The organism is Pseudomonas sp. Pseusp21, from assembly GCF_059492145.1.
This window is the reverse complement of record NZ_CP168520.1, coordinates 2,221,710-2,683,082: the sequence shown is the minus strand read 5'-3', so window position 1 is coordinate 2,683,082 and position 461,373 is coordinate 2,221,710. Positions and strand designations below refer to the sequence as shown.

General features: G+C 60.4%; 405 protein-coding genes, 4 tRNA genes, 1 other RNA gene, 4 pseudogenes and 1 riboswitch (2 of these 415 running past the window's edge). Of the genes and pseudogenes, 214 read left to right on the top strand and 200 right to left on the bottom strand.

The window, feature by feature from the left end; all coding sequences use genetic code 11:
- Positions 1-2,286: the 3' portion of a PqiB family protein gene (locus ACEN93_RS12110; RefSeq protein WP_210710072.1), read on the top strand. Its footprint begins 18 nt before the window's first position; the window shows 2,286 of its 2,304 coding nt (coding positions 19-2,304); its start codon lies off the left edge, out of view; the stop codon is at positions 2,284-2,286.
- Positions 2,287-2,355: 69 nt separating this feature from the next.
- On the opposite strand, the gene mksF is transcribed toward ACEN93_RS12110, so the two are convergent.
- From mksF to mksB, 3 genes are read right to left on the bottom strand one after another with little or no spacing between them, the layout of a single operon-like run.
- Positions 2,356-5,196, bottom strand: coding sequence for an Mks condensin complex protein MksF (mksF, locus tag ACEN93_RS12105; protein ID WP_490841830.1), 2,841 nt, complete (start codon positions 5,194-5,196; stop codon positions 2,356-2,358).
- Positions 5,193-5,894 carry an Mks condensin complex protein MksE gene (gene mksE, locus ACEN93_RS12100; protein ID WP_011335946.1) on the bottom strand — a complete coding sequence of 234 codons (702 nt, stop codon included), beginning with the start codon at positions 5,892-5,894 and terminating at the stop codon, positions 5,193-5,195. Before mksE ends, mksF begins: the two co-directional genes overlap by 4 nt.
- Complete coding sequence (gene mksB / locus ACEN93_RS12095; RefSeq protein ID WP_170928981.1) at positions 5,884-7,164, bottom strand: Mks condensin complex protein MksB; 1,281 nt, start codon at positions 7,162-7,164, stop codon at positions 5,884-5,886. Before mksB ends, mksE begins: the two co-directional genes overlap by 11 nt.
- Before the next feature lie 218 nt (positions 7,165-7,382).
- Between mksB and ACEN93_RS12090 the strand changes: the two genes are divergently transcribed.
- Positions 7,383-8,129 carry a hypothetical protein gene (locus tag ACEN93_RS12090; RefSeq protein ID WP_039766385.1) on the top strand — a complete coding sequence of 249 codons (747 nt, stop codon included), beginning with the start codon at positions 7,383-7,385 and terminating at the stop codon, positions 8,127-8,129.
- On the top strand, positions 8,122-8,574 hold the full coding sequence (gene rimI / locus ACEN93_RS12085) for a ribosomal protein S18-alanine N-acetyltransferase (RefSeq protein ID WP_039766383.1): 453 nt from the start codon (positions 8,122-8,124) through the stop codon (positions 8,572-8,574). The genes ACEN93_RS12090 and rimI overlap by 8 nt, the downstream gene beginning before the upstream one ends.
- Positions 8,575-8,589: 15 nt before the next feature.
- Here rimI and ACEN93_RS12080 read toward each other — a convergent pair whose 3' ends face one another.
- Entirely contained in the window at positions 8,590-8,994 is a 405-nt protein-coding gene (locus ACEN93_RS12080; protein WP_495611452.1) for a serine kinase/phosphatase, read from the bottom strand.
- A 141-nt stretch (positions 8,995-9,135) separates the two neighbouring features.
- Here ACEN93_RS12080 and can point away from each other — a divergent pair, with 141 nt between their 5' ends.
- Positions 9,136-9,780, top strand: coding sequence for a carbonate dehydratase (gene can / locus ACEN93_RS12075; protein WP_007951756.1), 645 nt, complete (start codon positions 9,136-9,138; stop codon positions 9,778-9,780).
- Positions 9,781-9,788: 8 nt separating this feature from the next.
- On the opposite strand, the gene ACEN93_RS12070 is transcribed toward can, so the two are convergent.
- The 5 genes from ACEN93_RS12070 to ACEN93_RS12050 all read right to left on the bottom strand — a co-directional run bounded on the left by ACEN93_RS12070 (position 9,789) and on the right by ACEN93_RS12050 (position 16,784).
- On the bottom strand, positions 9,789-10,316 hold the full coding sequence (locus ACEN93_RS12070) for an SET domain-containing protein-lysine N-methyltransferase (protein WP_039766379.1): 528 nt from the start codon (positions 10,314-10,316) through the stop codon (positions 9,789-9,791).
- Positions 10,317-10,493: 177 nt separating this feature from the next.
- Positions 10,494-11,666, bottom strand: a complete 1,173-nt coding sequence (locus ACEN93_RS12065) for a hypothetical protein (protein WP_085668212.1) — start codon at positions 11,664-11,666, stop codon at positions 10,494-10,496.
- Positions 11,667-11,728: 62 nt separating this feature from the next.
- Positions 11,729-13,456: a J domain-containing protein gene (locus ACEN93_RS12060; RefSeq protein WP_085668211.1), complete on the bottom strand. Its 1,728-nt coding sequence runs from the start codon at positions 13,454-13,456 to the stop codon at positions 11,729-11,731.
- An 11-nt stretch (positions 13,457-13,467) separates the two neighbouring features.
- The gene (locus ACEN93_RS12055; protein WP_495611451.1) at positions 13,468-15,165 is read right to left on the bottom strand and encodes a molecular chaperone HscC; all 1,698 of its coding nucleotides are present in this window, start codon (positions 15,163-15,165) and stop codon (positions 13,468-13,470) included.
- 200 nt (positions 15,166-15,365) lie between these two features.
- Positions 15,366-16,784, bottom strand: coding sequence for a short-chain fatty acid transporter (locus ACEN93_RS12050; RefSeq protein WP_007951749.1), 1,419 nt, complete (start codon positions 16,782-16,784; stop codon positions 15,366-15,368).
- Positions 16,785-16,983: 199 nt separating this feature from the next.
- Here ACEN93_RS12050 and ACEN93_RS12045 point away from each other — a divergent pair, with 199 nt between their 5' ends.
- From ACEN93_RS12045 to ACEN93_RS12030, 4 genes and pseudogenes are all read left to right on the top strand, one after another.
- On the top strand, positions 16,984-18,297 hold the full coding sequence (locus ACEN93_RS12045) for an MFS transporter (RefSeq protein WP_039766370.1): 1,314 nt from the start codon (positions 16,984-16,986) through the stop codon (positions 18,295-18,297).
- A 118-nt stretch (positions 18,298-18,415) separates the two neighbouring features.
- Positions 18,416-19,144 (top strand): annotated as a pseudogene (locus ACEN93_RS12040) (PAS domain-containing protein); the annotation flags it as partial.
- Positions 19,145-19,300: 156 nt separating this feature from the next.
- Complete coding sequence (locus ACEN93_RS12035) at positions 19,301-19,732, top strand: methyl-accepting chemotaxis protein (protein ID WP_495611554.1); 432 nt, start codon at positions 19,301-19,303, stop codon at positions 19,730-19,732.
- A gap of 83 nt (positions 19,733-19,815) precedes the next feature.
- On the top strand, positions 19,816-20,415 hold the full coding sequence (locus ACEN93_RS12030) for a flavin reductase family protein (protein WP_074692318.1): 600 nt from the start codon (positions 19,816-19,818) through the stop codon (positions 20,413-20,415).
- Positions 20,416-20,552: 137 nt separating this feature from the next.
- On the opposite strand, the gene ACEN93_RS12025 is transcribed toward ACEN93_RS12030, so the two are convergent.
- Both ACEN93_RS12025 and ggt read right to left on the bottom strand, forming a co-directional pair.
- Positions 20,553-20,924 carry a helix-turn-helix domain-containing protein gene (locus tag ACEN93_RS12025; protein WP_039766364.1) on the bottom strand — a complete coding sequence of 124 codons (372 nt, stop codon included), beginning with the start codon at positions 20,922-20,924 and terminating at the stop codon, positions 20,553-20,555.
- A 187-nt stretch (positions 20,925-21,111) separates the two neighbouring features.
- On the bottom strand, positions 21,112-22,944 hold the full coding sequence (gene ggt / locus ACEN93_RS12020) for a gamma-glutamyltransferase (protein WP_495611450.1): 1,833 nt from the start codon (positions 22,942-22,944) through the stop codon (positions 21,112-21,114).
- A 155-nt stretch (positions 22,945-23,099) separates the two neighbouring features.
- Between ggt and ACEN93_RS12015 the strand changes: the two genes are divergently transcribed.
- Positions 23,100-24,206, top strand: coding sequence for a M14 family metallopeptidase (locus tag ACEN93_RS12015; RefSeq protein ID WP_495611449.1), 1,107 nt, complete (start codon positions 23,100-23,102; stop codon positions 24,204-24,206).
- 76 nt (positions 24,207-24,282) lie between these two features.
- On the opposite strand, the gene ACEN93_RS12010 is transcribed toward ACEN93_RS12015, so the two are convergent.
- From ACEN93_RS12010 to ACEN93_RS11990, 5 genes are all read right to left on the bottom strand, one after another.
- A complete protein-coding gene (locus ACEN93_RS12010; RefSeq protein ID WP_064599398.1) occupies positions 24,283-24,534 on the bottom strand; it encodes a bacteriocin immunity protein in 252 nt (83 codons plus the stop codon).
- A 6-nt stretch (positions 24,535-24,540) separates the two neighbouring features.
- Positions 24,541-25,227: an S-type pyocin domain-containing protein gene (locus ACEN93_RS12005; RefSeq protein WP_495611448.1), complete on the bottom strand. Its 687-nt coding sequence runs from the start codon at positions 25,225-25,227 to the stop codon at positions 24,541-24,543.
- Positions 25,215-25,790: a hypothetical protein gene (locus tag ACEN93_RS12000; protein WP_495611447.1), complete on the bottom strand. Its 576-nt coding sequence runs from the start codon at positions 25,788-25,790 to the stop codon at positions 25,215-25,217. Before ACEN93_RS12000 ends, ACEN93_RS12005 begins: the two co-directional genes overlap by 13 nt.
- Before the next feature lie 225 nt (positions 25,791-26,015).
- Positions 26,016-26,092, bottom strand: a tRNA-Met gene (locus tag ACEN93_RS11995).
- Between the two features lie 115 nt (positions 26,093-26,207).
- Entirely contained in the window at positions 26,208-28,265 is a 2,058-nt protein-coding gene (locus tag ACEN93_RS11990) for a methyl-accepting chemotaxis protein (protein WP_495611446.1), read from the bottom strand.
- 333 nt (positions 28,266-28,598) lie between these two features.
- On the opposite strand from ACEN93_RS11990, the gene ACEN93_RS11985 reads away from it, so the two are divergent.
- Positions 28,599-29,816 carry an MFS transporter gene (locus ACEN93_RS11985; protein ID WP_039766351.1) on the top strand — a complete coding sequence of 406 codons (1,218 nt, stop codon included), beginning with the start codon at positions 28,599-28,601 and terminating at the stop codon, positions 29,814-29,816.
- A 63-nt stretch (positions 29,817-29,879) separates the two neighbouring features.
- Here the strand turns inward: ACEN93_RS11985 and ychF are convergent, their stop codons facing one another.
- The 8 genes from ychF to ACEN93_RS11945 all read right to left on the bottom strand — a co-directional run bounded on the left by ychF (position 29,880) and on the right by ACEN93_RS11945 (position 36,804).
- On the bottom strand, positions 29,880-30,980 hold the full coding sequence (gene ychF / locus ACEN93_RS11980; protein WP_007951727.1) for a redox-regulated ATPase YchF: 1,101 nt from the start codon (positions 30,978-30,980) through the stop codon (positions 29,880-29,882).
- A gap of 22 nt (positions 30,981-31,002) precedes the next feature.
- On the bottom strand, positions 31,003-31,587 hold the full coding sequence (pth, locus tag ACEN93_RS11975; protein ID WP_007951726.1) for an aminoacyl-tRNA hydrolase: 585 nt from the start codon (positions 31,585-31,587) through the stop codon (positions 31,003-31,005).
- 171 nt (positions 31,588-31,758) lie between these two features.
- Positions 31,759-32,361 carry a 50S ribosomal protein L25/general stress protein Ctc gene (locus tag ACEN93_RS11970; protein WP_011335926.1) on the bottom strand — a complete coding sequence of 201 codons (603 nt, stop codon included), beginning with the start codon at positions 32,359-32,361 and terminating at the stop codon, positions 31,759-31,761.
- 141 nt (positions 32,362-32,502) lie between these two features.
- Complete coding sequence (locus tag ACEN93_RS11965; protein WP_003171603.1) at positions 32,503-33,444, bottom strand: ribose-phosphate pyrophosphokinase; 942 nt, start codon at positions 33,442-33,444, stop codon at positions 32,503-32,505.
- Between the two features lie 47 nt (positions 33,445-33,491).
- A tRNA-Gln gene (locus ACEN93_RS11960) sits at positions 33,492-33,566 on the bottom strand.
- A gap of 37 nt (positions 33,567-33,603) precedes the next feature.
- Positions 33,604-34,455, bottom strand: coding sequence for a 4-(cytidine 5'-diphospho)-2-C-methyl-D-erythritol kinase (gene ispE, locus ACEN93_RS11955; RefSeq protein WP_495611445.1), 852 nt, complete (start codon positions 34,453-34,455; stop codon positions 33,604-33,606).
- Between the two features lie 3 nt (positions 34,456-34,458).
- Positions 34,459-35,076 carry a lipoprotein insertase outer membrane protein LolB gene (gene lolB, locus ACEN93_RS11950; RefSeq protein WP_039766346.1) on the bottom strand — a complete coding sequence of 206 codons (618 nt, stop codon included), beginning with the start codon at positions 35,074-35,076 and terminating at the stop codon, positions 34,459-34,461.
- 3 nt (positions 35,077-35,079) lie between these two features.
- Positions 35,080-36,804 (bottom strand): tetratricopeptide repeat protein, encoded by a 1,725-nt coding sequence (locus ACEN93_RS11945; RefSeq protein ID WP_039766343.1) that lies wholly within the window; start codon positions 36,802-36,804, stop codon positions 35,080-35,082.
- Positions 36,805-36,986: 182 nt separating this feature from the next.
- Between ACEN93_RS11945 and hemA the strand changes: the two genes are divergently transcribed.
- The 6 genes from hemA to ACEN93_RS11915 all read left to right on the top strand — a co-directional run bounded on the left by hemA (position 36,987) and on the right by ACEN93_RS11915 (position 42,347).
- The gene (gene hemA / locus ACEN93_RS11940; RefSeq protein ID WP_039766341.1) at positions 36,987-38,273 is read left to right on the top strand and encodes a glutamyl-tRNA reductase; all 1,287 of its coding nucleotides are present in this window, start codon (positions 36,987-36,989) and stop codon (positions 38,271-38,273) included.
- Complete coding sequence (gene prfA / locus ACEN93_RS11935) at positions 38,270-39,352, top strand: peptide chain release factor 1 (protein WP_085668187.1); 1,083 nt, start codon at positions 38,270-38,272, stop codon at positions 39,350-39,352. The genes hemA and prfA overlap by 4 nt, the downstream gene beginning before the upstream one ends.
- A complete protein-coding gene (gene prmC / locus ACEN93_RS11930) occupies positions 39,353-40,183 on the top strand; it encodes a peptide chain release factor N(5)-glutamine methyltransferase (protein ID WP_074690977.1) in 831 nt (276 codons plus the stop codon). It abuts the gene before it with no gap.
- Positions 40,177-40,932, top strand: a complete 756-nt coding sequence (locus tag ACEN93_RS11925; protein ID WP_210710078.1) for a molybdopterin-synthase adenylyltransferase MoeB — start codon at positions 40,177-40,179, stop codon at positions 40,930-40,932. Before prmC ends, ACEN93_RS11925 begins: the two co-directional genes overlap by 7 nt.
- Entirely contained in the window at positions 40,925-41,716 is a 792-nt protein-coding gene (gene murI / locus ACEN93_RS11920) for a glutamate racemase (RefSeq protein WP_495611444.1), read from the top strand. Before ACEN93_RS11925 ends, murI begins: the two co-directional genes overlap by 8 nt.
- Positions 41,717-41,828: 112 nt before the next feature.
- Positions 41,829-42,347, top strand: a complete 519-nt coding sequence (locus tag ACEN93_RS11915) for an acyloxyacyl hydrolase (RefSeq protein WP_039766327.1) — start codon at positions 41,829-41,831, stop codon at positions 42,345-42,347.
- Between the two features lie 57 nt (positions 42,348-42,404).
- Here the strand turns inward: ACEN93_RS11915 and ACEN93_RS11910 are convergent, their stop codons facing one another.
- The 12 genes from ACEN93_RS11910 to ACEN93_RS11855 all read right to left on the bottom strand — a co-directional run bounded on the left by ACEN93_RS11910 (position 42,405) and on the right by ACEN93_RS11855 (position 52,435).
- On the bottom strand, positions 42,405-42,710 hold the full coding sequence (locus tag ACEN93_RS11910; RefSeq protein ID WP_007951707.1) for a YkgJ family cysteine cluster protein: 306 nt from the start codon (positions 42,708-42,710) through the stop codon (positions 42,405-42,407).
- A 52-nt stretch (positions 42,711-42,762) separates the two neighbouring features.
- Complete coding sequence (locus ACEN93_RS11905; RefSeq protein ID WP_039766325.1) at positions 42,763-43,254, bottom strand: DUF2878 domain-containing protein; 492 nt, start codon at positions 43,252-43,254, stop codon at positions 42,763-42,765.
- Positions 43,247-44,518 (bottom strand): class I SAM-dependent methyltransferase, encoded by a 1,272-nt coding sequence (locus ACEN93_RS11900; protein WP_495611443.1) that lies wholly within the window; start codon positions 44,516-44,518, stop codon positions 43,247-43,249. The genes ACEN93_RS11905 and ACEN93_RS11900 overlap by 8 nt, the downstream gene beginning before the upstream one ends.
- Positions 44,505-45,320, bottom strand: coding sequence for a DUF1365 domain-containing protein (locus tag ACEN93_RS11895; RefSeq protein WP_490841841.1), 816 nt, complete (start codon positions 45,318-45,320; stop codon positions 44,505-44,507). The genes ACEN93_RS11900 and ACEN93_RS11895 overlap by 14 nt, the downstream gene beginning before the upstream one ends.
- Positions 45,317-46,564, bottom strand: coding sequence for an NAD(P)/FAD-dependent oxidoreductase (locus ACEN93_RS11890; protein WP_495611442.1), 1,248 nt, complete (start codon positions 46,562-46,564; stop codon positions 45,317-45,319). Before ACEN93_RS11890 ends, ACEN93_RS11895 begins: the two co-directional genes overlap by 4 nt.
- Complete coding sequence (locus tag ACEN93_RS11885; protein WP_039766318.1) at positions 46,561-47,343, bottom strand: SDR family NAD(P)-dependent oxidoreductase; 783 nt, start codon at positions 47,341-47,343, stop codon at positions 46,561-46,563. The genes ACEN93_RS11890 and ACEN93_RS11885 overlap by 4 nt, the downstream gene beginning before the upstream one ends.
- Positions 47,340-47,762 carry a nuclear transport factor 2 family protein gene (locus tag ACEN93_RS11880; protein ID WP_490841843.1) on the bottom strand — a complete coding sequence of 141 codons (423 nt, stop codon included), beginning with the start codon at positions 47,760-47,762 and terminating at the stop codon, positions 47,340-47,342. The genes ACEN93_RS11885 and ACEN93_RS11880 overlap by 4 nt, the downstream gene beginning before the upstream one ends.
- Positions 47,755-49,200, bottom strand: coding sequence for a deoxyribodipyrimidine photo-lyase (gene phrB, locus ACEN93_RS11875; RefSeq protein WP_495611441.1), 1,446 nt, complete (start codon positions 49,198-49,200; stop codon positions 47,755-47,757). Before phrB ends, ACEN93_RS11880 begins: the two co-directional genes overlap by 8 nt.
- Before the next feature lie 20 nt (positions 49,201-49,220).
- Complete coding sequence (locus ACEN93_RS11870; protein WP_495611440.1) at positions 49,221-50,162, bottom strand: MerR family transcriptional regulator; 942 nt, start codon at positions 50,160-50,162, stop codon at positions 49,221-49,223.
- Entirely contained in the window at positions 50,162-51,124 is a 963-nt protein-coding gene (locus ACEN93_RS11865) for a YbgA family protein (RefSeq protein WP_074690984.1), read from the bottom strand. Before ACEN93_RS11865 ends, ACEN93_RS11870 begins: the two co-directional genes overlap by 1 nt.
- Before the next feature lie 112 nt (positions 51,125-51,236).
- Complete coding sequence (locus ACEN93_RS11860) at positions 51,237-51,452, bottom strand: TIGR02450 family Trp-rich protein (RefSeq protein ID WP_039766311.1); 216 nt, start codon at positions 51,450-51,452, stop codon at positions 51,237-51,239.
- Positions 51,449-52,435 carry an NAD(P)/FAD-dependent oxidoreductase gene (locus tag ACEN93_RS11855; RefSeq protein WP_495611439.1) on the bottom strand — a complete coding sequence of 329 codons (987 nt, stop codon included), beginning with the start codon at positions 52,433-52,435 and terminating at the stop codon, positions 51,449-51,451. The genes ACEN93_RS11860 and ACEN93_RS11855 overlap by 4 nt, the downstream gene beginning before the upstream one ends.
- Before the next feature lie 197 nt (positions 52,436-52,632).
- Between ACEN93_RS11855 and ACEN93_RS11850 the strand changes: the two genes are divergently transcribed.
- Both ACEN93_RS11850 and hemH read left to right on the top strand, forming a co-directional pair.
- The gene (locus tag ACEN93_RS11850) at positions 52,633-53,535 is read left to right on the top strand and encodes a TIGR01777 family oxidoreductase (protein WP_039766308.1); all 903 of its coding nucleotides are present in this window, start codon (positions 52,633-52,635) and stop codon (positions 53,533-53,535) included.
- 13 nt (positions 53,536-53,548) lie between these two features.
- Entirely contained in the window at positions 53,549-54,574 is a 1,026-nt protein-coding gene (gene hemH / locus ACEN93_RS11845) for a ferrochelatase (RefSeq protein ID WP_490841845.1), read from the top strand.
- A gap of 159 nt (positions 54,575-54,733) precedes the next feature.
- On the opposite strand, the gene ACEN93_RS11840 is transcribed toward hemH, so the two are convergent.
- Positions 54,734-56,008 carry a uracil-xanthine permease family protein gene (locus ACEN93_RS11840; RefSeq protein WP_039766305.1) on the bottom strand — a complete coding sequence of 425 codons (1,275 nt, stop codon included), beginning with the start codon at positions 56,006-56,008 and terminating at the stop codon, positions 54,734-54,736.
- Between the two features lie 2 nt (positions 56,009-56,010).
- Positions 56,011-56,649 (bottom strand): uracil phosphoribosyltransferase, encoded by a 639-nt coding sequence (gene upp, locus ACEN93_RS11835; protein WP_007951682.1) that lies wholly within the window; start codon positions 56,647-56,649, stop codon positions 56,011-56,013.
- 165 nt (positions 56,650-56,814) lie between these two features.
- On the opposite strand from upp, the gene ACEN93_RS11830 reads away from it, so the two are divergent.
- From ACEN93_RS11830 to ACEN93_RS11820, 3 genes are all read left to right on the top strand, one after another.
- Complete coding sequence (locus ACEN93_RS11830) at positions 56,815-57,372, top strand: hypoxanthine-guanine phosphoribosyltransferase (RefSeq protein WP_007951681.1); 558 nt, start codon at positions 56,815-56,817, stop codon at positions 57,370-57,372.
- Positions 57,373-57,458: 86 nt separating this feature from the next.
- Positions 57,459-57,938 carry a hypothetical protein gene (locus ACEN93_RS11825; protein WP_039766303.1) on the top strand — a complete coding sequence of 160 codons (480 nt, stop codon included), beginning with the start codon at positions 57,459-57,461 and terminating at the stop codon, positions 57,936-57,938.
- A gap of 63 nt (positions 57,939-58,001) precedes the next feature.
- Complete coding sequence (locus ACEN93_RS11820; RefSeq protein ID WP_064599356.1) at positions 58,002-58,289, top strand: PA4642 family protein; 288 nt, start codon at positions 58,002-58,004, stop codon at positions 58,287-58,289.
- A gap of 74 nt (positions 58,290-58,363) precedes the next feature.
- On the opposite strand, the gene mqo is transcribed toward ACEN93_RS11820, so the two are convergent.
- Both mqo and ACEN93_RS11810 read right to left on the bottom strand, forming a co-directional pair.
- On the bottom strand, positions 58,364-59,872 hold the full coding sequence (gene mqo, locus ACEN93_RS11815) for a malate dehydrogenase (quinone) (protein ID WP_039766299.1): 1,509 nt from the start codon (positions 59,870-59,872) through the stop codon (positions 58,364-58,366).
- Between the two features lie 700 nt (positions 59,873-60,572).
- Complete coding sequence (locus ACEN93_RS11810) at positions 60,573-60,806, bottom strand: hypothetical protein (RefSeq protein WP_039766297.1); 234 nt, start codon at positions 60,804-60,806, stop codon at positions 60,573-60,575.
- A gap of 190 nt (positions 60,807-60,996) precedes the next feature.
- Between ACEN93_RS11810 and ACEN93_RS11805 the strand changes: the two genes are divergently transcribed.
- Positions 60,997-61,581, top strand: a complete 585-nt coding sequence (locus tag ACEN93_RS11805) for a YajG family lipoprotein (RefSeq protein WP_007951676.1) — start codon at positions 60,997-60,999, stop codon at positions 61,579-61,581.
- A gap of 56 nt (positions 61,582-61,637) precedes the next feature.
- On the opposite strand, the gene ACEN93_RS11800 is transcribed toward ACEN93_RS11805, so the two are convergent.
- Positions 61,638-61,844: a hypothetical protein gene (locus ACEN93_RS11800; protein ID WP_085613384.1), complete on the bottom strand. Its 207-nt coding sequence runs from the start codon at positions 61,842-61,844 to the stop codon at positions 61,638-61,640.
- A gap of 193 nt (positions 61,845-62,037) precedes the next feature.
- Between ACEN93_RS11800 and ACEN93_RS11795 the strand changes: the two genes are divergently transcribed.
- Positions 62,038-62,316, top strand: coding sequence for a hypothetical protein (locus ACEN93_RS11795; RefSeq protein ID WP_039766296.1), 279 nt, complete (start codon positions 62,038-62,040; stop codon positions 62,314-62,316).
- Positions 62,317-62,365: 49 nt separating this feature from the next.
- On the opposite strand, the gene ACEN93_RS11790 is transcribed toward ACEN93_RS11795, so the two are convergent.
- Positions 62,366-63,529: a 1-acyl-sn-glycerol-3-phosphate acyltransferase gene (locus ACEN93_RS11790; RefSeq protein WP_170929378.1), complete on the bottom strand. Its 1,164-nt coding sequence runs from the start codon at positions 63,527-63,529 to the stop codon at positions 62,366-62,368.
- A gap of 142 nt (positions 63,530-63,671) precedes the next feature.
- On the opposite strand from ACEN93_RS11790, the gene ACEN93_RS11785 reads away from it, so the two are divergent.
- From ACEN93_RS11785 to ACEN93_RS11775, 3 genes are read left to right on the top strand one after another with little or no spacing between them, the layout of a single operon-like run.
- Positions 63,672-63,854, top strand: coding sequence for a CPXCG motif-containing cysteine-rich protein (locus tag ACEN93_RS11785; protein ID WP_020799766.1), 183 nt, complete (start codon positions 63,672-63,674; stop codon positions 63,852-63,854).
- A 9-nt stretch (positions 63,855-63,863) separates the two neighbouring features.
- On the top strand, positions 63,864-64,124 hold the full coding sequence (locus ACEN93_RS11780) for a putative signal transducing protein (protein ID WP_011335895.1): 261 nt from the start codon (positions 63,864-63,866) through the stop codon (positions 64,122-64,124).
- Between the two features lie 36 nt (positions 64,125-64,160).
- Positions 64,161-64,784 carry an SOS response-associated peptidase gene (locus ACEN93_RS11775; RefSeq protein WP_210710085.1) on the top strand — a complete coding sequence of 208 codons (624 nt, stop codon included), beginning with the start codon at positions 64,161-64,163 and terminating at the stop codon, positions 64,782-64,784.
- A gap of 150 nt (positions 64,785-64,934) precedes the next feature.
- Here the strand turns inward: ACEN93_RS11775 and ACEN93_RS11770 are convergent, their stop codons facing one another.
- Complete coding sequence (locus ACEN93_RS11770; protein ID WP_495611438.1) at positions 64,935-67,076, bottom strand: methyl-accepting chemotaxis protein; 2,142 nt, start codon at positions 67,074-67,076, stop codon at positions 64,935-64,937.
- Positions 67,077-67,339: 263 nt separating this feature from the next.
- On the opposite strand from ACEN93_RS11770, the gene ACEN93_RS11765 reads away from it, so the two are divergent.
- Positions 67,340-68,158 (top strand): M48 family metallopeptidase, encoded by an 819-nt coding sequence (locus ACEN93_RS11765; RefSeq protein ID WP_039766290.1) that lies wholly within the window; start codon positions 67,340-67,342, stop codon positions 68,156-68,158.
- 44 nt (positions 68,159-68,202) lie between these two features.
- Here the strand turns inward: ACEN93_RS11765 and ACEN93_RS11760 are convergent, their stop codons facing one another.
- The 3 genes from ACEN93_RS11760 to ACEN93_RS11750 all read right to left on the bottom strand — a co-directional run bounded on the left by ACEN93_RS11760 (position 68,203) and on the right by ACEN93_RS11750 (position 71,036).
- On the bottom strand, positions 68,203-68,787 hold the full coding sequence (locus tag ACEN93_RS11760; RefSeq protein ID WP_007956837.1) for a TMEM165/GDT1 family protein: 585 nt from the start codon (positions 68,785-68,787) through the stop codon (positions 68,203-68,205).
- 87 nt (positions 68,788-68,874) lie between these two features.
- Positions 68,875-68,999, bottom strand: a riboswitch (yybP-ykoY riboswitch).
- 39 nt (positions 69,000-69,038) lie between these two features.
- Entirely contained in the window at positions 69,039-70,037 is a 999-nt protein-coding gene (locus tag ACEN93_RS11755; RefSeq protein WP_074690990.1) for a methyltransferase, read from the bottom strand.
- 33 nt (positions 70,038-70,070) lie between these two features.
- Positions 70,071-71,036: a 2-hydroxyacid dehydrogenase gene (locus ACEN93_RS11750; RefSeq protein WP_495611437.1), complete on the bottom strand. Its 966-nt coding sequence runs from the start codon at positions 71,034-71,036 to the stop codon at positions 70,071-70,073.
- Between the two features lie 91 nt (positions 71,037-71,127).
- Between ACEN93_RS11750 and ACEN93_RS11745 the strand changes: the two genes are divergently transcribed.
- The 7 genes from ACEN93_RS11745 to ACEN93_RS11715 all read left to right on the top strand — a co-directional run bounded on the left by ACEN93_RS11745 (position 71,128) and on the right by ACEN93_RS11715 (position 81,729).
- On the top strand, positions 71,128-71,757 hold the full coding sequence (locus ACEN93_RS11745) for a LysE family translocator (RefSeq protein WP_074690992.1): 630 nt from the start codon (positions 71,128-71,130) through the stop codon (positions 71,755-71,757).
- Positions 71,758-71,913: 156 nt separating this feature from the next.
- Entirely contained in the window at positions 71,914-73,596 is a 1,683-nt protein-coding gene (locus ACEN93_RS11740) for a fatty acid--CoA ligase (RefSeq protein ID WP_495611436.1), read from the top strand.
- Between the two features lie 336 nt (positions 73,597-73,932).
- Complete coding sequence (locus ACEN93_RS11735; protein WP_039766283.1) at positions 73,933-75,822, top strand: DUF1302 domain-containing protein; 1,890 nt, start codon at positions 73,933-73,935, stop codon at positions 75,820-75,822.
- A gap of 27 nt (positions 75,823-75,849) precedes the next feature.
- Positions 75,850-77,214, top strand: coding sequence for a DUF1329 domain-containing protein (locus ACEN93_RS11730; RefSeq protein WP_039766281.1), 1,365 nt, complete (start codon positions 75,850-75,852; stop codon positions 77,212-77,214).
- A gap of 187 nt (positions 77,215-77,401) precedes the next feature.
- Positions 77,402-80,137, top strand: coding sequence for a winged helix-turn-helix domain-containing protein (locus tag ACEN93_RS11725; RefSeq protein ID WP_495611435.1), 2,736 nt, complete (start codon positions 77,402-77,404; stop codon positions 80,135-80,137).
- 101 nt (positions 80,138-80,238) lie between these two features.
- Complete coding sequence (locus ACEN93_RS11720; protein ID WP_074690994.1) at positions 80,239-80,883, top strand: MBL fold metallo-hydrolase; 645 nt, start codon at positions 80,239-80,241, stop codon at positions 80,881-80,883.
- Between the two features lie 114 nt (positions 80,884-80,997).
- The gene (locus ACEN93_RS11715; protein ID WP_007956806.1) at positions 80,998-81,729 is read left to right on the top strand and encodes a YiaD family glycine zipper/OmpA-like lipoprotein; all 732 of its coding nucleotides are present in this window, start codon (positions 80,998-81,000) and stop codon (positions 81,727-81,729) included.
- A gap of 67 nt (positions 81,730-81,796) precedes the next feature.
- Here the strand turns inward: ACEN93_RS11715 and ACEN93_RS11710 are convergent, their stop codons facing one another.
- The gene (locus ACEN93_RS11710; protein ID WP_039766275.1) at positions 81,797-82,231 is read right to left on the bottom strand and encodes a Z-ring associated ZapG family protein; all 435 of its coding nucleotides are present in this window, start codon (positions 82,229-82,231) and stop codon (positions 81,797-81,799) included.
- A 144-nt stretch (positions 82,232-82,375) separates the two neighbouring features.
- Here ACEN93_RS11710 and ACEN93_RS11705 point away from each other — a divergent pair, with 144 nt between their 5' ends.
- From ACEN93_RS11705 to zapE, 3 genes are all read left to right on the top strand, one after another.
- A complete protein-coding gene (locus ACEN93_RS11705) occupies positions 82,376-83,005 on the top strand; it encodes an alpha/beta hydrolase (protein ID WP_490843499.1) in 630 nt (209 codons plus the stop codon).
- A gap of 24 nt (positions 83,006-83,029) precedes the next feature.
- A complete protein-coding gene (locus tag ACEN93_RS11700; RefSeq protein ID WP_490843460.1) occupies positions 83,030-84,385 on the top strand; it encodes a tryptophan--tRNA ligase in 1,356 nt (451 codons plus the stop codon).
- 90 nt (positions 84,386-84,475) lie between these two features.
- The gene (gene zapE, locus ACEN93_RS11695) at positions 84,476-85,570 is read left to right on the top strand and encodes a cell division protein ZapE (protein WP_039766273.1); all 1,095 of its coding nucleotides are present in this window, start codon (positions 84,476-84,478) and stop codon (positions 85,568-85,570) included.
- 62 nt (positions 85,571-85,632) lie between these two features.
- Here the strand turns inward: zapE and ACEN93_RS11690 are convergent, their stop codons facing one another.
- Positions 85,633-86,529, bottom strand: a complete 897-nt coding sequence (locus ACEN93_RS11690; RefSeq protein WP_170844884.1) for a GlxA family transcriptional regulator — start codon at positions 86,527-86,529, stop codon at positions 85,633-85,635.
- Positions 86,530-86,775: 246 nt separating this feature from the next.
- Here ACEN93_RS11690 and ACEN93_RS11685 point away from each other — a divergent pair, with 246 nt between their 5' ends.
- A complete protein-coding gene (locus tag ACEN93_RS11685; RefSeq protein WP_007956797.1) occupies positions 86,776-87,912 on the top strand; it encodes an acyl-CoA dehydrogenase family protein in 1,137 nt (378 codons plus the stop codon).
- 50 nt (positions 87,913-87,962) lie between these two features.
- Here ACEN93_RS11685 and ACEN93_RS11680 read toward each other — a convergent pair whose 3' ends face one another.
- A complete protein-coding gene (locus ACEN93_RS11680; RefSeq protein ID WP_074690996.1) occupies positions 87,963-89,003 on the bottom strand; it encodes an NADP(H)-dependent aldo-keto reductase in 1,041 nt (346 codons plus the stop codon).
- A gap of 244 nt (positions 89,004-89,247) precedes the next feature.
- Between ACEN93_RS11680 and rplM the strand changes: the two genes are divergently transcribed.
- The 7 genes from rplM (at position 89,248) to ACEN93_RS11645 (ending at position 94,134) form a co-directional block, all read left to right on the top strand.
- Complete coding sequence (gene rplM / locus ACEN93_RS11675) at positions 89,248-89,676, top strand: 50S ribosomal protein L13 (RefSeq protein ID WP_003228062.1); 429 nt, start codon at positions 89,248-89,250, stop codon at positions 89,674-89,676.
- A gap of 14 nt (positions 89,677-89,690) precedes the next feature.
- Positions 89,691-90,083 (top strand): 30S ribosomal protein S9, encoded by a 393-nt coding sequence (rpsI, locus tag ACEN93_RS11670; RefSeq protein WP_039766266.1) that lies wholly within the window; start codon positions 89,691-89,693, stop codon positions 90,081-90,083.
- Positions 90,084-90,351: 268 nt separating this feature from the next.
- Entirely contained in the window at positions 90,352-90,945 is a 594-nt protein-coding gene (gene petA, locus ACEN93_RS11665; RefSeq protein ID WP_007917031.1) for a ubiquinol-cytochrome c reductase iron-sulfur subunit, read from the top strand.
- Positions 90,945-92,156: a cytochrome b gene (locus ACEN93_RS11660; protein WP_039766264.1), complete on the top strand. Its 1,212-nt coding sequence runs from the start codon at positions 90,945-90,947 to the stop codon at positions 92,154-92,156. The genes petA and ACEN93_RS11660 overlap by 1 nt, the downstream gene beginning before the upstream one ends.
- Positions 92,156-92,938 carry a cytochrome c1 gene (locus ACEN93_RS11655; protein ID WP_495611434.1) on the top strand — a complete coding sequence of 261 codons (783 nt, stop codon included), beginning with the start codon at positions 92,156-92,158 and terminating at the stop codon, positions 92,936-92,938. The genes ACEN93_RS11660 and ACEN93_RS11655 overlap by 1 nt, the downstream gene beginning before the upstream one ends.
- Positions 92,939-93,086: 148 nt before the next feature.
- Entirely contained in the window at positions 93,087-93,704 is a 618-nt protein-coding gene (locus ACEN93_RS11650; protein WP_011335872.1) for a glutathione S-transferase N-terminal domain-containing protein, read from the top strand.
- 16 nt (positions 93,705-93,720) lie between these two features.
- Positions 93,721-94,134 (top strand): ClpXP protease specificity-enhancing factor, encoded by a 414-nt coding sequence (locus tag ACEN93_RS11645; RefSeq protein WP_007956787.1) that lies wholly within the window; start codon positions 93,721-93,723, stop codon positions 94,132-94,134.
- Between the two features lie 51 nt (positions 94,135-94,185).
- Here ACEN93_RS11645 and ACEN93_RS11640 read toward each other — a convergent pair whose 3' ends face one another.
- From ACEN93_RS11640 to ACEN93_RS11625, 4 genes are all read right to left on the bottom strand, one after another.
- Positions 94,186-94,764: a BON domain-containing protein gene (locus tag ACEN93_RS11640; protein WP_011335871.1), complete on the bottom strand. Its 579-nt coding sequence runs from the start codon at positions 94,762-94,764 to the stop codon at positions 94,186-94,188.
- The gene (locus tag ACEN93_RS11635) at positions 94,761-95,354 is read right to left on the bottom strand and encodes a phosphoheptose isomerase (RefSeq protein WP_007928463.1); all 594 of its coding nucleotides are present in this window, start codon (positions 95,352-95,354) and stop codon (positions 94,761-94,763) included. The genes ACEN93_RS11640 and ACEN93_RS11635 overlap by 4 nt, the downstream gene beginning before the upstream one ends.
- Before the next feature lie 102 nt (positions 95,355-95,456).
- Entirely contained in the window at positions 95,457-95,819 is a 363-nt protein-coding gene (locus tag ACEN93_RS11630; RefSeq protein ID WP_039766259.1) for a YraN family protein, read from the bottom strand.
- Complete coding sequence (locus ACEN93_RS11625; protein WP_103387030.1) at positions 95,819-97,630, bottom strand: penicillin-binding protein activator; 1,812 nt, start codon at positions 97,628-97,630, stop codon at positions 95,819-95,821. The genes ACEN93_RS11630 and ACEN93_RS11625 overlap by 1 nt, the downstream gene beginning before the upstream one ends.
- Before the next feature lie 177 nt (positions 97,631-97,807).
- On the opposite strand from ACEN93_RS11625, the gene rsmI reads away from it, so the two are divergent.
- From rsmI to lpxC, 18 genes are all read left to right on the top strand, one after another.
- Positions 97,808-98,713, top strand: coding sequence for a 16S rRNA (cytidine(1402)-2'-O)-methyltransferase (rsmI, locus tag ACEN93_RS11620; RefSeq protein ID WP_495611433.1), 906 nt, complete (start codon positions 97,808-97,810; stop codon positions 98,711-98,713).
- Between the two features lie 73 nt (positions 98,714-98,786).
- Positions 98,787-99,140: RNase P RNA component class A (gene rnpB / locus ACEN93_RS11615), an RNA gene on the top strand.
- Positions 99,141-99,543: 403 nt separating this feature from the next.
- Entirely contained in the window at positions 99,544-99,999 is a 456-nt protein-coding gene (gene mraZ / locus ACEN93_RS11610) for a division/cell wall cluster transcriptional repressor MraZ (protein WP_007917012.1), read from the top strand.
- Positions 99,996-100,943: a 16S rRNA (cytosine(1402)-N(4))-methyltransferase RsmH gene (gene rsmH, locus ACEN93_RS11605; RefSeq protein WP_039766256.1), complete on the top strand. Its 948-nt coding sequence runs from the start codon at positions 99,996-99,998 to the stop codon at positions 100,941-100,943. The genes mraZ and rsmH overlap by 4 nt, the downstream gene beginning before the upstream one ends.
- On the top strand, positions 100,940-101,233 hold the full coding sequence (gene ftsL / locus ACEN93_RS11600) for a cell division protein FtsL (RefSeq protein WP_007956777.1): 294 nt from the start codon (positions 100,940-100,942) through the stop codon (positions 101,231-101,233). Before rsmH ends, ftsL begins: the two co-directional genes overlap by 4 nt.
- Positions 101,233-102,972 (top strand): peptidoglycan D,D-transpeptidase FtsI family protein, encoded by a 1,740-nt coding sequence (locus ACEN93_RS11595; protein ID WP_170844883.1) that lies wholly within the window; start codon positions 101,233-101,235, stop codon positions 102,970-102,972. The genes ftsL and ACEN93_RS11595 overlap by 1 nt, the downstream gene beginning before the upstream one ends.
- Entirely contained in the window at positions 102,972-104,435 is a 1,464-nt protein-coding gene (locus ACEN93_RS11590; RefSeq protein ID WP_085610962.1) for a UDP-N-acetylmuramoyl-L-alanyl-D-glutamate--2,6-diaminopimelate ligase, read from the top strand. The genes ACEN93_RS11595 and ACEN93_RS11590 overlap by 1 nt, the downstream gene beginning before the upstream one ends.
- Positions 104,428-105,795, top strand: coding sequence for a UDP-N-acetylmuramoyl-tripeptide--D-alanyl-D-alanine ligase (locus tag ACEN93_RS11585; RefSeq protein WP_495611432.1), 1,368 nt, complete (start codon positions 104,428-104,430; stop codon positions 105,793-105,795). Before ACEN93_RS11590 ends, ACEN93_RS11585 begins: the two co-directional genes overlap by 8 nt.
- Positions 105,795-106,877 carry a phospho-N-acetylmuramoyl-pentapeptide-transferase gene (gene mraY / locus ACEN93_RS11580; protein ID WP_007956769.1) on the top strand — a complete coding sequence of 361 codons (1,083 nt, stop codon included), beginning with the start codon at positions 105,795-105,797 and terminating at the stop codon, positions 106,875-106,877. Before ACEN93_RS11585 ends, mraY begins: the two co-directional genes overlap by 1 nt.
- A 5-nt stretch (positions 106,878-106,882) precedes the next feature.
- Positions 106,883-108,229: a UDP-N-acetylmuramoyl-L-alanine--D-glutamate ligase gene (gene murD / locus ACEN93_RS11575; RefSeq protein WP_039766248.1), complete on the top strand. Its 1,347-nt coding sequence runs from the start codon at positions 106,883-106,885 to the stop codon at positions 108,227-108,229.
- Positions 108,226-109,443, top strand: coding sequence for a putative lipid II flippase FtsW (gene ftsW, locus ACEN93_RS11570; protein ID WP_495611431.1), 1,218 nt, complete (start codon positions 108,226-108,228; stop codon positions 109,441-109,443). Before murD ends, ftsW begins: the two co-directional genes overlap by 4 nt.
- Positions 109,433-110,503, top strand: coding sequence for an undecaprenyldiphospho-muramoylpentapeptide beta-N-acetylglucosaminyltransferase (gene murG / locus ACEN93_RS11565; RefSeq protein WP_495611430.1), 1,071 nt, complete (start codon positions 109,433-109,435; stop codon positions 110,501-110,503). The genes ftsW and murG overlap by 11 nt, the downstream gene beginning before the upstream one ends.
- On the top strand, positions 110,496-111,956 hold the full coding sequence (murC, locus tag ACEN93_RS11560; protein WP_495611429.1) for a UDP-N-acetylmuramate--L-alanine ligase: 1,461 nt from the start codon (positions 110,496-110,498) through the stop codon (positions 111,954-111,956). The genes murG and murC overlap by 8 nt, the downstream gene beginning before the upstream one ends.
- The gene (locus ACEN93_RS11555) at positions 111,953-112,927 is read left to right on the top strand and encodes a D-alanine--D-alanine ligase (protein ID WP_039766243.1); all 975 of its coding nucleotides are present in this window, start codon (positions 111,953-111,955) and stop codon (positions 112,925-112,927) included. The genes murC and ACEN93_RS11555 overlap by 4 nt, the downstream gene beginning before the upstream one ends.
- A 4-nt stretch (positions 112,928-112,931) precedes the next feature.
- The gene (locus ACEN93_RS11550; protein WP_039766241.1) at positions 112,932-113,798 is read left to right on the top strand and encodes a cell division protein FtsQ/DivIB; all 867 of its coding nucleotides are present in this window, start codon (positions 112,932-112,934) and stop codon (positions 113,796-113,798) included.
- A gap of 15 nt (positions 113,799-113,813) precedes the next feature.
- Complete coding sequence (gene ftsA / locus ACEN93_RS11545; RefSeq protein WP_039766239.1) at positions 113,814-115,073, top strand: cell division protein FtsA; 1,260 nt, start codon at positions 113,814-113,816, stop codon at positions 115,071-115,073.
- Positions 115,074-115,140: 67 nt separating this feature from the next.
- Entirely contained in the window at positions 115,141-116,337 is a 1,197-nt protein-coding gene (gene ftsZ / locus ACEN93_RS11540; RefSeq protein WP_007956754.1) for a cell division protein FtsZ, read from the top strand.
- Positions 116,338-116,449: 112 nt separating this feature from the next.
- Positions 116,450-117,361: a UDP-3-O-acyl-N-acetylglucosamine deacetylase gene (gene lpxC / locus ACEN93_RS11535; protein WP_007956752.1), complete on the top strand. Its 912-nt coding sequence runs from the start codon at positions 116,450-116,452 to the stop codon at positions 117,359-117,361.
- 61 nt (positions 117,362-117,422) lie between these two features.
- On the opposite strand, the gene ACEN93_RS11530 is transcribed toward lpxC, so the two are convergent.
- The 7 genes from ACEN93_RS11530 to ACEN93_RS11500 all read right to left on the bottom strand — a co-directional run bounded on the left by ACEN93_RS11530 (position 117,423) and on the right by ACEN93_RS11500 (position 127,313).
- On the bottom strand, positions 117,423-118,928 hold the full coding sequence (locus ACEN93_RS11530) for a sensor domain-containing diguanylate cyclase (protein WP_495611428.1): 1,506 nt from the start codon (positions 118,926-118,928) through the stop codon (positions 117,423-117,425).
- A gap of 108 nt (positions 118,929-119,036) precedes the next feature.
- On the bottom strand, positions 119,037-120,353 hold the full coding sequence (locus ACEN93_RS11525; RefSeq protein ID WP_495611427.1) for an OprD family porin: 1,317 nt from the start codon (positions 120,351-120,353) through the stop codon (positions 119,037-119,039).
- A gap of 196 nt (positions 120,354-120,549) precedes the next feature.
- Positions 120,550-120,771: a hypothetical protein gene (locus ACEN93_RS11520; RefSeq protein WP_039766234.1), complete on the bottom strand. Its 222-nt coding sequence runs from the start codon at positions 120,769-120,771 to the stop codon at positions 120,550-120,552.
- Between the two features lie 243 nt (positions 120,772-121,014).
- Positions 121,015-122,379: a heavy metal sensor histidine kinase gene (locus ACEN93_RS11515; protein ID WP_495611426.1), complete on the bottom strand. Its 1,365-nt coding sequence runs from the start codon at positions 122,377-122,379 to the stop codon at positions 121,015-121,017.
- Positions 122,369-123,046: a heavy metal response regulator transcription factor gene (locus ACEN93_RS11510; protein WP_011335857.1), complete on the bottom strand. Its 678-nt coding sequence runs from the start codon at positions 123,044-123,046 to the stop codon at positions 122,369-122,371. The genes ACEN93_RS11515 and ACEN93_RS11510 overlap by 11 nt, the downstream gene beginning before the upstream one ends.
- An 8-nt stretch (positions 123,047-123,054) precedes the next feature.
- On the bottom strand, positions 123,055-126,156 hold the full coding sequence (locus ACEN93_RS11505) for a multidrug efflux RND transporter permease subunit (RefSeq protein WP_495611425.1): 3,102 nt from the start codon (positions 126,154-126,156) through the stop codon (positions 123,055-123,057).
- On the bottom strand, positions 126,153-127,313 hold the full coding sequence (locus ACEN93_RS11500; protein ID WP_495611424.1) for an efflux RND transporter periplasmic adaptor subunit: 1,161 nt from the start codon (positions 127,311-127,313) through the stop codon (positions 126,153-126,155). The genes ACEN93_RS11505 and ACEN93_RS11500 overlap by 4 nt, the downstream gene beginning before the upstream one ends.
- Before the next feature lie 979 nt (positions 127,314-128,292).
- Here ACEN93_RS11500 and ACEN93_RS11495 point away from each other — a divergent pair.
- From ACEN93_RS11495 to ACEN93_RS11480, 4 genes and pseudogenes are all read left to right on the top strand, one after another.
- Positions 128,293-128,652, top strand: a complete 360-nt coding sequence (locus ACEN93_RS11495; RefSeq protein WP_011335854.1) for a DUF6124 family protein — start codon at positions 128,293-128,295, stop codon at positions 128,650-128,652.
- Positions 128,653-128,786: 134 nt separating this feature from the next.
- A complete protein-coding gene (locus tag ACEN93_RS11490; protein ID WP_039765632.1) occupies positions 128,787-129,014 on the top strand; it encodes a hypothetical protein in 228 nt (75 codons plus the stop codon).
- A 147-nt stretch (positions 129,015-129,161) separates the two neighbouring features.
- A pseudogene (locus ACEN93_RS11485) lies at positions 129,162-129,443 on the top strand (PAS domain-containing protein); the annotation flags it as partial.
- Between the two features lie 207 nt (positions 129,444-129,650).
- Complete coding sequence (locus ACEN93_RS11480) at positions 129,651-130,778, top strand: methyl-accepting chemotaxis protein (RefSeq protein ID WP_371855243.1); 1,128 nt, start codon at positions 129,651-129,653, stop codon at positions 130,776-130,778.
- Here ACEN93_RS11480 and ACEN93_RS11475 read toward each other — a convergent pair.
- The 5 genes from ACEN93_RS11475 to norR all read right to left on the bottom strand — a co-directional run bounded on the left by ACEN93_RS11475 (position 130,748) and on the right by norR (position 135,030).
- A complete protein-coding gene (locus ACEN93_RS11475; RefSeq protein WP_163976410.1) occupies positions 130,748-131,497 on the bottom strand; it encodes a YkgJ family cysteine cluster protein in 750 nt (249 codons plus the stop codon). The genes ACEN93_RS11480 and ACEN93_RS11475 overlap by 31 nt on opposite strands.
- An 87-nt stretch (positions 131,498-131,584) precedes the next feature.
- Positions 131,585-131,902, bottom strand: a complete 318-nt coding sequence (locus ACEN93_RS11470) for a hypothetical protein (protein WP_007956738.1) — start codon at positions 131,900-131,902, stop codon at positions 131,585-131,587.
- A 61-nt stretch (positions 131,903-131,963) separates the two neighbouring features.
- Positions 131,964-132,422, bottom strand: a complete 459-nt coding sequence (locus tag ACEN93_RS11465) for a GNAT family N-acetyltransferase (protein WP_074691012.1) — start codon at positions 132,420-132,422, stop codon at positions 131,964-131,966.
- Positions 132,423-132,449: 27 nt separating this feature from the next.
- Positions 132,450-133,352 carry a chemotaxis protein CheV gene (locus ACEN93_RS11460; RefSeq protein WP_011335848.1) on the bottom strand — a complete coding sequence of 301 codons (903 nt, stop codon included), beginning with the start codon at positions 133,350-133,352 and terminating at the stop codon, positions 132,450-132,452.
- Between the two features lie 124 nt (positions 133,353-133,476).
- Entirely contained in the window at positions 133,477-135,030 is a 1,554-nt protein-coding gene (gene norR / locus ACEN93_RS11455) for a nitric oxide reductase transcriptional regulator NorR (protein ID WP_495611423.1), read from the bottom strand.
- Between the two features lie 163 nt (positions 135,031-135,193).
- Here norR and hmpA point away from each other — a divergent pair, with 163 nt between their 5' ends.
- The 9 genes from hmpA to ACEN93_RS11410 all read left to right on the top strand — a co-directional run bounded on the left by hmpA (position 135,194) and on the right by ACEN93_RS11410 (position 144,066).
- Positions 135,194-136,375, top strand: coding sequence for an NO-inducible flavohemoprotein (hmpA, locus tag ACEN93_RS11450; protein WP_039765645.1), 1,182 nt, complete (start codon positions 135,194-135,196; stop codon positions 136,373-136,375).
- A 210-nt stretch (positions 136,376-136,585) separates the two neighbouring features.
- Positions 136,586-137,146 (top strand): ester cyclase, encoded by a 561-nt coding sequence (locus ACEN93_RS11445; RefSeq protein WP_039765648.1) that lies wholly within the window; start codon positions 136,586-136,588, stop codon positions 137,144-137,146.
- Between the two features lie 25 nt (positions 137,147-137,171).
- Positions 137,172-137,681, top strand: coding sequence for a disulfide bond formation protein B (locus ACEN93_RS11440; RefSeq protein WP_007956723.1), 510 nt, complete (start codon positions 137,172-137,174; stop codon positions 137,679-137,681).
- 824 nt (positions 137,682-138,505) lie between these two features.
- Positions 138,506-139,447: a ubiquinol oxidase subunit II gene (gene cyoA / locus ACEN93_RS11435; RefSeq protein ID WP_011335843.1), complete on the top strand. Its 942-nt coding sequence runs from the start codon at positions 138,506-138,508 to the stop codon at positions 139,445-139,447.
- Positions 139,448-139,450: 3 nt separating this feature from the next.
- Positions 139,451-141,481: a cytochrome o ubiquinol oxidase subunit I gene (gene cyoB, locus ACEN93_RS11430; protein WP_007956721.1), complete on the top strand. Its 2,031-nt coding sequence runs from the start codon at positions 139,451-139,453 to the stop codon at positions 141,479-141,481.
- Positions 141,482-141,484: 3 nt separating this feature from the next.
- Positions 141,485-142,111 (top strand): cytochrome o ubiquinol oxidase subunit III, encoded by a 627-nt coding sequence (locus tag ACEN93_RS11425; protein ID WP_007956720.1) that lies wholly within the window; start codon positions 141,485-141,487, stop codon positions 142,109-142,111.
- The gene (gene cyoD / locus ACEN93_RS11420) at positions 142,111-142,446 is read left to right on the top strand and encodes a cytochrome o ubiquinol oxidase subunit IV (protein WP_007956718.1); all 336 of its coding nucleotides are present in this window, start codon (positions 142,111-142,113) and stop codon (positions 142,444-142,446) included. Before ACEN93_RS11425 ends, cyoD begins: the two co-directional genes overlap by 1 nt.
- Positions 142,447-142,456: 10 nt before the next feature.
- Entirely contained in the window at positions 142,457-143,344 is an 888-nt protein-coding gene (gene cyoE / locus ACEN93_RS11415; RefSeq protein ID WP_039765651.1) for a heme o synthase, read from the top strand.
- Between the two features lie 230 nt (positions 143,345-143,574).
- Entirely contained in the window at positions 143,575-144,066 is a 492-nt protein-coding gene (locus ACEN93_RS11410; protein WP_163976406.1) for a RidA family protein, read from the top strand.
- A 69-nt stretch (positions 144,067-144,135) separates the two neighbouring features.
- Here ACEN93_RS11410 and ACEN93_RS11405 read toward each other — a convergent pair whose 3' ends face one another.
- From ACEN93_RS11405 to ACEN93_RS11390, 4 genes are all read right to left on the bottom strand, one after another.
- The gene (locus ACEN93_RS11405) at positions 144,136-144,840 is read right to left on the bottom strand and encodes a hypothetical protein (protein WP_039765656.1); all 705 of its coding nucleotides are present in this window, start codon (positions 144,838-144,840) and stop codon (positions 144,136-144,138) included.
- A 173-nt stretch (positions 144,841-145,013) separates the two neighbouring features.
- Complete coding sequence (locus ACEN93_RS11400; RefSeq protein WP_039765658.1) at positions 145,014-145,538, bottom strand: hypothetical protein; 525 nt, start codon at positions 145,536-145,538, stop codon at positions 145,014-145,016.
- Between the two features lie 63 nt (positions 145,539-145,601).
- Positions 145,602-146,006, bottom strand: coding sequence for a GNAT family N-acetyltransferase (locus tag ACEN93_RS11395; protein WP_495611422.1), 405 nt, complete (start codon positions 146,004-146,006; stop codon positions 145,602-145,604).
- Positions 146,007-146,051: 45 nt separating this feature from the next.
- Positions 146,052-146,957 carry a LysR family transcriptional regulator gene (locus ACEN93_RS11390; protein WP_039765662.1) on the bottom strand — a complete coding sequence of 302 codons (906 nt, stop codon included), beginning with the start codon at positions 146,955-146,957 and terminating at the stop codon, positions 146,052-146,054.
- Between the two features lie 102 nt (positions 146,958-147,059).
- Between ACEN93_RS11390 and ACEN93_RS11385 the strand changes: the two genes are divergently transcribed.
- A complete protein-coding gene (locus tag ACEN93_RS11385) occupies positions 147,060-148,232 on the top strand; it encodes an aspartate aminotransferase family protein (protein ID WP_414882005.1) in 1,173 nt (390 codons plus the stop codon).
- An 8-nt stretch (positions 148,233-148,240) separates the two neighbouring features.
- Here the strand turns inward: ACEN93_RS11385 and ACEN93_RS11380 are convergent, their stop codons facing one another.
- The 7 genes from ACEN93_RS11380 to ACEN93_RS11350 all read right to left on the bottom strand — a co-directional run bounded on the left by ACEN93_RS11380 (position 148,241) and on the right by ACEN93_RS11350 (position 152,837).
- The gene (locus tag ACEN93_RS11380; RefSeq protein WP_285413987.1) at positions 148,241-148,495 is read right to left on the bottom strand and encodes a Txe/YoeB family addiction module toxin; all 255 of its coding nucleotides are present in this window, start codon (positions 148,493-148,495) and stop codon (positions 148,241-148,243) included.
- The gene (locus ACEN93_RS11375; RefSeq protein WP_039765667.1) at positions 148,492-148,746 is read right to left on the bottom strand and encodes a type II toxin-antitoxin system Phd/YefM family antitoxin; all 255 of its coding nucleotides are present in this window, start codon (positions 148,744-148,746) and stop codon (positions 148,492-148,494) included. Before ACEN93_RS11375 ends, ACEN93_RS11380 begins: the two co-directional genes overlap by 4 nt.
- Positions 148,747-148,945: 199 nt before the next feature.
- Positions 148,946-150,865 carry an alkaline phosphatase D family protein gene (locus ACEN93_RS11370; RefSeq protein WP_495611421.1) on the bottom strand — a complete coding sequence of 640 codons (1,920 nt, stop codon included), beginning with the start codon at positions 150,863-150,865 and terminating at the stop codon, positions 148,946-148,948.
- A 71-nt stretch (positions 150,866-150,936) separates the two neighbouring features.
- On the bottom strand, positions 150,937-151,683 hold the full coding sequence (locus ACEN93_RS11365; protein WP_495611420.1) for a hypothetical protein: 747 nt from the start codon (positions 151,681-151,683) through the stop codon (positions 150,937-150,939).
- 119 nt (positions 151,684-151,802) lie between these two features.
- Positions 151,803-152,174 (bottom strand): hypothetical protein, encoded by a 372-nt coding sequence (locus ACEN93_RS11360; RefSeq protein ID WP_085610938.1) that lies wholly within the window; start codon positions 152,172-152,174, stop codon positions 151,803-151,805.
- A 155-nt stretch (positions 152,175-152,329) separates the two neighbouring features.
- Positions 152,330-152,659 (bottom strand): hypothetical protein, encoded by a 330-nt coding sequence (locus tag ACEN93_RS11355; RefSeq protein ID WP_074691023.1) that lies wholly within the window; start codon positions 152,657-152,659, stop codon positions 152,330-152,332.
- Between the two features lie 93 nt (positions 152,660-152,752).
- Positions 152,753-152,837: transfer RNA gene (locus tag ACEN93_RS11350), tRNA-Leu, on the bottom strand.
- Positions 152,838-152,945: 108 nt separating this feature from the next.
- On the opposite strand from ACEN93_RS11350, the gene queA reads away from it, so the two are divergent.
- The 6 genes from queA (at position 152,946) to ACEN93_RS11320 (ending at position 159,026) form a co-directional block, all read left to right on the top strand.
- The gene (queA, locus tag ACEN93_RS11345; RefSeq protein WP_240867804.1) at positions 152,946-153,995 is read left to right on the top strand and encodes a tRNA preQ1(34) S-adenosylmethionine ribosyltransferase-isomerase QueA; all 1,050 of its coding nucleotides are present in this window, start codon (positions 152,946-152,948) and stop codon (positions 153,993-153,995) included.
- 14 nt (positions 153,996-154,009) lie between these two features.
- Entirely contained in the window at positions 154,010-155,125 is a 1,116-nt protein-coding gene (gene tgt, locus ACEN93_RS11340) for a tRNA guanosine(34) transglycosylase Tgt (RefSeq protein WP_495611553.1), read from the top strand.
- 43 nt (positions 155,126-155,168) lie between these two features.
- Positions 155,169-155,504 carry a preprotein translocase subunit YajC gene (yajC, locus tag ACEN93_RS11335; protein ID WP_007956696.1) on the top strand — a complete coding sequence of 112 codons (336 nt, stop codon included), beginning with the start codon at positions 155,169-155,171 and terminating at the stop codon, positions 155,502-155,504.
- Between the two features lie 64 nt (positions 155,505-155,568).
- A complete protein-coding gene (gene secD, locus ACEN93_RS11330; protein WP_039765691.1) occupies positions 155,569-157,437 on the top strand; it encodes a protein translocase subunit SecD in 1,869 nt (622 codons plus the stop codon).
- Positions 157,438-157,446: 9 nt separating this feature from the next.
- Positions 157,447-158,361, top strand: coding sequence for a protein translocase subunit SecF (gene secF / locus ACEN93_RS11325; protein WP_085684627.1), 915 nt, complete (start codon positions 157,447-157,449; stop codon positions 158,359-158,361).
- A 116-nt stretch (positions 158,362-158,477) separates the two neighbouring features.
- Entirely contained in the window at positions 158,478-159,026 is a 549-nt protein-coding gene (locus tag ACEN93_RS11320; protein ID WP_007956693.1) for a glycine zipper 2TM domain-containing protein, read from the top strand.
- 97 nt (positions 159,027-159,123) lie between these two features.
- Here the strand turns inward: ACEN93_RS11320 and suhB are convergent, their stop codons facing one another.
- On the bottom strand, positions 159,124-159,942 hold the full coding sequence (gene suhB, locus ACEN93_RS11315; RefSeq protein ID WP_007941397.1) for a type III secretion system regulator SuhB: 819 nt from the start codon (positions 159,940-159,942) through the stop codon (positions 159,124-159,126).
- A 145-nt stretch (positions 159,943-160,087) separates the two neighbouring features.
- Between suhB and trmJ the strand changes: the two genes are divergently transcribed.
- The 21 genes from trmJ to ACEN93_RS11210 all read left to right on the top strand — a co-directional run bounded on the left by trmJ (position 160,088) and on the right by ACEN93_RS11210 (position 178,876).
- Positions 160,088-160,858, top strand: coding sequence for a tRNA (cytosine(32)/uridine(32)-2'-O)-methyltransferase TrmJ (gene trmJ, locus ACEN93_RS11310; protein WP_007956692.1), 771 nt, complete (start codon positions 160,088-160,090; stop codon positions 160,856-160,858).
- A gap of 2 nt (positions 160,859-160,860) precedes the next feature.
- Complete coding sequence (cysE, locus tag ACEN93_RS11305; protein WP_007956691.1) at positions 160,861-161,637, top strand: serine O-acetyltransferase; 777 nt, start codon at positions 160,861-160,863, stop codon at positions 161,635-161,637.
- A gap of 168 nt (positions 161,638-161,805) precedes the next feature.
- Positions 161,806-162,297 (top strand): Fe-S cluster assembly transcriptional regulator IscR, encoded by a 492-nt coding sequence (iscR, locus tag ACEN93_RS11300; RefSeq protein WP_007956690.1) that lies wholly within the window; start codon positions 161,806-161,808, stop codon positions 162,295-162,297.
- 50 nt (positions 162,298-162,347) lie between these two features.
- The gene (locus ACEN93_RS11295) at positions 162,348-163,562 is read left to right on the top strand and encodes an IscS subfamily cysteine desulfurase (RefSeq protein ID WP_007956689.1); all 1,215 of its coding nucleotides are present in this window, start codon (positions 162,348-162,350) and stop codon (positions 163,560-163,562) included.
- Between the two features lie 101 nt (positions 163,563-163,663).
- A complete protein-coding gene (gene iscU, locus ACEN93_RS11290; protein ID WP_003227907.1) occupies positions 163,664-164,050 on the top strand; it encodes a Fe-S cluster assembly scaffold IscU in 387 nt (128 codons plus the stop codon).
- A gap of 34 nt (positions 164,051-164,084) precedes the next feature.
- A complete protein-coding gene (gene iscA / locus ACEN93_RS11285; protein ID WP_003227904.1) occupies positions 164,085-164,408 on the top strand; it encodes an iron-sulfur cluster assembly protein IscA in 324 nt (107 codons plus the stop codon).
- Positions 164,409-164,416: 8 nt separating this feature from the next.
- Complete coding sequence (hscB, locus tag ACEN93_RS11280) at positions 164,417-164,938, top strand: co-chaperone HscB (protein WP_039765708.1); 522 nt, start codon at positions 164,417-164,419, stop codon at positions 164,936-164,938.
- 51 nt (positions 164,939-164,989) lie between these two features.
- The gene (hscA, locus tag ACEN93_RS11275; protein ID WP_495611419.1) at positions 164,990-166,855 is read left to right on the top strand and encodes a Fe-S protein assembly chaperone HscA; all 1,866 of its coding nucleotides are present in this window, start codon (positions 164,990-164,992) and stop codon (positions 166,853-166,855) included.
- Positions 166,855-167,196 (top strand): ISC system 2Fe-2S type ferredoxin, encoded by a 342-nt coding sequence (gene fdx / locus ACEN93_RS11270; RefSeq protein ID WP_007956685.1) that lies wholly within the window; start codon positions 166,855-166,857, stop codon positions 167,194-167,196. The genes hscA and fdx overlap by 1 nt, the downstream gene beginning before the upstream one ends.
- Before the next feature lie 14 nt (positions 167,197-167,210).
- Positions 167,211-167,411, top strand: coding sequence for a Fe-S cluster assembly protein IscX (iscX, locus tag ACEN93_RS11265; RefSeq protein WP_027619659.1), 201 nt, complete (start codon positions 167,211-167,213; stop codon positions 167,409-167,411).
- Between the two features lie 88 nt (positions 167,412-167,499).
- Positions 167,500-167,925 carry a nucleoside-diphosphate kinase gene (gene ndk, locus ACEN93_RS11260; protein WP_039765715.1) on the top strand — a complete coding sequence of 142 codons (426 nt, stop codon included), beginning with the start codon at positions 167,500-167,502 and terminating at the stop codon, positions 167,923-167,925.
- Positions 167,926-167,953: 28 nt separating this feature from the next.
- A complete protein-coding gene (gene rlmN, locus ACEN93_RS11255; protein ID WP_007964428.1) occupies positions 167,954-169,102 on the top strand; it encodes a dual-specificity RNA methyltransferase RlmN in 1,149 nt (382 codons plus the stop codon).
- A gap of 12 nt (positions 169,103-169,114) precedes the next feature.
- Complete coding sequence (gene pilW, locus ACEN93_RS11250) at positions 169,115-169,873, top strand: type IV pilus biogenesis/stability protein PilW (RefSeq protein WP_007956682.1); 759 nt, start codon at positions 169,115-169,117, stop codon at positions 169,871-169,873.
- Positions 169,873-170,931, top strand: coding sequence for a RodZ domain-containing protein (locus ACEN93_RS11245; RefSeq protein WP_074691026.1), 1,059 nt, complete (start codon positions 169,873-169,875; stop codon positions 170,929-170,931). The genes pilW and ACEN93_RS11245 overlap by 1 nt, the downstream gene beginning before the upstream one ends.
- Before the next feature lie 3 nt (positions 170,932-170,934).
- Positions 170,935-172,044: a flavodoxin-dependent (E)-4-hydroxy-3-methylbut-2-enyl-diphosphate synthase gene (gene ispG, locus ACEN93_RS11240; protein WP_495611418.1), complete on the top strand. Its 1,110-nt coding sequence runs from the start codon at positions 170,935-170,937 to the stop codon at positions 172,042-172,044.
- 22 nt (positions 172,045-172,066) lie between these two features.
- Positions 172,067-173,356 carry a histidine--tRNA ligase gene (gene hisS, locus ACEN93_RS11235; RefSeq protein WP_495611417.1) on the top strand — a complete coding sequence of 430 codons (1,290 nt, stop codon included), beginning with the start codon at positions 172,067-172,069 and terminating at the stop codon, positions 173,354-173,356.
- Positions 173,357-173,397: 41 nt separating this feature from the next.
- Positions 173,398-174,039, top strand: coding sequence for a tetratricopeptide repeat protein (locus ACEN93_RS11230; RefSeq protein ID WP_011335807.1), 642 nt, complete (start codon positions 173,398-173,400; stop codon positions 174,037-174,039).
- A complete protein-coding gene (gene bamB, locus ACEN93_RS11225; RefSeq protein ID WP_074691027.1) occupies positions 174,032-175,183 on the top strand; it encodes an outer membrane protein assembly factor BamB in 1,152 nt (383 codons plus the stop codon). Before ACEN93_RS11230 ends, bamB begins: the two co-directional genes overlap by 8 nt.
- A gap of 136 nt (positions 175,184-175,319) precedes the next feature.
- The gene (gene der / locus ACEN93_RS11220) at positions 175,320-176,792 is read left to right on the top strand and encodes a ribosome biogenesis GTPase Der (protein WP_007956675.1); all 1,473 of its coding nucleotides are present in this window, start codon (positions 175,320-175,322) and stop codon (positions 176,790-176,792) included.
- Between the two features lie 156 nt (positions 176,793-176,948).
- Positions 176,949-178,097, top strand: a complete 1,149-nt coding sequence (locus ACEN93_RS11215; RefSeq protein WP_495611416.1) for a pyridoxal phosphate-dependent aminotransferase — start codon at positions 176,949-176,951, stop codon at positions 178,095-178,097.
- Positions 178,085-178,876 carry an amidohydrolase gene (locus tag ACEN93_RS11210; protein ID WP_085668158.1) on the top strand — a complete coding sequence of 264 codons (792 nt, stop codon included), beginning with the start codon at positions 178,085-178,087 and terminating at the stop codon, positions 178,874-178,876. Before ACEN93_RS11215 ends, ACEN93_RS11210 begins: the two co-directional genes overlap by 13 nt.
- A gap of 196 nt (positions 178,877-179,072) precedes the next feature.
- Here the strand turns inward: ACEN93_RS11210 and leuA are convergent, their stop codons facing one another.
- The 4 genes from leuA to ACEN93_RS11190 all read right to left on the bottom strand — a co-directional run bounded on the left by leuA (position 179,073) and on the right by ACEN93_RS11190 (position 184,222).
- The gene (gene leuA, locus ACEN93_RS11205; protein ID WP_007956672.1) at positions 179,073-180,752 is read right to left on the bottom strand and encodes a 2-isopropylmalate synthase; all 1,680 of its coding nucleotides are present in this window, start codon (positions 180,750-180,752) and stop codon (positions 179,073-179,075) included.
- Between the two features lie 367 nt (positions 180,753-181,119).
- A complete protein-coding gene (locus tag ACEN93_RS11200; RefSeq protein WP_039765736.1) occupies positions 181,120-181,941 on the bottom strand; it encodes a peptidoglycan DD-metalloendopeptidase family protein in 822 nt (273 codons plus the stop codon).
- A 3-nt stretch (positions 181,942-181,944) separates the two neighbouring features.
- Positions 181,945-183,324 carry an exodeoxyribonuclease VII large subunit gene (gene xseA / locus ACEN93_RS11195; protein WP_495611415.1) on the bottom strand — a complete coding sequence of 460 codons (1,380 nt, stop codon included), beginning with the start codon at positions 183,322-183,324 and terminating at the stop codon, positions 181,945-181,947.
- 10 nt (positions 183,325-183,334) lie between these two features.
- The gene (locus ACEN93_RS11190; protein WP_495611414.1) at positions 183,335-184,222 is read right to left on the bottom strand and encodes a LysR family transcriptional regulator; all 888 of its coding nucleotides are present in this window, start codon (positions 184,220-184,222) and stop codon (positions 183,335-183,337) included.
- A 100-nt stretch (positions 184,223-184,322) separates the two neighbouring features.
- Here ACEN93_RS11190 and ACEN93_RS11185 point away from each other — a divergent pair, with 100 nt between their 5' ends.
- From ACEN93_RS11185 to guaA, 4 genes are all read left to right on the top strand, one after another.
- Positions 184,323-185,090, top strand: a complete 768-nt coding sequence (locus ACEN93_RS11185) for a sulfite exporter TauE/SafE family protein (protein WP_495611413.1) — start codon at positions 184,323-184,325, stop codon at positions 185,088-185,090.
- 73 nt (positions 185,091-185,163) lie between these two features.
- A complete protein-coding gene (locus ACEN93_RS11180) occupies positions 185,164-185,712 on the top strand; it encodes a hypothetical protein (RefSeq protein WP_011335799.1) in 549 nt (182 codons plus the stop codon).
- Between the two features lie 115 nt (positions 185,713-185,827).
- Positions 185,828-187,297: an IMP dehydrogenase gene (gene guaB / locus ACEN93_RS11175; protein WP_011335798.1), complete on the top strand. Its 1,470-nt coding sequence runs from the start codon at positions 185,828-185,830 to the stop codon at positions 187,295-187,297.
- A 99-nt stretch (positions 187,298-187,396) separates the two neighbouring features.
- On the top strand, positions 187,397-188,974 hold the full coding sequence (gene guaA, locus ACEN93_RS11170; protein ID WP_064599229.1) for a glutamine-hydrolyzing GMP synthase: 1,578 nt from the start codon (positions 187,397-187,399) through the stop codon (positions 188,972-188,974).
- Positions 188,975-189,057: 83 nt separating this feature from the next.
- On the opposite strand, the gene ACEN93_RS11165 is transcribed toward guaA, so the two are convergent.
- Complete coding sequence (locus tag ACEN93_RS11165) at positions 189,058-193,425, bottom strand: membrane-targeted effector domain-containing toxin (protein WP_495611412.1); 4,368 nt, start codon at positions 193,423-193,425, stop codon at positions 189,058-189,060.
- 203 nt (positions 193,426-193,628) lie between these two features.
- Positions 193,629-196,760: a membrane-targeted effector domain-containing toxin gene (locus ACEN93_RS11160; RefSeq protein ID WP_495611411.1), complete on the bottom strand. Its 3,132-nt coding sequence runs from the start codon at positions 196,758-196,760 to the stop codon at positions 193,629-193,631.
- Positions 196,761-196,791: 31 nt separating this feature from the next.
- On the opposite strand from ACEN93_RS11160, the gene ACEN93_RS11155 reads away from it, so the two are divergent.
- The 3 genes from ACEN93_RS11155 to tadA are packed head-to-tail and all read left to right on the top strand — an operon-like array spanning position 196,792 to position 198,831.
- Positions 196,792-196,944: a hypothetical protein gene (locus ACEN93_RS11155; protein ID WP_158248865.1), complete on the top strand. Its 153-nt coding sequence runs from the start codon at positions 196,792-196,794 to the stop codon at positions 196,942-196,944.
- A 13-nt stretch (positions 196,945-196,957) separates the two neighbouring features.
- On the top strand, positions 196,958-198,334 hold the full coding sequence (locus ACEN93_RS11150) for a multicopper oxidase family protein (protein WP_414882017.1): 1,377 nt from the start codon (positions 196,958-196,960) through the stop codon (positions 198,332-198,334).
- Positions 198,334-198,831 carry a tRNA adenosine(34) deaminase TadA gene (gene tadA, locus ACEN93_RS11145; protein ID WP_085606826.1) on the top strand — a complete coding sequence of 166 codons (498 nt, stop codon included), beginning with the start codon at positions 198,334-198,336 and terminating at the stop codon, positions 198,829-198,831. Before ACEN93_RS11150 ends, tadA begins: the two co-directional genes overlap by 1 nt.
- Before the next feature lie 134 nt (positions 198,832-198,965).
- Here the strand turns inward: tadA and cmoB are convergent, their stop codons facing one another.
- The 9 genes from cmoB to ACEN93_RS11100 all read right to left on the bottom strand — a co-directional run bounded on the left by cmoB (position 198,966) and on the right by ACEN93_RS11100 (position 210,468).
- Positions 198,966-199,922: a tRNA 5-methoxyuridine(34)/uridine 5-oxyacetic acid(34) synthase CmoB gene (cmoB, locus tag ACEN93_RS11140; protein WP_134334218.1), complete on the bottom strand. Its 957-nt coding sequence runs from the start codon at positions 199,920-199,922 to the stop codon at positions 198,966-198,968.
- Positions 199,919-200,626: a carboxy-S-adenosyl-L-methionine synthase CmoA gene (cmoA, locus tag ACEN93_RS11135; RefSeq protein ID WP_219736936.1), complete on the bottom strand. Its 708-nt coding sequence runs from the start codon at positions 200,624-200,626 to the stop codon at positions 199,919-199,921. Before cmoA ends, cmoB begins: the two co-directional genes overlap by 4 nt.
- A 215-nt stretch (positions 200,627-200,841) precedes the next feature.
- Complete coding sequence (locus ACEN93_RS11130) at positions 200,842-201,486, bottom strand: lysoplasmalogenase (RefSeq protein ID WP_172829506.1); 645 nt, start codon at positions 201,484-201,486, stop codon at positions 200,842-200,844.
- A 2-nt stretch (positions 201,487-201,488) separates the two neighbouring features.
- A complete protein-coding gene (locus tag ACEN93_RS11125) occupies positions 201,489-201,881 on the bottom strand; it encodes a protease inhibitor I42 family protein (protein WP_039765755.1) in 393 nt (130 codons plus the stop codon).
- A gap of 121 nt (positions 201,882-202,002) precedes the next feature.
- Complete coding sequence (locus ACEN93_RS11120) at positions 202,003-202,380, bottom strand: hypothetical protein (RefSeq protein ID WP_414882018.1); 378 nt, start codon at positions 202,378-202,380, stop codon at positions 202,003-202,005.
- A 168-nt stretch (positions 202,381-202,548) separates the two neighbouring features.
- Positions 202,549-204,972, bottom strand: a complete 2,424-nt coding sequence (lon, locus tag ACEN93_RS11115) for an endopeptidase La (RefSeq protein WP_163976380.1) — start codon at positions 204,970-204,972, stop codon at positions 202,549-202,551.
- An 836-nt stretch (positions 204,973-205,808) separates the two neighbouring features.
- Entirely contained in the window at positions 205,809-206,183 is a 375-nt protein-coding gene (locus ACEN93_RS11110; protein ID WP_163976378.1) for a DUF6124 family protein, read from the bottom strand.
- A gap of 376 nt (positions 206,184-206,559) precedes the next feature.
- On the bottom strand, positions 206,560-208,971 hold the full coding sequence (locus tag ACEN93_RS11105) for a glucose/quinate/shikimate family membrane-bound PQQ-dependent dehydrogenase (protein WP_085667919.1): 2,412 nt from the start codon (positions 208,969-208,971) through the stop codon (positions 206,560-206,562).
- Positions 208,972-209,106: 135 nt separating this feature from the next.
- Positions 209,107-210,468, bottom strand: a complete 1,362-nt coding sequence (locus tag ACEN93_RS11100; protein ID WP_414882020.1) for a carbohydrate porin — start codon at positions 210,466-210,468, stop codon at positions 209,107-209,109.
- Between the two features lie 301 nt (positions 210,469-210,769).
- On the opposite strand from ACEN93_RS11100, the gene ACEN93_RS11095 reads away from it, so the two are divergent.
- Entirely contained in the window at positions 210,770-211,000 is a 231-nt protein-coding gene (locus ACEN93_RS11095; protein WP_007956650.1) for a VF530 family protein, read from the top strand.
- A gap of 1 nt (position 211,001) precedes the next feature.
- Positions 211,002-211,640 (top strand): Pr6Pr family membrane protein, encoded by a 639-nt coding sequence (locus ACEN93_RS11090; RefSeq protein WP_495611410.1) that lies wholly within the window; start codon positions 211,002-211,004, stop codon positions 211,638-211,640.
- A gap of 18 nt (positions 211,641-211,658) precedes the next feature.
- Here the strand turns inward: ACEN93_RS11090 and ACEN93_RS11085 are convergent, their stop codons facing one another.
- Both ACEN93_RS11085 and ACEN93_RS11080 read right to left on the bottom strand, forming a co-directional pair.
- On the bottom strand, positions 211,659-212,444 hold the full coding sequence (locus ACEN93_RS11085; protein ID WP_495611409.1) for a siderophore-interacting protein: 786 nt from the start codon (positions 212,442-212,444) through the stop codon (positions 211,659-211,661).
- Positions 212,441-213,016, bottom strand: coding sequence for a PadR family transcriptional regulator (locus tag ACEN93_RS11080; protein ID WP_163976374.1), 576 nt, complete (start codon positions 213,014-213,016; stop codon positions 212,441-212,443). Before ACEN93_RS11080 ends, ACEN93_RS11085 begins: the two co-directional genes overlap by 4 nt.
- Before the next feature lie 500 nt (positions 213,017-213,516).
- Between ACEN93_RS11080 and ACEN93_RS11075 the strand changes: the two genes are divergently transcribed.
- The 6 genes from ACEN93_RS11075 (at position 213,517) to ACEN93_RS11050 (ending at position 220,424) form a co-directional block, all read left to right on the top strand.
- Complete coding sequence (locus ACEN93_RS11075) at positions 213,517-214,017, top strand: CS1 type fimbrial major subunit (protein ID WP_039765776.1); 501 nt, start codon at positions 213,517-213,519, stop codon at positions 214,015-214,017.
- An 83-nt stretch (positions 214,018-214,100) separates the two neighbouring features.
- Positions 214,101-216,623 (top strand): CS1-pili formation C-terminal domain-containing protein, encoded by a 2,523-nt coding sequence (locus ACEN93_RS11070; protein WP_039765779.1) that lies wholly within the window; start codon positions 214,101-214,103, stop codon positions 216,621-216,623.
- The gene (locus ACEN93_RS11065) at positions 216,592-217,842 is read left to right on the top strand and encodes a hypothetical protein (protein WP_256587035.1); all 1,251 of its coding nucleotides are present in this window, start codon (positions 216,592-216,594) and stop codon (positions 217,840-217,842) included. Before ACEN93_RS11070 ends, ACEN93_RS11065 begins: the two co-directional genes overlap by 32 nt.
- A gap of 44 nt (positions 217,843-217,886) precedes the next feature.
- Positions 217,887-218,630 (top strand): pilus assembly protein, encoded by a 744-nt coding sequence (locus ACEN93_RS11060; protein ID WP_039765783.1) that lies wholly within the window; start codon positions 217,887-217,889, stop codon positions 218,628-218,630.
- Between the two features lie 34 nt (positions 218,631-218,664).
- A complete protein-coding gene (locus ACEN93_RS11055) occupies positions 218,665-219,165 on the top strand; it encodes a CS1 type fimbrial major subunit (RefSeq protein WP_052266521.1) in 501 nt (166 codons plus the stop codon).
- On the top strand, positions 219,162-220,424 hold the full coding sequence (locus tag ACEN93_RS11050) for a hypothetical protein (protein WP_254778404.1): 1,263 nt from the start codon (positions 219,162-219,164) through the stop codon (positions 220,422-220,424). Before ACEN93_RS11055 ends, ACEN93_RS11050 begins: the two co-directional genes overlap by 4 nt.
- 68 nt (positions 220,425-220,492) lie before the next feature.
- On the opposite strand, the gene ACEN93_RS11045 is transcribed toward ACEN93_RS11050, so the two are convergent.
- Positions 220,493-225,541 carry an NEL-type E3 ubiquitin ligase domain-containing protein gene (locus ACEN93_RS11045; RefSeq protein ID WP_490841482.1) on the bottom strand — a complete coding sequence of 1,683 codons (5,049 nt, stop codon included), beginning with the start codon at positions 225,539-225,541 and terminating at the stop codon, positions 220,493-220,495.
- A 151-nt stretch (positions 225,542-225,692) separates the two neighbouring features.
- The gene (locus tag ACEN93_RS11040; protein ID WP_495611408.1) at positions 225,693-228,836 is read right to left on the bottom strand and encodes a transglycosylase domain-containing protein; all 3,144 of its coding nucleotides are present in this window, start codon (positions 228,834-228,836) and stop codon (positions 225,693-225,695) included.
- 314 nt (positions 228,837-229,150) lie between these two features.
- On the opposite strand from ACEN93_RS11040, the gene ACEN93_RS11035 reads away from it, so the two are divergent.
- The 5 genes from ACEN93_RS11035 to ACEN93_RS11015 all read left to right on the top strand — a co-directional run bounded on the left by ACEN93_RS11035 (position 229,151) and on the right by ACEN93_RS11015 (position 237,564).
- Complete coding sequence (locus ACEN93_RS11035; protein WP_495611407.1) at positions 229,151-232,330, top strand: dermonecrotic toxin domain-containing protein; 3,180 nt, start codon at positions 229,151-229,153, stop codon at positions 232,328-232,330.
- Positions 232,331-232,631: 301 nt separating this feature from the next.
- Positions 232,632-234,053, top strand: coding sequence for an amino acid permease (locus ACEN93_RS11030; RefSeq protein WP_011335773.1), 1,422 nt, complete (start codon positions 232,632-232,634; stop codon positions 234,051-234,053).
- Positions 234,054-234,223: 170 nt separating this feature from the next.
- Positions 234,224-235,729 (top strand): glucosyltransferase domain-containing protein, encoded by a 1,506-nt coding sequence (locus tag ACEN93_RS11025; protein ID WP_495611406.1) that lies wholly within the window; start codon positions 234,224-234,226, stop codon positions 235,727-235,729.
- Between the two features lie 108 nt (positions 235,730-235,837).
- Positions 235,838-236,212 (top strand): GtrA family protein, encoded by a 375-nt coding sequence (locus tag ACEN93_RS11020; RefSeq protein WP_414882027.1) that lies wholly within the window; start codon positions 235,838-235,840, stop codon positions 236,210-236,212.
- Positions 236,209-237,564, top strand: a complete 1,356-nt coding sequence (locus ACEN93_RS11015; protein ID WP_414882028.1) for a glucosyltransferase domain-containing protein — start codon at positions 236,209-236,211, stop codon at positions 237,562-237,564. Before ACEN93_RS11020 ends, ACEN93_RS11015 begins: the two co-directional genes overlap by 4 nt.
- Before the next feature lie 199 nt (positions 237,565-237,763).
- On the opposite strand, the gene ACEN93_RS11010 is transcribed toward ACEN93_RS11015, so the two are convergent.
- The gene (locus tag ACEN93_RS11010; protein ID WP_039765795.1) at positions 237,764-239,383 is read right to left on the bottom strand and encodes an FMN-binding glutamate synthase family protein; all 1,620 of its coding nucleotides are present in this window, start codon (positions 239,381-239,383) and stop codon (positions 237,764-237,766) included.
- 36 nt (positions 239,384-239,419) lie between these two features.
- Positions 239,420-240,220, bottom strand: a complete 801-nt coding sequence (locus tag ACEN93_RS11005; protein WP_011335770.1) for a helix-turn-helix transcriptional regulator — start codon at positions 240,218-240,220, stop codon at positions 239,420-239,422.
- A gap of 125 nt (positions 240,221-240,345) precedes the next feature.
- Here ACEN93_RS11005 and ACEN93_RS11000 point away from each other — a divergent pair, with 125 nt between their 5' ends.
- Together ACEN93_RS11000 and ACEN93_RS10995 are read left to right on the top strand one after the other, a co-directional pair.
- Positions 240,346-241,161: a carbon-nitrogen hydrolase family protein gene (locus ACEN93_RS11000; RefSeq protein WP_134333635.1), complete on the top strand. Its 816-nt coding sequence runs from the start codon at positions 240,346-240,348 to the stop codon at positions 241,159-241,161.
- Positions 241,162-241,383: 222 nt separating this feature from the next.
- Positions 241,384-242,709 (top strand): APC family permease, encoded by a 1,326-nt coding sequence (locus ACEN93_RS10995; RefSeq protein ID WP_039765797.1) that lies wholly within the window; start codon positions 241,384-241,386, stop codon positions 242,707-242,709.
- Positions 242,710-242,716: 7 nt separating this feature from the next.
- Here the strand turns inward: ACEN93_RS10995 and ACEN93_RS10990 are convergent, their stop codons facing one another.
- From ACEN93_RS10990 to ACEN93_RS10970, 5 genes are read right to left on the bottom strand one after another with little or no spacing between them, the layout of a single operon-like run.
- Positions 242,717-244,120, bottom strand: a complete 1,404-nt coding sequence (locus ACEN93_RS10990; protein WP_074688487.1) for an ATP-binding protein — start codon at positions 244,118-244,120, stop codon at positions 242,717-242,719.
- Positions 244,117-245,931 (bottom strand): DAHL domain-containing sensor histidine kinase, encoded by a 1,815-nt coding sequence (locus ACEN93_RS10985; protein WP_039765801.1) that lies wholly within the window; start codon positions 245,929-245,931, stop codon positions 244,117-244,119. Before ACEN93_RS10985 ends, ACEN93_RS10990 begins: the two co-directional genes overlap by 4 nt.
- Positions 245,928-246,875 carry a cytochrome-c peroxidase gene (locus ACEN93_RS10980; RefSeq protein WP_039765802.1) on the bottom strand — a complete coding sequence of 316 codons (948 nt, stop codon included), beginning with the start codon at positions 246,873-246,875 and terminating at the stop codon, positions 245,928-245,930. The genes ACEN93_RS10985 and ACEN93_RS10980 overlap by 4 nt, the downstream gene beginning before the upstream one ends.
- Positions 246,872-248,746, bottom strand: a complete 1,875-nt coding sequence (locus tag ACEN93_RS10975; RefSeq protein WP_134333636.1) for a putative bifunctional diguanylate cyclase/phosphodiesterase — start codon at positions 248,744-248,746, stop codon at positions 246,872-246,874. The genes ACEN93_RS10980 and ACEN93_RS10975 overlap by 4 nt, the downstream gene beginning before the upstream one ends.
- Complete coding sequence (locus ACEN93_RS10970) at positions 248,743-251,016, bottom strand: GGDEF/EAL domain-containing response regulator (protein ID WP_495611405.1); 2,274 nt, start codon at positions 251,014-251,016, stop codon at positions 248,743-248,745. Before ACEN93_RS10970 ends, ACEN93_RS10975 begins: the two co-directional genes overlap by 4 nt.
- Positions 251,017-251,272: 256 nt before the next feature.
- Between ACEN93_RS10970 and nosR the strand changes: the two genes are divergently transcribed.
- From nosR to ACEN93_RS10950, 4 genes are read left to right on the top strand one after another with little or no spacing between them, the layout of a single operon-like run.
- On the top strand, positions 251,273-252,631 hold the full coding sequence (gene nosR, locus ACEN93_RS10965; protein WP_495611404.1) for a response regulator c-di-GMP phosphodiesterase, NosR family: 1,359 nt from the start codon (positions 251,273-251,275) through the stop codon (positions 252,629-252,631).
- Positions 252,632-252,688: 57 nt separating this feature from the next.
- Positions 252,689-253,123 (top strand): NUDIX hydrolase, encoded by a 435-nt coding sequence (locus ACEN93_RS10960; protein WP_495611403.1) that lies wholly within the window; start codon positions 252,689-252,691, stop codon positions 253,121-253,123.
- A 23-nt stretch (positions 253,124-253,146) separates the two neighbouring features.
- Entirely contained in the window at positions 253,147-253,785 is a 639-nt protein-coding gene (locus ACEN93_RS10955; RefSeq protein ID WP_039765811.1) for a LysE family translocator, read from the top strand.
- 2 nt (positions 253,786-253,787) lie between these two features.
- The gene (locus ACEN93_RS10950) at positions 253,788-254,318 is read left to right on the top strand and encodes a GNAT family N-acetyltransferase (RefSeq protein WP_039765813.1); all 531 of its coding nucleotides are present in this window, start codon (positions 253,788-253,790) and stop codon (positions 254,316-254,318) included.
- On the opposite strand, the gene metR is transcribed toward ACEN93_RS10950, so the two are convergent.
- Entirely contained in the window at positions 254,302-255,219 is a 918-nt protein-coding gene (metR, locus tag ACEN93_RS10945) for a transcriptional regulator MetR (protein ID WP_007953158.1), read from the bottom strand. The two genes, ACEN93_RS10950 and metR, sit on opposite strands and share 17 nt — an antisense overlap.
- A 111-nt stretch (positions 255,220-255,330) precedes the next feature.
- On the opposite strand from metR, the gene metE reads away from it, so the two are divergent.
- Positions 255,331-257,643, top strand: coding sequence for a 5-methyltetrahydropteroyltriglutamate--homocysteine S-methyltransferase (gene metE, locus ACEN93_RS10940; protein ID WP_495611402.1), 2,313 nt, complete (start codon positions 255,331-255,333; stop codon positions 257,641-257,643).
- 62 nt (positions 257,644-257,705) lie between these two features.
- Here the strand turns inward: metE and ACEN93_RS10935 are convergent, their stop codons facing one another.
- Complete coding sequence (locus ACEN93_RS10935; RefSeq protein WP_039765818.1) at positions 257,706-258,206, bottom strand: hypothetical protein; 501 nt, start codon at positions 258,204-258,206, stop codon at positions 257,706-257,708.
- 246 nt (positions 258,207-258,452) lie between these two features.
- Here ACEN93_RS10935 and ACEN93_RS10930 point away from each other — a divergent pair, with 246 nt between their 5' ends.
- Positions 258,453-259,487, top strand: a complete 1,035-nt coding sequence (locus ACEN93_RS10930; RefSeq protein WP_039765820.1) for an alpha/beta fold hydrolase — start codon at positions 258,453-258,455, stop codon at positions 259,485-259,487.
- Position 259,488: 1 nt separating this feature from the next.
- Here the strand turns inward: ACEN93_RS10930 and ACEN93_RS10925 are convergent, their stop codons facing one another.
- From ACEN93_RS10925 to ACEN93_RS10875, 11 genes are all read right to left on the bottom strand, one after another.
- Positions 259,489-259,818 carry a GlpM family protein gene (locus tag ACEN93_RS10925; RefSeq protein WP_166742312.1) on the bottom strand — a complete coding sequence of 110 codons (330 nt, stop codon included), beginning with the start codon at positions 259,816-259,818 and terminating at the stop codon, positions 259,489-259,491.
- 20 nt (positions 259,819-259,838) lie between these two features.
- Positions 259,839-261,119 (bottom strand): two-component response regulator AauR, encoded by a 1,281-nt coding sequence (aauR, locus tag ACEN93_RS10920; RefSeq protein ID WP_495611552.1) that lies wholly within the window; start codon positions 261,117-261,119, stop codon positions 259,839-259,841.
- A gap of 44 nt (positions 261,120-261,163) precedes the next feature.
- A complete protein-coding gene (gene aauS / locus ACEN93_RS10915; RefSeq protein ID WP_039765823.1) occupies positions 261,164-263,077 on the bottom strand; it encodes a two-component sensor histidine kinase AauS in 1,914 nt (637 codons plus the stop codon).
- 64 nt (positions 263,078-263,141) lie between these two features.
- On the bottom strand, positions 263,142-263,876 hold the full coding sequence (locus ACEN93_RS10910; RefSeq protein WP_007953170.1) for an amino acid ABC transporter ATP-binding protein: 735 nt from the start codon (positions 263,874-263,876) through the stop codon (positions 263,142-263,144).
- Positions 263,873-264,544, bottom strand: a complete 672-nt coding sequence (locus tag ACEN93_RS10905) for an amino acid ABC transporter permease (protein ID WP_007953172.1) — start codon at positions 264,542-264,544, stop codon at positions 263,873-263,875. Before ACEN93_RS10905 ends, ACEN93_RS10910 begins: the two co-directional genes overlap by 4 nt.
- Positions 264,544-265,290, bottom strand: coding sequence for an amino acid ABC transporter permease (locus tag ACEN93_RS10900; RefSeq protein WP_074688475.1), 747 nt, complete (start codon positions 265,288-265,290; stop codon positions 264,544-264,546). Before ACEN93_RS10900 ends, ACEN93_RS10905 begins: the two co-directional genes overlap by 1 nt.
- 194 nt (positions 265,291-265,484) lie before the next feature.
- Positions 265,485-266,399 (bottom strand): glutamate/aspartate ABC transporter substrate-binding protein, encoded by a 915-nt coding sequence (locus ACEN93_RS10895; RefSeq protein ID WP_039765825.1) that lies wholly within the window; start codon positions 266,397-266,399, stop codon positions 265,485-265,487.
- A gap of 340 nt (positions 266,400-266,739) precedes the next feature.
- A complete protein-coding gene (glpD, locus tag ACEN93_RS10890; protein ID WP_039765826.1) occupies positions 266,740-268,278 on the bottom strand; it encodes a glycerol-3-phosphate dehydrogenase in 1,539 nt (512 codons plus the stop codon).
- A gap of 327 nt (positions 268,279-268,605) precedes the next feature.
- Entirely contained in the window at positions 268,606-269,361 is a 756-nt protein-coding gene (locus ACEN93_RS10885; protein ID WP_007953179.1) for a DeoR/GlpR family transcriptional regulator, read from the bottom strand.
- Positions 269,362-269,600: 239 nt separating this feature from the next.
- Positions 269,601-271,103, bottom strand: a complete 1,503-nt coding sequence (gene glpK / locus ACEN93_RS10880) for a glycerol kinase GlpK (protein WP_039765827.1) — start codon at positions 271,101-271,103, stop codon at positions 269,601-269,603.
- A 78-nt stretch (positions 271,104-271,181) separates the two neighbouring features.
- Positions 271,182-272,033: an MIP/aquaporin family protein gene (locus tag ACEN93_RS10875; RefSeq protein ID WP_064599156.1), complete on the bottom strand. Its 852-nt coding sequence runs from the start codon at positions 272,031-272,033 to the stop codon at positions 271,182-271,184.
- Between the two features lie 360 nt (positions 272,034-272,393).
- On the opposite strand from ACEN93_RS10875, the gene ybaK reads away from it, so the two are divergent.
- Positions 272,394-272,864, top strand: a complete 471-nt coding sequence (gene ybaK, locus ACEN93_RS10870) for a Cys-tRNA(Pro) deacylase (RefSeq protein WP_495611401.1) — start codon at positions 272,394-272,396, stop codon at positions 272,862-272,864.
- An 89-nt stretch (positions 272,865-272,953) separates the two neighbouring features.
- A complete protein-coding gene (locus tag ACEN93_RS10865; protein WP_039765830.1) occupies positions 272,954-273,736 on the top strand; it encodes a PhzF family phenazine biosynthesis protein in 783 nt (260 codons plus the stop codon).
- A 49-nt stretch (positions 273,737-273,785) separates the two neighbouring features.
- On the opposite strand, the gene ACEN93_RS10860 is transcribed toward ACEN93_RS10865, so the two are convergent.
- A complete protein-coding gene (locus ACEN93_RS10860) occupies positions 273,786-274,895 on the bottom strand; it encodes an ABC transporter ATP-binding protein (RefSeq protein ID WP_495611400.1) in 1,110 nt (369 codons plus the stop codon).
- Entirely contained in the window at positions 274,892-275,812 is a 921-nt protein-coding gene (gene argF, locus ACEN93_RS10855) for an ornithine carbamoyltransferase (RefSeq protein WP_039765834.1), read from the bottom strand. The genes ACEN93_RS10860 and argF overlap by 4 nt, the downstream gene beginning before the upstream one ends.
- 406 nt (positions 275,813-276,218) lie before the next feature.
- Between argF and plzR the strand changes: the two genes are divergently transcribed.
- The 3 genes from plzR to grxD all read left to right on the top strand — a co-directional run bounded on the left by plzR (position 276,219) and on the right by grxD (position 279,185).
- Positions 276,219-276,509, top strand: coding sequence for a PlzR type 4 pili assembly inhibitor (gene plzR / locus ACEN93_RS10850; protein WP_039765836.1), 291 nt, complete (start codon positions 276,219-276,221; stop codon positions 276,507-276,509).
- Positions 276,510-276,640: 131 nt separating this feature from the next.
- Positions 276,641-278,746, top strand: a complete 2,106-nt coding sequence (locus ACEN93_RS10845; RefSeq protein ID WP_495611399.1) for a molybdopterin oxidoreductase family protein — start codon at positions 276,641-276,643, stop codon at positions 278,744-278,746.
- Between the two features lie 97 nt (positions 278,747-278,843).
- Positions 278,844-279,185: a Grx4 family monothiol glutaredoxin gene (gene grxD, locus ACEN93_RS10840; protein ID WP_039765841.1), complete on the top strand. Its 342-nt coding sequence runs from the start codon at positions 278,844-278,846 to the stop codon at positions 279,183-279,185.
- A 106-nt stretch (positions 279,186-279,291) separates the two neighbouring features.
- On the opposite strand, the gene bfr is transcribed toward grxD, so the two are convergent.
- Entirely contained in the window at positions 279,292-279,768 is a 477-nt protein-coding gene (gene bfr, locus ACEN93_RS10835) for a bacterioferritin (protein WP_011335740.1), read from the bottom strand.
- Positions 279,769-279,967: 199 nt separating this feature from the next.
- Positions 279,968-280,186: a bacterioferritin-associated ferredoxin gene (locus ACEN93_RS10830; protein ID WP_007953193.1), complete on the bottom strand. Its 219-nt coding sequence runs from the start codon at positions 280,184-280,186 to the stop codon at positions 279,968-279,970.
- Positions 280,187-280,477: 291 nt separating this feature from the next.
- On the opposite strand from ACEN93_RS10830, the gene ACEN93_RS10825 reads away from it, so the two are divergent.
- Positions 280,478-281,080 carry a peroxiredoxin gene (locus ACEN93_RS10825; protein ID WP_007953195.1) on the top strand — a complete coding sequence of 201 codons (603 nt, stop codon included), beginning with the start codon at positions 280,478-280,480 and terminating at the stop codon, positions 281,078-281,080.
- Between the two features lie 74 nt (positions 281,081-281,154).
- Here ACEN93_RS10825 and rnt read toward each other — a convergent pair whose 3' ends face one another.
- Positions 281,155-281,829: a ribonuclease T gene (rnt, locus tag ACEN93_RS10820; RefSeq protein WP_007953196.1), complete on the bottom strand. Its 675-nt coding sequence runs from the start codon at positions 281,827-281,829 to the stop codon at positions 281,155-281,157.
- The gene (gene pyrC / locus ACEN93_RS10815; protein WP_039765844.1) at positions 281,826-282,872 is read right to left on the bottom strand and encodes a dihydroorotase; all 1,047 of its coding nucleotides are present in this window, start codon (positions 282,870-282,872) and stop codon (positions 281,826-281,828) included. The genes rnt and pyrC overlap by 4 nt, the downstream gene beginning before the upstream one ends.
- Before the next feature lie 160 nt (positions 282,873-283,032).
- On the opposite strand from pyrC, the gene ACEN93_RS10810 reads away from it, so the two are divergent.
- Both ACEN93_RS10810 and ACEN93_RS10805 read left to right on the top strand, forming a co-directional pair.
- Positions 283,033-283,941, top strand: a complete 909-nt coding sequence (locus ACEN93_RS10810; protein WP_007953200.1) for a flagellar protein MotY — start codon at positions 283,033-283,035, stop codon at positions 283,939-283,941.
- Between the two features lie 129 nt (positions 283,942-284,070).
- On the top strand, positions 284,071-285,288 hold the full coding sequence (locus ACEN93_RS10805; protein ID WP_007953201.1) for an argininosuccinate synthase: 1,218 nt from the start codon (positions 284,071-284,073) through the stop codon (positions 285,286-285,288).
- Positions 285,289-285,421: 133 nt separating this feature from the next.
- Here ACEN93_RS10805 and ACEN93_RS10800 read toward each other — a convergent pair whose 3' ends face one another.
- On the bottom strand, positions 285,422-286,003 hold the full coding sequence (locus tag ACEN93_RS10800) for a hypothetical protein (RefSeq protein WP_039765847.1): 582 nt from the start codon (positions 286,001-286,003) through the stop codon (positions 285,422-285,424).
- A gap of 394 nt (positions 286,004-286,397) precedes the next feature.
- Between ACEN93_RS10800 and ACEN93_RS10795 the strand changes: the two genes are divergently transcribed.
- Complete coding sequence (locus tag ACEN93_RS10795) at positions 286,398-287,024, top strand: response regulator transcription factor (protein WP_007953203.1); 627 nt, start codon at positions 286,398-286,400, stop codon at positions 287,022-287,024.
- An 88-nt stretch (positions 287,025-287,112) separates the two neighbouring features.
- On the opposite strand, the gene ACEN93_RS10790 is transcribed toward ACEN93_RS10795, so the two are convergent.
- The 8 genes from ACEN93_RS10790 to metG form a co-directional block, all read right to left on the bottom strand.
- On the bottom strand, positions 287,113-287,292 hold the full coding sequence (locus ACEN93_RS10790) for a PA3496 family putative envelope integrity protein (protein WP_039765850.1): 180 nt from the start codon (positions 287,290-287,292) through the stop codon (positions 287,113-287,115).
- 107 nt (positions 287,293-287,399) lie between these two features.
- Positions 287,400-288,038, bottom strand: coding sequence for an endonuclease III (gene nth, locus ACEN93_RS10785; protein ID WP_039765852.1), 639 nt, complete (start codon positions 288,036-288,038; stop codon positions 287,400-287,402).
- On the bottom strand, positions 288,035-288,616 hold the full coding sequence (locus ACEN93_RS10780; protein ID WP_074688463.1) for an Rnf-Nqr domain containing protein: 582 nt from the start codon (positions 288,614-288,616) through the stop codon (positions 288,035-288,037). The genes nth and ACEN93_RS10780 overlap by 4 nt, the downstream gene beginning before the upstream one ends.
- Positions 288,613-289,218 carry an RnfABCDGE type electron transport complex subunit G gene (locus tag ACEN93_RS10775; protein ID WP_495611398.1) on the bottom strand — a complete coding sequence of 202 codons (606 nt, stop codon included), beginning with the start codon at positions 289,216-289,218 and terminating at the stop codon, positions 288,613-288,615. The genes ACEN93_RS10780 and ACEN93_RS10775 overlap by 4 nt, the downstream gene beginning before the upstream one ends.
- Positions 289,215-290,198 (bottom strand): RnfABCDGE type electron transport complex subunit D, encoded by a 984-nt coding sequence (locus ACEN93_RS10770; protein ID WP_490843492.1) that lies wholly within the window; start codon positions 290,196-290,198, stop codon positions 289,215-289,217. The genes ACEN93_RS10775 and ACEN93_RS10770 overlap by 4 nt, the downstream gene beginning before the upstream one ends.
- On the bottom strand, positions 290,185-291,399 hold the full coding sequence (gene rsxB / locus ACEN93_RS10765; protein WP_495611397.1) for an electron transport complex subunit RsxB: 1,215 nt from the start codon (positions 291,397-291,399) through the stop codon (positions 290,185-290,187). The genes ACEN93_RS10770 and rsxB overlap by 14 nt, the downstream gene beginning before the upstream one ends.
- The gene (locus ACEN93_RS10760; RefSeq protein WP_039765862.1) at positions 291,396-291,965 is read right to left on the bottom strand and encodes an electron transport complex protein RnfA; all 570 of its coding nucleotides are present in this window, start codon (positions 291,963-291,965) and stop codon (positions 291,396-291,398) included. The genes rsxB and ACEN93_RS10760 overlap by 4 nt, the downstream gene beginning before the upstream one ends.
- A gap of 131 nt (positions 291,966-292,096) precedes the next feature.
- Positions 292,097-294,148 (bottom strand): methionine--tRNA ligase, encoded by a 2,052-nt coding sequence (gene metG, locus ACEN93_RS10755; RefSeq protein WP_039765864.1) that lies wholly within the window; start codon positions 294,146-294,148, stop codon positions 292,097-292,099.
- 155 nt (positions 294,149-294,303) lie between these two features.
- Between metG and apbC the strand changes: the two genes are divergently transcribed.
- Positions 294,304-295,398, top strand: coding sequence for an iron-sulfur cluster carrier protein ApbC (apbC, locus tag ACEN93_RS10750; RefSeq protein ID WP_064383825.1), 1,095 nt, complete (start codon positions 294,304-294,306; stop codon positions 295,396-295,398).
- 68 nt (positions 295,399-295,466) lie between these two features.
- Here apbC and ACEN93_RS10745 read toward each other — a convergent pair whose 3' ends face one another.
- Positions 295,467-296,225: an SDR family oxidoreductase gene (locus ACEN93_RS10745; protein ID WP_011335726.1), complete on the bottom strand. Its 759-nt coding sequence runs from the start codon at positions 296,223-296,225 to the stop codon at positions 295,467-295,469.
- Positions 296,226-296,385: 160 nt separating this feature from the next.
- Between ACEN93_RS10745 and ACEN93_RS10740 the strand changes: the two genes are divergently transcribed.
- The 4 genes from ACEN93_RS10740 to groL all read left to right on the top strand — a co-directional run bounded on the left by ACEN93_RS10740 (position 296,386) and on the right by groL (position 299,906).
- Positions 296,386-297,117, top strand: coding sequence for a HugZ family pyridoxamine 5'-phosphate oxidase (locus tag ACEN93_RS10740; RefSeq protein WP_495611396.1), 732 nt, complete (start codon positions 296,386-296,388; stop codon positions 297,115-297,117).
- A gap of 65 nt (positions 297,118-297,182) precedes the next feature.
- Positions 297,183-297,659 carry an FxsA family protein gene (locus tag ACEN93_RS10735; RefSeq protein ID WP_495611395.1) on the top strand — a complete coding sequence of 159 codons (477 nt, stop codon included), beginning with the start codon at positions 297,183-297,185 and terminating at the stop codon, positions 297,657-297,659.
- 257 nt (positions 297,660-297,916) lie between these two features.
- The gene (locus ACEN93_RS10730; RefSeq protein ID WP_003227685.1) at positions 297,917-298,210 is read left to right on the top strand and encodes a co-chaperone GroES; all 294 of its coding nucleotides are present in this window, start codon (positions 297,917-297,919) and stop codon (positions 298,208-298,210) included.
- A 49-nt stretch (positions 298,211-298,259) separates the two neighbouring features.
- A complete protein-coding gene (gene groL, locus ACEN93_RS10725; protein WP_039765873.1) occupies positions 298,260-299,906 on the top strand; it encodes a chaperonin GroEL in 1,647 nt (548 codons plus the stop codon).
- A 75-nt stretch (positions 299,907-299,981) separates the two neighbouring features.
- Here groL and ACEN93_RS10720 read toward each other — a convergent pair whose 3' ends face one another.
- Positions 299,982-300,725, bottom strand: coding sequence for a phosphatase PAP2 family protein (locus ACEN93_RS10720; protein WP_103387006.1), 744 nt, complete (start codon positions 300,723-300,725; stop codon positions 299,982-299,984).
- A 51-nt stretch (positions 300,726-300,776) separates the two neighbouring features.
- Positions 300,777-302,726, bottom strand: a complete 1,950-nt coding sequence (locus tag ACEN93_RS10715; protein ID WP_495611394.1) for an LTA synthase family protein — start codon at positions 302,724-302,726, stop codon at positions 300,777-300,779.
- 201 nt (positions 302,727-302,927) lie between these two features.
- On the opposite strand from ACEN93_RS10715, the gene colR reads away from it, so the two are divergent.
- The 5 genes from colR (at position 302,928) to ACEN93_RS10690 (ending at position 306,653) form a co-directional block, all read left to right on the top strand.
- Entirely contained in the window at positions 302,928-303,611 is a 684-nt protein-coding gene (gene colR / locus ACEN93_RS10710; protein WP_007953224.1) for a two-component system response regulator ColR, read from the top strand.
- On the top strand, positions 303,601-304,875 hold the full coding sequence (locus ACEN93_RS10705) for a sensor histidine kinase (RefSeq protein WP_039765878.1): 1,275 nt from the start codon (positions 303,601-303,603) through the stop codon (positions 304,873-304,875). Before colR ends, ACEN93_RS10705 begins: the two co-directional genes overlap by 11 nt.
- A 161-nt stretch (positions 304,876-305,036) precedes the next feature.
- The gene (locus ACEN93_RS10700; protein WP_039765880.1) at positions 305,037-305,705 is read left to right on the top strand and encodes a class I SAM-dependent methyltransferase; all 669 of its coding nucleotides are present in this window, start codon (positions 305,037-305,039) and stop codon (positions 305,703-305,705) included.
- A 4-nt stretch (positions 305,706-305,709) separates the two neighbouring features.
- On the top strand, positions 305,710-306,423 hold the full coding sequence (locus tag ACEN93_RS10695) for a lipopolysaccharide kinase InaA family protein (protein WP_103387004.1): 714 nt from the start codon (positions 305,710-305,712) through the stop codon (positions 306,421-306,423).
- 2 nt (positions 306,424-306,425) lie between these two features.
- A complete protein-coding gene (locus ACEN93_RS10690; protein ID WP_011335717.1) occupies positions 306,426-306,653 on the top strand; it encodes a hypothetical protein in 228 nt (75 codons plus the stop codon).
- A 63-nt stretch (positions 306,654-306,716) separates the two neighbouring features.
- On the opposite strand, the gene ACEN93_RS10685 is transcribed toward ACEN93_RS10690, so the two are convergent.
- From ACEN93_RS10685 to ACEN93_RS10640, 10 genes are all read right to left on the bottom strand, one after another.
- Positions 306,717-309,746 (bottom strand): multidrug efflux RND transporter permease subunit, encoded by a 3,030-nt coding sequence (locus tag ACEN93_RS10685; protein ID WP_495611393.1) that lies wholly within the window; start codon positions 309,744-309,746, stop codon positions 306,717-306,719.
- A 13-nt stretch (positions 309,747-309,759) separates the two neighbouring features.
- Positions 309,760-310,908 carry an efflux RND transporter periplasmic adaptor subunit gene (locus ACEN93_RS10680; RefSeq protein ID WP_495611392.1) on the bottom strand — a complete coding sequence of 383 codons (1,149 nt, stop codon included), beginning with the start codon at positions 310,906-310,908 and terminating at the stop codon, positions 309,760-309,762.
- 147 nt (positions 310,909-311,055) lie between these two features.
- Positions 311,056-312,156: a DUF1513 domain-containing protein gene (locus ACEN93_RS10675; protein WP_039765884.1), complete on the bottom strand. Its 1,101-nt coding sequence runs from the start codon at positions 312,154-312,156 to the stop codon at positions 311,056-311,058.
- 14 nt (positions 312,157-312,170) lie between these two features.
- On the bottom strand, positions 312,171-313,235 hold the full coding sequence (locus tag ACEN93_RS10670) for an imelysin family protein (protein ID WP_074688445.1): 1,065 nt from the start codon (positions 313,233-313,235) through the stop codon (positions 312,171-312,173).
- A 26-nt stretch (positions 313,236-313,261) separates the two neighbouring features.
- Positions 313,262-314,689: a di-heme oxidoreductase family protein gene (locus tag ACEN93_RS10665; RefSeq protein ID WP_495611391.1), complete on the bottom strand. Its 1,428-nt coding sequence runs from the start codon at positions 314,687-314,689 to the stop codon at positions 313,262-313,264.
- Between the two features lie 277 nt (positions 314,690-314,966).
- Positions 314,967-316,313, bottom strand: a complete 1,347-nt coding sequence (locus tag ACEN93_RS10660; protein ID WP_282473755.1) for an imelysin family protein — start codon at positions 316,311-316,313, stop codon at positions 314,967-314,969.
- Between the two features lie 195 nt (positions 316,314-316,508).
- Positions 316,509-318,560: a putative bifunctional diguanylate cyclase/phosphodiesterase gene (locus ACEN93_RS10655; RefSeq protein WP_039765890.1), complete on the bottom strand. Its 2,052-nt coding sequence runs from the start codon at positions 318,558-318,560 to the stop codon at positions 316,509-316,511.
- Between the two features lie 354 nt (positions 318,561-318,914).
- Complete coding sequence (locus ACEN93_RS10650) at positions 318,915-319,511, bottom strand: superoxide dismutase (RefSeq protein ID WP_003227660.1); 597 nt, start codon at positions 319,509-319,511, stop codon at positions 318,915-318,917.
- A 176-nt stretch (positions 319,512-319,687) separates the two neighbouring features.
- On the bottom strand, positions 319,688-320,290 hold the full coding sequence (locus ACEN93_RS10645; RefSeq protein WP_495611390.1) for a LysE/ArgO family amino acid transporter: 603 nt from the start codon (positions 320,288-320,290) through the stop codon (positions 319,688-319,690).
- 5 nt (positions 320,291-320,295) lie between these two features.
- Positions 320,296-320,697, bottom strand: a complete 402-nt coding sequence (locus ACEN93_RS10640) for an ACT domain-containing protein (RefSeq protein ID WP_495611389.1) — start codon at positions 320,695-320,697, stop codon at positions 320,296-320,298.
- 96 nt (positions 320,698-320,793) lie between these two features.
- Here ACEN93_RS10640 and ACEN93_RS10635 point away from each other — a divergent pair, with 96 nt between their 5' ends.
- The 4 genes from ACEN93_RS10635 (at position 320,794) to ACEN93_RS10620 (ending at position 324,745) form a co-directional block, all read left to right on the top strand.
- Entirely contained in the window at positions 320,794-321,681 is an 888-nt protein-coding gene (locus ACEN93_RS10635; RefSeq protein WP_039765896.1) for a LysR family transcriptional regulator ArgP, read from the top strand.
- Positions 321,682-321,789: 108 nt separating this feature from the next.
- Positions 321,790-322,782, top strand: coding sequence for an NAD-dependent epimerase/dehydratase family protein (locus ACEN93_RS10630; RefSeq protein ID WP_495611388.1), 993 nt, complete (start codon positions 321,790-321,792; stop codon positions 322,780-322,782).
- A gap of 116 nt (positions 322,783-322,898) precedes the next feature.
- On the top strand, positions 322,899-323,774 hold the full coding sequence (locus ACEN93_RS10625) for an ATPase (protein ID WP_103387417.1): 876 nt from the start codon (positions 322,899-322,901) through the stop codon (positions 323,772-323,774).
- Positions 323,775-323,896: 122 nt separating this feature from the next.
- Positions 323,897-324,745, top strand: coding sequence for a cache domain-containing protein (locus ACEN93_RS10620; protein WP_495611387.1), 849 nt, complete (start codon positions 323,897-323,899; stop codon positions 324,743-324,745).
- A 44-nt stretch (positions 324,746-324,789) separates the two neighbouring features.
- Here the strand turns inward: ACEN93_RS10620 and ACEN93_RS10615 are convergent, their stop codons facing one another.
- Positions 324,790-326,307, bottom strand: coding sequence for an MDR family MFS transporter (locus ACEN93_RS10615; protein ID WP_103387419.1), 1,518 nt, complete (start codon positions 326,305-326,307; stop codon positions 324,790-324,792).
- A gap of 79 nt (positions 326,308-326,386) precedes the next feature.
- The gene (gene pobA / locus ACEN93_RS10610) at positions 326,387-327,571 is read right to left on the bottom strand and encodes a 4-hydroxybenzoate 3-monooxygenase (protein ID WP_371857926.1); all 1,185 of its coding nucleotides are present in this window, start codon (positions 327,569-327,571) and stop codon (positions 326,387-326,389) included.
- 187 nt (positions 327,572-327,758) lie between these two features.
- On the opposite strand from pobA, the gene ACEN93_RS10605 reads away from it, so the two are divergent.
- A complete protein-coding gene (locus tag ACEN93_RS10605) occupies positions 327,759-328,655 on the top strand; it encodes a helix-turn-helix domain-containing protein (RefSeq protein WP_039765907.1) in 897 nt (298 codons plus the stop codon).
- An 8-nt stretch (positions 328,656-328,663) separates the two neighbouring features.
- On the opposite strand, the gene ACEN93_RS10600 is transcribed toward ACEN93_RS10605, so the two are convergent.
- Both ACEN93_RS10600 and ACEN93_RS10595 read right to left on the bottom strand, forming a co-directional pair.
- Complete coding sequence (locus ACEN93_RS10600; RefSeq protein WP_166225760.1) at positions 328,664-328,840, bottom strand: hypothetical protein; 177 nt, start codon at positions 328,838-328,840, stop codon at positions 328,664-328,666.
- Between the two features lie 152 nt (positions 328,841-328,992).
- Complete coding sequence (locus tag ACEN93_RS10595) at positions 328,993-329,895, bottom strand: LysR family transcriptional regulator (protein WP_203546238.1); 903 nt, start codon at positions 329,893-329,895, stop codon at positions 328,993-328,995.
- Between the two features lie 115 nt (positions 329,896-330,010).
- Here ACEN93_RS10595 and ACEN93_RS10590 point away from each other — a divergent pair, with 115 nt between their 5' ends.
- Entirely contained in the window at positions 330,011-330,889 is an 879-nt protein-coding gene (locus tag ACEN93_RS10590; RefSeq protein WP_039765911.1) for an MBL fold metallo-hydrolase, read from the top strand.
- 46 nt (positions 330,890-330,935) lie between these two features.
- Positions 330,936-331,550 (top strand): NAD(P)-dependent oxidoreductase, encoded by a 615-nt coding sequence (locus ACEN93_RS10585; RefSeq protein WP_495611386.1) that lies wholly within the window; start codon positions 330,936-330,938, stop codon positions 331,548-331,550.
- 174 nt (positions 331,551-331,724) lie between these two features.
- Here ACEN93_RS10585 and ACEN93_RS10580 read toward each other — a convergent pair whose 3' ends face one another.
- Positions 331,725-332,603: a LysR substrate-binding domain-containing protein gene (locus tag ACEN93_RS10580; protein WP_074688417.1), complete on the bottom strand. Its 879-nt coding sequence runs from the start codon at positions 332,601-332,603 to the stop codon at positions 331,725-331,727.
- Positions 332,604-332,742: 139 nt separating this feature from the next.
- Here ACEN93_RS10580 and ACEN93_RS10575 point away from each other — a divergent pair, with 139 nt between their 5' ends.
- The 6 genes from ACEN93_RS10575 (at position 332,743) to ACEN93_RS10550 (ending at position 340,044) form a co-directional block, all read left to right on the top strand.
- On the top strand, positions 332,743-334,380 hold the full coding sequence (locus ACEN93_RS10575; protein WP_495611385.1) for a 5-guanidino-2-oxopentanoate decarboxylase: 1,638 nt from the start codon (positions 332,743-332,745) through the stop codon (positions 334,378-334,380).
- The gene (locus tag ACEN93_RS10570; RefSeq protein ID WP_495611384.1) at positions 334,380-335,828 is read left to right on the top strand and encodes an aldehyde dehydrogenase family protein; all 1,449 of its coding nucleotides are present in this window, start codon (positions 334,380-334,382) and stop codon (positions 335,826-335,828) included. Before ACEN93_RS10575 ends, ACEN93_RS10570 begins: the two co-directional genes overlap by 1 nt.
- A 217-nt stretch (positions 335,829-336,045) precedes the next feature.
- Positions 336,046-337,149 (top strand): extracellular solute-binding protein, encoded by a 1,104-nt coding sequence (locus ACEN93_RS10565; RefSeq protein ID WP_495611383.1) that lies wholly within the window; start codon positions 336,046-336,048, stop codon positions 337,147-337,149.
- A gap of 71 nt (positions 337,150-337,220) precedes the next feature.
- A complete protein-coding gene (locus ACEN93_RS10560) occupies positions 337,221-338,129 on the top strand; it encodes an ABC transporter permease (protein WP_039765919.1) in 909 nt (302 codons plus the stop codon).
- On the top strand, positions 338,126-338,974 hold the full coding sequence (locus tag ACEN93_RS10555) for an ABC transporter permease (protein ID WP_007960165.1): 849 nt from the start codon (positions 338,126-338,128) through the stop codon (positions 338,972-338,974). The genes ACEN93_RS10560 and ACEN93_RS10555 overlap by 4 nt, the downstream gene beginning before the upstream one ends.
- Before the next feature lie 14 nt (positions 338,975-338,988).
- Positions 338,989-340,044, top strand: a complete 1,056-nt coding sequence (locus ACEN93_RS10550) for an ABC transporter ATP-binding protein (protein WP_262158713.1) — start codon at positions 338,989-338,991, stop codon at positions 340,042-340,044.
- A 256-nt stretch (positions 340,045-340,300) separates the two neighbouring features.
- Here the strand turns inward: ACEN93_RS10550 and ACEN93_RS10545 are convergent, their stop codons facing one another.
- Positions 340,301-341,230, bottom strand: a complete 930-nt coding sequence (locus ACEN93_RS10545) for an AraC family transcriptional regulator (protein WP_039765922.1) — start codon at positions 341,228-341,230, stop codon at positions 340,301-340,303.
- A gap of 336 nt (positions 341,231-341,566) precedes the next feature.
- Between ACEN93_RS10545 and ACEN93_RS10540 the strand changes: the two genes are divergently transcribed.
- Together ACEN93_RS10540 and ACEN93_RS10535 are read left to right on the top strand one after the other, a co-directional pair.
- Positions 341,567-341,920, top strand: a complete 354-nt coding sequence (locus ACEN93_RS10540; RefSeq protein WP_103387316.1) for a putative quinol monooxygenase — start codon at positions 341,567-341,569, stop codon at positions 341,918-341,920.
- Positions 341,921-341,963: 43 nt separating this feature from the next.
- Entirely contained in the window at positions 341,964-342,206 is a 243-nt protein-coding gene (locus tag ACEN93_RS10535; RefSeq protein ID WP_007960172.1) for a hypothetical protein, read from the top strand.
- A 4-nt stretch (positions 342,207-342,210) separates the two neighbouring features.
- Here the strand turns inward: ACEN93_RS10535 and ACEN93_RS10530 are convergent, their stop codons facing one another.
- Together ACEN93_RS10530 and ACEN93_RS10525 are read right to left on the bottom strand one after the other, a co-directional pair.
- On the bottom strand, positions 342,211-342,840 hold the full coding sequence (locus ACEN93_RS10530) for a flavin reductase family protein (protein ID WP_085606680.1): 630 nt from the start codon (positions 342,838-342,840) through the stop codon (positions 342,211-342,213).
- A gap of 125 nt (positions 342,841-342,965) precedes the next feature.
- Positions 342,966-343,241 carry a hypothetical protein gene (locus ACEN93_RS10525; RefSeq protein WP_039765925.1) on the bottom strand — a complete coding sequence of 92 codons (276 nt, stop codon included), beginning with the start codon at positions 343,239-343,241 and terminating at the stop codon, positions 342,966-342,968.
- 343 nt (positions 343,242-343,584) lie between these two features.
- Between ACEN93_RS10525 and ACEN93_RS10520 the strand changes: the two genes are divergently transcribed.
- Positions 343,585-344,340 (top strand): COG4705 family protein, encoded by a 756-nt coding sequence (locus tag ACEN93_RS10520; RefSeq protein WP_495611382.1) that lies wholly within the window; start codon positions 343,585-343,587, stop codon positions 344,338-344,340.
- A gap of 129 nt (positions 344,341-344,469) precedes the next feature.
- On the opposite strand, the gene ACEN93_RS10515 is transcribed toward ACEN93_RS10520, so the two are convergent.
- The 7 genes from ACEN93_RS10515 to ACEN93_RS10485 all read right to left on the bottom strand — a co-directional run bounded on the left by ACEN93_RS10515 (position 344,470) and on the right by ACEN93_RS10485 (position 361,020).
- Positions 344,470-345,789 (bottom strand): MFS transporter, encoded by a 1,320-nt coding sequence (locus tag ACEN93_RS10515; RefSeq protein ID WP_039765927.1) that lies wholly within the window; start codon positions 345,787-345,789, stop codon positions 344,470-344,472.
- Positions 345,790-346,084: 295 nt separating this feature from the next.
- Complete coding sequence (locus tag ACEN93_RS10510) at positions 346,085-347,413, bottom strand: sigma-54-dependent transcriptional regulator (RefSeq protein ID WP_495611381.1); 1,329 nt, start codon at positions 347,411-347,413, stop codon at positions 346,085-346,087.
- Positions 347,413-349,173 (bottom strand): sensor histidine kinase, encoded by a 1,761-nt coding sequence (locus tag ACEN93_RS10505; RefSeq protein WP_495611380.1) that lies wholly within the window; start codon positions 349,171-349,173, stop codon positions 347,413-347,415. Before ACEN93_RS10505 ends, ACEN93_RS10510 begins: the two co-directional genes overlap by 1 nt.
- A gap of 79 nt (positions 349,174-349,252) precedes the next feature.
- Positions 349,253-352,015: an RHS repeat domain-containing protein gene (locus ACEN93_RS10500; RefSeq protein ID WP_495611379.1), complete on the bottom strand. Its 2,763-nt coding sequence runs from the start codon at positions 352,013-352,015 to the stop codon at positions 349,253-349,255.
- Between the two features lie 55 nt (positions 352,016-352,070).
- Positions 352,071-354,854: an RHS repeat-associated core domain-containing protein gene (locus ACEN93_RS10495; RefSeq protein WP_495611378.1), complete on the bottom strand. Its 2,784-nt coding sequence runs from the start codon at positions 354,852-354,854 to the stop codon at positions 352,071-352,073.
- Positions 354,851-359,257, bottom strand: coding sequence for a SpvB/TcaC N-terminal domain-containing protein (locus ACEN93_RS10490; protein ID WP_495611377.1), 4,407 nt, complete (start codon positions 359,255-359,257; stop codon positions 354,851-354,853). The genes ACEN93_RS10495 and ACEN93_RS10490 overlap by 4 nt, the downstream gene beginning before the upstream one ends.
- Positions 359,258-359,496: 239 nt before the next feature.
- Positions 359,497-361,020 carry a fumarate hydratase gene (locus tag ACEN93_RS10485; protein ID WP_007960181.1) on the bottom strand — a complete coding sequence of 508 codons (1,524 nt, stop codon included), beginning with the start codon at positions 361,018-361,020 and terminating at the stop codon, positions 359,497-359,499.
- A 367-nt stretch (positions 361,021-361,387) separates the two neighbouring features.
- Here ACEN93_RS10485 and ACEN93_RS10480 point away from each other — a divergent pair, with 367 nt between their 5' ends.
- The 3 genes from ACEN93_RS10480 to ACEN93_RS10470 are packed head-to-tail and all read left to right on the top strand — an operon-like array spanning position 361,388 to position 364,201.
- Positions 361,388-362,494, top strand: coding sequence for a GGDEF domain-containing protein (locus ACEN93_RS10480; RefSeq protein WP_495611376.1), 1,107 nt, complete (start codon positions 361,388-361,390; stop codon positions 362,492-362,494).
- On the top strand, positions 362,487-363,422 hold the full coding sequence (locus tag ACEN93_RS10475; protein WP_414882068.1) for an iron-sulfur-binding ferredoxin reductase: 936 nt from the start codon (positions 362,487-362,489) through the stop codon (positions 363,420-363,422). The genes ACEN93_RS10480 and ACEN93_RS10475 overlap by 8 nt, the downstream gene beginning before the upstream one ends.
- A gap of 29 nt (positions 363,423-363,451) precedes the next feature.
- Positions 363,452-364,201 (top strand): enoyl-CoA hydratase-related protein, encoded by a 750-nt coding sequence (locus tag ACEN93_RS10470; protein ID WP_285413503.1) that lies wholly within the window; start codon positions 363,452-363,454, stop codon positions 364,199-364,201.
- A gap of 283 nt (positions 364,202-364,484) precedes the next feature.
- Here ACEN93_RS10470 and pyk read toward each other — a convergent pair whose 3' ends face one another.
- Complete coding sequence (pyk, locus tag ACEN93_RS10465; RefSeq protein WP_085667946.1) at positions 364,485-365,936, bottom strand: pyruvate kinase; 1,452 nt, start codon at positions 365,934-365,936, stop codon at positions 364,485-364,487.
- Positions 365,937-366,171: 235 nt separating this feature from the next.
- On the opposite strand from pyk, the gene ACEN93_RS10460 reads away from it, so the two are divergent.
- The 3 genes from ACEN93_RS10460 to ACEN93_RS10450 all read left to right on the top strand — a co-directional run bounded on the left by ACEN93_RS10460 (position 366,172) and on the right by ACEN93_RS10450 (position 367,546).
- Positions 366,172-366,462 (top strand): hypothetical protein, encoded by a 291-nt coding sequence (locus ACEN93_RS10460; RefSeq protein WP_134334336.1) that lies wholly within the window; start codon positions 366,172-366,174, stop codon positions 366,460-366,462.
- 118 nt (positions 366,463-366,580) lie between these two features.
- Complete coding sequence (locus tag ACEN93_RS10455) at positions 366,581-366,967, top strand: tetratricopeptide repeat protein (RefSeq protein ID WP_039765946.1); 387 nt, start codon at positions 366,581-366,583, stop codon at positions 366,965-366,967.
- Positions 366,968-367,186: 219 nt separating this feature from the next.
- The gene (locus tag ACEN93_RS10450; protein WP_039766204.1) at positions 367,187-367,546 is read left to right on the top strand and encodes a PilZ domain-containing protein; all 360 of its coding nucleotides are present in this window, start codon (positions 367,187-367,189) and stop codon (positions 367,544-367,546) included.
- Between the two features lie 158 nt (positions 367,547-367,704).
- Here ACEN93_RS10450 and ACEN93_RS10445 read toward each other — a convergent pair whose 3' ends face one another.
- Entirely contained in the window at positions 367,705-368,106 is a 402-nt protein-coding gene (locus ACEN93_RS10445; protein ID WP_490841249.1) for a DUF6124 family protein, read from the bottom strand.
- Positions 368,107-368,573: 467 nt separating this feature from the next.
- Here ACEN93_RS10445 and ACEN93_RS10440 point away from each other — a divergent pair, with 467 nt between their 5' ends.
- From ACEN93_RS10440 to ACEN93_RS10415, 6 genes are all read left to right on the top strand, one after another.
- Entirely contained in the window at positions 368,574-371,666 is a 3,093-nt protein-coding gene (locus ACEN93_RS10440; RefSeq protein WP_495611375.1) for a hypothetical protein, read from the top strand.
- Between the two features lie 118 nt (positions 371,667-371,784).
- Positions 371,785-375,447 (top strand): Tc toxin subunit A, encoded by a 3,663-nt coding sequence (locus tag ACEN93_RS10435; protein ID WP_039765949.1) that lies wholly within the window; start codon positions 371,785-371,787, stop codon positions 375,445-375,447.
- A 20-nt stretch (positions 375,448-375,467) separates the two neighbouring features.
- Positions 375,468-379,541, top strand: a complete 4,074-nt coding sequence (locus ACEN93_RS10430) for a Tc toxin subunit A-related protein (protein ID WP_495611374.1) — start codon at positions 375,468-375,470, stop codon at positions 379,539-379,541.
- Positions 379,534-383,256, top strand: coding sequence for an Ig-like domain-containing protein (locus ACEN93_RS10425; protein WP_495611373.1), 3,723 nt, complete (start codon positions 379,534-379,536; stop codon positions 383,254-383,256). Before ACEN93_RS10430 ends, ACEN93_RS10425 begins: the two co-directional genes overlap by 8 nt.
- On the top strand, positions 383,249-384,226 hold the full coding sequence (locus ACEN93_RS10420; protein WP_495611372.1) for a hypothetical protein: 978 nt from the start codon (positions 383,249-383,251) through the stop codon (positions 384,224-384,226). The genes ACEN93_RS10425 and ACEN93_RS10420 overlap by 8 nt, the downstream gene beginning before the upstream one ends.
- A gap of 181 nt (positions 384,227-384,407) precedes the next feature.
- Entirely contained in the window at positions 384,408-385,265 is an 858-nt protein-coding gene (locus ACEN93_RS10415; RefSeq protein ID WP_495611371.1) for a hypothetical protein, read from the top strand.
- A gap of 25 nt (positions 385,266-385,290) precedes the next feature.
- Here ACEN93_RS10415 and ACEN93_RS10410 read toward each other — a convergent pair whose 3' ends face one another.
- The 6 genes from ACEN93_RS10410 to ACEN93_RS10385 are packed head-to-tail and all read right to left on the bottom strand — an operon-like array spanning position 385,291 to position 392,013.
- Complete coding sequence (locus ACEN93_RS10410) at positions 385,291-386,625, bottom strand: DUF58 domain-containing protein (RefSeq protein WP_210710784.1); 1,335 nt, start codon at positions 386,623-386,625, stop codon at positions 385,291-385,293.
- Positions 386,622-387,623: an AAA family ATPase gene (locus ACEN93_RS10405; protein ID WP_495611370.1), complete on the bottom strand. Its 1,002-nt coding sequence runs from the start codon at positions 387,621-387,623 to the stop codon at positions 386,622-386,624. The genes ACEN93_RS10410 and ACEN93_RS10405 overlap by 4 nt, the downstream gene beginning before the upstream one ends.
- The gene (locus ACEN93_RS10400; protein ID WP_039765959.1) at positions 387,620-388,786 is read right to left on the bottom strand and encodes a DUF4350 domain-containing protein; all 1,167 of its coding nucleotides are present in this window, start codon (positions 388,784-388,786) and stop codon (positions 387,620-387,622) included. Before ACEN93_RS10400 ends, ACEN93_RS10405 begins: the two co-directional genes overlap by 4 nt.
- Positions 388,783-390,327, bottom strand: a complete 1,545-nt coding sequence (locus tag ACEN93_RS10395) for a DUF4129 domain-containing protein (protein WP_495611369.1) — start codon at positions 390,325-390,327, stop codon at positions 388,783-388,785. Before ACEN93_RS10395 ends, ACEN93_RS10400 begins: the two co-directional genes overlap by 4 nt.
- Entirely contained in the window at positions 390,314-391,291 is a 978-nt protein-coding gene (locus ACEN93_RS10390) for a stage II sporulation protein M (protein WP_103387207.1), read from the bottom strand. Before ACEN93_RS10390 ends, ACEN93_RS10395 begins: the two co-directional genes overlap by 14 nt.
- Positions 391,288-392,013 carry an RDD family protein gene (locus tag ACEN93_RS10385; protein WP_495611368.1) on the bottom strand — a complete coding sequence of 242 codons (726 nt, stop codon included), beginning with the start codon at positions 392,011-392,013 and terminating at the stop codon, positions 391,288-391,290. The genes ACEN93_RS10390 and ACEN93_RS10385 overlap by 4 nt, the downstream gene beginning before the upstream one ends.
- Before the next feature lie 180 nt (positions 392,014-392,193).
- Here ACEN93_RS10385 and sbcB point away from each other — a divergent pair, with 180 nt between their 5' ends.
- Entirely contained in the window at positions 392,194-393,624 is a 1,431-nt protein-coding gene (gene sbcB / locus ACEN93_RS10380) for an exodeoxyribonuclease I (protein ID WP_495611367.1), read from the top strand.
- Between the two features lie 101 nt (positions 393,625-393,725).
- On the opposite strand, the gene mvaT is transcribed toward sbcB, so the two are convergent.
- Entirely contained in the window at positions 393,726-394,103 is a 378-nt protein-coding gene (gene mvaT, locus ACEN93_RS10375) for a histone-like nucleoid-structuring protein MvaT (protein WP_007951234.1), read from the bottom strand.
- A gap of 339 nt (positions 394,104-394,442) precedes the next feature.
- On the opposite strand from mvaT, the gene purU reads away from it, so the two are divergent.
- Both purU and ACEN93_RS10365 read left to right on the top strand, forming a co-directional pair.
- Positions 394,443-395,291 (top strand): formyltetrahydrofolate deformylase, encoded by an 849-nt coding sequence (gene purU, locus ACEN93_RS10370; protein WP_011335666.1) that lies wholly within the window; start codon positions 394,443-394,445, stop codon positions 395,289-395,291.
- A gap of 58 nt (positions 395,292-395,349) precedes the next feature.
- Positions 395,350-395,526, top strand: coding sequence for a hypothetical protein (locus ACEN93_RS10365; protein WP_007951232.1), 177 nt, complete (start codon positions 395,350-395,352; stop codon positions 395,524-395,526).
- Here ACEN93_RS10365 and gpgF read toward each other — a convergent pair.
- The 5 genes and pseudogenes from gpgF to ACEN93_RS10340 form a co-directional block, all read right to left on the bottom strand.
- Complete coding sequence (gene gpgF, locus ACEN93_RS10360; protein ID WP_074688366.1) at positions 395,510-396,508, bottom strand: glucosaminyl phosphatidylglycerol flippase; 999 nt, start codon at positions 396,506-396,508, stop codon at positions 395,510-395,512. The two genes, ACEN93_RS10365 and gpgF, sit on opposite strands and share 17 nt — an antisense overlap.
- Positions 396,505-397,281 (bottom strand): N-acetylglucosaminyl phosphatidylglycerol deacetylase, encoded by a 777-nt coding sequence (gene gpgD / locus ACEN93_RS10355; protein WP_495611366.1) that lies wholly within the window; start codon positions 397,279-397,281, stop codon positions 396,505-396,507. The genes gpgF and gpgD overlap by 4 nt, the downstream gene beginning before the upstream one ends.
- Positions 397,274-398,386, bottom strand: coding sequence for an N-acetylglucosaminyl phosphatidylglycerol synthase (gene gpgS / locus ACEN93_RS10350; RefSeq protein ID WP_495611365.1), 1,113 nt, complete (start codon positions 398,384-398,386; stop codon positions 397,274-397,276). The genes gpgD and gpgS overlap by 8 nt, the downstream gene beginning before the upstream one ends.
- Before the next feature lie 158 nt (positions 398,387-398,544).
- Positions 398,545-399,309: a methyl-accepting chemotaxis protein gene (locus tag ACEN93_RS10345; RefSeq protein ID WP_371855245.1), complete on the bottom strand. Its 765-nt coding sequence runs from the start codon at positions 399,307-399,309 to the stop codon at positions 398,545-398,547.
- 93 nt (positions 399,310-399,402) lie between these two features.
- Positions 399,403-400,434 (bottom strand): annotated as a pseudogene (locus ACEN93_RS10340) (HAMP domain-containing protein); the annotation flags it as partial.
- 187 nt (positions 400,435-400,621) lie between these two features.
- Here ACEN93_RS10340 and ACEN93_RS10335 point away from each other — a divergent pair.
- Positions 400,622-402,109 (top strand): helicase HerA-like domain-containing protein, encoded by a 1,488-nt coding sequence (locus ACEN93_RS10335; RefSeq protein WP_495611364.1) that lies wholly within the window; start codon positions 400,622-400,624, stop codon positions 402,107-402,109.
- A gap of 10 nt (positions 402,110-402,119) precedes the next feature.
- Here the strand turns inward: ACEN93_RS10335 and ACEN93_RS10330 are convergent, their stop codons facing one another.
- A complete protein-coding gene (locus ACEN93_RS10330; RefSeq protein WP_163976270.1) occupies positions 402,120-402,575 on the bottom strand; it encodes a DUF721 domain-containing protein in 456 nt (151 codons plus the stop codon).
- Positions 402,576-402,882: 307 nt separating this feature from the next.
- Here ACEN93_RS10330 and secA point away from each other — a divergent pair, with 307 nt between their 5' ends.
- The 4 genes from secA to ACEN93_RS10310 all read left to right on the top strand — a co-directional run bounded on the left by secA (position 402,883) and on the right by ACEN93_RS10310 (position 408,600).
- Positions 402,883-405,621, top strand: a complete 2,739-nt coding sequence (gene secA, locus ACEN93_RS10325) for a preprotein translocase subunit SecA (protein WP_039765979.1) — start codon at positions 402,883-402,885, stop codon at positions 405,619-405,621.
- Between the two features lie 122 nt (positions 405,622-405,743).
- On the top strand, positions 405,744-406,961 hold the full coding sequence (gene argJ, locus ACEN93_RS10320) for a bifunctional glutamate N-acetyltransferase/amino-acid acetyltransferase ArgJ (RefSeq protein WP_495611363.1): 1,218 nt from the start codon (positions 405,744-405,746) through the stop codon (positions 406,959-406,961).
- A 62-nt stretch (positions 406,962-407,023) separates the two neighbouring features.
- Positions 407,024-407,656, top strand: coding sequence for a glutathione S-transferase family protein (locus ACEN93_RS10315; RefSeq protein WP_039765983.1), 633 nt, complete (start codon positions 407,024-407,026; stop codon positions 407,654-407,656).
- Entirely contained in the window at positions 407,653-408,600 is a 948-nt protein-coding gene (locus tag ACEN93_RS10310; RefSeq protein WP_074688355.1) for a Nudix family hydrolase, read from the top strand. The genes ACEN93_RS10315 and ACEN93_RS10310 overlap by 4 nt, the downstream gene beginning before the upstream one ends.
- A gap of 50 nt (positions 408,601-408,650) precedes the next feature.
- Here the strand turns inward: ACEN93_RS10310 and ACEN93_RS10305 are convergent, their stop codons facing one another.
- From ACEN93_RS10305 to ACEN93_RS10295, 3 genes are read right to left on the bottom strand one after another with little or no spacing between them, the layout of a single operon-like run.
- Positions 408,651-409,235 (bottom strand): cob(I)yrinic acid a,c-diamide adenosyltransferase, encoded by a 585-nt coding sequence (locus ACEN93_RS10305; RefSeq protein WP_039765988.1) that lies wholly within the window; start codon positions 409,233-409,235, stop codon positions 408,651-408,653.
- Positions 409,236-409,238: 3 nt separating this feature from the next.
- Positions 409,239-411,275 carry a sensor histidine kinase gene (locus tag ACEN93_RS10300; protein WP_039765991.1) on the bottom strand — a complete coding sequence of 679 codons (2,037 nt, stop codon included), beginning with the start codon at positions 411,273-411,275 and terminating at the stop codon, positions 409,239-409,241.
- 45 nt (positions 411,276-411,320) lie between these two features.
- Positions 411,321-412,238 (bottom strand): putative 2-dehydropantoate 2-reductase, encoded by a 918-nt coding sequence (locus ACEN93_RS10295; RefSeq protein WP_495611362.1) that lies wholly within the window; start codon positions 412,236-412,238, stop codon positions 411,321-411,323.
- Between the two features lie 140 nt (positions 412,239-412,378).
- Here ACEN93_RS10295 and ACEN93_RS10290 point away from each other — a divergent pair, with 140 nt between their 5' ends.
- Together ACEN93_RS10290 and ACEN93_RS10285 are read left to right on the top strand one after the other, a co-directional pair.
- Complete coding sequence (locus ACEN93_RS10290) at positions 412,379-412,864, top strand: YajQ family cyclic di-GMP-binding protein (protein WP_011335651.1); 486 nt, start codon at positions 412,379-412,381, stop codon at positions 412,862-412,864.
- Between the two features lie 137 nt (positions 412,865-413,001).
- Positions 413,002-413,841 carry a mechanosensitive ion channel family protein gene (locus ACEN93_RS10285; RefSeq protein ID WP_064599011.1) on the top strand — a complete coding sequence of 280 codons (840 nt, stop codon included), beginning with the start codon at positions 413,002-413,004 and terminating at the stop codon, positions 413,839-413,841.
- 123 nt (positions 413,842-413,964) lie between these two features.
- On the opposite strand, the gene ACEN93_RS10280 is transcribed toward ACEN93_RS10285, so the two are convergent.
- Positions 413,965-415,308: an OprD family porin gene (locus ACEN93_RS10280; RefSeq protein ID WP_074688352.1), complete on the bottom strand. Its 1,344-nt coding sequence runs from the start codon at positions 415,306-415,308 to the stop codon at positions 413,965-413,967.
- Positions 415,309-415,383: 75 nt separating this feature from the next.
- Here ACEN93_RS10280 and ACEN93_RS10275 point away from each other — a divergent pair, with 75 nt between their 5' ends.
- From ACEN93_RS10275 to ACEN93_RS10265, 3 genes are all read left to right on the top strand, one after another.
- Positions 415,384-415,737, top strand: coding sequence for a hypothetical protein (locus ACEN93_RS10275; RefSeq protein ID WP_134334327.1), 354 nt, complete (start codon positions 415,384-415,386; stop codon positions 415,735-415,737).
- Between the two features lie 467 nt (positions 415,738-416,204).
- Complete coding sequence (locus ACEN93_RS10270; RefSeq protein WP_210710774.1) at positions 416,205-416,630, top strand: HIT family protein; 426 nt, start codon at positions 416,205-416,207, stop codon at positions 416,628-416,630.
- A gap of 3 nt (positions 416,631-416,633) precedes the next feature.
- Positions 416,634-416,840 (top strand): SlyX family protein, encoded by a 207-nt coding sequence (locus ACEN93_RS10265; protein WP_007951214.1) that lies wholly within the window; start codon positions 416,634-416,636, stop codon positions 416,838-416,840.
- An 82-nt stretch (positions 416,841-416,922) separates the two neighbouring features.
- On the opposite strand, the gene ACEN93_RS10260 is transcribed toward ACEN93_RS10265, so the two are convergent.
- The gene (locus tag ACEN93_RS10260; RefSeq protein WP_039766005.1) at positions 416,923-417,525 is read right to left on the bottom strand and encodes a cold-shock protein; all 603 of its coding nucleotides are present in this window, start codon (positions 417,523-417,525) and stop codon (positions 416,923-416,925) included.
- A gap of 309 nt (positions 417,526-417,834) precedes the next feature.
- Here ACEN93_RS10260 and ACEN93_RS10255 point away from each other — a divergent pair, with 309 nt between their 5' ends.
- The 19 genes from ACEN93_RS10255 (at position 417,835) to nadA (ending at position 432,940) form a co-directional block, all read left to right on the top strand.
- On the top strand, positions 417,835-418,305 hold the full coding sequence (locus ACEN93_RS10255) for a Dps family protein (RefSeq protein WP_039766007.1): 471 nt from the start codon (positions 417,835-417,837) through the stop codon (positions 418,303-418,305).
- A 241-nt stretch (positions 418,306-418,546) separates the two neighbouring features.
- Positions 418,547-418,888, top strand: coding sequence for a ribbon-helix-helix domain-containing protein (locus ACEN93_RS10250; RefSeq protein WP_414882080.1), 342 nt, complete (start codon positions 418,547-418,549; stop codon positions 418,886-418,888).
- Positions 418,889-419,007: 119 nt separating this feature from the next.
- The gene (locus ACEN93_RS10245; protein ID WP_007951210.1) at positions 419,008-419,229 is read left to right on the top strand and encodes an FmdB family zinc ribbon protein; all 222 of its coding nucleotides are present in this window, start codon (positions 419,008-419,010) and stop codon (positions 419,227-419,229) included.
- A 108-nt stretch (positions 419,230-419,337) separates the two neighbouring features.
- Complete coding sequence (aspS, locus tag ACEN93_RS10240; RefSeq protein ID WP_039766011.1) at positions 419,338-421,113, top strand: aspartate--tRNA ligase; 1,776 nt, start codon at positions 419,338-419,340, stop codon at positions 421,111-421,113.
- Between the two features lie 124 nt (positions 421,114-421,237).
- A complete protein-coding gene (locus ACEN93_RS10235) occupies positions 421,238-421,984 on the top strand; it encodes a YebC/PmpR family DNA-binding transcriptional regulator (RefSeq protein WP_003227527.1) in 747 nt (248 codons plus the stop codon).
- 140 nt (positions 421,985-422,124) lie between these two features.
- The gene (ruvC, locus tag ACEN93_RS10230) at positions 422,125-422,652 is read left to right on the top strand and encodes a crossover junction endodeoxyribonuclease RuvC (RefSeq protein ID WP_007962095.1); all 528 of its coding nucleotides are present in this window, start codon (positions 422,125-422,127) and stop codon (positions 422,650-422,652) included.
- 114 nt (positions 422,653-422,766) lie between these two features.
- Entirely contained in the window at positions 422,767-423,375 is a 609-nt protein-coding gene (gene ruvA / locus ACEN93_RS10225; RefSeq protein ID WP_007951205.1) for a Holliday junction branch migration protein RuvA, read from the top strand.
- Positions 423,376-424,437 (top strand): Holliday junction branch migration DNA helicase RuvB, encoded by a 1,062-nt coding sequence (gene ruvB, locus ACEN93_RS10220; protein ID WP_011335643.1) that lies wholly within the window; start codon positions 423,376-423,378, stop codon positions 424,435-424,437.
- A gap of 127 nt (positions 424,438-424,564) precedes the next feature.
- A complete protein-coding gene (gene ybgC, locus ACEN93_RS10215) occupies positions 424,565-425,032 on the top strand; it encodes a tol-pal system-associated acyl-CoA thioesterase (RefSeq protein ID WP_007951203.1) in 468 nt (155 codons plus the stop codon).
- Positions 425,022-425,717, top strand: coding sequence for a protein TolQ (gene tolQ, locus ACEN93_RS10210; RefSeq protein ID WP_007912733.1), 696 nt, complete (start codon positions 425,022-425,024; stop codon positions 425,715-425,717). Before ybgC ends, tolQ begins: the two co-directional genes overlap by 11 nt.
- Before the next feature lie 23 nt (positions 425,718-425,740).
- Positions 425,741-426,193 carry a protein TolR gene (tolR, locus tag ACEN93_RS10205; RefSeq protein ID WP_162130475.1) on the top strand — a complete coding sequence of 151 codons (453 nt, stop codon included), beginning with the start codon at positions 425,741-425,743 and terminating at the stop codon, positions 426,191-426,193.
- A complete protein-coding gene (gene tolA / locus ACEN93_RS10200; RefSeq protein ID WP_064383749.1) occupies positions 426,193-427,272 on the top strand; it encodes a cell envelope integrity protein TolA in 1,080 nt (359 codons plus the stop codon). The genes tolR and tolA overlap by 1 nt, the downstream gene beginning before the upstream one ends.
- Positions 427,273-427,289: 17 nt before the next feature.
- A complete protein-coding gene (gene tolB, locus ACEN93_RS10195; protein ID WP_166742344.1) occupies positions 427,290-428,570 on the top strand; it encodes a Tol-Pal system beta propeller repeat protein TolB in 1,281 nt (426 codons plus the stop codon).
- Positions 428,571-428,622: 52 nt separating this feature from the next.
- Positions 428,623-429,120 (top strand): peptidoglycan-associated lipoprotein Pal, encoded by a 498-nt coding sequence (gene pal / locus ACEN93_RS10190; protein WP_003178634.1) that lies wholly within the window; start codon positions 428,623-428,625, stop codon positions 429,118-429,120.
- Positions 429,121-429,126: 6 nt separating this feature from the next.
- On the top strand, positions 429,127-429,966 hold the full coding sequence (ybgF, locus tag ACEN93_RS10185; RefSeq protein ID WP_414882084.1) for a tol-pal system protein YbgF: 840 nt from the start codon (positions 429,127-429,129) through the stop codon (positions 429,964-429,966).
- A 164-nt stretch (positions 429,967-430,130) separates the two neighbouring features.
- Entirely contained in the window at positions 430,131-430,778 is a 648-nt protein-coding gene (gene queE / locus ACEN93_RS10180; protein ID WP_495611361.1) for a 7-carboxy-7-deazaguanine synthase QueE, read from the top strand.
- A 1-nt stretch (position 430,779) separates the two neighbouring features.
- Positions 430,780-431,472 (top strand): 7-cyano-7-deazaguanine synthase QueC, encoded by a 693-nt coding sequence (gene queC / locus ACEN93_RS10175; RefSeq protein WP_007951197.1) that lies wholly within the window; start codon positions 430,780-430,782, stop codon positions 431,470-431,472.
- A gap of 63 nt (positions 431,473-431,535) precedes the next feature.
- Positions 431,536-431,611 (top strand) — tRNA-Lys (locus ACEN93_RS10170).
- A 270-nt stretch (positions 431,612-431,881) separates the two neighbouring features.
- Positions 431,882-432,940, top strand: coding sequence for a quinolinate synthase NadA (gene nadA / locus ACEN93_RS10165; RefSeq protein ID WP_039766022.1), 1,059 nt, complete (start codon positions 431,882-431,884; stop codon positions 432,938-432,940).
- 58 nt (positions 432,941-432,998) lie between these two features.
- On the opposite strand, the gene ACEN93_RS10160 is transcribed toward nadA, so the two are convergent.
- The 12 genes from ACEN93_RS10160 to arcD (ACEN93_RS10105) all read right to left on the bottom strand — a co-directional run bounded on the left by ACEN93_RS10160 (position 432,999) and on the right by arcD (ACEN93_RS10105) (position 447,567).
- Positions 432,999-433,487, bottom strand: coding sequence for an RDD family protein (locus ACEN93_RS10160; RefSeq protein WP_039766024.1), 489 nt, complete (start codon positions 433,485-433,487; stop codon positions 432,999-433,001).
- Between the two features lie 97 nt (positions 433,488-433,584).
- Positions 433,585-433,797, bottom strand: coding sequence for a cold-shock protein (locus tag ACEN93_RS10155; protein WP_007951194.1), 213 nt, complete (start codon positions 433,795-433,797; stop codon positions 433,585-433,587).
- Between the two features lie 404 nt (positions 433,798-434,201).
- Positions 434,202-435,326: a glycine cleavage system aminomethyltransferase GcvT gene (gcvT, locus tag ACEN93_RS10150; protein ID WP_074688341.1), complete on the bottom strand. Its 1,125-nt coding sequence runs from the start codon at positions 435,324-435,326 to the stop codon at positions 434,202-434,204.
- A 51-nt stretch (positions 435,327-435,377) separates the two neighbouring features.
- Positions 435,378-436,754, bottom strand: a complete 1,377-nt coding sequence (locus ACEN93_RS10145) for an L-serine ammonia-lyase (protein ID WP_103387393.1) — start codon at positions 436,752-436,754, stop codon at positions 435,378-435,380.
- A gap of 120 nt (positions 436,755-436,874) precedes the next feature.
- Positions 436,875-439,727 (bottom strand): aminomethyl-transferring glycine dehydrogenase, encoded by a 2,853-nt coding sequence (gene gcvP / locus ACEN93_RS10140; RefSeq protein WP_495611360.1) that lies wholly within the window; start codon positions 439,725-439,727, stop codon positions 436,875-436,877.
- 10 nt (positions 439,728-439,737) lie between these two features.
- Positions 439,738-440,121, bottom strand: a complete 384-nt coding sequence (gene gcvH / locus ACEN93_RS10135; protein WP_074688335.1) for a glycine cleavage system protein GcvH — start codon at positions 440,119-440,121, stop codon at positions 439,738-439,740.
- A gap of 306 nt (positions 440,122-440,427) precedes the next feature.
- Positions 440,428-441,936, bottom strand: a complete 1,509-nt coding sequence (gene gcsR, locus ACEN93_RS10130) for a transcriptional regulator GcsR (RefSeq protein ID WP_011335629.1) — start codon at positions 441,934-441,936, stop codon at positions 440,428-440,430.
- A gap of 314 nt (positions 441,937-442,250) precedes the next feature.
- On the bottom strand, positions 442,251-442,613 hold the full coding sequence (locus ACEN93_RS10125) for a DUF5064 family protein (RefSeq protein WP_039766036.1): 363 nt from the start codon (positions 442,611-442,613) through the stop codon (positions 442,251-442,253).
- Positions 442,614-442,675: 62 nt separating this feature from the next.
- Positions 442,676-443,605 (bottom strand): carbamate kinase, encoded by a 930-nt coding sequence (gene arcC, locus ACEN93_RS10120; protein ID WP_039766038.1) that lies wholly within the window; start codon positions 443,603-443,605, stop codon positions 442,676-442,678.
- Between the two features lie 163 nt (positions 443,606-443,768).
- Positions 443,769-444,779 carry an ornithine carbamoyltransferase gene (locus tag ACEN93_RS10115; protein ID WP_039766039.1) on the bottom strand — a complete coding sequence of 337 codons (1,011 nt, stop codon included), beginning with the start codon at positions 444,777-444,779 and terminating at the stop codon, positions 443,769-443,771.
- A 69-nt stretch (positions 444,780-444,848) separates the two neighbouring features.
- Positions 444,849-446,105, bottom strand: coding sequence for an arginine deiminase (arcA, locus tag ACEN93_RS10110; protein WP_127799552.1), 1,257 nt, complete (start codon positions 446,103-446,105; stop codon positions 444,849-444,851).
- 34 nt (positions 446,106-446,139) lie between these two features.
- Complete coding sequence (arcD, locus tag ACEN93_RS10105) at positions 446,140-447,567, bottom strand: arginine-ornithine antiporter (protein ID WP_039766045.1); 1,428 nt, start codon at positions 447,565-447,567, stop codon at positions 446,140-446,142.
- Positions 447,568-448,015: 448 nt separating this feature from the next.
- Between arcD (ACEN93_RS10105) and arcD (ACEN93_RS10100) the strand changes: the two genes are divergently transcribed.
- Complete coding sequence (gene arcD, locus ACEN93_RS10100; protein ID WP_074688331.1) at positions 448,016-449,443, top strand: arginine-ornithine antiporter; 1,428 nt, start codon at positions 448,016-448,018, stop codon at positions 449,441-449,443.
- Between the two features lie 74 nt (positions 449,444-449,517).
- Here arcD (ACEN93_RS10100) and ACEN93_RS10095 read toward each other — a convergent pair whose 3' ends face one another.
- Positions 449,518-450,864 (bottom strand): CoA transferase, encoded by a 1,347-nt coding sequence (locus ACEN93_RS10095; RefSeq protein ID WP_495611359.1) that lies wholly within the window; start codon positions 450,862-450,864, stop codon positions 449,518-449,520.
- Positions 450,865-451,069: 205 nt separating this feature from the next.
- Here ACEN93_RS10095 and ACEN93_RS10090 point away from each other — a divergent pair, with 205 nt between their 5' ends.
- The gene (locus ACEN93_RS10090; RefSeq protein ID WP_103386015.1) at positions 451,070-451,555 is read left to right on the top strand and encodes a hypothetical protein; all 486 of its coding nucleotides are present in this window, start codon (positions 451,070-451,072) and stop codon (positions 451,553-451,555) included.
- 268 nt (positions 451,556-451,823) lie between these two features.
- Here the strand turns inward: ACEN93_RS10090 and ACEN93_RS10085 are convergent, their stop codons facing one another.
- The 8 genes and pseudogenes from ACEN93_RS10085 to gap form a co-directional block, all read right to left on the bottom strand.
- Positions 451,824-452,579 carry a methyl-accepting chemotaxis protein gene (locus tag ACEN93_RS10085; RefSeq protein ID WP_408980490.1) on the bottom strand — a complete coding sequence of 252 codons (756 nt, stop codon included), beginning with the start codon at positions 452,577-452,579 and terminating at the stop codon, positions 451,824-451,826.
- 102 nt (positions 452,580-452,681) lie between these two features.
- Positions 452,682-453,689: pseudogene (locus tag ACEN93_RS10080) on the bottom strand (methyl-accepting chemotaxis protein); the annotation flags it as partial.
- 453 nt (positions 453,690-454,142) lie between these two features.
- Entirely contained in the window at positions 454,143-454,538 is a 396-nt protein-coding gene (locus ACEN93_RS10075) for a YbaN family protein (protein ID WP_085667955.1), read from the bottom strand.
- A gap of 168 nt (positions 454,539-454,706) precedes the next feature.
- Positions 454,707-455,303, bottom strand: coding sequence for a biliverdin-producing heme oxygenase (locus ACEN93_RS10070; RefSeq protein WP_285413541.1), 597 nt, complete (start codon positions 455,301-455,303; stop codon positions 454,707-454,709).
- 111 nt (positions 455,304-455,414) lie between these two features.
- Positions 455,415-458,000 (bottom strand): TonB-dependent receptor, encoded by a 2,586-nt coding sequence (locus tag ACEN93_RS10065; RefSeq protein WP_103386016.1) that lies wholly within the window; start codon positions 457,998-458,000, stop codon positions 455,415-455,417.
- A 122-nt stretch (positions 458,001-458,122) separates the two neighbouring features.
- Positions 458,123-459,088, bottom strand: a complete 966-nt coding sequence (locus ACEN93_RS10060; protein ID WP_085745188.1) for a FecR family protein — start codon at positions 459,086-459,088, stop codon at positions 458,123-458,125.
- 123 nt (positions 459,089-459,211) lie between these two features.
- On the bottom strand, positions 459,212-459,730 hold the full coding sequence (locus ACEN93_RS10055) for an RNA polymerase sigma factor (RefSeq protein WP_039766069.1): 519 nt from the start codon (positions 459,728-459,730) through the stop codon (positions 459,212-459,214).
- 101 nt (positions 459,731-459,831) lie between these two features.
- A complete protein-coding gene (gene gap, locus ACEN93_RS10050) occupies positions 459,832-460,833 on the bottom strand; it encodes a type I glyceraldehyde-3-phosphate dehydrogenase (RefSeq protein ID WP_007951174.1) in 1,002 nt (333 codons plus the stop codon).
- Between the two features lie 220 nt (positions 460,834-461,053).
- Between gap and edd the strand changes: the two genes are divergently transcribed.
- Positions 461,054-461,373: the 5' end (the start) of a phosphogluconate dehydratase gene (gene edd, locus ACEN93_RS10045; protein WP_103386017.1), read on the top strand. It continues 1,507 nt past the right edge of the window; only the first 320 of its 1,827 coding nucleotides appear in the window; the start codon lies at positions 461,054-461,056; its stop codon lies off the right edge, out of view.

Below are 461,373 nucleotides of genomic sequence, written 5' to 3'. Positions count from 1 at the left end.
GCTAAAACCCGACCGGCTTCGAACTGGTCTGCCATCTGGGTGCTGCCCCTGATCGCCCTGATTATCGGCGGCTGGCTCGGCTGGCGTGCCTACAACGAAACCGGCATCGAGATTCAGGTGCGGTTTGAAAGTGGTGAAGGCATTCAGGCCAACAAGACCGAAGTGGTCTACAAAGGCATGCCGGTCGGCAAGGTGAAAACCCTCAAGCTCGATGATGAAGGCAACTCCAAAGGTGTCATCGCGACCATAGAGATGAACAAGGATGTCGATCAGTACCTGAAGACCAGCACCCGTTTCTGGCTGGTCAAGCCGAGCGTGACCCTGGCCGGGATCACCGGCCTGGAAACCCTGGTATCGGGTAACTACGTCGCCATCAGCCCCGGCGAAGGCGAGCCGACTCGCAAGTTCAAAGCCCTGGCCGAAGAGCCGCCGCTATCGGATTCGAAGCCCGGTCTGCACTTGACGATCAAGGCCGATCGTCTTGGTTCGTTGAATCGCGGCAGCCCGGTGTTCTACAAGCAGATCAAAGTCGGCCAGATCAAGAGTTACGTGCTGTCGGAAGATCAGAGCACGGTCGAGCTCAAGGTGTTCATCGAACCGACCTACGCCAAACTGGTGCGCAAACACACCCGTTTCTGGAACGCCAGCGGCATCAGCATAGACGCCAACCTGTCCGGCGTGAAAGTGCGCAGCGAATCCCTGGCCAGCATCGTCGCCGGCGGTATTGCCTTTGCCACCCCGGAGAACCGCAAGGACAGCCCGCCCACCGATCCAAGCCTGCCGTTCCGTCTCTACGAAGACTTCGATGCGGCCGCCGCCGGCATCCGCGTGAAGGTCAAACTCAGCGATTTCGAAGGCCTGCAAGCCGGGCGCACTCCGGTGATGTACAAGGGCATTCAGGTCGGTAACCTGAAAGCGCTGAAGATCGATCCGGATCTGTCCAGCGCGACCGCCGAACTGACCCTCGACCCGCTGGCCGAAGACTATCTGGTGACCGGCACGCAGTTCTGGGTGGTCAAACCATCGATCTCCCTGGCTGGCATCACCGGTCTGGAAGCGTTGGTAAAAGGTAACTACATCGCCGTACGCCCGGGCGACAAGGGTGGTGCGCCACAACGTGAATTCGAAGCCCGGCCAAAAGCGCCGCCGCTGGATCTGCGCGCACCCGGTCTGCATTTGGTGCTGTTCACCGACACCCTCGGCTCGATCGATGTCGGCAGTCCGATCCTCTACAAGCAGGTCAAGGTCGGTTCGGTGCAGAGCTATCAGTTCTCCAAGACCCGCAAACAACTGGTGATCGGCGTCCACATCGAGAAGGAATACGAAAACCTGGTCAACGCTTCGACCCGGTTCTGGAACGTCAGCGGCGTCACGCTGACCGGCGGTTTGACCGGTGGGATTCAGGTCAAGAGTGAATCGTTGCAGACCCTGATGGCCGGCGGCATCGCTTTCGAGACGCCGCAAGCCAAGGCCCCGCTACAAAAGCGCATCCCACGCTTCCGTTTGTTCGCCAACCATGATGAAGCGAATCAGAAAGGCGCCGTCGTCACCATCAAGGTCGATCGCGCGGACGGTTTGCGCAGTGGCACCCCGGTTCGCTTCAAAGGCCTGGACGTGGGCAAGATCGAAAGTGTCGACCTGACCGATGATCTGCAATCGGTAATCCTCACCGCGCGCATCACTGAAGTGCCGGAGAAGATTGCTCGAGTCGGCAGTCAGTTCTGGGTGGTCAAACCGGAGTTGGGTCTGATCAAGACCTCGAACCTGGAGACCCTGGTCACCGGCCAGTACATCGAAGTGCAACCTGCGGCGAAGAACCTCGGCCCGCAGAAGAACTTCGTGGCCCTGGCCAATCCGCCGGAAGTCACCAAGCAAGAGGCTGGCTTGAGTCTGGTATTGAGCGCTGCCCGTCGCGGTTCGCTGAAGCCGGGTGTGCCGGTCACCTACCGCGAAATCACCGTGGGCAAAGTCACCGGTTACGAACTGGGCCAGACAGCGGATCGCGTACTGGTGCACATCCTGATCGAACCGAAATACGCGCCACTGGTGCGCAGCGGCAGTCGCTTCTGGAACACCAGCGGCGTCGGTTTCGACATCGGCCTGTTCAAAGGCGTGACCGTACGCACCGAGTCTTTGGAGACAGTGATTCAGGGCGGTATCGCCTTCGCCACGCCGGACGGCGAGCAGATGGGCAACCCCGCGCGCGCCGAACAAACCTTCCCGCTCTTCGACAAGTTCGAAGACGAGTGGCTGAACTGGGCGCCGAAAATCCCTCTCGGCAAATAATCCAGAGCCCATGAAAAAGGGCCGCGATCCAATGGATCGCGGCCCTTTTTTGTGCCCGTCAGTTACGCATCAAACCGCATCCAGCTCCGGCTCGTCGGCCTGGACATTGATGGTGGCCTTCACCACATCGTGGCGACGGATGTACTTCCAGTCCGCCTCGTCGATGTAGATACCGGCCGGGCCGCTGCCGCCTTCCAGGTCGATGGCGACACTGGCGCAGACCTGCGGCTTCACGCTCGCCAGAATCGGCACGAAGCCCAGTTGCAGGCTGGTTTCCAGCAGCGCAGCCTGGTTCTTCTCGTCGATGTCCGCCGCCTCGTCGAGGTAGTACGGCAGGCGCACGCGACCGGCCAGGTCGCGGTCCATCAAGTGCAGCAACAGGTACATGTTGGTCAGCGCCTTGATGGTCATCGTGGTGCCGTTGGACGCTGCGCCATCGATGTCGGTGTGGATAACCGGCTGGCCGTTGACCTTGGTGATCTCGAACGCCAGTTCGAACAAGTCCTTGAGACCGAGCTGGTTGTGGTTCGCCGCCACCAGCCGCGCCAGGTATTCCTTGGCCTCTTCGTTCTTGTTGTCCTGTTCCGCACTTTGGCTCAGGTCGAACACCGACAGGGTTTCGCCTTCCTCGTACTGACCGGCGCTGTGGATGATCTGGTCGATGTGCTTGAGCGCTTCCTTGTTCGGCGCCAGCACGATACGGAAGCTCTGCAGGTTGGACACCTGACGCTTGTTGATCTCGCGGTTGAACAGCGCCAGTTGGTGCTCGAGGCTGTCGTAGTCGCTGCGGATGTTGCGCAGGGTCCGTGCGATATCGGTCACGGCTGCACGACGGGCCTTGCCCAGGGTCAGGGCTTCGTCGGTACGGTGCGCGTAAGCGTTGATCAGCAACGACAGACGGCGCTCCATGTCGTCTTCACTGTCGAACTTGGCTACGCCTTTGAGGCGCACTTGCGCGTACAGCGCTTCGATCTGGCCATCGGCGCGCAGCAGGCCTTGCCAGCTGTCCTGATAGTCGTTGAGCAGCGGCAGCAGGTTGTCCATCGAATCGTCGACCGGATCCATGAACGGCGTACCGAACGGCAGATCCGCCGGCAACAGCTGACGGCGACGCAGGGCATCGTCGAGGGTGCGTTGCTTGGCTTCCATGTCGGCAATCTGCCGGCCGACCAGTTGCAGCTTGGCCGACAGCTGCTGGACGCGCTCGGTGAACGCATCGCTGGAACGCTTGAGTTCGTCCTGCGCGGCTTCCATCTGCGCCAGTTGTTCGAGCTTGTCGCCTTCTTCGGCGCTCAGGGTCTGGGTGCGGCGGAAGTCTTCCAGCGCTTTCTGCGCATCCAGCACCTGCTGGTACAGCGCTTCGGTCTGGGTCTTGCTCGCGGCGCGGTCGGCGGCCACCGCTTGCTGGGTCTTGAGTTGCTTAAGCTCTTTTTCCAGACGCTCTTTCTGGTCGCGCAACGCGGCACGGTCGGCCAGCGCTTGCAGGGCCGGCGGCTCGATGTGCGAGATGTCGATCGACAGGCCCGGCACTTCGAAACGCTCGCCCTTGAAGCCGTCGAGGATCAGCTCGACCGATTTCACCCACTCGCCGTTCTCGTCGAGGGTGATGCCGTGTTCGCCCAGCGGCAGGCTGAACAGTGCGCTGTTGAACAGGCGCATCAGGCGCTCGACGTCCTGCTGCGAGAATTCTTCCCGCAGGCGGGCGTAGCTGTTGTTGTCGGCGTGATCGAGTTGCTGCTTCACCGACTTCAGGCGTTTTTCCAGATCGCGAAGACGTTCTTCGAGATCCTCGGCGCTGAACTGGCGGGACTGCGCCAGCGCACCGGCCAGTTCGTCGTGAGCGTCCTTGGCCGCCAGCAGTTGTTGCTCCAGCACTTTGACGTCATCGACCAAGGCAAAGCGGTTCTTCAGCACCGACAACTCGCCGAGCCAGCGCTGGATGCCGGAGATTTCCCGTTCCAGACGCATGAGTTCCTGAGTGCCACCGCGCTGGTCGTTTTGCAGATCGTCCTGCTCGCGACGGTAGTGCTCGGCCTGAATGGTCAGCTCTTCCTTGCGCGCCGTGGCGTAATCCGACCAGGTGCCGAGCAACGAGTCGAGCAGCGGCGACAGGCGATGCAGTTTGCCGCGCAGTACATCGCGCTGTTTCACGCCGTTGGCCAAGGCTTCGACCAGCGGGCCGGCAGCCACCAGCGAGTTGTAGTCCTGTTCCATGCGACGTACATCGCGGAAGGCTTCTTCGCACGCCGCAATGTAGTCGACGCTGCCGGAACGCAGGCTGTGTTCGAACGCATCGAGGAACAGCTGCTTGAGCTTGGCTGCGGTGATTTCGCGCATGTGCAGCAGGTTGATGAACAGCGCGCGGAAGGTCTTCAGGCTCTGCTCGCTGGTGGAGCGCAGCGGGATCAGCGTCAGATCCAGCGGGATCGACGTGTGACCGCCAACCAGCAAGCGACGCAGCTCATCAGGCTTGAGTTCGTAGGCTTTCAGGCCTTCTTTCTCAAGGTTGCTGAATAGCTCTTTCTGCCGCAGGCAAGTGTCGTTTTTCTGGTAGTGCGCCAGATCGAGCTTACCGGCGTAGGCAAAGAACTGGTGACCGAAACCACCGCCCGGGCCGCGACCGACCACGCCGATCACGTGCGGGCCATGAGGCAGGTTCACTTCGACGAGGATGTAGCTGGTGTCGGAGGCAAAGTAGAAACGCCGGGACTGCTCCAGGCTGTACTTGCCGAAACTCATGTCCGACATGCGCGCCAAAATCGGGAACTGCAAGGCGTTGATCGAGGCGGATTTGCCGAGGTTGTTCGCGCCGTAGACCGACAGCGGTTCTTCCAGCGGGAACAGGCCGAGGCTGTAACCGGCGGTGTTCAAAAGGGCAAAGCGGCGGATGCCGTAGCGTTCCTGGCTCATGCGTCGGACTCCTGTTCTTCGGCAATGGCGCGGGCCAGTGCGTCTTCTTCGCTCTCTTCCTCAAATTCGCTGAGATCGAGCGGGTCGTCGGTGGCGAGGAATTTCGCCTCGGCCTCTTCGTCGATCAGCACCGGTGCCGGCAGCGGCAGAACGCTGTGCACGCTGGCCGCCAGGTCGCGGTCCTGCTGGACCGACAGGCAGACGTCGAGGAAACGGTGCATCGGCGGCAGGAAACGGTACACGCCGTTTTCTTCGCTGGCGAAACCGAGCTGGGTCATGCGGCGCATGATTTTTTCTTCGAGTTCTTCGACGGTCTGCACTTCGGCCTGGATGAACAGGTCGCGGTACTTTTCCAGCAGCGATGGCAGTTCTTCACGGCCGAGGCTGCCACCGTCGAGCACGGCGATCGGGTCGCGGCCCTGATCGGCCAGATGTTCGACCAGGATGAAAGTGAACAGCGCCAGACGCTGGGCAGTCTTGTTCACCGCCGCTGCGGCCATGTCCGGGACGAAGTAGTAGAAACCACGGGTGTCGCAGACCAGTTCGAAGCCCAGTGCCTTGAACAGCGTGCGGTATTGGTCCTGGAAGTTCGACAGTTGTGCGTACAGCTCCGGGTCGCGGCGGCTGACGTGGTAACCCTTGAACAGCTCGCGGAAGATCGGCGCGAGTTGCGACAGTTCGGATAGATCAAGATGCATTGGGGATGCTCGCAGAATCCTCGGCGGCGGTGTCGGCGGCCGAGAGCAGGGCGAAGGAGCGCAGGCTGACCTGGTGCTCGTGAGTGTGATATTCGCGGCGTTCCAGACGCTCACGCTTGAAGCGTTTTTCCCGCGACAGGCGCGAGAACCAGTAAAGCAATTCGTCGGTCGCGCCGTCCGGCTCCTGCTCCAGCAGCCAGGTCATCAGGTCCGGCATCGGCAGGGATTCTTCGCAGCGGTCGACCATTTCGCGCACGGTGCGCGGTGCACGCGGAGCATCGCCGGTCTTCTGTGATTTGTGCGCCTTGGGGAAACGCGCCGGTTTCGGCTCGAAACGGGCCAGGGCGTAGACGTAGGCTTCAACCTGGCTGGCGCTGCCGAGGAAGGTGCTTTGCGGCCGGGTGAACAGCGGCATCGCCGCTTGCGGTACGGCGTCGATGCCTTTGCGGCGGATCGCGGCCAGCGCCAGCGCAGCGCCACGGGTCACGGCGTTGTGTCGGCGGGCTTCTTCACGTAGCGGCAACAGCAATTCCCGAGCGTGACGCAAGGTCAGCTGGGCGCTGGTCTGCATTTCGAGGATGCGCGCGTGGGTGCGCAGCAGCATGTCGTCATCGACCAGATGGCCGAGGCGCTGCTGTTCGCTGAGCATCTTCAGCAGCACGGTTTCGACCTTGCGCACGCCTTGCTCGAAGGCGCCGTCGGCGTTCACCAGATCGATCATCGGCTCGACATATTCGTCCCAGGTCGCCAGCACTTCGGCATAACGCTGACGCAGCGGGATCTGCCGGTCGCTGGTCTTGGCCCGTTCGGCCACGGCCACCAGCGCCTGTTCGTCGTTGTCGAGTTTCTTCAGAACGTCGCGCACGCGCATGTCGAGCAGACGCAACTGACGCGCCAGATCATTGCCGTCACGGACATCGAACGCGTCCTGGATATAACCGGCCAGACGCTCGAGGTGACGCAGATAGGCTTCGATTTCCAGGCACAGGCCCAGACGGTGTTCCCGGCGCAGATAGGCGAGGAAGTCGTGGATCTGTGCATTGAGCTCGAAACGGTTCGGGCTTTTCGCCACGGGAACCAGAATGTCGAGGCGGATCCACACGTCGAGCAGACTGGTGATGTCCTGCGGCGTGCTGTCCAGTTGTTGGGCGGCCAGTTGCGTGCGCAGTTCGTTGAGGCTCAGGGTGCCCTGGTCGAAGTGCTCGCACAGTGGCTCCAGAAGTGCCCAGTGTTCAGCGAGGGCGCGCAAGACGCGCTTGGGTTCGATCATCGGAATGGCCGGCTGGTTGGCGATTAAAAGCCGCGATTGTACTGCATCACGAAGGATGCGATTCACTCTCGGGACGGGCTGTCGCTTTTCTTTGCGTCAAGGTATCGATCAACAGCGGGCGATCTTGAGCGAAGGGCTGTAGAATCAGCGCACTTCAGTTATCCACAAGTGGCCGACCCTTGCTAATCGAGTCCCGCCGCCGCGCCTATTTGAACGCCATGCAGGTGGTCAACTGGCTGCCGCGCACCGAATTGCCCTTTGCCGCACCGTCGCGGCCCGAGCTGCTGGACATGCCCGAGCCCGAGATTGCCGCGCCGGTGATTCCGGCAACCCCGGCCGAAGCGCCGGAGCAGCCGGCCGCGCGTCCGGTCGAGCGGCCGAAGATCGAGGTTCCGCGACCTTCGCTGGCCAGCACCCGTACGGGCGCCAAACCGGTCGAAGAAGTCGACGACACACCCGTGGTGGCCAAGCCGGCGCCGGTACCGCCACCGCGTTTCGCCCTGCAATTGCTGCGCGCCGGACGTTGCCTGCTGCTGGTGGAGTTACCCACAGGCGAAGCCTTCCAGTCGCGCGATCCTGCTTATCTGTTGCTCAAGGACATGCTGCGTGCCGCCGGCCTGCCGGACGCGCCGCAGATTGTCGGTGAGCCGGTGCGCTGGCCATGGCTGAATCGCGGCACGATGGATCAGGGACCTGAAGCGGCCCGGGATTTCGTCCAGGGTTTCCTGTCGGTGCAGATGGAGGCGGCGCCGTGCGTCTGCCTGTGGCTGATCGGCCTGCCGGCGGTGCGCTTTGCCGGTGAGGCGGATGCCGAGGCGTTCAACCGTGAATTGCAAATCGAGGGTCTTGGCCTGGCGTGGGCCGTGCCGGGGCTGGAATTGTTGATGGAAGAGCCACAGCGCAAGGCCGCCGTGTGGCAAGCCATGCGTCGGCTGATGGCGCGCTGGAAAGAATCGAATGAGTGACGCTGTATCGTTTCGCCCGATGACCGAGGCGGATCTGGACGCTGTGTTGAAGATTGAATTCGCCGCGTACAGCCATCCATGGACTCGCGGGATTTTTCTCGACGGCCTGGGCAAGTACCAGATCTGGCTGATGTTCGAAGGCGAGCAACAGGTGGGACACGGAGTGGTGCAAATCATTCTGGACGAGGCGCATCTGCTCAATATCACGGTCAAGCCGGAAAACCAGGGGCGCGGGCTGGGGCTGACCCTGCTCGAATACCTGATGTCACGCGCCTACGCCGCCAATGCCCGGGAATGTTTCCTGGAAGTGCGCGACAGCAACACCTCGGCGTTTCGCCTGTACGAACGTTATGGCTTCAACGAGATCGGCCGGCGCCGGGATTACTACCCGGCGGTCGGCGGGCGTGAAGATGCCGTGGTCATGGCTTGCACGCTCGTCGACTGATCGCGGCAGGAGTCCTCAGCGCTTGCGATCCAGCGGATCGCGGCGCGCCAGTTCCGCTTCATCCAGCCCATTGCCGCCGCCGATGTCGTCCTCGTCGACCACGCTCAGATCCCAATCGGCCTGATTGCCTTCTCCGAGTTCCTGGGCATCCCGGGCACCGTCCTCATGGATCAGGGTTTCCGGGCTGAGGTCGTCGTCGGTGGGCTCGTGATCGGCGGTCGATGCCCCGGTCAAACCGGCTTCGCGCACGCGCTCGCGTGGCATAAGCTGCTCGCGCTCGCGTTCGGGCAGTTCATCGCCGATCTTCGCACTGGGCTGTTCGTCGTCGAAGTCCAGCTCGTGCACCGAACCCATGCGGTCTTCGTTGTCATCGATGGGCTCCGGTTGCACCGCATCATATGGACGTCGTGAATCAGTCATGGCAAATCCTCATACTGTGGGCCTTACTGAGGTGGACTCACCGGGCGCACGAGAATTCAAAGCAAATCACCCGCGATTCCTGCGTGACCCCGACGGGCGGTCGACTGTCCTACCAGCGCATCTTTCTTGAGGCCTTACAGCATGCATGACTTACAAGACCTGATTGATAACAACGAGCGTTGGGCTGACGCGATCACCAAGGAAGACCCGGATTTCTTCGCCAAGCTGGCCCGTCAGCAGACGCCTGAATATCTGTGGATCGGCTGCTCCGACGCACGGGTGCCGGCCAACGAAATCGTCGGCATGCTGCCGGGCGATCTGTTCGTTCACCGCAACGTCGCCAACGTGGTGCTGCACACCGACCTCAACTGCCTGTCGGTGATCCAGTACGCGGTGGACGTGCTCAAGGTCAAACACATCCTGGTGACCGGGCACTACGGCTGCGGCGGCGTGCGGGCTTCGATGCAGGATCGCCAGTTCGGCCTGATCGATGGCTGGCTGCGTTCGATCCGCGACCTGTACTACGAAAAACGCGAAGAACTGGCCAAGCTGCCGACCGAAGAAGAACAGGTCGACCGTCTGTGCGAACTCAACGTGATCCAGCAAGTGGCTAACGTCGCCCACACCAGCATCATCCAGAACGCCTGGCATCGCGGGCAGAGCCTGTCGATCCACGGCTGCATCTACGGCATCAAGGATGGTCGCTGGAAAAGTCTGAACACCACGATCAGCGGTTTCGAGCAATTGCCGCCGCAGTACCGTTTGCGTCCGGTCGGCGCGCCTTGATCGGTCGTTCAGCGTAAACCTTGCCGACGCCGCCAGTTCAGCAAATAGCGCTGGCCTTCACGATTGGGTGTTTCGTCGTAACCGGTGATCCACCCACGGCAGTTCGAGGACCCGCAACCACAGGCAAACTGCCGCAGCAGTTTGTCTTCGGTGGCGGTGTAATCGATGGTCAGCCTTTCACCCTCCACAATATCGCGCAGGGCCCACACCCATAACTCGCTCATGTCGAGAAAGGTGTTCGGGTCGCAGCAATGCTCGAATGCGCCACAAAAACGCGGGTCGTACAGATGGATGCCGGCCAGCAGTTGCCTTGTCTGCCGGCAGCGATAGGGCAGCAGTTGGCCCGAAAACCGGCATATTCGAGTGATACGCAGAAATTCTCGGCACGCTACCACAGCGATGGCCAAGCCCTCGGGATCGTGAACAATCTCGAAATCCTGCTTCGACGGAAATCCCAGGCGGACGGGGAGTCCGGCAAAAGGATAAATGCCCTCTGTATCGCGTGCCGGTTTACCCGATAATGCGTAAGTGTTCATAACGCTCCCTGTTGGCTCGGTGTCGCGACATCCCTCGGCTGACGTCCTGTCAGTCCTGCAACACAGTGATTGGATCCAAGATCTCCTAAATGATACTGGCGGTCTACTGTCAGATCTGACAGGCGAGATAGACGCTTTCCCGAGTCAGCCAAGGCTGACACGGGAAACGTTGGCGGTTTAGAGCGCGGGGGCCGGTGCGGAGGTGGTCGGCAGCGGACTATTGAGTTGTTGCAGCTGAGTCTTGATCGGCGCAGTGGCGCACTTGGCCGTGGCCTGTTCTGGGCTCAGGTTGCGGATCGAGGTGTAGAACAGTTCGCAGGTCTTGACCTTCTGCGTCACTTGCCAGGTCTGCGTGCAGCTGTTGAGCAGTGTTTTCGGGTCGGTACCCGGTTTGCTGCCCATCCCGGCCTGCCAGCAGGCGGCGCTCAAGTCCTGCCCCATCACCTTCAGACCCGCGGCATCGGCCTTGGCCTGGGCATCGTCGCCGGTGTAGCTCTCGGGATCGGCGGCATACCAGATGTAGCTCGGGTGGTTGGAGCCCAGCACCGGCACATTCACCCCCGCGCTCGGGCTGATGCTCGCCAGGCCCAGCACATTCACGGTTGCACCATATTGCTGCTTGAGCCAGTTGCGCACCGGCGCACCGAAGGCAACCATCGGCAGCGCGGCACCGCTGGCGTTCTGGCTGACCTGCTTGACCATGGTGGTCTGGTAATCCTTGAAGTAGTCGTACACGCCTTCCAGATCCTTGCCGGCGCTGGCGGGTGCGGCAATCGGGGCGATGTCGACGATGGTCTGGTAGGCCGGCGTCTGCTCGGCGGGGATGCCATTGTCGGTCAGCAGCGCGGCCCAGCGGTCGGTGGTGTTCGAGCGCAGGTAATCCTGGGCCTGGGTCAGTGAGTAATCCGGCGGGAAGTGCAGCAGCTCGACACTCTTGCGGTTTTCCAGGGCCATGCCCAGTGGCAGGAACAGGTACCAGCTGTACGCCCATTTGCCGTCGGCGTTGAGCTTGCTGGCGCCGGTGTAGGCCAGATCGCCGGCGTCCAGCAGCGCGGTCAGCGGTTTGTCGTAGCCCTGTGGTACACCGCTGATTTCGGCATAGAGCTGATCGTTGTCGTTTTTCACCAGCACCTTGGCGTTGGTGTAGCCGTCACGCTGCACGCTCTGGCTCAGGTAATGGGCGACGGTCTGCTCCAGCGTCCAGTTGCGAAAGCAGATCACGCTGCAATTGTTGGGGTAGGCGAAGAGGCGGGTGACGCGTTCGGTGCTGCCCAGTTTCAGGTCGACATCGGCGTGGGCCGCAGCGCTCAGCGTGAGCGCCGCGAGGGTGAGGCCTGCAAGTTTCAACATGCTCAGATCCTTTTCAGCGAGGGTAAAACCTTGGTGGAGGGGCAATCCGGCCCGCATCAAGCCTAGCCGGGGAACAGATGTTTCAGCGAATAACCAAGCTGACTCGCAAGAATCACGCCGGTCATGACCACCAGAAACAGCAATTGCAACGGGCTGAAATGCGCCCAGTGCAGCGCGGTCAGCCATGGGTGCTTGTCGCTGAACTCCGGGTCGAGCGTGCCGATGCGCCGCTTGTGCCAGAGCCCGATCACGATTACGCCGATGTAGGTGAAGGCTCCCAAGGCACCGAGCATGACCGAGAACAGCAGGATCATGACGGCTTGCGGCACGCCATGGCGCAGCACGAGCCAGCGGGTGTCAGGATTCCATCGGCGTGGAATGACTCTTTCGGTCAACCACAGGTCCTGAACGATCAAATGGGCGCTGATCAGAAACCAATAACTCAGGCCGATCCGGAAAAACCACACAGGAACGCAGGCGAAGGCCAGGGGAATGACGATGCTCATCGCCGTGGTTTTGTGCTCGGCGGGCAGATAGAACAGCCACAGTGCTAACGCTATCGCGGCCCAAGACCGCAACCAGGTTTCGGCGGCGATGTAGCGCGGCAGAAACCGTCGCCAGTAGAAAACGTCGGCATAGGGCAAGCGGGCAAGCAGGTCGGGGAAGCGCCACTTGAGGGTTTCCGACAACTGTTGGCAGGCCTGCCAGTCCGCCGGAATGAAGCGGTCGGTCAGGTCTTTGTGTTGCCGCGGCTTCATCGGGCTGATCAGCATGCGCGCGGCCAGCGCATCGGGCGACCCGTTGCGCTGATCTTCGGCCCGGGAGCAAAGAGTGTCGTAGAGGCTTTCCTGGTTGCAGCGCTCGATCAGCGCCTGCCAGAGCCAGTCCGGTTGCGGATGAATGCCCTTGGTGTCGTCCCAGCCAAATAATTGGGAGATACGGTCGAACAGCGGAACGCTCCACTCTCTGTCCTGCAGCAGTTGCAGAATGATCTGCTGCCAGTGTTCCCGACGGTCGAACACCTGGAGCCAGGGTTGGGCCGTGTAAGTCTTGAGCAGCGCGAGAAATTCGCGCTCGTTTTGCGAGGCGAGGAGGGTTTCCAGCGATTGCCGGTAATCCGTCAGCAACTCGTTGGCGAGAATGCTGCGCTGCCCGTCGCCGATAACGATTTCCTGCCAGGGGCCCAGCCAACCGAGGTGCTGCACCGCCCAGCGGGCAATCGATAGGCGCAGGGCGGGCTGATCGAAGCACAACGTCAGCAACAATGTCTGGAACGCCTGCGCACAATCCTGCTGGCGCGCTTGCTCCCAGCGCTCGTCCAGGTTGGCTTCCGAGAGGCCGTTCAGCAATTGCGATGCGGCTTCAATGGCCGGGTCGGCAGTCGGCTGCTCGGGTTCCAGGTTAAGAGGCTCCGGATTCAGGGGCTGTACCCGCAAGATCGGCGACTCGAGCGGTGCTTCGGGCGCGGCCGGGGTCACCGGTTCGAATAGCGCCGCAGGGTAATCCCACGCATCGGTCCCTGTCTTCTGCAGCGGCTGGGCCATGGACTGCTCCTGTGCCGCCAGCGCGGCGATACCCGGAGCAAGCATGACGTCGCCGTGCTCGTCGGTCTCCTCGTTTTCAAGGCGCCACTGGGCAATCGACAGAGCACGCTCATAGGCCTCGCGCAGGCGCTGGAAGCCTGCGGCATCCTCATCGGGCCGGAAGACTTTCAGCAGACGCGCATAGCTGCGCTTGATATCGCGCAGCCCGGCGTCTTCGGGCAGTTGCAGGACGGACCAGCATTCCATGTCGTGCTTCCTTACTGCCAGGGGCTGCGGTCGAGGGCGCTCAACTGCTTGCTCAGTTCGGTGCGGGTCTCACGGATCTGCCGCTCGTCCTGAGAGTCCAGGGCGTGCTGGAATTGCTTGGCCCAGTGGCCGATCTGATCACGCAGGTCGCCCAGGCTTTCCTGATACAGACGTTCCAGCCGCGCACTGAGCAGGGTGTTCACCTGTTGCTCGCGCGGATGGATCTTCAATTGCGCCAGAGCTTGCAGACGCTGCTGGATTTCCTCGGGCGTCAGCACGCCGGGGTTGTTCTCGATGACCAGCGAATGCTGCTGACCGGTCAGGGGGATGCTGACCTGGGCCTCCAGCAAACCGTTGTTGTCGTAGGTGAAACGCACATCCAGCTCGACTTCGCCGGCCTTGCGCTTGGGCACCTTGATGTCCAGTTGGCCGAGCGCCACGTTGTCTTTGACCAGGCGGCTTTCGCCCTGAAAGATTTTCACGACGACCTGTTCCTGGTTGTCGTGAAGGGTCTGCACGGTTTTCACCCGGCTGACCGGAACGATGCTGTTGCGTTCGATGATCGGCAGGTAATGACCGCTCTCATACTGGCGACCGACCTGGGTGGAGGTCTCGATCCCCAGGGTGTAGGAGCAGACATCCGTAAGAACCACTTCTTCCAGCGCGGCCGAACGGGCCTTGAGTGCCGCTTGAATCGCTGCGCCCTGGGCTACTACCTGATCCGGATCGAGGCTGATCGACGGGAAACGGCCGAACAGCCCGGCAGCCAGTTTGCGCACCAGCGGCATGCGGGTCGTGCCGCCGACCAGCAGGATTTCGTCGAGGTCGCTGACGCGGATGCGTGCGTCGCGCAGGGCCCGTTCGATCGGCGCGCGCAGGCGTTCGAGCAGCGGCATGTACAGCGTCGCCATTTGCGCCTGGGTGATGGTCTGGGTCCATTGCTTTTCGCCGACCTGCAATCTGAATTCGGCGCTGGCGTCCTGGCCCAATGCGCGGCGTACACGCTCGGCTTCGCGGCGCAGCGGCTGGAGGATGCTGGAGCGCTCGGGGAAGTCCGACACGTTGCGATGCTGATCGATAAAGTGCTCAAGCAGTACGTTGTCGAAATCCTCGCCGCCGAGGAAGTTGTCACCGGCGCTGGCGCGCACTTCCATGACGCCTTCGAAGAGTTCGAGAATCGACACGTCGAACGTACCGCCGCCCAGGTCGAACACCAGGAACGAGGTTTCCTTGTCCCGCTGGTGCAGGCCGTAGGCGAGTGCGGCGGCGGTGGGTTCGTTGATCAGCTTTTCGACTTTCAGGCCCGCCAGCTCACCGGCGATGCGCGTGGCCTTGCGCTGGGCGTCGCTGAAGTAGGCCGGAACGCTGATCACGGCTTCCGTGACGGTCTGGCCGTAGGTGCGCTCGACGTCTTCTTTCAGGCTCTTGAGCACCAGCGCCGACAGCTCTTCCGGGCGGAATTTTTTATCCCCGAGGTAAACCTCCGTGGCGCTGCCCATGTGTCGCTTGAACAGCGAAACCGTCAGGCGCGGATGAGTGTGCAGACGCTCACGGGCGGCTTGTCCGACCAGAATCCGGCCCTGATCGTCCAACCCCACCACGCTGGGTGTCAGGAACTGCCCCAGGGCGTTGGGCACCAATTCAGTGGCGTCGCCGCGCCATACGGCAACAAGGCTGTTGGTGGTTCCCAGGTCAATCCCGACGATCATTGCAACGAACTCCCTTTGCGCTCAGACAAAAAATGAAACAGATATTGGCGCGCAAGAATATTACCGAGGCAGTGGCGCGGTAAAGAAAGATGATGGCGCTGAGCCATTATTTGCGACAGGCAACCGCAGAAGGGATCGTTCGGGGCGTTTTTGTGGAGGAGAAAGACAGGGCGCCGGAGCCGGCACCCTGTCGTCATCGTTTACGGCATCACGGGCGGTAGATAGGAAAGCGTCGTGCCCAGCGCCCACAGCAGCACCAGCACCAGCGGCGTGTGCACCAGCAATTGCACGAACGAGAAGCCGATCAGATCCCGCGCCTTGAGCCCCAGCACGCCCAGCAGCGGCAGCATGTAGAACGGGTTGATCAGGTTCGGCAGGGCTTCGGCGGCGTTGTAGATCTGCACCGCCCAGCCGAGGTGATAGTTCAGATCGTTGGCCACCTGCATCACGTACGGCGCCTCGATGATCCACTTGCCGCCGCCGGACGGAATGAAAAAGCCGAGAATCGCCGAGTACACGCCCATCAGCAGTGCATAGGTGTCGTGGGAGGCAATGCTGACGAAGAAGGTCGAGATGTGATGGGCCAGAGTCTGGGCGTCAGTGCCCTTGACCGTGGTCATCAGCGCCGCAATCGAGCCGTACAGCGGGAACTGGATCAGCACACCGGTGGTGGTCGGAACGGCGCGGGACACCGCGTCGAGGAAACTGCGCGGGCGCCAGTGCAGCAACGCGCCGAGCATGATGAACAGGAAGTTGTAGGTGTTGAGCCCGGAAATCGCGGTGATCGCCGGTTTGGTCGAGAACTCGTGGAACAGCCATCCGGCCGCCAGCAGCACCAACAGGATGATCAGCAGCGGGCTGTGTTCCAGCCATTCGCCGGGGCGAGTACGAGGTTGCAGCGGCGGCAGGTTGAAGGCCGGGTCGATGCCGCAGGCCTTGGCGTCACGCGCCGAGTTCGGGCCGGGTGCGGTGGCGTAGGCGATGATGATCGAAATCACGATCAGCGCCAGCAGCATGACTCCCGACTGCCAGAGGAAAATCGTCTGGGTGAACGGAATCACCCCGGTGATCGACAGGATCGACGGCGGCAGGCTGGCCGGGTTGGCCTGCAACTGCGCGGCGGACGACGACAGGCCCAGCGCCCACACGGCGCCGAGGCCAAGGTAGGCGGCGGCACCAGCGGCGCGATAGTCCATTTTCAGATCGGTGCGGCGGGCGAGGGCGCGGACCAGCAGACCGCCGAACACCAGCGACAGGCCCCAGTTGAGCAAGGACGCGACCATCGAGATCAGCGCGACCCACGCCACGGCGGAGCGGCCGTTCTTCGGGATCCGCGCCAGGCGATCGATCAGCTTCACGGCGGGCGGCGAACTGGCCACCACGTAACCGCCGATCACCACAAAGGCCATCTGCATGGTGAACGGGATCAGGCTCCAGAATCCGTCCCCGAAGGCCATGGCGGCGTCGGTGGGTTTGGCGCCCATGGCCAGGGTCGCCAGGGCGACGATGATCACCGCCAGTGCGGCGAACACCCAGGAGTCGGGAAACCAGCGTTCGGCGAAACTTGAACAGCGCAAGGCAAAGCGCGCAGAGCGGCTATCTTCGATATCAACGGCCACGGGAGTACCTCGGATTTTTATGTTTATTGTGGTCTTCGGGGCTTGGCCGGCCCGTCTGGACAGGTGCCAACAGTAAATCAACCGGCGGATTTTTGTGACCGTGTTTTGCTGAATCAGACTATGGTCTAACGGGTTGTCCGGCGGCCCGTTTGCGTAGACCATGGGCGCCTTGGTTTTTTGCCTGCCAGAGTTCTTTGCCATGACTGCCCATTCCACTGCCCGACCGGCGCCGTTCAGCCGTTCCGACTACAAGACCCTCGGCCTTGCGGCCCTGGGCGGGGCGCTGGAGATCTACGATTTCATCATTTTCGTGTTCTTCGCCCTGACCCTCAGCCAGCTGTTCTTCCCGCCGGAAATGCCCGAGTGGCTGCGTCTGCTGCAAAGTTTCGGGATCTTCGTGACCGGCTATCTGGCGCGCCCGCTGGGCGGGATCCTGATGGCGCATTTCGCCGACCGGCTGGGGCGCAAGAAGGTTTTCAGCCTGAGCATCCTGATGATGGCGCTGCCGTGCCTGCTGATCGGGATCATGCCGACCTACGCGCAGATCGGCTATTTCGCACCGCTGTTGCTGCTGGCGCTGCGCATCCTGCAAGGCGCGGCGGTGGGCGGTGAAGTGCCGAGCGCCTGGGTGTTTGTGGCCGAGCACGCGCCGGCCGGCCATCGCGGTTATGCGTTGGGCTTTCTGCAGGCCGGTTTGACCTTCGGTTATTTGATCGGCGCACTGACTGCGACCTTCCTGGCGCAAGTGTTCACCCCCGCCGAAGTGCTGGATTACGCCTGGCGTTATCCGTTCCTGCTCGGCGGCGTGTTCGGTGTGATCGGCGTCTGGTTGCGCCGCTGGCTGAGCGAAACCCCGGTGTTCATGGCCATGGAGGCGCAGCGCGAGGCGCGGGTCGAACTGCCGCTGCGCACCGTGCTGCGCGATCATCGCCTGGCCATGTTGCCGGCGATGCTTCTGACCTGCGTGCTGACCTCGGCAGTGGTGGTGTTCGTGGTCATCACCCCGACCATGATGCAAAAAACCTTCGGCATGACTGCCGGCCACACCTTTGCGCTCAGCGCATTGGGCATCGTCTTCCTGAACATCGGCTGTGTGATTGCCGGCCGGCTGGTCGATCGCATCGGTGCCTGGCGCACGGTCATGCTCTACAGTCTGTTGCTGCCACTGGGGATCGGCCTGCTTTACACCTGCCTGATCAGCGGCGGTGACTGGGTCGGTCTGGCTTACGCCATCGCCGGCTTGTGCTGTGGCGTGGTCGGGGCGGTGCCGTCGGTGATGGTCAGCCTGTTCCCGGCGCGGATCCGTGTTTCCGGAATCTCCTTCACCTACAACATTGCCTACGCCGCCTGGGCCAGTGTCACACCGTTGCTGCTGATCGGTCTGATGCCGTGGAGTCCGTGGATCTGCGTGATGTTCTGCGCGGTGATGGGAGCGGTGGGGGTCGCCAGTGCGGCGTATTTTGGCTCGCGAATGCTACGCGCGGAGCAGTGTGCCGTGGCCGGCGCCGCCTGAATTGTTGAGGCTTAACTATTTTTGTAGGACACGCCTCAAACGCTCTTCAGAAAAGCCCTCCAAGGCCGATGGTTAGGCTGTGTGTCCGCTCTCCATCCAGTCCATCGGTGCTTTCCCCATGTTCAACAAACGCCTGAAGCAAGAGCTGGCGGCTCTTCGTGAAGAACTCTCCAGCCTTCTGCAAGTGAAGGAGAGCCTGGAAAGCGAGATGCTGGTGCTTACCCTTGAGCCCGACGGACGGATTCAGTCGGTCAACCAGAACTTCCTCAATGAAATGCTCTACAAGAGCCACGACCTGATCGGCCGTGCCATCGAAGACATCGTGCCGTCCCATGTGAAGTCCGATGAGTTTCATCACCGCTTCAAGGCCGCTTTGACCCGTGGCGAGCATTTCGCCGGCGCTGTGCGCCTTTCCCGCGGTAACGGCGAAGAGGCGTGGTTGCGTTCGATCGTGCAGCCGATTCGCTCTTCGGATGGCCGGATCAAGCACTTCTCGATTTTCTCCAGCGACCTGACCCGCACCATCGAGGCCTCCCGCGAACACGAAAACCTGATCGGCGCGCTGGTGCGTTCGACCGCCGTGATCGAGTTCGACCTCAGCGGAAACGTGCTGAGCGCCAACGAACGGTTCCTGCAAGGCATGGGTTACAGCCTGGCGCAGATCAAGGGCAAACATCACCGCCAGTTCTGCGAGCCGGAGGAGTACAACAGCGCCGAGTACCAGAACTTCTGGCGTCGCCTGAATAACGGCGAATTCGTTGCCGGCCGTTTCAAACGGGTCGACAGCCATGGTCGCGTTGTCTGGCTGGAGGCGTCCTACAACCCGGTGCTCGACGCCAACGAAAAACTCTACAAAGTGGTGAAGTTCGCTACGGTGATCACCGATCAGGTCAATCAGGAACAGGCCGTCGCCGACGCCGCCAATATCGCCTACAGCACGTCCCTGCAGACCGACAGCACGGCCCAGCGCGGCACCCGTGTGGTGACTGAAGCGGTCAATGTGATGCGTGATCTGTCCAGGCACATGCAGACCGCCGGCGAAGGCATCGAGGCGCTGAACGAGCAATCCCAGGTGATCGGCACCATCGTCAAGACCATCAGCGGCATCGCCGAGCAGACCAACCTGCTGGCGCTCAACGCTGCCATTGAAGCCGCTCGTGCCGGTGAGCAGGGCCGAGGCTTTGCGGTGGTGGCCGACGAAGTGCGGCAACTGGCCTCGCGCACCAGTCAGGCGACCGAGGAAATCGTCGACGTGGTGCGCCAGAACCAGGACATGGCGCGCAACGCCGTGGCCCTGATGACCGACGGCAAGCAACAGGCCGAACAAGGGCTGGCGCTGGCGGCCGAGGCCGGTACGGTGATCGTCGAGATCCAGGACGGCGCGCAGAAAGTGGTGAACGCGGTCGGCCAGTTTGCCAATCAGTTATCCAGCTGATGCGAGGCGAAGGGATTGTCCATGGCAATCCCTTCGCGGTTTTTATCCCGCTACAATCGGCTCTTTTTCCCGGAGCAGATCCCATGAGCGAGTCCTTCCGTCGCCCGGTTCCCCTGAACAAAGCCTACCGCCTGCTCAATCACGGGCCGACCGTGCTGGTCAGCGCCGCCCATGCCGGGCAGCGCAACATCATGGCCGCGGCGTGGGCCATGCCGCTGGATTTCGAACCGCCGAAAGTCGCGGTGGTCCTCGACAAATCCACCTGGACCCGGCAACTGCTCGAGGCCTCGGGCACTTTTGTTCTCAACGTTCCCTGTGTGAATCAGGCGGACATCGCGCAGACCGTCGGCTCGACATCGGGCCTGGAAATCAATCGCGATCAAGGTCAGGACAAGTTCCAGGCTTATGGCCTGCCGACCTTCGCTGCTGAGCAGGTTGATGCTCCGATGCTGGACGGTTGCGTGGCCTGGCTCGAATGCCGGTTGCTGCCTGAGCCGCGCAATCACGAACAGTACGATCTGTTTCTGGCCGAGGTGATTGCGGCGCAGGCTGATTCGCGGGTGTTCAGCGATGGACGCTGGCACTTCGAGGGGCATGACGGCTTGCGCACTCTGCACCATGTGGCCGGCGGGCATTTCCTGACAATTGGCGATTCGGTGGATGGCAAGATGCTCGAGGTTTGAGCGCCGCTGAATGACAAGTCATGGCCGGATGTTGCAATACAAAAAAGGCTTACCTCTCGGTAAGCCTTTTTCAGTTGGAGGGTGGGGGAATTCAGGGTAGGCAATACATGTTGAGGTGCCTGCATGGCTGTTTTTTATCAGACCGATTTCATGGGTTTGATCAAACTCTCTGCCGGAATACCGAACAACTCGTGAAGTTTCCAGATCATGGGAAGCGTCAGCGCGCGTTTGCCATTCAGAACCTCATAAACGCGGTTTGTCCGGCCAATTGCAGGAGCGAGATCGGCTGCTGACAGCCCGGACTGCTCCATCCGAAACCTTATGGCGTCAATCGGGTTGGGCAGGTCGAGTGGGAAGTGCCGGGCCTCATAGGCTTCGATAAGGGTGATCATGATGTCGAAGTAATCACCTTCAGGCGTGCCGGGCTCTGGCTCATTCTCGAAAAAAACGGACACGTCTTTGAGTGCCGCACGGTAGTCTTCTTCGGTGTGAATCGGACGTATGTTCATGGGTTACTCCATTTCGACGGTATCAGCGTCGATTGCGTCGTACTGTTTGTGAGAACTCTGCAGCACTCTATCCCGGACAGCATTTTTCCGGTGTAGGAAAAGGCAGCGTGAATTAGCCGAATTGGATTTATGGACATACAAAAAAGGCTTACCTCTCGGTAAGCCTTTTTCAGTTGGCAGCGTTGATTCAATCCCCCAACGCTACTCCTTCGCGCCGAGGATCTGCCCCACCTGACAGCGTTGACTTCCCCTGAGCATCCTTGACCCGCACGATGGCCTGAGTGCCGCTGGTCATGTCGATTTCATTGACGGTGTGGCCCTTGTCCTTGAGCGCCTGGATCAGCGTCGGGCTGAACTGGCCTTGTTCCAGTTCCGTCGGGCCGTTGCGGCTGCCGAAGTTGGGCAGGCTGATGGCGCTTTGTGGGTCGAGGTTCCAGTCGAGCAGGCCGACGGTGGTTTTGGCCACGTACTCGATGATCTGCGAGCCGCCGGGAGAGCCAACGGTGGCGACGAACTCGCCACTGTTGCGGTCGAAGATCAGGGTCGGCGCCATCGATGAGCGTGGGCGTTTGCTCGGCTCCACTCGGTTGGCGACTTTCTGTCCGTTCTCTTCGGGGATGAACGAGAAGTCGGTCATCTGGTTGTTGAGCAAGAAGCCCTGAACCATCAGGTGCGAGCCGAATGCCGCTTCGATGGTGGTGGTCATCGATACCGCGCCACCGAAGTCATCCACGGCCACCACTTGCGAGGTGGAAATGCGCAGCGGCGAGCGATCCGGCGCGTAGGCAACCTGCACGCCCGGCGGTGTGCCGGGTTTGGCGCTGCCCAGGCTGCGTTCGCCGATCAGGCTGGCGCGGCTGGCCAGGTAACCCGGATCGACCAGGCCCTTGACCGGTACAGGCACGAAGTCGTTATCGGCTACGTATTGCGCGCGGTCGGTGTAGGCCAGGCGCTCGGCTTCGGCGATCAGGTGCACGGCTTGCGGTGCCGGTTCGATGCCGGCGGGTTTATCGGTCTTCACAGGCTTGAGCGGCGTCAGGGACAGGCGCGGATCGCGGGTTTCCAGCGCCTGCAAGGTGCCGAGGATTTGCGCCACCGCAATCCCGCCCGATGATGGCGGCGGCATTCCGCACACCTGCCAGCGCTTGTAGTCGGTGCACAGAGGCGCGCGTTCCTTGGCCTGATAGTGCTGAAGGTCGTTCAGCGACAGGCTGCCGGGGTTGGCGTGGCCCTGAACCTTGGCCACGATCTCTTCGGCGATCGGGCCTTTGTACAGTGCGTCCGCACCTTCGTTGGCGATGCGTTTGAGAACGGCGGCCAGCGCCGGGTTTTGCAGTCGCGTGCCGACGGCTTTGACGCTGCCATCGCTGTTCAGAAAATACCTGGCCATGTCCGGCGAGCGGCGAATCACCGGGTCGGACTCCAGCAGCGAATGCAGGCGCGGGGAGATCGCAAAACCCTGCTCGGCCAGTTTGATCGCCGGCTCGAACAATGTTGCCCACGGCAAGCGGCCGTGCTTTTTGTGCGCCAGCTCCAATGCACGCATCACACCCGGCGTGCCGACGGAGCGTCCACCGATCTGCGCCTGCGGGAACGGCATCGGTTTGCCGTCGGCCTGCAGAAACAGCTTCTCGGTCGCACCCGCCGGTGCGGTTTCGCGACCGTCGTAGGTGCGCACCTGTTTGCCATCCCACAGCACGATCATCGCGCCGCCACCGATGCCGGAGGATTGCGGTTCGACCAGGGTCAACACGGCTTGCATCGCGATTGCGGCATCGATGGCGGAACCACCCTGACGCAACATCTCGCGACCTGCTTCGGCGGCCAGCGGATTGGCAGCCGCGGCCATGTGTTTTTCAGCGTGGCTGGCTTGCAGGCCGGTGCGGTAACCGGAGGCGGCTTCCGGCGCCAGCGGCAGGGTCGAGGAGGGCGGTGCGTTGCAGGCCGTGAGGGCAATGGCACTGACGATCAGTGTCAGGGCGGGCAGGCGAAAGCGGTTCAGGGGCAGGGCTGGAAACACGCGGGGCTCTCCGTCCGTGGGATAAAGGTCTGACGGACTGTATCGGCCGACCGTGTACGACGCAAACCGCAGGCACCTTTGTCCTTCATGCCTTGGCGGATTTTCTGTAGGGTCAGGGGCAAACGTGAAGCCAGAACAATCAACAAGAGGCCGCCATGCACAACGAGTTTCCGACCCAGCCCAGCTATCGCGAACAGCGCGAGCGCTTTCTTGCCGCCGCGAAGGTGGCGGGTGCCACGCTCTCTTCGTACGCGCATCCGCTCAATGGGCCGTTTGGCGAGTCTTTGAGTACCGATGTGGCGGTGCTGGGTGATCCAGCGGCCAAACGGCGCCTGGTGGCGCTCAGCGGCACCCACGGGGTTGAGGGTTATTACGGTTCGGAGTGCCAGATCGACTGGATGAAGCATTTCACGCCGGACTCGCTGCCGAAGGATGTCGCGGTGGTGATGATTCACCTGATCAACCCGTGGGGCACGGCGTGGCTGCGGCGGGTCAATGAAGACAATATTGACCTCAACCGCAATCACCTGGATTTCAACCGACCGCTTCCGGACAACCGCGCTTACGCGGCGCTCCATGAAATCTACGCCTGCACCGATTTGAACGGCCCCGAGCGACAAAAGGCTGATGCCTTGCTCGATGCGCAAATTGCCGAGCGCGGCTGGCCGGCGGTGATGTCGATTGTCGAGGGCGGTCAGCACAGTCATCCCGACGGATTGTTCTTTGGCGGACTCGCACCAAGCTGGTCGAATCGCACGCTGCATTCAATCATCGAGAGTCATCTGGCCGGTGCTGAAACCGTGATGTGTTTCGACCTGCACACCGGCGCCGGTGAGTACGGGCATCCGATGCTGCTGACGATTACCCAAGCGCCGTATCCAGCACTGGCCCAGGCGCAATCGATTTACGGCCCGTGGCTCTACACGCTGCACACCGGCGCCGAAACCCTGAGCGAAACCGGTGTTGCGGCAACCGCTACCGGTTATACCTCGCAGGCTTTGCTCAACGCGTTGCCGAATGTGCAACTGATGCCGTTCGTGATCGAGTGCGGGACTTATCCGGGGCCGGACGTGCATCGTTATCTGCGCGACGATCACTGGCTGCATCTGCATGGCGATCCGCTGGATGCGACGGGGCGGGCGATCAAGTTGAATCTGCTGGAGCAGTTTTATCCGGCGGATCCGGACTGGCGGGCGATGGTCGGTTTGCGGACGCGGCAGATTTGGGCGAAGGGGCTCAGGGCGTTAGGGGGCGAGGCATAAACAAACGGCTTGCCTTTCGGTAAGCCGTTTTGACTGCTTGGATATTTACAGTGGTGGGACTATGGCCGGCTGATGTTCACTGCTTGAAGCCTGGCAGTCCGTTGGTAGCACGCCATTCTTTTACGGTCTTCGTAATGCCCACGGCAGAGTTGTCTTCTCCTGGTTCGGGATAAAAAATCAAGTCGGTGCCGTCCGGGTGGCCGGTAAGCTTTCTGAATTGTGCCAGCAGCTCGCCAAGCTCCGTATCCGATCCACTTTTATTGGTGGCACGTATTTTTTCGATGAAACGGATAAATTCGGTTTCAGTGTATTCAGATATTTTTTCCATGTGCGTTCACTGTTTTTTGTGTTGAAAGATGTGATTTTTAGGGGTGTTGATTCGGAGGTTGTCTATGTCGTAGACAGCGCCGCCATCAGTGATCCGCTCGACGTGATTTATTTCAAATACCCCTCTTGTGCCTACAGACTCCCTGTCTCGAACCGCGGGTGCGTTGCCCGACATTAAACGATCTTGGGCATCCGAATTGAACTGATCGAAAAGTTCTGGATCATCCCGCACGGCTTGCCAGAATGCTTTTCTGAACGCGTCGAAGTTTGAAAACTCCCTCCCTCTGAGTCTGTCCGCAATCCGCGTCGGAATCGGCACTCCAATCCCTGTTCCAGCTCCTGCCAGCCATACACCGGAAACATCCTCACCAATCCCCGTCACCGTCCCCGGCATCAATCTCGCCGGTTTCGAAAACACCACATACAACGACTTCAGCCCGGTCTCAGCCGGAAACACCAGAATACAATCCTCGGCGGTGATGTCTTCGCCGGGCAGGATTTCTATCTGGCTGTCGGTGTTCGCGGCGATCGGGTGGACGAGGATCGTGCTCAGTGGTTCGCCGTGCTCCGGATAAACCAGCGGCGGCATCGATCCCAGCGGCCCGCGTTGCGGCGTCCACAAAATCGTGATGTCGTTGAGCTTCGCCTCCATGGCGCTCTTGTCGTTGTTCCACTCGACTTTTACGGTACGCACCGAGTCGTCGCCCGAGGCTCCGGGTGGATGCCGTAAACCTGCATGACGCCTTCGGCATCGCGTCGGAACTGGAACCGCACGCGAGTTTTGGCGCGGCTCATGCTGCGTAGCTGTTCATCAGTGTGAAGCGTGCCGTCGCCCATTCGGGTCGGAAGCATCCCGAGGATGAACACGCTGGCCGGGCCTCCCGCGCCACGGATTGCCCAATTGAGGCGCTGCTGCAGGATTCCACCACCGGCCATGCGCCCCAACGCCAGATCGGCACCGATTGCCTTCGCTACGGCGTGACTGGCAGCGGGAATGCGCAGCGCGCCCGCCACCATGACTTTGCCGAAATGAAAGACGGGCTCAGGTGTTGTGCCCGCATCCGTCCGGCACCAGTTGCCCGGCGTGCAGGACTTGGCAAAAACCAGATCGTCGCGAGGCTTTGGCGATGGCCATTCGTCTGTCGGGACGCAGACAGGCTCTGGCTCCGGGGGCGGATTCCAGGCAGCCCACGAGGCGCCGCCGTTCGGAAGCTTTCGGCGCCAGATATCATCGAAAAGGTCTTGGTCCTGGTCCATGACAACTCCCTGTCTGTCTTTGGAACGAGACGGGGGGAGTTTGTCGGTCAATCGCGATGGCGATCAAATCGACTTGCCGGGATGCGCGTGCCTGAACGAACGAAAAATCCTCTTCGTACGCTTTTCGCACCCTGTTCCTACGGAGCCAGTCGATTCACTGAGGAAGGGCACTTTTCTCGAGGCATAAAAAAACGGCCTACCTTTCGGTAAGCCGTTTTTAGTACTTGGTGGCTACACAGGGACTTGAACCCCGGACCCCAGCATTATGAATGCTATGCTCTAACCAACTGAGCTATGTAGCCAAGTGGCGCGCATTATTCCCCTGAAATGGAAAAGCGTCAAGCGTAAATTCAAAATATTTCTTCTTATTTTCAACCGCTTATCCTCCCGCGCCGAAAATAGGCGCGGGAGGGGCTTTCAACGCAGCTGAAATCTTCCGGTGTTGGCACTCAAGGCATGGCTGCCCTGGCTCAAGGTGTCCGCCGCGAGGTTCACCGCCCGCGCGCCTTCAAGCAGGCGAACCGCCGCCTGATCCACCTGCTGGATATTGCCGCTGACCTCATCGGCGGTGCTTGCCTGTTCCTCGACCGCCGTGGCGATCTGGGCGAGGGTGTCGGTGACGCTCTGCACGGCGCTGGCGATTTCCCCCAGGCGTTCGCCAAGTCCCGTGACCGCCGCGGCATCCGATTGCGCCTGGCCGCACGCAGCCTCCATCAGGCTCACGGCTTCGTTGACCGTATTGCGCAGGCTGTCGACCGTACCGGCGATCTGCGCCGTGGACGATTGCGTACGTTGCGACAGGCTGCGCACCTCATCGGCCACCACGGCAAAGCCACGACCTTGTTCACCCGCGCGAGCGGCCTCGATAGCGGCGTTGAGGGCGAGCAGGTTGGTCTGCTCGGCGACGCCACGGATGGTGTCGACCACCAGTTGAATCTGCTGCCCTTGCTCGCTGACCCGGCCGAGCGCTGCGGCAGTTTCGTTCAGGCGCTGATTGAGCTGTTGAATGCTCGCCGTGGTGCGCTGACTGTCACGGCTGCTGTCGGCAGCGATGCGCCGGGTGTGCTGGGCGCTGCCGGAAGCCTGTTCGCAACTCTGCGCCACGCCCTGGGAGGTCGCCGCCAATTGCGTGGCTGCGGCGGCGATCTGGCTGATCTGCAATTGCTGCGCTTCGACTTCGCTGAGAGCGCCGCTGGAGTGATCATTAAGGCTGCGCACCGCGTTGCTCAGTTGCGAAGTCTCGTGATCGACACCCAGCAGGCTGTTGCGCAATTGCACCACGGCCACGTTGAGCGCGGTGCTGATCGACGCCAGTTCATCACGGCCCACGACTGGCACTTGCAGGTTCAGATTGCCGTCACGCAGGGCCTCGGCCAGCAGCGTGATGCCACTGGCGCTGCGGCGGATCGAGGCTTGCAGGCAGACGAACAAATACAGCGCCGCCAGCAACAGGAAACCGAAGACCGCCGCGACAACGATGAACTGACGAATCGCCGACCCATGGTAGTCATCCAGCCTCTGATCCAGCGACACCAGCGATTGCTGGCGCAACGTGGCGAGGTTGCCGAGCAGGGCGTCGAGGGTGCGCTCGAACTCTTCCGGCTTGAGGTTGATGCTGCCGCCGAACACGCCGTCATCCAGCACTTTCAATCCGGCGTCCAGCTGTTTGAGGCTGTCGTGATATTGCCCGGCCCAGCCTTGCAGGGCTGGCGGCAGACGCGCTTCAAGCAGGCTCGCGGTTTTCACCAACTGCTCGCGCGCATCGCCGATGCGGCTGCGCAGGTCACGCAGTTGCAGACGGCTTTGCAGGGTGAACTGACCGGAAACCACGGACGCCTGGCCGACGGCTGCCAGTCGGCCGACCCGCTCGATCAGGTCCGGTGCGTGCTGGGTGGAAATCTGAGTCAGCAGATAGGTTTCCAGCCACGGCGCGAGGATCAGGCGATTGTCCATCGCGATCTGTTCACGCAAGGCTTGCAGGGCGCTGAGGGCGTTGGTGAAGCGGTCGTAACCATCCGGCCACCAACCGACACCGGAAAGGCTTTTTGAGTCCAGACCGTTGAGCGCGGCTTGCAGTGCCTGATAGCGGGTCAGGGTTTCACCTTCCGCACCTTCGGCTTGCAAGGCACTGCCCAGCTCCAGCGTGGCCTGAGCAACGGCAGGCTGCACGCCATCGAATGCGGCCACGGCGGCCAGAGTCGCGGGCGTCGGCTGGCGGTTGGTTTCCGTGGCGCGCCAGCGGGCGGCGCGGTCGCGTTGGGCGGCGAGCAGGTTGTCGAGTGCATCGAGGGCGAGCAACTGCCGCACACCGGCACGTTCGCCGGCGATCAGGTTGAGTTTGTCGCGATAGTCCTGGCCGATCATCAACAGGCTGCCGGCCAACGGCAGGATAAACAGCAGAAACAACAACTGGAATTTACGCGCGAAGCCAAATCGCCCCAGCAACCTGATCCCCGGTGATAAAAAAGCCTGCATGCCCCATGACTCCTCTGGACACCACGCACCATCGGCGTGCATCGCGGTCGTTGCGACCGGGATTGGTGCCCTGCTAAAAGGCCTCGAAAGTTCACCCTTGCCCGCTCTGTAGGCCGGCTCTGTAGCGAAACTTCCCATTCTCGATGCCCTTTGTAAGGGCGCCGCGTTCAAGCGGATAAGCAAGGCAAGATTCAGACCATGGCGTTGCGCTATCACTTGTGGCGCGACGACTGAATAGTTCGTTAGCTGGCTAAGGGGATGGCGCTGGCGCACCGAAAAATGGCACATTGACGCACCTGCCCGCGTGCACCCATCTGCAGTCCGGAAATTCCCATGGCTATCAGCAACGTTCAGACCGCCGCTGCCTCGGCGTCCGCTCCTCCCCAGAGCAGTCCACTGGTGATGCGCATCATCGGCGCGGTGGCGCTGGCGCATTTGATCAACGACCTGATCCAGTCGGTGCTGCCGTCGATCTATCCGATGCTCAAGGCCAACTATGGCCTGAGCTTCACCCAGGTCGGCCTGATTACCCTGACCTTCCAGTTGACCGCGTCGCTGTTGCAGCCGTGGGTCGGTTATCACACCGATCGGCATCCGAAACCGTGGCTTTTGCCGGCAGGTTCCGTGTGCACGCTGATCGGCATTGTGATGATGTCGATGGTTGGCAGTTTCCCTCTTATCTTGCTGGCGGCGGCGTTGATCGGTATCGGCTCTTCGACCTTCCACCCTGAAGCTTCTCGTATCGCGCGTCTGGCGTCGGGCGGGCGCTTCGGTCTGGCGCAATCGACCTTTCAGGTGGGCGGTAACGCCGGCTCGGCCTTCGGCCCGTTGCTGGCGGCGGCGATCATCATTCCTTTCGGGCAGGGCAACGTGGCGTGGTTCGGGCTGTTCGCGGTGTTTGCGTTGTTCGTGCTCTATCGCATCAGTCGCTGGTACGCCCATCACCTGAACCTGTTCAAGCTCAAGGCCGGCCAGGCCGCCACTCATGGACTTTCGAAGGGTAGGGTGGTCAGTGCGCTGGTGGTGCTGGGTCTGCTGGTGTTCTCCAAGTATTTCTACATGGCCAGCCTGACCAGTTACTTCACCTTTTACCTGATCGAGAAGTTCGACCTGTCGGTGGCAAGCTCGCAGCTGCATCTGTTCCTGTTCCTCGGCGCGGTGGCGGCGGGAACGTTCTTTGGCGGGCCGATTGGCGACAAGATCGGGCGTAAAGCGGTGATCTGGTTTTCGATCCTCGGCGTGGCACCGTTCACGCTGCTCATGCCCCATGTCGACTTGTTCTGGACCAGCGTCCTGAGCGTGGTGATCGGCTTCATCCTGGCTTCGGCGTTCTCGGCGATTGTGGTGTACGCGCAGGAGCTGGTGCCGGGTAACGTCGGCATGATTGCCGGGGTGTTCTTCGGTCTGATGTTCGGTTTCGGCGGGATTGGCGCGGCGTTGCTCGGGCATCTGGCGGACATTCACGGCATCGAATACGTGTACTTCCTGTGCTCGTTCCTGCCGCTGTTCGGGGTGTTGGCGATCTTCCTGCCGAGAACCAGGAAGGCCTGACGGGCCGAATTTCAGGCACAAAAAAGCCGCGTATCAAACGCGGCTTTTTCTTGGGTGCTGCTTTTACACGTTGAAGCGGAAGTGCATCACGTCGCCGTCCTTGACGATGTAATCCTTGCCTTCCAGACGCCATTTACCGGCTTCCTTGGTACCGGCTTCGCCCTTGTACTGGATGAAGTCGTTGTAGGCGATCACTTCGGCGCGGATGAAGCCTTTCTCGAAGTCAGTGTGGATCACACCAGCGGCTTGCGGTGCGGTGGCACCGACGCGGACGGTCCAGGCGCGGACTTCTTCGACACCGGCGGTGAAGTAGGTCTGCAGGTGCAGCATTTCGTAGCCGGCGCGGATCACGCGGTTCAGGCCAGGCTCTTCCAGGCCCAGGGCCTCGAGAAACATGTCTTTCTCTTCGCCGTCGTCCAGCTCGGCGATTTCCGCTTCGATCTTGTTGCAGACCGGAACAACCATCGCGCCTTCTTCTTCGGCGATGGCCTTGACCACGTCCAGGTGCGGGTTGTTCTCGAAACCGTCTTCAGCGACGTTGGCGATGTACATGACCGGCTTGGTGGTCAGCAGGTGGAAGCCCTTGATGATCGCTTTTTCGTCGGCGCTCATGTTCTTCATCAGGCTGCGCGCAGGCTTGCCTTCGCTGAAGTGCGGGATCAGTTGTTCCAGCAGGGCCTTCTGGGCCACTGCATCCTTGTCACCGCCCTTGGCGTTGCGCGCGACTTTCTGCAGTTGCTTCTCGCAGCTGTCGAGGTCGGCGAAGATCAGTTCCAGGTCGATGATTTCAATGTCGCGCTTCGGGTCGACGCTGTTGGAAACGTGGATCACGTTCTCGTCTTCGAAGCAGCGCACGACGTGAGCGATCGCGTCGGTTTCGCGGATGTTGGCCAGGAACTTGTTGCCCAGACCTTCACCTTTCGACGCGCCGGCAACCAGGCCCGCGATGTCGACGAATTCCATGGTGGTCGGCAGGATGCGCTTCGGATTGACGATGGCCGCCAGAGCGTCCAGACGTGGATCCGGCATCGGCACGATGCCGCTGTTCGGCTCGATGGTGCAGAAGGGGAAGTTCTCCGCCGCGATCCCGGATTTGGTCAGGGCGTTGAACAGGGTGGACTTGCCGACGTTAGGCAGGCCGACGATGCCGCAATTGAATCCCATGGTGTTTCCCCTCGGATTAGAGTCAGGCCTTCTGGCTGTGCAGGTTTTTCATCGCGCGGTTCCATTCACCGGCGAGGATATCCGGCAGCACGCCGAGGGCAAAGTCGATGCTGGCATCGAGTTTTTCCTGTTCGGCGCGTGGCGCACGACCCAGGACGAAATTTGAAACCATACTGGCGACGCCCGGGTGGCCGATGCCAAGCCGCAGGCGGTGGAACGTATTCTGATTGCCCAATTGCGCAATGATGTCGCGCAACCCGTTGTGACCGCCATGGCCGCCGCCGACTTTGAGTTTGGCGACGCCCGGAGGCAGATCGAGTTCGTCATGTGCCACCAGGATTTCTTCGGGCTTGATGCGGAAGAAACCGGCGAGTGCCGCCACGGCCTGGCCGCTGCGGTTCATGTAGGTGGTGGGAATCAGCAGACGAACATCCTGACCCTGATGCGAAAAACGCCCGGTCAGGCCGAAATACTTGCGATCGGCCACGAGATTCACGTTCTGTGCGTGGGCGATGCGCTCAACAAAAAGGGCCCCTGCGTTATGCCGGGTCTGTTCGTATTCAGCGCCTGGATTTCCCAGGCCAACGATCAGTTTGATGGCAGTCACGATAGGGGCCCTTCCTTTGAGTGGTGGATAACATCGCCGCGATCAGGGAAGGCGGCGAAAGTGGACGAAAAATGCTCATTTACCATGGATGTAAACTCCGCGTTCCCGCCCGCTTTCTCGCTACGTTCCAGTCCGCGATGTTACCTGCTCACTCAGGCATGACAGAGTGAATTACTCTGCTGCGCCTTCTTCGGTAGCTTCTGGAGCAACACGTGGAGCGTGGACGTTGGCAACAGCCTTGTCATCGCCGTGTGCCAGAGCAACGAACTCAACGCCTTTAGGAGCCTTGATGTCCGACAGGTGAACGATGGTGCCGATTTCAGCGTTAGCCAGGTCGACTTCGATGAACTCAGGCAGATCTTTTGGCAGGCAGGAAACTTCGATCTCGGCAACAACGTGCGAGATTTCGCCGCCTTTCTTCACTGGAGCAGCTTCGTTGATGAAGTGCACAGGAACGATAGCGGTCAGTTTCTGGCCAGCTACAACGCGTACGAAGTCAGCGTGCATCACGTGGCCTTTGGCCGGGTGACGCTGCAGAGCCTTGATGATCACGTTCTGCTTGGTGCCACCAACGTTCAGTTCGATAACGTGGCTGTAGGCAGCTTCGTTTTCGAGCAGTTTGGCAACTTCTTTGGCCAGCATGCTGATGGATTCAGGGGCTTTGTCGCCACCGTAAACAACAGCTGGAACCAGGGCAGCGAGACGACGCAGGCGGCGGCTCGCACCTTTCCCCAGGTCGGAACGCAGTTCAGCATTCAAAGTAAAATCGTTCATCTTGTATCTCCAAAATAGCCATGACCGAGTGGCGTTTGCGACCAGCGCCGAACACGGTATGGGCAAAAAAGCCCCGCCCCGGCAGGAATGCCGGGGCGGGGCGCTTTTCGTCAACGAGACATTTCGAGAAGGGCAGGGCCCTTAACGGAACATCGCGCTGATCGATTCTTCATTGCTGATGCGGCGAACCGCTTCGGCAACAACCGGTGCGATATCCAGTTGACGGATACGTGCACAGGCTTGTGCTGCAGCGGACAGCGGGATGGTGTTAGTGACCACCAGCTCGTCCAGCACGGAATTTTCGATATTCTCGATGGCCCGACCCGACAGCACAGGGTGTGTGCAGTAGGCAAAGACCTTGGCTGCGCCATGCTCTTTCAGGGCCTTGGCCGCATGGCACAGAGTGCCGGCGGTATCGACCATGTCATCGACCAGGATGCAGGTACGCCCTTCGACATCACCGATGATATGCATCACTTCAGAGTGATTGGCTTTCTCACGGCGTTTGTCGATGATCCCGAGATCCACGCCCAGGGATTTGGCAACGGCACGTGCACGCACGACGCCACCAATGTCCGGGGACACGATCATCAGGTTCTCGAAGCGCTGATCTTCGATGTCATCCACCAGAACCGGGGAGCCGTAGATGTTATCTACCGGAATATCGAAGAAGCCCTGAATCTGGTCAGCATGCAGATCAACCGTGAGAACACGGTCGATGCCGACTACGGTAAGCATGTCAGCAACGACTTTCGCGCTGATAGCCACACGTGCGGAACGCGGACGGCGATCCTGACGGGCATAACCAAAATAAGGAATAACAGCAGTGATACGAGTAGCCGAGGAGCGGCGGAAGGCATCAGCCATCACTACCAGTTCCATCAGGTTATCGTTGGTCGGAGCGCAAGTCGGCTGAATAATGAAGACGTCTTTACCGCGAACGTTTTCATTGATCTCGGCTGTAATTTCGCCGTCGGAGAATTTACCGACAGAGATGTCACCGAGAGGGATATGCAGCTGACGTACGACACGCCGAGCCAGATCGGGGTTAGCGTTCCCCGTAAAGACCATCATCTTGGACACGCGCAGTACCTGAAGGCTGAGGGTATACCTGGATGAGTATAGGAAAATGGCAGGGGCGGCTGGATTCGAACCAACGCATGGCAGGATCAAAACCTGCTGCCTTACCGCTTGGCGACGCCCCTGTATCTGTTGCTTGCAAGTGCCGGGCACTTGATTCCTTTAGAGCAGATTTTGCAGCTTGCGATGCAACATCGAAACGTTGCTTCCTTTTGCTACAAATCCTGTAAGGGTCTCTGTCAGAAGGGCCGAGACTTTATCAGCTTCAGCTTTGCTTGGGAAGCCCCCAAACACACAACTTCCAGTTCCGGTGAGTTTTGCTTCGGTAAAATTACCTAACAAATTCAATGCGTTACGTACTTCTGGATAACGCCTCGAGACCACCGGCAAGCAGTCATTTCGACTGTTTCCCTCGGGAACGGGGCGCACTTTAATGGGCGGCGTGTTACGTGTCAACAAAGGATCTGAAAAAATTTCTGCCGTACTAACAGAGACTTGCGGAACGAGCACGACGTACCACGGTTCGGCGGGCTCGACCGGGGTCAGTTTCTCGCCGACACCTTCGGCGAAAGCTGCGTGGCCACGCACGAACACCGGCACGTCCGCGCCCAGTGTCAGGCCCAGTGCAGCCAGTCGATCTTCATCCCAACCCAGTTGCCACAAATGATTGAGGCCGAGCAGGGTGGTGGCCGCATTCGAGCTGCCGCCACCAATGCCGCCGCCCATGGGCAGGATCTTTTCGATCCAGATATCGATGCCGAGCGAGCATCCGGATTGTTCCTGCAGTTTCTTCGCCGCACGCACGATCAGGTTGCTGTCGTGGGGCACGCCATCGAATTCGGTGTGCAGGCGGATCTCGCCGTCTTCACGTACGGCGAAGGTAATTTCGTCGCCGTAGTCGAGGAACTGAAAAAGCGTCTGCAACTCGTGATAACCGTCTTCACGGCGACCGAGAATGTGCAGCATCAGATTGAGTTTGGCCGGCGAAGGCAAAGTGAGGCGTGGAGCGGTCATGCGTTATTGCCCCAATTTGCGCGGTTGCCAGGTCTTGATGACCAGCGTCACGTCCAGATCGGTGCCGTGCAGCTTGATTCGCTCGGGCAGCCAGTAACCGTTCTGTTCGGCATAGCTGAGGTATTCGACCTGCCAGCCATCCTGATCCAGATTGGCCAGACGGCTGTTGCCATCCAGGGTCAGACGGCTTTTGCTGTCCGGTGCCGGGAGGCCGCGAACCCACCACGCCAGATGCGAGACCGGCAGTTTCCAGCCCAGTTGCTCTTCGACCAGCGCTTCCGGAGTCGGCGCTTCATAACGGCCCTGATTCGCCACTTCCAGCGACACCGCGCCCGGACGGCCGGTCAGTCGCGCCGCGCCACGACCCAGCGGGCCGGACAGGCGGATGTCGTAGTAATCCTGACGTTGCAGCCAGAACAACGTGCCGCTGCCCGAATCTTTCGGGGCGCGGATGCCGATCTTGCCGTCGATCTGCCAGCCGTCGAGGCCGGTCAGTTGTTGTTTGTGCTCGCGCCATTGGCCCGGATTGCCGTGGCCTTCGACCGATTCACGGGCGCCGAAGCCCGCGCAACCGGCGAGCAGGGCGATGAAGCTGAAAACTATGACGTGGCGCAAAAACATGAGTTAAAGAGTCTCGGATCCGGTCAGGCGCTTGATGGTGCTGCGCAGGATGGTGCTGTCAGGCTGGTCTTTGAGGAACTTGCCCCAGATTTGTTTTGCTTCGCGCTGTTTGCCCTTGGCCCACAGCACTTCGCCCAGATGCGCGGCGACTTCATGATCGGGGAAACGCTCGAGGGCCTGACGCAGGTATTTCTCGGCGTCTTCCAGATTGCCCATGCGAAAGTTCACCCAGCCGAGGCTGTCGAGCACTGCCGGATCTTCCGGGTTGATCTGGTGCGCCTGCTCGATCAGCGCCTTGGCTTCGGCGTAGCGGGTAGTGCGGTCGGACAGGGTGTAGCCGAGGGCGTTGAGGGCCATGGCGTTGTCCGGATCGCGCTTGATGATCAGACGCAGGTCTTTTTCCATCTGCGCCAGGTCATTGCGTTTTTCCGCCTGCATCGCGCGGGTGTAAAGCAGATTCAGATCGTCCGGGTACTGCTGCAAGGCTTGTTGCAGGACTTTCCAGGCCTTGTCGCCCTGATTATTGGCGGACAGGGTTTCGGCTTCGATCAGGTACAGCTGGATCGCGTAATCCGGCTGCTCGTCACGCTCGGCGGCCAGTTTGCTCTGGGCTTCGGCGGTCTTGCCGTTGTTCATCAGAATATCGGCCTGACGCAGTTGCGCCGGCAGATAGTCGTTGCCAGGGCCGACCTGGGCGTACTCGATAAGCGCGCCTTGCGGGTCGTTGCGCTCTTCGGCGATGCGCCCCAGGTTCAGGTGCGCCGAATCGACATGGCTTTCCCGGGCGATCAGGTCTTCCAGATAGCCCTTGGCCTCGTCCCAGGCCTTGGCTTCCAGGCAGACCAGCGCCAGGGAATAACGCAGTTCGTCGTCTTCCGGGTATTGCTGAACCAGGGTGGAGAACTCGACCTTGGCGTCGTCCATCCGGTCCTGTTCCACCAGCATCCGCGCGTAGGTCAGGCGCAGGCGCTTGTCGTCCGGATACTTCTTGATGCTCTTTTGCAGCAGCGGCAGCGCTTCGTCGCCGCGATTCAGCCCTTGCAGCAGGCGCGCGCGCAGCAGGATCGGGGCGATCTCGCCGTCTTCCGGCGGATGGTCTTCGAGCAGGGCAAGCGCACCTTTGGTGTCGCCATCCTGCTGCATCAGCAGGGCCTTGCCGAAAATCAGCTGATTGTTGTTCGGGTGACGCTGCAACAGGCGGTCGAAGCTTTTCATCAGGCCGTTGCGGGTTTCCTGATCGGTATCGGCGGCCGACAGCGCGAGGAAGTCGAAATGGGTGTCGCCTTTGCCCTGCAGGACTTTCTCCATATAGACCATCGAGTCGTCATAGCGCCCGGCGCGGGCCAGTTGCACGGCGGCGGCGCGTTGCGCTTCGAGGTCGTCCGGGGCGTTTTTCGCCCAGATCAGCGCGGTATCGAGGGCCGGCTGGTCGGCGCCCAGGTACTCGGCGATGCGGAACGCACGCTCGGAAACACCCGGATCCTGGGTGTTGATGGCCTGGGTCACGTAGTTGTCCAGGGCAATATCGAAACGATTGCGCTGGCCAGCGAGCTCGGCGCTCAGCAGGCTGAACACCGTCTCCTGGCTGAACGAGCTGTAAACCTTGGGCTTTTCAGGGGCCGGCGTGGTGTCTTCGACCGGTGAGGCACCGTCCTGCGGAACGGGGGCCAAGGCCTGGCAGCCGCTGAGGAAGACAAAAGCGAGGAGCAACGCGGAAGATCTATTCATATAGGAAGAGGACGACTAACCTGCGGTCGGATCATCATGACACAAGCCTTCGGCCAAACATAACCGAGTCTCGATTGTGGCCATTATAGGGGCCGGCAATTGGGACAATAGTCAGCGGTAGTTGTTCTGAATCTGACGAAGTAGGACAATTGCCGGCTTCACGTCACCATCAGCGACCTTGAATGGCCTTCCTTGCACTCGGTATCAACCACAAGACTGCTTCAGTAGACGTCCGCGAGCGCGTGGCCTTTACCCCTGAGCAGTTGGTGGAGGCCTTGCAGCAGCTCTGCCGACTCACCGACAGCCGCGAAGCTGCGATCCTCTCCACCTGCAATCGCAGTGAACTGTATATAGAGCAGGATCACGTGTCGGCGGACATCGTGTTGCGCTGGCTGGCCGAATACCATCAATTGAGCCTCGAAGAGCTGCGCGCGAGTGCTTATGTGCATGAAGACGATGCGGCCGTTCGTCACATGATGCGCGTCGCCTCCGGGCTCGACTCGCTGGTGCTGGGCGAACCGCAGATTCTCGGCCAGATGAAATCGGCCTACGCCGTGGCCCGCGAGGCCGGCACCATCGGGCCGCTGCTCGGGCGACTGTTCCAGGCGACCTTCAATGCCGCCAAGCAGGTGCGCACCGACACCGCCATCGGCGAAAACCCGGTGTCCGTGGCATTTGCCGCTGTCAGCCTGGCCAAGCAGATTTTCAGCGACCTGCAGCGCAGCCAGGCCCTGCTGATCGGTGCCGGCGAGACCATCACTCTGGTCGCCCGCCATCTGCATGAACTGGGGGTCAAGCGCATCGTGGTCGCCAACCGTACCCTGGAGCGCGCCAGCCTGCTGGCCGAGCAGTTCGGTGCCCACGCAGTGTTGCTCTCGGACATTCCTGCCGAACTGGTACGCAGCGACATCGTCATCAGTTCTACCGCCAGTCAGTTGCCGATCCTCGGCAAGGGCGCGGTGGAAAGCGCGCTGAAGCTGCGCAAGCACAAGCCGATCTTCATGGTCGACATCGCCGTTCCCCGTGACATCGAGCCGGAAGTCGGCGAACTCGACGACGTTTACCTCTATAGCGTCGACGATCTGCACGAAGTGGTCGCCGAAAACCTCAAGAGCCGTCAGGGGGCAGCGCAGGCGGCCGAAGAGATGGTTTCGGTCGGCGCCGACGATTTCATGGTGCGCCTGCGCGAGCTGGCGGCGGTCGACGTGCTCAAGGCTTATCGTCAACAGAGCGAACGCCTGCGCGACGAAGAACTGCAAAAGGCCCTGCGCCTGCTGGCCAACGGCGGCAACGCCGAAGACGTCCTAGGGCAATTGGCCCGCGGCCTGACCAACAAACTCCTGCACGCCCCGAGCGTGCAGTTGAAAAAGCTTTCTGCCGAAGGCCGCCTCGATGCGCTGGCCATGGCTCAGGAACTCTTTGCCCTCGAGGGCTCACCGGATAGCTTTTCGGATAAAAAACCGCAATGAAAGCGTCACTGCTCAATAAGCTGGACATTCTCCAGGACCGTTTCGAGGAACTGACCGCGCTGCTCGGCGACGGCGAAGTGATTTCCGATCAAGCAAAATTCCGCGCCTATTCCAAGGAATACGCCGAACTTGAGCCGGTGGTACAAGGCTATAAAAAGCTGCTCGGCGTACAAAGCGATCTTGAAGGCGCGCAGGCGCTGCTCAAGGACAGCGACCCGGACATGCGTGAAATGGCCGTGGAAGAAGTCCGCGAAGCCAAGGAATTGCTGATCACGCTGGAATCCGACCTGCAACGCATGCTGCTGCCCAAGGATCCCAACGACGGGCGCAACGTGTTCCTCGAAATCCGCGCCGGCACCGGTGGCGACGAGGCGGCGATCTTCTCCGGCGACCTGTTCCGCATGTACTCGCGTTACGCCGAACGGCGTGGCTGGCGGGTGGAGATCCTTTCGGAAAACGAAGGCGAACACGGTGGCTATAAAGAAGTCATCGCCCGCATCGAAGGCGACAACGTTTACGGCAAGCTGAAATTCGAATCCGGCGCGCACCGCGTACAACGTGTACCCGCCACCGAATCCCAGGGCCGTATCCACACCTCGGCCTGCACCGTGGCGGTATTGCCCGAGCCGGACGAGCGTGAAGCCATCGAGATCAACCCGGCGGATTTGCGCGTCGACACTTACCGCTCCTCCGGGGCCGGTGGTCAGCACGTCAACACCACCGATTCGGCGATCCGCATCACCCACATCCCGACCGGCACCGTTGTCGAGTGCCAGGAAGAACGTTCCCAGCACAAGAACCGCGCCCGGGCGATGGCCTGGCTGGCGGCCAAGCTCAACGACCAGCAGACTGCTGCGGCGGCCAACGCCATCGCCAGCGAACGTAAATTGCTGGTGGGTTCCGGTGACCGCTCCGAGCGCATCCGCACCTACAATTTTGCCCAGGGCCGGGTCACCGACCATCGCGTCAACCTGACCCTGTATTCCCTCGACGAAATCCTCGCCGGTGGCGTCGAAGCGGTGATCGAGCCGTTGCTGGCCGAATACCAGGCCGACCAGCTCGCAGCGATAGGTGAGTAAATGACCATCATCGCCAGCCTGTTGCGCGCCGCCGAGCTGCCGGATTCGCCTACAGCGCGTCTGGACGCCGAATTGCTTCTGGCCGCCGCGCTGGGCAAGTCGCGCAGTTTTCTCCACACCTGGCCCGAGCGCATCGTGCCCAGCGAAGCCGCACTGGTCTTCGCCGAGTACCTGCAACGCCGCCGCAGCGGCGAGCCGGTGGCCTACATTCTGGGCCAGCAAGGTTTCTGGAAGCTGGATCTGGAAGTCGCACCGCACACGCTGATCCCGCGTCCGGACACCGAACTGCTGGTGGAAGCTGCGCTGGAGCTGCTGCCGGCGACCCCGGCCAAAGTGCTTGACCTCGGCACCGGCAGCGGGGCGATTGCCCTGGCCCTGGCCAGCGAACGCCCGGCGTGGAAAGTCACCGCCGTGGATCGTGTGCTGGAAGCCGTGGCCCTGGCCGAACGCAATCGCCAGCGCCTGCACCTGAACAATGCGACGGTGCTGAGCAGTCACTGGTTCAGCGCCCTTGAAGGCAAGCGTTTCGAGTTGATCATCAGCAACCCGCCGTACATCCGCGCGGCCGATCCGCATCTGGTGGAAGGCGATGTGCGCTTCGAGCCGGAAAGCGCCTTGGTGGCCGGCATCGACGGGCTCGACGATCTGCGGCTGATCATCGCCCAGGCGCCGGCGCATCTCGAGGCCGGTGGCTGGCTGATGCTCGAACACGGCTATGATCAAGCCGACGCCGTGCGCGATCTGCTGCTGACGCAAGGTTTCGAAGAAGTCCACAGCCGCACCGATCTGGGCGGCCATCAACGGATCAGCCTGGGGCGCCTGCCGTGCTGAATGATCAGGAATTGTTGCGCTACAGTCGGCAGATCCTGCTGCAACACATCGACATCGATGGCCAGTTGAAGCTCAAGGACAGCCGGGTATTGATCGTCGGCCTCGGCGGTCTCGGCGCGCCGGTGGCGTTGTACCTGGCGGCGGCGGGTGTCGGTGAGTTGCATCTGGCGGATTTCGACACGGTCGACCTGACCAACCTGCAACGCCAGATCATCCACGACACCGACAGCGTCGGCATGACCAAGGTCGACTCGGCGCTCAAGCGCCTGAGCGCGATCAATCCCGAAATCAAACTGGTGCCTCATCGTCAGGCGCTGGACGAGGATTCCCTCGCTGCAGCCGTGGCGGCGGTGGATCTGGTGCTCGACTGCTCGGACAATTTCTCCACCCGCGAAGCGGTCAACGCCGCGTGCGTGACGGCGCGCAAGCCCTTGGTCAGCGGCGCGGCGATCCGCCTCGAGGGGCAACTCTCGGTGTTCGACCCGCGTCGCGCCGAAAGCCCGTGCTACCACTGCCTGTACGGTCACGGCAGCGAAGCCGAACTCACTTGCAGCGAAGCCGGCGTGGTCGGGCCGCTGGTCGGTCTGGTCGGCAGCCTGCAAGCGCTGGAAGCCTTGAAGTTGCTGGCGGGTTTTGGCGAACCAATGGTGGGTCGTCTGCTGTTGATCGATGCGCTGGGTTCGCGCTTCCGTGAGCTGCGGGTCAAGCGCGACCCCGGCTGCAGCGTCTGTGGTTCGCAGCATGCGTGAAGCGCCGATCGCCGTATTCGACTCCGGCGTAGGTGGCGTGTCGGTACTGGCGGAAATCCAGCATCTGCTACCGAATGAATCGCTGCTGTACCTCGGCGACTGCGGCCACATCCCTTATGGCGAGAAAACCCCGGAATTCATCCGCCAGCGTTGTAGCGTGATGGCCGGTTTTTTCCGCGAGCAGGGCGCCAAGGCGCTGGTGATCGCGTGCAACACCGCCACCGTGGCCGGCGTCGCCGATCTGCGCCGGGATTTTCCTGACTGGCCGATTGTCGGCATGGAGCCAGCGGTCAAACCGGCCGCTGCCGCCACCCGCAGCGGCGTGGTCGGCGTACTTGCCACCACCGGCACCTTGCAGAGCGCCAAGTTCGCCGCGTTGCTCGACCGCTTCGCCACGGATGTGCGGGTTATCACTCAGCCGTGTCCCGGACTGGTCGAGCGCATTGAAAGCGGCGACCTGCACAGCCCCGAGTTGCGTGCATTGCTCAAGCACTATGTTGACCCGCTACTGGCCAGCGGCTGCGACACGATCATTCTGGGCTGCACCCATTACCCGTTTCTCAAGCCGATGCTCAAGTCGATGATCCCCGAGAGCATCAGCCTGATCGATACCGGCGCGGCGGTAGCGCGGCAACTGCAGCGGCTGATGGCCGAGCGTGATCTGCTCGCCGTAGGTCCGAACCGACCGGTCAGATTCTGGACCAGTGCCGATCCCACGTCTTTACGCAACACCTTGGTCCTGCTGGGGCAAGTCGCCGGCGAAGTCGAGAAATTCAACTTGTAAAAAAAATGTGAAATAACTAAAAATTCAGCTGAACTTCTGACCAAGCGCAGATTTCTATAGCGCAGAGTGACCTAGAAAACCAAACGATCGTTCCGGAAAAGGAAGTTTCAAAGTGAAGCGACTATTCTGCTTGGCCGCGATTGCGGCTGCACTGATGGGGCAAAGTTTTACCGCACAGGCTGCTGGCGTCGAGTTTGCAGTGGGTGCTACCAGCGATTCGACCATGACTTATCGCCTGGGCATGAATTTCGACTGGGACAAGAGCTGGCTGCAAAGTGACGTCGGTCGTCTGACCGGTTACTGGAGCGGGGCCTACACTTATTGGGAAGGCGACAAGACGTCGAGCAACAACAGCCTGTCGTTCTCGCCGGTATTTGTTTACGAGTTTGCCGGTCAGTCGGTCAAACCGTATGTCGAGGCGGGGATCGGTGTGGCGCTGTTCTCCAACACCGAATACGAAGACAACAAGCTCGGCGGTTCCTTCCAGTTCGAAGACCGTATCGGTTTCGGCCTGCGCTTCAATGGCGGGCATGAAGTCGGGATCCGTGCGACGCACTATTCCAACGCCGGTCTGAGCAGCGACAACGACGGTGTGGAAAGCTACGCATTGCATTACACGATGCCGCTGTAAGCACCCGGAAAGTCAGTTCAAGAAAAAAGGAGCGCCAGGCGCTCCTTTTTTTTGTGCTCAGCGGTACGCCGTAGCAATCCCCTGGCGTTCGTCGATGCATTCCGGTGCGCCCATTTCAAACTCGCGACAGATCAGCGGGCGCTTCTCGTAAATCGTGCACATCATCGTGTCGCGATCCAGCGCCGCGCACCAGCCGTCGTCCAGACGCAGCATCACCTCACCACCCCAATCGTCGGTATCGATAAAACGCTCGGGTACGCCGGTGTCGGTGATCAGCATCACTTCAAGCTGACAGCAGCAGGCCGCACAGGTCGAGCAGGTGACCTCGGGCTCGGCAATTTGTCGATGGGGAATGGTTTTCATGGCGCCAGTGTACGGCAGTGACCGATGAGCGTGTGAAAGGCCTGACAGGCGTTTAGCGCGCCAGCCGTCGGGACAATTGGTGCAGCAGCGGAAACAGCAACGCCCACAGCAGCGCGATGCCGATCAGGGTCGGTAACTCACCGAAAGGAAACTGCACACCGGCCAGTCGTCCGCCGGCGCCATAGGACAGCGCGCCACCTGCCGCCCCCAGCAGACTGGCCAGCCACCACGGCGTCGCGCTCCATTGCAGACAATGACGCAAAGTCGTGGCAAACAACGCCCAGAGCAACATCAGCCATAGCGGAATCAGCGGCGACAGGTCCTTGAACTCGAATACCCCAAGGCCTCGCAGTACGCTGTCTACAGCCGTGCCGATGATCACCACACCGAGGATCAATCGACCTTCCTGCGCCCAGTTGCTGATCCAGCGCAGATGGATCACCAGCACCGCCAGCGCCAGCAGCAACCAAAGGCTGTCGCCACCGAGCACGCAGGCCAGCCAGCCGATCTGGAACAACACCGCGTTGGCCAACCGTTCAAGCATCGAACCGGCCCAGCAAAGGCGCGGTCATCGCCGCCGGTTTGGCCAGCACCAGTTGTGCGGTGCCGATGGTGCGCTCGAGAAATCCACCCTCGCAGTAACACAGGTAGAACTCCCACAACCTGAGGAAGTAATCGTCATAGCCCAGTTCGCTCAGACGGCCGTGAGCATGGCGAAAGTTCTCGTGCCACAGACGCAGGGTGCGGGCGTAATGCAGGCCGAAATCTTCCATGTGCAACAGGTTCATGTCGGTGTCGCGGCCGACGATTTCGAGCATTTTCTGCACGCAGGGCAGGGCGCCACCGGGGAAAATGTAGCGCTGGATGAAGTCCACGCCACGGCGCGCCTGTTCGTAGCGCTGTTCACGGATGGTGATCGCCTGCAACAGCATCAGGCCGTTGTTCTTGAGCAGGTGCGCGCACTGTTTGAAGTAGGTCGGCAGGAAGCGGTGGCCGACCGCCTCGATCATTTCGATCGACACCAGTTTGTCGTACTGGCCGGTGAGGTCGCGGTAGTCCTTGAGCAGCAGCGTCACTTGATCCTGCAAACCGAGGCGTTCGATGCGGGCCGCGGTGAAGGCGAACTGCTCCTTCGACAGCGTGGTGGTGGTGACTTTGCAGCCGTAGTGCTGCGCCGCGTAGAGCGCCATGCTGCCCCAACCGGTGCCGATTTCCAGAAGGTGGTCACCGGGCTTGAGCGCGAGTTTCTGGCAGATCCGCTCCAGTTTGTTCAGTTGCGCCTGCTCCAGGCTGTCGTCGGGGCTGAGAAACTGCGCGGCGGAATACATCATGGTCGGATCGAGAAACTGCTCGAACAGGTCATTGCCGAGGTCGTAGTGTGCGGCGATGTTTTTCTGCGAGCCCTTGCGCGTATTGCGGTTGAGCCAGTGCAGCCCGCGCACCAGCGGGCGACCGAGCCGGGCCAGGCCACCTTCCATGGCGTCGAGCACTTCAAGGTTGCTGACGAACACACGCACCACCGCCGTCAGATCCGGCGAGCGCCAGTAGCCATGAATAAAGGCCTCACCGGCACCGATCGAACCATTGCCGGCGACCAGCCCCCAGACGGCGGGATCCAGGACCTGAATTTCCCCCACCAGCGTGCTGCCCGGCGTACCAAAGACGTGGCGTTCGCCGTCCTCGATGACGATCAGTTGACCCTGCTTGAGCTGCTCCAGCTGGCGCAGTACTCCCCGGCGCAGCAGCGAACCGCTCAGGCCGTGAGGGCTGAGCAGGCTGGCTCTGGCCGAGACGCTAGTGGATTTCATGGTGGCGTTCCTCGGTCGGTACGGTGGCGGTTCGAAAACGGTCGTCGGCGCGTTGGTGGTCATACACCGGGGTGCGCTTGAGCAACAGGCGCAGCGCCTGCCAGTAGATCGCCAGCGCGGTTTTGGCAGTCATCCAGGGAAAGCGCCACAGATGCCGGTGCAAGTGGTGTCGATCAAGGGGTTCACGTCGCAGGTCGAGGGTGGCGTCGAACAGTTTTTGCTCGCCTTGCCAGTCGGCCATGTGCACACCCAGGACCTGCGCGGCAGGGCTGAAGCTCATGCGGTATTCCAGGTCCGGCGGCAGGAATGGCGAGACATGAAACGCCTTGGCCACGGCAAAATGCTGGTGGAAGTCCTGCAGATGGGTCGGCGCTCGAGCCGGCAGCACGTAGTGATAACGCTCGCGCCACGGAGTGTTGCGGACTTCGCAGAGAATCGCCGCCAGTTGGCCGTCGGCCTCATGGCAATAGAAAAAACTCACCGGGTTGAACGACAGACCCCAGCTGCGCGGCTGGGTCAGCAGGCAGATCGAACCTTGCGGTGCATGGCCCACGGCTTCGCCGACCAACTGGCGCACCGCATCGCTCAGGCGCACGCCCCGGCCGGTGAAGGTTTTCAGGTAGTCGGCTTCGCGGAATGAAAACGGCGCAAAGCGGCTGGTGCCTGCCAGGCGGGACAGGCCCAGCACGGTCTCCTGTTCAGCCAGATCGAGATACAGCATGCCGATCCGGTAACGGAATTCATGACGGCGCGGAGCAAATCGCCGATGGGCGATCCAGCCACTGTAGAGCGCGCTGTTCACAGGCTTTCTCCGAAGGACGCGGCCACGCGCAAAGCGCTGACCACGCCGTCCTCATGAAAACCGTTGGCCCAATAGGCGCCGCAGTAATGCGTGTGTTGCGCGCCGTCGATTTCAGCCCAGCGCTGCTGTGCCGTCACCGCCGCGAGGCTGAATTGCGGGTGGGCGTAGGTGAAGCGCGCCAGCACTTTGGACGGCGTGATGCCAGCGCTCTGGTTGAGGCTGACGCAGAACGTGGTGTCGCTCTGGATGCCTTGCAGAATGTTCATGTCATAAGTCACGGCCGCCCGGGTATGACCCGCTCCGCCGAGGCGATAATTCCAGCTGGCCCAGGCCCGTTTGCGCGTGGGCAGCAAGCGGGTGTCGGTGTGCAGCACCACTTCGTTGTCGGCGTAGGGCAGGGCGCCGAGGATTTCCCGTTCGACCTTGTCGGGGTTGCCCAGCAGTCGCAGGGCCTGGTCGCTGTGGCAGGCCAGCACTACTTTGTCGAAACGTTCGATACCGGCCGGGCTGTGGATAACCACACCGTGCGCATCGCGATCGATCCGGCCCACCGGGCAGTTCAGGCGGATGCGTTCCTTGAACGATGCGGTCAGCGGTGCGATGTAGGCACTGGAGCCACCCTCGATCACCTGCCATTGCGGACGGTTACTGACCGACAACAGCCCATGGTTCTCGAAAAAACGCACGAAGAACTGCAACGGAAAATTGAGCATTTCAGCCATCGGCATCGACCAGATCGCCGCGCCCATCGGCACGATGTAATGCAGGATAAAGCGCTCGCCGTAACCGCCGGCCTTGAGGTAATCGTCGAGGGTGGTGTCGGTGGCGATCCGCTGTTCGGCAAGGTCGCGCCGAGCCTCTTTGTTGAACCGCAGGATGTCGCGCAACATGCCCCAGAATCCGGGGGACAGCAGATTGCTGCGTTGGGCGAACAAGCTGTTCAGGTTGTTGCCGTTGTATTCCAGGCCGGAGTCCGGGTCGTTGACTGAAAAGCTCATTTCGGTGGGTTTGAACGTCACACCCAGTTGGCCAAGCAGACGAATGAAGTTCGGATACGTCCAGTCGTTGAACACGATAAATCCGGTGTCCACCGCGTACTCGCGCCCGTCCACGGTGACCGGCACCGTGTGGGTATGGCCGCCGATCCGGGCGTCGGCTTCGAACACGGTGATTTCGTGTCGGCGTGCGAGCAGGTACGCGCAGGTCAAACCGGCGATGCCGCTGCCGACGATGGCGATTTTCATGTCGCATCCCTTAGCGGCGGGCTGCTGCGCACCATGCGTTTGCCAATCGCCAGTTGTACTCGGGCGGGCATTTTCGACAGGGGCCACAGGACCGCCATGAACAACGCCGGAAAGGCGATTTCCAGTGGCCGGTCTTTCAGCTTGGCGAAGATATGCCGCGCGGCTTTATCCACAGGCCAGCTGAGCGGCATCGGGAAGTCATTCTTGGCGGTCAGCGGCGTGTCGACGAAACCGGGACTGATCACCGTGACTTCAATGCCTTCGTCCGCCAGATCTATGCGCAGGGATTCGAACAGATAACGCAGCCCGGCCTTCGACGCGCCATAGGCTTCTGCCCGTGGCAGCGGCACATAGGTCACCGAGCTGGCCATCCCCACCAGATGCGGTGCCGTACCTTTGCGCAGCAAGGGCAGGGCGGCTTCGATGCAATAGCTGCTGGCGAGCAGGTTGGTACGCACCACGTGCTCGATGATCGAGGCGTCGAACTGGTGAGCGTCGACGTATTCGCAGGTCCCTGCATTGAGGATGACGGTATCCAGCGAGCCCCAGTCCGCGGCTATCTGTTCGCCAATTTCGCGTACGGTCTGGCTGTTGGTCAGATCGCCGGGCACCACCAGAACCTGTCCCGGATACCGTTGTGACAGAACCTTGAGCGGCGCGACCTGGCGGGAACTGACCGCCAGCTGTGCACCGCTTTTGAGAATGTCTTCCGCGAGTGCTGCGCCGATGCCACTGCTGGCACCGGTCAGCCAATAACGCCGTGGAGCTGTACGACTCATCCCAATCTCCTTTTCAGCCAGGCAATCACCCGACCCAATACGGGTAAATGTTCATAAAGCAGCGCTCCGGCATCGAAATAATCCCGGTGGCGGTAAACCTTGTCGCGCCAGAGCAGATGCGAGCAGCCGGCGACGCGGATCAGTTGCCCACCGCTCAGACGCGGGTGGCGGTAGCTCATGACCCAACGCAAATAGCCTTCGCCTTCGCCGATCTGGTCGAAGCCGTGGAAATCGAAGCGCAGTTCGTTGACGTTGGCGTACAACTCGCTGAAGTAACCGCGCAATTGCGTCAGTCCCTGCACTTCATGCAGTGGATCGGTGAAGTGAATGTCCTCGCTGTACAGTTCGTCCAGGGTGCGCAAATTGTCTTTGTTCAACTGTGCGAACCGCTGGGCGAAACGGCGCAGGAATTCACTCATCGCTCACTCCTTGAGACGCGCGCGACGGCAGGTTCTTGAACGCTGCCAGCGCCCGCTCCCGTGATGCACTCAGATTAACGATCGGCGCCGGATAGTCGGCGACGCCGAACAACCCGCCAGCACTGGCCGGGTTGTGCACTTCTTTCTTGTTCAGCCCGGCCAGCTCCGGCAGCCAGTGCTTGATGAACAGGCCTTCGCTATCGAATTTTTCCGACTGGCTGAGCGGGTTGAAGATGCGGAAATACGGCGCCGAATCGGTGCCCGTCGAGGAACTCCACTGCCAGCCGCCATTGTTGGCAGCCAGGTCGCCGTCGATCAGGTGGCGCATAAAAAAGCGTTCGCCTTCACGCCAGTCGATCAGCAGGTTCTTGGTCAGAAACATCGCCACTATCATCCGCAGGCGGTTGTGCATCCAGCCGGTTTCCAGCAGTTGGCGCATGGCGGCGTCGATGATCGGCAAGCCGGTGCGGGCTTCCTGCCAAGCGGCCAGATCCTCGGGGGCATCACGCCAGGCCAGAGCTTCGGTTTCCGGACGGAATGCGCGATGCCGTGAAACCCGTGGATAGCCGACGAGAATATGTTTGTAGAACTCGCGCCACAGCAGTTCGTTGATCCAGGTGACGGCGCCGACCTTGCCGCTTTCGAATTCACCCTGATTGCTTTGCAGGGCGGCGTGCAGGCATTGGCGCGGCGAGATCACGCCTGCAGCCAGATAGGCCGAAAGCTGGCTGGTGCCGGGTTTGGCCGGGAAGTCGCGTTCGCTCTTGTAGTAATCGATCTGTGCATCGGCGAACGTGTCGAGGCGACGCCGGGCCTCGGTTTCACCGGCGGGCCACAGGGCGCGCAGGGATTCGCCGGGTGTCGGGAAACTTTTGATGGCTGCCGGGACCGGGTCGCTGGTGATATTCAGCGCCGATTGCTTGCCCGGCGGCTGTTTCAGCGACGGCATCGAGCGGTGCAGGCGTTCGTAGCAAACCTTGCGGAACTGGCTGAACACCTGAAAGTAAGTGCCGGTTTTGGTCAGCACGCTGCCGGGCTTGAACAGCAATTGGTCGAGATAGCTGTGGAAGGTTATGCCTGCCGCTTGCAACGCTTTGGCAACTGCCTCGTCGCGACGGCTTTCGTTGATGCCGTATTCTTCGTTGACGTGCACCGCCTCGATCTTCAGTTGCCGACACAGTTCGAGCAGCACGGCGGGTGCCTGATCCCAGTGAGGCGCGGTGCGGATCAGGAGCGGGATGTTCAGGTCGCCAAGGCTTTTGCTCAACTCACGCAGATTGCGCAGCCAGAAATCGATCTTGCACGGAGCATCATCATGTTCCTGCCATTGCTGCGGGCTCAACAGGTACACGGCGACGGTCGGGCCACGCTCGGCGGCGGCCGCGAGGGCGGTGTTGTCATGTTGGCGCAAGTCGCTGCGCAGCCAGATCAATTGCATGTCGGTCTCTGTCGGAATCATTAAATCAACCCACGCTCAATGAGTGCCCGATGTGCCGAAAGGGGGTCTTCGGCCAGGAACAGATCAGCGAGTTCGGAAGTCTTTGTGGACAGCTCGGCGTGGTGGATACACACCGTTGGTCCGACAATCAGTTTTGGGCAGCTGACACCGTTGAACAGTTTCGGTAGCTGCGCCAGGTTCAGGGCTTTGCTGGAATACAGCAGTACGCCACGGGCTTGCAGGGTATCGGTTGCCAACGCCAGTTCGCCGGCCGGCAGCGGCCAATCGAATACCTGCACCGGGCAATCGGCGCTGCTGATCAGCCAGGCGCAGAGCCACAGATGCGGCTCCAGTGGCAGGTCCGACTGGTTGATCAGCAGCAGCGGCGCGGTGCGCAACTGACGATTGTTATGGTAGATGCGTGCGCCGAATTTGCTGCGCAACCAGGCATAAAAGAACACCCGCTCCATCTGCGCGCCGAACTGGCCCTGCCAGCGCTGTTCAAGATCGCTTAGCAGCGGCAGCAGCAATTGCTCGCACAGAGTGCGTGGCGGATACAGCGCCATCGCCTGGTTGATGCCGTCGTCGAGGCTGCGCTCGTTCAGGTGGGTAACCGCCAGCAGGGCGGCCTGGCGCAGTGGATGCCATTCGTCCTGCGCCGGTTCGTTGAACGTCTGCGCGGTGTCGAGCAGCGGTTTGACCTGGCTGACCGCTACGCCCCGATTGAGCCAGGTGAGGATGTTCTGAATGCGCTGCACATGCTCGGCGCTGTAAAGACGATGGCCCTTGGGCGTGCGCTGCGGAACGATCAGCCCGTAGCGCCGTTCCCAGGCGCGCAGGGTGACGGCGTTCACGCCGGTCTGACGGGCGACTTCGCGGATCGGCAGCCAGCCCTCGTCGAGGGCTTTCTTGAAGTCGGCGCCGAGGTCTTCACGGGCGCTGGTGTCGAGTGAGTCATTCATCAAATGGCGTTTCGCAGGCTGAGGTTTTCCGGATGCGGTTGCAGGTACACCTGCTGCGCAATGTAGGGATCCGGGTGGAGGCGAAAGTGATGCTTGAGCAGGGTCAGCGGCACCACCAGCGGAACGATGCCGTGCCGGTACTGGCCGATGATGTGCTGCACTTCCTGTTTGTCTTCAGGGCTGATCGCCTGTTTCAGGTAGCCACTGATGTGCTGCAGGACGTTGCTGTGGGTACGGCGGGTGGCGCATTTTTTCAGTGCCGCCATCAGTTCGCTGAAATAGCGCGGGCCCAGCTCGGCCGGGTCGGTCTGGCCCATGTTGCCCAGCAGATTGCCCAGCGCCTTGTATTGCACCGGGTTGTGGGCCATCAGCAGGTATTTGTAGCGCGAGTGAAATTCGGTCAGTGCACGGCGGCTCAAGCCCTGCTCGAGCACCTGCTGCCATTCGCGGTAGGCGAGCACGCGGGTGATGAAATTCTCCCGCAGCACCGGATCGTTGAGACGCCCGGCTTCTTCCACCGGCAGATCCGGATGCTGTGCACAGAACGCCTCGGCGTAAATGCCACGCCCACCACCATTCACCGGTGCGCCGTTGGCGTGGTAGACCTTGACTCGCTCAAGTCCGCAGGACGGCGATTGCTGCATGAAGATGTAGCCGCAGATGTCATTGAGCTCCCCGGCCATTTTCTCGCCGTAGGCGGCCAATGGCTGGGTGACGTTGATCGACGGATTGACGGTGCCGACTGCATCAGGCTTTTGCGGATCGCCCACCAGACGAATCGGCTCGCGGGGAATCCCCAGACCAATCGCTACTTCAGGACAGACGGGAACGAATTCGAAATGCTCGGCCAGGGTGCGGCTGCACAGCCGCGATTCCTTGTGCCCGCCGTTGTAGCGCACTTCGGCGCCCATCAGGCAGGCGCTGATGGCGATTTTCGGTAGGGACGTCGATGAGTCGGACATGCAGCAACCTCGAATCTGAACCTGTACAGGCAATCTGATCTGTACAACATGCCTTCAGCATAGATTCATGGGTGTACAAGTCAAATTGTTTGTATAAGTTTTTTTGAGGTTTTTAGCGCCAGCCCATTTTCCAGCGTGAATCATCCTGCAGGGCATGCCAGTCGCATTGCTCGGTACGCCGGGTCAGCACCGCCTGCAGTTCGATTTCCAGCACCGTGCCGTCCTCGTCGCGGAACAGTTCGGTCACCAGAAAATGTTTTTCACGGTTTTGCGGGTGAGCTGCTGTCCATTTCGACAGCAGCAATTTGCGCGGATTGATGCGATTCACTGCAGGTGTTCGTGCAAGCGTCTTGCCGCCTCCTGACCACTGAGCCATGCCCCTTCGACCCGACCCGACAGGCACCAGTCGCCACAGGCATACAGGCCCAGGTCGGCGTCGGCCAGGGTGCCCCATTCATGACTGCTTGCCGGCCGGGCATAGAGCCAGCGGTGGGCGAGGCTGAAGGTCGGGGCCGGCATGGCGCTGTGCAGCAACTCGGCGAAGGCACCGTGCAATTGTTCGATCACCGCTTCCTTGGGCAGATCGATGTGCTGCCGGCTCCAGGCACTGGTGGCGTGCAGGACCCAGGTGTCGCACGTGGTGTCGCGTCCCGGTTTGCTGCGGTTGCGAGCCAGCCAGTCGAGGGCGCTGTCCTGGACGAAGCAGCCTTCGATTGGCGTATCCAGCGGTGTATCGAAGGCGAGGGCGACGGCCCAGGTCGGGTCCATTTTCACGCCGGCGGCGGCACCGGCGAGTTTCGGTGCGGAGGCCAGCAGGGCAGTAGCCTGAGGCGCCGGAGTGGCGACCACCACGTGGCTGAACGGCCCGTGGGTGAAACCTTCGGCATCTTGCAGGTGCCAGTGTTGTTCACCGCGATAGACCTCGGTGATCCGGCAGGCGAAATGCACTTCCAGGCCATCGAGCAGGCCCCGGGTGATGGCGCTCATGCGCGGCGTGCCGACCCAGCGGGTCTGTTCGTCCGGCGACAGGTTCAACTGCCCGCCATGAAAGGTGTAGAGCTGCGGTGCCCATTCGGCGACCCAGCCTTTGCTTTGCCAGCGCTGGACTTCGGTCACGAAGCGCCGATCACGGGCGGTGAAGTATTGCGCACCCATGTCCAGCGAACCGGCATCGCTGCGCTTGCTCGACATGCGCCCGCCGCTGCCGCGACTTTTATCGAACAACTGAACGGTATGCCCGGCATCTGTCAGCGCCTGGGCGGCGGAGAGTCCGGCAATGCCGGTGCCAATGATTGCGATAGGTACAGTCATAGGGGCCTCGTTTACCTTTCTGTACAGACTACGCCGTGGATGAAACCTGTACAATTATGTTTTTTGGTATAACTTCCAGCGTTCTTGTTCTGACAGCTTGGCCTATGGTTAAACAATAGAGCCTGCCCGATAGAAAAGATCCCTGTTTATAAAAATAGACTAGTGATCGGGGTAAAACGCCACGCGAGGAAGAAGTCATGCACATATTGCTGACCGGCGGTACTGGATTGATCGGACGTCAGCTTTGCCGGCACTGGTCCGCACAGGGGCATCGCCTGACGGTCTGGAGTCGTCGTCCGGAAAAAGTCGCGAAAATCTGTGGCGCCCAGGTGCGTGGCATTGCGCGTCTGGAGGACCTTGGCGACGAACCGGTCGACGTGATCGTCAACCTGGCCGGCGCGCCGATTGCCGACCGGCCGTGGACCCATCGGCGCAAGGCGTTGTTGTGGAGCAGCCGGATTACGCTGACCGAAGCGTTGCTGGCGTGGCTGGAACATCGCGGGCAGAAACCGTCGCTGCTGATCTCGGGCTCGGCCGTGGGTTGGTACGGTGACGGCGGCGAGCGCGAGTTGACCGAGGACTCCCCACCGGTGATTGACGATTTCGCCAGCCAGTTATGCATCGCCTGGGAGGAAACCGCGCAACGCGCCGAAGCGATGGACATTCGCGTGGTGCTGGTGCGCACCGGGCTGGTGCTGTCGGCCGAGGGCGGCTTTTTGTCGCGCCTGCTGCTGCCGTTCAAGCTCGGGCTGGGCGGGCCTTTGGGCAACGGTCGGCAGTGGATGCCGTGGATTCATATCGATGACCAAATCGCCCTGATTGATTTTCTTCTGCACCGCGATCAGGCGAGCGGTCCTTATAATGCGTGCGCGCCGAAACCTGTGCGCAATCGCGAATTCGCCAAGACCCTGGGCAGCGTGTTGCACCGCCCGGCGTTCATGCCGATGCCGGCCCTCGCCTTGAAGGTCGGGCTCGGCGAGATGTCATTGCTGTTGCTGGGTGGCCAACGGGCCACGCCCAAACGCTTGCTGGAAGCGGGATTCACTTTCCGGTTCACGGATTTACGCGCGGCCCTGGACGATCTTTCCAGCCGCCTCTGAAATAGGACGTTGCATGACCGATCACGCCTTGCTTCTGGTCAACCTGGGTTCGCCGGCCTCCACTTCGGTGGCCGACGTGCGCCGCTATCTCAATCAATTCCTGATGGATCCTTACGTGATCGACCTGCCGTGGCCGGTGCGGCGTCTGCTGGTGTCGCTGATTCTGATCAAGCGCCCGGAGCAGTCGGCCCACGCCTACGCCTCGATCTGGTGGGACGAAGGGTCGCCGCTGGTGGTACTCAGTCGTCGCCTGCAACAGCAGATGAAGGCGCAGTGGACTCACGGTCCGGTTGAGCTGGCCATGCGTTACGGCGAGCCGTCGATTGAGACAAGCCTGTTGAAGCTGGTCGCGGCGGGGCACAGACGCATCACCCTAGCGCCGCTTTATCCACAGTTCGCCGACAGCACCACCACCACGGTGATCGAAGAAGCCAAGCGGGTGGTGCGCGAGAAAAAACTCGATGTGCAACTGTCGGTGTTGCAGCCGTTCTACGATCAACCGGAATACCTCGACGCCCTGGTGGCCAGCGCCAAACCGCACTTGCAGCAGGATTACGATCACCTGTTGCTGAGCTTCCATGGTTTGCCTGAGCGGCACCTGACCAAGCTCGACCCGACCGGCAATCATTGCTTCAAGAATGAAGATTGCTGCAAAAACGCCTCGGCTGCCGTATTGGCCACCTGTTATCGCGCCCAATGTCTGCGCACAGCGGCGTTGTTCGCTGAGCGTATGGGGCTGCCGGACGGCAAGTGGTCGGTGTCGTTTCAGTCGCGGCTGGGCCGGGCGAAATGGATCGAGCCCTACACCGAAGCGCGGCTGGATGAGCTGGCCAAAAGCGGCGTGAAGAAGATTCTGGTGATGTGCCCGGCGTTTGTTGCCGATTGCATCGAGACCCTGGAAGAGATCGGCGATCGCGGCAAGGAGCAGTTCCGCGAAGCGGGGGGAGAGGAGCTGGTGCTGGTGCCGTGCCTGAATGATGACCCGCAATGGGCGAAGGCGTTGGCAACACTTTGTGAACGGGCGCCACTGGCCCTTTAATGATCGTCGATGATTGATCGTTCCCACGCTCCGCGTGGGAATGCAGCCCGTGACGCTCCGCGTCACTGGACGCGGAGCGTCCCCAGAGGCGTTCCCACGCAGAGCGTGGGAACGATCAGTGTGGGGTGATCCGCGCGGGAACGATCTTGAAGCCAATGCTTAGATCAGCGGCTCATCCGCCTTCTTCTGCTTCCAGCCGTCATTACCCGGCAGCAGCAGGTTCAGCGCAATTGCCACCACCGCGCACAGCGCGATGCCTTTGAGACCGAAGTCGTCGGGACCGGTGCCGGTGCCGACCAGCACGCCACCGATACCAAACACCAGGGTCACCGAAACGATCACCAGATTGCGCGCCTCACCCAGGTCGATCTTGTGACGGATCAAGGTGTTCATCCCCACCGCCGCGATCGAACCGAACAGCAGGCACAGAATCCCGCCCATCACCGGCACCGGAATACTTTGCAGCAGGGCGCCGAACTTGCCGATGAACGCCAGGCTGATGGCGAAGATCGCCGCCCAGGTCATGATTTTCGGGTTGTAGTTCTTGGTCAACATCACTGCGCCGGTCACTTCCGCGTAGGTCGTGTTGGGCGGGCCGCCGAACAGGCCGGCAGCCGTGGTGGCGATACCGTCACCGAGCAGGGTGCGATGCAGGCCTGGCTTCTTCAGGTAGTCGCGACCCGTCACGCTGCCGACGGCAATCACGCCGCCGATGTGTTCGATGGCCGGGGCCAAAGCTACCGGGACGATGAACAGGATTGCCTGCCAGTTGAACTCCGGTGCGGTGAAGGCCGGCAGGGCGAACCACGGTGCCGCGGCAATTTTCGCGGTGTCGACCACGCCGAAGTAGAAGGACAGGGCAAAACCCACCAGCACGCCGGAAATGATCGGCACCAGACGGAAGATGCCCTTGCCGAACACCGCCACGATCAATGTGGTCAGCAGCGCCGGCATCGAGATCATCATGGCGGTCTGGTAATGGATCAGTTCCGAACCGTCGCCGGCCTTGCCCATCGCCATGTTCGCGGCAATCGGCGCCATGGCCAGACCGATGGAGATGATCACAGGGCCGATCACCACCGGCGGCAGCAAACGGTCAATGAACCCGGTGCCTTTGATCTTCACGGCCAGGCCGAGGAAGGTGTAGACGAAACCGGCCGCCATCACGCCGCCCATGGTCGCGGCGAGGCCGAACTGGCCCTTGGCGAGAATGATCGGGGTGATGAAGGCGAAGCTCGACGCCAGGAATACCGGCACCTGACGCCCGGTGACGATCTGGAACAGGATCGTTCCCAGACCCGCGGTAAACAGTGCCACGTTCGGGTCCAGGCCCGTGATCAATGGCATCAGCACCAGGGCGCCGAAAGCCACGAACAGCATCTGTGCGCCGGACAGCACGGTGCGCCAGAGCGGATCGTTGAACTCTTGTTGCATGCTTACGCGTCCTTCTGCTTGGTGCCGAAGATCTTGTCACCGGCATCGCCAAGCCCAGGAATGATGTAACCGTGCTCGTTGAGTTTCTGATCGATGGACGCGGTGTAGATGATCACGTCCGGGTGAGCTTTCTCGACAGCGGCGATGCCTTCCGGCGCGGCAACCAGCACCATTGCACGGATGTCCTTGCAACCGGCCTTCTTCAGCAGGTCGATGGTCGCAACCATGGAGCTGCCGGTGGCAAGCATCGGGTCGATGATCATGGCCAGGCGTTCGTCGATTTCCGGAACCAGTTTTTCCAGATAGGTGTGGGCCTGCAGGGTTTCTTCGTTACGGGCAACGCCGACGGCGCTGACCTTGGCGCCCGGGATCAGGCTCAGCACGCCTTCGAGCATGCCGATGCCGGCACGCAGGATCGGCACGACGGTAATCTTCTTGCCGGCGATTTTCTCGACTGACACGGTGCCGCACCAACCTTCGATATCGTAGGTTTCCAGCGGCAGGTCTTTGGTCGCTTCATAGGTCAACAGGGCACCGACTTCCTGCGCGAGTTCGCGGAAATTCTTGGTGCTGATGTCTGCACGGCGCATAAGGCCAAGTTTGTGACGGATCAGCGGATGGCGGATCTCTTGGATGGACATGGGGAAAGGCTCCGGCGGCGGGCAAAAAAACCGGCCTAGATTAATCTATCCGACGGTGATGTCCTATAGGACATACAGTACGTTAGTCCACAAATGCTTGATTCGGCCGTGCGGGATGCGTACCTTTGCTCGCTTTTCCGAAACAGACCCCCCTTGGAGAGCGCCATGTCCGCTGATCTCGAGCATATCCGTCAAATCATGCGAGAGGCTGACTGCCTGTACACCGAAGCTGAAGTCGAGGCTGCCATTGCCCGCGTCGGTGCACAAATCAACGAACAACTGGCCGACAGCAACCCGGTGGTGTTCTGCGTGATGAACGGCGGCCTGATCTTCTCCGGCAAACTGCTGACCCATCTGCAGTTCCCGCTGGAAGCGTCCTACCTGCACGCCACCCGCTATCGCAACGAAACCAGCGGCGGCGACCTGTTCTGGAAAGCCAAGCCGGAAGTCTCGTTCATCGACCGTGATGTGCTGATCATCGACGACATTCTCGACGAAGGTCACACCCTGGGCGCGATCATCGACTTCTGCCGTCACGCCGGCGCGCGCAAAGTGCACACCGCCGTGCTGATCGACAAGGACCACGACCGCAAGGCCCGTCCTGACCTGAAAGCCGACTTCGTTGGTCTGCCGTGCATCGACCGTTACATCTTCGGTTACGGCATGGACTACAAAGGCTACTGGCGCAACGCTAACGGGATCTTCGCCGTCAAAGGCATGTGAGAACCCCTGAAAGATCGCAGCCCCGGGCTGCGATCTTTTGCTTTAAAGGCTGCTAAAGTGCTCGGCCCCGCCCCCCGGAGCCTGTCATGAGCCTCTTGATCCGCAGCTGCGCCGCCCTGTTGCTGACCCTCAGCCTGCCCCTGGCCGCCGCCCCGATGCACAGTCAATTCCTGCCGCCGGACGACCTGACCCTGCGCGATGCCGAACCCGAGCAGCAGCAACTGTTGCAGGTCACCGATTATTCCGTGGTGGTGGGGGCCCAGCGCCAGTCCAATCAGCAGCCGATTCCGGTCACCTCTTCGTTGATGATCCGCCTCAAAGGCAAGTCCCTGAACAAAGGGGCGACGATCAATCAGGTGCTGGTCAACTTCGATGGCGAAAGCAAAAGCCTGAAAAAACCGGTGTATGACGACAAGAGCAAGACCCTGACGCTCTACTACCCGCTGGCCCAGTACCGGGTGGTGATCGATCTGTTGCGCAACGACACCGTGTATTGCCAGTTTCTGACCTACGCCAACGGCCACATCTGGGCCGATTTGCACACCGGCAGTACGCGCTCGCGTTGAGCCTTGTGCCTGCGCAGGGGTAAACTGCCCGCCCCGTGAAATGTCTGCGAGCTGGAGTCGGCAATGCGTAAAGATAAGAAGCAAGTGATTGGTGACGAGATCGGCGATGAGCAGATCAAGCTGTTCCTCGATTTTGAGCCGGTCGACGCCACTTCGCCGTCGCTGCACAAACTGGTCAAGGCCTACCGTGGCCTGCGCATCGACGATTTCGAGCGTTTCCTGACGTTCTTCGTCGAAGCCGGTTATGACGTCGATGGCAAGGACGAGCACGGCAAGACCTTCATCGACCAGATCCGCGATCAACGCAACGCTGCGGAATACATCGAGCTGATCGAGAAAGCCCGCGTCTGATATCCGCGGCTTTCCCAAGGCATAAAAAAACGCCCCGCACTCACTGAGTGCGGGGCGTTTTTTATGTCGCAATATCAAGCGAAGCTTGGGGTCTCGCTGCTTTCTTCCACCAGTTCAAGCGCAATGTTGTTCTGCGTGTTGATCTTGCGATACAGCGCGGCGTCGGTTTCCAGGACCTTTTCACGGGCCGGGAAGATTTCCGCCAGTTTGGCAGCCCATTCACCCTTGGCCTTGGCCGGGAAGCACTTCTCGATCAGTTCCAGCATGATCGAGACGGTCACCGAAGCACCCGGCGAAGCGCCGAGCAGGGCGGCGAGGGAGCCGTCCTTCGCGGCCACCAGTTCGGTACCGAACTGCAGGATGCCGCCTTTTTTCGGGTCTTTCTTGATGATCTGCACCCGTTGGCCGGCCACTTCCAGGCGCCAGTCTTCGGCTTTCGCCTCGGGGTAGAAACGGCGCAGGGATTCCAGGCGCTGTTCCATCGACTGCATCACTTCGCTGACCAGGTACTTGGTCAGGTCCATGTTGTTTTTTGCCACGGCCAGCATCGGCCCGATGTTGCCGGCGCGAACCGACAGCGGCAGGTCCATGAAGGAGCCGTGCTTGAGGAACTTGGTGGTGAAGCCGGCGTATGGCCCGAACAGCAGGGATTTCTTGCCGTCGACCACGCGGGTGTCGAGGTGCGGCACGGACATCGGTGGCGAACCCACGGCGGCCTGGCTGTAAACCTTGGCCTGGTGATGCTTGACCACTTCCGGGTTGTCACAACGCAGCCACTGGCCGCTGATCGGGAAGCCGCCGAAGCCTTTGCTTTCTTCGATGCCCGAAGCCTGCAGCAGCGGCAGGGCCGCGCCACCGGCGCCGAGGAACACGAACTTGGCGTCGACTTCACGGCTGCTGCCGCTGTTGACGTCCTTGATGCTGACGGTCCAGCCATTGCCGTTACGCTTGAGGCCGGTCACGCGCTTGCAGTACTTGACCTGGGCATCGGGGGCGCTGGTCAGGTGCTTGAGCAACTGATTGGTCAGGGCGCCGAAGTTGACGTCGGTGCCGTTGATCACGCGGGTGGCGGCGAGTACCTGGTCTTTTGGACGACCCGGCATCATCAGCGGCATCCACTCGGTCATCTTCGCCTTGTCTTCGGTGTATTCCATGTCGGCGAAGGCGTGGTGCTTGCGCAGCGTATTGAAACGTTCCTTGAGGAACGACACGCCTTTCTCACCCTCGACGTAACTCAGGTGCGGCACCGGGCTGATAAAGGATTTGCACGAGCCGAACGTGCCTTTCCTGGTCAGGTACGACCAGAACTGCTTCGACACCTCGAACTGGGTGTTGATGTGCACGGCCTTCTTGATGTCGACGGTGCCGTCGGCAGCCTGCGGCGTGTAGTTCAGCTCGCACAGGCCGGCGTGGCCGGTACCGGCGTTGTTCCATGGGTTGGAACTCTCCGCGGCACCGGAATCCATCAGCTCGACGACTTCCAGCTTGATCGCCGGGTCGAGTTCCTTGAGCAGTACTGCGAGGGTGGCACTCATGATGCCGGCCCCAACCAGAACTACGTCGACTGCTTCGTTATGCGCCATTTAACGCGTCTCCAAAATCTGCAGCACCAAATTGTCGGCATGGCTGCCAGGCGTCCAGGGCAGGTCAGTTGAGCCCCGGGTATCCTTGGTCAGGTGTGCCATGTCCGAATCTTCGCAATTTTTCGCAACTTCGACGGATGCGTGCGGCCTGGCTTCAAGAGTCCCATGAACTCATTTCGGCACGGGGCTGGCAATTCGACTTATGGTCGAGACATCCGTTTGTGCAACCAAATCCGTAGCGGACAGGCTTCAGGCTCCGGTAGTCGAGGCGTTCCCGTTCCTGTGTCGTTGGGCTGTTTCAGACGCTAATGGTGCATGTTCAGACGCAAAACTATTCATTTGCTCGCCACACTCTTGTGAAGTTGTGAAAACCCGTTTTTTTCACGCTCTTTTGAAGACGTGAACCTCAAAAAGGGCTGTCCGGGGCTGGCACCGTGCCCGGAGGGGCAAACAACTCAGTGGCCGAGCGTCATGACAGCTCTGCAGATTCGCGAAAAGCGGGATTTGCCAGGGAAACAGCAAGCACGCCAGCTTCACTCGATCTGTGTGGGCGGCTCTCTGTGGGCGATTTGGATGCCAATGCAAGCGCATTGACGCTGTTGCGGGGCCCGATCAGGAGACGTCCTTATAATCGGGGGGAGATTGTATCGAAGAAATGCGCGGAGTTGGTCGAGTTTAATGACTTTTATTAGGCATCCGGTCAGATGCTCAACATCGCCTGAGCCCGTGCGCGTGGGCGCTGCTGTTCGACCCGGGCGCTGGCGGGCAGTGGCTGGTGCAGCCAGTTGAGACGGATTTCCTCGATTTCCACCCAGCCGTCACCCATTGGTTGCAGGCTGCATTGCTTGAAGGCCTGGCAATGGCCGTTGCGGTCGAGCAGGGCGAAGCTGCGGTGCAGTGGGCGTGGGGCGAACAACGAGATCAGATAGCGCATGGCAGTGCTCCTTTTGGGGATCTGTGAGGAAGATTGGCAAAGGGCCGTGACGCGCACGTGTATGGGGGGTGACGAATGTGTGACAGGAACCGCTGGCAGCGGGTTTTGTCAGAGATTTCAGTGCTGGTGACCCACAGTGGCCCACCGCTATACTGCCGGCCTGTCTGTGCCTGATTCTGGAGAGAAGAGCATGTTGCAACGCCTGTTGTTCGGTTTGATCACTGTGACCAGTTTGACCCTGGTTGGCTGCGCCCACAGCCCGCAACAACTGAGCCCGGAACCGAAGCTGACCACTCAGCTGGCACCGGTCGGCCATGGCCAGCCTGTCGTGGTTCGCGTGGTCGACGGTCGTCCGTCGCCAACCCTCGGCACCCGTGGCGGCCTGTACCCGGAAACCAGCGCCATCACCGTGCAGCGCGAGCAGATCCTGCCGAAGCTGCAGGCCCAGGCTGAAGCCGCCGTGCGTCTGCTCGGGTTCACCCCGACCAACAACGCGCCCAATGCACCGCAGTTGACCGTGACTTTGGCCGAACTGAAGTACCAGTCGCCCAAAGAAGGCATGTACGTGACCGAAGCCACCATCGGCGCCACCTTCCGCTCCGACGTGCAGAACGCCAACCGTCGCTACAGCGGCCGTTACGGTGCCTCGCTGGATCAGCGTTTCGGCATGGCGCCGAACCAGGAAACCAACACCAAACTGGTCAGCGATGTGCTGAGCGATGCGCTGACCCGTCTGTTCAAGGATCCGACCGTGGGTCAGGTCCTCGCCGAGTAAGTATTCGGTTGCTGCGAAAAAAGCCCGGGGCCAGTGATGGCTCCGGGCTTTTTCGTTCAGGCGGCTTGTGAATAGAAGTCGAGGACGCTGACGCCGGTCAGCAGATCGGTCTCGGGCAAGTCTGCATGCTGGTGCCCGCCGAGGGCGCAATACACCAGCCAGTGACGGTCCTGAACATTGAAGGCCAGGCTGCCGACGAGGGCTTGCTGCTCGTCGGACGGAGAGATGAGGTACAGGCGATCCTGGTTTTCAGCGTGAAGCATGTCGCGTTCCGTGTCGGTTTCGAGGCGCGCAGGGTGACTGAAACTAATGACGATGCCGTGACACAGGACAGCCATCGGTCGATTGATGGGTTATTTGTCGTAAAGGGTAGGGCAGTCAGGGAGTGTTTCGGTAGAATCCGCGCCGCGGTCGTCGGTCTGGCGTTCGCCATACCGGTTTAGATTGAGGTCTGTGATGTCGCTGCACTTGATGACGCTGTTTACCGCCCATCCCGCCAAACTGATCAATCTGCTGGCCCTGCTGTTGGCCTTTCCCGGCAGTTGGCTGCTGCACGCGACCCGTCGCCGTGAACAAAGGGCGATGGCCAGTATCGCAGCCCAGCGCCAGAACCAACCCGATCGGGAGCCGGTGCTCGATTGGGCGACCCTGCGCATGAACCGCTTCTTCTACCGCTTCGGTTTTGCCTGCCTGGGCCTGGCGCTGCTGGTGTCCTGGATCAGTACCCGCTTCTGAACGAAGAACGGCGCCCGAAGGCGCCGTTCTTGTATCCGGCCGACACCGCTTACAGCGGCAGTCCAGCCTTGACCCGGTACTGATTGCGCACCGGCGTCGCATATTGCAGCACCAGATACGGACGATGCTCCTCGGGGCAGGCGTCGAGACGGTTCTGCCATTCTTCCTGGGCCTTGGCCAGTTCCTCGGCGCCAAACACCTCGGCAGCCTTCGGCACGTTCAATTGCGGATCGGCATCCGCCCACTGCGCGTACGCCAGGTAATGCACCGGGAACAACCGGTAGCCGCCGAGAATCTGCTTGTCCATCTCGACCGCCAATTGCTTGGTGTCCTCGAACAGCTCGGTGATCGGCGCGGCGAAGTTCACGTGCACCCGGCCCTTGTAGCCGGTGATGCCCTTGGCGATGCTCACGTCATCCTCGCCCGGCGCCTTGCTGTAGGTTCCGGTGGTGGCGCGGATGTACAGCTCGCGGGCCTTGGCCTGATCGCACGGGTCGTATTCGTAGCTGATCGACACCGGGGTCAGGTTCAGCGACTGAATGACTTCGCCGAACGGCTCGTCCTTGCGACTCATGTGGAACATCTTGAGGATCGCCGACTCGGTACGGTCGTCGCCGTCCTTCGCGCGGCCTTCAGCCTGGGCGATCCAGATCGAGGCGCAATCGTTGCGGATCGAGTGGTTGATGTACGCCGACAGCAGTTGATACGCGGCCATTTTCTCGCGGCGCCCGGTGATCGAGCGATGAACGATGAAGCTCTTGTTCAAGCGCATCAGGTCGCTGACGAACGGCTTTTGCAGCAAGTTATCGCCAATCGCGATGCGCGGCGTCGGCAGGCCTGCGTGGTACACGGCGTAGTTGACGAAGGCCGGGTCCATCACGATGTCGCGGTGGTTGGCGATGAACAGATAAGCGCTGCCGGACTTGAATTGCTCGACACCGGTGTAGGTCACGCCGTCGGTGGCGCGCTCGATGGTGTGATCGACGTAGAACTCGACCTTGTCCTGCAAAGTGGCCACGGAGGTCACGTCGGCAAACTCACGACGCAGCCGATGGGCTATAAGTGGTTTGAGCATCCAGCCGAAGGCACCGGCAAAACGCGGGAAGCGGAAGTGGGTGAGGATATCTAGAAACGCCTTGTCGCCGAGCAGTCGCGCCAGTACCGCAGGTACTTCGCTGTCGTCGTAAGGTCGGATGGCATCGAATTCGCCCATCATGCTCTCTTGTTGGAAACGGCTAGGGTAAGTAAAGGTTTTGATCGAAAACCAACGGGGCACGGTCTGAAAAAGTAGCCAGACAAAAATAGCCCTGCAAATAGACCGGCGATTATACGCACAAGTCACCCGGGAGACCGCGATGCTGGAAAGCGCACTATATGAATGTCCGTATTGTGGTGAAGAGGTCGAGACGACGGTGGATCTCTCCGGTGGCGACCAGACCTATATTGAAGACTGTCAGGTGTGTTGTCGGCCGATCACCTTTGTGTTGCAGGTCCATGGAGAGGACTGGTTTCTGGAAGTCTTCAGCGAAAACGAGTGAGGCGCGCCCATGCAGCGAATCTACGAGCCGGAAAACCTGATGGAAGGCGAAATGCTCAAGGGCATGCTCGCCAGCGAGGGCATCGAGGCGCATCTGGTCGGACGCGATCTGCTGGGCGGCACGGGGGAGTTGCCGATCTTCGGACTGCTGGGCCTGTCGGTCGATAACGACCAGGCCGAATACGCCCGCGAGCTGATCAGTGCGTACAATGCCGCGCTGCCGCTGCCCGGCGATGAACCGGACAGCTATCCCGGGACGCTGGTCTGTTAGGCTGGCGTTCGTTTTATTTGTGAGTCGTGCTGCCCCATGTGTGGACGTTATGCCCTGTTTCGCTGGAACCGCGATTTCGCGAGCCTGCCAGGTTTTCCTGCCGATCAGCAGGCGCAGTGGAACATTTCCCCCAACGATTCGGTGTTGATGCTGCGCGCCGAACCCGACGGCCAGCGCACGCTGGCCCGTGCCCGTTGGGGGCTGACACCGCCGTGGCTGACCGACATGTCGCGCACGCCGGCTCATGCCCGGGCCGAAACCGTCGCCGAACAGCCGATGTTCCGTGAAGCCCTGCGCCTGCGTCGTTGCCTGCTGCCGGCCAACGGGTTTTACGAATGGCGCGGCAACGTGCGCAAGCGGCCGTACTGGCTGACACCGGGAGAGGGGGCTTCGTTGTTTTTTGCGGCGATCTGGGAGGCGTATCCGGTGCAGGAACAAGTCTGGCTGAGCACGGCGGTGATCACTCAGTCGGCGGCCAGTCAGCGCCGGCCGTTGATTCTCGATGAGGCGGGGCAGGCGGCATGGCTTGATCCTGAAACGCCGTTGCATGTCCTGCAAGGCCTGCTCGCCAGTGAACCTGCCACCCTGCGCGAGCGGGTGCTGGCGAACCTGGTCAATGATCCGAAGCTCAACGGGCCGGAGTGCCTGACCCCGGCCTGATCGGTCAGACCTTCGATCGTTCCCACGCTCCGCGTGGGAATGCAGCCCGGGGCGCTCCGCGCCCCAGATCCAGAGCCGAACGCGGAGCGTCCGTTGAGGCATTCCCACGCGGACGGTTCGACGCCTCGACGTGGGAACGATCACTGTCGGCTAGACCTTGAACTGGTTGATCAACCGCCGCTGCTGCTCCGCCAGTTTGGTCAGATCCGCACTCGCCGAACTCGATTCATCCGCACCACCGGCCACCTCATTGGCCACCTGACCGATGTTGATCACGTTGCGGTTGATGTCGTCGGCCACCGCGCTCTGTTCTTCGGCGGCGCTGGCGATCTGGGTGTTCATGTCGTTGATCACCGATACCGCCTGAGTAATGGTCTCCAGCGCCTCGGCTGCCTTGGCTGCGTGCTGCACGCTTTCGTCGGTGCGGTTCTGGCTGTCTTCCATGACCCGCACCACATCGCGGGTGCCCTGTTGCAGTTGCTGGATCATGCTCTGGATTTCTTCGGTGGCTTTCTGGGTTTTCTGTGCCAGGTTGCGCACCTCGTCGGCCACCACCGCAAAACCGCGTCCTTGTTCACCAGCACGGGCCGCTTCGATCGCCGCGTTGAGGGCCAGCAGGTTGGTCTGCTCGGCGATCCCGCGAATGGCGATCAGGATCGCGTTGATGTTTTCGCTGTCCTTGGCCAGGGTCTGCACCACGTCCACGGCCTTGCCGATTTCCACGGCCAGCACGCCAATCGAATGGGAGGTGTCGCGCACGATCTGCATGCCCTGACTGGCTGCCTGATCGGCGTGGCTGGCCGCTTGCGCGGCCTGGGTCGCGTTGCGTGCCACGTCTTGCGCGGTGGCGGTCATTTCCTGCACGGCGGTGGCGACCTGATCGATCTCGGCCATCTGCTTCTGAATGCCGATATTGGTACGGATCGCGATGTCCGCCGTGTGCTCCGAGGAATCGCTGACGCTCTGCACCGACGACACCACCTGCGTGATCATCCCCTGCAATTTGGCGAGGAAGGTATTGAAACCTTTGGCGATTGAACCGAGTTCGTCTTTGCGATCACTGGTCAAACGACGGGTCAGATCACCTTCGCCCTGGGCGATGTCATCGAGCATGGTCACCATCTGTTTGAGCGGACGGGCGATGCCGTGGCCCACCAGCCAGATCACCAGCAGGCCGAGGCCGGCAATGATCAGACCGACCATGGCCATGCCGAAGGTGTCGGATTTGCGCTGGGCATCGAGGTCGCCTTGCAGCTTTTGCAGATCGGCCATCACCGCGTCGAGCGGCAGTTGCAGCATCAGCGTCCAGCGCGCGTCGGTCTGGCCGATGCCGAACGGCAGGTACAACTCGATCCGGCCTTGCTCTTTATTGACGGTGTACGTCACTTCGCCGCGCTTGAGATTGGCCATGTTGGCAATCTGCTGGGCGTCGAGGATGTCGCTGACCTTCTCGCCGAATTTGCTCGGGTCCTTGGTGTAGGCGACGATCCGGCCGTTGCCGCCGATCAGGGCCATTTGCCCGGCGCCGCTGTACAGTTTCTGGTTGGCGCTCAGGAGCATTTCCTGGATGAAGTTCACCGACAGATCGGCGCCGACGATGCCCTGGAAGGCGCCGTTGAGCATGATCGGTTCGATAAAGGAGGCGAGCATGACGATCTTGTCGCCGACCTTGTACGGGGCCGGATCGATCACGCAGGATTTTTTGGTTTCTTTCGAGCACAGGTAGTACTCGCTGGCGCGCACGCCGGTGGACAGGACTTTCTGGTCGTCGACGTCCACCAGTTTGTCCAGGCCCAGGGTGCCGTCGTCATTGCGAAACCACCACGGCAGGAAGCGCCCGTTGCCAGGATCAATCCCGACAACCTGGGTGCCGACGTAGGCCGCGTCATTGTGATCCAGTGCGTTTTTTTCCCAGCCGATGTAAGTGCCGAGAATCTTCGGATTCTTCTCGACGTTTTCCTTGATCAGGCTGATCAGTTGCTCACGGCTGACGGTCAGTCGCGGCTGGCCGTCGGCGCCCGGTGTGCCGAGGAGGGCGTTGACCCGTACCAGTCCGCCGGCAATCAGCAGCGGCGCTTCGAGTTCGCGCTGGATCTGGCTGACCTGAGTCTGCGCCAGCGAGGTCAGGCGCTGTTCGATGACTTGCTCGAACTGGGCCTGGGTCCGTTGCTGGACCATTTCCTGGGTGCGGGCACCGGAGAACAGCGCATACAGCACTAGCGCGGCGACCACGCTGAGTACGATGGCGCCGGCCAGGGCGGCCACGGAAAACTGGATCGACTTGAACTTCATGGGAGCTCCGCACGCGAGAGGACGTCTGCGCTGTTGTATCGGCAGCCACTATTGCGCCATGAGGTGCGGAGCAAGTGATTACAGCCGGATGTCGCAAATGGACCAGTGCACGACGCAGTTGCAGCGGGCTCGGCGGTGGATGTGAATTTTTTCCTGCAGGGTTGGCGGGCGTGTTCTGAAAACAGGTGCATCACGTCCGTTGTATCTGGCGCCGATACAATTACCCGCCTAGGATACGCGACAGGTTTTCAGGGAGCTTTTGAATGAACAAGACATTGGTTGTAAGTGCACTGAGCGCAGCGCTGTTGCTGGCCGGTTGTCAGTCGGTCAACACCACCAGCGGCGGTGCCGTGGGCGTGGAACGCAAGCAGTACATGTTCAGCATGCTGTCCTCGCAAGAGGTCGACCAGATGTATGCCCAGTCCTATCAGAAGACCGTGGGCGAGGCGTCCAGCAAAGGCGTACTGGACAAGACCAGCAACGATGCCAAGCGTGTTCAGGCGATTGCCAACCGCTTGATTGCCCAGGCACCGAACTTCCGTCCGGATGCGGCGCAGTGGAAATGGGAAGTGAATCTGATCAAGAGCGACGAGCTCAACGCCAACTGCGGGCCTGGCGGCAAGATCATTTTCTACACCGGGCTGATCGACAGCCTGAAACTCACTGACGATGAAATCGCCGCAGTCATGGGCCATGAAATCGCCCACGCCTTGCGCGAGCACGGTCGTGAAGCGATGTCCAAAGCCTATGGCATCGAAATGGCCAAGCAGGGCGCCGGTGCGTTGCTCGGCCTGGGTCAGGACAGCCTGGCGCTGGCCGACACCGTGGCCAACTACGGCATGACGCTGCCCAACAGCCGTGCCAACGAGAACGAGGCCGACCTGATCGGTCTGGAACTGGCCGCGCGTGCCGGGTACAACCCGAACGCCGCCATCACTTTGTGGGACAAGATGAGCAAGGCCTCTGAAGGCGCGCCGCCGGAGTTCATGAGCACTCACCCGTCTTCCAGCAGCCGCACGGCTGCGTTGCAGGCGGCGATTCCGAAGGTCATGCCGCTTTACGAGAAAGCGCCCAAGTCCTGAAACCATGATCGCTCCCGCACTCGGTGCGGGAGCGATCTGCCGGATCAAACCCAGCCGCTGCTCTGCATCGCCTTGTACACCGCGACAATCGCCAGGATCAGGAACGCCGAGGCCGCCAGTCGACGGATCAGGGTCAGTGGCAGTTTCTCTGCCGCAAAATTACCCGCCAGTACCACCGGCACGTTGGCGATCAGCATGCCCGCCGTGGTGCCGATGATCACCAGCCACAGCTCCGGGTATTGCGCCGCCAGCATCACGGTAGCGATCTGGGTCTTGTCACCGATTTCCGCGAGGAAGAACGCAATCAGCGTGGTCAGGAATGGCCCGAACTTGCGGGCGGTGCTGGCTTCATCGTCGTCCATCTTGTCCGGCACCAGCGTCCACAGGGCGGTGGCGGCGAAGCTCGCGGCGAGAATCCAGTGCAGGACCGAATCGGAGAAGAAGCTGCCGAACCAGGCGCCGACCGCACCGGCTGCCGCGTGGTTGGCCAGGGTCGCAGCTACGATACCGGCGATGATCGGCCAGGGTTTGCGGAAGCGAGCGGCGAGAATCAGCGCGAGCAGTTGCGTCTTGTCGCCGATTTCGGCCAAGGCAACGATTGCGGTGGGAACGAGTAACGAGTCCAGCATCAGGATTTCCTAAGGGGCGGGTCGACACGGCTATGACACGTACAGCCTTCCCGCCCCGGGTAAGGTGTGCGTGTCATAGGTCTTGTCAAACCCTGCGATCCGTCTGCTGCGGACGCTTGGGTCGCATACGCCATGATCTGAGGATCAAGTATGTTGACGTATGCCGGACGAGCATGGCGCTCGTGGGAGACTACTCCCCTAGGACGGAGCGGATTCTGCCTAGGCGGAATCCATTCGGCAAGTGCTAATTTTCAGCCGCGCTTGGCCCGGTAAATCCGGAATCCATTGCCTTCGGCCTTGATCGCACAGACCCCGAGATGCTCTTCGATCAGCGGTTGATATTTCAGGAAGCTGTTGGCAACCAAGCGAAGTTCGCCGCCGTTTTTCAGATGTTTGGCCGCTTTTCGTAGCAAGTTTTCGGTAGCGAAATAATCGGTATGCACACCGACATGGAACGGCGGGTTGCTCAGAATCGCGTTCAAACCCATCGGCGCGGCGTCGATGCCGTCACCGGTCAGCACCTCGGCTTCCAGACCATTGGCCGCCAGGGTCAAACGGCTGCTGGCGGCAGCGAAGGCATCAACGTCGAGCAAGGTGACCTGATTGTGCGGGTAACGACGCTTGACCGCCGCACCCAGCACGCCGGCGCCGCAACCAAAGTCCAGCAGATGGCCGCTCGGCAGTTTGTCCAGATGTTCCAGCAGCAGGGCGCTGCCGCGATCCAGTCGGCCGTGGCTGAATACGCCCGGCAGACTGATGACTTTCAACGGGCCTTCGGCCAGCGGCAATTCGTAGGTCTGCGCCAGGCTTTCCAGCGGCTTGGCTTGCGGGGCGTTGGCCACGGTCACTTGCCACAACTGGCAATGGCGCGCGCTGTCGAGCTTGCGCGGCTTGCCGAACGGGTTGAGCTGTTTGGAGGCGCCTTCAATGCCGCTGCGTTTTTCCCCGACCAGATACACCTCGCGCCCGGCCAGGCGTGAAGCCACGGCATTGAGGATGTAATCGGTCAGGTCCTTGGCCTTGGGCAGGAACACCACGGCGTTGGTGAATTCGCGTTCCGGCACGTTCACGCCAAAATGGCTGCGGCCTTCGAAGCGGGCTTCGAGCGCGGCCTGATCGCCTGCGTGCCAGCACCAGCCAAACGCCTCGGGCAGGCGCCCCAGCAGATCATCGGCAGGCAAACCGGCCAGCAACACCGAACCCTGGAATAACTCGGCCTGACGAAGCAGTACTTCACTGCGCGGATCCATAACTGCTCCTGTGAAAAAAAGTGCCGCAGTTTATCAACTGACGACCCGCAGCGCCTTACCGCTGTAGAACGCCTGGGTGTTTTCCACCAGTTGGCCGACGATTCGCTGCCGCGCCTCGCGGCTGCCCCAGGCGTTGTGCGGGGTGACGATCAGGCGCGGGATATCGGCAGCCAGCAGCGGATTGCCGTTGGTCGGCGGCTCGACGCTCAACACATCGGTGGCCGCGCCGCCCAGATGACCGCTGCGCAAGGCGTCGGCCAGGGCCTGTTCGTCGATCAGCCCGCCACGGGCGGTGTTGACCACGAAGGCGCCGGGTTTCATCGCGGCGAGTTCGCGGGCGCCGATGAAGTGGCGGGTGTGTTCGTTGAGCGGGCAGTGCAGGGTGAGAGCGTCGATCTTCGGCAGCAACTCTTCCAGCGGCAGGCGATCCGGACGGGCCGGTCGCCCCGGAATCTGTCCCAGCAGCACGCGCATGCCGAAGGCTTCGGCCAGACGCGCGACCGCGCCGCCGAGTTCGCCGTGTCCAAGCAGACCGAGGGTTTTGCCTTCCAGCTCGACGATCGGGTAGTCCAGCAGGCAGAACTGTTTCGCCTGCTGCCAGCGTCCTTCGCCGACGGCTTTCTGATAATCGGCCAGGCGCGTGGCGAGATTGAGCAGCAGCATGATCGTGTGCTGCGCCACCGACGGGGTGCCGTAACCCTGACAGTTGCACACTGTGATCCCATGGGCGCGGGCGGCGGCCAGATCGACGTTGTTGGTCCCGGTGGCGGTGATCAGGATCAGCTTCAGCTGTGGGTTGGCGGCCATGGCGGCGGCGTCGATCAGGATCTTGTTGCTGATCGCCACGGTTGCACCTTGCAGGCGCTCGCTCACTTGCGCAGGCAGCGTCTGGGCGAACAGTTGCAGACCGCTGAAGCAGTCACGCAAAGGGCTCAGATCGAGATCGCCAAGATCCAGCGAAGGGTGATCGAGGAATACGGCGCGGTGGGCGTTCGTCATCAACTGTACCTGTCGTGCTTTGAAGGGAAGGCGTAATCTGCCGAGCCTACCAGATGAAACAATTCGTTACGCTTGGCCGAAAGGAGCCCCCATGTACTGGACCGAATTCTTGACCGTTGCCCTGATTCACCTGCTGGCCGTCGCCAGCCCCGGTCCTGATTTTGCCGTGGTGGTGCGTGAAAGCGTGACCCATGGTCGACGCGCCGGGACCTGGACCGCGTTGGGCGTGGGCACGGCGATTTTCCTGCACGTCGGTTATTCCTTGCTGGGGATCGGCCTGATCGTTTCCCAATCAATCGTGTTGTTCAACGCCCTGAAATGGGCGGCGGCCGCGTACCTGCTGTACATCGGCTTCAAGGCCCTGCGTGCGCAACCGGCGAAAACCGTGACCGATGATCTGCACAAAGAGGCCGGCGAGCGCACCGCACGTGGCGCGTTCACTTCGGGTTTCGTGACCAACGGCCTGAACCCGAAAGCCACGCTGTTCTTCCTGTCGTTGTTCACCGTGGTGATCAACCCGCACACACCGCTGACAGTACAGGCCGGTTACGGCATTTATCTGGCCGCCGCGACCGCCACCTGGTTCTGCCTGGTAGCGATGTTGTTCAGCCAGCAGCGCGTGCGCGCCGGTTTCGCCCGCATGGGCCACTGGTTCGACCGCACCATGGGCGCGGTGCTGATCGCCATCGGCGTGAAACTCGCGTTCACCGAGATGCATTGATCCTTCTGCGCTGTCATCTGTTTCGGCAAATGCTGGCGCAAAGCTAGCATTTGTACGGCTCTGCAAATCATTCCTTTGGCTGATTTGGCTGACGTATAACGGTTCTAGAGTACGAAACTCCAAAGCCAACACCGTGCAGTCAGAAAAGGGATTCTTATGTTGCAGACTCGCGTCATTCCGCCCGCCGAAGGGGCGTACCAGTATCCACTGCTGATTAAACGGCTGCTGATGTCCGGTGCCCGTTACGAGAAAACCCGCGAGATCATCTACCGTGACCAGCTGCGCTACAGCTATCCGACCCTGATCGAGCGGGTCGCGCGGCTGGCCAACGTACTGACGGCGGCCGGGGTCAAGGCCGGTGACACCGTGGCGGTGATGGACTGGGACAGCCATCGATACCTGGAGTGCATGTTTGCGATTCCGATGATCGGCGCGGTGATCCACACCATCAACGTGCGCCTGTCGCCGGAGCAGATCCTCTACACCATGAACCACGCCGAGGACCGCTTCGTGCTGGTCAACAGCGAGTTCGTCGGGCTGTACCAGGCTATTGCGCCACACCTGTCCACGGTGGAGAAAACCCTGCTGCTGACCGATCTGCCGGAAAAAACCGCCGATCTGCCGAATCTGGTCGGCGAGTACGAGCAACTGCTGGCGGCCGCGAGTCCGCAGTACGACTTTCAGGATTTCGACGAGAACTCGGTCGCCACCACGTTTTACACCACGGGCACCACCGGCAATCCGAAAGGCGTGTACTTCACCCATCGGCAACTGGTGCTGCACACCATGGGCGTGTCGACCATCATGGGCGCCATCGACAGCGTGCGGCTGCTGGGCACCAACGACGTGTACATGCCGATCACCCCGATGTTCCACGTGCATGCGTGGGGTCTGCCGTATGTGGCGACCATGCTCGGGCTCAAGCAGGTTTATCCGGGGCGTTACGACCCGGAATTCCTGGTCGAGTTGTGGCGCAAGGAAAAGGTCACGTTCTCCCATTGCGTGCCGACCATCCTGCAGATGGTGCTCAATGCCAAGGGCGCGCAGGGCACCGATTTCGGCGGCTGGAAAATCGTCATCGGCGGCAGTGCGCTCAATCGCACGCTTTACGAAACGGCCAAGAGCAAGGGCATTCAACTGACGGCTGCTTACGGCATGTCGGAAACCGGGCCACTGGTTTCGTGCGCGCATCTGAATGATGAGTTGATGGCGGGCACCGAAGACGAGCGCACCACCTATCGGATCAAGGCCGGCGTGCCGGGGCCATTGGTCGAAGCGGCGATTGTCGATACCGAAGGCAATTTCCTCCCGGCCGACGGCGAGACCCAGGGCGAACTGGTACTGCGCGCACCGTGGCTGACCGAGGGTTACTTCAACGAACCGCAGAAGGGCGCCGAGCTGTGGGCCGGCGGCTGGCTGCACACCGGCGACGTGGCGACGCTCGACGCCATGGGTGTGATCGACATCCGCGACCGGATCAAGGACGTGATCAAGACCGGCGGCGAATGGATCTCCTCGCTGGACCTCGAAGACCTGATCAGTCGTCACGTCGCGGTACGTGAAGTAGCAGTGGTGGGGATCGCCGATCCGCAGTGGGGCGAGCGTCCGTTTGCCTTGCTGGTGGTTCGTGAAGGTCACGCCATCGGGGCGCGCGAGCTGAAGGAACACCTCAAGCCGTTCGTTGAACTGGGGCACTTGAGCAAGTGGGCGATACCAAGCCAGATCGCGCTTGTTACTGAAATTCCCAAGACCAGTGTCGGCAAGCTCGACAAGAAGCGCATCCGCCTCGACATCACCGAATGGCAGGCCAACAACAGCACCTTCCTCTCGACGCTCTGAGCGTCCGCTGGCGCGCCGAAAACGGCGCGCCAGACCCACCAAGCAAGCGCTTGGCTTGTGAAATTCGAATTTTCAGCCATCCTTGCCGTGCCGACATGTGTCGGACTGGCGAAAGGACTGTTCCAGAGTGGCCGGCAGCTGCAAATCACACTTTAGAGGGATCAAGCAGTACCACCTGCTGGCTATAGTCCGCTCAAGGATTTTTAAGAACGGGGCACACGCACAAACGGGGCGATGCAACATTGAAGCGATTTCGGGAAGCCTCTGGCACCCGGTCCTTCAGGCGTTTTTAAAAGTACTCACTGCCATAACAATAATGCACATGGAGTAGCGTCGATGACCTCAGTAAACCAGTTCTGGCGCCGGGCAAAGCTGCCTCTGGCCGTCAGTCTTGCTTCTTCGCTCGCCGGGCCCGCATTCGGCGTCAGTTTCAACGTCGGTGAAATCGAAGGCCAGTTCGACTCCTCCCTGTCGATCGGTGCCAGCTGGTCCACCCAGAGCCCGAACAAGAACCTCATCGGCGTCAACAACGGCGGTCACGGTCTGTCCCAGACTTCCGACGACGGCCATGCCAATTTCAAGAGCGGCGAAACCTTCTCGAAGATCTTCAAGGGCATCCATGACCTCGAACTGAAATACGGCGACACCGGCGTGTTCGTCCGAGGCAAATACTGGTACGACTTCGAACTGAAGGACGAGAGCCGCGAGTTCAAGGACATCAGCGACAGCAACCGCAAGGAAGGCGCCAAGTCCGCCGGCGGTCAGATCCTCGACGCCTTCGTCTACCACAACTACGCGATTGCCGATCAGCCGGGCTCCGTGCGTCTGGGCAAACAGGTGGTGAGCTGGGGTGAAAGTACCTTCATCGGCGGCGGCATCAACTCGATCAACCCGATCGACGTTTCCGCTTTCCGTCGTCCGGGCGCCGAGATCAAGGAAGGCCTGATCCCGGTCAACATGTTCTACGTGTCCCAGAGCCTGACCGACAACCTGTCGGCAGAAGCCTTCTATCAGCTGGAGTGGGACCAGACCGTCGTCGACAACTGCGGTACGTTCTTCTCCCAGCCGGACATCATTGCCGACGGTTGCACCGACAACCTGCGGGTGCTGAACAAGCGCTCGCAGATCCCGGCCATTGCCCTGGGGCCATTGGCGGCCAACGGCGTCAACGTCAATGAAGAAGGCGTGCTGGTGCCGCGCGGCGGCGATCGCGATGCGCGCGACAGCGGCCAGTGGGGCGCGTCCCTCAAGTACATGTTCGAACCGCTGGACACCGAATTCGGTGCCTATTTCATGAACTACCACAGCCGGGCGCCGATCTTCAGTGCCACCGGTGCGCCGCAGTCGGTGTACAACACCGTAGCCGCATTGCCAGGCCCGTTTCAGGCGCTCGGGCCACTGTTGGTCGCGGGCAACTCGAAGTACTTCGTCGAATACCCTGAAGACATCCGCCTCTACGGTCTGAGCTTCTCCACCACCTTGCCTACCGGTACGGCGTGGAGCGGTGAGATCAGCTATCGCCCGAATGCACCGGTGCAACTGAACTCCACCGACATCCTGTTCGCCGGTGTGCGTCCACTGGGTGGCCCTTACGCCAACGCATCGCTGCTCAATGGCGTGCCGGGTCAGGATCTGCATGGCTACGAGCGCAAGGAAATCACTCAACTGCAAACCACCTTCACGCACTTCTTCGATCAGGTCATGGGCGCCAGCCGTCTGACCCTCGTGGGTGAAGTGGGCATGACTTATGTGGGCGGCCTCGAAAGCCGATCCGACAAGCGCTATGGCCGCGATCCGGTCTATGGCCCGGGCGAGCTGCCAGCCACCGGTACCACCAACACCTGCGTCAACATCCTCAACAACGGCACCATCAACGGCGCCGGACCAGGTTCGCCGCAGAACAACCGCAGCCGCAATTGCGACAACGACGGTTTCACCACGTCGATGTCCTGGGGCTACCGCGGCCGTGCGATCTGGGAATACAACGATGTCTTCGCCGGTGTGAACCTCAAGCCGAACGTGGCCTGGTCCCACGACGTCAGCGGCTACTCGCCAGGCCCTGGCGGCAACTTCGAGGAAGGTCGCAAGGCCGTCAGTCTGGGCGTCGATGCCGAGTATCAGAACACCTACACCGCGAGCCTGGCGTACACCAACTTCTTCGACGGCAAGTACACCACCGTGGATGACCGCGATTTCGTGGCGCTCAGCCTCGGCGTGAACTTCTAAGCACTGCATTTCAGGACGAACGAATTTATGAAAATAACAAAGAGTCTGTTCCACGCCGGTGTTCTGAGCCTGTCGCTGCTGGCGACCGGCGTCATGGCGGCGGTGCCTGCCGCCGAAGCGGACAAGCTGGGCAAGAGCCTGACCCCGATGGGCGCCGAAATGGCCGGTAACGCCGACGGTTCGATCCCGGCCTGGAAACCGATGCCGAAGAATGCCGGCACCGTCGACAGTAAAGGCTTCCTGTCCGATCCGTACGCCAGTGAGAAACCGCTGTTCACCATCACCAAGCAGAACGTCGATCAGTACAAGGCCAAGCTCGCGCCGGGCCAGTACGCGATGTTCCAGCGCTATCCCGACACCTTCAAGATGCCGGTCTATCCGTCCCATCGCGGTGCCACCGTGCCGGATGCCGTGTTCGCAGCCATCAAGAAGAACGCCACCACCACGACCCTGGTGTCGGGCGGCAACGGCCTGGAAAACTTCGATACCGCCGTGCCATTCCCGATTCCGAAAACCGGTGTGGAAGTCATCTGGAACCACATCACCCGCTATCGCGGCGGCAGCGTGACGCGTCTGGTGACCCAGGCCACGCCGCAACCGAACGGCTCGTTCAGCCTGGTGTACTTCCAGGACCAGTTCGTGTTCCGCGACAAGATGAAGGATTACGATCCGGCGAACCCGGGCAACATCCTGTTCTACTTCAAGCAGAAAGTGACCGCGCCGGCACGTCTGGCCGGTGGCGTGCTGCTGGTGCACGAAACCCTCGACCAGGTGAAGGAACCGCGTTCGGCGTGGGTCTACAACGCCGGTCAGCGTCGTGTGCGTCGCGCACCGCAAGTGTCGTATGACGGCCCGGGTACTGCGGCGGATGGCCTGCGTACTTCCGACAACCTGGACATGTTCAACGGCGCACCGGATCGCTACGACTGGAAACTGGTGGGCAAGCAGGAGATGTACATCGCCTCCGACAGCTACAAGCTCGACGATCCGAAACTCAAGTACACCGACATCATCAAGGCCGGGCACATCAACCAGGATCTGGCGCGTTATGAACTGCGTCGCGTCTGGCACGTGACCGCGACCCTGAAGGAAGGTCAGCGTCACATCTACGCCAAGCGTGACTTCTTCATCGACGAAGACACCTGGCAAGCCGCTGTCATCGACCACTACGACGGTCGTGGCCAACTGTGGCGCGTCGCCGAAGCGCACGCCGAGAACTACTACGACAAGCAAGTGCCGTGGTATGCCCTGGAAACCCTCTACGATCTGCAGTCCGGCCGCTACCTGGCGCTGGGCATGAAGAACGAAGAGAAGTCGGCGTATGACTTCGGCTTCACCGCCACCACCAGTGACTTCACTCCGGCCGCCCTGCGTCAGGATGGTGTTCGCTAAGCTCCTGTAAACCGAGGCCGCATCCTCGTGAAAACGCCCCGACTGGTTCGGGGCGTTTTTTTTGCTATCAGTTTTTCCGTAGCCTTTTTGTAGCCATTTGTAGCAACGACCTTCATAACCGCTCCGTTTAAGGCTAGTCTGCGGGCATCTGCTACGCCGCCAACAGCCATACGAACAAGAGCCGGCCATGACTGATCTGTCCCCACTTCCGGGTCCCGCAAGCGTTGCCGTCGCGGCACTGGACGGACGTTTCTTCCGTCCTCCGCTGCCCGATGGGTACGTATTGCGACCACGACTTTGCGAGCGCCTGCAAGCCGGGCTCGGTGGACGTCTGTTGCTGGTCAGCGCCCCGGCCGGGTTTGGCAAAAGCTCGCTGGCCGTGGAGTTCTGTCAGAGTCTGCCGGCGCACTGGCAAAGTTTGTGGCTGGGGCTGAGCGCCCGCGACAGTGACCCGGGACGCTTCCTCGAACGCTTGCTCGAGGGCCTGCAGGACTACTTTCCCGAACTCGGCAGCCGCGCACTCGGTTTGTTGAAAATGCGCCAGCGTCACCAGCCGTTCGCCTTCGAAGAATGGCTCGACGGCTTGCTCGATGAGCTGGCACTGCACCTGCTACCGACCTCGCCGCTGCTGCTGGTACTCGACGATTACCACCTCGCCCAAGGGCCGGTCCTCGATCGTTGCCTGCAATTTTTCCTCAACCATTTGCCCGATGGTCTGCTGGTCATGGTCACCAGCCGTCAGCGCCCGGACTGGCATCTGGCCCGTCTGCGCCTGTCCCGGCAGTTGCTGGAACTGCACGAGCAGGATCTGCGCCTGACCCACGACGAAGCCCTCACGTTACTCGATCGCCACAGCCGCTCCTTGCGCGGCGAAGCCCTGGAAAACCTGATCCAGCGCAGTGAGGGCTGGGTGGCGGGGTTGCGTTTCTGGTTGCTGGCGATTTCTGAAGCAGGTACCGAATCGGCGTTGCCGCAGGCTTTGAACGGCGGGGAAGGGCTGATCCGTGAATACCTGCTGGAGGAAGTCATCGACTGCCTGCCCGCCGAGGTGCAGGCGTTTCTTTATGACACCGCACCGCAGGAGCGCTTTTGCAGCGAGCTTTGCGATGCTGTGCGCGAAGCCCACGACAGTGCCGAAATCCTGCGTTTCCTGCTGGCGCATCAGGTGTTTCTGGTGCCGCTGGACGAGCACGGTCATTGGTATCGCTATCACCATCTGTTTTCCGATCTGTTGCGCAGTCGGCCGATCACCCGGGCGATAGTCCCGGCCGCCACGCTGCACTTGCGCGCGTGCCGCTGGTTCAATGCCCAGGGCCTGCTGGATGAAGCGGTGGAGCAGGCCCTGCGCGCGGGGCATCTGGATGTCGCAGCCAATCTGGTACAGAACCTGTCCGAGGAACAACTGCTGGCCGAGCAGAACGTCGGCATGCTGCTGCGCTGGAAAATGGACTTGCCTGACAGCCTGCTGATCAGCACCCCGCGCCTGATCGTGTTGTACAGCTGGGCGTTGGGGCTGGCCTGTCAACTCGACGCGGCCGAAGAACTTGCCAGTCACCTGAGCCGGTTTCTGCCGGCGCCATCGGCAACCGCCCAGAAGTCGATGCTCGCCCAATGGCTGGCGCTCAAAGGCATCATCGCCCGTGGACGGGGCCATCGCGAGCAGACCATCGAGTATTGCAGCGAGGCACTGGAAAGCCTGCCGGCCAAGCGTTACGGTCAGCGCCTGATGTGTCTGTCGACCCTGTCCAATCTTGCGATTGCCGATGGTGATCTGTGGCGTGCACGGGGCTTGAACCGTGAGTCGCTTGAACTGGCGCAGCGCGTCGGCAATCCCTTGTTCGAGGCGCTGGCGCACTATGATCGTGCCCGCGTCCTGCAGGCGCGCGGCGAAATCCTGCGCGCGCTCGATGAAGTGCACCAAGGGCTGGAGCGCCTGCGCGGATTGTCCGCACAGCGTTTGTACGCCGTGCGTGCGCGACTGACGCTGTATGAGGGTTTTCTGCTGGCCATGCGGCTGCAGCCGCAGGCGGCAAGGACGCGATTGCAGGCGGGTCTGACTGAAGCAAGGGCCTGTCGTGACATCAGCGTGCTGATCGGCCATTGCGTGATCGCCCGTCTTGACGGAAACAATGGAGATTTCGCCAAGGCCTTCGCCGAGCTGGCTGAGGCCGAACGTCTTATGCATATCTGGGACGTGCCGCCAATCTACTACCTGGCGATGATCACCCTGGTCAAATGCGAACTGTGGCTGGCCCAAGGGCGCATCGATCTGGCCGAAGCGTGGCTGGCGCGACTGGGCCAGACCTACACCGGTGAACGCGCGGCGGCACCGCCGGAATTTCATCCACAGCTGCCTCTGCACGTCGAACTGCAACAGGCGTTGCTGGACGTCATACAGGGGCAACCGATGCTCGCCGAAGGGCGATTGAACGTGCTGCTGGAGAACGGCCAGCAAACCGGACGGCAACTGCTCAGCGTGATGGCACTGACGCAAAAAGTGGCGTTGCTGCTGGCAGCCGGACGCGAGCCTGAAGCGCGCAAGGCGTTGAGTCAGGCACTGGAAGCTGCGTCCGGGGGCGTCCTGCAGCCTTTCGATGTGCTGGTCAAAGAGCATGCTGACTGGTTGCGCGGGCAACTGTCACTGACTGCACCGACAGCTGCCAGTCAGCAATTGCTGGAACATTTCCCCCAAGCGCCGGCTCGCCCTGCAGCGGAATCCACGACGACCGAATCGCTCAGCAGCCGTGAGCTCGCCGTCCTGAGGTTGATCGCGCAGGGCTGTTCGAACCAGGAAATCAGCGATCAGCTTTTCATCTCGCTGCACACCGTAAAAACCCATGCCAGTCACATCAACAGCAAGCTGGGTGTGGAACGGCGTACGCAGGCGGTGGCGCGGGCGAAAGAGCTGGGAGTGTTGAACTGAATCTGCTGTTTTGCGCTGTGTCGGCATCCTGCGAGCCAACAACGTAAAATGGCGGAAATCGGCCTCTGCGCGTTGTCTTCAATTTCTGTTCAGGATCCCCCATGACCGCTGCAAATCCCGCGCTCATCCGCGAAACCTTCCCCGTCGGCCCGCTCCAGTGCAACTGCACGATCATCGGCGACCCAGTTACCAAAAAAGCCATCGTCGTCGACCCGGGCGGCAACCCTGACCTGATCATGGCCCGGCTCGATGCTCTGGGCCTGAAAGTGGTCAGCATCATCCACACCCACGCGCACCTCGATCACTTCCTGGCGTCCGGGCAAATGAAAGAAAAGACCGGCGCGACCTTGCACCTGCACAAAGAGGATCAGTTCCTGTGGGACAACCTCGAGATGCAATGCCAGATGTTCGGCGTGCCCTACACCCCGGTGCCGTCACCGGATCGCTGGTTGAGCGACGACGAGGAGCTGGCCTGCGGCTGTGGCGTGGCGCTGCACACACCGGGGCATACGCCAGGTTCCATGAGCTTCTGGTTTTCCGAGGCTAAGCTGTTGATAGCCGGCGACACGTTGTTTCGTCGCGGAGTAGGGCGCACGGATTTGTGGGGCGGCGATCAGGCGACCATCGTGCGATCGATCAAGCAGCGGCTGTATACCCTGGATGAAGACGCGACCGTTGTGGCCGGGCATGGTCCGGATACGCGTCTGGGGGATGAAATGCGCGAGAACCCGTTTGTGCGTGCCTAAACATTTTGTCACGGGTGCCCAGTGGAATTTTTGTGCATTGTCATGATCCAACGCCCGCACGGGCCAGTTGCCAATGTCCGCTGCACCACAGAATGCAAAATGTAGGAGCACTCCATGTTCACCACGCGTCGTTTGATTATTGTCGCTACTGCCGTGGCCGTTTTGTCCGGCTGCGCCTCGCCCAACCCGTATGACAATCAGGGTCAGGCCGACGGTGGCTCCCAGGGCATGAGCAAAACCGCCAAATACGGTGGCCTCGGTGCTTTGGCCGGCGCGCTGGCCGGTGCCGCCATCGACCACAACAACCGCGGCAAGGGTGCGCTGATTGGCGCGGCCGTGGTCGGTGCCTCGGCCGCCGGTTACGGCTACTACGCCGACCAGCAGGAGAAAAAACTGCGCGCCAGCATGGCCAATACCGGGGTTGAAGTGCAGCGTCAGGGCGACCAGATCAAGCTGATCATGCCGGGCAACATCACGTTCGCCACCGATTCGGCGAACATCGCTTCCAGCTTCTATCAGCCGCTGAACAACCTGGCCAACTCGCTCAAAGAGTTCAACCAGAACCAGATCGAAATCGTCGGCTACACCGACAGCACCGGCAGCCGTCAGCACAACATGGACCTGTCCCAGCGTCGTGCGCAGAGCGTGGCCACCTACCTGACTTCGCAAGGCGTCAGCGGTGCCAACCTGAGCGCCCGCGGTGCCGGCCCGGATAATCCGATTGCCAGCAATGGTGACGTCAACGGCCGGGCGCAGAACCGCCGCGTCGAGGTCAACCTCAAGGCGATCCCGGGCCAGCAGTACGGTGGTCAGCAACAACCGGGCACGGTTCAGCAGTACCCGTAACCGTCAGGTACAAAAAAGCCCCCGGACAAGTGATTGTCCGGGGGCTTTTTGCTGGCGCGAAGGCTGATTACTTCTTCAGGCCGTAATGCTCGTCGAGCATGCCCGGCGAGTTCGGGGTCTTCGGCGCGTAGTCACGCGGCGGTTCCTGATCCCGTGGTGGCGTCAGGCGTTCCCGTGGAGCCTGTGCTGCTTCGGAATGCAGCGAGGCCAGCAGACGCTGACGAGTCTGCTCGTCCAGGGCCAGGCGGTTGGCGCCCTCGGCGAGGTGATCCTGCACTTCCTGATAGCTCTGGGTCAGTTTCTTGACCAGATTGGCGGTGCTGTTGAAGTGGGTTACCACTTCGTTCTGATAACTGTCGAAACGTTCCTGAATATCATCCAGTTGACGCTGCGTGCGGCTTGGCGCGGCGTTCGGCGCAACGCGAGCGATCAGGAAACCAATGGCGACACCCACAACCAGGGCAAGAGTCGGTAACAACCAAACTAAGAGCGAGTGTTCCACGAGTCCTTCCTCTATAAACGGCTTTGCTTTACGTTAACGGCTCGAACCTGCGCTGTATACCGCGATTCACTCGCAATAGACTGGCACAGACAATTTGCTAGACGAGTCGACCCGATCCGAGGTCACGGAGTTCCTTCCTTGCTGATGCGTGAAACCCCTGTAGTGATTGATGGCCCGGTGGGTCAACTTGAGAGCCTGTACCTCGACAACGAGCAGCCACGCGGCATCGCGTTGATCTGCCACCCCAACCCGGTGCAGGGCGGCACCATGCTCAACAAGGTCGTCTCGACCCTGCAGCGCACCGCACGCGACGCCGGCCTGATCACCTTGCGCTTCAACTATCGCGGCGTCGGAGCCAGCGAAGGTTCCCATGACATGGGCACTGGTGAGGTCGACGACGCCCAGGCCGCTGCCGCCTGGTTGCTGGAAAAGCATCCGGATCTGCCGCTGACCCTGTTCGGTTTCTCCTTCGGCGGATTTGTTGCAGCAAGTCTCGGCGGCCGTCTCGAAGCCCAAGGCATTCAGCTCAAGCATCTGTTCATGGTCGCGCCGGCGGTGATGCGCCTGGGCGAGCAGGATCAACTGCCGCAGCAGGGCGAGTTGACCGTGATCCAGCCGGAAACCGACGAAGTGATCGATCCGCAGCTGGTCTACGACTGGTCTGACAAACTCCAGCGCCCCCATGAGCTGCTGAAAGTGGCAGAATGCGGACACTTTTTTCATGGCAAGCTGACCGATCTCAAGGATCTGATCCTGCCGCGTCTCTCGAATTGATTGCAGTCTGACAAGCGATTACCCATGACGAACCGTACCCGCATCCTCACCGGCATCACCACCACCGGCACCCCGCACCTGGGCAACTACGCCGGCGCCATCCGCCCGGCGATTCTCGCCAGCCGCGACAGTAATGCCGATTCGTTCTACTTCCTGGCCGACTATCACGCCCTGATCAAGTGCGATGACCCGCTGCGCATCCAGCGCTCGCGTCTGGAAATCGCCGCGACCTGGCTGGCCGGTGGCCTGGATGTGGATCGCGTGACGTTCTACCGTCAGTCCGACATCCCGGAAATCCCCGAGCTGACCTGGCTGCTGACCTGCGTCGCCGCCAAGGGCCTGCTCAACCGCGCCCATGCTTACAAGGCTTCGGTGGACAAGAATGTCGAGACCGGCGAAGACCCGGATGCCGGCATCACGATGGGTTTGTACAGCTATCCGGTACTGATGGCGGCGGACATTCTGATGTTCAACGCGCACAAGGTGCCGGTCGGTCGCGATCAGATCCAGCACGTGGAAATGGCCCGTGACATCGGCCAGCGCTTCAACCACCTGTTCGGCCAGGGCAAGGAGTTCTTCACCATGCCCGAAGCGCTGATCGAGGAAAGCGTGGCCACGTTGCCGGGCCTGGACGGTCGCAAGATGTCCAAGAGCTACGACAACACCATCCCGCTGTTCACCAGCGCCAAGGACATGAAGGACGCGATTTCACGGATCGTTACCGACTCCCGTGCGCCAGGCGAAGCGAAAGATCCGGACAACTCGCACCTGTTCACCCTGTTCCAGGCGTTCGCCACACCGGCGCAGGCTGACGAGTTCCGCAGCGAGCTGCTGGGCGGTCTGGGTTGGGGCGAGGCGAAGAACCGTCTGTTCCAGTTGCTCGACAACGAGCTGGGCGAATCCCGCGAGCGTTATCACCAGTTGATCGAACGTCCGGCAGATCTGGAAGACATCCTGCAACACGGCGCCAAAAAGGCCCGTGCGGTGGCGACGCCGTTCCTCAACGAGCTGCGCGAAGCAGTTGGCCTGCGCTCCTTCGTCAATCAGGTTCAGGTGGCCGCGACCACCAAGAAGAAAGCCGCGAAAGCCGCACGTTTCGTCAGCTTCCGTGAAGGCGACGGCAGCTTCCGTTTCCGTCTGCTGGCAGCCGACGGCGAGCAACTGTTGCTGTCGCGCAACTTCGCCGACGGTAAAACCGCCGGTCAGGTGACCAAGCAGCTGCAATCGGGTCAGGCGCTGGATGTACGCAGCGAAGACCTGAGCTTCAGCGTCTGGCTGGAAGGCGAGTGTGTCGGCGACAGTCCGGCGTTCGCCGACGTGGCTGCGCGGGACGCGGCCGTCGAGGCGTTGCGGATCGCTCTGACACCGGTTCAGGAATAATCAACGGGCCGGCCCGACCAAGGGCCGATTGCCATTCCCACGGGCCATCGCTACAGTGACGGCCCGTTTTTGTTGCCTTGCTAACGAATTATGACGCCCCTAGAACGATATCAAGCTGATCTGAAACGCCCGGACTTCTTCCATGATGCTGCGCAGGAAACTGCCGTGCGTCATCTGCAGCGCCTGTACGACGATCTGATCGCGGCCGAGCAGAACAAGCCGGGTTTGCTGGGCAAGCTGTTTGGCAAGAAGGATCAGACGCCGGTCAAGGGCCTGTACTTCTGGGGCGGCGTGGGTCGCGGCAAGACTTACCTGGTGGACACTTTCTTCGAAGCGCTGCCATTCAAGGAAAAGACCCGCACTCACTTCCACCGCTTCATGAAGCGTGTGCACGAAGAGATGAAGACCCTCGGCGGCGAGAAAAACCCGCTGACCATCATCGCCAAGCGCTTCGCGACCGAATCACGGGTCATCTGCTTCGATGAATTCTTCGTCTCCGACATCACCGACGCCATGATCCTCGGCACGCTGATGGAAGAACTGTTCAAGAACGGCGTGACCCTGGTCGCCACTTCGAACATCGTGCCGGACGGTCTGTACAAGGACGGCCTGCAACGCGCGCGATTCCTGCCGGCCATCGCGCTGATCAAGCAGAACACCGAGATCGTCAACGTCGACAGTGGCGTCGACTACCGTCTGCGCCATCTCGAACAAGCGGAACTGTTCCACTTCCCGCTCGACGAAGCTGCTCACGAAAGCCTGCGCAAGAGCTTCAAGGCACTGACCCCGGAATGTACGGCGGCAGTGGAAAACGATGTGCTGATCATCGAGAACCGCGAAATCCGTGCCCTGCGCACTTGCGACGACGTGGCCTGGTTCGACTTCCGCGAACTGTGCGACGGCCCGCGCAGCCAGAACGACTACATCGAGCTGGGCAAGATCTTCCACGCCGTGCTGCTCAGTGGCGTGGAGCAGATGAGTGTCACCACCGACGACATCGCCCGACGCTTCATCAACATGGTCGACGAGTTCTACGACCGTAACGTCAAACTGATCATTTCTGCCGAAGTCGAGTTGAAAGACCTGTACACCGGCGGACGTCTGACGTTCGAGTTCCAGCGTACCCTCAGCCGTCTGCTGGAGATGCAATCCCACGAATTCCTGTCCCGGGCGCACAAGCCTTAAGCGGATTCGGCAAACAAAAAGGGCCTGCAGATGCAGGCCCTTTTTTGTGTCTGGTCGAATCGTCAGGCAGCTTGCTGGAACTGCTGACGGTACTGGTTCGGCGACAGTTCGGTGTGCTGGCGGAACAGCCGTGCGAAGAAGCTCGCATCGTCGTAGCCGACTTCGTAGCTGATGGTCTTGATGCTCTTGCGGCTGCCGGACAGCAGGCCTTTGGCGGTCTCGATGCGCAGCCGTTGCAGGTAGTGCAGTGGCTTGTCACCGGTGGCGGTCTGGAAGCGGCGCATGAAGTTGCGGATGCTCATGCCGTGCTCGCGGGCCACGTCTTCGAAGCGGAACTTGTCGGCGAAATGCTCTTCGAGCCAGTGCTGGATCTGCAGGATGATCACGTCCTGGTGCAGTTTCTGGCCGCCGAAACCAATGCGACCCGGTGCATAGCTGCGCTGCACTTCATAGAGAATGTCGCGGGCTACTGCCTGGGCCACGTTGGCGCCGCAGAAGCGCTCGATCAGGTAAATGTAGAGATCGCAGGCCGAGGTGGTGCCGCCGGCGCAATACAGGTTGTCGGCGTCGGTCAGGTGCTTGTCCTGATTGAGATAGACCTGCGGGAAGCGCTCGGCGAAGGCATTGAAGAAACGCCAGTAGGTGGTCGCTTCCTTGCCGTTGAGCAACCCGGCTTCGGCCAGCCAGAACACACCGGTGGCCTCGCCGCAGAGCACGGCGCCCCGGGCATGCTGTTCGCGCAGCCACGGCAGGATCTGGGGATAACGCTGGCACAGGGTATCGAAATCGTCCCAGAAGGCCGGAAGGATGATGACGTCGGCGTTTTCCAGGCCGCCGTCCACCGGCATGATCACGTCACTGAAGCTGTTCACTGGTTTGCCGTCGGGGCTGACCAGGCGGGTTTCGAACGCCGGAGTCAGGCCGTGGCCCAGTTGTTTGCCGTAACGCAGGCTGGCCAGGTGGAAGAAATCCTTGGCTTGCATGAGGGTGGAAGCGAAAACCCGGTCGATCGCCAGGATGCTGACGCGCCGCAAGGGCGTGGAGACTTGCTTGGACATAATTCAACTTTTGTTTTTATAAGGGAAAGTGGTCACCAGACGGCTGGATCGTCTTATTTTTTGTCGGATGTGTCCAGTGTCCTGTATCGGAAGCGAGGCTTAGTCTTTGAAGGTCTGATCCCTCCAACAATAAAGAAAAGGTGACGCATGATTCCCAGAACCTTGTTCAGCTCCGAGCACGAATTGTTCCGCGACAGCGTACGAACATTCCTCGAAAAAGAGGCCGTGCCGTTCCATGGGCAATGGGAAAAACAAGGCTACATCGACCGCAAACTGTGGAACAAGGCGGGGGAGGCGGGGATGCTCTGTTCGCACCTGCCGGAGGAATACGGCGGGTTGGGCGCAGATTTTCTTTACAGCGCGGTTGTCATCGAGGAAGTGGGGCGGCTGGGTCTGACCGGCATTGGCTTCTCACTGCATTCGGACATCGTTGCGCCGTACATCCTGCATTACGGCAGCGAGGCGCTGAAGCAGAAGTACCTGCCGAAACTGGTGTCCGGCGAGATGGTCACCGCGATCGCCATGACCGAGCCGGGCGCCGGCTCCGACCTGCAAGGGGTCAAGACCACGGCGGTGCTGGATGGTGACGAGTATGTGATCAACGGTTCGAAAACCTTTATCACCAATGGCTTCCTGGCGGATCTGGTGATCGTTGTCGCCAAGACCGATCCCAAGGCCGGCGCCAAGGGCACCAGCCTGTTTCTGGTGGAGGCGAACACGCCGGGCTTCGACAAGGGCAAGCGCCTGGAGAAGGTCGGAATGAAGGCTCAGGACACGTCGGAATTGTTCTTCCAGGACGTGCGTGTGCCGAAAGAAAACCTGCTGGGTCAGGCCGGAGCGGGGTTTGCCTATCTGATGCAGGAGCTGCCGCAGGAGCGTCTGACTGTGGCGATTGGCGGTCTGGCTTCAGCCGAGGCGGCGCTGCAATGGACGCTGGATTACACCCGCGAGCGCAAGGCGTTCGGCAAGTCGATTGCCGACTTCCAGAATACCCGCTTCAAACTGGCGGAAATGGCCACCGAGATTCAGATCGGCCGGGTGTTCGTCGACCGCTGTCTCGAATTACATCTGCAAGGCAAACTTGACGTGCCGACGGCGGCGATGGCGAAGTATTGGGGCACCGATCTGCAATGCAAGGTGCTCGACGAGTGCGTGCAACTGCATGGCGGTTACGGTTTCATGTGGGAATACCCGGTGGCCCGGGCCTGGGCGGATGCGCGGGTGCAGCGGATCTATGCCGGCACCAATGAAATCATGAAGGAGATCATTGCGCGGTCGCTGTAATGCAGTGTGATCGCTCCCACGCTGAGCGTGGGAGCGATCTTCGTCTTGGATCAAGGCGCCGGGTTCGGATGATCCTTGTGAATGGCTTCGATCCCTTCCAGCACTTCCTTCGACAGTTTCAGCTCGTAGCTGGCGATGTTGCTGTCCAGTTGCTCCAGCGTTGTCGCGCCGATGATGTTGCTGGTGACGAACGGTTGCTGGTTCACGAACGCCAGGGCCATTTGCGCCGGATCCAGACCGTGTTCCCGAGCCAGTGCCACATAACGGCTGCACGCCGCTTCCGATTGCGGGTTGAAATAGCGGCTGAAGCGGCTGTAGAGGCTCAGGCGGCCTTTCGGCGGACGCGCCCCACCTTCGTACTTGCCCGACAGGAAACCGAACGCCAGCGGCGAATAGGCGAGCAGGCCGCACTGTTCGCGGATGGCGATTTCCGCCAGGCCGATCTCGAAGCTGCGGTTGAGCAGGTTGTACGGGTTCTGGATCGACACTGCGCGCGGCCAGCCCCGGGCTTCGGCCAGGGCGAGAAAACGCATGGTGCCCCACGGCGTTTCATTGGACAGGCCGATGTGGCGGATCTTGCCGGCCTTCACCTGCTCATCGAGTGCTTCGAGGGTGTCTTCCAGCGGCGTCAGGTTGGCTTCGGTCTGGTGCTTGTAGCCCAGTTGTCCGAAAAAGTTGGTGCTGCGCTCCGGCCAGTGCAATTGATACAGATCGATGTAGTCGGTTTGCAGGCGCTGGAGGCTGGCGTTCACGGCTTCGGTGATGTGCTGGCGGTTGTGGCGCAGATTCTTGTCGCGGATGTAGTCGATGGTGTTGCCGGGGCCGGCGATCTTGCTGGCGAGGATCCAGTCGGCGCGGTCGCCGCGGCTCTTGAAGTAATTGCCGATGTAGCGCTCGGTGGTGGCGTAGGTTTCGGCTTTCGGTGGCACCGGGTACATCTCGGCGGTGTCGAGGAAATTGATCCCGGCCTCTTTTGCCCGTTCGATCTGGGCGAAGGCTTCAGCTTCAGTGTTCTGCTCGCCCCAGGTCATGGTTCCGAGGCAGATTGCACTCACGTTCAGGTCGGTACGGCCTAGCTGGCGATAGTCCATCGGGTGCTCCTTGGGCAAAACAAGCATAAAAGCAGGTTGAAATTTTTTTCGCAATCTGCATAATTGCCGACCTCTTTCTGCAGTGGAAGTGATGCCCCGCCGCCGAAGAATCTTGCCGTTGAACGGACGCGCCGACCCGAGCCCCCGAAAGCGTCTGTATCCGGCTGCCTTTGACTTGTCAAAGTACGCACTATTCAGTAAGATCCGCCGTCTTATTTACAGGCGGCCCCTGAGGCTATAAAGAATGAAAACTTTTACTGCTAAACCGGAAACAGTAAAGCGCGACTGGTTTGTCGTCGACGCTGCTGGTCAGACCCTGGGTCGTCTGGCCACCGAAATCGCGAGCCGTCTGCGTGGCAAGCACAAGCCTGAGTACACTCCTCACGTTGACACCGGCGACTACATCGTCGTAATCAACGCTGAGCAGATCCGTGTTACCGGCGCTAAAACCACTGACAAAATGTACTACTCCCACTCCGGTTTCCCGGGCGGCATCAAGTCGATCAACTTTGAAAAGCTGATCGCCAAGGCCCCTGAGCGCGTGATCGAGACCGCGGTTAAAGGCATGCTGCCTAAAAACCCACTGGGTCGCGACATGTACCGTAAGCTGAAAGTCTATGCGGGCGCTGCACACCCTCATACTGCTCAGCAGCCCCAAGAACTGAAGATTTAACGGAATAGTTCATTATGTCGGCGACTCAAAATTACGGCACTGGCCGTCGCAAGACCGCAACCGCACGCGTTTTCCTGCGTCCGGGTACTGGTAACATCTCCATCAACAACCGCTCCCTGGACACGTTCTTCGGTCGCGAAACTGCCCGCATGGTAGTTCGTCAGCCGCTGGAACTGACTGAGACTGTCGAGAAGTTCGACATCTACGTCACCGTCATCGGTGGTGGTGTAAGTGGTCAGGCTGGCGCAATCCGCCACGGCATCACTCGCGCTCTGATGGACTACGACGAAACCCTGCGTGGCGCTCTGCGCAAAGCTGGCTTCGTTACTCGCGACGCTCGTGAAGTTGAACGTAAGAAAGTTGGTCTGCGTAAAGCGCGTAAGCGTCCGCAGTACTCGAAGCGTTAATTTCGCTTCCACGTTCAAAAAGAACGCCCGATTCCTCACGGAACCGGGCGTTTTTTTATGCGTGCGATTTCTTGAATAATTGCGCTGTGACAACTTGCCACATTCGTAGACCCCCTATACTACAAGGCTTGAGGGCCAGCCCTCCGGGTAATTACCTTGTCAGAATTGGGGGTTTTCATTACCATTCGGCAAAATTTTTATAAGTACATAGTTTCAATTTAGTAGACGCCTGATTTAACAGGCCACAAAGCTGATGGGAGAGGACTGAATGAGCAATGACGGCGTGAATGCAGGCCGGCGTCGCTTCTTGGTAGCAGCCACATCCGTGGTGGGTGCTGCAGGAGCGGTGGGGGCTGCGGTCCCGTTCGTGGGGTCATGGTTTCCCAGTGCCAAGGCGAAGGCTGCCGGAGCACCGGTGAAAGTGAATGTCAGCAAAATCGAGCCAGGACAGCAGATGATTGCTGAATGGCGCGGCCAGCCGGTGTTCATTGTCCGCCGTACCGAGGAAATCCTGGGGAATCTCAAAAAGATCGAAGGCCAACTCTCCGATCCGACCTCCAAAAACTCCACGCAACCCACTTATGTCGACCCTGAAGTGCGTTCGATCAAGCCGGAAATCCTGCTGCTGATCGGGATCTGCACTCACCTGGGTTGCTCACCGACCTTCCGTCCCGAAGTGGCACCCGCGGATCTGGGCAAAGACTGGGTAGGCGGTTATTTCTGCCCTTGCCACGGTTCCCACTACGATCTGGCTGGCCGCGTCTACAAGTCGCAACCTGCGCCTTTGAACCTGCCAGTACCCCCGCATTCCTATGAGACCGATGACCTGATTGTCATTGGCGTCGATACGGAGAAAGCGTGATGAGCAAGTTCATGGATTGGGTTGATGCACGCTTCCCTGCCACCAAAATGTGGGAAGACCATCTCAGCAAGTATTACGCTCCAAAAAACTTCAACTTCTTCTATTTCTTCGGCTCGCTGGCGCTGCTCGTTCTGGTCAACCAGATCGTCACCGGCGTCTGGCTGACGATGAGCTACACCCCGTCGGCGGAAGAAGCGTTCGCTTCCGTCGAATACATCATGCGCGACGTCGAGTACGGTTCGATCCTGCGCCTGCTGCACTCCACCGGTGCTTCGGCATTCTTCATCGTGGTCTATCTGCACATGTTCCGTGGCCTGCTCTACGGTTCGTACCAGAAACCGCGTGAGCTGGTGTGGGTCTTCGGCATGCTGATCTACCTGGCGCTGATGGCCGAAGCCTTCATGGGTTACCTGCTGCCGTGGGGCCAGATGTCCTACTGGGGTGCCCAGGTGATCATTTCGCTGTTCGGTGCGATCCCGGTCATCGGCAACGACCTGACCCAGTGGATCCGTGGTGACTACCTGATTTCCGGGATCACCCTGAACCGCTTCTTCGCTCTGCACGTGGTTGCGCTGCCGATCGTGATTCTCGGTCTGGTGGTGCTGCACATCCTGGCGCTGCACGAGGTCGGTTCGAACAACCCGGACGGCGTGGACATCAAGAAGCACAAAGACGAAAACGGTATCCCGCTGGACGGCATTGCCTTCCATCCTTATTACACCGTGAAAGATATCGTCGGCGTCGTGGTGTTCCTGTTTATCTTCTGCTTCATTGTGTTCTTCTTCCCGGAAATGGGCGGTTACTTCCTCGAAAAGCCTAACTTCGAGCAGGCCAACCCGTTCAAGACGCCAGAGCACATTGCACCGGTCTGGTACTTCACACCGTTCTACGCAATCTTGCGGGCGGTCCCTGACAAGCTCATGGGCGTTATCGCCATGGGTGCCGCGATTGCGGTGCTGTTCGTCCTGCCATGGCTGGACCGCAGCCCGGTCAAGTCGATGCGCTACAAAGGCTGGATGAGCAAGATCTGGCTGGTGGTGTTCTGCATTTCGTTCGTGATCCTCGGCGTTCTGGGCGTTCTGGCCCCGACGCCAGGCCGTACGCTGCTGTCGCAGGTCTGCACCTTCCTGTACTTCGCCTACTTCATTCTGATGCCGTTCTACACCAGGCTCGAGAAGACCAAACCGGTTCCGGAAAGGGTGACTGGCTGATGAAAAAGTTATTTTTTGCTCTGATTTTTGCTGCTCTGCCATTGCTGTCTTTCGCGGCCGAACACGGTGGTCCGGAACTGGAAAAGGTCGACATCGACGTTTCCGACAAGGCTGCCTTGCAGGATGGCGCGCGTACCTTCGCCAACTATTGCATGGGTTGCCACAGTGCCAAGTTTCAGCGTTACGAGCGTGTCGCCGATGACCTCGGCGTTCCGCACGAAATGATGCTGGAGAAGCTGGTGTTCACCGGTGCCAAGATCGGCGATCACATGAACATCGGCATGCAACCGGCCGACGCCAAGACCTGGTTCGGCGCAGCGCCGCCGGACCTGACGCTGGTGGCTCGTGTTCGCGGCACCGACTGGCTCTACGGTTACCTCAAGTCGTTCTACGAAGATCCTGCACGTCCATGGGGCGTGAACAACAAGGTCTTCCCGAACGTCGGCATGCCTAACGTGCTGGTCGGCCTGCAAGGTCGTCAGGTCGTAGGTTGCAAACAGGTACAGATCGTCGAAGACGGCAAGAAGCAATATGACCCGCTGACCGGTACGCCTCTGACTCATGAAGCGTGCGATCAGTTGACCATCGTGCCGAAAACCGGAACCCTCAACGAAGAGCAGTTCGATGAGAAGGTCAAGAATCTGGTAACCTTCCTGGCTTACTCGGCTAACCCGGTTAAGCTGCAACATCAGCGCATCGGTACTTACGTCTTGCTGTACCTGGCGTTCTTCTTTGTGTTCGCCTATCTGCTCAAGCGTGAATACTGGAAAGACGTGCACTGATACGCTTCAAAGCAATTGCTGTTAATCGCGCGCGCCCAAGGGCGCCTCTGAAAACGCAACGTCTGGTTCGCCAGCGGTTGCGGGAGGCGCCCTCTGGGCGCGCGCGTTTTTCCGGCTCCGACTATTTCAACAAGCGAGGAGGATCGCCATGGGCGTGACCAATCGGTTGGCCTGTTACTCCGACCCCGCCGACCACTATTCCCACCGAGTGCGCATCGTGCTTGCAGAGAAGGGTGTCAGCGCCGAAATCATTTTTGTGGAGGCTGGTCGTCAGCCGCCTAAACTGATTGAAGTGAACCCTTACGGCAGTCTGCCCACGCTGGTCGATCGTGACCTGGCGTTGTGGGAGTCGACCGTGGTGATGGAGTATCTGGATGAGCGTTACCCGCATCCACCGTTGATGCCTGTGTACCCGGTGGCGCGTGCCAACAGCCGTCTGCTGATTCATCGTATTCAGCGCGACTGGTGTGGTCTGGTGGATCTGATTCTGGATTCGCGCACCAAGGAAGCGGCCCGTGCCGTGGCGCGCAAGGAATTGCGTGAAAGCCTGACGGGCGTGTCGCCGCTGTTTGCCGACAAGCCGTTTTTCCTCAGTGAGGAACAAAGTCTGGTGGATTGCTGCCTATTGCCAATACTCTGGCGTTTGCCGATTCTGGGTATAGAACTGCCGCGGCCGGCCAAGCCGCTGCTTGATTATATGGAGCGTCAATTTGCGCGTGAGGCATTCCAGGCGAGTCTGTCTGGTGTCGAACGCGACATGCGCTGAGGCTTAAGGAGCCGCTATGAACTCCAGTCGACCTTATCTGGTCCGCGCGCTCTACGAGTGGATTGTAGATAACGATTGCACCCCGCACATGCTGGTCAATTCCGAGTACCCGGCGGTGCAGGTGCCACAGGGATTTGCCAGCGACGGGCAGATTGTCCTGAACATTTCGCCAAGTGCCGTGCGGCATTTGCACATGGACAACGACGTTGTGACCTTCGAAGGTCGCTTCGGCGGCGTCCCGCACAGTCTGTACGTGCCGATTGCTGCAATCCTGGGCATCTACGCCCGGGAAAACGGTCAGGGCATGGTGTTCGATCTCGAGTCACCGATGGATGACGAGGACGAGATCGAGCAGGACGACGACGTTCCGCCACCGGACAGCGAGCCGCCGCGCCCAAGCGGCCGGCCAAGCCTGAAAGTGGTGAAGTAATAAAAAAGGCGATCCGGTTGGATCGCCTTTTTTTTGCCTGCGAGTTGCGAATCAGTCGATGTATTCGAACAACTTCACAATCTTCTGTACGCCGGAAACGCCCTGCACCAGGTTGGTCGCCTGGGCGGCTTCCTGTTTGGTCAGCAGGCCCAGCAGGTAGACGATGCCGTTCTCGGTCACGACCTTGATCCGCGAGCCGGGAATGCTGGCGTCGGTGAGCATCTGGGTCTTGATCTTGGTGGTCAGCCAGGCATCGTTCTGGCGGGCCAGCAGGGAGGAGGGCTGTAGCACTTGCAGTTCGTTATGGACCTTTTTCACGCGCTGAACGTTGGCGGCGGCCTGTTCGGCCTTTTCCTTGAGGTCTGCGCGCGGGGTCTGGCCAGCCAGCAAAACGACGCCGTTGAAGCTGGTGACGACGATGTGCGAGTCGTTGTCCAGGGCCGGATCGGCCTTGGCCACGTTAACGCCGACTTTGGTTTCGATCAGCGAGTCATCGATCTTGCTGCCGAAAGTGCGGGTGCCGCGGTCGTCTTCGATCGGCGCTTCGCGGCTGGCATTCACCACCGAGGTGCAGCCGCTGATGCCGAGGCACAGGGTCAAGGCCAGAAGGCCAAGGCGATTAGGGGTCATTCTTCACTCCCGAACAGTTGGCTGTCGATCAGATCACAAAGGCAATGGATCGCCAGCAAGTGGACTTCCTGAATACGTGCGGTGACGTTGGCCGGTACGCGAATCTCGACGTCTTCGGGCAGCAGCAGCGAAGCCATGCCGCCGCCATCGCGTCCGGTCAATGCTACGACAATCATTTCGCGATCATGTGCGGCCTGGATCGCCTGAATAATGTTCGCCGAGTTGCCGCTGGTCGAAATTGCCAGCAGCACGTCACCCGGCTGGCCGAGTGCGCGGATCTGCTTGGAGAACACTTCGTTATAGCTGTAGTCGTTGGCGATCGAGGTGATGGTCGAGCTGTCGGTGGTCAGCGCGATCGCCGGCAGGCTAGGGCGCTCACGCTCGAAACGGTTGAGCAGTTCCGAGGAGAAGTGCTGGGCATCGCCGGCCGAGCCGCCGTTGCCGCATGAGAGCATTTTCCCCTCGTTGAGCAGGGCGTTGACCATCACCTGGCTGGCTTGCTCGATGTGCGGTGCAAGTACGTCCATCGCCTGTTGCTTGGTGTCGATGCTGGCCTGGAAAAGCTGGCGAATTCGGGATTGCATGTCCATCTGTGTGACCTTAATTAGCGCGGCTGTCCGGCACGTGAATGTGCAGCCCGCAAAGCAAAGAGCAAAAATGTTGAGTGAAAGTGTCCGGGTCGGAGCAGGCGGTCAACTGTCGAACGCATTCTGCAACCAGTTCAGCTGACCCTGGTGGCTGTCGATGGCCACCACGTCGAAGCGGCAGGGGGAATTGGCCCAACGCGACTCGCGCTGAAGAAAATACTGTGCGGCGAAAATCAGTTTCTGCCGTTTGCGCTCATCGATGCTGTCGAGTGCGCCACCCCATTGAGTGTTCTTTCGGTAACGGACTTCGACGAATACTACTGTATCGCCATCAAGCATGACCAGATCAAGCTCACCGCGTTTGCATAACCAGTTCTGCGCCAGCAGGCGCAGACCCTGGTGTTGCAGATGCTCGAGCGCCTGGCGCTCGGCATCCTTGCCGCTTTGCAGGTGTGACCTGTCGGGCATCAGCGTGGAGTGTCCGGCAGGCGCTGGATCTGACCGCTGACGAACTGCGCCCATGGCAACTGACGTACGACCCGTTGGGACTGGGTCATGCCCAGGCTGCCCGACTGACCTTCGATACGGCTGTCCGGCAGTGCCTTGAGCTGATCCAGTCGTGGCGCCAGGCGATAGGCGTCAACGCCCATTGCGTACAGGCGACCCAGGCTGCCGGCAGCTTGTGGCCATTGCGCGGTAACCTGCTGGCGCAGCGGATCGCTGGTTTCCAGCAGCCACGGGGTTTCGCAGAAGCGCACGCCGTTCATGTCGTTGTACTGGTTCACGTCGCCGCTGGCGCTGAACACGTGGGAGGTCGCGTAAACCGGTACATCACCGGCGTACTGGAAGTTCAGGGTCGGCTTGATCTGCTGCGCCTGCTGCGGGGTGGCGGCAAGGAAGATGAATTCGATGTCCTGGCGACGCGAAGGCTGGGCGGCAACGTTGGTGCCGGCAGCATTCTGCAGGCTCTTGGCGCGGGCTTCGCTCTGACGCAGCTGGAACATGTCGGCGATCTGCTGGGCCAGTTGCACCGGCTGGTCGACGCGTTCGGTGGCGACGATGCTGCCGCCGTTGGCTTGCCAGTCCTGGCTGAAGGCGCGCAGGACGCGGTCGCCCCATTCGCCTTTCGGCACCATGATGGCGGCGCGGTGCAGGCCATCGGCACGGGCGCGGCGGGAGACTTCGCGGGCTTCGTCTTCAGCAGCCAGGCCGAACTGGAACAGCTGCGCCGGGCCTTGATCGCCTTCGCTGTAGTTCAGGGCGAGGGTGGTGATCGGCAATTGCGGGCGAGTGCTCAGCTGTTTGACCAGCGGCTTCTCCAGCGGGCCGACGACCAGTTGCACGCCATCGGCCTGGGCCTTGCGGTAGAACTCGTCGAGGTTGGTCAGTTTCGAGCTGTCATAGAACTCGATGGCCGGTGGTTTCTGGCCGGCTTGCTGAGCCTGATAGTGCGCGGCCATGAAACCGTCACGCAGGGCCTTGCCGACCGAGGCCAGTTGGCCGTCCTGTGGCAACAGCAGGGCGATCTTGCTCAGTGGCTGGCTGGCCAGCTCCTTGAGTTTGGTCAGGGGCAGCGGCAGGTTGATCGCGGCCGGGTGCTTTGGATGCTGGTTGCGCCAGTTGTCGATGGCGGCTTGCTGCTGTTCCAGGGTGCCGGCGGTTTTCACGGCCAGGGCCAGGCTCATCCAGCCGCCGAGGTCATCGGTGGTGTTCGCTTGCAGTTGATCGGCCGGCAGCGATGCAATCAGGGACCAGATCGCTTCATGGTTCTTGCTGGCGGCTTCGCCTTCCAGCATCGGCGCGATGAAGATGCGTTCGCGGGCGGCGGCCAAGGTCTGGCCGTCGGCTTCAAGGGCGCGGGCGTGAACGGTGCCGGCGCGAACTTGCAGCGGTACGGACATTTCGCTCAGGCGTTGCAGGCTTGGGTGGCTCAGGGCGGTCAGCGCGGCTTTCGGCTGATTGCGGGTCATGGCCAGTTCAGCAGACAGGGTGCTGGCGAATGCCTGCTGGCCCGGCTGGAGTTGTTCCATCGGCACTTGCTGCAGGATTTGCGCGGACTGTCCGGCATTGCCCTGGCGGTACGCCATATCTGCCGCACTCAGGCGCAGCAGCGCAGCCTTGTCCGGCGATTTGGCCTGGGCAGCCTGTTCGAGCAGTTGCTCGATGGTGGCATCCGGGGTCCGTGGAAGTTCGCCAAGGCTGGAGGAAGGGGAGCTGGCGCAAGCCGCCAACAAGGCAGCGAGGCAGAGGGCAGTGAACAGCCGCAGGCAAGCGATCATGTAAGTGTTCCTGATACTCGATCAAATTAGCGTCGAATTGTACCCAAGCACTGGCCGGGGCGCGATGTTACTGGCGTGAAACCGTCAATTTAGCTGATACAAAGAGTGCGCAGCCTCACAATGGTGCGACAAACCGTGTCCGACCCGGACGCATCGTCCGGCGCACGACGCGCTACAATGGCGGCTTTTACCGATCATGAGGTGTGCGCTTTGACTGCTCCAGGTCCTTTGAATTCCGCTGCGGGCTCGCTTTATGTGGTGGCGACGCCCATCGGCAACCTGGATGACATCAGCGCCCGGGCGTTGAAGATCCTGCGCGAGGTGGCGCTGGTCGCCGCCGAAGATACGCGCCACTCGCAGCGGCTGATGCAGCACTTCGGCATTTCCACGCCGCTGGCAGCCTGTCATGAGCACAATGAGCGGGACGAAGGCAGTCGTTTCATCACCCGTCTTCTGGCAGGAGACAACGTCGCGCTGATTTCCGATGCCGGTACGCCGCTGATTTCCGATCCCGGTTATCACTTGGTACGGCAGGCCCGTACCGCCGGGATCAATGTGGTGCCGGTGCCAGGCGCGTGCGCTTTGATCGCGGCGTTGTCGGCTGCCGGTCTGCCGTCCGACCGTTTTATCTTCGAAGGCTTTTTGCCGGCCAAGGCCGTGGGGCGCAAAGCGCGCCTGGAAGCGATCAAGGAAGAACCGCGCACGCTGATTTTCTACGAGGCACCGCATCGCATTCTTGAATGCCTGCAGGATATGGAGGCGGTGTTCGGCGCTGATCGTCCTGCATTGCTCGCTCGTGAGATCACCAAGACTTTTGAAACCCTCAAGGGATTGCCGTTGAGCGAGTTACGGGCGTTCGTCGAGGCGGACAGTAATCAGCAGCGCGGCGAATGCGTTGTGGTAGTGGCGGGCTGGACCGCGCCGGAATCCGAAGACGCCGTCAGCAGCGAGGCGATGCGCATCCTCAATCTGTTGCTGGAAGAGATGCCGCTCAAGCGTGCGGCGGCCTTGGCGGCGCAAATCACCGGTGAGCGCAAAAACGTGCTGTACCAGGTGGCGCTGGATCAGCAAAAAGACGCGTAACCCGTCGCGCAGACCGGTTTGCGGGCTATTAGCGCTTGTTCTTCGGCGGCTCTGCCGTTAACCTGCGCGGCGGAGAGTCGATCGGACAGTCGCTGCCCTCTATGAAAATTAGGGGGGGGAGGAAAGTCCGGGCTCCATAGGGCGAAGTGCCAGGTAATGCCTGGGAGGCGTGAGCCTACGGAAAGTGCCACAGAAAATAACCGCCTAAGCGCTTCGGCGCCGGTAAGGGTGAAAAGGTGCGGTAAGAGCGCACCGCACGTCTGGCAACAGTTCGTGGCTAGGTAAACCCCACTTGGAGCAAGACCAAATAGGGTCCCAAGGCGTGGCCCGCGCTGGGACCGGGTAGGTTGCTAAAGATGTCCAGTGATGGCCATCGTAGACGAATGACTGTTCAAGACAGAACCCGGCTTACAGATCGACTCTCCACCTTTTTCTTTTCCCTGCTTGAATTAAAGGCGACAGGGCTGTTTATTATCAGCAGGCTTGCGCTGGAAACCCGGCAGCGGCAAACGCAGTAATAGCCATTTCCCACCTTGCTTCAATCAACAGCAGAAGCGCTTTTGTAATACCGAAAAAATCTTACTCTTAACAAATTACTTTAACTTTCGAGCGCAGCTTTCAGTGCTGCTTCAAGTTATTGGATAAAAGCATCCGCCAGATTCTCGTTGCTCCTCCTTTTATGCTCCTAAATCTCCGTTCTGTAAGGGTTTTCCTTTAATCCGCGCCTTGACGGTGTGGTGGGCGCATTCCTATAGTGTGCGCAAGTGGCGGAAAGTGGCATGAAGTGGGTTTTTTGAGCTCAAAACGATAAAAATTGGAGAAACGCAGACGTGTTTCGCGGAGCTAACGCTATCAGTCTCGATGCAAAGGGCCGTCTCGCCATGCCGAGCCGGTACCGTGACGAGCTCGATTCGCGCAGTTCCGGCCAGTTGATCGTGACCATTGACGCCGTTGATCCGTGTTTGTGTGTCTACCCGCTCGATGAGTGGGAAATTATTGAAACCAAGTTGCGCGCGCTTCCTTCGCTTCGTGAAGAGAACCGTCGTCTGCAACGTTTATTGATTGGTAATGCCGTTGACCTTGAGCTCGACGGCAGTGGTCGTTTCCTGGTGCCGCCGCGCCTGCGCGAATACGCGAAGCTCGACAAGCGCGCGATGCTGGTGGGCCAACTGAACAAGTTCCAACTGTGGGACGAAGATGCCTGGAACGCGGTTTCTGCCGCTGACCTGGCTGCCATACAACAACCGGGCGCCATGCCTGACGAACTGCGTGATCTGATCCTGTGACTATTGATAGCGGCTTTAACCACATCACCGTACTGCTTGACGAAGCCGTCGAGGCTCTCGCCGTACGTCCTGATGGCTGCTATCTGGACGGCACGTTCGGTCGCGGCGGGCACAGCCGGTTGATCCTGAGCAAGCTCGGGCCGGATGGTCGGCTCATCGGATTCGACAAGGATCCTCAAGCGATTGCCACCGGGCAAACGCTAGCGGCCGAAGACGGCCGCTTTGTCGTTGTGCAGCGCAGCTTTGCCGAGCTCGGTTCGGTGGTTGCCGAACAGGGTCTGGCCGGCAAAGTCAGCGGCATTCTGCTGGATCTGGGTGTGTCCTCTCCGCAGCTCGATGATGCCGAGCGCGGCTTCAGCTTCCTCAACGACGGCCCACTGGACATGCGCATGGATCCGTCCCGTGGCATCAGCGCAGCCGAGTTCGTCAACACCGCGCCGGTGGAAGAAATCGCCCGTGTGTTCAAGGAATACGGCGAAGAACGTTTCTCTGGTCGCATGGCCCGTGCCGTGGCCGAGCGCCGTGACATCACGCCGTTCGAGCGCACCGCCGATCTGGCCGAAGTCCTGAAAGTCGCCAACCCGGCATGGGAAAAGGGCAAGAACCCGGCAACCCGCGCTTTTCAGGGCCTGCGCATTCACGTCAACAACGAACTGGGCGATCTGGAAGCGGGTCTTGAAGCCGCGCTCGAATGCCTGGAAGTGGGCGGCCGTCTGGTCGTGATCAGCTTCCACTCGCTGGAAGACCGTATCGTCAAACTGTTCATGCGCAAGCTGGTGAAAGGCGAAGCCGACAACCTGCCGCGCAACCTGCCGGTTCGCCACGTTGCGTTCGAACCGAAAATTAAAGTCCATGGCAAAGCGCAGACGGCCTCCGACGCCGAACTCAAAGCCAACCCACGTTCCCGTAGCGCCGTCATGCGCGTCGCGGAGAAGCTGCGGTGAGCAAGCTTTTCGCCAAGCCACTGCCCGGCGGCAGCTTCTTCATGCTGCTGCTGTTCATCGGCGTGCTCGTGTCGGCCATCGGCGTGTCTTACAGCGCTCACTGGAACCGGCAATTGCTCAACACCCTGTACAACGAACTGAGCGTGCGCGACAAGGCGCAGGCCGAATGGGGGCGCCTGATCCTGGAGCAAAGCACCTGGACCGCCCACAGCCGGATCGAAGTACTGGCCACCGAACAACTGAAGATGCACATTCCCGGCGCGGCTGACGTGAAGATGGTGGCGCCATGATGAAACTCGAGGGGGCTCTTTTCCCATGGCGTTTCCGTCTGATGGTGGCACTGCTCGGCGTGATGGTTGCGGCCATCTGCTGGCGCATCATCGACCTGCAAGTGGTTGACCGAGACTTTCTCAAAGGTCAGGGCGACGCGCGCAGTCTTCGGCACATTCCGATTCCGGCTCACCGTGGTCTGATCACCGACCGTAACGGCGAGCCGCTGGCCGTGAGTACCCCGGTGACCACGCTGTGGGCCAACGCCAAGGAAATGCAGACCGCCAAAGAGAAGTGGCCGGCACTGGCCGCCGCGCTGGGGCAGGATCCGAAAGCCCTGGCCGAACGTCTCGAAGCCCAGGCCAACAAGGAATTCATTTATCTGGTGCGCGGGTTGACCCCCGAGCAGGGCCAGGCCGTGCTCGACCTGAAAGTGCCGGGCGTCTACGGCATCGAAGAGTTCCGCCGGTTCTACCCGGCCGGTGAAGTCACCGCGCACATGGTCGGGTTCACCGACATCGATGACCACGGTCGTGAAGGCGTCGAACTGGCCTACGACGAATGGCTGGCCGGCGTACCCGGCAAGCGGCAAGTCATCAAGGATCGGCGCGGACGGCTGATCAAGGATGTCCAGGTCACCAAGAACGCCAAGGCCGGCAAGCCCTTGGCGTTGTCGATTGACCTGCGCCTGCAATATCTGGCCAACCGCGAGCTGCGCAACGCGATCATCGAGAACGGCGCGAAGGCCGGCAGTCTGGTGATCATGGACGTGAAGACCGGCGAGATTCTCGCCATGGTCAACCAGCCGACCTACAACCCGAACAACCGTCGCAACCTGCAACCGGCGATGATGCGTAACCGCGCGATGATCGATGTGTTCGAACCCGGTTCGACCATGAAAGCGATCTCGATGAGCGCCGCGATCGAAACCGGCCGCTGGAAACCGAGCGACACCGTCGAGGTGTATCCGGGCTCCCTGCAGATCGGCAAATACACGATCAAGGACGTATCGAAGACCGAAGGTCCGGTACTCGACCTGACCGGCATTCTGATCAATTCCAGTAACGTCGGCATGAGTAAGGTCGCGTTCGATATCGGCGGCGAAACCATTTTCCGCCTCGCACAGAAAGTCGGCCTCGGCCAGGACACCGGCCTCGGCTTCCCGGGCGAACGTGTCGGCAACCTGCCGAACTACCGCGAGTGGCGCAAGGCCGAGACCGCGACGTTGTCCTACGGCTACGGTATCTCGGTGACCGCGATCCAGCTGGTGCACGCGTTCTCGGCGCTGGCCAACAACGGTCGCCTGGCACCACTGACACTGATCAAAACCGACAAGGCGCCGCAGACCACCCAAGTGCTGCCGGAAGCCGTCGCCAAAACCATGCAAGGCATGCTGCAACAAGTGATCGAAGCCCCGCGCGGCGTGTTCCGTGCGCAGGTGCCGGCGTATCACGTGGGCGGCAAGTCCGGTACCGCGCGTAAAACATCGGTTGGCACCAAGGGCTATGCCGAAAACTCTTACCGCTCGCTGTTCGCCGGTTTCGGCCCGATGAGCGATCCACGCTATGCAATCGTTGTGGTGATCGATGAACCGACCAAGGCCGGTTACTTCGGTGGTCTGGTCTCGGCGCCGGTGTTCAGCCGCGTGATGTCGGGCACCCTGCGCCTGATGAACGTTACCCCGGACAACCTGCCGACCACACAACAGGCCAACGCCACCCCGGTCGTTCCGCTGAAAGCCAATGGAGGGCGCGGCTGATGTCTCTGAGTCTGAACAAGATTTTCCCCCACGCCGGCCATGATCTGTTGATCCGTGAACTGGCGCTCGACAGTCGCAATGTACGCGCGGGTGATCTGTTCCTCGCGGTGCCGGGCGGCAAGTTCGATGGGCGTGCGCACATCGCCGACGCCTTGCAGCGCGGTGCTGCTGCGGTGGCCTATGAAGTGGAAGGCGCCACCGTGCTGCCGATCACCGAAGTTCCGCTGATTCCGGTCAAGGGCCTGGCGGCGCAACTGTCTGACATCGCCGGGCGTTTTTACGGTGAGCCGAGTCATCACCTGAACCTGATCGGCGTGACCGGCACCAACGGCAAGACCAGCGTGACCCAGTTGGTGGCGCAGGCGCTGGACTTGCTCGGCCAGCATTGCGGCATCGTCGGCACCCTCGGCTCCGGTTTCCACGGTTCGCTGCAAAGCGGCCTGCACACCACGCCGAATCCGATTGCCATGCAAGCGACCCTGGGCGACCTGAAAAAGGCCGGCGCCAAAGCCGTGGCCATGGAAGTCTCGTCCCACGGTCTGGATCAAGGCCGGGTTACCGCGCTGGCATTCGATGTGGCAGTGATGACCAACCTGTCCCGTGATCACCTCGATTACCACGGCACCATGGAAGCGTACGCCGAGGCCAAGGCCCGGCTGTTCGCCTGGAATGACCTGAAGTGCCGCGTGGTCAATCTCGACGACGATTTCGGCCGGCAACTGGCCGCTGAAAAGCGCGAGTCACGTTTGATCACTTACAGCCTGCTCGACAGCAGCGCCTATCTCTATGTGCGTGAAGCGCAGTTCGACGACGAAGGCGTGCGTGCCACATTGGTCACGCCGCAAGGCGAACGCCATCTGCGCAGCACGCTGCTGGGCCGTTTCAACCTGAGCAACGTACTGGCCGCCGTCGGCGCCTTGCTCGGTCTGGACTACGCCCTCGACGAAATCCTCAAGGTGCTGCCGAAGCTCGAAGGCCCGGCCGGACGCATGCAGCGTCTCGGCGGCGGCACTCAGCCGCTGGTGGTGGTCGATTACGCCCACACCCCGGACGCGCTGGAAAAAGTTCTGACTGCGCTTCGCCCACACGTCAAAGGCCAGCTGCTGTGCCTGTTCGGCTGCGGCGGTGATCGCGATCGCGGCAAGCGTCCGCTGATGGCCGAAGTGGTCGAGCGTCTGGCCGACCGTGTGCTGGTGACCGATGACAATCCGCGCACCGAAGACCCGGCGGTGATTTTCGATGATATCCGCGCCGGCTTCACGGCTGTGGACAAGGTGACGTTCGTGGCCGGTCGTGGCCAGGCCATCGCGCAACTGATTGCCGGCGCTTCGGCGGATGACGTGATCGTTCTGGCCGGCAAAGGTCACGAGGACTATCAGGAAATCAACGGCGAGCGCCATGCATTCTCTGATCTGGTCGAGGCGGATCACGCCCTGACCGCGTGGGAGGTGGCCCATGCTTAAGGCCCTGAAACTCAGCGAGCTGACCAGCGCGCTCGACGCCCGTCTGATCAGCGCCGACGCCAGTTTTGACGGCGTGAGCATCGACAGCCGTGCGATCAAGGCTGGCCAACTGTTTATTGCCCTGACCGGCCCGCGTTTCGACGGTCATGACTATCTGAATGAAGTCGCCGCCAAAGGCGCCGTTGCGGCATTGGTCGAGCGCGAAGTCGCCGACAGCACGCTGCCGCAATTGCTGGTCAAGGACACTCGCCAGGCGCTCGGCCAGCTGGGTGCCTTGAACCGTGCCGCGTTCACCAAACCGGTCGCTGCGGTTACCGGCTCCAGTGGCAAGACCACGGTCAAGGAAATGCTCGCAAGCATCCTGCGCACACGCGGTCCGGTGCTGGCGACCCGTGGCAACCTGAATAACGATCTGGGTGCGCCGCTGACCCTGCTCGAACTCGCCCCGGAACACAGCGCGGCGGTGATCGAACTGGGCGCCTCGCGTCTGGGTGAAATCGCCTACACCGTAGGGCTGACCAAGCCGCACGTAGCGATCCTCAACAACGCCGGGACCGCCCACGTCGGTGAGTTCGGCGGTCCGGAAAAAATTGTCGAAGCCAAGGGCGAGATCATCGACGGGCTGGCGGCCGATGGCGTCGCCGTGCTGAACCTCGATGACAAGGCGTTTGGTATCTGGAAAACCCGCGCCGGCGCGCGCAAGGTGCTGACGTTTGCCCTGAGCAACACTCATGCGGATTTTTACGCCAGCGATCTGGCCACCGATGCCCGTGGTTGTCCGGCGTTCAACCTTCACACCCCTGAAGGTGTGGAACGGGTTCAACTGAACCTGCTCGGCACCCACAACGTCGCCAACGCCATGGCCGCCGCCGCTGCCGCTCACGCCCTGGGCGTGTCGCTGTTCGGCATTGCCACCGGGCTTGGCGCGGTACAACCGGTCAAGGGTCGCACCGTCGCGCAACTGGCGAAAAACGGCATGCGCGTGATCGATGACACTTACAACGCGAACCCCACCTCGATGTGCGCGGCCGTTGATATACTCGCCGGCTTTTCCGGCCGCACCGTTCTGGTGCTCGGGGATATCGGCGAGTTGGGCGACTGGGCGGAGCAGGGGCACCGCGACGTGGGCGAATACGCCCGGGGCAAGGTTTCCGCGCTTTACGCTGTCGGGCCGAACATGGTCCACGCCGTGAACGCATTCGGTAACGAGGCGCAGCACTTCGGCACACAAGCCGAACTGATCCAGGCCCTCGGCGCCGAGCAGGACACAAACACCACCATTTTGATCAAGGGTTCGCGCAGCGCAGCGATGGAAAACATCGTTGCGGCCCTGTGCGGGTCCAGTCTGGAGAAACATTAATGCTGCTGCTGCTAGCGGAGTATCTGCAACAGTTCTACAAAGGCTTCGCGGTCTTCCAGTACCTGACCCTGCGCGGGATCCTCGGTGTGCTGACCGCGCTGGTCTTGTCGCTGTGCTACGGCCCGTGGATGATCCGCACCCTGCAGAACCGTCAGATCGGGCAGTCCGTTCGTAACGACGGCCCGCAATCGCACCTGTCCAAATCCGGTACGCCGACCATGGGCGGTGCGCTGATTCTGTCTTCGATCGGAGTCAGCACTCTGCTGTGGGCTGACCTGAGCAACCGCTACGTGTGGGTCGTGCTGCTGGTGACCCTGCTGTTCGGCGCCATCGGCTGGGTCGACGACTACCGCAAGGTGATCGAGAAGAACTCCCGTGGCCTGCCGAGCCGCTGGAAATATTTCTGGCAGTCGGTGTTCGGCCTCGGTGCGGCGATCTTCCTTTATATGACTGCCAGCACTCCGGTGGAAACCACCCTGATCCTGCCGATGCTCAAGGACTACAGCATTCCGCTGGGCGCGGGTTTCATCGTGCTGACGTACTTTGTGATCGTCGGTTCGAGCAACGCAGTCAACCTCACCGACGGCCTCGACGGCCTGGCGATCATGCCGACAGTGATGGTGGGCGGTGGCCTGGGCATCTTCTGCTACCTGTCGGGTAACGTGAAATTCGCTGAATACCTGCTGATTCCTTACGTACCGGGCGCAGGCGAGTTGATCGTGTTCTGCGGCGCATTGATCGGTGCCGGCCTGGGTTTCCTGTGGTTCAACACCTACCCGGCACAAGTCTTCATGGGCGACGTCGGCGCACTGGCGCTGGGCGCGGCCCTGGGCACCATCGCGGTGATCGTCCGTCAGGAAATCGTCCTGTTCATCATGGGCGGCGTGTTCGTGATGGAAACCCTGTCAGTCGTCATTCAGGTTGCCTCCTTTAAGCTGACCGGTCGCCGTGTGTTCCGCATGGCGCCGATTCACCACCACTTTGAACTCAAGGGCTGGCCCGAGCCGCGCGTGATCGTCCGTTTCTGGATCATCACCGTGATTCTCGTGCTGATCGGCCTTGCCACCCTGAAGCTGAGGTAGAACGAGTGTCTCTGATCGCTTCTGACCACTTCCGCATCGTTGTCGGCCTCGGCAAGAGCGGCATGTCCCTGGTTCGCTTCCTGGCGAACCGGGGCGTGGCGTTTGCCGTGGCCGACACGCGGGAAAATCCACCGGAACTGGCCACGCTCCAGCGTGACTATCCGCACGTGGAAGTGCGTTGTGGCGAGCTGGACGTCGAATTCCTGTGCCGTGCCGACGAGCTCTACGTGAGCCCCGGCCTGGCGCTGGCGACCCCGGCCCTGCAAGCCGCCGCGGCCCGTGGCGTGAAGCTGTCCGGCGACATCGAGCTGTTCGCGCGCAACGCGAAGGCGCCGATCGTGGCCATCAGCGGTTCCAACGCGAAAAGCACCGTCACCACGCTGGTCGGCGAGATGGCGGCTGCGGCCGGCAAGCGCGTGGCCGTGGGCGGCAACCTCGGTACGCCGGCGCTGGATCTGCTCAGCGATGACGTCGAGCTGTACGTGATGGAGCTGTCGAGCTTCCAGCTGGAAACCACCGACCAGCTCAACGCCGAAGTGGCGACCGTGCTCAACATCAGCGAAGACCACATGGATCGCTACAGCGGTCTGCCGGCCTACCACCTGGCCAAGCACCGGATCTTCCGGGGTGCGAAGCAGTTCGTGGTCAACCGCCAGGACGCCTTGACCCGTCCGCTGATGGGCGAGGGCCAGCCGTGCTGGACCTTCGGCCTGACCAAACCCGATTTCAAGGCGTTCGGCCTGCGCGAAGAGAATGGCGAGAAATACCTGGCCTTCGAATTCCAGAACCTGATGCCGGTGCGCGAGTTGAAGATTCGCGGCGCCCACAACCAGTCCAACGCCCTGGCGGCGCTGGCGCTCGGCCACGCGGTCGGGCTGCCGTTCGACGCCATGCTGGCGGCGCTGCGCACCTTCGCCGGTCTCGAACACCGTTGCCAGTGGGTACGTGATCTGGACGGCGTCGGTTACTACAACGATTCCAAGGCCACCAACGTCGGCGCTGCGCTGGCCGCCATCGAAGGTCTGGGTGCGGACATCGACGGCAAGGTCGTGCTGATCGCCGGTGGCGATGGCAAGGGTGCCGACTTCAAGGACCTGCGCGATCCGGTGGCGGCCCACTGCCGCGCCGTGATCCTGATGGGTCGCGACTCCGACAAGATCGGCGAAGCGATCGGCGATGCCGTACCGCTGATTCGTGCGACCACGCTGGTCGACGCGGTCGCCCAATGCCGCGCCGCCGCCCAGCCGGGTGACGTGGTGCTGCTGTCGCCGGCCTGCGCCAGTTTCGACATGTTCAAGAACTACGAAGACCGTGGTCACCAGTTCGTCCGCGCTGTGGAGGATCTGGCATGAGCTTGAGAAACATCATCAAGCCATACCCGTCGCCGCTCATTACCGGACGCGGAATCGACCTCGACTTCCCGATGCTCGCCGGTTGCCTGGCGTTGCTCGGTCTGGGCCTGATCATGATCGCCTCGGCATCGACAGAAGTCGGCGCGGCGCAGTCGGGCAGTGCTCTCTATTACATGACCCGTCACCTGATCTACGTGGTGCTGGGCCTCGGTGCCTGCATCGTCACGATGATGATTCCGATCGCCACCTGGCAGCGCCTCGGCTGGATGATGCTGATCGGTGCGTTCGGTCTGCTGGTGATGGTGATCATCCCGGGGATCGGCCGTGAGGTGAACGGTTCGATGCGCTGGATCGGTTTCAGCTTCTTCAACGTACAGCCGTCCGAGATCGCCAAGGTGTTCGTGGTGATCTACCTCGCCGGTTACCTGGTGCGTCGCCAGAAAGAGGTGCGCGAGAGCTGGATGGGCTTCTTCAAGCCATTCATCGTGCTGCTGCCGATGGCGGGCTTGCTGCTGATGGAGCCGGACTTCGGTGCCACCGTCGTGATGATGGGCGCTGCGGCGGCGATGCTGTTCCTCGGCGGGGTCGGGCTGTTCCGGTTCTCGCTGATGGTGGTGCTGGCGGTCGGTGCGGTGGTGTTGCTGATTCAGATGCAGCCGTACCGGATGGCGCGTCTGACCAACTTCGCCGACCCGTGGGCCGACCAGTTCGGCGCCGGTTATCAATTGTCGCAAGCCTTGATCGCATTCGGTCGCGGTGAATGGCTGGGCGTTGGTCTGGGCAACAGCGTGCAGAAACAGTTCTACCTGCCGGAAGCGCACACCGACTTCGTGTTCTCGGTTCTCGCCGAAGAGTTCGGCGCCGTGGGCTCGCTGTGCACCGTGGCGCTGTTCGTGTTCGTGTGTATTCGCGGGATGTACATCGGTCTGTGGGCCGAGAAAGCCAAACAGTTTTTTGCCGCTTATGTTGCCTACGGCCTGTCGTTCCTGTGGATCGGCCAGTTCCTGATCAACATCGGCGTGAACGTCGGCCTGCTGCCGACCAAGGGCCTGACCTTGCCGTTCCTCAGTTATGGCGGCAGTTCCCTGGTGATCTGCTGCGCCTGCCTTGGCCTGTTGCTGAGGATCGAGTGGGAGAGCCGGACCCACCTGGGCAGTGAAGAGATGGAATTCCATGAGAGCGACTTCGCCGAGGAGCCGAACCATGGGCGCTAACGTATTGATCATGGCCGGCGGCACCGGTGGCCACGTGTTCCCGGCGCTGGCCTGTGCCCGCGAATTCCAGGCGCGCGGCTACACCGTGCACTGGCTCGGAACGCCGCGCGGGATCGAGAACGATCTGGTGCCGGCGGCAGGTATTGAACTGCATCGCATCAACGCCACTGGCCTGCGTGGCAAGGGCAAGCTGTCGCTGCTCAAGGCGCCGTTGATGCTGCTGAAATCGGTATGGCAGGCGCGGGCGATCATTCGCCGCTTGCGGCCGGTGTGCGTGGTCGGATTCGGCGGCTATGTGACCGGCCCCGGTGGTCTTGCCGCCAAACTGGCCGGCGTGCCGGTGATCGTTCATGAGCAGAACGCCGTGGCCGGCACCGCCAATCGGTTGCTGGTGCCGTTCGCCGCCCGGGTGTGTGAAGCCTTCCCCGACACCTTTACCCTGTCGGACAGTCGCCGTACCACCGGGAACCCGGTGCGCAGCGAGCTGTTCCTCGAAACACCGCGCCCGGCCCTGGCCGGACGCAAGGCGCGTTTGCTGATCCTGGGCGGAAGCCTGGGCGCAGAGCCGTTGAACAAGTTGCTGCCTGAAGCCCTGGCACAAGTCGCTGCCGACTTGCGTCCGGAAGTGTTCCATCAGGCCGGCAGAAACCACGATGAAGTGACTGCAGAGCGCTACCGCGCCGCCGGCGTGGATGCGCAGGTGCAGCCGTTCATCAAAGACATGGCCCAGGCCTATGGCTGGGCTGACCTGGTGGTGTGCCGCGCCGGCGCATTGACCATCAGCGAACTGGCCGCCGCCGGTCTGCCATCGATGCTGGTGCCCTTGCCCCACGCGATCGACGATCACCAGACCCGCAACGCCGATTATTTGGCCCGTGAAGGCGCTGCCTTCCTGATGCCGCAAAGAACGACTGGTGCCGCGGACCTTGCCGCGCGCCTGACAGAGGTCTTGATGCAACCGCAACGACTCGAACAAATGGCCCAAGCGGCCCGCCGTCTGGCGAAACCCGAAGCCACCCGCAGCGTGGTCGATACCTGTCTGGAGGTGGCCCATGGTTGAGAATCAGAAAGCCATGCCGCAACCGGAAATGCGCCGCATCCGTCGCATCCACTTCGTCGGGATCGGCGGCGTGGGCATGTGCGGTATTGCCGAAGTGCTGCTGAACCTGGGCTATGAAGTGTCCGGTTCCGACCTGAAAGCTTCGCCGGTGACCGAGCGCCTGGCATCCTTCGGTGCGCAGATCTTCATCGGCCACCGTGCCGAGAACGCCGCTGCCGCCGATGTGCTGGTGGTGTCGAGCGCCGTCAACACCTCCAACCCGGAAGTCGCGACTGCGCTGGAACGCCGCATCCCGGTGGTGCCGCGTGCCGAAATGCTCGCCGAGCTGATGCGCTACCGCCACGGCATCGCCGTCGCCGGTACCCACGGCAAGACCACCACCACCAGCCTGATCGCTTCGGTATTCGCCGCCGGTGGTCTGGATCCGACCTTCGTCATCGGTGGCCGTCTGAACGCCGCGGGCACCAATGCCCAGCTCGGCACCAGCCGTTACCTGATCGCCGAGGCCGATGAAAGCGACGCCAGCTTCCTGCACCTGCAACCGCTGGTGGCCGTGGTCACCAACATCGACGCCGACCACATGGCGACCTACGACGGTGACTTCAACAAACTGAAGAAAACCTTCGTCGAGTTCCTGCACAACCTGCCGTTCTACGGGCTGGCGGTGATGTGCCTGGACGATCCGGTGGTGCGTGAAATCCTGCCGCTGGTCAAGCGTCCAACCGTGACCTATGGCTTCAGCGAAGACGCCGACGTGCGCGCGATCAATGTTCGTCAGCAGGGCATGCAGACCTTCTTTACCGTGCTGCGCCCTGATCGCGAGCCTCTTGATGTGTCCGTGAACATGCCGGGCAACCACAACGTGCTCAATTCCCTGGCGACCATCTGCATCGCCACCGACGAAGGCGTCAGCGATGAAGCCATCGTCCAGGGCCTGTCCGGCTTCCAGGGTGTCGGCCGACGCTTCCAGGTCTACGGCGAGCTGCCGGTGGACGGCGGCAACGTGATGCTGGTCGACGACTACGGTCACCACCCGACCGAGGTCGCAGCAGTCATCAAAGCCGTGCGTGGTGGCTGGCCGGAGCGCCGTCTGGTGATGGTCTACCAGCCGCACCGTTACAGCCGCACCCGCGACCTGTATGACGATTTCGTCAATGTCCTGGCCGACGCCAACGTGCTGCTGCTGATGGAAGTTTATCCGGCCGGCGAAGAGCCGATTCCGGGCGCGGACAGCCGCAAGCTGTGCAACAGCATCCGCCAGCGCGGTCAGCTCGACCCGATCTACATCGAGCGCGGCGTCGATCTGGCGCCACTGGTCAAGCCGCTGCTGCGTGCCGGCGACATTCTGCTGTGCCAGGGCGCCGGTGACATCGGCGGCCTCGCACCGAAACTGTTGAAAAGCGAGTTGTTCGCCGGTGCCGTGGCGGCATCGGTCGAGGGGAAGTTGAAATGACTGCTGCCTACGCCAACCTGTTCTCCACCATCGCCCCGAAGGATTTCGGCCGGGTGGCCGTGCTGTTTGGTGGCCTGAGTGCCGAGCGTGAAGTCTCGCTGAAGTCCGGCAACGCCGTGCTCAGTGCGCTGCAAAGCGCAGGCGTGGACGCATTCGGGATCGACGTCGGCGCCGATATCCTGCAGCGCCTGCTGAGCGAAAAGATCGACCGTGCGTTCATCATCCTTCACGGTCGCGGCGGTGAAGACGGCAGCATGCAGGGCCTGCTTGAAGTGGCCGGCATTCCGTACACCGGCAGCGGCATCCTGGCTTCGGCACTGGCGATGGACAAACTGCGCACCAAGCAGGTCTGGCACACGCTGGGGATTCCGACGCCGCGTCACGCCGTGCTGCGCAGCGAGGCCGATTGTATTTCGGCAGCGACGGAACTGGGCTTCCCTTTGATCGTCAAACCGGCGCATGAAGGTTCAAGTATCGGGATGGCCAAAGTGACTTCCGCGTCCGAGTTGATCGACGCATGGAAAGCGGCCAGTACCTACGATTCGCAAGTGTTGGTCGAGCAATGGATCCACGGTCCCGAGTTCACCATCGCCACCCTGCGTGACCAGGTGTTGCCTCCTATCGCCCTGGGTACGCCACACACGTTCTACGACTACGACGCCAAGTACATCGCCAACGATACCCAGTATCGGATTCCGTGCGGGCTCGATGCCGCCAAGGAAAAAGAACTCATGGACCTCACGGCGCAAGCCTGCGAGGCGCTGGGTATTGCCGGTTGGGGTCGGGCGGACGTGATGCAGGACGCCGACGGCAAGTTCTGGTTCCTGGAAGTCAACACCGCTCCCGGCATGACCGATCACAGCCTGGTACCGATGGCGGCGAAAGCGGCCGGTCTGGATTTCCAGCAGCTGGTCCTGGCCATTCTGGCCGCCAGTGTCGATGCCGATGGCAAGAAAGAGGCGCGAGGTTAAGACCATGCAAGGCGCTCATCTCAGACATCAGCCACCCGCACCCGGCCGCAAGCCGGTGCCGCGGGGTGCCAGCCGAATGGTGGCCAAAGAGCCGATGTCCGCGCGCCTGCCAAAAGCCAACTTCGGCTTTTTGAAAGGTCTGTTCTGGCCGGTGCTGCTGGTGGCTCTGGGGTTCGGCACTTACGAAGGCGCACAGCGTCTGCTGCCGTACGCCGACCGGCCGATCACCAAGATCGCGGTGCAGGGCGACCTGAGTTACATCAGTCAGCAGGCGGTGCAGCAGCGGATCGCCCCGTATGTGGCGTCGAGCTTCTTCACCATCGACCTGGCGAGCATGCGCACCGAGCTGGAACAGATGCCGTGGATCGCCCACGCCGAAGTGCGCCGGGTGTGGCCGGACCAGGTGGTGATCCGCCTCGAAGAGCAACTGCCGGTGGCCCGTTGGGGCGACGAGTCGTTGCTCAACAACCAGGGCCAGGCGTTCACGCCCAAGGAACTGGCGAACTACGAACACCTGCCGCAGCTGTTCGGCCCGCAGCGGGCCCAGCAGCAAGTGATGCAGCAATACCAGGTGCTGAGCCAGATGCTCCGGCCATTGGGCTTCTCGATTGCGCGGCTGGAGCTGCGTGAACGCGGCAGCTGGTTCCTGACCACCGGTGCCGGCAGTTCCGGCCCCGGGATCGAGCTGCTGCTGGGACGCGGCAACCTGGTGGAAAAGATGCGCCGCTTCATTGCCATCTATGACAAGACGCTCAAAGAACAGATTACGAACATTGCGCGCATCGATCTGCGCTACGCCAACGGCCTCGCTGTTGGCTGGCGGGAACCAGTAGCGCCGACGACAGCCCAACCCGCTGTCGCAAAGAATTAAGAAGAGGCAGGACCCATGGCAAACGTGCAAAGCGGCAAAATGATCGTCGGTCTCGATATCGGCACCTCCAAGGTGGTGGCGCTGGTCGGCGAGGTTGCGGACGACGGCTCGCTGGAAATCGTCGGGATCGGCACTCATCCGTCCCGCGGCCTGAAGAAAGGCGTGGTGGTCAACATCGAGTCCACCGTGCAGTCGATCCAGCGCGCGATCGAAGAAGCCCAACTGATGGCGGGCTGCCGCATTCACTCGGCGTTCGTCGGCGTGGCGGGCAATCACATTCGCAGCCTGAACTCCCACGGCATCGTCGCGATTCGTGATCGCGAAGTCAGCTCGGCTGACCTGGAGCGCGTACTCGACGCCGCCCAGGCGGTGGCGATCCCGGCCGACCAGCGTGTGCTGCACACCCTGCCGCAGGATTACGTGATCGATAACCAGGAAGGCGTGCGCGAGCCGCTGGGCATGTCCGGCGTGCGTCTGGAAGCCAAGGTTCACGTGGTCACCTGCGCCGTCAACGCCGCACAGAACATTGAAAAATGCGTGCGTCGCTGCGGTCTGGAAATCGACGACATCATTCTCGAGCAACTGGCCTCGGCCTACTCGGTCCTGACCGACGACGAAAAAGAGCTGGGCGTGTGCCTGGTCGACATCGGCGGCGGCACCACCGACATCGCGATCTTCACCGAAGGCGCGATCCGCCACACGGCGGTGATCCCGATTGCGGGCGACCAGGTGACCAACGACATCGCCATGGCGTTGCGCACCCCGACCCAGTACGCCGAAGAGATCAAGATCCGCTACGCCTGCGCCCTGGCCAAACTGGCCGGTGCCGGCGAGACCATCAAGGTGCCGAGCGTCGGCGACCGTCCGCCGCGCGAACTGTCCCGTCAGGCTCTGGCCGAAGTGGTCGAGCCGCGTTACGACGAACTCTTCACCCTGATCCAGGCCGAGCTGCGTCGCAGCGGCTACGAAGACCTGATCCCGGCCGGCATCGTGCTGACCGGTGGTACGTCGAAGATGGAAGGCGCCACCGAACTGGCCGAAGAAATCTTCCACATGCCGGTCCGCCTGGGCGTGCCTCATGGCGTGAAAGGTCTGGATGACGTGGTACGCAACCCGATTTATTCCACTGGCGTTGGCTTGTTGATGTACGGCCTGCAAAAGCAGTCCGACGGGATCTCGTTCTCGGGCATCGGCAGCCGCGACAGCTACAGCAACGATGAGCCGCAGGCGCCGTTGCTGGACCGTTTTAAGAAGTGGATTCAAGGCAACTTCTAACGCTTTACCGCAGCACCGCAACAAACAGCAGTAGGCGAAAAAACTAGAGAATGTAAGGAGAGGGAAAATGTTCGAACTCGTAGACAACATCCCCGCAAGCCCGGTAATCAAAGTTATCGGTGTTGGCGGTGGCGGCGGCAACGCTGTCAATCACATGGTCAAGAGCAACATCGAAGGCGTGGAATTCATCTGCGCCAACACCGATGCTCAAGCGCTGAAAAACATCGGCGCGCGCACCATTCTGCAACTGGGTACCGGCGTGACCAAAGGCCTGGGTGCCGGCGCCAACCCGGAAGTCGGCCGTCAGGCTGCGCTGGAAGATCGCGAGCGCATCGCTGAAGTGCTGGCCGGCACCAACATGGTGTTCATCACCACCGGCATGGGCGGCGGTACCGGTACCGGTGCTGCGCCGATCATTGCCGAAGTGGCCAAGGAAATGGGCATCCTGACCGTTGCGGTCGTGACCCGTCCGTTCCCGTTCGAAGGTCGCAAGCGTATGCAGATCGCCGACGAAGGCATCCGCATGCTCTCGGAAAGCGTCGACTCGCTGATCACCATTCCGAACGAAAAACTGCTGACCATCCTCGGCAAGGACGCAAGCCTGCTGTCGGCTTTCGCCAAGGCTGACGATGTACTGGCCGGTGCCGTTCGCGGTATCTCCGACATCATCAAGCGTCCGGGCATGATCAACGTCGACTTCGCCGACGTACGTACCGTGATGAGCGAAATGGGCATGGCGATGATGGGCACTGGCTGCGCCAGCGGTCCGAACCGTGCACGTGAAGCGACCGAAGCGGCCATCCGCAACCCGCTGCTGGAAGACGTGAACCTGCAAGGCGCACGCGGCATCCTGGTGAACATCACTGCCGGTCCTGACCTGTCCCTGGGTGAGTACTCCGACGTGGGTTCGATCATCGAAGCCTTCGCTTCCGAGCACGCGATGGTCAAGGTCGGTACCGTTATCGATCCGGACATGCGCGACGAACTGCACGTGACCGTGGTTGCCACCGGTCTGGGCGCGAAAATCGAGAAGCCTGTGAAGGTCATCGACAACACCGTTCACACCTCGATGGCCGCTGCTCAGGTGCAGCAACCGGCACCCGCTCGTCAGGAGCAGCCAGCGGTGAATTACCGTGACCTGGACCGTCCGACCGTCATGCGCAACCAGGCTCAGGCCGGTGCTGCGACTGCCGCGAAGATGAATCCGCAAGATGACCTGGACTACCTGGACATCCCGGCCTTCCTGCGTCGTCAGGCCGATTGATGAAATGTATCAGGGGTATTCAGGTGATTGGTGTTCAGCAAAGGCTCGGTCTGCTATCATCGCCAGCCTTTGTTGATACCAGTTCGCAATTTGCGCTGAAGCGGCCCATGCCATGATTAAACAACGCACACTGAAAAATATTATCCGTGCCACCGGTGTAGGTCTGCACTCCGGGGAGAAGGTTTACCTGACCCTCAAGCCTGCACCTGTCGACACCGGGATCGTCTTTCGTCGTGCCGATCTCGATCCGGTTGTCGAGATACCGGCTCGCGCGGCCAACGTCGGCGAGACAACCATGTCGACGACGCTGGTCAACGGTGACGTGAAGGTAGACACGGTGGAGCACTTGCTCTCGGCCATGGCTGGCCTGGGCATCGATAACGCCTACGTCGAGCTCTCCGCGTCTGAAGTCCCGATCATGGATGGCAGCGCAGGACCTTTCGTATTCCTGATTCAATCGGCTGGCCTGGAAGAACAGGACGCCGCCAAGAAATTCATCCGCATCCTGCGTGAAGTGACAGTGGAAGACGGCGACAAGCGCGCCACTTTCGTCCCTTTCGAAGGGTTCAAGGTGAGCTTCGAGATCGATTTCGATCACCCGGTTTTCCGGGACCGCACCCAAAGTGCAAGCGTGGATTTTTCCAGCACTTCGTTCGTAAAAGAAGTCAGCCGCGCCCGTACTTTCGGTTTCATGAGTGACATCGAGTACCTGCGCAAGCACAACCTCGCACTCGGCGGCAGCGTGGAAAACGCGATCGTGGTCGATGCCGATGGCGTACTGAACGAAGACGGCCTTCGCTACGAAGACGAATTCGTGAAGCACAAGATCCTCGATGCGATTGGCGACCTGTACCTGCTGGGCAACAGCCTGATTGGTGAGTTCAAGGGCTTCAAGTCCGGCCACGCACTGAACAACCAGCTGCTGCGCAAGTTGATTGAGCAGAAAGATGCCTGGGAAGTCGTGACGTTCGAAGACGCCAGCACTGCACCAATCTCTTACATGCGCCCGGTTGCGGCGGTGTAAGTAAAAAACCTCTCTAGTTTTTTGAAGGCCACCTTTGGGTGGCCTTTTTTTATGCCTGTTTTCAGGCGACGACGACCCGGTTTCTCCCACCTTCCTTGGCTTGATACAACGCCTTGTCCGCGGCGAACAACAGCTGCTCCAGACTGATTTCGCTCGTCGACGTCCAGGTACTGATACCGACGCTCACGGTCATCGGTGACTGGTCTTGATTCAGGCTTGGCAATTGCTCCACCGCTGTACGAATGTGTTCGGCGATCTGCTGCGCCCCGGCACTGTCGGTTTCCGCGAGGATCACCGAAAACTCCTCACCGCCATACCGCGCCACCAGATCCGCCGGACGCCGCACATTGGCGGTGATCACCCTGGCCAGTTCACGCAACGCGTGATCTCCGGCCTGATGCCCGTGCCGGTCATTGAAGGCCTTGAAGTGGTCGGCGTCGATCATCAGCAATGACAGTGGCTTGCCCGAACGCTGGGCGCGGAACCACTCGTGGCGCAGCGACTGATCGAGCATTCGCCGGTTGGCGACCCCGGTCAGGGCATCGGTCGCCGCGAGTTGTGCCAGTTCATGTTCCGCCCGCTGACGCAGGCGCAGCTCCCGGGCCAGCAGCCAGGTCAGCCACAGCAGACCGGCACACAACACGCCGGTAGCGCCGCTGATCAGGATCGCCGTGCGTCGCCACGCGCCGAACACTTCCTCGCTGGACAGGGCAACGATTACCGTCAGCGGCAGATTGCCGACCCGCGAATAGGTGTACAGCCGTTGCTGATAATCCATGCTCGAAATGCTGTTGAAACTGCCATTGCCGTTGTTGTCGCGCAGAATCCGCACCACATTGGGCCGGGCGGCAAAGCTCTTGCCGATCGAGTCGCTCTGCAGATAAGGCTTCTGCGCCAGCAGGATGCCGTCGTTGTTGATGATGTTGAGAGTGCTGTCGATGCCGATGTCGAGACTGTTGAACAGCTGATCGAAGTAATCCAGTTTCATCGACGCCACGGCCACACCCAGAAACTCACCGGTGTCTGAAGAAATGCGCCGACTGAAACTGATCCGCCACTGGTTGGCGTCATCGCAGTCGCAGCGGGGTTTGAACGGACGGCTGATGAACATGCCGGTGTCGCGGTTGAAGGCGTGGGCGAGGAAGTAGTCACGGTCGGCGAAATTGCCCGGCAGCGGATCGACCCGCGAGGAGTCGGCAATCACCTCGCCATACTTGTCGAGCAACAGGATGTCGCCCTTGAAGCGCGCCGTGGTGGAGCGGTCGAACAACGCCAGATGGCGGATCTGCGGCGAAACGTCTTTCAGGTCGTCACGTTGGGCGGCGGCGATCAGCCCTTGCAGCGTCAGGTCATACAGCTCGACGGTGCGCAGCACGTCGGCGTCGATCAACTGGGCGATGGTGGTGGCGCCACGGGTGGCCGATTCCTGGGCGTTGGCGCGTTCACGGATCAGCAGGAACGTGACGATGCAGACAATCGCGATCACGCTCAGCAGGCTGCCTGAGATCAACAGCAGCTCGGAGCGTCCGGTCGTGCCGGGAACGGTAGGGGTGCGGCTCGCGATCATGGTCCGGTTTTCGGTTGGGGATTCTTCTAAGCGTAGTTGTACCCGCTCGCTGCCACAGGCAAGAAAAAGGCCAGCGCGTCAGGCTGGCCTTTTATCGCAGTGCCGATCTTAGAAGACGTTGATCGGGTAGTCGATGATCACACGGTATTCATCGGTGTCCGTATCGATTGCGCCGTAACCGTTTCCGCCGCGGTTGGTCGCCCATTGCAGGCATACCGCCAAGTCTTTGGCCTGGCCGCTCTGCACCACGTATTTGAGGTCGATGTCGCGCTCCCAGTGTTTGGCGTTGCGGCCTTCGGCGCTGTACCACGAGGCGTAACCCTTGCTGTCCGGATCGACTTTGGTCAGGTCCAGCGTGCCGCGCGAATAGGACAGTGCCGAGGTCAGCCCCGGCAGGCCGACGCCGGCGAAGTCGTAGGCGTACTTGAGTTTCCACGAGCGCTCGTTCGGGCCGTTGAAGTCCGAGTACTGCTGCGAGTTGTCGAGGTAGACGCTGTCGCCCTGGCTGATGTAATCGAACGGCGTGTTGCCGTTGACCCGCTGATACGCGGCGGTAACGCTGTGGCTGCCGATGCCCACGGTGAAATGCAGGCTGTAGGTGTTGTTGTCGATGTTGCCCAGCAGCGCGTCGCCGGTGTCCTGGGTGTGATAGAAGTGCAGGCCCGGGTTGAGGGTCACCCGATCATTCAGCGCCCACGTGTAGTCGAGGTCGTAGTAGTACTGGTTCCAGATGTCCTTCAGCTCGGAAGCGTACAGGCTGCTGGTCAGGCCTTCGACGCCGCTCCAAGCCACGCCGGCCCAGTTCAGGTGCTGGCTCTTGTCGTCGTCGGCGAGGGTGCCGTAAGAAGTGCCGATGCGTTTGTGACCGCTCTGGTTGTAGGGCTTGGTGAAGCTGGCCTGGCCGCCTTCGATCATCCAGCCGTCGAAGCTGTGGTTGGTCAGGCTGATGCCGCGAAAGGTCTGCGGCAGCATGCGCGTCTCGCCACCGGCGATCACCGGGTTGGCGAGGAACAGATCGCCGGCTTTCAGCTCGGTATCGAACGCGCGCATCTTCAGGGTGCCACCCGCCGTGGAGAACGAACCCGGCGCTTTGCCGCTGCCGTCACTGACCGGCAGGATGCTGGAGTTGTCCGTACCACCACCGCCGTCGAGTTTCAGGCCGAGCATGGCGTGCGCATCGAGGCCGAAGCCGACCGTGCCTTCGGTGTAGCCCGACTCGAATTTGCCGAGAAACCCCTGGCCCCACTCGATGTTGTCGTCCGTCTGCTGCAGGCGGTTGCGGTTCATGTAGTAGTTGCGGGCATTGAGGTTCAGGCTCGAGCCTTCGACGAAACCTTGCTGCTCGGCTTCGGCAGCATGGGCGGCGGGGGCAATCGTTGCGGCAATTGCAATGAACAGCGGGGTGAAGCGAACTGGGTAACGCACGTGCGGTAAAGCTCCTTGGGTCAACTGACACTTCAATGTCATGAGGTGCGGGATGTTTCCAGTTGTTAAAGACGTACCAGACAGCTTTCAGACCACAACGAAAAAAGGCCGCTGAAAATCAGCGGCCTGCAAGGACGACGGTTGAACGGGAAGAGCCAAACAACCGCGTCGAGGGAAACGTTGCGCAGTGCGCGACTCAGCTGTCTTTCTCGGAGGCTTGAGCCTGAGAATTTAAGGCCTGCGGGGCTTGCGTAGCGTCCTGAGCCTTGGCCATCACTTCTGCCTGATGCTGTTCGAATGCGTGAGCGCGAGCGGCGTTTTGCGCTACAAACGTCTGGGATTCTTCAGCCATCGCCATCGGCGACAGGATCAATGAGGACAAAACGAAAGCGCTGGCAATACCCATACTGTTGGACATCTTGAAAACCTTCTTGCTTGGCAAGTGCTGTTTGGTGCGGGCAAAGATAAGGTTGCCGGGCGTTGTGAAACAGCGTGATTTTCATAAATGACTGTTACAGCGGAAGCAAAGATCAACGGGTGATCATTCCAGGACTCGGCTTGGGAACACCTTGATGGAAGCTCTGTGTTCGGCTTTGGAGTGGAACGCGGAGCGTCCCGGGCTGCATTCCCACGCGGAGCGTGGGAACGATCGGGAGAGGGGTCAGACGGGGAGGTGGATTCCGAAGGTGTTCATCCCGCGATCACTGCGCACAAACACATCCCCGCCATGCATCAGCGCGATCGCCTTGACGATCGCCAGCCCCAACCCGTGATTGTTGCCACTGTTGCTGCGCGACGCATCGACCCGGTAGAAGCGCTCGAACAAGCGCGGTAAGTGCTCGCTGGCAATCGGCGCGCCGGGGTTGGCCACGCCGATGCTGACCTGATGTTCCTCGACCGCGATCTGCACCTCGATCACTTGGCCGGGCGCCGTGTGTTGCACCGCGTTGCTCAGCAGATTGATCAGGGCTCGGCGCAAGTGGGCGATCTCGATCCGCACCTGGGCATCGCCGCTGACGTGGACCTGGACCTGCGCATCCTCAAGGATGAAATCGAGGTATTCGAGGGTGGTCGCCACTTCATCGGCCAGCGAGGTCGAGGTCAGTTTGGTGGCCTTGCTGCCCTGATCGGCGCTGGCCAGGAACAGCATGTCGTTGATGATCGAGCGCAGGCGTTCCAGCTCTTCGAGGTTGGATTGCAGCACTTCGAAATAATGCTCGGCGGAGCGCCCGCGAGTCAGGGCGACCTGGGTCTGGCCGATCAGGTTGGTCAGCGGCGAACGCAGCTCATGGGCCACATCGGCGTTGAAGGATTCGAGACGTGAATAGGCTTGTTCAACCCGCTCGAGCGTCGAGTTGAACGAGTCGACGAACTGCTCCAGTTCCGGCGGTAACGGCGACAATCGCAGACGCCCGGCCCGCAACGGCGGTGCCAGCCGCTGGGCTTCGTGGGACAGTTTGATCAGCGGTTTGAGGCCGATTCGCGCCACCCAGTAACCCAACGCCGAGGCCAGCAGCACGCCGATCACCGCCAGACTCACCAGCGCGATCAGCAACTGATGCTGGGTCTGGTGAAAGGTCTCGGTGTCGATGCCGATCATGAAGCGCAGCGGGGGGCGTTGATCCTTGGCCGGCAGTTCGGTGAGCAGCACTTTCAGCGGATAGGGATGGTCGGGCAGTTGCAGGTCGCGCATGCCCAGCGGGCCTTGGGCAAACGCGCGGATCAAGGCATCCGGCTCGCCAAACTCGTAGCCCGGATTGCCGCTGACGACCCAGAAACGGATGCGCTTGTCTTCTTCGCCGAGCAGCTTGAGCTTGGCGTTGATCTTCACCCAATGCTCGGGGGTGCCATAGCGGTTGAGCGCCGATTCCAGAACGCTGTAACGCGCATCGAGCTCCGCTTCCGGCAGCAGGCCCAGGCCTTTGTCCACTTGTTGATACAGCGCACCGCCGATCAACAGGAACACCAGCAGCGCCACCAGCGTGAACATCCCGCTCAGGCGCAGGGCGATAGAGTTACTGGACACCACGGCTCTCCAGCACATAACCCATGCCGCGGATGGTGTGCAGCAGTTTCTCGTCGAACGGCCCGTCGAGCTTGGCGCGCAGGCGTTTGATCGCGACTTCGACCACGTTGGCGTCGCTGTCGAAATTGATGTCCCAGACCATCTCGGCAATCGCGGTTTTCGAGAGGATTTCGCCCTGACGCCGGGCCAGCACGCTGAGCAGCGAAAACTCCTTCGCGGTCAGATCCAGCCGCGTGCCGGCGCGGGTGGCCTTGCGGCTGATCAGATCGATCCACAGGTCGGCGATGCTCACTTGTACCGGTTCATGCCCGCCGCTGCGCCGGGTCAGCGCTTGCAGGCGCGCCACCAGTTCGAGGAAGGAAAACGGTTTGCCGAGGTAATCGTCGGCGCCGTCGCGCAGGCCTCGGATCCGGTCTTCGACCCGCTCGCGGGCGGTGAGCATGATCACCGGCGTCTGCTTGCGCGCGCGCAATGCGCGCAACACGCCAAAGCCATCGAGGCCGGGCAGCATCACGTCGAGGACGATCACCGCGTAGTCGCTTTCCAGCGCCAGGTGCAGGCCCTCGACGCCGTCGCGGGCCCGATCCACGGTGTAACCCTGTTCCGTCAGGCCGCGGTGCAGGTAGTCCGCGGTTTTTTCTTCGTCTTCGATAATCAGAACGCGCATGACCCGCCTCAGTCTGTCGTTGCCAGCGCCGCGACGGGCGCCGGTTTGGGCTTGTGGAACAGCCGCTCGAGCCACAAGTATATGACCGGCGTGGTGAACAGCGTCAGCATCTGGCTGACCAGCAGGCCGCCCACCACAGCAATCCCCAGCGGCTGGCGCAGTTCCGCGCCGGTGCCGTAACCGAGCATCAGCGGCAGGGCGCCGAGCAGCGCGGCGAGGGTGGTCATGATGATCGGCCGGAACCGCGTGATACACGCTTCGAAAATCGCATCCTGCGGCGACAGCCCGCGATGGCGCTGGGCTTCCAGGGCGAAGTCGATCATCAGGATGCCGTTCTTCTTCACAATACCGATCAGCAACACCAGCCCGATCAGCGCCATGATCGAAAAGTCCTGGCCGCAGATCCACAGCATGATCACCGCACCCAACCCCGCCGCCGGCAAGGTCGAGATGATCGTCAGCGGATGGACGAAGCTCTCGTAGAGCACGCCGAGAATGATGTACACCGCCACCAGCGCCGCGAGAATCAGCCACGGCTGACTTTTCAGCGAACTCTGGAACGCCTGCGCCGCGCCCTGGAAGTTGCCGCTGATCGCGGTCGGCATGCCGATCTCGGCCTTGGCCTGATTCAGCAGAATCACCGCATCGCCCAGTGCCACGCCGGGCGCCAGGTTGAACGACAGGTTGGCGGCCGGGAACATGCCGTCATGGGCGATGGACAGCGGACCGATGGTCGGCGCGTCGAATCGGGCCAAGGCTGACAGCGGCACCATTTCCCCGCTCAGCGGTGAGCGCAGGTAGAAATAGTTGAGGCTTTCGGCCTTGCCGCGCTGTTTGGTGTCCAGTTCCAGAATCACGTTGTACTGGTTGACCTGGGTCTGGAACTCGTTGATCTGCCGCTGGCCGAAGGCGTCGTACAGCGCCTCGTCGACATCACTCGCCGTCAGGCCGAAACGCGCGGCGGCGCTGCGGTCGATGCTGATGTGGGTGATGCTGCCGCCCAGTTGCAGGTCGTTGGAGATGTCACGGAACGCCGGGATGCTGCGCAGCTTCTCGGTGAGTTTCTGGGTCCAGGTGGCGAGGGTCGGCCCGTCGTTGCTTTTGAGCACGTATTGATACTGCGCACGGCTCGGGCCGGAGCTGAGGTTGATGTCCTGGCCGGCGCGCAGGTAAAGCACGATGCCCGGGACTTTCATCAGTTGCGGACGAATGCGGTCGATGAACTGGCTGGCCGAAACATCGCGGTCTCCGCGTTTTTTCAGGGCAATCCAGAAGCGCCCGTTGGCGATGGTCTGGTTGCTGCCGGACACGCCGACCGAGTGGGAGAACGCCTGCACGGCCGGGTCGGCGGCGACGATTTCGGCCATCGCCAGGTGTTTTTTCACCATGTCGCTGTAGGAGATATCGGCGGCGGCTTCGGTGGTGCCGAGGACGAAACCGGTGTCCTGCACCGGGAAGAAACCCTTGGGGATAAACACGTAGCCGCCAATCGCCAGTGCGACGGAAATGCCGAACACGCCGATCATCAGTTTCTGGTGGGCGAGGGCGCGGCGCAGGCCTTTTTCGTACCAGCCGAGCAGGCGTTCGCTGAAGCCTGGTTTGTCATGGGCGTGATGCACCGGTTTGCGCATGAACAGCGCTGCGAGCGTCGGCGCCAACGTCAGGGATACCACCACGGAAATCATGATGGTCGAGGTGGCCGTCAGGGCGAATTCCTTGAACAGGCGCCCGACCACGCCGCCCATGAACAGCAGCGGAATGAACGCCGCCACCAGCGAGAAACTGATCGACACCACGGTAAAACCGATCTCGCCGGCGCCCTTGATCGCGGCATCGCGCATGCTGTCGCCGGCCTCCAGATGACGGTGGATGTTTTCCACCACCACGATGGCATCGTCGACCACGAAGCCCACGGCCACCACGATGGCCACGAGGGTCAGGTTGTTCAGGCTGAAACCGAGCAAATACATCAAGGCGAAACTGGCCGTCAGCGACACGCCGAGCACCGCCGAGACAATCATCGTCGCCGACAACTGGCGCAGGAACAGCGCCATGACCGCCACCACCAGCAGGATCGCGATCAGCAGGGTGATTTCCACCTCATGCAGCGAGGCGCGGATGGTCTGGGTGCGGTCGATCAGGGTTTTGACCTGCACCGAGGCCGGCAGCATGGCTTCGAGGCCGGGCAGGGCGGCTTGAATCCGGTCGACGGTTTCGACGATGTTGGCGCCGGGCTGGCGGGAGATCACCAGGTTCACGCCCGGCCGATCACCGGCCCAGGCCTGCACGTAGGCATCTTCCGAACCGTTGACGACTTTCGCGACATCCTTGAGGTGAACCGGGGCGCCGTCCTTGTAGGAAACGATGAGCTGGCTGTATTCCTCGGGGTGGAACAACTGGTCGTTGGTCGACAACGTGGAAATGCTCGAGTCGCCGTACAAGGCGCCCTTGGCGAGGTTGAGGCTGGTCTGCTGGATCGCCACACGAATGTCGGCGAGGGTCAGGCCGATGGCCGCCAGTTTGTCGGCCGAGGGCTGTACGCGGATTGCCGGACGTTGCTGACCGGTGATGTTGATCTGGCCTACACCGTCGATCTGACTGATCTGACGCGCAAGCAGGGTTTCCACCAGGTCGCTGAGTTCAGTGCCGGGCATTTGCGTGGAGCTGACGCTGAGGATCAGTACCGGGCTGTCGGCCGGGTTGACCTTCTTCCAGGTCGGCAGGGTCGGCATGTCTTTCGGCAGTTTGCCCGCGGCGGTGTTGATCGCGGCCTGCACTTCCTGGGCGGCGGTGTCGATGCTCTTGTCGAGGGTGAATTGCAGGGTCAGCAACGTGGAGCCCAGCGCACTGCTGGAGGTCATCTGGGTCATGCCGGGGATGGCGCTGAATTGCACCTCCAGCGGCGTGGCCACGGATGAAGCCATGGTGTCGGGGCTGGCGCCGGGCAGTTGGGCGGAGACCTGGATCGTCGGAAATTCCGCTTCCGGCAGTGGGGCAATCGGCAGGCGCGGGAAGGCAATCACCCCGACCAGCACCAGCGCGATGGTCAGCAGAATCGTCGCCACCGGGTGATCGATGCACCAGGTCGAAACGCCTTTGTGCTGCTTCATGGCTTGGGCTCCGCTTGCACCACCTGCGGCGGTTCGCTCATGACCTGCACGGTCGAACCGGGCTTGAGCCGCGACTGGCCGTCACTGACCAATACGTCGCCGGGTTTCACGCCCTTGATGATGTCTTGGCCGCTGCCCTGATAAACCATTTGCACCTGCACGGCTTCAACCTTGTCGCCGTTGACCCGGTATACAAAGTGTTGGTCCAGACCGCGTTGTACGACGGTGGGCGGGACCACCAGCGCATCTTTATCCAGCGCTGTCTGAATCTTTACCGTCACCAGCAGGCCCGGCCAGAGTTTCTGGTTGGGATTGTCGAACTCGGCCTTGGCGCGGATGGTGCCGGTGTTGGCGTTGATCTGATTGTCGATCAGGGTCAGGTGACCTTCGCCGAGCAGGTTGCCGGTTTCGCCATCGGTGTCGGCGCCGATGTAGGCCTTGACCAGTGCGCGCTGCGGGTCGCTGATCAGGCCTTGCAGGGTTGGCAGCATTTGCTGGGGCAGGGAAAACTCGACGGCGATCGGGTCGATCTGGGTCACGGTGAACAGACCCTGGGTGTCGGTCATGCGCAGGAAGTTGCCTTCGTCGACCGTACGAATGCCAACGCGGCCGGTGACCGGGGAGCGAATCTGGGTGTAGGAAAGTTGTACCTGTGCCGCGTCAATCGAAGCCTGATTGCCCTGGGCGGTGGCCTTGAGCTGGTTGACCAGTGCCTGTTGCTGGTCGTAGGTCTGCTTCGATACACCGTCGTCGACGCTGAGCAGTTTGTAGCGCTTGAGGTTGACCAGCGCCACTTGCAGTTGTGCCTGGCTTTCGCCCAGTTGTGCGCGGGCCTGGTCGAGGCTGGCGCGGATCGAGCGGTCGTCGATGGTGGCGAGCAGGTCGCCCTGTTTCACCAGTTGCCCCTCTTTGACCAGGAGCTTGGTGAGGATGCCGTCGATCTGTGGGCGCACCACGACGCTGTGCAGTGAGAGGACCGAGCCGATGCCGCTGGTGTAGCGGGGGACGTCTTTTTCGCTGCCGGCTACTACTCTGACCGGGTTGGCGGTGGGGGCTGCCAGTTTGGCCGGGGCGGGTTTGTATGCGTACCACAGACCTGCGGCTGCGAGGGCGATCAACAGGGTGGCGAGCAGGGCCTTTTTCTTCTGGATTTGCATGCTTGTGGGGCGCCAGGGGGACGGGGTTTGGGCAGGTTTTGTCTTTATAAACTTGTTTGGGGGTCAGGAGGGTGACGGCTGGCTGACGGCGCTGTCAGTTTCGGCTTTTGACTTGGCGGCCTTTGGGCCGGCCAGGCTTTGGATGTTCTTTGTGAATATCCGTTTCTTCGGGTGTTGCGGATGGCGGTTTCGCTCTTACAGCGAGTCACTTTTGCAGACGCCCAAAAGTAACCAAAACGCTGGGCCCCGGCGTTCGGCGCCTCGCTGTGGCTCGGCGTTCCTTCGTTACGGGATTCATCCGGGGGCATCGCCTACGGTTTGCTTCGCTGCACCTCCTCTCGATGCATGCGGCTTCGCCGCACGGTCGCTGCGCTCCCACCCCCGGATAAATCCCTCCACTCAGCCTGCCGATGGGGCCGGCACGTCAAAAGCGGTACTCGAGCTAACGCTCATTGTGTTGAGTGGTGGGAAGCGAGAAGCAAATGCGGACTGCTTTTGCTTTGATCGTTCCCACGCTCCGCGTGGGAATGCCGCTCGGGACGCTCCGCGTTCCATTTTCGGATGTTTGGAAACGTGTCGGGTGTACCGATTGTTTTGATCGTTCCCACGCTCCGCGTGGGAATGCCGCCCGGGACGCTCCGCGTTCCATTTTCGAATGTTTAAAAGTTGTGTCTGTTTCGGCGATCCTTCCCACAACGTTTTCAGGTTGTCCGTCGGAAGCACGCTCTCTAGTCTCTGGCTGTCGCTGCCAATTCAGCGAACAGGCGTGGAAACCTGATTTCAAGTAGTTGCAAAGCATCTCCCCGTAATCGTTGCCGATGTCTTCTTTCGTCTGCAAACTGCGTCGCGGCGGCTGTGCGCAGGCAGACTTCGGTCTGGCCGGTTGCCTACTTATCGGTTTTCCACCCTGCGTACAGCTGCCACCTCTTGTCGTGTGGAAACGACAAGGGATGGCTCCATAGCCAAGTAGGAGTTTTTCATGGACAAACTGATACCCGATCCACCCCTCGAATCCCCCACCCCCCTCGAAGAGGCCATGCGCGCCGAAGACCTCGCCCGTAACCGCGAAGCCATCAAACGCGCCCTCGACTATTACCTCTGCCCCAACCCCACCAAGCCGCGCCCGAGCACGATGTACATGGTCACTCCTAACGTCGACACCGAAAGCCTGCTGGCCAATGCCTGCGAGTCCCTGGCGTCGGCCAGTACCATTGCCAGCAACTTCGCCAATGAGCTTTCCGGCCCGCAGCGCAGTACGGCGTTGGGAATCCAGCAGATCATCATGCTGGCGGAGCTGGCGGTGAACAGGGCGCTGGATCGGGTTGATCCGCAAACGTGATCCGCTAGTCGAAGAGTCCCGAAAAGGAACCGGTCGTACCCTTTTGGGGGCTCTTTAAACTCCGCTCACGCAGGTATACTGCGCGCCTTCGCGGCTCATCCACCGGGCCGGACTTTTTGCTTCCCGGAGCTTTCATGACTTCTCCAATCGACAACGCTGTGAGCGATGTCCCGGCAGAGCTGGCCGAGGCCGGCGAATCCAAGCCAACCATTCCTGCGTTCAAGTTTCCGTTCAAGCCAGGTGAGCTGGCGGCGGCCAAAGCGGCCAAGCAGCCGCAATTCAAGGGCAAGGACGGTGATCGTCACGCCAAGATTCCGGGTGTGGCGCCTTCGGGTACTCGCCGTTCGATGGGCAAGCGCTGATTCAATCCCGCCTCGGCCGTCGCTGTGATTTTCGGTCACAGTGATGGCTAATTGCTCAGTTCCTGAGCCAGATCAACGTTTAACCAGTGAGTGCGCTTAGAGTCAGCAGCCCTGCCGACTCTTTCCAATAAAACGAGCGCGCTTTCCATGAAGATCAATCTCCCGGTGACCGGGCGCAATGTCGATGTTGCGCCGGATGCGAACATTCTCTCGACCACCGATCTGACCAGCGCGATCACCTACGCCAACGACGACTTCATCAGGATCAGCGGTTACAGCCGCGACGAGCTGCTGGGTGCGCCGCACAATTTGCTGCGTCATCCGGACATGCCGGCGCAGGCGTTTGCCCATATGTGGCAGACGCTCAAGGGTGGGCGGTCGTGGATGGGGCTGGTGAAGAATCGTTGCAAGAACGGTGATCATTACTGGGTCAGTGCCTATGTCACGCCGGTCACGCAGAACGGTGCGGCGGTGGAGTATCAGTCGGTGCGCACGCGGCCGGATGCGCGGCAGATTGCGGCGGCGGAGCGGGCGTATGCGCAGTTGCGCGAGGGGCGGATGGCGCGGTGGCAGTGGCTGCCGAGCCTGAGTTTGCGGGCGAAGATCATGGCGTTGACCAGTTCGGTGCTGGCGCTGGTGCTGGGGATTGAAGCCTGGCTGCGGCCGGAGTCTCTGGGCATCGAAGCCGCTGCGCTGGTAGCCGGCAGTGGTGCGTGTGCGCTGGGCGTGGGTTGGTTATTGCGGCCGCTGGAGCGTCTGACCGAGCGTGCGCGGTTGATTGCCGACAACCCCTTGAGCCAGGGCATTTATACCGGGCGGCGGGATCAGTTCGGGCAGATCGAGTTTGCCTTGCAGATGCTTGAAGCGCAGGTCGGCGCGGTGGTGGGGCGGATCGGCGATGCGTCGCAGCGGCTGGCCGGGCATGCGGCGCAATTGGTGGATCATCTGCACAGCAGTCACACCAGCACCTTGGCGCAGCAGGCGGAAACCGATCAGGTGGCGGCGGCGATTCATCAAATGGCGGCCAGTGTGGCCGAGGTGGCCAGCCATGCGCAGCAGGCGTCGGTGGCGGCGGATATGGCGGGGACGGAAACCCGTGAGGGTCATCTGCTGGTGGGCGAGAGTCGCAGTGCGGTGTTGCGGCTGGCCGAGGAGTTGGGGCGGGCGACCGAGGTGATTCATCAGCTCGAAGGCCACAGCAGCGAGATTTCCGGGGTGCTGGAGGTGATTCGCAGCATCGCCGAGCAGACCAATCTGCTGGCGCTCAACGCCGCAATCGAAGCGGCGCGGGCCGGGGATGCCGGGCGTGGGTTTGCGGTGGTCGCTGATGAGGTGCGTGGCCTGGCCCAGCGCACTCAGCAGTCGACCAATGAGATTCAACGGATGATCAGCACCCTGCAAAACGGCGCGCGGGATGCGGTGCTGGTGATGCAGCAGAGCAGCGAACATGTGGATAACAGCGTCGAACAGGCGCAGCGTGCGGCCCGGGCCCTGGACGGGATCAGCGGGCGGGTCGAACAGATTACCGAGATGAGCCTGCAGATTGCGGCAGCGGTCGAAGAGCAGAGCGCGGTGAGCGAGGACATCAACCGCAACATCGTCAGTATTCGCACGGCGTGCGAGCTGACGGTGGATGAGGGGCGCCAGAGCCAGCTCAACTCACAGGATGTGGCGGGGCTGGCGGGGGATTTGCGTTCGCTGGCGCGGGAGTTCTGGGGGCGGCGGCAGGGCGCTCAGGCTGCTCGCAACGAGATGAACGCGTAGGTCTGCGGCGGTTCGGACACCACTTGTGCCCCGGCCGCCCGTACTTGCCCGGCAATGTCGTCGCCGGAGACATGGAACAGCCATTCACTGGAAACTTCGCTCAATGGCTGCGCCGTGACCTGATCGATCACCGAGGCAAACGCGCCCATGTCCGGCAGATACGCGGTGAACCCATCGCCCTTAAGCGCCGTGGTGCGGATGCCGAGCAAACCGCAGATCGCGTCCTTGATCCGGATGTCATCGCGATCCGCCTGACGCGAGCGCTGGATCAGCGTCACCAGTTCCTGATCCACCAGCTCACCGCCGACGATCAACTGCGGGCCTTGCTCCCAGGACTCTGGCGGGCAGTCCTTGGCGGCAGGGTTCAGCGGGATGTGCGGATTGATTTCGGCGGGATAAATGCGGCACACCAGCGGTCGGCGCTCGTAGATGCGGCACAGCTTGTCTTCGTCAAGATTCCGGCAGGGACCGACGTTGTAGGCGGCGAAAGTGATCGCCACATGGGCGTCGGACATTCCGCTGCGTACTACCGCCGAACGCCGCTGAGCGTGTTCACGCTGCTGTTCCGGCAGGCCCAGGCCGTTGGCAAGAAACGCCTCCACCAGCACGATCACCTGACCGCCGTCAGCCGCCCACATGCGGGCTTCGGCCAGGGTCAGGGGCACATGGTGATCGGTGCAGCATTTGCCGCAGCCTACGCAGGAAAAGGTCGTATTCATTGAGCGGGCAATCTTCAATCAGGGTGTGAATCGGCGACATAAAGCCGCCGTACAGGCCCGGAGTGAAGCAAGTTGTGCGCCATTCGCTCAGGGTTTGGCGGTGGGGCGGATCGAGTCCCATTCGGTGACGAATGCGGTTTTCGACTTTTTGTTGTAGAGACACAGCTCGGTGCCTTGCTGGCCCTTCATGTGTTTTTGCGGGTACTGGCCTTGCAGCAACAGCGCGGTGTAGCCGACGCGGTCATCGAATTGCGCGGCGTTGCCGACCGGTTTGGCGTTTTTCAGGCCGCTGGCCTTGGTGCAGCTGGCGAGCACGGTTTTGTCGTAGGCCGCCCAGGCGTCGGGGCTGGAGGCGTGGGCCAACGGGGCGATGAGGCAAAGTACGGAGAGGGCGAGGCGTTTCATGGTTCGGGCATCCTTGGAAGTTGATCGCCAAGGTTGGAGTATGCCGCAGGATTTTAGTTTGTCAGTCCGGCACCCATTCCCGGCGAACCACATACATTCCAGACATTTCGTACAAGCGTTGCGCTCGCCGGTTGTCTTCCAGCACCTTCAGATCGACAAACCCTTCACGCCGATCCTGAAACGCCTTGAACGCATGAAGCAGCAACGCCCGACCCAATCCACGTCCCTGGGCGCGAGGGTGCACCACCAGATTCTTGATGTAGGAACTGGTCCAGCATTGCGCCACGCCAATGACGCCTTCGGCATCGCTGGCGATGAAACACAGTGCCGGATCGTATTCCGGATCGTTTTCGAACTGCTGTTGCCAGACGCCCAGCGCCGGCACCCGACCACCGCCTTCGCGGTAGCCGATCTGCATCAGTTCATGCACGGCGGATGCGCGTTCGGCGCTGTAGGTCGTGAGTTCGATGCCGTTCGGCCATTCGATGGTCGGCACGTCCTGGCTCAGGTCGCGCCGCATCAGAAAACAGAACGTCTCGCTCAAGACTCAGTGACCCTGAGCTGCGACGTGTTTGGCCGCTTCGATCAGACAGTGGGTCAGCTCGGGCGAGGAGAACTTGGTCAGCACGCCGTTGGCCCCGGCGAGGCGAGCCTTTTCGCTGTTCATCGCGCTGTCCAGCGAGGTGTGCAGCAGCACGTAGAGGTGGGCGAAGTCCGGGGTTTCGCGCAGGGTACGGGTGAAGGCGTAACCGTCCATCTCGGACATTTCGATGTCGGAGACGATCAGGTTGATCTGCTGCGCCGTGCCTTGCAGGTCCAGCAGGCAGTCGATGGCTTCCTTGGCACTGCGCGCGGTGTGGCATTGCAGGCCGAGGTTGCGCAGGGTGTGCACCGATTGCTGCAACGCCACCTGACTGTCGTCGACCACCAGGATCCGCGCGTTACCCAGCACTTCGGCGTCTTCCATGCTCAGCTCGGTCGGGGCCATTTCGATCTGCGCCGGGGCGATGCCGTGGATGACTTTTTCAATGTCCAGCACTTGCACCAGCGTGCCGTCCACCGAAGTCACACCGGTGATGTAGGCACGCGAACCGCCGGAACCGAACGGCGGCGGTTTGATGTCGGTGGTCAGGCAATGCACGATCTTGCTCACCGCCTGCACATGCAGACCCTGTTTCGAACGGCTGACGTCAGTGACGATCAGGCAGCCGCCGTTCGGGTCTTCCAGCGGCCGCTCGCCGATGGCGCGGCTCAGGTCGATCACCGACAGCGAAGCACCGCGCAGGGTGGCGATGCCTTTGACGTGCGGGTGCGACTCCGGCAGCTTGGTCAGCGGCGGGCAGGGGATGATTTCACTGACCTTCAGCAGGTTGATCGCCATCAGCTTGCCGCTGCGCAAGGTAAACAGCAGAAGCGAAAGTGAATCTGCGCGGGCTTTGTTGGAAGACATAAAAACCTTCTGTGGAAAAAGGTGAGCGGCGATCGCACGGATCGCCAGCAAGTATCGATGCCGGGTTATCGACTTGTAACCGGCAGGCTTTAGGGATTCCGGCGCCAATCCGACGGCGGGACTTTTATTTCATCCCCAACCGCTTCGCCATCCGCCCCAGATTCGCCCGGTCCAGCCCCAGCTCCCGGGCGGCACTGGCCCAGTTGTCCCGATTGCGCTCAAGCGCTGCACTGATCAACTGCCGCTGATACTGCTCGGTGGCGGTGCGCAGGTCGCCGCTGATCAAGGGCAGAGCGGCAGTCGCTTCGGACGGCGCCGGCGAGTTATCCACAACCTCGCGCGGCAGATCGAGATCCATCGCACTGAGGCTGAGAATCTTCGGCCGCACCTTGCAGTTGCCCAGCGCTTTCAGTGCGCTGCGTCCGATCAGGTGTTCCAGTTCCCGCACATTACCCGGCCAGGTGTAGGCCAGCAGCGCCTCCTGGGCGTCGCTGTTCAGGCGCAGGCTGTTGAGGCCCATGCGCGAGCGGTTCTGTTCCAGGAAATAACCGCTGAGCAGCAACACATCGCGCCCCCGGTCACGCAGCGCCGGCACCCGCAACGGGTAGACGCTGAGGCGATGGTAAAAGTCGGCGCGGTAGCGGCCGCTGCGCACTTCTTCGGCCAGATCACGGTTGGTCGCAGCGATCAGGCGCACGTCGACCTGATGTTCCTTGTCCGAACCCAGGCGCTGCAACTGGCCGCTCTGCAACACCCGCAACAGCTTGGCCTGGACGGTCAGCGACAACTCGCCAACTTCATCGAGAAACAGCGTGCCGCCATTGGCCAGTTCGAACTTGCCGCGCCGGTCGCTGGTGGCGCCGGTGAAGGCGCCGCGCACGTGACCGAACAGTTCACTTTCGACGAGCGTGTCCGGCAGGGCCGCGCAGTTGAGGCTGATGATCGGTTTGTCGGCGCGCTTGGAGGCAGCGTGGATCGCCTGGGCCACCAGTTCCTTGCCGACTCCGGTTTCGCCAGTGATCAACACGGTCAGGTCGCTGCCGCCGACCAGATTGATTTCTTCCACCAGTCGTTTATGCGCCTTGCTCTGGCCGATCATTTCGCGGTTCTGCTGGCCGCTGGCCTGGCGATAGACCTCGGCGCGCTGGTGTTCGTCTTCGGCGCGGATCGCCAGACGTTCGATGCGTTCGGCGGCATTCACAGTGGCCGAGGCGAGGCTGGCGAAGGCTTGCAGAGCATCAAGTTCGATCGGTTCGAAACGCTCCGGATCGAGGGCGTCGAGGGTGATCAGGCCCCAGAGTTTTTCATCGACGAACAACGGGCAACCGAGGCAATCGTGAACTTCGAGGTGATCGTCGAGGCCGTCGACCAGTCCGTCGTACGGGTCGGGCAGATCGCTGTCGGCGGCGAAACGGGTCGGCCCTTGGCCGGCCAGCAGCACTTCGAAGCGCGGGTGTTCGCTGACCTTGAAGCGCCGGCCGAGGGTGTCGGTGCTCAAACCGTCCACGGCCAGCGGCACCAGCCATTCACCGTCGAGGCGCAACAATGCGGCGGCATCGCAGGGCAGCAGGGCGCGCATGGCTTCGAGCAGGCGCCGGTAGCGCTCACCCTCGGGCAGTTCGCGGGACAGGTCGGAAACCAGTGGGAGCAGGGCGGTGAGCAATGATTTGGCGGACATAGGCTTGTAGTCAAAGAGACACGTTGTAGTCGAAGCGACTATAGAGGTGCTTGTGTCGATCTGACTACATAATTTTCAAGCTGTTGATTTATATAGAAAAAATAGTTGGCACGAATACTGGAATGGATAAGGCACTTTTAGAAAAAGCTCAGGAGTCACCCTTATGCTTAGCGTCCAGGATCGAGCCATCGTCAAATCCACTGTGCCTCTGCTGGAAAGCGGCGGTGAAGCGCTGATCACCCACTTCTACCGCATGATGCTCTCCGAGTACCCGGAGGTTCGCCCGCTGTTCAACCAGGCTCACCAAGCCAGCGGTGACCAGCCTCGCGCCCTGGCCAACGGCGTGTTGATGTACGCCCGTCACATCGATCAACTCGACCAGTTGGGCGATCTGGTGGCCAAGATCATCAACAAGCACGTTGCGCTGCAAATCCTGCCGGAGCACTACCCGATCGTTGGCACCTGCCTGCTGCGCGCCATCTCCGAAGTGCTCGGCGAAGAAATCGCCACCCCGCAAGTGATGAGTGCCTGGGGCGCGGCCTACGGTCAGTTGGCCGAGATCCTGATCGGCGCCGAAACCGCCATTTATGACCAGAAAGAGCAAGCCGTCGGCGGCTGGCGCGGGGCGCGGGAGTTCATTGTCGCGGCCAAGGTCGAGGAGAGTGCGGAAATCACCTCGTTCTACTTCGAACCGGCGGACAAGGGCCCGATTCTCGCAGCCGAGCCAGGCCAATACATCGGCATGAAGCTGATCCTCGACGGCGAAGAAATCCGCCGCAACTACTCGCTGTCGGCCCTGGCCAACAAAGGCCAGTACCGCATCAGCGTCAAACGCGAACCGGGCGGCCGTGCCTCCAATTACCTGCACGATCAACTGCATGTCGGCGCCAGCATTCAGCTGTTCCCGCCATCGGGTGAGTTCACCCTGACCGCCAGCGACAAACCGCTGGTGCTGATCAGCGGCGGCGTCGGCATCACTCCCACGCTGGCGATGCTGGAAGCGGCGCTGGAAACCGAGCGTCCGGTGTACTTCATTCACAGTGCGCGCAACGGCAGCGTGCATGCGTTCCGTGACTGGATCGACGGGCTGGCCGCGCGCCATCCGCAGCTCAAGCGCTTCTATTGCTACGCCGAAGATGACGGCGTGAGCCCGGCGGCGGACAAGGTCGGGTTGTTGAGCGAGGAGCAACTGGGCGAGTGGCTGCCGGCGGAGCGTGATGTGGACGCTTACTTCCTTGGGCCGAAAGGTTTCATGGGGGCGATCAAGCGTCACCTGAAGGCACTGGGTGTGCCGGAGAAGCAGAGCCGGTATGAGTTCTTCGGGCCGGCTGCTGCTCTGGAATAATCCGGAACCGGGTTGCCCTCATTCGCGAGCAGGCTCGCTCCCACATTGAAATGCATTCAAATATGGGAGCGAGCCTACTCGCGATTGGCCGTTACACGGCCCTGATTCTTAAATTCTGTTTAAAGGTTAATCGTTTCTTAACCGGTTTATCGTTTATTCCCCGATGCTGATGATAGGCGCTCGTTCGTTTACATGATCAGGATCGCCCCCATGTCGCACTTCGCCTCTTCCCGTCGTTTCAGCCTGGCCACTTTGGGCCTGTCGGTTGTCTTGCTGTCCAGTCCATTCGCGTTCGCCGAATCCGCGTTGATCCAGCCGCAGACCCTGATCGTCGATCAGAGCCTGCCCAAGGCCAAGCGTGATGCGATGGAACTGGCGGCGCGGCGTTATGGCAGTTTCTGGAACACGGGCGAAGAGGCGTTGGCCACCGCTGCCCTGTCGCCGCAGTTCGTCGACAAGACCCCGCCGGAAGGCCGGGTACAGGGGCCGACCGGGCCGCTGCTGGCGTCGAAGTTCTTTCGCACGGCGGTGCCGGACTTGAGCTGCGAGATCGAGCAAATGATCGTCGCCGGGGATCGCGTGGTGGTGCACCTGCACTTTCGCGGGCATTTCACCGGCACGTTCAAGGCTCTCAAAGGGCAGGGCCAGCGTGTAGACTTCCGGGCAACCGATATCTATCAGATCGACAACGGTCGCATCGCGGCCAATTGGCATATCGAAGACAACATCAGCCTGATGGCGCAACTGCAAGCGCAGCCGCCGGCCAGCTGAACCATGGACATGAAAGGGAAACGCGATGAGCGAGGAAACGATTCGATTGGGACGTGAGCGGCGCTATCTGGTGTTGCTGGGCATCATCTGCCTGGCGCTGATCGGCGGCGCGCTGTACATGCAGATCGTGCTGGGCGAGGCGCCATGCCCGCTGTGCATCCTGCAGCGTTATGCGTTGCTGCTGATCGCGCTGTTCGCGTTCATCGGTGCGGCCATGCGCACCCGGCGCAGCATCACCGTGTTTGAGGTGCTGGTGGTGATTTGCGCCATCGCCGGCGCTGGTGTCGCCGGGCATCACGTGTACACCCAGTTCTATCCGGCGGTGAGCTGCGGCATCGATGTGTTGCAACCGATCGTCGATGACCTGCCGCTGGCAAAGATCTTCCCGCTGGGCTTCCAGGTCGACGGTTTCTGCTCGACGCCGTACCCGCCGATCCTCGGCCTTTCGCTGGCGCAATGGGCGCTGGTGGCCTTCGTGCTGGTGGTGATCCTGGTGCCGCTGCTGACCTCGCGTAACCGAAAAGCGTTGCGCTGAATCAACTTTTCGGCGCGTGCGCCGATAAACCAAACGCCTCGATTTGCGGTGACGCAGATCGAGGCGTTTTGCATTTCAGGGTCTGTGTGAAAACACCGTGACGAACGGCAAGGAAGGGTGCGACAGGTGTGCGACATGTTGTCACACACGCCCTGTCGCAGCGCGTTTCACAGGTCCGGATTGGAGTGCTGTTACAAAAAAGGATTGGTCTGTTTCAGCGTTTTTCGGTTTTTGCACGCGTGTGCCGGATCAGGCAGTTTTAACAGACTCGGGCAGATGGCCAAAAGCCTTGGCATATCGGGCTTTGCGCGGATCGCGCCGTGGGAAAAAGCTTTCGGAGCTGTCTGAACTGAGGCCGATAGACCTACATTTTTTGGTGTTTTTGTTGAGAATCGATTTCGATAACATGGGTCACTTTTGCAAAAAAAGCGATGGATTGTTGCTCAGAGCGATAAAAATTATTTCGGGATAAGACATGGTGTATAGGGCGCTACCTATCTACAATCGCCCGCACTGAATTCCCGGCACTGTTCAGCCTTTATTAAGGAGTGAGCAGGAAGTCGGGTGTCGGGCAGCCGAGAGGCTTGCGAGACACCCAGGTGTCGGTGCCTTTCCAACTTTCCGCACCAAATGGAATTGGTCTGTAACAAGGCCTTTGACCACGAATTCGAATAAGAACTGACCGCTGTCCCAGGTTTTGTCGAGCGTCTGACGCGCGACGGGCGGCCCTTATTCAATCCAAAGAAAATGCCAACCCTTGGCAGGGTGAAGTGTTGGCGATCAAAACCCAACTGCATTGCGCAAGCTGCTTTAGAGGTCGTGAGATGAGTAAAAACAGGTACCCCAGATTACTAGGCCTAGTGCCGCTGCTCGGCACGTTGTTGCTGGGAGGCTGCAACATGACCTTGCTCAATCCAACGGGCCAGGTCGGCCTGGAACAGCGCAACCTGATCATCACCGCCACGCTGCTGATGCTGTTGGTCGTTGTGCCGGTCATCGTCATGACCTTCCTGTTCGCCTGGAAGTACCGCGCCTCCAACAAGAACGCCGTCTACACCCCGAAATGGTCGCACTCGACCAAGATCGAAGTGGCAGTCTGGACCATCCCGGTCCTGATCATCATTGCCCTGGGTTACATCACCTACAAGTCGACCCACTCGCTGGATCCGTATCGTCCGATCGAATCCGACGTCAAGCCGGTGACCATCGAAGTGGTCGCGCTGGACTGGAAGTGGCTGTTCATCTACCCGGAACAAGGCATCGCCACGGTCAACAAGATCGTGTTCCCGGCGCACACGCCAGTTAACTTCCGGATCACTTCGGACGCGGTGATGAACTCGTTCTTCATCCCGGGCCTGGGCGGCCAGATCTACGCGATGGCGGGCATGACCACCAAGCTGCACCTGATCGCTGACCGCAACGCTGAAATGGACGGTATCTCCGCCAACTACAGCGGCGCTGGTTTCACCGGTATGAAATTCAAAGCGATCGCAACTTCTCAGGAAGATTTCGACGCCTGGGTAAGTGAAGTCAAGAAGGCACCTAAACAGCTTGAAGCCGCTGAATACGCAGCCCTTGCCAAGCCAAGCCAGAACAATCCAGTCGAGCTCTACTCCTCGGTCACGCCGAACCTGTTCCAGACCATCGTCGACAAGTACGAAGGCATGAAACCAGGCAAGCCGCTGAAGCACGAGAAGAAAGAGAAAGAAGTGGCGGCAACGGATATGGACTCGAATTCGCATTCAGCTGCCGGGGCAGAGGAGTAAACGATGTTTGGTAAATTAAGTTGGGAAGCGATCCCTTTCCACGAGCCGATCGTGATGGTCACCATCTCGATGATCGCGCTCGGTGGTCTGGCGTTGTTCGCTGCAATCACCTACTTCAAGAAGTGGACTTACCTGTGGACCGAGTGGCTGACGTCGGTCGACCACAAGAAAATCGGCGTGATGTACATCATCGTCGCCATGGTCATGCTGCTGCGCGGTTTTGCCGACGCCATCATGATGCGTACCCAGCTGGCCATGGCCACCGAGGGTTCGCCTGGCTACCTGCCACCTGAACACTATGACCAGATCTTCACCGCTCACGGTGTGATCATGATCATCTTCATGGCGATGCCATTCTTCACCGGCCTGATGAACCTTGCAGTGCCGCTGCAGATCGGCGCGCGTGACGTTGCGTTCCCGTTCCTGAACTCCCTGAGCTTCTGGCTGCTGGTGTCCGGCGTCGTGCTGATCAACCTGTCCCTGGGCGTCGGCGAATTCGCCAAGACCGGCTGGGTTGCCTATCCACCGCTGTCGGGTCTGCAATACAGCCCTGGCGTGGGGATGGACTACTACATCTGGGCGCTACAGCTATCGGGTCTGGGTACAACGTTAACGGGGGTTAACTTCCTCGCGACCGTGCTGAAAATGCGTACCCCTGGCATGAAACTGATGGACATGCCGATCTTCACCTGGACCTGCACCTGGGCAAACGTTCTGATCGTGGCTTCGTTCCCGATCCTGACCGCTACCCTGGCACTGCTGACCCTTGACCGTTACATGGATTTCCACATTTTCACCAATGAACTTGGTGGCAATCCAATGATGTACGTCAACCTGTTCTGGGCATGGGGCCACCCTGAGGTTTACATCCTGATCCTGCCGGCATTCGGCATTTTCTCGGAAGTCATCTCGGCCTTCACCGGCAAGAAACTGTTCGGCCACCACTCGATGATCTACGCCTCGGGCGCGATCTCGGTACTGGGCTTCATGGTTTGGCTGCACCACTTCTTCACCATGGGTTCGGGTGCCAGCGTCAACGCCTTCTTCGGTCTGGCGACGATGCTGATTTCCATCCCGACGGGTGTGAAACTGTTCAACTGGCTGTTCACCATCTACCAGGGCCGTCTGCGCTTCACCAGCCAGGTTCTGTGGACCCTGGGCTTCATGGTGACCTTCGCCATCGGCGGCATGACCGGCGTACTGCTGGCCATCCCGGGTGCTGACTTCGTTCTGCACAACAGCCTGTTCGTGATCGCGCACTTCCACAACGTGATCATCGGCGGCGCGGTATTCGGCTACATCGCAGGTTTCGGCTTCTACTTCCCGAAAGCGTTCGGCTTCAAGCTGCACGAAGGCTGGGGTAAAGCAGCGTTCTGGTTCTGGATCTCGGGCTTCTTCGTCGCGTTCATGCCGCTCTACGCTCTGGGCTTCATGGGCATGACCCGTCGTCTGAACGCCACCACCAACCCTGAGTGGGTACCGTACCTGTACGTTGCCATGTTCGGTGCGGTGATGATCGCTGTGGGTATCGCCTGCCAGCTGATCCAGCTGTACGTGTCGGTGCGTGACCGCAACAAGCCGGAAAACATGTGCGAACACGGTGACCCGTGGAATGCCCATACCCTGGAATGGTCGACCTCGTCGCCACCTCCGTTCTACAACTTCGCTGTACTGCCAAAGGCAGACTGCATCGATCCGTTCACCGAGGCCAAGGAAAACGGTACCGCGTACAAGGCCCCGGCCAAGTACGAACCGATCCACATGCCGAACAACACTGCCACTGGCGTGGTGATGGGCGCACTGCTGACCGTGTTCGGTTTCGCGATGATCTGGCACATCTGGTGGTTGGCGATCGCCAGCCTGGCCGGCACTGTCATCTACTTCGTGATCCACGCAGCACGTGACGATCAGGGCTACATGGTGCCGGTTGAAACGATCGAGCGCATCGAAGCCGAGCAGCACAAGCGTCTGGTAGCGGCCGGGAAGATCCCTGCTTCCGCAACCCGTGTTGAAACCAAGTTGGAACAGGCTTAAACAATGTCGAACTTAGTGACCAATGCTGGACACGCCCATGGTCATGACCATGGGCACGATGACCATCACCACGACTCGGGCGAGATGACCGTATACGGTTTCTGGCTCTACCTGATGACCGACTGCATTCTGTTTGCGTCGATCTTCGCGGTGTACGCGGTACTGGTAAACAACGTCGCCGGTGGCCCGTCGGGCCACGACATCTTCGAACTGCCATACGTGCTGGGCGAAACCGCTCTGCTGTTGTTCAGTTCGATCACCTACGGCTTCGCCATGCTGGCGTTGTACAAGGGTAAAAAGCAGCAGGTTCTGGGCTGGTTGTTCATGACCTTCCTGCTCGGCGCAGGCTTCATCGCCATGGAGATCAACGAGTTCCACCTGCTGATCTCCGAGGGCTTCGGTCCTAGCCGTTCGGGCTTCCTGTCGGCGTTCTTCACGCTGGTCGGTACCCACGGTCTGCACGTGTCCGCCGGTCTGATCTGGATGGGCATCATGATGTACCAGGTCAACAAGCACGGCCTGACGGCGACCAACAAGACCCGTCTTAGCTGCCTGAGCCTGTTCTGGCACTTCCTGGACGTGGTGTGGATCTGCGTATTCACCGTTGTTTACCTGATGGGGACCCTGTAATGGCTAATGCACACTCCCATGACAGCCATGATGCTGGCCACGGCAGCGTAAAGTCGTACGCCATCGGCTTCATCCTGTCGGTAATCCTGACCGTCATCCCGTTCGGCCTGGTGATGTTCCCGACCCTGCCGAAGTCGACGACGCTGGCAATCGTCCTGCTGTTCGCCGTGATCCAGGTGATCGTTCACCTGTATTACTTCCTGCACCTGGACCGTTCCATCGCTCAACGTAACAACGTGATTGCGTTCGTCTTTACGGCCATCGTGATCGTGCTGCTGGTCGGTCTGTCGCTGTGGATCATGTTCAGCATCCACACCTACATGATGGCGAAGTGAGGTAAACCCGATGTCGCTCAAGCACTTTATCCAAATCACCAAACCGGGGATCATTTTCGGTAACGTGCTTTCTGTGGCAGGCGGGTTCTTCCTGGCCTCGAAAGGGCATGTCGATCTGGCCGTGTTTCTGGCAGCCATGATCGGCACTTCCCTGGTCGTGGCCTCCGGTTGCGTGTTCAACAACTGCATCGACCGCGACATCGACCTGAAGATGGAACGCACCAAGAACCGGGTGCTGGTCCAGGGCTTGATCTCCCTGAAACTGGCCCTGGTCTATGCGACCGTCCTGGGTGTCGCCGGCGTTGCGTTGCTGTACAAGGTGGCCAACCCGTTGGCCGCCCTGTTCGCCGTGATCGGCTTCATCATCTACGTCGGCTTCTACAGCCTGTACCTCAAGCGCAAGTCGGTTCACGGCACGCTGGTGGGCAGTCTGTCGGGCGCGATGCCGCCAGTGATCGGTTACGTGGCCGTGACCAACAGCTTCGACATGGCCGCGCTGACCCTGCTGGTGATGTTCAGCCTGTGGCAGATGCCGCATTCCTATGCCATCGCGATCTTCCGCTTCAACGATTACCTGGCCGCATCGATTCCGGTGCTGCCAGTGAAGCGCGGAATCCAGGTGGCCAAGAAGCACATCCTGTTCTACATCCTGGCCTTCCTCGTGGCGACGTTGATGCTGACCTTCAGCGGTTACGCCGGCATGAGCTACCTCGCCGTCGCCGCGGCCATGGGCATGTACTGGCTGTACATGGCCTGGACCGGCTACAAGGCGGTGGATGACACGGTCTGGGCACGCAAGCTGTTCGTGTTCTCGATCTTCACCATCACCGCGCTGAGCGTCATGATGTCCCTGGACTTCAAGGTGCCGACCGAGCTGCTGCTGACGTACGCGCCGTAAGGTTCGAACGTTGTACGAGAAACCCCGTTCATCGAGAGATGAGCGGGGTTTTTTGTTGCTCGGATGATGGAGAAACGACGTCCTTTGTCGTGAACAGCCTCGCTACCAAAGGGGTGCGGTAATCAGCCATTCCCTCGAAACGACTAGCTAGAAATCGACAGGTTGCGATCAACAGGCAAAAGCCCTAGATTCGGATCCAACTTCATGCATCGATCAAGAGGCTGGGCGAAATGACTGAGAGGATGACCTGCGACGAGCGCTTCATTGCCCTGGCAAAAGAGCTGAACTACGACATCAATGGCGAGAACACGGTGGGTGGCAATTACGCGCCGTTGATCCGTCATCGCGATGAGATCTACATCAGCGGCATGGTGCCGCGCACCGAGGGCAGGATTCAGTATCCAGGGCGAGTGGGGCGGGAGTTGACGCTCAAGGATGCGCAGGCCGCGGCGAGCATCAGTGCGATGCGGTGTCTGGCCTTTATCGTCGATGCAGTCGGTTCGCTGGACAAGGTCAGGGCGTTGTTGCGGGTCACGGTGTACGTGAAGTCCACGCCGGATTTTGTCGATCTCAGCGAAGTTGCCAACGGCGCCTCGGACGTATTCAGTTATGTGTTGGGCGATGTCGGGCGTCACACCCGCACCACTGTCGGCGTCTATCAGTTGCCAAAAAACGCGGCTATCGAAGTCGACATGATTGCCGCCGTGCACCCCTCGGCATAACCGCCGATCTGCGTCCAACAAAAAGCCCCGCCTGAATATCAGAGCGGGGCTTTTTCGTCAGCGCCGGTGTTACTGGGCGGCGATGCTGTAACCGTCGAACGCGGTCTGCTGTTGCAGTGCGGTGATGATGTTCTTGCGGTTGATCGCGTGCTCGGTGCCGGCGTTGTCGACGAAGGTTTCGCCTTCGATTTCCGCCTCGTCGCCTTCGCCGACGAAGGTGAAACCGAGGAATTCAAGCGCCTCGCGATCCACGCTCAGACGCGAACGCGGTGTGCGCATTGGCAGGGTCACGCTGATGCCGTCCTTGCTGATGCTGAACACTTCGACGTCTTTCTTGGCGCGTGCGGCCTTGCTCTTGCCGCCGCTCGGGTTGCTGATCGCCTGATGGGTCTGGTTCAGAACCTTGAGGGCCAGCCCGTAGACGATTTCCTGGAACGCCGGATCGTCCTTGAAGCTGGACAGGATGCGGCTGATCGGGAATTTGCTGCTCAGATCTTCGAGGGCAGCGATGTCGGCAGCCTCAGCGTCCTTCAGGCGCTTGAGTTCGCCCATCAGCTCATAGGCCTGGTCGTCATCGAAGCGGTCGTGTGCCTGACGGATCGCGGCGCGCAGTTCGCGGATTTGATCGCTCTCGCGGCTCGACTGGAACGCGTCCAGCACCATCTCGCTGATGATCTTCGCCTGTGGGATATGTTGTGAAAGATTGATGGAGTTTTCGTATTCCGCTTTGGACGACAGAGTGACTACGGATTCAGCGGTGTTGAAATCGGACATTGAAATTTCACTACTTTTTTAACTTGAGATGAGACGAGAAAGCGCTGGGGGCTTTTTCAGGCCGACTAATTTAGGGGAGCGCAGCGGCGTTGTCACGGAGCAAGGGGCCGTTGGTGCCGATTATTTGTCCGGATGATTTGTGTTGAGCAACCTGGCACCGCGAGCGCTCTGCCTTATTCATTGGCGATGGCATTCCTCGGCAACCGCCGGGACGCCAGTGCACGCAGTGTCCAGTAGAGCTTCAACGAGCGGGTGCCGATCAGGCCGCCCAGGAACCCCGAAATAATCGACTTGATCAACAGCATGTCCGGGGAGGCGGAACGCTCTGGATGCACGTCATGCTGGTAATTGAAGTAGTAGTTCGCAGAAAAGAACATCAGGTACATGATCAGGATTTTTACCGTGCCCGGCATGATCAGCCCTTTCGCAGAGTCGTCGAGCACCACGCCCCGGCGGGAGAACACCAGCCAGGCCGACAGGCTGCCCAGCAACAGCGCGGCGAACCAGGTGCTGAAAAACAGGCCGGGGTTGATCGTCAGGTTCAGTGAGTACAGCGACCATGCCAAAAACGCCGGGGGCGTTATCAACATCGAGGCACGGCTCTCGCGTCGGGGAGAAAACGACTTGATGCCGAAATAAACCACCAGCAGAAAAATCAGGTAAACCCGTATCGGAGTGTTTTGCAGAATCGTGAGCATTGCGCAGCATCCATGCTGAAAAGGAGGAGGGTGGAGCATAGTCGGGGTCACGGTAATCGTCGGCTATTTCAGTCGCAAACGCTCCGTCGCGATCACCGAGGTTTCAAACCCCAGGCTGGCAAAAAAAGCTTCCGCACCTTCGCGGCCGGCACGCAGAACCCAGGTAATGTCGGTGTTGTCGCCCATCACATGTTCCACCAGCGCCCGCCCGATGCCCGCGCGCCGATGTTGCCCGTCGACCACCACCATCGACAGGTAACCGTTGGAGATCCCATCGGTGATGCCACGGGCGAAGCCGACAATCTGCTGGCTGCTCAATGCAACGGCAGTGCGTTGGGAGTTCTGGATGAGTTGTGCGAAATGTTCGGCGGTGCCGGTGCGATGAGCCCAGCCGTGCCGCTCGAGAAACTGCCTTGCTGCCTCCACTTCCGTGGGCATGAGGTCGCGTATTGAAATGTCTTTGTTCATTTGTTCATCCCGTCCCTGGTGTATTTCCAACAGTAGTCGCGTTGCCTACGGCCTGCCCCACATCTGCATGGCGAACTCGACAAAGCGACGCAGTTTCGGCAGCCGATAGCGATCCGGCGCGTAGAGCAGATGCATCGGGCGATTCGGCGGCTGGTAGTCCGGCATCACCACGACCAGTCGGCCGTCGCGCAGGTCCTGTTCCACCAGTGCGTCCGGCAGCATCACGATGCCCATGCCGGTGCGCGCGGCCTGATGCAGGCCGGCGGAACTGTTGATCAGCATCGGGCCTTTGACGTCGACCATGATTTCGCCGTCCGGGCCGCTGAGGCGCCACTGCTTTTCCACCGATTGCCAGTCATCGCCGGCAGGGTAGGCGAAGGACAGACAGTCGTGCTGGCGCAGTTCTTCAGGCGTGAGCGGCATACCGCGTCGGGCCACGTATTCCGGGGAGGCGCAGACGGTCAGGGTGTAGTCGATCAGCGGGCGGGCGATCAGGTTGGACTGGTCGAAGTGGCCCAGTCGGAAGGCCACGTCGAGACCGCTTTCCAGCAGATCCGGACGGCGGTTGGTCAGGATCACGTCGAGTTTGACCTGCGGACATTGCAGGGAAAACTCACTGAGCGCCGGGGCCAGACGTTCGACGCCAAAGGTCAGCGGCGCGGTCACCCGCAGGATGCCGCGCGGTTCATCCAGCGTCTGTTCGGCGAGGCGTTCGGAGTCGGCGACCAGACCGAGCACTTCCAGGCAGCGCTGGTAGTAAACGCTGCCGAACTCGGTCAGCCGCTGGCGGCGGGTGGTGCGTTGCAACAGTTGCACACCGAGCCGGTGCTCCAGCGCCCGCAGGTGATTGCCCACCATGGTCGTGGACATTTCGCACTGCAGCGCGGCCGCCGTCATGCTGCCGGACTCCACAACCTTGACGTACACGCTCATCGACTGGAACAGATCCATTATCAAGCCTGGCTTCTAAATGATTGAAGTTTTGCCGAGTTTATCCAGTTCAGGTGGATAACCATACTGCCAGCACCTCTCACCTCGCTGGAGTTTGCCGACATGACCGCCGCCCTGATGAACACCTATCAACCGCTGGACCTGAGCTTCATCAAGGGCCTGGGCACCCGACTCTGGGATCAGGCGGGCCGCGAGTATCTGGACGCGGTGGCGGGCGTGGCGGTGACCAATGTCGGCCACTCGCACCCGCGCATCGTGTCGGCGATCAGCGAGCAGGCGGGTTTGCTGCTGCACACTTCCAATCTCTACAGCATCGACTGGCAACAATCGCTGGCGCAGAAGCTGACGCGGCTGGCGGGGATGGAGCGGGCGTTCTTCAACAACTCCGGTGCCGAGGCCAATGAAACCGCACTGAAACTGGCGCGTCTGTACGGCTGGCGCAAAGGCATCGAGCAGCCGCTGGTAGTGGTGATGGCCAACGCGTTTCACGGGCGTACCCTCGGCACCTTGTCCGCCAGCGATGGCCCGGCGGTGCGCCTGGGCTTCAATGAGTTGCCCGGGGATTTCGTCAAAGTGCCGTTCGGCGATCTTCAAGCGCTGGAGCAGGTGCAGCGCAAGCATGGCCAGCGGATCGTGGCGATTCTGGTCGAGCCGATTCAGGGTGAAAGCGGCGTGCAACTGGCACCGCCCGGCTACCTCAAGGCCCTGCGCGAGTTGTGCAACCGCCACGCCTGGCTGCTGATGCTCGACGAAATCCAGACCGGTATCGGCCGTACCGGCCGCTGGTTTGCGTTCGAGCACGAAGGCATCTTTCCCGACGTCATGACCCTCGCCAAGGGTCTGGGCAACGGCGTGCCGATTGGCGCCTGCCTGGCACGGGGCCGAGCGGCGGATCTGTTCACCCCCGGCAGCCACGGCAGCACCTTCGGCGGCAATCCACTGGCGTGTCGGGTGGGCTGCACCGTGCTCGAGATTATCGAGGAACAAGGCCTGCTGGAAAATGCCAGGGTCCAGGGCGAGCGCCTGCTGACCCGCTTGCGCGCAGAGCTGGCGGACAATCCGAATGTGCTGGCGATTCGTGGGCAAGGGCTGATGATCGGCATCGAACTGAAACAGCCGGTCCGCGACCTGACATTGATTGCTGCACGGGATCATGGACTGCTGATCAACGTCACTCGGGGCAAGACGATCCGGCTACTGCCGCCGCTGACGATTGATGAGCGGGAGGTGGGGATGATTGTCAGAGGGGTTGGCCGTTCCCTGAGCCATGTCTGATCCCTCGGTCAGTAGTGAAATCTGCAAGTTATGACGCAGATTTCGCCGTCTACGATCGTGTAGACCAAGCGATGCTCGGCAGTTATCCGCCGTGACCAGAAGCCGCTCATGTTGTGCTTGAGCGGCTCCGGTTTGCCCAAGCCTTCAAAGGGTTGGCGCTGGATCGCTTTGATCAAAAGATTGATTCGTTTGAGACCGGCCTTATCGTTTTGTTGAAACCATAAGTAGTCTTCCCAGCCCGTTGGCGTGAACTGGATTTTCATTCTTCAATCAGTTGCCTGACTTTGGCTTTTCCAGCGCGCATTTCGCCAATCGATTTGATCAAGCGCTCGGCATTGGCCGGAGAACGCAGCAGATAAGCCGTTTCTTCCAGCGCGTTGTATTCGGCCAGAGACATCATCACTACAGGCTCGCCTTTTTGGCGGGTTACCAGAAGTGGGGCGCAATCTTCATTCACGCGATCCATGGTTTCAGCCAAGTGCGCACGAGCTGTGGTGTAGTTGATAGTGTCCATGTTGTAGTCCTCGCTTGGTGCAAAGAACGTACAGAAATGAGTACAGGATGACAAGGCGATACCTATGAGTGGTTGTGCCACAGACGGGCTGCCTGCGGTGTGCTGAGTATCACCGAAGTCTCGTCGAGACGTTTCTGGGTCTTCTGTAAGCTGATTCCGACGAGCCTGCGATCCCTCTCACGGTCTACGTGAGATTTTTCTAATCAGGGTAGTCCGACAAATCCGGCGCCAGCATCCGGGTCTTCGGTGCGCCATTCGAGTTGTGCTGGATGATGTCTTTCGGCTGCCCCTGTTGATTGAAAAACACCTGACCAATCCCCGCCGAGTTCCACAACCGTTCACCCGCTTCGGCGTGTTCCGGCACGTACGGGACGATGCGCATGCTGCGGCGTTTGGTCAGCCAGTTGAGTGGCGAGCGCGGTGAATAGAGCCAGCGGTTGAGACGGTCGAACCATTCCAGCAGGGTAGGCGGGAATTCGTTCTTGATGCCGCTACTGGTTATCTGCCAGATGCGCGGGCCGGCCTTGCGGTGTCGGATCAGGACTTCGTAGACGAAGGAATAATGCACGTCGCCTGACAGCACCACGTAACTGCCCGGTGTACGCGAGTGTCGGAAAATGTTCAGGATCACCTGGGCGGCGCCGCGATGGGCCATCCAGTTTTCCGCGTCCACCAGCAGCGGATAACCGCACCAGCTGAATACTCGCTGCACGGTTTCGATCAGCTTCACGCCGAAGATCGGTGCCGGCGAAACGATGATCGCCGAAGGATGGTCGAGCAGTTCCTGCTGCAGTTCGCTCAAGGCTTCCCAGTCCAGCAAACCCGACGGTTGCTTGAGCGCCATTTCGCTGCGCCAGCGTCGGGTGCGAGTGTCGAGCACCACCAGCGCCGGGCTGGTCGGCAAGACGAAATGCCATTGCTGAAAGCGCAGCAGTTCCTCAATCAATTCGTCCTGCACGGGAGCGTCGAGATAGCGGTCGTCACCGCTGGCGCTCAGGCCTCGGGTTTTCTCCAGTACAGCGCTGAATGCATCCGGATTGTTGCCCCAGCCCTGACACAACATGTAGGCGACCAGCGCGTTGCCGATGATGCGCTTGGAGAACGGGTGGCCGTAGGCCGTTTCCTCCCATTGTGCGGACAGGTTCCAGTCGTCGGTGATGTCGTGGTCATCGAAGATCATCAGGCTCGGCAAATGCGCCAATGCTCGGGCCACTTGGCCGAGGCCGGCCTTGAAGCCGTCGATGCGAGTCTGTTCGAGGGCGTAGCGCTTGAGGCGTTCCGGCGTCAGTGCCGGCGGCTGCGGATTGACCAGTGCCCAGGGCGTAGGCGACCACACCAGCAAATACATAGCCATGACTTCGGCAAACGTCACGAGGTGATTGTCGGCGCTGCTGCTGGTGAAAATCGGTTTGCGCGCACCGCCGAAGAAACGCTCGCGCAATGTCTCGTTGCTTTCCAGTGCCGGCAGCAAATCCGCGCGGTGGTAGTAGCTGGCCGGGTGTTCGTAAAGTTTCGCGCTGTCGCTGACCACCGCGCCTTCGAGGTGTTCACCGAACAGACCGAAGCGCTCGATCAAGGCATGAATCGCCCGCAACATCGGACCGGCCACATCGTCGGCGTAAACCTGATCGCCGCTCATCATCAACAGCGCTGGGCGTTGCTGCGGATCGGTTTCAGCGGCCAGTAACCGGTCAACGCAAAGCAAACCGTCGGCGGCCGGATGATGGGGCTTGCGGCAGGAACCGTGGAGCAACTGGTCAATGCGCGAGCGCAGGACGAAGTTCGGGCTGGTGGCGTTGTCGTAGAGCAGGTGCGGCGCCCAGTCGGCGATCGGCTGCTGGCCATCGATCAACAGGTCGTAGTCGATGCGGGTGTCGCAGGGCAGGGCGGTTTCCAGCGGAACGTCGATCAGGTGAACAAACGCCCGGGTGCCTACCGGAATGACGGTGCATTTCCCGCTATCGAGAGGAATGTTCCCTACGCCTTGCAGACGCAAGGTCAACGACAGCTCGCGGCTGCCGACCAGCCAAAGAACGATGCGCGTCGGTTCCAGCCGTCGCAGCAACGGCCCGGCCAGAACAGCGGGCAACGGGCTCAGGTCATCAGGTGTCGGAGGCATCGGGGGAAAAGCTCAAGGCGCACAGGCCGGCGATGATAGCGCAGCCGGCGCCTCGAACCCTTAAATCAGGCTTAAGAGCCTGTTTTTTCCAGCTTCAGCGCCAACAGGCGCCATTCGGCAGGTGTCGCGTCGACGCTTGGCTGTTCCTGTACGGAGCAGTCGAAGCGGTACGTCACATCGTCGCCATTCATGTTCCGCGCGGTGACGGTGTTGCTGAAGGTGTAGACCTGATCCTTGAAGCGCTGCGGCGTGAGGCTTTTGCTGTCAGCAAACCGGGCAGAGGCGGGGAAGCGCAAGGTGCTGGTCACGAACGGGCTGCACATGACATACGCGAGCATCGACTTGTCGCCCTGGGCGTCGGCGCGCAGTTTTTTGCTCAACGCCGTCAGGGCCTTGCGCCCCTCATCATCACTCTGGTCGATCACGGATTGCACCGACATCGACTTCGGCGCGCGACTGGCATAGTTCGGCAACAACGCGGAATCCGCTGGAGAGGGCTTGTTGTCCGGCTCGATAGCGGCAAACACCGGCGCATCTTTCTGCGCAGCAGGGCTTGCAACCGCCTCGGCTTCCGGCAGCAACGAGGTCGGCTCGGCTTCCTGCTGTGCCACGACGTTTTCGGTCTGCGCGGATTCGTAGCGATGCGCCGACGGGAACAGTGAAAAAGTGATCGCCAGCACCACCATCGAAACAATGAAACCGCCCGCGACACCGACCAGGTTGGCGTAAAACAGATTCCAGCTGCCGCGGTTTTTCACCACCCAGCGCCACATGAAACCCCAGGCCGCGACAAATGCCAGAAAACGCAGAAACTCCATTCGATCCTTTCCTTTTAACCTTTCGCAAAACCCGGAACACGACGGGGGCGTCAAGATACCAAACCTGGTGCATCGCGCCATCAACGCGTCGATCGTTACTCCATGGCATGGATATTCAGTCAAGCGCCTGGATAGATAAGTCGGGTGGTCAGTAGCAGGGCAATAGCTCCCGCCGCGGTCCCATAGACAGCCCCGATCAGATGACGGAGCAGACTGGACTCAGGTCGCTTGAGCTGTGCGACCCACATCCACATGCCGACCAGTGCTCCCGCGCCGCTCATCACAATCAGCAGGCTGCGCGCCGGAATCGGTGGCATCGCCATATTCGCGCCAGCGAAGATCCACTGGTACAGGATCACAAACACCCAGCCTACGATCCAGCCGCTGATGAAGCCGGCGCAGTTCGCTACCAGCAAATTCCAGCGGCCCCTTTCGCCCACGACCCAGATCCAGGTCACAACGTGGACAAACATGAAAAGCCAAGCGTCCATTGCGATCTTTTTCCTGAAAGACATTTCACTTGAGAGGACGTCAGTGCCTCTATTTTCAATAAGGTCGCAAGATAGCAAAATAGTATCATGGCGCCACTATCTTCATCCTCCCCAACTGAAGTGCCAGATGCCACTGCCGGCATTTCTGTAAGGCCTTACAGTACGTCTTTCAAATAGCCCTTGAGTGCAAGGAGCGGTGCGTCCAACTGCTCCATCGAACGTGCCTGGTTGAAATCGGCGGACAGTTTGTGCAACTCCCGCCCCAACGGCTTTTCCAAACCGCCCAGGGCATCCATCGCCAGCGCCAGGCACTCATTCATCTTGAACTGGATCGTCTCGACATCACCCCGGCGCACCAGCAGTTCGAACACGTCTTTCTGATAGTCGCCCATGACCATGTCATCGCGCAGAATCGGGCTCAGGTCTTCTTCCTCATACGCGAGTTTGAGGGAGAACAGGGCGACGGTTTCCAGTGACGTTTCCATGGGGTGAACCTGTGTGAGATCTCGCCGGAGGGCCAGCGGCACTTTCCGACAGACGAAAAAAAAGGCCTTGCTAAGCAAGACCTTTTCTAATTTTGGTGCCCCGAGGGAGACTCGAACTCCCACTCCTTTCGAAAACGGATTTTGAATCCGCCGCGTCTACCAATTCCGCCATCAGGGCTCAATGGCGGCGAAGTATAGAGAGGTGCCTACCGTTGGTCAATCACGTTTCATGGTCAATTTTCGATATTTCCGCTAGACTTTCCGGCCCTGCTAGACGAACCCCATCATGCGCGTTGCTGACTTTACCTTCGAGCTTCCTGATTCGCTGATTGCCCGCCATCCTTTGGCCGAGCGTCGCGGTAGTCGCCTGTTGACCCTGGATGGGGTCAGCGGCGCCCTGGCACACCGTCAATTCACTGATCTGCTGGAGCATTTGCGCCCCGGCGATCTGATGGTGTTCAACAATACCCGGGTGATTCCGGCGCGCCTGTTCGGGCAGAAGGAGTCCGGCGGCAAGCTGGAAATCCTCATCGAACGCGTGCTCGATACCCACCGCGTGCTGGCTCATGTGCGTTCCAGCAAGTCGCCGAAACCGGGTTCGAAGATCCTGATCGACGGCGGCGGCGAAGCCGAGATGCTGGCGCGTCACGATGCGCTGTTCGAGCTGGGGTTTGCCGAAGAAGTGCTGCCGCTGCTCGATCGCGTCGGACACATGCCGTTGCCTCCTTATATAGACCGCCCGGACGAAGGTTCGGATCGCGAGCGCTATCAGACCGTGTATGCCGAGAAGCTCGGCGCGGTGGCGGCGCCGACTGCCGGGCTGCATTTCGATCAGACGCTGATGGAGGCGATCGCCGCCAAGGGCGTCGAGACTGCGTTCGTCACGCTGCACGTTGGCGCCGGCACCTTCCAGCCGGTGCGTGTCGAGAAGATCGAAGATCACCACATGCACACCGAGTGGCTGGAAGTCGGTCAGGACGTGGTCGATGCAGTCGCCGCTTGCCGTGAGCGCGGCGGTCGAGTCATCGCTGTCGGCACCACCAGCGTGCGTTCGCTGGAAAGCGCCGCCCGCGATGGCGTACTTAAACCGTTCAGCGGCGACACCGACATCTTTATCTTCCCGGGCCGGCCGTTCCATGTGGTCGATGCGCTGGTCACCAATTTCCATTTGCCTGAATCCACGCTGTTGATGCTGGTTTCGGCCTTCGCCGGTTATCCGGAAACCATGGCTGCCTACAAAGCCGCGGTCGATAACGGATACCGCTTTTTCAGCTACGGTGATGCGATGTTCATCACCCGTAATCCCGCGCCGCGCGGCCCAGAGGAAACAGTATGAGTCGCACCTGTCGTATGTCTTTCGAGTTGCTTGCCACCGATGGCAAGGCTCGTCGTGGTCGTCTGACCTTCCCTCGTGGCACCGTCGAGACCCCGGCCTTCATGCCGGTGGGCACTTACGGCACGGTCAAGGGCATGTTGCCGCGTGACATCGTCGCCACCGGCGCGGAGATCATTCTGGGCAACACCTTCCACCTGTGGCTGCGCCCGGGTACCGAAGTGATCAAGGAACACGGCGACCTGCACGATTTCATGCAGTGGAAAGGCCCGATCCTGACCGACTCCGGCGGTTTCCAGGTGTTCAGCCTCGGGGCCATGCGCAAGATCAAGGAGGAGGGCGTGACCTTTGCCTCCCCGGTTGACGGCTCGAAAGTGTTCATGGGCCCGGAAGAGTCGATGCAGGTCCAGCGCGACCTGGGCTCGGACATCGTGATGATCTTCGACGAATGCACCCCGTACCCGGCTGACGAAGACGTGGCCCGTGTGTCCATGGAGCTGTCGCTGCGCTGGGCTCAGCGTTCGAAGAATGCCCATGGCGACAACACGGCGGCGCTGTTCGGCATCGTCCAGGGCGGCATGCACCAGGACCTTCGCATGCGCTCGCTGGAAGGCCTGGACAAGATTGGCTTCGATGGCCTGGCCATCGGCGGTCTGTCGGTGGGCGAACCCAAGCATGAAATGATCAACGTGCTGGACTACCTGCCGGGCATGATGCCGGCTGACAAACCTCGTTACCTTATGGGCGTTGGCAAACCGGAAGATCTGGTTGAGGGTGTGCGCCGCGGTGTGGACATGTTCGATTGCGTGATGCCAACCCGTAATGCCCGCAATGGGCATCTGTTCATTGATACAGGCGTGCTGAAGATCCGTAACGCGTTCCATCGCCATGATGATTCGCCGCTGGATCCGACCTGCGATTGCTATACCTGCCAGAACTTCTCCCGCGCTTATCTGCATCATCTGGACAAGTGCGGCGAAATGCTCGGCAGTATGCTCAATACCATCCACAATTTGCGCCATTATCAGGTGCTGATGGCTGGTTTGCGCGAGGCTATTCAACAGGGTACATTGGCCGCCTTTGTCGATGCCTTCTACGCCAAACGCGGGCTTCCCGTTCCGCCTTTGGACTGAGTTTTCTGACCCCAAGATTCAACATTTGCAACTGGAGTGCTAAATGAGCTTTTTTATCTCTAATGCCATGGCTGACGCGGCTGCACCGGCTGCAGCGCCTATGGGCGGCGGCTTCGAGTGGATTTTCCTGGTCGGCTTCCTGGTCATCTTCTACCTGATGATCTGGCGTCCACAGGCCAAGCGCGCCAAAGAGCAGAAGAACCTGCTGAGCAGCCTGCAGAAGGGTGACGAAGTGGTCACCACCGGCGGCATCGCCGGCAAGATCACCAAAGTGGCCGATGACTTCGTGGTTCTGGAAGTTTCCGACACCGTGGAAATGAAGTTCCAGAAGGGCGCCATCGCCGCCACGCTGCCAAAAGGCACGCTGAAAGCGATCTAAGGTTCCAACTTCTACTCAATCGACGGGGCGCGCAAGGCGCCCCGCGTTCATAACGGGCGGCGTGATGCTGAACAAATATCCTCTGTGGAAATACATTCTGATCCTGGCGGTGCTGGCGATCGGTCTGATTTATTCCGCTCCGAATCTATACCCCGATGACCCGGCCATTCAGATCAGCGGCGCCAGCACGGCCCTGCAGGTCAACCAGGCCGATCTGGATCGCGTAAGCACCGCGCTCAAGGAATCCGGGATCAACGTCAAGGCTTCGAGCCTGGCTGCGAACGGCAAGGGCGGTCTGATCCGTCTGACCAAGGCTGAAGACCAACTGCCGGCCAAAGACGTTGTCCGCAAGGCATTGGGTGATGACTACGTCGTCGCGCTGAACCTGGCACAAACCACCCCGCAATGGCTGCGCAGCGTGGCCGCGCACCCGATGAAACTGGGTCTGGACTTGTCCGGTGGTGTGCACTTCCTGCTGGAAGTGGACATGGACAAAGCGCTCGACGCCCGCCTGAAAGTCTACGAAGGCGACGTCAAGAGCCTGTTGCGCAAAGAGAAACTGCGTTATCGCAGCCTGCCGCAACTCAATGGCGCCATTCAGCTGGGCTTCAGCGATGCTGACTCCCGCGAACAGGCCCGTGCGCTGATCCGCAAGAATTTCAACGATTTCGACATTGTTCCGGCCGACCTCAACGGTCAACCGGTGCTGCGTCTGGCGATGACCCCGGCCAAGCTGGCGGAAATCCGTGAATACTCCATCAAGCAGAACTTGACCACGGTACGTAACCGCGTCAATGAGCTGGGTGTTGCCGAGCCAATCGTCCAGCGTCAGGGTGCCAACCGTATCGTGGTTGAGCTGCCGGGCGTGCAGGACACTGCCGAAGCCAAGCGTATCCTCGGCAAGACGGCCAACCTCGAGTTCCGTCTGGCAGCAGAGCCGGGCGCTTCGAAAGCCACTTCCGAGACCTTTGAGTTCCGTGAGGGCAACCGTCCTCCGGCGCAGATCGAGCGTGGTCTGATCATCACCGGTGACCAGGTGACTGACGCCAAGGCCGGTTTCGGCGAGCACGGCACCCCTGAAGTGAACATCCGTCTGGATGGTCACGGTGGCGAGCTGATGAGCCGCGCGACCCGCAGCAACGTCGGTCGCAGCATGGCGGTGATCTTCATCGAGCAGCGTCCGGTCACCACTTACACCAAGCAAGTGGTCGACGGCGTCGAGAAAGACGTCGCGGTGCAGACCTTCAAGGAAGAGAAGAAGATCATCAGCCTGGCGACCATTCAGTCGCCGCTGGGTGCGCAGTTCCGTATCACCGGCCTGAACGGCCAGGGCGAGTCGTCCGAGCTGGCGCTGCTGCTGCGTGCCGGTGGTCTGGCTGCTCCGATGTACTTCGCTGAAGAGCGCACCATCGGCCCGAGCCTCGGTGCGGACAACATCACCAAGGGTATCGATGCATCGCTGTGGGGCATGCTGTTCGTCTCGCTGTTCATCATCGCCATCTACCGTTTCTTCGGCCTGATCGCCACCGTCGCACTGGCGGTGAACATGGTGCTGCTGCTGGCGCTGATGTCGCTGCTGGGCGCCACGCTGACCCTGCCGGGTATCGCCGGTATCGTGTTGACCATGGGTATGGCGGTCGACGCCAACGTACTGATCTTCTCGCGGATTCGTGAAGAGATCGCCGCCGGCATGACCGTGCAGCGTGCTATCAACGAAGGCTTCGGTCGGGCATTCACTGCGATTCTCGACGCCAACCTGACCACCTTGCTGGTCGGCGGCATCCTCTTCGCCATGGGCACCGGCCCGGTGAAGGGCTTCGCAGTCACCATGTCCCTCGGGGTACTGACTTCGATGTTCACGGCCATCATGGTCACCCGCGCGATGGTCAACCTGATCTTCGGCGGTCGTGACTTCAAGAAGTTGTGGATTTAAGGGGCTGCCATGTTACGTACAATCAACTTCATGGGCGTCCGCAACTTTGCGTTCGGCGTCACCGTATTCCTGACCTTGCTGGCAATCTTCAGTGTGTTCCACAAGGGCATGAACTGGGGTCTGGACTTCACCGGCGGTACGCTCATCGAGCTGACCTACGAGCGTCCGGCCGATGTCACCAAGGTGCGCGAGCAGCTGGTTTCTTCCGGTTATCACGAAGCCGTCGTACAGAACTTCGGCGCGACCACCGATCTGCTGGTACGCATGCCGGGTGAAGACCCGCAGCTGGGCCATCAGGTGGCGGAAGCGCTGCAGAAGGTCGGCGGCGACAACCCAGCGACCGTCAAGCGCGTCGAGTTCGTCGGCCCGCAGGTCGGTGAAGAGCTGCGCGACCAGGGTGGCCTCGGCATGCTGCTGGCGCTCGGTGGCATCCTGATCTACCTGGCTTTCCGCTTTCAGTGGAAGTTTGCGGTCGGCGCCATCGTGTCGCTGATCCACGACGTGATCGTGACCGTGGGTATCCTGTCGTTCTTCCAGATTACCTTCGACCTGACGGTGCTGGCGGCGGTACTGGCGATCATCGGTTACTCGCTCAACGACACCATCGTCGTGTTCGACCGGGTGCGTGAGAACTTCCGTGTTCTGCGCAAGGCCACGCTGATCGAGAACATCAACATCTCGACCACCCAGACCCTGCTGCGGACCATCGCGACCTCGGTTTCGACCTTGCTGGCGATCGCGGCACTGTTGTTCTTCGGCGGTGACAACCTGTACGGCTTCTCCCTGGCGCTGCTGGTGGGTGTTCTGGCGGGTACTTACTCGTCGATCTACATCGCCAACGTGGTGCTGATCTGGCTGAACCTGTCGACCGAGGACTTGATTCCGCCGGTCAATACCGAGAAGGAAGTCGACGACCGTCCATAACGGCGTTTTTCCAGCGGTCAGACAAAAAAGACGCGAGTTGAACTCGCGTCTTTTTTTTTGCTCCAAGGCTGGGAGAAGCGCGGGCGCGTCCCGCATGTGATGGTCAGGAGGTTCATGTGAACAAGTCGTTGCTGGTTGGTGCGGTATTGGGTGCTGTCGGTGTGACTGCCGGGGGTGCTGTTGCCACCTACAGCCTGGTTAAAAGCGGCCCTGAGTATGCGCAAGTGCTGGCCGTAGAACCGGTCAAAACACAGATCAAGACTCCACGTGAAGTGTGCAAGGATGTGACAGTGACCCGGCAGGCGCCGGTGAAAGATCAACACCAGATTGCCGGCACCGTGGTCGGTGCGCTGGCAGGTGGTCTGCTGGGTAACCAGATCGGCGGCGGCACCGGCAAGAAGATTGCCACGGTGGCCGGTGCGGTCGGTGGCGGTTACGCCGGTAACAAGGTTCAGGAGGGTATGCAGGAGCGTGATACCTACACCACGACTCAGACTCGCTGTAACACGGTGAATGACATCAGCGACAAGGTTGTGGGCTACGACGTCCGGTATTCGCTGGATGGGAAGGAAGGCAAGGTGCGGATGGATCGTGATCCGGGCAACCAGATCCCGGTCGACAAGGAAGGCAAGCTGATCCTGTCGCAGAACGAGCCAGGCCAGTGATTGGTTGACGGCTTATAAGAAAAGCACCCTTCGGGGTGCTTTTTCATGCCCATAAAAAAACACCCCGAAGGGTGTTTTTTTTGGTTTCGCGAAACGCTTAGCGCTTCAGCGAGGCCGGCAGGTGCGGCTGGATCGCCGTCAGAACTGCCTTGAAGCATTTGGTGTTGCCGGCAACGACGTGGCCTTTTTCAAGGAAGTCGTGACCGCCGGTGAAGTCGCTCACCAGGCCGCCTGCTTCCTGAATCAGCAGGGCGCCAGCGGCCATGTCCCACTCGGACAGACCCGACTCCCAGAACGCGTCGAAACGGCCGGCGGCCACGTAAGCCAGGTCCAGGCTCGCCGAACCGGCGCGGCGGATGCCGGCAGTTTGGCCAACCAGGGCGCGGAACATGCCCAGGTAGTTGTCGAGGTTGTCCATCTGGTCGTCACGGAACGGGAAACCTGTACCGAGCAGAGCGCCGTCCAGGCTGGTACGACCGCTGACACGCAGGCGACGACCGTTCAGTTGAGCGCCGCGACCACGGCTGGCGGTGAATTCTTCCTGGCGAACCGGGTCCAGAACAACGGCGTGTTCCAGGCGACCACGGTATTTGCAGGCAATGCTGACAGCGAAGTGAGGAATGCCGCGCAGGAAGTTGGTGGTGCCGTCCAGCGGATCGATGATCCACAGGTATTCTTCGCCTTCGATGCCGGTGCCGGCGTGCAGGCCGGTCTCTTCACCCATGATCGAGTGATTCGGGTAAGCCTTGCGCAGGGCGTCGATGATTTTCTGTTCGGCGGCGCGATCGACCTCGGATACGTAATCCTTGGCGTCTTTTTCGTCGACCTTGATGGTATCCAGGCGCTCGATGGAGCGGAAGATCAGTTCACTGGCGCTGCGGGCGGCGCGCAGCGCGATATTCAGCATGGGCTGCATGGATGTGTCACCTAAGGTTGTTAAAGAAAGCCGCGCATTCTATCAGAACTTTTCTTCAGGTGAAGGTCGCTGTTCGCTTTCATAGCTTAACGGTAGGCTGTTCTGTAAGATTTGCACCCCTTTGCCGAGTCCGAGAGCGCCCGCCGTGCTGCAAAATATTCGTGTCGTCCTGGTCAATACCAGCCATCCGGGAAACATCGGCGGGACCGCGCGCGCCATGAAAAACATGGGCCTGTCGCGGCTGGTGCTGGTTGATCCGCGAGTCTTCCCGCATCACGAAGCCGATGCCCGTGCTTCCGGTGCCGGTGACATCCTTGAAAACGCGCAAGTCGTCGCCACCTTGGAAGACGCTCTGGTCGGTTGCAATCTGGTGCTCGGCACCAGTGCCCGTGACCGGCGTATTCCCTGGCCATTGCTGGACCCGCGCGAGTGCGGGACCAAAGTGGTCGAGGAGGCCGGGCAGGGCGCGGAAATCGCGCTGGTGTTCGGTCGTGAAGATTCCGGCCTGACCAATGACGAGCTGCAGCGATGTCACTATCACGTGCACATCCCCTCCGATCCTGAGTTCAGCTCGCTGAACCTTGGGGCGGCGGTGCAGGTGTTGAGCTATGAAGTGCGCATGGCGTGGTTGGCCGCGCAAGGTCAGCCGACCAAGATCGAGAAGGAAGAAGTGGCCTCCGTGAAAAGCGCAGAGCTTGCGACCATGGATGAGCTGGAGCGGTTCTATGAACACCTGGAGCAGACTCTGGTGGCCATCGAATTCCTCGATCCGGAAAAACCACGGCACTTGATGGCGCGCCTGCGCCGGTTGTATGGACGCAGCTCGGTCAGCCGGGCGGAAATGAATATTTTGCGTGGCATCCTCACGGAAACCCAGAAAGCGGCCCGTGGCGAGCTCCTTAAGCGGAAGGATTAATGATGTTCGAGCGTTTGCGTGAAGATATCCAGAGCGTATTCCACCGAGACCCGGCGGCGCGTAACGCTTTTGAAGTCCTGACCTGCTACCCCGGCATGCATGCGATCTGGATTCATCGACTGGCCGGCATGCTCTGGCGCAACGATCTGAAATGGCTGGCGCGACTGGTGTCGAACTTCGGTCGCTGGCTCACCGGGATCGAGATCCATCCGGGTGCCAAGGTCGGTCGACGCTTCTTCATCGACCATGGCATGGGCATCGTGATCGGCGAAACCGCTGAAATCGGCGATGACGTGACGATCTATCAGGGCGTGACTCTGGGCGGCACCAGCTGGAACAAGGGCAAGCGCCACCCGACCCTCGGCGATGGCGTTGTGGTGGGGGCGGGCGCGAAGGTGCTCGGTCCGTTCACTGTGGGTGCCGGTGCCAAGGTCGGTTCCAATGCTGTGGTCACCAAGGAAGTGCCTCCGGGCGCCACCGTGGTGGGGATTCCGGGGCGTATCATCGTCAAGTCCGATGATGAGGCCGACGCCAAGCGCAAGGCGATGGCCGAGAAGATCGGCTTCGATGCCTACGGCGTCAGTGAGGACATGCCCGATCCGGTGGCGCGCGCCATCGGCCAGTTGCTCGATCACCTGCAAGCGGTGGACGGGCGTCTGGAAGGAATGTGCGGCGCGCTGAAGGATCTGGGCAGCAATTACTGTGCGAAAGATCTGCCTGAGCTGCGTGAAGAAGACTTCGCCTGCGTCAAGGGCAAGGACGAATCCAAGCTCCACTGACGCACTTGCAGGGCTGCTGCCAACCGGTGTGCCATTAGGCCGCAGACCCTGCTATCATTCGCGCGCTCTTTTGCGGGTAAACCCGACTAAAGCACTAGGTCTTATAGTTGACTTAAATGCTCGGGAATTGCATACTCCCGCCCATTCCGAACTCCGTGGTAATTGTCCATGCGACTGACTACAAAAGGCCGATACGCCGTGACCGCCATGCTTGACCTGGCGTTGCACGCGCAACACGGGCCGGTGTCCCTGGCCGATATCTCCGAGCGCCAAGGCATCTCCCTGTCCTATCTCGAACAGCTTTTCGCCAAGCTGCGCCGCAGTAACCTGGTTTCCAGCGTTCGCGGTCCGGGCGGTGGCTACCAGTTGTCCCGCGACATGCAGGGCATCCAGGTGGCTCAGGTGATCGATGCGGTGAACGAATCGGTCGATGCAACAAAATGCCAGGGCCAGGGCGACTGCCACTCCGGTGACACCTGCCTGACCCATCACCTGTGGTGCGACCTGAGCCTGCAGATTCACGAATTTCTCAGCGGTATCAGCTTGGCCGACCTCGTAACTCGCCGTGAGGTGCAGGAAGTGGCCCAGCGTCAGGATCAGCGTCGTTGCAATGGCAAGGCGCCGCGCCTGGACAAGATTGAAGCGTCCGCCGTCGAATGACAGCCAGAGAGCTAGCGGCACGCCAGCCAGCCTGATTTAGGAGATAGTCCATGAAATTGCCGATTTACCTTGATTACTCTGCGACCACCCCGGTCGATCCGCGCGTTGCGCAAAAAATGAGTGAATGCCTGCTGGTCGACGGAAACTTCGGTAACCCGGCGTCCCGTTCCCACGTGTTCGGCTGGAAAGCCGAAGAGTCCGTCGAAAACGCCCGTCGTCAGGTGGCCGATCTGGTCAACGCCGACCCGCGTGAAATCGTCTGGACCTCCGGTGCCACCGAGTCCGACAACCTGGCAATCAAGGGTGCGGCACATTTCTACGCCTCCAAGGGCAAGCATCTGATCACCTCCAAGATCGAGCACAAGGCTGTCCTCGACACCATGCGCCAACTGGAGCGTGAAGGTTTCGAAGTCACCTACCTCGATCCGACCGAAGATGGCCTGATCACCCCGGCCATGATCGAAGCCGCGCTGCGCGAAGACACCATCCTGGTGTCGGTAATGCACGTGAACAACGAAATCGGCACCGTCAACGACATCGCCGCCATCGGCGAGCTGCTTCGTTCCAAAGGCATCCTGTTCCACGTCGACGCCGCGCAGTCCACCGGCAAGGTCGAAATCGACCTGCAGAAACTGAAAGTCGACATGATGTCGTTCTCCGCCCACAAGACCTACGGCCCTAAAGGCATAGGCGCGCTGTACGTCAGCCGCAAGCCGCGTGTGCGCATCGAAGCGACCATGCACGGCGGCGGTCACGAACGTGGCATGCGTTCCGGCACCCTGGCGACTCACCAGATCGTCGGCATGGGCGAAGCGTTCCGTGTGGCCAAGGAAGACATGGCTGCCGAAAACGTCCGTATCAAGGCGTTAAGCGACCGCTTCTACAAGCAGGTCGAGCACCTGGAAGAGCTGTACGTCAACGGCAGCCTGACCGCCCGCGTTCCGCACAACCTGAACCTGAGCTTCAACTACGTTGAAGGCGAGTCGCTGATCATGGCGCTCAAGGATCTGGCGGTTTCGTCCGGTTCGGCCTGCACCTCGGCGTCGCTTGAGCCTTCGTACGTGCTGCGCGCCCTGGGCCGCAACGACGAACTGGCACACAGCTCGATCCGTTTCACCTTCGGCCGCTTCACCACCGAAGAAGAAATCGATTACGCCGCGCAGAAAGTCTGCGAGGCCGTTACCAAGCTGCGCGCTCTGTCGCCGCTGTGGGACATGTACAAAGACGGCGTCGATATCTCGAAGATCGAGTGGGCGGCACACTAAATATAGAAGCCGCCGGATACAGATCCTGTAGCGACGCGGCGGTTTACGCAGCGCAGTTGCAGGGTCTCAAGAGCGGCCCTGATGAGTGAGGATTGAGAATCATGGCTTACAGCGAAAAGGTCATCGACCACTACGAAAACCCGCGTAACGTCGGCAAGATGAACGCGGAAGATCCTGATGTCGGCACCGGCATGGTCGGCGCTCCGGCGTGCGGCGACGTGATGCGTCTGCAAATCAAGGTCAACGATCAGGGCGTTATCGAAGACGCCAAGTTCAAGACCTACGGCTGCGGTTCGGCTATCGCCTCCAGCTCCCTCGCTACCGAGTGGATGAAAGGCAAGACCCTGGACGAAGCTGAAACCATCAAGAACACTCAGCTGGCCGAAGAACTGGCCCTGCCGCCAGTGAAAATCCACTGCTCGGTTCTCGCTGAAGACGCCATCAAGGCCGCCGTTCGCGATTACAAGCAGAAGAAAGGCTTGATCTGACTTTCAAGATTTGGCGACGAGTAAGGAGTCAACGATGGCTATCAGCATGACAGAAGCGGCTGCTCGACACGTGCGGCGCTCCCTCGACGGGCGCGGCAAGGGTGAAGGGATTCGTCTGGGTGTTCGCACCACGGGCTGTTCCGGCCTTGCCTACGTGCTGGAGTTTGTCGACGAGGTGGTTGCAGAAGATCAGGTGTTCGAGAGTCACGGCGAGAAAGTGATCATCGATCCCAAGAGCCTGGCCTACCTCGACGGCACCGAGCTCGATTTCGTCAAGGAAGGGTTGAACGAGGGCTTCAAGTTCAACAACCCCAACGTACGCGGTGAATGTGGCTGCGGCGAAAGCTTCAACATCTGAGGCTTGTCGTGGGTATTCCTTGTCATTTCGCTTTATTCGAGTTGCAGCCGGGCTTCCGTCTGGATCTTGAGCAGTTGGCCACGCGCTATCGCGAGCTGGCGCGCGCCGTTCATCCTGACCGCTTTGCCGATGCTTCCGAGCGCGAGCAGCGGTCGGCGCTCGAGCAGTCTGCGCGGCTCAACGATGCCTACCAGACGCTCAAGAGTCCGGCCCAGCGTGCACGCTACCTGCTGACCATCAGCGGGCATGAAGTGCCGATGGAAGTCACTGTCCACGATCCCGAGTTTCTTCTGCAGCAGATGCAATGGCGCGAAGAGCTCGAAGATCTGCAGGACAGTGCCGACCTGGACGGTGTCGCGGCTTTCAAGCGTCGCCTGAAAACCGCCCAGGAAGAGCTCAACGAAAGCTTCGCAGCCTGTTGGGATGATGCAGCGCAGCGCGAACAGGCCGAACGCCTGATGCGGCGCATGCAGTTCCTCGACAAGCTCACCTACGAAGTGCGCCAGTTAGAAGAGCGCCTCGACGATTAACCCAGTGCCGCTCCGGTCGCACGCCTGATATACAGATAAGTCCTGATCACGATGGCCCTACTGCAGATCGCCGAACCCGGCCAAAGTCCTCAACCGCACCAGCGTCGTCTGGCTGTGGGAATCGACTTGGGTACTACCAATTCGCTGGTCGCTGCGTTGCGCAGTGGTCTTTCCGAGCCGCTGGCCGACGCCGAAGGGCGGGTCATCCTGCCTTCCGCCGTGCGTTATCACGCCGATCGCGTCGAAGTCGGCGAGTCAGCCAAGCTGGCCGCATCCTCCGATCCCCTGAATACCGTGCTGTCGGTCAAGCGCCTGATGGGTCGTGGTCTGTCCGACGTCAAGCAATTGGGCGATCAACTGCCGTACCGCTTTGTCGGCGGCGAATCGCACATGCCGTTCATCGACACCGTGCAGGGCCCTAAAAGCCCGGTCGAAGTCTCCGCCGATATCTTGAAAGTATTGCGTCAGCGCGCTGAGGCCACCCTTGGCGGTGAGTTGGTGGGCGCGGTGATCACCGTTCCGGCGTATTTCGACGATGCTCAGCGCCAGGCTACGAAGGACGCGGCGAAACTTGCCGGTCTGAACGTGTTGCGTCTGCTCAACGAGCCGACCGCTGCGGCGGTGGCATACGGTCTGGATCAGCATGCCGAAGGCCTGGTCGCCATTTACGATCTGGGTGGCGGTACCTTCGATATTTCGATTCTGCGCCTGACTGGCGGCGTCTTCGAAGTCCTGGCCACTGGCGGCGATAGCGCGCTGGGCGGCGATGACTTCGATCATGCGATTGCCGGCTGGATCATCGAGAGCGCCGGTTTGTCCGCCGACCTCGATCCGGGCGCACAGCGTAGCCTGCTGCAAGCCGCCTGCGCAGCCAAAGAAGCCCTGACGGATGCCGGCAGTGTTGAAGTTGCCTACGGCGACTGGAAAGCACTGCTGACCCGTGAAGCTTTCGATGCGCTGATCGAGCCAATGGTCGCTCGCAGCCTGAAAGCCTGCCGCCGCGCCGTGCGCGATTCCGGCGTCGAGCTGGAAGACGTGCACGCTGTGGTCATGGTCGGTGGTTCGACCCGCGTTCCACGTGTTCGCGAAGCCGTCGCCGAAGCCTTCGGGCGTCAGCCGCTGACCGAAATCGACCCGGATCAAGTGGTGGCCATCGGTGCTGCGATCCAGGCCGACACGCTGGCCGGCAACAAGCGCGATGGCGGCGAACTGCTGCTGCTCGACGTGATTCCGCTGTCCCTGGGGCTGGAAACCATGGGCGGCCTGATGGAGAAGGTGATTCCGCGTAACACCACCATCCCCGTCGCTCGTGCCCAGGACTTCACCACTTATAAAGATGGCCAGTCGGCCATGGCGATCCACGTGTTGCAGGGCGAGCGTGAGTTGATCTCCGATTGCCGCTCTCTGGCTCGCTTCGAATTGCGCGGCATCCCGGCGATGGTGGCCGGCGCGGCGAAAATTCGTGTGACCTTCCAGGTCGATGCCGACGGCCTGCTCAGCGTCTCTGCCCGTGAACTGGGTTCGGGCGTTGAAGCGAGCATCCAGGTCAAGCCGTCCTATGGCCTGACTGACGGCGAAATCGCCAAGATGCTGAAAGATTCGTTCCAGCACGCCAATGACGACAAAGTCGCCCGCGTTCTTCGCGAGCAGCAAGTCGATGCCCAGCGCCTGATCGAAGCGGTGCAGGGCGCTCTTGAGGCGGATGGCGAGCGCTTGCTCGACGCCGAAGAGCGCATGGTCATCGATCTGCAGGTGCAGGAACTGACCGAACTGATGAAAGGCACCGATGGTTACGCCATCGAGCAGCAGACCAAGCGTCTGTCGCAAGTGACCGATGCTTTTGCAGCCCGTCGTATGGATCAGACGGTGAAAGCCGCTCTGTCCGGGCGCAATCTGAATGAAATCGAGGATATCTGATGCCGCAGGTCATTTTTCTGCCCCACGAGAAGTTCTGCCCTGAAGGCATGGTCGTTGACGCTGCGCCTGGCACGTCGATCCTCGAACTGGCTCACGAACACCACATCGAGATGGAAAGCGCCTGCGGCGGCGTCTGCGCCTGCACCACTTGTCACTGCATCATCCGCGAGGGTTTCGACTCGCTGGAAGAAGCCGACGAGTTGGAGGAAGATTTCCTTGATCGTGCCTGGGGTCTGGAAGCCCAGTCGCGCCTGGCTTGTCAGGCTATCGTCGGTGAGGAAGACATCACCGTCGAAATTCCGAAATATTCGCTTAACCATGCGGCCGAAGCGCCGCACTGACTGGTAAGACTGTCATGAGCTACGGTTGGAATGATGTTCAACGTATTGCAGAAGAGCTGGCTGAGGCCAAGCCGGATGTCGATCCGCTTTCTGTCAATTTCGTCGACCTGCAGCGATGGATCATGGAACTTCCCGACTTTGATAACACCTCTGGCCGTGTTGGCGAGAAAGTGTTGGAAGCGGTTCAGGCTCTCTGGATCGAAGAAGTAGACTGATCGTCCTCGCAGGTTAGGCAATACCCAAGAACCCGCGTATAATTCGCGGGTTTAATTTTTCGCAAATTACCGTTTCTGGAGTTACACCATGGCTGTTCAACGTACTTTCTCCATCATCAAGCCTGACGCCGTTGCTAAAAACGTGATCGGCAAGATCACCACTCGCTTCGAAGACGCTGGCCTGCGCGTTGTAGCTTCGAAACTGAAGCAACTGTCCAAAGCCGAAGCCGAAGGCTTCTACGCTGAGCACAGCGCTCGTGGTTTCTTCGGCGACCTGGTTGCCTTCATGACTTCGGGTCCAGTTGTCGTTCAGGTTCTGGAAGGCGAAAACGCCATCGCTCGCAACCGTGAGCTGATGGGCGCTACCAACCCTAAAGAAGCTGCTCCAGGCACCATCCGTGCTGACTTCGCTGAATCGATCGACGCCAACGCCGTTCACGGTTCGGACTCCGAAGCCGCTGCTGCTCGCGAAATCGCTTACTTCTTCGCAGCTACTGAAGTAACCACTCGCTAAGCATTGGCTTAAGAGTGAAGGTGAATCCATGACGACATCGACTGTTAAAACCAACCTGCTGGGTCTGACCCAGCCGGAAATGGAAAAATTCTTCGACTCAATCGGGGAGAAGCGTTTCCGTGCCGGTCAGGTAATGAAATGGATTCACCACTTTGGCGTCGATGATTTCGACGCCATGACGAACGTCAGCAAGGCCTTGCGCGAAAAGCTCAAGGCTGTTGCTGAGGTCCGTGGTCCCGAAGTGGTCAGCGAGGACATTTCCAGCGACGGCACCCGCAAGTGGGTGGTGCGCGTGGCGTCCGGCAGCTGCGTCGAGACCGTTTACATTCCCCAGGGCAAACGCGGCACTCTGTGCGTTTCGTCCCAGGCAGGCTGTGCCCTGGACTGCAGTTTCTGCTCCACCGGCAAGCAAGGCTTCAACAGCAACCTCACCGCCGCCGAAGTCATCGGTCAGGTGTGGATTGCCAACAAATCCTTCGGCAGTGTTCCGGCTACCATCGACCGCGCCATCACCAACGTGGTGATGATGGGCATGGGCGAACCGCTGCTGAACTTCGACAACGTCGTGGCCGCCATGCATCTGATGATGGATGACCTGGGCTACGGGATCTCCAAGCGCCGCGTGACCCTGTCCACGTCGGGTGTGGTGCCGATGATCGATGAGCTGGCCAAGCACATCGACGTATCCCTGGCGTTGTCCCTGCACGCACCGAATGACGCATTGCGTAACCAATTGGTGCCGATCAACAAGAAATATCCGCTTAAGATGCTGCTCGAGTCGTGCCAGCGCTACATGTCCGCCCTTGGCGAGAAACGTGTGCTGACCATCGAGTACACCTTGCTCAAGGACGTCAACGACAAGCTTGAGCACGCCGTGGAAATGATCGAGCTGCTCAAAGATATTCCATGCAAGATCAACCTGATTCCGTTCAACCCGTTCCCGCATTCCGGGTATGAGCGGCCGAGCAACAACGCCATCCGCCGGTTCCAGGATCAGCTTCACCAGGCCGGTTTCAACGTCACCGTGCGCACCACCCGTGGTGAAGACATCGACGCGGCTTGTGGTCAATTGGTAGGGCAGGTGCTGGATCGCACCCGTCGCAGCGAACGTTACATCGCCGTGCGTGAGTTGAGCGCCGACAGCGATCTGGCACAGAACGCCGCGAACACTAACTAAGAGAGGATCTCTATGTCCCTGCGCTTTGCGCTGCTGTTGCTGTTGGCCAGCCTGTGTGCTGGTTGTGTCCTGTCGGGCGATTACAACCCGATGAAGACCAGCAAGGGCCGTGACGAAGCGCGGGCTGCCTACGTGCAGCTGGGGCTGGGATACTTGCAGCAGGGCATGACCGAACGGGCCAAGGTTCCACTGAAGAAAGCCCTGGAGCTGGACGGTTCGGATCCCGACGCCAATGCCGCGCTGGGGCTGGTGTTTCAGGCCGAGATGGAACCTGCGCTTGCTGACGAACACTTTCGCAAAGCCTTGTCCTCCCGTCCCGCCGATGCGCGCATCCTCAACAACTACGGCAGTTTTCTCTACGAAGAACAGCGTTACAAGGAAGCCTACGAGCGTTTTGAACAGGCGGCCGCCGATACCCTGTATCCTGAGCGTTCGCGGGTGTTCGAGAACCTCGGCATGACGGCGGCGAAGCTCGGACAGCGTGATCTGGCGCAGCAGCAGCTGGAAAAAGCACTGCGTTTGAACCGTCAGCAGCCACGGGCATTGCTGGAAATGGCTGAGTTGTCATTCGAAGACAGGCATTATGTGCCCGCGCGTGACTATTACGACCGTTTCAGCCAGCTCTCCGAGCAAAATGCACGTAGTCTGTTGCTCGCCGTTCGGTTGGCAAAAGTATTTGAAGATCGCGACAAGGCCGCCAGTGCGGGCCTGCAATTAAAACGACTCTATCCCGGTACGCCGGAATATCAGCAATACCTGTCGGAGCAATGATGAAAGCGGCGCATCCCGAAGTTGTAGCAGCGAATCGCGTTAACCCCGGTGAGACCCTGCGCCAGGCCCGCGAAAGCAATGGCTGGTCGCTGGCCGAAGTGGCCCTCAAGCTCAACCTCACCGTGACTTCCCTGAGCAATCTTGAAGCCGGCGCATTCGACAAGTTGCCCGGGCATACCTTCGCTCGCGGTTACATTCGCGCGTACGCCAAATTGCTCGGCATGGATCAGACCGTTCTGGTCCAGCAATTCGACCAGTCCACCGGCACTGACTCCCAAGGCAGCAACGTCCACGCTCTGGGTCGTATTGAAGAGCCGGTACGGGTTTCCCACACCATTTTGCGTATCGTCAGCCTGTTGCTGCTGATTGCGGTCATCGGCGGCGGTTTCGTCTGGTGGCAGGATCAGACCTCGCTGCGTACCAAGGACCTGATCGGCCTGGCGCCGGAGCATGTCGAAGTCGAAGGCGCCGACGGCACCACCCAGATTCATCCGCTGGACGAGCCGGAAGACCAGGCCGTCGCGGAAGGCGAAGCCGAGGGCTCAACCGCTCTGGCACTGCCTCAATCGGAATCCACGGCTGAATCGACCGGCGCCGAGACCGAGGCCGCAGCTCCTGCGACCGCACCGGTTGCTCCGGCACCTGCTGCGCCAGCCGCTACTCCGGCTGCACCGGCTCATACGCCAGCGCCTGTGGTTGCTGCTCCTGCAAATCCGGCACCTGCCGCTCCGGCCACGCCTGCACCGACCGTTGCTGCCCCGGCAGCTCCGGCCGTCGCGGCACCCGCGCCGACAGCGCCCGTAGCTCCGGTTGCAGGTCAAGGCCAGGTTCAGGTGCAGTTCATCGCCGATTGCTGGACTCAAGTGACCGATGGCAGCGGCAAAGTGCTGTACAGCGGCCTCAAGCGTAAGGGCGACAGCCTGTCTGTCGTCGGCAAGCCTCCGTTTGCCGTGCGTCTGGGCGTTGCCCGTGGCGCGCAGGTCAGCTACAACGGCCAGCCGGTCGATGTCGCTCCGTTCACCAGTGGCGAGACCGCTCGCCTGAAGTTGGGTCAATAAGTCATGCACGGCGAATCTCCAATCAAACGTCGCGAATCGCGCAAGATCTGGGTCGGTAACGTGCCCGTGGGCGGCGATGCCCCTATCGCTGTGCAGAGCATGACCAACAGCGACACCAATGACGTCGCTGCCACCGTCGCACAGATCAATCGTCTGGAAGCCGCCGGCGTCGATATCGTCCGCGTTTCGGTACCGGACATGGACGCCGCCGAGGCGTTCGGCAAGATCAAGCAACTGGTCAAGGTGCCGTTGGTTGCCGACATCCATTTCGACTACAAGATCGCTCTGCGCGTGGCCGAACTGGGTGTGGACTGCCTGCGCATCAACCCGGGCAACATCGGTCGCGAAGACCGTGTGCGTGCGGTGGTCGATGCCGCCCGTGACCGCGGGATCCCGATCCGCATCGGCGTCAACGCCGGTTCCCTGGAAAAAGACCTGCAAAAGAAATACGGCGAGCCGACGCCAGCTGCGCTGGTCGAGTCCGCCCTGTGTCACGTCGAACACCTCGAACGCCTGAATTTCCAGGACTTCAAGGTCAGTGTGAAGGCTTCCGACGTGTTCATGGCCGTTGAAGCCTACCGCCTGCTGGCCAAGGAAATCGTCCAGCCGCTGCACCTGGGCATCACCGAAGCCGGTGGATTGCGCTCCGGTACAGTGAAATCCGCCGTGGGCCTAGGTATGCTGCTCGCCGAGGGGATTGGCGATACTATCCGCATCTCGCTGGCGGCCGACCCGGTCGAGGAAGTGAAGGTCGGTTACGACATTCTCAAGTCTTTGCATCTGCGTTCCCGTGGCATCAACTTCATCGCCTGCCCGAGCTGCTCGCGGCAGAACTTCGATGTGGTCAAGACCATGAACGAGCTGGAAGGGCGCCTTGAAGACCTGCTGGTGCCGCTGGATGTCGCGGTGATCGGTTGCGTGGTCAACGGCCCCGGCGAAGCCAAGGAAGCCCATATCGGCTTGACCGGCGGCACGCCAAACCTGATTTACATCGACGGCAAGCCGTCGCAGAAACTGACGAATGACAATCTGGTGGACGAGCTGGAAAAGCTGATCCGCGAGAAAGCGGCCGAGAAGGTCGAAGCTGACGCAGCGGTTATCGCGCGCGGCTGATCGAACGAATTAAGGAATTTCTGTGAGCAAGTCTCTGCAAGCCATTCGTGGCATGAACGACATCCTGCCGGAACAGACGCCGGTATGGCGCTATTTCGAAGGCACCGTTTCGCGTCTGCTGGATAACTACGGTTACAAGCAGATCCGCATGCCGATCGTCGAGTTCACCGAGCTGTTCAAGCGCTCGATCGGTGAAGTGACCGACATCGTCGAAAAAGAGATGTACACCTTCGAAGACCGCAACGGCGACTCGCTGACCCTGCGTCCGGAAGGCACGGCCGCGTGCGTGCGTGCGGTGCTCGAGCACGGCATCACCGGCGGTGGCCAGGTGCAGAAACTCTGGTACATCGGCCCGATGTTCCGTCACGAGCGTCCGCAGAAAGGCCGTTATCGCCAGTTCCACCAGATCGGTCTGGAGGTGTTCAACCTCGACGGTCCGGACATCGACGCCGAGCTGATCATCATGACCTGGCGCCTGTGGGGCGAGTTGGGCATCCGCGATGCGGTCAAGCTCGAGCTCAACAGCCTCGGCACCAGCGAGTCCCGCGGCCGTTATCGTGAAGCGCTGGTCGAGTATCTCTCGGCGCACCACGACAAACTGGACGAAGACAGCCAGCGTCGCCTGAAGACCAACCCGCTGCGGGTGCTCGACACCAAAAATGCCGACACCCAGGCCGTGCTGGTCGATGCGCCGAAAATGGCCGACTACCTGGATGACGAATCCCGTGCCCACTTCGAAGGCCTGAAGGCCCGTCTGGATGCCGTCGGCATTCCTTACGTGCTCAACCCGAAGCTGGTGCGTGGTTTGGATTACTACAGCAAAACCGTATACGAATGGGTCACCGACAAGCTCGGCGCCCAGGGCACCGTCTGCGCGGGTGGGCGCTATGACGGTCTGGTCGAGCAGATGGGCGGCAAGCCGACCCCGGGCGTCGGTTTCGCCATGGGCATCGAGCGTCTGGTGCTGCTGCTGGAAACCCTGGAGCAGATCCCGGAAGAAATCTCCCGTCAGGTTGACGTCTATCTCTGCGCCTTCGGCGAAGAAGCGGAGCTGGCCGGTCTGGCCCTGGCCGAGCGGGTACGCGACCAACTGCCCAACCTGCGCCTGCAAGTCAATGCCGGCGCCGGCAGCTTCAAGAGCCAGTTCAAGAAAGCCGACAAGAGCGGTGCGCTGTACGCACTGATCCTCGGTGACGACGAAATGGCCCAGCAAGTGGTAGGTTTCAAACCCCTGCGTGGCCAGGGCGAACAACAAAGCATTGCCTGGGATGCGCTCGCTGCACACCTGGCCACCTGCGTCGTGCAGGGTTGAAGCTGTCCAAACAGCCGATTTAGCGATTAAGGAGTATTGGGGTGTCGAGTACCGAAGACGAACAGTTGGCGGATTTGAAGGACTGGTGGACACGCAACGGCAAACCTCTGGTCACCGGCGGCCTGTTGGCGCTGGTCATCGTGTTCGGCTGGCAGGCTTATCACAAGTATCAGAGCAACCAGTCGCAAGGCGCCTCGGTGCTCTATCAGCAATTGCTGGAAACCACGCTGACCCCGGATGGCAAGCCTGACGCCGCGCGTGTTGCGGATCTGGCCGGCAAGCTCAACAGCGAATTCGGCGGTTCTGCCTACGCGCAGTACGGCAGCCTGTTCGTGGCCAAGGTAGCTGTCGACAGCGGCAAGCTGGACGACGCGGCGACCGAACTCAAGGCCATCGTTGCCAAACCGGCCAACCCGGCGCTGGGCGAAATCGCCCGTCAGCGTCTGGCGCAGGTACTGGGCGCACAGAACAAGGCCGACGAAGCCCTGAAACTGCTCGAAGGCGATGCCGACAAGTCGTTCCTGGCCACTCGCGAAGAACTCAAGGGCGACCTGCTGGTACAGCTGGGCCGTACCGACGAAGCGAACGCGGCGTATCAAAAAGCCAAGGCGGCACTGTCGGATGAAGCGGCGGTCGGTGGCCTTCAAATCAAGCTGGACGACCTGGCCAAAGGGGATGCGTGACGTGATCCGTTGGAAGCATGCAGCATTGCTGGCTCTGGCCATTCTGGCCGCGGGTTGCAGCAGCAACAGCAAAAAAGAACTGCCACCGGCCGAGCTGACCGACTTCAAAGAAGAAGTGGTCCTGCACAAGCAGTGGAGCCGCTCGATCGGTGACGGTCAGGGCGAAACGTACAACATGCTGGTGCCGGCGATCGACGGTGACACCATCTACGCGGCCGACGTGACCGGTATCGTGATGGGCCTGGATCGCAGCAACGGCGACGTGAAATGGAAGAAAGACCTTGAACTGCCTGTGTCCGGCGCCGTTGGCGTGGGTTACGGTCTGGTCATGGTCGGCACCCTGCGCGGTGAAGTCGTTGCCCTCGACGCCATCAACGGCGAAGAGAAGTGGCGCTCGCGCGTCAACAGCGAAGTTCTCGCGCCACCGGCCAACAACGGTGACGTGGTAGTGGTACAGACCCAGGACGATCGTCTGATCGGCCTGGACGCGTCCACCGGCAACCAGCGTTGGGTGTATGACAGCACGCCGGCCGTACTGACCCTGCGCGGCACCAGTGCACCGATCGTCACCAACCGCCTCGCGGTGGCTGGCCTGTCGACCGGTAAAGTGGTCGCGCTCGACATTTCCAACGGCGTGCCGGTCTGGGAACAGCGGATCGCGATTCCACAAGGTCGTTCGGAGCTGGAGCGCGTGGTCGACATCGACGGCGGTCTGCTGCTGTCCGGCGGTACCCTGTACGTTGCCAGCTATCAGGGTCGCGTTGCGGCACTGGATCTGGAAAGCGGCCGTCAGCTCTGGCAGCGCGACGCGTCGAGCTACGCCGGCGTTGCCCAGGGTTTCGGCAACGTCTACGTGAGCCTGTCGTCGGGTACCGTTGAAGGCGTCGACGAGCGTTCCACCACAGCACTGTGGAGCAACGACTCGCTGGCCCGTCGTCAACTGTCGGCGCCGGAAGTCTTCTCCAGCTACGTTGCAGTCGGTGACCTGGAAGGTTACCTGCACCTGCTGAGTCAGGTGGACGGTCGTTTCGTCGGCCGCGAGCGCATCGACAGCGACGGCCTGCGTGCCCGTCCGCTGGTGGTGGGTGACACGATTTACGTGTATGGCAACAGCGGCAAACTGGAAGCCCTGACCATCAAGTAACAACTATGCTTGGGGTTAACTCCCCAGGCGGCCTTGCTTCTGCAGGGTTTGCAGCACCCACGGGTGTTGCCCCGAGCACCAGCCGCTGCCTCGCAGCGGCTTTTGTATTTTCTGAAATAACGAAGTGGAGAGCCGCATGGTTCCCGTAATCGCCCTGGTGGGCCGACCGAACGTCGGCAAGTCCACCTTGTTCAACCGCCTGACCAGGACTCGCGACGCCATCGTCGGCGACTTGTCCGGTCTGACCCGTGATCGCCAGTACGGTGAGGCCAAGTGGCAAGGGCGTTCCTACATTCTGATCGACACCGGCGGTATCTCCGGTGACGAGCATGGTATGGACGAAAAAATGGCCGAGCAGTCGCTGCTGGCCATCGAAGAAGCGGATGTCGTTCTGTTCCTGGTAGATGCCAAGGCCGGTTTCACCGCCGCTGACCAGATGATCGCCGAACACTTGCGCAAACGTAACAAGCGTTCCCACGTGGTCGCCAACAAGGTCGACAACATCGACCCGGAAATGGCCCGCGCCGAATTCGCCCCGCTGGGCATGGGCCACGCGATCCCGATCGCCGGCGCCCACGGTCGCGGCATCACGCAATTGCTGGAAGCCGCCCTGAGCGACTTCCCGCGCGATGATGACGAGCCGGCCGAAGGTGAAGAGGAAGAAGTGGTCGCCGAAGGCGAGGAAGCCAAGCGCATTCCTGGCCCGAGCGAAAAAGACGGGATCAAGATCGCCATCATCGGCCGGCCGAACGTCGGCAAGTCGACCCTGGTCAACCGCATGCTCGGTGAAGACCGGGTAATCGTCTACGACCAGCCCGGCACCACCCGCGACAGTATCTACATCCCGTTCGAGCGTAACGACGAGAAGTACACGCTGATCGACACCGCCGGTGTACGCAAGCGCGGCAAGATCCACGAAGAAGTCGAAAAATTCTCCGTGGTCAAAACCCTGCAGGCGATCAAAGACGCCAACGTGGTGATCTTCGTGATGGACGCCCGCGAAGGCGTGGTCGATCACGACCTCAACCTGCTGGGCTTCGCTCTTGAAGCAGGTCGTGCGCTAGTGATCGCGATCAACAAATGGGACGGCATGACGCCAAGCGAGCGCGACTTCGTGAAGGTCGAGCTGCAGCGTCGGTTGTTCTTCGTTGACTTCGCCGACATCCACTTCATCTCGGCACTGCACGGTACTGGCGTGGGCAACCTTTACGCCTCGGTGCAGAACTCGTTCAAGTCCGCGGTCACCCGCTGGCCGACCAGCCGCCTGACGCAGATTCTCGAAGACGCGGTCAGCGAGCACCAGCCGCCGATGGTCAACAGCCGCCGGATCAAGCTGCGTTACGCTCACCTGGGTGGTGCGAACCCGCCGATCATCGTGATCCACGGCAACCAGATCGAGAAAGTGCCGAAGTCGTACGTGCGCTATCTGGAAAACACTTACCGCCGTGTACTCAAACTGGTCGGTACGCCGATCCGTATCGAGTTCAAGGGCGGCGAGAACCCGTACGAAGGCAACAAGAACACGCTGACCGACCGCCAGGTCAACAAGAAGCGTCGTTTGATGTCGCACAACAAGAAAGCCAGCAAGAAGCGCCGCGACAAGAAGTAAAAAGAGCAGCTGCGGGTTTCGAGCTGCAAGCTTCAAGTTAAAGCGTGGAAGTAAAGAAGGGCTCTGTTCAGAGCCCTTTTTTGTGGGCGATGGATTGATGCTTGAAACTTGTCGCTTGCAGCTTGAAACTTGCAGCTCACCTGCAAGGGGCTCCCGATGATCACCAGTAAGCTGCCGAATGTCGGCATCACTATTTTCACGCAGATGTCTCAGCTCGCGGCGCAGACCGGAGCGATCAACCTTTCCCAGGGTTTTCCCGATTTCGACGGCCCGCAGGCACTGCGCGACGCGGTCGGTCGACACATCGCCAGCGGCCACAACCAGTATTCGCCCATGACCGGCCTGCCGGCGCTGCGCCAGCAGATTGCGGCGAAAATCGCCCGCAGTTATGGCGCGAACGTCGATGCCGATACCGAAGTAACCGTGACCCCCGGCGCGACCCAGGCGATCTTCTGCGCCATCCAGGCGGTTATCCACAGCGGCGACGAAGTCATCGTGTTCGACCCGGCCTACGACAGCTATGAGCCCGCAGTAGAACTGGCCGGCGGACGCTGCGTGCATGTGCAACTTGGGCTGAAGGATTTCTCCATCGACTTCGACAAACTCAGCGCAGCCCTGAGCCCGCGAACGCGGATGATCATCCTTAACACCCCGCACAACCCGAGCGGTGCCTTGATCAGTCGCGCCGAGCTGGATCAGTTGGCGGCGTTGATCCGAGATCGCGACATCTACGTGATCAGCGACGAAGTCTATGAACACCTGGTGTTTGACGGCGTGCCGCACGTCAGCGTGCTGGCCCATGAAGAGCTGTATCAGCGCGCCTTCGTGGTCAGCTCGTTCGGCAAGACCTATCACGTCACCGGCTGGAAAACCGGTTACGTCGTGGCGCCGCCGGCCCTGACGGCGGAGCTGCGCAAGGTGCACCAGTACGTCAGCTTCTGTGGCGTGACACCGTTGCAGTACGCCCTGGCCGATTACATGGCCGAGCATCCGGAACACGTCGAAGAGCTGCCGGGCTTCTATCAGGCCAAGCGCGATCTGTTCTGTGATCTGCTGGCGCCGTCGCGATTCAGTTTCACTCGGGTCACCGGCACCTATTTCCAGTTGGTCGATTACTCGCAGATTCGCCCTGACCTGAACGATGTCGAGATGGCGATGTGGATGACTCGCGAGCACGGCGTGGCGAGTATTCCGGTGTCGGTGTTCTACCAGAGTCCACCCGAAGGCCAGCGCCTGGTGCGCCTGTGCTTTGCCAAACGTGAGGAGACGCTGCGGGAAGCGGCGGCCAAACTATGCGTGATCTGAGTGCGTTGCCCGATCTGAACCTGGCGCTGATCCAGACCAGCCTGGCCTGGCATGATCGTCAGGCCAATCTCGAGCATTTCGATGTGTTGCTGGAGCAGGCGCGCGGTGCGGATCTGATCATCCTGCCGGAAATGTTCACTACCGGATTCTCCATGGCGTCCGAAACCCTGGCCGAAGCCGAAAACGGTCCGACCAGCAAATGGCTGCGGGCCCAGGCAGCGAAGCTGAACGCAGTCGTCACGGGCAGCGTGATCATCCAGGCTGCCGACGGCAGTCATCGCAACCGCTTGCTGTGGGCGCGGCCGGACGGCGAAGTGCTGCATTACGACAAGCGTCACCTGTTCCGCATGGCCGGCGAGCACAATCACTACACCCCCGGCGAGCGCCAGGTGCAGTTCGAGCTCAAGGGCTGGCGGGTGCGTCCGCTGATTTGCTACGACTTGCGCTTCCCGGTGTGGAGTCGCGACGCTCAGGACACTGACCTGCTGCTGTACACCGCCAACTGGCCGGGCGCACGGCGTCAGCACTGGAACCGGTTGCTGCCGGCCCGGGCCATCGAAAACCTGTGCTATGTGGCGGCGGTCAACCGGGTGGGTACCGATGGCAAGGGTTTCGCGTATACCGGCGACAGTCAGGTGCTGGACTTCCAGGGCGAGACGTTGCTGGCGGCGGGAGAGGCTGACGGGGTGTTCAAGGTGGTTCTGGAAGCGGCTTCGCTGGCGGCTTACCGCGAGCGGTTCCCGGCGAATCTGGACGCGGACACCTTCGAGTTCACCTGATAGCCCAGATCACCTAGATCGTTCCCACGTCGAGGCGTTGAACCGTCCGCGTGGGAATGCCTCAAGGGACGCTCCGCGTCCCAGTGACGCAGAGCGTCACGAGCTGCATTCCCACGCAGAGCGTGGGAACGATCAGATAGAAAATAAAAAGGCCCCGGAGTTCGCACTCAGGGGCCTTTTGCATTGCAGCGGTCAGTTACGCCGCTTTCGCTTCCGGCTGGCTCAGCGAGCGGTTCAGCGCACTGAACAGGGCCTTGAAGCTGGCGGTGGTGATGTTTTCATCGATGCCCACGCCGTGCACCGCACGTTCGCCGTTCACACGCAATTCGATGTAGGCCGCCGCCTTGGCGTTGGTGCCCGCGCCGATGGCGTGTTCGTTGTAGTCCATGATCTCCACCGGAATCGGCAGACCGGCCACCAGCGCTTCCAGCGCGCCGTTGCCCTTGCCGCGCCAGTGCAGATTGGTTTCGCCCTGACCCTTGCTCGCCACTTCCACTTCGACGGCGCTGTTGCCGTTTTCTTCCTGCAGGCGATGGCTGACCAGCGCGTACGGGGTGTTGGCTTGCAGGTATTCGCTGTGCAGCAGCGCGTGGATTTGCTGCGCGGTCATCTCCAGGCCCAGGCGATCGGTTTCACGCTGCACGACCTGGCTGAATTCGATCTGCATGCGACGTGGCAGGCTGATGCCGTATTCCTGCTCCAGCAAGTAGGCGATGCCGCCCTTGCCCGACTGACTGTTGACGCGGATCACCGCCTCATAGCTGCGGCCGATGTCGGCCGGGTCGATCGGCAGGTATGGTACTTCCCACAGTGCGTCGGATTTCTGCTGGGCGAAGCCCTTGCGGATCGCGTCCTGGTGGGAGCCGGAGAACGCGGTGTGCACCAGGTCGCCGACGTATGGGTGGCGCGGGTGAACCTGGATCTGGTTGCACTCTTCGACCACCTTGCGCACGCCGTCGATGTCCGAGAAGTCCAGTTGCGGGTCGAGGCCCTGGGTGTACATGTTCAGTGCCACGGTCACGAGGTCGACGTTGCCGGTACGCTCGCCGTTGCCGAACAGACAGCCTTCGACGCGGTCGGCGCCGGCCATCAGGCCCAGCTCGGTGGCGGCCACGCCGGTGCCACGGTCGTTGTGGGTGTGCAGGCTGATGATCACGCTGTCACGACGGTTGATGTTGCGGTGGAACCACTCGATCTGGTCGGCGTAGACGTTCGGCGTCGCGCATTCAACGGTGGCCGGCAGGTTGAGGATGATCTTGTGCTCAGGCGTCGGGTTCCAGACCTCGATCACCGCGTCACAGACTTCCTTGGCGAATTCCAGCTCGGTGGCGCTGAAGGTTTCCGGCGAGTACTCGAAGGTCCACTCGGTGTCCGGCTGCATGGCGGCGTATTTGACGAACAGCTTGGCAGCGTTGACGGCGATGGCCTTGATCCCGTCCTTGTCCTGATTGAAGACGATGCGACGGAAAGAAGGGGAGGTGGCGTTGTACAGGTGAACGATTGCCTTCTTCGCCCCGCGCAGGGATTCGAAGGTGCGCTCGATCAGGTCTTCACGGCCCTGGGTCAGCACCTGGATGGTGGTGTCGTCCGGGATGTGGCCGTCTTCGATCAAGGTGCGCACGAAGTCGAAGTCGGTTTGCGAAGCGGCCGGGAACGACGCCTCGATTTCCTTCACACCCACCTGCACCAGGGTTTTCCAGAAGCGCAGCTTTTTCACCGCGTCCATTGGTTCGATCAGCGACTGGTTGCCGTCACGCAGGTCGGAGCTGCACCAGATCGGCGCGGCATCGATGGTTTTCGACGGCCAGGTGCGATCCGGCAGGTTGATCACTGGAAACGCGCGGTATTTCGAAGACGGGTCTTTGAGCATGCTCATCGGGAAATTCCTTATTGTCTGGGCCGAAAAGAGGCGGCCTGCCGGTGGAACGAACGTTCTTGGAAAAGCGTGGGACGAGGCGCAGCGATTCAGCCCGGCAGTCGTGCGCTGACGAGGCACAGGCTGCGGTGCTGGCGAAGCTGAATGAGGGTGTGAGAGGTTTTCATGCCCTCAACCCTAACCGCGAGGGATGAGGATGGCAAGCAGTCGGAAAAAATTGAGAGGAATACCCGGAAAGTGGTTTTTTCCGAGATTTTATTCTCTGAATCAAAGTGAATGTTTGCAGAGATTGCGCAGTCCGTTCGTCGTGCGCAATCCCTGTGGGAGCGACCTTGCTCGCGATGGGGCCAGTCGCTTCACCCACAAATCAAGGCTGGAATGCCCCAATGAAAATCGCCGGATCGACCCGCGCATCGTTCAGGCTGACGTTCCAGTGCATGTGCGGCCCGGTCGCCCGACCTGTAGCGCCAACCTTGCCCACCACCGCACCGCGCGCCAGTTGCTGGCCGTTCTGCACATCAATCTTCGACATATGGCAGAACATGCTGATGAAGCCCTGGCCGTGGTCGACGAACACTGTGTTGCCATTGAAGAAGTAGTTGCCGATCAGAATTACCTTGCCCGCTGCCGGGGTCTTGATCGGCGTGCCGGCCGGCACTGCGAAGTCGAGGCCTGCGTGCGGATTGCGCTCTTCACCGTTGAAGAAACGGCGCACGCCGAACTTGCTCGACAGCGGTCCGTTGACCGGTTTGTCCAGCAGCAGGTTGCTCGGTGTGTTCGGGCTGAAACTGCGATAGGCCTTGATCTGCTCGGCCAGTTCGCCCTCGATCCGCTTGAGGTTGGCCGGGTTCGGATTGACCTGCTGGGTGTTCTTCAGGGTGATGTGCTGTTCCGGGTATTTCTTGTTGCCGACATTGAAGTTGAGATTACGGCCGCCACTGCTGATCTGCTGAACGCCGGGTTTGACGGTCAACGGAACGCCGACAATCGCCAGCCAGTTGTTCTGTTCCTTGACCACCAGCACCGGTTTGCCCTGATACGTGGCTTTCGGCGCTTGCGCAGCGGTCCCCAGATCGACGACAGCCACGCCGCCCGGCACCGGTTTGTTCAGCAGGCGGGTGATGTAACTGTCGGCGTGGGCGTTGAAGGTCAGGCAGAGCAACAGCAGCGGAGCGAGAAAACGCGGCATGGATCAGTCCAGTAAAGAAAGGGTGACGGGCGTCAGGTGATTGTCCTCGACGCGCACTTGCAGTTCGCCTTCGCCCAGTCTGGCCTTGAGGCGCTGGCCGGTGTGGGTCTGCGCGGCGTTACGAATCGCGTTGCCGCGTTCATCCAGCAGAATGCTGTAGCCACGACCGAGGGTCGCCAGCGGGCTGACCACGTGCAGGGTCTGCATCTGGCTTTGCAACTGTAGGCGACGACGTTTCAGGCCTTCGTTCATGGCGCGTGGCAGACGTTCGGCGAGGCTGTCGAGACGTTGGCGCAACAGGGCCAGCTGGCGTCCCGGATGCTGCCCGGCGAGGCGGGTTTCCAGACGGATCAGGCGTTCACGACGGGTATTGAGCTGGTGCTCGAACGCCCGACGCATGCGCATGTCCAGATCGTCCAGACGCTGTGCCTGCTGGCGCAGACGCTCGCCGGGATGGCGCAAGCGGCGGGTCATGCCTTCAAGGCGCAGGCGATCGCGCATCAGGCGGTCACGCATGCGCATCACCAACCGGCGATGAAGGCTTTCGACCTGACGGATCAGGTGGCTGGAGTCCGGGGCAAGCAGTTCAGCAGCAGCGGACGGTGTCGGTGCGCGCACGTCCGCCACGAAGTCGCTGATCGACACGTCGGTTTCATGGCCGACTGCGCTGACGATCGGCGTAACACAGGCATCGACCGCCCGGGCGACGGCCTCTTCGTTGAAGCACCAGAGATCCTCCAGCGAGCCGCCGCCACGGGCCAGGATCAGCGCGTCGAAGCCACGGGCATCCGCCAGTTTCAGGGCGCGGACGATCTGTGCGGTGGCTTCTCGGCCCTGAACGGCGGTCGGAATCAACGTCAGTTGCACCTGCGGCGCGCGGCGGCGGAACACGCTGATGATGTCGCGTATCACGGCGCCGGTCGGCGAACTGATGATGCCGATGCGCTGCGGGTGTGCCGGCAGCGGCACTTTGCGCTCGGCACTGAACAGGCCTTCGGCGCTGAGCTTTTCCTTCAAGGCATCGAAGGCCAGGCGCAGCGCACCGTCACCGGCAGGCTCCACGGTGTCGAGGATCAACTGATAGTCGCCACGCCCTTCGAACAGCGAGACCTTGCCACGCACCTTGACTGCCAGGCCGTCCTTCAGCGCCTGACGCACCCGCGCAGCGTTCTGGCGAAACAGTGCGCAACGCACCTGCGCGCCGCTGTCCTTGAGCGTGAAATACACGTGGCCTGACGCCGGGCGGGCGAGATTGGAGATTTCGCCTTCGACCCAGATGTTGCTGAACACGTCTTCGAGCAACACCCGCGCGCGGCCGTTGAGCTGGCTGACGGTCAGGACTTCGCGGTCGAGGCCGAGTCTTGCAAAGGGATCTTTAATCATGGGGCGCAGTTTAAAGGCATTCGCCGGTGAATGTCTGGAGGAAGTGTTGCACCAGAGGTGTGGGATTTTGCCGAGATGCGAGGGCGACGGTGCTCTGGCAATCGCCGGTCAGCGGCAGAAATCTCACGCCGGCGGGCGCGATGTCCTGCATTGAATCCGGCAGCAGAGCGATGCCGAATCCGGCCTGGATCAACTGCAATTGCGTGGTCTTGCGCGACATCACTCTAGCAGCCCGGGGGAAGAAACCGTGACGCATGCACAGGTCGGCGCACAAATAACTCAGCCCGCCGCGCTGCGGATGCGGGATGGAGATGAATGCTTCGTCCTTCAATTGCGCCAGATCGACTGCCTCCGTCGACGCCAGTCGATGATCCGCCGGCACAGCAAGCAGCAGACGTTCGGTGTAGAGCGGCACAATCTGAACACCCTCGCGCTGGCGCAGCACCGGCAGACGCAGCAGGCCGATATCGAGCCGGCCCTCGGCCAGTTCTTCAAGTTGCGCCTCCGAGGAGAGCGTGCCGATGTCCAGCGAAACGCCGGGTTGTTGCTCCAGGTACGCGCTCATGTCGCGCAACAATTGGCCGCTGATCGGCACGGTGCTGGAGTGACAAAGGCGCAAGGTGCCGCGCTGCCCTTGGCCGATTTCCGTGGCCAGGGTGCTGGCCTTGTTCAGTTCATTGAGCAGATTTTTCGCCCGGGGCAGGAACGCTTCGCCAGCGGCGGTGAGGCGGGGCTGGCGCGCGGTGCGTTCGAACAGCGGCGTTTGCAGGCGGGTTTCCATGTCCTTGATCTGCCGGCTCAGCGCCGACTGAGCAATGAACAGCCGTTCGGCTGCCGCGCTGAAGCTGCCGCTCTCGGCGATTTCCACGAAGTAGCGCAATTGACGGGTTGAAAGCACGAGGCATGCCTTTTCGAGATGGCTTGGCAGTTCCGAAGATATTAGTCGCAAACCTCGGCGCTGGCTAAAGTCATCGCAGGCTTATAAAGGAAGCGAACGGATGAGTGTGGCGGGGATGTTGAGCGAATGGTCGTGGGGCGCCCAGGGCTGGGTGGTGATCGGATTGGCCATCGCGTTGGCCTACATCGTGTTCGGGATTGCCGGTTTCGGTACGGCGCTGGTAGCGGGGCCGATTCTGATTCTGTTCATGCCGCTGTCGAAAATCGTGCCGTTGCTGGTGCTGCTGGATTTCGTCGCGGCGTTCGGCAATTTGCTGCCGTCGCGGCGGGATGTGGCGAAACCGGAGTTGCTGCGGCTGCTGCCGTGCATGGCGCTGGGGTGCACGCTGGGGGTGATTTTTCTGCTTAACCTCAAGTCTGATCTTTTGCTGCTATTGATGGGGCTGTTCATCAGTGCCTATGCGATCTACAGCTTGTGGATCAAGGCGCGGCCGGCGCAGTTGTCCGCCGGGTGGGCGTTGCCGATGGGTACGGTGGGCGGGCTGTTCGGAGCGTTGTTCGGCAGTGGCGGCTTTCTGTATGCGATCTACCTCAACAGCCGACTGCCCAAGGACGCGGCGCGGGCGACGCAAAGTGCGCTGATCAGTTGCAGCACGGTGGTGCGTTTGAGCCTGTTTGCCATCGCCGGGGTGTATGCCGAGCTACCCTTGTTGATGCTGGCGCTGTGCCTGTTGCCGGCCATGGCGCTGGGCTTGTGGGTCGGACGGCGCTTGACCATGCGCCTGTCCCGCGAGGCCTTCGTGCGGCTGGTGACCTGGCTGGTGCTGGCGAGCGGGATTGCGCTGATCGGCCGCTATTTAAGCACTTGACCGGATTTTGTCAGGGATTAAGCTGCCGGCCGCGTTCGTCGCAGAACATCCTTTGACGCAGCAGGCTTGCACCATGAATTCCCAAAGCATCATCGTCCCGAAAATCTCCAACCTGCCGGTGCACGAACCCCGGGCCCGGGCGATCCTGCGCTGGCTGGTGCGCAAGAACATCGTCAAGGAAGAGCTGAGCACCTGTGGACGCACCGGCAATCGCATGGCCTACGCCATCGCCGATGGCGCCCGCGCGGTGGTGTTGCATCCCGAGGCGCTGCCGTTTGGTGAGCCAATCAATGGTCTGGAAGTCATCACCAAGCGCTGCATCTACACCCCGGCCAAGGGTTTTCTCGAAGAAGCCGGGTGCGCCGAATGCCGTCAGGAGATCGGCGAAGCGTTGTTCGAAAGCCTGGAAGACTGGATGCCGGGCCGCACCGACAACTTCACCTGCCCTGAATGCGGGCATGAGGACGACATCAACGGTTTTCTGTATTTGCAGGAGTGCGGGTTTTCCAATCTCGGTTTCATCTTCAACAACTGGCTGGAGGCGGGTTTCAAGCAGAGTTTCATCGACGAATTCGCCGACTGGCTGGATCAACCGGTGAGCTGGGTCAAGGTCGAGTTGTAAGGGGCGTTTTTCCCGTACATCAGCAACATTGATATAAGACAAGTTTTACATTGAGCCCGGTAGGGTGTCTGAGTATAATGGCGCGCTTCCATTTTCCCGCTCGGGAGCCCCCGCGATGCTGCGTATCAGCCAAGAAGCTCTGACCTTCGACGACATTCTCCTAGTGCCCGGTTATTCCGAGGTGCTTCCTAACGAAGTCAGTCTGAAGACCCGCCTTACCCGTGGCATCGAGCTGAACATTCCTCTGGTTTCTGCCGCCATGGACACCGTCACCGAAGCCCGTCTGGCAATCGCCATGGCTCAGGAAGGTGGCATCGGCATTATCCACAAGAATATGACCATCGAGCAGCAAGCTGCCGAAGTTCGCAAGGTCAAGAAGTTCGAAGCCGGTGTGGTCAAGGATCCAATCACCATCGAGGCTGACGCCACGGTTCGTGATCTGTTCGAACTGACCCGCATGCACAACATTTCCGGCGTTCCGGTGCTGCACGATGGCGACCTGGTCGGCATCGTCACTTCCCGTGACGTACGTTTCGAAACCCGTCTGGATGCCACCGTTCGTGAAGTGATGACGCCGAAAGAGCGTCTGGTCACTGTTCGCGAAGGCGCCGACAAGAACGAAGTCCGCGAGCTGCTGCACAAGCACCGCCTGGAAAAAGTCCTGATCGTCGACGACAAGTTTGCCCTCAAAGGCATGATGACCGTCAAAGACATCGAAAAAGCCAAGGCCTACCCGCTGGCCAGCAAGGACGACCAGGGTCGTCTGCGCGTTGGCGCTGCGGTCGGTACCGGTAAAGACACCGGTGACCGCGTTGCAGCCCTGGTCAATGCCGGTGTGGACGTGGTGGTTGTCGACACCGCTCACGGTCACTCCAAAGGCGTGATCGACCGCGTTCGCTGGGTCAAAGAGAATTTCCCTGAAGTGCAGGTGATCGGCGGCAACATCGCCACCGGCGCAGCCGCCAAGGCTCTGGCCGAAGCTGGCGCCGACGCGGTCAAGGTCGGTATCGGCCCTGGCTCGATCTGCACCACCCGTATCGTCGCCGGTGTCGGCGTTCCGCAAATCAGTGCCATCGCCAACGTTGCCGCTGCCCTTGAAGGCACCGGCGTTCCGTTGATCGCCGACGGCGGCATCCGTTTCTCCGGTGACCTGTCCAAGGCCATCGTTGCCGGTGCGTCCTGCGTGATGATGGGCTCGATGTTCGCCGGTACCGAAGAAGCGCCGGGTGAGATCGAACTGTTCCAGGGCCGTTCCTACAAGGCTTATCGCGGCATGGGTTCGCTGGGCGCCATGTCCCAGGCTCAAGGTTCTTCCGACCGTTACTTCCAGGACTCCTCGGCAGGCGCCGAGAAACTCGTTCCGGAAGGCATCGAAGGCCGTGTTCCTTACAAGGGCACCCTGAGCGCGATCATCCACCAGTTGATGGGCGGTCTGCGTTCTTCGATGGGTTACACCGGCAGCGCCAACATCGAAGAAATGCGCACCAAGCCTGAGTTCGTGCGGATCACCGGTGCCGGCATGGCCGAGTCCCACGTTCACGACGTGCAGATCACCAAGGAAGCGCCAAACTACCGCGTAGGTTGAGGCTTCAAGCAAAACGTTAAATGACCGGGGCTGTTTTATTCAGCCCCGAGTTGTTTCTGAATCAAGACTGTTTCTGAATTACTTAGACGAGACTGAATCATGGCCCTCGACATTCACGCTCACCGCATCCTGATCCTCGACTTCGGTTCGCAATACACCCAACTGATCGCCCGCCGCGTGCGCGAGATCGGTGTGTACTGCGAACTGCACCCGTTCGACATGGACGAAGATGCGATCCGCGAATTTGCGCCAAAAGGCGTGATCCTCGCCGGCGGTCCCGAGTCCGTGCACGAAGCCAACAGCCCGCGCTGCCCGCAAGCGGTGTTCGATCTGGGCGTACCGGTCTTCGGTATCTGCTACGGCATGCAGACCATGGCCGAACAACTGGGCGGCAAGGTTGAAGGCTCCGAGCTGCGTGAGTTCGGTTACGCCCGCGTTGACGTGGTCGGCAAGAGCCGCCTGCTCGACGGCATCGAAGACCATATCGACGCTGACGGCCTGTTCGGCCTCGACGTGTGGATGAGCCACGGTGACAAGGTCACCAGGATGCCGAGCGATTTCCACATCCTGGCCAGCACCCCGAGCTGCCCGATCGCCGGCATGTTCAACGACGAGCGCGCCTACTATGGCGTGCAGTTCCACCCGGAAGTGACCCACACCAAGCAGGGCGGTCGCATCCTGTCGCGTTTCGTTCTCGACATCTGCGGCTGTGAAGCCCTGTGGACCCCGTCGAAGATCGCCGAAGACGCCATCGCCAACATCCGCGCACAGGTCGGTACCGACAACGTGCTGCTGGGTCTGTCCGGCGGTGTGGATTCCTCGGTGGTTGCGGCGCTGCTGCACAAGGCCATCGGTGATCAACTGACCTGCGTCTTCGTCGACAACGGCCTGCTGCGTCTGCACGAAGGCGAGCAAGTGATGGCCATGTTCGCCGAGAACATGGGCGTCAAGGTGATCCGCGCCAACGCTGAAGACCAGTTCCTGAACAACCTGGCCGGCGAAGCCGATCCAGAGAAGAAGCGCAAGATCATCGGCCGTACCTTCATCGACGTGTTCGATGCCGAATCCTGCAAGCTGGACAACATCAAGTACCTGGCTCAGGGCACCATCTACCCGGACGTGATCGAGTCGGCTGGCGCGAAAAGCGGCAAGGCCCACGTGATCAAGTCGCACCACAACGTGGGCGGCTTGCCGGAAGAGATGAACCTGAAACTGGTCGAGCCACTGCGCGAACTGTTCAAGGACGAAGTCCGTCGTCTGGGCCTGGAACTGGGCCTGCCGTACGACATGGTCTACCGTCACCCGTTCCCGGGCCCGGGCCTGGGCGTGCGCATCCTCGGCGAAGTGAAGAAGGAATACGCCGACCTGCTGCGTCGCGCCGACCACATCTTCATCGAAGAACTGCGCAAGGCCGACTGGTACCACAAGGTCAGCCAGGCCTTCGTCGTGTTCCAGCCAGTGAAATCGGTTGGCGTGGTCGGCGATGGCCGTCGTTACGCCTGGGTCGTGGCCCTGCGTGCCGTGGAGACCATCGACTTCATGACCGCGCGTTGGGCTCACCTGCCTTACGAACTGCTGGAAACCGTCAGCGGCCGCATCATCAATGAAATCGAAGGCATTTCGCGCGTGACTTACGACGTGTCGAGCAAGCCGCCGGCGACCATTGAGTGGGAGTGATCCCGCTTAAGCCCTGAAGGCATAAACGCACCCAATACAAAAAACCGTGTGAATCAGTGATTCACACGGTTTTTTGTTTTTGATTACAAGGGTTTTGACCAGCCGGCCAGCTTCATGCCGCGTTGATCAAGTGCCTTGAGCAGCGCATGGATGCTGTCGAAACGTTTTTCATGGAGGTTGGGCCATGAGGGACGCTCGATGAAAAAGCGACCGGATTCGAACTCGATCGGAGTCAGCACCATCCGGTTCTCGCGGGATCGGTGGCAAAGGAAGGTTTGCCGAGGTTCTCGCTTCAAGGTGTAGAGCCCAGGTCGGGCCAGCAGTTTTTCCAGTTCCGGTCTCGTTTGCGCATACCAGGGCGTCTCCACCTGCAGCCGCAGGTCGCCCTTGGCCAGGCCGGCGGAGGCGCCACTGTGGTCGAGAAACGTTCTGCCCGGATCGGGCTCGATGCCGTTTGAGTGCCCTTGGGCAACATCCTCGACGCGCAAACCAATGGCACCCTCCAGTTCACTGACTCCCGCAACGCCCTCAAAGGTATTGGAATGAGAGTTCCCCATCAGCGCCACCCACCGGTGCGTGCCTCTTGTTGTCTGGTCGGCGCTTATCACTGTCCGGGCGTGGAAGTTCATCATTTTTTGCCGGATCGCCAGTTCGTAGGTCTGCATGCCGTCCAGTTTGTAACTGGCCATGCAGTCTATGGCCTGAACCCGGATGCCATGCTTGTTTGACTCCAGCACCAGATTGAGAAAGGTATAGCGTCCGGATGGATCGGTCAGATGCCCGAGGTCCTGACTGATCAAATACCACTCAAGATTCCGGGGCATTACCGATGTCCTGGCAAAGTTGTCCAGAGCCGCCTGGTGAAAGTCTGTCAGCAGATGTTCCAGATAGATGGTTTTTACACCGTGTCTGGCCAGGGTTTGCATATTGTCGATGAGAAACTGTTTGGCGCCGATCTCTGAATGGCTCTCGCCGACGACCAGTCCCGAAAACTCTTCGAATAGCCGGGCGATGATTGTGGGACCCGACGAGGCGGGGTCCAGCGGCGTAGCGACCGGGCGCTGAGGCAGGCGCAGATCCGCGTAGAAGCGTATGGCATCCTGTAGCAGTCGTTTTCTCAGGGCTTTGAAGTTCGCATAGGCCTCGGCGGATTCACTGACCGTAAACTCGTCTGACAGCAGGCGAGGTTCATGGCCGATGACCGCTTCTGTCAGGGCCTGACGGTGTTGAGGCAGGATGTCATACGGCGAAGTGACCTGCGGAGTATCCGTTACGGTGGATGACGGGAAAGGCATCCTCTGCGCGCTGCTTGCCGACACAGAAGGAATGGGCGGCTCGCCGATGGCTGGTGATTTGCCAGGTATGGCTTTGGGATCGATACGCACCCGCCTCAGACTCAGGCCTTCATCTTCAAGGGCTTCGGACAGTGCTTGAATGCTCTCGAAATGACGACCCGTGACAGAAGTCCAACGTGGTCGTGTCACGAAAATGCCACCTTCATCTCGCTGGACAGGGGTGTTCACCAGTTGGCCGTTGCCACTGCGGTGGACCAGCATCGACTGGCCGCGCTCGACCTGAACCATGAACATGCCTTTGCGTGGCAGCGCTTCATCGAGCGTGCGCGCGGTGGTTGTCGCGGCAGTGGCATGCAGTTGAAGGCGCAAGTCACTCTTTATCAGGTCGACAGGCCGTTGCAGCAAATCGAATACTTTTTTACCAGGGTCGACCGTGATTCCGCGAATCGGATCCAGAGAAACTGCCTCGACACGCAGCGATGCAGCGCCTACCAGTTCACTGAGCCCGGGAACGTTTTCGAAGGTGCTGGCGCGTTCCTGGTCCACCAGCGCGACCCAGCGATGAGAGCCCCTTGCTGTCTGATCGGCCCGGATCACGGTATCGGAAAAGTAGTTCATCATTTTCCGGCTACTGATATCGGATGTTTGCTCCATGAGCGGAAAGCGCCGGCTGGCCATGCAGTCGAGGGCCTGCACGCGGATATGATTCTTCTGTGCGCTCCTGACCAGTTCAGTGTACGTGTGGGCAGAAGCTGGATCTGTATCGAGCCGTGAATCCAGAAGTTTCAGATAATCCTCCAGCGTGGGAGACATCTTGCCGGTCTTGTGGAAGGCATCGAGATCCACCTGATGAAAATCGGTCAGCAGATGATCCATGTACAAGGTCTTGACCTTCTGTTTGCTCATGACCTTCAGGTTGTCGATCAGCACTTGCCGGGCGCCGGTGGTGTTGTCCTGGCCGATTACCAGTCCGGGCGTTTCCTTGAGCACGCGCTTGCTCATCTCGGAAAAGGACGTGCCGGACTTGAATGCAGGCAGGGGTGGACGTGGGGGCTGATTCGGGGCGGCGTAGAAGTTGATGGCGTCGTCATAAAGATTGCGGCGTGTGGATTTGAACGTCTGATACAGGCGGTCACTCCCGTTGACGCTGTCCAGCGGAAAGTCATCGACACGGGCTTCTGCCAAGGGCTGCATCGTCGTTCTGGAGGCGCCGGGGACATCATAGGGCATCGGTTCTGTCGATACTTCGGGCAGCGGATCGGCAGTGTGCCCCCAGGGCCACTCACCGAAAATTTTCATGCCGCCTCTGAGTCCGGGCCGAGCGACAGGCTCCCACTGGCGTGCTTCGTTCAGGCGCACCGGCACGTTGCGATAGAACGAGTAGGGATTGGCCGGATCGATGATGACCCACCCCCGCAACTGCCCGACATAGCGAACCTGATAAAAGCCGTCGCCCGAGGCGCGGCGCATGTAGATGTACTGTTTACCGGAGGGCGTACGAATAATTTCCTTGAATTTTGGATTGCCGGCCTCAATCCGCGAAGCCTCGGTGGGCACGGTCTTGAATGAAGCGAGGAAATCCTCGGGCTGCGCAGGTAGAACCTGTTTCGGTGCGATCTCTGCCAGTTCAGGCAGTGGCGAACGGATAGCGGCCGCTGCGGAAAGTTTTTCTTCTGTGGTAATGGACAGTCCGGTTTCAGCAATGGACTCTTGCGACGCGATGACGGTATTGGTCTCGGCGATCTCCGGCAGTCGACCACTGCCCTTGATAAAGGTGGCGTTGAACAGCGTATCGATGGCAGAGAATATCGCTCCGGTCACGGCGGCCTTTCGCGCCTGAGGCGTTTTGCCATTCACGGCCTGATCGATTTGCAGACCGACGCTGGCAATGCCGGCGCCAACGACCGCCAGCGCCACTGGCCAGCCAACGGCAGCCAATGGGCCAAACATCCGGTTGAATGCGCTGAGATAACCGATCCACAGCTTTTTGCGCAGGTCGCCATTGGAATGCATCATGAATTCCGCATCGCTGATCATCCGCGCCTGCGTTGCCGTCGACAGGAAGGAAAAAATGTCCTTGTCCAACGCTTCGCCGGTATGGGCAACCAGCGTGTGATCGTTGCTGTCCCAGGTACTGACCAGCAGATCCAGGACATGGCTGAGCCCGACGTTTTCGATATGCGGCGCGCGCCAGAGCTCCGAAACGATGCCTGCCAGAGGCCCCAGTACCCAGAGCCAGCGGCGATTGGCGACGGCACGCCAGGAGGTATCTTCCATGATGTCGTGATCGGCAACCTGGAAATGCGCCATGAAGCGTTTTCGATCCGAAGGCTTTCTGATCTGCGACAGCACCCACCAATGCAGGTCGCGAGCGTTCTGCAAGGCGTGCACGCCCCAGATTTCTCCCGGTACGTACAGGATGACGCCGCCCTTTCCATCGCTGATGCACAGGATATCGGTCGCAACGAAGCCGCCGATTTTCAGCAGACCCACGCGCAGGCCATCGGGCGGCAGTACCTCAACCTCAAGCATTTTGCGCGTGACCGGCCAGCTCACATTGCCGGCGATGGCTTTGACTGCCACCCTGAAATTGTCATCCGACAGTCGACCGCTTTCACGATCCTCCATCGCCTTGGCCAGGAAGGTGCATTTGGCCAGTGTCCGGAATGTCGTGCCGTGTTTGCTCCAGAAAGAGTCCACCTTTTGCCGGTAGCGATCAGCGAAATTGATCGCCCAGAACGCCTTTAGTACATCGCTGCTGTGCAACCGGACTTCGTTGGTTTCGTTGTAGGTGCCGGCATCCGGTCCGGCGCTATAGAAACCGGCATCGGAATCCAGCAGGTCGGCGTTGTCCTGGTCGTGCACGCTGAATCGCTGGATCACCAGTTGCGGCAAGGTCATCGATTCGCGCGGGACTTCGAACAGGTGTTCCCAGCCGGTGAAAGTTCGGGGGCTGCTCTGGGCGGCCCGGAATCGATGCCAGTAAACCTGCTCCGGCTCCAGGCCTCTGATGCCATGACGATCAAGAATGTCCCTGGCAATCGCGCAGGCCATTTCGTACATGTCGGGGCAGGCCTCGATCAGTGCCGGGACCAACGCCCTTAGCGCTTTTCGGTCGTCGGAGTTGGGCAGCGTGATGTCGTTGGTTGTGTCCACAGTCTTTCCTTGAGCGTGGTGGTTGAAAAAAACACCGCGATCATTTCAAGCCAAGGCGTGATTTGTCTGTCAGACGCCGGGACAGTTTGTTGTCGTATCAAGTCAAACGGCAGACAGGAAAATTCCGCAACGAAGTGATCCTGACCCGGGCAGGCCGGATGAGGCCTGTCCGGTGTCGGGAAAACCATCGACACAGCGTTCGATCAGTTTGGAAGGCGGCTTTGGAGCTGCAGTCCCATTTGTTTCAACGCGCTGGATAACTGTTCAAGATTGTCGAAAGGGACACGATGGATTGAGCCCCAGGTTGGCCGATCTATGTAATACCGTCCATCAGCGAACGTCTCGATCGGGGTTTGCACCAGCTCTCCATTAACGCTGCGGTGAAACAACCGATAGGTGCCTTGAAAGCGCTCAAACATATACATGCCGGCGCGATAAAGCAGTTGGTGTATTTGCAACCCGCTTCGGCTCACAGAGGGTGCTTCCATTTTCAGAAGCACATCGGCGTACAGGGGATCGGAATTTCCGCCCATCATGGTTGGCAGCGGGTATGGGCCTCGCTCGATCTCAATACCAGGGTCTGTAATCAACCGTTCGCCTTGTCCCGGATCCACCTCTTCGATTCGTACCCCGATGCCGCCCTCCAGTTCGCTGATACCGGCAAAGCCTCTGAAGGTGTTGGTGTTTTCTGCTCCGGTCAGCACCACCCATTTACCGACCACATTCAGCGACTGATCCATGAACATGATGTCGGCTGTGAGATGGTTGGTCGCGATCTGCTCTTCGGGGCGCGGGAGAGATACGGGTCTTTTATATACTGCCGCACAGTCGGTAGCCTGGACTCTGATCCCGTTCTGCCGGGCGCTTTTCACCAGCGCCAGTTCGTCAAACTGCGCTGCCGGGTCGGTGCCGAGCCGGCTTAGATACTTTTCCAGGTCTTTGGACATGACTCCGGACTGGAAGTAACTGTTCAGGTCGGCTTGGGCGAAATCGCTGAGCAAACGGCGCACGTAGAGGGTCTTGACCCCTTGGCGAGCCAGAGCGGGCATGTTCTGAATCATCAGGCGCATGCTGGTGATGCGGCCCGGGGTTTCGCCGATCACCAGGCCTGGCGCTGCTTCAAGTGCCTGGGCACTGAAGTCCGCGAAGGTCGTTGAGGCGGTGACAGCCGGTATCGCCGGGCGGGGCGGCAAGGTCGCCCAGGAAAGATTGTGGAAGAAACGTCTCGCGGAAATCAGCAGTGCTCTGGCCTTCTCGGCGAAATGGGGGGCGTATCGATCCGCTGCGATCAACGTACCGTCCGGACCGACCTGCATCTGAATATGCGTTTCGCGCAGTTGCATGGCCCAGCGTTTCAGTTCTTGCCGGCGTACGGTGTCGACGTCGTAAGGTGTTCTGACGAGGCGGATGTCGTTCGAAGCCGGGGCCGGGGCCGGGGCCGATGTTGAAGTCGAAGGCAGAGGCTCGGTGGTCAGTGGCGTCTGCGGATCGGATTGCGCGGGGAGCTGTTCCGGTTCTTCGGGTGCGGGCTCGCGTGCGTCGAGTTCCATGGCCACCTCCAGGGTGCATTGCTTGCCGAGACACTGCCCCCCGCCCTTGAGCCCCAGTTGAGTCATCCGCTCCCAGACGCCTTCACTGTTCAATCGCACCGGCAATGCATGAACCAGCTGGTTAGGTTTGACCGGGTCGACGATCGCCCAGAATCCGCCACCTTGTGAATCGTTGAAGTAGCGAACGTAATAAGCGGTGTCATTCATCACGATTGCACAGGAAGGCTCGGTGTTCAGTCGGTAAATCCCCTGGTACTTGCCGGGCTCCGAGACTGGCGTCAGTCCGTCCAGCACTTCGTTGGACTGATACTTCTGCGGGATCCTCGACCCCGGCAGGTTTTCGGACGGGGCTGGCGACAACTCCTCCACGGCTGAAACAAGTTCGTTCGGATGTTCGGATTCCAGTTCCGATGCCGTGCCGGCTTCAGGCATTTCGCTTGCCTCGATCGCTTGCGAAAACTCCCCGGACTCCGTCTCCGCCAGTGCCCCGGTTCCCTTCAAGAATGGAATATTGAGCAGCGCATCGATGCCACTGAGCACCGCTGCGAGAACGCCCTCCTTGCGCTCGCCGGCAGTTTTGCCGTTGACTGCCTTGTCAATGTTCAGCCCCATGTTGGCCAGGCTGGCACCAATCACCGGCAATGCGACAGGCCAGCCCACCATGGCCATCGGTCCGAACACTTTCAACCCGGCACTGAGGTAGCCGATCCACAACTTTTTGCGCAGATCGCCATTCGAAGTCAGGGAAAAGTCGGCCTCGGCGAACATCGCATCGCGAGTGGAATCACGAAGCCAGGTGAACGCATCCTCTGTTACCGCCCGATCTGCGGCATTGACCAGGTGATGGTCTCCGTGGCTCCAGGTGCTGACCAGTCGATCTGTCAGATCGTTGATGTTCTCGCTGATCGAGTGTCGGTCAGCCAGCTGGAAATGGCCGAGAAAATGTTCACGGGGCACATTCTCTTTCAACTGTTGCAGGACCCACCAGTGCAGATCGGCGGGCGTGTCCAGTACATGGAACGCTTCGCTGTCTCCGGGCACATAGACGATCTGCCGTCCCTTCGAGTCGATGATGCGCAGGAGGTTGGTGGCGACATGACCGTCGATCTCCAGCATGCAGACCCGAAGGCCATGACCGGGTTCGAATTCGCTCTGCAGGGCGTGCAGGTCGACAGGCCAGGTCAGAGAGCCGCACAACGCCGTTATCACTGTCTGAAAATCTTCGTCGTTCAGATGACCGAGTTCCCGCGCTTCAACAGCCTTATGGAGGAAGTTGCATTTGGCCAGGGCACGGAACTCGCTGGCGTGGCTGCTCCAGAAGGTGTGTAGCTCGTTGCGGTAGCGCTCGCTGAAGTTGATGTGCCAGAAGTCGTTCAAAACCTCGTTGCCGTGCAGGCGCACTTCGTTGGTTGCATCGAAATTTTCGGTGTCCGGCCCTGCGGTGTAGAAACCGCCGTAGAGATCCAGCAGGTCAGCGTTGTCCTGATCCGTGGCGCGGAACCGGTGAATCACCAGTTGCGTCAGGGTCAGGCTCTCATAGGGTTTTTCGCCGTAGTGCTGCCAGCCGGTGAAGGAGACGGACAGGCTCTGTGCGGTTCTGAACCGGTGGTAATAGACGTGATCGGGGTCGAGGCCGGTGATGCCGTGTCTGGTCATCAGCTCTGTGGCGACCTGACGGGCCGTGTCGTTCAGGCTCGGGCAAGCGGTGACGACCTGCGTGGCCATGTGCCGGAGGGCGGCCTTGTCGGCGGCGTTGGGCAGTGTGCGGGTTTCTGCTGGGTTCATTGGCTCTGATCCTTGAGAAGAGAGCCCGAGAATGAGCCGTTCGTTCGAGGACAGTGCGGTACATATGTACCACCCGCAGGTGAGCGAATCTGCGGCCATCCGCCGCGTCACCCTTACTGTTTCCCAGGCGCAGGTGTATCGTATTCGCCTTTTGCGGGCGTCCCGGCCTGCGGCTGATCTGTGAGGTAGTTGTGTCCATGTCCTTTTCCCGTCGACAAATCCTCGGTGGCCTGGCCGGTCTGGCAGTGGTTGGCGCGGGAGCCGGTGGTGCGACGCGTTACTGGCTGGGCAAGGTGGCCGACGCCGATGCGGGGCATGATTATGAGTTGATCGCCGCGCCACTGGACGTCGAGTTGGTGCCAGGGCACAAGACTGAAGCCTGGGCCTTCGGCCCGTCGGCACCGGGCACCGAATTGCGCGTGCGTCAGGGTGAGTGGCTGCGTGTGCGCTTCATCAACCATCTGCCGGTGGCGACGACCATTCACTGGCACGGCATCCGTCTGCCGCTGGAAATGGACGGCGTGCCGTACGTTTCGCAATTGCCGGTGCTGCCGGGCGAATACTTCGATTACAAATTCCGGGTGCCGGATGCCGGCAGCTACTGGTATCACCCGCATGTCAGCAGCAGCGAAGAACTCGGTCGCGGGCTGGTCGGGCCGCTGATTGTCGAAGAGCGCGAGCCGACCGGGTTCAAGTACGAAAAGACCCTGAGCCTGAAAAACTGGCACATCGATGATGAGGGCAACTTCGTCGAATTCAGCATCCCGCGCGAAGCGGCCCGTGGTGGTACGGCGGGTCGGCTGTCGACCATCAACGGCGTGCCTACGCCGGTGATCGAGTTGCCAGCCGGGCAGATCACCCGCGTACGCCTGCTCAACCTCGACAACACCCTGACCTATCGCATCAACATTCCCGGCGTCGAAGCGCAGATCTATGCGCTGGACGGCAACCCGGTCGAGCCGCGCCCATTGGGCAAGGAATACTGGCTTGGCCCGGGCATGCGCATCTGCCTGGCGATCAAGGCACCGCCGGCCGGCGAGGAACTGTCGTTGCGCAACGGCCCGGTTCGCCTCGGCACTTTACGTTCGGTGGCCAACAATGACGCGCCAACCGACTGGCCGAAAGCGCTGCCGGCCAACCCGGTGGCCGAGCCGGACCTGGCCAATGCCGAGAAACTCAACTTCAATTTCGAATGGGTCGGGTCGGTGTCGGTGAATGTCGACAACGGCAAGCCGCCGAGCCTGTGGCAGATCAACGGCAAGGCCTGGGACATCACCGACAAGACCTGCGCTGACCGGCCGATCGCCAGCCTGAAACTGGGCCAGAGCTATATTTTCGAACTGAAGAACATGACCCAGTACCAGCACCCGATCCACCTGCACGGCATGAGCTTCAAGGTGATTGCGTCGAACCGGCACAAGATCGTGCCGTACTTCACCGACACCTATCTGCTGGGCAAGAACGAGCGCGCGCAAGTGGCGCTGGTGGCGGATAACCCGGGCGTGTGGATGTTCCACTGCCACGTGATCGATCACATGGAAACCGGCCTGATGGCCGCCATCGAGGTGAAGTGATGCGCCAGATTCGCCCCGCGGCGATCATCGACCGCAGCCGTGACCGCGACTTCATGCGCGAGGCGCTGGAGTTGGCGGCCCAAGGCGCGGCCCTCGGCGAAGTGCCGGTGGGTGCGGTGCTGGTGCAGGACGGTGAAATCATCGGTCGCGGCTTCAACTGCCCGATCAGCGCCAGTGACCCGAGTGCCCATGCGGAAATGGTCGCGATCCGCGCCGCCGCTCAGGCTGTGAGCAACTATCGTCTGCCGGGCAGCACGCTCTACGTGACGCTGGAGCCGTGCAGCATGTGCGCCGGGCTGATCGTGCATTCGCGGATTGCCCGTGTGGTGTACGGCGCGCTGGAGCCCAAGGCCGGAATTGTGCAGAGCCAGGGGCAGTTCTTCACTCAGGGCTTTCTCAACCATCGAGTGCTGTATGAGGGTGGGGTGTTGGCGGAGGAGTGCGGGGCGGTGTTGACCGAGTTCTTCCGGGCGCGGCGCGCGAAACCGGCAGACTGAAGAACAACATCAAACCCTGTGGGAGCTGGCTTGCCAGCGATGGCGTCGGCACATCAAGCATTGATGTGGACTGATCCACCGTTATCTCTGGCAAGCCAGCTCCCACAGTTTTTTGCAGTGTCTGGAAGGGATCGTTACTTCTTCGCGACAATCACCGCCCGCATCGGCGCCGGCAGCCCTTCGATCGTCTTGCTGTGATCATCCGGATCAAGGAAGTCGCTCAACGACTGATACTTCATCCACTCGGTCCCGCGCTGTTCTTCAACGGTGGTGGTGCTCACATCCACGCATTTCACATCGGTGAAACCGGCACGACGCAGCCACAATTCCAGCGCCGGCACCGACGGCAAGAACCACACGTTGCGCATCTGCGCATAACGGTCTTCCGGCACCAGCACTTGATGTTTGTCGCCTTCGACCACCAGCGTTTCCAGCACCAGTTCGCCACCCTTCACCAGGCAATCCTTCAGTGCCAGCAAATGCTCGATCGGCGAGCGGCGGTGATAGAACACGCCCATGGAAAACACCGTGTCGAAGCCTTCCAGATTCGGCGGCAGGTCTTCGAACGGGAACGGCAGGTGCCAGGCATTCGGCTCTGACAGATAACGCTGCACTGCCTGGAACTGGCAGAAGAACAGCCAGTTCGGATCGACGCCGATCACGCTGTCGGCGCCGGCACCGAGCATGCGCCACATGTAATAGCCGTTGCCGCAACCGACATCGAGGATGCGTTTGCCCTTCAGATCCAGATGCGGGGAGACCCGCGACCACTTCCAGTCCGAGCGCCATTCGGTGTCGACGTGCACGCCGAACAGATCGAACGGCCCCTTGCGCCACGGCGACAGGCCCATCAGCGCGGTGCGCATCTGGGCGCGGGTTTCGTCGTCGCAATCGGTGTCAAGTTTCAGGCCGTCGAGCAGGTCGACTTCGGTCGGCTGGATCTTCGGCAGGGCGTCCAGCGCACTTTGCCAGCGCTCCAGATCGCCGTGGCCTTTTTCCATTTTCTTGTCGAGCTGCACTTGCAGGGTGTTGGCCCATTCGGCCAGCGGCGTGCCGGCCAGACGGCGGGCGAGGGGGGACAGATCAATCATGGCAAGGCAATCAACGAGGCAAAGTTAAGACACTGGAACCACGGCACGACTTTCGAGAACCCGGCGGCCAGCAGGCGCTCGCGGTGTTCTTCGAGGCTGTCGGGCTTCATGACGTTTTCGATGGCGCTGCGCTTCTGGGCGATCTCCAGTTCGCTGTAGCCGTTGGCGCGTTTGAACGCGACGTGCAGATCGGTCAGCAGCGCGTGTTCTTCGGCATCGTTGAAACGCAGCTTCTCCGACAGAATCAGCGCGCCGCCCGGCAGCAACGATTGACGAATGCGCGAGAGCAGCGCCGTGCGCTGATCCGGGGCGATGAATTGCAGGGTGAAGTTCAGCGCCACCACCGAAGCCGGTTTGAAATCGAGGGCGAGGATGTCGCCTTCGATCACTTCGACCGGCAGCAACTCCTGGAACATCGAATCCTGACCGTTGAGGTATTCGCGGCAGCGCTCGACCATGGCGGCCGAGTTATCCACCGCGATCACCCGGCAACCGTCAGTGCGCACATGGCGGCGCAGGGCTTGGGTCACCGCACCGAGCGATGAGCCGAGGTCGTAGAGCACGCTGTTCGGTTGGGCGAACTGCGCTGCGAGCACACCGAGGTTTTCCACGATGGTCGGATAACCCGGCACCGAACGCTTGATCATGTCCGGGAACACCCGCACCACGTCTTCGTTGAAGGCGAAGTCAGGCACCTGGGCCATCGGCTGGGCGAAAATGCGATCGGGTTCTTTGCTCACGGCGGTTCCGGCGGTGTCGATGAAAAGGCCGGCATTTTAGCCAAACTGGCGCGCAGATGCGCGGGTTGTCTGATAAACCGCTTTGCAGCGGGTGATCGTTCCCACGCTCCGCGTGGGAATGCATCCCGTGACGCTCTGCGTCACTTACGCAAAGACGCAGCGCGTAGTAACGATCGGTTTCAGAGGTCGGGACGTTTGGTTTGGGAGAACGCCGATGCCGCAATCCCCCACTGCCCCAGCCAGTAACTGAGGATGATGATGTAGGGCGCCGCATTGAACGGTGAGACAAACCGGTTGATGCCGATCACGCTGTCGGAAAACACGAACGCCACTGCGCCGCCCGCCGCCAGCAATGCCGAACGTTGCGGTACGCCGCTGCCGAGTCGGGCGAGAGCGCGCCAGAGCATGGCGCTGATGGCTGTTCCGTAAACGATCACCGGCACGGTCAACGGCCCGAGTCCGCTGGAGATCAGGATGCCCAACAGCACAGCGCCGACACTGAGCGCCAGGATCAGTGGCAGCAGGGCCAGGCGCCGGCAATCGCTGAGGTAAGCCTTGAGATACGCCAGATGCGCGACCAGAAACGCACCCAGGCCAAACACGAACAAATCCCCCGGCCACGCCAGCAGCACATCGCCGATCAACGAGAAAATCAGACCGAGGCTGATCCAGCGGCGATAGTCGCTGGGCGGCGCATCATGCAACCAGCCAAGCAGGGCCAATACCGGCAACGGTTTGACCAGCAGACACAGCAGCGCCGCATGGGTGCTGAGGCCATAGAGAAAGGTCACTGCGCCCATCAGCGCGAGGATCAGCCAGCCCACGATCAGTTCACCGAAATGGCGCAGTCAAAGGTCTCCACCGGCAACACTTCCGGCGCCCAGGGTTGCTGCGAAGTCAGGCGCAGACGCCCGGTGCCGGGGGCGAAAGCCTGGAAGCGCCAGGTCGAGAGGCCGGCCGCGCCGACCACGCCGGCATCTTCCGGATTGCTGTAGACCTCGGGGCTGAGGGCGCGCAATACGCCGCCGGCAGAATCCTGGATGGCCCAGCGGTAGCCGGTGGTGGGGTTGCTCGGGAGCATGACGATCAGGTTCTGCCCGTTGGTCAGCCGCACCGGGCATTGGCTCTGTTTTTCCACGGTCACGTTGGTTTTCGGTTGCGTGGCGCAGGCGGCCAGCAGAGCGATGGACAGCGGGACAAACAGGCGAAGGGGGGACATGGATTCAGCGGCTCCGGCGTTGGCGACGAACGGCGAGCATAACTGAAGATGAGACAAAGTGTGACCAAAGCCGAGCAGGCCAAGGCTGCGCGCTGTCGATCAGCCTGAGTCTGGGGAGTGTTTATCCACTAACGTCGAGTTGCACCTGAATAGGATCGTGATGGCCGTGGAAATCAAGTTCAAAATCAATTCGATATTTCCTGTTGGTGTTGTCCAACTCGGAAGTAAACGTTCCCCTGTAGGCGTACTGTGTTCCCTTTATGTTGAGGTAGAAAACTTCCAGTAACTTCTCACCTCTCTTGAATTCGTGCTCGCCGTCAGGCGTTGATGGATCAATTGTAAGTTTGATTGACTGTCCATTCGGAAAACCCAGTTCCTTGGATCCTTCGATTGTTATGTAGCCTTGTTCTTGCTTTACCGCGATATGGTCGGTTTCGAAGAGTTTTTGGCCATTTTGTGTAACCGTAAAATAATCGGACATATTCGATTGTGTTGACATTGATGGACTCCCTGAATGACTAAGTTCGAAAGGGAAGTCTGGAGGGAGATGTGGCGACAGGCTACTGTAGTAATTGACAGTTTTTTATTGTTTTTTGCGATATCGAATCTTCGCTTGGTTATTTAGACCAAGGCATTCCAATAGAGGCAATGCCTTGGTTACACCGGGTTAAAACAAGACCTTCGCCACATCCGCAAACTTCTTGGCGAAATGCACGGTAATGCCTTCCTTCAGGTAGTCCGGCAACTCTTCAAAGTTTCCGCGATTCGGCTCCGGCAGAATCAACTCGAAGATCTTCTGCCGCCGCGCCGCAATCACCTTCTCGCGCACCCCGCCAATCGGCAGTACATGCCCGGTCAGCGTCAGCTCGCCGGTCATCGCCACACCTTTTTTCGGCGCCTGATTACGGGCGAGGGAGAGCAGGGCACTGGCCATGGTCACGCCGGCGCTCGGGCCGTCTTTCGGGGTCGCGCCTTCCGGCACGTGCAGGTGGACGAAGGCTTCGTCGAAGAATTTCGGATCGCCACCGAAGGATTTGAGGTGCGAGCTGACGTAGCTGTAGGCGATCTCCGCCGACTCCTTCATCACATCGCCCAGTTGCCCGGTGAGTTTGAAACCTCGATTGAGGGTGTGAATCCGCGTGGCTTCGATCGGCAGGGTCGCACCGCCCATGCTGGTCCACGCCAGGCCGGTAATCACACCAGTGCCGGACAGCACTTGCTCGTTGCGAAACACCGGATGGCCGAGGGACGCTTCGAGGTCTTTCGGGCCAATCTTGATCACGGCTTTCGGCTCGTCGATCAGCTTCATCACTGCTTTGCGCACCAGTTTGCCCATCTGCTTTTCCAGCTGACGCACGCCGGCTTCACGGGCGTAACCGTCGATCAAGGCTTTGAGGGCGGTGTCGCTGATGCTCAGGCTGCCCTTGGACACGCCGGCCTTTTCCAGCAGTTTCGGCCACAGGTGACGCTTGGCGATGGCGACTTTTTCTTCGGTGATGTAGCCCGAGAGGCGAATCACTTCCATCCGGTCCAGCAACGGGCCGGGAATCGAATCCAGGGTGTTGGCGGTGCAGACGAACAGGACTTTCGACAGGTCCATCCGCAGGTCCAGATAGTGGTCGAGGAATTCGACGTTCTGTTCCGGATCAAGCGTTTCCAGTAGCGCCGAGGCCGGGTCGCCCTGGTAGCTCTGGCCCATCTTGTCGATCTCGTCGAGCATGATCACCGGGTTCATGACTTCGACGTCTTTCAGCGCCTGCACGAGTTTGCCCGGCTGCGCGCCGATGTAGGTGCGACGGTGGCCCTTGATTTCGGCTTCGTCGCGCATGCCGCCGAGGCTGAAGCGGTAGAACGGCCGGCCGAGGGATTCAGCGATGGATTTACCGACGCTGGTTTTACCCACGCCCGGCGGGCCGACCAGCAACACGATGGAGCCGCTGATTTCGCCTTTATAGGCACCGACCGCGAGGAATTCGAGGATCCGGTCCTTGATGTCCTCGAGCCCTGCGTGGTGCTTGTCCAGCACCTTGCGCGCGTGCTTGAGGTCAAGCTTGTCCTCGCCGTACACGCCCCATGGCACCGAGGTCGCCCAGTCGAGGTAATTGCGGGTGACCGCGTACTCCGGCGATCCGGTTTCGAGGATCGACAGTTTGTTCATCTCTTCTTCGAGGCGCTTCTGTACCTGCGTCGGCAGGACCTTGCCTTCCAGGCGCTGCTCGAACTGTTCGAGGTCGGCGCTGCGGTCGTCCTTGGTCAGGCCGAGTTCCTGCTGGATGACCTTGAGCTGTTCCTTGAGGAAGAACTCGCGCTGGTGCTCGCCGATCTTGCGGTTCACTTCGGCGGAGATTTCTTTCTGCAGGCGTGCGACTTCGACTTCCTTGCGCAGCATCGGCAGGACTTTTTCCATGCGCTTGAGCATTGGCACGCAGTCCAGCACTTCCTGCAGCTCATTGCCGGTCGCCGATGTGAGGGCGGCGGCGAAGTCGGTCAGCGGCGACGGATCGTTGGGGCTGAAGCGGTTGAGGTAGTTCTTCAGCTCTTCGCTGTACAGCGGGTTGAGCGGCAGCAGTTCCTTGATCGCGTTGATCAGCGCCATGCCGTAGGCCTTGACCTCGTCGGTCGGCTCGGTGGGCTGGTGCGGGTATTCGACTTCAACGAGATAGGGCGGGCGGTGGTGTTTGAGCCAGGTCTTGATGCGTACGCGGCTCAGGCCCTGGGCGACGAATTGCAGTTTGCCGTTTTCGCGGCTGGCGTGGTGCACCTTGACCAGGGTGCCGTATTGCGGCAACGCCTTGGTGTCGAAGTGGCGCGGGTCTTCCTGGGGTGTGTCCATGAAGAACAGGGCCAGGGAGTGGTGTTCGGATTTGCTGACCAGTTCGAGGGTTTCGGCCCAGGGTTCTTCGTTGACGATGACCGGCAGGACCTGGGCCGGGAAGAACGGGCGGTTGTGGATCGGGATGATGTAGACCTTGTCCGGCAGGTTCTGGCCGGGCAGGGCGAGGCCTTTGCCGGGGACGTGGTGTTCGATGTGTTCGGCGTCGGTTTCGGTGATGTCGTCGGGGTTTTCGGGGAATTCTTGCTGGTCGCTCATGGGGCACCTGCGCAATTGGGTATGGCTGTTAGATGGGGCAGGGGTTGGGTGGTTTCAATGGGGGTGGGTGTTTCTGCTTGTGTGTTCAGGGTTTTGACAGGGTTTTGGGGGTTGGGCTTGGCGGCCTTTGGGCCGGCCATGCTGTATTGGGGTTGTGTGCATATCCGTTTCTGCGGGTGTTGCGGCTGGCGGTTCCGCTCTTACAGCGGGTCACTTTGGCAAACGCCCCAAAGTAACCAAAGGTCTTGGCCCCTGCGTTCGGCGCCTCGCTGTGGCTCGGCGTCCCTTCGTTCCGGGATTCATCCGGGGGCATCGCCTACGGTTTGCTTCGCTGCACCTCCTCTCGATGCATGCGGCTGCGCCGCACGGTCGCTGCGCTCCCACCCCCGGATAAATCCCTCCACTCAGCCTTCCGATGGGGCCGGCACGTCAAGAGCTTTACTCGAGCTAACGCTCATCGTGTTGAGTGGTGAAGAGCAGGGAAGAGCAGGGAAGACCAGAGGGAGAAGGTGATGGTGAGAGGAGGAGGGAGCCGATTGGGGCTCTAAGACCTGAGTTCGACTCGGTATCTCACGTCGGCGTACCTCTCCCAAACAACGCGGTCAGTCCCCTCTCCCTCCGGGAGAGGGCTAGGGTGAGGGCAGCGTCATGACTGACTCACCACAAGCCTGACTCCCGCAGAGACCTCATCAGCATTTATGCCGGATATCGACTGACCTCGACGTTATTGATCGTTCCCACGCTCTGCGTGGGAATGCAGCCCGGGACGCTCTGCGTCCCAATCGATCTGCCAGCGAATGCGGTCTGTGGCTGGCAGTCGATTTTGTCAGGGTCGCTTAGCTGGGTGTTGGGTAACGTTGTACTTCGACGTTATCCAGCACCCGATTCACCGCCAGTTCCGCCAGCATGATCACCTGCTGAATCCCGAGGATCCGATGTCGCTGCGGCGTATCGACAAAAGCCGCTACATCACTGGCCATGACGCTGGCGGTGGCCAGGGACTCACAGGCATGGGCCAACAGGCTTTCATCGTCCATGTCTGGCGATATCTGGAACATCTGGCTCGGTCGGCGGCCGGGGCATTTTTTTGGAATCGGATTGAAATGGTGGTCGAGCGCGCGTTCGGCGGCTTCGTGGAGTTTCTTCGAATCGGCGGATTCGTAGGGCGAGGTTTCGTCTGTTTCGGGTGGATTCGGTGTTGGCTTTTTCATGATGGAACTCCATTCGGGATGTGGAGTTCGCCGCTCACTGCGACCAAGCAATAGGGTGGCGAACCGTACGCAGGTTGGTCGACCAGGGAATGGATACCCGGCAGGGCCGTTAGCCCTCCCACGCACAGTTCGCCATTAAGCATGCTGAAAAGTGCGCCATTCTAAACCCGGACGACCAAGCCCGTTCGCTGAATTTGCAGCGACCCCCAAAGCCTATCCACCCCATTTCCGAGCCACAACCGACGCGACATGTCAGAAACATCCCCTGCAAACACCCCGTCTGTAGGACATAAACACCCCGTTTAAAAAAACGCAGCCCACAAAAAAAGGCGACACCCCTCTCAGGGCATCGCCTTTCCTTTACCGCCGCTAAAGCTTATTCCGGCAGTTTGTAAGCAATCACATAGTCACCCATCTTGGTGCCCAGCGAGCCGTGACCGCCCACCACGAGCAGAACGTATTGCTTGCCGTCCTTGCCGGTGTAGGTCATCGGAGTCGCTTGACCACCCGCGGGCAGACGCGATTTCCACAGTTCTTTACCGGTGTTCACGTCGTAGGCGCGCAGGTACTGGTCGAGGGTGCCGCTGAGGAAGCCGACGCCGCCGGCAGTGACGATCGAGCCGCCCATGCTTGGCACGCCCAGAGTGAAGCCGATCGGGATTGGCGAGCTGTCGCGGCTGGTGCCGTTTTTACGTTTCCAGACGACTTTGCCGGTGGTCAGGTCGATACCGGCGACGTAGCCCCAGGCCGGAGCCTGGCACGGTACGCCCAGTGGCGACATGAACGGGTGCATGATCACCGCGTATGGCGCGCCGGTGTTCGGTTGAACGCCAGCGGTTTCGCTCTCGCGTTTGCTGCCGGCCGCGACTTTTTCGCGAGGCACCATTTTCGAGACGAAGGCCATGTAGTTCGGGCTGGTGAACAGCATCTGGCGAACCGGGTCGACCGAGACGCCGCCCCAGTTGAACACACCGACGTTACCCGGGTAGATCAGGCTGCCCTGTTCCGACGGAGGCGTGTATTGGCCTTCGTAGCGCAGTTCCTTGAACTGGATGCGGCACAGCATCTGGTCGAACGGGCTGGCGCCCCACATGGCTTTTTCGGTCAGTTCCGGGGCCAGCAGGTTCAGGTCCGAACGGGCCTGGGTCGGGGCGGTGTGGTCGCCTTTCACGGCGCCTTGGGGAACCGGGATTTCCTTGATCGGAATGATCGGCGTGCCGTCACGACGGTCGAGGACGTACAGGCTGCCCTGTTTGGTCGGGGCGATCAGCGCAGGCTTGATGCCGTCGGCGGTTTTCATGTCCAGCAGGGTTGGCTGGCTGCCGACGTCCATGTCCCACAGGTCATGGTGGGTGAACTGGTAGTTCCAGCGCACTTTACCGGTGGCCAGGTCCAGAGCCACGACGCCGGCGCTGAATTTCTCGGCGCCCGGGGTGCGGTCGGCGCCCCACTGATCCGGAGTCTGGTTGCCCAGTGGCAGGTAAACCATGCCGAGTTTTTCATCGACGCTGGCCAGCGACCACATGTTGGCCGAGTTGCGGCTGTAGGTTTCGCCTGGCGCCAAAGGCTCGGTGGCGTCTGGCTTGTCGCTGTCCCAGTTCCAGACGAGGTGACCGTCACGCACGTCGAACGCGCGGATCACGCCCGATGGCTCGTTGGTCGATTCGTTGTCGGTCACGTGGCCGCCCATGATCACCAGATCACGGGTGATCGCGGCAGGCGAGGTGGAGTAGTAGCCACCGGCGGTGAACGGGCCGATACCCTGGGTCAGGTCAACCACACCGTTGGTGCCGAAGCCTTCGCAGATCTTGCCGGTGTCGGCGTTCAGTGCGATCAGGCGTGCATCGGCAGTCGGCAGGTACAGGCGACGCGGGCAGGCCTGGGCGACGGCTTTGCCGGCCTCGGAGATGACAGCGGACGCCGTGTTTTCAGACTTGGCGTACGCGGCTTCGTCGTAGTACGACACGCCACGGCAGGTCATGTGCGCGAAGCCCTTGAAGCCGACCGGACTCTTGATCTGCGGGTCGAAGCGCCACAGTTCCTTGCCGGTGTCCGGGTCCAGCGCCAGCACTTTGCTGTGGGCGGTGCAGGCGTAGAGCATGCCGTTGGCTTTGAGCGGGGTGTTTTCGTTGGTCAGCTCGACCGGGTCATCGGCGGTCGGCAGGTCGCCGGTCTGGATGCGCCAGGCTTCCTGCAGTTTGCCGACGTTGGCCGGAGTGATCTGCTTGAGTGGCGAGTAGCGGTCACCGAACTCGGTGCGGCCATAGGCCTGCCAGTCGCCATCAGGCATGGCTGGCGCGGTGCTGGTGGTGTCGGCGGTGTCGCGACCCAGTTCGCCAAAGATTTCGCCCGGGTGGGTGAAGAGGCTGGCCAGGGCGGTGACGCCGGCCAGAATCACGGCCACGGTCAAACCGCCGGTGCCCATCGGCGCCGGGCCTGCGAGCAGCAGCGGACGACGGAACCACGGCAGCAGCATCACGAAACCGAGGACAAACCACAGTGCCAGGCGCGGCACCAGTTGCCACCAGTCCAGGCCGACTTCCCACAGCGCCCAGACAGTGCTGGCGAACAGCACGATGGCGTACAGGCCCAGTGCTGCGCGACGGCGCATCAGCATCAGAATGCCGGTCAGCGTGATGCCGATACCGGCCAGCAGGTAATACAGCGAGCCGCCGAGCGTACTCAGCTTGATTCCCCCGGCCAGCATGGCCAGGCCCATCAGCAGAAGCAGAATGCCGAGCAGGTTCGGCAGAAGACGGCTTCGACTCGAAGCACCTTCAGTGCTCATAGTGTGATTCTCCGTGACGTTTATGTAGTCCCGCGCTGTAGTCACTTTAGATGACGATTGGGCGCAGGCATGGTTCAGATAAAAACTTGTCTTGCTATCGAATTTCTTTCGCAGGACTGAGCCGCGTGCGCTGGATTAGAACGACGATTGGATCTTGATCCCGCCGATCAGCGCGTCGTCGACCTTGTCCACACCGCCCGGATGGCGGATGTATTGCAGGTTCGGGCGCACGGTCAGCCAGTTGGTGACGTGCACGCCGTAATAGAGTTCGGCGCTGTATTCGGTGTCCTGTGGGGGCAGGAAGGACGGATCGTCGTAGTCGTAGACAGCGCGGGCCTGGTTGGTCGCCTCGGCGTTCTTGCGGTACGCCGGGTTGACGTGGACGCGGGCCAGGGCGAAGCCGATGTCATCTTTTGCGCGGGCGTCGAACGGGCCCTTGTAGACCACACCGGCCTGGACGTAGTTGTCGATGGCGTTGGTCTTCTTGTCATGCATCGTGCCGTTGGCAAACACGCTCAGACCGCGGGAGTTGTCACTGGCCACGCTGGTGATCTGCTGCTGCACGCCGAGCCACACGCCATGCTTGCTCGAAGCGCTGCGATAGGCTTCGCCGCTCAGGGCAGCCGGCTGGCCGTTGCTGTCTTTATAGGCATCGGTGGCCTTGGCGTTGCTGTAGTAGTAACCGGCGCGGTATTCGCCCGGCAGGCCGTTGAGCTTCGGTTTCCACACCAGTTCGATCGGCAGGATCGCGCCCTGGGTGCCGCTGCCGCTGAGCTTGAAGCCGTTGCCGCGATCGAGGTTCGACGGGTTCTGCTCATAGGCGCCGACTTGCGCGTACAGCTCTGGCGTCAGGTGGTATTTGACGCGCAGCGCCCATTGACTGACCGGCCAGTTGTACCAGATGCCGCCGACCCAGTTGCCGACCTGCGAACCGCAGAACGCCAGGTTCTGGAAGTCGCACGGGAAGCTGTTGAAGTCTTCGCCTTCACCGAAGCGGCCGACCTTGATGTCGAGCTTCTGATCGAAGAATTTCTGCTGGTACCACATCTGCGTCAGGCGGGTGGTCTGGCCACGGCCCCAGACCTCCTGGGCCGAGGTGAAGCCGCCGACGCGCGGGTCGTTGATGCGGTCGTTGCTGATGTTGTTGCCGCTGCGTTTGGTCACGGTCAGCTGAAATTCAGCGTCGTTCCAGCCCAGCAGCTTTTGCAGGTCCAGGTGGGTGCCGAGGCCCCATTGGTCGCTGTAGCGCGCGGTGCGGTCGTGGTCGTAGCCGCCGTGCAGGTTGCTGCCCATTTCGCCGGTGTAGTCGAGCTTGAAGTCGATGCCTTTCGCCGAGAGTTCGCTGCGGGTGCCGTTCCAGTCACCGAGCATCCACGATGATTCACTGTCGAAGGCCGGGGCGGCCTGAGTGCAGGTGGCGAGGCCAAGGGCGGTGCAGCCGCCGATCAGGCGCAGGGTTGAGATAGCGCTGTCTCGGGAGAACGGAAAATCGGGCATGAATAGGGTCTTTCTTGATCTTTTTGGGGGATAAGCTGGCCGCTACGATTTGACGCAGGCAGTGAAGCGGTTCAGCAGAAGGGCGGCAGGATAATGTCCTGTTACAAAAACACAAAGGGCTTTTGCAGACATGAACCCTTTCGGATTCGGTAACAGTGCGGCAATACAGCGCATTGCGGGCATTGGCGCAGACCTGCGATCTTCTCCGGTTGGCCTACATTTAACCCAAGGCCTTCCACCCGCCCATGCCCTCGGCTAAGGTGCGCGGCTTCTGTATTTTCACTTCGCCCAAAGGCCCGGCATGAACGACCACAACCCCGATCCGCTGCACGGCGTGACCCTCGAACAGATCCTCAATGCACTGGTGACCCACTACGAATGGTCGGGCCTGGCCGAGCGCATCGACATCCGTTGCTTCAAGAGCGATCCGACCATCAAGTCGAGCCTCACCTTTCTGCGCAAGACGCCATGGGCGCGGGAGAAAGTCGAGCGGCTGTACGTGAAACTGATGCGCACCAAGCGACCGCTCTGAGATGGACGCCGTATTGCGGCGACGCCTGATTACTTCGGCTGCGGTGCTGGGCTGGGCCGGGCTGGTGATTCAGCTGTACCTGATTTTCTTCGCCCGGCTGAGCGTCGGCGCCAGTCTGCTGGGCGGGCTGGTGAGTTTCTTCAGTTACTTCACTGTGCTCACCAACACCCTGGTGGCGGTGGTGCTGACCTGTGCGGTGACCGAGCGCGAATCCGCTGCGCGGCGCTGGTTTTTACAGCCGTGGGTCAGCAGCGGGATTGCCGTGAGCATTGCTGTGGTGGGCCTGGCTTACAGCATTCTGCTACGACATCTGTGGCATCCGCAGGGTTGGCAATTTATCGCCGACGAATTGCTCCACGACGTGATGCCGCTGCTGTTTCTGGCTTATTGGTGGTTGTGCGTGCCGAAGGGCAGCTTGCGTCTGAAGCATCTGCCGCTGTGGCTGATTTATCCGCTGGTGTACTTCGCCTATGCGCTGCTGCGCGGGCATTTGCTGGGGGCTTACGCGTACCCGTTCATTGACGTGGCGCTGTTGGGTTATCCACAGGTGTTCGTCAATGCCGGGGGGATTCTGCTGGGGTTTGTGCTGATTGCGTTGCTGGTGATCGGGATTGATCGCTGGAAGGGGCGGCGCCTTTAGCAGCGCCGCCGCTCGTATTCACTCTTCTTCGGAGCCTTCTGCGCGCCAGTAACCGACCGCTTTGACGAACTTCTCGTCGAGTCCGTGCTCATCAAGCAGCACCCGGCGGATCTGCCGCGAAACCTTGGTCTCGGTCGCCACCCACGCATACAGATTGCCCTTGGGCACCTGCAATTGTTTGACGGTGGTCAGCAGATTGTCCTTGCCACCCTCGCGCAAAACCCAGATCACATTGACCTGCGCCGCGCTCTCCAGGGTTTGCTGCTCCTTGCCGTTTTCCACTTCGATCACCACCAGCGCCTTGCGATTGGCCGCCAGGCCTTCTAGGCGGCGGGCGATGGCGGGCAGGGCGGTTTCGTCGCCGATCAGCAGGTAGCTGTCGAAAATGTCCGGCACGATCATCGAGCCACGCGGGCCGCCGATGTGCAGGAATTGCCCGGGCTTGGCCTGTTCCGCCCAGGTCGAGGCAGGGCCGTCGCCGTGCAGGACGAAGTCGATGTCCAGCTCAAGCTTGTCGAGGTCGTAGCGGCGCGGGGTGTAGTCGCGCATTTCGGGCATCGGCACGTCGCTCTTGCCGGCGCCGAGCACCAGGGTTTCCAGCGCCGTGGCCTGTTCGGCGTTCTGCGGGAACAGCAGTTTGACGTGATCGTCGGTACCGAGGCTGATGAAGCCGGCCAGTTCCGGCCCGCCGAGGGTGATGCGACGCATGCGCGGAGTCAGGTCGACGACGCGCAAGACTTCCAGGCGACGACGTTTGATTTCATGCATGACGCGGTGAATGGTTTGGGTATCGACTGCGGTCATTCGGCTTTCTCCGGGGCAGATTGAACGGCGGGGCCGTCGACGATGGCTTTGGCGGTGTCGTTGAGCAGGTCGCGCACCCGCAGGATTTCTTCCGGGCTCCAGCGTCCGTGGTGCATCTGCAGGGCATGGCGCAGGTTGTGCACCGCTTCATGGATTTCCGGCGGGCGATCATGGCCGCGCAGCGAGCGCTTGCTGACGTCGATGCGCATGCGCACGCCGTCCAGCGCTACAGCTTGTTCGCTCAGCGATTGGCGACCGGCATCGGTCACCGCATAGCGCTTTTTGCCGCCCTCGGCATCGCCTGTGATCATTTCGCTTTCTTCAAGGAAGGTCAGGGTCGGGTAGATCACGCCGGGGCTGGGGCTGTAGGCGCCGTCGAACATGGTTTCGATCTGGCGGATCAGGTCGTAGCCATGGCAGGGCTGTTCGGCTATCAGCGCCAGCAACAGCAGTTTCAGATCGCCGGGCGCAAACACCCGTGGTCCGCGACCGCCGCGCTCGCGGCCGTGGCGTTTTTCGAAGCCGTCACGGCTGTCGCCATGCTCGCGGTGGGGGGAATGATGGTCTCTCATTTCAGTCTTCTCTCGTCATTTTTAGATACAACGTAAGATATATCTTTAGGTTGCGGCAAGCGTTTTTTTCACAGCGCGCTTGCGCCCTGACGAGTGGCTGCCCAGCCTCGAGACCTTTTTCCGCGAGCCCACGAAGCGAGTGGCTTTCTGTAAACGCAATGACCACAAAGTTAAAGTTGTCACTCTATAAATGATTGAGCATATGCTCTAGAAAGTGCCATTATCGCCGGCTTTGTTAGTTGCAATTGCTGTATGGTTTTTTATCAGAAAGTGTATGTAGGGTCTGGCTTACAGTTAGTGGCATGAATATTTGAAATTGGGCGTTTTTTCTTTCTGGACGTGAGCATGTTTAACTACATGTTCGTGGGAAGTTGCCTGCTTACTTTCCGGTGATAACCGTCGATCATGCCCCGGCGTTGAAAGTTCAAACCGGCGCGAACCGTCCGGGCAAGTGTTGTTTGAACTTTCAATGCTCCATCCTTTAAAAAGACAGGGTATGAATGATGTTCAAGAAAATCGCAATGGCTGCTCCACTGGCTGCATTGGCACTGGGTTCTTCCATGGTATTTGCCGCCGGTGAAGCGCGTCACTCCATCAGCCTGGTGGCCCACGTGCCAACCAACGGTTTCTACGTGGTGCCGGTCGACCCTGACCTGGTCAGCAAGGATCAGGACATGAGCTTCAGCCCGATTACCGGCACCATGAAACCGGTCAACGGCTTCTTCGATGTGCGCAACAACAACGGCTCGGTACACGGTTCTCTGGAAGGTGTACCGAAACTGGTTGGGGGTTCGAGCATTATCGATCTGGAAGTCAAGTTCAATAATGTGGTGCTCACCCAAACTCCGCAAATGGTCGTCGGTGAAGCCGAGTCCGATGTGAACTATCGTGCGCCGGTAAGTATTACCGCCAAAGGCACTAACTTCACCCCGGGTGACTACACCGGTTCGGTGACCATGATGTTTGACGCTGTTACTCCGGTGGCCGGCGTAAAGCTCTGACTTCTGAAAAGTAACGAAAGCCGACTGACAGAACTTTCTGTCAGTCGGGCTTCTTGTGTGTTTTGTAATCAGAGTAACTGTTCATGTTTCCGATGACGCCCATCGCGGCTGCGCTTGCGTTGCTGTTTTGTGCCGCAGCTGTGGCGGCACCTGCGGCTTCCGGTACGACACCGCGAAGCCTGTTGGCTCAGGCCAAAGGTTTGCCGACGGATTTTGAAGAGCACTTTTTTGATGTTCCCCTGGCCGTGCGGGTGGAGCTCGATCAGCAACCGCTGGGCGAGGCCATGGTGGTCTTGTCCCGTGACGATCGCCTGACACTGCTGGAATTCACCGATACCCATGACAGTCGTTTCAGTGCTGCAGAACGCGACGTCTGGGCCAGCTACCTGAAACCGGGGGTTGCCCTCGGCGCCTGCACCGGGCAGTGCCCCGAACAGATGCTGGCGGTGCACTACAACCTGGAGAGCTCGCTGGTATCGATCGTCACCGAAAACGCCGAGCGCGACACCGAGGCCAAGCGCTTCTACGACCAGCCCGACGGCGGCAGCAGCGGTCTGATCGTGCGCAACCAGCTCAATCTCAATGGTGGCCAGGAACAGGATCTGGGCGGGCGTTTCGGCCTGGAAGCCAGCGCCAGCCTCGGGAACTGGAGCCAGACATTCAACATGCAGCTGGCCCGTCTGGGCGGACCGGATGACCAGCTGTATCACGCCGTGCATGAACTGCACACGCAGCGTGAGCTGCAGGGCAGTTTCGTGCGTCTGGGCTACTTCACGCCGGCATCCGAAGGCCTGACCCGTCAGCCCCGCACATTTGGTACAAGTCCTGATACGACCGTGGGCGTGATGTACGGCAGTTCGGACAGCCTGGCGATCAATTCGCCAAAGCCGAGCATCTATCCCATCTATGTGACGGCCAACCGTCAGGCATCGGTGGAGGTCTATCGCGACGGGCTGTTGATCAATACGCAGTCGGTGCCGGCAGGCTTGCAGACCCTCGACACCCGGCCGTTGCCCGGCGGAATCTATGAAGTCGAAGTGCGCCTGATCGAGGATGGCCAGACCACCTCGACCACCCAGGAGCTGGTGTACAAGCCGAACAACTGGCGCAACCTCGACGAGCGCTGGCGCTACAACCTGTTCGCGGGGCAGGAAGCCAAGCTGCTCAGCAACTGGGACCGCCAGGCCAGCGGCGACCCCACGGCGGGGGCGTCGATCAATTACCTGTGGCACCCACGGGTGATTCTCGGACTCTCGGCTCGCCAGATCCGCGAAAAGCTGCAATACGGCACCTCCATCGACTGGACGCTGGCCAACAGCGTCAGCCTGTACGCCAACGTTTACCAGACTGAAGACCACGGCACCGGTCTGGACGTGCAGGGGCTTTACAACTACGGCGCCGGCAGCCTTGTGATCAGCCATAACCGCAGTTGGCTGGATACCACCGACATCTATGACACGCTGCCTGACGGCACGCGAGTGCGTCAGCGCAATGTGTTCATCGGCCAGACCAGCAATTCATCGCTGGCACTCAATCACCGGGTCAGCAGTAAAAGCTCGATCAATGCCCGTGTGTCCCACAGTGAAGGCAACACCGAAGGATTCGGCGTGGATCTGGGCTGGACTCAGCGCACCGTACTGTTCGGCAGCGATGCCAACTGGCGGCTTTCGCTGTTCGATCGTCCCGGCAGCTTCAGCAGCGGCGATGCGCGCAATCGCGGGGTCGACCTGAGCCTGAATCTGGCGCTGGGCGGGCCGGGTCAGCAGATCACCGGCAGCATCGGCTCACGCACGGCGCGAGAGGGTGGGCGCGACAATAATGCATCCCTCGGCTGGCGCATGAATCTGCAGGATCACGTGCTGCAAAACGTCTCGGTGACCGCGCTCAGCGACACTTATGGCCTCGGCCTGTCCAGCCTGGCGAGCTTTCGCACGGACTCGGTCAACGGTGACGGCTTCGTGCAGCGCTCGTCGTACAACGGCAATTTCACCGGCGGTCTGAACCTGGACAGCACACTGGTGATGGGCGGCGAGCGGATGGTGCTGACCAGCCAGCATGACATGCGCGGCGCCGGCATGATTGTCGACGTCGAGTCCGATATCGATGACATCGCGCTGCGTGCCGATGACTACAGCGGCGGCAGCGCACCGCTGAGACCGGGCCGCAACTTCATCCCGATCACGGCTTATCAGAACAGTTCGGTGAGCTTCGACTTCGAGGGCAATACCGTTCCGGCCGCCACGATCGAGCCGGCTCGCACCCGCTATCACATGAACAAGGGCGGCGTGGAGTACCGCAAGGTGCGCGTGATGAGAACCATGACCGTGCTCGGGCGGCTGGTCGACGCCCAGGGACGTCCGCTCAAGGGCCACCATGTGATCAACCACGCCAGTCGCGGGGTGACAGAGGTCGACGGTTTCTTCTCGATGGAAATGAACGCCGGCTCCCCCACGCTGGAGGTGCGTCAGGGGCAACAACTGCTCTGCCAGTTCCGCCTCGACGCCGACCGCCACCGCAGCGAAAACAATGTGTTGATGATCGGTGATCTGCGTTGCACGCCCGATACGTTGGCCGATGTCAACGCAACCGATCAGAAGGCAGGTTGAATCCATGAAAAAGTCTACATGGTGGCTCGGGTTGCTCGCGGCGGCGAGCACCTTTCCGGCAGGTGCCGTGAATCAGGAGATCCGCGCCCTGTTTCAGCCCGATCCGGCGCATCCGAACAAGAACGTGTTCATCAACAAGACGCCGAGCAGCGGTTATTGCGCCATCTATCCCGAACAATGCGCCGACAACCAGGTGTTCAGTATCGAGTTGCCCGTGCGTTTCACCTCCAGCCGCTTCATGACGGCCGGCTTTCCACTTTCACTGAAAGTGCCCGCCAGCTGGAGACAAGTGACGGTCACCAATCAGGACACCCGGGAAACCGAAATTGTCGAAATGCGGGTCACGGGCATCGGCTCCCGGTTCGAGCTGAGCGACAGCGCCGCCAATCTGGTCGGTGTATCGGACATCCTTGAAGGTCATCAAAAACTCTGGACCACCAGCAGTTGGGTTTATGCACCGGCTCCGTGTCAATACAGCGGCGTGGGTGCTTACTCGCCCACTGCTTATCGGTTCTTCTGGAAAACCCCCGTGGAAGCTGCCTGTACCAAGGTGGCGGCTTACCTCATTCCCGGGATGGTTTTCCCAACCCTGGATTTCGCCTATGAACTGCGCACACCCAATCCGCTGCGCATGTCATCCGGGCTCTACACCGGGTCTTTGAATTACACCCTTGGGCCAGGAGGGGACTTCGACGTCGGCTCGCAAATGTATCCGGATGACAGCCTTCTTACGCTGGATTTCGTCCTGGACGTTCAACACACCCTGAAGGTCGATCTGCCACCCGGTGGCAACAAGGTGTCCCTGGAACCTGCCGGCGGCTGGCAGAGCTGGCTGGAAAGCGGTCGCCGACCGAGCCGGATCTACCGCGACCAGCCGTATTACCTGTCGGCCTCGTCACGTTTCAAAGTGATGATGCAATGCAACTCTCTGGGCGGTACGGAATGCCATATGGGCAGTCCGACGGGACGCAGTGCCAGGGTGGAAACGACGATGACGGTACCGCCGGGGATCTCCGGCCCCGGTGGTGCCGACGGCTGGAGCGGCAGATTGCAATACAACACCTGGATTGGCCCGTTCCAGCCTGTTCAGTACGTCGATCGCAAGGCGGGCAACCTGCGTTTCGAGATACCCGAACGATATTTCTATAGTTTTCTGCAACCCGGGGTCAGCGACACGCTCACGGGCCATATCACCATTATCTGGGATTCGGAAATCTGACGAGCCGGATCGATCTCTTTTCATTTTCAAAAGGGTTGAAAACGATGACACGCCTGTTTCTGCTTTTACTGCTCGGTCTGCCTGGCGGGCCCGTACTGGCCGGGCCGCAAATCAATGTCGGCACGGTGTATGACTATCTGGACGGCAACAAGAGCACCTACCTCAAACGTGTGTTCAACAGTGGTGACAGCACGGCGTTCGTCAAGGTGAACGTGCTGGAAATCGTCTACGACGCCGAAGGCAAACCGCAGGAAGTCCCGTTGGAAAATGCAGCCGACGGAGGCTCTCGCGATGGCGTGATGGCGAGTCCGGCGCGTTTGATCGTTCCGGCCGAGGGCATGCAGGGAACGCGACTGCTGTACATGGGCGAGCGGACACGCGAGCGCTACTTCCGTGTGCGTTTCGTACCGGTGGTGCCGGAAAAGGAAGACGCCTTCGTGGTGGGGGACGAGGAGCGCGAGGACTATGCCAAAAGCATGTCGGCAGGGGTGAACCTGATGACCGGCTTCGGCACGATTCTGTTCGTGCGCCCCAAGGACACTCGCTTCCAGACGACCGTGGAGGAAAACGACCGCCGTTACGAACTGCGCAACAACGGCAACTCCGTGGTGATCGTCGATGAGTTCAAGAGCTGTTCGCTGAGCAATGACACCGATTGCGGGGCGGTGACCAAACACCATGTCCTGGCTGGCAAGTCGTTCGGGTTCGACAAGGAGAAGGGGCGTGAATACCGCTTTTTTCTGATCGAGGGTGACAGCAAGAAAGCACTCAAGGTCGCGAGTCGATGATCCGCCCTCCAAGGACGCAGCAGGTAACAAAGACATGAACAAACAATGCGCGCGCCTGGCGCTGATGGTCGCCGGCAGTCTGATGAGTGCTCTGGCCGGTGCGGCCCGGGAAGAACACGTCTTCGAAGTGTCGCTGACGATTCCGAGCCGGCCGTTCTACATCATTCCCAGCGAACCGGACTGGGTGCATCGCACGCAGCAACTGCACTGGGACTATCCCTCCGAAACTCTGAGCACCCTGAGCAAGCATTTCGACGTGCGGCACGACACCAGTGCAATCGAGGCGCGTCTGGACAGCCCCGCCTACCTGTCGAACGGCCGCTCGGGTGAAGAGATCTGGCTCAAGGTCAGTTTCAATGGCGTTGTGTTGGGACCCGAGGTGCCCCCGCGAGAAGTGGTCTCGAAGGAAGACGCGGCCATCGGTAAACGGGTCCTGCTGGAAATCGAACCGGTGAAGCCTGCCGGTGGGTATCGACCAGGAGACTACAGCGGCAATGTGATGCTGCTGTTCAATGCACGGGCACCCGGCGCATGAACATCACCCGACTCCCTTTATTGTTCGGCCAAAGATTTTTAACGATGAATAGATCCACAGCAGGGATAGGCCTGGCTGCGCTGCTGGGTATGTCAGTGACGCACGCTGCGAATCAGGAAATCCGGGCGGTGTTTCAACCCGACCCTTCCAAACCCGGAAAAAACATGTTCATCAACACGACGCCGAACAGCGGCTATTGCGCGGATTATCCCGCGCAATGTGCGGCCAATAAAATGTTCAGTATTCGTACGCCGCTGATTTTCCAGGCCATTCGTTCTCTGATGCCCGGAGATGAGGTGTCGCTGCGTGTCCCTTCCAACTGGCGTCAGGCGGTGGTGACCAACCGGGATACACAGGAGACAGCCATCGTGGAGGTGCGCATGATGGGTGTCGGTTCCCAATACTATCTGAGCGATCCGGCGACCAGTCTGGTCGGGGTTTCTGACCCGGCTGAGGCCCATGGCTTGCTGTGGGGGACTAACTGGGCCAACGCAGCCCCCCCCTGTCAGAATTCCGGTGTCGGTTATTACACCGCCACGACCTTCGGCTTTTTCTGGAAAACGCCGGTCGAGGCAGCCTGCGTCAAAGCCGCTGCCTACCGGATTCCGTCGATGGCGTTTTCCACACTGGATTTCGCCTACGAGTTGCGTACACCCAATCCTCTGACAATGTCCACCGGGCAATACACCGGCTCGATACCTTATATCCTTGGCTCGGGTGGACAAATCGACTTCGGCCCTTTGTTGAGGCCCGTGGACAGCCACCTGATGCTGGACTTTGTTCTGGATGTGCAGCACACCCTTAAAGTCGACCTGCCACCGGGCGGAAACAAGGTCTCGCTGGAGCCTCAGGGTGGCTGGCAGCGCTGGCTCGCCAACGGCAGCCGTCCTGCGCAGATCTACCGTGACCAGAATTTTTTTATCTCCGCCTCCGCCCCTTTCAAGGTCATGATGAAGTGTGATTCCTTCCAGGTTTTCGGACCCGATTGCCGCCTGGTCGGAGAGTCGGGCGCCACCTGGGTTCACACACTGCTCAGTCTGCCCGGCGGTATTACCGGGCCTGGCGGAGTACCGGTCAGGAATGTGCAGTTGATGAACAATGCCTGGGTGGGGCCGTTCCAGCCCGGCCACTACGTGGAGCGCAAGTCGGGCAACCTGCGGTTCGAGATGCCTCAGGAGGCCATGGATTTCATGTTTCGTCCCGGCGTCAAGGGTACGTACAAGGGGGACATCACCGTCATCTGGGATTCGGAAGTGTAGGCACAGGGTGTTGCCCCGGGAAGGCCTTGGCAACCGGGCCTTCCGGAGGCTGGGCGGGCTGACGTGTATCAGATGCCAGCCCGGGCCATCGCTTCACGCGTCAGTTGTCTGCTCAGTTCCCGTTCCTGATAACCGATGTCCCGTTGCCGGCTTTCGAACTCTTCCTGACTCATCTCCTCGCCGGTCAGCACTTCATCCAGCGGGACGGACAGTTTTTCGGCCAGTTTGACAAGCCGCTTGAGCACGTCCGTCGGTTCCTGACCCTGGCTTTGCGCTTCCTGCCACTCCTTCGTCAGGGACAATAATTCCAGCTTGTCCTGATGAAGCTCGGTGTTGCGAGCGAAATCACTCGGATATTGCTTGCGCAGGTATTGCTCCCAGAAGGGTTGCTCGATCATCTGGTTGACCAGACCGTCGCCCGCTTCCGCGTCGATGATCGTAGCGTATGCCTGATCGATGGTTTTATCCGTGACGCCGGCTGTCGGGCGAAAGTTCATGGCTTCGGATTGCCATGGCAGTTCCAGGCGTTTGGCCAGCCCGGTTTCATAAGCCAGGTGGACCTCGACCTCATCGGGATTGCCTCCTCTTTGCCGGATATCGGCCCGTGCAATCCCGGTGACTTGCTCAAGGCGGGCGGAGCCTTTGGCCAGTTTCACCAGCTTGCCTTCGACTTCGTCAGCGCTGACTGAAAAGTGCCGGGCCTCCGAAGCCAGCACCTTCACCCCCATGTTGTTGAAGAGCTGCGCACCGGCATCTGCGCAACCTTCGGGTTCGGTGGACATGAGGAACAGTTCTTCGCGTAACGGGGTGTCGATTTCAATGGCATTGACCATGCGCCAGACACGATCGGTGAGTTGCGCTTTCGCACGGCCTCCCTGCTTGTAGTCGGCCGATCGAGTAAGTCCTTCCAGCACGGTGAAGAAGCCGAGGGAATCGGGTTCGTTCACCAGATAGTGCCAGGCCTCCGGTCGATAGGCACCGGTACCGGGAGATTCGCTGTACATCGATGCATCGCTGGGCGGTATCCACATCAACATCAGATCTTCGGCGGGCTGCTGATACCTTACCCTGGGACTCATCCCCACTGATTCGCGGTACAGTCCGTACGACTTGCGTACCTCTGGCGTAAGCTTTGTCCGATCGACCCGGGTGCGGGCAATGAGAAAGGCCTTGTCCGAGCCCGGGGCAACTTCGGGAATCGAGTGGAGCCGGTTTTTCAGCAGATCGAGGAAAAAGCCCTTGGGCCTGGGATGGCTGAACAGCCCCGCCGGCCAGGCGGTGATATTCGTATTGGCCAGGTTCAGCACCTTGAGTTTCGGCATATGCTGAATGGGCGGCGAGTCGCCCAGGGGATTGTTGTCCAGTCTCAGGGTTTCCAGATGCTCGAGGTTCTGCAGCTGTTCGATGGCGGGCGGAGTCAGTTCGATCATGTTGTCACTCAGGCGCAGGGTTCTGAGCTGACGCTGTTGGCCGATGCTGTCGGGCAGCGTTCTCAAACCGCAGTTTCTGGCGCTGAGCTGCTGCAGATTGGGGAAGTCCTTGAGCAGGCCGCTTGGTCCGGGTGAGAACTGCTGGCGATCCAGATTCACCGTAGTGACTTGTTGCAGAAAGGGTTTGAGATCATTCGGCATCTGTTTCCACCAGCGCTCGAGGTCGCTTGGCAGGACTTCCGTGGACAGGTCAAGGGCATACCCGTCTTCCAGACTGGAGCTGCGTTCACCGAAAACCTCGGACTTTCGGTCGAAACACTCCATCAGGCGCTCCGCGATGAGCCTGCCACCCTTGCGCTCGTAATCCCAATAGGCGTCCGGCAAGCGTCCGCCGTCATCCGGGTCATAGTCCTCCAGATAGCGCTGGCGCCAGTTCTCGAGTTTTTGCTTCAGCTCCTCGCGCTCCTGTTTCAGGCGTGCGATTTCCAGATGCGGGTCGCCTTTGGCATGCAGTGAGCGGGTGAATGCGGCCACCTCGTTTTCATCGAAGTGCGGATACATCTCCTGCACTTTGGTTTCGACGGTTTTTTCCGCGAACGGCCAGACCTTCGACAATCCCGGACCTCGTAGCAGCAACTCGGTGTCCCGTGGCACAACGGCGCGCAGGGGGGGGCGGGCGAGCAGAGTCCGACGTTCGGTCGGGGGGGCGGTTTTGACCGTGACCCATTGTCTGAACATTTCTCCCTGGTCAGTGCGATAGCCCAGCGCAGCACGTTTGTCTTCGGGCAGGGCCAGCAGGACAGCTTGATAGAAATCATCGGCGTCATGCTGCTTTCGCTGAGCGGCATCCAACACTTCGTAGCGGCCGCGATCGTCTCTGATCAGCGTGCGCACGGTGCCCGCTTCTTCGGGGCCGGTGCTGGAACGTAGTGGCCCGTCAGGGGTTCCGTCCCGGACTTCGATACGCAAGTCGCCGAAGGTGTCGGTGTGAATCTTCAGGGTATTGAGGATGAGCCGTTCGGTATCCGGTACCAGCAGCGCGGGTTCGTGCAGGCCCTCGACGGCGCGCGTCGCACGGGTTTCGAAAGCGCTTTCACGGGCCATGTTCTTCACGCGCAGCGGAATACGCTGTTGTTCGGCGATGATTTGCCGCTCGCCATCCGTTGCCCGTTCCAGCAATGGACGCGCCACCGAGGACGGCAGTTGTGGAAATTCGCTTTGCAGCAGGTGCACCTGTGGATCGTCGGAGCGGTCCTGAAGACGGTATTGGTAATCGAAAATCTCGGGTGTCCGGGTTTCCACGGCGTGCGCCAGTTTGTCCCGCAAAGCCTGGACCTGCCGGTCGCGGGGATAGGGACTGCCCAGCAGGGCAGTCATGTCCTGTTCACTCAAAAACGCCGTCAGTCGCTCCGGCAGTCGGCCGCTTGTCATGTCCGCCAGGCTGATGTTCAGGGTGTTCTCAGGCGTGACGCCTGAATGACCGTACTGGCGAAAGGCGCCACTGAGGTCCGCGTTTTCATAGACTCTCAAGCCCTTCTCGACGGGCCATCCCGGCAAGCTTGGGGCGATGGTCTCGAACCAGAACGAACCGGCGGGCAGCGGCTGTCCGGTGCGCACCAGGTGGCTCAAGCCACGGGTACGTTCCCAGGTCTTGAAGCGGGTGAGGGTGTCAGCCAGCAACGGAGGCGGGGCGGCGTTTTCGACGTGCATGCGACGCAGCGAGTCGTCGGAGGTACCGCTGATGCTGCGCAGCTTTTCCAGTTCGGCGGGGTTATAGCCCTCGGTGGAGTGCCCCAGACGCTGCATCAGTTGCGATCCCTCCCAGTCTTGCGGCTTTTCGCCTTCCAGAGTCCAGGCGCCCTGGCCGTTATGCCGGGCTTCGGGCCAGTAGGCCTGGGCGCGTGTCGGGTGAACGATGCGATGCGTCTCGCCCTGCGGGTCGAGTTGCACTTCGTAGTGTTTGCCTTCGATGGGCAGGAAGGTCTTGCCCGAATGACGATGCAGGCCAAGTGCATCGGGTTTTGATGTCTCTGGCAGCGCCAGGCCCGGTTGCTCGTAGGGCGTGAGGTCGGGGTGCCACAGGCGCGTCTTGCCGTCGATCGAACGCACCGGTTTCATATTCTCGACCAGGGGCGACAATTTGAGCCGGAATGCACTGCCGATGTTCGAGCCGGCGTGGAATGCCGCCAGTTGCAGGATATCGGTGATCACACCCAGCACATGCTCGCCGAATTCGGCGTAGTGCCCCTGAATCAGATCCCCTACCCCTTCGATCGCTTCGTTGATGATTTGAAACGCGGTATAGGCCAGCATGGCTTCGCCCAGCAATGGCACGAAAGGGGTCACGACCAGCAACGCCACACTGAAGATGTCGGAAGCGATTTTCTTGAAGTTTTCCCACCAGGCCCAGCGTGCGCGGCTGTCTGCGTCCGCTGTGGACACGGCGATGACTCGGGCGTCGTTGAGGATCTTGTTGAGTTGTTGCTGGTAGAGGTAAGTCCACAGCGGTTCGGTGATCGGGGGCGCGCTGAATTGCAGTTGTGGTTTGTCCACAGGCGTTTCACGCCAGGAGGGGCGGGGATCGCCTCGTTCCTTTGGATACCATTTGATGTAAGTGAGCCGCTGTTGAAGGTCGGCGAAGAAATGGCCGCGCTGTTCGTGATCGACGAACTGACTGAAAAACTGGCGATACGTGATACCGCTGGACTGCGCGGTCTGGTTGTCTCTCAGCTGGCGGCTCAGTTCGTTCATGAATTCGATCGTCGAGGGGTACTCCTTGAGCGGGTGTTCGGGATCCTGTGGCACGTAGGCGATCATTGTCTGCGAGTGCTGCTTCTGATCGGGATCGGGCCGGATGATCAGGATCCCGGTGAAGTTCAGGTCCATCATGCCCAGCTCGCACACCTTCATGGCTTGCTCGCCCAGCTTCAGGTGCTCCTGACCTTCGAGCAGGTCCCGAATGAGCAAATGGGCCTGCCGGCCGATATCTTTTTTGGCCAGCGCAATGTGCGCGGCTGCCTTTAGGGCCGCTTGCTGACTGCGCTGGACTTGCAGTTTCAGAAAAGCCTGGGCGACCGGCTCCCTGTTGAGCAGATGTTCTTCGAGGTGGGCCTTGTATTGCGCACCGATATCCAGCTCCCGACACAGTGACTGGAACTGGCTCACACTGATGATTTTGTCGATCGGTGAAATATCGAACAGCTCACGGGCCGCATCGGTCTTTTCCAGGAACGCGGAGTGTTTCTCGAATGTTTCGTCGTAGGCAAAGTTGTGCAGTGCTGCATCCAGCAATGAAACTGTTCTTGCGGTATAGCCGGGTATAACTTGAATGGCCCACCAGCTGCTTTCCCGGGAAACGTATAACCGCAGATAAGTATTTTTTACGTCGACATCGATGTTGAATTTTTCAAGCAGCTTTGCCTTCAGCAAAGGTTCGGCGAAAGCCTGAATGTCCTTCAGTTTTGCGAGTGTATTGTCGATCGTGTTTTGTGCATTCCAGGCTTTCCTGTTGGCATTGTTCATGCGTTCCAGGTGCTTGGGCGGTGCTGCGCTTATCCACTTTTCATTGCGCAGGGGCACTCGCCTCAGTGCGTGACTTCGATGCAATTGCATATCGAGAAAGACGGAGTCGATGTTCGACTTAATCAAGTCGTAATGTTGCCCTTTGTTTTCAATTGTTGCGGTCATTGCTAAAGCCTTGAGTCAGTCGGAAGTTTCAAGGCTAACGTTCGGGGATGGGAATGATTAGTTTAAAAGCTGGTTGTACAAGTGCGGTTTTAATAGCGGGTCCGATTGAATATTGGAATGTTTAAAACATATAAATAACACCCGGGCGTTTTCAATCCGGCACAGAGGCGCGCGCATTCAGGGAAGCCACTCTCGATGCCTCGGGCGGCAGACATTGTGAGTCGCTGCCCGGTTGCAGGTAAGGCATCAGGATCGGCGCCATGCCCTTGAGCACCTGCACCGGCAGGGCCGAGGTGAATTTGAAGTTCTCCGCCGAGCGCCCCGGCACGAATGCCGTGAGCGTGCCGAAATGGTGGTCGCCGATGTAGAACACGAAGGTCGCCGTGCGGTTGATCGACTTCGAACTGAGAATCCGCCCGCCGGAGCCAATCGCTTCGATCCGGTTGTCGCCTGTGCCGGTCTTGCCGCCCATGGTCAGCGGTGTTCCATCGGCCAGTTTGAAACTGCCGGAAACACGTTTGGCGGTTCCCGAGTCCACCACTTGCGACAGCGCTTCACGCATCGCCGTGGCGACTTCGGACGGCATCACCCGTTTGCCCACATGAGGGTCATTGACCAGTTTGGTTTCGTAAGGCGTGCCGGCGGCAAAGTGCAGGCTGTCGATGCGCAGGGTCGGCATGCGCACACCGTCGTTGAGGATGGTGCCGATCAGCTCGGCCAGCGCAGCGGGGCGGTCGCCGGAGCTGCCGATGGCGGTGGCCAGCGACGGCACCAGGTGATCGAACGGATAGCCGACTTTCTGCCAGCGCTGATGGATCTCGAGGAACGCCTCGATCTCCAGCATGGTGCGGATCCGGCTGTCACGGGCACCCTTGTGCCTGCTCTTGAACAGCCAGCTGTAGACTTCCTGACGCTCGAACTGGCTGGCCTTGACGATGTCCTTGAAGGTCGCGTCGGGGTGGTTGAGCAGGTAGCCGATCATCCACAGGTCCAGCGGGTGAACCTTGGCGATGAAGCCCTGATCCGGCAGGTCATAGGTGCCGGGGCCGTAGGCCAGGTAGAGCCGTTCCAGGCGTTCGTCGGTGAGTTTTTCGGTGAGCTTGGCGCCTTTCAAATGCGAACGCACGAAGCTGTTGAAATCCTCCTGGCTGGCGTTGGGCAGCAGGTAACGGTGCACGGCAGCCATGCGGATCGGGGTCGGGCGCATGCTGTCGAGGAAGGTGTCGAGCCGGGCCTGGGTGTCCTTGTTGCGGTACTTCTTCCAGAACTTGAGCAGGAACGAAGTGCCTTCGCGGTCGGCGAACGAGGCGAGGTATTCCTGACGTCGCGGGTCGCGGTCGTCCTTGAGCAGCTCGGCGCTGTTGTTGGGGCCGGAGTAGGTGGTGTAACGCACCAGGTCACGCATCAGACGAATGAACGGCAGGTTGATCGACTCACGCAGGGCATCGCGCAGGGTCGGCAGGCGACCGTTGTCTTCCTTGCGAAAGTTATGAAACGTGTGCAGCCCGCCACCGGTAAAAAAAGCTTCGCCGGGACTGGCTGAGTATTTGCGATCAAGAGCTGCGCCGAGCAATTTCGACAGGTCGCGATCCTTGTTCTGGATCAGGTAATCGACCACCCACCAGCTCAGGCGATCCTGTTCCGGCACGTCGACTTTTTTCAGTTCCTGCACGGTCATGGCGCCGTACTTGTCATGCAGCTCGGCGATGATTTGCAGGTAGGTGGTCAGCACCCGCATCTTGGCGGTGGAGCCCAGTTCCAGCTTGCTGCCCTCGTTGATATCGAACGGTTGGTCAGTGCTGTCGGTCTGCACCCGCACGCGCGAGCCGTCCGGCGTCAGCTCGAACAGGGTGAAGCTGTAGCGCACCTGAGTGGTGCTGGTGGGCGTCAGCAGGCGTTCGCCCATCAGGCCGACTTCGGTCGCATAGGCCGGGTCAGCCAGTCGTTTCAGATAGGCGGTGGCCTGGGTTTGCAGTTCGCCTTGCAGGGTGCTGGTGGCGGACAGGTCGAGGCGGTCGAGGTCATACAGCGGACGGTTGAGCATCGACGCCAATCGACTGCGGGCGACACTGATGCCTTTGTTGGTTTCGATTGGCTGGATCGTCGGTTGGGTCTGCCAGTCGCGATAGCTGATGGTGCTGGCCAGCGCCGCATCGGCCAGGGCGGCGTCGATCACGCCGTTCTGTCTGAGCAGGCGCAGGTGGCTGTTGGTCAGTTCGACCAATTCTTCGCGGCCCTTGGTCAGGTAATGCGAAGGGCGGCGCTGGGCGATCATCAGCGAGAGCATTTCGCGCAGGGCCAGGCCCTTGTCCGCCATGGACTGCGGATCGGTCGCCGAGCTGGAGAGTTTGCGGTTGGCCTCGTTGAAATCGGCGCCGTACCAGACCCGCAGGCCCTCGGCCATGCCGTGTACTTCGCCATGCCCCGGCACCGCCGACAGCGGCACACTGTTGAGGTAATCGCGAATGATGTTCTGCCGCGCCGGCAAGGTGTCCGGGCCGCCCTGATAGGCGCGCACGCTGGCGGAAATCATCTGGCGGATCTTCTCTGCACCGGACACCGTCAGACCATCGGGCGAGTGGCGGTATTTCTCAAGCTGGGTGGCCAGGGTACTGCCACCGGCCGACTGCCCCGGCAAGTGCAGCAACTTGGCGACTTGCGACCACGCGGCCATGCCGAAGCGCGGCCAGTCCACCGCCGGGTTGGCCAACGGTTGTTTTGGATCGAGCAGAAAACGGTTTTCGATGAACAGCAGGCTGTTGACCACCACCGGTGGAATCGACTCGAAACTCGCGTACAGCTGTTGCGGATAGTTGTACTGATAGAGCGGCGCGGCGCGGCAATCGGTGATCGACAGGCCGGCCTGGATCTTCTCGGAATAGGGCACGAACAGGCCCTTGTCGGTGTAGTTGAGCAGGGCCGGAGAGAAGCGCGTCTGCTCGGTGATCACGTAGTTGCGCTTGATCAGCCGTGGCAGGAACTCGTCCAGCGAGCTGTACCCCAGACGCAGGTCGAACGGCCCGTTGCCCGGATAGCGGATCGCTTCGCTGGGCCCCGGCTGCAATTCGTATTTGAGTTTGGCGGCGTACTGGCTGACCTCGCGGGACTGAAAACGCGAGGTGCGCATTTCCTTCATCGCGGCCAGGCCCACGACAATCGCGATGATCACCACCAGGAGCCAGAAAGCCTTCCACCCGTGCCGGTTGCGGCGGGGTTTTTCAGGTAAAGGCGCTTCATCCACACGTTCAGTCGGAACCACTTTTTCACTCGAATCGGTTTGCCACAAAGCGCCCATAGTCGATTGATCCATTCACGCAGATTGATCGGACTTGACTGAAGCTTAGTCGCTGGTTGGCGTCGGTGAAAAAATTGTGAAGGTCATCGAGCGGAGACGGGATCGAGCGACGGGGCGGTGAGGATCCGAGGCGCACAGGTATCGTCGCGTCTGTATCGGGAAACATAACAAGCTGAGCAAAAAGTTTCTGACTGACGCTCGCCAATCTGGAAAAAAGTTGTCTGGATTTGCAATTAATTGATGTGTTTTTCAAGTGTCAAATTCAAGTTGGGTGTTGTTTATTAAATGCTCATTTCTTAAGTTGGAGTTTCATCGTGGGTACGTACTTCCGGTCTTTTGCACGCTTCGCGCCTGCAGTAATTAATAATGTTGAAAGTTTAACCGATGAGTATTCGGAAGTGGTCCTGGCAGCAATTCCACCCGCGCTTGTTAATATGTCGAAGTCCAATCTTGAGATGTTGAAAAAGATTACACCGTCGACACCTGATTGGCTGAAAAGCGCTTCGCCTCAACAACGGGCGGAGGCACGCAGGGCCATAGAGGAAAGCGTGGCCGCGCACACTGCATTCAGTGCCCTGATGGACCAGGTCAAGTCCCCGGAGGCGTTCGCCGAGCCACTGCTCAGGGCGAAGCTGAAGGACGAGACGGGATTTGATATTGAGCTGCAGAACTTTTGGCTGGCATTCTCTCCTTCTTCGATCCCCTCTTCGCATCCTCCGACTGAACGTTACACGTTTTTGCAAGCAGCCCTTCACAACTTCGATGAAGAAGAAACGGACTTCAGGTCATTTTCCCGTATCGGTTGGGAAGCCTATCAACCGACCGATATGCGGATCAGTGCACTTCGTTTCATCGAATTGTGTCGAGAGCTGGATGTCGGCCAGCTTTATCAGGCCCATATCCGGCAAGCACTGAAGCTGGATGATGCGACGGGTCTTAAAACGCTGAGTGATGCCTTCACTGCTTATCAGAGCGCTTCGTTGAAAGCGTCAAGTCATGTTGCTGTGCTCAAGGGCGATATTGAGGCCAGACATCATCGGGCCCTGCTTGAAGTAGCTGACGGCAAAAAAGATGTGAAGGTTGACGGCAAGTCTCTCTGGTATCGCGGCATTAGCTTCATGAATATGCCATTGGAAGGTTGCGCGATTTTCGAGATTGCCGATCCGGAAGACGATAGCGTTCTCGATAAATTGCTGCCAACTGTTGATGGATTCTGGCCAAACGACTTGATCGTCTGGATTCCTGATGATCCCGATCATCCGCTGAAACTTTATCCGAAGCTAACGGCACTCAAGTCTCAACTTGTCAGCCAGTTTGTGCGCAAGCCTCAGGATGAAGAGGCCGACCCGCAAGCACCGACCGACTATCAGGTGTTTTTTAGCCGCTTCGTAAAACATAAAGACCGGCCGAAGTTTTTTTCCAGCTTTACCGAACTCGTCACTGCGAACGGTCCGAAAATCCGTCGTCAAAAAAAGGAGCCGGACTTTCTCCTGCAGGAGCTGATAGTGAGCCCTTCAGGCGATCGCTGGGATACGAGCCTCGACATCTGGCAGGTATCTTTCAGACGCTTCAGGCATCGATTATTGGCTGATGCACGCAGTGCCGCTGTGCCTACCGCTGACGCTGATGCTCGCGGGCGCCGTGCCTGGCTTTCACAACTCCTGGACATTGGTTTGATGGCGTTGAACCTGGTGTCTTTCGTGGTGCCCGCAGTCGGGGTTCTGATGCTCGGCGTCACGGCGATTCAGCTCATGGATGATGTTTTGGAGGGAATTGAGGATTTGAGCCTCGGCGACCGGGAAAACGGTTGGCAGCTCATCCACGGGGTTCTGGTGAATCTGGCGATCATGGGGGCCGGGGCCGCGTTGATCGGGAAACTTGCATCGGGAGGCCGCACGGAGTTTTTGCCGATCGAACTGGAAAATGGACAGAAACGGCTCTGGAAACCAGACCTGGCGGCTTACCGGAGCAAAGTGTCGCTGGCCGATGTCGAGCCCAATGCTCGCGAGCAGTTTCTCGTCGCGAACAAACTGTATGTACGCGTCGAAGGACACGTTTATGAAAAACGCTTCGATCCAGTAACCAACACTTGGCGCATCGTCCATCCTCGCAACCCCAACGCTTATCAGCCTTTGCTTTCCGAAAGTGCAAACGGCTGGAATCACGGCCCGCACCGCCCCGTACCGGCACTGTCGCCCGAACTCCCCCCCGTTGCGCCCGTTGACGGGCACGTTCTAACGGGCGAAGGGGCTTCGCTTGACGTCGCTCCCGCACATCCCCCGGCGGTGTCGGGCATCGATAACCGAGTCAATGCCCGATACGCGGTCGAGGAGTCGCTGATTCTTGGACTTCAACCGGCCAAAGGTGTTTATCGCAGTGTCGACGGGCAATGGTGCTACATCCGCAACATCGACGATGCCGGCGTCGTCTCGGTGTATCGGATCCGTGATTCGTTCAATCTCAACGCCGAGATCATGGACGTCAACATTGTTGATCCGCAGAGTAATCGTGCGACAGAGCTGCGCCTGCGCGAGGTCGCGCCCGATCAATGGCAACCTCTGTCGTTGAGAGGGGGGGCCAGGCCTGACAACTTACTGGCTAAAATAGCTGCTTTCGAGCGCAAGCAACTGCCCAACGGTCTATGGGAGCCGAAAATCCTAGTGGTTTCCCTGTCCGACACGAGGTATTTGCCAAGTGATTGGGGGCCCATGCATGAGCTTCCGTTTTCCATCGAACCGACCAGCATTCACCAGGCACTCGAGATGTCCGAGTTGGGTCGACTGCCTGTTGCAACCGACTTGATGGAAGGCCCCACGGGGAAATTGTCGCCGGGAATCGCGTCGCAGCTCGACATGCGAGAGGGAGGGGGCAGCTTCCTGTTTACCATGCAGCGCATGAAGTATTCCGGTGCCGTCGAAGGGGAGTTCAATGCACTCAAAGTCATCGACCTTGAGGCGGGCGAACGCCCTGAGGGTACGAATGCGATTTCTGCGTATTGGTCGCCGCAGGGAGGCTACGTCGATGTCCCCATTCACCCTGGATGGGGGCAACCGGATCATGTTTTCACACCCGGTTTCAGCGGTTGCTCCCTGGTGGTGGAACAGATGGATGAAAACCTGCTTCGGGTCCGGCATGTCGAGGCCAGCCATGAAGCTGCCCAATACGTCGATCTGGCCCCGCAAGAGCATGGATGGGGGCTGAGTGCCGCCATGGAGCTTCCGGACTACGGACTCCGTCTGGACCAGAACGGCAATCCCGACTCGATACTGACGGGCTTCGCCTTCATGAAGTACGACCGAACGGCTCGCGTCTGGAAACTGCACTATCAATCCAATCAAGGGGCGACCGCCATTGCCCACTATTCGAAGGAGCAACCGGGCTGGTTTTCCCGTCCCGATACGCTGGTACGAGTCTTTGGCCGGACGAAAGTCTTGAAGATCAATACCCGGCCAGTGACGACCATCGAAAGGTCTGTCGCACCGGCCGGCCTGTGACGTTGCACCATTGCTGTGCAATACTCGCCGGCCATTTGCGCGGTGAATAATCCTCGAAATGCAGGATGGTTTGTCTCGTAAACCTCGTATTTGACGAGGTTTACGTCTGAATCAGATGCCTTATAGAGTGAAAAAACCTGTCGCAAGCTTTTTATACTGCACGCCCCGCTGATCCCGCAGGTTGCTTCTGCGGGACGGTTCTGCCCACGAAGCAGGGCCGGTTCTACCCCAGGCGCAGGCTTATCGGCCGACGCTTGAACACTCGGTGGTCACATCCAATAACAAGACGAGGAAGTCCCCCATGCCAGTCGGCAATCACCCGCCCCATGGCGAAACCGCTCAAGGCGGCCCGCTCAAACGCGAACTCGGTGAACGGCATATTCGCCTGATGGCGCTCGGCGCCTGCATCGGTGTCGGTCTGTTTCTCGGTTCGGCCAAGGCCATCGAAATGGCCGGCCCGGCGATCATGCTCTCGTACATCATTGGCGGTCTGGCGATCCTGGTGATCATGCGCGCCCTCGGCGAAATGGCCGTGCACAATCCGGTGGCCGGCTCCTTCAGCCGCTATGCACAGGATTACCTCGGCCCGCTGGCGGGCTTTCTGACCGGCTGGAACTACTGGTTCCTGTGGCTGGTAACCTGCGTCGCCGAAATCACCGCGGTGGCGGTGTACATGGGCATCTGGTTCCCCGATGTCCCGCGCTGGATCTGGGCGCTGGCGGCGCTGGTCAGCATGGGCTCGATCAACCTGATCGCGGTGAAGGCCTTCGGTGAATTCGAGTTCTGGTTCGCCCTGATCAAGATCGTCACCATCATCGCCATGGTGCTCGGCGGCATCGGCATCATCGCTTTCGGTTTCGGCAACGACGGCGTGGCGCTGGGGATTTCCAACCTGTGGGCCCACGGCGGCTTCATGCCCAACGGCGTGACGGGCGTGTTGATGTCGCTGCAGATGGTGATGTTCGCCTACCTCGGTGTGGAGATGATCGGCCTGACCGCCGGTGAAGCGAAGAACCCGCAGAAGACCATCCCGAATGCGATCGGCTCGGTGTTCTGGCGGATCCTGCTGTTCTACGTCGGCGCGCTGTTCGTGATCCTGTCGATCTACCCGTGGAATGAAATCGGCACCCAGGGCAGTCCGTTCGTGATGACCTTTGAACGTCTGGGCATCAAGACCGCCGCCGGCATCATCAACTTCGTGGTGATCACTGCGGCGCTGTCGTCGTGCAACGGCGGCATCTTCAGCACCGGGCGCATGCTCTACAGCCTGGCGCAGAACGGCCAGGCGCCGGCCGGTTTCGCTCGCACCTCGAGCAACGGCGTACCGCGTCGGGCGTTGCTGCTGTCGATCTTCGCGCTGCTGTTGGGCGTGCTGCTCAACTATCTGGTGCCGGAAAAAGTCTTCGTCTGGGTGACTTCGATTGCCACCTTCGGCGCGATCTGGACCTGGGTGATGATCCTGCTGGCCCAGCTGAAATTCCGCAAAGGCCTGAGCGCCAGCGAACGGGCCGGCCTGAAGTACAAGATGTGGCTGTTCCCGGTCAGCTCCTATCTGGCGCTGGCGTTCCTGGTGCTGGTAGTCGGCCTGATGGCGTACTTCCCGGATACCCGCGTGGCACTGTATGTAGGCCCGGCGTTCCTGGTGCTGCTGACCGTCTTGTTCTACGTGTTCAAGCTGCAACCGAAGGATTCGGTACAGGGCGCGATGCGTTCGGCTTCGTAATTCGTTGTCGCTGAAACCTGAAAGCCCCGGTCGAAAGTCCGGGGCTTTTTCATGGGGGTGAGATGATGCCGCTGGTCTGAAATCAGCGCAAAAAACGACCTCTGATTCAGAGTCATGTTCGAAGGTTTATCTACGTTGTTTCCCGCGCAGCCGTGAACAGAGGCGCAGGTATGAGGATCAGCGATTTTCTCGTACGAGAACTCGGCCGCCGTCAGGTCGTGCTGTTCTTCCTGCTCGCCACGCTGCTCTACATCCTGCCGCTGATTCTTGCCGACTTCCCCTACATCGACGACAACTGGCGCACCCTCGCTGCCGGCAACGCCTGGGCGGGGCAGGGGCGGTTGTTCATGGATTGGCTGTATCAGGCGCTGAGCTTCACCGGCGCTGCGCCGAATATTTTTCCACTGCCGCTGTTGCTCGCCACCGTAGCGATGTCGTTCGCTCTGACCCGGCTGACCTTCCACTATTTTCCCGAACCGACGCTGGCCTGTTGTCTGGTGCCGTTGCCGCTCTGGTACAACCCGTTCCTGTTGCAGAACCTGTCCTATCAATACGACGGCGCCGGCATGGCCCTGAGCCTGGTCGCGGTGATTTATGCAATCACCTTTTGCGGCGCTTCACGCATTCAGCGATGGCTGGTGCCATCGGTGTTGCTGGCGCTGGCGATCGGGTTGTATCAGATCAGCCTGAATGTGTTTCTCGGGTTGTGCTGCCTGGAATTGCTCAGGAATGTTCACCGGCGAGTGCCGTGGGATGAACTCTGGCACCGGTCGGGCTGGCGGCTGGCGCAACTGCTGCTGGCGGTGTTGATTTACAGCGTCACGGCTTATCCATTCACTGACGCCGGACGCACGCAATTGCTGAATGCGAGCGCTGACCCGTTGCTGCAGATCGGCGTCAATATCGGTCGGGTGATGGAGAAGGTTGCGCTGCTGTTTCACGGCGGGTACACGGTAGTTTTTATTGTTTTGGTGCTGTGCGCCGTGTTCGGCGCCGTGCAATTGGGGCGGCATATTCGTGAGCGCAAAATGTCCCGCGCCAAGGACTTGCTCCTGAGCTTCAGCTGCCTGCTGCCATTGCCGCTGATTGTGCTGCTGGTGCCGGGCATGACGCTGTTGTTTCGCGATTTCAACGAAGGCGCGCGCACCTTGATGGGGTTCGGCGTATTGCTGATGTCGCTGTTCTATCTGGCCTGGCTGGGGTTGATGCCGCTGCATCAACGGTTGCCTTTGATGCTGGCGATTCCGCTTCTGGCCACGCTGTCACTGTCCTTCGCTTATGGCCGGGTGCTGACGATGGAAAAAACCTTCGCCAGCAGTGCTCTCTACAGCCTCAGCCACGACATCTCGTCCCATCGCGAACTGCGCGAAGCCAAACGGATTTATATCTCGGTGACGTACTCCGACCGCTGGCTCGCGGGGGCGCAGGGCACCTTCCAACGGCTGCCGGTGCTGCGCTACCTGCTGAACGTCGACTATTTCATGCTCGCCGAAAACCTGGCCTCGGCCGGTATCACCAACGTGGTCGCCGAGCGCGAACGTCGCAACGCGACCCATGTCGGCCTGATGGGCTATCCACCCTTGTTGGAAAGCCTCTATTACCGCCTCTACCTGATCGGCGACTACGGCTTCATCGTCATGAAAGAGCCGCCCCACGGGCGGTTATTGCAATGGTGACCGTTGGTCAGAAACCAGCGCCTACCTGTAATTTCTGACAGTAGACCGCACCCGTACCTTGCCCTAGCGTGAAAGCTCCGCCCGTTGCAGTGACAGCAAGGATTCACGATGAGGATCTTGTGGAAAGGATTTCCCGCCCAAACGGCAATCGGCCTCGCCGCAACGCTGGTCCACTGGCAGGTTTTTTTCGTACTGACCAGTGCGGTTCAGCTCGATCAGGCGGCCAGCAACTTCGCTGCGTTTTGCATCGCCGCATCCTTCGCGTTTTACATGAACGCGCTGTACACGTTCGAGACCGGAACGTCGGTGCTGGCGTACCTGATGTTTATCAGCGTGATGGGGGCGTTGAGTTACGGCACAGGCGTGATCGCCGATGCACGGAGTCTGCCGGGGCTGGTGACGGTGTCGGTGTTTTCACTGCTGGATCTGTTGCTGGGGTACTGCTTTTTCCGGTTTGTGTTGTTTCGGGGGCGGCAGTCATGAAAAGCGCTTCTGCTAATGCGAACGAACACTTTCTGAGCAGGCCCTGGAGCGCACAGGAAATCTATTTCTTTTTTCAGATAGCAACCTTGCTGCATGTTTTTCCCATTTTGTTCGCCGACTACTTGTACATCGATGACCAAGGGCGATCGATGCTCGGAATCAAGGGCTGGACTGAAGACGGCCGACCGTTGGTGGAGTTGCTGTATTCCGTTCTGACATTTTCCTCATCGTTGAATATTTTTCCATTACCGTTACTCATTGCCACCGTTGCCATGTCTTTTGGACTGAGGCGACTGGTCACTCACTATTTTTCTACTCCGGGGTTTGTTGAGTGCCTAGTGGTTTTACCCCTGTGGTTCAGTCCGTTTTATTTACAGAACCTTTCATATCAATATGACGGGCCGAGCATGACGTTGGGCCTGGTTGCAGTGATTTATGCAATCACTTCAAATCCGGCATCGGCTGTGGGGCGGGTAGTACTCTCCGCGATATTGATTGCTCTGGCGCTTTCTTTTTATCAGGTGTGTCTGAACGTTTTTATCGGTCTGGCGTGTATCGATGTCTACCGCTGCATGATCTCTGGTACAGCGTCTGAAGTGCGGAAGGAACTCTTGCTGAGAACCGGACAATTGGCAGGGGGATTGCTTGTTTACTGCTTGAGTTCGTATCAGTTGATAAGCGGTAGCCGTCAGGGATTTGTCGAGATTGATAATTCCACGGTGAGAGAGTTGCTCATGCGAATTGATACTTTCAATCAGCACATGTTTCTTCTATTCAATATTGGCAATGTTTGGTTTTTTTCGTTGCTCATCTTTGTTGCAGCTTTGTGTTTTGTGCTCACGGGGTATCGTTGTGTCGCTCGACAGGAGGGCGGCTGGGCCAAGTCGAACACGTTGGTGTTGTACCTGATGACATTGCTCGGGGCTGTGTCTGCGATTTATGGCATCGGACTTCTCGTGCGCTATCCAAACTTTGGTGCGCGGAATCTGATGGGGTTTTCTTCTATGTTGGTTTTTTTGATGTTTTTGAACCGACAAGGATTGATGCAAGTAAACCGATACCTGACATACCTGTTGGTCATTCCGATTGCTTTTATGCTTAGCTTCTCTTTTTCCTATGGTCGGGTCATGGTGGCGAAAAAACAATTCGAACAAGTTGTCGTTCAGAACCTAAACTATGACGTTGTTTCTCATGCAAATCTTCGAGCTCTGGAGCGGATCAATTTAATCGCCGATACCCGTTATTTGTGGATTCCTGGTGCAAAAAAACAATTGATGCTTCACCTGTGCTTCCTTACATACTTGGTCTGGATTTTATCTTGCTGCCAGAAAATATGCTCAGGGCTGGACTGACAAATGTTTTTGGCGGTGTAAAAGACGAACGCGATACAGTGGGGTGTGGGACGTGTCAGCAAGTTCTAAGTAATCGCTATTACGACATCTACATATTGGACAAAACCGGTTATGTGTTTATGAAACGCTGGAATGAGGTGAAAGATTCCGATCACCTCTGATCCAGCGTTTTACCTTGAAGGAAGGTACATAGATTCGGCTACGCAGCCATTCCATCCTGCGGCTCAAAACTGTCCGCCCGCGCCATCTGCCACATCCGCGAATAGAACTCGCCGTTCACCTCTCCGGTGAGCAATTCCCCCGGTTTCAGGAACACATGCAGCTGCGAGAACAGTTTGATTTCAGTGGCCGACATGCGCCGCACCAAATGCTTGGCCGACAGTTGCGACGGATGGTCGAGGCCGGCGGCAGCGAGCATTTCTGCCAGGGCCTTGAGCGTATTGCGGTGGAAGTTGTAGACCCGCTGGGCCTTGTCCGGCACCACCAGCGCGCGCTGGCGCAGGGTGTCCTGGGTGGCGACGCCGGTCGGGCATTTGTTGGTGTGGCAGCTTTGCGACTGGATGCAGCCGATGGCGAACATGAAGCCCCGCGCGGAGTTGGCCCAGTCGGCACCGATGGCCAGCACGCTGGCGATATCGAAAGCGCTGACGATCTTGCCGCTGGCGCCGAGCTTGATCTTGTCCCGCAGATTCAAGCCCACAAGCGTGTTGTGCACGAACAGCAGACCTTCGCGCATCGGCACGCCGATGTGGTCGGTGAACTCCACCGGCGCGGCGCCGGTTCCGCCTTCCTTGCCGTCGACCACGATGAAGTCCGGCAGGATGCCGGTTTCCAGCATGGCCTTGGCGATGCCCATGAATTCCCACGGATGGCCGAGGCAGAACTTGAAGCCCACCGGTTTGCCGCCGGACAGTTCACGCAGTTGCTGGATGAAATGCATCATCTCGATCGGCGTGGAGAAGGCGCTGTGGCGCGATGGCGAGATGCAGTCTTCGCCCATCAGGATGCCGCGGGTGTCGGCGATTTCCTGGGTCACTTTGTGCTTGGGCAGAATCCCGCCGTGGCCGGGTTTGGCGCCCTGGCTCATCTTGATTTCGATCATCCGCACTTGCGGGGTCTGCGCCTGGGCGGCGAAGCGTTCCGGGTCGAAGCGGCCGTCGCTGGTGCGGCAGCCGAAATAGCCGCTGCCCAGTTCCCAGGTCAGGTCGCCGCCATGTTCGCGGTGATAGGGGCTGATGCTGCCTTCGCCGGTGTCGTGGGCGAAGTTGCCGAGTTTCGCACCCTGGTTCAGCGCGCGGATCGCGTTGGCACTGAGGGAGCCAAAACTCATGGCCGAGATGTTGAACACCGACGCCGAGTACGGCTGGGTGCATTGCGGGCCGCCGACGGTGACGCGGAAACTGCTCGGGTCGCTCAGCGGCGCCGGGCGCATTGAGTGGCCGATGAATTCGAAGCCGGACTGATAGACGTCGATCAGGGTACCGAACGGTTTGTCGGCGGTTTCATTCTTGGCCCGCGAATACACCAGCGAACGCTGGGCGCGGGAGAAGGGCAGGGCGTCGCTGTCGGATTCCAGCAGGTACTGGCGGATTTCCGGGCGGATGCCTTCGACCAGATAACGGATATTGCCCAGGATCGGATAGTTGCGGCGCACCGCGTGCGGGCTCTGCAGCAGGTCGAACAGACCGATCAGGCTCAGCACCCCGGTGACGGCGGTGATCGGCCACAGCCAGTCATGTTCGAGAAAGGGCAGGCTGGCGAGGGTGAACATCACGCAGACGGCAAAGAAGGCGTAGCGGCTCAGGAGTGACAGGCTCATACGGTTTCCTTGGTTCGGATGGTTTTTTTGCGGCAGTCAGGCGTTCTGCGCCTGTAGAAAGATCGAAAACAGCTCCGACTGGGATTTGATCCCCAGCTTGCTGTACATGTGTTTCTTATGGACTTTCACGGTTTCAACAGAGATTTCCAGCTTACGGGCGATTTCTTTACTGGAGCAACCGCTGAGCATCAGGCGCCCGACATCCAGTTCCCGGGCGGTCAGTTGCGCGCCCTTGAGCTGCTGCACCGACGCTTCGAGCTGCACCCGCCAGTCCGGTTGCGCAGGCGCCGGGGCCAATGCCACGGTTTCGTTGATTTCATAAGGCAGGCGCTGGCGCAACAGGCCGAGCACCCACGGCTGGATCAGTGACAACAGGGCAATCTGCTCGCCGGTGAAGCGTTGCTGGCTGCCCAGCGACAGGCACAGCGTGCGGTCGCCCTCGAGCTGGCAATTGAACTGGATTTCGTCGGCCACCACATTCAGACGAAAGTATCGCTGGTAATACTCGGTCAGTTCGAAGTGCTCCGGCGCGACCTCCGACAGGCGATACAGCCCGGTGCGCGATTGTTCGCGGCAGGCGATGTAGAACGGGTCGAGCAGGTACAGACCGCGCAGGTAGTCCTGAAACAACTGGTCAGGACTGCCGTCTGCGCCGGGGCATTCGGCGAACACCTGCGGGTGGCGGTCGGCGCTGAACAGCAGCGCCACCCAGCTATCGAACGGCACGTACTGGTCGAGCAGGCGCACCAGTTGCGCCCAGAAATTCGGCTTGTCGAGGGCGTCGATCAACTGCCCGACGGCGCGGTGCCAGGTGATGTCGTCAAACGAAAGAGTCATGCCTCTACCCCTATCGGGTTACCCCGGCCGCGTAATTCCCTGGCCGGTCGAATGCGAAGCATACTGGCCCACAGACAGCCGCCGGGCAATCTTTCGGCACCCGGCGCTCATAACAAGGACTGCCCATGAAAGTCGAACTCGCCCAACTGGCGGGCCGTGACAAAGACACGGCGTACAACCTCGAACGCGCCCTCGCGGCGATTGCGGCCTGCGCTGCCGACACGCAATTGATCGTGTTCCCCGAGACCCACCTGATGGGCTTCCCGACCGCCGACACCGTGGCGCAGATCGCCGAGCCGCTGGACGGCCCGACCGTCAGCGCGGTGCAGGCCGCCTCCCGCGAGCGCAACCTCGCCGTGGTGATCGGCATGGCCGAGAACGACAACGGCCGCTTCTACAACACCACGTTGCTGATCACCCCAGAAGGCATCGCCCTGAAATACCGCAAGACCCATCTCTGGGCTTCGGATCGCGGTGTGTTCGAGGCCGGTGACCGTTACGCCACCTGCCTGTGGAACGGCGTGCGGGTCGGTCTGCTGATCTGCTACGACATCGAGTTCCCGGAGTCGGCCCGGGCCCTGGCGCAATTGGGTGCGGAGTTGCTGATCGTGACCAACGGCAACATGGACCCGTACGGGCCGACCCACCGCACCGCGATCATGGCCCGGGCCCAGGAAAATCAGGCGTTTGCGCTGATGGTCAACCGCGTGGAAGCCGGGGATGACGGGTTGATGTTCGCCGGCGGCAGTGCGCTGGTGGATCCGCTGGGCACGCTGCTGTTCGAAGCCGGGCGTGAGGAAGGGCGGTTCAGTGTCGAGCTGGATTTCGGCCAGCTGGAACTGGCGCGCAAGGATTATCGGTATCTGGATGACCAGCGGTTGAGGTTGCCGGGGGAGGTGGTTGAACACGCCTCGGGAGTACGCGAGCTGCTGATCCCTTGACCCGTTGTACCCGATCGTTCCCACGCTCTGCGTGGGAATGCAGCCCGGGACGCTCTGCGTCCCAAGAGCGGACGCGGAGCGTCCATGGAGGCGTTCCCACGCAGAGCGTGGGAACGATCACGCACCTTTAAGCCTTACCCAAAAAACAACAACGCAACACCCGAAACATTCGCCGAACTCGGCCTCTGCCATAAATCCAATAAAATCCGGAGTAAGTCGCCCATGGCTCGTTTGCAACGCACCCTTTCGCTAGGGTCGGTGGTGCTGTTCGGCATCGCCTACATGACGCCGATCATTGTCCTCGGCACGTTCGGCATCCTCGCCCAATCCACCGCCGGCATGGTGCCCGCCGCGTATCTGGCGGCGCTGGTGGCGATGTTTTTCACCGCCATGAGTTACGGGCGCATGGCCGCCGCGTTCCCGGTGGCCGGCTCGGCCTACAGCTATGTGCGCAAGGCCATCAGCCCGAAACTCGGCTTCATCGCCGGTTGGGCGGTGCTGCTCGATTATCTGTTTCTGCCGATGGCGATCTGGCTGATCGGCGCCGCGTACCTGGCTTCGGCGTTCCCGTCGATTCCGCAGTGGATCTGGGTGCTGGCGTTCATCGGCATCACCAGCGCGATCAATATCATCGGCCTGAAACTGGCCAACGGCATCAACGCCTTGCTGATGCTGGTGCAGTTTCTGGTGCTGATCGCCTTCGTCGCACTGTGCGTGCATTACGTCGGCGGCGATGCCAGCACGCCGTTGTGGTCGATCAAACCGTTCTTCAACGGCGACATGCAGATGCCGCTGATCATGAGCGGCGCGGCCATTGCCTGCTACTCGTTCCTCGGCTTCGATGCAGTCAGCACCCTCACCGAAGAAACCCGCGATCCGCGCCGCACCATCCCTCGGGCAATCATGCTGATCACTCTGATCGGCGGGCTGATTTTCGTCGGTGTCTCGTACTTCGTGCAGATCGCCCATCCGTCGTTCCAGTTCGACAGCGTCGACTCGGCGGCCTACGAAATTGCACGCAACATCGGCGGTGATCTGTTCGTGTCGATCTTCCTGATCGGCCTGATCGTCGGTCAGTTCGCCTCGGGCCTGTCGGCGCAGGCCAGCGGTTCGCGTTTGTTGTTCGCGATGGGCCGTGACGGTGTGTTGCCAAAGTCGTTCTTCGGCACCCTGCACGCGCGCTTCGGCACACCGGTCAACAGCATCCTGCTGTGTGCCGTGGTGGCGTTGCTGGCGCTGAAACTCGACGTGACCACCTCGACCTCGTTCATCAACTTCGGCGCGTTCCTGGCGTTCAGCCTGGTCAATCTGTCGGTGATTTTTCACTACTGGATCGGCGGGGATAAAAAAGGTCTGCGCGAACTGGTGCTGTTCCTGGTCTTCCCGTTCATCGGTCTGCTGGCGGACTTGTGGCTGATGGTCAGCCTCGATCACCTGGCGGTGTATCTGGGCCTGAGTTGGCTGGCGATTGGTGTGCTGTATCTGGCGGTGCTGACCGGTGGCTTCCGTCGCCAACCACCGGAGATGGACTTTCAGGAAGCGGCCTGATCAGGCATCAGGCCGCCGGCCGGGTTTGGCGCAACGGCAGTTGCACGCGGAACGTCGTACCGAATCCCGGTTTGCTGCTGACGGAAATGTCACCGCCGTGTTTTTTCACGATGCCATAGGACAGGGACAGGCCCAGGCCCGTCCCCTGGCCGACCGGTTTGGTGGTGAAGAACGGGTCGAAGATCTTTTGCAGGGTTTCGGGTGCAATGCCCGAGCCCGTATCGGCGACTTCGATGACTGCCGATTCTCCCTGCACGCCAGTGCGCAGGGTGATGGTGCCGCGCTCCGGACCCATGGCCTGCGCCGCGTTGACCACCAGGTTCATGATGACCTGATTGATTTGCGAGGGCAGGCATTCGATGTCCGGCAGCTCCTGATATTCCTTGATCACATCGGCCTTGTACTTGAGCTCGCTGGCGACAATGTTCAGGGTCGATTCGATGCCCTGTTGCAGATTGGCCCACTGCCATTCCTGATGGCTGTCGACCCGGGAGAAATCCTTCAGGTCCCTGACGATCTGGCCGACCCGAGCGATGCCTTCCTTGGATTCCCTGATCAGCACCGGAATGTCTTCGAGCAGAAAATCCAGTTCGAGGTCCTCGCGCAATTGCTGCAACTGCCCAGCCAGTTCGGCGGGCAGGGTTTGCCCGGCGGTGTGATAGGCGCCGAGCATGGTGAGCAGTTGCTGGAAATAGCCGTCGAGCGTGCCGAGGTTGGAGGAAATGAAACCGATCGGATTGTTGATTTCATGGGCGACGCCAGCGGCCAGTTGCCCCAGCGAAGCGAGCTTCTCCGATTGCACCAACTGGCCTTCCAGCTGTTTGCGTTCGTCGATTTCCCGCTGCAAGGCTTCGCTGGCCTGCTTGAACTGAGCGGTACGCTGATCCACCAGATGTTCCAGGTGATGCATTTGCAGCGACGCGCGCTCGGTCATCTGCCATTTGGTCAGAAGGGTGTTGGCCATCTGCTGGACTTCGATGTTGTCGAAGGGTTTTTTCAGAATCAGCAGCCGGTCATGGGCGTGCAGACGATCCAGCAATTCGTCCCAGGAATAGTCGGAATAGGCGGTACAGACCACCACCTGCAACTGCGGATCCTGCTGCCACAGCGCTTCGATGGTTTGCGCCCCGTCCCAGCCGTCGGGCATGCGCATGTCGACGAACGCCAGGGCGTAGGGACATTGTTCCTGCAAGGCCAGGTTGAGTTTGGCCAGGCCTTCTTCCCCTCCGTAGGCCGAGTCCAGTTCGAAAACCGCTCGCCGGGGTCTGGCGGTTTCGCCGAACAGCGCGGCTTCCATTTCGTCCATCTCTGCGGACTGCGCTGAAGCCGGGGCAAGGATCTTGCGAAAGTCTTCGTGGATCGACGGCATGTCATCGATCAGCAGAATGCGGCGGTTCGACAATTCGCTCATGCGTTCTCCGTTACCGCGATCAGCGGAATCTGCAAGGTGAACAGGGCGCCCTGGCCAGGCCCGTCGCTGTGGGCCGTGAGGTGGCCGTTCATCTCGATGGCCGCCAGGGCGCAACTGTGCAGGCCGAAGCCGTGGCCCTCCTTGCGAGTGGTGAAACCGTGGGCAAAGATCCGCGTCATGTTTTCCGGGGCGATACCTTCGCCATCGTCCTTGACGCTGATTTCCAGATAATTCCCGTCGACGATTTTTACGCCCAGGGTGATGGTGCGCGGGCGGTTGCTGAGGTCGGACATCGCGTATTTGGCGTTGCTGATCAGGTTGATCAGGATCAGCAGCAAACGGTGTTTGTCACCCATCACCTGCGGCACTTCGGCGTAGTCCTTGACCACTGTGACGTGGTGCCGGGTCAGGGCTCCGGCGTTCATGCGCAGGGCGTCTTCGAGCAGTTCGCTGATGTACAGCGGCTCGGTCAGGCTGCTGGCCCCGGCATAGGATTGCTGGGTGGCGACGATGTCCTTGATGTGATCGACACTTTTGTTCATCTGGTTCAGTTCGTCGACCATTTCCTGCTGTTCCTGGGCGATGGCAACGACCAGTTGATTGAGATAGCCGGGCAGCAATTTGCCCTTGGGGTCTTCGCTGAGGAACTGGCCGAGGTCGTCGGGGTGTTCGTTGATCAGCTGCATGGCCTTGCCCAGCCCCAGGGTCTTGCTGTTGCGTAACTTGCGCGCGATCAGGTCGGAGGAAATGTTCACGCTGTTGAGCACGTTGCCGACGTTGTGCAGCACGTTGGTCGCGATCTCGGCCATGCCGGCCTGGCGTGCGGCGTCGAGCAGTTCGCTCTGGGCGTTCTTGAGCTCCCGGGTGCGTTCCTCGACCCGTTGCTCCAGCACATCGTTGGCGGTTTGCAGAGCTGCGTTGACCCGGTTGATCTCGGCGAAACTGCGGATCAGACGGATGGCCAGCCACAGCAGCGACAGCATCAGCAGGACCGAGAACAGCAGCAGATAGAAGTGATATTTCCTGTCGATTTTTTCGACCCGCTGCTGATCCCGGTTGAGCATGTTGGTGATGTTGTCCAGGCGCTCGGCCACCGGAACCGCTTCAATCTCCTCGAGCAAGCGGTTGACGATCGGCTGCTCGCGCAGGATCAGGCTGATGTGATTGCTCAGGATCCTGATCGGGGCTTGAAAGTCCTGGGGCAGGCGTTGCGCGTTCACCGCCAGTTTGTTCAGGCCCAGGACGATATCGGCGGCCTTGTCGTCGGAGGTGACCTGAGAGAACTCCAGTGCGCTGAGGAGCAGGTCATAGGTATCGGTGGCGATGTTCTGCACCTGAATCTTGTCGAGATCGGACAGGCCGGCCAGTTGTGCCTGAATGTCATCTTCGGCGGTCGGCAGGAACGCCAGAGAGTTGCGCAGCAAGGCGTTGTGCGACTTGAACTGCTCCACCAGCCGGGTCTTTTCCTGCATCGCCTTGAGAAAACTCTCGTGGGCTTCGTCCCATTGTGTCGAGTCGTTGCGCCCGTGGCCGGACTCCATGGTGTCGAAGCGTTCCCACAGGCGGTTCATCTCGCTCATCGGCGAGACCAGCGGGTCGTAATTGTGGGAGATCGCCACCCGGGCCTTGAGGATTTCGTTTTCCCACAGCGAGTCCTGCTGCTTGATCTGGCGGATCAGGTCCCGGGATTCGGTGTAGGCCGTCGTCTGCTCGGTGCTGGACTTGAGGTAGAGAAACACCAGGATCGAGGCCAGCAGCACGGCGACGAGCCCGATCAACATCAGGCTGACACGGCGTGAAACCTTCATCATGGCTGGCCCTCCGGATGGCCGGTCAGGGTCTTGAGAAACAGGATGATCAGGGTCTTGTCTTCTTCGCTCGGCATGCGCCCCAACTGATACTGGAACATCACGTCCACGGCCCGTTCGAGGGTGGGCGCCGAGCCGTCATGGAAGTACGGTGCGGTCAGCGCGACATTACGCAGGCTCGGCACCTTGAACACGGCGCGGTCGGCTTCGTCGCCGGTCACGTTGAAACGGCCCTGGTCGGCCACCGTCGGGTTACCGCGATCGGCGATGTAGTCGCCGAACACGCCAAATTTCTGGAACATGTTGCCGCCGATGTTGACGCCCTGATGGCAGGCAATGCAGCCGTACTCCTTGAAACGCTGATAGCCGTATTTTTCTTCGAGGGTCAGGATATCGGTATTGCCCAGCAGGTACTGATCGAAACGGGAGTCGGGGGTCAGCAGCGTGCGCTCATAGGTGGCCAGCGCATTCTGGATATTGGCCCGGTTCACGGCATCGGGGTAGGCGGCACGAAAGCTTTGACCATAGGCTGCGTCGTCAGCGATCCGTTGCACGACGGTGTTCCAGTCGCTGCCCATTTCGTGGGGGCTGGTGATCACGACGTTGCTTTGTTCTTCCAGGGTTTCGACGCGGCCGTCCCAGAACTGGCGGAAATTGAGGCTGGCGTTGAATACGGTCGGCGTGTTGACCGCCACCGGTTGCCCATCGAAGCCGTTGGAGAAGGCGCGGGTGTCGGCGCCGCTTTTATCCAGTTGATGGCAGCTGGCGCAGGACAGCGTGTTATTGATCGACAATCGCGGGTCATGGAACAACTGGCGCCCCAGCTCGACCCGCCTGGCATCCAGGTGCGGCATTGGCGGCAAAGGTTTCAGCGGCTCGTCCAGCGGTGCGGCGATGGCATTTGCGCACAGACCGAGCAGTAGAACCAACGACCCCGGGCGATTCATGAAACACCCCACGTGCCAGGTTGAGCAGACTCCAGCAAACGGGCGAAGGCCTCTGCCGGCAAGGCCTTGCTGAAATAGAAGCCCTGGCCTTCCTCGCAGTGGTGAGCCCTGAGAAACTCCAACTGTTGTGCTGTTTCCACGCCTTCGGCAATGACGTTGAGGTTCAGGCTCTTGCCCAGGCTGATGATCGCGCCGACCAGGGCGGCATCACCGCTGTCATGGCTCAGGCCGCGAATGAACGATTGATCGATTTTCAGCACATCGATGGGAAAGCGGCGCAGATAGCTCAAGCTGGAATAACCGGTGCCGAAGTCATCGATGGCCAGCCGAACCCCCAGCGCCTTCAGCCTGCCCAGCGCGTTCATCGTCGCATCGACGTTCTGCATCAGCACACCTTCAGTGATCTCCAGTTCCAGCAGACGGGGATCGAGCCCGGTCTGTGCCAGTACCTGCTCGATGCCCTCGACGAAATGGCGCTGGCGAAAGTCGATGGCCGAGGTGTTGACCGACATGCGGATCGGCGGCAAGCCCGCCTGTTGCCAGTCCCGGGTCTGGCGGCAGGCTTCGGCCAGCACCCATTTGCTCAGCGGCACGATCAGGCCACTGTCTTCGGCCACCGGTATGAAATCCGACGGATAGACCCAGCCATGTCCCGGTTTTTGCCAGCGCACCAGTGCTTCGGCGCCGACCACCCGGCTACTGGCCAGGTCGATTTTCGGCTGGTAATGCAGGACGAATTCGTGCCGCTGCAGGGCCTGGCGAATGCCCGTTTCGATGCCTTGCTGTTCCCGGGCACGCTGGTTCATCGCCTCGATAAAGAAAGCGATCTCGCTCGGCCCGGTTTCCTTGGCGTTGCGCATGGCCGTTTCAGCTTTTTTGATCAGTTCGATGGCTTCGAGCCCGTCGTCGGGATAGATGCTGATGCCCAGACTGGCCGTGATGCTCACGGGATGCCCGACAATCGTCTGTGGAATACGGATGGCGCCCAGCAGTTTCTCGGCAATGCTGCGGGTCTGCTGCGGGTGGTTGATGTCGCTGAGCATTACCACGAACTCGTCGGAGCCATAACGAAAGACCGAATCCGATTCGCGCACGCAGGCGAGCAATTGCTGGCCGACCCGTTTGAGCATCTCGTCGCCCGCCGGGTGGCCCAGGGCATTGTTGATGCGCTTGAAGCGATCCAGCCCGAGAAACATCACCACCAGTTGTTTGTCATGGCGCCGGCAGGCGGCCAGCGATTGAGTCAAACGGTCACCGAGCAAGGTGCTGTTGGGCAGGCCGGTGAGACTGTCGTATTGCAGCAGGTGCGAGACCTTGAGCAATTCATGCACGCGGGCTTCGATAGTCTGCTCGAGACTGAGCATTTTCAGCGCCGCATCCTGGGCCAACTGCCATTTCCAGGTCAGGGCATTGGCCATCTGGCGGATTTCCAGGGTGTCGAACGGTTTTTTCAGGATCAGCAACTGATCGCCGAATTCCAGTCGTTCGGCCATGGCCTCCCAGCTGTAGTCGGAATAGGCGGTGCACAAGGCGATTTGCAGATTCGGATCGACCGCCCACAGTTTTTCGATGGTTTCCAGGCCGTCCCAACCGGGCGGCATGCGCATGTCGGTGAACGCGAGGGCATAAGGCCGGCCTTCTTCCACCGCATGCTGCACCAGTTTCAGCGCTTCCTGCCCCTGATAGGCGGAGTCGAGCTGGAACGTCAGGTGCGATGATTGCCGGGTGCCGAACAGCGTTTGTTCGAGCGTATCCAGGTCTGCTGCACCGCTGGTGTCCGGGGTCAGTATCTTGCGAAAGTCATCATGGATCGCCGGGGTATCGTCGACGATCAATATGCGCCGGTTGGTCTGCGCAAAAGGTGTTTTCATCCCTCGTCCTCCCTGGGCAGCGGGGCGGTCGCGTTCCCGTCCTTCAGCAGGCGGGCCGCCTGTTCGGGGCTGACTGCCTCCCTGAAGCAAAGGCCTTGCACGTTTTTCAGCGGGACCGAAGAGGCGAGGGCGTCATCCCGATCTGTGGGCTGGACGCCTTCGGCGCTGATGTCGATCGCCAGATCCCGGGCGAAATTGACGATCGCTCGCAGGGTATTGGCGCTGCCTTCATCCTGGGCCGCACTGTCGATCAGGGATTGGGCGAGTTTGAGGTGATTGACCCGGTAGGTTTTCAGGTAATCGAACGATGAGTATTCGGTGCCGAAATCGTCGATGGCGATCTTTACCCCAAGCTCACTGAGGCGCGGCAGCACATCGTTGTGGGTCCATTTGGTCTGGGCCAGGGTCGCTTCGGTGACATCGAAACGCAGATCCCACGGTGCCAGTTCCCAGCGGGCGGTGGTGCGCAGCAAGTCATAGATGAGCTCGGGGCCGCTCTTGAGTTGCGCCAGGGAAATCCTGATCGCCATCACCGGAGGCGCCACTCCCTCGTTTTGCCACTGGCGCATCTGCCAGCAGGCGTGATCCAGGATCCAGCGACCGAGCGGGATGATTGCACCGGTCTTTTCCGCTGCCGGTACGAAGGCCGACGCCGGCAGCAGACCAAGCCTGGGATGTTGCCATTTGACCTGCGCGGCCATGCCGAGAATCTTGCCGCTGTGCATGTCCACTTCCGGCGTGTAGTCGAGCTTCAGTCCTCCCCGAGTCAGGGCGGTCATCAACTCCTCGGCCAGGGTCATGCGCTCGGCGACTTCGCGAGTGATTTGCTCGGAATGGAACTGGTACTGATTGCGCCCCGTTTCCTTGGCGCGGTACAGCGCCATGTCGGCGCCGGCCAGCAGACTGTCGGCATCCAGACTGTTGGCGCGGTACAGGCAGATGCCGATACTGACGGAAATGCGCAAGGCATTGCCTGCCAGTTGGTAGGGCTCCAGCAGCGCATCGCGGATCTTGGTCGCGATGGCAGCAGACTGGGTCGGGTCGCTGACGTCCAGTTGCAGGATCGCGAACTCGTCTCCGCCCAGACGTGCGACCACGTCATTTTCCCGTACATTGGATTTGATCCGTTGCGCCACTGCCTGCAACAACAGATCGCCGACCGGATGACCGAGGGTGTCGTTGATCCGCTTGAAGTGATCCAGATCCAGGTAAAACACCGCAAAAGGTGCCGCTCCCCGACGCGCGGCGGCGAAGGCCTGATGCAGACGCTCGATCAGCGTGGCGCGATTGGCCAGTCCCGTGAGACCGTCGGTGCGGGCCAGCAGGTTCATCTTTTCTTCGGCCAGCCGGCGTTCGGTGATGTCAAGAATGATCCCCTCGACTTCCAGCAGCCGGCCGTCGTGATCGCGCACCGGGATGTAGCGGTTTTCCACCCAGCGCCAGTCGCCCGCGCCGGTACGCAGGCGAAACTCGATGGAGGCGCCTTCGGCATGCCGATCGAGCACCCGGCCCATGGCGGTATCGACACTGAGCTGATCGTCCGGGTGAATCAGCGTCTGCGCCCAGTGGGCCGAACCCACCAGATCAGCCGCGACATGGCCGTAGCGGGTGATGTTGTGGGAGATGTACATCAGCGGAAACGACGGTTCACCGCGCAACCGGTAGAGGATGGTCGGGCTGTTCTGCACGATGATGTTGGCGTCGGACAGTTCCCGGGTACGCTCCTGAACTGCCTGCTCCAGCAGGTTCATCTTCATGGCGGCGTCTTCGGTCATTTGCCACTTGACCGTCAGGGCGCTGGCCATCTGCCGGATTTCGATCGCGTCGAAGGGTTTTTTCAGGATCAGCAGGCGATCGGTCAGGGCCAGCCGCCGGTCGATGTCTTCCCACGAGTAATCGGAGTAGGCGGTGCACAGGGCCACCTGCAGCTTGGGATCGACCTGCCACAGCCGCTCGATGGTTTCCAGGCCATCCCAGCCCGGCGGCATGCGCATGTCGATGAAGGCCATGGCGTACGGGCGCCCGGCGGCGAGTGCGGCTTCGACTTTGTCCAGCGCTTCGCGGCCCTGATAGGCCGAGTCCAGTTCGAAACGGTCTTTCGGTGCGACGGGGGCGGAGGACGCATCGCCGAACAGCAGGCTTTCCGTTTCATCCAGGCTGTCGGCTTCAGCCGTGGCCGGTTTGAGGATCTTTGCGAAATCGTCATGGATCGACGCGGTATCGTCGACGATGAGCACGCGGCGGTTGGTGTGTCCGGGTTGCGCACTCATGACGCAATACCCGTGTGTTCACGCACATTCGTCATCAGGAGCATCCTTTTCCCCTCATCACATGCCTGCGCGCAGGTCGATGGTGTCGTCCAGCGACTTGAGCATAGTTGCCAGGGCGCAACTTTGCCTGGCGTGGTGTAACAGGGGATTTACACGCGCCCTGCGAAAATCATCTAGCCTGTGATTCAAGCGCGGGCAAGCAGGGGAGGTCTGCCGGCGCGTCAGTCATGTCCAACGTTTTTCACGAGGCTTCGCCATGGAAGAGCCGTCCGCCCCGATTTCGCCGCCCCGGCCCAAAGTGCTGCTGGTCGATGACGAAGAACCGATCCTCAACAGCCTGCGCCGCCTGTTGCGCGGTCAGCCTTATGACGTCTTGCTGGCCACCAGCGGTGCCCAGGCGCTGGAAATACTCGAACAGCAACCGGTGAATCTGGTGATGAGCGATGCGCGCATGCCCAACATGGATGGCGCCACGCTGCTGGCGCGCGTTCATGAGCTGTACCCGGCGACTGCGCGGATCATGCTCACCGGCTACGCCGACCCTTCGGCGATCATCAAGGCCATCAACGAAGGGCAGATCCACCGTTACATCAGCAAACCCTGGAACGACGAGGAAATGCTGCTGACTTTGCGTCAGGCCCTCGAGCATCAGCATCTGGCACGCGAGCGCGAACGTCTGGAAAAACTGACGCGAGTGCAAAACGAACAATTGAAATTGCTCAACAGCACCCTGGAAAAACACGTCGCCGCCCGTACCGCCGAACTGCAGCAGACCGCCGACATGCTCGACCTGGCCTACGAGGAGCTCAAACACAGTTATGTGACCGGCACCGAAGTGTTCTCGCTGCTGGCGAATTTGCGTCTGCCGGCGGCCAAGCAGACCAACCGGCAGATCATCGAGCTGGTACGCGGCTACTGCAAGGTTCATCGGCTGGACGAAGCCGCCAGCCGCGACCTGACCATGGCGGCGGCGCTCTACAACATCGGCAAACTGAGCTGGACCGACAGCATGATGACCACGCCCTCGGACCTGCTGCACTCCACAGAGCGCGACCGCTACCGTGCCTATCCGAAACAGAGCGAATCGCTATTGATGACCCTCGACCCGATGAAGGACGCGGCGCGGTTGATCCTGCACCATCAGGAACACTGGGACGGCACAGGCTTCCCCGACCGTCTCAAGGGCGAGGCCATTCCCCTGGGCTCGCGCCTGTTGAAACTGGCGGTGGATTTCGTCGAATTGCAGCGCGGGTTGATTCTCGAACGGCAGATGAACAGCGATGAAGCGCTGTTGTACCTGCGCCAGTACGCCGGCAAAGTCTATGATCCCGAGCTGATCGAGGACTTCGTCAAGGTGTGTGCGACGGTCAGCGATATCACGCTGACCGATCCGAGCGTCAGGGTGCTGGGCACCCGGGAGCTGGCGGCGGGGATGATCCTGGCGCGCAACCTCAATGCCGACAACGGCATGTTGCTGCTCAACGCCGGCAAAGTGCTGAGCGCTCCGCTGGTTGAAAAACTGATCAGTTTCGAGGCCATGGAGGGCGGCAAATACAAGGTATTCGTAAAGGTGCCGCAAGAGCCCGAGACGACGCTCGCGGCCCAGGGTGGATGACGCTGGCGCGGCCGGCATGGGATCCTTGCGGCTTTTCTCAAGGCCGGTGGCTGACCCATGACTTCTGTATCCGCAGTTTCCCCCCGCATCATCCGTATCGCCGCCGCGCTGCTGATCGGTCCCGACGGCCAGACCCTGCTGGTGCGCAAGCGCAATACCACGGCGTTCATGCAACCGGGCGGCAAGATTGAAGCCCATGAACTGCCGGTGCATGCGCTGGCCCGTGAGCTGGAGGAAGAACTGGGACTGGTGATCGATCCGGCGCAGGCTAGCTTTCTCGGCCAGTTCTCGGCACCCGCTGCCAACGAGCCGGGATTCGTTGTGCAGGCCGAACTCTTTCAACTGACCATCGACGCCGGGGTGTCTCCGGCCGCCGAGATCGAGGAGGTGATCTGGATCGACCCGGCCACCGACGGCGATGTGGTTCTCGCCCCATTGACACGCGACCTGATCCTGCCGTTTTATCGAGCCTCGCTGACTGCGATCGCCTGATCATTCGTGCAAAGGACTTCGTCATGATCCCGCTTCAAGACCTGTTGATTTTCGCCGCCGCCGCCCTGCTGATGGTACTGACGCCGGGGCCGAACATGATCTACCTGATCTCGCGGTCGATCTGCCAGGGACGTCGCGCCGGGGTGACCTCGCTGCTCGGCGTGGTGGCGGGGTTCTTCGTGCATCTGTTCGCGGCGGCCGCCGGTTTGACCGCGGTGTTTCTCGCCGTGCCGATGGCCTATGAAGTGTTGAAGTGGGCCGGCGCGCTGTACCTGTTGTGGCTGGCCTGGCAGGCGGTGAAACCCGGCGCCCGCTCGCCGTTCGAGGCGCAACAGTTGCCGGCGGATTCTTCGCGCAAACTGGTCACCATGGGTTTTCTCACCAGCGCACTGAACCCGAAAATCGCGGTGTTCTACCTCTCGGTATTCCCGCAGTTCATCACCCCCGAGCACGGCTCGGTGTTCACCCAGAGCCTCATCCTCGGCCTGACCCAGATCAGCGTCAGTTTCAGCGTCAACCTGTTGATCGCGCTGTTCGCAGCGGGGATCGCTTCGTGGTTCGTCAACAATCCGACCTGGCTGGCGGCGCAGCGTTATTTCATGGGCTTCGTGCTGGGCGGCCTGGCCGTGCGGCTGATGCTTGAACAGCGCAAGGCCGCCTGAACATGTGGATCGAGCGGCTGGACGCCAGTCATGCGCTGGCCTATCGCGAATTGATGCTGGAAGCCTATGACCGGCATCCGCAGGCGTTCACCTCCAGCGTGCGCGAACGTGCAGTGATGCCGTTGAGCTGGTGGGAATCACGCCTGACCAGCAAGCTCGACGCGGTGTTTGGCGCGTTCGAAGAGGGCCGGCTGGTGGGGATCGTCGGCCTGGCGTTCGAGCCTCGGGAGAAGGCCCGGCACAAGGCAACGGTGTTCGGCATGTATGTGTCGGCCGAGTTTCGTCAGCGCGGGCTGGGGCTGAAATTGATGGAGGCGGTGCTGGGGGAAGCGCAGCAGCATCCGGCGCTGAAAGTCATTCAATTGACCGTCACCGCCGGTAATGACGCGGCGTTTCATCTGTACCAGCGCTGCGGCTTCATCCAGTTCGGCCTCGAGCCGATGGCGGTGCGGGTCGGCGAGGACTATTTCGACAAGATCCACATGTGGTCCCAGCCTTTCGTGCCAACCGCCAGTCTCAACGAACCGCGCTGACCCCATCCAGGGTCGAGAACGAGGTGTCCTTGGCCGTCAGCAGGAAATCGCGCATGTACGGCGCGTCCAGCATGTCGGCGCGGATTGCCGCGTACAGCGTCGCGAACAGACCTTTCTCGCCCAGCCGCTTGCCCTTCACGTAACCGCGCGAGCTGTATTCATGCAGCGCCCAGTGCGGCATGCCACAAACGCCACGACCACTGGCCACCAGTTGCATCATCATCACCGTCAGCTCTGAGGTGCGTACCTGTGCCGGTTCGATGTCGGCCGGTTCGAGGAAGCGGGTAAAGATGTCCAGCCGATCGCGTTCCACCGGGTAGGTGATCAGGGTTTCAGTCAGCAGGTCTTCGGGGACGATGTACGGTTTGCTTGCCAGCGCGTGCTGGTTGGCGACCGCGAGCATGGCTTCGTAGGTGAACAGCGGCACGTAGGTGATGCCGGCGATTTCCAGCGGGTCGGACGTCACCACCAGATCCAGGTCGCCCCGGGCCAGCGCCGGCAGCGGGGCAAACGAGAAACCCGAAGCGAGGTCGAGTTCGACTTCCGGCCACGCATCGCGGAACTGGTCGATGGTCGGCATCAGCCACTGGAAGCAGCTGTGGCATTCGATGGCCATGTGCAGACGCCCGGCGGTGCCACCGGCCAGCCGTCCGATATCACGTTCGGCGGCGCGCAGCAGCGGCAGGGTCGCGTCGGCCAGTTGCAGCAGGCGCAGGCCGGCGCTGGTGAAGCGCACCGGTTTGGTCTTGCGCACGAACAACGGCATGCCCATGCGCTCTTCCAGCTCCTTGAACTGGTGGGACAACGCCGACTGGGTCAGGTGCAGGCGGTCGGCTGCATCGACCAGGCTGTCGGCTTCACGCAGGGCATGCAGGGTTTTCAGGTGACGGATCTCAAGCACCGCAGGCTCCATGAGGAAAATTTGTGATCAACACGAAAAGGTTGAGTTTGTCTCATGTTGCCCTGGCTGTCGACAATGGCGCCATCTTTTACGCAATGGAGAACACTCGACATGGCCGTGGCACACACTCTGGGTTTCCCGCGCATCGGCGCCGACCGCGAACTGAAAAAAGCCCTCGAAGCGTACTGGAAAGGCGATCTCGATCAGGCCGCTCTGAATCAGGTCGGCCGCGAGCTGCGCGCCAGGCACTGGCAATTGCAGAAGGACGCCGGCATCGACCTGCTGCCGGTCGGCGACTTCGCCTGGTACGACCAGGTGCTGACCCACTCGCTGACCTTCGGTGTGATCCCCGAGCGTTTCGACGGTGTGCGTGACGAACGCGGTCTGCCGACCCTCGACACCTTGTTTGCCATGGCCCGTGGCGCCACGTCTTCCTGCTGCGGCGGCGAGCACGGCAAGACTCAATACGCCCAAGAGTTGACCAAGTGGTTCGATACCAACTACCACTACCTGGTCCCGGAGTTCACCGCCGACCAGCCATTCAAGCTGAGCTGGGAACAGCTGTTCGATGAAGTCGAAGAAGCCAAAGCCCTCGGTCACAACGTCAAACCGGTGATCATCGGCCCGCTGACTTATCTGTGGCTGGGCAAGGCGAAAGGCAACGATTTCGACAAGCTCGATCTGCTTGAGCGCCTGCTGCCGGTGTACAACCAAATCCTCGGTCGCCTCGCCGCCCAGGGCGTGGAGTGGGTGCAGATCGACGAGCCGATCCTCACTCTCGACCTGCCGCAGGCGTGGAAAAGTGCCTTCGAACGCGCCTATCACATCCTTCAGTATTCGCCGCTGAAGAAACTGGTGGCGACCTATTTCAGCGGTCTGCAAGACAACCTCGGCCTGGCCGTCGGTCTGCCGGTGCAAGGCCTGCACATCGACGCCGTACGTGCGCCCGATCAGCTCGGTCAGGTGCTGGATCGTCTGCCGACCTACAAGATTCTCTCGGTCGGTCTGGTCAACGGTCGCAACGTCTGGCGCTGCGAACTGGAGCAGGCGCTGGCGCAACTGCAGCCGGCGCAGGAGCGTTTCGGCGACAACCTGTGGGTCAGCAGTTCCTGCTCGTTGCTGCACAGCCCGGTGGATGTCGAGCGTGAAGACAAGCTCGATCCGGAACTGAAAAGCTGGCTGGCGTTCGCCGTGCAGAAGTGCAGCGAAATCTCGGTGTTGCGTGATGCGCTGAACGACCCGCAAGCGCCAAAAGTGCAAAACGCTCTGGACGAAAGCCGCGCGATTCAACAGAGCCGCGCCCGCTCGCCGCGTATTCACAAGGCCGACGTGCAAGCGCGGATCGAGGCGATCAATGCCAGCGACAGCCAGCGGCATTCGCCGTTTGCCAAACGCATCGCCGCACAGCAGGCGCGTTTGAAATTGCCGACGTTCCCGACCACCACTATCGGTTCGTTCCCGCAGACTGGATCGATCCGTCTGGCCCGTCAGGCGTTCAAGCAGGGCAAGCTGTCGGCCAACGACTACCACGATGCCATGCGCAGCGAAATCCGCCACGCGGTGCAGGTGCAGGAACGTCTGGGCCTCGATGTACTGGTGCACGGTGAAGCCGAGCGCAACGACATGGTCGAGTACTTTGCCGAACAGCTCGACGGTTATCTGTTCACCCGTTTCGGCTGGGTCCAGAGCTACGGTTCCCGCTGCGTCAAACCGGCGGTGATTTATGGCGACCTCAGCCGTCCGAACGCCATGACCGTTGACTGGATCAGCTACGCCCAGAGCCTGACGGACAAGGTGATGAAAGGCATGCTGACCGGTCCCGTGACCATGCTGATGTGGTCGTTCCCCCGCGAAGACGTGTCGCGCAAAGTCCAGGCGCAACAACTGGCGCTGGCCCTGCGTGACGAAGTGGTCGATCTGGAAAACGCCGGGATCAGAATCGTGCAGATCGACGAAGCGGCGTTCCGCGAAGGCCTGCCGCTGCGCCGTGAGCAATGGCAGGAATACCTCGACTGGGCGGTGCAAGCGTTCCGTCTGACTGCGTCGGGTGTGAAGGATGAAACCCAGATCCACACCCACATGTGCTACAGCGAATTCAACGATGTGATCAAGGCGATCGCCGACATGGATGCCGACGTGATCACCATCGAAACCTCGCGTTCGGACATGGAATTGCTCGAGGCCTTTGAAGCGTTCGACTACCCGAACGACATCGGCCCGGGTGTCTACGACATTCACTCGCCGCGCGTGCCGGATACCGCCGAGATGGTCAAACTGATGAGCAAAGCCGTGAAGCGCATTCCGGCGCAGCGTCTGTGGGTCAACCCCGATTGCGGCCTGAAAACCCGCGCCTGGCCCGAGACCGAAGCGGCACTGGTCAACATGGTCGCCGCGGCGCGGCAGTTGCGCAGTCAGTTGGCGTAATACCTCAGAACCGGCCCACATCGAAAAACCGCTGAGGCTATGCATTCAGCGGTTTTTTTCGCTCAGCTCCAGCGTTGGGGGAAAGTCTGCCCCGGTGTGTAATTCACATTGTTGATGTAAAGCGAACCTTTGTTTTTATAAGGATCTGAGGGACCCGAGAATCGAACTTCGACCCTCTTTACGTCAGCCGGCATATTGCCGCTGTAGTTAAAGACTGTATCCGTGGGTTGCAGCGGCGCCAGGCCAAAGTCCGCCTGAATCAATTGACCGCCTGCGTCGAAGCCCGAAATGAAATAAACCAGGAACGGGTGAGTAACGTAATCAAATGGAGGCAGGTAGTACTGGGCAGTGGGTGCGGATGCACTGAAACTCAGGGTAAAAGACCCGGAGGGGGCTTCGAACTGGGTATAGAGCAAGATGCCGTCATCCACTCCAGGGTGCAGTTGCGCCTGGAAGCTGCGGTTGTGATTGACCACGTCGGCTTTGCCCTGAAGAGCCTGTGCGATCCATGGGGTAAAACTGCCCGACTGGAAATCTCCGTTTGGAATGAGATTCGCGCTCATATTGCCTCCCTGATGCGTTGATGGCCGCCTGTCGGCCGAGAATTCATGCTGTGTCAAAGGCAGTTTTTTAACGACTGTCAGATCTGACAGTCCCGACAAGCGGTAGGTGGCACAGGCACTTGCTGGACTCTCGCCGATTCGACCGCTCGGCACTCTTCATCAAACTGTCATCGAACTGTGGCAGCGCGCTTGAACAAACTTCATCAGACTCGCGTTCTACTGGGGTTCTGCGTTTCGGTGTTTTTCATGTTCAAGGGATTTTTTGCAATCGCGGCGTTGTTGGCCGCGGTTTTTTGCGTTCCGGCGTCCTACGCGGCGTCGCGTTGCGACGTCAATGTACCGACCGAACGGGTCGATCTGGAGCAGGTGAGCCTGGCGTACCAGAGCATCGGCCGTGCGTCGGATCCGGCGCTGTTACTGGTGATGGGCCTGGGCGGCCAGTTGATCCACTGGCCGGATGAAGTGGTGGTTGCGCTGTGTCAGCAGGGCTTTCGGGTGATCCGTTATGACAACCGCGATGTCGGTCTGTCGACCTGGCGCCAGACGCCGGCCGAAGCCAACCTGACCTTTGAGGTGCTGCGCTACAAACTCGGCCTGCCGGTGGCGGCGCCTTACAGCCTGACCGACATGGCCGACGATGCGCTGGGCCTGATGGATGCGTTGCACGTCGAGCAATTCCACGTGCTCGGCGCGAGCATGGGCGGGATGATCGCCCAGCACATGGCGGCGATGGCGCCGCAACGGGTCGAAAGCCTGACGCTGATCATGACCAGCTCCGGTGCCGAAGGGTTGCCGGCGCCGAGCGCGGCGCTGGTGCAATTGCTGTCACGGCGCGGCGCGCCCAATCGCCAGATTGCCCTGGAGCAACAGGCCGATCTGCTGGCCGCACTGGGCAGCCCTTCGGTCAGCGATGACCGGCAGGCCTTGCTGCATCAGGCGGCGCTGTCCTATGACCGGGCGTTCAATCCCGAAGGCGTGAAGCGTCAGATCATGGCGATCCTTGCCGAACCGAGCCGGGTGGCGTTGCTCAATCAACTGCGCGTCCCGACCCTGGTGGTACACGGCACGGCTGATCCGTTATTGCCGGTGATGCACGGCGTGCACCTGGCGGCGCATATTCGCGGCAGTCAGCTGCGGCTGATTCCGGGGCTGGCGCACCGCTTTCAGGAAGCGTTCAAGGAACCTTTGCTGGCGGCGGTGTTGCCGTATCTGCGCGAGCATCGCGAAGACACGTCGCACTGGGCGCAGATCGAACCGGTGGCGGAACACAACCTGCTCTGACTCAGGCGTGCAGCCGCACCCACACCGACACCAGCAGCGTCGCCGCCATCAACCATGCCACCGCCGCGACCGCCAGCGAAGCTTCGAGGCGCATGCGGTCGACCATCACGTACAGCGTCGCCAGATACACGAAGTACGGAATGATCGACCACATGCCGAAGACGATGGTGGTCTTCAAGTCGTCGATCGAACGGCCCTTGCCGACGATGTAGTGGGCGATCAGGGCGAAGGTCGGGAACAGCGGCACCAGCCCTGCGATGTAGTAGTTTTTGGTCTTGGCCAGCATGGCGAGGATCACCACCACGGCCGCGCCGAGCATTGCCTTGAAAATCAGATCCACATCGTTCTCGCTTAATGGCTCAAGCCGTATTTCTTCACTTTGTCGAACAGCGTGGTCTTGGCCATCCCCAGTTCCAGGCTGGCCTGGGTCAGGTTGCCGCCGCTGCGTTGCAGGGCATCGCTGAGCAGGTTGCGTTCGAACGCTTCCACTGCTTCGGCGAATGCCAGACCCTGGCCCGCGCTACCCGCGCCGGTTTTCTTGAACGCTGGCAGGCCGAGGGCAAAACGCTCGGCGACGTTACGCAGTTCGCGCACGTTGCCCGGCCAGTCATGGCTCATCAGGCTCGACAACGTCTGGTTGTCCAGCTCCGGCAGCGCCCGGTCGAAACGCAGGGCCGATTGCTGGGTGAAGTGTTCGAACAGTTGCAGGATGTCTTCGCGGCGCTCGCGCAGGGGCGGCAGTTCCAGCGTCACCACGTTGAGGCGGTAGTACAAGTCACTGCGGAATTCCCCGGCTTTGCTCGATTCGTCGAGGTCGGATTTGGTGGCCGCGATCACCCGGCAATCCACCGCCACGCTCTGGTTCGAGCCGAGGCGTTCGAGGGTGCGTTCCTGCAACACCCGCAGCAGTTTGATCTGCAACGGCAGCGGCATGCTTTCCACTTCATCGAGGAACAGCGTGCCGCCGTCGGCGTGTTCGATCTTGCCGATCCGCCGTTTGCCGGCGCCGGTGAAGGCGTTGGCTTCGTGGCCGAAGATTTCGCTTTCGAACAGGTTCTCCGGCAGCCCGCCGCAGTTCAGCGCAACGAACTGTTTGTTGTGACGGCGGCTGAAGTCATGCAGGCAGCGGGCGACCAGTTCCTTGCCGGTGCCGGTTTCGCCTTCGATCAGCACATTAGCCGAGGTGTCGGCGACGTTGGCGATCAGTTCGCGCAGGTTTTGCATGGCCGGCGAACGGCCGATGATCCGTCCTTCAAGGGAATCGCGCTCGGCCAGTTGCCGGCGCAGGGACGAGACTTCGCGATTCAGGCTGCGTTGCTCCAGCGCACGACGGGCCACATCGACCAGACGCTCGGGGGAGAACGGTTTTTCCATGAAGTCGTAGGCGCCTTTCTGCATCGCGCCAACGGCCATGGAGATGTCGCCGTGGCCGGTGATCAGCACCACCGGCAGGCTGCGGTCGCGTTGCTTGAGTCGGGTCAGCAGTTCCAGGCCGTCGATGCCCGGCAGGCGAATGTCGCTGATGACGATCCCGGCGAAATTGTCACCGACTTGCTCCAGCGCTTCTTCGGCACTGCCGACGCCGATGCAGGGAATGTCTTCCAGCGTCAGCGCCTGCTGGCAGCCGAGCAGGACATGGGGGTCGTCTTCGACGATCAATACACTGAGGTCGTTGTTCATATTGGCTCGGCAGGAGTAGGGCTTACCAACGGTAAACTGAGGACGAAAGTGGTACCACCGCTGGCCGGGTGTTCGACACCCAGATGCCCGCCGGTAGCGGCAGCGAGGCTGGCCGACAGGGTCAGGCCGAGGCCGAGACCCTGTTCGCCGGGTTTGGTGGTGAAGAACGGTTCGAACAGATGCTTGCGCGCCTCGGCGTCGATGCCGTGGCCGTTGTCGCGCACCCGCAGGCGATATTTGCCGTTGAATTCTTCGCCTTCCAGCCACAGTTCCGGCAGCGGTTGCGCCTGCATGGCGTCGAGGGCGTTGCCGATCAGGTTGACCAGAATCTGTTCCAGGCGGGTCTGGTCGATCTGCACCTGCACATCATCGAACTGGCGATGCACTTTCAGGGCGGCACTTTCCACACGGGCGCCGAGCACTTGCAGGGCGGCGTCCACTGCTTTGCCGAGGCTGGCGCGGCCCTTGTCGTCGCCACGTCGGGCAAAGGAGCGCAGGCTGGCGGTGATCCGGCCCATGCGGTCGATCAGGTCGTTGATGGTCTTGAGGTTGGTGCTGGCGACATCGAGCTGGCCGCGTTCAAGGAAGCGAATGGTGTTGCCCGACAGCGTGCGCATCGCCGCCAGCGGCTGGTTCAGTTCGTGGGCGATGCTGGTGGACATCTGGCCGATGGCGGCGAGTTTACCGGCCTGCACCAGTTCGTCCTGGGCGCGGCGCAGAGTCTCTTCGGCCTGACGCCGTTCGCGGATCTGGCTCTTGAGCCGGTCGTTGCTGGCGCGCAGGTCGGCGGTGCGTTCGGTAATCCGACGCTCCAGCTGATTGTTGGCTTCCTGCAAGGCTTCGCGGGCGGCGAGGCGGGTGGCGATGACCTTGCGCCGTTCGTTCCAGGCGATCAGCAGGAATGCCACCAGGGCAAACGCCACGGCCACCAGAATCCCCTGATTGATTGCCTCGCGCCGCAGATCCTGCAACGGCGTGAGCAGGGTGAAATTCCACGGGGTATCGCTCAACGGTCGGGTTTGCGCCAGGTAGCTGATGTTTTCTTCATCGCCATCCTGTTGGCTCGGCACTTCGCTGTTGGCCGGGAAGGTGAGTTTTTCCACGCCTTCGGACAGGGTTTCCCGGGCCAGCGGTTGCAGCTCGTTCAGCGGGAACCAGTAGTACTGCAAGCTGCGGGCGAGTTTTTCCTTGGTCTCGTCGCTCAGCGGTATGACCGATTTCAGGCGCCGGGCCGGATCGCTGGAGAGAATGATGATGCCGTTTTCATCGCTGACGAACGCTTCGAGACGCGCACGCTGCCAGCGTTCTTCCATGGCTTCCAGGCGTACCTTGACCACGGCGACGCCGATGATCTTGCCGTGTTCTTCGAGGCCGTGGGCCAAGTAATAACCGGGTTCGCCGTTGGTGCTGCCGATTCCGTAGAAACGTCCGGGCTGGCCGCGAATGGCGTTCTGGAAGTAGGCGCGGAACGACAGGTCTTCACCGAGGTAGCTGTCGACGTCGCGCCAGTTGCTGGTCGCCATGACGCGGCCGGTGGTGTCCATGACGTAGATGGCCCGACTGCGGCTGCGCCGGTTCAGGCCTTCAAGGTAATCGTTGACCGTTTGCCGGTGTTCCGGGGTCGGGTCGTCCAGCAGCTGCGAAACGCTCGATTCGAGCTCCAGCAGGCTGGGCAGGTAGGTGTATTTGCTGATCTCGCTTTCGACCGCGCGGGCGTGCAGTTCCAGTTGGCGCTGGCCGTTTTCGCCGAGGCTGCGGATGCCGAAATGTTCACTGGTCCAGAAGCCGATGTAACCCAGTCCGATCATCAGAGCGATGACCAGCGGCGGCAGGAACAGGTGGCGGATCAGACGGGGTTTCACGGCAAGTGATGGCGGCGTGGCGCGATAGAGAGTGGGGTCGCATTTCATCACAGATGCCTTGGGTCAACCACCTGCATTCCCCGACAGTGGATGTCGGGGAATGCAGCCGTTTTTAGTGCTGCAGGATTTTCTCGAGGAAATGCTGCGCGCGTTCGGAGCGTTGGCTGATGTCGCCAAAGAACTCTTCTTTCTTGCAGTCTTCGATGATCTTGCCGGCGTCCATGAAGATCACGCGGTCGGCCACTTTGCGTGCGAAGCCCATTTCGTGGGTCACGCACATCATGGTCATGCCTTCGTGGGCCAGCTGCACCATCACGTCGAGCACTTCGTTGACCATTTCCGGATCCAGCGCCGAGGTCGGTTCGTCGAACAGCATGACGATCGGGTCCATCGCCAGCGCACGGGCAATCGCCACGCGCTGTTGCTGACCGCCGGACAGTTGGCCCGGATGTTTGTGGGCATGAGCCGACAGGCCGACGCGCTCGAGCAGTTGCAGGCCCTTTTTGGTCGCCTCTTCCTTGCTGCGGCCCAGCACCTTGATCTGCGCAATGGTCAGGTTTTCGGTGATGGTCAGGTGCGGGAACAGTTCGAAATGCTGGAACACCATGCCGACGCGCGAGCGCAGTTTCGGCAGGTTGGTCTTCGGATCGGCAATCGACGTGCCGTCGACCACGATGTCGCCTTTCTGGAACGGCTCCAGTGCGTTGACGCACTTGATCAGGGTCGACTTGCCCGAACCGGACGGACCGCAGACCACGATCACTTCACCCTTTTTGACCTCGGTGCTGCAATCGGTCAGCACCTGGAAGTCCCCATACCACTTGTTGATGTTCTTGATAGAGATCATACGGCGAACCTTTTTTGCAGACGCTTGACCAGCACCGAGGCGGCAAAGCTGATGGTGAAGTACACGAGACCTGCGAAGATCAGGAACTCATTCGAGCGGCCAATGATGTCGCCACTGGCGCGCGAGGCGTTGAGGAAGTCCACCAGGCCCACGGTGTAGACCAGCGAGGTGTCCTGGAACAGGATGATGCTCTGCTGCAGCAGCAGCGGGGTCATCTTGCGGAACGCTTGAGGCAGGATGATCAGGCGCATCATCTGGCCGTAGGTCATGCCCAGTGCCTGCGCCGCGCCCATCTGGCCTTTCGGGATCGACTGCACGCCGGCCCGGACGATTTCGCAGAAGTACGCCGCTTCGAACATCATGAACGCCACGATGCACGAGGTGAACGCGCCGATCGGGGTGTCTTCGCCGGTGATCCAGCGCAGCACGAACGGCACTGCCAGATAGAACCAGGTGATCACCAGCAGCAGCGGGATCGAACGGAAATAGTTGACGTACGCACCGGCGATGCTCGACAGCAGTTTGCTGTGGGACAGGCGCATCAGCGCGAGGATGGTGCCGAGGATGATCCCGCCGACCACGCCCAGCGCCATCAGCTTGAGGGTCATCAGCATGCCGTTCCACAGGCCGGGAATGGCCGGAACGATGCCACTGAAATCGAATTCCATTATTTACCCCCCACGGAGATCAGGCCGGGCACGGCGACTTTCTTCTCGACCATGCGCATCAGCAGCATCAGGCTCATGTTGAGGGTGAAATAGATCAGGGTCGCCAGGGTGAAGGCTTCAAACAGGTTGGCCGAGAATTCGGCGGTCTGTTTGGTTTGCGCCAGCAGCTCCATCAGACCGATCAGGGACGCCACGGAGGAGTTCTTGAACACGTTCAAAAATTCCGAGGTAAGCGGCGGAATGATGATCCGGTAGGCCTGGGGCAGCAGCACGTTCCAGTAGATCTGCGGCAGCTTGAAACCCATGGCGCGGGCGGCGGATTCCTGGCCGCGTGGCAGTGCCTGGATGCCGGTGCGAACCTGTTCGCAGACACGGGCGGCGGTGAACAGGCCCAGGCACACGACAACGCTCAGGTAGGCCGAGGTGGTCGGGTTCAGGTCCTGCTTGTACCACTCCTGCAGATCCGGCGGCAGCAGATCGGGCACCAGGAAGTACCAGATGAACAGCTGAACCAGCAGCGGCACGTTACGGAACAGTTCGACGTAGCAGGTCGCGATGCCCGACACGATGCGGTTCGGCACGGTGCGCATGATGCCCAGCAGCGAGCCGAGTATCAGGGCGATCATCCAGGCCACGATGGCGATGGCGATGGTCCAGCCCAGACCGGAAATGAACCAGTCGAGATAGGTCTCGCTGCCCACGCCGGTGGACTTGAAGAACACGCCCCAGTCCCAGTTGTAATTCATTAGGGTCTCCCCTCGATTCGATCGATGTACAAGTGCCCGCCTGGGGAAGCTCCGTTCCCGCCCTGATTGTGAAAATCAGGCACACGCGATCGGCTCGACAGCCACCGGTTCGAGTGTTTCCAATAAGTGCCAGCAGGGAGTGACCATCCCCTGAAAAGGCAGGCGCCTCCTCAGGGGATAAGGTTAGTCAGAAATCAGGATTTCTTGTCGTCAGCCGCTTTGTCGGTCGGGTTGGCGATCAGGGCCTTGAGCTCGTCGCTCATCGGGAAGTTCAGGTTCAGGCCTTTTGGCGGAATCGGCTGCATGAACCATTTTTCGTAGATCTTGTTGATCTCGCCCGACGCGTAGGTCGCCTTGATGGCGTCGTCGACAGCCTTTTTGAACGGCGCATCGCCCTTGCGCATCATGCAGCCATAGATTTCGTACGACTGTGGAGTACCGGTCACGGCCCAGTCGGAGGCTTTCTTGGCTTTGGCGGCTTCGCCGGCCAGCAGGGCATCGTCCATCATGAACGCAACGGCACGACCCGATTCCAGCATCTGGAAGGACTCACCGTGGTCCTTGGCGGAAATCACGTTCATGCCCATCTGCTTGTCAGCGTTCATCGCCTTGAGGATACGCTCGGAAGTGGTGCCGGCGGTGGTCACGACGTTCTTGCCTTTCAGATCGTCGAAATCCTTGTACTTGGAGTCAGCCTTGGACAGCAGACGGGTACCGATTTCGAAGATGCCGACGGAGAAGTCGACCTGTTGCTGACGCTCGACGTTGTTGGTGGTGGAGCCGCACTCGACGTCCACGGTGCCGTTCTGCACCAGCGGGATACGGGTTTGCGAAGTGACGAGGTTGTATTTGACCTGCAGGTTTGGCAGGTCCAGGTCTTTCTTGATCGCTTCGACGATGGCCAGCTGGATATCGTGGGAGTAGCCGACCGGCTTGCCGGAAGCGTCAGCGATGTAGGAGAAAGGAATGGAAGCGTCACGGTGGCCCAGGGTGATGACGCCGGACTCTTTGATCTTCTTAAGGGTGCCGGTGAGTTCGGCAGCGAAAACTGGTGTGCTGATCAGAGCGGCAGCAATGGCTGCGCCCAGGATATGGGGAACGATGCGCATCAAATTTTCCTCGACATTGTTTTTTTTATGGAGCCGGTTGAGCGGGCCCTTTTGAGCTTCGAATGCCTGACGGCTCCTGTTGTGTTGGCGCAACAGGCATTCGTCGAAGGAGTGTAGAGCATGAGTCGTGCCAGACCAGTCGCTACACGTTAATGCATTGATTTATAACGTTATTAAAGTTTTGTGATGGTGTTTTTCCGTGGATCTGATCCGGTTAACCGAATTGACCGTCAGGTCGCGTTCGGAAAACCGAACGTCTGCGACACGCCTTGTTTCAGCCTGAATGCAAAAAGCCCCTGAATCTTTCGATTCAGGGGCTTTTTGTTCAGCGACGAACGAATCAGGCCGCTTCGATCTTGCTGCGGTTCTGTTCGACCTTGTTCAGGTACGCCGCCAGTCGCTCTTGCTCGGCCGGTGTGGTGAACAGGCCCAGTTTGCTGCGACGCCACAGGATGTCGTGCGCGGTGGTGGCCCATTCTTCGGTGCACAGGTAATCGACTTCACGGGTATAGAGGCCGCCGCCGATGTGTTCGCCCAGGTCGGCGAGGGTGTCCACGCCTTCGAGCATGCGCCAGGTGCGGCTGCCGTAGGTAGTGGCCCAGCGACGGGCAATTTCGGTCGGTACCCAGTCGAACTTGTCGCGGATCTGCGCGCTCAAGGCCTGTGGCGTGGTCATGTCTTCGCCGCCGGGCAGGGTGGCGGTGGCCGTCCAGCTCGGGCGCATCTGGGTGAAGAACGGCATCAACTGCGCCATCGCCGACTCGGCGAGCTTGCGGTAGGTGGTCAGCTTGCCGCCGAACACCGACAGCAGCGGCGCTTCTTCGGTACTGCCGGACAACGCCAGGGTGTAGTCGCGGGTCACGGCCGACGGGTTATCGGATTCGTCATTGCACAGCGGACGCACGCCTGAATAGGTGTGCAGGATGTCGTCACGGCTGATCTGCTTCTTGAAGTGGGCGTTGACTACTTTCAGCAGGTAATCGGTTTCGCCGTCGGTGATCGCCACTTTGGCCGGATCGCCTGTGTACTCGCGGTCGGTGGTGCCAATCAGAGTCAGGTTGTTCAGGTACGGAATGGTGAAAACGATGCGCTGATCTTCGTTTTGCAGGATGTGCGCGTGATCGCCTTCGTACAGTTTCGGCACGATGATGTGGCTGCCCTGGATCAGGCGGATGCCGTACGGCGATTCCATCTTCAGGTCGTCACGGATGAACTTGGCGACCCACGGACCGGCGGCGTTCACCAGCGCTTTGGCGGTGATCGAAAACAGGCTGCCGTCGGCGCGTTCCAGGTTCAGGTGCCACAGGCCCTTGGCGCGGCGGGCACTGACGCAACGGGTCTGGGTGTGAATGTGCGCGCCCTTTTCACGGGCGGCCATGGCGTTGAGAACCACGAGGCGGGCGTCGTCGACCCAGCAGTCGGAGTATTCGAAGCCTTTGCTGATTTCGCTTTTCAGTGCGCTGTCGGCGCCGAACTTCAGGCTTTTCGAGCCCGCCAGTTTTTCGCGCTTGCCGAGGTGGTCATAGAGGAACAGGCCTGCGCGAATCATCCACGCCGGACGCAGGTGCGGGCGGTGCGGCAGCACGAAACGCATTGGCTTGACGATGTGCGGGGCCTTGGCCAGCAGCACTTCACGTTCGGCCAGGGCTTCGCGCACCAGACGGAACTCGTAATGTTCGAGGTAGCGCAGGCCACCGTGGATCAGCTTGCTGCTGGCCGACGAGGTGTGGCTGGCCAGATCGTCCTTTTCGCAAAGGAACACCGAAAGACCGCGACCGGCGGCATCCGCTGCGATCCCCACGCCATTGATCCCGCCGCCGATGACGGCGATGTCGTAGATCTCGGAGATAGGGGGCGTACGCAAGGTAGATGTGGACATCGGCTGGCCTCGGGCTCTTTTGATTTTCTGTCTTGGAAATCGAACATGAATGTTCATTTGCGAAAATGTTAGCCCATAAAGACGCGCGCAGCCAGTCGACTTCGATTGAAAAAACTCATCGAAGGGCCGAGAAAGGAAATATTCGAACATGAAATGCGCGTTAGAGTACTGATCGTTCCCACGTCGAGGCGTCGAACCGTCTGCGTGGGAATGCATACATTGACGCTCTGCGTCGGCTTCTGAATGGGACGCAGAGCGTCCCGGGCGGCATTCCCACGCAGAGCGTGGGAACGAGAATTCGCCGGGAGGGAGTTATGCGGGAGAGGGTTAAACGACTTCCAGACGAATCTTGTGCTGGCTCAGCAGTTGCGCCAGCGCCGGCACCGGCTGCTGATCGGTCACCAGGCAATCGATCAGGCTGATCGGGCCGAGGCGGATCATCGCGTTACGCCCGAACTTGCTGGAGTCCGCCGCCAGGATCACCTGCCGGGCATTGGCGATGATCGCCTGGGACACCCGCACTTCCTGGTAATCGAAGTCGAGCAGGCTGCCGTCTTCGTCGATGCCGCTGATACCCACCAGCGCAAAGTCGACCTTGAACTGGTTGATGAAGTCCACGCTCGCCTGACCCACCACACCGCCGTCGCGACGCACGTTGCCGCCGGTCAGCAGCACATCGAAATCATCCTTGGCGCTGAGCATCGAAGCGACGTGCAGGTTGTTGGTGATGATCTTCAGGTGGCTGTGATTGAGCAGGGCGCGGGCAATCGATTCGGTCGTCGTACCTATATTGATGAACAGCGAGGCGTGATCGGGAATCTGTGCGGCGATGGCTTCGCCGATGCGTTGCTTTTCATCGCGCATCTGATCGGCGCGCATCGCGTAGGCGGTATTTTCGACGCTGGAATCATAGGCGGCGCCGCCGTGGTAGCGACGCAGCAGATTGGCTTCCGCCAGTTGATTGATATCGCGGCGGATGGTTTGCGGGGTAACAACGAACAGCGTGGCCATTTCCTCGATGCTCACATAGCCGCGTTCGCGGACCAGCTCGAGGATTTGCTGCTGACGGGGAGGCAGATTCATGGGGCTTCCTTTGGGCTGCCGTGCAAAATTTGCCCATGATGACGCAGGAATCCGCTCCCTACCAGTTTCCAAACAACGTGAAAGCTACTGCGCTCGGCAATCCTGCGTTAAAAACAGGCTCGGACTGCTCATTTACAAACCCGTAAACTCCGCGTCCTCGCTTGTTTTTGCCTTGTCTTGCCTTCGCTCGCTACGCTTTCACGCTGTTTGGACCAGCCTTAGTCAGTCCTCAGACTGGCTTATTCAGCGTCTTCACGTTCCCAATCACGGGTACGGCTGACGGCTTTTTTCCAGCCTTTATAGAGCTTCTCTTTGGCCGCTTCGTCCAGGCTCGGTTCGAACTCGCGCTCGATCACCGCTTTGCCGCGCAGTTCTTCCAGGCTGCCCCAGAAACCGCAAGCCAGGCCAGCCAGATAAGCTGCGCCGAGCGCCGTGGTTTCGCGCATTTTCGGACGTTCGACTTGAGTGCCGAGGATGTCGGCCTGGAACTGCATAAGGAAGTTGTTCGCCACCGCGCCGCCGTCCACACGCAGGGCCTTGAGGCGTTCGCCGGAGTCCTGTTGCATGGCGTCGAGGACGTCGCGGGTCTGGTAGGCAATCGATTCCAGCGCAGCGCGGATGATGTGATCCACACGCACGCCACGGGTCAGGCCGAACAGGGCGCCACGGGCATACGGGTCCCAGTAGGGCGCGCCGAGGCCGGTGAAGGCTGGCACCAGATACACGCCGTTGCTGTCCTTCACTTTATTGGCGAAGTATTCGGTGTCGTGGGCGTCGTTGACGATTTTCAGTTCATCGCGCAGCCACTGCACGGTCGAACCGCCGTTGAATACCGCGCCTTCCAGGGCGTAAGCCACTTCGCCGCGCGGGCCGCAAGCGATGGTGGTGAGCATGCCGTGCTGGGATTTCACCGCTTTGTCGCCGGTGTTCATCAGCAGGAAGCAACCGGTGCCGTAGGTGTTTTTTGCCTGGCCCGGCTCGACGCACATCTGACCGAACAGCGCAGCCTGCTGGTCGCCGGCGATACCGCCGATGGCGATGCCGCTTTTGGTACGGCCGTAGATTTCCGAGGAGGCTTTGACTTCCGGCAGCATCTCGCGCGGGATGTCGAGGATCTCCAGCATCTTCGCGTCCCACTCCAGCGTGTGGATGTTGAAGAGCATGGTGCGCGAGGCGTTGGTGTAGTCGGTGACGTGGACCTTGCCGCCAGTAAATTTCCAGATCAACCAGCTGTCGACGGTGCCGAACAGCAATTCGCCGTTGCGCGCGCGTTCACGGCTGCCTTCGACGTTGTCGAGGATCCACTTCAGTTTGGTGCCAGAGAAGTACGGGTCGGTGACCAGGCCCGTGGTGTCGCGGATGTAGTCTTCATGACCGTCGCGCTTGAGCTGCTGGCAGATCTCGGTGCTGCGGCGGCATTGCCAGACGATAGCGTTGTACACCGGACGGCCGGTGGTCTTGTCCCAGACCACGGTGGTTTCACGCTGGTTGGTGATGCCGATGGCTGCGACCTGGTCATGGTGCAGGCCGGCCTGGGCCAGTGCTTCGACCATCACCGCGCTCTGGGTGGCGAAGATTTCCATCGGGTCGTGTTCGACCCAACCGGCTTGCGGGTAATGCTGGGCGAATTCCCGTTGTGCGGTGCAGACCACGTTCGCGTCGCGGTCGAAAATGATCGCGCGGGAGCTGGTCGTACCCTGATCGAGGGCAATGATGTAGTTCTTGTTCTGAATGTCGGTCATGTCGATTGCCTTGGACGAAATAAGGGAGAGTGGGCCGTGGCGCGGGCTCTATAAGGGCAGGAGCCCGCGCCGACTGTTTCAAGAAGTTCTTGGTTTGCCGTCAATGGCCGGTTCTGCATCCTTTGTAGCAGGTGTGGCGCCGGTAAGGTGACGGGCAATCAGCCCGCGATACCCGGCAGCGCCGAGGCAGGCACCGACAATCGGTGCAAAAATCGGAATCAGGAAGTACGGGATTTCACGTGCGCCAGTGAAGGAAATTTCACCCCAGCCGGCGAAGAAAGTCATCAGTTTCGGACCGAAGTCCCGGGCCGGGTTCATCGCGAAACCGGTCAGCGGGCCCATTGAGCTGCCGATCACGGCAATCAGCAGACCGATCAGCAGCGGCGCCAGCGGGCCTTTCGGCAGGCCGTTGTTATCGTCGGTCAGGGACATGATCACGCCCATCAGGATCGCGGTGATGATCACCTCGACCAGGAACGCCTGGGCAGTCGATAGCGCAGGGTTCGGGAAGGTGGAGAACACCGACGCCAATTCCAGGCTGGCTTCAGTGCCACGAACCATATGGTGAGTTTGTTCGAAATCGAAGAACAGGTTGCTGTACAGCGTGTAAACCAGCAGCGCGCCGCAGAAGGCACCGGCGATCTGGGCCAGAATGTAGAACGGCAGTTTGCGCTTTTCGAAGTCGGCAAAAATGCTCAGAGCAATACTGACGGCGGGGTTCAGGTGCGCACCGGAAACGCCGGCGGTGAGGTAGATCGCCATGCTAACGCCGACGCCCCAGATGATGCTGATTTCCCACAGACCGAAACTGGCGCCCGCGACCTTGAGCGCGGCGACGCAACCCGTACCGAAAAAGATCAGGAGTGCAGTGCCCAGAAACTCGGCCAGGCACTGGCTCGAGAGCGATGGTTGCTGTAACGCAGTTGTCATTGAAAACCTCGGTTTTTGTTGTTGTCTGGCGCGTTGCCGACAGGGCAAGGCGCGATTTTCGCCGAGGCAGGATCCCCATCCTGTTCCCGGTTTACTGCTGGGTGCTGCGATGACGATAATTCTTACATTATTCAGATTCGAAAAAATATAGACAAGAAACAAACCTGTCAAAGGTCGAAAGTGAACCGCCAGTCACAAATAAACTATCAGTCACGTGAATGATCCTGCGGGTCACCCGGCCTGCGCGGTTGTTACTGGCCTGCAAACCCCGGGAAACGTGGCGCGTGGTAGAGCCTTTTGCCCAACGATGGCCTAAAATCCGCCGCAGGATTTTTTGCCACTGCCGAGCCCGGAGCTGCCATGACCCCTGCGTTGGACTTGTTGAAAAAAGTTCGTGCCGAACATCGCGTGCACAGTTACGAACATGACCCGAAGGCCGCGTCGTACGGCCTGGAGGCCGCGGAGAAACTGGGGCTCGATCCGGCGCAGGTGTTCAAGACGCTGCTGGCAGCCAGTGAGAAGGGAGAGTTGCTGGTGGCGGTGGTGCCGGTCGTCGGAAGTCTCGACCTCAAGGGGCTTGCCCACGCCGCCGGCGTGAAAAAAGTCGAAATGGCCGACCCGGCCGCCGCGCAACGCTCCACCGGTTACCTGTTGGGCGGCATCAGCCCGCTGGGGCAGAAAAAACGCCTGCGTACCTTCATCGATAACTCGGCCCAACCTTTTGCGACCATTTATGTCAGTGCCGGCCGGCGCGGGCTAGAGGTGGAGCTGGCGCCGGCAGTATTGGCAGAACACATCCAGGCGAAATTTGCCGACATCGGTCGCCCTTGACGTCTGTATGAAGAAAATTGGCCGGCACTGTCACTGGCGCGGATCCGGCCGGCGCTGCATGCTCGTTCGACTGACACAGGGAGAAGGTTATGCAGCTCGAGTTTCATCAGGTCGACGCGTTCAGTGATCGGCCGTTCAGTGGCAATCCGGCAATGGTCTATCGGCTCGACGCGTGGCTTGCGGACGACCTGATGCAGAAGATCGCCGCCGAGCACAATCTGGCGGAAACCGCGTTTCTGGTGCGCGAGGGGCAGGCATGGCACATCCGCTGGTTCACGCCGACCACCGAGGTGCCGCTGTGCGGTCACGCGACCCTGGCCAGCGCCTATGTGCTCTTCGAGATCTATAAGGAAAGCGCCGAGCGTCTGGACTTCACCTGCAAGTCCGGGCCGTTGAGTGTCAGCCGCGAAGGTGGCCGGTTGTGGCTGGATTTTCCGGCCATCGAAGCGGTTGAGAAGGGTGTCACCGTGGAGATTGAGCGGGCGCTGAATGTTCAGGCGGTGGACGTTCTGAGTTCCAACGAGCTGTTTGTGGTGCTGGAATCCGAGCAGGCGGTGCTCGATTGCCAGCCGGACATGGTCGCCCTCGCCAAGCTGCCGTGGTTGGGCGCTATCGTCACCGCCCGGGGCAATCAGCATGATTTTGTCTCGCGCTATTTCGCTCCGGCCATCGGCATCAATGAAGACCCGGTGACCGGTTCGACCCATTGCAGCTTGATTCCGTACTGGTCGAAACGTCTGGGCAAATCCAGCCTCACTGCATGCCAGCGCTCGGCGCGGGGCGGCGAGCTGTTCTGTCGGCTGGAAGGTGAGCGGGTGAAGATCGGCGGCAATGCGACGCTGGTGGCCAGCGGCACATTGATGCTGGGCTGAAGCCAAAAAATAAGGGAGCCATCAGGCTCCCTCATTGTTTGTGTGCAGATCAGTGCGCGGTGCTGTAACGGCGAACGCCGTTTTCCGCCGCCGGAATCTGCGCAGCGGTGCTGCCGGAGGCCTGGAACAGCACCAGATGTTCCGCCGCCACACGAATCCCGACATCCGCCCCCACCTGATGGTCGGCATGGCTCGGGAAGATCGATTCCAGCTGTGCGCCGGTCGGCAGTTGCAGGCGATACAGGGTCGAAGCGCCGAGGAAGGTCTTGCCGACGATTCGCGCTTTCAGCGAACTGTCCGGCGCGTAAACGATGTCGTCCGGACGCAGCAGCACATCCACCGCGCCACCGATCGGCCAGGTGTAGGCGCGATTGCCGCGCAGTTCACCGAGTTCGGTCTGCACCGACTCCGGGCTGCCGAGCTGGCCGCGAATGAAGTAACCCTGACCGATAAAACTGGCCACGTACGGTGTCGCCGGCTCGTGATAGAGGTTGTACGGCGTGTCCCACTGCTCCAGCCGGCCTTCCTTGAATACACCGACGTGATCGCTGACGGCGAAGGCTTCTTCCTGATCGTGAGTCACCAGAATTGCACTGGTGCCACGGGTCTTGAGGATGTCGCGCACTTCGTGGCTGAGCTTGCGGCGCAACTCGCCATCGAGGTTGGAGAACGGCTCGTCGAGCAGCAGCAGTTGCGGCTCCGGCGCCAGGGCGCGGGCGAGGGCGACACGTTGTTGCTGGCCGCCGGACAACTCGTGGGGGAAACGCTTGCCGAGGTACTTCAGGTTGACCAGTTCCAGCAGCTCTTCGGTGACGCGCTCCTTGTTCGGGTGCTTGCGGATACCGAAAGCGATGTTGTCCGCGACACTCAGGTGCGGGAACAGCGCGTAGTCCTGGAACACCATGCCGATCCGGCGTTTTTCCGGGGCGAGGGTAAAACCGGCGCTGGAGATGACCTCACCGCCGAGAGAAATTTCCCCTTCGTGCACCGGTTCGAAACCGGCAATCGCACGCAGGGTGGTGGTCTTGCCGCAGCCGGAGGAGCCAAGCAGGCAGCCGATGTCACCGGCGTTGAGGTGCAGATTGAGGTTCTGCACCACGCGTTGATCTTGATAGCCGCAAGCGAGGTTGCGCAGGTTCAGCAGTAATTCATGACTCATGCGTGGTGATATGCCGGTTCGACAAGGAACTCGAGCAGGGCCTTCTGTGCGTGGAGACGGTTTTCTGCCTGATCCCAGGCGACGGAGCGCGGGTCATCGAGCAGGTCGAGGCTGATTTCCTCACCGCGGTGAGCGGGCAGGCAGTGCATGAATAGCACGTCATCGGCTGCCAGGTCGAGCAGGGCACGGTTGACCTGAAACGGCGCAAACAGCTTCAGGCGCTTGGCGGTCTCCTCTTCCTGGCCCATGGAGGTCCAGACATCGGTGCTGACCAGGTGCGCGCCGCGCACGGCGTCTTTCGGGTCGCGGACGATGGTCACGCGGTCACCGGCCTTGGCCACGAATTCAGGATTCGGCTCATAGCCTTCAGGGCAGGCCACGCGCAACTGGAAGTCGAACTGGATCGCCGCTTCTATATAGCTGTTGCACATGTTGTTGCCGTCGCCGATCCAGGCCACGGTCTTGCCCTGGATCGAGCCGCGGTGTTCGAGGAAGGTCTGCATGTCGGCCAGCAACTGGCACGGGTGCAGGTCGTCGGACAGACCGTTGATCACCGGCACGCGGGAGTTGGCGGCGAATTCAGTCAGGGTGCTGTGGGCAAAGGTACGGATCATCACCGCGTCGAGCATGCTCGACATGACGATGGCGCAGTCGCCGATCGGCTCGCCACGGCCCAGTTGGGTGTCGCGCGGCGACAGGAAGATCGCCTGGCCGCCGAGCTGGATCATGCCGGCTTCGAAGGAGATGCGTGTGCGCGTCGAGGACTTCTCGAAGATCATCCCCAGGACGCGGTTTTTCAGAGGCTCGAACAGTACGCCGCGGTTACGCAGGTCCTTGAGCTCAACGCCTCGACGGATCACGCTGACCAGCTCTTCGGGCGTGCAATCCATCAGGGAGAGAAAGTGCCTTGCGCTCATCATTGACTACCTTTTTGCTACAAACCGCAGATGCTCAAAGCCTTGTTTATCGGAACAACGGGCGAGACCTGCGGCGTAAGCCGCACGGGGGCGACGAAATAGGGGAAGGCGCGATATTGACACTAAATGTCGCGTTTTTCCAATAGGCTACGGTTTTTGCAGAAATGCGCCGGGATGTCAGCAGTGCGAACACTGTGATTTCCGGTCAGTTTTCGAGAGGGCAGCGAGGTATTTGTACACTGGCCCCACCGGGCTTGGCAATCCGGCGCGGCGGGGATGGCAGCGCTCTGGTCGGTTTGCGACCGGTGAGCCACCGGTTCGCTTGGTCGGATGCGCAGGTTGAAACATTTGCTAAAGCAAAGTGCTGGGTTATAAATAAATCACGAGCGACGCAGGAAGCCTCCGCATGGAATCGAAAGAAAAACTGTTAATGGAACTGCTGGGCCACACGGCACGCTCATTGACCCACCTCACCGCCTCGATGACCTCGATGTCCTTCGAACTGATGCGCAGCGAAGACGACGTGGTCAAGGCCGCCAGTCGACAGATGATCGACCGTATGGCGACCATCAGCGCCGGGCTCGACGAGCATTGGCGACTGATCGGCGAACTCACCGGCGTCCACATCGCCCACGAGCAGATCGAGACCATCCAGGAAATCCAGCTGGCCGCGCCGCCACAGCTTCCGGCGAACTGACGCGGGTCTATCGGCCGGCCTGATGGCCGCCGATTCACAAGACGAACGTCGCTGGCGCTGCATCGGGCTGCGGGCCATAGTTTTGTTCCCGCAGGCGTGATTGCCTGCCCAGAACAAGACAGAGACTGGCCATGACCAAGACTCTCCATCACCGTGCCTGCCACCTGTGTGAAGCCATCTGCGGCTTGACCATCGAAACCACCGAAACCGACGGCCAGGTGCAGATCACCTCGATCAAGGGCGATGCCCTGGACACGTTCAGTCGTGGGCACATCTGCCCCAAGGCCGTGGCGCTGCAAGATATCCAGAATGATCCGGATCGACTGCGCCAGCCGATGCGCCGGGTCGGCAGCGAATGGCTGCCCATCGAGTGGGACGAAGCGTTCGAGCTGGTCGCCGAAAAACTCTCGGCGATTCAGGAGCGTCATGGGCAGAACGCGGTCGCCGTGTACCAGGGCAACCCCAGCGTGCATAACTACGGGCTGATGACCCACAGCAATTACTTCCTCGGCCTGTTGAAAACCCGCAACCGCTATTCGGCGACGTCGGTCGATCAACTGCCCCATCACCTGACCAGCTACCTGATGTACGGCCATGGCCTGCTGCTGCCGATCCCGGATATCGATCACACCGACTTCATGTTGATCCTGGGCGGTAATCCGCTGGCGTCCAACGGCAGCATCATGACCGTGCCGGATGTGGAAAAGCGTCTGAGGGCGATCCAGGCCCGGGGCGGCAAAGTGGTGGTGGTCGATCCACGGCGCAGCGAAACGGCGGCGATGGCCGATCAGCATCTGTTCGTGCGCCCCGGCGGCGATGCGGCGTTGTTGTTTGGTGTGCTCAACACGCTGTTCAGCGAAGGACTGACATCTGACAGTCATTTGCCGGTGGACGGTCTGGACGAAGTGCGCGCGGCGGTAGCGGGTTTCACCGCCGAAGCCATGAGCCCGTTGTGCGCGGTTCCCGCCGAACAGATCCGCCAGTTGGCCCGGGACTTCGCCGCCGCGCCAAGCGCCGTTTGCTACGGCCGGATGGGAGTTTCGACTCAGGCCTTCGGCACGCTGTGTCATTGGGTTGTGCAGTTGATCAATCTGGTCACCGGCAACCTCGACCGCGTCGGCGGTGCCTTGTGCACTGAGCCTGCGGTGGATCTTGTGGCCTCGACTTCGGGCGGGCACTTCAATAAATGGCAGAGCCGCGTGTCCGGACGTCCTGAATACGGCGGCGAGTTGCCGGTCTCGGCGCTGGCCGAAGAGATGCTCACCGAAGGCGAGGGGCAGATTCGCGCGTTGATCACCGTGGCCGGTAACCCGGTGTTGTCCACGCCCAATGGCCGGCAGCTGGAGCAGGCGCTGGACGGGCTGGAGTTCATGGTCAGCGTCGACCTGTACATCAACGAAACCACGCGCTATGCCGACCTGATCCTGCCGTCGACCTCGGCGCTGGAAAACGATCACTACGACACCACCTTCAACCTGTTCGCGGTGCGCAACGTCAGCCGTTTCAATCGGGCGATCCTCGCCAAACCCGAGGGGGCACTGCACGACTGGGAGATCTTCGTCGGCCTGGCCAAGGCCTTTGCCGCGAAGACCGGCAAGGAGCTGAAACCGACGATGCCGCCGGCGAAGATGATCGATATGGGATTGCGCATGGGCGCCTATGGCGATGCGTCGGAGTACAAATTGTCGCTGGCGACGCTGTTTGATCATCCGCACGGCGTTGATCTGGGAGCACTGAAGCCCAACCTGACACCGCGATTGAAGACCGCCAATCAACGAGTTCAGGCGGCGCCGCCGGAAATCCTCGCCGACCTGGCGCGCTTCGCCGCGTTGCAGGCGCCGGCCGCCGATGAGCTGTTGATGATCGGCCGCCGTCATGTGCGCAGCAACAATTCGTGGATGCACAATTACCATCGATTGGTGAAGGGCAAGCCGCGTCATCAGTTGCTGATGAACCCGGCCGATCTCGCCAGTCGCGGGCTAAGTGACGGGCAGCTCGTGCGGGTCAGTTCACGGGTCGGGCAGATCGAGGTCGAGGTGCTGGGCAGTGCCGACATGATGAAAGGCGTGGTCAGCCTGCCGCACGGATGGGGCCACGCCCGTCCGGGTGTGCAGATGGCGATTGCCAGCGGCCAACCCGGCTCCAGCGCCAATGACCTGACCGATGAATGCCAGCTCGACGAGCTGTCAGGCAATGCGGCGCTCAATGGTGTGCCGGTGACGGTGGCGGCGGCTTGAGCAAGTCTGTCGGGGAGACCGAGCAGGGCGCTCGGGATTCCGTTACAATGCGCCACCGTGCCGACCCATGAGTCGGAAAGTTCAGCCGAGGTGCTCCATGGATATCATCGAAACGATTAAAGAGCAGATTGCCAACAACACCATTCTGCTTTACATGAAAGGCTCGCCCAATGCCCCGCAGTGTGGCTTCTCCGCGAAAGCTGCGCAGGCTGTGATGGGCTGTGGCGAGAAGTTCGCCTACGTCGACATCCTGCAGAACCCGGAAATCCGCGCCAACCTGCCGAAGTACGCCAACTGGCCGACTTTCCCGCAGCTGTGGGTAGCCGGTGAACTGGTCGGCGGCAGCGACATCATGGCTGAAATGTTCGCCAACGGTGAGCTGCAGACTCTGGTCAAGGAAGCATCCGCCAAGGCTGCTGCGGCCAAGTCCGAAGCCTGATTGGCTTCTGCCCGGATTTCGGCGAGTCTGAAGTCCGGGCAATAAAAAGCCCCGCCTCTCGAAAGAGGGCGGGGCTTTTTAGTGTCTCGAGTTTAGCGCTGGCTGATTACTCGTCTTCGCCCATCTGCGATTGCAGATAGTTCTCAAGACCTACTTTATCGATCAGGCCCAGTTGGGTTTCCAGCCAGTCGATGTGTTCCTCTTCGGATTCGAGGATGTCTTCGAGCAGTTCGCGGCTGCCGAAGTCACCGACGGATTCGCAGTGGGCGATGGCGGCCTTGAGGTCGGCATGGCCGGTCTTCTCGATACGCAGGTCGCACTCCAGCATTTCCTTGGTGTGCTCGCCGATGTGCAGCTTGCCCAGATCCTGCACGTTCGGCAGGCCTTCAAGGAACAGGATGCGCTTGATCAGCTTGTCCGCGTGCTTCATCTCGTCGATGGATTCGTGGTACTCGTGTTTGCCGAGCTTGTTCAGGCCCCAATCTTCATACATGCGTGCATGCAGGAAGTACTGATTGATCGCGACCAGCTCATTGGCAAGGATCTTGTTGAGATGCTGGATGACTGTTACGTCGCCTTTCATGATGGGAGTCCTGCCCTAAGTAACGGTATATAAGGCAGAGTTTGAGCTTGGTATTTATAAGTGTCAAACCTAAGTTATTGAATAATAAATGAAAATTAATCGGAATAAGAATGTTTGTGTTCCGCGTCTAAACGCTAAGCGGTTGATTTTCAGGCATAAAAAAACCGGACATAAGTCCGGTTCTTCAAATTCGGGATAATTACGCGGCGGTAAATTCTGCCGGGTAGGGGATCGCAGCCTGGGCGGTTTGCAGCTTGGTCAGGGTTTCGCGAACCACTTCCTTCGCCAGGCACGCGCATTTGCCGCATTGGCTGGCGACGCCGGTGGCCTGACGGACTTCTTTATAGCTGCAGCAACCTTCATAGATCGCTTCGCGGATTTGTCCGTCGGTGACGCCAGTGCAGAGGCAAACATACATAAGTGAGAACCGTCGCTGGTTGTGACTCAATTGCGATGGATCTTAATGTTAACGAGAATGATTGTCAAAGTGCTTTCCGAAGGGTTTTCATCGCCAACGGTTGTGACTGACGAACGGTGGTACATGGCTGAATGCCAGCCGGGATTTCGCGAAAAACCTTTAAGGACAGTCGAAAAACGCAGTGTATGATGGTCGGCCCTTGCGAAGGGGGTTCGTGTCACAGGGCTGTCGCCTGAGGGTGGCAGGCTGGCCCGAACCCTGAACTTCAAGTTTCTACACCAGGAGATATCAATGAGCGTACTCGTAGGCAAACAAGCCCCTGACTTCACCGTCCCGGCCGTACTCGGCAATGGCGAGATCGTTGACAGCTTCACCCTGTCCTCGGCCATCAAAGGCAAATACGGCCTGGTATTCTTCTACCCGCTGGACTTCACCTTCGTCTGCCCGTCCGAGCTGATTGCTCTGGACAACCGCATGGCCGACTTCAAGGCTCGCAACGTTGAAGTGATTGCCGTGTCGATCGACTCGCACTTCACCCACAACGCCTGGCGCAACACCCCGGTCAACAATGGCGGCATCGGTCAGGTGAAATACACCATGGCTGCCGACATGAAGCACGACATCGCCAAGGCCTACGACGTTGAGTCCGAAGGCGGCGTGGCTTTCCGTGGCGCGTTCCTGATCGACGACAAAGGCGTTGTCCGCTCGCAGATCGTCAACGACCTGCCGCTGGGCCGTAACATGGAAGAGCTGATCCGTCTGGTCGACGCTCTGCAATTCCACGAAGAGCACGGCGAAGTCTGCCCTGCCAACTGGAAAAAAGGCGACAAAGGCATGAACGCTTCGCCAGAAGGCGTTGCGGCTTACCTGACCGAGAACGCTGCTGCCCTGTAAGGCGCAACGTCGAGGTACAAAAAAACCGGCCCATGTGGCCGGTTTTTTCATGAATGGAAGAAACCCGACGAGTATCAGTCGTCGAAGTCTTCCCAGCCGCCCATCTGTTTCCAGCGGTTGACGATGCCGCAGAACAGCTCGGCCGTCTTCTCGGTGTCGTAACGCGCCGAATGCGCTTCACGGCCATCGAAGTCGATGTCGGCTGCCTGACAGGCCTTGGCCAGAACGGTTTGACCGTACGCCAGACCGGCGAGGGTCGCGGTGTCGAAGCTGGAGAACGGGTGGAACGGATTGCGCTTCATGTCCAGCCGCGCGACGGCCGCGTTGAGGAAACCGAGGTCGAAGCTGCTGTTGTGGCCGACCAGAATCGCCCGTTTGCAGCCGTTGGCCTTCAAGGCCTTGCGCACGCCACGGAAGATGTCGGTCAGCGCTGTTTCTTCGCTGACGGCCATGCGCAACGGGTGATCGAGCTTGATCCCGGTGAACTCCAGCGCGGCCGCTTCAACGTTGGCGCCTTCGAACGGCTCGACGCGGAAGAAGTAGGTGTGATCCGGGTAGACGAAACCCTTTTCATCCATGGCGATGGTGGTCGCGGCAATCTCCAGCAGAGCGTCGGTGGCCGAGTTGAAGCCACCGGTTTCTACGTCGACGACAACCGGCAGGTAGCCGCGAAAGCGTGCTGCCATTGGGTGGCGCGAACCGCCGCCACCTTGACCGTCCAGTTCGTCGTCGAAATGGTCTTCACTCACGCGTGTTCCTCCAGCAGGCGCCAGCGCAGTTTTTCACCGGCGCGCAGCGGAATAACGGTCAGCTCGCCGAAAGGCAGGCTGGTCGGGGCGGTCCATTCGTCACGAACCAGTGTGATGCGATCGGTGTTTGCCGGCAGGCCGTAGAAACGCGGGCCGTTGAGGCTGGCGAACGCTTCGAGCTTGTCCAGCGCATTGCGCTGTTCGAAGGCTTCGGCATACAGCTCGATGGCGGCGTACGCGGTGTAGCAGCCGGCGCAGCCGCAGGCGGCTTCCTTGGCGTGCTGGGCGTGCGGCGCCGAGTCGGTGCCGAGGAAGAACTTCGCACTGCCGCTGGTGGCGGCGTCGAGCAGGGCTTCCTGGTGCGTATTGCGCTTGAGGATCGGCAGGCAATAGAAGTGCGGCCGAATCCCGCCCACCAGCATGTGGTTGCGGTTGTAGAGCAGGTGATGCGCGGTGATGGTCGCGCCGACGTTGGCCGAAGCCTCGTTGACGAACTGCACGGCATCGCCGGTGGTGATGTGTTCGAACACCACTTTCAGTGTCGGGAAACGCTCGACCACGCGGCGCATGTGCTCGTCGATGAAGATTTTTTCGCGGTCGAACACGTCGACGTCGCCACGGGTGACTTCACCGTGGATCAACAGCGGCATGCCGACTTCGGCCATGGCTTCCAGCGCCGGGAAAATCTTGTCGATGCTGGTGACCCCGGAATCGGAGTTGGTGGTGGCGCCGGCCGGGTACAGCTTGGCGGCGTGCACGAAACCGCTGGCCTTGGCCTCACGGATTTCTTCGGGCTGGGTGCGGTCGGTGAGGTACAGCACCATCAGCGGCTCGAAACGACTGCCGGCCGGGCGGGCAGCGAGAATCCGCTGGCGATAGCCGTCGGCTTCAGCGGCGTTGCGCACCGGAGGTACCAGGTTGGGCATGATGATGGCGCGACCAAAGGTGCGCGCGACATCCGCAACGGTATTGGTCAACACGGCACCATCGCGAAGATGAATGTGCCAGTCGTCGGGACGCAGCAGGGTCAGGCGGTCGGACATGAGGGGATTCCAGGCGGGTCAAACTGAGGCGAATGCTACCGGAAAAGACTCTTGCAGGCACTCGCTATCAAGTTTTGCGACGAGCGTCCGATATCCCATAGGTATGCCGTAAAGATGTATGTCTCGGTCTTTTTCGTTGTAGAAGCCAATGGAGCCTCCCGTGCGCCAGCGATATTTAGCCTTGCTCAGTGTGTTTGCCAGCCTTCCCGCGATGGCACTGACTTACCAGACCCGTCTGGAGAACATTGAGTGGACGGTCGAGGGCGACAAGTTCGAGTGTCGTCTGACGCAGCCGATCACCGACTTCGGCTCGGGGCAATTCGTGCGCAAGGCCGGCGAGCAGGCGACCTTTCGCCTGAACGCCTACAACGCCATGCTTGGCGGTGGTTCGGCGACCTTGCTGGCGGCGGCTGCGCCGTGGCAGCCGGGTCGTGGCGATATCAATCTGGGCACGGTTCGACTGGGCAGCGGCAACGTGCTGTTCAACAGTTCTCAATCCCAGGCCGGGCAACTGATCAGCGGTTTGATGGACGGTCGCAGCCCCGTGGTGCGCCGGGCCTCGGGCGATGGTCGGGTGTCTGAAGTGCGCCTGCTGCCGGTCAAGTTCAGCAAGGCTTTTAATGACTACCAGACCTGCGTGGCGAAACTGCTCCCGCAGAATTTCGATCAGGTCAAACAATCGCAAATTGGTTTCCCCGGCGAAGGCATCGAACTGGACGCCGCCGCCAAGGCCAAGCTGCAAGTGATGCTCGAGTACATGAAGGCCGATCCGACGGTCAATCACATCGAACTCGATGGCCACTCCGATAACAGCGGCAATCGCCTGACCAATCGTGAATTGTCGCGCCGCCGTGCGCTGGCCGTGGTTGATTTCTTCAAGGCCAATGGCATTCAGGAATCGCAGATCACCGTGCGTTTCCATGGTGAGCGCTACCCGTTGGTGCCGAACACCAATGCCGCCAACCGGGCCAAGAACCGCCGGGTCAACGTGCACCTGGCGCGAGTGGCACCGACCACTGCTCCGGCGCCCCAGGCCAGCACGCCTGCCAACACGGCGGCGACTTCCTGACCTTCCGGTCATCGTCGCCCTCTCGACAGATTCTGTCGCTTTGTCGTCTTAAGCTGTCGCGCCTCTGTAAATTATCGCGTTTGAGCGGTAGACTCCTCGGCTTTCCGTAGAACCCCGTGGAGTGATGGCATGGCGGACGTAAACAAGGTCGTTCTGGCGTATTCCGGCGGCCTGGACACTTCGGTGATCCTCAAGTGGCTGCAGGATACTTATAACTGTGAAGTCGTGACCTTCACCGCTGACCTGGGTCAGGGCGAAGAGGTCGAGCCGGCTCGCGCCAAGGCGCAGGCCATGGGCGTCAAAGAAATCTACATCGACGACCTGCGCGAAGAATTCGTGCGTGACTTCGTGTTCCCGATGTTCCGCGCCAACACCGTTTACGAAGGCGAGTACCTGCTGGGTACTTCCATCGCGCGTCCGCTGATCGCCAAGCGTCTGATCGAAATCGCCAACGAAACCGGCGCCGACGCCATTTCCCACGGCGCCACCGGCAAAGGCAACGACCAGGTGCGTTTCGAACTGGGTGCCTACGCACTCAAGCCAGGCGTGAAAGTAATTGCTCCATGGCGCGAGTGGGACCTGCTGTCCCGCGAGAAGCTGATGGACTACGCCGAGAAGCACGCGATCCCGATCGAGCGTCACGGCAAGAAGAAATCCCCGTACTCGATGGACGCCAACCTGCTGCACATCTCCTATGAAGGCGGCGTTCTGGAAGACACCTGGACCGAGCACGAAGAAGACATGTGGCGCTGGACCGTCTCCCCGGAGAAGGCTCCCGACACCCCGCAATACCTGGAACTGACCTACCGCAACGGCGACATCGTCGCGCTGGACGGCGTCGAAATGACCCCGGCCACCGTACTGGCGACCCTGAACAAGATCGGTGGCGAGCACGGCATCGGCCGTCTCGACATCGTCGAGAACCGTTACGTCGGCATGAAGTCCCGTGGCTGCTACGAAACCCCGGGCGGCACCATCATGCTGCGCGCTCACCGCGCCATCGAATCGATCACCCTGGACCGCGAAGTCGCTCACCTCAAAGACGAGCTGATGCCGAAATACGCCAGCCTGATCTACACCGGCTACTGGTGGAGCCCTGAGCGTCTGATGTTGCAACAGATGATCGACGCTTCCCAGGTCAACGTGAACGGCGTTGTGCGCCTCAAGCTGTACAAGGGCAACGTGATCGTGACCGGTCGCAAGTCCGACGATTCGCTGTTCGACGCCAACATTGCGACCTTCGAAGAAGATGGCGGCGCCTACAACCAGGCCGATGCGGCGGGCTTCATCAAACTCAACGCATTGCGCATGCGCATCGCAGCCAACAAGGGCCGCAAGCTGTTCTGAGTCATTCGGTCCGGATGTGAAACAAAGGCCTTGTCGTAAGACAAGGCCTTTGTGTTTCTGGGTACTCCCTTCTTCAAACTGATCCGGATAAATATTATCGCTGCTTTTGCTGTGCCCGCTTCCTGCGGCGCGTTCAAACCTTTTCCACCTGGATCATGCTCATTGAATCCACGTCGTAAGAAATGCAGTAGGTAGTTCCGGCGCCTTTCTTTCCCTGTTTAAACGATTTGAAGACGTCTTCTGTTAATGGAGTGTCCGGTATCGAGTGGATCAGGAACAGGAATATTCTGAGTGAATGCTTGGAGGGGGGCGGGATTTTTTCCAATAGCGCGGCTATGTCAAGTTCGACATTTCCTCCCCTGATATCCAAGATATATAGCGTAGTGAACGACTTGTGTATTTTTACTGTGTGTAATTCTATACCGGGCTGTGTGGTTGTTCCCTGCAAGTGGGATGAAGTTTCCTCGAATGCCTTTAAAAAATTGTTGTCGTTTTCAAAGTCTGATGGTGCATAAAGGGAGCGATAGTTGAAGTTAAGAGTTATGAAGAACAGGAACGCCAGGAAGAAAGGAAAGCTGATCAGAAGCCAGATGTAGATCTTCCGCTCTTCGTTATCGAGAAAGGGCAGGGAGACCGCTGCCGAGGTCTCGGTTATCAATGCAAATATGGCAATGACGCTTATAGGGTTGGTGATCTTTCTTTTGGTTTTTAACATGTGTTCTACTCATGAAGTTGCTGTTCTCGTCGTGGGGGTTTCTAGTGGTTTGTATAGCTGGGTGTTAGATTGATGATGCTGCGCTAGTTAGCTGGTGTTTATCTGAAATATGGTTAAATTAATACAGGTATGTTGTTTCAGGTTTTTATTTTTTTGGTGGGTTGTTTTTGATAGCTTGTCAAAGTGTTGTCACGTTGCGAACGGTGGGTGGCGGGCTTTAGGTTCTCACCAGGCTGTAATTTTTTCCGGTGGTCCTTTTCTGTAGGAATAATCTTTATTGGCTGTAGGAGGTGTCTTTTGATGCCGGTGTGAATGAACTTCTCCATGCCATGAGTGAAATGACTGCGTTATTGTGCCGGTTCTAAAAATTCGAACAGCGAAACTGGACTTGCCCATGAATAAAGTGCTGATCGTGGATGATCACCCCGTCATTCGTCTTGCGGTGCGTATGCTGATGGAACGTCATGGCTACGAAGTCATTGCAGAAACCGACAATGGAGTGGATGCATTACAACTTGCCCGTGATCAGATGCCGGATATCGTAATACTGGATATCGGCATACCGAAACTGGATGGACTGGAAGTCATTGCGCGCCTTACGACAAGCGCGATGCCGTTGAAAGTACTTGTGCTGACATCCCAGTCGCCTGGGCACTTTTCCATGCGCTGCATGCAGTCGGGGGCGGCGGGTTATGTTTGCAAACAACAGGACCTGACAGAGTTGTTGAGCGCCATCAAGGCGGTTCTGTCCGGATACAGTTACTTTCCGAACCAGGCGTTGCATACCGTGCGGACCAGCCTGGGAAATGCCAGCGAGGCCGATATGGTCGATCGTCTGTCGGGGCGGGAAATGATGGTTTTGCAGCAACTGGCGCGCGGCAAGACCAACAAGGAAATTGCCGACGGGATGTTCCTCAGTAACAAGACCGTGAGTACCTACAAGACCCGATTGCTTTTAAAGCTCAATGCGCGCTCGCTGGTGGATCTGATCGAACTGGCGCAGCGCAACGGCCTGGTCTGAGGTTTTCAATGGCTGACGGATCATGGGCGGATCGGAATCAGCGAGTAGCAAAAAGAGAAAAGCCTCCGTTTCGGGAGGCTTTCAAATGTCAGAGATCAAAATCGTAATCGGCCAATTGCTTCTGCAACCGGCGCTCCTCAAGCAGGTTGTCGATGGTTCGGCGCTTGCTGAGATTGGTCTTGGCAACTTCAACCACCGGTTCGGCGTCTTCGGCTTCGGCAGCGATGAAATCGTCGTCTACATCCAGTTGTTCTTTGCTGTCAGTCATAAGGTCAACTCCAGGCTAAGACTGCCTTTGGCGCCCCTTATATCGATATTCCAGCAGATGGTAAAAAAGATTTTTTCAATCGATAAATCAATAACTCCAATAGCCGCTCAATCGTCGGAAGTCTTGTGCTTGTACTCGCACAAATCTTCGATCCGACAGCTGCCACAGCGGGGCTTGCGTGCCAGACACACATAGCGTCCGTGAAGAATGAGCCAGTGGTGCGAGTCGAGCAGGTATTCCTTTGGCACGAACTTCATCAGCTTCTTTTCCACCTCGACCACATTTTTTCCCGGTGCAATGCCGGTGCGGTTGCTGACCCGGAAAATGTGGGTGTCCACGGCCATGGTCAACTGTCGGAACGCAGTGTTGAGCACGACATTGGCGGTTTTGCGGCCAACGCCCGGCAAGGCTTCCAGTTCTTCGCGAGTCTGCGGGACTTCGCCATTGTGCAGCTCGACCAGCAGGCGGCAGGTCTCGATCACGTTTTTGGCCTTGCTGTTATAGAGGCCGATGGTCTTGATGTATTCGGACAGACCTTCAACGCCTAACGCGTGAATGGCCGCCGGCGTATTCGCCACCGGGAACAGTTTGGCCGTCGCCTTGTTCACCCCGACGTCAGTCGATTGCGCGGACAGAATCACTGCGATCAACAGTTCGAAAGGCGAAGAATAGGCCAGCTCGGTCTTGGGTTCGGGGTTGTCCTCGTGAAACCGGCGGAAGATCTCCAGACGTTTTGCGGCATTCATGGGTGATGCGTTTCCTCGGGTAGGTCGGCAGGGCGAGCCCAGGCCTGACGGGCAGCCAGTAACAGTCCAAGCAATATGAAGGCGCCGGGCGCCAGCGTCGTGAAATGCAGACCGTCGCCGAACAGAATCAAACCTTGCCAGTGTTCCGACAAATGATGGCCGATGCTGCCCTGACCGATCAGCTCACGCAACATCGCAAGCGCAATCATCAGCGCGACAAACAGCCCGCACTGTTTCAGACGTTCACGTACAGGCTGGCGAAAAAATCCATTGTGCTCCAGCACAACGCACTGCAAGCCAATCAACCCGGCATAAAGACTGATCAATTGATGCCACTGCAGCGCAACGCGTTGCAGAACAATATCGGCGCAGCCCGCCAGGGTCGCGGCCAGCACCAGGCTGACCGGCAACAGGCTCTCGCTGCTCAGGCGCGAGCGCAGCGGTGCCATGCACAAACCGTAAACGCCCACGATAACGGTGAACATCAACAGAGTCGCCAGCGCAGCCGCCACGGAGTCGGTGGTGCCGATCAACAGCACCAGCATCATTGAGTTCGACAGAGTCGCTGACGTATTCATGGCGCGCTCCCGAGCAGAGTCGTCCGGTGTTCATCGAAGTAACGCAGGGCATCGTGGATGGCATTGATCGCCGCGCGAGACGTAATGGTTGCGCCCGCGATCTGGTCGAATTGCCCCTGATCCTTCTTCAAGGCCCATCCGGCGTCCGTCGGTTGGTTGCTCGATTTTCCGCTAAAGCGCTGAAGCCAGCCGTTTGGCCAGTCACCGATATGCCCACCCAGCGAAGGTGTTTCGTTTTGCTCAAGAGTTTTCACGCCGAGCAATCGGCCTTTGGCGTCGATGGCAATCAGCAACTCGATATTGCCGGCATAACCTTGGGTCTGGCTGCGCAGCAGCACCGCCACGGGTTGTCCGTTTTTGCTCGCCCGATAAGCGCCCGGCAACTGACTGTGGCTCAGGTTGATGTCGGTCAGCGCCAGAGGTTGTTCAAGCGGCTGATTGTCGTAACTGTCGGCCGGCAGGACGTCCAGCAGCTTGCGACTTTCAAGCAGACGCTGTTCGGCGGCGATCTGCGGCGCATTGCTGCGTTGCACCAGCCATGTCAAGCCGATACCAAGCGCGCCAATCAACGCCAGTGTGATCAGGCTGCTCGTTCGGTTCATGGCGTCACCTGCGTCTGACGGGCCATCGCGAAGCGCTCCAGCGCCGGCACGCACAGGTTCATCAACAGCACCGCAAACGCCACGCCGTCGGGGTAACCACCCCAGGTGCGAATCACGTACGTCAGCAGCCCCACGCCGATGCCGAACAGCAGGCGGGCGAGCGGACTCTTCGCCCCCGACACCGGTTCAGTGATGATGAAGAACGCCCCGAGCATGGTCGCGCCGCTCAGCAGGTGAAACAGTGGCGAGCCGTGGGAGTCCGATCCCGAACCGTTCCAGCACAACAGGCTGATCACGAACAGGCTGGCGAGCATACCGACCGGCGCGTGCCAGCCAAACACTCGACGCTGCAACAAAAACAGTCCACCGGCGAGGAACGCCAGATTGATCCATTCAACGCCGTGCCCGCCAAAGCGACCGAATGCCGGATTACCGGCAAACAATTCGTCCATGGTCAGGCTTTTATTGATGCGCACACTGTCCAGCGCGGTGGCCTGAACCCAGGCATCCGGCTGGGCGCCAAGATTGAACACCTGGCCAAAAGCCGCCGTCAGATCCATGCCATGGGCCGGCCAATGGGTCATCGGCTGAGGAAATGTCACCATGGCCAGCGCGAAGCCGAGCATGGCCGGATTAAATGGATTTCGGCCAACACCACCGTAGAGATGTTTGCCCAGCAGCAGGCCTGAGGCGATGGCCGTGACCGTCAGCCACCACGGGCAATAAGGCGGCAGCGCGATCGCCAGCAGCGTGGCGCTGACCACCGCGCTGCCATCGGTCAAGGTGAATTGCAGCGGTTGCTGGCGCAGATGAGCCACAGCGGCTTCGACACCCAAAGCCGTGACGACGGACAGGACCAGGTTGATCAACACGCCCCAACCGTAAAACCAAAACAGCGCCAGCAACCCCGGCAATGTCGCCAGCAAAACCAGCTTCATTGCCTGTTGCAGGCGTTCGTCTCTGGTTTCAAGGGATGACATGGGCTTGTACCTGCCGCTCTGCTTCTTGCAGGCGGGCGCGGGCCTTTTCGAGGATGTCTGCGGGCGTGCCGTCGCGCCGTTGCAGTTTGTTCAGGTCGGCGCGAGCGTAGGCCAGTTCGGTTTTCAGCTGACGCAGCTGATCGTCGATCGGACGTTTCTCGACACGCACAAGCTCCGGCGCCGGTTGATCACTGGCGGCTTCGGCATTGTGCAGCGCCCGTTCGGCGTCACGCAGCGCTTGCTCCAGCGCGGCGATCTCGGCTGGCGGGGCCTCTGCGGTTTGTGCCTTTTTCAGCTCGGCGCGGCGCATCGCCAGCTGGATTTTTGCCCGTTTCAGATCGGCGTCCTTCGCCGGGGCGGCTGCTACTGGCGCAGGTGCCGCGCTGCTTTCCAGCTTCGCCAGTGCCTGTTCGGCCGCTTCGAACTGTTGTTGCAGGACGATCAGTTGCGATTGCTGATCGAAGGTCGGCGGATGACCGAATGCCTTGAGCGACTTGTTCAATTGCGCCCGGCTCATGGCCACGTCGATCTTGGCTTTTTTCAGCGCAGCATCGGCGGTCGCGGCTTTTTGTGCGCGGACCCGTTCCAGCGCCGCCTGCACCGGATCGAGCGTGGTGGCGGCGACTTCGACCTGGGCCGCGCGCTGCGCCCGGGCTTCGCGTTCGGCCTGCTTCTGCTGTTCTTCGCGTTGCAGGCGAGCGTTGCGCCGTTCGAAGCGCTGGCGGGCGTGATCACGTTTGGCTGCACGAGCCTGTTGTTCTTCAAGGCTGGTGGCCAGGCCACCCACTACCGGCAGCGTGCCCAGCGGCAGTGGATGCATCTCGATGCAGTCGACCGGGCATGGCGCCACGCATAGATCGCAGCCGGTGCATTCGTCGATGATGACCGTGTGCATCAGTTTTGCCGCGCCGACGATGGCGTCGATCGGGCAGGCCTGGATGCACTTGGTGCAGCCGATGCATTCGGCCTCGCGGATATAGGCCACTTGCGGCGGCGCCGAACCGCGACTGATGTCCAGCTCCAGCACCGGGATTTTCAACAGTTCGGCCAGCGCCGCGATGGTTTCGTCGCCACCCGGCGGGCACTTGTTGATCGGCTCGCCGTTGGCGATGCCCTCAGCGTAGGGTTTGCATCCGGGATGGCCGCACTTGCCGCATTGGGTCTGCGGCAGCAAGGCATCGATGCGTTGAATCAGACTCATGTTTTGATCAGTCCACTGAATCCGAGAAAAGCCACGGCCATCAGTCCGGCGCCGATCAACAGGATCGGCAGGCCACGAAAGGGCAGGGGAATATCGTTGTCGGTCGTGCGCTCGCGCAAATCGTTGAACAGGCTCAACACCAGCCAGAAACCCAGACCGGCGCCAAGGCTCAGCGCTGTCGCATGCAACAGACCCGTGTCCGCTTGCGCGTTGATCAGCGTCAGTCCCAGCACTCCGGCATTGCCCAGCAGCAGCGGCCACAAACCATCGAATGGCAGCGCGGGGAGCCAATACGCCAACAGCTTCAGCAACGGCGTGATCAGCAAGATGCTCAACGGCATAAACACAAACAGGCGCAGGAATTCCAGTTGCAACGGCACCAGCAGCCAATGCCAGAGCACGTAACCCGCCACACCGACAAGCAGCATCAGACACAACGTCGCCAGCCCCAGCGCATGCACTTGTCGACGTTCACTGCCCAGCAGCGGGTCGACGCCCAGCGGCCAGTGCAACACTAAGTTGTTGATCAGCGCAGCACTGAAGAGCGTAAGCACGAGTTCGGTCATGGGTCTGCCGGTGGAAGCGGGCGTGTGTCACTTAAGGTTAGGCATTATCCGGCAGCCGTGGAGGGCGGGCCAGATATGAAAAATCCCACAGGCGCACGGAGCACGCCTGTGGGATCTGTCAGGGCAGAATCTTACTTGATGCGCTGACCCGGTTTGGCGCCGCTGTCCGGGCTCAGCAGGTAAATTTCTTCACCACCAGGGCCGGCTGCCATCACCATGCCTTCGGAGATGCCAAACTTCATTTTCCGTGGCTTGAGGTTGGCGATCATCATGGTCAGGCGGCCGTCGAGTTTCGACGGATCCGGGTAAGCGCTCTTGATCCCCGAGAACACGTTGCGTTGCTCGTCACCGATATCCAATGTCAGGCGCAGCAGCTTGTCTGCCCCTTCAACGTGTTCGGCCTTGACGATCAGCGCGACGCGCAGGTCGACGGCGGCGAAGGTGTCGAAGTCGATTTCCGGCGACAGCGGATCCTTGGCCAGTTCGCCATTGCCGGCAGGCGCGGCGGCGCCGGTGTCGGTCTGGCTGGCGGTCAGGTCTTCTTTAGAGGCATCGGTCATGGCTTGCACTTTCACCGGGTCGATGCGGGTCATCAACGGCTTGAATTCGTTCAACTGGTGGTTGGCCAGCAGGGTGGTATGGTCGTTCCAGGTCAGCGGGGCGACGTTGAGGAACGCCTCGGCATCGGCGGCCAGCACTGGCAGCACCGGTTTGAGGAAGATCACCAGCTGGCGGAACAGGTTGATCGCCGTGGCGCAGACCGCCTGGACTTCATCCTGCTTGCCTTCCTGCTTGTTCAGCGACCATGGTGCCTTGTCGGCGATCCAGGCGTTGGCGCGGTCGGCCAAAGCCATGGTTTCGCGCATGGCACGGGCGAAGTCGCGCGCCTCATAGGCGTCGGCGATGCTCGGCGCGGCAGCCAGGAAGGCTTCGGTCAGTTCCGGTGCGGCGTTGGTGTCCACCAGCAGACCGGCGTTGCCCTTCTGGATGAAACCGGCGCAACGGCTGGCGATGTTGACGACTTTACCGACCAGGTCGGAGTTGACCTTCTGCACGAAGTCTTCGAGGTTCAGGTCGAGGTCGTCCACGCCACGGCCCAGTTTAGCCGCGTAGTAATAGCGCAGGTATTCCGGCGACAGGTGATCCAGGTAGGTACGGGCCTTGATGAAGGTGCCGCGGGACTTGGACATCTTCTGACCGTTGACGGTCAGGTAGCCGTGCACGTTGATCCCGGTCGGCTTGCGCAAACCCGCGCCTTCGAGCATTGCCGGCCAGAACAGGGCGTGGAAGTTGACGATGTCCTTGCCGATGAAGTGATACAGCTCGGCGGTGGAGTCCTTGCCCCAGAACGCGTCGAAGTCCAGCTCCGGCGTGCGGTTGCACAGGTTCTTGAAGCTGGCCATGTAGCCGATCGGCGCATCCAGCCACACGTAGAAATACTTGCCCGGCTCGCCCGGGATCTCGAAGCCGAAGTACGGCGCATCGCGGGAGATGTCCCACTGTTGCAGGCCGGCGTCCAGCCATTCGGCGATCTTGTTGGCCACGGCGTCCTGCAGGGTGCCGCTGCGGGTCCAGGCCTGGAGCATTTCCTGGAAGTCCGGCAGCTTGAAGAAGAAGTGCTGGGAATCCTTGAGCACCGGGGTGGCGCCGGAGATGGCCGACTTCGGATCCTTCAGGTCGGTCGGCGCGTAGGTTGCACCGCATTTTTCGCAGTTGTCGCCGTACTGGTCTTCGGTGCCGCATTTCGGGCAGGTGCCCTTGATGAAGCGGTCGGCCAGGAACATTTTCTTTTCCGGGTCGAAATACTGGGTGATCGAACGTTGGGCGATGTGCCCGGCGTCACGCAGTTTCAGGTAGATCTGGCTCGACAGCTCACGGTTTTCTTCGGCGTGAGTGGAGTGGAAATTGTCGAAGTCCACCAGGAACTCGGCAAAGTCGGCGCTGTGTTCAGCCTGGACGTTGGCGATCAGTTGTTCCGGGGTGATGCCTTCCTTTTCCGCGCGCAGCATGATCGCCGAACCGTGGGCGTCGTCGGCGCAGACATAAATGCACTGATTGCCGCGATGCTTCTGGAAGCGCACCCACATATCGGTCTGGATGTATTCCAGCATATGGCCAAGGTGGATCGAACCGTTGGCGTAGGGCAGGGCGCTGGTGACGAGAATCTTGCGTGGTTCGGACATGTGGGGCTTCGCTACTTGATGAAACGGAGGTCGGCCACTATAAAGCGCCGGGAAAGATATTTCACCTCTGCAAATCGTTGCCGGGCATGCCGTCCGGGGGACAGAAGGGGTAGGATACCCGCCATCTTTTCCCAGTCTTGTTATCGGAGTTGCCCATGAGTGCCGTCACTCGCGCAGCGGTGGAAGCCGTCCTCAGCCAATACACCGACCCTTACCTGAACCAGGATCCGGTCAGCGCCGGTTGCGTGCGCAACATCGAAATCACCGGCGATCGCGTCAGCGTACAGCTGGAAATCGGTTATGCCGCCGGTCTGTTCAAGAGCGGCTGGGCGCAATTGCTGCAACTGGCCATCGAAAACCTCGACGGCGTGGTGACTGCCAAGGTCGAGGTCAACAGCGTGATCGCCGCGCACAAGGCCCAGGCGCAGATTCCGGGGCTGGCCAATGTCAAGAACGTGGTCGCCGTGGCATCGGGCAAGGGCGGGGTGGGCAAATCCACCACCGCCGCCAACCTGGCACTGGCGCTGGCCCGTGAGGGCGCGAAGGTCGGGATTCTCGACGCCGATATCTACGGCCCGAGCCAGGGCATCATGTTCGGCATTCCCGAGGGCACCCGCCCGCAGGTCAAGGATCAGAAATGGTTCGTGCCGCTGCAGGCCCACGGTGTGGAAGTGATGTCGATGGCGTTCCTGACCGACGACAACACGCCGATGGTCTGGCGCGGGCCGATGGTGTCGGGCGCGCTGCTGCAACTGGTCACGCAAACCGCCTGGGGCGACCTGGATTATCTGGTGATCGACATGCCGCCAGGCACCGGCGACATCCAGCTGACCCTGGCGCAGAAAGTCCCGGTGGCCGGTGCCGTGATCGTCACCACGCCGCAGGATCTGGCGCTGCTCGATGCGCGTAAAGGCGTGGAGATGTTCCGCAAGGTCAACATTCCGGTGCTGGGCGTGGTGGAAAACATGGCCGTGCACATCTGCTCGAACTGCGGACATGCCGAGCATCTGTTCGGTGAGGGCGGTGGCGAGAAGCTGGCGACCCAGTTCGGCGTCGAGCTGCTGGCTTCGTTGCCGCTGTCGATGCTGATCCGCGAACAGGCCGATGGCGGCAAGCCGACGGTGATTTCCGAGCCGGACAGCCAGATCGCCATGGTTTACCAGGAACTGGCTCGCCATGTCGGCGCGCGGATTGTATTGCAGGAAGCAGCCTCGCCGGCGATGCCGAACATCACCATCAGCGACGATTGATGCCTGCGGTTTAAACAAAAACGCCCCGGTGCCTGTGCACCGGGGCGTTTTTCATTGCGTGGCAGGGGTCAGATACGCAACCCACCGTCCATCTCCAGAATCCGGCCGGTGTAGTAGTCGTTCTCGAAGATGTACGCCGCCGAATGGGCGATCTCTTCCGGTTTGCCCATGCGCTTGAGCGGAATGCCCGAGGTCATTTTTTCCAGCGCTTCTGGCTTCATGCCCAGGGTCATCTCGGTTTCGATGAAGCCCGGCGCAATGCCCGCCACGCGAATGCCGTAGCGCGCCAGTTCCTTGGCCCAGGTCACGGTCGCTGCCGCCACGCCGGCCTTGGCGGCGGAGTAGTTGGTCTGGCCGACGTTGCCCGCGCGGGAGATCGACGAGATGTTGATGATCGCGCCGCTGTTCTTCAGCTCGACCATTTTCGCCGCCACTTCACGGGTGCAGAGGAACACGCCGGTCAGGTTGACGTCGATCACCGCCTGCCACTGGGCCAGGCTCATCTTGGTCATCTCGCCGTCCTTGACCTTGAGCAGCAGGCCGTCGCGCAGGATCCCGGCGTTGTTGATCAGGCCGTGGATCGCGCCGAAGTCTTCGGCGACCTGGGCAACCATGTGCGTCACCTGCTCTTCGTTGGCGACGTTGCACAGGTAGCTGCGCGCCTCGACACCCTTGGCCTTGCAGGCCGCGACCGCGTCGTCGAGTTTTTCCTGGTTCAGGTCGACCAGCGCCAGCTTCGCGCCCTTGCCCGCGAAATACTCGGCCATCGAGCGGCCCAAGCCTTGGCAACCGCCAGTGATAATGATTACTTTGTCGTTGAGTTGCATTCGCATGCCCCCGAGAGCAGGTCAGAGTGGTCCTTACAGGTAGCCTCTCGATCTGCACCGGCCAGCAGCCTGTTGCACATGAGAACTGCCCGATGGCGAGTGGGACAAAACCCATGCGCCTGTCCGTTTTGTCGACGGATTCTATTTAAGGAGTCATAAATTGAGCGTTGAAGCGGCTAAGAATGCCCGAGAATTGCTTCTCAAGGAATACCGTGGCGTGCTGTCGACCCACTCCAAATCAATGCCCGGTTTTCCATTCGGCTCTGTGGTTCCCTACTGCCTGGACGACCAGGGCCGGCCGCTGATCCTGATCAGCCGCATCGCCCAGCACACTCACAATCTGCAGAAAGATCCGAAATGTTCGCTGCTGGTGGGCGAGCGCGAGGCTGACGATGTGCAAGCCGTTGGTCGCCTGACCTATCTGGCCGAGGCGGAAAAACTCGAAGACGCTGCCGCCATCGAAGCCGCCGCCGAGCGTTACTACCGCTACTTTCCCGATTCGCAGAATTACCACAAGGCCCACGATTTCGATTTCTGGGTGCTCAAACCGGTGCGTCATCGCTACATCGGCGGTTTTGGCGCGATCCATTGGGTCGACCAACTGACCCTGGCCAACCCGTTCGCCGGCAAGGCCGAAATCAGCATGGTCGAGCACATGAACAGCGACCACGCCAAGGCCATCGCGCATTACGTGGACCTCGCCGGTCTGCCGAAAACCGTACCGGCGCAACTGGCCGGGATCGACACCGAAGGCATGCACCTGCGCATCGGTCAGGCGCTGTACTGGCTGCCGTTTCAAGCGCCCTGTCATACGCCGATACAAGTGCGCGAGGCCTTGGTTTCTCTGGCTCACGCCGAGGTCTGGCCAAAAAATGCGCTGGCCGACGCTTGAATTCACGAAAGGGCGACGTCATCTAAGGCTTACTGCAAGGCATTTCTTGCGTTGAGGAAACTTTGATGCGCCCTTTTTTGTTGCTCTTTCTGCTGTTCCCGGTGTTGGAGCTGTTCGTATTCGTCAAAGTGGCAGGTTCGATCGGATTTTTCCCGGCCCTGCTGCTGATCATTCTCGGCTCGATGTTCGGCGTGTTCGTGCTGCGCGTCGCCGGGCTGGCCACCGCATTGCGTGCCCGTGAAAGCCTGAACCGCGGCGAGCTGCCTGCGCAAACCATGCTCGAAGGCCTGATGCTGGCCCTGGCCGGTGGTCTGTTGATCCTGCCTGGCTTCATCAGCGACGTAATCGGTCTGGTACTGCTGTTGCCGTTCAGTCGTCGGCTGGTCGCCAACAAGATGCGCCAGCGCGCTGAAGAGCAGGCGATGCGCCAGCGAGCGTTCGCCGATGACCTGCAACCTCGCGGCGGTCCTGCACCGCGCCAGCCTCTTGGCCGCGAAGGCGATGTGATCGAAGGCGAGTTCGAACACCGCGACAGCAAGTAAATTCCGCATCGACACGGCACCTTCGGGTGCCGTGTTCGTTTATGGCACGAATTCATGCAGCCGCATGAAAATTTTTTGTCTCCAGCCCTTGTAATAAGCTTATGCGCCCTTATGTATCGGTCACCGCAAGGTTCCGGCATATGAGTCGGACAGACTTTCGCGGCTCGCTCGACGAGCCGCAACCGGCGCAGGCCGGATTCGTTAAACCCGCCGGGACTACACCGGCCGATGAAAACCACAATTAGGAGAGATCGACAATGAAGCTTCGTCCTCTGCATGACCGCGTCGTCATCCGTCGCAGCGAAGAAGAAAAGAAAACCGCTGGCGGTATCGTCCTGCCAGGTTCGGCTGCTGAAAAGGCCAACCACGGTGTGATCGTCGCTGCAGGTCCAGGCAAGACTCTGGAAAACGGTGAAGTGCGTGCGCTGGCCGTTAAAGTCGGCGACAAGGTTGTGTTCGGTCCTTACTCCGGCAGCAACACTGTGAAAGTCGACGGCGAAGACCTGCTGGTAATGGCTGAGAACGAGATTCTCGCTGTACTGGAAGGCTGATACCCCGCTCATTTTCCCGCTACTACAAAGTATTTAAGGAATATCGATCATGGCTGCTAAAGAAGTTAAGTTCGGCGATGCCGCTCGCTCCAAGATGCTCAAAGGCGTCAACGTTCTGGCTGACGCGGTAAAAGCGACCCTGGGCCCGAAAGGCCGTAACGTGATCCTCGAGAAGAGCTTCGGCGCTCCGACCATCACCAAGGACGGCGTTTCCGTCGCCAAGGAAATCGAACTCGAAGATCGCTTCGAAAACATGGGCGCGCAGCTGGTCAAAGACGTTGCCTCCCGTGCCAACGATGACGCCGGTGACGGTACTACCACCGCTACCGTTCTGGCTCAGTCGATCGTCAACGAAGGCCTGAAAGCTGTCGCTGCCGGCATGAACCCGATGGACTTGAAGCGCGGTATCGACAAAGCGACCATCGCGATCGTCAAAGAACTGAAAGCCCTGTCCAAGCCATGCGCTGACACCAAGGCCATCGCTCAGGTCGGCACCATCTCCGCCAACTCCGACAACTCCATCGGCGACATCATTGCCGAAGCCATGGAAAAAGTCGGTAAAGAAGGCGTGATCACCGTTGAGGAAGGCTCGGGCCTGGAAAACGAACTGTCGGTTGTAGAAGGCATGCAGTTCGACCGTGGCTACCTGTCCCCGTACTTCGTCAACAAGCCGGACACCATGGTCGCCGAGCTCGACGGCCCGCTGATCCTGCTGGTCGACAAGAAGATCTCGAACATCCGCGAAATGCTGCCAGTGCTGGAAGCCGTAGCCAAAGCCGGCCGTCCACTGCTGATCGTGGCCGAAGACGTTGAAGGCGAAGCCCTGGCGACTCTGGTTGTGAACAACATGCGTGGCATCGTTAAAGTCGCAGCCGTCAAGGCTCCAGGCTTCGGCGACCGTCGCAAGGCCATGCTGCAGGACATCGCCGTTCTGACCGGCGGTACCGTGATCTCCGAAGAGATCGGCCTGAGCCTGGAAAGCACCACCCTGGAACACCTGGGTAACGCCAAGCGCGTCACCCTGTCCAAGGAAAACACCATCATCGTCGACGGTGCTGGCGTTCAAGGCGACATCGAAGCACGCATCGCTCAGATCCGTGCCCAGGTTGCCGAGACCTCCTCGGACTACGACCGTGAAAAACTGCAAGAGCGTCTGGCCAAGCTGTCCGGCGGCGTTGCAGTGATCAAGGTTGGCGCTGGTTCCGAAGTTGAAATGAAAGAGAAAAAAGCCCGCGTTGAAGACGCCCTGCACGCAACCCGCGCAGCCGTTGAAGAAGGCGTGGTACCTGGCGGTGGCGTTGCGCTGATCCGTGCTCTGGAAGCCCTGACCGAACTGACCGGCGACAACGCTGACCAGAACGTCGGTATCGCTGTGCTGCGTCGCGCTGTTGAAGCGCCGCTGCGTCAGATCGCTGCCAACTCCGGTGACGAGCCAAGCGTAGTCGTCAACGAAGTCAAGAACGGCAAAGGTAACTTCGGTTACAACGCTGCTTCCGGCGAATACGGCGACATGATCGAAATGGGCATCCTGGACCCAACCAAGGTCACCCGTTCGGCTCTGCAAGCTGCAGCCTCCATCGGCGGTCTGATCCTGACCACCGAAGCAGCTGTTGCTGACGCACCGAAGAAAGAAGGTGCAGCTGGCGGCGGTATGCCAGACATGGGCGGCATGGGTGGCATGGGCGGCATGATGTAAGCCAGCCTTACCCCTGTAACGAAAAACCCCGTCTGCGTGAGCAGACGGGGTTTTTTATTGCCCGCGTTCCAGGATTCAGGCGTTGACCGGCCGGGCCTGTGTTGCTGTTTCAGCCTTTACTGCCGGTCGATACAGAATCCAGTAATACGACCCCAGACAGATCAGCCAGCAGAAGATCGCCGTCCACACGTTGTGGGAAAAGAAGTGCGCGCCCTGCATCATCCGGCTGATCGAAAACACCGAACCCAGTGCGAAGGCAAAGATGAATGCCTGGCGTGCCAACCGTGGGCGACGATCACGCAGCACGAAGAACAGCGCAAACAACGTAAAACCGGTGGCCGCATGACCGCCGGGCCAGCAACGACCGGGCTTGTCGGTCGGCGGGCGATGCTCCAGCAGTTTGCTGTAGGTTTCGTGGCCGCCGAATTGTTCGAGACTCCAAGGGCATTGCACCGCTGTCACCGCTTTCACCGGCGTGACGAAAGAGGTGGCCAGACCCAGCGACAACACCAGGCAGCCCAGCTCACGCTTGAACGGTTTGAGCCGCTCGATGAAAAACGCGCCGATGAACCCGAGGATGGCAAACACCGAAAAGGCGATCACCACTTGTTTGGCGCGGTCGTGGAGGATGTTTTCCAGGAAGTAGCTGTGGCGGCCAATGAAGTCACCGGCAGCCGGGTCATAGAAAAGCCGGGCTAGATCCATGTCCAGATCGGTCAGCTCCAGCAACACCAGAATGACGGCCGCCACGGCGGGAATCCCCAGGCACAACCAGAAATTCAGTGGGCGAGGGGCAGGGCGTACAACGCTTGATGACATGACATATCCAGAGCGGGAAACGCCCCGGGGCATCAGCCCGGGGCGCTTCGATTAACGTTCGCTGACTTGCTCGGCACCCTCCTTGGGCGCTTTCCAGCCAAGTAGCTGTTGCTTGAAGCCATAACTGGCCGTTTGGTAATAGGTGATGGCGCGGCTGATCAGCGGGTCGTCGCTGCCGGCCTTGGACTCGCGACTTTCGGTCAGCGCATCGTCATGCCGGCGCAGGCCCTGGCGCGGGCTGAGGATCGCCAGATCCTTCCCATCGAACAGTCCCAGATGTTGATAGTTGCCGACCACGACTCGCGGTGGCAGCGGGTTGTCCTGCAGCAGGTTGCGACCGAAGAACGTCGATTGGTAATCCAGGTTCAGCAAGCCCAGCAGGGTCGGCGCGAGGTCGATCTGGCTGGCCAGTTGTGCGTTTTCCCGTGGTTCGATCAGCTTCGGTGCATAGATGAACAGCGGGATCTGGTAGTTGCTGATCGGCAAGTCTTCCTTGCCCGCGCTGCCGGCGGTGTGATCGGCGACAAAGATGAAGATCGTATTGTCGAACCACGGTTTCTGTCGCGCCTGCTCCAGGAACTGGCCGATGGCGTAGTCGGTGTATTTCACCGCGCCATCGCGACCGTTGCCGGACTTGATGTCGATCCGATTGTCCGGATAGGTGTAAGGGCGGTGGTTGGAGGTGGTCATCAGTTGCAACAGGAAAGGCTGCTGCCTGGCGTAATCGGCATCGGCCAGTTTCAGGGTCTGTTTGTACAGATCCTCGTCGGCCATGCCCCAGGCATTCTTGAAGTGAATTTCCGATTCATCGACGCTGCTCTGATCGACCACGCGGTAGCCGTTGCCGCTGAAGAACGCGTTCATGTTGTCGAAATAGCCGCGTCCGCCGTAGACGAACACGCTGTCGTAGCCGACGGCGCTGAGTTGCTGGCCGAGGCTGGCGAAGCCGCTTTCGCGGCCGATGCGCTTGACGATTGAACGGCCCGGCGTCGGCGGAATGGCCAGAGTGATGGCTTCCAGGCCGCGATCGGTGCGGGTGCCGGTGGCGTAGAAATTGTTGAAGTACAGACTCTGCTTGCGCAAGGCATCCAGATTCGGTGTCAGGTTGCGTTCATCGCCATTGCTGCCCAGATACTTGGCACTGAGGCTTTCGATGGTGACCAGTACGATGTTCGGTTTACGCTCGGTGCCCGGATTGTCGATCACCCGGCGGATGTCCTGTGGATCCTGGCCGATGAAGCGCGCGTTGGGTTCGCTCAATTCAGCACGTATCTGGCCGGCGACTTTTTCCGGCGACAGACTGCTGTAGAACTGGCCATAGTCCAGTTCGTTGTTACGGAACGCGGCGAAGAATTGATACGGGCCATTGCTCGCCAGTTCATTCTGATAGGCATTGCCGCCCTGAGCGCGCGGCGAGTCCTGACTGAGCAGTTGCAGGCTCAGTCCCGCGACGACCAACAGGCCGAGGGCATTGAACAGGCGACCGCGCAGTGGCGGCAGCGGGGCGTCCAGCGCTGCGTTGAAAGGTTTGCGCAACGCGAAACTCAGCGCCACGGCGAGCAGCGCAAGGATGCTCAGCAACATGCCGATGGGATACGACTCCAGCACGTTGTTCAGGACTTCATCGGAATACACCAGATAGTCGACGGCGATGAAATTGAAGCGCACGCCGAACTCGTCCCAGAACAGCCATTCGGCCACTGAGGTGAACAGCATGGCGAACAGACTGATGGTCAGCAGTCCTTGAAGGAACCAGCGATGACCGCGCCGACGCCACAGGGCCGGCGGACACAGCAACAGGTACAGCCCCATCGGCAGCGCGGCATAGGCGAGGAAGCCCAAGTCATACAACAAACCAATGCCGAACATGGAAAGTGCTACGCCGCCGGCCTCATCCAGGTGAGTCAGCAACAACACGGTTCGGGTCAGGAGAAACACCACCAGCCAGGCGCCGGTGACCAGCAGCAGAAAGCGCATGGGCGCCGTCTTGAAGAAGTCCATTGTCTACATTCCTTATATCTTGGCGCGAGAGTTTCACTGGGTCACTGTAGTCAGGTTGTGAACCGATAGTGAAAAACTTGTTAACGAATGAATTTGGTTGAAAGACTGGATTTGTGCTGCTTGCCGCCCTAGCCGTGAGTCGGCGATGGCCGTAAGCTGCGCGGGCCAAGACGGCCGCTACCGTGTACGGAGGAGGTGCCCATGCGAATTCTATTGGTCGAAGACAACCGCGATATCCTGGCCAATCTGGCCGATTACCTGGGGCTCAAAGGCTACACCGTCGACTGCGCCCAGGACGGTCTGTCGGGCCTGCATCTGGCCGCCACCGAGCATTACGACCTGATCGTGCTCGACATCATGCTGCCGGGCATCGACGGCTACACCCTGTGCAAGCGCTTGCGCGAAGACGCCCGTCGCGATACGCCGGTGATCATGCTCACCGCCCGGGATCAACTCGATGACCGTTTGCAGGGCTTCAAGTCCGGGGCCGACGATTATCTGGTCAAGCCGTTTGCGCTGTCGGAACTGGCGGCCCGGGTCGAAGCCGTGATGCGCCGCACCCAGGGCGGCGGCCGTCGTGCCCTGCAGGTCGGTGATCTGAGCTACGACCTCGATACCCTCGAGGTGACCCGCGAAGGCAAATTGCTCAAGCTCAACCCGGTCGGCCTCAAACTGCTGGCGGTGCTGATGCAAAAGAGCCCGCATGTCCTGCGCCGGGAAATTCTCGAAGAAGCGCTGTGGGGCGATGACTGCCCGGACAGCGACAGCCTGCGCAGCCACGTCCACCAATTGCGTCAGGTAATCGACAAACCGTTCGCCAAGCCATTGCTGCACACCGTGCATGGCGTGGGCTATCGCCTGGCCGAGGGCCGCGATGGAGTTTAAGCAAAGCCTTGCCCAGCGGATCATCATCGCCTTTGCGCTGATGAGCGCGCTGGTAGCCGGGGCGTTCGCCATGGGCATCGTCGCGACCGTGCACCTGGTCGAGGAAAAACTGATTTCCGCCGGGCTGGGGGGCGACCTGCAACGCCTGCTGTTGATGGACAATGTCTCGGACTGGAGCCATCGACCAGAACCGGATCAGTTGTTTTATTTCAGTGGCGGGCCGGGCGATTTCGAGCTGCCCAAGGATCTGCGACACCTGGATTCAGGTTTCCATGAAGTCTTTCGCGAGCAGCTGTCGTATCACGCAATGGTCGAGATCGTTGATGGTCGGCGTTATGTGCTGCTGCAGGATCAAAGCGATTTTGAAGAGCGTGAGCGAGTGCTGTTCGCCGTGGTGCTGGTGGGCTTCGTGCTCAGTCTGGCGCTGGCAGTGTTCCTTGGCTGGGTGCTGGCCCGCAAGGTGATGGCCCCGGTGGTGCGGCTGGCCCGCCAGGTACGTCATCGCGATCAGTTGCTCGGACTGGCGCCTCCGCTGGCGCCGGACTACGCGGCGGACGAGGTGGGCGAGCTTGCGGTGGCGTTCGATGCAACCCTTGGACGATTGCGACAGGCGCTGACGCGGGAGCGACTGTTCACCAGCGACGTCAGCCACGAATTGCGTACACCGCTGATGGTGTTGGCCAGCTCCTGTGAACTGCTGCTGGAAAACCCGGGTATCGATCAGCGCGGCAAGGCTCAGGTTCAGCGCATTGCGCGGGCCAGTGAGGAAATGCGTGAACTGGTGCAGACCTTCCTGATGCTGGCACGGGCCCAGCGTGAAGATGCAGGCGCAGCCCCTCAGCAAAACCTGTCGCAGGTGGCCGACAGCTTGCTGTGCCTGTGGCGCGAACCCATCGAATCCAAGGGTTTGCAGCTGATTTTCGAGCCGGGAAATCCGCCCGACACCCGTTATAACGCGACGTTGCTCAATGCCGTGATGGGCAACTTGTTGCGTAACGCCTTGCACTACACCGAACAGGGATTCATTCGCTTGACCCTCAATGCCAACGGATTCGTGGTCGAGGATTCGGGCGTGGGCATTCCCGAGGAAAAGCGCGAAGCCATGTTCCAGCCTTTCGTGCGCGGCAACGAAAAGCGCGGCGAGGGCCTTGGTTTGGGCCTCTCACTGGTTCAACGCATTTGCGAGAACCAGGGCTGGAGTGTCACTTTGAGCACGATGGAACCCAATGGCTGCCGTTTCGAGGTGGATCTGGGCAAGCGCTAAGAGCGTTGCATCTGACGCGAGAGTGCCTCCAATCTGTCTAAATCCTGTATAACCTTGAAATAGTTTGCCGATTTACATGACGTTTTTTTCACAAAGGGATGACCTGACGCTGACACGCCGCTGCTTAAGGTGGCGTCATCAGTAATTCAGGAGTTCTGGTGATGGCCGGCCCGATCAAGCTCGATTTTTCCGAAAAGTACGACGACAAGCATGCGCAGAAGTACCTGCGTAAACATCAGGACGGTTTGGGGCGTCGTTTGTCCAATTGGCGAGATCAGCAGTTGGCCCGCAAGGCATTGACCCTTGTTGGCGAGCCGGGCCTGGTGCTGGACCTGCCCTGCGGCGCAGGACGTTTCTGGCCATTGCTGGCGGAAAAGCCCAACCGGGTGATCATCGGGGCGGACAACTCCGAGTCGATGATCAAGACCGCCATGCAGGCACAACCGGCGGATGTGGTGAAACGGGTACAACCCTTGCACACGTCTGCGTTCGACATTGCCTTGCCTGATAACGCCGTCGACAGCATTTTTTGCATGCGACTGCTGCATCACATCGGCGAAGCCGAGCACCGCCGGGCGATTCTGCGCGAGTTCGAGCGTGTCACCCGGGACAGCGTGATCATTTCGCTGTGGGTGGATGGCAATTTCAAGGCCTGGAAACGCAAGCGCGCCGAGCGCAAGCGTGGGCAGGAGGGTTACCAGAACCGGTTTGTGTTACCGGCAGCAACAGTTGAAAAGGAATTCGAAGAAGCAGGATTTCGGATCCAGGAACAACTGGACTTTATTCCGCTCTATGCCATGTGGCGAGTTTACGTATTACGCAAGAGGTAAGAGGATGGCAGTGCAATTTGCAGTAGAAGGGGAAGTCGCTCCCGAGGATCGCTTCGACTACTACTGGAACCAGCGTGGCGAGTGGGTCGAGGAACCCAATGTCCGCCGTGGTGGCGAAAGTGGTGTGCAACGGGTCGTGGGGCGCGATGGCCAGCTGCTGTATGCCAAACGCCAGATCGGACATATTTATCGCAGTTGGCTGCACCCGTTCGGGCGGCCGACCGTGTTGCGCGAGCTGGATGCATTGACCGGGGTTTCCCGTCTCGGTGTCCGGGTGCCCGAAATCGTGTTCTGCGGTGCCCAGCCCGATCCGAAATTCAAATGGCGTGCGCTGTTGGTGACCAAGTCCCTCGATGGCTTTCAGGAGCTTGAACATTGGGAAGCCGGTGGCGGTCGCGAGCAATATGGCGAAGCAGTCTATGAGCGCGTGCTCAAGGACCTCGCCGAAAATCTGGCACGCATGCACAAGGGCCGTTGGCAGCACAGCTGCATCTACATCAAACACGTGTTTGTGCGGGTGACGGGCGAAGGTGAATCGGCGAAGGTCGAAGTCGCCCTGATCGATCTGGAAAAATGCCGTCAGCGTCTGACCGCTCATCGCGCGGCCGCCCATGACATGAAGCAACTGCGCCGCCACTCGTCGTTCAGCGCTACCGACTGGAAAAAACTCGTCTACTTTTATGAGACGGCGTTTGGCAGCGCTATCAAAGGTTTATAGCGATGAAACTAGAAATTGCACGAGGTTTGTTTCTGGTAGGAGCCTTGGCAGTTGCATCATTGGCGGTGGCGGCCTGGGAACAGCCACGCATGCAGGTCATTGGCGCATCGGCCAGTGATCCGCATTGCCCGATGCCACGGGTGGCGAAAGCTGCCGTGGCCACACAACCCGATCATGATCTATTGCTGTTCATGTTCGGACTTTCTCAAGGGATGAGGCCGCAGAGTTGAATCGATTGAAATCTCTTTCACAAGAGCCAAAGGCCTCGTTGATGCGAGGCCTTTTTTATTGCGTCATTCCTTGGGGTCGGGTTTCGCCAGCACGGTGTAAACACACGGCAGGACAAACAGCGTAAACAGCGTCCCGATCGACATCCCCGTGGCAATCACCGTCCCGATGTCGAAGCGGCTGACGGCACCGGCGCCGGTTGCCACGATCAGCGGCACCATGCCGAACACCATAGCCGCCGTGGTCATCAACACCGGGCGCAGACGAATCGCTGCCGCTTCTTCCACCGCCTCGCGAGGTGTCAGGCCTTTCTCCTTGCGTAACTGGTTGGCGAACTCGACGATCAGGATCCCGTGCTTGCTGATCAGCCCGATCAGCGTCACCAGCCCGACCTGGGTGTAGATGTTCATGCTCGACCAGCCGAGAAACAGCGGAATCAGCGCCCCGCAGATCGACAGCGGCACGGTCACCAGAATCACCAATGGATCGCGGAAGCTTTCGAACTGCGCCGCCAGCACCAGGAAAATGATCGCCAGGGCCAAGGCAAAAGTTACCCACAGCGCACTGCCTTCCTGGACGAACTGCCGCGATGCGCCGCCGTAATCGAAAGCAAAACCGGCCGGGGCTTCTTCCCGGGCGATCTGCAACACGCTGTCGATGGCTTCGCCCATGCTCACCAGCGGGAACCCGGACAGCTTGGCCGCGTTGAGTTGCTGGAACTGGTTGAGCTGTCGCGGTCGCGCACGGTCGGTCACGGTGATCAGGGTCGACAGCGGCAGCAGTTCGCCCTGGGTGTTTTTCACGTAGTAGTTGTTCAGCCAGTCCGGGTTGTCGCGGTAGGCCCGTTCGACCTGGGCGATGACCTTGTAACTGCGGCCTTCGATGGTGAACCGGTTGATTTCCGCCTCGCCCAGCAAAGTCGCCAGCGTACCGCCCAGATCCTGCATCGACACACCCATCTGCGCAGCCTTCGCGCGGTCGATGTCGACCACGACTTCGGGTTTGTCGAAAGCCAGATCAAGGTCGACGAAGGCGAACTTGCCCGACTCCATGGCGCGCTTCTTGATCCGGTCGGCCACTTGCAGCAACAGTTCGTAGTCGTTGGCGGTGTTGATCACAAACTCGAACGGCAGGCCTTCACCGGTGCCGGGCAGGGACGGCAGGTTGAAACCGAAGATCTGCAGGCCCGGAATGTCCTCGAGTTTGCCCTGTACCTCGGGGAGGATTTCCATTTGCGTGCGGCTGCGCTCGTTCCAGGGCTTGAGCAGGAAGCCGCCGATGCCGCTCTGCACGCCGTTATAGCCGTTGATCTGGAACGATGAGTAGTACTCCGGGAACTCCTTGAAGATCTTGATGAACTCGTCGGTGTAGGTGTTCAGGTAGTCGAGGTTGGTCGGCTGCGGGGCGTTGGCCATCATGAAGATGATGCCCTGATCCTCGTCCGGCGCCAGTTCCGACTTGGTGAACTTGAGCAGCACCGGAATCAGGCACAGCACGATCACCGCAAACACCAGCACCACCGGCCGGGTATTGAGCGTGCCGTGCAGCATGCTCTGATAGCGCCGCTTGAGGCTGTCGAAAATCCGGTCGAGGCGGTGGGCCAGGCCCGTGGGGTTTTCATCGTGGCGCAGCAGCATGGCGCACATCATCGGCGACAGGGTCAGGGCGACGACGCCGGAAATCACCACCGCCCCGGCCAGGGTCAACGCAAACTCCTTGAACAGCGCCCCGGTCAGCCCGGTCAGGAAGCCGATCGGTGCGTAGACCGCCGCCAGGGTGATGGTCATCGACACCACCGGCATGGCGATTTCCCGGGCGCCTTCGAGTGCGGCCTCCAGTGGTGTCTTGCCTTCTTCGATGTGCCGGTGGATGTTTTCCACCACCACAATCGCGTCGTCCACCACCAGCCCGATGGCCAGCACCATCGCCAGCAGGGTCAGCAGGTTGATCGAGTAGCCCATCATCTGCATGAAGAACATCACGCCGATCATCGACAGCGGAATGGTCACCACCGGAATCACCACCGAACGCAGGGCACCGAGGAACAGGAACACCACCACGATCACGATCAGCACCGCCTCGAACAGGGTTTTCACCACTTCGTCGATGGAGGCCTGGATGAACAGCGTGGCGTCGTAGGCAATCTCGCTCTTGAGGTTGGGCGGCAACTGGGCTTCCAGCTCCGGCATGATCTTGCGTACTTCCTTGATCACTTCCAGCGGGTTGGCGCCGGGCGTGGCCTTGATCCCGATATACACCGAGGGCGTGCCGCCGAACGAACTGATCGAGTTGTAGTTTTCCGCGCCCATCTCGACCCGTGCCACATCGCTGAGCAGCACCCGGCTGTCACCGCTGACCTTGAGCGGGATCTTGCCGAAGGCTTCGGCGGACTTCAGTTCGGTGTTGGCGTTGATGCTGGTGACCACGTACTCGCCTTTCACTTCGCCGGCGGCGGAGAGGAAGTTGTACTGGCGCACCGCGTTGGTCACGTCGCTGGCACTGAGGCCGAAACCGGCGAGTTTCACCGGGTCGATCCACAGGCGCATGGCGAACACCTGGTTGCCGAGAATCTCCGCCTCGGCCATGCCCGGCAGGGTCGCCAGTTTCGGCTGGATCACCCGCGACAGGTAGTCGGTGATCTGCGGGTTGTTAAGCTCCTTGCTGAAGAAGCTGATGTACATCAGCGCCGAGGCGTCGGCGGCTTCCTTGCTCAGCACCGGATCTTCGGCGTCCTGAGGCAGCTTGTTCTTCACCTCGTTGGCCTTGGCCAGCAATTCGGTGAACAAACGGTCGCTGTTGGAGCCGATGCGCGCGTAGATCGAAATCACCGAGAAGTTCTGGCGACTGACCGAGGTCATGTAGTCGATGCCCTCGGCGCTGGCCAGGCTCTGTTGCATCGGCTGGGTGATGTAGCCCTGAATGGTTTCGGCGTTGGCCCCGGGGTACGCGGTGGTCACCGTGATCAGGGCGTTTTCCATTTGCGGGTACTGGCGCAGCGGCAGCTTGCTCCAGGCCTGAAAGCCCAGCAGCACAATCAGCAGGCTGACCACGGTGGCGAGCACCGGGCGGCGGATGAACGGATCGGTAAAAGCCATGGGGTTTCCTTGATCAGTCGGCGCGGGGCGGACTGTTCTGCTCGCCGAGGGTCTTGTCGTCGCTGATGGCAATGTGGGCGCCGTTGTCCAGTTTGATCTGGCCGGCCGTCACCACCTGTTCGCCGCTCTGCACGCCCTTGTTGATCATCACCTGGCCATCGCGGCGTTCGCCGGTCTCGACGAACCGACGCTCGGCGATCAGCACCGGTTGGCCCTTGTCGTCTTTCTCGACGGTGCCGTCTTCGGCTTTCTTCTGGGTGACCACGTACGTCGAGTTGCCGTAGAGGGTGTAGGTGATCGCGCTTTCCGGGACCACGATGTGTTTCTGCGGATCCGGCAGCAGCACGTCGATGCTGGTGAACATGCCCGGCAGCAACTTGCCATCGGGGTTGGCCAGGGTGGCGCGCACGAGGATGTTACGGGTGGTGCTTTCGACGATCGGGTTGATGGCGCTGATGGCGCCGGTGAAATGCTGGCCGGGATACGCCGCGACCGTGATCTGTACCGGTTGACCGATAGCCAGTTTCGGCACCGATTGTTCGGGCACGTAGAAGTCGGCGTAGAGACTGCTCAGATCCTGCAGAGTGGCGATCTTGGTGCCGCTGGCGAGGTAGTCGCCGATGTCGACGAGGCGGATGCCGATGGTGCCGCTGAAGGGCGCGACGATGCGTTTTTTGGCCAGTGCCGCATTGAGTTGATTGACCGTGGCCTTGTTCTTTTGCAACTGCGCCGAGAGCCGGTCGAATTCGCCTTTGGAGATGGCGCTGCTGCCGACGAGCTGGCTGCCGCGACCGTAATCCAGCTGCGCGAGGCCGAGATCGGCCTTGGCGGTTTCGAGGAAGGCCGCTTCGACGGCGCTGTCCAGTTGCAGCAAGGGTTGGCCGGCCTTGACCTTCTGCCCCGATTCGAACTTCAGCTCGGTGACGGTGCCGGCGTTCTCCAGGCTCAGGTCGACGCCTTGCAATGCCTTCAGCGTGCCGACGGTGGGCAGACGCATCTGCCACGGGCGCTCGACGGCGGTGGCCACGGCGACGCTGATCGGCGGCTTCGGTTTGGAAAAGCCCTGGATCATCGTATAGATCGAGAAGGCCTTGTAACCGGCGAGAAGCAGAACGATCAGCAGTACAACACCCAACATGATCAGCATGCGGCGACGCAGCATATTTCCAGTTCCTTGGAGAAAATCAGGCGAGACAGGCGGGCACATTACCCCGAGTCCGGCAGGGATTCCAACTGCCAGTTTTTACCGGGTGTAAGGGAAGAAGGTGGAGAGAAGCGGGGCCGCCGACCCAACGGTCGGCGGCGAATTTCAGGCCATCAGATGAAGATGGTTGTCCCAGAGCCCTGCGGGCAAATCCAGCGGTTTGGCCAGCAGATCGTCCTGACGGCAATCGTAGTAGCGGCAACGTCCCTGACCGGAGGTCACGACAAACCCGTCCTTCACCGCACCGACACCGGCGCAGTCGGGTAACGGGGCGTCGAGGCGCACTTCACCGCTGTCCAGATCCCAGATGAAGAAGCGGTTGCCGCGCGGTGCGGTCAATGCCACCAGACGCAGGTCGCTGTGCACGGCGACGCTGGCGGTGTAATGACCCATCGACTGCAACTGATGGTCCGGCACCGGGAACGCCACGAATGGCTGACCGGGACGTTTGATCGCCAGCAGCTCCGAACGCTCGTGGGAAGGCCCCATGAATTGCTGGCCGGCGACGATGGTGCCGTCGCTGGCGATTCCCAGGTGGCGCACGCTGTTCATCTGCTGGGCGAGGGTTTCCTTGCTCAGCAGAGTGCCGTCCCGTTGCATCAGCACCAGACTCGGTTCCATGGCGTCGAGGTTCATGTCGACCCGGCTTTCGGCCTCGGTGCGGATCCCGCCGTTGGCCACCACCAGGGTTTCACCGTCGGGCATCCACGACACCTGATGCGGGCCGAGACCGTGGGTGGAAAGCTCGCCGCTGTGCACCAGCCGTTCGCCTTCGAATTTGTACACTCCGAGCAGGCCACGGCCCGGATCGGTGGTGTCGTTTTCGGTGGCGTACAGGTAATCGCCGCTGTGATGGATCACTGCGTGGCCATAGAAATGCCGGTTCGGCTGCGACGTCACGGTTTGCAGCAATGCACCGCTGCGCAGGTCGATCAGGTAGCTCTCGGTGCCCGGCCGGCGAGCGACGAACAGCGCGATCGGCAGCGTCGGGTGATTGATGATGTCGTGGCAGCGCTGGCCGACTTCCGTGGCGAACACCTGGGTGCCGTCCAGCCGATAGCCGACGGCGTAATGCTTGCCGTCGGTGTCGTCCCGCGCCGACAGCAGCAGCGGGCTTTGGTCCTTGCGTTTGAACAGCGTCCAGCCGCCCAGCGTCACTGCTCCCAGCAGCAAACTACCTAAAGTCAGAGCCTGGCGTCGCAGCATGGCACGTGCCCTCATCAGTCACCGTCGTTGGCGTTGAAGCCCAGTTGGATGCCCAGCGCCTTGGCCAGCTCGCCTTCGTGCAGGCGGTGGACGACGTTGAGGCTGTCGTAGATATCGTTGAGCTGCTGGCGACCGGCGTCATCGTTGAGCATTTCGGTCAGCGAGCGCTGAGTGCTGCCGAACAGTTTGAGCGACGCCGCGTAGGCTGCATCGATCTTGTCCGCCAGCGGCTTTTGCTCAGCCGGCAGCAGGCCGCGCAGGCCTTTGTTGTCGACGCCTTCCCAGACGGTTTTGGCCGCTGCGAGGCTGGCTTCCAGCGCCTCCATGGACGACTGGCTGCGCCATGCGTCAGCCTGGAACGGCTGAGGCACGCCCTTACTCTGGCGACCCATCGGCGTGCCAAGTTTTTTCTTCAGGGTGTCGAGAGCGGTGACCTGTACCCGCAGCAGATCGGCGATCGCTTCGTGGGAGTCGGCGTAGCGCTGGTTGGGGAACTTGCTCATCTGCGCGAGCATGCCGTCGGTGTTGTTCCAGCTGCTGAGGATCTCTTCGGCCAGTTGTTTCTGACGCTCGCCGATGGCCACCAGCAGTGGGCAGTATTTGGCTTTCTGCGCGTCGTTGGCGACGTCAGGCTTGGCGTCGAACAGGATGTACTCGTAAGCGGACAGGCCCTGAACCACGACGCTGGACTTGGCCAGGGCAGCGGCGTCGATCTGTGGCTGCGCGGTGACCAGTTGCTCGACCTGACGGCCGACCAGGTTTTTCTTGTCCGGCCAGAACTGCACCTGCCACGAGCGGTTGCCCTCGGCCAGCGGGCCGATCAGCAGCGGTTGCAACTCGGCCCAGGCTTTCTGCGCATGCAGGAAGTCGGCGCGGGCGGTGTCCAGCGACTCTTTGCCCTGGCAGTAGGCGAGGGCACTGACGGCCAGTTGCTTGTCGGCTTCGACCCAGCGGGTGTAGGTCGGTAGGATCACCGATTTGGCGATGGCCGCCGAGGTGACGGCTTGCGGATCCTGCGGCGAGCACGCGCCGAGGGCCAGTGCGGCAAGGCTGGTGAACAACAGCTTGGGACGGAACATGTCGGGCTCCCGATTCGTTCAAGTGTTTAAAGTGAGTTCAAGAACGCCAGCAGCGCGGCACGCTGCTCGGCGTTGAAAGACAAAACCTGTTGCTGCGCCGCTTTCGCTTCGCCGCCGTGCCAGAGCACGGCTTCGAGCAGGTTGCGGGCGCGGCCGTCATGCAGAAACTGGGTGTGGCCGCTGACCGTTTGCGTCAGGCCGATGCCCCACAGCGGCGGGGTGCGCCAGTCGCGGCCGGAGGCCTGGAATTCGGTACGGTTGTCCGCCAGGCCTTCGCCCATGTCATGGAGCAGCAGATCGCTGTACGGACGAATCACTTGATGGGCCAGTTCAGGTTCGGCTGCGTTGGCGGCGGTGGTGTATTTCGGCGTGTGACAGGACTGGCAACCCGCCTGGAAAAACAGATTCTTGCCGGCCAGCACTTGCGCATCGTTGACGCCACGGCGGGCGGGAACGGCGAGGTTGCGGCTGTAGAACAGCACCAGGCGCAGGATGTTGTCGCTGACTTCAGGTTCGCCGTCCGGGCCGTTGCCGTTCGGCGCCTGTTTGCAGGCGGTTTGCGCGTCAGTGCAGTCATCAAACGGTCTCAGGCTGGTCGTGAGGCCCATATCACCAGAAAACGCGTGAACATTTTGTTGATTGAGGTTCGGTTGGCCGGCTTTCCAGCCAAATCGGCCCATGACGGTCTTTTGCTGCTCATCGTCCCAGACCCGGTTTGGCCGGCCGTTGATGCCGTTGTTCTCTTTGGCCTGTGCGGCGGCGTTGGCGAGGATCGCTTCTTCCGGGATCGCTTCGAGCAGGCCGAGACCGATCATCTGCGGCGTAACGCGGGCCGAGAAACGTGTGTCCGGGTGCATCGGGCCGTAGCCGAGCTGGGTGATCTGCAGGACCGGTTTGCGCAACTCGACTTCGGTGCCGTCCTTGAAGCGCACCGGCACCGGCGTGTAATCGACCCGCACCTTGCCTTCCGGTACGACGCCGGGGACGGCCATGTCCTGGAACTGGCCGCCGTAGATCGGCTCGGGCACCACTCCGACCTGCTCGATCAATTTGGCGTACTGGGGCGCATCGGGAATCGACAGACGCACCAGCATCGACACCGCGTTGGCCGCATCCGGCGTCGGCGGATGGCCGCGACCGTCCTTGATGTGGCAGTTCTGGCAGGCGTTGGTGTTGAACAGCGGGCCGAGGCCATCGCGGGCGGTGGTGGTCGACGGTGCGATCACCCACGGGCTGCGAAAGAAGCTGTTGCCGACGCTGAAGTCCACCCGGCGCGATGGCGGCAGATTGGCCGACGGCAGGGAAAACGCGTTCTGATCGCTCTTGCGCACGGTCGCCGCACCGCCGGAACGGGCCTCACCCGGCTCGGCCTTGGTGAAACGCGGGGCGTCATCGCAGGCACTCAGGCCCAGGGCCAGAAACAGTGCGGACAAGCGAAGAGGCAGCGAGGGCATCAGACTTCCTGCAAGAGGGGCAAATTTAAAGGCGCAAAGTCTAACAGGGCGAGGGGGATTGAATAAGAGGAATTATCGTTTGCTTGATGCAGGGCAGGGGTTTCACAAAACTTTGATCGTTCCCACGCTCTGCGTGGGAATGTCTCAACGGACGCTCTGCGTTCGGCTTTTGATTTGGGACGCAGAGCGTCCCGGGCTGCGTTCCCACGCAGAGCGTGGGAACGATCAGCGAAAAAAGGCGACCCGAAGGTCGCCTTTTTTAACGCGGACGCTGTGATCAGAACTCGTGATCGGCGTTGTCCGGGTTCAGGTCGCTGATGCCGAGCTTGCCGGCAGCGGCTTCGATCGAACCGGTCTGCTTGACCAGCGAAGCGATGGCGTCGCGGACGATCTGGTTGCCGGCGGTGTTGCCGGCCGCGATCAACTGGTCGTAGTGCTCACCCTTGTTGGCGTGATCGACCATGACCTGAATCTTGGCTTCGGTGGCGGCCAGATCGGCTTTCAGCGCGGTGTCGGCAGCCGGGTCGACCTTGGCCACCAGCGACGACAGGCTGGCGCCGGTCAGTTTGGTGCCGTCGACGCGGGTGTACTCGCCCAGGTAAACGTTGCGAATGCCCTTGGCATCGTAGAAGTGCGAGTTGTGGGTGTTGTCGCTGAAGCAATCCTGTTCGTCTTCCGGGGAATTTGCTTCCAGGGACACCTTCATGCGCTCGCCAGCCAGTTCGCCCAAGGACAGGCTGCCCATGCCGAACAGCATTTTGCGCAGGCCGCTTTCAGCCGGTTCGGCTTCCAGGGTGGCGCGGTAGTTATCGGCCACGTTCGGCTTCCAGTTGGCGACCATTTCTTCCAGGTCGCTGACCAGCAACTGGGTCACGGCTTTCAGGTAGGCACGACGACGGTCGTTGTGACCGCCTGTTGCGCCTTTGCCTTCCAGGTAGTCCGAGGCCGGACGGTTGCCGGCGCCAGGGCCGGTGCCGTTCAGGTCCTGGCCCCAGAGCAGGAATTCGATGGCGTGGTAGCCGGTGGCAACGTTGGCTTCGGAACCACCCAGCTCGTTCAGGCTGGCGAGTTTTTCCGGGGTAATGTCCTTGACGTCGACCTTGTCTTCGCCGACCTGTACTTCGGTGTTGGCGATGATGTTGGCGGTGGCGCCCGGGTTGCCCAGTGCATGCTCGTAGGATTTGTCGACGTAGTCGATCAGGCCTTCGTCCAGAGGCCAGGCGTTCACCTGACCTTCCCAGTCGTCGATGATGGTGTTGCCGAAGCGGAACACTTCGCTCTGCAGGTAAGGAACGCGGGCGGCGACCCAGGCAGCCTTGGCGGCTTTCAGGGTGTCGGCGTTCGGCTTGGCGAGGAATGCGTCGATGGCGGTTTGCAGGGTTTTCGCGGTGGATTCGGCATCGCTGTAAACGGCGAAGACCATGTCGGCATAGTGCGAGACAACGGCTTTGCCGGCGGCCTCGTCGACTTTACCGGCAGCAGCAGGCGCAGCCGGTGCAGCGGTGCTGGCAGCCGGAGTCGGCGCAGGAGCGGCGGCCTTTTCTTTGTCTTTACCTTCGCCGCAACCGGCGAGGGAAATAGCGATGGCCAGCAGACTGGCGGTAGCCAGAGGCATACGAATCATGGCGAACATCCTGCTTCGGTGATTGAGTGGACAGGCGCGGGGGTGCGCAAAACTGCGACATAATGCAAATCTTTCGCATTATGTGTAAAGGGTTGTAGCTGGAAATATTTCTTATTTGCGCGGGGTCTGCGCTGGATCAACAGCGAGGTTGATGCCCGGCAGAACCCGGGTTGCGTCGGGCCTGGCAGGCACGTTTCAAAGGATGGCCGCGTTGCTGCGCTGGGCCTGCTTGAGATAAATGCCCAACTCGCGCGCCGGCAGCGGTTTGCTGTAGTGGTAGCCCTGACCTTCGTGGCAGCCTTCGGAAATGATGTAGGTTTCCTGTTCGGCGGTTTCCACGCCCTCGGCGATCACCTGCATGCCCAGGCTCTTGCCCAGTTGGATGATGGCGCGAACGATGGTCGCATCATCGTCGTCATCCAGCAGGTCCTGAACGAAGCTCTTGTCAATCTTGATCTTGTCCAGCGGCAGACTCTTGAGATAACTCAGCGAAGAATAGCCGGTGCCGAAATCGTCGATGGCGATCAAGGCGCCGGAGCGGCGCAGGCTCAGCAAATGCTGGGCGGCGGTGCTGATGTCTTCCATCAGGCCGGTTTCGGTGACTTCCAGCTCCAGGCTGCGTGGCGGCAGGCGGTACATCTGCAGCAGGTTGTTGACCACCCGTGGCAGCTCGGCGTGGTGCAGTTGCACGGTGGACAGGTTGACTGCCATGCGCAGGTCGACGAAGCCCTGATCGTGCCAGTCGCGCAGTTGCTTGCAGGCCTGATCCAGCACCCATTCGCCGATGGCGATGATGGTGCCGTTCTGCTCGGCCAGCGGGATGAACAGGTCCGGCGGCACCAGACCGTGTTCCGGATGTTGCCAGCGGATCAATGCCTCGACCCCGACCACGCGATGATCGCGGTAGCTGATCTGCGGCTGATAGACGAGGTAGAACTGGTCGCGCAGCAAGGCGTCGCGCAGGTCTTTTTCCAGTTCGCGACGGCGGCGCATCTCGCTGTCGACGCTCGCGATGTAGAACTGATAGCGGTTGCGCGAGCGGGTCTTGGCCAAGGTCATGGTCTGCTCGGCTTTCTGCAGCAGCTTCTCGGTGCTGTCGCCGTCCTCCGGAAACAGGGTGATGCCGATGGTCGCGCGCAGGCGAATTTCCTGATGATCGAGGGCGAACGGCGCTTCCAGGTCATCGAGGATGCTTTGCGCCAACTCCGCCGCTTCGTAAGGCTGTTCGATATCGGCCTGCACCAGCGCGAACTGGTCGCCGCCGAGTCGGGCGAGGGCGCCGAGGCGACCGCTGTGGGCACGAAGCCGGTCAGCCAGGGCCAGCAGCAACTGGTCACCGGTCTGGTAGCTGAATTGTTCGTTGATGCCTTTGAAATCGTCCAGACCTACGCAAAGAACCGCGACCCGCCGTTGCAGCTTGCCGGCATCCACCAGAATCTTGTCCAGCTGCTGCTGCAACTGCTGGCGATTCGGCAGGCCGGTGAGGAAATCGTACTGGGCCATGCGCAGCAGGCTGTTTTCCGCTTCATGGCGCAGGTGGGTATTGCGTTCGATGGATTCGAGCAACTGGTTGGCGGTGTTGATCCAGATACCGAGTTCGTTTTTTTCGTGACCCTTGAGCTGCGGAATCTTGTGTTCGCTGGGGCGGTCCGGGTTGATCTCGGTGAGGTGTTCGATGATCCGCGACAGCGGTTTGGTCAACAGCCAGTGATAGACCAGGTACAGCACCAGACCCATGGCCAAGGCGCGCAACACGCCGGAAATGAAGATGATCACCGAACTGACAATGAAACCCTGACCGTAGGTGGCCGTGTCGAGGGTGATGCTCAGGTCGCCGTAATATTCGCTGTAAGGCCCGCGCCCCACCAGTTGGGTGGTGAACGTGCGTTCCTGGCCGAGGATCAGGTCGGTCAGCCAGCGGCTGTTGGATTGCTGCAGCTCACGCGACTTTTGCGCGAGCATCGCTTCATTGGGGTGACCGATGGAGGCCTGACGCACGGCGTCGTCCTGGAACAGGCCTTCGATCACCTGCATGCCCATCTCCCGGTCCAGGCTGTAGACCGCCTGGGTGGAGGGGTCGCGGAACATGTCGAGGATGCGTTCGGCGTCGCCGGCGACGGCCTGGCGTGTTTTATAGGCATCGAACACGATCTGCGCGCAGCTCAAGACCACGCCGACGATCAATGCCGACAGGAGCACGACCCGGAGCAACTTCACCGACAAGCTGTTCTTGAGTTCCAGCTTCAAAGGGTTATTCCTTGTTCCGTGCGGGTAGCGTCAAGTTGCCATGAGTATTGGCAATCCCGTGTTGGCAGTCAAAGGGACAATCGAGCCGCGGAAAATTTGTCCGTTGCCTTGGCCGATATGCTGCTGTCTGGAGTATTTGCCCTGGTTGTACTGTGTCGGTAGTTTCGGTCTCCAACTTGAGGGACGTCGGACAATTTTTCCTCTTTTGATGTTAGTTCGCCGTGGCTTGGGAGCAAGGCGAGAAGGGCTGCTTCAGGTGTGGGAAAAAGCCTTGTTTGTGATGCAACGCACTCACGATTATTTCCGCAGGTATAAAAAAACCCGGCAAAGCCGGGTTTTTGTCTGGCGTGCAGCTTAAGCGGTGAAGGTCTTGCCTTCGAACTGCTCGGCCACGAACTTCCAGTTGACCAGGTTCCAGAACGCCTCGACGTACTTAGGACGCAGGTTACGGTAGTCGATGTAGTAAGCGTGTTCCCAGACGTCGCAGGTCAGCAGCGGGGTGTCGCCGCTGGTCAGCGGGTTGCCGGCGCCGATGGTGCTGGCCAGGGCCAGGGAACCGTCAGCCTTTTTCACCAGCCAGCCCCAGCCGGAACCGAAGGTGCCGATTGAGGTTTTGCTGAACTCTTCCTTGAACTTGTCGAACGAACCGAAAGCCGCGTTGATGGCTTCAGCCAGTGCGCCGGTTGGTTGACCGCCGGCGTTTGGCGCCAGGCAGTTCCAGTAGAAGGTGTGGTTCCAGACCTGAGCGGCGTTGTTGAAGATGCCGCCCGAGGAAGTCTTGACGATTTCTTCCAGGGTCTTGCCTTCGAACTCGGTGCCTGGCACCAGGTTGTTCAGGTTCACGACGTAGGTGTTGTGGTGCTTGTCGTGGTGGAATTCCAGGGTTTCCTTGGAAATGTGCGGCTGCAGGGCATCGTGTGCGTAAGGCAGCGGCGGCAATTCGAAAGCCATGATGATTCTCCTAATCAGGTCTGTTGCGGTGAGCGCAAGGCCGATCACGGGCGGCCAGAAATGCACCGGCGAGTTTTTACTCTTTGCGGCGCAGGGTTCGGATCATAGCACCGGGGGTGCGGCTTAACCACGCAACAACTGTGTGGGATAGAGGTTCCAGAGCTGTTTGGAATAAATCATGAAGCCAATATCAATTGCCCCGCCACCGTGAACATCATCATCGCCACCAACAGATCGAGAATCCGCCACGTACTCGGCCGCGCCAGCCACGGTGCGAGCCATGCCGCGCCGAACGCCAGGGTGAAGAACCACAGTAGCGAAGCGCTCGCCGCGCCCACGACATAAGCGCCGGGCACCGACTGTTGTGCGCCGAGAGAACCGATCAGCAGAACGGTGTCGAGATAGACGTGCGGGTTGAGCAAGGTCACCGCCAGTGCGCTGAGCATCACCGCCCGCAGCGAATGTACGGTCTGGTTTTCACCCTGTTGCAGGCTCTGTTTCGAAAATGCCCTGCGCAACGCCTGGCTGCCGTACCAGATCAGGAACACCGCGCCGCCCCAGCGGGCGACCGCCAGCAATGTCGGGTTCTGCGCCAGCACCGTGGCCAGACCGAACACACCCGCCGCCACCAGCAACGCATCGCAGGCGACGCACAATGCAGCGACCGGCAGGTGATGTTCACGCCGCAGGCTCTGCGCCAGGACAAAGGCATTCTGGGTGCCGATCGCCATGATCAGCCCGAACGCCACCAGCAAACCGTTGGTATAGCTTTGCCACATGACGATTACTCCGCGTTGGCTGCGAGATCGCGCAGCACTTGCATGGCGCGTTCGGAGTCGGCCTGACCGACGAACAAATGGTCGTGGTAGTAGCCGGCAATCACGTTGCAGCTGATCCCGGCCTTGCCCAATGCGGTGGCGAACGCGGCGGTCAGGCCGACGGCTTCCAGCGCCGAATGCACGTTCAATGTGATCCACGCTGCGACGTAGTCGAAGCTGAAACTGGCGCGCTCGGCGTGGGAACGTTCCAGAATCACCGTCAGGCCTTCCTGTTCACGGAAACTGCCTACGACTTCCAGGCCGCTCGGCAACTCGCCGTCGGACAAGGTGCAGAACACGAATTCGCCGGCATTGAGCTGCGGGCTCATGCTGCGCAGCAGGGTGGTCAACGAGGTTTCGCCAGCCATGGGGGTGATCCTTGATAAAGAGTGCTTGCTGGCTATTCTCCCGGTTGACGTTGTATAAGAAAAACCAATAGTGCTGATCGCTCATTAGGAAAACTGATGTTCGACTACAAATTGCTTTCCGCTCTGGCCGCCGTGGTCGAGCAGGCCGGATTCGAGCGGGCGGCGCAGGTGCTGGGCCTTTCGCAATCGGCGATCTCCCAGCGGATCAAACTGTTGGAGGCGCGGGTCGGCCAGCCGGTTCTGGTGCGTGGCACGCCGCCGTCGCCTACCGAAATTGGCCGGCGCCTGCTCAACCATGTGCAGCAGGTGCGCCTGCTCGAACGGGATTTGCAGACGCTGGTGCCGGCGCTGGACGAAGAAGGCCTGCCGGAGCGCCTGCGTATCGCCCTGAATGCCGACAGTCTCGCCACCTGGTGGGCCGAGGCGGTGGGCGACTTCTGCGCCGAACAACATCTATTGCTCGATCTGATCGTCGAGGACCAGACCGTCGGCCTCAAACGCATGCGCGCCGGTGAAGTGGCCGCTTGCCTGTGCGCCAGTGAGCGGCCGGTGGCGGGGGCACGCAGCGTGTTGCTCGGGGCGATGCGCTATCGAGCGCTGGCCAGCCCCGCATTCATCGAGCGGCATTTTCCCGACGGCGTGCGGGCTGAGCAATTGCCGCGCACCCCCGCATTAGTCTTCGGCCCTGACGATTTTCTCCAGCATCGATACCTCGCGTCCCTCGGCGTCGATGGCGGCTTCGAACATCACCTGTGCCCGTCATCCGAAGGTTTTATCCGCCTGACCGAAGTCGGGCTCGGCTGGGGACTGGTGCCGGAATTACAGGTCCGCGAGCAACTGGAGCGCGGCGTGCTGCGCGAACTGTTGCCAGATAAACCGATCGACGTGCCCTTGTACTGGCATCATTGGCGCAATGGCGGTCAGTTGCTCGGGCTGTTGACCGAGCAATTGGTGCGCTCGTCGGCGCAATGGCTGGTGGCCTGAAAGCAGCTACGAGCGTCAAGCTGCAAGCGCCTAGTAAAGCGCTTGCGTACTGTTTTTACCTTGCAGCTCGAAGCTCGAAGCTTGCAGCTGGTTTTGTTGGAGCTCTACATGAAAATTCTGGTCACCGGCGCAAGCGGCTTCATCGGCGGACGCTTTGCGCGTTTCGCCCTGGAGCAGGGCCTGGACGTGCGGGTCAACGGTCGCCGGGCCGAGGGTGTCGAGAATCTGGTGCGTCGCGGTGCCGAGTTCGTTCAAGGCGATCTGAGCGATCCGGATCTGGTTCGGGAACTGTGCAATGACGTCGAAGCCGTGGTGCATTGCGCCGGCGCGGTCGGCCTTTGGGGCCGCTATCAGGACTTCCATCAGGGCAACGTGCAAGTCACCGAAAACGTGGTCGAAGCCTGCCTGAAGCAGAGGGTTCGGCGGCTGGTGCATCTGTCGTCGCCCTCGATCTACTTTGACGGTCGCGACCATCTCGGCCTGACCGAAGAGCAAGTGCCCAAGCGCTTCAAGCATCACTATGCGGCGACCAAATACCTGGCCGAGCAAAAGGTTTTCGGCGCTCAGGAATTCGGCCTCGAAACCCTCGTCCTGCGACCGCGTTTCGTCACCGGCGCCGGCGACATGAGCATCTTCCCGCGCTTGCTGAACATGCAGCGCAAGGGCCGTCTGGCAATCATCGGCAACGGTCTGAACAAGGTCGATTTCACCAGCGTGCACAACCTCAACGAAGCGTTGCTCAGCAGCCTGCTGGCCGACGCTTCCGCGCTGGGCAAGGCCTACAACATCAGCAACGGCGCCCCGGTGCCGCTGTGGGATGTGGTCAATTACGTGATGCGCAAGATGGAAGTCCCCCAGGTCACCAAGTACCGTTCCTACGGGCTGGCCTACAGCGTGGCAGCGCTCAACGAAGGTGTGTGCAAGCTCTGGCCCGGGCGTCCCGAGCCGACCCTGTCGCGCCTGGGCATACAGGTGATGAACAAAAATTTCACCCTCGACATCAGTCGCGCCCGGCATTATCTGGACTACGATCCGAAAGTCAGTCTGTGGACGGCCCTCGATGAGTTCTGTGGCTGGTGGAAGGCTCAGGACATTCGTTGATACGAATCTGCCGGCCGGCACTGAACCGCGCTACGGCTTGAGGGTCAACCCCAGCGGCCGCGGGGTTTATACTTCGCGCCAATCTGCCATCACCGCGTTTCACAAAGGTTGCCTCAATGTCCATGCGTAACGATGCCCACGACGATTTCGACGATGTACCGAGCCTGCGCGCCGATACCCTTGATGACGACGATTTTCCGGCCACCACCCGTACCTCCGTGCACTCGCGCACACCGCCGGTGGTCAAGGTCAAGGCCGCCAGCACCGGGCCGTTGTGGGCATTGGTTGGCGCATTGTTTTTTGCCTTCATTGGTCTGGCCTGGTGGAGCTTCCAGCAGATTTCGCTGATGGAGCAGCAACTGGTGGCGACCCAGGAAAGTTTCGCGCGCATCAGTGAGGAAGCGGCGGGGCGCCTGCAGGACATTTCCGGCAAGGTCGTGGCCAGCCAGACCAACGTCACCACCGACAGCGAAGCCCTGAAGCTGCAGATCAAACAGCTGCAAAGTGCGCTTCAGGATCAGAGCAAACAGCAGCAGGGCGTGGCCGGGCAGGCGACGGATCTGGACAAGCGCCTGGCGCAGATGACCGCCCAGACCACCGAACAGCAGAACGCCAACACCCAGTTGCAGGCACAGGTCAAAGCCCTGAGCGCCGAACTGGCCACGCTGAAAAGCACCCCGGCCGACACCAGCAAGCTCGATGCCCAGCTCAAGAACTTCGATGCCCAGGTGAAGGGGTTCGATGCGCAGTTCAAGAGCCTCGGTGCCGACATCACGGCCTTGAAAAAACAAGGCAATCCGAGCGCCGCCATCGACCGTCTGGAGCAGGAAATCGTCATCCTCAAGAGCGAGCAGGACAACCGTCCGGCTGCTGCGCAGGGTGGCACCAACACTGCCGAGTTCGACGCGTTCCGCGCGCAGATGACCCGCAACATCAACACCCTGCAAGCGCAGATCCAGAACCTGCAACAGCAACTCAACGCGCGTCCGTAAGCCTCTTGTGTGGCGAGGGCGCGCGCCCTCGCCACAGCAACATTCAGAAGCTTTCTGAATATCCATACATGCCTTCAGGCCGTCTACGCTCTTGAAACACCAACAAGAACGAGGGATGCGTCATGGGGTTTGTGCACAAGCTGGCCTGGCTCGGCGCGATGCTGCTGTTGAGTTTCGGTCAGGCCAATGCGGCCACCACGGAAAAAGACGACAGCAAGGCCGCCATCGCCTTGCTGGAAAAGGCTCTGGCCTATTACCACGACAACGGCGACAAGGCGTTTGCGGCGTTCAGCCGTCAGGGCGAATTCGTCGACAAGGATCGCTATGTGTTCGTGGTCGATACCAAGGGCGTGATGCTCGCCAGCGGTGGGCCGTCGTCGGCATTGATCGGTCGCGACGTCAGCGAAGTCCTCGGGCCGGACTTGCAGAAGTCCTTCAAGGACGCCTTGAAAGTGCCGGAAGGCAACGGCATCCAGCAGGCCGAATACCGCTGGCAGAACTGGTCCGACGGCAAGGTCGAGCGCAAGCACGTTTACTATCAACGCGTCGGTCAGCGGATTCTGGCGGTGGGTTATTACCTGCCGCGCGCGTCGGCGGAACAGGCAAAAGCGTTGCTCGACAAGGCTGCTACCGATTTGACCAAGGATGAGAAGGGCACGCTGTCCGCGATCAACTCGCTCAAGGGCGGTTACCTCCAGGACGACCTGTATGTGTTCGTGGTCAATCTCGACAACCACCGCTACGTCGCCCACGGCACCAATCTGCGGTTGATCAACACCGATTTCGCCAAGGTCGACGATCCCGAAGGCAAACCGGTGGGCGAACCGATTCTGGCGCTGATCGGCAAACAGGATGAGGGCGAGTACGAGTACCGCTGGAAAAACCCGGTGACCGGCAAGGTCGAGAACAAACATGCCTACCTGAAGAAGGTCGGGAACATGCTGGTGGCGGTCGGTTATTACAGTGCTTGATTGCTGAAAGCTCCCACGCGGCGCGTGGGAGCGATCGGCATCAATCAGCGGGCGCCGTGCTCACGGCCCCGCAGCAACCGGTTCGGCATCGCAATCGCCGCCGCCAGCCCGAGCAGCGAGACCGCCGCGCTGACCATCAGCAAATGCCGGAACGTCACCAGCAATTCGGCACGCAAGGCGTTCTGCGCATCGCCGGGCGCCGCGTTCAGGCCATCGAGCAGCACGTTGCCGGAATGCCCTTCGCTCATCAGCGAGCTGCCGGCCAGGTGGGCGAAACTGGAGTCCTGCAACAACGCCAGCAACAGCGCCGACATCAACGCCACGCCTACCGCACCGCCCAGGGAGCGGAACAGGTTGGTGGTGCTGGTGGCGACGCCAATGTCCTTTTGCTCCACCGAATTCTGCGTACCGACCAGCGAGGTCGGGAACTGCATGCCGCCGGCGATCCCGCTGAGCAACATGAACAGGCTGCTGAGCAGCGTCGCATCCGGCGGGCTGAAGGCCATGCCGAGGATCGAGATCGGCATCAGCAGCGCGCCGGTCAGAATCTGCGGTTTGTAGCGCCCGGTAATCGAGGTGCGACGTCCGGCGAAATACGCGCCGATCGGCAAACCCATCGCCAGCGGCAGCAAGTGCAATGCCGCGCTGTCGGCCCCCGCGCCGGTCACGCTCTGAAAGCGCAGCGGCATCAGCACAATCAACGAAATCGCCTGGAAGCTGCAAAAGAAAATCGTGCACCAGCACAGCAGAGCGCTGCGGTTGGTGAACAGGTGCATCGGCAGCAACGGCTCCCGGGCGCGCCGCTCATGCCAGACGAACACCGCCAAAACCGCCACCGCGCAAGCGAACAGCCCGAGCACTTCGCTGCTGCGCCACGCATGGCCCTGGCCGACCTGAGTGATCGCCAGCAACAGAGCGGTCAGGCCGATGATCATCAACAGGGTGCCGAGATAATCGATGACCGGTTTGCGCTGGGGAATCGGCAGGCCGATCAGGTTGCGTCGCGCCACCCAGTACGCGCCGAGGCCCAGCGGCAGGTTGATCAGGAACACCCAGCGCCACGACAGGTACTCGGTCATGTAGCCGCCGAGCACCGGGCCGGCAACGCTGGCCACCGCGTACATGCTGGAGAAATAGCCCTGATAACGCCCGCGTTCGCGGGGCGGCACGATGTCGCCGATGATCGCCTGACTCACCGAAATCATCCCGCCAGCGCCGATGCCCTGGAAAATCCGCGCCAGCACCAGTTGCTCCATGCTCTGGGCCATGCCGCAGAACAGCGAGGCGAGGGTGAACAGGCCCATGCCGAACAGCATCAGTTTGCGCCGCCCGTACAGATCGCCGAGCTTGCCGTAGATCGGCACCGCCACGGTCATCGCCACCATGTAGCCGGAAATCACCCAGGCCAGCAGGCTGACGTCCTTGAACTGTGCGGAAATGGCCGGCATGGAAACGGCGACGATGGTCTGGTCGAGCGCGCCGAGAAAGATCGCCATCATCAGCGCGACCAGTACGCTGCGAATGGCCGGTTTGGGCGTTTCGGGATGGTTGAGATTGGTCACGGGCAAAACCTGCGGGCAGTGAGGGTCCCGCAGATCGCCAGGCGAGCGGGGATGCTCGCCAGTGTAAGTCGGTAGGAAGCTATTCGATAGCCTCATAAGGAAGCCCGACGTAATTTTCTGCAATGGTTTTTTGACCGGCCTCCGAGCTGACAAAGTAGTCCAGTTCCGAAGCACAGATCCGCTGACTGAAATCATCGTGCTCGTCGAAGCGGTGCAGCATCGAAGTCATCCACCAGGAAAACCGCTCGGCTTTCCACACCCGGCGCAGGCAGATTTCCGAGTATTTCTCCAGCAAGTCAGTGCGACCTTCGCGGTAAACCTTCAGCAAAATCCTGAACAGCGTGCTGACATCGCTGGCCGCCAGATTCAGCCCCTTGGCGCCGGTCGGCGGAACGATGTGCGCCGCGTCCCCAACGAGAAACATCCGCCCGTATTGCATCGGCTCGACCACAAAGCTGCGCAGCGGCGCGATGCTCTTTTCAATCGACGGGCCGGTCACCAGCTTCTGCGCCAGATCCTCCGGCAGACGCTTGCGCAGTTCATCCCAGAAACGCTGATCCGACCAGTCGTCGACGTTTTCCTCGGCCGGCACTTGCAGGTAATAACGGGTGCGGGTCGCCGAGCGCATGCTGCACAGGGCGAAGCCGCGCTCGTGGCGGGCGTAGACCAGTTCCTCGTGAATCGGTGGCGTGTCGGCGAGAATCCCCAGCCAGCCAAACGGATAAACCCGTTCGAAGACTTTCAGGCAATCCTCGGGAATCGACTGCCGGGCCACGCCGTGGAAACCGTCGCAACCGGCGATGTAGTCACAATCGACGCGCCAGGTTTCGCCGTCCTTTTCGAAGGTGACATAAGCTTCGTCGCTTTTCATGTCACAGGGAACGACATGGCTGGCTTCGTAAATTGTCTGCCCACCGGTCTCCCGACGAGCGGCCATCAGGTCGCGAGTGACCTCGGTCTGGCCATAGACCATCACGGTTTTTCCACCGGTCAGGGCTTGCAGGTCGATGTGGATCCGGCGCCCGTCGAGGGCCAGTTCGAAACCACCGTGCACCAGCCCTTCGGCGTCCATCCGCTGACCCACGCCAGCCTCGCGCAACAGCTCTACCATGCCTTGTTCAAGCACGCCGGCGCGGATTCGGCCGAGCACGTAGTCAGGTGTCTGGCGCTCCAGAATCAGGGTGTCGATGCCGGCGTTGTGCAGCAGTTGGCCGAGCAATAATCCGGACGGACCGGCGCCGATGATGGCGACTTGGGTTTTCAGCGTTTTCATTGTTTTTATGACTCGCAAGCTTCACGCGACAACGGCCGGTGAATGAGTTTCAGGATTCGAGTGCTTGCATTTTTCCCTTGCGGGTCTGTCAATTGAAGGTGAAAACTGAGCCGATACCTGTACATTCTGCCAATCGGTGCGATTATCGCCCGCAAACCTCGAGGCCTGGATTGAAGTGATGAACAAGCCTGACCTGCCTTCGATTCCGGTGTTCAAGCTCTACGGTGAAAGCCTGGACTGGCCGACCCCTGACTTGCTGCACTGTGAAACCATTTCCAAACGCAGCCGCGAACACCAATGGGAAATCAAACCCCACCGCCACGCCGATTTGTGCCAGTTGCTCTTCGTATTCAAAGGTCAGGCAGAGCTTGAAATCGAAGGCCAACGCACGCAACTGAACGAAGCCGCGATCCAGATCCTGCCGCCGTTATCGGTGCATGGATTCCGTTTTTCCGAGGACGTCGAAGGATTCGTCGTCACCCTCGCCACACCGTTGATCAACCATTTGCAGGCGCAACTGGGCAGCTCGGTGCAGGCCCTGGCCCAGGCCGAAAGCTATCCGGCGGGCAAGGACGCGGAGTACCTCAACAGTCTGTTTGCCGCGTTGCAGGCCGAGTACAACGGCCATCAACCGGCGCGGGAAATGCTCATGCATTCGCTGGTCAGCGTGATCATGGTCTGGGTCAGCCGCCAGGCGATCCACCGTCACAACGCCACGCAACGCCCGCAGCGTCAGCGCGAATACCTCAACGGGTTCATTCAGCTGGTGGAAGAAACCTACCGCCAGCACGTCAAGGTCGAAGACCTGGCCCATCGGCTGGGGATTTCCGTCTCGCACCTCAACGGCACCTGCCGCGAACTGGCTGGGCAACCTGCGTTGCAGATCATGCATGAACGTCAGCTACTGGAAGCCAAGCGCCTGCTGACTTATACCAGCATGACCATTTACGAGATGTCCGAGGTGTTGGGGTTTTCCGATCCGACCAACTTCACGCGCCTGTTCCGGCGCCGGGTGGGGATCTCGCCAAAGGCGTTCCGCGACCGCTTGAAGGCCGAGCAGAACGACGACGCCTGAACCTGGTATCAGCGCAGGGCGTTGAGGGTGGCGTTGTGAGGGATGCAGCGCTCGAAGTTGCAGCTCGCGTACTCACGGGGCAGTTGTCGCAACTGCTCCACGCGCCATGCCGCGGTGCCGTACAGCGCCAGCGTGGCCGCGCAGGTGATGAAAATCGCGAAGTATCTTCTTGTTCTGGTGTTCATGGCGTTGACCTCTGAACGAATACCCTTGGGTACTACTTTCAGCATAGGCCACGGCAGAGCAGCTGCAAGCTTTGAGCTTTGAGCTTCAAGAATGAAGCAGACTCTCCGCTTGCAGCTTGCAGCTTGCAGCTTGCAGCTTGCAGCTTGCAGCTTTATAGCTGATCCCATTGCGGGTTTTCGGGAAAACGCTGCACCAGAAAGTCCAGCATGCAGCGCAACGCTGCCGGCATGTGCTTGCGTGAGGCATAGACGGCGTAGATGTTCATCTGCCGGGGCTCGGCGTGGGGCAGCAGGCGAACCAGTTCGCCGCTGTGCACATGCACCCCGGCCTGATAGGTCGGCAGCATCGCCACGCCAGCGCCGGCCAGGGTCGCGCGCAGCAGGGTGCTGGCCTCGTTGGCGCTGATGTTGCCCTGCACCGGCACCGAAACCGGTTCGCCATCTTCCTCGAAATGCCACAGGCTCTTGCCGAAATAGGAATGGGTCAGGCAGTTGTGCCGGCTCAGATCTTCAACCCGCTGCGGCTGCGGATGTTCCTGCAGATAAGCGGGCGCGGCACAGACCACCGAGCGGCAGACCGTCAGACGCCGGGCGATCAGGTTGGGGTCGAGGTCGTTGCTGGTGCGGATCGCCAGGTCGATGCGCTCGTCCACCAGGTTCACGGTGCGATCGAGCATTTGCAGGTCGATGCTCACCCCCGGATACGCTTTGACGAACGCCGCCATGGCATCGGCCAGTTGCGCCTGACCGAACGAGGTGCTGACGCTGATCCGCAGCAACCCCCGTGGCGCATCGGCGGGTTCGCTGACGGCGGCCTGCATGTCACCGGACAGCTCCAGCATCTGCCGGCAGCGCGGCAGGATTTCGTTGCCGGCGGCGGTCAGGCTCAACTTGCGCGTGGTGCGGTGCATCAGGCGCGCGCCGACCCAGTCTTCCAGTTCCGCCAGATAGCGCGACACCACCGGCCGCGACAGGTCCAGGTGATCGGCCGCTGCCGACTGACTGCCCAGATCCACCACCGTGACAAACACCCGCATTGCTTGGAGACGATCCATGATTTGCCCGCTTTCAGAAACAAACTATGTTCAAGCATCGCATTTTTTGTAACGAGTCTGGCAACTAAGCTCTGTCCCCATCGCCAAGCACGGCATTCGAACAGCGGAGCAACCCATGATCGGCTTCACCACCCTCAAGCGCGTTTTACTGGCCACCGCCACCCTCGGCTTTGCTGCCCACGCAGCGGCCGCGAATCTGACCCTCGATGTCTACAACCCGGGCACCCACGCGATCTTCCCGGTGACTTCGGTACTGGTCAGCGGCGAGAAGGACGCGATTCTGGTGGACGCGCAGTTCGGCAAATCCCAGGCCGAGCAAGTGGTGGAAAAGATCCGCGCCAGCGGCAAGCAACTGACCACCATCTACATCAGCCACGGTGACCCGGATTACTACTTCGGTCTCGACACCCTGACCAAGGCATTCCCGGATGCCAAAGTGCTGGCCTCGCAACCGACCGTTGATCACATCAAAAAGACCGTCGACGGCAAACTCGCCTTCTGGGGTCCGAAAATGGGCGCCGACGTGCCGGCCAAAACCATCGTGCCTGGCGTACTCAAGGGCGACAGCCTGATGCTCGAAGGGCAGAAATTGCAGGTGGTCGGCCTGGACGGCAAACAACCGGATCGCAGCTTCGTGTGGATCCCTTCGTTGAAAGCGGTGGTCGGCGGTGTGGTCGTCGCCGAGAACATCCACGTGTGGATGGCCGACACCCAGACCGCGCAATCCCATGCCGACTGGCTGCAAACCCTGCACTCGATCGAAACCCTGAAACCGAAAACCGTGGTGCCGGGTCACTACCTGGGTGACAGCGCCCGTTCGCTGGCAGCGGTGAAATTCACCGCCGACTACATCAAGGCGTTCGACGCAGAAACTGCCAAGGCCAAAGACTCTGCCGCGCTGATCTCCGCGATGAAAAAACGCTACCCGTCACTGGGCGAAGAAAGCTCGCTGGAGCTGAGCGCCAAAGTCGCCAAGGGCGAAATGCAGTGGTAACCCGATTCTGAAAAACGCAGCACTCTCAAGCCAACTGGAGAATGTCATGAGCAAGATCGCAATCATTGGTGCCACCGGCCGTGCCGGCAGCCAATTGCTGGAAGAAGCCCTGCGTCGCGGCCACAGCGTCACCGCTATCGCCCGGGATACCTCGAAGATCGGCGCTCGTGCCGGTGTGGTCAGCAAGAATGTCGACGTGCTGGACGCCGCCGCGTTGCAGGACGCCGTCGCCGGTCACGATGTGGTGATCAGCGCCGCGCATTTCGCCACGGTGCCGGCCAGCGCGCTGATCGGCCCGGTGAAACAGGCCGGGGTGAAACGTCTGCTGGTTGTGGGCGGTGCCGGTTCGCTGTTGCTGCCGGACGGCACTCGCGTGATCGACAGCGCTGGCTTCCCGGCCGAGTACAAGGCTGAGGCCAGCGCCGGTGCGGCGTTCCTTGATGCCTTGCGTCAGGAAAAGGAACTGGACTGGACGTTCCTGTCGCCGTCGGCGCTGTTCTTCGAAGGCGAGCGCACCGGTAAATTCCGCGTCGGCAAGGATGACTTGCTGGTGAATGCTGAAGGTCAGAGTTCGATTACCTTTGCCGATTATGCGATTGCGCTGATCGACGAAGTGGAAACGCCGAAGCACTCGCGTCAGCGGTTTACGGTCGGTTACTGACCGTATGATCGTTCCCACGTCGAGGCGTCGAACCGTCCGCGTGGGAATGCCTCACTGGACGCTCCGCGTCCGCTTCGGCATGGGACGCGGAGCGTCCCGGGCTGCATTCCCACGCGGAGCGTGGGAACGATCAAAGAAGGGGTGCGTGGAAACGATCATCAAGTGAGGGCGGGCTCAGCGGGTATGCGCCTGTTCCACCAACCACCCCATCAATTCCTGCAACTTCGCCGAAGGCTCCGACGCCGGCGCGACGATGTAATAGCCCAATCCCGTCTTCACCTTCAGATCGAACGGCATCACCAGTCGCCCGGCGTTCAAGTCGTCGCCGATCAGTGACCAGTCGCCGATCGCCACCCCCGTCCCGTGGGACGCCATCGACATCGCCTGATCCAGCGTCTCGAAATGCTGACCGCTGGCGATATTGCTCAAGTGCAGTTCGGCGGCTTCGAGCCACAGCGTCCAGTCGTCATCCGTGTGAGTCGGGTGCAGCAGCAGATGCTGTTGCAGATCTGCCGGTGTGTGCAGGGCCGGTCCACCGTTGAGCAGCGTTGGCGAACAGACTGGCGTCAGTTGTTCATCGAACAGATGCAGGGTCGCGGGTGAGTCGTGTGGCGCGGTGCCGTAGATCACCGCCGCATCGAACTGCTCGCGATGAAAATCCACCCCGTGCTGCAACGAGGCCGTGAGCTTCACCGGTACGTCCGGGCGCTCGCGCTGCCATTGCAGCAGACGCGGCAACAACCAGCGCATCACGCAGCTCGGCGCCTTGAGTTGCAGGGTCTCGCGTTTGGCGCCGATCTGCTCCACCGAGTCGCCGATCAGGCTGAACACCTGCTGCACCCGTGGCAGCCATTCGCGACCTTCGGCCGTCAGCTCCAGGCCCCGGGCCAGGCGAATGAACAGCTCATAACCCAGATGTTCCTCCAGCCCGGCGATCTGCCGGCTCACCGCACCCTGGGTGATGTGCAACTGCTCGGCGGCCCGGGTGAAGTTGCAGCACTGCGCGGTGATCAGAAACGTATGCAGGGCGGGCAGGGGAGGCAGTCGTTTCATGTGGATCCAAGGTATGACGTGAGGACATGGCTAGTATGAGCTTTTATCGATTGTTGCGGCTACGGGTCGCCCGTTTCAATGAGGCCAATCACCGGTTCCTTTAAAGCCCGGTGCCTCAACGAACAAGAAGGGCAAAGACATGGCGACGTGTGGCGAAGTACTGGTCAAGTTACTCGAGGATTATGGGGTCGAGCAGGTGTTCGGCATTCCCGGGGTGCATACCGTGGAGCTGTATCGCGGGCTGGCCCGTTCGAGCATCAACCACGTCACCCCGCGCCATGAACAGGGCGCCGGCTTCATGGCGGACGGCTACGCCCGCACCAGCGGCAAACCGGGTGTGTGTTTCATCATCACCGGCCCGGGCATGACCAACATCACCACCGCGATGGGCCAGGCTTACGCCGATTCGATCCCGATGCTGGTGATCTCCAGCGTGCAGTCGCGCAGTCAACTGGGCGGCGGACGCGGCAAGCTGCACGAACTGCCGAACCAGAGCGCACTGGTCGGCGGCGTGGCGGCGTTCTCCCACACGCTGATGTCGGCGTCCGAATTGCCGGGCGTACTGGCCCGTGCTTTCGCGCTGTTCCAGGCCGGGCGTCCGCGTCCGGTGCACATCGAAATTCCGCTGGATGTGCTGGTCGAAGAAGCCGACGAACTGCTGACCAGCGTGCCGGTCAACATCGACCGCGCCGGTGCTGCGCCGGCCGCCGTGAGCCGCATGACTGAACTGCTGGCCGGCGCCCAGCGTCCGCTGATCCTCGCCGGTGGCGGCGCCATCGACGCGACTGCCGAACTCACTGAACTGGCCGAGCTGCTCGATGCACCGGTGGCCCTTACCATCAACGCCAAAGGTATGTTGCCGTCCAGCCATCCGCTGTTGATCGGTTCGACCCAGAGCCTGGTGGCGACCCGCGCCCTGGTGGCCGATGCCGACGTGGTCCTGGCGATCGGCACTGAACTGGCCGAAACCGACTACGACGTCACCTTCGCCGGCGGCTTCGAAATCCCCGGCAAGCTGCTGCGCGTCGACATCGATCCGGATCAGACCGTACGCAATTACCCGCCTCACGTGGCGCTGGTCGCCGACTCACGCAACGCCGCACAGGCGCTGCTCAGTTCGCTGTCGCACAAACCGCTGGCCGAGCGCCGCAACGACTGGGGCCAGGTGCGCGCCGCGCGTCTGCGTGAAGACTTGGCCGCGACCTGGGACGCGCCGACTTTGGCCCAGACCCGTTTCCTCGAAACCGTGCTGCACGAATTGCCGGACGCGGTGTTCGTCGGTGACTCCACGCAACCGGTGTACACCGGCAACCTGACCTTCAACCCGGAGCGTCCGCGCCGCTGGTTCAACTCGTCCACCGGTTACGGCACCCTCGGTTACGCCTTGCCGGCGGCGATTGGCGCATGGCTCGGCGGCTCTCTGGAACATGGCGCGCGTCCGCCGGTGGTGTGCCTGATCGGCGATGGCGGTCTGCAATTCACCCTGCCGGAACTGGCCAGCGCCGTGGAAGCGCGCACTCCGGTGATCATCCTGCTGTGGAATAACCAGGGTTACGAAGAGATCAAGAAGTACATGGTCAACCGTGCCATCGAGCCGGTAGGTGTTGACATCTACACCCCGGACTTCATCGGTGTGGCCAAGGCCCTGGGTTGCGCGGCGGAGGCGATCAGCTCCGCCGAACACCTGCGCAGTGCATTGCGCGCCGCCACCGATCGTCAGGGCCCGACCCTGATCGAGATCGACCAGACCCAATGGATGAAGGCGGTGGCCCAATGATGAATTTCCCGACCACACTCGACGGCCTGTACATCAACGGCCAATGGTCCGCCGGGCGCGAACACCTGCGCGTGATCAACCCGGCCACCGAAGCGCTGCTGACCACGGTCAACGGCGGTGACGAACGCGCCGTCAATCAAGCGGTAACGGCGGCGACCGAAGCCTTCAAGGGCTGGTCGAAAACCACCGGTGCCGAGCGCGGCGCGATCCTGCGCAACATCGCCAATGGCGTGCGCAACGGTCGCGAACATCTGATGAAGTTGCAGTCGAGCAACAACGGCAAACCGTCGTTCGAAGCGGGTATCGATGTCGACGACGTGATCGCCACGTTCGAGTACTACGCCGATCTTGCCGAAGGCCTCGACGCTAAAAATGACAGCGACGTGCCGCTGCCCAGCGACGACTTCAGCGCACGTCTGCGCCGCGAGCCGTGCGGTGTGGTCGGGCTGATCGTGCCTTGGAATTTTCCGATGGTCACCACCGCGTGGAAACTCGCGCCGGCCCTGGCCGCCGGTTGCTGCGTGGTGCTCAAACCGTCTGAAGTCACACCGCTGCCGGAGCTGGAGCTGGCGACCATCATCGCCGAATCCGGTCTGCCCAAAGGCGTGTTCAACCTGGTGTGCGGCACCGGTCTGGCGGTCGGTGCGCCGCTGTCGGCGGACCCGCGCATCGCCAAGGTTTCCTTCACCGGCAGCAACGCCGTGGGTGTGCAAGTGATGCAGCGCGCCGCTGAAACCGTGAAGGGCGTGAGCCTGGAACTGGGCGGCAAGTCCTCGCTGCTGATTCTGGAAGATGCCGACCTGGATCTGGCGGTGGAGCTGGCTTGCGGTGGCGGCTTCTTCAATGCCGGGCAGATGTGCTCGGCCACCAGCCGGGTGCTGGTCGCCGATGAACTGGCCGATGAGTTCCTGATTCGTCTGAAGGCCCGCGCGGAAAAAATCCGTGTCGCCGATCCGTTCGATCCTGACGTCGAGATGGGCGCACTGGTCAATCAGGCGCAGTACCAGCGTGTGCTCGGTCATATTGACCGTGGCCTCAGCGCCGGGGCCAAGCTGATCTGTGGCGGCAATCGTCCCGCCGATCTGCCGCGCGGCTATTTCTTGCAGCCGACGATCTTCACCGAAGTGCCCCTCGACAGTGCGCTGTGGTGCGAAGAGATTTTCGGCCCGGTGATCTGCGTGCGCAGTTTCGCTTCGGAGGCCGAGGCGATTGCCCTGGCCAACGACAGCCAGTTCGGTCTGGTGGCCAGCGTGGTCACCCGTAATGCCGAGACCGCGGATCGGGTCGCCAATGCCTTGCAGGCGGGGCTGGTGTGGCTCAACGCGCCGCAGGTGATCTTCCCGCAGACGGCGTGGGGTGGCTACAAACAGAGCAGCATCGGCCGCGAGTTGGGGCCGTGGGGCCTGGCGGCATTTCAGGAAATCAAGCACGTGATCCGCGCGCTCTGAATGCCCGAAAAAGGTCAGCGCATGCCTCGCAACGAGGCATGCGCCGGCGTCATGGCTCCAATGAGTTTTTATCGATAGTCAGGTGTTTTGCACGACCTCAGGATGAACCCGCAGACCACGCTCAAGCCCTTTGAAACCGGGCGCTTGAGCAATATCGGTCAAGCAGATGCAAGGGTTGCGATCAATCTCATACTTACAAGAATAATGGGAGTCCCAAATGGGCGAGCACGATCTGAACAGGCGTCAATTCATCAAAACCGTCGGCGTGGCTTCGGTGGCTGCGGCGGCCATGAGCATGCCCTTCATCCGGGCCAGTGCCAGCGACACCCGCTTTGCCGGCAAGACCCTGCGCCTGTTGACCTGGTCCGATGACACGGGCCTGGCTGCACTGCGCAACATCGCTGCAACGTTCGAAGCCAAGACCGGCGCCAAAGTGATTGCCGACCGCACCGGCAGCACCTCGGAAATGGTCGCCAAACTCAAGGCCGGCGGTGACCGTCCGCAGTACGACATCATCACTCTGGCTGGCGTTGGCGCCGAAGGTCTGGCCGCTGCCGGACTGCTGGAAAAACCCGATCTCAACCGCATTCCCAACCTGGTCGACGTCCCGGAAAAATACCGCACCGGCGCCAACGGTCACGGCATCGGCTACCTGCTGTGGTGCAACAGTCTGGTCTATAGCACGCGCACCCAGAGCACCGCGCCGGACAGCTACGCGGCACTGTGGGACGCCGATCTGGCGCCGAACATTTTCCTGCCGCCGCCGAACTGGACCGAAGCGATGGACCTGATCATCATCGCCGCGAAACTGGCCGGTGGTGACGAGCACAACATCGAACCGGGCTTCAAGAAACTCGCCGAGCTGAAAGACCGCGTAGTGACCCTGGGCGAAAACCCCAACCAGATCGCCGAGCTGTTTCGCACCGGTTCCCTGGACATGGGCGGCCTCTACGCCCCGGCGTTTTTCCCCAAACAGATCCGCGACCCGAACTATGGCCTGGGCGCCACGTTCGGCATGAAGGAAGGTTTCTACACCGACCTGATGCTCTCGGTGATGCCGAAGAACCGTCCGGGCGACACCGACCTGGCCTACGCCTTCATCGATCACTCCCTCGACCCGCTGGTGCAGGGCAAGATGGCCGAAGACATCTTCAACGGCCCGGTCAACGCCAAGGCGATCATCTCCGCCAAAGCGCGCAAGAGCCCTTTCATCCTCACGCCGGAGCAGATCGCGGAGAAGGCGATCATGCACGACAACGCCTTCCTGGCGACCGTGCATGACCAGTGGATTCGTCGCTACACGGAAATCTTTTCTTCCTGACGCCGACCTTCCGGGGCCCCGCATGATCGGGGTGCCCGGGAGATTCGTTTTCCATTGACGAGATCATTGCTATGGAACATCAATCCCTGACCCAACCGGTCGGCACGGGTGACGTGCGCCCGGCGCGTGGCGTCTCGCCGACCGCGCGGGCGTGGTTTTTCCTCACGCCGTCGATGCTGTTTCTCGGCGTGCTGATTGCCGCCAGCCTGCTGGTGCTGCGCATGAGCGTCGGCACCAAGGGCGCGGAGTGGTCGGGCTTCAGCCTGGCCAGTTACGCGCAGTTGCTCGAACCCTACTACCTCAAATCGTTGCTGCTGACCTTGCGTCTGGCGCTGATCAGCGCGGTGATCGCGGTGGTGCTGGCGATCCCGGTGGCGTACACCATGTCGCGTCTGACCTCGCCGTTCGTGCGGCGGATCTTTCTGGCGGCGGTGCTGTTGCCGCTGCTGGTCAACCTGCTGCTGCAAAGCTATGGCTGGCTAGTGATCCTCGGTCCCGGCGGCATGCTCAACCAGACCTTGATGGGCCTCGGTCTGATCAAGCGGCCGATCATGTTGCTGTACAACCAGAACGGCGTGTTGATGGGCCTGGTGCAGACCGCGTTTCCGCTGGCTGTGCTGCCGATTGCCAGCGCCATGCGCGGCGTCGCCCGCAGCTACGAAGAGGCTGCCGCGACGCTGGGCGCCAGTCGTTTTCAGGTATTCCGTCAGGTGGTGCTGCCGATGAGCCTGCCGGGGATCATCACCGGCGCGACCCTGGTGTTCGCCTACAACGCCAGCAGCTTCGTGGTGCCGCTGCTGCTCGGCGGTCGGCGCGTGCCGATGCTCGCGGTGATGGTGCATGACCAGATCGCACCACTGATGAACTGGCCCGCCGCATCCGCCGCCGGGGTGGTGCTGATCGTCACCACGCTCGCCATCATGACCTTGTCCGAATACATCACCGGCCGCCGTCGCCGTCTGCTGGAGGCTTCGCAATGAGTGCCCTGATCAAGAAGCGTCAGTCGCTGTTGCCGGGCGACACCGGCAAGTTCGCCGGCATTCTGTCCGGGATCATTTTGTTCCTGGCCGTGTTGCCGATTCTGACCATGATCGTGATGTCGTTCAGCGGTGCGTCGAACCTCGATTTCCCGCCGAGCAGCTACAGCCTGCAGTGGTACAAGGCGGCGTGGCACACCTTCGTCTCGCCGGACGCCAGCGATGTGTTGAGCCTCGGCCAGGCCATGGGCACCAGCTTGCTGGTGTCGTGCCTGACGATGATTTTCGCCACGCTGATCGCGGTGCCGGCGGCGTACGCGCTGACCCGCTGCGAGTTCCGTGGCAAGGGCGTGGCGCTGCAACTGATGTCGCTGCCGCTGGTGTTCCCGATGGTGGTGCTGGGGCTGGCCTTGCTGCTGGTGTTCGACAGCCTGCCGTTCCACATGACCACCTCGCGGCTGGTGATCGCCCACGTGATTCTGGCGCTGCCGTTCGTGGTGAAGAACTGCACGGCGGCCATGCTCTCCATCGGCAGCGAAGTCGAAGAAGCCGCGCAGATGCTTGGCGCGTCGCCATTGAGGGCCATCGTCGATGTGGTGGTGCCGTTGATGAAGTCGGGGATTCTGGCGGGGATGCTGCTGGCGTTCATCGTCTCGTTCAACGAATTCACCGTGACCTATTTCCTCTACACCATCGACGTCATGACCGTGCCGATCTGGATGTACAGCCGCACTGTGTCATCGCTCGACCCTACCGTGTTCTCGTTTGCCGTGCTGATCGTGCTGATCGACTTCGTCCTGATCTGGGCGCTGGAGAAGCTGGTCGGTGAGGGCGGCGTTTCCTTTTGATTGTGAGGTGCAATATGACTGGACTGATTCTGGAAAACGTCGAGAAACACTACGGCTCGGCCTGCGCGGTAAAAGACGTCAACCTGCATTTGCCCGAGGGCAAACTGGTGTGCTTCCTCGGCCCGTCGGGCTGCGGCAAGACCACGTTGCTGCGGATGATCGCGGGGCTGGAAACCCTCACCGGCGGCGAGATTCGCCTGGACGGCGAGGACATCGGCCACACCCCGGCGCACCTGCGCAACTTCGGCATGGTGTTCCAGTCGCTGGCGCTGTTTCCGCACATGACCGTGGGCGAAAACATCGCCTATCCGCTGAAACTGCGCGGTGTGAGCAAGGCCGATCAACAGGCGCGGGTGGTGGAGTTGCTGGAACTGATCCAGCTGCAGCCGATGATCGATCGCCCGGTGGCCAAGCTCTCCGGTGGTCAGCGTCAGCGAGTGGCGATTGCCCGGGCGATTGCCTCGCACCCGAAAATCCTGTTGCTCGACGAACCGCTGTCGGCGCTGGATGCCAAGTTGCGTGAGTCGATGCAGGTGGAAATCCGTCAGCTGCAACAACGCCTGAACATCACCACAATCATGGTTACCCACGATCAACGCGAGGCCATGACCATGGCCGATATCGTGGTGGTGCTGGGCGAGCATCGGGTGCAGCAGGTGGGTACGCCGATTGAAATCTATCGGCACCCGGCCAACGAATTCGTCGCGGACTTTATCGGCTCCGGCAATATCTTCCCGGCCACCGCGCTGGGCGATGGCAAGGTCGTGCTGCCGGGGGGCGATGCGCTGCAAGTGCCGATCTGCAGCAGCATCGTGGTCGGGCAGAAGGTGAAAATGCTGATTCGTCCCGAAGATCTGCAACTGTCGGCGCCCCAGGCTACGGCGGGCAATCGTCTGCTGGGCAAGGTGACGTTTGTGCGGGATATCGGCGCGACCATCGAGACTACGGTGGAGTGTTCAGGGGTGACGTTCACGGCGCTGAGCACGCCGTGTCAGGGCTTCGGTCTGGGGATCGGGCATCCTGTTTCGGTGACGTTGCCGAGTGAGGCGTGTCGGGTGCTCGGCGCTTGATACTGACTTGCCCCCGAATCCCCCCCACCCCAGCCCTCTCCCGGAGGGAGAGGGAGCCGACCGAGGTATCTGGCGTTATCCGTCGACCTGAGCGACCGAGTCGACTATGGATTCAAAGCCAGTCGATCAACTTGATGATGGATTCAAAGCCGATCGTTCAAGTCGGTGAACCTCGTCAAGATCCCCCAATCGGTTCCCTCTCCCTCCGGGCGGTCCGACGTTTCGGGAGGGCTAGGGTGAGGGGGAGCTTTTGAGTTCACACCGAAAGCCGCAACCGCGCCAGATCCCTCAACGGCGGCGCCCCAAATAACCGGCTGTACTCACGACTAAACTGCGACGGACTTTCATACCCCACCCGATACCCCGCCGCCGACGCTTCCAGCCCCTCAGCCAACATCAAACGCCGCGCCTCTTGCAGGCGCAGCTGCTTCTGATACTGCAACGGGCTCATCGCCGTCATCGCCTTGAAGCGGTGATGCAAGGTCGAGACGCTGAGGTTCACTTCCTTCGCCAGGTCATCAATGCGCAGCGGCTGTTCGAAGTTGCCGTTGAGCCATTTGATCGCCTGGCTGATGCGGTGGCTCTGGCTGTTGGCGATGGCGATTTCGTATAGCCGATGGCCCTGCGGACTGCGCAACAGGCGATAGAGAATCTCCCGGCGGATCAGCGGCGCGAGCATGGCGATGTCTTTCGGCGCGTCGAGCAGACGGGCCAGGCGCAGCACCGCATCGAGCATGGCGCTGTCGATCTTTTCCACATACAAACCGCGCCCGGTCGGCCGGGTCGGCACGCCCATCGGGCCGGCATCGGCGATCAGCGCAGTGATCTCCGCCGGATCGATGTCCAGGCGCACGGCGAGGATCGGTTCCTCCGGCGAGACATTCACCACCCGACCGCTCAACGGCATCGAGACCGACACCACCAGATAATTGAGCGGGTCGTAATTGAAGAACTCATCCGCCAGCCGTACCTCTTTGCGCCCCTGGGCCATGATGCACAGCGCCGGTTGCGCAAGCACCGGGGCGAAGTCATGGGACTGGGTGTGGCGCGACATGAACAGCGAACCGACGGCAGTGGCATAACTGCCATCTTCGGACGTGTTGCGGCGGATGATCGCCGCCAGTTCCGCGCGCTGCTTTTCCATGTCGGCATCGGGTGGCGCTTGAAAACGATCGAATGACGTCACGTGCGGCATCCTCGGCAAAGTCGGTGGAATGGAGCAGAGCATAAGTTTGTGCAAGTCAGGGCGGTAGACACATCCTGCGAAATGCTTGCCTGATCCTGCATTGGGTTGTTGGCCCATCCAGCCATAGCAGGACGCAGGTGGTCAGAGTTGCCCGAAACCGGTGTGACAGGACGGTGACAGGAATTTACGACCTGTTACAGGTCTGCAAGACAGTCTCGCAGGATTGTGCAACGCGACGGCAGGAATCGACTAACGGCGAACGGGGGGCGGCCCTTAACCTTGAATCCTGTCGCAGCCCGTCCCCGGCTGCCACGCGACTCCCTGGGAGGGTTGAACATGTCCAAGCAGATTCCCGTCAGTCATATGGCCTTCGTTCGAGCGCGTGCCGGACGTTCGGCGGAACTCGGCATGCGCCTGAGCGCCCTGATCGAACCGTCCCGCGCCGCCCCCGGCTGCCTGAGCTTTGCCTTGCAGCATTCGCAGTGTGATCCCGAGTTGTGGCTGGTCTCCGGTTTCTGGAGCAACCAGCAGTCGATGACCGCGTACTTCAGCAGCCCGTCGATGGAAGTCTTTGCCGAGCTGGTGCAGGACCTGGTGGTCAACAGCCTGGATTTCCACACGTTCAAGGAAGTCTCGGCCGCACAGGCCGTAGGGCAATGCACCGCGCCGATACACAAACTCGCCGGTTGAATGTTTAATGTCCGGCTTATCCGACTGAGCCAGGACCTGCGATATGGCACGTAAAGAGTTCGAACACTTCGAAGCGGTTTCCGCTGTCGTCCCCGTCGAGTTGGGCGGCAACAAGGGTTATCACGCGGCGATCGCCGTCAAGGCCCTGGTCGACGGCGGCGCGCCGCGCTTTCACAAGCTGCTGAATGATCAGGTTTTCCCCGGCGCCATCGCGGCCGATGAAGCCGCGATCAATGAGCTGGACAAGCTCAAGGGCGTTACCGACGACGCCGAGCTGATCTGGTAAGCACTTACTTCGTCGCCCCCGGGCGCCACATCTTGAACAACGCCTCCGGCCCCAGCTGGAAGTAGTCCGCCGGCCCGCCGCCCCGCAGTATCGGTTCGGCGGCGGCGGTGTCGTAGATCCCGTCCTTCAACAGCCACTTGGCAATGTGCACGGCGACCACTTCGCCGAGCACCAGCCAGCTCGGCACGGTCTCGCCGTCGGCGCGCTGCAACTGAATGATCTGGGTGACCTTGCACTCGAAGGACACCGGGCTTTCGGCCACGCGCGGCACGGCAATCACCTTCGACGCCACCGGTGTCAGCCCCGCCAGTTCGAACTCATTGACCTGCGGCCCGACCATCGCGCAGCTCTGGTTCATCTGCTCGGCCAGCGGGCGGGTGGCGAGATTCCAGACGAATTCGCCGGTCTGCTCGATGTTGTTCAGGCTGTCTTTGCGACCGACGCTGGAGAACCCGATGATCGGCGGAATGTAGTTGAACGCGTTGAAAAAACTGTAGGGCGCCAGGTTCAACCGGCCCTCGGCATCCTGCGACGAAATCCAGCCGATGGGACGCGGGCCGACGATGGCGTTGAACGGATCGTGCGGCAGGCCGTGGCCGTTGGCCGGTTCGTAGAAATGGATGTCATCGGGCATGGCGGGTGTTCCTGGAAACGGCTGTCAGAGAGCGGCCATAGTGCAAGGACGGGCGGCTGATTTCCAGCCCTCCAGACATGACTAAGCCCGGCCGAAGCCGGGCTGTGGTGTGTGCATCCTGCCGATCAGCTGATGGCAGCGGCAGTACCGGTTTTATCGAAACCGTCTGCGGCGATAGCGTTGGCAGTGCCGGTCTTGTCGAAACCATCCGCAGCAACGGCTTTGCCGACGTTGGTCTTGTCGAAGCCGTCAGCAGCATAGGCGCCGGTGTGGCTGGTTTCGATGGCAGCGCTGGCGCCGGAAATGAAGTCGGCGGATTTGGTTTTGTCCGAGCCATCGGCGGCGAAGGTGTTGGCGGCCAGTACGGACAGGGTCAGGGCGAGGATCAATTTGGTTTTCATGGTCGTTGTCTCCGGGTTCGTTGGCGATGTGTTTCGCATGGGGTTCATGCTACGCCAACTAAATTGATTAAAAAGCGCAAAATAATGCTAAAAACAATCGATTAAATTGATATTAAGGGCGGCGCATTCAATTCGCTTTCGTCGTCGGAGCGAGCGTCGCGCAGTTAATCGATCAGGTAGGTGCAGGATGCGGCAGGGGCATTAACCGGTGATTAATCGCCGTTTTTTGCGTGTGTGACAGATTTTTCATGGATTCCCGACCGGTTTTTCACCCGCGCAACGCCAGTCTGCCCACGGCCATAAAGCCAAAAACCGGCCGTCACACACTGGAGCGTTGCCTGCGATGAACAAACTGCCTCAAATCACCCTGGCCTTCTGGGTCATGAAAATCTGCGCGACGACCCTGGGGGAAACCGCGGGGGATTTGTTGTCGATGACCCTTAACGTCGGCTATGCCATCAGCTCGCTGATTCTGATCAGCGTGTTTGTCCTGACGCTGATCGCGCAGCTGATGTCCAAGACCTACAAGCCGCTGCTGTACTGGATCGTGATCCTGTCGACCAGCACCGCCGGCACCACCATGTCGGACTTCATGGACCGCACGCTGGAACTGGGTTACGCCACCGGTTCCATGATCCTGATCGCGATCCTGCTGGCGATCTTCGCGGCATGGCGCCTGAGCGGCGACTCGCTCAACGTCACCAAGGTGCAGAGTTTTCGCGGCGAGATGTTCTACTGGATGGCGATTTTGTTCTCCAACACCCTGGGCACCGCGCTCGGCGATTACCTGGCGGACGACTCGGGTCTGGGCTTTGCCGGTGGCGCGCTGTTGATCGGCTCGGCGATTGGCGTAGTCGTGCTGCTCAAGTACTTCACGAAGATTTCGACGGTGGCGCTGTTCTGGGTGGCGTTCGTGCTGACCCGGCCGTTTGGCGCGACCTTGGGCGACTTGATGACCAAGTCCCATGAGAAGGGTGGGCTGGACTTTGGCACCATCGGTTCGTCGGCGGTGCTGGCGGGGATTCTGCTGGTGATGATCGTCGGGGCGTCGTATGCGCAGAAGCGTTATGGCAAGCCGCAGGTTGCCGAGTCGGCATGAGACCGAGTTGACGTCAATCGCGAGCAGGCTCGCTCCCACATTGGATCGGCGTAAATCTGATCCTGTGGGAGCGAGCCTGCTCGCGATGGGGCCAGAACAGCCACCAGTGCAGTGGCTGAATAAACCCGGTCAGTCAGTGACGATCCGCGAATGTTTCTGCGTGTCTTTCATGGTGATGTACACCAGCAGGGACACCGCGATGCACGCGGTCACGTACCAGTAGTAACCGGTTTCCATGCCGATGCTCTTGAACCACAGCGCGATGTATTCGGCGGTGCCGCCGAAGATCGACACGGTCAGTGCGTACGGCAGGCCGACGCCCAGGGCGCGGATTTCGGTCGGGAACAGTTCGGCCTTCACCACCGCGTTGATCGAGGTGTAGCCGCTGACGATGATCAGCGCCGCCATGATCAGGAAGAACGCGCCCCACCAGGTCTGGATGGTGTGCAGGGTCATCAGGATCGGCACGGTGAAGATCGTCCCGAGCACGCCGAAGGCGATCAGGATCGGCCGACGACCGATTTTATCGGACAGGCCGCCGATGATCGGTTGCAGGCACATGAACAGGAACAGCGTGGCGGCGGAAATGGTGGTGGAGTCGGAGATGCTCATGCCGACGGTGTTCACCAGGTATTTCTGCATGTAGGTGGTGTAGGTGTAGAACGCCAGCGTCCCGCCCATGGTCAGGCCGACCACGGTCAGCAGTTCCTTCGGATGGCGCAGCAAGGTGCGCATCGCGCTTTCCCTGGACTTTTCCTTCTTGGTGAACGACTCGGTTTCTTCCATGCCACGACGCAGGTACAGCGCGACGATTGCACACAGCGCGCCGATGGCGAACGGAATACGCCAGCCCCACGCGTACAGCTCTTCGGTGGTCAGGAACTGTTGCAGCACGATCAGCACGCCCAGCGCGATGAGCTGGCCGGAAATCAAAGTCACGTACTGGAAGCTGGAGAAGAAGCCGCGACGATCCCTGGTCGCCATCTCCGACAGGTAGGTCGCCGAGGTGCCGTATTCGCCACCGACCGACAGGCCTTGCAGCAGACGGGCGAACACCAGCAGGATCGGCGCGCCGACACCGATGGTTTCATAGCCCGGGCTCAGGGCGATGATCAGCGAGCCGAAGCACATCAGGTAAACCGAGGCCATCAGGGCTTTTTTGCGTCCGACCTTGTCGGCGTACAGGCCCATCAGCCAGCCACCGATCGGGCGCATCAGGAAGCCCACGGCGAAGATCGCGGCGGTGTTGAGCAGTTGGGCGGTGGTGTCGCCTTTGGGGAAGAAGGCTTTGGCGAAGTACAGCGAGAAGGCGGCATAGACGTACCAGTCGTACCACTCGACCATGTTGCCGACGGAACCGCTGAAGATCGACTTGATGCGACTGGCGGTGGTTCGTTCTTTGGCCGGCGCGGCAGCCGACCCAAGGGGCAGGGCGTTGGAGTTATCCATTGAAGGATCCTTCGTTTAATTGTTTTTGTGGAGCGCGTTGGAACGCAGCCTGCGAGGGCTATAGCAGGAGCTGTGCCAACGGGGGGAGGGCCGGTTTAGAGGGGTTGGGGAGATGGGTTGAGCGGGATTTTGCCGATGATCCGGAATGAATGAGCGGATTTCCGCTCATTCAGCGTGATCGTTCCCACGCGGAGCGTGGGAATGCAGCCGGGGACGCTCTGCGTCCCAAAGCGGACGCAGAGCGTCCATTGAGGCATTCCCACGCGGAGCGTGGGAACGATCAATCATCAAACGATCAGTCGGGTACGAACATCTCCCGGGTCAGACCATGCCGCTGCATCTTTTCATTAAACGTGCGACGCGGCAGTTGCAGTTCCTCAAGCACGGCTTTCACATCGCCCTTGTGCCGTGTCAAAGCGGCCCGCAGACACTGCGCCTCAAACGCCTCCTGCTGCGCCGCCAGCGACTGGCCCGGATCAATCCCCTGCACCGGTTCATCCAGCCTCAACACCTGACGTTCGGCCACGTTCGCCAACTCGCGAACATTGCCCGGCCAGTCATGACTGAGCAGGTGACTCAACTGCGCACCACTGAGCGGCGGAAAGGTCCGGCCCAACCGCTGGGCGGCGCTCTGGGCGAAGGATTCGAACAACAACGGAATGTCTTCTCGACGATCACGCAACGGCGGCAATCGCAATTCGGCGACGTTCAGCCGATACGCCAGGTCTTCGCGAAAACGCCCGGCCCGCGCTTCATCCAGCAAATCGGGTTTGGTCGCGGCGACGATCCGCAAATCCACTTGAATGCTCTGGTTTGACCCCAGCCGTTCCAGTTTCTGTTCCTGCAACACCCGCAGCAGTTTCACCTGCTGGGCCAGCGGCATGCTTTCGATTTCATCGAGAAACAGCGTGCCGCCATCGGCGTATTCCAGCTTGCCGATGCGCTTGCCCGAGGCCCCGGTGAACGCGCCGCTCTCATGCCCGAACAACTCGGCCTCGAACAGTTGCTCGGGGATCGCGGCGCAGTTCAGCGCCACAAACGGCTTGTCGGCGCGCGGGCCGAAGTCGTGCAGGCAACGGGCAACCAGTTCCTTGCCGCTGCCGGTCTCGCCACGGATCAGCACGTTGACCGGCAGCGTTGCCAGGTCCAGCACCTGCCGGCGCAAGGTCTGCAAGCCACGGGATACACCGAGCAACGTCGCATCCAGCCTGGCGCGGTTGTCGGCCTGTTCGTGCAGGGCGCGGTTTTCCAGCACCAGCCGACGCTTGTCCAGCGCCCGGCGCAGGCTGCCGAGCAGGGTCTCGGGGCTGAAGGGTTTTTCCAGAAAATCGTAAGCGCCGTCGCGCATCGCTTCGACCGCCATCGGCACATCGCCGTGGCCGGTCAGCAGAATCACCGGCAAATCGGCATCCCGGCGCTGCACCTCGGCCAGCAGCTCAAGACCGCTCAGCCCGGGCATGCGCACGTCGCTGACAATCACCCCGGCAAAATGCGCGGGCAGCGCCGCCAGGCATTCCTCGGCACGGCTGAACAGCTGCACCTCGAACCCGGACAGGCTCAGCCATTGCTCGACGGCATTGCGAATGCTGCTTTCGTCATCGACCACCATCACCGAATTGAGCATCAGATGTGCGCCTCCAGATCGATCGGCAAGGTCAGGCTGAACACCGCGCCATTATCACCATTCTCGGCGCACAGGCGCCCGCCGGATTCATGGACGATGGCAAAGGAAACCGCCAGCCCCAGACCCAACCCGTCACCCACAGGTTTGGTGGTGAAGAACGGATCGAACACCTGACCCAGATGTTCTTCGGCGATGCCGCCGCCGTTGTCGATCACGCTCAGGCGCCACAGTTGCTCGTCGGTTTCCAGACGGATTTCCAGACGCTTGCAGGGCTTGCCCTGCATGGCATCGAGGGCATTGCGCAGCAGGTTGATCAGCACCTGCTCCAGGCGGATCGCATCGCCGCGCACCCATGCCGGACGGGTCAGGTGCAGCACCAGACTGACCTGTTCATCGCGCAGACGCGCATCGAGCAATTGCAGGGCCTGATCGACTACCGTCGCCAAGTCCAGCCGTTCGCGCAAGCCGCTGGGGCTCTTGCGGGCGAAGGTTTTCAGGTGGCCGGTGAGGGCGGCCATGCGCGTGAGCATTTCATCCACCGGTTTGAGCGCCTTGTAGGCGTCATCGACCCGACCGTGATCGAGCAGCAGTCTCAGAGTTGCAAGCTGCATGCGCTGGGCGGTCAACGGCTGATTGATTTCGTGGGCCAGCGCGGCGGACATCTGCCCCAGTGCCGCCAGTTTCGCTGATTGCACCAGACCGTCCTGCGCCGTGCGCAAATCCCGGGTGCGTTCCTCGACCAGTTGCTCAAGCTCTTCGCGGCTGCGCTGGCGCATCTTCGCCAGACGCCAGCGCTGGTTGAGGAACAGCAACAGGAACACCAGCGCCAGCCACACTCCGGCGGCGGCGAGCCCGGCATTGCGCTGGTCTTCAAAGGACAGTTGCGGGCGGCGCAGCAGATGCAGGGTCCAGCCTTCGGCGGTCAGCGGGAGCGATTCCCACAGGTAATCCGCCGTGCCTTGCGGGCCTTCGACGCGGCGCAGATCACTGTTGTTATCGAAGCTGCGCAGCGCCAGATGTGTCAGCGGCACCAGCGACTGTTTGTCGTATTGGCGGGTAGTCTTGATCTCGCGGTAATCGGCCGGGCTCAGCGGGTGCAGCAGGCGATAGCGCCAGCCGGGCTGGTTGGCGATGAAGATGATCCCGCGCGCATCGCTGACCAGCAGGGTGTCGCTGCCCTGGCTCCATTCGCGTTCGAGTTCGGGGAATTCGAGCTTGACCACCATCGCCCCGAGGAACTCGCCGTTGTCGCCGAGCACCGCGCTGGACAGGAAATAACCGGGAATCCCGCTGGTCACGCCGACCGCGTAGAAACGCCCGGTGCCCTGGGTGCGGGTCTGACTGAAATAGGGGCGAAAGCCGTAGTTGTGACCGACGTAACTGCTGGGCAGACGCCAGTTGCTGGCGGCCACCGCGAGGCCGGTGCGGTCGAGCAGTTCAAGGGTCGAGGATTGGGCGGCGCCGTTGATCTTTTCCAGCTTCAGGTTGAGCGCTGCCTGCTGTTCGGCGCTCACGGGACCGGCCAGCGCCGCACGCAGCTGCGGGTCCAGTGCAAGCACGGCGGGCAGGGCGCGATAGCGGTCGATCAGGGTGTGCAGCGAGTTGGCATACAGCGCCAATTGCTGATTGGCCCGAGCCGCGTCTTCTTCAAGCGCCTGACGCTCGGCGTGGCGGATCGCGAGCGTCGCGGCGAGCGCGGCACCGGCGATGATCAGCAGGGTGTACAGCATCAGACGCAATGGGCGGGAAGTCGTGAGCATAGGGGTATCAGGCGCTGGACGGGCGAGCACGATAGCACGCACATGTACTGCTTGAGGTGCCGGGCGTGGCGACACGCGATCATGCAGCCCTGATCAGGTTCTGAGTCCGTCTCAGTTGCGCGATAGTGTGTCCCGTGGCGTCCGCCAGACTGGCCATCGAGTCTCCGGGAGCGCTGCCGAACACCTTATTCAGCGGTCGGTAAGTATGGATCGACTCGCGATTGGCGTTTGCGAAATGGTTCTGAAGCTCGCCGAGCGAGGCATTCAACACATTGACCATTCCGTCGATGTTAGCGTCCGCGTTGGCTTTTTTCTCCGGACTCAGTGGCTCTCCCGCCCCGGCGACTTCATGGAGTATCTCGAAAGTGCCCGCGATCGTGCTTAGAGCGGCACTGATCTCACTGGCAAAAGGTGTTTTGGTAATTTTCATGACAACGCTGGCAACGACAGGCCCCACTTCCTTGCCGCCCCGGAGCCAGCCTTTTCTGTTCATGGCAATCATGCCCTGGACGATGGCTCGGAACTTGTTCAGGACGTAAGAACCGTAGTTCATGGTCTTGTACTCGCCTTTTTTCACGATCCGGACCGAGCTCAGCTTGCTCGACTTGAATTTGACCGAGGCGCTCAGGCCCATCCTTTCCGAGACAAAGTCCAATCCCATGCTTACCGATTTTTTGACGACGAATCCCAGGAAAATGCCCAGCGCTACGCCGACCGGTCCGGCGACACTGCCCAGTACCGCGCCGACAGCACCCAGGCCGATACCCGCCCCATAGCTGAGTGTCTGATTACCGAGATGCGTGGCTGTACGAATGGCGGCAGACTTGCCATGCGCTTGCGCAGACTGGTGGTTGAGAATCTGTTGTTCGGCTTCCTGAGCCCTGCGTGTCGTGAGCTCGAGGATCTTTTTATGTCGGTCGACCGCCCGTGACAACGTCATATTGGCTTGATATTGGGCCTGTTTCGCCGCACTCGCAGCCTTTCTGGTATCGCGTTGTTCAGACGTTTCGATAGCCGGGAAGCTGAGCCAGGTCTGTCCGTCGGCATCGACACGGGCTATGGGGTTGTTACCTACGAACGCATACATATTCAATCCATCCACCGCATAGGCCGGATCGGCGCTGATCCAGCGTCCCAGCCACGGTGCGTAGTAGCGGGCGCCGTAGTAGTACAGGCTGGTGGCATCCATTTCCTTGCCTGAATAACGTACGGTTTTGTAACCGACCTCGATGGCGGAACGCTTGGTATAGAACGCTGTTACTCCGAACGGCCGATAGCCTTCCTCGCTGATCAACTGCGCCTGAGCATCCAGCTCCTTGACCGCCGACCCCAAGTGATCGGCCAAGGTGAATCGCAGCTGATCAGCGCCGATGTTCGCCGGATCTTTCTCCCAGTGCAGGCAGCGTGCGCCGCCTGGGCCGATGTCGAGGATGATGACGTGCAGTTCTTCGCCATTGTCTTTGGTGCGGATTTCCAGTTCCGGCAGATAGCGCACTTCGTGGAAGTGGCTGACTTTTGTAGTGTGGGTCTCGTGGCGTTTGTAGATCCGTTTGCCCAGGCTGTAACCGTAATTTTCTTCGTCGTTGGCGCTGCTGCCGTTGCGGTCGACCAGGGTGACTTTTTCCAGTTCACCGTGAAGGTTCCACTGCATGGGCTGGCCGGGTTGCAGGGCCAGCAGATTGCCGGCCGGGTCGAACAGCTTGGCGAATTCAGGTGGTGGATCACCGGGTTTCCAGCGCACGCCATGGTTGCTGGCGGGATCGATGCTCGTCTCGAAGGTATGGTTGGCACCGTCGCGCACATGGGTGGTCTTGACGAGATTGTCGCCAGGACCGTAATCGTAGGTTTCGATGAAATTGCGCCGGTCGTTGGGATCAGTCGGTTGTGGCCGGCCGGGGTTGTCCTTCGGTGGAGCATCGCTGTAACCGGTGGCGCGGATCAGTCGGTACAGCGAGTCGTAGCTGAATTCACGATGGCCATCGACCAACTGGTTGCGAAAAAACGTCGGGATGTAGGCGTGATCGAGAATGCGGGTGATGTTGCCCACCGCGTCGTATTCGTACTCGTAATCCTGAAGTTTTTCCCCAGACGACTTTTTCGCGTAATGGCGATGCAGGCGGCCATCGGCGGCGCGGTAGTTCCAGCGGCTGATGACGCTATTGCCGGCGTGTTGCTCGGTGATCTGTCCGTCGGCGTTGTATTGAGCACTGTTCAACACGGTGTGCCAGTTGAGCTGGCCGTTGGTCTGGAGCCGGGTGTGTATGAGCTGCCCGGCAACGTCATAAGTCGGTTGCTGCTTGTGGCCAGCGGCGTCGATCGTCTCCAGTACCGTGTTCAGCGGGCTGAAAGTGCGTCGGCTGACAAAGGCTTTGTCATCGTGAAAGGTGCGGGTTTCTCGCAGTGCCGGGCCGGTCAGTGCGTAGCTGTGAAACTTCAGCGAGCCCGACGCGTCTTCCAGCTCGATCATCTGTCCGCGCAGGTTGTGACCGGCATCCTCGGTGGCATCGGCGTAAGTCATCTTTTCTACGCCGGCCATCGCGTTTACATCGCGCCTCACCGCCCGCAATTGATCATCGTATGTTGTACGCCAGTGATTGCCTCGCGCATCCCAGCGCTGCTGTTCCTCCCCGGCAAGCCCTGGCAAGATCACACCAAGACCGGCATCGACGCTGTCGATCTTGAGAGGCTGATCACTCAAGCCGAATACATTCACGAGGTTGGGCACGGACAGCCGCGGGTCCTGCTGTTCGACCAGTCGCCCGGCGATGTCGTGGCGCAGGCGGGTGACGAGCGCTTCCACGGGGACGTCGGCGACCGTGCGCAGATAGGCGACCTGGCGCACGGGCAGGCCTCGTCCGTCATTCACGGTGAGCGAAGGGGTGTTTCGGTGGATTGAGCTATCTGCCGCCATTGTTCCACCAGTGGACTACTTTGTTGCTTGGAGCGCGATGGGATAAATTTATGCTCGCATACTGGCGGTACCGTTTGACGGTAGTGCGGGTTTCGTGAAGGCTGTTCAGTGCCTTTTCCCGATATTTTTTTATATCGGATCGACTGACCGCTCTGCTATCGGTTGCCCCCACTTTGCTGAGACCGATATCAATCAAGTAATCCAGATCGTTCGCATAAAATTGCCCGACGCCCATTTCGTTAAATATGGCCTCGGCGATGTCTGCCGCTTGAACAATCGATTTTTCGAGGTTGTCGAGTAACGAGTCATAGGCATCCAACTCTATCGCGGTCAATTGCTGTTCGGCCTTGGTTGCGTCCTTGGCTACGCGCATGAGTTCGAAAATTTCTGATACCCCAGGCAATATCGCACCGCCTCCGGAGTCTCGAACGATGCTGAACAAAGTCCTGATATTCTCCGACCGTTCTTCCCACGTTCCCGGATTGACTGTGAATCTATCAAGTGGTCCGGGAGACGTTCCGCTGCTTTGATCCCGGATAGAGCCAGGTTCCAGATTCGCATGCCTTGGCAAAATCGGTGCGTTCATCTTGAGTGGGGCCATTATTTTTTCGTAAGCCCCGACGGCGCTGTCAGCCGTGAAGTTTCCCAATGACAGCCCTTGCAGTTCGCCAGGAATTGTACTTTCTTTGAACGCATGACCGGTTACTGCCCAGGCAGAGAAGAAACCAACGGTAGCCCGGCCAGCGAGAGAAATGAAGTTTTTGAGTACCTTCAATCGAAACTTTGCCGGCGAAGTCAGATCGCCAAACTGTTGGTTTACCTCGTCCAGGTTCTGTTGCGCAGTGGATAAATAAGCTACTTGGTCATTGATCATCTGACGTTGCTCTGAGGGTTTTCTTTGGGTGCCACCGTTATCGAAATAAGTGATCGGATTGTTCCCGACAAACGCATACCGGTTCAGCCCGTCGTTATCTCCCGCAGGATCGCTGCTGATCCAGCGACACAACCACGGCGCGTAATACCGTGCTCCATAGTCGTACAGACCGGCGATATTCATTTCCTTGCCCGAGTAGCGGATGAACTTGTAATCCACCTCAATCTGCGAACGTGCCGCCAGCGTAGCCGTAGCACCGTAGGGGGTGTAGGTCTCCTTGCTGATCATCTGCGCTGAATCATCCAGCTCCATCACAGACGAGCTCAATGGGTCTGTCAGGGAGTAGCGCAGCTGATTGTTGGTGATGCCCACCGGCTGTTTGTCCACCCAGTGCAGACACGTAACGTGTCCGACGCCGGTCGCAACGGTGATGAGATGCAGGAGTTCGCCGTTTTCCTTGCTGCGGACCTGCAGGTTCTGCAAGTAGCGAACGTCCACGAAGTGGCTGACTGTGCCGCTGTAGGTTTCCAGCCGTTTGTGCACGCACACGCCCTGGCTGTATCGATATTGCTCGGTGTCTGGCGGTCCGCTGGCGTGTTCGACCAGGGTTACCGATTGCACCTGATTGCGGCTGTTCCACTGGATTGGCTGGCCCCGCTGCAGGGCTTTCAGGTTGCCGGCGGAATCGAACTCGACGTCGAAGTCCGGAATCGGATCGCCTTCTTTCCATCGCACCGCGCGATTGCTGCCAGGGTCGACGAACATCTGGCGATGGTAGGTGTTGCCGTCGCGGACATGGGTCACGCAGGTCAGGTTTCCGCCTTTGTCCACGTCATAGGTCTGGACATAATTGCGCCGGTCATTGGGATCTGTTGGCTGCGGCAGGCCCGGATTGTCCCTGGGCGGCGCATCGTCATGGCCGGTGGCACGGATCAGACGTGACAGGGAGTCATAATCGAACTCGCTAACGCCGTCGACCCGCTGGTTGCGGAAGTAGGTCGGTGTGTAGGTGTGGTCACGAATGACGGTGATGTTGCCAATCCGGTCGTGACGGTACTCGTCATCCTTGAGAGTCTGCCCCGAAGCTTTTTGCGCGTAGTGCCGACATAGCCGTCCGTTGGCATCGTTGTAAATCCAGTGGCTGGTGACGCCGTTTGCGCTTTGTTGCTCGATGACCTTGCCTTCGGCGTTGTATTGCATGTCATTCAATATGGGCTGCCAGGCTTGCCCGCTGATTTGCAGTTGCACTTTGGTGAGCTGTCCGGCCGCATCGTATGTCGATTGTTGCCGGTGACCACCTGCATCGATGCTCTCGAGCAATGCACCGAGCGGGCTGAACAGCAGCCCGCTGGTGAACGTCCGGGCATCCTCGAAGGTGCGGGTTTCGCTCAATAGCTGGCCGGTCAGTGCGTAGCTTCTGAATTCGACCGTGCCGGCCGGATCTTTCTGCTCGATCAAGTTTCCGCGCAGGTTGTATCGGGGATCGGCAGTCGCGGCGGCATAGCTGTTTTTTTCGATATCCGCTGCGCCATTCTCTTCAAGACTGACCAGACGCAGCTGTGGATCATGACTCATGCGTCGATGATTGCCACGGGCGTCCCAGGTCTGCCGGGGTTCCCCGGCCAGTCCCGGCAGCGTGATGTTCACACCGGCATCGACGTTGATCGTGTTCAACGCCTGCCCGTTCAGTGCAAACACGGTCCGGGTATTGGGCGTGGGCAGGCGCGGGTCGCGTTGCGCCACCGCGCGGCCGGCCACGTCATGCTGTTGGCGGGTGACAAGCGCCTGAACGGGGCCGTCCGCGACCTTGCGCAGGTATTCGACCTGTCTGATGACCTCGCCGCGCGGGCCGATGACAGCCACCGACGGTGTGTTCCGGTGCACGCTGGCGTTCATGGCTTGACCTTCTTCGCCGGTTTGGCAGGCTTCGCAGGCTTCGCAGGCTTCGCAGGCTTCGCAGGCTTCGCAGGCTTCGCAGGCTTGGCCGGTGGCGGTTCTTCCGTGTCGTTGAAGTCATAGCTGAGCGTGAACCACGGGTGCAGGATGTCGAACGCCAGATGGCCCAGCGCATTGATCGTCTGGATCGGCCGGCCCAAGGCGTCGTAGAACATCCGGTCGTGGTAACCGTGCTCGCGCATTGAGCTGTCATTGATGTAGCTATGGGTATCGAGGAAATAGGCGCGATAGACGCGGATGGTTTCGCCTTTGTGGTTGTATTCCACCCGCCCGCTGACTCGCCAGCGCGGATCGGCCGGTGCCGTGCGCGGCTGGCCACGGTCCAGCGCAAGGCTCTTTCCGGGCGTGGCCACAAACGCATCGCCCGGCGGGACGAGTTGTTTGCTTTGCAGCGGGCGGCCGAAGCCGTCGATGTAAGCGATGACCATCTGAATCAATTGCAGCAGATCGGTGTGGTAACGGTCGGCAACCAGGCTGAGGCTGTGTACCGGCTGCCGTGGGCCCGTGCGGATGATTCCGAGCAGGGTCTGTTCGCTGGCCGTGCGTTGTTTTCGCTGGTTCAGCCAGCGCAGGGCCGAGGCGCGGATATGTCCATCGGGCAGAATCAGCCCCTTGGCGATCCATTCCTTTCTTTTGCGCGGCAGCGTTCCGGGCGGCAGCACTGGCATCCAGCTGAACAGGTCGGTGCGCACCACGCTAGCAGCGCACTTCAGCACTTCCTCAGGGTTGGCAAGCGCATATTCGACACTCAGATTCTTCTGTTCGGGGTACTCGGCCAGTGGCTTGAAGCCGGCCGGTTTGCCGTCTTCGGTGCCATGAAAACTGTGCACCATGGGCTGGCCACCCGGCTCATAAAGCACTTCCTGGATGTTGCCGTTGGCGTCCGTGATGCTCAGGGGCAGGAGCGTGTGAGGGTCATGAACGATCGTCGTCGTGCAGCCATCCGGGAGGGTAATGGCAATGGTGAAGAGGTGATTGTCGTCCCAGGTGATGTGCGTCTCGCCATGGCTGGCGGTTTGTTGCACAGCGGTGATGTGGTAGAAACCCGTGGCATCGGTGTAAGTGAAGAATCCGCTTTCGGCCGACCACAGGTTTTTCAGTTTGTCCTCTTCCGAATCTTCTGGGAAAAACAGATTCATCGGCTCATAGCCGATCTTGCGCAGCTCATCCCGAATGACAATCGGGGTATCGGCGTAGGCCTCCAGCGCCTTCTTGTCGAACACGGCCTGTTTCGTCGGTCCTGCCAACGGTGGGTAAAGCATCTCGCCGGCGGCCTTCAGATAGGAATGTTGCGACAGCGAGGTCAGTTCGCGTTCGGCTTTCCACTTGGCGCTGTCTTTATGCCGATCGAAATTTTCGAAACTGATGTCCGCTGCGCGCAAACCGTCCGGCAGATCGCCTTTGGGCAGCTTCATCGCATTACCGCGCTGGCGGCTGGGCAAGCCGAGCAGCCAGTGGCCGTCAGTGATCAGGTTGATGTATTCGGCAAGTGTCTCTGTCAGATAAAAAAATTCCTGTTGCTCATCATGGCTGTCCATCCAGGCGAGCTGTTGATCCTCCTGCTCGAAGGGCGGAGGGTCATTTTTCGTGCGGCGGCGTGCACAGGCCACTGTGAAACCGTGAGTCAGTCGACCGTACTTGTCCCATGCCATGTTGACCACGTGCTGGCAGGTCGGGTCGTTCATGACGCGTTCGTATTGATGGCTGCGGGTTTCCTGCTCGAGCACCTGCAGGCAGGCCGGTTTGCCCACGATTTGCCGAACCCGGTAGCGACACTCGGTCAGGGAAAACAATCGGACGGGCGGGGAGTCATCAGCCTGGGACACTTCGCTGCGCAGCAGTTGTCCGCTGAGGGCACGAGCGATTTCATTTTCTTCGACGGGGTAGGGCTTGCGAATTACGTCAGTGCCTTTTACCGCGTTTAAACGCGAATACACGGTGGCACCCAAGGGGGTGGCCTCTGTATCCAGCTCACAGATGTTCCTGAGTATCGGGTTGATGCATTGGCCGGTATGAAACCAGTGCGTCACGCGCGTCGGCGCCGTATGGCCACTTTCGGCCTTGCCCGGTTCGAGTTCGCTGTCGATCTGACAGACCCGGCCGAAGCCGCGAAACTCGCGTTCGATACCGTCGTAGTAACCCTCGAAGTATTCAAAAAACTGGCTCAGTAGATTGCCGGTGATTTCATCCAGTTGTTGCAGGCACTGGAGCACCATCTGCGGAAACGGCAGCCGACACACCGGTTTTCTGCATGCCTCCAGCTCCGACTGTTTTTCATCCAGCCAGAATTGCGCACTGCTGCGGTGTTTGAGCGTGGCGCTGTAGCCCATGTTGTTGTTGCAGCCGGTAAGCAGGTACGGCCGTTCGCTGGTGAAGTGATACACAAAGTGCTGCGGTTTCATGTGCGGCACGGTCAACAGCAGGCTGGCGCAGCCAATGCCTTGCAGGTCGGCGAAAGTCACCTGGCAGTGGTTGTCGTAGCGCACGCCTCGGGGCCATGGAACGCACACTGACGTCGAAGCCAGACCATTGCCGCCATGGTTGAACCAGATTTCGAAGTGGTCCGAGCACAGGTAAATGAGGGCCGGGGCACCGGAACCGTCCAGATCGGCGATGCGAACCCGGTCAGCATTGAACTCGCCATAGTCGAACTTCAGGTCGCTCAGCTTGAACCCCTCTGCAAACCGACCATGACCCAGGCTGATCCAGCAACGGATTTCATCATGGCGGATCCGGCACAGCTCCATGCCGCTGGCGCCCATCCCGCTGAACGACACCAATTCGTTACGGGCGTCGCTGAACAGCGGCAATCTGTCCGGGGTATGGGGAATATTCTGGCCGCATGCAAAGCCTTTTTCCCGCAGGTTGGCATAAACCCGTACGCTGTTCGGGCCGATCAGTGCGAGGTCGTCCAGACCGGCGCCGCTCAAGTCGCCCATCTGTGCCAGTTGATGGAAAAACTCCACGGGGAACTGGCTGAACGGTTTGAACAACGACCAGGTGCCGTCCGGACCAAGCGTGTAATACCCGCTGCCGCCGGGCTGGGCGACGACCCAGTCCAGACGGCCATCACCCGTGAGGTCGGTGAGGATCTGCACCAGCGGTTTGTTGCTGTCGGCGTTCGGAATCAGCGGCAGCAGGGTCCAGGGGCCGTAGACGATTTCGTCCGTGCCGGGAGTGCCACGCAGGGGTTCGCGGTAGTACCAGGCGTTGTCGTATTGGCAGAGAAAACCGGGCAGGCCTTCGCCGTAAAGATCGACGCAATGGTAAGGCTGACCGTCATTGAGGCCTGGCATGTGGTCGAGTGCCAGAAAGGCCTGGGGGAACGTGTTGAGTTCGAATGGCTTGTAGCAGTACTCGATTGGAGGGGAGTGTTTGACGCGGCCCTCAGCGTCGTAACTCATGTAATGTGCCGCTGTCAGGTGGTTGTATAGATGCGATGTCGGTTTATGTTCCAGCAATAGACGATTGACCAGCACCCGCTTGGAGCCAATGTTGTTGAACAACAGAGTTTGCTTGCACAGGCGCCGGGTGCCGACTGGAAAACCGTAGCGATGCATGCGAAACGGATCACTGCGCAGCGACCATTTTTTTCCGTCTGGTTCGTCAAACGGTGGTACGTCATCCAGTCCGACGGGACGTTCGCCATAGTCAATGATCAGGTGGAAAAACCAATCCAGAATCTCTGGTTTTTCATGTTTGAGGCACAACAGTTCGTCACTGGCGGTCTTGTTGCCATAACAGACCTGACACAGGTAACGCTGGGCCGAATAGTCGAATCGCGGATCAGGGTCTGTATCGTCAGTCTTGTACTTGTAAAAGATGTGCTCACCCAGGGCATTCATGATTTCCACCAGTAACCACACGGCAATGTGGGTCGGGGCGTCAGGATCGTGAATGCACGAATCCAGAGTGTTGCCGTAGCAGTGCTGTGAGCCGTCGGCGTGCAGGACTATCCAGAAGGCGTGGCCGTCGTCACCGGTCCAGAGCTCGTAGCGGGCGAAGGTACTTTCCAGACGAGGGATATAGCGCACCACCGAAAACTTTCTGGCCTGCCGGCCTTTGCCGCGTGTACGGCGGGTCGACTTGATCTTGCCGCGCGTCGTCCGTTCGGGCTGCAGGTCGGTGCCGTCAGCATGCATGACGTCGCCGTCCGTATATTCAGGTACGCCCTTGCTGGTCTTGTGCGAGATGACTGCATTCGGCAGATCCCAGCCAAGTCCGTACGTGCTGTTGCCCCCATTGCCGTCATAAACCAGTTGCAACTCGGGAACCAGCGTGCGGCCGGGGGCAGACAGTGATGGCAGCGGCAAGGTGTGAGAGCGCTGCCCGGTCTCACCCATCTCACTCCAACTGCGCCCATTCGTTGCAATGGACGCTGTCTTGGCGATGGACGGAGGAGTGACGAGCGCATCTGCATCAAGGGCCATGGCACCGCAACCTGTAAACGTCGAGGTTCCACGCTAACAGAGGGCATAGGGCGTGACACCTGTCAGATCTGACAGGTGCCGACTGACGGCAGGCGAAAAAAAACCGGGCGGTCATCGCTGACCGCCCGGTTTTTTACAAGCAGATGAAGCGCTTACTGCACTTCCACCGCCAGGCTTTCGCTGATCTTCTGTTGCCAGATCGCAGGACCGGTGATGTGTACCGATTCACCTTTGCTGTCCACCGCTACGGTGACCGGCATGTCCTTGACCTCGAACTCGTAGATCGCTTCCATGCCCAGCTCGGCGAACGCCAGAACCTTGGACTTCTTGATCGCCTGCGCCACCAGGTAAGCGGCACCGCCGACGGCCATCAGGTACACAGCCTTGTTGTCCTTGATCGCGTCGATCGCGGTAGGGCCGCGCTCGGACTTGCCGATCATGCCCAACAGGCCGGTCTGCTCGAGGATCTGACGGGTGAACTTGTCCATCCGCGTGGCGGTGGTCGGGCCCGCCGGGCCAACCACTTCGTCACCGACCGGATCAACCGGGCCGACGTAGTAGATGAAGCGACCTTTCAGATCAACCGGCAGGGTTTCGCCCTTGTTCAGCATCTCGACCATGCGCTTGTGCGCGGCGTCGCGACCGGTGAGCATCTTGCCGTTGAGCAGGACGGTTTCGCCCGGCTTCCAGCTCTGCACGTCTTCCGGGGTCAGAGTGTCGAGGTTGACGCGACGGGCCGACGGGCCGGCTTCCCAGACGATTTCCGGGTAGGCGTCCAGCGGTGGCGCTTCCAGCGAGGCCGGGCCGGAACCGTCGAGCACGAAGTGCGCGTGACGGGTGGCGGCGCAGTTCGGGATCATGCACACCGGCAAGGAGGCGGCGTGGGTCGGGTAATCCATGATCTTCACGTCGAGCACGGTGGTCAGGCCACCGAGACCCTGGGCGCCGATGCCCAGCTGGTTGACCTTCTCGAACAGCTCCAGACGCATTTCTTCGATGCGGTTCTGCGGGCCACGGGCTTTCAGCTCGTGAATGTCGATGGATTCCATCAACACTTCTTTCGCCATGACGGCGGCTTTCTCGGCGGTGCCGCCGATGCCGATGCCCAGCATGCCCGGCGGGCACCAGCCGGCGCCCATGGTCGGAACGGTCTTGAGTACCCAGTCGACGATCGAGTCGGACGGGTTGAGCATGGCCATTTTCGACTTGTTCTCGGAACCGCCGCCCTTGGCCGCCACGTCCACTTCCACGGTGTTACCCGGAACGATGGAGTAGTGGATGACCGCCGGGGTGTTGTCCTTGGTGTTCTTACGCGCACCGGCCGGGTCGGCCAGGATCGAAGCACGCAGGACGTTTTCCGGCAGGTTGTAGGCGCGGCGCACGCCTTCGTTGATCATGTCGTCCAGGCTCATGGTCGCGCCATCCCAACGCACGTCCATGCCCACCCGCACGAACACGGTCACGATGCCGGTGTCCTGGCAGATCGGCCGGTGGCCGGTGGCGCACATGCGCGAGTTGATCAGGATCTGCGCCATCGAGTCACGGGCCGCTGGCGATTCTTCGCGCAGGTAGGCTTCGTGCATCGCCTGGATGAAGTCCACGGGGTGGTAATAGGAAATGAACTGCAGGGCGTCGGCAACGCTCTGAATCAGGTCGTCTTGCTTGATCACGGTCATGAGTCGCGCTCCTCTAAAAGACGGGAACATTCTTTAAGGGCAGCTGAAAGTCGCGAGCTTCGAGCGGCAAGCTGAAGCAGTGTGTACTGCTTTGAACTTGCCGCTCGAAGCTCGGAGCTCGAAGCTGCCCTTCAGGGTCGGCACGCCGGGGCTGCTGGCGCGACGCTAAAAAGGCGCGGCAGTATACCGCGCCTCGGTGGCGGGCACATCTGCCGGGAGTTATTCGTTGGTCGCATGGCTGCAGGTTTTTGACGCCAAATACCCGGCCCGAAAATCAATGGTCATTTATCGACTACGCCACTAAAGTGGCAGCCGGTCTGTGGAGTAGGACACTCGGTCAGCCTCTTATCGCACGGTGAGTCAACGATTGACCCATAACGCCATTCAACGTCTTTTGCTCAAACGCTTCGCCCTCGCTGCAGCCACCTATGGATTGGCTTTGCTGCTGCTGTGGCTGGCGTATTTCACCGGTCACTACAACGATTCGCTGGCCGGCGTCGCCGTCGGCAGTGCGCTGGTGGTGATCAGCCAGGCGATCCTGTTCGCCCTGTTCTTTTCCGGCTGCAACCTGCGCTTCTCCGACCCGAGCCTGACCGAAGCACAAGTGCTGCTGGGCCTTGGCTGGCAGACGTGGCTGATCGCGCATCTGGAGGAGGCCCGGGGCGAGTTTCTGGTGTTCTATGTGCTGGTCCTGCTGTTCGGCCTGTTCCATCTGTCACAGCGGGCGTTCGTGCGCTGCGCCATGCTGGTGTTCTTCAGCTTCTGCGCCATCACACTGTGGGACGGTTACCACTTGCGGCTGCACGATCCGGCGCTGTCCGCGTTGCAGGCCTGCATCCTGCTGATTGTGCTGGCGTGGCTGGTGATTTACGCACGCTTCGTCCAGACCTCGCGCCAACGCATGCGCCAGCGGCGGTTCGCCTTGCAGGCGCATCAGGACACCCTGCGCGGGATGATGCGCCAGCTCGAAGACCTGGTGGCCACCGACGAACTGACCGGGCTGTTCAATCGCCGGCATTTCCTGCGCCTGGCCACCCGCGAGCTGAATGCGATGGAGGCCGACGTGGTGCACGGACTGGCGCTGATCGACCTCGACCACTTCAAACGCATCAATGACATTCACGGCCACGCCGCTGGCGATCAGGTGTTGCAATCCTTCGCCGGCGTCGCCGGGGCCTGTCTGCGCGACGGCGACGTGCTGGCGCGTTATGGTGGTGAAGAGTTCGTGGTGCTGCTGCCCGATTGCAACGCTGAAAGCCTGACCGCCTGTTGCGAGCGCCTGCGCATCGCCTTCACCGACGTTGAACTGGTGGGGCTGAATGTGAAAAACCTGAGCCTGTCTGCCGGCATGACCCTGCTGGAACTGGGCGATGATCTGGACGAGGCCTTGCAGCGTGCCGATCAGGCGCTGTACCGGGCCAAGCGCGACGGCCGCAATCGCTGCGCGGCGGCGTGGGAGAACGTCGATGCCTGAACTGCGGGTCGGTGATCGACAGTGGTCGGTGGCGGCGGGCAGCAACCTGCTTGATGCCCTCAATCAGAACGGCGTGGCGGTGCCTTATAGCTGTCGCGCCGGCAGTTGCCATGCGTGTCTGGTGCAATGCGTGCAAGGCTTGCCTGCTGACAGTCGCCCCGATGCCCTGAGCGCCGAACAGCGTGATCAGGGCTGGCGGTTGGCCTGTCAGTGCCAGGTGATTGAGGATTTGCAGGTGCATACTTTCGATCCCGTCACCGATGGTCGCCCGGCCACGGTCGAAGCGCTGGACTGGCTCGGCGACAGTGTGTTGCGTCTGCGCCTGACACCCCAGCGGCCGTTGCGCTACAGCGCCGGTCAGCATCTGGTGCTGTGGGCCGGCCACGTTGCGCGGCCGTATTCGCTGGCGAGCCTGCCGGAAGAAGACCGTTTTCTTGAATTCCATCTCGATTGCCGCCAGCCCGGCGAATTCAGCGATGCCGCGCGACGCTTGCAGATCGGCGACCCGATCCGTCTCGGTGAACTGCGTGGCGGCGCCTTGCATTACGACCCGGACTGGCACGACCGGCCGCTGTGGCTGCTGGCTGCCGGCACCGGGCTCGGCCCGTTGTTCGGCGTGTTGCGCGAAGCCTTGCGGCACGATCATCGGGGCGCCATTCGCGTCATTCACCTGGCCCATGATGCCGAAGGGCATTACCTGGCCAAACCCCTTGAGGCACTGGCCGCACAGCGGGACAACCTCAGCGTCGAAGGGTGGACGGCGGCCGAGTTGCCGGCCGCTTTGGCGCAACTGCGCCTTGTCTCCCGGCAAACCCTGGCCTTAGTCTGCGGCTCGACGGCCAGCGTCGACGCGTTTGCCAAGCGTCTGTTCCTGGCCGGACTGCCGCGCAATCAACTGCTGGCCGATGTCTTCCTGAGCCGTGGTTGAACGCTGATTCTTCAGACGCGAGACACACCATGACCGACGCCATCCTGCTGCACCGCGAACGCGGTTTGCTGACCCTGCGCCTCAACCGCCCGGACAAGAAAAACGCCCTGACCCGCGCCATGTACAGCCAGTTGGCCGACGCGCTGAAACAGGCTGACAGCGACCCCGAAATCAACGCCGTGCTGATTACCGGCAGCGCCGAGTGTTTCACCGCCGGCAATGACATCGCCGACTTCATCCAGCAACCGCCGAGCGACCTCGACAGCCCGGTGTTTCACTTCATGCTCAATTTGCTGGAGTGCCGCAAACCGGTAGTCGCCGCCGTGGCCGGGGCGGCGGTGGGGATTGGCACGACGCTGTTGCTGCATTGCGATCTGGTGTACGTGGCGCGGGATGCGCGGCTGCGTATGCCGTTCGTCAATCTCGGTTTGTGCCCGGAGTTCGGTTCCAGCCTGATCCTGCCGCGTTTGCTCGGGCAGGCCAAAGCGTCGGAGTTGCTGCTGCTCGGTGAGGGCTTTACCGGTGAGCAGGCGGCGCAATGGGGGATCGCAACCGAGGCGCTGGGCAGTGGCGAAGCCGCGTTGGCCAAGGCGCGGGAGATGGCGTTGCGGTTTGACGAGTTGCCGGCTGAAGCGGTGCGCATCAGCAAACAGTTGATGCGGGCGCCGGATCACGAGTTGATTCGCAAGGTGATCGAGGAGGAGGGCGCACTGTTCACCCAGCGGCTGCGCTCGCCGGAGGCGTTGGCGGCGTTGACCGGGTTCATCAAACGCCATTGAGATATCCGCCGACCGCTCCGCGCATCGATCGCCCCCGCACTCCGCGCATCGACCGCGGCCACACTGCGCGCACGGACCGCCGCCGTACTCCGCGCACCGATCGTTCCCACGCTCCGCGTGGGAATGCAGCCCGGGACGCTCCGCGTCCCATGCCGAAGCGGACGCGGAGCGTCCATTGAGGCATTCCCACGCAGAGCGTGGGAACGATCAACAACGATCAGTCTGAAATGAAAAAGCCCCGCCATTCACATGGCGGGGCTTTTCGATTTCAGCAACCGGTCACTCAGACCTGCGGGTCGCCCACGTGCAGGATTTTCATGCCGTTGGTGCCGCCGGTAGTGTGGTAGCTGTCGCCCTTGGTCAGGATGACCCAGTCGCCTTTCTCCACTACGCCGCGCTTGACCAGTTCGTCGATGGCCTTCTGGCTGACTTCGTGCGGTTCCAGCGAAGCCGGGTCGAACGGTACGGTGTACACGCCACGGAACATTGCTGCGCGAGCCTGGGCTTCACGGTGCGGGGTGAAGCAGTAGATCGGCACCGAGGAGCGGATACGCGACATGATCAGCGGGGTGTAGCCGCTTTCGGTCAGCGCGATGATCGCCTTGACGCCCGGGAAGTGGTTGGCGGTGTACATGGTCGCCAGCGCGATGCTCTCGTCGCAGCGCTCGAATTCCTTGCCGATGCGGTGGCTGGAAGTTTTGCTGGTCGGGTGCTTTTCAGCGCCGACGCAGATGCGCGCCATCGCCTGCACGGCTTCCAGCGGATAAGCGCCGGCAGCGGATTCGGCAGACAGCATCACGGCATCGGTGTAGTCGAGCACGGCGTTTGCTACGTCGGACACTTCGGCGCGGGTCGGCATCGGGTTCTGGATCATCGACTCCATCATCTGGGTCGCAACGATCACCGCCTTGTTGTGGCGGCGTGCGTGCAGAATGATTTTCTTCTGGATGCCCACCAGCTCGGCGTCACCGATTTCCACACCCAGGTCACCACGGGCAACCATTACCGCGTCGGAAGCCTTGATCAGACCGTCGAGGGTTTCGTCGTCGGCCACGGCTTCGGCGCGTTCGATCTTCGCCACCAGCCAGGCGGTGCCGCCGGCTTCGTCGCGCAGTTGACGGGCGTAGTTCATGTCGGCAGCGTCACGCGGGAAGGACACGGCGAGGTAGTCGACTTCCATTTCAGCGGCGAGCTTGATGTCGGCCTTGTCTTTTTCAGTCAGGGCCGGCGCGGTCAGGCCGCCACCGCGACGGTTGATGCCTTTGTGGTCGGACAGCGGACCGCCGATGGTCACCACGCAGTTCAACTCGGTGGCGGTGGCGGTTTCAACGCGCATGACCACGCGACCGTCGTCGAGCAGCAGCTCGTCGCCCACGCCGCAGTCCTTGACCAGGTCCGGGTAGTCGATGCCGACCACCTGCTGGTTGCCTTCGGTCAGCGGATGGCTGGTGGAGAAGGTGAACTTGTCCCCGATCTTCAGCTCGATGCGCTTGTTGGCGAATTTGGCGATACGGATTTTCGGGCCTTGCAGGTCACCCAGCAGGGCGACGAAGCGGCCGTGCTTGGCAGCGAGGTCACGCACCAGCTTCGCGCGAGCCTTGTGCTCGTCGGGGGTGCCGTGGGAGAAGTTCAGACGGGCGACGTCCAGGCCAGCCAGAATCAGCTGTTCGAGAACTTCCGGCGAGTTACTGGCCGGGCCAAGGGTAGCGACGATTTTGGTACGACGGACGGACATGCAAAGACTCCTCAGGTTCAAGCGCCAGCGAAGGCTACTATGCTCGAAGGGTGTAGTCATTGTTCGTTTGCACTACTTATTGGTTTCTTTATTGAAACGAACATTTTTGAACATTCGGCCGGCGTAGGCCTACCGCTCGTCGAGACTGTTATTTCTAACAGGTGGCGTGCATTTTTCGGATCGATATAAGAAGACCGAACTCGTCAATGGTTGACGAGCCCATGAGGTGATGGATATGAGCGCAGCCAACAGTTCACCGGTAACACCGGTGGTAGATGTTCCGCAAGATGGCAGCAAAACGGGGCTCTTCGTTAGATTCGAAGGCACGGGAACTCCTGGAAACTCTGTGCGTGTTTACAGCACGAAGGATTCCTTGAATCCATTATTTTCACAGGTAGTCAGCCCGTTGGGTTCGTGGCTGAACCATCAGGACTTTTCCTCATTGAGTTTTTATGCGGTCGAAGTGTCAGCTGACGGAAAGGATATTTCGCCTCCCTCACCCATCGTGAACATCTCGCTGACGTAAATCTCGTTGAGCACCCAACATGGCGCCGAGCCTCAGCCCTCGGCGACCATTACACTGCAATGGTGATTGAAGATTTTGTGCACGGGGTCGATACAGAGCACAAGACAGGAGAACCCCCATGCGATTCGTGCCCATTGCCGCCCTTGCCCTCAGCGTCCTCGCCGCTTCGGGCTGCACCCGTTGGTCGATGAACCATCATTTGAACAACGCCTACAGCGCCTATGACCGTGGCAATTGCGAGCAGGTGATGCTTGAACTGTCCAAGGTCGAACGCGCCAGCCGCGCCCGCCCTTATGTGTGGCCGGAAGTGTCGATGATGCGCGGCCAGTGCCTTGAACGGCAGAAAATGTTCGTCGATGCGGCGCAGACCTATCAGTTCATCATCGCCTCGTACCCCGACAGCGAATACGCCTACCGCGCCCGCGCACGTCTGGAAACCCTGCAGAGCCTGGGTCACTACCCGACTCGCAGTGCCGCCGCCGTGGTGCGTCCAACCCGGTTCTGATGGCGGTCGTCATACAAAGTCTGGCTGGTTGTACAAGGTGAGCTATAGTCCAAGGACACCGGTTTAGAGCCAGAACTCCAGATCGGCGCAACACCTGCGACTGGCATGTGAAGTACGTGGCAAGCGCCACACCGGGAGCGGGGAGAGCGGGCCTGAAGATCAGGTTCGTTCCGAAGCACAATGCGGCCCGGGCATCGGGCCATGCATGGCGATACGTTCATGTTTACCGACCGTCGAATCGAACGGCACCAGCTGCCGTATTTTCTGCGAGTGTTCAACAGCGTCACCGATAAACCCGTCGGGTTTCTGGGCAACGTCTCTGAAGACGGTTTGATGCTTATCAGCCAGTTGCCGATGATGATCGGTGCGGAATTCAATCTGCGCCTGAAAATTCCCCTGGGGGAGGGCCGCCAGCAGGTCATCGACCTGACGGCGTGCTGTCTGTGGTGCCACGAAGACGCGACCCCTCAGCATTACGACGCCGGCTTCAGCCTGTACCGCACGCCGCCCGAGTATGGGCAACTGGTCGAAGCGTTGAAGCAGTACTTCAGCTTTCAGCCGTTGCCGGCTTCGGCCTGACTCGAAACCTTCAAAAACATCGTCGGAACGCCGCCCGGAGCAAGCCCGCTCCCACAGTTCCTGCGGCAGTCACAATTTTTTGTGAATGACACGAAACCCTGTGGGAGCGGGCTTACCCGCGAAGGCGCCAGTACTGACACCGTCTATTTGACGGCTGGCTAGCCGATAGCAATCGCCCGCTCGTTATCCAGCGTCCTCTCCGCCAGCAGCAATCCCATCTCGCTCAACTGATAGATCGCCATCGCCAGGTGCCGCGGCTTGTCGTCCAGGCTGTCCGCCAGATCCAGCAGCAGGATGCTGACCGAGGAAAAGGTCTCGTAGGTCTGGATGGCAATCGCCTCGGGGTTGATCTCGGGATCGACCTTGAACATCTGCATGCCGCGATCGACGGAGTTGCGTGGTTTTTCAGGTTTGGGATTGAGGTAGAAGTCGAGAGCCTTGTGGGCGGCGTCGTGGAGTTTTTTCGAGTCGTTGGAGGTGTAGGGGGAGACCGGATCGGATTGATCGGTCGGGTCCGTTGGATCGGTGTCCAGCGGTGGATTTGGCGTCGGTTTTTTCATGTATTCGTACTCGTCATTAAGGCCACCATCTGGCTCGCGACTAAACGAGAAAAGGGTGGCGGCTGTAAGCAGGTTAGTCGACCGGGAGTACGTACCGGTGCGCCCAAGGGCGCCCTGCGAACAGCCACCATCGAGTGCGGGGATAGGGAATACCCGACTGGATGACGCTTATGCGCAACGTACTAAAGACCCCGGGCGACTAAACCCGGCCGCTGATTGGCAGCGACGGGAGTCAAGTTACGGGGCAACGCCAAAGCGCACAAGCCGGCGGATTCTGAGGGATTTGTAGGCAATGGCACAAGGTGTCGTAGCCCGCTGTTACGACTTGCAGGACGCTGCCGGACCGGGTTGTGGGAAGAGTTACCGTTTGTCGGGACTGTCAACTCTGACAGGTCTTTTTTTTCTACCCAGGCATTAAAAAGAGCGGAACAGATACCTGCATGGTGCAGATCAAAAGGAGTGTTCAGATGGCTGACGAAACCGACGACTCTGTTACTGGCCATGTTGCCCCGCACATTGTGCCAACACTCGATGGCACGACTCAGACGCTCCCCTTTTCCAGACAAATAACAATTCCGGGTGCGGGCTTCGAGCATCAACGCACCTGGAAGATTCATCTCTATAACGAATTTTCTTTCGTGCGTGAGCTTACGGTTGATAAGTCACCTTATCCCGCCATCAACGTAACGGTTAACGAAACACACGGTCTACGCCAGGGACGCTGTCAGCTTCACGCCCAGTACGAGATTGTTAGTGGTGGAGCTTCGGATTGGGGAACGTCGGGTTTTTTCACGGTAATCCTACCGGTGCAAATTACCGCACCCGCGCAAAATTCCGATGTACAAAGGACCGTAACCATTTCGGGCACGGGGGCTTATCCAGGCGCGACCATAAAGATTCTTGTGAATGGGACCGTACATGGTACCGAGCCCGCGAACTCCCCCAGCTGGAGCGTTCAGGCAAGCAACCTCCCGATAGGCACAGCAATAAAAATCGTGGCCACTCAGACACACAAAGGTGTAACCACGGCGGTTTCGCCCGAGCTGGTGGTGAACGTTTTGGATGACATGAGGGCACCTATCATAGATTCCCCCAAAGATGGTGATGTCATCACCAATCTCAGGCCCACGATTATCGGTACAGGTCAACCCCTCTCAGTCATTACTATCCACAGGCAGGGAGATATGATGATTAGCTATGGAACGGGCGCCGTTCAGATCGGCGGGGGGTGGAGAGTTGAACTGAACAAATCCTTGCCGGAAGGCGATTTCATTATGCAAGCCAGACAAGTGTCGGGGAGGGTTACAAAGCTTTCCTCCCCGGTGCTCATAACCGTAAAGGTTACGCCCGATCGCCCCGTCATCACTCTCCCCGCAGCCGGCACCGAGCACGACTTTACTTTCCCGGTGAGCGGCACAGGTGGGATAATCGGAGCCCTCATGGAGTTACTCCTGGACGGCAACCATTTAATCAGTTTCGGCCAGGCTCCCGTCACCGCTGACAGATGGAGCGTGAACGCGACACTTGACGCCCCCGGCCGGCGCTCTTTGGTCGCCAGGCAGACCTGGAACTCTGTCCCGTCCGAAGTCAGTCAGCCCCGTTCCTTCGACATCCGCCCAGCCTCACTGACCAAAGTCAACGTCACTGTTTCAGATGCAACCACCGTGAAGTTTGACGGTGACGGTTATGAAGGTGCCACGGTCGCGATAACGGTGGTCAGTGGCCCGGGTGGAGCGGCGCCGGGGGAGGCAAAGGTTGTAAGCGGCAAGTGGGAAACCCACGCAACGAACTGGCCCGATGGCCTCTACAAGATGAGTGTGATCCAGAAGGTTTCCAACAATGCGGGGGGCTGGATCGAATCTTTGCCATATCTGTTCGAATTTCCGTTCAAGTTTCCACCTCCGTCCGATGTGGTCTCTACACCGGATTACACTACGACGCTCTCTGGCAAGGGTGTTTCACGCGCGATGGTGTCGCTTTATGACGCTGACGGAACCACAAAAATCGCCCCGGATGCCCCAGTCGACTCCAATAGCCAGTGGTCCAGTAAAGCCTATGTTGAGTGGGGGCCTACGTTTGATCGAATCGTTCGCATCCGACAGTCCGTGAATGCCCAGCAGTCCGACTTCGTGGAACACAAAGTCTGCATTCCTCCGATTGCGCCCGGCATTGACAGGGTTCCACCTGAGGGGCTGTCGCCCACCTTCACCGGCACCTGCGAATTGAACGCCCGGGTCACTCTCGTGTTCAGTGGTAACAGCACCCCGTATCCCGCCACGGTGATCGGCAGAACCTGGAGCTATCAGCGTGCGGCACCTTTTGCCCCGGACATCGATCATACCGTTACGGCAACCCAGTTTGCCGCCCAGCAGACTTCGCCTGCGGCCACCGAAACGTTCCGGCTCTTCAAACCCATGATTCCGCCGGTCATCACTCAACCTGTAAAGGATTCCGAAGTCGGTCGTGACGTGATTTTTCAAGGAAGCGACGGTATGAACGGTGCCACGGTGTATTTGTGGGACTACGTGAGCGGCGATCCTTTGGGCGATAAAAAGCTGACTGCCGACGGGCCATGGGAAATCCTTGTTGAGAAGCTGAAATTTGGCCGTTGGGTGGTTCGGGCAAAACAGGTGATCGATGAGCGGGAGTCGGACGACAGTGAGTCGCATCCCTTTGATGTCGTGTTGCTGGCCCCGGATGTCACATCACCGCAAGAAGGCGGCAAACTGACACGAACTTCGATGATCGAAGGTAAGGGGGAACCGCTGGGGACGGTCGATGTTTTCCTGGAAGGTACTACCGAGCCGATACTCAAGCAGGTGCCAATAGGCCTCGACGGCAAATGGAAAGACGAAGTGACATTGCCCGTGGGAAATACAGTCATTCGGGCCCGGCAGTATTTCGAAACCCAGACCTCCAAAGACAGCGAGTGGGTGAGCTTCCGCGTGGTTCCAGCCCCTCCGGTGTTGGAAACTCCTGTGCCGGGAGCGCATGTGGGCCAAGGCTCGGTCGCGTCAGGTTTCGGCGTGCCGCAGGACACGATCATCGTCTGGATGATCCAAGTCGGGGCGGTGAAGGCAGGAGAAACCACGGTGCAGGCCGATGGTACATGGTCAGTCGCCATGAACGTCACGCAGCCCTCTCGAGAAAACAGGTTGCTGGTGACGGCCACGTGGGAGGGTTTCCAGTCCGACAGTTTCGCTGCGCGGGAAGTGATTCTGGGCACCTACCAACCCGTCATCGAAAAACCCGCCGAGGGGCAATCGGTCAGTGATCCGGTTTGTTTCGCTGGTCGGGGCCGAGCGGGCGTCTTGCAGGTCCGAAGCTGGGTCAACCCTGAGCGAGAGTGGGCGCAGGCCACGGTTTCCGGCGGCAGCTGGCAAGCCGATGCAACGGGACCGTTATCCTCCGGCGGCCAATGGTGCTGGATCCAGCAAACCATCACCGATGATGCTGGCGGCGCGACGATTTCCGACCATGTATTGAGCTCGCGCTTTGAGGTCCAACCGACGCCGCCAGGCAAAAATCCATCTGATTTTCCAGACGAACGGTCGAACTAACTGTCATTTATGACAGTTGGCAGGTGCTGGCGACTGGCGCCTAATCGAATCAACCGAACAGATGACCCGACAACACGTGCGGGTCGTAGGGATGGCTTTTGCCGCAAGGAAATTCACCATGGCCAAGACCCGTAAACGCCCTGCCGAGCAAATGTATGAACAATTGTTCCCTACGCGAGCGCGCCGCAAAAAATATCCTGGCCTGCAAGCCTATCTGAGCCAGGGTGGTTCGATTTTTCCCTTGGTGGAAAAGGGTATTCCGGGTCTGATGAAGGATTACCGGATGAGTTCCGAAGATGCGCAAGCGTTCCTGCGCCAGGCCAGCAGTATGGCCATCTACGTCAGGCGTCGGTTCATCGAAAGTACCTTGACGGGCGGCCAGCAGGAAAAAAACGGAAAAGCGCTGAAAAAAGCCTCATCAAGCGGGCTGCTGTCAATGGTTTCGGGACCCACTTTCGAGGCATTGTTCAACCCAAACTTTGACGGTTCCTGCCCACCGAATGCGCTGGAAAGCAGCTGGTCACCTGTGGCTTATCTGGTCGAGCTGTTGCAGTGGGTCAGCGAGCGTATCGAGAGTGTCGGGGACACCAAGCCTGATTACCTTCTGCACAACCGTCGCACCGACCTGAAACAGATGGATGTTGATTTCAACGCGGTTTATCAGTCGATCTCTGCGGTCGACATCATCAATCATGTGCTGGAAACGTTCATCAAGACACACGGGGCAGTGACCGATCTGGTAGACGCCTTGCTCAATGCGCGCTACCCCAATGAACTGCCTTACTTCCAGCATTGGGTCACCATCGACTCGATCGCCCAACAGCTGGGCATGTCGGTGGGTAATTTCGTGCACATGGTTGACCTGCACTTTCCTTACTTTCTGCAAGCGAGCGGCTGGGACGACGATGCCGGCCGTGCGCTGGCCCATGCATCGCGTCTGGGGCCTTACCAGCGAACATTGTTGACTGAGGCGCGAGCAGACTTTGGTGACCGGGAAGTCTTCTTCAACGCCAATTACGGTTCGGATGATCTCGATAAGTATCAGAATCTGAATCAGTTGAAATTTTTCGGTGAGCGGACTTCACTCGATGTCTCCGGCGTTGAATCCCTTCTATCGTTCCACGCGTTTGCACCGGTGCGTTCCCCGAATGTGATATTCGCGGATGAGCCGTCACCAGGCCCGCAAAGCGCACATTTCGGCTCAGTCTACGTAAACGCCGCAACCGACCCGCCTATCGTTGTTGCAGATGACGCCAGCTTGCTTCAAACACTGACGATTGGTCCGGACACGCAAGCTGATTTCGAACACTACGATCGACTGAACCGCAAGGTACGTCTGGACAAATGGCTGGACCTGCGCAGTTTCGAGGTGGACGCAATGCTGGTGGCCGCCATGCGCGCAGACGTGCGCGGTGGAGCGAAGGCCGGTGATTGGTGGATAACCGATAACGTGGTGCATGCACTGGGGCTGTTCCAGCTGCTGCGTGAAAGGTATGGATGTGAAGCGCTGGACTTTGCCGCCTTCCTGGATGAGATAGCGGTATACGGAATCGGCGAAGAACGCTCGCTGTTCGATCAGGTGTTCAACCGGCAAAGTGACTATTCCCAGCCCTTCATGCTCGATGGCAAGGATTTTCCGGCGATACCCGCAACAGGTAGCAGCGACCCGACGGTCATTCAATTGTGCAGTGGTCTACAGATCGATCTGTTGACCTACGGTTACCTGGCACTTGCGATAGCCGATGCTCAGGGACTTGGTAAGAACCTGAAACGTACGGCAGCGGTCTTTTCAGCCTTTTACCGGTTGGTGAAGCTGGCGCGGTTGCTGGGTGTCACACCGGTCGAAATTGTGCTGATGTTGACCTTGATGGGAGAGGGGAACAGCTGGCTCAACGGTCTGGCGGGTTTGCCAAGAATCAATACCGGACCGGGCGAAACGCCGGATGTCTTGAATCTCATCTATGCGCTGCATTCGTGCGTAGGCTGGTGCAAGGATCGCAACCTGCCGGTACTCGGGATGTTGCAGATGGTGGCAGAACCCCAATCCAGTGGCGCGGCCTCCGAAGCGCAGCTGCAATTCTTTGACAAAGTCGCAAGTCTTCTGCCAGCGACCCTGTTGACCAATGCCGGATTCCTGATGGCCGACGTGCCGCCTGTGCCTGCGGGAAACTGGCTCAATTTCCTGAATTGGCTGGCCGATGCCGATGGCCTGGTGCTTGCTTTCGCCGGGAGCGAGTCGCAATACCTGATCGAGGCTCGCCTGCGACTGGACCGTGCAGTGAAGGATGGTCTCCCGGACATGGCTCCCGAACTGCGGGCCGCCATCGTCGAAAAAATGTTGGGTGTTCTGTTGCAGGCCAGGGAGGCGCAAGTCTCGTTGGCCAAGGAGGCCTTGGCCGTACTGACCAGCCTTGATTCCGAGCGGGTAATAGGGGTTCTCACCTGGGCCGACACCACGGTCTATCGACTGCTGCGCGAGGTCTCCGGGCGAGTCGCGCAGAACCCGCAAAATGTCCGAAGCGAGCGCTTCGTCGAAGTGGATTCGCTGCTGAAGGCTTTGGCCAATGTGCAACGCTTGAGTGCGGTCGTGACAGCGCTGGGGCTGAGTGCCAACGTGCTACAGGAATATCTGGATTATGGTCATCGGGCCTGGCTCGGCCAGTCGAGCAAACACGAATTCTCGATGAGCACGCTCTATTACCTGGTGGTGCTCACCCGTGCGTTCGAGATGAGCGAGCAGCCAGCGCAGGAACTGCTGGATTATCTGCGTGCCGTCGACAATCTGCCAGTCAACATCGCCGGAGATTCGCTGAGGCTTGCCCAGGAAGCCGGCTACATCAAGTTGGCGAGTTTCTTTCGCTGGAGCGTCGAGGAGGTGCGCGAGTGCGTCTTTCACATCGATCCATCCCTCAAGATTCTGAAAACCCTGCGTCAACTGGATTTGTTGATGCGCGTCCGCACGCTGGCGGAGCACAGCGGTATGGATGCCCGGACGATTTTCATGCTTGGCAACTTGCCGGAGGCCATTGACAAGAAGGCCTACGCTGAAGCGGCCGAGCACGCCCTGTTGAGCCAGTCGGAAACGCGAACGCTTGATCTGCAGTTTGCTCTTGATGTGGAGAATCTGGTCGTCAGGACATACGAGGTGGACAACACCGAGGTCGTGGCCAACAAGCCGGGAGCGAAAATCACCTTCACCGTGACACTGAAGGATGCCGAAGGAGCGCCACTGAAGGGCATCAGGGTGTACTGGCAGGCCAGCCTCGGCACCATCGCGACAGAGGTCACCGATGAAAAGGGAGTACTCAAGGCCGAGTTCATTCCAGGCAAGGTGCTGGGTAGCGATACGCCAAGCTTCTGGATGGATCTGTTCAGGCCGGTCAACGTGACCGAAATTCGGGTTGTTCCCGACGCCACGACATTGTTCTTCCCAGGTCCCTTGATGTCCGCAATTCCTCTGGCCAGGGTAGCTGCGGGCGAGGATGTGCAGTTGTACGCCGAGCTGCGGGACGAGTTCAAAAACCTTGGGGCAAACCAGCTCGTAGAGTGGTTCGCCTTACCTGTCGAAGGGGATGAAGGCAAGTCGGCCGTCATTCGGCCATCGGGGCAATCCTTCACCGATCAGCAAGGGCTGACAAAAGTATTTGTTCATGCGCCTGAAGGTGGAACGTTCAGATTTGAGGTCCGCAGCCAAGGCAGTAATAAAAGCGCTTTTTTTGAACCGATCCATTTCCTGCCGCCGGCTGAGTCGGGTCGTTCGCGGGGCGTGAAATTACAATGATCGCTTGAGGAGCAAAGACCATGGCATCGATTGGCAACATTGGCGGGTTGCAGGAAAAGCGTCGTCAGGCGTTGCTCGCGTACGCCATCGGGCAACTCCGCAAAGACAACGTCAAAAAGTACCCTTTTGTGAGAACGCCGGAAGATATCCTGGAACTTCTTCGGCTGGATCCTCTGGATAGTCATCTGGTGCAAAGCTCCAGGGTTGCCGAAGCGGTGAGTTGTGTGCAGCAGTACATTCGCGCGGTGTATCACAAGCTTGAGCCTGGCTTTGAGGACGTCGAATTCGGGAAGACGGATCGGCTAGCGTGGAATTATTCCGGCGACTACTCGACCTGGGCGGCGGTGAAGATGATCCAGACCTATCCGGAAAACGTCGTTCACCCGTCTGTGCGTATTGGCAAGACCAGTCTGTTCAAAACATTTGAAAACGACTTGAACCAGGCACGCCTCACGACTGACAGCGTTCAGACAGCGATGCAGGCGTATCTCGAAGAGTTCGTGAAAGTTTGCGATCTGGAAATGGTCAGTGCCTATATGGACGGAGAGTCTCCGGAAAAGGCGGATTATTATTTCATCAGTCGTACACGCAGTGATCCGCGCCAATACTATTGGCGAAAGGCCGAGGTTGCACTCGGAACCAAAGAAACAGCGTTGAACCCGGCAGCCTGGAGTGAGCAGTTGCCCGTGGAGATTCCTGTTGATGTACGGGTGCTGGATATGCGGCCAGTGGTCTGGAACGGGCGGCTGTGTGTCGTATGGGCCACCTGGCGCGAAAGGGTCGAGCAAAAGGATCAACCTTTTCTACCCGACAAACTGGACGTTTACGTGGCCTTCAAGCGCCAGAACGATCAGTGGTCGCCGCCGACGAAATTGCTCACCCGGGAATTTGCGCAACGAACTTCTCCGGTTGGCGCCCGGCTGATCGCCACTGTCCGGTTTGATTATCAGGATCACAAGAGCAAACTCGGGGTATTGCTGACCACGGGCACCGGCGCCATCCAGGAGAGCATGGTGCATGATGTGTTCTTGCGCTCAGTCCCTCATGACAACGGCGCCTGGCTCGAGCATGTGGCGAGCAAGCGCTTCACTGGCATTGAGATGATTCAACATCCGCTGATGAATCAGCCGGGGGTGGTGGCCAGTGATTCATCGGCAGGCGCTCTGACGGGGTTTCTGGGACTGCACGCCACGGCTCATCGCGTCGGCACGGATGATGTGCTGGTGGTTCAGGGATATTGCTGGTTGACGGGGCTTTCCGGAAGCGACGTTTCCCTGACGCTGACCCTGGTAAACGGGCTTCCCACTGATCCCGCCCCACTGACCGGAAATTATCCGCGGGCAGGTGGCTGGAACACCATTTCGCAGGTTTTTACTCGCACCAAGGGTTCCTGGACACAACCGGTTGTCTTCACATTTGACAGTTCCACCCATGGGATCAAACGCTTCGAGGTCCGGGTCAAGGATCTTACGGATTTCGTCGTTCCGACCCTGCTCAAGAACACCCGGGACGCGGCGCAGTTTCTATCGTTCAACCAAGCGCATCTTGAGCTCAAGTACACCCGGCTCAATGCGCTGTTCGGCCCCGAATTGGTGTCTCTTGCCAGCAATACCGTCGATGACGTGATGGACTGGCACACTCAGTTCCTGAAGGAACCAGGGCCTTCGGGGGCGCCGTTCGAAGAGACAAACGGTGCGTTCGACAGTGCCAATGGCCGACATTTCTGGGAGCTGTTTTTTCATATGCCGCATCTGCTCGCCACGCGTTTGCGCGATGAGGAGCGTTTTCAGGAAGCGCTCGACTGGCTCAAGTACCTGTTCGATCCCCAGGGGCCGGCCGACCAGGAGGTACCGCCCGTGGAAAACCCACGACCGCAGTACTGGCGATGCCGGCCGTTGGACAGCGACGGGAACCCGGGACATGAAGCCTGGAACCCGATGGACCCCGATGCCATTTCCTATGGGAAGCCCAAGCACTACCGGATTCTGGTGTTCTGCGAATATGTTCGGACATTGATTGCAAAAGGGGATTGGTACTATCGCCAACTGACCCGAGACAGCCTGACGGCGGCCAGACTGTGTTACGTCCATGCCCAGTTTCTGATGGGCAAGGCACCGTCGGTTCGCGCAGTGAACCGCTGGCAATCGATCAAGCTCGGCGCCCTTTTGTCCGCCAGCGAGTCGCGACCCAGGCTTGAGGCCTTCGAAAAGACACTGGCGTTCAGCCTTGGGGATTTTCCTCTGGCCACCGATGCCGACGCCCGTTCAGGATTGATCGGCTCGGACATTTTCATAGCCCCTCTCAATGACCAGCTGCTTCGACTTTACGCGTTGCCTGGCGAACGCCTGGATAACTTGCGCAGCAATCGCAGCATCGACGGTACGTCACTGGACATTGATTTGTTCTCTGCGCCCGCAGATCCCCGACAACTGATGCTCGACCTGGCTGCCGGGGGCAGTGGTGCGCCAAGGGCGATGGGTGGTCGATTGAAAGTCAACGCCTTCCGCTGGCGTGTCTTGTTCGACGCCGCAATGCGCGCTGCGCAGATGTTGTCGGATTTTGGTGCGCAGGTCCTGAATCTGATGGAGCGAGCGGACCAGGCTGAGCTGCAGGAAACCCAGCAACAGCAATTGGTGGAGCTGGGCGACTTTGCTCACAAAATGCAGGAGCAGAATCTCGAACAGTTACGTCTGCAGGTCACTGCGCTGGAGCAGAGCAAAGCCGTGGCACAGGAGCGTGCCGCCGCTTATGACCAACTCTATGTCGAACACATTTCGGCGGTCGAATACGAGGTGATGGACAAGATTCAGCTTTCGAAAACGCTTTCACTCATCGCTTCCAGCATCAAGCCGGTTGGCGCAGCCATTGCCGCGCTACCCAACGTTTTCGGATTGGCGAACGGTGGACACAGGGTCGATAAAATCACCGATGCCGTGGTGTTCGGGCTGAACGTAGCCGCCTCGGTCAAGCAAATGGAGGCCGACAAACAAGCGACGACCGAAGCCTACCGTCGCCGCCGCAATGATTGGGCCCTGCAGCGCAATCAGGCACTTGCGGAAGTCCGCGCGCTGGATGCACAGATCAGCGCGCAGAGACAATCGGTCCTGGCAGCTCAGACCAATCTGGAGCAGACCCTGCGAGCCAATGCCCATGCATTGACGCTCTTCAACTTCCTCAAAAAGCGCGCGACCAGGGCCGAGCTGTTCAGATGGATGCTGGGACAGCTCAAAGCGCTGCACTATCCGGCTCACGATGCGGTTGTCAGTTTGTGTCGCAGTGCGCAGGCATCGATGAGCGCCGAAACCGGCGATTACGATTCGCTGCGCCCGTTACCTCAGGTCTGGCTGGAGGCTCGTCACGGTCTGACGTCAGGTGAGCATCTGCGAATGTGGCTGCTGCGCTTGGAGCATGACTACATGCAGCGTTATCAGCGGCGGCTGGAGCTGCGCAAGACGGTATCCCTGCGCCAATTGTTCAATGACACCATTGATCCTCAGTTCGGTCTTTACAGCTGGCCGGAAGCACTGGAGAAATTGAAGAAGGGATCGCTGGATTTCTGCCTGACCCAATTGCTGTTCGATCGCGATCATCCGGGGCATTACTGCCGGCAGATCAGTTCGGTCGCGGTCCATGTGCCCGTCGTGAAAGGCGCTTATCAGGATGTGCATGCAACGTTGGTGCAGATCAGCAGCAAGATCGCGACCAAGGCAACAGCGCAATCGGTCGCGCATCTATATGACCCAGCAGGTTCCGTGGCGCCTTCCGATGTGTTGATCAACCTGCTTGCCGGCCAGTCGATTGTCGTATCGACGGGACTGGCCGATAACGGCCTGACCAGTCAGAAACCCGACGAAGGCTTGCTCAATCCGTTCGAAAACACCGGAGCGGTCTCCTGCTGGCAGTTGAAGTTCCCCTGGCCGCTAAAAGAACCACAGGTCGCCATCCTGGATTCCCTGACGGACATCATTCTGGAGATCTGTTTTACCGCCAGGGCGGGCGAGCCGACCTTCGTGCGTCAGGTCGAGGACATGGTGACCTTGGCCGAGTCCCCCGACAAAAACAACAAACGCGAAGGAGCGGGCAGACATGCGTGAACAGAATGTACTCGCCAACCAGAGCCTGGTGAAAGATGGGTCATTCCGTCAGCTCTTGACCCATTGGACGGAGTACCCGAAAGGCAGTACCTGGGTTCGGGTTGTGGGACAGGATTACGACGGCCTGCCAGTCAATACACTGTCCGTCGGGTATGAGGCCTCAGCCCGCCAGTCATTCGTTGTCCCCATGGATCCTGCTGTTGACGCGGTCTATGTCCTGAAGTTTCTGTGTGAGTCGCGTCATACCGGCACAGGTTTTGTACGCATCGACAGCGAGGGGACGACGCTGCTTGAGATTCCGATTCCTCCTGGCCGGCAACGTAACGCAGGACAGCCGCTGGCGTTTAAGCCTGTCCTGTACGAGGTTGCGCTGGATTCGAAGTTCAGCAAGGGTGCCACTCTGACATTCAGTGTGACCAGCGCGCCAAGTGAGCCTGATGACTATGAATTGTTGCTGTACATCACCGACATCACCATCGAATTACTTCTGCAGCCATTGGTGTTGCAGGCCTTCAGCCTCGACGAGGAGTCACACCCGCCGACCGCGCTGGTGCCTCTATGCCTGGGGGCGGAGGACCTTGGGATCCATCAGCTGAAGTTCGATGTCGCAGACGGCAATAGCTGGCAGGGTAGCGATTACTCCCTGGAGGTTGACGCTAATCCGCAGGGGGCGATCGTGCCCTATCCTGACTGGTCGGTTGATCATCCGCTGGAGGAGCGTCGTTCGCTGCGTTGTCCGCCGCTCGACCTGACTGCGCCGCACTTGATGACACTCACGCTGTTCAATCAGTACACCGCCGAGCCCTATCGGTTGGCGGCTTCGCTGTGGCATCACCGATTGAAATTTCTGCAAGTGCAGGAGGCGCCTTATTTTCCGGTACTTGAGTACAACGAAAGCGTCGAGTTGGGTGTGCAGGTGGGATCGTTTTACACGGGCCAAACACTTGAAGGGCTGACCGTTACCTGGACCGTGACCGGGACATCCATTCAGGCTGTAACGGTCACCGATGCGGGTGGTTGGGTTTACTTTCCTTTCAATCCGGATGTTGCGGGAATTTTCACTGTCGTCGCCTCGGTCGAGAGCCTTTATTACGCGTCGGGTGCTGTGACGCAGAGCCTGGAAGTGCAGGTGCTGGAGACGGATCCCTGGCGGGAGGTCATGGCCGTTGTCGCTGACGAGGCAACCCCTTGGGCGTCAAAGACCGGATGGCCAAATCGGGGTTCGACTTATCAGCTGTTGGTCACGGTGCCAGATGTTTTGGTGGGAACGACCCTGTCGCTTGGATGGGATGGGGACTCCCAGGAGCAACTTGATGTCGGCGTCAGTCCGGCGATCAAAGAAGAGGTGCCGATAACGCCCACTCTTCAAATGCTTTGGACGATGATCAATGGGGATAAGCTGGACGGCCGCTTCAGGTTGCAGTTGATTTGCTCGATGCTACTCAAGCCATCGCCGCATAAAAACATGCGCCTGGCACGCAACGAGATTGAGATAGGCAGGGTGCGCGAGGCAGATAAAACCTGCGTCGTGGATGAGAACGAAAGTGCTACCGTTCAGGTCGAGGTATTGCATCTGGTGGCGGATGGCGGCGGTGATCCGGTTCAGGGAGCGTTGGCCAAGTGGCTGTTGCCGGGCGGGGGCACTGTCGATTCGATTACAGGCGCGGGCGGCTGGACCAGCCTCACCTGGCAGCCGACCAGCGCCGGAAACCATTCGGTTGTTGTACAGATCCAGGCGCACCCGGACGCCATACCGGTCGAATGGACATTTGTTATCCCCGCAGTCGCGACCAGCCCCTGGAAAAGCCACGTCAGGGTTTTCCTTGATAACGTTGAAGTCGAGCGCAAAACGCTTGGGTTGCTCTGCCGCCGTGGACAGACCCATACCCTGAAAGTCTTGCCGAACACCGCCAGCCCGTGGATCGGGAAAAATATCAGCCTGCACTGGCGCAAGGCGGATCCTTTGATCGGATTGACCATCAGTGAGCTGGGGTCACCCAAAACGCTGCTCCCCGAAGGTGTGGAATGGACGCTTTCCTCTCAGGCAGGCACCAGTCAAAGCCGGCCGTTCGAAGTCGAGTTGCATATTGATGGCGAGTCCAGTGTCCGCGAATTGTCCGGGCGTTTGATGCACCCGGATCTCAAGGAAGAGCTGAGCCAGCTGCTCGATCAGGTTTTCGCACAACTGACCGGTCAACCGTTCCACCCCTGCCTGGGTGCGCTTCATCAGTTCAATGCGTTACCCAATGCGCTCAGCCCATTGCTGGGGCTGGACCTGTTCCTGGAGTGGACGGGAACGTCTGCCGCCGAGTTGGGTGCAACGGTAACCCCTGCACTGGACCGGCCGCAGCGCCTGGACGCCGGCGGGGCGATATGGGCGCTGGACTTTCTCAGTGCGGTAGCCGGCCAATTCATGCTGACCTTGTCTTTGCCTCAGCTTGGTTTTGCCTTTACTGCCACGCCTATGGTGCTGGATCACAACAAGCTCAGGCTGATGGAGTTGCGCGGTCCTGCGATAGACCCTGTCGTCGGGATGGACAAGGCGTGGATTTGGGCCCGGGTGGTTTCTCATTTTTCCGGTGAACCGGTTGCAGGTGCAACGGTGACATGGGAGGCCGGAGACACAACGGTTGAAGTCAAGACCGATGACGAGGGTAAAAGCGGTTTTGCGTATGAACCGAAATCCTCTGGAGTGCATCCGGTCACGGGTTCGATCATCAGCCGTTTTGATAACTTTCAAGAGTCGCGCTCGACAGAGTGTAACGCTTTGGAAGTCGATCCCTGGGAGCAGATGTTGTCCGCCTTCGACGAATCGCCCCAACATCGGCTCGGGACAAAAACCTGCTTCCCGCGCCGTAATGCGGAGCATGTGCTTGAGGTTGCGGCACCCGTTGGCAATGCCTTGATCGGACGCACGCTGACCCTGGGGATGAGCGGCGATGGGCCTGACGAACTGGGGATCGCTTTCAAACCGGACAACACACTTGGATTGGCGCGAGTATTCAACGGTACTCTTCAATTTCCGTTCTCTGTAAAGGATCGGAAGGACGGCAGCTTCGCACTACGCCTCGCCGCCGAGCGGCTGGGGCGACTGTCGCCGTCGATGAATATGTCGGTGGGCAAGGGCGATCAGGTGCTGACGATCAGTGCAGCCAATCGTGCCGCCCCGGCCATTTATTGGGGAGAGGCGTTTGCTGGAGTCGTGAGGGTTCTCTCGTCGATAAGCGGGAAGGCGATGGTCGGTGTAGAGGTCAATTGCTCAGGAGAAAACGGAGTGACTTTTACCACCGTCACTGACTTTTACGGGAATGCGAACGTGGGGTTCGTCCCGAAAGTTCCTGGTCCGTCAGCTGTGATTTGCTCCGTGGGGACGGGGGCGACTTCGCAGTCGGTTGCGCTCCCATATGAGTTGTTGGAACCACGGGAAATAGCGTCGCTCACCAGTCCGAATACTTCAGGTCCTGTTGGGACAAAAGTATCAGCGGAGATCCTGGTGGTGTCGGCGCGCAATGGCCAGCCACTGCAGAACGTCGAAGTCAAATGGGCATTTCGGGATCTCGACCTTCAACCGTCGAGGACGGACGGTGTGGGAAAGGCGAAGGTGGAATTCAGACTGCCCGGCATGAACCGTGCGCTTCTCGAAGCAACCGTGGAGGGTGGGTTTGCTGGTTGGGCAGGAAAATATCTCGAATTCAGGATGGTGCCAAATGTCTAGCTCATCTGTTTCTTCTCAGACCTGGTTGCAGAACTTCAGGCCATACGTGAATGGCGAAAAAGTAAGGTGGCCTGACCTGCATTTGCATCTGGTGGCGGGAGAATGCATCGATCTGACGCTGGAGTTTGAATACAGCTATTTGATTGGCGATCCGGAGTCTCCTCTGAAGTTGTGTTGTGAGCCGGACGCGGAGTCATTGGGATTGGTGTGTGATCCTCCCTTTGGAAAACTGGTCGAAATGGCAGAGGGGCTTATTGAGCTGACTTGGCATATTTGTGCAACGGGTGACTCCAATAGTCCATTGGGCTTGGCTATTCCATTTAATCTGCATTATGAAATGCCGCTTTATCAAGGAATGCCGCCGTCGCCAGATATACCGGGGTCCATAGTTGGCGCCGAGCAGCAAGTGGAGACCTGGTTCGATACCTTTCCGGTTTACTTTGGATCGAGTGTCTATCCCTGTCATGGCGCGAAGCATACAGTCAAAGTGGTGCCCAAACCTGAGAGCGATTTGATTGGTAAGGAAGCGGTGCTGCTGTGGGGCGGGAGACCGGCTGAAGAGCTGGGTGTGATTATGAGTCCGAGTACCCCGCAGCCGCTGACTGGGTCGGGGGCGGTATGGGAATTGAATTGTGAAGGCTCTACTGTTGACGGAGCTTTCTCCTTGATCATGGCCATTGAAGGTTGGGAGGGCGTTACAGAACCACTATCCATGTCCTTGGGGCATAACCTGGTAACCGTTGAGCGCTGGATTACGGGGCCATTTGAACATCAGCCGGGCTCCAGATACTTCAATAGTCATATTCGGGCAACTTCCGTATTTACGAAAAATCCTGCATCTAACGTGGAAGTATTGATCGATGATAAAGCAGGCCGTTTGAAAACAGGTCCGGATGGTGAAGCGTCAGATCTTCAGATGACGCCAGCGAGTCTTTCTATTGTGAATAAATACAATGGTTTGAAGGTGTGATGTTTGCTGCGGTTTCATTTCCGCGCGGAGAGATGTTTTCATAGATGCGAGGTGTCAGATGGATGATGTTTTTCTTACTTCAACCTGGCGAGCGAACTTTAGGCCGCATTTCGAGGGGGTGCGATACCGATGGAGTGACCTGATATTACGCCTGGTAGCGGGTCAACGTTACGAGCTGACCATGGAATATGATGAAAGTCACCTGGCGGAGGATTCCGAATCACCCATTGCTTTGAATTGTGTGCCGGATACTGCTTTGAGTGGAATTGAGTTTTCTCCTCCAGAGAAAAAACTGGTGGAACTGGTGCGGGATCCAAGTAATTTCAGCAGTGTGACATGGATAATTTCAACGGAGCAGGCCAATCCTGGAACGTTCCATATTTACTTCTCAATGCCTGGTTTTAGCGGCATGCCTGATTCTCCGCAAATTACAGGGCAGATTGAACGCGTGGTCATCGACTCGCTGATCTGTGATCGTCCGATTACTTATATCGGTTATGAAGTTCATGCCGAGGTGCGGGTGCTGGCTTCTCCGAGCGGTCAACCAGTACCAGATATTTCGCTCGAATGGACATACGCGGGACAGTCCTTACCGAGTTCCACTACTGACGAGAATGGCATTGCATCCCGTTCCTTTAGCGTGCCAGAGGTGGGGGAGCATGAATTGACCGTAAGGGTTGCAGGATCACCCGATTCGAAGACTTTGCAAATTGTGGTTCAAGAGTTGCGGCCTGCATCCATCTATCGGATGACACAGTTCCCTTTCGAGCTACCTGTTGGAAAGTCGTCGGAAATTGCGGCGTTTGTACGAGACAGGGTTACTTTGAAATCGCTGCCAGGACGAAAAGTCGTTTGGACATTCAATGGCTTTCAGTTCGATGTCAGTTACACGGATTCGACGGGCCGGGCAACAACACGCTGGCTCGCCACTGGAGCCGTAATGGGAGTCGTATATGTGTGGGCCCATGTGCATAGCGAGAATCACACAGCGGAAGATTCAGCGCCTTTGAATGTTGTCCGCGCCCAAATACTTGATTGAGGGCTTGGCTGTCAGGAAGAAATGATCATTGCAACACGCCAGCTTTTTTCCAGGCCATGTATCGCGTCACGAGTCCCGCATTCAGTTCGCTTGCTCGAGCATTCAGCACGGGAAATCCGTGTGCACTTAGACGCTCGTGGATTGCGGTTCTGACATTCAAGTAATCCACCGTCGCACAGTAGGCGAGCGCTTCCTGCAAGGTCTGTACGGGGGGCTGGTGCGAGGGTTCAAGGGCTGCCTCACGCAGACTCACCATCAGTACCTGATGTTGTTGACTCAGATGGTTGATGGCGCTGACCAGCTCGCTATCGTCCTCATCCCGCAAATTGGTCACCAACACCACCAAAGCCCGCCGCTTCTGCCGCGCCAGCAACTGATTCACCGCCGCCGAATAGTCCGCTGGCCGCTGCGTGCTATCAAGATCGTAAACTCCGTTGAGCAGCACATTCAGCTGCCCGGCGCCTTTGACCGGCGCAAGGTAACGCGGAGCGTCGCAGGCAAACGTACTCAACCCCACCGCATCCCCCTGCCGCAACGCCACATAACTCAACAGCAGGCACGCATTCAACGCATGATCAAAATGCGACAGTTCGCCGTCCTGACTGCGCATCTGTCGCCCGCAATCGAGCATGAAAATGATCTGTTGATCGCGCTCGTCTTCGTACTCCCGGGCAATCGGCGTGCGATGGCGGGCGGTGGCTTTCCAGTCGATCTGGCGCAGGCTGTCGCCTTCGCGAAATTCCCTGAGCTGATGGAATTCCATTCCCAGGCCACGACGCTGTCGTTGACGCACACCGAGCTGGCTGAGCCAGTTGTCGACTGCCCGCAACTGGCCGCCGTAGAGACGGGCGAAGTCGGGGTAGACGCGGGTGTGGTCGGTGATGGTCAGCAGGCGTTTGCCGGACCACAGGCCGAAGGGGCTCGGCAGGTTGAGTTCGCAGGTTTCGAAGGTGTAGTGGCCGCGTTTGAGCGGGCGCAGGCGATAGCCGATCAGGCTGCGCTGGCCGGGTTGCAGCTCGGTGGAAAGCGGCAGGTTTTCGTGGCTGAGGCCATCGGGTACATGGTCGAAGAGTTGAATGGTCAGTGGCTGGTCGAAATCGTGTTCGACTTCCAGCCGGATTTCGCTCCAGCGACCGAGGGCCAGACTGCCGGGCATCTGTCGTTGCACGCGGGGCGAGGGCAGGCGCTTGAGGCGCAGCGCGTCCAGCAGGCTCAGCGCAAACAGCGCCAGCAGCAATCCCCAGTTGATCGACAGCAGGCTCGATGGCACTTCCACATCCAGCGCCTGCAACGCGCCCAGCACAATGCCGATGGCCAGCAGGATCGCCAGCCAGATCAACAGCAGGCGCGAGGGTTTCACTGGCGCGGCGCCGGTACTTGGTCGAGCAGTTGCTGAAGGACTTGATCGACTTGCAGCCCTTCGATGTCCAGCTCCGGTGCAAGGCGTACGCGATGGCGCAACACCGCCAGTGCGCAGCCCTTGATGTCGTCCGGAATCACGAATTCACCGCCGCGCAACAGGGCCCGGGCGCGGGCACAGCGCACCAGTGCAATGGAGGCGCGTGGCCCGGCGCCGAGGCTCAGCCCCGGCCAGGTACGGGTGCTGCGGGCCAGACGCACGGCGTAATCGAGGACCTGATCGTCCAGCGGCAAATCGCTGGCGATGCGCTGCAGGGCTTGCACGTCCTTGGCCTGCAACACGGTGCGCAGCGGTTGCACGTCGAGCATGTCGGCGCGGGTCGAGCGGCTGACCTGACGCACCATGTCCAGCTCCTGATCGGCGTCGGGGTAGTCCATGCGCACCTTGAGCATGAAGCGATCGAGCTCGGCTTCCGGCAGGGGATAGGTGCCTTCCTGTTCGATCGGGTTTTGCGTGGCGAGCACCATGAATGGCTGGGCAATCGGCAAGGCCCGGCCTTCGAGGGTCACCTGACGTTCCTGCATCGCTTCGAGCAGGGCGGCTTGGGTCTTGGCCGGGGCGCGGTTGATCTCGTCGGCCAGCAACAGGTTGGTGAACAGCGGGCCCTTGCGCAGTTTGAACTGCTCGGTCTGCAGGTCGTAGACCGCGTGGCCGGTGACGTCGCTGGGCATCAGGTCCGGGGTGAACTGGATGCGCGCGAACTCGCCGCCGAAGCACTTCGCCAGGGCGCGTACCAACAAGGTTTTGCCGAGGCCGGGAACGCCTTCGAGCAGCACGTGGCCGCCGGCGATCAGCGCGGTCAGCACGTCGTCGATCACCGGGTTCTGGCCGATCAGCGCTTTTTGCAATTCGCCGCGCACGGCCTGGGCCAACTGGCTGGCGCGCTGGCGTTGCTGGGCCACGTGGCTGGGCGAGCCGGGTTCGATGTGTTCGGTCATAGCGTGTTCCTCAAGGCTTGCAGGTGGGCGACCTGACGGCAGAATTCGGCGCTGGACAGGCGCCGCTTCGATGCCGGGCTCAGGGCCTGGCTGATGGCACGGGTCGGTTGGCGGGTCAGGCGCGACAGCACCAGCCATTGTTCGGCGACATTCAGTTGGTCGAAACCGGGATGTCGATGACGGGCGCGGCGCAGAACGTCCTGCTGCAACGCTTGCAGCAAGGTCTGCTGGCCGTTGTGACGCAGGATGAAATCGCCACTGGCGCGCAGGTGTTCCATCAACTGTCGACGACCACTCGGAGACGGCGCCTGCACCGGGCCGTGACGCACGCCGACATGCCACAGCCACAGACCTATCAACGCCAGCAGGGCGACGATGGCTTGCGGGAAATAGCGCCAGAGCAGGGTCAGTAGACTGTCGTGTTCAGTGTTGTACAACAAGGTCACGGCCGTGTCGGCGCTGAGGTACCAGAGCAGCCAGGCATTGTCGTGTTGCGCAATGGCCGGGGTTTTCCACAGATCGGCATCGGTGACCACGGTGATCGTGCCGAGGCCGAAAGCCAGTTGCATCATGTGCGTGGCTTTCGCGCTGTTGGCCCAGGCCTGGGCGAGGTTTTTCGGGTCCTCGAGATGGAAGGCGGTGTCGAATCCGGCGTAGGCGGGTGCGTCCTCGTCTTCCAGATAGAGTTTAGTCAGATTCGGGAACGGGTCTTCGGCGTCATCCGGCGGCGGATCCTTGAGATCCTTGCTGAAGAGTTGATGCAGTTGCACGCGGTCGAGCAGCAGGTCGTTGCTCTGGCCGGTCTTTTCATCCCAGATCGACTCGGCGACAAACACCAGCCTTCCGCCGGCCCGGGCCCAGTTCAGAACCTGATCGACCTGGCGTGGAGTCATTTTCGAGCGGTCGTTGAACATCAGCAGCGTGTGCTGGCGCGGATCGATGTCGGGCAACACGGCAAGGCTTTCGGCATGACTGACGTCGATCCCGCGCTCGCGCAGAAACATCTCCGCTGCCAGATAAGGATTGGCTTGCGCAGCGGGGGACGGGCCGTGATCGACTTCGGCCTGGTACGGCGTGGCCTTGAGGTACAGATAAATGCCCAGCGCACCGAGCAGCGCGACGATCAACGCGCCGCCCAAAAGCCAGAGTGCGCGCCGGTTCAACGGGCAACTCCGTGGCCGAACAGGGACCGCCAGCCATCACACAATTCCTGTTGCAGATGCGCCGCCGGCACGCGGTGCCCGTAGGCCATGTTCTGCCAGTGACCGGTGAGGTGACGGCTATAAGTGAGCAGATCCGGGCGCTGCAACTGTTCGATCCGGGCCAGCACTTCGTTTTCGGTATCGGCGGGTTTCAAGGTCAGGTTGAAGTCGTGCAATAGATGACTGAGCAATGCCCGGTACAGCAGACCCAGTGCCGCGCGCGGCTCGGTTTGCCAGAGCTGTTCCGCGTGGCTGGCGATGTCATCGGGCAGGCTTTGCTTTTGCAGGTCCAGACCGAAGGCCTGTTGCGGCAAGGGTCTTTTGTTCGGTTCGGGCAAGCGCGGACGACGGCCGACGAAGGTTTGCAGAAGATCTCGATATCGCCAGACCAGCCAGCCGAGCCCGGCGATCACCGCGCCCCACAGCACGACTTCGATCGCCTTGGCCAGGCCGTCGAGGTGTCGACCGTCAAGCCACTTAAGCAGGGTTTTCAACCATTGTGGTGCCTCGCCTTCCTTGGGTTTTTCGGCAGCAGCGGGATCTTCGCCAAAGCGATAACGGGTAACGGTTTCCTTGTTCTTGAACGGCGGTTGTTCGAGCAAGGCCTTGATGCTGTCGCGTGATGCCTCGCTGGTCAGCGGCTGGTTCAACAGACGCGGTGCATCTGGAGCCGTGGCAGGTTCGGCAGCCCAGGCTGAGGGCAACCCCGGCAACAGCAGACACACCACCAGCAGCAAGCCGATTGCGCTGCTGTTCAAACGCTGGCGCAAGCGGCGGAATACCAGTTCGATGTCCCAGGCTTCGAGGACGGTGCGGCGGTTCAGATACAGGCTGAACCCACAGGCGACATACACCGGTTCCCAGATCACCAGGATCAGCGCATAGAACGCATTGGTCAGATGCTCCAGCCAGCGCCATTCGTAGTCGGCCGCGAAGATCAGGCTTTGCCAGTCCCAATCGGTTTCGACCTGTTGCGGCAGCAGCAGGTAGAACAACACCATCAGGCCGATCCACAGCGCCGTTTCCAGATGCACGCCGATGATCGTCAGCCATTGCGCGGCGCCGGCATTGCGTTGCAGCAGCACCTGTAAACGCTGTTGGCGAGCGGTGCCGTCGAGGCCTTCGAGTTGCAGCACGGGCAGCAGGAAGCTGCGGCTCAGGCTGAAGCGACGCCAGGTCAGGCTGGCGAGCAGTTGCGGCTTGAGCAGGCGCGGCCATTGGCGCAAGGCTTGTTTCAAGGTGGGTGTTTCGCCGAACAGCGCCTTGGACAGGATGTACAGTGGCAGGCGCTCGTAAGCCGGTTTCAGCCACCAGAAGATGAACACGGCGAGTGACGGTGAATCCCACAACAACAGGCTGAGTATTGCGAACAGCGGCAGGGTGACGAGGGCCCAACTGGTCAGCAGCAGGCGCCGATGTTGCTGGCTCATGAGCACACCCAGGTCCATGGCTTCCCAGGTGGTGCGCGGACGGATCGCCACGGTGGCGTCACTCAGGCGCATGACGGGTCCTTCCGGCGAACAGCAGATAGATCGCCACGCCGAGCCAGAGCCCGGCGCCGACCAGGTATTTGGTCTGCGGCGAAACCCCGCTGCGCGACGACCAGTAGGCTTCGATAAACGCGGCGATCAACAGAAACAGCATCACGCCGCAGATCAGCAGGATGCTCTGGCGCGCCGCAATCTGCAGGGCCTCGATTCGTGTCAGGCGTCCCGGCGCGATCAACGCCCAACCCAGTTTCAGCCCCGCCGCACCGGCCAGGGCGATGGCGCTGAGTTCGAACGCACCGTGCCCGATCACGAACGACCAGAAGGTCTGGCCGAAGCCGATCTCACTGAGATGCCCGGCCACCGCGCCGATGATCAGGCCGTTGTAGAACAGGAAAAACGCGCTGCCCACTCCCAGCAGCAAACCGCTGGCGAAGGTCTGAAAGGCGATGCCGATGTTGTGCATGATGTAATAACCGAACATCACCCAGTCTTCGCTCGCCGCGCGCTCGGCCGAACGCCCGAGATGGCCGGCGGCCGGGTCATACATGCTCTGCATCTCGCGCACCTGATCGGCGGGAATCAGGTTGTAGACCAGCTCCGGAAACAGGAAAACCAGCACACCGAAACCGATCAGGCTGCCGAAGAACAGCAGTGCGGCGACCAGCACGAAGCGCCATTCTGCGCGGACTAATCGTGGAAAACCGGCCAGGATGAAACCCAGCACGTTAGCGCCGAGCTGGCTGCGATGGCGGTAAAGTTGTTGATGACCGCGCAGCACCAACTGTTGCAAGGAGTCGACCAGAAAACTGCTGTAGCCACGTTCCTGCGCCAGCGCCAAGTGCTGGCAGAGTCGGCGATAGGCCTTGGGAAATTCCGCGACCTGCGAGGTTTCCTTGCCCCGTTCCAGACGTTCGAGGGCGAGGCTGAAACGCTCCCATTCGGCCTTGTGGCGGGATTCGAAAAGGCTTTGCTTCATGTCGGCCCCAACAGGCCGCGGGCGATGCCGTTGAGTTCACCAACGGCTTTCGGTGCGCTGATGTGCAGTGGCTGAGCAAGCAGTGCAGCGAGTTCGTTGACCCGCGCCGTCGACAGTTCGCCCTGGCGTTCGGCGAAGGCGAGCAGGGCGCGTTGTTCAGTCAGGGTCAGCGGGATCGGCGAGCGGCGGGGTTCGGCATCGGGCAACTGCGGGCGCTTGAGCGGGCGTTCGCTGTAGATCACCAGCGTGCCGGCCGCGATGTCGCCGAGGCGTTTGAAGGTCGGGTGTTGCAGGCAACTGATCGCACCGAGGAAATAGCCGAACGGCATCAGGTCGACAAAACGCAGCAGGTTGCGCAGCAGGGAAGCCGACCAGCCGACCGGCGTGCCATCGTCGTGCACCACTCGCAGGCCCATCCATTGCTTGCCCGGCGAACGGCCTTGACGCAGTACTTCGAACAACACCATGTACCACCAGCTCACCACGAACAGCAGCAGTGAGCCCAGGCCGATGCCAAGCTTGCCGAGCAGCGCCAGCAACATGAGCAGCAGGCCCAGGATCAGCCCGCGCAACCCCAGATCAATGGTGAACGCCACGGCGCGCACCATCAGGCCGGCGGGACGCAGCGGCAGGTCGATGCCTTCCGGCGTTTCGACCTGGTGCCGCGTGTCCAGTGGCGGGGCCAGCGGTGCTTTCCTTGGCGGTGCTGTGGTCTCGAGCATGGGCTACCTGATGTTGCCGGATCGGGATGCAAGTGCGTCCGATGCTAGCAGTCTCTCGGGGGGAAACGACATAACTATGTCATACACATCTTTCAACCAAAGGTGACTGAATGATGCGGTGCTGGCCGCGACAGCAGTCGAACGCCTAGACTTTGCCGATCTTCAGTTCAGGAACCGCCCGTGACTTCCATTTTCTGGTACGACTACGAAACCACCGGCATCAATCCCCGATGCGACCGCCCGTTGCAGGTAGCCGGGATCCGCACCGACCACGAACTCAACGAAATCGATGCGCCGGTCAATCTCTACTGCCAGCCCAGCGAAGATATCCTGCCGCACCCGGCGGCGTGCGCAATCACCGGCATCACCCCGAGTCGCCTCGCCGAGCAAGGTTTGAGCGAAGCCGACTTCATGACCCGGGTCCACGCCCAGCTCGCGGCTCCCGGCACCTGCGGCGCGGGTTACAACACCTTGCGCTTCGACGACGAGCTGACCCGCTACAGCCTGTACCGCAACTTTTTCGATCCCTACGCCCGTGAATGGCAGGGCGGCAACAGTCGCTGGGATCTGATCGATGTGGTGCGCGCCGCCTACGCATTGCGCCCGGATGGTCTGGTCTGGCCGACCGATGACGAAGGCAAGGTGACGCTCAAGCTCGAACGTCTGACCGCCGCCAACAACATCGACCACGGCAATGCTCACGAAGCGTTGTCGGACGTACGCGCCACCATCGCCCTGGCCCGGTTGATCCGCGAGAAGCAGCCGAAGCTGTATGACTGGCTGTTCCAGCTGCGCAGCAAACAGAAGGTCATGGACCAGATTCGCCTGTTGCAGCCGATGGTGCACATTTCCGGACGCTTCTCCGCTGCGCGCAGTTATGTCGGCGTGGTGCTGCCGCTGGCCTGGCATCCGCGCAACAAGAACGCGCTGATCGTGTGTGATCTGCACCTGGATCCGCAGGGGCTGCTCGACCTGGATGCTGAAACATTGCGTCAGCGCCTGTATACCCGGCGTGACGACCTGGCCGAAGGCGAGTTGCCGGTGCCGCTCAAACTCATCCACATCAACAAGTGCCCGGTGGTGGCGCCGTTGGCGGTGCTGCGTGCTGAAGATCAACAGCGTCTGGGTCTGGACATGGCGTTGTATCAGGCACGTGCCTTGCGACTAAGTGACGCACAACAAGTTTGGAAAGATAAAGTCTCGGCGATTTATGCCAGCGAAGATTTCACCTCGAGTGAAGATCCCGAACAACAGTTGTACAACGGATTTATCGGTGATCGCGATCGTCGTTTATGTGAGCAAGTGAGGGCGACCGATCCTGCTCAATTGGCGCGAGAGCAATGGCCGTTCGATGACGAACGTTTGCCCGAATTGTTGTTTCGATATCGAGCACGTAACTTTCCCGATACGTTGAATTTCGAAGAGCAAGAACGCTGGAAAATCTTTTGCCGGCAACGCTTGTCCGCGCCGGAGTGGGGCGCTCCTAATACCTTGCAATCTTTTGCCGAGGCCATGGAGCAATGGCTGCTTAGTGCTGCGCCGATGCAGGCCGAGGTGTTGGTTGAATGGCAGAACTATGTCCAGGCATTGCGCAAACGTTTGGATCTTTGAAATCGAACATGTCCGGCGCTTGAATGCCGGGCATAAAAAAACGCCAGCATTCGCTGGCGTTTTTTTGTGTCACAGAAGCGCTCTGCGACAAGGGTTGCGGCTTAGCCCAGCAGGGTAGCCCAGCCTTCAACCACGTCACCGCCCCACTTGGCTTTCCACTCTTTCAGAGTTTTGTGGTTGCCACCTTTGGTTTCGATGACTTCGCCGTTGTGCGGGTTTTTGTATTGTTTAACTTTGCGAGCACGCTTGGTGCCGGTAGTTTTGGCTGCGCCGCCACGTGGAGCCTTGGTTTTGGACTCTGGATCCAGCAGCGCGATGATGTCGCGCAGGGATTTGGAATATTCGCCCATCAGTGTGCGCAGTTTGCCTTCGAATTCCAGCTCGGCTTGCAGTTTGTCGTCTTGCGACAGGTTCTTCAAACGGGCTTGCAGCTCTTTGATAGCTTCTTCGGTGGCACGATATTCGTTGATCAAGGACATGATTACTACCTTATGTGGGAGTGCGCGATGGCAGGGGACAGTGCGGCAATAATAGTCAGGCTGTTTCATCAAGTAAACATTTAACCGGGGTTTTTATTTGAATTAGTTACGTTGAAAAGCCCTGAATTGAATGTTCAGTTAAATATTGTGATGGAGTCTTCACAGATATTCACACAGCTCCGTTCAAGCATGGCTATTGCAACGCCATCATTCTGGCGTTTACGCGCGTCAAAAAAGCTGCGACGGGCTGCCGTGAGGCTCCGAGGGTCATCAATACTGCAGTTTTCCCGCGCAGTCGCTAGAATGGCGGCCTTTGCGAAGTTCTGGAGTTTCCCCCTCATGCGCACTTTTCGGTTGGTGATTTCTTGCCCGGACCGCGTTGGCATCGTTGCCAAAGTCAGTAACTTTCTGGCGGCCCACAATGGCTGGATCACCGAAGCGAGCCACCACTCGGATAACCAGGTCGGCTGGTTCTTCATGCGTCACGAAATCCGTGCCGATTCCCTGCCTTTCGGTATCGAGGTGTTGCGCGAGAAGTTTGCACCGATCGCCGAAGAGTTCTCGATGGACTGGCGCATCACCGACACCGAGCAGAAAAAACGCGTGGTGCTGATGGCCAGCCGCGAATCCCACTGCCTGGCTGATCTGCTGCACCGCTGGCACAGCGACGAGCTGGATTGCGAGATCTCCTGCGTGATTTCCAACCACGACGACCTGCGCAGCATGGTCGAGTGGCATGGCATTCCTTATTACCACGTGCCGGTCAATCCGCAGGACAAGCAACCGGCCTTCGACGAAGTGTCGCGTCTGGTCAAGCAGCACGATGCCGAAGTGGTGGTGCTGGCGCGCTACATGCAGATCCTGCCGCCGGACATGTGCCGCGAATACGCGCACAAGGTCATCAACATTCACCACAGCTTCCTGCCGTCGTTCGTCGGTGCCAAGCCGTACCACCAGGCTTCGATGCGCGGCGTGAAGCTGATCGGTGCGACCTGCCACTACGTGACCGAAGAGCTGGACGCCGGCCCGATCATCGAGCAGGACGTGGTCCGCGTCAGCCACAGCGACAGTATCGAAGACATGGTGCGTTTCGGCCGTGACGTCGAGAAGATGGTGCTGGCCCGTGGCCTGCGCTATCACCTGGAAGACCGCGTGCTGGTGCACGGCAACAAGACCGTGGTGTTCTGATTCAGGTTCGCTCCCACGCAGAGCGTGGGAGCGATCCATGGACCGTGAGGAATGACCGATGAGCGATCCACTGGACAAAGCCACTTCCAAGGCACCCGCCACCTTGGGCGAAGGCTGCTTGAGCCGCTATGACCCGGATGACCTGAGCCCGGAGGACGGCACGGAGTTTCCCGGTGCTGCCGAACTGTGGGAACAACTCAAGGACGAAGAGGATGACCTCAAGAAGCCTGTCTGACGCTCAGCAGTTTTTTCAGCAATGGCCGGCCCAGCATCAATAGAAACACCGGGCCACCGACCAGAAGATAGAAGTAATACGTCACCACCCGCCAGATCAGGATCGCCGCCGCCGCGGTCGATTTGCCGACCATTGGCGCCAGCAGCGCCGCCGAGGTCAATTCCGCTGCACCGGCACCGCCCGGCAACAGGCTGAATTGCCCCGCCCCCAGCGAAAGCATCTGGATCAGAAACGTCCAGGCCCACTGCACATCCGCCCCCAGACCGCGCAACGCCAGATACAGCACGCTGTAACGCAGCGACCAATGCACGCAGGTCAGGACGAACACCTTGATCAATGTCGCCCAGGGCAACTTCAGCGCATCGGTGAAAGCTGCCAGAAAGTGCAGTAACTGCCGCGCCCAGCGCCGTCGAGTTCGCGGTTCGATGTTCATCCCGGCCAGCAGTCGTCCGCTCAAGCGGATCAAACGGCGGTGATAGCGCGCAACCAATATGCAGCTCAGCAAGCCCCCGGACAATGACACGGCGCTGACAATCAGCAGCCATTCCATACGATCACTCAGATGCTGGAACAGCGCGTAGATCAGAATTCCGCTCAGGGCGCAGAGAAAAAACAGCAGATCGCTCAACTGATCCATCGCAAACACGGCGCTGCCCCGGGCCGGGCGCACGCCGCTGCGCGCCAGCAGCGCCATGATCGTCAACGGCCCTCCGCTGCCGCCGGGCGTGGCGCACCAGGCGAATTCGGCCGCCATCACCACTCCGAGGCTTTTCACGGGCGTGACCCGGTCACGCTGATCGCCGAGCAGCAGCCGCAGGCGCAAGGTGTTGATGCCCCAGCACAGCAGCACCATGGCGAACATGATCAACAGCCAATTCAGCGGAAAAGCCTGCAAGCGCTCCCAAGTCTCGCCGCCGCCGAGCAGGACGGGCACCGCCACGGCCACCAACAGGCCGATCAGCAACAGAATGCCGCGACTCAAGCGGCACGCTCGGCTTGAGTGTGCTGGCGTGTCAGCCAGTCGATTTTGGTCATGGGCACGCGTCCGTCCGCCAGCAGTCGTTCAAGGGTGCGCCACCAGTAATCCCGGGAAAAGCGGTGACGCATGTCCACCGGGTGCAAGCCTAGACGAATCACCGGCGCCTGACGCCAGCGCTGCTCACGCTGTTCGCTGACGATCTTCGACACCCCGCGACGCCAGGCACTGCGCGCGCTCCACACCAGTCCGGGGGCCTCGACCGCCGCGAAATCCGGCAAGTGATAAAGATGCTGCGGATCGCTGGTGTAGCGTAGCGGCAATTCGCGCAGTGCCTCGCGCGTGCCTGCGCTCATCAACCAGGCGGGGGCGACGAAACCGTGCAGCGGCCAGCCGTGGCGCCGAAACAGATCGATCCCGGGACGCAGGCGGGCGAGGGCGGCTTCCTGGGACAACTGATAGAACTCGCCTTCATGGGTGTAGACCCGGCGCATGAACCAGTCGCGCGCCGTGCGCGGGCCGGGTTCGGTGTCTTCATGAAAGTGGCCGTGCAAGGCCAGTTCATCACCGCGTGCGACGCGCTCGTCGAGCATTCGACAAAACGCCGGATGAGCTTCAAGGGCATCGTGTCGGTGGAAGTCCGGGACCACCAGCCACGTCATCGGGACGTTGCCCAACCGGTCAACGGCTTCGACGAACCCTCGATAATCGGCCCATGTAGAGGGCGCTACGTCATGCAGCACCAGCATTACCGCCGGGCGTTCTTGAAATTCAGCCATTGGCCACCCGAGGAACCGAATCGCCGAGTACCGCGTGGTAATGGCTCAGCAGGCTGTCGACCACCGTGTCCCAGGCGTAATGCCGTTCGACATGTTGGCGTGCCTGTCGACCGATTACGTCAGTCCCGCGACTGAACAGTTCGCGCACGGCATTGGCCATGGCTTGCGCATTGTTCGGCGCGCAGAGCAGGCCGCAGGATTCGCTGACGATTTCCTCGAACGCCCCGGCCGCCACCGCCACCACCGGAATGCCGCAGGCCATGGCCTCCAGGATCACCAGACCGAAGGTTTCCTGATCGCCGGCATGGATCAGCGCGTCGGCGCTGGCCATCAACCGCGCGACCTGCGCGGCCGGGCAGAACCGGTCGATCACGCTGACATTGTCCGGGACGGACGCAGGCATCGATGAGCCGACCAGCAACAAGTGATAACGCGGGCCCAGACGTTTCATGCAGTCGAGCAGCACCGGCAGGTTTTTCTCCTTGGAACCGCGACCGGCAAAGATCAGCAGGCGCGTGTCCTCGGCGATCCCCAGTTCGGTGCGTACCCCGTCGTCGCGGGCATCCGGATGGAAGGTTTGCAGGTCAACGCCCAACGGCTGCACATATACGTTGCGCACCCCCAGTCTGCTGAGCTTGTCGGCCATGACCTGGCTGGGTGCCAGCACCCGGTCGAAATTGCCGTACAACTTGCGCACATACGCATCGACATTCGGCGTGACCCAATGGCCCATGCGGTTACCCACCAGCAGTGGCAGGTCCGAGTGGTAGAAACCGATCACCGGCACATCCAGTTGTCGCCGTGCATCGAGCGCGGCCCAGGCGGTGAGGTACGGGTCGCCGACTTCGATCAGATCGGGTTGCAGATCCTGCAAAACGTTTCGCCAAGGAGCCAGGCGCAGGGGAAAACGATAGCCCTTGCCGAAGGGCAGGGCAGGGGCGGGAACCGTATAAACGCCGTCAGACTCACCAAAATCCGCCCCGGGGATCAGCAGGCTGTGGCGGATGCCGGGCTTGACCCCCAGCCGACGGTGCTTGGCATCCAGATAGGTGCGCACGCCGCCGCTGGCCGGGGCGTAGAACATGGTGATGTCAGCGATATGCACGGTGAACGTCCCTCCGCAGTAATCTCCCTTGGTTGACCTTTATCAAGAATAGATGTTCGGTCGGGGTTTCGCGGTGGGGCGCAAGGTCGGTTTCGGAAGGATTGTCGGTCGTCTTCGTCGGACAGTTGTGAACGACGAAAACGACCGACAGAACGGCTTTAAATCCGGAAGCTGCCAACCAGTTGCTTCAATCTCGAAGCCTGCTGCTCCAGATCCGAACAGGCACGCAACGTCGCCTGCAAGTTCTCGACGCCTTCCTGGTTCAGCGTGTTGATCTCGGTGATATCCACGTTGATCGACTCGACCACGGCCGTCTGTTCCTCGGTCGCGGTGGCCACCGACTGGTTCATCCCGTCGATTTCACCAATGCGCTGGGTCACGCTGTTCAGGCGCTCGCCGGCGAGGTTGGCGATGTCCACGCTGTCCTGGCTGTGGCGCTGGCTGTCGCTCATGGTGCTGACGGATTCGCGGGCGCCGACTTGCAGCTCCTCGATCATGGTCTGCACCTGTTGCGCCGATTCCTGGGTGCGGTGGGCGAGGTTGCGCACCTCGTCCGCCACCACCGCAAATCCGCGACCGGCTTCCCCGGCACGCGCTGCTTCGATGGCCGCGTTGAGCGCCAGCAGGTTGGTCTGCTGGGAAATGCTGGTGATCACTTCCAGGATCTGGCCGATGTTCACGGTCTTGCTGTTCAGCGATTCGATGTTGCTGCTGGAGGCGCTGAGCATGCTCGACAGTTGATTCATCGCCTTGATGCTGCGCTCCACCACTTGCTGGCCGTCTTCAGCCAGGCCACGGGCGTCGCTGGCCTGGGTCGAGGCCTGGGCGGCGTTGCGGGCGATTTCCTGGGCGGCGGCGCCGAGCTGGTTGATCGCCGCCGCCACGCTGTTGGTGCGCGAGGCTTGCTGGTCGGAGTTGTACATCGACGAGTTCGAGGCGGCGACTACCCGCAAAGCGACTTCGTTGACCTGGCCGGTGGCCGACGACACTTCGCGAATCGAGCCGTGAATACGCTCGACGAAACGGTTGAACGCCGTACCGAGCACGCCGAATTCGTCCTGGTTCTGGATGGTCAGGCGCTTGGTCAGGTCGCCTTCGCCGTCGGCGATGTCTTCCATGGCGCGGGTCATCACGTGCAGCGGCTGGATCAGGATGCGGATCAGCATACCGAGCAGGGCAATGATGATCGCCACTGCAATCACGGTCGCGATCACGGCCGAGGTGCGGAATTCGCTGAGCATCGAGAAGGCTTTGTCTTTGTCCACCGACAGGCCGATGTACCAGTTCACCGACGGCAGGCCTTTAATCGGGGTGAAGTTGACGATGCGGGTCTGGCCGTCGACGGTGACTTCAGTGAAGTCACTGCTGATGCGCGGGGTGTCCTGCGGATAGGCTTCCTTCAGGGACTTCATCACCAGGGCCTTGTCCGGGTGCACCAGGATCTTGCCGTCGGCGCTGACCAGGAATGCGTAGCCCATGCCGGAAAAATCTCGGGCGCTGAGGGTGTCGATCAGGGTTTGCAGGCTCAGGTCGCCGCCCACCACGCCCACGCTCTGGCCGGCCTTTTTCGCGGCGGTGGCGATGGAAATGATGGTCTGGCCGGTGGCCGCGTCGATGTACGGTTCGGTCAGGGTCGAGGTGCTGCTGCTTTCCGCACCTTTATACCAAGGGCGAACCCGTGGATCGAAATCGTCCGGCATCTTCGCATCCGGGCGGATGGTGAAGTGCCCGGTGGCATCGCCCAGGTAGGACGCCATGAAGGTCGACGTCAGGGCTTTCTGTTCCAGCAGGCTGGCGACGGCGGCAGGCTCGGGATTGATGGCGATGTTCTGTGCCGCGTTCTCGATCAGCAGGATGCGCCCGCTGAGCCAGGTCTGGATGTTGTCGGCGGTGACCTCGCCCATCTCGTTGAGGTAATTGTCCAGGTCCTCGCGGATCGCATTGCGTTGCAACCAGTCGTTGTACAGCGTGAACGAGGCGAAGGCGGCGATGACGATGAGGGCGGCGGCAAGCAAAATTTTATGGCTGAAACGCAGATTTTTGTTCATGGCTTGGGGTTCCGCTAAGGTCTTATTATTCAGGGCGTGCTTCTATAGATGCTCGCTAGGTGGGCTTGATGGGTACAAGCAGGTATTTCCGCTTCTCCTTAGGGAAATCTCCGATGCGGATGTCAGTCGCATCTGTCACCTTTAGCTATCGGCCATGCTCGACAAAGATTAACCATTGGGTGACCAAATGCCTGACTCCTTGCAACTCGTAATCGGCGCCGACCTCGCCGGGCAACCGATCGCCCAGGCCATGCGCCTGGCCAACCGTCACGGGCTGGTGGCCGGGGCCACCGGTACCGGCAAGACCGTCACCTTGCAGCGCCTGGCCGAGGCGTTCAGTGACGCCGGCGTCGCGGTGTTCGCCGCCGACGTCAAGGGCGACCTGTGCGGCCTCGGTGCCGCCGGCAATCCCCAGGGCAAGATTGCCGAGCGCATCGCCGGCATGCCGTGGCTCAATCACAAGCCTCAGGCGTATCCCGTGACCTTGTGGGACATTCACGGCCAGTCCGGTCATCCGTTGCGCACCACGCTGAGCGAAATGGGCCCGCTGCTGATCGGCGCCCTGCTGGAGCTGACCGACAGCCAGCAGTCGGCACTGTATGCAGCGTTCAAGGTGGCGGATCGCGAAGGCCTGTTGCTGCTGGATCTCAAAGACCTGAAAGCGCTGCTCAATCACCTCAAGGACAATCCGCAGCTGTTGGGCGAAGACGCGGCGCTGTTCACCACCGGCTCCAGCCAGGCGCTGTTGCGGCGTCTGGCGACGCTGGAGCAGCAGGGCGCCGAGGCGTTGTTCGGCGAGCCGGCGCTGCAACTGGAGGACATTCTGCAGCCGACCGCCGATGGTCGCGGACGCATTCATTTGCTGGACGCCAGTCGTCTGGTGCATGAGGCGCCGAAGGTCTACGCGACCTTCCTTTTGTGGCTGCTGGCCGAGCTGTTCGAGCAATTGCCGGAACGCGGCGATGCCGACAAACCGTTGCTGGCGCTGTTTTTCGATGAGGCACATTTGTTGTTCGGCGACACGCCCAAGGCTTTGCAGGAGCGCTTGGAGCAAGTGGTGCGGCTGATCCGTTCCAAAGGTGTGGGCGTGTATTTCGTCACTCAGTCGCCGGGCGATCTGCCGGACGACGTGCTGGCGCAACTGGGGCTGCGGATTCAGCACGGCCTGCGCGCGTTCACCGCCAAGGAACAGAAATCCCTGCGGGCGGTGGCGGACGGCTTCCGGCCGAATCCGGCGTTCGATGCATTGTCTGTACTCACCGAGCTCGGGATTGGCGAGGCTCTGGTCGGCACCTTGCAAGAGAAGGGCACGCCGGAAATGGTGCAGCGGGTGCTGGTGGCGCCGCCGCAATCGCGGATCGGGCCGTTGACCGAGACCGAACGCACGATGCTGATCGCCGGTTCGCCGTTCAAGGGCCGTTATGACAAGCCGATCGATCGCGAGTCGGCCTATGAAATCCTGATGGGTCGCAAAGGGCTGGGACCGGAGGTGGAAGTGGCGCCGGGCAAACCGGCCGCTGAAGAGCCGAGTCTGGCGGACAAGGCTGGAGAGTTCCTCGGGACGGCGGCAGGGCAGGCGCTCAAGTCGGCGATGCGTCAGGCGGCGAATTCGCTGGGTAAACAGTTGGTGCGTGGTCTGATGGGGTCATTGCTCGGGGGCAGCAAACGCCGCTGATCAACAAGGCTCAGGTTTTGGGTTTGGCGTGGGCGGCCAGTCGTTCCAGTGCCGCTCGCAGATTCGGATCGCTGATCCCGTCGGCGGTGGCCTGGATGGTCGCCGCCGCATCCGTCGACAGGTCGATCGTCGGCCCGTTCGCCTCGCGCTGGAGGGTCGGTGGGCGCACGGCGAACCTGATCCGCGTCAGATTGGCGAACTCATCGAACATCTGCAGTTGCCGTTGCAGGCGTTTCTGCTGATAGCGCAGACGTGTGGCCCAATGGCCGTCGGTGACGATCAGCAGCAGCTCGCCTTCACGCCACTTGGCCACGTGGCAGTGCGCGCGGGCGGCAGGTTGCAGCTGGCTTTCGAGCAGTCGTTGCAGATGGGCCAGACGCTGGGCATGACCGAGGATGGCTTTCAACGGCCTGGCTTCGCGTAGCAGAACGGCGGGCGCTCTGGCTGTGAGAGGGCGAAATGCCATGATCTAGGACCTGAAGTGACAGAGGCGCCATGGTAGCAGATGGCACCCGTTTCACTCGCCCATTGCTTTTGTCCCTGCTTTGCCCATTAAATCAACGACTAACTTCTTCGCTGTACGGCTTGAAGTTGAGCAAAACGCCCCTATTTTAAGTGAGCCCCGTCAAAGCGCAGTGCCAGCATCGTGGAATATCCCCACTTTCCTCACCACCGTTTCCGGGTAGAATGCTCGTTCGCATGCGGCCATGAGGGCTGCACGGGCGACTCACGGGGCCGCCCTCCATCCCTTTAGTGTGGAAGATCCTGCCGATATGTTTGCGCCTTTGTTAAAGAAACTTTTTGGAAGCAAGAACGAGCGTGAAGTCAAACGCATGCTCAAGACGGTGCAGCTCGTCAATGCCTTCGAAGAGAAGATGGTCGCCCTCTCGGACGATCAACTGCGCGCCAAGACCGCAGAGTTCAAGGACCGCATTGCCAAGGGGGAGACCCTCGACAAGCTGTTGCCGGAAGCCTTTGCGGTCGCCCGCGAAGCCGGCAAGCGTGTCATGGGCATGCGCCACTTCGACGTCCAGCTGATCGGCGGCATGACCCTGCACGAAGGCAAGATTGCCGAAATGCGCACCGGTGAAGGCAAGACCCTGGTGGGTACCCTGGGCGTTTACCTCAACGCGCTGTCCGGCAAGGGCGTGCACGTTGTGACCGTGAACGATTACCTGGCCCGCCGCGACGCCAACTGGATGCGTCCGCTGTATGAATTTCTCGGTCTGAGCGTCGGTATCGTGACGCCGTTCCAGCCGCCGGAAGAGAAGCGCGCGGCCTACGCTGCCGACATCACCTACGGCACCAACAACGAATTCGGGTTCGACTACCTGCGCGACAACATGGCGTTCAGCATGGAAGAGAAATTCCAGCGCGAACTCAACTTTGCCGTGATCGACGAAGTCGACTCCATCCTCATCGACGAAGCGCGTACTCCGCTGATCATTTCCGGTCAGGCCGAGGACAGCTCCAAGCTGTACATCGAGATCAACAAGCTGATCCCGAAACTCAAGCTGCACGTCGAAGAAGTCGAAGGCGAAGTCACCCAGGAAGGCCACTACACCGTTGACGAGAAGACCCGTCAGGTCGAACTCAACGAAGCCGGTCACCAGTTCATCGAAGACCAACTGACCAGCATTGGTCTGCTGGCCGAGGGCGAGAGCCTGTATTCGGCGCACAACCTGAGCCTGCTGACTCACGTCTATGCCGGTCTGCGTGCGCACAAGCTGTTCCATCGCAACGTCGAATACATCGTGCAGGACGGTCAGGTCGTGCTGGTCGACGAACATACCGGTCGTACCATGCCCGGTCGTCGTCTGTCCGAAGGCCTGCACCAGGCCATCGAGGCCAAGGAAAACCTGAACATCCAGGCCGAGAGCCAGACCCTGGCATCGACCACATTCCAGAACTACTTCCGCCTCTACGAAAAGCTGTCCGGCATGACCGGTACCGCCGACACCGAAGCGTTCGAATTCCATCAGATCTATGGCCTGCAGGTCATCGTGATCCCGACCAACAAGCCGTTGGCCCGTAAGGACTACAACGACCTGGTGTTCCTGACCGCCGAAGAGAAATACGCGGCGATCGTCAATGACATCAAGGAAAGCATGGCCGCCGGCCGTCCGGTGCTGGTGGGTACTGCGACTATCGAAACCTCCGAGCACATGTCCGCATTGCTCGAGAAGGAAGGCATCGAACACAAGGTTCTGAACGCCAAGTTCCACGAAAAAGAAGCTGAAATCATCGCGCAGGCCGGTCGTCCGGGCGCACTGACCATCGCTACCAACATGGCCGGTCGTGGTACCGACATCCTGTTGGGCGGCAACTGGGAAGTTGAAGTCGCGTCGCTGGAAAACCCGACCCCTGAACAGATCGCCCAGATCAAGGCCGACTGGCAGAAGCGTCACCAGCAAGTGCTGGAGTCCGGCGGTCTGCAGGTGATCGCGTCCGAGCGTCACGAATCCCGTCGTATCGACAACCAGCTGCGTGGCCGTGCCGGCCGTCAGGGCGACGCCGGTTCCAGTCGCTTCTACCTGTCGCTGGAAGACAGCCTGATGCGCATCTTCGCCTCCGACCGGGTGAAGAACTTCATGAAAGCCCTGGGCATGCAGCCTGGCGAAGCCATCGAACACCGCATGGTGACCAACGCCATCGAGAAAGCGCAGCGCAAGGTTGAAGGCCGCAACTTCGACATTCGCAAGCAGCTGCTCGAGTTCGACGACGTCAACAACGAACAGCGTAAAGTGATTTATCACATGCGTAACACGTTGCTGGCTGCGGACAACATCGGCGAAACCATCGCTGACTTCCGCCAGGACGTGCTGAACGCCACCGTCAGCGCGCACATTCCACCACAATCGCTGCCAGAGCAGTGGGACGTGGCCGGTCTGGAAGCGTCGATCGCCAGCGACTTCGGCGTGAAGCTGCCGATCCAGCAATGGCTCGACGAAGACGATCACCTGTACGAAGAAACCCTGCGCGAAAAGCTGATGAACGAGCTGATCGCCGCGTACAACGAAAAAGAAGACCAGGCTGGCGCCGAGGCCCTGCGCTCGTTCGAGAAGCAGATCGTGCTGCGCGTTCTGGACGACCTGTGGAAAGACCACCTGTCGACCATGGATCACCTGCGTCACGGCATCCACCTGCGTGGTTATGCGCAGAAAAACCCGAAACAGGAATACAAGCGCGAGTCCTTCACGCTGTTCTCCGAGCTGCTGGATTCGATCAAGCGCGACTCGATCCGTGTGCTGTCGCACGTTCAGGTTCGCCGCGAAGATCCGGCCGAGGAAGAGCAACGCCTGCGTCAGGAAGCCGAAGCACTGGCCGCCCGCATGCAGTTCGAACATGCTGAAGCGCCAGGTCTGGATCAACCGGAAGCACTGGTCGGTGAAGAGGTCGACGTGGCCCTTGCCACCGCCCCGGTGCGCAACGAGCAGAAGCTGGGCCGCAACGAACTGTGCTACTGCGGTTCGGGCAAGAAATTCAAGCACTGCCACGGGCAGATCCAGTAAAACCCGTTTCAATCGCTGAAATACCCGCGCCGCGACCGGCACCAGCCGTCGCGGCGTTTTGCCATTTACACCACCGTCACTACGCTTGGCGGTGCTGACATCATTGAGTAAGGAGCGCATTCATGGCTGTTGGTCTTGGTCCTTTGCCAACGTTGCACCCGGTTGCCGGTTTTGAACTCGGTATCGCTTCGGCCGGCATCAAGCGCCCGGGGCGCAAGGATGTCGTCGTGATGCGTTGCGCCGAAGGTTCCACCGTGGCGGGCGTGTTCACGTTGAACGCTTTCTGTGCAGCGCCGGTGATCCTGGCCAAGAAACGCGTGCAGAACGCTGTGCGCTACCTGTTGACCAACACCGGCAATGCCAACGCCGGCACCGGCGAACCGGGCCTGGCTGCCGCCGAGCGCACCACCGCCAAACTGGCTGAACTGACCGGCGTGGATGCCAGCCAGATCCTGCCGTATTCCACTGGCGTGATCGGCGAGCCGCTGCCGGTCGAGAAGATCGAAGGCGCCCTGCAGGCCGCGCTGGACGACCTGTCGGAAAACAACTGGGAAGCCGCCGCCACCGGGATCATGACCACCGACACGCTGCCGAAAGGCGCCAGCCGCCAGTTCCAGCATGACGGCGTGACCATCACCGTCACCGGCATCAGCAAGGGCGCGGGCATGATCCGTCCGAACATGGCGACCATGCTCGGTTACATCGCCACCGACGCCAAAGTCTCCCGCGACGTGCTGCACAACCTGATCCTGGACGGCGCCAACAAGTCGTTCAACCGCATCACCATCGACGGCGATACCTCGACCAACGACTGCTGCATGCTGATCGCTACCGGCAAGGCTGCGCTGCCGGAAATCACCCGTGCCGAAGGCGAGCTGTTCACCAAGCTGAAGCAGGCTGTGTTCGAAGTGTGCATGGACGTGGCCCAGGCCATCGTGCGTGACGGCGAAGGCGCGACCAAGTTCGTGACCGTTGAAGTCAACGGCGGCGGCAATCACCAGGAATGCCTGGACGTTGGCTACACCGTGGCCCACTCGCCGCTGATCAAGACGGCACTGTTTGCGTCCGACCCGAACTGGGGCCGAATCCTCGCTGCCGTTGGTCGTGCCGGCGTGCCGGATCTGGACGTGAGCAAGATCGACGTATTCCTCGGTGACGTGTGCATCGCCAGCCGTGGCGCCCGCGCCGCGACCTACACCGAAGCCCAGGGTTCGGCGGTGATGCAGCAGGAAGAAATCACCATCCGTATCGAACTGGGTCGCGGCGATTGCAGCGAAACCATCTGGACCACCGACCTGTCCCACGAGTACGTGAAGATCAACGCCGAATACCGCACCTGATCCCTGCCGAAGAGGGAGGTCTGCGGACCTCCTTTTCTTCTGTCCCATGAAAGGACCCGAACATGAGCCTTCACCTGATCATCGGCGACAAACTGCTTTCCTCCTGGTCCCTGCGCGCGGCACTGGCGCTTGAACTGACCGGCGCACCCTACACCGAAGAACTGGTCAAACTCGGCAAGCCCGACACCCGCGAGCGGTTGCTTACCCATTCGCCGACCGCCAAGGTGCCGCTGCTGAAAACCGCCCGCGGCACCATTGCCGATTCGCTGGCGATTGCCGAATACCTGGCCGAACAGTTTCCTTCCGAGCAACTCTGGCCGACCGATATCTTCGCCCGAGCCCAGGCGCGATCCGCCTGCGCGCAGATGCACAGCGGCTTTTTCGCCATGCGCAATCACATGCCGTTCAATCTGAGCCATGACGCGCCGCTCAACCCGGTGCCGCCGGAAGTGAAGGTCGACATCGAACGCATGCTCGCGTTGTGGGCCGAATGCCGTGCTGCCGCGACCGAGCCTGGCCCTTACCTGTTTGGTCGGGTGTCGCTGGCCGATGCATTCTTCGCCCCGATTGCCGTGCGTCTGCGCACCTATCAGGTGAAGCTGCCGGCCGACGATCAAGCCTATGTTGAAACCGTCTACCAATGGCCAGCCTTCAAGGCCTGGCAAAAGGCCGGACTGGAGGAATTGCAGTCGTGAAACGTGTACACGTCGCCGCCGCCGTCATTCGTGACGACAGCGGCAAGATTCTGATCGCCCGGCGTGCCGATACCCAGCATCAGGGCGGCCTCTGGGAATTTCCCGGTGGCAAGGTCGAAGCCGACGAGTCGGTGCAAACCGCGCTGGCTCGGGAGCTGCACGAAGAGTTGGGCATCGTCGTCGGTGCCGCCCGGCCGCTGATCAAGGTGCGTCATGATTACCCGGACAAGCAGGTGTTGCTGGATGTCTGGGAGGTCTCGAGCTTCACTGGCGAACCCCATGGCGCCGAAGGCCAGCCATTGGCCTGGGTTTCGGCCAAGGAGCTGACGGATTACGAATTCCCGGCAGCCAACCAGCCGATCGTCGCGGCGGCGCGTTTGCCTGCCGAATACCTGATCACCCCGGAAGATCTGGAAACCCCGGCCTTGCTGCGCGGCATCCAGAAGGCAATCGCCGGTGGCATCAAGCTGATCCAGCTGCGCGCGCCCAATGGTTATGACCCGAAGTACCGCGACCTCGCGGTAGACGCGGTCGGCCTGTGCGCCGGCAAGGCGCAGTTGATGATCAAGGGCCCGTTCGAGTGGCTGGGCGATTTCCCGGCCGCTGGCTGGCACATCACCTCGGCGCAGTTGCGCAAGTACGCGGCAGCGGGGCGTCCGCTGCCGGCAGATCGCTGGTTGGCGGCTTCCTGCCATAACGCTGAAGAACTGGCACTGGCCGAGCAGATGGGCGTGGATTTCGTCACCCTGTCGCCGGTGCAGCCGACCCTGACTCACCCGGATGCGCAGCCGTTGGGCTGGGAGCAGGCATCGACGCTGATCGAAGGTTTCAGCAAGCCGGTATTTCTGCTGGGCGGAGTCGGTCCGGCTGAACGCGAAAAAGCATGGGATGCCGGAGCTCAGGGTGTGGCGGGGATTCGGGCGTTCTGGCCTGAGGCTCTATAAGAGGCTCAGGCCTCATCGCTGGCTTGCCAGCGATGACTGACTTAGAGGCGCTACACCTCTGTGGGTTTCGCCGCCGGTTGCCACAGAATCTCGGCAATACCCTGGCGCCGGGCGATCAGCCTGGCCGCCACAAACAACAGATCCGACAAGCGATTGATGTACGCCAGACCAACTCCGGCCAACGGTTCGATCGCATTCAAATGCTGGCAACGCCGTTCGGCACTGCGCGCCAGGCTGCGACAGACATGGGCCTGGGCAATCAGCATCGAACCGCCCGGCAGAATGAAATTCTCCAGCGGCCCCAATTCCTCGTTCCATACATCAATGGCGGCTTCCAGCCGTTCGATTTCCGCCGTGTTCAGCGCCTGATATTCCGGCATCGCCAGTTCACCGCCTAAGTCGAACAACCGATGCTGGCAGGGCGCCAACACGTCGATCAGTTCATTCAGTCCGGGGCAGGTTTCGCGCTCGGCGATCAACCCGGCCAGTAGCACACCGACCTGACTGTTCAGCGTATCGACCTCGCCAATGGCCTCGATGCGCGGGTGATCCTTGGGCACCCGGCGGCCGTCGCCGAGTCCGGTTTCGCCCTTGTCGCCGGTGCGGGTGTAGATCTTCGACAAGCGAAAGCCCATGGTTTACCTCGGTAGTTGATTGGTTTCGGCGGCGATGGGCGCCGGTTGCGCCAGCGGCAGACGCAGGGTGAAGCAGGTGCCTTGCCCCGGCGCCGACTGTACTTCCATCTGGCCTTTGTGGTTGTTGGTGATGATGAAGTACGACACCGACAGCCCGAGGCCCGTGCCCTGGCCGATTTCCTTGGTGGTGAAGAACGGCTCGAAGGTGCGCTTGCGTACGTTCTCGCTCATGCCGATGCCGTTGTCCTCGACCTGAATCTCGGCCCATGGCGGATTGAGCCGGGTGCGCAGGGTGATTCGCCCTGGTTCGCTGTCATCTTCGCGCTGGTGGATCGCCTGCGCGGCGTTTTTCAGCAGGTTCAGCAGCACCTGTTCGAGTTCGTTGGCAGTGCCGGGCACCGGGCCCAGCGCCGGGTCGAACTGGCGAATGATCGCCTGACCCTTGAAGTCGAAGCCGATGGCCAGGTCGAAGTCGTTACCGGCGATTTCCACCGCTTGGTCGATCAGCGCCGGCAGGTCGCACGGCGCCATCTGGCGGTTGCTGCGGCGGCTGAAACTTAGCATGTGGGTGACGATTTTCGCCGCCCGGGCGCCGGCCTGCTGGATGCCGTCGAGCAGTTGCGGGACTTCCCGGCCTTGCAGGTAGCGGTTCACGGTATCGAGTTCGATGCCCAGTTGCTCGGCCTGCTCGAGGTTCTTCGGCAGGTCAGGCGACAGACGTCGACGGATGTTCTGCACGTTGTGCAGGATCGCCCCCAGCGGGTTGTTGATCTCGTGGGCCATGCCGGCGGCGAGGCCACCGACCGACAGCATTTTCTCCGACTGCACCATCATTTCTTCCAGCGACAGGCGCTGGGTAATGTCGTCGATCCGGATCACCACGCCACGCCCGGCACCGCCCATCAACGGGTAGAAGGTGAGGGCATAGTGCTTGGGCTCGTCGTCCTTGAACCACGTCACCCGTTCGATTTTCGCCACCGTGTGTTGCTCTACGGTCTGCTTGAGTTGCGGCAGGAACGGCTTGAGCGGCTCGAAGGCGAGGAAGATCGGCTGGTTCAGCGCTTCGTCCAGCCGGGTACCGGAAAGGGCGCTGGCCTCCTGGTTCCATTGGGTGACGTAGAGCTGTTCGTCGAGGGCGATCAGCGCCGAGGGCATGGAGTCGATGATGCTGTTGAGGTAGTTCTGGAACCCGGTGAGTTTTTTCTCGATCTTGCTGCGCACCTGGACTTCCAGCTCCAGCTTGCGGTTGGTGTGGCGGGTTTCTTCTGCCAGACCCTGGGCCTGATCGTAGGCCGCCTGGGAATCGTCGCGGGCGCGCTTGAGTTGCTGTTCCCGGGCCTCGATACGCGAAAGCATTGTGTTGAATGCTTCGGCCAGGCTGCCGATTTCGTCATGGTTACCCCGGGAGGCGCGCAGGGCGTAGTTCTCTTCGCGGGTGACCTGGCGGGACAGTTCTTCGAGCTGATGGATCGGCCGGGTGATCAGGCGCTTGATCTGCCGGGCGATGACCAGCCACAGCAGCACACTGAAAATCAGAATCCCCAGACTCGCCGTGAGCGTGCCGGTGTAGAACGCCACCGGCAGCTCGCTGCTGGCCACCAGTAACAGATGGCCTGGCGCAGTGCCGGGGCGGGGCAGGGTGATGAGTTGGTTGCTGCGAAACTCGGTCAGTTGCCAGGCTTCGATGTGCCGGTAGCGTTCCGGCAGGTTGAGTTTGTCGCCATGCTGCAACTGCGCCAGACGTTCGCCTTTGCCGTCGTACAGAGCCGCGGCGCGCAGCGGGGAATAGCTGTCGAGTTCCTTGAGCAGACGTTCGGCGCTTTGTGGCGACTGTAAGGCGTCGGCCACCAGGCTCGGGTTCGACACCAGCCGGCCGATGGTCTGCAACGCCTGGGGCGCCATGCTTTCCTGGGAAATGTAATAGGCGGCGCTGATAAAGGTCAGGTTGGCGACCAGCAACACAGTGGTCAACAGCACCAGCAGGGCGGCCAGCAGTTTCTGGCCGACCGGCAGGTTTTCAAGACGCTGGCGCAATGGCATCAGGTTTATCGCAGCAAAGGAACAAGTGGCCAGCGTAGCCGCTGCTCAGTCGACGGGCAATCCGAGACTGTGCAGATGAGCGCTCAGGCGCTGCTGCAATTGCTTCAGATGCGGAAGGTTTAACTGATGACGTTCTGCAACCTTGCAGGCATGCCCAAGCAGATAGCTGATCTCGGTGCGGCGTTTATTGGCCACGTCCTGATACATGGACGAGAAATTCGCCGCTGTGGCCTGGATCACCCGTTCGACTTCCTGTTGCAGGTTGTCCGCCGCGGCCGGTTGCCCGCAGCGTTCGAGCAGTTCGGTCAGTTCGCCGCACAGGGTGGCGACTTCGCAGTGATGTTGCTGCAAGCCGCCGTTGCGGCAGTCGTGCAGCACCGTCAGCGGATTGATTGCACAGTTGAGTGCCAGCTTGCGCCACAGACGGGTGAGGATGTCGGCGCTCCATTCATGGGGGATTTTCGCCGCCTCGAGATCGTCCAGCCAGATCGGTGCCACCGGATGACCGGCGTCCCCTAGCCAGGTGTAGCCATGGCCGGCGAACACCACGCGCCAGTCGCCGTCGCGAAATGCGCCTTCGGTGCTGGAGGCGCTGATACAGCGGGCCTGCGGCACTCGCGCGGCGACCGCTTCCTGGCTGCCGAGGCCGTTCTGCAAAAGGATCAGTTCGGCGTCCGCTGCCAGACGGTGGGCAAGTCCGGCCACAGCCGCTTCGGCGTCGTAGGCCTTGCAGGCCACCAGCAGGCGGCGGATCGGTTCGGGGCTGTCCGGGGTTTCGCCAGGGATGGCGTAGCTGCTGGCCACGCCTTGCTCGACGAGGGTCAGGCCGCCCGCCGTCGCATAGTCGTGCAAGCGGTCAATGTCGCGCAGGATCAACCGAACCGGCAGGCCGGCACGGGCCAGGCGTGTGGCCCAGAGCGTGCCGAGACTTCCGGCGCCCAGGACATGCCAGGGGGTGAACATCAGTTTTTCACTCGGTAAGGTACTGGCATGCAAGGCTCGCCGTGTCGGTGGGAAAAGACCCGTTATAATGAGCCCGATTTTAACCGCAAGCCAAGCGCGCCGCGTCCCGTACGAGCGCGCCTTTTTATTGGAGAACTTACATGCCGTCGTTCGACGTGGTATCCGAACTGGACAAACACGAACTCACCAACGCGGTCGAGAACGCCGTGAAGGAACTCGATCGTCGTTATGACCTGAAAGGCAAGGGCAGCTTCGAATACAAGGAAAAGGACTTGACCGTCCACCTGACCGCTGAAGCCGATTTCCAGCTGGAAGCGATGATCGAGATTCTCAAGCTGGCCCTGGTCAAGCGCAAGATCGACGTGCAGTGCCTGGAAGTCAAAGACTCCTTCGCCTCGGGCAAGCTGATGAAGCAGGACGCCGTCCTCAAGGAAGGCATCGACAAGGAACTGGCGAAGAAAATCGTCGGCCACATCAAGGAAGCCAAGCTCAAGGTGCAGGCCGCCATCCAGGGCGAGCAGGTGCGTGTGACCGGCAAGAAGCGTGACGACCTGCAGGAAGCCATCGCGGCCCTGCGTGCCAAGGAATTCGGCATGCCACTGCAGTTCAACAACTTCCGCGACTAAGCTTTTCGGTCGGGAACCTCTCGGCGTTTAATGCGTCCGAGGCCCAAGCAACGGCAGAAACGATTGAGCCCTGTTCGGTTCGGTCTTTCTGCCGCTGGTTTTTACAGCCCGGGAAGCCGGCAATCAGGAGATAAAACATGGATTTGAATGCTGAGGTGGACAACCTGGTCAAGGCATCCCAGGCGTGGATTCCGATGATCATGGAATACGGCAGCCGTGTGCTGCTGGCGGTGATCACCCTGGCCATCGGCTGGTGGCTGATCAACAAGGTCACGCAAAAGCTCGGCGGCCTGCTGGCCCTGCGCAATGCCGACCTGGCGCTGCAAGGTTTCATCAGCAGCCTGGCCAACATCATTCTCAAGGTGCTGCTGATCGTCAGCGTGGCGTCGATGATCGGCGTCGAGACTACCTCGTTCGTCGCGGCAATCGGTGCGGCCGGCCTGGCCATCGGTCTGGCGTTGCAGGGCAGCCTGGCGAACTTCGCCGGCGGCGTGCTGATTCTGTTGTTCCGTCCGTTCCGCATCGGTGACTGGATCGAAGCTCAGGGTGTGGCGGGTACCGTCGACAGCATCCAGATTTTCCACACCGTGCTGCGCACTGGCGACAACAAGACCATCATCGTCCCGAACGGCAACCTGTCGAACGGCATCATCACCAACACCAACCGTCAGCCGACCCGCAAGGTTGTGTTCGACGTAGGTGTGGATTACGAAGCCGATCTGCAAAAGGCCCGTCAGGTGCTGCTGGATCTGGCCAAGGATGAGCGCGTTCTGCAGGATCCGGCACCTCAGGCCGTTATTTCGACACTGGGTGACAGTTCGATCACTGTTTCCCTGCGGGTATGGGTTAAAACTGCGGATTACTGGGATGTGATGTTCATGTTTAACGAACAGTCGCGTGATCGTTTAAAGACTGCAGGCATTGATATTCCTTTTCCACAACGAGTGATTCGTGTGGTTCAGGAATCGGCAGTGTAATGATAGGTTGCTAATTAATTGCCTGACTTATCGGTCAGGCATCTATTACAAGTGACAGGCAATAAAAAAGGCCCATCCGAAGATGGGCCTTTTTGTTTTGTTACCGCAACTAACTCGGTGCGATTACAAAAGCGACAGCGGGTAGTCGACGATCAGACGGAACTCTTTGATGTCGCCTTCGCCTTGGTCAGCGTTCGCGTTATGCCATGCTTGACGAACGCGGAAGGAGAGATCTTTGGCCGGGCCGGACTGAACAACGTACTTGACTTCCAAGTTGGTTTCGTTGTGTTTGCCATCAGCGCCGTAGAGTGGATCACCGTTGGATTTACGGTAAACACTGTTGGCGGCCAGACCGGTACCATCGATATCCCAGCCTTTAACGTAACGGGTCATGAAGCTCAGACCAGGCACGCCGTACTCGGCCATTTTCAGGTCATAACGGATCTGGGCGGATTTTTCTTTCGGACCGTTGAAGTCAGAGTACTGGATGGAGTTGGCGAGGAAGATCGAGTCGCCGCCACGGTTGTTCTTGCCCACACCGACGTAGTCGAATGGCGTGTCACCGTTAACTTTCTGGAAGGCCAGAGTAATGGTGTGCGCCTTCAGGAAGGAGAGTGCGGTTGCCAAGGAGAAGGTGGTGTTGCTGATGTCGCCTGCTTCCTTGTCACCGGTGTCGGTGGTGCGGTAGATGTTGAAGTCAGTGTTCAACGAAGTGTCGCCACCGAATGGGGTGGTGAGGTTCACGTTCGCGTAGTACTGATTCCAGACGTCTTCCAGCTTCGCGCCATACAGGGACGCGGTCAGGTTGTCGGTAATGCCGTACTTGCCGCCGAAGTAGTCGATGGTGTTGGCTGTAACGCCAGCATAGTTGGCCCACAGGTCGCCTTCACGGGAGTTGCGATCCTGGCTGGTCGACGAGTAGAAGTGACCGGCTTCGAGGTCAAGATCTTTGACTTCGCTGCTCTGCAGTTGGAAACCGCTGGCAGTTTGCGGGAGGATACGGGAGCCGCCTACAGCGAATACCGGAGCGGTGCTTGGCTGCATGTCGCCGACTTTCAGCTCGGTTTTCGATACGCGGAATTTCACGGCTGCGCCGGCTTTGCCCTGGCTGTCGTTGACGTGACCGTCAGCGTCGCGGCTCATGTTGCCGGTACCGCCGGTGCCATCACCGCCGTCCAGTTTGATTGCCAGGTAACCGAAAGCGTCAACGCCTACACCCACGGTGCCCTGAGTGTAACCGGAGCTGAAGTTGCCCCAGATACCCTGAGTCCAGTCTTTCTGGTCGTTGCCGCCGTCTTTGTTATTGCGGTTGAAGTAATAGTTGCGAATCAGCAAGTCAGCTTTCGCGTCTTCAACGAAGCCTTTCGCTTCAGCCTGGTCACTTACAAACGGGGCGGCCGTAGCCATTTGAGTACTGGCTGCTGCAGCAACTGCCAGTGCGATCATGCTCCACTTCATCACGCGCATCGTGATTTGCTCCTTTGGTTTTAGAAGAGTACTGCCGTCCCACCTGTTTTATTATCTGGGCGGCTCTTTCTTTTTGTGTCGGCGCAAACTTATATCACGCCGACCATGTTGGCGATACTTGCGAATCCAACCTTTCAGCTTCTTTACGAGCGTGTCGCAAACGGCTTGGTAGATGTCGCAAATTTACAGTCCAAATGCAATGGGACTGACAACTTCAGCGCTGTTTTACAGAGCTTGAGCATCGGTAAAAAAGAGTCCCTTGGCAAAACGCTTGAATCTCCATCGGGCAACCCTGCCACTGTTTTTATGGGGCTCAAGGCATCCACTTCTTGTGGTGCGCTTATAGTCCATATGGGTATGAATGCAACAAGCGTGCACAAACCGCTGAATTGTTCCGGTTTTTTTCAAGGTGCTCGTCCGGTGCTGTAAAAACCTCATAAAACCGGGGGCTTCGAGGGCCTTTCAAACAGGCTTGACGCCATCCTTCGCATGGTGTTGCTCCCTGAAAGTCGCAGCGCGACAACCAAAAACGTTACCGGTTCACCCCGTCAGTGAGTATTCGGCGGATGCCCGACGCACTGAGCGTAGACGTGCTGTGCGGTTTTGGTGCAAAAAATTTCAATGGCTGTACTGAATTCATACAGTTGAGCCGTCGATGGTGCGTAAACGTTGCTTCCTGAACAGGTCATTTCCCGCGTTCGAATACAGTGCTGGTTCTGTTCTGGTGCGCTCGTGCCACAAATGTCACTTTGCAGGGCGCGTAAGATTCCTTGCCGTGGCGCATTCGCCGTGAAGGTCACTCCAATCGCAGGTATGCTGCCGTCCAGTCGTTTGGCGCGCTGCTTTCGCAGTGGGGCGCTAAGCTGAAAACAGGTCAACCGCCGGGAGTGCGCGCAGTGTTTGCTTTAGATTCACGACTTCAACAGGACACCCTGACCATCGGCGATTTCCCGCTTTGTCGACTGCTGTTGTCCAACGACGCCAACTACCCGTGGTTCATCCTGGTGCCTCGCCGCGACGATATCAGCGAGTTGTTTCAGTTGGATGTCGCCGACCAGCAGCGCTTGTGGCAGGAAACCACGGCCCTGGCCGAGGTGCTCAAGGATTCCTTCGACGCCGACAAGATGAATGTCGCGACTCTGGGCAACGTGGTCAGCCAGCTGCATATGCATGTGATCGTGCGTAAACGGGACGATGCCGCCTGGCCGGCGCCGGTCTGGGGCAAGCACCCCGCCAGGCCTTACAGTGCCGAGCAAGTGGCTGCGATCCGCGAGCGCCTGCGTCTGGTGCTGGACGAAGATTTCACCTTTCTGGAGGGCTGAGTGATGAGCCTCGAACAACGTGTTACCGAGCTGGAAAGTCGCCTGGCGTTTCAGGATGACACCATTCAGGCATTGAACGATGTGCTGGTGGAGCAGCAGCGGGTGGTTGAGCGTCTGCAATTGCAGATGGCAGCTGTACTCAAGCGTCAGGAAGAGATGGTGGGCCAGTTCGGTTCTTTCGAAGAAGACGCACCGCCGCCACACTATTGAGAAGTGCGCGGGCGTGCTCCCGCAATAAAAAAACCGCGAACAGCCAGGCTGTACGCGGTTTTTTTATTGCGGGAGACGTGAATCAGCGACGCGGCAGGGCGGCGATCACGTCTTCGGCCTGCAGGCCCTTGTCACGGTTCATCACCGAGAACTCCACGCGCTGGCCTTCGACCAGAACACGGTGGCCTTCGCCACGGATGGCGCGAAAGTGCACGAAAATATCATCGCCGGAATCCCGGGAGATAAAACCGAAGCCCTTGGAGGTGTTGAACCACTTGACGGTGCCGGTATCGCGGTTGCTCATGTCGTAGCTTTGCGTGGCGGCGGTCGGTGAGGATTTGTAGAAGCTGACGGCCAGGTGCAAAACCACAGCGACCAGTGCGATCACCAGGCTGAACAGCACGGCTGGCTGGCCGGCGATGACAGGCATCGGCGCGATCAGGGTCAGGGTTTGCAGGACGACGGTCAGGACCAGCAAGGCGCTGACCAGGTTTTGCAGATGCTGGCGCGGACCTTTGTTCCAGTAAGGGATGACTGGCGCAAGGATCAGGTTCAGCAGGCCGAAAAAGGCCAGGTAAAGTGCATCGGGTTGTTGCAGGTAAGGTACCGCTTCGGACTTCAGGCTAGGTATGAAGGACAGCAGCAAGGCTGCTGCGCCCATTAGCAGGTGGACGATTTTCAACATTTTTATTGACTCACGTTATGACGGCTCACAAGGAAGAGCTGAAGGCGCACGGTTCGCTTCGGAACAATAAAGAGGCGTTGGACACGTACCCGGCATCAGCCTATGCGCAGGCCCGGAAAACGGGGCGTAGCGACACACTGCCTATTTAACAGCAAAGCCTGCGGGTACTCAAATTACGCCGGCCAGCGGCAGGTACCGGACGATTTGTCGCGTCTATCGGGTTCATACGGGGGCTGCGGGGCAGAGGTGGCCTTGCTACAGTGAATCGACACCAACTGGATGAATTTCAATCGCCGTTAGGGGGTAAGCATGGCAATCGATATCGGTATCAGTGAAGAAGACCGCAAATCCATCGTCGAAGGGCTCTCACGCCTGTTGTCGGATACCTATGTGCTGTATCTGAAGACCCACAACTTCCACTGGAACGTCACCGGGCCGATGTTCCGGACCCTGCATCTGATGTTCGAGGAGCAATACAACGAATTGGCCCTGGCGGTCGATTCGATTGCCGAGCGCATCCGCGCGCTGGGTTTTCCCGCGCCGGGTGCCTATGCGACTTACGCCCGTCTGTCTTCCATTAAAGAGGAGGTCGGTGTGCCAAGTGCCGAAGACATGATCAAGCAGTTGGTGGAAGGCCAGGAAGCCGTCACCCGAACCGCACGAGGCATTTTCCCTCTGCTGGACAAGGTCAGTGACGAACCTACCGCCGATCTGCTGACCCAGCGCATGCAGGTGCACGAGAAAACCGCCTGGATGCTGCGCGCATTGCTCGAAGCCTGATAACTGGAAGCGCATGAACCCTAGTTCGTGCGCTTTCCTCTTTTCTCCTGGAAATGTCGTTCCCTTCTGTAGGAAACAGGGAGGACGATCCGCCGCTCCATGATCCTCCCTGTCGCGTTGGCTTATCCTACATGGATGGTCAAAAAGTCATCTGGAACTGCCTTTGCGCCTGCGCTTTTAATGAGTTCGCAGGATGTTGCCTTGATAACAGAGGCAGAAATGACAAAGGAGTGTCAACGATATGGAAGATGGAGGCAGGCGAAGAGAGGTCGCAGTCGGTACGCAGCGAGAGAGCGCCACGGAGCCTTTGCTCGGCGGGTTCGACATGGCGTTGATCCGGCCGTTATCCCGCTCGGTGCGTTTGAACGGGTTCGCGACCTGTATGCGGCTGGAACAGGTTTACTGGAATATTTTGGGCCGGATGGCCGAAGACAATTGCTGTTCGGTCGGCACGCTATTGTCCCGTGTCGATCGTGAAGTGCACCTGCGTCATGGCGGGGTGAAAAACTTCAGCGGTCTGGTGCGGGTTGTGTGTGTGATGCATGGCCTGCGGGATTCTCCGGGGGTGCATGGCGCGGGATGACACTGACGAGACGGCCTGTGCAGTCTTCCGGCTGCACAGGCCGCATTTAATGGCTATAATCCCGCCCTTTCGCCGCACAGCCCTGCGCGTGCTGGCAATCTGATTGCCGAGACAACCCCATGCCGATGTACGATTACCAATGTGCTTCCTGTGGTCATCAGTTGGAAGCCATTCAAAAGATCAGCGACGCACCACTGGTCGATTGCCCTGCCTGTCAGGCACCGGAACTCAAGAAGCAGCTGTCGATGCCGGGCTTTCGCCTCAGCGGCAGCGGCTGGTACGAAACCGATTTCAAGACCGGCGCGAAGAAGAATCTGGCCGGTGGCGACAAATCTGACTAGGGTTCAAGCCCAGGTCGAACGACACGCGCGAGTTTCCACAGGTTGCACAGTGCTTGAGTGCAGCGGGATCTCCACCGAATTTCGAATTACGAGAAGCGAACCACTACCATGATGCGCAGCCATTATTGCGGCCAACTGAACGAAAGCCTGGAAGGCCAGGAAATTACCCTTTGCGGATGGGTTCACCGTCGTCGCGACCACGGCGGGGTGATTTTCCTCGATATCCGTGATCGTGACGGTCTAGCTCAGGTAGTGTTCGATCCGGATCGCGCCGAGAGCTTCGCCGCCGCCGATCGCGTGCGCAGCGAATACGTGGTGAAGATCACCGGCAAGGTGCGTCTGCGTCCGGCCGGTGCCACCAACGCCAACATGGCGTCGGGCATGATCGAAGTCCTGGGCTACGAGCTGGAAGTGTTGAACGAAGCGGAAACCCCGCCGTTCCCGCTGAACGAATACTCCGACGTCGGCGAAGAAACCCGCCTGCGCTATCGCTTCCTGGACCTGCGTCGTCCGGAAATGGCCGAGAAGCTGCGTCTGCGTTCGCGCATGACCACCAGCATCCGTCGCTACCTCGACGAAAACGGCTTCCTCGACGTCGAAACTCCGATCCTTACCCGTGCCACGCCGGAAGGCGCGCGCGACTACCTCGTACCGAGCCGTACCCACGCCGGTTCGTTCTTCGCGTTGCCGCAATCGCCACAGCTGTTCAAGCAACTGCTGATGGTCGCCGGCTTCGACCGCTACTACCAGATCGCCAAGTGCTTCCGCGACGAAGACCTGCGTGCCGACCGTCAGCCTGAGTTCACTCAGATCGACATCGAGACCAGCTTCCTCGACGAAAAAGACATCATGGGCCTGACCGAAGGCATGATCCGCAACCTGTTCAAGGAAGTGCTGGATCTGGAATTCGGCGAATTCCCGCACATGACGTTCGAAGAAGCCATGCGCCGTTACGGTTCCGACAAGCCGGACCTGCGTAACCCGCTGGAGCTGGTCGACGTGGCCGATCAGCTGAAAGAAGTGGACTTCAAGGTCTTCAGCGGCCCTGCCAACGATCCGAAATGCCGTATCGCCGCACTGCGCGTTCCAGGCGGGGCGAGCATGCCGCGCAAGCAGATCGACGACTACACCAAGTTCGTCGGCATCTACGGTGCCAAGGGTCTGGCGTACATCAAGGTCAACGAGCGTGCGGCCGGTGTTGACGGTCTGCAATCGCCGATCGTGAAAAACATCCCGGAAGCCAACCTGAACGTGATCCTCGATCGCGTTGGCGCAGTCGACGGCGACATCGTGTTCTTCGGCGCCGACAAGGCCAAGATCGTCAGTGAAGCCCTGGGCGCGCTGCGTATCAAGCTCGGTCACGACCTGAAGCTGCTGACCTGCGAATGGGCGCCGATGTGGGTCGTCGACTTCCCGATGTTCGAAGAGAACGACGACGGCAGCTTCTCCGCTCTGCACCACCCGTTCACCGCACCGAAGTGCTCGCCGGAAGAGCTGGAAGCCAACCCGGCCGGCGCTCTGTCCCGTGCCTACGACATGGTGCTGAACGGCACCGAGCTGGGTGGCGGTTCGATCCGTATCCACCGCAAGGAGATGCAACAGGCGGTATTCCGTCTGCTGGGCATCAACGAAGCGGAACAGGAAGAGAAGTTCGGCTTCCTGCTCGACGCCCTGAAATACGGCGCGCCGCCGCACGGTGGTCTGGCCTTCGGTCTGGACCGTCTGGTGATGCTGATGACCGGCGCCCAGTCGATCCGTGAAGTGATTGCCTTCCCGAAAACCCAGAGTGCTGCCGACGTGATGACGCAGGCGCCGGGTGTCGTGGATGCGAAGGCATTGCGCGAATTGCACATCCGTTTGCGCGAAACGCCAAAGGCCGAGTAAGACGGGCCTGAAGGCGCATCTTCGGATGCGCCTTTTTTCTTTCTGCAGTGATTGAAAACAAGATTTTTTTGCTGGCCGATGCATCTGCATGGCGGGCATTGTTCAAGAGAATTCGGAGCGAGTTATGGCAGGTCATTCCAAGTGGGCGAACATCAAGCACCGCAAAGAACGCCAGGATGCCAAGAGAGGCAAGATCTTCACCAAGTGGATCCGCGAGCTGACCGTGGCGGCCCGTCAGGGCGGCGGTGATCCGGGCTCCAACCCGCGTCTGCGTCTGGCGCTGGACAAGGCGCTGGGCGCCAACATGAGCCGGGACATCATCGACCGTGCCGTGGCCCGTGGCGCCGGCGCGACCGAGGCCGACAACGTTGAAGAACTGACCTACGAAGGTTACGGCCCGGGCGGCGTGGCGGTGATGGTCGAGTGCATGACCGACAACCGTAACCGCACCGCAGCAGCTGTTCGCCATGCGTTCAGCAAGTGTGGCGGCAACCTCGGTACCGACGGTTCGGTAGCCTATCTGTTCGAACGCAAGGGCCAGATCAGCTTTGCCCCGGGCGTTGACGAAGACGCGCTGACAGAGGCCGCGCTGGAAGCCGATGCCGACGACGTGGTCAGCCACGAAGACGGCTCGATCGATGTGTTCACCTCGTTCACCAGTTTCTACGCGGTACGCAATGCCCTGGAGGCCGCCGGTTTCAAGGGTGATGACGCGGAAATCGTCATGCAGCCGACCACCAGCGCCGAGCTGGATCTGGAGGGCGCCGAGAAGGTGCTCAAGCTGATCGACATGCTGGAAGACCTGGACGACGTGCAGAACGTCTATTCCAACGCGGACATTCCGGAAGACGTGGCCGCTCAGCTCGGTTAAGAGCGACTAGGCTTCAATGTGGGAGCTGGCTTGCCAGCGATGGCGTCGGCACATCAGGTAATGATGGCGCCTGACACACCGTCATCGCTGACAAGCCAGCTCCCTCATTTGTTTTTGTGTTTCTTCGAACCAGCAGGCTTATGACTTTAATTCTTGGTATCGACCCCGGTTCGCGCATTACCGGTTACGGCATTGTTCGCGATACCGGACGTGGCGGCTGCATCTATGTCGCCTCGGGTTGTATCCGCACTGGAGCCGGCGAGCTGCATGAGCGTCTGCAGATCGTTTATCGCGGCGTGCGCGAAATCATCCAGACCTACGGTCCGGTCACCATGGGCATCGAAAAGGTGTTCATGGCAAAAAACGCCGATTCGGCGCTGAAGCTCGGGCAGGCCCGGGGGGCCGCTATTGTTGCCGGCGCCGAAGAATGCCTGGAAATAGCCGAGTACACGGCCACCCAGGTCAAGCAGGCCGTGGTCGGCACGGGTGCCGCTAATAAAGAGCAGGTGCAGATGATGGTCATGCACATGCTCAAGCTGACCAGCAAACCGCAAATCGATGCATCGGATGCCCTGGCCATTGCCATTTGTCATGCCCACACACGCTCGAGTCTGTTACCGCACGGCTTGGGAACGGCACGCAGTCGTGGCGGGCGCCTGCGTCTCTGATAGCATCAGCAGTCATTTTTACGGAATGTGGATTTCGTGCCTGGGTTGTCGGCCGTGAATCCATGCTCTGTCGGTCGCCAGCCCACGGCTGGCCAACGCTCAAGGATCTGAAACGTGATTGGACGCTTGCGCGGTACTCTGGCTGAGAAACAGCCGCCGCACCTGATTCTGGATGTAAACGGCCTCGGGTATGAGTTGGAAGTGCCCATGACCACCCTTTATCGCCTGCCGTCGGTCGGTGAACCGCTGACCCTGCACACCCATTTGGTCGTACGCGAAGACGCGCAGTTACTCTATGGTTTTGCCGGCAAGCGTGAGCGAGACTTTTTTCGCGAGTTGATCCGTCTCAATGGTGTAGGGCCGAAACTGGCCCTGGCCTTGATGTCGAGTCTGGAAGTCGACGAACTGATCCGCTGCGTGCAATCCCAGGACACCTCGGCGCTGACCAAGGTGCCGGGCGTGGGCAAGAAAACCGCCGAGCGTCTGCTGGTCGAACTGAAGGATCGCTTCAAGGCCTGGGAAACCTCGCCGGCCATGTTCGCCCTGGTGCCGAACCAGCCGGACGGCCCGGCGCCGGTCAACACCGCCGAGAACGATGCGGTCAGTGCACTGATTTCCCTGGGCTACAAGCCACAGGAAGCGAGCAAGGCGATTTCCGCGATCAAAGAGAAAGGCCTGAGCAGCGAAGACATGATTCGACGTGCCCTGAAGGGAATGATTTAAGTGATTGAAGCTGATCGTCTGATCGCCGCCACGCACAGTCCGCGTGAGCGCGAAGAAGTCCAGGATCGGGCGATACGTCCCGTCAGCCTGGCCGAGTACATCGGCCAGCCGACCGTTCGCGAGCAGATGGAACTGTTTATCCAGGCCGCCCGTGGCCGTAGCGAATCCCTCGACCACACCCTGATCTTCGGTCCGCCGGGGCTGGGTAAAACCACGCTGGCCAACATCATCGCCCAGGAAATGGGCGTGTCGATCAAGAGCACTTCCGGTCCGGTGCTGGAGCGTCCGGGGGATCTGGCGGCGCTGTTGACCAATCTTGAGCCGCACGACGTGCTGTTCATCGATGAAATCCATCGTCTGTCGCCGATCGTCGAAGAAGTACTGTACCCGGCCATGGAAGATTTCCAGCTCGACATCATGATCGGTGAAGGGCCGGCGGCGCGTTCGATCAAACTCGATCTGCCACCGTTCACCTTGGTCGGTGCCACCACGCGGGCGGGCATGCTGACCAACCCTTTGCGTGACCGTTTCGGTATCGTCCAGCGCCTCGAGTTCTACAGCACCGCTGACCTGGCGACGATTGTCAGCCGTTCGGCGAATATCCTCGGCTTGCCGCTGGATCCGGAAGGCTCTTTCGAGATTGCCCGCCGCGCCCGTGGCACGCCGCGGATCGCCAACCGTCTGCTGCGCCGGGTGCGGGATTTCGCCGAAGTCCGGGCCAAGGGCCACATCACCAAGTCCGTCGCAGATCTGGCGCTGAACCTGCTGGACGTGGACGAGCATGGTTTCGATCATCAGGACCGGCGTCTGCTGTTGACCATGATCGAGAAGTTTGACGGCGGCCCGGTGGGCATCGACAGTCTGGCGGCGGCGATCAGCGAAGAGCGCCACACCATTGAAGATGTGCTTGAGCCGTACCTGATTCAGCAGGGCTACATCATGCGTACGCCGCGGGGCAGGGTGGTGACCCGCCACGCGTACCTGCATTTTGGTTTAAACATCCCGACACGAATGGGCGAAATGCCCGTGGTAGACGAGTTTCTCGATGCCGTGGACGATTGATACACATTTATTGTCGATTTATTCAGCGTTTGTACTGTCACAGGACGGTACTTTTGCGGTAAAGCCTTCGAACAATGAAAAACAGTTGCCTGGCCGGATTGGCAACCCGAGGAGTAAGCACTAGAGTATGCGCGCGCAAAACGGGCTTGAGCCGTTCGCACATCGTTGTCGCGTTTATTACGAGGACACCGATGCGGGCGGCATCGTGTATTACGTTAATTACCTCAAGTTTATGGAACGGGCTCGAACCGAGCGGCTCCGGGAGCTGGGCTTTGCCCAGTCGGCGCTGGCAGGGGAGGACCTGTTGTTCGTCGTGCATTCCAGCGAAGCGCGTTATCACGCGCCGGCGCGACTGGACGACGAGCTTCTGGTAAGCGCTGATGTAATCGAATTGAACCGTGCCAGCCTGCGCTTTCGACAGCAGGTCAGGCGGGCAACGGATAATGTGCTGCTCTGCGAAGGGCAGTTTCTGGTGGCCTGTGTGCGCACTAACAGTTTGAAACCCCGGGCCCTTCCCGAAGACCTGCGTGCGGCCTTTGCCGACGCGGTCGGCACGGGTACACACTCAAAGCAGGAGATAAAGCGTGGAAGCTAACGTCGTCGACCATTCCTCCATGTGGAGCCTGGTCAGCAATGCCAGCATCGTGGTGCAGTTGGTAATGTTGACCCTGGTGGCCGCATCGGTGACCTCATGGATCATGATCTTTCAGCGCAGCAACCTGCTGCGCGCCGGTCGACGTGCCCTGGAGAGCTTCGAGGAGCGCTTCTGGTCGGGTATCGACCTGTCCAAACTCTATCGTCAGGCCGGCAGCAACCCGGATCCGGATTCGGGCGTCGAGCAGATCTTCCGTGCCGGCTTCAAGGAGTTCTCCCGTCTGCGTCAGCAGCCAGGCGTCGATCCTGAAGCGGTGATGGAAGGTGTGGCCCGTGCCATGCGTGTCGCCATCTCCCGCGAAGAAGAAAAGCTCGAGCAGAGCCTGCCGTTCCTCGCCACCGTAGGTTCCGTCAGCCCGTACATCGGTCTGTTCGGTACCGTCTGGGGGATCATGAACTCGTTCCGCGGTCTGGCCAGCGCCCAGCAGGCCACTCTGGCTACCGTGGCTCCCGGCATCGCCGAAGCCCTGATCGCCACCGCGATCGGTCTGTTTGCCGCGATCCCGGCCGTTATCGCTTACAACCGTTTCTCTGCCCGCAGCGAAACCTTGCTGAGCCGCTACTACACCTTCGCCGATGAATTCCAGGCGATCCTGCACCGCAAAGTGCACACCAGCGAAGAATAAGCAGGTATTTCCCGATGGCTTTAATCACTCGAGCCCGACACAAGCGCAAGCCGGTCGCCGAGATGAACGTAGTGCCTTACATCGACGTGATGCTGGTGCTGCTGGTCATCTTCATGGTGACTGCGCCGATGCTCAATCAGGGCGTGAAAGTGGATCTGCCCAAGGTTTCCAGCGAAGCCTTGCCGCAGGACAACAACACCCAGGTGCTGACCATTTCGATCAAGTCGGACAAGACCTACTACTGGAACCTTGGCAGCGAAGTCGACACCGAGAAGCAGCAGGACCGGGCCATGACCCTGCCACAGATGACCGACGCGGTGACCAAAATCATTCGCGCCGGCACTGAAGGCGGCAAGCGTACCCAGGTCTTCATCCGTGGCGACAAGTCCGTCGATTATGGCTCCGTCATGGGTGCCATGGGCGGGTTGCAGAAAGCCGGGGTCGGTAACGTTGGCTTGATCACCGAGGCGCCCTGATGCAGCAACAGCGAGAGCCGTCCGCCTCGGAAAGCTACTTCTGGCCTAGTGTCTGGGCGATTGGCTTGCACGTGCTGGTGTTCGGCATGCTGTTTGTCAGTTTCGCCCTGACCCCGGAGCTGCCGCCAGCCAAGCCGATTGTTCAGGCGACCCTGTACCAGCTGAAATCGAAAAGTCAGGCAACCACTCAGACCAATCAGAAGATTGCGGGTGAGGCGAAGAAATCCGCCGCGCGCCAGACCGAAGTCGAGCAGATGGAGCAGAAAAAGGTCGAGCAGGAAGCGGTGAAGGCTGCGGAACAAAAGAAAGAAGAAGCGGCTCAAAAGGCCGAGGAAGCCAAGAAGGCCGATGAGGCGAAGAAAGCGGACGAGGCGAAGAAGGCTGATGAAGCCAAGAAAGCCGACGACGCCAAGAAAGCCGCCGAAGCCAAGAAGGCAGAAGAGAAACAATTGGCTGATATAGCCAAGAAGAAAGCCGAAGAAGAAGCCAAAAAGGCTGCTGAAGAAGAGGCCAAGAAAGCGGCCGCTGAAGAAGCCAAGAAGAAGATCGTCGAAGACGCGAAAAAGAAAGCCGCCGAAGACGCCAAGAAGAAAGCTGAAGCTGAAGAGGCGAAGAAGAAAGTCGCCGAAGACGCGAAGAAGAAAGCTGCTGCCGATGCTGCGAAGAAGAAAGCGCAGGAAGCGGCACGTAAATCCGCCGAAGACAAGAAGGCTCAGGCCCTGGCAGATTTGCTTTCCGACACGCCGCAGCGCCAGCAGGCCTTGGCCGATGAGCAGGGCGACGAAGTCGCGGGCAGTTTCGATGACCTGATTCGTGCGCGGGCAGCAGAAGGCTGGGCGCGTCCACCTTCAGCACGCAAAGGCATGACGGTTGTGCTGCAGATCGGCATGTTGCCGGACGGTACGGTGACCTCGGTCAGCGTGGCCAAGTCCAGTGGCGACGGTCCGTTCGATGCGTCAGCAGTGGCAGCGGTCAAGAATATTGGACGTTTGACGGAAATGCAGGGAATGAAGCCGAGCGATTTCGCTCCGTATCGTTCATTCAAGATGACATTCACACCTGAGGATCTAGCCTTGTGAGAAACCTTCTTCGAGGAATGCTGGTCGTGATCTGCTGCATGGCAGGGATCGCGATGGCGGATGAAAAGAACATTCTGGTCACCAGCGGCAGCGATCGGGCGACTCCGATTGCCGTCGTACCGTTCGGTTTCCAGGGCGGTGCCGTCCTGCCGGATGACATGGCTGAAATCATTGGTAACGATTTGCGTAACTCGGGCTATTACTCGCCGATTCCAAAGCAAAACATGATCAGCCAGCCAAGCCAGCCGAGCGAAATCATCTTCCGTGACTGGAAGGCGGTGGGCGCGCAATACATGATGGTCGGCAGCATCGTGCCGGCCGGTGGCCGTCTGCAGGTGCAGTGGGCTCTGTTCAACGTCGCCACCGAGCAGAAAGTGGCTGACGGCAGCGTGTCCGGTACCACCGAACAGCTGCGCGACATGGCGCACTACATCTCCGATCAGTCGTTCGAAAAACTGACCGGTATCAAAGGTGCATTCTCGACTCGCCTGCTGTACGTCACGGCCGAGCGTTTCTCCGAGAAGAACACCCGTTACACCCTGCAGCGTTCGGACTATGACGGCGCCCGTGCCGTGACCCTGCTGCAATCCCGTGAGCCGATCCTTTCGCCGCGTTTTGCACCGGACGGCAAGCGTATCGCCTACGTGTCGTTCGAACAGAAGCGTCCGCGCATCTTCATGCAGAACATCGACACCGGTCGCCGCGAGCAGATCACCAACTTCGAAGGCCTGAACGGCGCGCCAGCCTGGTCGCCGGACGGCAATCGCCTGGCGTTCGTGCTGTCGAAAGACGGTAACCCGGACATCTACGTGATGAACCTCGGTTCGCGTCAGATCACCCGCGTGACCGCAGGTCCTGGGATCAACACCGAACCGTACTGGGGCAAGGATGGTTCGACCATCTACTTCACCTCCGACCGTGGCGGCAAACCGCAGATCTACAAGACCAGCGCTGGTGGTGGCGGTGCCGAGCGTGTGACGTTCGTGGGCAACTACAACGCCAACCCCAAGCTTTCGGCGGATGAAAAGACCCTGGTGATGATCCATCGTCAGGACGGTTTCACCAATTTCAAAGTGGCGGCTCAGGATTTGCAGCGCGGAAGTGTAAAAATCCTCACTGATAGCACTCTGGACGAGTCGCCTACTGTTGCGCCCAACGGCACCATGGTAATCTACGCCACCCGCCAGCAGGGCCGGGGAGTCTTGATGCTCGTGTCCATTAATGGACGCGTGAGGCTCCCGCTTCCTACCGCTCAAGGCGAAGTCAGAGAACCGTCCTGGTCCCCTTACCTGAACTGACGCGGCGCTTTACGTTTTACTTAACACACTGGGGTTCATTAGGAGTTTCACGATGGAAATGCTGAAGTTTGGTAAATTTGCTGCGCTGGCTCTGGCCATGGCTGTAGCTGTAGGTTGCTCGTCCAAAGGCGGCGACAACGCCGGTGAAGGCGCTGTTGATCCAAACGCTGGTTACGGCGCAAACACTGGTGCAGTTGACGGTTCCCTGAGCGAAGAAGCTGCTCTGCGCGCAATCACCACCTTCTACTTCGAATACGACAGCTCGGACCTGAAGCCAGAAGCCATGCGCGCTCTGGACGTTCACGCCAAAGACCTGAAAGCAAACGGCGCTCGCGTTGTTCTGGAAGGCAACACCGACGAACGTGGTACTCGTGAGTACAACATGGCACTGGGCGAGCGTCGTGCGAAAGCCGTTCAGCGCTACCTGGTACTGCAAGGTGTTTCCCCAGCTCAGCTGGAACTGGTTTCCTACGGCGAAGAGCGTCCAGTTGCTACCGGCAACGACGAGCAGTCCTGGGCTCAAAACCGTCGCGTCGAACTGCGTAAGTAATTCGATATGCGAACGTGCCGTCGTGCTGTAACTGTTCTGGCTCTCAGCCTCGTGCCGCTTGCGGCGTGGGCTGCGGTTCCTGTGGTCGATGACAACTCCGGTTATAACAATAGCGGGAGCAGTTATCCGCCTGCAGGTTACGGTACGAACGGCGCCTATGCCGGGGGAGCGGCTTCGGCCCCTGCCTCGGCACAAGGCATGCTGTTCAACCAACTGCAACAAATGCAGGATGAGATATCTCGCCAGCAAGGCGTGATCGAAGAACTGCAGAATCAGGTTGCGCGCATGAAGCAGGAATCCCTGGAGCGATACCAGGATCTTGATCGGCGCATAGGATCCGGCGTTGCACCAGCCGCGACTCCCGAGAATTCTTCTGCCGGTGGCGATGCAAGTGCTGCTGCCGGTGCTGCTGCTGGAGCCGGCGCCGCTGCTGCCGCCCAGGCACCTGCCGCAGGTAGCGAACCGGCTGATCCGGCCAAGGAAAAGCTGTATTACGATGCCGCTTTCGACCTGATCAAGGCCAAGGATTTCGACAAGGCCAGCCAGGCGTTTGCCGCATTCCTGCGTAAATACCCGAACAGCCAATACGCAGGCAATGCCCAGTACTGGCTGGGTGAAGTGAACCTGGCCAAAGGCGATCTGCAAGGTGCAGGTCAGGCTTTCGCCAAGGTTTCGCAGCTGTATCCCAAGCACGCCAAAGTGCCGGATTCGCTGTACAAGCTGGCTGATGTAGAGCGTCGCCTCGGTCATACCGACAAGGTCAAAGGCATTCTGCAGCAGGTGGTGGCCCAATATCCGGGCACGTCCGCCGCTCAGTTGGCCCAGCGCGATCTGCAACGCATGTAACAGCTTTGACCCGTTTGGAAGAAACCCGCGCTTGTCGCGGGTTTTTTCGTTAGAATTCACGCCCTTTTATGAAACACGCTTCTGGTGATCTACGCGTTGGCGGGGTTGCCTGAAGTGCCTGACGGAGGCGGACAGCCTGTTTAGCTGTTACGCCCGTGGCGACTATGCAAGACACATTGAGAATCACCGAAGTTTTCTACTCGTTGCAGGGGGAAACGCGGACTGCCGGGCTGCCCACTGTTTTTGTGCGCCTGACCGGTTGCCCATTGCGTTGCCAATACTGCGACAGCGCCTACGCGTTCAGCGGTGGCACGATCCGCACCCTCGACGACATCCTCGAGCAAGTGGCCGGCTTTCGCCCGCGCTACGTCTGCGTCACTGGCGGTGAGCCGTTGGCACAACCCAATGCCATCCCTTTGCTCAAGCAGTTGTGCGATGCCGGCTACGAAGTCTCGCTGGAAACCAGCGGCGCCCTCGACATCTCGGCGGTTGATCCGCGGGTCAGTCGGGTGGTCGACCTGAAGACGCCAGACTCCAAAGAAGCCCATCGCAACCGTTACGAGAACATCGAACTGCTGAAGCCCAACGATCAGGTGAAGTTTGTCATCTGCTCGCGGGAGGACTATGACTGGGCGGTATCGAAGCTGATCCAGTACGGTCTGGAACGACGTGCGGGTGAAGTGCTGTTTTCTCCAAGTCACCACGACCTGAATGCTCGGGATCTGGCGGACTGGGTGGTGGCGGATAACCTGCCAGTGCGCCTGCAACTGCAGCTGCATAAATATCTATGGAATGATGAGCCGGGGCGCTGAGATGACTGAACAACTGAACACTAGCCAAAAACGTGCGGTAATCCTGCTGTCGGGTGGCCTGGACTCGGCCACTGTCGTGGCCATGGCCCGCGCTGAAGGCTACGCCTGCTACACCATGAGTTTCGATTACGGTCAGCGTTCCCACGCCGAGCTGCATGCTGCTGCTCGCGTTGCCCGCGATCTGGGCGTGGTCGAGCACAAGGTGATCGGCCTGAACCTGAACGGCATGGGCGGTTCGGCCCTGACCGACACCAGCATCGATATCCCGGAAGAGCTGGGCGAAGGCATCCCGGTGACTTACGTGCCGGCGCGCAATACAGTTTTCCTGTCGCTGGCCCTGGGTTGGGCTGAAGTGCTCGGCGCCCGTGACATCTTTATCGGCGTCAACGCGGTGGATTACTCCGGTTACCCGGATTGCCGTCCCGAGTTCATCGAGTCGTTCGAGCGCATGGCCAATCTGGCGACCAAGGCCGGGGTGGAAGGCAATGGTTTCCGCATCCAGGCACCGCTGCAGAATCTGAGCAAGGCGCAGATCGTCCAGGCGGGGGTGAAGCTTGGCGTTGATTACGGGCTGACTGTTTCCTGCTATCAGGCTGACGATGACGGGCGTGCTTGTGGTAAATGCGACAGCTGCCGACTGCGTGCAGAAGGCTTCGCGGCGGCCGGAATCAGCGACCCGACACCTTATTTTTGATTTTTTTCAAATTAGGTGTTGAATAGTCCTTAAAAATCAGTATTATACGCGCCACCACACAGCGGGTCGTTAGCTCAGTTGGTAGAGCAGTTGGCTTTTAACCAATTGGTCGTAGGTTCGAATCCCACACGACCCACCATTTTTGCTGTTTTAAAAGTCTGGAAGGCCCACGAAAGTGAGGATTTCCGGATTTTTTTTTGCCTGCGATTCAGGCATGCCTCCCTTCGTTTCTTTCCGCCGTGACGCAGGTCAGAATCATCTTTTGTATCAACGGGATATTCTGTAGCCTTGCGCAGCTTCATTGCTGTCCGTGCCTGATAATACTCACTTTCCCGGCGGTACCCTCAAGCGGTCCGGAGCCGGGTGTATACTCGACTTTCGCGCGAATGCGCCTGCAGGTCTTGCGAACATGACGCAGATTTCCGAACGCCTTCTGGTACAAGCCCACCTCGACGCCAAGCAGCCCAAGCCGCTGACAGCCGAGGAAGAGGCTTATTACCGTTCTGCCATCGCCGCCGAGCTCAAGGCTCAGGACGCGGTGCTGGTTGCCCACTTTTATTGCGATCCGATCATCCAGGCCCTCGCCGAAGAAACCGGCGGATGTGTTTCCGATTCCCTGGAAATGGCCCGCTTCGGCAACGCCCATCCGGCCAAGACCGTGGTGGTCGCCGGCGTGAAATTCATGGGCGAGACCGCGAAGATTCTCAACCCTGAAAAACGTGTGTTGATGCCGACCCTGGAAGCCACCTGCTCGCTGGATCTGGGTTGCCCGGTGGATGAGTTCTCGGCGTTCTGTGATCAGCATCCGGAACGCACCGTGGTGGTATACGCCAACACCTCGGCCGCCGTCAAAGCCCGGGCCGACTGGGTGGTGACCTCCAGTTGTGCGCTGGAAATCGTCGAAAGCCTGATGGACAACGGCGAAACCATTATCTGGGGTCCGGACAAGCACCTGGGCACCTACATCCAGCGTCAGACCGGCGCCGACATGCTGCTCTGGGATGGTGCATGCATCGTCCACGAAGAGTTCAAGTCCAAGCAGCTGGAAGACATGAAAGCGCTGTACCCGGACGCCGCCATTCTGGTGCATCCGGAGTCGCCGACCTCGGTGATCGAGTTGGCGGACGCCGTCGGTTCCACCAGTCAGCTGATTGCCGCCGCTCAATCGCTGCCGAACAAGACTCTGATCGTCGCTACCGACCGCGGCATCTTCTACAAGATGCAGCAGCTGTGCCCGGACAAGGTCTTCATCGAGGCGCCAACCGCCGGTAACGGCGCGGCATGCCGCAGTTGCGCACATTGCCCGTGGATGGCCATGAATACCCTTGAACGCACGCTGAAGTGCCTGAAGGAGGGCTCGAACGAGATCTTCGTCGACCCGGCCCTGATTCCTCAGGCGATTCGTCCGCTCAAGCGCATGCTCGATTTCACTCAGGCCGCACGGATGAAACTGGCCGGCAACGCCTGACCTTGCGACGCAAACAAAAACGCCCCGATTGGATCGGGGCGTTTTTGCATCTGGAGGATTATTTGGTTTTCTTCGGAATTCGCACGAGCTGTGTGTCGGAGTAGATGTCATGCCAGGCGCGTTTCTGTTTGTCGAACAGCGACCAGAAGAATCCAAGGCCCAGGCACAGCCACGACGCAATCGACACCATGAACCGCAGCAGCGCCTGCCACAGGCTGATCGCAGTGCCATCGGCGTTCTGCACGCGAATGCCCCAGACCTGCATGCCCAGGGTCTGACCGGCGTGGGTCCAGAATTTGGCAAAGAAGCCAAACAGCACCAACAGCAGCACCGTGGAGTAAAGCGGATCGCCATCCAGCTGCCCGGCGTCGGTCATGACGCGCAGGCGCTCTTCGCCGATGATTGCCGCCTGGATCAGCTTGTAAACAAAACCCGTCACGATCAGCAGAGCGGTGCACAGCAAAAAGTCATAGAACATCGCTGCCAGACGACGACCCAGGCCGACGGCGGGGAAATCGCCCTGGGGGGTGAGCAGGTGTTTCGACATGGCAGCCTCTGGACGGAAAGTGAAGCGCCATTTTACGGATTTGCGCCCACAAAAAAGCCCCTGATATCAATATCAGGGGCTTTTTCGTTACAGAAAATCAGGCTTCTGCGATGACTTCATCAGCTTGCATGCCTTTCTGGCCCTGCACAGCAACGAAGGTCACTTTCTGGCCTTCTTTCAGGCTCTTGAAGCCGTTGCCCTGAATGGCGCGGAAATGCACGAACAGATCCGGACCGCTTTCTGGAGTGATAAAACCAAAACCTTTCTCGTCGTTAAACCACTTGACGGTACCGCTCTGACGTGTGGACATTTCTTATTTCCTTTGACGCAAAAATTGATGACAGTCTCCTTCTCATGAAAGAGTACTGGGGCTGGTTGCAGGAGAGTAAGAAGACGTCGAACGGGATGTAGCTAACTTGTAGGCTACTGCCCAGGTCACGATTCCAAGCTGACCCATGCAAACACAGTGGACAAACTCTACGCCAACTACGGGAGAAAAAACAAGCCCCGCGAAGGCCCCGGTTTTCCTGCGCTTGCTGGCACTTAGTCGATTCACTAGTCCGGCTTATACGATTAGCTTGTTCAATTGTTTTCGAACGTTATAAGCCAAGTTCAAATTCGAATCGTATGTAAGTGGAGTGCACTGTTTTATGGCGATTGCGTTACACATTAGTGCACGCATAACGCAATCGCGTTACTTATAGAAACAGTCGATCAACCGCGATAGTAGCGTTGTGGAACAAATGGCATTTTGCTTACAAGCAATGGCACCTTTTTCCCACGAACAATTGCCCAAACGGGCGTATCGAGTGCGACGTAAGCGCTGTCCAGGTAACCCATGGCCAACGGACCGCCCAGGGTCGGGCCGAACCCGCCGCTGCACACGCTACCGACGATTTCGCCAGCGTCGTTGACGATCTCTGCACCTTCACGGACCGGCGTACGCTCTTGCGGCAGCAGGCCGACGCGTTTGCGCGACACGCCGTTTTGCTGTTGAGCGAAGACTTGCTCCGCACCCGGGAAACCCCCGGCGCGGGCACCATCGGCACGCCGAGGTTTGGAGATTGCCCACAGCAGGCTGGCTTCGATCGGCGTGGTCTCGGTGTTCATGTCGTGGCCGTACAGGCACAGGCCGGCTTCCAGGCGCAGCGAGTCACGGGCGCCGAGACCGATGGCGGCGACTTCCGGTTCGGCCAGCAGGGCGCGGGCGAGTTTTTCCGCATCGGCTGCCGGAACCGAGATTTCGAAACCGTCTTCACCGGTGTAGCCGGAACGGCTGACAAAGCAGTCAACGCCCAGCAGCTTCACGCGGGTGAATTGCATGAAAGTCATTTTCGCCACTTCCGGCGCCAGGCGTGCCAGCACGGTCACGGCGGCCGGGCCTTGCAGGGCGAGCAGGGCGCGTTCTTCGAACAGTGGCTCGATCTTGCATTGATCGCCGATGTGTTTTTGCAGATGGGCCAGGTCCTGGTCCTTGCACGCGGCGTTGACCACCAGGAACAGCTCGTCATTGCCGAGGTTGGCGACCATCAGGTCATCGAGAATGCCGCCGGTTTCGTTGGTGAACATCGCGTAGCGCTGCATGCCGACCGGCAGGTCGATGATGTCTACCGGCACCAGGGTTTCCAGGGCTTTGGCGGCATTGGCGCCGGTCAGGCGGATCTGGCCCATGTGCGAGACATCGAACAGCCCGGCCTGCTCACGGGTGTGCTGGTGTTCCTTCATCACGCCCAGCGGGTATTGCACCGGCATGTCGTAGCCGGCGAACGGCACCATGCGGGCGCCGAGTTCGAGGTGCAGAGCGTGCAGCGGGGTTTTCGACAGTTGTTCGGTGGACATGCGTGACTCCTTAATTCACACCAACCCTTTCCCGGAGGAAGAGGGGGCTAATTAACACTCGATAATGTTGACCGCCAGACCGCCACGGGCGGTCTCCTTGTATTTGCTTTTCATGTCGGCGCCGGTCTGGCGCATGGTGCGGATGACCTTGTCGAGGGAGACGAAGTGCTGCCCGTCTCCGCGCATGGCCATGCGCACGGCGTTGATCGCCTTGACCGAGCCCATGGCGTTGCGCTCGATGCACGGCACCTGTACCAGCCCGCCAATCGGATCGCAGGTCAGGCCGAGGTTGTGTTCCATGCCGATTTCAGCGGCGTTTTCCACTTGTTGCACGCTGCCGCCGAGGACTTCGCACAACGCCCCGGCCGCCATCGAACAGGCCACGCCGACCTCGCCCTGACAGCCGACTTCGGCGCCGGAAATCGAGGCGTTTTCCTTGTACAGAATGCCGATGGCCGCCGCGGTCAGCAGAAAACGCACCACGCCGTCATCGTTCGCGCCGGGAATAAAGCGCATGTAGTAATGCAGCACCGCAGGAATGATCCCCGCTGCGCCATTGGTCGGTGCCGTGACCACGCGCCCGCCATTGGCGTTTTCTTCGTTGACGGCCAAGGCGTAGAGGTTGACCCAGTCCAGCACCGACAGCGGATCGCGCAGCGACGATTCCGGGTTCTTGCACAGTTGCCGATGCAACGCCGCCGCCCGCCGCTTGACCTTAAGGCCACCCGGCAGAATGCCTTCGTTGCGGCAGCCGGCGGCCACGCAGTCCTGCATCACTTGCCAGATTTTCAGCAGGCCGGCGCGGGTTTCCGCTTCCGGGCGCCAGGCGCTTTCGTTGGTCAGCATCACCTGGCTGATCGACAGCCCGTAGGTGGCGCAGTGACTGAGCAAGTCCTTGGCGCTTTTGAACGGGAAGGTCAGCGGGGTGGTGTCTTCGACTATGCGGTCGGCTCCGGCCGCGTCTTCGTCGACCACAAAACCACCGCCGACCGAGTAGTACTCGCGGCTGCGGATCTGCAATCCCGCCGCATCGAAGGCACGGAAGATCATGCCGTTGGGGTGATAGGCCAACGGCTTGCGGATCATGGCCAGGTGTTCTTTCTCGTTGAACGCAATGCTGTGTTCGCCGAGCAGGTTCAAACGGCCGCTGCCACGAATCTCCGAGAGACGGGCGGCGACGGTTTCGGTATCCACGGTGTCCGGGTGTTCACCTTCCAGGCCCAGCAACACGGCCTTGTCGCTGCCGTGACCCTTGCCCGTGGCGCCGAGGGATCCATACAACTCGACCCTGACGCTGGTGGTGGCCGACAACAGGTTCTCCCGGCGCAGGCCTTCGGCGAAGCGCGCAGCTGCGCGCATCGGGCCGACGGTGTGGGAGCTGGAGGGGCCGATGCCAATCTTGAACAGGTCGAACACGCTTAACGACATGAGAGGCTCCTGCGGAGCAGTTGTAAGCGGCAAGCTTCAAGCTGCAAGCAAGAGCGGTCGGCTTTTGACTTGTTGCTTGAAGCTTGCAACTTGAGGCTTGAAGCTTATAGCTGCTTCTTTTTAAGCGTAGCTTTCGATCGACGGGCAGGCGCAGACCAGGTTGCGGTCGCCGAACACGTTGTCGACGCGACCGACCGGCGGCCAGTACTTGCCTTCGATCAACGACGCCACCGGGTACACCGCCTGCTCGCGGCTGTACGGGTGAGTCCACTCGCCGACCAGCTCTGCCGCAGTGTGCGGAGCGTTCTTCAGTGGGTTGTCTTCCTTGTCCAGCGTGCCGTTTTCCACCGCGCGGATTTCTTCGCGGATGCGGATCATGGCGTCGCAGAAGCGGTCCAGTTCTTCCTTGGATTCGCTTTCGGTCGGCTCGATCATCAGCGTGCCGGCCACCGGGAACGACATGGTCGGGGCGTGGAAGCCGAAGTCGATCAGGCGCTTGGCGACGTCATCGACGCTGATGCCGCTGCTGTCTTTCAGTGGACGCAGATCCAGGATGCATTCGTGCGCCACCAGACCGTTGCTGCCGGTGTACAGCACTGGATAGTGCTCTTCCAGGCGACGGGAAATGTAGTTGGCATTGAGGATCGCCAGTTGCGAAGCGCGCTTCAGGCCTGCGCCACCCATCATGCGAATGTACATCCAGGTGATCGGCAGAATGCTCGCGCTGCCGAACGGTGCTGCGCAGACCGCGCCTTCCTTGCGTTCCATGTGGCCGTGGCCCGGCAGGAACGGAGTCAGGTGCGATTTCACGCCGATCGGGCCGACGCCCGGGCCGCCACCGCCATGCGGGATGCAGAAGGTCTTGTGCAGGTTCAGGTGCGACACGTCGCCGCCGAACTTGCCTGGTGCGCAGAGGCCGACCATCGCGTTCATGTTGGCGCCGTCGATGTACACCTGGCCGCCGTTGTCATGAATGATGCCGCAGATTTCGCGGATGCCTTCTTCGAACACGCCGTGGGTCGACGGGTAGGTGATCATCAGTGCGGCGAGGTGTTCGCGGTGCTCGATGGCCTTGGCGCGCAGATCTTCGATGTCCACGTTGCCACGGGCGTCGCACGCGGTCACGACCACGCGCATGCCGGCCATTTGTGCGGTCGCCGGGTTGGTGCCGTGGGCGGACGACGGGATCAGGCAGATGTCGCGACGGTCTTCGCCACGGCTCTGGTGATAGGCGCGAATCGCCAGCAGACCTGCGTACTCACCCTGGGAACCAGCGTTCGGTTGCAGCGAGATCGAGTCGTAACCGGTGGCGGCGCAGAGCATCGCTTCCAGCTCGTCGGTCAGTTGCTGGTAACCGGCGCTTTGCTCGGCCGGGGCGAACGGGTGCAGGGCGCCGAATTCAGCCCAGGTCACCGGGATCATTTCGCTGGCGGCGTTGAGTTTCATGGTGCACGAACCCAGCGGAATCATAGTGCGATCCAGTGCCAGGTCCTTGTCCGCCAGCTTGCGCAGGTAGCGCATCAGCTCGGTTTCCGAGTGATAGCGGTTGAACACCGGGTGGCTGAGGATCGGCGACTGACGAATCAGTGCGGCTGGAATGGTGCTTTGCGCGGCAGCGGCGAGAGCAGCGAACTCCGGCAGGGTCTTGCCGTCGGCGAACAGGGCCCACAGGGTTTCGATGTCGGCCTGGGTAGTGGTTTCGTCGACCGACAGGCCCAGACGCTGAGCGTCGATCACACGCAGGTTGATCTGTTGAGCGCGAGCCTTGTCATGCAGCGCGGTGGTTTGTGCGCCGGTGGCCAGGGTCAGGGTGTCGAAGAAGCTGGCTTGCTCGACGGTCACGCCCAGTGCGCTCATGCCCTTGGCCAGAATCGCGGTGAGGTGATGCACGCGGTTGGCGATCCGGGTCAGGCCTTTCGGGCCGTGGTACACGGCGTACATGCTGGCGATGTTGGCCAGCAGCACTTGTGCGGTGCAGATGTTCGACGTGGCTTTCTCGCGGCGGATGTGTTGCTCGCGAGTCTGCATCGCCAGACGCAGGGCCGGTTTGCCGAAGCGGTCAACCGAGACACCGACCAGACGGCCCGGCATGTCGCGCTTGAACGCATCTTTAGTCGAGAAGTAAGCCGCGTGCGGACCACCGAAGCCCAGCGGCACGCCGAAACGCTGGGCGCTGCCGATCGCCACGTCCGCGCCGAACTCGCCCGGCGGGGTCAACAGGGTCAGGGCCAGCAGGTCAGCGGCTACCGCGACCAGTGCGTTGGCGGCGTGGAAGCGTTCGGTCAGTTCGCGATAGTCGAACACATCACCGTTGCTGGCCGGGTATTGCAGCAGTGCGCCGAAGAACGGCGTCACGTCGGTCAGCTCACGCTCATCGCCCACGACTACGTCGATGCCCAGAGGCTCGGCACGGGTGCGCAGCACGTCGAGGGTTTGCGGATGGCTGTGGATCGAGGCGAAGAACTGGTGGCTGCCCTTGTTCTTGCTCAGGCGTTTGCAGAAGGTCATGGCTTCGGCAGCGGCGGTGGCTTCGTCGAGCAGGGAGGCATTGGCGATCGGCAGGCCGGTAAGGTCGCTGATCAGGGTCTGGAAGTTCAGCAGCGCTTCGAGACGGCCCTGGGAAATTTCTGGCTGGTACGGGGTGTAAGCGGTGTACCAGGCCGGGTTTTCCAGCAGGTTGCGCAGGATCGGCGACGGCGTGTGGCAGTTGTAGTAGCCCTGGCCGATGTAGGTCTTGAACAGCTGGTTCTTGCCGGCGATGCCTTTGATCATCGCCAGGGCATCGGCTTCGCTCAGGCCGTCGTCGAGGCCGAGCACGCTGGTGCCCTTGATGCTTTCCGGGATGACGCTGGCGCTCAGGGCTTCGAGCGAGTCGAAGCCAAGGCTGTTGAGCATGGCTTGCTCGTCACCGGCGCGCGGGCCGATGTGACGGGCGATGAATTCGTTGGCGGTGCCGAGATTTACTTGGGTCATGTCAGGTTCCTCAGGCTTCGGCTTGGGCTTTGATCAGGCGGTCGTAGGCGTCCTGATCCAGCAGCTTGGCGACGGCAGAAGCGTCGGCTGGCTTGAAGCGGAAGAACCAGCCTTCGCCCAGCGGATCTTCGTTGACCAGCTCAGGGCTGTCTTCCAGGGCCGGGTTGGTGGCCAGGACTTCACCGTCCAGCGGCATGTAAACGCCGCTGGCGGCTTTTACCGATTCCACGGTGGCGGCTTCGGCGCCTTTGTCGTACGCCTGCAATTCAGGCAGTTGCACGAACACCACGTCGCCCAGGGCGTTCTGCGCGAAAGCGGTGATGCCAACGGTGACAGAACCATCGGCTTCGGCGCGCAGCCATTCGTGATCTTCAGTAAAACGCAACTCGCTCATGGAATCTCCTAGGGGCCAGACTCGTCTGGTGGACGCGGTGGAATACTCGGGCGGCAATGCCCTGATTTTATGAGCGGTTACTTAGCAAGAACGCGGCCAACGTAAAAATATCGTTATAAATCAATTGCTTGATGGTTTTTCGGGCGAGCGCAAATACGTTAGCTGTAGCGAAATCGCTACAGCGTGGGGCGAAGAAAAAAGCTGAACCGGATCAAAGCCTTGCACAGCGGTGATCGGAGGAGGGTGTAGCGATATCGTTCCGCTGTAGCGCTTTCAGTACAGATGGAGGTCGTTTTTGGCGCGGTCTCAGGCTTTGCCCGGAATCCCATACTTGCGCAGCCGATGGGCAATTGCGGTGTGCGAGGTTTGCAGGCGGCTGGCCAGTTGGCGGGTCGAGGGGTAGCTGACGTAGAGTTTTTCCAGCAACGATTTCTCGAAGGCTTCCACCGCTTCTTCCAGGCTGTCGACGTCGGTGTCGGTCTGGCGTGCCACGGAGGTGCCGGCGATGTCGAGGTCGCCGATGTCCACCAGGCTGCTTTCGCAAATGGCGGCGGCGCGGAAGATCACGTTCTGTAATTGCCGCACGTTGCCCGGCCAGCGGTTGCCGAGCAGCGCCGGGTAAGTGCCCGGAGCGAGGCGGCAGACCGGTCGCTGGATCTGCGCGCAGGCCTGCTGCATGAAATAGCGCGCCAGCAACAGAATGTCCTGACCGCGTTCACGTAGCGGCGGTACTTCGACGTTGAGCACGTTGAGGCGGTAGAACAGGTCTTCGCGGAACAGGCCTTCGCTGACCATTTTCTCCAGGTCGCGGTGGGTCGCGCTGAGAATCCGCACGTTGACCTTTACCTCACGATCGCCGCCAACCCGACGGAAGCTGCCGTCATTGAGGAATCGCAGCAGTTTGGCCTGCAAGTACGGCGACATCTCGCCGATTTCGTCGAGGAACACCGTGCCCTGGTTGGCCAGCTCCATCAGCCCCGGTTTGCCGCCGCGTTGTGCGCCGGTGAAGGCGCCGGGGGCGTAGCCGAACAGTTCGCTCTCGGCGAGGTTCTCCGGCAGGGCCGCGCAGTTCAGTGCGAGGAAGGGTGCGCTGTGCCGGGCGCTGATGGCGTGACAGGCGCGGGCCACCAGTTCCTTGCCGGTGCCGGTTTCGCCCTGGATCAGCAGCGGTGCATCGAGGGCCGCGACGCGTTGGGCGCGGGCTTTGAGGGTGCGGATTGGCGGCGATTCACCGAGCAGCGCATCGAAACCTTCGGCATGGTCGTGATGCAGTGCCGACAGTTGTTCGCCGATGCGGTTGGGTTGATACAGCGTGAGCAGGGCACCGGCGTCGGTGATCGGCGTGGCGTCGAGCAACAGGGTCTGGCCATTGACGGTGATTTCCCGCAGCGGCAGGCGGAAGCCTTGTTCGAGCAGGGTTTCGAGCAGGCCGGGATCGTTGAACAGTTCCGAAACGCTTTCGCCCGCCGGCTCGCGACCGTACAGGGCGATCAGCGCGGGGTTGGCCAGCAGCACCTTGCCGGCGCTGTCCAGCGCCAGTACCGGGTCGGTCATCGCCGCGAGCAACGCATCGAGCTGCAAGTGCCGACGCTGGCCGGGGAGAATGTCGACCACGGTCACTGCTTCTACACCACGCACGCGAAACAGCGCATCTTTGAGTTCTTCGAGCACTTGCGGGCTCAGGGTCGGGGCGTCGATGTAGACGTTGGGCGGGATCATCTCCACTGCATCCAGATTGAGATTGCGCCCGCCGAGGATAGCCAGGACTTCCTGGGTGATGCCGACGCGGTCGATGAAGCTGACGTGGATACGCATGGGGCGGTTCTGGGTTCTGGAGTGCGGAGGGGGGCAAGTATGCCTTGATGGGGGACTGGGGTGAAATCTTGAGATCGGCGTCGTGCTCGAAAATCACCCCTCACCCCAGCCCTCCCGAAGCGTCGGACCGCCCGGAGGGAGAGGGAGCTGACCGAGGTGTATTGCGTGATACATCGACCTGAAGAATCGAGTCGATTATGGATTCAGCGAAGAGCTTTCAGGTCGGTGTAACCCTGAAGCATCCCCGGATCAGTCCCCTCTCCCTCCGGGCGGTCCGACGCTTCGGGAGGGTTAGGGTGAGGGGGCTTTTGGGGTTACTCGAAATGCTCGGGATTGACCGGATCCCCGGACTGCATATTCAGCTGCTTGCGGATGTCCTCAAACATCAGGTCGTAATGCTTATGCACCGAGCCGATCTGGCTGTGGCTCTTGGGAATGCCGTACTTTTCGGCAATCTGCGTCACGTTGCGAGCGAAGTTGTAGGCTTCCTCCTTGGGCAGAAAGAACGGTTCGTTGACCTCTTTGCCCTGCATGCTGCCATGCAGGGTGAACTGTATCCCTTTGCCTTTCTGGGGATCGGTGAACACTTCATAGTCGAGGTGCACGTTGTAATTGACGTCGTCGTCAGTCAATGCATGCCGCTCGATATGCAAATGACCGGGTTCGAACTGGGCCATGGTTTTCTCCTTTCAAGGCATGGGAGAAGGGCAGACCTGAGGTCTGCCCCCGGAGTTTCTTTTTATCGGTAGGTGATGCCCGGCGCTGCCGTGCTGACCCGCGTACCGGCGGTACCCTGGACGATGGCTTCGATGTCCGAGAGCGAACCGATCACCGCGACCTTGCCAGTATGGCGCGCAAACTCGCAGGCTGCCTGCACCTTCGGCCCCATGGAACCGGCGGCGAAGCCCAGGCGTTCGAGTTCGTCCGGGTGGGCCTGGGCAATCGCTTTCTCGGTGGGTTTCTTGAAGTCGATGTACGCCGCGTTGACGTCGGTGGCGATCACCAGTAAGTCCGCCTCCAGCTGTTCGGCCAGCAGCGCCGAGCACAGGTCCTTGTCGATCACCGCTTCGATGCCTTTGAGATTGCGGTGCTCGTCGTACATGGTCGGAATCCCGCCACCGCCGGCGCAGATCACGATGCTGCCCTTGTCCAGCAGCCACTTGATCGGGCGGATTTCGAAGATGCGTTTGGGCCGTGGGCTGGCCACCACACGGCGGAACTTGTCGCCGTCCGGGGCGATGGCCCAGCCTTTTTCGGCGGCGAGTTTTTCCGCTTCGGCCTTCTCGTAGACCGGGCCGATCGGCTTGGTCGGGTTCTTGAAGGCCGGGTCGTTGGCATCGACTTCGACCTGGGTGAGCAGGGTGGCGAACGGGACTTCGAAGTCCAGCAGGTTGCCCAGTTCCTGTTCAATGATGTAGCCGATCATGCCTTCGGTTTCGGCACCGAGCACGTCCAGCGGGTAAGGGGTGACGGAGGTGTAGGCCGCTGCCTGCAACGACAGCAGGCCGACTTGCGGGCCATTGCCGTGGGCGATGACCAGTTGGTTGCCGGGATGGATCTTGGCGATTTGCTCGGTGGCGATGCGGATGTTGGCGCGCTGGTTGTCAGCGGTCATCGGCTCGCCACGGCGGAGCAGGGCGTTACCGCCCAGGGCTACGACGATACGCATGGTGCATGTCCTTTTCGTGTTGTTCGCTGATCGTTCCCTCGCTCCCGCGTGGGAATGCATCCCGTGACGCTCTGCGTCACAGCGGACGCGGAGCGTCCGTGGCGGCATTCCGACGCAGACGGTTCGACGCCTCGACGTGGGAACGATCAGTGCCAAAGTCGGGTTACAGGTCTGCCAAAGTCGACACCAGAATCGCCTTGATGGTGTGCATGCGGTTTTCCGCTTGCTCGAAGGCGATGCAGGCTGGCGACTCGAACACGTCGTCGGTCACTTCGATGCCGTTTTTCAGGTGCGGATACTGTTCGGCGATCTGTTTGCCGACCTTGGTATCGCTGTTGTGGAACGCCGGCAGGCAGTGCATGAACTTGGTGCGCGGGTTGCCGGTGGCTTTCATCAGCTCGGCGTTGACCTGATACGGCAGCAGTTGCTGGATACGCTCGGCCCAGGCTTCCACCGGCTCGCCCATTGATACCCAGACGTCGGTGTGGATGAAGTCCACGCCCTTGACCGCGGCTTTCGGGTCTTCGGTCAGGGTGATGCGCGCGCCGCTTTCCTCTGCGTACTTCTTGCAGCGATCCACCAGGTCGTCATGCGGCCACAGGGCTTTCGGCGCGCAGATGCGCACGTCCATACCGAGTTTGGAGCCCACCAGCAGCAGCGAGTTGCCCATGTTGTTACGCGCGTCGCCCAGGTAGGCGTAGCTGATCTCGTGGATCGGCTTGTCGGCGTGCTCACGCATGGTCAGCACGTCGGCGATCATCTGGGTCGGGTGATATTCATCGGTCAGGCCGTTGAACACCGGCACGCCGGCGAACTTGGCCAGCTCTTCGACGATTTCCTGTTTGAAGCCACGGTACTCGATGGCGTCGTACATGCGACCCAGCACGCGGGCTGTGTCTTTCATGCTTTCCTTGTGGCCGATCTGCGAAGAGTTCGGGTCGATGTAGGTGACGTTGGCGCCCTGATCATAGGCGGCGACTTCGAACGCGCAGCGGGTGCGGGTCGAAGTTTTTTCGAAGATCAGGGCGATGTTGTTGCCCTTGAGGTGTTGCTGCTCGGTGCCGGTGTACTTGGCGCGCTTGAGGTCGCGGGACAGGTCGAGCAGGTAGCGCAGCTCACGTGGGGTGTGGTGTTCCAGGCTGAGCAGGTTACGGTTGTGAATATTGAAAGCCATGATGGATCTCCTTGGGTTTCGGTTATCCCCCTGGCCGCGCTGGATCAGCGCCGGCCAGGGCTCAAAGGTTTAGTAGTCGATTGGGTCGCGCACGATCGGGCAGGTCATGCAGTGGCCGCCGCCACGGCCACGGCCCAGTTCGCCGGCGCTGATGGTGATGACCTCCACGCCCGCCTTGCGCAGCAGGGTGTTGGTGTAGGTGTTGCGGTCGTAGCCGATGACCACGCCCGGCTCCACGGCCACCACGTTGTTGCCGTCATCCCATTGCTCGCGTTCGGCGGCGAAGCTGTTGCCGCCGGTTTCGACGACGCGCAGTTTCGGCAGGTTGAGGGCTTTGGCCACGACGTCGAGGAAGGTGCCTTCTTCGCGACGGATGTCGATGCCGCCCTGTTTGCTTTCGTCAGGGCGCAGGGTGAAGGCGACGATCTGGTTGACCACTTCCGGGAAAATCGTGACGAGATCGCGGTCGCAGAAGCTGAATACGGTATCCAAGTGCATCGCCGCTCGAGACTTCGGCAGGCCGGCGACGATGACTTTTTCCACGGCCTTGTTCTTGAACAGGTTCAGTGCCAGTTGGCCGATGGCCTGACGGGATGAACGCTCGCCCATACCGATCAGCACCACGCCGTTGCCGATCGGCATCACGTCGCCGCCTTCGAGGGTGGAACTGCCGTGATCCTTGTCCGGGTCGCCGTACCAGATCTCGAAATCGGCGTTGGTGAATTGCGGATGGAATTTGTAGATGGCGGTGGTCAGCAGGGTTTCCTGACGGCGCGCCGGCCAGTACATCGGGTTCAGCGTCACGCCACCGTAGATCCAGCAGGTGGTGTCGCGGGTGAACTGGGTGTTCGGCAGCGGCGGCAGAATGAAACTGGAGTGGCCGAGGAAGTCGCGGAACATCTGGATGGTCTTGCCACCGAAGCTGTCCGGCAGGTCATCGGCGGACACGCCGCCAATCAGGAATTCGGCGATGTGTCGCGGCTCCAGGCTTTTCAGCCAGGATTTGACTTCGTTGATCAGGCCCAGGCCCACCGAATCGGCGGTGACCTTGCGCTCAAGGATCCAGTCCAGCGCTTCAGGGATGGCGACGATGTCGGTCAGCAGATTGTGCATTTCGAGCACGTCGATCCCGCGCTCACGCATCTTGGTCACGAAGTCGAAGTGGTCGCGCTTGGCCTGGGCGACCCACAGCACGTCGTCGAACAGCAGTTCATCGCAGTTGTTCGGGGTCAGCCGCTGATGGGCCAGACCTGGGGAGCAAACCATGACTTTGCGCAGTTTGCCGGCTTCGGAATGGACGCCGTACTTAGCTTTTTCCGTGGTCATTTCAGTGATCCTCCAGAGTGAAAACGTTGGGCAACTACAGAGTCAGGAAGCCGTCATACAGTCCGTAGGCTGCCACCAGGGCGCCCACGACCACTGCGGCGAAAATCAGCTTCTCGACGTTGGTGAAAACCGGTTGTTTGAGTTCGAGCTTGGCCTTGGCGAACAGGATCGCGCCGGGGGCATAGAGCAGGGCCGAGAGCAGCAGGTACTTCACGCCACCGGCGTAGAGCAGCCACACCGCATAGATCAGGGCGATGCCACCGATGATCAGGTCCTTGCGCCGTTCGGCCGCGAAGCCTTCGTAGCTTTCGCCGCGCACCGCTAGCAGCAGGGCGTAGGCCGCCGACCACAGGTACGGCACCAGAATCATCGAAGTGGCGAGGTAGATCAGCGACAGGTAAGTGCTGGCCGAGAACAGGGTGATGATCAGGAACAGCTGCACCATCGCGTTGGTCAGCCACAGGGCGTTGACCGGCACGTGGTTGGCGTTCTCCTTGCGCAGGAACTCCGGCATGGTGTGGTCCTTGGCGGCGGCGAACATGATCTCCGCACACAGCAGCACCCACGACAGCAACGCCCCCAGCAGCGAGATGATCAGGCCGACGCTGATCAGCACCGCACCCCAGTGACCGACCACGTGTTCCAGCACGGCGGCCATCGACGGGTTCTGCAGTTTGGCCAGTTCCGGCTGGGTCATGATGCCCAGCGACAGCACGTTCACCAGCACCAGGAACAGCAGCACGGTGATGAAACCGATCACGGTGGCCTTGCCGACGTCCGAACGTTTTTCCGCCCGGGCCGAGAAGATGCTCGCGCCCTCGATGCCGATGAACACCCATACGGTGACCAGCATCATGTTGCGCACCTGGTTCATCACGCTGCCCAGATCCGGGTTTTTCACGCCCCAGATGTCGGCGGTGAAGATGTCCAGTTTGAAGGCGAAGATCGCGATCAGCACGAACAGCAGCAGCGGCACGACCTTGGCGACGGTGGTCACCAGGTTGATGAACGCCGCCTCCTTGATCCCGCGCAGCACCAGAAAGTGCACGCCCCACAACAGGACAGAGGCGCCGATCACAGCAGCAACGGTGTTGCCTTCCCCAAAAACCGGAAAGAAATACCCGAGGGTGCTGAACAGCAGAACGAAGTAACCGACGTTGCCCAGCCAGGCACTGATCCAGTAGCCCCAGGCCGAGGAGAAACCCATGTAATCGCCGAAACCGGCCTTGGCGTAGGCGTAGACACCGCCGTCCAGGTCAGGCTTGCGATTGGCGAGGGTTTGAAAGACGAAAGCGAGGGTGAGCATGCCGACAGCGGTGATGGCCCAGCCAATCAGAACCGCGCCGACGTCGGCACTGGCGGCCATGTTTTGTGGCAAAGAGAATATCCCGCCACCGATCATTGAGCCGACTACCAATGCAACCAGTGCACCTAGTCGTAGTTTTCCGGGAGCTTCAGACATTGCATGACTCCATTGCAGGAGAGAAGAGTTCACAGCGTAGTTCTGTTGGCTATTCAAACAGCTGACTTAGATCAGTGCATGGTCACATTCCATTGTTAATGAATGACTTATGAAACGTCTGATGGCATAAGGCTTCTGCCTGTAAGGCCTGTCCCAGAGGCTTTTGGCATATGTAGTTGGGAACTTTTCCTATTACTTTCGAGTTATCACGCTAGTCCGTTTTCAAGGTTTGGCAAATTTTTCGCCTCTGTTTTCAGTACAGAATCGAATTATCAGGATTCCCACACAAAACTGCCTATCCGTGCTATGCATTAGTGCCATCCGCTATATATAAGAGACGTTAATTGGCGTTATTCAATAAACGTACTTACGCTCTAACCGTTTGGTTAATACCGGTTACATCACCATGGGCGGCCAATGCCGACCTCGGGAACCTGGAGACGCTGGAATGTCGCAACCGACGCAAAAGCTGCGCCTTGGCGCACTGATCGCCCTGGTGGTGGGTTCGATGATTGGCGGGGGGATTTTTTCCTTGCCGCAAAACATGGCAGCCCGGGCCGATGCCGGCGCCATCCTGATCGGCTGGGGCATCACGGCGATCGGCATGCTCACCCTGGCTTTCGTGTTTCAGACCCTGGCCAATCGCAAACCGGAACTGGACTCCGGCGTGTATGCCTACGCCAAGGCCGGGTTCGGCGACTACATGGGCTTTTCTTCGGCGTGGGGTTACTGGATCAGTGCCTGGCTGGGCAACGTCGGGTATTTCGTGTTGCTGTTCAGCACCCTCGGCTACTTCTTTCCGGTGTTCGGCCAGGGCAACACGCCAATCGCCATCGGTTGCGCCTCGGTGTTGCTGTGGGCCGTGCATTTTCTGGTGATGCGCGGGATCAAGGAGGCGGCGCTGATCAATCAGTTGACCACCGTGGCCAAGATCATTCCGTTGATCATGTTCGTGGTCATTGCCGCCGTGGCGTTCAAGGCCGAGATTTTTACCCGCGACATCTGGGGCCGCAGCAACCCGAATTTCGGCGGTGTGATGGATCAGGTGCGCAACATGATGCTGGTCACGGTGTTCGTGTTCATCGGTATCGAAGGCGCCAGCGTTTACTCGGCCCGGGCGGAGAAGCGCACCGATGTGGGCCGTGCCACGGTGATCGGTTTCCTCGGTGTGCTGGCGCTGCTGGTGCTGGTCAATGTGTTGTCGCTGGGGATCATGAGTCAGCCGGAACTGGCGACCTTGCAGAACCCGTCGCTGGCCGCCGTGCTGGAACACATTGTCGGGCCATGGGGCGCGCTGCTGATCAGCGTGGGCCTGGCCATTTCGTTGCTCGGTGCGTTGCTGTCGTGGGCGCTGTTGTGCGCGGAGATTCTGTTCGCCACCGCCAAGGACAATACGATGCCGGCGTTCCTGAAAAAGGAAAACGCCAACCATGTGCCGGTCAATGCGTTGTGGCTGACCAATGTGATGATCCAGATTTTCCTGCTGATCACGCTGTTTTCCGCCGGCACTTACACCAGCCTGATTTACCTCGCCTCGTCGATGATTCTGGTGCCGTATCTGTGGTCGGCAGCCTATGCGGTATTGCTCAGCGGACGGGGTGAAACCTATGAGCATGCCTCCGCCGAACGCACCAAGGATCTGCTGATCGGCGGCATCGCGCTGTGTTACGCGGTGTGGCTGTTGTATGCCGGCGGGGTGAAATACCTGCTGTTGTCGGCGCTGCTGTATGCGCCGGGGGTGATCCTGTTCGCCAAGGCCAAGCATGAGCAGGGCGAGCCGTTGTTCACCACGCTCGAGAAGGGGATTTTCACCTGCGTCATCGCCGGGGCCGGGCTTGCGGCCTACGGGTTGTACAGCGGCGTGTTGTCTCTGTGAGGTTACGGCTCGACTATCAGGGATCTTTCGATTGGCCGGCGATGCTCGGGTTCCTCGCGAAAACGGTGGAGAGGTCACCACTGCGCCCGATGTGAACCCAATTCAGTTGCCGGCAAAGTCCACTGCAACGGCGTTCCAGCGATACGAAGCGGCGCTTGTAGCCGATGCGCCGGCCCCCAGGGTGTCTGCTCCACCAGCGAGCTTTGATCCTGTGGATTTTCCGGACGCAACGCTTCGTCAGTCCCAGCCCCATGCTCAACCAACAGCTTCGCCGTCCGCGCCAGCGACAACCGTGCCGATCCACCTCGACCACTGCGTAACCGTTCAGTCAGCAACCGAATCACACTCGCCGCCATCAGATACCCCGTCGCATGATCCAGCGCCTGCACTGGCAACGGCGTCGGTTTGTCAGCCTGCTTCCAGCGCTGTCCGGCCTCGGCAATCCCGCTGCTCATCTGCACCAGACTGTCGAAGCCCCGACGGTTCTGCCACGGGCCGCTCCAGCCGTAGGCGTTGAGGCAAACGTCGATCAGCCCCGGCGCGAGTTGCCGGCGACGTTCAACGCCGAAGCCGAGATGTTCAAGGGCGTCGGCACGATAACCGTGCAGAAGAATGTCGGCATCCTTGAGCAGGCTTTCAAACACTGCGCGATCTGCCGGAGCATGCAGATCCAGCCGCGCACAACGTTTGCCGAGGGTCACTTCCGGCACTACACCGGGTTCGTTCCAGGTCGGCGGATCGATGCGCAGCACATTGGCGCCCAGCCCCGCGAGGAAGCGGCTGGCGGTCGGGCCGGCCAGTACGCGGGTCAGATCGAGCACCTTGAGCCCGGCCAATGGCCGCGCCACCGAGCCTTGCCAGGGTTGATGGTTTTCTTCTTTCCCATTCCCGAAATGCACCAAGGGTTCGGCATTCACCGCCAACCCTTGCGGATGTTTTTGCCACTGTTCCCAACTGCGCATTTCAGCCGCACAACCCTTGGCCTCGACCACCGCTCGCTCCAGATCGGCACTGGCCCATTGCGCGACTTTCGCCGCCATCGCCGCGCGGTCGACACAGGCGCCGAGTACGCTTTCAGCGGCGGCGCGGTGATGCGGAGCGTTGGTGTGCAGGCGGATCCAGCCGTCTTTGGTCGCGTAGTCACCGGCTACCGGATCCCACAGCGGCGGCACTTCCCAGCCGATCGGTCTTAGTGAAGTGGCAAACCAGAACGAGGCCAGCCGACGGTCGACTTCAATGGCGGGCAAACGCCCGGTTTGCTGCTGAAGAAGTTCGGCGACGGCTTGCCCGGCAGCGGCAATGCTCGCGCAGGCCAGGTCGGTGACGGCAAACGCCGAGGGCAGGGCGCCCTCGCCGGTGAACGGAATCGGCGTGGGGGACAAGCCGAGCGCGGCTTGAATGGACGTGAGCAGATCGGTCATCGAAGGCCCTCCGGAAAGAGAGGGATGATAGTGCAAGGGGCGGCGTTATCAGATGAATTTCCGGGGGGAGTGATCCGGTTCAGCTTGGTCGAAGATTTATATGCGACCGTTCGTCAGGACTGTCAGATTTGACAGTGGGTTTCTTGGCTGAATCGGAATTTACTACTTCGAGTAGTAAAAAAAATCACTGCATGGAGATGTTGTTATGAATACTAAAACTGAATTTAATGATCATACGGACTTTAGGTTTGCGTTTCGGAATGGGTGGGTTTTTAACAGCTCGGCGGACATTGTATATCTAGAGCCTACCGATCCTGCTTTGATTTTTAATCACTCTGCAATACCAGAAGAAGGCGATCACTACCACGTAGTCTTAAAGATGGATAAGTATGTCGGAGCTATAGTCTTTGAGAAGGAGTATGAGGAATTTCCAGCGGGTAAGAAAATCTATCTGGAACTTAGTTTGAAGCTTAATATGCCTAATTCCTCCGCGCCGATATCTGTGGCTGTGAATCTTTCTGAAGATGAGGTTTTCAAGCAGGAAATACGATTGAAAGATGATTGGAAGAGATTTATTTTTGCTTTTAGTTCTTCTCGTGAGTTTGATAAAGGAAAGGTGAAACTTATTTTTGAAAATGCGTTAAGTAATGCGCTGACTGTTAATTTGGATGATATTACTCTCTATACATGACCATGAAGGGGGAGGTTTCTTCCTCCCCCTTTTTATTTTTGAGTGGAATGGTTGGCATTAGAAGTTGGGGGTTCTTATAGGTTTCGATTGTCAGGACGTTGAAATTATTGTCAGAGACGAATGGCTCGATGTCTGGGATTGCATGGAGAATCTGCTCGCGAAATGCAATCGGCAGCCAATCAAATGGTAACCGGCAGAGCTTTTTCGCGAGCAACACGAACCGTCGTATCGCACCTCCCAGAGGGAGGGAGGCTTATAGCGGCGGGCGTTATACGCGGAACTGATCCATCAATTTCATCTGCTGGCTGGCCAGGGCGTTGAGCTGGCTGCTGATCGCTGCCGATTCGGTGGCCTGTTCGGTCAGGGTTTCGGTGACGGTACGGATCGCCGAGACGTTGCGGTTGACCTCTTCGGCCACGGCGCTTTGCTGTTCGGCGGCGCTGGCGATTTGCAGGTTCATGTCGCTGATCACGGTGACCGCGTCGCTGATCTTGCCCAAAGCGTCCACGGCCTGGCGGATCTGACCGGCGTTGTTGTGGGCCTGGGTCTGGCTCGAGTGCATGGTCGCGACCACGCCACGGGTGCCGGTCTGGATGCGTTCAATGACCACGCGAATTTCTTCCACCGAATCCTGAGTACGCTTGGCCAGGTTACGGACTTCGTCGGCCACCACCGCAAAACCACGACCGCTTTCTCCGGCCCGGGCCGCTTCGATCGCGGCGTTCAGCGCCAGCAGGTTGGTCTGCTCGGCAATGCTGCGGATCACTTCCAGCACCGAACCGATCTGCTCGCTGTTGACTGCCAGCTCTTCGACCTCGGTCACCGCTCTGCTGACTTCGTCGGCCAGCTGATTGATGTCACGGGTGCTGCGCTCGATGATCGACATGCCGTCCTTGGCCGACTGATCGGCGCCTTTCGCCGCGTTGGCCGCATTCGAGGCGCTGTTGGCCACGTCGTGGGCGGTGGCGCTCATTTCGTTGGAGGCGGTGGCCACCTGATCGATCTCGCGGAATTGCACCTGCATGCCTTCACTGGTCTGGCGGGCGATTTCCGACGATTGATCGGCGGTGCCGCGAGCCTCGGTGATGCTCTGTTTGATTTGGGCGATGGTCGGTTGCAGCTTGTCGAGGAAGCGGTTGAACCAGTTCACCAGTTCGCCCAGTTCATCCTGCTTGGTGTAGTTCAGGCGCTGGGTCAGGTCGCCTTCGCCGCTGGCGATGTTCTTCAGCATTTCGGCGACGCTGTTGATCGGACGGGTCACGCCGGAGGCGGTGAGCCAGATCAGCAGCAGACCGATCAGGCCGGCGATCACGGCCACCGCCAATGCGGTAATCGTGCCGGTTTGCTGCGCGTCGTCGAGCACTGCCTGGAGCTTGACCGAGTCGGCCAGCAGCACTTGTTTCGGCAGGTCGATGACCACACCCCAGGCCTTGGAGTCGGCAATCGGGTTGACCGGATACACGGCGCGGATCAGGTCGCCCCGTTCGAGAATCTTCGGTGTGCCGGCACTCAGCAGCTGCAGCACGTCCTTGCCCTCGAGGCCGAGGGTGTCGCCGATGCTTTTGCCGACCTTGCCGGCATCCGCGCTGTAGGCACCGAGCACGCCGCTGCCGGAGACGATCAGCATGTGCCCGGCGCTGTTGAACAGGTCACGCTGAGAGTCCACGGCCGCTGCTTGCAGGGCGTCGAGGGCGATGTCGACACCGACCACGCCGATGGCCTTGCCGTCCACCAGCAGGGGCACGGAAATGGTGGTCATGAGCATTTCCTTGCCGCCCACGGTGTCAGCGTAAGGATCAAGCAGGCAGGTACGCTTGTTGTCGCGAGGGCAGGTGTACCAGCTGTTGTAAGGCGTGCCGCTGACGCTGAGGGTGGTCTTGTTCATGTCGTCTTCGACCATGATCGTGTTCAGCGACGGACCCGCAGCACGGCTCCAGTAACTGGCGAAACGTCCCGCCTCGTTGGACTGACGCGCGGCATCGTTGGCGAATTCGCTGTCCTTGCCGTCCAGTCCGTTGGGCTCGAACGCCAGCCAGATGCCAAGCACCTTGCTGTTGCGCTCGAAGGCGGTTTTCAGGCTCTGGTTCAACTCTTCACGCAGGGCCCCGGCGTCCAGCGAACGCTTGGCGGCCATCGCTCGCATGTCCTTGATCTGGTCGGCCAGCGCGGTGATCGCCAACAGGCTCTCGCCGAAGGTTTTCTGGACCCGCACCGCTTGCTCGGCAGCCTTGGCCTGCAACAGGTTCTGCACACTGGCGGTGAGCATCTTGCTGCTGGAAGCACTGACCAGTTCGTCGTTCTGGTTGGTCTGGTAAATGTTGATGCCAACGATCAGCGCCACCACACCGAGCAGGCACAGGCCGGAGAGCAGGACGATTTTCAGGCGAATGGACAGAGAGTCGAACATGGGACGTTCTCGCGAATGGATGAGCTGTTGGCTAAGGGGCAGGAAGGTGCCGGGTTCGCCAAATCCATTCAGCGCCATTCAATGCTCATCGGCGCGAGGCGCAGAGGCATGAACTACCAGCCGACGAGCGGTCACGGCTAAACGTTTGCGCGGGTAAATACCCTGAAAACAAGAGAAAAATCAGGAAATCTTCGGCAACGCTTCCGGTCGCGACCAGATCCACAGGTTGCCCAGGGTCATCCCGGCAATCGCCAGATAAATCGGCCAACCGTGATCGAGCATCACCAGCATCAGCGTGGCGCACAGCAGCATGCTGACCGTAGCGCTGACCTTGGCCTTGCGGGCGATGATCTTGCCGTTGCGCCAGTTGCTCAGGATCGGCCCGAACAGTCGATGGTTTTCCAGCCAGGCACTCAGACGCGGCGAACTGCGAGTCGCGGCCCAGGCGGCGAGCAGGATGAACTCGGTAGTCGGCAGGCCGGGCACGACGATGGCGATCAGGCCGATGCCGAGGCTGACATAGGCGAGCAGGCCGAACAGCAGGCGGGCGAGTCGGGAGGCGGCGGGTTGGGGCATGGGCTCAGCGAGAGGCTTATGTGACAAGGTGGGAATCTTACAGACTTACGCAATTCCTTGTGGGAGCTGGCTTGCCAGCGATAGCGTCCGGTCAGTCGACAGGGATGTTGTCTGACGCGCCGTCATCGCTGGCAAGCCAGCTCCCACAGGGTTTTACAGTGGTCAGGATCAGGCCGGCTCGGCTTCTGTGGCGTAAGCCTGTTCCAGCAGCACGGTGAAGCGGTTGAACGCATCAATCGCGCCTTGCTCCACTTCGGCTTCTTCTTCAGCGCTGAATTGCAGTGAATCGAGGGTGCGCACAAAGCTCTTCCAGCCTTCTGCACGACCGCCTTCAGGTTCGCCCAGGTGGCGGGCGCCGAAGGTTTCGCTCAGGTCCAGCGCGACAGCGCGTTTGATCAGGAACGCGGCGCCGAGCTTGGAGCCCTCGGAGACGAAGATCCAGCCCAGGGCGCGGGCCTTGCTCGGGTTTTTCACCGCGCCGGCCACAGGGCCAGGCACTTCGGTGTCGAGGTCGGCGAGGTCGGCCATGGCGGCTTCGGCGCGGCAGCGGGCCGGCAGGTCAGGGACGATGGCGGTCAGTTCGGCATCGTTGTACAGCGCCACCAGCTCCGACTGGAACAGGTACTGCGCGACCACGAAGCGGGCGAAATTGGCGCGGGTCTCGAACGGTGCGTGCGCCTTGACCAGCGCATCGAGCTTGCTGTGCGGCTCGTGGGTAATCTGGTTCAGGCGTTGCGAACGCAGGGCTTTTTCCGGGGTGCTCATGAGATGTCCTTGAAAAGAAGAGGCGCTTGATAACGAGACGTACGGGCAAGCGCCGGACAGTAAAAAAACCTCACGGCGCGGCAATGCATGCGCGCCGTGAGGTCATCCGGATCAGATATCCCAGACCAGGTTGATCGCGAAGTTGCGACCCGGCTGGGTCAGGCGATCGAGGTTGGCCGGTTGTGTCACCGAGGCTTCGCCGACGCTGTCGTAACCGCGCACGTCATCCCACAGCCAGTATTTCTTGTCGGTCAGATTGTAGATGCCGCCGCTGACGGTGACGTCGTCGGTGACTTTGTAATAACCGGCCAGATCGAGAATGCCGAAGCCCGGCGACTTGAATTGACTGCTGACACCGTCCGGCGATTTGAAGTTGCTGTCGTCGACGCGATCCTTCTTCTTGACCACGGTCCAGCTCAGCAGGCCGCCGTAGTTGTCCTGGTCATAACCGAGGCCGAATACGCCGGTCAGCGGGTTGACGCTGTTCAACGGTTCGCCGTTGTCGTTGTTGCGTCCGTAGGCGTAAGCAATCGAGCCTTGGGTGTACAGGCCTTGCGGCGCGCCGAAGGAATCGAGGTTCAGACGACCTTTGACTTCGGCACCCTTGATGGTGGCGTGCTTGATGTTGCTGGACTGGAACGTCAGCTCGCTGTAGCCCGGGGTGACGGCGTCTTCGTTGATGAAGTCGCGGTACTTGTTATAGAACACCGCCACGTCGAACGAGCCTTGCTCGAAGTTGCCGCGCAGGCCGGTTTCATAGCTTTTGCTTTTTTCCGGTTCCAGGTCCGGGTTCGGCGCCACGTTGTAGCCGGTGGTGCTGTTCTCGAAGCGCCCATACAGCGCTTTCGCGGTCGGGGTGCGGAAGCCTTCGGCGTACTGACCGTACCAGGTGTAGTTTTCGGTCAGGGCGTAGGTCAGGCCGAATTTCGGCGAGACTTTATGCCAGGTCTTGTTCGAATCGCTGACCGTGCCCTGGCCGTCGGCGGCCACGGTGTTGAGGAATTCCTGGGTGATGTGCGGCTTGAGCTGGGTGTAGTCGTAGCGCAGGCCCGGCAGGAAGGTCCAGTTGTTCCAGCTGATCTGATCCTGGGCGAACAGGCTGTAGGTGTTGATGGTCGGGTCCGGGAAGTCGCTGGACTTTTTCAGCACGTCGGCTGCGCTGGTAGCGCCGATGGCGGTGCAACCGCGACCGACCGCCAGGCACTTGCCGTCGCCGCTGCGCGAACCGGTGACTTTCTGCTGCTTGATCGTGGTGCCGTAAGTCAGCACGTGATCGGTATCACCGATGGCGAATGCCTTGTCCAGTTGCGCGTCGAAGACCCACTGTTTCTCTTCGTAAATCGTGTCGCGGGTGCGCAGCACTTTGCGGGTGATCGGGTAGTAGAACTCGTCGGTGCTCTGATCGGTCTTGGCGGTCTGGTGGTTGAGGCTCCACTTCACGTTGTCCGCCAGCAGGCTGTTCAACTCGAAGCTGTGCTCCAGGCCGAAACGCTCGCGGGTGATGGTGTCGTTGCCGGTGCGCCACTGGTACATGCCGCCGGGCAGCACGCTGTCCGGGATTGTCGGGGCACCGTTGAAGTAAGGGCCGCCGTAAGCGCTTTTCTGATCGGTGTCGCGATCATCCTTGTACTTTTCGTAGGTCAGGCCCAGGCGCGAACCTTCGTTGTAGTTCCAGCCGATCTTGGCCAGCACGTTGGTGGCTTTCACGTCTTCCGGGTTGGCGGCGGTGCGTTCAAGGCCGGTGCCGTTGTTGCTGCCGTAGGAATCGGTTTCGTGACCGTCGCGCTGGCTGTAGTGCAGCAAGCCGTCGAACTGGTCGGTGCGACCGGCGACGGTGGCGGATTTCAGCCAGCTCTCGTCGGCGGAGCTGTAGCCGGTCTTCAGGCGGGCGCCGACGTCTTTGCCGGGCTTGATGATGTCGTCCGGGTCGAGGGTGTAGTAACTGACGGCGCCGCCGATGGCGTTGCTGCCGTACAGCACCGAGGCCGGGCCACGAAGGATTTCGACGCGTTTGACGATTTCCGGGTCGACGTAATTGCGCTGGGTCTTGGCGTACGGGCCGTTGAAGAAACCGTCCGGCACTTCGACGCCGTCGACCTGGGTCAGGATGCGGTCGCCGTCGATGCCGCGAATGTTGTAGCCGCTGATCCCGCCGCGCTGGCCGGCGCCGCCGACGGAGACGCCCGGCTCGTAGCGCACCAGATCCTTGATGGTATTGACGTTGTTGCGATCCAGATCCTCGCGGGTCTGCACGGTGACGGTGGCAGGCACGCTGCTCACCGACTGTTCCTGACGGGTGGCGCTGATGGTCACCTGATCAAGATTGAGTGCGCCGCCGCTGGCGCGTTTTTCCAGCACGACGTTGTTGTTGCTCAGTTTGCGGAAGCTCAGGTTGGTCCCCACCAACAGGCGCTCCAGGGCTTTTTCCGGTGGCAGCGAACCGCGCACGCCCGGCGACGACACGTCTTGACCCAGTTCCGCCGGCAAACCGACCTGCCAGCCGGTGACAGCGGTGAACGCGTTGAGCGCCGACACCAGCGGCTGCTGGGCAATGGCGAACGAGTAGTCGCCCATGTTGCGCGTCGGCTGTTCGGTGGCGGCCATCAGCGGCGCGGTGCCGGCCATCAGGATGGCGGCGGTCAGCAGCGACAGCACGCGGGAAGGGGAAGAAGTCTGGCGGGTAAGGCGTGAGGACATCGATAGCGCTCCGTGTCGCACGAATCTTTATAGGTGCTGATTGATCTCGCGAGATGCGAATCAATTGCATTGGCTATAACGAGACGAACGAGCTTCGGCTATCGAGTAAAAATAATTCTCATTTAGTTCAAGATCACCAGCGCCGGGAATTCCCGAAGCTTGGCCGAGGTGATGTGAGCGAGCGAACGCACCACATCCAGCGGCTGGTCGAGACGGTAATTGCCGGTGACGGCGACGTCGGCCAACTGCTCGTTGGTGTTGATGATGAAGCCCGGGTAGTAGCGGCGCAGTTCGGCCAGCACCTGGTTCAGCGGGCAGTTTTCGAAGATCAGCCGACCTTGCACCCAGGCCAGATCGGTGGCGGCGTCGACCTTGGCCGGGCGGTCGAAACCGTTCGGGCCGATGCGGATGCTTTCCCCGGCGGACAGGCGCACCCGCGCATCATCACGGGTCGCCCGCAGATCGACATCGCCGCGCTGCACCCGCACCTGCGCCACGCCGTCCAGATAACGCACGGCGAATGCGGTGTCGCGCACGCTGGCCTTCACCGGCCCGGCGTCGATTTCCAGCGGCTGGCTGCGGCTGGCCGGGATCTCGAAAAACGCTTCGCCCTGATACAGCCGCGCGACTCGCTGCTGATCGTTGATCGTGCTGGAGAACGCGGAATTGGTGTTGAGCAGGACTTTCGAGCCGTCCTCGAGCTGCAGGCGCTGACGCTCGCCGACCACGGTCAGGTGATCGGCCTGCAAACGCATCGGCAGGTTGCTGAAACTGAACAGCCCGAGCAGCAGCACGGCGGCGGTGGCCAGCGGTTTCCAATGCGGGCGCAAACGCGTGAGGACGGTGACTTTCTTCGGTTTGGCCGCGAGATTCTGCGCGCACTGGGCGATCTGCGGGCCGTCCCAGATCGCCTGGGCCTTGGCGAACGCCTCGGCATTCAACGGATCGGCCGCCAGCCAGGCGTGAAATTGCCGGGTCTGCTCCTCGTCCGGACTGCCGAGCACGATGAGCCAGTCCAGAGCCTGGTCCATTGCGCTGGCGGCGTCCTGCGCCGATGAAGGCGAAGGGGAGCGGTGGGTGTCCGTCACGGTGTTTCCTCGGCAGTGTCTGTGCACGGCTGTTTTTTAGTGAAGCGTAAAAGTCGGGCAAGGGTAACAAAGCCCGATGATCAGTGCAGTCGATCCTGAGGTTTACAGAAAAGTCCTACGGCATCAGTCGCCGTTCAAGCGTTCCGCGACACCGATGCAGATGGTCATGATCAGTTTGAGTTCTTTCTGCACCGTGCTGAGGGACACGTTCAGTTCTGCGGCGATTTCCTGATAGCTGCGCCCGTGCAGGCGGCTGAGGATGAAAATCTGCTGTTGGCGGGGGCTGAGTTCAGCGAGACTCACGTTCAGGCGCTCCAGCAATTGTTCGGCGTGAGCGGCGTCTTCGGCACTGCTGGCGGGGGCGGCGACGCTGTGCACCACCTCCTGCGGCACGTCGTCGACCATGGTGCGCGAATGAATCTTGCGCGCGCGCAAATGATCCAGCGCCAGATTGCGCGCGGTCTGGAAGACAAAGGGTTCAAGGTGATCGATGGCCCGTTCGCTCAGCGCCCGGGTGACGCGCAGGTAGGTTTCCTGCAACAGGTCTTCGGCGGTGCTGTGGTTGTTGACCATCCGTTCCAGAGTCCGCAGCAGCGAAGTGCGCTGGGCGAGGAAGACGTGATTGAAGTGTGATTGACTCACGGGATGACCTGATCCATTTCGGGCGAATGATAATGCTTATCATCCGCCCGAGTGGTCAAGTGTTGATTTCAGATTGAAATCAAACCTGTGGGAGCAGGCGTTTATTCCGCGTTGCACAGCGCCAGGCAGTTATCGAGCATGCGGTTGGAGAAGCCCCACTCGTTGTCATACCAGGCCAGCACTTTCAGCAGTTTGCCGCTGGATTTGGTGTGGTTGGCGTCGAAGATCGACGACAGCGGGTTGTGGTTGAAGTCGCTCGATACCAGCGGCAGGGTGTTGTAGCCGAGAATCTTCGAGTGCTGGCTCGCGGCTTTCATCAATGCGTTGACTTCATCGGCCGAGGCTTCGCGCTTCAACTGCACGGTCAGGTCAACCAGTGACACGTTGATTACCGGCACGCGCACGGCCATGCCGGTCAGTTTGCCAGCCAGTTCCGGCAGCACCAGACCCACGGCTTCGGCAGCGCCGGTCTTGCTCGGGATCATGTTCTGGGTGGCGGAGCGGGCGCGGTACGGGTCGGTGTGATAAACGTCGGTCAGGTTCTGGTCGTTGGTGTAAGCGTGAATCGTGGTCATCAGACCGCTTTCGATGCCCAGTTCGCGGTGCAGCACCTGGGCCACCGGGGCCAGGCAGTTGGTGGTGCACGAGGCGTTGGAAATGATCTGGTGCGACTGGCGCAGGATGTCGTGGTTCACACCGTAAACGACGGTGGCATCGGCGCCCTTGGCCGGGGCCGAGATAATCACTTTGCGTGCCCCGGCGGTAATATGCGCAGCGGCTTTGGCGCGGTCGGTGAACAGACCGGTGCATTCGAACACCACGTCAATCTTTTCCGCGGCCCATGGCAGGTCGGCCGGGTTGCGGATGGCGCTGACCGAAATGCGGTCTCCGTTGACGGTCAGGCTCTCGTTGTCGTGAGCCACTTCGGCGTCGAATGTGCCATGAACGGTGTCGTATTTGAGCAGATGCGCATTGATCGCGCTGTCGCCCAGATCGTTGATGGCGACGATCTGCAAATCCTGACGATAGCCTTGGGTATACAGTGCGCGCAGGACATTACGGCCGATGCGGCCAAAACCATTGATTGCGATTCGAAGAGTCATTGAACAGCGCCGCCGTCGTTTTGTTGTTGGAATTACAAGATTATTCGCATAAAAATAGAAAACAAGCCTTTTTAGTGGCAATATTTTGTTTTATCTACAACGAGTGACCTGAATCAACTGGTCCGAATGATCAAGAAAACCGTTCGTCATCCCACGCGAACGGGCTTTTGATCAGCATAGACAATCAGGTCGCCACATCCGTTAGCCTGGAGTTCTACACATGCATCCCCGCGTTCTTGAGGTCACCGAACGGCTTATCGCCCGCAGCCGCGCCACGCGTCAGGCTTACCTTGCGCTGATTCGCGGCGCCGCCACCGACGGGCCGATGCGCGGCAAACTGCAATGCGCCAACTTCGCCCACGGCGTGGCCGGGTGTGGCAGCGAAGACAAGCACAGCCTGCGGATGATGAACTCGGCGAACATCGCAATTGTTTCGTCATATAACGACATGCTTTCGGCGCACCAGCCGTACGAAGTCTTCCCGGAACAGATCAAGAACGCCCTGCGCGAAATCGGCTCGGTCGGCCAGTTCGCCGGCGG

Coding starts and splice junctions, on each gene's coding strand:
- mksF (WP_490841830.1), bottom strand. CDS start 5,196: ATGAGCCAGGAACGCTACGGCATCCGCCGCTTTGCCCTTTTGAACACC.
- mksE (WP_011335946.1), bottom strand. CDS start 5,894: ATGCATCTTGATCTATCCGAACTGTCGCAACTCGCGCCGATCTTCCGC.
- mksB (WP_170928981.1), bottom strand. CDS start 7,164: ATGATCGAACCCAAGCGCGTCTTGCGCGCCCTCGCTGAACACTGGGCA.
- ACEN93_RS12090 (WP_039766385.1), top strand. CDS start 7,383: ATGCAGGTGGTCAACTGGCTGCCGCGCACCGAATTGCCCTTTGCCGCA.
- rimI (WP_039766383.1), top strand. CDS start 8,122: ATGAGTGACGCTGTATCGTTTCGCCCGATGACCGAGGCGGATCTGGAC.
- ACEN93_RS12080 (WP_495611452.1), bottom strand. CDS start 8,994: ATGACTGATTCACGACGTCCATATGATGCGGTGCAACCGGAGCCCATC.
- can (WP_007951756.1), top strand. CDS start 9,136: ATGCATGACTTACAAGACCTGATTGATAACAACGAGCGTTGGGCTGAC.
- ACEN93_RS12070 (WP_039766379.1), bottom strand. CDS start 10,316: ATGAACACTTACGCATTATCGGGTAAACCGGCACGCGATACAGAGGGC.
- ACEN93_RS12065 (WP_085668212.1), bottom strand. CDS start 11,666: ATGTTGAAACTTGCAGGCCTCACCCTCGCGGCGCTCACGCTGAGCGCT.
- ACEN93_RS12060 (WP_085668211.1), bottom strand. CDS start 13,456: ATGGAATGCTGGTCCGTCCTGCAACTGCCCGAAGACGCCGGGCTGCGC.
- ACEN93_RS12055 (WP_495611451.1), bottom strand. CDS start 15,165: ATGATCGTCGGGATTGACCTGGGAACCACCAACAGCCTTGTTGCCGTA.
- ACEN93_RS12045 (WP_039766370.1), top strand. CDS start 16,984: ATGACTGCCCATTCCACTGCCCGACCGGCGCCGTTCAGCCGTTCCGAC.
- ACEN93_RS12035 (WP_495611554.1), top strand. CDS start 19,301: ATGCGTGATCTGTCCAGGCACATGCAGACCGCCGGCGAAGGCATCGAG.
- ACEN93_RS12030 (WP_074692318.1), top strand. CDS start 19,816: ATGAGCGAGTCCTTCCGTCGCCCGGTTCCCCTGAACAAAGCCTACCGC.
- ACEN93_RS12025 (WP_039766364.1), bottom strand. CDS start 20,924: ATGAACATACGTCCGATTCACACCGAAGAAGACTACCGTGCGGCACTC.
- ACEN93_RS12015 (WP_495611449.1), top strand. CDS start 23,100: ATGCACAACGAGTTTCCGACCCAGCCCAGCTATCGCGAACAGCGCGAG.
- ACEN93_RS12010 (WP_064599398.1), bottom strand. CDS start 24,534: ATGGAAAAAATATCTGAATACACTGAAACCGAATTTATCCGTTTCATC.
- ACEN93_RS12000 (WP_495611447.1), bottom strand. CDS start 25,790: ATGGACCAGGACCAAGACCTTTTCGATGATATCTGGCGCCGAAAGCTT.
- ACEN93_RS11990 (WP_495611446.1), bottom strand. CDS start 28,265: ATGCAGGCTTTTTTATCACCGGGGATCAGGTTGCTGGGGCGATTTGGC.
- ACEN93_RS11985 (WP_039766351.1), top strand. CDS start 28,599: ATGGCTATCAGCAACGTTCAGACCGCCGCTGCCTCGGCGTCCGCTCCT.
- ychF (WP_007951727.1), bottom strand. CDS start 30,980: ATGGGATTCAATTGCGGCATCGTCGGCCTGCCTAACGTCGGCAAGTCC.
- ACEN93_RS11970 (WP_011335926.1), bottom strand. CDS start 32,361: ATGAACGATTTTACTTTGAATGCTGAACTGCGTTCCGACCTGGGGAAA.
- ispE (WP_495611445.1), bottom strand. CDS start 34,455: ATGACCGCTCCACGCCTCACTTTGCCTTCGCCGGCCAAACTCAATCTG.
- lolB (WP_039766346.1), bottom strand. CDS start 35,076: ATGTTTTTGCGCCACGTCATAGTTTTCAGCTTCATCGCCCTGCTCGCC.
- ACEN93_RS11945 (WP_039766343.1), bottom strand. CDS start 36,804: ATGAATAGATCTTCCGCGTTGCTCCTCGCTTTTGTCTTCCTCAGCGGC.
- hemA (WP_039766341.1), top strand. CDS start 36,987: ATGGCCTTCCTTGCACTCGGTATCAACCACAAGACTGCTTCAGTAGAC.
- prfA (WP_085668187.1), top strand. CDS start 38,270: ATGAAAGCGTCACTGCTCAATAAGCTGGACATTCTCCAGGACCGTTTC.
- prmC (WP_074690977.1), top strand. CDS start 39,353: ATGACCATCATCGCCAGCCTGTTGCGCGCCGCCGAGCTGCCGGATTCG.
- murI (WP_495611444.1), top strand. CDS start 40,925: ATGCGTGAAGCGCCGATCGCCGTATTCGACTCCGGCGTAGGTGGCGTG.
- ACEN93_RS11910 (WP_007951707.1), bottom strand. CDS start 42,710: ATGAAAACCATTCCCCATCGACAAATTGCCGAGCCCGAGGTCACCTGC.
- ACEN93_RS11905 (WP_039766325.1), bottom strand. CDS start 43,254: ATGCTTGAACGGTTGGCCAACGCGGTGTTGTTCCAGATCGGCTGGCTG.
- ACEN93_RS11900 (WP_495611443.1), bottom strand. CDS start 44,518: ATGAAATCCACTAGCGTCTCGGCCAGAGCCAGCCTGCTCAGCCCTCAC.
- ACEN93_RS11890 (WP_495611442.1), bottom strand. CDS start 46,564: ATGAAAATCGCCATCGTCGGCAGCGGCATCGCCGGTTTGACCTGCGCG.
- ACEN93_RS11885 (WP_039766318.1), bottom strand. CDS start 47,343: ATGAGTCGTACAGCTCCACGGCGTTATTGGCTGACCGGTGCCAGCAGT.
- ACEN93_RS11880 (WP_490841843.1), bottom strand. CDS start 47,762: ATGAGTGAATTCCTGCGCCGTTTCGCCCAGCGGTTCGCACAGTTGAAC.
- phrB (WP_495611441.1), bottom strand. CDS start 49,200: ATGCAATTGATCTGGCTGCGCAGCGACTTGCGCCAACATGACAACACC.
- ACEN93_RS11870 (WP_495611440.1), bottom strand. CDS start 50,162: ATGAATGACTCACTCGACACCAGCGCCCGTGAAGACCTCGGCGCCGAC.
- ACEN93_RS11865 (WP_074690984.1), bottom strand. CDS start 51,124: ATGTCCGACTCATCGACGTCCCTACCGAAAATCGCCATCAGCGCCTGC.
- ACEN93_RS11855 (WP_495611439.1), bottom strand. CDS start 52,435: ATGACTGTACCTATCGCAATCATTGGCACCGGCATTGCCGGACTCTCC.
- ACEN93_RS11850 (WP_039766308.1), top strand. CDS start 52,633: ATGCACATATTGCTGACCGGCGGTACTGGATTGATCGGACGTCAGCTT.
- hemH (WP_490841845.1), top strand. CDS start 53,549: ATGACCGATCACGCCTTGCTTCTGGTCAACCTGGGTTCGCCGGCCTCC.
- ACEN93_RS11840 (WP_039766305.1), bottom strand. CDS start 56,008: ATGCAACAAGAGTTCAACGATCCGCTCTGGCGCACCGTGCTGTCCGGC.
- upp (WP_007951682.1), bottom strand. CDS start 56,649: ATGTCCATCCAAGAGATCCGCCATCCGCTGATCCGTCACAAACTTGGC.
- ACEN93_RS11830 (WP_007951681.1), top strand. CDS start 56,815: ATGTCCGCTGATCTCGAGCATATCCGTCAAATCATGCGAGAGGCTGAC.
- ACEN93_RS11825 (WP_039766303.1), top strand. CDS start 57,459: ATGAGCCTCTTGATCCGCAGCTGCGCCGCCCTGTTGCTGACCCTCAGC.
- ACEN93_RS11820 (WP_064599356.1), top strand. CDS start 58,002: ATGCGTAAAGATAAGAAGCAAGTGATTGGTGACGAGATCGGCGATGAG.
- mqo (WP_039766299.1), bottom strand. CDS start 59,872: ATGGCGCATAACGAAGCAGTCGACGTAGTTCTGGTTGGGGCCGGCATC.
- ACEN93_RS11810 (WP_039766297.1), bottom strand. CDS start 60,806: ATGCGCTATCTGATCTCGTTGTTCGCCCCACGCCCACTGCACCGCAGC.
- ACEN93_RS11805 (WP_007951676.1), top strand. CDS start 60,997: ATGTTGCAACGCCTGTTGTTCGGTTTGATCACTGTGACCAGTTTGACC.
- ACEN93_RS11800 (WP_085613384.1), bottom strand. CDS start 61,844: ATGCTTCACGCTGAAAACCAGGATCGCCTGTACCTCATCTCTCCGTCC.
- ACEN93_RS11795 (WP_039766296.1), top strand. CDS start 62,038: ATGTCGCTGCACTTGATGACGCTGTTTACCGCCCATCCCGCCAAACTG.
- ACEN93_RS11790 (WP_170929378.1), bottom strand. CDS start 63,529: ATGGGCGAATTCGATGCCATCCGACCTTACGACGACAGCGAAGTACCT.
- ACEN93_RS11785 (WP_020799766.1), top strand. CDS start 63,672: ATGCTGGAAAGCGCACTATATGAATGTCCGTATTGTGGTGAAGAGGTC.
- ACEN93_RS11780 (WP_011335895.1), top strand. CDS start 63,864: ATGCAGCGAATCTACGAGCCGGAAAACCTGATGGAAGGCGAAATGCTC.
- ACEN93_RS11775 (WP_210710085.1), top strand. CDS start 64,161: ATGTGTGGACGTTATGCCCTGTTTCGCTGGAACCGCGATTTCGCGAGC.
- ACEN93_RS11770 (WP_495611438.1), bottom strand. CDS start 67,076: ATGAAGTTCAAGTCGATCCAGTTTTCCGTGGCCGCCCTGGCCGGCGCC.
- ACEN93_RS11765 (WP_039766290.1), top strand. CDS start 67,340: ATGAACAAGACATTGGTTGTAAGTGCACTGAGCGCAGCGCTGTTGCTG.
- ACEN93_RS11760 (WP_007956837.1), bottom strand. CDS start 68,787: ATGCTGGACTCGTTACTCGTTCCCACCGCAATCGTTGCCTTGGCCGAA.
- ACEN93_RS11755 (WP_074690990.1), bottom strand. CDS start 70,037: ATGGATCCGCGCAGTGAAGTACTGCTTCGTCAGGCCGAGTTATTCCAG.
- ACEN93_RS11750 (WP_495611437.1), bottom strand. CDS start 71,036: ATGACGAACGCCCACCGCGCCGTATTCCTCGATCACCCTTCGCTGGAT.
- ACEN93_RS11745 (WP_074690992.1), top strand. CDS start 71,128: ATGTACTGGACCGAATTCTTGACCGTTGCCCTGATTCACCTGCTGGCC.
- ACEN93_RS11740 (WP_495611436.1), top strand. CDS start 71,914: ATGTTGCAGACTCGCGTCATTCCGCCCGCCGAAGGGGCGTACCAGTAT.
- ACEN93_RS11735 (WP_039766283.1), top strand. CDS start 73,933: ATGACCTCAGTAAACCAGTTCTGGCGCCGGGCAAAGCTGCCTCTGGCC.
- ACEN93_RS11730 (WP_039766281.1), top strand. CDS start 75,850: ATGAAAATAACAAAGAGTCTGTTCCACGCCGGTGTTCTGAGCCTGTCG.
- ACEN93_RS11725 (WP_495611435.1), top strand. CDS start 77,402: ATGACTGATCTGTCCCCACTTCCGGGTCCCGCAAGCGTTGCCGTCGCG.
- ACEN93_RS11720 (WP_074690994.1), top strand. CDS start 80,239: ATGACCGCTGCAAATCCCGCGCTCATCCGCGAAACCTTCCCCGTCGGC.
- ACEN93_RS11715 (WP_007956806.1), top strand. CDS start 80,998: ATGTTCACCACGCGTCGTTTGATTATTGTCGCTACTGCCGTGGCCGTT.
- ACEN93_RS11705 (WP_490843499.1), top strand. CDS start 82,376: ATGCGTGAAACCCCTGTAGTGATTGATGGCCCGGTGGGTCAACTTGAG.
- ACEN93_RS11700 (WP_490843460.1), top strand. CDS start 83,030: ATGACGAACCGTACCCGCATCCTCACCGGCATCACCACCACCGGCACC.
- zapE (WP_039766273.1), top strand. CDS start 84,476: ATGACGCCCCTAGAACGATATCAAGCTGATCTGAAACGCCCGGACTTC.
- ACEN93_RS11685 (WP_007956797.1), top strand. CDS start 86,776: ATGATTCCCAGAACCTTGTTCAGCTCCGAGCACGAATTGTTCCGCGAC.
- ACEN93_RS11680 (WP_074690996.1), bottom strand. CDS start 89,003: ATGGACTATCGCCAGCTAGGCCGTACCGACCTGAACGTGAGTGCAATC.
- rplM (WP_003228062.1), top strand. CDS start 89,248: ATGAAAACTTTTACTGCTAAACCGGAAACAGTAAAGCGCGACTGGTTT.
- rpsI (WP_039766266.1), top strand. CDS start 89,691: ATGTCGGCGACTCAAAATTACGGCACTGGCCGTCGCAAGACCGCAACC.
- petA (WP_007917031.1), top strand. CDS start 90,352: ATGAGCAATGACGGCGTGAATGCAGGCCGGCGTCGCTTCTTGGTAGCA.
- ACEN93_RS11660 (WP_039766264.1), top strand. CDS start 90,945: ATGAGCAAGTTCATGGATTGGGTTGATGCACGCTTCCCTGCCACCAAA.
- ACEN93_RS11655 (WP_495611434.1), top strand. CDS start 92,156: ATGAAAAAGTTATTTTTTGCTCTGATTTTTGCTGCTCTGCCATTGCTG.
- ACEN93_RS11650 (WP_011335872.1), top strand. CDS start 93,087: ATGGGCGTGACCAATCGGTTGGCCTGTTACTCCGACCCCGCCGACCAC.
- ACEN93_RS11645 (WP_007956787.1), top strand. CDS start 93,721: ATGAACTCCAGTCGACCTTATCTGGTCCGCGCGCTCTACGAGTGGATT.
- ACEN93_RS11640 (WP_011335871.1), bottom strand. CDS start 94,764: ATGACCCCTAATCGCCTTGGCCTTCTGGCCTTGACCCTGTGCCTCGGC.
- ACEN93_RS11635 (WP_007928463.1), bottom strand. CDS start 95,354: ATGGACATGCAATCCCGAATTCGCCAGCTTTTCCAGGCCAGCATCGAC.
- ACEN93_RS11630 (WP_039766259.1), bottom strand. CDS start 95,819: ATGCCCGACAGGTCACACCTGCAAAGCGGCAAGGATGCCGAGCGCCAG.
- ACEN93_RS11625 (WP_103387030.1), bottom strand. CDS start 97,630: ATGATCGCTTGCCTGCGGCTGTTCACTGCCCTCTGCCTCGCTGCCTTG.
- rsmI (WP_495611433.1), top strand. CDS start 97,808: ATGGCGGCTTTTACCGATCATGAGGTGTGCGCTTTGACTGCTCCAGGT.
- ACEN93_RS11595 (WP_170844883.1), top strand. CDS start 101,233: ATGAAACTCGAGGGGGCTCTTTTCCCATGGCGTTTCCGTCTGATGGTG.
- ACEN93_RS11590 (WP_085610962.1), top strand. CDS start 102,972: ATGTCTCTGAGTCTGAACAAGATTTTCCCCCACGCCGGCCATGATCTG.
- ACEN93_RS11585 (WP_495611432.1), top strand. CDS start 104,428: ATGCTTAAGGCCCTGAAACTCAGCGAGCTGACCAGCGCGCTCGACGCC.
- mraY (WP_007956769.1), top strand. CDS start 105,795: ATGCTGCTGCTGCTAGCGGAGTATCTGCAACAGTTCTACAAAGGCTTC.
- ftsW (WP_495611431.1), top strand. CDS start 108,226: ATGAGCTTGAGAAACATCATCAAGCCATACCCGTCGCCGCTCATTACC.
- murG (WP_495611430.1), top strand. CDS start 109,433: ATGGGCGCTAACGTATTGATCATGGCCGGCGGCACCGGTGGCCACGTG.
- murC (WP_495611429.1), top strand. CDS start 110,496: ATGGTTGAGAATCAGAAAGCCATGCCGCAACCGGAAATGCGCCGCATC.
- ACEN93_RS11555 (WP_039766243.1), top strand. CDS start 111,953: ATGACTGCTGCCTACGCCAACCTGTTCTCCACCATCGCCCCGAAGGAT.
- ACEN93_RS11550 (WP_039766241.1), top strand. CDS start 112,932: ATGCAAGGCGCTCATCTCAGACATCAGCCACCCGCACCCGGCCGCAAG.
- ftsA (WP_039766239.1), top strand. CDS start 113,814: ATGGCAAACGTGCAAAGCGGCAAAATGATCGTCGGTCTCGATATCGGC.
- ftsZ (WP_007956754.1), top strand. CDS start 115,141: ATGTTCGAACTCGTAGACAACATCCCCGCAAGCCCGGTAATCAAAGTT.
- lpxC (WP_007956752.1), top strand. CDS start 116,450: ATGATTAAACAACGCACACTGAAAAATATTATCCGTGCCACCGGTGTA.
- ACEN93_RS11530 (WP_495611428.1), bottom strand. CDS start 118,928: ATGATCGCGAGCCGCACCCCTACCGTTCCCGGCACGACCGGACGCTCC.
- ACEN93_RS11520 (WP_039766234.1), bottom strand. CDS start 120,771: ATGTCCAACAGTATGGGTATTGCCAGCGCTTTCGTTTTGTCCTCATTG.
- ACEN93_RS11510 (WP_011335857.1), bottom strand. CDS start 123,046: ATGCGCGTTCTGATTATCGAAGACGAAGAAAAAACCGCGGACTACCTG.
- ACEN93_RS11505 (WP_495611425.1), bottom strand. CDS start 126,156: ATGAAGCAGCACAAAGGCGTTTCGACCTGGTGCATCGATCACCCGGTG.
- ACEN93_RS11500 (WP_495611424.1), bottom strand. CDS start 127,313: ATGCAAATCCAGAAGAAAAAGGCCCTGCTCGCCACCCTGTTGATCGCC.
- ACEN93_RS11495 (WP_011335854.1), top strand. CDS start 128,293: ATGGACAAACTGATACCCGATCCACCCCTCGAATCCCCCACCCCCCTC.
- ACEN93_RS11490 (WP_039765632.1), top strand. CDS start 128,787: ATGACTTCTCCAATCGACAACGCTGTGAGCGATGTCCCGGCAGAGCTG.
- ACEN93_RS11475 (WP_163976410.1), bottom strand. CDS start 131,497: ATGAATACGACCTTTTCCTGCGTAGGCTGCGGCAAATGCTGCACCGAT.
- ACEN93_RS11470 (WP_007956738.1), bottom strand. CDS start 131,902: ATGAAACGCCTCGCCCTCTCCGTACTTTGCCTCATCGCCCCGTTGGCC.
- ACEN93_RS11465 (WP_074691012.1), bottom strand. CDS start 132,422: ATGCGGCGCGACCTGAGCCAGGACGTGCCGACCATCGAATGGCCGAAC.
- ACEN93_RS11460 (WP_011335848.1), bottom strand. CDS start 133,352: ATGTCTTCCAACAAAGCCCGCGCAGATTCACTTTCGCTTCTGCTGTTT.
- norR (WP_495611423.1), bottom strand. CDS start 135,030: ATGTCCGCCAAATCATTGCTCACCGCCCTGCTCCCACTGGTTTCCGAC.
- hmpA (WP_039765645.1), top strand. CDS start 135,194: ATGCTTAGCGTCCAGGATCGAGCCATCGTCAAATCCACTGTGCCTCTG.
- ACEN93_RS11445 (WP_039765648.1), top strand. CDS start 136,586: ATGTCGCACTTCGCCTCTTCCCGTCGTTTCAGCCTGGCCACTTTGGGC.
- ACEN93_RS11440 (WP_007956723.1), top strand. CDS start 137,172: ATGAGCGAGGAAACGATTCGATTGGGACGTGAGCGGCGCTATCTGGTG.
- cyoA (WP_011335843.1), top strand. CDS start 138,506: ATGAGTAAAAACAGGTACCCCAGATTACTAGGCCTAGTGCCGCTGCTC.
- cyoB (WP_007956721.1), top strand. CDS start 139,451: ATGTTTGGTAAATTAAGTTGGGAAGCGATCCCTTTCCACGAGCCGATC.
- ACEN93_RS11425 (WP_007956720.1), top strand. CDS start 141,485: ATGTCGAACTTAGTGACCAATGCTGGACACGCCCATGGTCATGACCAT.
- cyoD (WP_007956718.1), top strand. CDS start 142,111: ATGGCTAATGCACACTCCCATGACAGCCATGATGCTGGCCACGGCAGC.
- cyoE (WP_039765651.1), top strand. CDS start 142,457: ATGTCGCTCAAGCACTTTATCCAAATCACCAAACCGGGGATCATTTTC.
- ACEN93_RS11410 (WP_163976406.1), top strand. CDS start 143,575: ATGACTGAGAGGATGACCTGCGACGAGCGCTTCATTGCCCTGGCAAAA.
- ACEN93_RS11405 (WP_039765656.1), bottom strand. CDS start 144,840: ATGTCCGATTTCAACACCGCTGAATCCGTAGTCACTCTGTCGTCCAAA.
- ACEN93_RS11400 (WP_039765658.1), bottom strand. CDS start 145,538: ATGCTCACGATTCTGCAAAACACTCCGATACGGGTTTACCTGATTTTT.
- ACEN93_RS11395 (WP_495611422.1), bottom strand. CDS start 146,006: ATGAACAAAGACATTTCAATACGCGACCTCATGCCCACGGAAGTGGAG.
- ACEN93_RS11390 (WP_039765662.1), bottom strand. CDS start 146,957: ATGGATCTGTTCCAGTCGATGAGCGTGTACGTCAAGGTTGTGGAGTCC.
- ACEN93_RS11385 (WP_414882005.1), top strand. CDS start 147,060: ATGACCGCCGCCCTGATGAACACCTATCAACCGCTGGACCTGAGCTTC.
- ACEN93_RS11380 (WP_285413987.1), bottom strand. CDS start 148,495: ATGAAAATCCAGTTCACGCCAACGGGCTGGGAAGACTACTTATGGTTT.
- ACEN93_RS11375 (WP_039765667.1), bottom strand. CDS start 148,746: ATGGACACTATCAACTACACCACAGCTCGTGCGCACTTGGCTGAAACC.
- ACEN93_RS11370 (WP_495611421.1), bottom strand. CDS start 150,865: ATGCCTCCGACACCTGATGACCTGAGCCCGTTGCCCGCTGTTCTGGCC.
- ACEN93_RS11365 (WP_495611420.1), bottom strand. CDS start 151,683: ATGGAGTTTCTGCGTTTTCTGGCATTTGTCGCGGCCTGGGGTTTCATG.
- ACEN93_RS11360 (WP_085610938.1), bottom strand. CDS start 152,174: ATGGACGCTTGGCTTTTCATGTTTGTCCACGTTGTGACCTGGATCTGG.
- ACEN93_RS11355 (WP_074691023.1), bottom strand. CDS start 152,659: ATGGAAACGTCACTGGAAACCGTCGCCCTGTTCTCCCTCAAACTCGCG.
- queA (WP_240867804.1), top strand. CDS start 152,946: ATGCGCGTTGCTGACTTTACCTTCGAGCTTCCTGATTCGCTGATTGCC.
- tgt (WP_495611553.1), top strand. CDS start 154,010: ATGTCTTTCGAGTTGCTTGCCACCGATGGCAAGGCTCGTCGTGGTCGT.
- yajC (WP_007956696.1), top strand. CDS start 155,169: ATGAGCTTTTTTATCTCTAATGCCATGGCTGACGCGGCTGCACCGGCT.
- secD (WP_039765691.1), top strand. CDS start 155,569: ATGCTGAACAAATATCCTCTGTGGAAATACATTCTGATCCTGGCGGTG.
- secF (WP_085684627.1), top strand. CDS start 157,447: ATGTTACGTACAATCAACTTCATGGGCGTCCGCAACTTTGCGTTCGGC.
- suhB (WP_007941397.1), bottom strand. CDS start 159,942: ATGCAGCCCATGCTGAATATCGCGCTGCGCGCCGCCCGCAGCGCCAGT.
- cysE (WP_007956691.1), top strand. CDS start 160,861: ATGTTCGAGCGTTTGCGTGAAGATATCCAGAGCGTATTCCACCGAGAC.
- iscR (WP_007956690.1), top strand. CDS start 161,806: ATGCGACTGACTACAAAAGGCCGATACGCCGTGACCGCCATGCTTGAC.
- ACEN93_RS11295 (WP_007956689.1), top strand. CDS start 162,348: ATGAAATTGCCGATTTACCTTGATTACTCTGCGACCACCCCGGTCGAT.
- iscU (WP_003227907.1), top strand. CDS start 163,664: ATGGCTTACAGCGAAAAGGTCATCGACCACTACGAAAACCCGCGTAAC.
- iscA (WP_003227904.1), top strand. CDS start 164,085: ATGGCTATCAGCATGACAGAAGCGGCTGCTCGACACGTGCGGCGCTCC.
- hscA (WP_495611419.1), top strand. CDS start 164,990: ATGGCCCTACTGCAGATCGCCGAACCCGGCCAAAGTCCTCAACCGCAC.
- fdx (WP_007956685.1), top strand. CDS start 166,855: ATGCCGCAGGTCATTTTTCTGCCCCACGAGAAGTTCTGCCCTGAAGGC.
- iscX (WP_027619659.1), top strand. CDS start 167,211: ATGAGCTACGGTTGGAATGATGTTCAACGTATTGCAGAAGAGCTGGCT.
- ndk (WP_039765715.1), top strand. CDS start 167,500: ATGGCTGTTCAACGTACTTTCTCCATCATCAAGCCTGACGCCGTTGCT.
- rlmN (WP_007964428.1), top strand. CDS start 167,954: ATGACGACATCGACTGTTAAAACCAACCTGCTGGGTCTGACCCAGCCG.
- pilW (WP_007956682.1), top strand. CDS start 169,115: ATGTCCCTGCGCTTTGCGCTGCTGTTGCTGTTGGCCAGCCTGTGTGCT.
- ACEN93_RS11245 (WP_074691026.1), top strand. CDS start 169,873: ATGAAAGCGGCGCATCCCGAAGTTGTAGCAGCGAATCGCGTTAACCCC.
- ispG (WP_495611418.1), top strand. CDS start 170,935: ATGCACGGCGAATCTCCAATCAAACGTCGCGAATCGCGCAAGATCTGG.
- bamB (WP_074691027.1), top strand. CDS start 174,032: ATGCGTGACGTGATCCGTTGGAAGCATGCAGCATTGCTGGCTCTGGCC.
- der (WP_007956675.1), top strand. CDS start 175,320: ATGGTTCCCGTAATCGCCCTGGTGGGCCGACCGAACGTCGGCAAGTCC.
- ACEN93_RS11215 (WP_495611416.1), top strand. CDS start 176,949: ATGATCACCAGTAAGCTGCCGAATGTCGGCATCACTATTTTCACGCAG.
- ACEN93_RS11210 (WP_085668158.1), top strand. CDS start 178,085: ATGCGTGATCTGAGTGCGTTGCCCGATCTGAACCTGGCGCTGATCCAG.
- leuA (WP_007956672.1), bottom strand. CDS start 180,752: ATGAGCATGCTCAAAGACCCGTCTTCGAAATACCGCGCGTTTCCAGTG.
- ACEN93_RS11200 (WP_039765736.1), bottom strand. CDS start 181,941: ATGCCGCGTTTTCTCGCTCCGCTGCTGTTGCTCTGCCTGACCTTCAAC.
- xseA (WP_495611415.1), bottom strand. CDS start 183,324: ATGATTAAAGATCCCTTTGCAAGACTCGGCCTCGACCGCGAAGTCCTG.
- ACEN93_RS11185 (WP_495611413.1), top strand. CDS start 184,323: ATGAGTGTGGCGGGGATGTTGAGCGAATGGTCGTGGGGCGCCCAGGGC.
- ACEN93_RS11180 (WP_011335799.1), top strand. CDS start 185,164: ATGAATTCCCAAAGCATCATCGTCCCGAAAATCTCCAACCTGCCGGTG.
- guaB (WP_011335798.1), top strand. CDS start 185,828: ATGCTGCGTATCAGCCAAGAAGCTCTGACCTTCGACGACATTCTCCTA.
- guaA (WP_064599229.1), top strand. CDS start 187,397: ATGGCCCTCGACATTCACGCTCACCGCATCCTGATCCTCGACTTCGGT.
- ACEN93_RS11160 (WP_495611411.1), bottom strand. CDS start 196,760: ATGAACCCAGCAGAAACCCGCACACTGCCCAACGCCGCCGACAAGGCC.
- ACEN93_RS11155 (WP_158248865.1), top strand. CDS start 196,792: ATGAGCCGTTCGTTCGAGGACAGTGCGGTACATATGTACCACCCGCAG.
- ACEN93_RS11150 (WP_414882017.1), top strand. CDS start 196,958: ATGTCCTTTTCCCGTCGACAAATCCTCGGTGGCCTGGCCGGTCTGGCA.
- tadA (WP_085606826.1), top strand. CDS start 198,334: ATGCGCCAGATTCGCCCCGCGGCGATCATCGACCGCAGCCGTGACCGC.
- cmoB (WP_134334218.1), bottom strand. CDS start 199,922: ATGATTGATCTGTCCCCCCTCGCCCGCCGTCTGGCCGGCACGCCGCTG.
- cmoA (WP_219736936.1), bottom strand. CDS start 200,626: ATGGCCCAGGTGCCTGACTTCGCCTTCAACGAAGACGTGGTGCGGGTG.
- ACEN93_RS11125 (WP_039765755.1), bottom strand. CDS start 201,881: ATGTCCCCCCTTCGCCTGTTTGTCCCGCTGTCCATCGCTCTGCTGGCC.
- ACEN93_RS11120 (WP_414882018.1), bottom strand. CDS start 202,380: ATGTCAACACAATCGAATATGTCCGATTATTTTACGGTTACACAAAAT.
- lon (WP_163976380.1), bottom strand. CDS start 204,972: ATGAGCGACCAGCAAGAATTCCCCGAAAACCCCGACGACATCACCGAA.
- ACEN93_RS11110 (WP_163976378.1), bottom strand. CDS start 206,183: ATGAAAAAGCCAACACCGAATCCACCCGAAACAGACGAAACCTCGCCC.
- ACEN93_RS11105 (WP_085667919.1), bottom strand. CDS start 208,971: ATGAGCACTGAAGGTGCTTCGAGTCGAAGCCGTCTTCTGCCGAACCTG.
- ACEN93_RS11100 (WP_414882020.1), bottom strand. CDS start 210,468: ATGCCCGATTTTCCGTTCTCCCGAGACAGCGCTATCTCAACCCTGCGC.
- ACEN93_RS11095 (WP_007956650.1), top strand. CDS start 210,770: ATGAACGACCACAACCCCGATCCGCTGCACGGCGTGACCCTCGAACAG.
- ACEN93_RS11090 (WP_495611410.1), top strand. CDS start 211,002: ATGGACGCCGTATTGCGGCGACGCCTGATTACTTCGGCTGCGGTGCTG.
- ACEN93_RS11085 (WP_495611409.1), bottom strand. CDS start 212,444: ATGACCGCAGTCGATACCCAAACCATTCACCGCGTCATGCATGAAATC.
- ACEN93_RS11080 (WP_163976374.1), bottom strand. CDS start 213,016: ATGAGAGACCATCATTCCCCCCACCGCGAGCATGGCGACAGCCGTGAC.
- ACEN93_RS11075 (WP_039765776.1), top strand. CDS start 213,517: ATGATGTTCAAGAAAATCGCAATGGCTGCTCCACTGGCTGCATTGGCA.
- ACEN93_RS11070 (WP_039765779.1), top strand. CDS start 214,101: ATGTTTCCGATGACGCCCATCGCGGCTGCGCTTGCGTTGCTGTTTTGT.
- ACEN93_RS11065 (WP_256587035.1), top strand. CDS start 216,592: ATGTCAACGCAACCGATCAGAAGGCAGGTTGAATCCATGAAAAAGTCT.
- ACEN93_RS11060 (WP_039765783.1), top strand. CDS start 217,887: ATGACACGCCTGTTTCTGCTTTTACTGCTCGGTCTGCCTGGCGGGCCC.
- ACEN93_RS11055 (WP_052266521.1), top strand. CDS start 218,665: ATGAACAAACAATGCGCGCGCCTGGCGCTGATGGTCGCCGGCAGTCTG.
- ACEN93_RS11050 (WP_254778404.1), top strand. CDS start 219,162: ATGAACATCACCCGACTCCCTTTATTGTTCGGCCAAAGATTTTTAACG.
- ACEN93_RS11045 (WP_490841482.1), bottom strand. CDS start 225,541: ATGACCGCAACAATTGAAAACAAAGGGCAACATTACGACTTGATTAAG.
- ACEN93_RS11040 (WP_495611408.1), bottom strand. CDS start 228,836: ATGGGCGCTTTGTGGCAAACCGATTCGAGTGAAAAAGTGGTTCCGACT.
- ACEN93_RS11030 (WP_011335773.1), top strand. CDS start 232,632: ATGCCAGTCGGCAATCACCCGCCCCATGGCGAAACCGCTCAAGGCGGC.
- ACEN93_RS11025 (WP_495611406.1), top strand. CDS start 234,224: ATGAGGATCAGCGATTTTCTCGTACGAGAACTCGGCCGCCGTCAGGTC.
- ACEN93_RS11020 (WP_414882027.1), top strand. CDS start 235,838: ATGAGGATCTTGTGGAAAGGATTTCCCGCCCAAACGGCAATCGGCCTC.
- ACEN93_RS11015 (WP_414882028.1), top strand. CDS start 236,209: ATGAAAAGCGCTTCTGCTAATGCGAACGAACACTTTCTGAGCAGGCCC.
- ACEN93_RS11010 (WP_039765795.1), bottom strand. CDS start 239,383: ATGAGCCTGTCACTCCTGAGCCGCTACGCCTTCTTTGCCGTCTGCGTG.
- ACEN93_RS11005 (WP_011335770.1), bottom strand. CDS start 240,220: ATGACTCTTTCGTTTGACGACATCACCTGGCACCGCGCCGTCGGGCAG.
- ACEN93_RS11000 (WP_134333635.1), top strand. CDS start 240,346: ATGAAAGTCGAACTCGCCCAACTGGCGGGCCGTGACAAAGACACGGCG.
- ACEN93_RS10995 (WP_039765797.1), top strand. CDS start 241,384: ATGGCTCGTTTGCAACGCACCCTTTCGCTAGGGTCGGTGGTGCTGTTC.
- ACEN93_RS10990 (WP_074688487.1), bottom strand. CDS start 244,120: ATGAGCGAATTGTCGAACCGCCGCATTCTGCTGATCGATGACATGCCG.
- ACEN93_RS10985 (WP_039765801.1), bottom strand. CDS start 245,931: ATGATGAAGGTTTCACGCCGTGTCAGCCTGATGTTGATCGGGCTCGTC.
- ACEN93_RS10980 (WP_039765802.1), bottom strand. CDS start 246,875: ATGAATCGCCCGGGGTCGTTGGTTCTACTGCTCGGTCTGTGCGCAAAT.
- ACEN93_RS10975 (WP_134333636.1), bottom strand. CDS start 248,746: ATGAAAACACCTTTTGCGCAGACCAACCGGCGCATATTGATCGTCGAC.
- ACEN93_RS10970 (WP_495611405.1), bottom strand. CDS start 251,016: ATGAGTGCGCAACCCGGACACACCAACCGCCGCGTGCTCATCGTCGAC.
- nosR (WP_495611404.1), top strand. CDS start 251,273: ATGGAAGAGCCGTCCGCCCCGATTTCGCCGCCCCGGCCCAAAGTGCTG.
- ACEN93_RS10960 (WP_495611403.1), top strand. CDS start 252,689: ATGACTTCTGTATCCGCAGTTTCCCCCCGCATCATCCGTATCGCCGCC.
- ACEN93_RS10955 (WP_039765811.1), top strand. CDS start 253,147: ATGATCCCGCTTCAAGACCTGTTGATTTTCGCCGCCGCCGCCCTGCTG.
- ACEN93_RS10950 (WP_039765813.1), top strand. CDS start 253,788: ATGTGGATCGAGCGGCTGGACGCCAGTCATGCGCTGGCCTATCGCGAA.
- metE (WP_495611402.1), top strand. CDS start 255,331: ATGGCCGTGGCACACACTCTGGGTTTCCCGCGCATCGGCGCCGACCGC.
- ACEN93_RS10935 (WP_039765818.1), bottom strand. CDS start 258,206: ATGAGCGCGAATCTCATTCCAAACGGAGATTTCCAGTCGGGCAGTTTT.
- ACEN93_RS10930 (WP_039765820.1), top strand. CDS start 258,453: ATGTTCAAGGGATTTTTTGCAATCGCGGCGTTGTTGGCCGCGGTTTTT.
- aauS (WP_039765823.1), bottom strand. CDS start 263,077: ATGAAATGCGACCCCACTCTCTATCGCGCCACGCCGCCATCACTTGCC.
- ACEN93_RS10910 (WP_007953170.1), bottom strand. CDS start 263,876: ATGATCTCTATCAAGAACATCAACAAGTGGTATGGGGACTTCCAGGTG.
- ACEN93_RS10905 (WP_007953172.1), bottom strand. CDS start 264,544: ATGGAATTCGATTTCAGTGGCATCGTTCCGGCCATTCCCGGCCTGTGG.
- ACEN93_RS10900 (WP_074688475.1), bottom strand. CDS start 265,290: ATGAATTACAACTGGGACTGGGGCGTGTTCTTCAAGTCCACCGGCGTG.
- ACEN93_RS10895 (WP_039765825.1), bottom strand. CDS start 266,399: ATGCGCATCGTTCCCCATATCCTGGGCGCAGCCATTGCTGCCGCTCTG.
- glpD (WP_039765826.1), bottom strand. CDS start 268,278: ATGTCCACATCTACCTTGCGTACGCCCCCTATCTCCGAGATCTACGAC.
- ACEN93_RS10885 (WP_007953179.1), bottom strand. CDS start 269,361: ATGAATCTGCCTCCCCGTCAGCAGCAAATCCTCGAGCTGGTCCGCGAA.
- glpK (WP_039765827.1), bottom strand. CDS start 271,103: ATGACCGACATTCAGAACAAGAACTACATCATTGCCCTCGATCAGGGT.
- ACEN93_RS10875 (WP_064599156.1), bottom strand. CDS start 272,033: ATGACAACTGCGTTACAGCAACCATCGCTCTCGAGCCAGTGCCTGGCC.
- ybaK (WP_495611401.1), top strand. CDS start 272,394: ATGACCCCTGCGTTGGACTTGTTGAAAAAAGTTCGTGCCGAACATCGC.
- ACEN93_RS10865 (WP_039765830.1), top strand. CDS start 272,954: ATGCAGCTCGAGTTTCATCAGGTCGACGCGTTCAGTGATCGGCCGTTC.
- ACEN93_RS10860 (WP_495611400.1), bottom strand. CDS start 274,895: ATGAGTCATGAATTACTGCTGAACCTGCGCAACCTCGCTTGCGGCTAT.
- argF (WP_039765834.1), bottom strand. CDS start 275,812: ATGAGCGCAAGGCACTTTCTCTCCCTGATGGATTGCACGCCCGAAGAG.
- plzR (WP_039765836.1), top strand. CDS start 276,219: ATGGAATCGAAAGAAAAACTGTTAATGGAACTGCTGGGCCACACGGCA.
- ACEN93_RS10845 (WP_495611399.1), top strand. CDS start 276,641: ATGACCAAGACTCTCCATCACCGTGCCTGCCACCTGTGTGAAGCCATC.
- grxD (WP_039765841.1), top strand. CDS start 278,844: ATGGATATCATCGAAACGATTAAAGAGCAGATTGCCAACAACACCATT.
- bfr (WP_011335740.1), bottom strand. CDS start 279,768: ATGAAAGGCGACGTAACAGTCATCCAGCATCTCAACAAGATCCTTGCC.
- ACEN93_RS10830 (WP_007953193.1), bottom strand. CDS start 280,186: ATGTATGTTTGCCTCTGCACTGGCGTCACCGACGGACAAATCCGCGAA.
- ACEN93_RS10825 (WP_007953195.1), top strand. CDS start 280,478: ATGAGCGTACTCGTAGGCAAACAAGCCCCTGACTTCACCGTCCCGGCC.
- pyrC (WP_039765844.1), bottom strand. CDS start 282,872: ATGTCCGACCGCCTGACCCTGCTGCGTCCCGACGACTGGCACATTCAT.
- ACEN93_RS10805 (WP_007953201.1), top strand. CDS start 284,071: ATGGCGGACGTAAACAAGGTCGTTCTGGCGTATTCCGGCGGCCTGGAC.
- ACEN93_RS10800 (WP_039765847.1), bottom strand. CDS start 286,003: ATGTTAAAAACCAAAAGAAAGATCACCAACCCTATAAGCGTCATTGCC.
- ACEN93_RS10795 (WP_007953203.1), top strand. CDS start 286,398: ATGAATAAAGTGCTGATCGTGGATGATCACCCCGTCATTCGTCTTGCG.
- ACEN93_RS10790 (WP_039765850.1), bottom strand. CDS start 287,292: ATGACTGACAGCAAAGAACAACTGGATGTAGACGACGATTTCATCGCT.
- nth (WP_039765852.1), bottom strand. CDS start 288,038: ATGAATGCCGCAAAACGTCTGGAGATCTTCCGCCGGTTTCACGAGGAC.
- ACEN93_RS10780 (WP_074688463.1), bottom strand. CDS start 288,616: ATGAATACGTCAGCGACTCTGTCGAACTCAATGATGCTGGTGCTGTTG.
- ACEN93_RS10775 (WP_495611398.1), bottom strand. CDS start 289,218: ATGAACCGAACGAGCAGCCTGATCACACTGGCGTTGATTGGCGCGCTT.
- ACEN93_RS10770 (WP_490843492.1), bottom strand. CDS start 290,198: ATGTCATCCCTTGAAACCAGAGACGAACGCCTGCAACAGGCAATGAAG.
- rsxB (WP_495611397.1), bottom strand. CDS start 291,399: ATGAGTCTGATTCAACGCATCGATGCCTTGCTGCCGCAGACCCAATGC.
- ACEN93_RS10760 (WP_039765862.1), bottom strand. CDS start 291,965: ATGACCGAACTCGTGCTTACGCTCTTCAGTGCTGCGCTGATCAACAAC.
- metG (WP_039765864.1), bottom strand. CDS start 294,148: ATGTCCGAACCACGCAAGATTCTCGTCACCAGCGCCCTGCCCTACGCC.
- apbC (WP_064383825.1), top strand. CDS start 294,304: ATGAGTGCCGTCACTCGCGCAGCGGTGGAAGCCGTCCTCAGCCAATAC.
- ACEN93_RS10745 (WP_011335726.1), bottom strand. CDS start 296,225: ATGCAACTCAACGACAAAGTAATCATTATCACTGGCGGTTGCCAAGGC.
- ACEN93_RS10735 (WP_495611395.1), top strand. CDS start 297,183: ATGCGCCCTTTTTTGTTGCTCTTTCTGCTGTTCCCGGTGTTGGAGCTG.
- ACEN93_RS10730 (WP_003227685.1), top strand. CDS start 297,917: ATGAAGCTTCGTCCTCTGCATGACCGCGTCGTCATCCGTCGCAGCGAA.
- groL (WP_039765873.1), top strand. CDS start 298,260: ATGGCTGCTAAAGAAGTTAAGTTCGGCGATGCCGCTCGCTCCAAGATG.
- ACEN93_RS10720 (WP_103387006.1), bottom strand. CDS start 300,725: ATGTCATCAAGCGTTGTACGCCCTGCCCCTCGCCCACTGAATTTCTGG.
- ACEN93_RS10715 (WP_495611394.1), bottom strand. CDS start 302,726: ATGGACTTCTTCAAGACGGCGCCCATGCGCTTTCTGCTGCTGGTCACC.
- colR (WP_007953224.1), top strand. CDS start 302,928: ATGCGAATTCTATTGGTCGAAGACAACCGCGATATCCTGGCCAATCTG.
- ACEN93_RS10705 (WP_039765878.1), top strand. CDS start 303,601: ATGGAGTTTAAGCAAAGCCTTGCCCAGCGGATCATCATCGCCTTTGCG.
- ACEN93_RS10700 (WP_039765880.1), top strand. CDS start 305,037: ATGGCCGGCCCGATCAAGCTCGATTTTTCCGAAAAGTACGACGACAAG.
- ACEN93_RS10695 (WP_103387004.1), top strand. CDS start 305,710: ATGGCAGTGCAATTTGCAGTAGAAGGGGAAGTCGCTCCCGAGGATCGC.
- ACEN93_RS10690 (WP_011335717.1), top strand. CDS start 306,426: ATGAAACTAGAAATTGCACGAGGTTTGTTTCTGGTAGGAGCCTTGGCA.
- ACEN93_RS10685 (WP_495611393.1), bottom strand. CDS start 309,746: ATGGCTTTTACCGATCCGTTCATCCGCCGCCCGGTGCTCGCCACCGTG.
- ACEN93_RS10680 (WP_495611392.1), bottom strand. CDS start 310,908: ATGCTGCGTCGCCGCATGCTGATCATGTTGGGTGTTGTACTGCTGATC.
- ACEN93_RS10675 (WP_039765884.1), bottom strand. CDS start 312,156: ATGCTGCGACGCCAGGCTCTGACTTTAGGTAGTTTGCTGCTGGGAGCA.
- ACEN93_RS10670 (WP_074688445.1), bottom strand. CDS start 313,235: ATGTTCCGTCCCAAGCTGTTGTTCACCAGCCTTGCCGCACTGGCCCTC.
- ACEN93_RS10665 (WP_495611391.1), bottom strand. CDS start 314,689: ATGCCCTCGCTGCCTCTTCGCTTGTCCGCACTGTTTCTGGCCCTGGGC.
- ACEN93_RS10660 (WP_282473755.1), bottom strand. CDS start 316,313: ATGATTCGTATGCCTCTGGCTACCGCCAGTCTGCTGGCCATCGCTATT.
- ACEN93_RS10650 (WP_003227660.1), bottom strand. CDS start 319,511: ATGGCTTTCGAATTGCCGCCGCTGCCTTACGCACACGATGCCCTGCAG.
- ACEN93_RS10645 (WP_495611390.1), bottom strand. CDS start 320,290: ATGTGGCAAAGCTATACCAACGGTTTGCTGGTGGCGTTCGGGCTGATC.
- ACEN93_RS10640 (WP_495611389.1), bottom strand. CDS start 320,697: ATGGCTGGCGAAACCTCGTTGACCACCCTGCTGCGCAGCATGAGCCCG.
- ACEN93_RS10635 (WP_039765896.1), top strand. CDS start 320,794: ATGTTCGACTACAAATTGCTTTCCGCTCTGGCCGCCGTGGTCGAGCAG.
- ACEN93_RS10630 (WP_495611388.1), top strand. CDS start 321,790: ATGAAAATTCTGGTCACCGGCGCAAGCGGCTTCATCGGCGGACGCTTT.
- ACEN93_RS10625 (WP_103387417.1), top strand. CDS start 322,899: ATGTCCATGCGTAACGATGCCCACGACGATTTCGACGATGTACCGAGC.
- ACEN93_RS10620 (WP_495611387.1), top strand. CDS start 323,897: ATGGGGTTTGTGCACAAGCTGGCCTGGCTCGGCGCGATGCTGCTGTTG.
- ACEN93_RS10605 (WP_039765907.1), top strand. CDS start 327,759: ATGAACAAGCCTGACCTGCCTTCGATTCCGGTGTTCAAGCTCTACGGT.
- ACEN93_RS10600 (WP_166225760.1), bottom strand. CDS start 328,840: ATGAACACCAGAACAAGAAGATACTTCGCGATTTTCATCACCTGCGCG.
- ACEN93_RS10595 (WP_203546238.1), bottom strand. CDS start 329,895: ATGGATCGTCTCCAAGCAATGCGGGTGTTTGTCACGGTGGTGGATCTG.
- ACEN93_RS10590 (WP_039765911.1), top strand. CDS start 330,011: ATGATCGGCTTCACCACCCTCAAGCGCGTTTTACTGGCCACCGCCACC.
- ACEN93_RS10585 (WP_495611386.1), top strand. CDS start 330,936: ATGAGCAAGATCGCAATCATTGGTGCCACCGGCCGTGCCGGCAGCCAA.
- ACEN93_RS10580 (WP_074688417.1), bottom strand. CDS start 332,603: ATGAAACGACTGCCTCCCCTGCCCGCCCTGCATACGTTTCTGATCACC.
- ACEN93_RS10575 (WP_495611385.1), top strand. CDS start 332,743: ATGGCGACGTGTGGCGAAGTACTGGTCAAGTTACTCGAGGATTATGGG.
- ACEN93_RS10570 (WP_495611384.1), top strand. CDS start 334,380: ATGAATTTCCCGACCACACTCGACGGCCTGTACATCAACGGCCAATGG.
- ACEN93_RS10565 (WP_495611383.1), top strand. CDS start 336,046: ATGGGCGAGCACGATCTGAACAGGCGTCAATTCATCAAAACCGTCGGC.
- ACEN93_RS10560 (WP_039765919.1), top strand. CDS start 337,221: ATGGAACATCAATCCCTGACCCAACCGGTCGGCACGGGTGACGTGCGC.
- ACEN93_RS10555 (WP_007960165.1), top strand. CDS start 338,126: ATGAGTGCCCTGATCAAGAAGCGTCAGTCGCTGTTGCCGGGCGACACC.
- ACEN93_RS10550 (WP_262158713.1), top strand. CDS start 338,989: ATGACTGGACTGATTCTGGAAAACGTCGAGAAACACTACGGCTCGGCC.
- ACEN93_RS10540 (WP_103387316.1), top strand. CDS start 341,567: ATGTCCAAGCAGATTCCCGTCAGTCATATGGCCTTCGTTCGAGCGCGT.
- ACEN93_RS10535 (WP_007960172.1), top strand. CDS start 341,964: ATGGCACGTAAAGAGTTCGAACACTTCGAAGCGGTTTCCGCTGTCGTC.
- ACEN93_RS10530 (WP_085606680.1), bottom strand. CDS start 342,840: ATGCCCGATGACATCCATTTCTACGAACCGGCCAACGGCCACGGCCTG.
- ACEN93_RS10525 (WP_039765925.1), bottom strand. CDS start 343,241: ATGAAAACCAAATTGATCCTCGCCCTGACCCTGTCCGTACTGGCCGCC.
- ACEN93_RS10520 (WP_495611382.1), top strand. CDS start 343,585: ATGAACAAACTGCCTCAAATCACCCTGGCCTTCTGGGTCATGAAAATC.
- ACEN93_RS10515 (WP_039765927.1), bottom strand. CDS start 345,789: ATGGATAACTCCAACGCCCTGCCCCTTGGGTCGGCTGCCGCGCCGGCC.
- ACEN93_RS10510 (WP_495611381.1), bottom strand. CDS start 347,413: ATGCTCAATTCGGTGATGGTGGTCGATGACGAAAGCAGCATTCGCAAT.
- ACEN93_RS10505 (WP_495611380.1), bottom strand. CDS start 349,173: ATGCTCACGACTTCCCGCCCATTGCGTCTGATGCTGTACACCCTGCTG.
- ACEN93_RS10495 (WP_495611378.1), bottom strand. CDS start 354,854: ATGAACGCCAGCGTGCACCGGAACACACCGTCGGTGGCTGTCATCGGC.
- ACEN93_RS10490 (WP_495611377.1), bottom strand. CDS start 359,257: ATGGGTGAGACCGGGCAGCGCTCTCACACCTTGCCGCTGCCATCACTG.
- ACEN93_RS10485 (WP_007960181.1), bottom strand. CDS start 361,020: ATGACCGTGATCAAGCAAGACGACCTGATTCAGAGCGTTGCCGACGCC.
- ACEN93_RS10475 (WP_414882068.1), top strand. CDS start 362,487: ATGCCTGAACTGCGGGTCGGTGATCGACAGTGGTCGGTGGCGGCGGGC.
- ACEN93_RS10470 (WP_285413503.1), top strand. CDS start 363,452: ATGACCGACGCCATCCTGCTGCACCGCGAACGCGGTTTGCTGACCCTG.
- pyk (WP_085667946.1), bottom strand. CDS start 365,936: ATGTCCGTCCGTCGTACCAAAATCGTCGCTACCCTTGGCCCGGCCAGT.
- ACEN93_RS10460 (WP_134334336.1), top strand. CDS start 366,172: ATGAGCGCAGCCAACAGTTCACCGGTAACACCGGTGGTAGATGTTCCG.
- ACEN93_RS10455 (WP_039765946.1), top strand. CDS start 366,581: ATGCGATTCGTGCCCATTGCCGCCCTTGCCCTCAGCGTCCTCGCCGCT.
- ACEN93_RS10450 (WP_039766204.1), top strand. CDS start 367,187: ATGTTTACCGACCGTCGAATCGAACGGCACCAGCTGCCGTATTTTCTG.
- ACEN93_RS10445 (WP_490841249.1), bottom strand. CDS start 368,106: ATGAAAAAACCGACGCCAAATCCACCGCTGGACACCGATCCAACGGAC.
- ACEN93_RS10440 (WP_495611375.1), top strand. CDS start 368,574: ATGGCTGACGAAACCGACGACTCTGTTACTGGCCATGTTGCCCCGCAC.
- ACEN93_RS10435 (WP_039765949.1), top strand. CDS start 371,785: ATGGCCAAGACCCGTAAACGCCCTGCCGAGCAAATGTATGAACAATTG.
- ACEN93_RS10430 (WP_495611374.1), top strand. CDS start 375,468: ATGGCATCGATTGGCAACATTGGCGGGTTGCAGGAAAAGCGTCGTCAG.
- ACEN93_RS10425 (WP_495611373.1), top strand. CDS start 379,534: ATGCGTGAACAGAATGTACTCGCCAACCAGAGCCTGGTGAAAGATGGG.
- ACEN93_RS10420 (WP_495611372.1), top strand. CDS start 383,249: ATGTCTAGCTCATCTGTTTCTTCTCAGACCTGGTTGCAGAACTTCAGG.
- ACEN93_RS10415 (WP_495611371.1), top strand. CDS start 384,408: ATGGAATATGATGAAAGTCACCTGGCGGAGGATTCCGAATCACCCATT.
- ACEN93_RS10405 (WP_495611370.1), bottom strand. CDS start 387,623: ATGACCGAACACATCGAACCCGGCTCGCCCAGCCACGTGGCCCAGCAA.
- ACEN93_RS10395 (WP_495611369.1), bottom strand. CDS start 390,327: ATGCGCCTGAGTGACGCCACCGTGGCGATCCGTCCGCGCACCACCTGG.
- ACEN93_RS10390 (WP_103387207.1), bottom strand. CDS start 391,291: ATGAAGCAAAGCCTTTTCGAATCCCGCCACAAGGCCGAATGGGAGCGT.
- ACEN93_RS10385 (WP_495611368.1), bottom strand. CDS start 392,013: ATGCTCGAGACCACAGCACCGCCAAGGAAAGCACCGCTGGCCCCGCCA.
- mvaT (WP_007951234.1), bottom strand. CDS start 394,103: ATGTCCTTGATCAACGAATATCGTGCCACCGAAGAAGCTATCAAAGAG.
- purU (WP_011335666.1), top strand. CDS start 394,443: ATGCGCACTTTTCGGTTGGTGATTTCTTGCCCGGACCGCGTTGGCATC.
- ACEN93_RS10365 (WP_007951232.1), top strand. CDS start 395,350: ATGAGCGATCCACTGGACAAAGCCACTTCCAAGGCACCCGCCACCTTG.
- gpgD (WP_495611366.1), bottom strand. CDS start 397,281: ATGGCTGAATTTCAAGAACGCCCGGCGGTAATGCTGGTGCTGCATGAC.
- ACEN93_RS10345 (WP_371855245.1), bottom strand. CDS start 399,309: ATGTACAACTCCGACCAGCAAGCCTCGCGCACCAACAGCGTGGCGGCG.
- ACEN93_RS10335 (WP_495611364.1), top strand. CDS start 400,622: ATGCCTGACTCCTTGCAACTCGTAATCGGCGCCGACCTCGCCGGGCAA.
- ACEN93_RS10330 (WP_163976270.1), bottom strand. CDS start 402,575: ATGGCATTTCGCCCTCTCACAGCCAGAGCGCCCGCCGTTCTGCTACGC.
- secA (WP_039765979.1), top strand. CDS start 402,883: ATGTTTGCGCCTTTGTTAAAGAAACTTTTTGGAAGCAAGAACGAGCGT.
- argJ (WP_495611363.1), top strand. CDS start 405,744: ATGGCTGTTGGTCTTGGTCCTTTGCCAACGTTGCACCCGGTTGCCGGT.
- ACEN93_RS10315 (WP_039765983.1), top strand. CDS start 407,024: ATGAGCCTTCACCTGATCATCGGCGACAAACTGCTTTCCTCCTGGTCC.
- ACEN93_RS10305 (WP_039765988.1), bottom strand. CDS start 409,235: ATGGGCTTTCGCTTGTCGAAGATCTACACCCGCACCGGCGACAAGGGC.
- ACEN93_RS10300 (WP_039765991.1), bottom strand. CDS start 411,275: ATGCCATTGCGCCAGCGTCTTGAAAACCTGCCGGTCGGCCAGAAACTG.
- ACEN93_RS10295 (WP_495611362.1), bottom strand. CDS start 412,238: ATGTTCACCCCCTGGCATGTCCTGGGCGCCGGAAGTCTCGGCACGCTC.
- ACEN93_RS10290 (WP_011335651.1), top strand. CDS start 412,379: ATGCCGTCGTTCGACGTGGTATCCGAACTGGACAAACACGAACTCACC.
- ACEN93_RS10285 (WP_064599011.1), top strand. CDS start 413,002: ATGGATTTGAATGCTGAGGTGGACAACCTGGTCAAGGCATCCCAGGCG.
- ACEN93_RS10280 (WP_074688352.1), bottom strand. CDS start 415,308: ATGCGCGTGATGAAGTGGAGCATGATCGCACTGGCAGTTGCTGCAGCA.
- ACEN93_RS10265 (WP_007951214.1), top strand. CDS start 416,634: ATGAGCCTCGAACAACGTGTTACCGAGCTGGAAAGTCGCCTGGCGTTT.
- ACEN93_RS10260 (WP_039766005.1), bottom strand. CDS start 417,525: ATGTTGAAAATCGTCCACCTGCTAATGGGCGCAGCAGCCTTGCTGCTG.
- ACEN93_RS10255 (WP_039766007.1), top strand. CDS start 417,835: ATGGCAATCGATATCGGTATCAGTGAAGAAGACCGCAAATCCATCGTC.
- ACEN93_RS10250 (WP_414882080.1), top strand. CDS start 418,547: ATGGAAGATGGAGGCAGGCGAAGAGAGGTCGCAGTCGGTACGCAGCGA.
- ACEN93_RS10245 (WP_007951210.1), top strand. CDS start 419,008: ATGCCGATGTACGATTACCAATGTGCTTCCTGTGGTCATCAGTTGGAA.
- aspS (WP_039766011.1), top strand. CDS start 419,338: ATGATGCGCAGCCATTATTGCGGCCAACTGAACGAAAGCCTGGAAGGC.
- ACEN93_RS10235 (WP_003227527.1), top strand. CDS start 421,238: ATGGCAGGTCATTCCAAGTGGGCGAACATCAAGCACCGCAAAGAACGC.
- ruvC (WP_007962095.1), top strand. CDS start 422,125: ATGACTTTAATTCTTGGTATCGACCCCGGTTCGCGCATTACCGGTTAC.
- ybgC (WP_007951203.1), top strand. CDS start 424,565: ATGCGCGCGCAAAACGGGCTTGAGCCGTTCGCACATCGTTGTCGCGTT.
- tolA (WP_064383749.1), top strand. CDS start 426,193: ATGCAGCAACAGCGAGAGCCGTCCGCCTCGGAAAGCTACTTCTGGCCT.
- tolB (WP_166742344.1), top strand. CDS start 427,290: ATGCTGGTCGTGATCTGCTGCATGGCAGGGATCGCGATGGCGGATGAA.
- pal (WP_003178634.1), top strand. CDS start 428,623: ATGGAAATGCTGAAGTTTGGTAAATTTGCTGCGCTGGCTCTGGCCATG.
- ybgF (WP_414882084.1), top strand. CDS start 429,127: ATGCGAACGTGCCGTCGTGCTGTAACTGTTCTGGCTCTCAGCCTCGTG.
- queE (WP_495611361.1), top strand. CDS start 430,131: ATGCAAGACACATTGAGAATCACCGAAGTTTTCTACTCGTTGCAGGGG.
- queC (WP_007951197.1), top strand. CDS start 430,780: ATGACTGAACAACTGAACACTAGCCAAAAACGTGCGGTAATCCTGCTG.
- nadA (WP_039766022.1), top strand. CDS start 431,882: ATGACGCAGATTTCCGAACGCCTTCTGGTACAAGCCCACCTCGACGCC.
- ACEN93_RS10160 (WP_039766024.1), bottom strand. CDS start 433,487: ATGTCGAAACACCTGCTCACCCCCCAGGGCGATTTCCCCGCCGTCGGC.
- ACEN93_RS10155 (WP_007951194.1), bottom strand. CDS start 433,797: ATGTCCACACGTCAGAGCGGTACCGTCAAGTGGTTTAACGACGAGAAA.
- gcvT (WP_074688341.1), bottom strand. CDS start 435,326: ATGTCCACCGAACAACTGTCGAAAACCCCGCTGCACGCTCTGCACCTC.
- ACEN93_RS10145 (WP_103387393.1), bottom strand. CDS start 436,754: ATGTCGTTAAGCGTGTTCGACCTGTTCAAGATTGGCATCGGCCCCTCC.
- gcvP (WP_495611360.1), bottom strand. CDS start 439,727: ATGACCCAAGTAAATCTCGGCACCGCCAACGAATTCATCGCCCGTCAC.
- gcvH (WP_074688335.1), bottom strand. CDS start 440,121: ATGAGCGAGTTGCGTTTTACTGAAGATCACGAATGGCTGCGCGCCGAA.
- gcsR (WP_011335629.1), bottom strand. CDS start 441,936: ATGCGTATCCACGTCAGCTTCATCGACCGCGTCGGCATCACCCAGGAA.
- ACEN93_RS10125 (WP_039766036.1), bottom strand. CDS start 442,613: ATGGCCCAGTTCGAACCCGGTCATTTGCATATCGAGCGGCATGCATTG.
- arcC (WP_039766038.1), bottom strand. CDS start 443,605: ATGCGTATCGTCGTAGCCCTGGGCGGTAACGCCCTGCTCCGCCGTGGC.
- ACEN93_RS10115 (WP_039766039.1), bottom strand. CDS start 444,779: ATGGCTTTCAATATTCACAACCGTAACCTGCTCAGCCTGGAACACCAC.
- arcA (WP_127799552.1), bottom strand. CDS start 446,105: ATGACCACGGAAAAAGCTAAGTACGGCGTCCATTCCGAAGCCGGCAAA.
- arcD (WP_039766045.1), bottom strand. CDS start 447,567: ATGTCTGAAGCTCCCGGAAAACTACGACTAGGTGCACTGGTTGCATTG.
- arcD (WP_074688331.1), top strand. CDS start 448,016: ATGTCGCAACCGACGCAAAAGCTGCGCCTTGGCGCACTGATCGCCCTG.
- ACEN93_RS10095 (WP_495611359.1), bottom strand. CDS start 450,864: ATGACCGATCTGCTCACGTCCATTCAAGCCGCGCTCGGCTTGTCCCCC.
- ACEN93_RS10090 (WP_103386015.1), top strand. CDS start 451,070: ATGAATACTAAAACTGAATTTAATGATCATACGGACTTTAGGTTTGCG.
- ACEN93_RS10085 (WP_408980490.1), bottom strand. CDS start 452,579: ATGCAGGTGCAATTCCGCGAGATCGATCAGGTGGCCACCGCCTCCAAC.
- ACEN93_RS10075 (WP_085667955.1), bottom strand. CDS start 454,538: ATGCCCCAACCCGCCGCCTCCCGACTCGCCCGCCTGCTGTTCGGCCTG.
- ACEN93_RS10070 (WP_285413541.1), bottom strand. CDS start 455,303: ATGAGCACCCCGGAAAAAGCCCTGCGTTCGCAACGCCTGAACCAGATT.
- ACEN93_RS10065 (WP_103386016.1), bottom strand. CDS start 458,000: ATGTCCTCACGCCTTACCCGCCAGACTTCTTCCCCTTCCCGCGTGCTG.
- gap (WP_007951174.1), bottom strand. CDS start 460,833: ATGACTCTTCGAATCGCAATCAATGGTTTTGGCCGCATCGGCCGTAAT.